Genomic DNA, 390,513 nt, shown 5'->3' with positions numbered 1-390,513 from the left:
CGGCTGACCGCATGGGGCAAGGCTATCTACCGCCGCCGCAAGGAGACCGTCGAGCGCTCCTTCGCCGACGCCAAGCAACTGCATGGTCACCGCTATGCGCGGTTCCGAAGTCTCACCAAGGTCGCCTGCCAGTGCCTGCTCGCCGCCGCCGCACAAAACATCAAGAAGATCGCCCTTTGCCTGTGCCCGAAGCCCAAGTCGGCCCGCACATGAGGCCCAACGCCTCCTGTCAAAATCCCCTGACACAAACAGTCCAAGACACTTCAATCACATAACAAAAAAACCCCGCCGAAAATCGACGGGGTTTGTCAGCAGTCTGAGGCCGCCCGGAGGCGGCCTTTCGACAATGCAGTTGCGTAACGCTTAGCGCTTCGAGAACTGGAAGCTACGACGGGCTTTCGCCTTGCCGTACTTCTTGCGCTCGACGACGCGGCTGTCGCGGGTCAGGAAGCCGCCCTTCTTGAGCACGGCGCGCAGCGTCGGCTCGTAGTAGGTCAGCGCCTTGGAGATGCCGTGACGCACGGCGCCCGCCTGGCCGGAGAGACCGCCGCCGACAACGGTCGCGACGATGTCGTACTGGCCGGCGCGGTTGGAGGCGATGATCGGCTGGTTGAGGATCATCTGCAGGACCGGACGCGCGAAATAGGTCGCGAATTCCTTGTCGTTGACGATGATCTTGCCGGAACCCGGCTTCACCCAGACGCGCGCAATGGCGTTCTTGCGCTTGCCGGTGGCATAGGCGCGGCCCGACTTGTCGAGCTTCTGGACGTGGACGGGGGCTGCCGGCTGGGTATTGGTGTTGCCGGTGGCGGCGCCCAGTTCTGCGAGCGAGGAAAGCTCAGCCATCTTATGCGACCTTCTTGTTCTTGGCGTTCAGCTTGGCCACGTCGAGCACGACGGGCTGCTGGGCGACATGCGGATGCTCGGCGCCTGCATAGACGCGCAGGTTCTTCATCTGGCGACGGCCGAGCGGGCCACGCGGGACCATGCGCTCAACGGCCTTCTCGACGACACGCTCGGGGAAACGACCCTCGAGCAGCTGGCGCGCGGTGCGCTCCTTGATGCCGCCGGGGTGGCCGGTGTGCCAGTAATAGACCTTGTCGGTGAACTTCTTGCCGGTGAACACCACCTTGTCGGCATTGATGACGATGACGTTGTCGCCGTCGTCGACATGCGGGGTGAAGGTCGGCTTGTGCTTGCCGCGGAGATGATTGGCGATGACAGTGGCCAGGCGACCGACGACGAGACCTTCGGCGTCGATCAGGATCCACTTCTTCACCACATCCGCAGGCTTCTGCGAAAAGGTTGTCATGTTTTCTGCTTTCGGTTCGGACCTTCACGAGGGAAGGCGTTTCTTGTTGCTTGGATTGGCGAAAAGCGCTTGCCCGCCGCCAATAACAAAACGGCGGCCTTTGCGGGCCGCTGCTTCGTGAGGGGTTTATAAGCGAGGGTGAGGGCGCGCGTCAAGGCTGAAATTGCCGGAGTATTCCTAAAAGGCTATGCAAAAACAATGGGATACCGGTGCGGTATTATAATACCTCGAGAAAAGAACGTTCCGGAGCATGGCCGGAACGTTCTTTGACCGGTCCAGTCTTCAGTTGGCTCTTTCGAGCGAGCGGCGGATCTCCGGCGCAATTTGGTCCATCGCCGCGGCAAGCCAGCCGCAGAGTTCGTCCGGTGAGGTGTCATGAATCCACACCAACCGGCTGCGTCCATTGTTCTCTGCAAAGACCTGCATGGAGGTGTTGTCGTGCGATACCTCTTCTCCTTCCCACGCCCAGACGATGCGGCGTGCCTGTTCGTCGCGGGCTATAAGCCTCTCCCGCACGACGTTGCCGTCGGCGAAGGTCATTTGCCGCAAGTCGGGCTCGATCAACCGGCAATCCACGAAAATATCTGGCGTTGTCAGTCGCGGCCCTTCGGCGAAGTTGCCGACGGTCTGCCAGACCTTCTCAGGCGATGCGTCGACTATCATTTCCCTGATAACTGATCCCACTTTGGCACCTCTCGTTTAAGAGCAGACAGGTTTGTCTACTAGACAAGTCTGTCTGTATGGCGGAAGAGGGTCGACGTCAAAGGGTATTCGATATGGTGGACCACGCTACTGACATCGGCCGGGCGAGTGCTGCGCGCAGCCGCATACTTGATACAGCCACGAACCTGTTCTACGCCGAGGGCGTGCACGCGGTCGGCATCGACCGGATCATCGCCGAGGCAGGCGTGGCCAAGGCCACTTTCTACAAGTACTTTCCAGCCAAGGACGAACTCGTCCGCGCGTACATTCAGAACCAAAGCCGGCAAGGGAGGGCCATGATCGACAAGATCAGCGCGCGATCGGCGCGGGATTCGATCCTGGCTATCTTTGATCTTGTTGCGGACGCCGCCGCCCAGCCTGGCTACCGCGGCTGCCCGTTTCTGAACGCTGCCGCCGAATATCCCGATCAGAGCCATCCGGTACGGCAGGCGATCGATGAGCATAGGCAATGGAAGCGTGACCTGCTGCGCGGCCTGCTTGTGGCCGACGGCAGTTCGGATTCCGAAACCACCGCCGATATCCTCACCGTTGCCAGCGATGGGCTGCTCATCGCCAGTCACCTCGATAGGCCTGCCAACTTGCGGCGCCTCATTCTTGAGACGGTTCTGCAAATCTTGGGACCGCTGGCGGACAAATAGTTGGCGGTAGGAATTCGGCTAACGGCTTCGGCGGGATCGAATAGGTGCCGGTGGCGTGCGCCACCGTGCGCCCGTCTGGGCCGGCGACGATGTCGATGTCGAACACCATCAGGCTCTTTCCGAGCTTCAGGATGCGGCAATGGCCATCGATCGGCCCAGCCTCGGCCTTGCGGACGAAGTTGATGTCGAGGTTGACGGTAACAGAAAGCGCATCCGGCCCGGCATGGCTGAGCACGCAGACATAACCACCGATGTCGGCCAGCGTGAACAGCGACGGGCCGGATACGGTGCCGCCGGGACGCAGGTGCCGCTCGCCGGCATTGAGCCGCACAATACAGCCGCCCGGGAAAACGTCGATCGCCTCGTAATATTTGAACTGCTCATTGAGTTGCGGATAGACGGTGTCCATCAGCGCGTTGACTTGTTGCGCGGTCAGCACCGGCTTCAAATTGGTCTGTGCGGGCATGTCGGGTTCTCGTTCTTGTGTGTACCTGTATGAGCGCAGCGCGGCATTTCTGGCAACCTTCGTGCCCTGGCGCAAGCGATGGGTGTTGGACGAAATCCGATCCGGTATTAGATACTCTGACAGCCTCGAGCGGAATCGCGGAGACCTGATCCATGGCCGAAATCCTTGCCATCAAGCCTGCCGCCGTTGAAGGTCCGGTTGTTGCACAACTGGACAAGGGCGTGCTGCGCCTAACGCTTGCCAATCCGCCCGCCAACGCGCTGTCGCTGGCGGTGATGGCGGCGCTGACGGCCGAACTCGAGCGCGCCAAGGCCGACAAGGCCGTTCGCGTCATCGTCTTGTCGGCGGCCGGCAAGGTGTTCTGCGCCGGCCACGATCTCAAGGAAATGACGGCGCGCCGCACTGATGCCGATCATGGCAAGGCCTTCTTTGCGGAGACGTTTGCCGCTTGTGCGACGCTGATGCAGGCCATCGTGCGGCATCCCTTGCCTGTCATCGCCGAGGTTGACGGCCTGGCCACCGCCGCCGGGCTGCAGCTGGTCGCCAGTTGCGACCTGGCGATCGCCTCACATGAGGCGACCTTCTGCACGCCGGGCGTCAACATCGGTCTGTTCTGCGCGACGCCCATGGTGGCGCTGTCGCGCAACGTCTCGCGCAAGCATGCCATGGAGATGCTGCTGACCGGAGAGACGATCGATGCGGCGACCGCCAAGGAGTTCGGCCTGGTCAACCGCGTCGTGCCGCGCGAATACCTGAATCAGATCGTCACCAAATACGCGCAAACCATTGCTTCCAAATCATCTCTGGTGGTCAAGACCGGCAAGGAGGCGTTTTACGCCCAAGCTGAAATGGGCCTGGCGGACGCCTATGCCTATACCGGCCGCATCATGGTCGAGAACATGTTGGCGCGCGACGCGGAGGAAGGCATCGGCGCCTTCATCGGCAAGCNCAAGCCGGAATGGAAGGACGAGTAAGGAGAACGTCATGGAACCGCGCATCTCCATCATCACCATCGCCACCGACGATCTCGACCGCGCCGTGCGCTTCTACGAGGCGATGGGCTTGAAGCGGCATGCCGGCATCACCGACGGGGTCGCCTTCTTCCAGATGGGCGGCGTCATCCTCGGCCTGTTCCCGCGCGCCAGCGCAGAAGAGGATTCCGGCATCGCCTTCGCCGCGGCGCCATCGGCGGTCTACCTCGCCTACAACACCCGTTCCGACGCCGAAGTCGACGACGTGCTCGCCAGGGTGGAAAAAGCCGGCGGCCGCATCGTCAAGCCGGCCGGCCGCGCCTTCTGGGGCGGCTGGTACGGCTATTTCGCCGACGCCGACGGGCATATCTGGGAAGTGGCGCATAATCCGGCCTTTCCGATCGCGGAAGACGGCACGATTTCGCTGCCTGGCTGATGGCCCATCGCAAGCAGCTGACGCGGCTCAAGGCTCCCTATCTGAAGCGCATTCTGCTCGATGCCGTGCGGGTCGAGGATTGGGAAAAATATCCATGGAACCTGCCGCTGTTTCGCGGCCATGAGTTCGAACTCGAATTCACCACGCCGATCACCATCATCGTCGGCGAGAACGGCACCGGCAAATCGACGCTGCTCGAGGCGATCGGCGCGCTGGCCGGCTACGATGAAGCCGGCGGCGGCAAGGGCTACCGGCCGGTCGACCATTCCAGCGCCATCGACAAGAGCGGTGCCGCGCTGGCCAACGCATTTCGCGGCCATTGGCTGCCGAAAGTCACCGCCGGCTGGTTCTTCCGAGCCGAATCCTTCTATTCCGTGGCGCGCTATCTCGATCAGGCGGCGCTGGAAGATCCGTTCAGACCACCGCCGCCGGACTTCCTGTCCTGGTCGCATGGCGAGGGTTTTATCCGCTTTTTCGAGGAGCGCTGCCGCAGGCAAGGCATCTATATCCTCGACGAGCCCGAAAGCGCGCTGTCGCCGACACGTCAGATCGAATTGCTCAAGATGCTGCGGCGCATGGACCAGTCGGGCACCGCGCAAGTGATCATGGCGACGCATTCGCCGCTGCTGATGGCTTGCCCCGGCGCGCGGCTGTTCCGCATCAGCCGGTTCGGGCTGGAACCCGCCGACTTTCGTGATACGGACCACTTCCGCATGCTGCGCGATTTCAGCAATGACCCGGATGGTTTTCTCGACGAGGCGTTGTATGAGGACGAGGCATGAACCACGATAGCTACGACAACGCCTACATCGCGGGCATCCTCAATTCGGCGAAGACCATCGCCATGGTCGGCGCATCCGCCAACGATGTGCGGCCAAGCTATTTCGTGCTGAAATATCTGCTAGCCAAGGGATTTTCGGTGTTTCCGATCAATCCTGGCCAGGCCGGCAAGGAGATCCTCGGCCGGATGACCTATGCGAGGCTCGCCGATATTCCCGAGCCAATCGACATGGTCGACATTTTTCGTGCGCCGGCGGCGGTGCTTGGCATCGTCGATGAGGCGTTGCGGCTCGATCCCTTGCCGAAAGTCATCTGGATGCAGCTTGGCGTGCGCCATGACGAGGCAGCCGCCCGCGCCGAAGCCGCCGGCATCAAGGTGGTTATGAACCGCTGCCCCAAGATCGAATATGGCAAGCTGTCCGGCGAGATCGGCTGGACTGGCGTCAATTCCGGCGTGCTGTCGTCGAAGAAGCCGGTGATGCGCTCTGGCTTCCAGAGTTTTGGCGTGCGCCAGAAGTAGGGCACGTCGCTCAAAAGTGCGCGGCGGTTTTGGGATAACGACGTGCACCAAAAGCAAGGCCTGATGCGCAATGCGCCTTGGGCGCAAAATTATTCCTTAGACCGGTGCATTTTCTCGGGCCTCGGCCGCAGATCGTTCGCCGAAGGGCATTTTCTTCTTTGCATTCGCGCCCGGGCTTCGCCAAGAATGCCCGGCGATTTCAAGAGTTTCAAAAGGGAGGTTTTCAGTGACCCGCACGCCAGGTTTCAACACGCTCGCCGTCCACGCCGGTGCCAAGCCCGATCCGGCGACCGGCGCGCGCGCCACGCCGATCTACCAGACGACCTCCTTCGTCTTCGACGATGCCGATCATGCCGCCTCGCTGTTCGGGCTGAAGGCCTTCGGCAACATCTACACCCGCATCATGAATCCGACCCAGGCGGTGCTGGAAGAGCGCATGGCCGCCCTCGAAGGTGGCACGGCGGCACTCGCGGTCGCCTCTGGTCACGCCGCGCAGGTGATCGTGTTCCACAATCTGATGCAGCCGGGCGACAATTTCGTCGCCGCCAACAAGCTCTACGGCGGTTCGATCAACCAGTTCGGCCATGCCTTCAAGAATTATGGCTGGGAGGTGCGCTGGGCCGACACCAACGACATCTCGACCTTCGAAAGCCAGATCGACGACAGGACCAAGGCGATCTTCATCGAGAGCCTCGCCAATCCGGCCGGCACTTTCGTCGACATCGAGAAGATCGGCGACATCGCCCGCAGGCACGGTCTGCCGCTGATCGTCGACAACACGCTGGCCTCACCCTACCTCATCCGGCCGATCGAGCACGGCGCCGACATCGTCGTCCATTCGCTGACCAAATTCATCGGCGGCCATGGCAATTCGATCGGCGGCGCCATCGTCGATGGCGGTACCTTCGACTGGTCGAAGTCGGGCAAATATCCGATGCTGTCGGAACCGCGCCCCGAATATGGCGGCCTCGTCCTGCACGAAACCTTCGGCAATTTCGCCTTCGCCATTGCCGCGCGCGTGCTCGGCCTGCGCGATCTCGGCCCGGCGATCTCGCCCTTCAACGCCTTCCTCATCTTGACCGGCCTGGAGACCTTGCCGCTTCGCATGCAGCGCCACTGCGACAACGCCGTGACGGTCGCCGCCTGGCTGTCCAACCACCCCAAGGTTGCCTCGGTGAACTATCCTGGCCTGCCCAGCGACAAGAACAACGCACTGCAGAAGAAGTACTCACCGCTTGGCGCCGGCGCCGTGTTTACCTTCGCTCTCAAGAGCGGCTATGACGCCGGCGTGAAATTCGTCGAGGCGCTCGAACTGTTCTCGCACCTAGCCAATGTCGGCGACACCAAGTCGCTGGTCATCCACCCGGCTTCGACCACGCATCGCCAGCTTTCCGACGAGCAGAAGGTCAAGGCCGGCGCAGGACCGGACACGGTGCGGCTGTCGATCGGCATCGAGGACGTCAACGACATCGTCGCCGACCTCGAACAGGCGCTCGCCAAGGTCTGATCCTTTTTACCCTCCCCCTTGTGGGGAGGGTCGGCGCACAGCGCCGGGGTGGGGGTGAGCCGGCTCAACGCCGGCTCTTTTCATGGAGGCAAGTCTTGTCCACGCATTACCTGACAATAGAGACTGCCAGTGTCGAGCCTGAATCTGGCACGCCGGCGCCGGATCGGCTGATCTCGGGCGATCCCAAATTCCGCACCTGGAATGTCGAGGAGCGGGACGGCGGCCTCTACGCCGGTATTTGGGAATCGACCCCCGGTAAATGGCGCATCGTCTATGACGAGTGGGAGTTCTGCCACATCCTGTCCGGCGTTTCGGTGGTGACGGAGGACGGTGGGCAGGCGCGCACCGTCAAGACCGGCGACAGCTTCGTGCTCAGGCCCGGCTTCAAGGGCAGCTGGGAAGTGCTTGAAACGACCCGCAAGGAATACGTGATCAAGCTCTGATCTCGCATCGCCACGCTTCTCGCGATCGGAAGGGACAAGCCGCTGTCCTGCAGAGCTATTTGAGCGGCAGAAAGAGTTCAAGCACCACTTCATAGACCGACCTTTCCGGGAAGAAGGACAGCCGTCGTTGGCAATAGATCGGAAAGTCGCGTGCTTCCTCGCCGCTGGCCGGAAGCCATTCACGATAAAGGTAAAGTGCTGCGGGTTCGAGATTGTTGGTATTGCCGGGATAGCGCAGCACCGCGCAGCGTCCGCCGGGAATCACGCCAGCCTTCATCTGCGCGTCATTCGCCTCGATCGGCCGGTCGGTCCCGGCACAAATGTCCATGCTGTAGTCAGCCGGGACCGCGGGCTCCCTTTCGGAACGGAAGATGTTGAAGGTCGGGCTTGTCTCGGGCGACAAGCCCGCGGCCTTACGCCAGGCGATGAACCGCTGGATGGTGTCCTGGAGCGTCGCCCGGTCTCCGCGGTGCTCCATGATCGCCACCGGCGTCGGGGGCACATCGCGGATCGTCACGTCGTCGTGTTCAAAGATTATCTGCATGAGCGTGTTCCTTGCTTTTTCGAGGGGCCCGAAGGCCATGAGCCACGACCCCCAGTCGGGAGATTTCCGGAACGACGAGGGCGATTGCCCGAACCGTTGCCGAAAGGCGCGGGCGAAGGCATCCGGCGCGTCGTAACCGGCATCCATGGCTATGTCGGTGACGCTTTGGGCGTCACTTTCGGCAAGTCTGTACGAAGCACGCTTCATGCGGGCGAGCTGGACATAGCGATGCACGGACACCCCGAAGGTGGACGTGAACTGCCGGTGGAAATGGTATTTCGAGAACGCCGCGACACCGCTCAACGCCTCCAGCCCCAGATCGTCATCCAGATGCTGGTCTATATGGTCCAGCACCCGCTGCATTCGAGCCTGGTAGTTTTCAAGTGCGGCCTTCAACGTCTCTTTCTCCGTGACGACACCAGTTAGGCCTTTCCGGATATGTCGCGCTCGACCGATCTTGCGATTTGGCATGGATCAACAGGGGCTGCCAGCAACGGCCTTCAGGCTCTCCCCCAAGCTTGTGCTGCCTGCTATGACTATTTCGCTGGAACTGGCTGAGATAGCTTCCGGTGCCTTGTCGTGGAAGGGCATGTCGTAGGCGGTCCGGTGAGCAGACCTTGTGGTTGCGGCTGGCGCCATGGTGAAACAGGCCGGCGGCCCAGCGGTACTCAAAAGCCGACGGCGAGCGTTTCCAGCCCATGGAAATGGTAAGTGTCCCGAAAGCGCGCCTCTTCGGCAAGATGCAGCTTCGGGTGCCGTTCGAACAGGGTTTTCAGCGACACCTGCAATTCGAGCCGGGCGAGCGGCGCGCCGATGCAGAAATGGATGCCGGCGCCGAAGGAAACGTTCTTCTGGTCCGAACGGCCCGGCTGGAAGGCGAGGGGATCGGCGAAGGCGCGTGGGTCATGATTGGCCATGCCCAGCAGCAGCCCGATCGTCTGGCCCGGCTGCACGACGATACCGGGCGCGACCTCGATCTCCTGATAGGCATAGCGCGCGAACATGTGCAGCGGCGCGTCGAAGCGCAGGCATTCCTCGACCGTTGCCGCGGTCGCTTCGGGCGAACCGAAGAAGCGGCTGACATCGCCGCCTTGCAAAAGGATCGAGCGGACGGCATTGCCGGTCTGGTGCACGGTCGCTTCATGGCCGGCATTGAGCAGCAAGATCGCCGAGGACACCATCTCGTCCTCCGACAGCCTCTCACCGTCCTCCTGCGCCGAGATCAGCAGCGACAACAGGTCGTCGCCGGGGTTCTTGCGCCGCTCGGTGACGTAGCCTCGCAGGAAATCGGCAAATTCGCCGGCCGCACGGTTGGCCGTCTCCTCGGTTTCGCGCGTACGGCCATGGATATACATGGCAACCATCTGGTGCGACCAGTCGAGCAGTTGGGGCCCCATTTCGACCGGCACGCCGAGCATTTCGGCAATGATGGTGATCGGCAAGGGCGCCGCGAAAGCAGGCAACAGGTCGACCGTCTTGCCTGGTTCGAAACGGTCGATCAGCTCGTTGGCCAAAGCCTCGACACGCGGCCGCAGCCGTTCGACCTGGCGCGAGACGAAGGCGCGGTTGACCAGTGTTCTCAGCCGCGTGTGCACCGGCGGCTCCAGTTCCAGCATCGAATTGGCTTCGATGCCGTCGAAGGCCCTGAGATGGCTGCGGTCCTGTCCAATGCCGCGGCTGTCTGGAATGCCGGCCGGGTTCTGCCGGCCGAAGCGGCGATCGCGCAGCAGCCGGTTGACGTCGTCGAAACCGCCAAAGCACCAGAAGCCGAATTCTTCCCAGAAGAATGCACTCGATACGCCATGCAGGAAGGCATAGGCATCATAGGGGTTCTGAAAAAAAGCCGGGTCATGCGGGTCCAGCCGCAGCCGACGGGTGGCTGGATCAAATGCCAGGGTGGGCGGCGTCAATTTGCTCATGCTGGACCAATAGCGCGGCTTGCCAGCTTGGTTCCAGACCGTATGTTGGCGCCCGCAACCCAATGCGTTGAGCCAGCCAACCGGCTGCGGAAAGTCTGATTTGATGAATGTGATCGTTGTCGGGGCGGGTATCGCCGGCCTCTCCACCGCGTGGTCGCTGGTCAAGGCGGGTCACAGCGTTTCGATCGTCGAGCAAGGGCCGATCCCAAACCCGCTGGCCGCGTCGGGCGACCACCACCGCATCATCCGCCGCGCCTACCGCGCGGGGACCGGCTACGGCCGGCTGATCACCGAGGCCTACCAGGCCTGGGACGAGATGTGGGCCGATCTCGGCGAAAACCATCTCGATCCCAGGGGATTTGTCTGCATTTCGCGCGAGCCGGGCGACGAGGCCGAGGAATATCGGGAGGGCCTCGAACAAGGCAATTTTCCGTTCGAATTGCTGGAGCCGGATGCAGCCGTGAAACGCTGGCCGTTCCTCGAGCCCGGCTCGTTTCGCTACGCCTATTTCTCGACCGAAGGCGGCGCCCTGCATTGCCGCAAGATCGCCTCCGGCCTGGCAAAGTGGCTGCGCGCCAATGGCGCCAATGTCTACGAAAATAGCAAGGTCGTCGAAGTCGACGCCGAAGCCGGCCACATCGTGCTCGAAAGCGGTGAGACCATGCAGGCCGACCGTATCGTTGTCGCCGCCGGCGCTTGGGTGCTGAAACTGTTTCCGGAGTTGGACGGCGAACTGAAGACGTATCGAACCGCGCTTGCCTATGTCGAACCGCCCGCCGACCTCAAGGCGGCCTGGCGGGCGGCGCCGGTCATCCTCGATGTCGGCGGCGCGATCGACGGCTATGTGATCCCGCCCTCGGGCGGCGCCGGCATGAAATTCGGGTCCGGGCTGCACAGGGTGCCGACCAGCGACGCCGACTGGAACCGGCAGCCGGTGGCGGGCGAGGGCGAGGCGATCCGCAACCTGTTTTCGCCGCCGATCGCCCGCATCGCGGACTATCGGGTGACCGAGGTCGTCACCTGCGCCTACACTTTCACATCAGATGAAAAATTCATGGCGCATGAAAAGGGCAAATGCCTTGTTGTCTCGGCATGCTCCGGCCACGGCTACAAGTTCGGCGCGGCGGTCGGCAGGCGCGTTGCCGCTGCTGTCGGCGACGGGGATGTCGCCGGTCTGAAGGCATGGCTGCGGGCGGAGGTTGTCGCCTGACCGCTTCCCAGCCTAATCCTGGCAGTGCCTGGGAATATGCACGCGCCGCCAGCTGGAAGACCCTTCGCGAACCAGCACACGACGCGCGACGGTCTGGTAGGAGGCGGGGACATCGATGACGCGCCTTTGTTCCGGCCGCACCAGCACCTCCTGGGCGATCCTATCGTATTGCGCCGGGATGACGACGCGCCGCGTGCGTTCGGGCTGGATCACCACGGTTTTGGCAACACGTTCGTAGCGCGCCTTGTGCCAGACCTTGCACAGCACTTTGCGGCCATGGATGACGCGCCATTCCCAGGAATAGCCGCCGCCATCGACCCGGACCGTGCGGTAGACGGTGCGGGTGACGGCCGGTACGATCTGGTAGGTCACTTGCGCCGGAACGGTCATCACGACTCGCTCGCGCGTGCCATAGATAGGGGCGATATAGTCGACCTGCTGACCGGGCGGACTGATCATCACGTCTTCATAGACCGTGTCGTAGACGGCCGGACTGCGGACCGGCTCAAAACATTCCACGGCGCGGCCGCCAGCCGTCGTCTGCGAAATCGTGCCGAGCACGGTCAGCGCGGCAATGGTGAAGCATGCGGTTTTCCCGGGCATGACACTCCCCTGTTGAACTCTACGCATAAGCTCAACGTTGAATTGTAGAGGAAGCCGTTTCCGAGAAAAGCGATTTCGGCGCATTTCGTTAAGTGACGCGGTTAAGAAACTGCTACCTTGCGGGGCCGGCCATGCGGCTCCGGACCCGCGGAGGCATCCGCCGCCCGCGAATCCTCGGTCAGAAAGCTTGATTCGACTTACCCAGATGGCTAGGAGGGGTCGGCCTTGCACAAGGATGAGCCGGCATCCTATTTACGGAATAACGATCCAGAACCGATTCTGCCCGATCTGCCGGCATTGCCGGCGCCGGAATCCCACCGCGAGATAAGAGATATCTGATGAAGAACCCCGTCGAAACCTACATGAACCTCGTTCCGATGGTGGTCGAACAGACCAATCGCGGCGAGCGAGCCTACGACATTTTCTCGCGCCTCCTCAAGGAGCGCATCATTTTCATCACCGGTCCGGTCGAGGACGGCATGGCGACGCTGGTCTGCGCGCAGCTTTTGTTCCTCGAAGCCGAGAATCCGAAGAAGGAAATCAACCTCTACATCAATTCGCCGGGCGGCGTCGTCACTTCGGGCATGGCGATCTACGACACCATGCAGTTCATCAAGCCGGCCGTGTCGACGCTCTGCATCGGCCAGGCGGCTTCGATGGGCTCGCTGCTCCTGACCGCCGGTCACAAGGACATGCGCTTTGCCACGCCGAACGCCCGCATCATGGTTCACCAGCCTTCCGGCGGCTTCCAGGGTCAGGCATCCGACATCGAGCGCCATGCCATGGATATCGTCAAGCTGAAGCGTCGCCTCAACGAGGTCTACGTCAAGCATACCGGCAAGAGCTACGAAGAGATCGAGAAGACGCTCGACCGCGACCATTTCATGACCGCCGACGAAGCCAGGGATTTCGGCCTCATCGACAAGGTCATTTCGTCGCGCGAGCCGCCTGAAGGCGTCGTGGCATAAGGGCTTATTGGCAGTTGGATGGCGGCATCACGCGCTTTTGGTGTGTCTTGCGGCATTTCGGCCACAATTGGCTGTTCCCTCGGGGGACAGGATTGCCTACGTTAAGGCTATGTTGAGTTTCGGCGGCTTAGCTTTATGCGGGGTTGTCGCGAATCATTGCCACGTTTTCTGATTTGTGTTTCGTACGGAATGCGTTGCGGGAGCCGGGACACACTGGCGGCGGCGGATTCCCGCGATAGATAGAGTATGCGCCCTTTCAGCCAGACCATCGGCGGGCGGCCATGAAAGGACATGAAAATGAGCAAGGTCGGCAACAACAGCGGCGATTCCAAGAACACGCTTTACTGCTCGTTTTGCGGCAAAAGCCAGCACGAAGTGCGCAAGCTGATCGCCGGTCCGACGGTCTTCATCTGCGACGAGTGCGTCGAACTCTGCATGGATATCATCCGTGAGGAGAACAAGACCTCGATGGTGAAGTCGCGCGAAGGCGTGCCGACACCGCAGGAGATCCTCAAGGTTCTCGACGACTATGTCATCGGCCAGCCCTACGCCAAGCGCGTGCTGTCGGTGGCTGTCCACAACCACTACAAGCGCCTCGCGCATGCCGGCAAGAACAACGATGTCGAACTGGCGAAGTCCAATATCCTGCTGATCGGCCCGACCGGTTGCGGCAAGACGCTGCTCGCGCAGACGCTGGCCCGCATCATCGACGTGCCGTTCACCATGGCTGACGCAACGACGCTGACCGAAGCCGGTTACGTCGGCGAGGACGTCGAGAACATCATCCTGAAGCTGCTGCAGTCGGCCGACTACAATGTCGAGCGCGCCCAGCGCGGCATCGTCTACATCGACGAAATCGACAAGATTTCGCGCAAGTCGGACAATCCCTCGATCACCCGCGACGTGTCGGGCGAGGGGGTGCAGCAGGCGCTCCTGAAGATCATGGAAGGCACCGTCGCCTCCGTGCCGCCGCAGGGTGGCAGGAAGCATCCGCAGCAGGAGTTCCTGCAGGTCGATACAGCCAACATCCTGTTCATCTGCGGCGGCGCCTTCGCCGGGCTGGACAAGATCATCTCGGATCGCGGCCGCAAGACGTCGATCGGCTTCGGCGCCATCGTCGCTTCGCCCGAGGATCGCCGCACCGGCGATGTTTTCCGTCTGGTCGAGCCCGAGGATCTGTTGAAGTTCGGTCTTATCCCCGAATTTGTCGGCCGTCTGCCGGTCCTGGCGACGTTGGAAGACCTTGACGAACCGGCGCTGATCCAGATCCTGACCGAGCCGAAGAACGCGCTGGTCAAGCAGTATCAGCGGCTGTTCGAGATGGAGAATGTCGACCTGACTTTCCACGAGAACGCTCTTTCGGCCATCGCCAAGCGCGCCATCGAGCGCAAGACCGGCGCGCGCGGCCTGCGTTCGATCATGGAAGCGATCCTGCTCGACACGATGTTCGAGCTTCCCGCACTCGAAGGCGTGCGCGAAGTGGTGATTTCGGAGGAGGTAGTCACCGGCAGTGCCCGGCCGCTCTACATCTACTCCGAGCAGAAGGAAAAGAAGGGCAATGTCAGCGCCTGACATGAGCCCGCAGCGAAGTTCTGAAACGGCGCCGCAAGGCGCCGTTTTGCTGTCGCACCGGGGTTTTGCGCGGCATACGGGCTGGGCGTCGCAAATGTGCCACTCGTGGACGGGTTGGAAGTGCGGATTTGGACACGCCCCTTGATCTTTGGGGGTCGTGCATCCAACTAACTGGAGAAGGCCGAGGTGCCCGATTTGTGTGCTGTAAAACTCCCGTCACAAACGGTGGTAGGCGGAACGATCCCCGGTCGTTAATATAAGATTCGCGGTTGGCTCAATTAGCGGCCGCGACATGAAAGGTTGGACAATGGCCAAAGTATCCAAGGCACCCAGCGACGGCGTCTTCGCAGTTCTCCCACTGCGCGACATCGTGGTGTTTCCGCACATGATCGTTCCGCTCTTCGTCGGGCGTGAGAAGTCGATCAAGGCGCTGGAAGAGGTGATGGGTCAGGAAAAGCAGATCCTGCTTGCCACCCAGATGAATGCCGCCGACGACGATCCCGAGCCCGATGCCATCTTCGACATCGGCACGCTCGCCAATGTGCTGCAATTGCTCAAGCTGCCCGACGGCACCGTCAAGGTTCTGGTCGAAGGCGCTTCGCGTGCGAAGATCGTCTCGTTCACCGACCGTCCCGACTTCCACGAGGCCCGCGCCGCGGCGCTGGTCGAGCCGGAAGAGGAAGAGGTCGAGGTTGAGGCGCTGGCGCGTTCGGTCGTCACCGACTTCGAGAACTACGTCAAGCTGAACAAGAAGATTTCGCCGGAAGTGGTGGGCGCTGCCAGCCAGATCGACGACTATTCCAAGCTCGCCGACACGGTTGCCTCGCATCTCGCCATCAAGATCCCTGAGAAGCAGGAAATGCTGGCCACGCTCTCGATCAAGGAGCGGCTGGAAAAGGCCATGGGCTTCATGGAAGCCGAAATCTCCGTCCTGCAGGTGGAGAAGCGCATCCGCTCGCGCGTCAAGCGCCAGATGGAGAAGACGCAGCGCGAATACTACCTCAACGAGCAGATGAAGGCGATCCAGAAGGAGCTCGGCGAAGGCGAGGACGGCCGCGACGAGGCCGCCGAGATCGAGGCGCGCATCAAGAAGACCAAGCTCTCCAAGGAGGCCCGCGAAAAGGCGGAAGCCGAGTTGAAGAAGCTCCGGACGATGTCGCCGATGTCGGCTGAATCGACCGTCGTGCGCAACTATCTCGACTGGATCCTGTCGATCCCGTGGGGCAAGAACTCCAAGGTCAAGCAGGACCTGGCTTTCGCGCAGAACGTGCTCGACACCGATCATTTCGGCCTCGACAAGGTCAAGGAGCGCATCGTCGAGTATCTCGCCGTGCAAAGCCGCCAGAAGAAGCTGAAGGGGCCGATCCTGTGCCTCGTCGGCCCTCCCGGCGTCGGCAAGACCTCGCTCGGCAAGTCGATCGCCAAGGCTACCGGCCGCGAATTCATCCGCATGGCGCTTGGCGGCGTGCGTGACGAGGCCGAGATCCGTGGCCACCGGCGCACCTATATCGGCTCGATGCCCGGCAAGGTCATCCAGTCGATGAAGAAGGCCAAGAAGTCCAACCCGCTCTTCCTGCTCGACGAGATCGACAAGATGGGCCAGGATTTCCGTGGCGATCCGTCATCGGCGTTGCTCGAGGTCCTCGATCCGGAACAGAACTCGACGTTCATGGACCATTACCTCGAGGTCGAATACGACCTGTCGAGCGTGATGTTCGTGACGACGGCGAACACGCTGAACATCCCGGCGCCCTTGATGGACCGCATGGAGATCATCCGTATCGCCGGCTACACCGAGGACGAGAAGATCGAGATCGCCAAGCGGCACCTGATGCCGAAGGTGATCCGCGATCACGCGCTGCAGCCGAAGGAGTTTTCCGTCGGTGAGGACGCGATCCGCGCCATCGTCCAGACCTATACCCGTGAAGCGGGCGTCAGGAGCCTGGAGCGCGAGCTGATGAAGCTCGGGCGCAAGGCGGTGACCGAGATCCTGAAGACGAAGAAGAAGACGGTGAACATCACGGCGGCGAACCTCGCCGATTACCTGGGTGTTGAGCGCTACCGCTTTGGCCAGGTCGAGGCTGACGATCAGGTCGGTGTCGTCACAGGTCTTGCCTGGACGGAAGTCGGCGGCGAACTGCTGACGGTCGAAGGCGTCATGATGCCCGGCAAGGGCCGCATGACGGTGACCGGCAATCTGCGCGACGTGATGAAGGAATCGATTTCGGCGGCGGCCTCCTATGTCCGCTCGCGCGCCGTCGATTTCGGCATCGAGCCGCCGCTGTTCGACAAGCGCGACATCCACGTGCACTTGCCGGAAGGCGCCACGCCGAAGGACGGCCCGTCCGCGGGTGCTGCCATGGCGACAGCCATTGTGTCGGTACTGACGGGTATTCCGGTCCGGGCGGATGTGGCGATGACCGGCGAGATAACGCTTCGCGGCCGCATCTTGCCGATCGGCGGGCTCAAGGAGAAGCTGCTCGCCGCACTGCGCGGCGGCATCAAGAAGGTGCTGATCCCGGAAGACAATGCCAAGGACCTGGCGGAGATTCCGGACAATGTGAAGAACGGTATGGAGATCATTCCGGTCTCACGTGTCGGCGAGGTGTTGCGCCACGCGCTGGTGCGTATGCCGGAGCCGATCGAATGGGTCGAACCGGTCAATCCGCCGGCCGCGACAGACAGTGCCGACGACGCTGGAAAGTCCCTGGCGCATTAGAGCGCCGTGCGTCCATCTGGACGCACAAGGACGCTCTAACGCTCAGACTTGCGTATGGCCCCTTTCGGAAAACCGGCTACGGTTTTCGGGGCTGTGCGACGGTTTTCGCCAAGGTTGCAGTGCACAAACAGAGAGCCGGGCCTAGCGCCCGGCTTTTTCATGTGAAAAACCCAGCATTTCCGGGCTTTTTCCGCTTTTTTCCTGCCTTTTCGACTTGGTTGCGGCAACGCTTCTTTCTAAAGTCCGTTTCCTGCCGGATGAGTCGTTAGTTCCGGTGTTCTCATGGAAGGGAATTTTTATGAACAAGAACGAACTGGTGTCCGCTGTCGCCGACGCCGCGAGCATTTCGAAGGGTGACGCGCAGTCGGCGGTCGATGCGGTATTTTCCGTGATCACCGGCGAACTGAAGAAGGGCGGCGATGTCCGGCTTGTCGGCTTTGGCAATTTCACCGTGTCAAAGCGTGCGGCGTCGACCGGCCGCAATCCTCAGACCGGCGCCGAAGTGAAGATCCCGGCGCGTACCGTGCCGAAGTTCTCGGCCGGCAAAGGCCTCAAGGACGCAGTCAACTAAGCGTTTTTTCTTTTCAGAGACCTCAGAAAAGCCGGGCTTGCCCGGCTTTTCATTGTGGCGCCCTACGCGGGTACATGCGACCAGAAAAGCCGGGCTTGCCCGGCTTTTCATTTTCGTGACCTACGCACGTACACGCGACCAGAAAAGCCGGGCTTGCCCGGCTTTTCATTGTCCCGACGCTGACGCGATGGCGGCGATGCTATGCGGTCGGCGCCTCGGCGCGCATCAGGCCTTCCTGCTTGAGATCGGCCCAAAGCGCTGCCGGCAGTTTCGCATCGAGCAGCGAGCGATTGCTCTCGACTTCGCTCGGCCGCTGGCCACCGGGGATCACCGAAACGACCGAGGGATGCAGCAACGGGAATTTCAGGGCGGCCTCGATCAGCCTGACACCATGACGCTTGCAGACGCTTTCGATGCCGGCGACCCGCTCGAGAATGTCCTTCGGCGCTTCGGAGTAATTGTAGTAGGCGCCGGGCTTCGGTCCGGTTGCCAGGATGCCGGAATTATAGGGCCCGCCGAGAACGATGCCGATGCCGCGTGCCTGGCAGAGCGGCAGGAAGGATGTCAGCGCCTCCTGTTCCAAGAGCGTATAGCGCCCGGCCAGCAGGAACAGGTCGAAGTCGCCGCGCTCAGCCAGCGTCTGCGCGACCTGCCACTCATTGATGCCGCCACCGAACGCCTTGATCACGCCCTGGTCGCGCAGCGACAGCAGGCCGTAATAGCCCGAGCGCATAAACTCCTCGATGCGCCGGTCGGAGGCCTCCTTGCTGCCGTGCGTGAAGATGTCGACATCGTGCACGAAGAGGATGTCGATCCGGTCGACGCCGAGGCGCTCAAGCGAGGCTTCGAATGAGCGCATGACACCGTCATAGCTGTAGTCGTACACCTCGCGGCGTGATGGCGTGTCGAAGAACTTGCCGATGCCGGTGCGCTCTTCGGGCGGGCAGGCGCGCATGATGCGGCCGACCTTGCTCGACAGCACATAGTCGTCGCGCTTCTTGCCGCGCAGGAACGGGTTGAGCCGCGTTTCCGACAGGCCGAGCCCATAGAGCGGCGCGGTGTCGTAGTAGCGGCAGCCGGTCGCCCAGGCGGCCTCCAGCGTGGCGTTGGCGTCCTCGTCGGAGACGGCACGGTAGAGGTTGCCGAGCGGCGCCGTGCCGAAGCCGAGCTCGGTGAAACTGATGCCGCCATTGCCGATGCGGTCGAAATGCCGTGTCTTCATATGCTGCCGTTTGCCTCGCTTGATTTGTCTGACATGACACTATCATGCCTGTGATCAGGCAAAAGCATCGCTGCGCGTTGGACACGCATTTTCGCGGTTGCTAGCATGAACGAAATCAAGCTGTTCGTGGCAGCAAGGGCGCAAATCCCAGGGGTGATTTTGATGGCAGGATCGCGGTGAGCGACAAGAGCAAATTCGAGGCCGCGCTTGACGAACTGGGTGGCGTGCTGGCGCGCATCGACGAAAGCCGGATCGACGCCGCCTGCAAAATGCTGACCGGCGCGCGACAGATCGTCGTCTATGGCTGCGGCCGCGAGGCCTTGCAGGTCAAGGGCTTTGCCATGCGGCTCTACCATTTGGGCCTGCCGGTTTCCGTGGTTGGCGACATGAACACGCCGCCGTTGGGGCAGGGCGATGTCTTCCTGGTCAGTTCCGGGCCGGGAGAGACCTCGACCGTGCTGACCCTGATGCAGGTCGCGCGCCAAGCAGGTGCAACCAATCTCCTGCTGACCGCCCAGGCCGAAGGCAGCGCGGCGAAGCGCGCCGATTTCACCCTGCTCATTCCCGCGCAGACCATGGCCAACGATCAGGGGGCGCAAAAAACATCGGTCCTGCCGATGGGCTCGGTGTTCGAAGGCGCGCTGTTCCTGCTGTTTGAAGTGATGGTGCTGAAGCTCAGGGAATTGACTGGCGCGTCGCCCGAAGCGATGCGCGCCCGCCACACCAACATGGAATAGATCATGCGCTACGAACTGATGCTGCCACACCAGATCCGCAGGGCGATCGCTGAGAATTGGCCGGTCGCTCTGCCGCTCGGCGTGCTCGAATACCATGGCGAGCACATGGCAGTCGGCATGGACACGCTGGCCGTCGTCAAGACGTTGGAGCTGTTCGAAAAGGAAAAGGACATCGTCATCCTGCCACCTTTCTACTACGGTGCTGCGAGCTATGCGGTGGCACCGCCGGAAGGCAGCGGCTCGGTGCAGGTCGGCGGCAATGCGCTGGCGCCGTTCGGCGAAGAACTGTTCTACAGCCTGCTGCGCATCGGCTTTCGCAACATCCACGCCATCATCCACCACCAGACCGAGAACTTTGCCGCCGGCATGCCGACCGATCTGGCGTTCAAGACCGCCGGCCGCCAGGCGATCTTCCGTTTCCTCGAAAAGGAACGCGGCGAGGGCTGGTGGGGTGCGCAGGCGATGGCCGACTACTATTCCGGGCACGCCGCGGGTGAAAATTTCTTCAACTGGGTGCAGGTGCATCCGCTGATGTCGGCTGACATGAACGGCAAGTACCCGTTCGATCATGCCGGCATCGGTGAGACCTCGCTGATGCTGGCGCTATGCCCGGAGGCTGTCGATGCCGCGCACTTCGCAGATAACAAGAGCTGGTATACGGCGAGCGCCAAGGATGCTTCGGCCGAGCTTGGGCAGAAGGGTGTGGCGATGATCCTGGATCATCTGCGGGAGATATTGAGCGGCTAGCGCGGTTCTTCCTTCTCCCCCTGTGGGAGAAGGTGTCGCCGAAGGCGACGGATGAGGGGTGTTCCAGGGAACGCAAACGTCTCACTTCGCTGGAACACCCCTCATCCGTCTCGGCGCTGCGCGCCGATCCACCTTCTCCCACAGGGGGAGAAGGCAAGAAGGGGCCCTGCTACTTCACCGCTCCGGCGGTCATGCCCATGATCAGATAGCGCTCAAGCGCGATGCCGATGACCGCCAGCGGCGCGATGGCCGCTGTCGCAAGTGCCGCCATCGACCACCAGTTGATGCCTTGCGAGCCGGTCTGGCTCGCCACCATGACGGGAATCGTCTTGGCGTCGGTCGAGGTCAAAAGCGCGGCGAAGAAATACTCGTTCCAGCACAGCACCATCGCCAGGATGAAGGCGGCGACCATGCCCGGCAGCGCGATCGGCATGACGATGCGGAAGAACGCGCCCCAGATCGACAGCCCGTCGACCAGGGCTGCTTCCTCAAGTTCGACGGGAATCGAATTGAACTGGTCGCGCGTGATCCAGATGACGATCGGCAGCACCATCAGCGTGTAGAGCAGGATCAGCCCGATGCGCGTGTCGAGCAGGCCGACTTCCCGGTAGAGCACCAGGAAGGGCAGCGCCAGCACCACCGGCGGCAGGATCAGCTGCGACAGGAAGAAAAACGAGATGTCTTCGTTCTTGAACCAGGCGAAATGGTAGCGATAGCGGGTGAGCCCGTAGGCGGCGAGGCTGCCGATGACGATGGCAAGGCTCGACGCGCCGACCGAGGTGATCACCGAATTCATGAAGCGCTTGAGGAACTCCTCGCGCACCGTCGAGGTCTGGAAGATCGAGTCCGGCGACAGGCCCAGCGAACGCCAGCCTTTCCAGTCCGGCTGGAAGTCGACGAAGGGGATGAGATGGCCCTGCGTGACGTCGACCGCAGTCTTGAACGAGGTTGTCACCGTCCAATAGATCGGGAACAGGCAGATGAACGCCCAGAAGGCCAGCGCCCCATAGATGAAAACGCGGCTGGCGAGGAAGCTCGCCGGCGAGCGGATTTCCGAGGCGACATATTCGGTGGTCTGAACGCTCATCGGGCTCAATTCACCCCCATCTTGCTTTAGTTGACATTGCGGACAAAACGGTTGGCGAATTTCAACAGCCACGTGACGAACACGACGATGATCACCAGATAGGCCATCGCCAGCATGGTTCCGTAGCCGACATTCGAGCGGTCGCGATATTCGCGGTAGATGAAGCTCGACACGGAATCGGTGGCGCCGCCCGGGCCGCCCGACGTCACCGTGATGATGATGTCGGCAAGCTTCAGCTTGAAGATGATGCGCAGGATCACCGCCGTCACCGACACCGGCAGCATCAGCGGGAAGGTGACCTGCCAGAAGGTCTGCCACGCATTGGCGCCGTCGACGCGTGCGGCCTCGAGCACTTCGCGCGACATCGCCTGCAGCCCGGCCAGCAGCATGATCATCATGAATGGAATGAAGGTCCAGGCATCCAGTATCATGATCGATATGCGCGCGATGATCGGATCGGAGAAGAAGGCCGGATTTTCCCAGCCGAGATGGCGCGCCAGCGTTGCGGCCGGTCCGAACCTGTATTCCATCAGCGATTTGCCGATCATCCACGACACCGCGACCGGCGACAGCATCAACGGCATCAGGAAGACGACGCGGAAGAATTTTCGCGCCCGGATCTGGGCGTTGAGGAGCAGCGCCAGGCCAAAGGCAATGACATATTCGACCGCCACCGCCAGCACATAGAGCACCATGTTGAACAGCGCATTGCGGTAGTAGGGATCGGCCAGCATCTGCCAGAAATTGTCGAGCCCGTTGAACTTGCGGCCACTGAAGGAACTGAGGTTCCAGTCGGTGAGCGCGATGTAGAAACCGAACAGCGTCGGGAAGATCACCATGGCGATGGTGAACAACAGCGCCGGCAGCAGGAACAGGGCACGCTGGCCGTCTTCGCCGCGCGTCAGCACCTGGCCGATGCCGATCGCCACGCCCCACAGAACATAGGCATAGACGACGGGGCGCCAGGTCTCGAAGCCGATCGCATCGGCGCTGCCCTTGTAGAGGATCTCCAGCACGATCGTCGCCAGCAGGCCAAGCGTCGCAACGGCCATCAGCGCCCGGCCAAGGCGTTTGCGGCCTGGAGAGATCAGATCGGAAGGGCCGGCATCTGCCGGCCACGGGTTCGCGGTCGAAGTCTGGTCAGCCACAAATCTCGCCCGTTTGAAGGCTCTCGAGGAGCCGGAGCCGGTCTAAAGTGGTCCGGCGTTGCCGCCGGACCACGGTTCATAGGCCAGCCTACATGCCGAGCGAAGCTTTGTAGAGCTTGATCTGGTTGTCGCGGCCGATCTGGTCGGTCAGTTTCTCCCAGGCCGCCGCGATGGCGTCGGCGCCTTCCTGCGCCTTCATCTTGCCGGCGAAGGTGTTGGCCAAAATATCCTCGGCGGCGCTGTAGTACTGGAAGATGCCGGGGATGCGTGGCTCGATTGCCGCGTTCGGATGGTTGTAGCTGTCGGATTCCGACTTGAGGTAGGAGGTGATGAAGGCCTCGTCGTAGCCGGCCGCCACCCATTCGGGAATGTCGAAATGCGAGTTGCGGTAAGGCTGGAAGCCCGACGGATACATCGCCGTCCAGATCGACAGGTCCTTGCCGCCGAGATGCGCGGCGGCGGACCATGCCGCCTTCTTCTTCTTCTCGTCGGCATCGACGCGGGCCATGACATAGACACCCCAGCCGAGATAGGCGCAGTTGGGCGCATAGTTCGGGCCGCTGGCGAGCTTGTCCCAGGCGCCGGTCTTCGCATTATAGACATCGTCGGAGCCCGGCAGGATCGAGAAGCCGGTGACGTCGCCGACGACGGAAGAGTCGTTGGTCTTGACGTTGGAGCCGACGTCGCCCCACCAGGTGACCATCGAGCCGGTGCCGGCCAGGAACTGCTGGAAGGCGGTCGTGTTCGGATCGGCGTTGATCTGGTCCGCGGGTTCGGAGGGCAGCGCGTCGATGACGTCCTGGATGGCGCGCACCCAGGCCGGATTGTTGACGCGCGGCTTCATCGTGTCGGCGTCGAACAGCCAGGCCTTGTCGTCGGGGTGCTTGGCATAGGCGGTGGCGCGGCTGCCAAGGAAATAGAAGCCGAAGCCGCCCCAGGGCTTTGGCGCGTCGAGATAGCCATAGACGTCCTGGTCCTTGAGCTTCTTGCCCTTGAGGAACTTGGTCACCGCCTGAACCTGCTGCCAGGTCTTCGGCACGCCCCATTCACCTTCGCCGCCGCCGTCCTTCCAGGCCTTGGCGAGGTCGGCATCGGCGAACACGTCGGTGCGGTAGTTGAAGTTGTGCGCGTCGCCGTCGACGGTCACGCGGTATTGCTTGCCGTCCCAGGTGCCGACCGGCGGCTTCAGATAGCTGACCAGATCGTCGAAATCGATCTGGGTCTTGACCCAGTCGGGCATTTCCGACGTCAGGCCCTTGCCGCAGACATCGCCTTCGAACGGGGCGCCCATTTCGATGATGTCGAAGTCGACGGTGCCGGTGGCGATCGACTGCTGCAGGCGGGCGTTGTAATCGGCCTGCGCCAGGTCGATCCAGTTGATCTTGGCGCCGGTGTAGGTCTCCCATGGCTTCAGGAAGCCGCGGAACAGCACATTGTGCAGGTTCTGGTTGTTGAGACCCATGAAGGTCAGTTCGACGCCGGCGAATTCGCCTTCCTTGACATTGGCCTTGGTGGCTTCGATGCAGAGTTCACCGACTTTCTGGAAGTCGGCGTCCGTCGGCTGGCCTTTGCCGACGCCGGGGATCTGCAGGATTTTTGTGCGCAATTCGCTCGCCGCGGAGGCCGGGCGCGTCAAGGCGCCAAGTCCGGCGCCGGATGCGGCTGCGATCGCGGCCATGCTGGCCGCGCCCTTCAATATGTCACGCCTTGTGGCGCCGGCTCGAACCAGTTTGTCGTAAAGACCCGTTCTCATCGCCTATTCCTCCCAGAACATCAGTGTGAATAAATCGGCCAACTGTCGGACGCCGGAGCGCCAACGATGCTCCCGTTTCGGAAACGAATTAGGCAGGACCCCACCCTGCGTCGATTGAGGTTCCGATTGCGGATCGGGTGCCGACATTTTGACCAGCGCCTGCCACTATTCTCACAACCCGACGCCGTGTCAACGAGAGCGGGTTTTTATCTATAAGGGACCGACTTGCCCTGGCAGGTCGCGTTGGTTAGCTTCTGCGCCTACGGCTAATGGAGCCGATGGGGGAGACATGGCGCAAGTCGCGATCAGCAAGGTGGCCAAGGCCTTTGGAACGGTCAAGGTTCTGCACGAAGTCAGCGTCGATATCGCAGACGGACAGTTCGTGGTGCTGGTTGGCCCTTCGGGTTGCGGCAAGTCCACGCTGCTCAGGATGGTGGCCGGGCTGGAGACCGTCTCCGCCGGCACGATTGCCATCGGCGACCGCGTCGTCAATCATCTGCCGCCAGCCAAGCGCGACATCGCCATGGTGTTCCAGAACTATGCGCTCTATCCGCACAAGACGGTCGAGCAGAACATGGCCTTTGCGCTTAAGCTGCGGAAAACCGATCCGGCCGTGGTCGCAGAGCGGGTCAAGCGCGCCGCCGATATCCTCGACCTCAATCCCTATCTGAAGCGCTATCCCCGCCAGCTTTCCGGCGGCCAGCGACAGCGCGTGGCCATGGGCCGCGCCATTGTGCGCAATCCGCAGGTCTTCCTGTTCGACGAGCCGCTGTCCAATCTCGACGCCAAGCTGCGCGTGCAGATGCGCACCGAGATCAAGGAACTGCACCAGCGGCTGAAGACCACCACCATCTACGTCACCCACGACCAGATCGAGGCCATGACCATGGCCGACAAGATCGTCGTCATGCGCGACGGCCGCATCGAGCAGGTCGGCGCGCCGCTGGAACTGTTCGACCGCCCGGCCAACCTGTTTGTCGCCGGCTTCATCGGCTCGCCGTCGATGAACCTGCTCAAGGGCGTCATGCGCAAGGGCGACAAGCCCGCTGTCGACATCGCGGGCACGCTGTTCCCGATCGCATCGGGCAATGCCGCACAGGACGGTCAGGCGGTCGTCTATGGCGTGCGACCGGAGCACCTCGAGATCCATCCCGACGGCGTGCCGGCGAAGATTTCGGTGGTCGAGCCGACCGGCTCGGAAACGCTGGTGTTCCTGCGCTTCGGCGAAGGCGAGATGGTGGCGCTGTTTCGCGAGCGTCACGACTTCAAGCCGGGCGATACGCTGAAGCTGAAGCCAAGGCTCGACCAGATCCATCTTTTCGACGCCGAGACCGGCAAGCGTCTCTGATCCCAACTCACGAGGAATACCATGCTCAAAGGCATCAACCCGCTGCTCAATGCCGACGTGCTGCAGGCATTGCGGGCAATGGGGCATGGCGATGATCTGATCATCGCCGACACCAATTTTCCGTCCGATTCGGTGGCGCGCCAGACCGCGCTCGGCCGCGTGCTGCGCATCGATGCCTCGGCGGCGCAAGTGGTCAAGGCGGTGCTGTCGCTCTACCCGCTCGATACATTCGTCGACGATTCGGCCGCGCGCATGGAAATCGTCGGCAAGCCCGACGAGGTTCCGCCCGTGCAAAGCGAAGTGCAGAAGGAGGTCGACAACGCCGAGGGCAAGTCGTGGCCGATGATCGCGGTCGAGCGCTATGCGTTCTACGAACGCGCCAAACAGGCCTATTGTGTCATCCAGACAGGTGAGCGCCGCTTCTATGGCTGCTTCGCCTTCCGCAAGGGCGTCGTGCCGCCGGATGCGGAGTAGCGGCATGGCTTCGGGCAAGCCGGTCGTCATGAAGCCTGTCGTCATATTGGGTGTGTTCGTCGCCGACACCGCCTACAGGGCGCAGCGGCAGCCGCGCATGGGCGAAACCATTCTCGGCACATCCTTCACGCTGGGGCCGGGCGGCAAGGGTTCCAACCAGGCGGTTGCCGCCGGCAAGCTCGGCGCCGACGTCACCTTCCTCACCCGCCTCGGCGTCGATCCCTTCGCCGACATGGCCAGGCAGACCTGGGCGCAGGCGGGCGTCAAAAATGCCGTCATCGACACGCCGGAAAGCTACACCGGCGCGGCCTACATCTTCGTCGAGGAGACGACCGGCAACAACGCCATCATCGTCAGCCCCGGTGCTGCCATGCTGATCTCTCCAGCCGATATCGAAGCCAATGCCGGGCTGATCAGCGGTGCCGGCGTCTTCGTCACCCAGCTCGAACAGCCGATCGATGCAGCCATGCGGGCGCTTGAGATCGCGCGCGGGGCAGGGGTGACGACGATCCTCAATCCGGCCCCCGCGGCAAAGCTTCCCGACCGCATCTACACGCTGTGCGACTACCTCACGCCCAACGAGACCGAGACGGAGGAACTGACCGGGATTAAGGTGTCCTCGGTCGACGACGCGCGTGCCGCTGCCGACAAGCTGCTCGAAAAGGGGGTCGGCACGGTCATCGTCACGCTCGGCGACAAGGGCGCGCTCTTGCACTCGAAGGAGCGCTCCGACCATGTTCCTGCCGTCAGCGCCGGCCCGGTGGTCGAAACCACGGGGGCGGGCGATGCCTTCAATGGCGGGCTTGCCGCAGCACTTTCCAGGGGTGTGGAGCCGCTGCAAGCGGTGCGCTTCGCTTGCGCCGTCGCTGGCATTTCGGTGACCCGACCGGGGACCGCGCCGTCGATGCCGACGCTTCGGGAGGTCGAGGCGCTGCTGGCGAGGGAATGATCTTGCGTGGCAAGACGTCGGATGGGCCGAACGGACCTGAGTGACCGCAGGTCTCCTGGACCTCAGGTCTCTTGCAAGACAATATTTTTGACAATCATGTCGACATTTCTCCGAAGCCAAGGGCTTGATACCCTTGAGAGAAATGGCGCGAGTGACGGGGCTCGAACCCGCGACCTCCGGCGTGACAGGCCGGCACTCTAACCAACTGAGCTACACCCGCGCATGGCGAACACGTGTCAGCCGTGTTCGTCGTTGGGGCGCTGGATAAGGGGTTCGCCACCGGGTGTCAAGCGTGACAGGACAGCATAACAGCAAACAGGAGAAGGTTTTTTGACAGCCGGCGTTTTGTTGGCAAAACCGGCATCCGACCAGGGCGTCCTGCGCTCATTTGGCCTTGCGAAGCGGACCCTGACCGCTTAAAGGTCCGGCCCGGAGCGGGCGATTAGCTCAGTTGGTAGAGCGCTTCGTTTACACCGAAGATGTCGGCGGTTCGAGCCCGTCATCGCCCACCATTCACACGATCTGCGGTGCGGTTGTCAGCCGTTTGGCGACATAGATGCTGTGGTCCGGCAATCCCGGCTCCTGCAACACCGCGAACCCGATGGCCCTGTAGAAGCGCAGCGCATTGTGATTGTCCGGCATCACTTCGAGGCAAAGCCCGCGTGAACCGAGCGCGGCGAGCCTTTGCTCGAGAAAAGCCATCGCCCGCCGGCCGATGCCTCTTCCACGCGCCTGCGGCAACAGGTCGATATGACCGTGCGAAGGGTAGGCAGCCAGGGCCGGCGGAATGGTGAAGTCGCGATGATGGATCTGGTGGCGAGCCCAGTCGCTGCCGCTCCAGAGTGTGCGGTCGGGTCCGGGATCGGTCACCTGCGCCTGAAGGCGCGGATACCACTTTGCGGCCAGGCCGGCATTGAAAGCCTTTGTGTCTTTTGCACCCAGCAGATAGCCCGCGGCGCCCGTTGGCCCATCGACGATGAAAGCGAGGTCGGGTTCCAGCACCTGGTAGGGGATGGTGTAGATCTGGCCCAGCAGTTCCGGTGCATCCTCGCGCGCGGTGGCGTCCTTGCCCGAATCGCCGGTCTTGAGACAGATCATTGCAAGTGCGGGATGATCGGCCTCGGTCGCCTGGCGCAGGACAAAACCGTGGCCGAAGTCGAGGATCACGGCGGTACGAGCCGGAAATTGCTACCTTCGGGCAGCAGTTGGCCGCCATCGACAATGATGGTCGTGCCGGTGATGTAGCTGGCATCTTCGGAGGCGAGAAACAGGAAGGCATTGGCGACGTCGCGCGGGCTGCCGAGCCGGCCGAGCGGGATGGCGTCCTCCATGTTCTTGATGAAGGCCGGGCCACGATGCAGCTCGATGGCTTCGGTCAGGATGTTGCCGGGTTCGACACCGTTGACGGTGATGCCATAGCCGGAGAATTCGAGCGCCGCGGAGCGGATGAAGCCGTTGATGCCGGCCTTGCTGGCCGAATAGTGGCCGTGGCCCGGGCTGGTGACGTGTGGGCCGGTGATGGAGGAGGTGAACAGCATACGGCCAAAGCGCTGCGCCTTCATCGGCACCAGTGCCGCGCGAGCTGCATTGAAGGTGCCGCGCAGATTGACCGCCATGACACGGTCCCAGTCGTCGGCGCTGGTGTTCTCGATCAATTGCCAGGGATAGATGCCGGCATTCTGCACGATGATGTCGAGGCGGCCATGCTGCTTCAGCGCCAGCGCCACGGCGGCCTCGGCGTCGCTCATTTGCGAGATGTCGGTGCGGATGAAGGGGACGCCCAACTCGTCAGCGGTCGCTTGCCCGGCCTCGACCTCGGTGTCGGCCAGCACCAGCCGCGCACCCTCTTCGGCAAAGCGGAGCGCGATGCCCTTGCCGATGCCGCGGGCGGCGCCGACGATGAGCGCCACCTTGTCCTTTAGCCGTCCTATCATGCGAGCCGTCCTGTCATGCGAGTCTTTGGCGAATGGTTTGCTTGAAGGCGTCGAGCAGCACCGCGGCCAGCACCAGCAGGCCATGGATAACCTGGGTGAAATTGGCCGGCAGGCCCATCAAATTGATCGCCGTGTTGATGGCCGAGAGCAAAAGCACGCCGGCATAGACGCCAGGCAGGGTGCCGACGCCGCCTTTCAGGCTGACGCCGCCGATGACGACGGCAGCGAAGGCGTTGAACAAAAGGCCGACGCCGAGATTGGCGGTGGCGCCCGAGGTGCGGATGGCCAGCAGCCAGCCGGCGAGGCCGGCAATGGCGCCGGCTAGCACGAAGGCGATGATGAGATTGCGGTTCACCCGGATGCCGGCGCGAAAAGTTGCCGTCTCGTTGCCACCGATCATGACGAGATGCCGGCCGAACGGCGTCTTGGCCATAATCAGAGAAAAGACGACGAAGCAAGAGACCGCGATCCAGGCGGTGAGCGGCAAGCCGACAAGGCGCTGGATGCCGAACCAACGGATGGCCGGCGCCAGGTCCTGCGCCGAGCGGCCGCCCGAAATCACCAACACCAGGCCACGCACCCAGATGTAGGACGCCAGCGTGATGATGAAGGCGCTCATCTTGACCTTGACCACCAGATAGCCGTTGAAGGCACCGATAAGGCCGCCGACGGCCAGCGCAACGAGCAGCGAAACCGGAACCATCAGCCACTCCGGATGCAGCTGCACGCCCATTCCGATGCCCGACGAGCAAAACAGGATGCCGACCGCCATGGCGCTGAGTGCTGCCACGGACTCGACCGACAGATCCATGTGGCCGGCGATGATCACCAGCGCCAGGCCGATCGACATGACGCCGAGCACGCTCGACGCCTCGATGATGTTGGCGAAGATGCCGAGCTGGAAATAGTTCGGGACGAAGATGGAGAAGACCACCAGCACGAACAGCAGCATGAACCAGACGAGGTTGTCGAGTACGAACTCCAGGGCTTTGCGTGTGCGCGGGTCCATGGGCTGATCCGGTTGGCGCCCCCGCGAAATCAACTCGATTTCGTCGGGCTCAGGCGCGGATTCAAATTCGCCACGGCATCCTTTCGGACGCGGCGTTGTGAAAGGGCAGGCTCCGGGCCGCTATGGCCCGGAGCGCTTTCAAGGACTATTCGACCGACTTGACGGTGTCCGTCGGCGGCTTCTGGTTGCCCCAGAAGGCCGGATTGTCGACGTTTTCCTTGGTGATGGCGGCGCCGGGGATCTTGATGTTCGGGCCCCAGGCTTCCTTGGTCACGGTCGATTTCAGGCCGAGCACGTCGTATTCGCCGGGCTTGATCTCTTCCTTCTTGACGATCTTGTCCATGAACATGGCGACAGCCGCGGCCTGCGCGTAGAGCGGTTGCTCGATTTCGGCGTTGAGCCAACCCTTGCGGATCAGGTCGAGGCCGACCGGAGCGCCGTTCGAGCTCATCAGCATGACGTCGCCCGGCTTTTTGCCGGCGGCCTCGAGCGAGGCGACGGCGGCGACCGAAAGGTGCGCGGCATGGCTGAAGATCAGGTCGATGTCCGGGTTCGCCAGCATCTGGTCGGCAACGATTGTGCCGGCATTGCTGGCTTCCCATTGCATGGCCGGAAGCGAGATGATCTTGACGTCCGGAAACGCCTTCATCTTCTCTTCAAAGCCCTTCTGGATGTCGAGCGTGTAGGGATCGCCGGGATCTCCGAGCACCTGCAGAACCTTGCCTTTCACCGAGCCGTTCTTGGCTTTCAGCAGCTTCTCGGCCTGGTCGGCGGCGACGTAGCCGATCTCGACCGTTCCGGCGACCGAGGTGAAGTCGGATGGCGTCGAGGTGATCTGGCGGTCGAACTCGACCACCGGGATGCCGGCGGCGCGGGCTGCCTCGATCGACGGTTTCAGGGCATTGAAGTCGACCGCCGCCAGGATGATGGCCGCCGGCTTCAGCGCGATGACATCGTTCATCTGCGATTGCTGGGCGTCGGTCTTGTTGTCGGCGTTCAGCGTCTTCATCTCGTAGCCGGTCTGCTTCAGGAACAGTTCCAGCGCGCTCACCGAGCCGGTCTGGAACTCATCCAGCAGGGTCGGCACCATATAGTAGACGATACCCTTGGACTGGGCGAATGCCGGCGTGAGCGTGGCAAAGGCCAATGCAAGGATACCGAAGACAGCAAGAAGTATTCGCTTCATGTCGTTCGCTCCTCTTTTACGCCGGACCCCTCTTTTGTCCCTCAGCCTGTCGGTCCGGCACCGGCAAGCGTTTCACCGGTGATCATGTTGATCACCGCATCGGGACTTGTTTTATTGCGCGCGACATCGCCGGCCACGACGCCCTGGCGGATCACCACGATCCGGTCGGCGACCTGAAAGGCCTGCTGCATGATATGGGTGATGATGACGACGCCGATGCCCTGGTTCGCCACCTGGCGGATCATGTCGAGACCGCGCCGCGTCTGTTCGACACCGAGGGCGGCGAACGGTTCGTCGAGCAGCACCAGCTTGCCGCCCCAGTGCACGAAGCGGTTGAGCTCGATGGCTTGCCGCTGGCCGCCCGAGAGATGCTCGACATTGGCCCGCAGCGAGGGAATGCGGGTGCCGGCATTGGCCAGCGCATTTCCGACGACGGCTTCCATGGCGCGCTCGTCGAGCACGGGAATGCCGAGAAACTTGCGTGTGATCTCACGGCCCATGAAGAAATTGGCGACCACGTCGACATTGGTGCACAGCGAGAGATCCTGGTAGACGGTCTCGATGCCGGCCGCCTTGGCCTCGGCCGGTGATTTGGCAAGGAATTCCTTGCCCTCGAACAGCATGCGGCCCGATGTCGGCTCCAGTCCGCCCGATATGATCTTCACCAGTGTCGATTTGCCGGCGCCGTTGTCGCCCAGCAGCGCCACGACCTCGCCCTTGCCGATCGAGAAGCTGATCCCCTTGAGCGCTTCGATCGCGCCATAGTTCTTGGTGACGTTGTCGAGCACCAGCAGGGGTTCGTTCATGCCGCAATCTCCCTGGCCTTGAGAAGGTCGCGCTCGCGTTCGCGTTCGGCCGCGAACATCTGCCCGAAGCGAGGTGACAGAACCCCGGAAACCGCAAGGGCGGCGGCGCCGCGCAGCACGGAATGCTGTCCGCCGCGCGCAACCACAACCCTGGGCGTCGTGCGGTCCTTTCGTGCCGAAACGGAGTTGTGCAGGCCTCCGGCCGAACCAGCCAGCCGTTCGAGCAGATCGGTGGAGGCCAGCCCGCCGAGGATGACCGTCTCGGGGTCGAACAGGTTCTCGATGATGGCGACGGCATTGTGGAAGATCGGGCCGACTTCAGCCACCCAGTCGGCCTCGCTGCCGTTCCAGCGCCGGAGCGCCTCGAGCGAGAGGTATCTTTCGAGACAGCCGCTGTTGCCGCACGGGCAAGCCTCGCCGCCGGGAACGACGGGAATGTGTCCGATCTCGCCGGCATTTCCCCAGGCGCCGCGCAAGGCGCTGCCGTCATGAACCATGACGCCGCCAAGGCCGACGCCGAAATAGAGATAGTAATATTCGGAAAACTGGGCGCCGAGGCCGTAGAGGCGCTCGCCCATGGCGGCCGCAGCCATATCGGTTTCAAAGAAGGCCGGCAATCCGGTGGAGGCCGCCAGCCGTTCGCGCAGCGTCACATCCTTCCAGCCGGTCATGGTGGTTGGCCCCACGAAACTCATGGACTCCACGTCGAATGGGCCGGGCAGGGCCATGCCGACGCCCAGCACCCGTCCGCCAGCCCGCAGCCTGGTCAATTCCACCACCATCGCCCCGATCAGCTCGAAGGCGTGGTCCGGCGCCGCGTTCGGCGCCTCGCGGTAGGTGCTCTCGATCACGTCGCCGCTCAGATTGATCAGGGCGGCGCTGATACCAAGCGGAGTGATGTGGATGCCGACGGCATAGCCGCCCTCGGGGTTGATCCGCAACGTCGCCGGCGGCAGGCCGCGTCCCTTCGGCTCTTCGCGCAGCGACAGGATATAGTCCTGATCTTCCAGTTCGCGAACGATGGTCGATACGGTCTGGACGGTGAGGCCGACGCGCCGGGCGATCTCGCCGCGCGCAATCGGGCCGTGAAGGCGGATGGACTCAAGCACGATGCGCCGGTTGTACGGCCGCCCGAATTCCTGATTGGTCCCCCGCAGTGCCATGCCTTGCGCCCCTTAGGAGAGAGCAGCTTCGCATTGCTTATTTATTCAGTCAAATGGAATTCAAAAATAAATTCGCGGCGAGGCTCTTCCGCGGGGAAGGCCCGGGAGGGCGTATTCGGTTCAGGACCTGCCCACGCGTCGTCCTGGCCGATTGCCGCCATGGTGAAACGTCTTCAATGGTGAACGAAACCCGCGACCGTTGATCTGACAAAGCATGGAGCAAAGATGATCGAATTGCCGTTTGCCCGCGACGAGTACCAACAGCGGCTTCGCAAGATCCGCACCGAGATGGCCAAGCGCGGTCTTGAGCTCCTTGTCGTCAACGACGTTGCCAACCAGCATTACATCACCGGCTATGACGGCTGGTCGTTCTACACGCCGCAGGTGGTGCTGGTTCCAATCGAGGAGGTCGAGCCGGTCTGGATCGGGCGCGCCATGGATGCGGCCGGCGGTCTTCTGACCGCCTGGATGAAACCGGAAAACGTGGTCGGCTTTCCGGAAGACCATGTCCAGCGCGTCGATCGTCATCCCATGGACTGGATCGCGAGCTGGATCGTTGCCAGGGGCTGGGGGAGCCGCCGTATCGGCATCGAACTCGAAGCCTATTATTTTTCCCCCAAGGCGCACGCCCGGCTTGTCGCCGGACTTCCCAATGCAAAATGGCACGATGCCGACCTGCTGGTGAACTGGATCCGCGCGGTCAAATCGCCGCCCGAGATCGCCTATTTGCGCAAGGCATCGACGCTCGCCGAGGCGGCCGTCGCGCGGGCCTTCGAGGTGATCGCACCGGGTGTTCGCGAATGCGACGCCATCGCCGCCATCCAGGCGGCGCAGATCGCGGGCAGTCCGGATTTTGCCGGCGACATCACCGCGCTTCCGCCGACGATCCTCGGTGGCGAGAATGCCTCGGCGCCGCACATCATGTGGAGCGACAGGCGGTTCGGAGACAACGAGACGATTGCGCTGGAACTTGCCGGGGTCTGCCGCCGCTATGCCGCAGGCCTCGCCAGGACCATGCAGCTTGGCAAGACGCCGACAAATGTTTCCGACACGGCAAAAGCGGTGATCGAGGGCATGGACGCGGTGCTCGACGCGGTCAGGCCGGGAACGACTGCCGAAGCGGTCGAAGCCGCCTGGCGCAAGGTCATCCAGCGCTACGGACTGAAGAAGGAATCGCGCATCGGCTACTCCATCGGCGTCGCCTATCCGCCGGATTGGGGCGAACACACGATCAGCCTCAGGCCGGGCGACAAGACAGTGCTTGAACCGGGCAACGTCGTGCATTCCATCCTCGGCATGTGGATGGATGGCTGGGGCATCGAGATCAGCGAGACCATCCTGGTGACCGAAACCGGCAATGAGACCCTGACGAAGTTCCCGCGAGAGATCCATGTCAAATCCTGAGGGCTCTGCCACGGCGGATGGTGTTGCGAAAACCGTGACGACCGATATCGCCGCCGGAATTCTCGACCGGATGATCGAGGTCCGCCGCCATCTGCACCGCAATCCCGAGATCTCGAACCAGGAGGCCGGCACGCAGCGTTACCTCAGGCAGATGCTGGCGGATCAGGGAATTGCCGACATTCGCGACGTCGCCGGCTTTGGCCTTGCCGTCGATATTGTCGGCACCGGCAAGCCGTCAAATCGAAAGATCGCCATTCGCGCCGACATCGATGCCTTGCCGATCGAGGAGGAGTCCGGCGTCGATTATACATCGACGAATCCAGGCGTGATGCATGCCTGCGGTCACGATGCCCATGCGTCGATGGCTTTCGCGGTGGCCGCGCATCTTCACCAGTCGCGGGACAGTTTTGGCGGCACCGTCCGCCTGATCTTCCAGCCGGCGGAGGAGGACGAACCGTCGGGCGGCAAGCAGGTGGTGGAAGAGGGGCTTCTCGACGATATCGACGCCGCCATCTGCGTCCACGTCGATCCCTACACGCAGTCCGGCAAGATCGCCGTCGGCTCCGGTCCCTACACTCTGGCCTGCGACACGTTCGATGTGGCCGTCATCGGCTCGGCCGCGCACGCGGCAAAACCGCATGAAGGTGTCGATGCGTTGGCCGTGGCCTGCTCCCTGGTGAGCGAATTGCAGAAGATCGTGTCGCGCGAGATCGACCCATACGATCCGCTGGTGATTTCCGTAACGGCCATCAATGGTGGCAACGCCTACAATGTCACCGCCGGGAAGGTCATGTTGAAAGGCACCATCCGCAGCGGCAGCGATGCAACCCGCGAGCGGGCCTGGCACCGCGTTCGTGCGATAGCCGAGGGTATGGCGACGAGCCACGGCGCGCGTGTCGAGGTCGACATCCGCAAGGGCGAACCGGGTGTCGTCAACGATGTCGAGATGACTGAGCTGATTGCCGCCAGCGCCAAGTCCTGCATCGGTGCCGACAATGTTCTCAACACGCCCGGATGGACGATCGCGGACGACTTTGGCTACTACAGCGAGAAACGTCCTTCGGTCTATTTTCGGCTTGGAATCCGCAACGAGGAGATCGGATCGGTCTTTCCGCTCCATCACGCCCGGTTTCGTGTCGACGAGGCCGCGTTGAAGGTCGGCGCTGCCACCCTGGTTGCGGCAGCGACGGCGTTTCTGTCGATGGAAGCGCCTTAGTCAGCCATCATGATGGTCATCGGCGCATGGGGCAGGAGCCCAGGATCGCTTACAGATACTGGGCGACCTTCTTGCCGACCGTGAGGAAGCGCAAGGGATCGATCGCTTCGCCATTGTGGCGGACTTCGTAGTGCAGATGCGGGCCCGTCGAGCGGCCGCTGCTGCCGGTCTTGCCGATGACGGCGCCGGCGTCCAGTTTCTCACCGACGGTCACGTCGATCTCGCTGAGATGCCCGTAACGTGTCGCAAAACCATTGCCGTGGTCGACTTCCACCATGCGGCCATAGCCGCCGTTCCAGCCGGCCTTGGTGACGGTGCCGGGCGCGGTGACCTTGGCGGCCATGCCGATCGGCGCCCTGAAATCCATGCCGGAATGCAGTGCCGCGGTGCCGAGGATGGGGTCGGTGCGCACGCCGAACGGGCTGGTGACGGAGCGGCCCGGTGCGGGGTTGGTCAGCGGCAGCTGGCGCGCTTCCTTCTTGAGATGGTCGAGGGCATCAAGCGCTTCGTCCAACTCCTTGACCTTGCTGTCGAACATCATCGAACTGTCGACCGGGATCAGCGGTCCGCCGACATCGCTGTCGCCCTTGCCGAAGTCGCTGTCGACGGGCAGTCCGGCCGCCTCGAGCGCCTGGGTAATGGCATCGGCGCTCTTGTAGGCATTGTCGGCAAGCGTGCTGATGCGGGTCAGTTGATCGCTCTCGATGGATCTCAGCGATTGGTTGATCGAGACGAAGAGCTTGTCGGCACGATCGGCGGCTGAATCGTTGGGCAGCGGATCGGAGCGGGTCGACCACAGCGAGAACGGCCTTGTGTCGCCGGCGCCGAGATCGGCGCTCAGGCTGGCGACCGCATAATTCCGCGCAGGCTCCTGGATGCTGCCGGTCACTTCGGCGCGTTTGTCCGGCTTCGTAACCGCTGCCGGATCTTCGGCCGGCGCTGCGCCGACTTCGCTCTCGGCGCGTTCGAGCAGCGGGCCAAGGCGGCCGTGACGCTGGCTCAGCTGGCTCTGGCGTTCAAGCAGTTCGCTGACCTTGGTTTCCATCAGCTGCTGGTCGAGCAACTGCCGGCTGGTGATGCGGTCGACCTGGGCGCGAAGCGCCGAAATGCGATCTTCATAGGCTTGCTGCATGCGCGCCTGACGCGCCGTGGTGGCGCCGATCAAATCGTCGCGCAGCACGAGATAGGAGGTGGCCATGAGGTAGCCGATGGCAATGGCGGCCAGCGCCGAGCCGATAAAGGCTGCCAGCCACGGTCGGATCGTAAAATGCCTGATCTCGTTGCCCCGGGCGATGATGACCGTATGGGGCTCCTTACGCCTGCCGAATACTGCGGACTGACCGGTTGCGTTCACGGGACCAAGCTTTCGTTTACGACACCACGACAGCTTGACTACACATTATTAAGGTTAACAAAGGCTTGCAGCGATAGCTTGCCCGCAGCGATTGCCCGCCAGGCGTGCGCAGGGTTGTAAGGGAAGCCGGGCCGGCCTCCGCCGGCACCTCAAAGCGCTCGAACGGCCTCGAGCACCTCTTCCGCATGGCCCTTGACGCGGACCTTGCGCCAAATCCTGGCGATCCGCCCGTCGCGGCCGATCAGGAATGTCGCGCGCTCGACGCCCATGTATTTGCGGCCATACATCGATTTCTCGACCCACAGATGGTAGGCCTCGATCACCTTGCGCTCCTCGTCGGAGGCGAGGTCGATGGTGAGATTGTATTTCGACTTGAACTTGTCGTGCTTCTTGACGGGGTCGGGCGACAGGCCGATCACCACGGCGCCGGCCCTCTCGAAGTCCGGCTTCAGCTGCGAGAAGCTGATCGCCTCCTGCGTGCAGCTTGTTGTGTCGTCCTGCGGATAGAAATAGAGCACGATGGGCTTGCCCAGCGATGCGGCAAGGCTGACCGATCCGCCGCCGTCTCGCGGCAGGTCGAATTGCGGCGCGAGATCGCCTACGTCGAGGTCAGCCATACCGATGCCCTTGTTTGAGGTTACGCGCGAAGCCACACCGATATAGTGTCGGACGGGGATTCGTCCACGATCGAGTTCGTACAACGGAAAATTGCGTGGATCAGGAGCGACCGCAGCACGAGAAGATCCGGTTCAGGCGTGATGAGATCACCGACCTGGGGACCTTTCCGTCCGCCTGCCGTGTGCCGCCGCTTGGTCAGGCGTCGATCGGACGCGGTTTTCGTATCCTGTCGCGGCTGTTCGCCGGTCTGGTCGCTTTCGTGCTGCTGGCCGCCGTGCTCGTTTACCTCGTTGGCGCCTCCGGCATCGGAGCCGACCGGCTTCGCACCGAGGCGGAAACGGCGCTTGAGAAACTGGCGGGCGTCGATGTCGATGTCGCGGTCGGGCCTGCCCGCATCACGCTCGACGGTTCGAGTTTCATCGCGCTTCAGGTCAGCGACGTCAGCTTGAAGACATCGGACGGCAAGCCGATGGCCGATGCCGGCCGCGTGCGCTTCGGCGTGCGTCTGTTCCCGCTGCTGTGGGGAGATGTGCGGCTGACCAGCGCCAGGATCTCGGATGCCCGCATCGTCGTCGCGGCGATGCCGTCAGGCGGCGACTGGACCGCCGGCCTGCGCAATGCGGACGGCCTCATCGATCCGGAGAAGCTGTCGGCCGCGGTGTTCGGAAACATCAACCACGCACTCGATGCCGTGCGGGAGGATTCGCTGCGCCGGATCGATCTTCGCAATGTCGAATTCGTGCTGCCCGAAACCGGAGCGGTCAAGCTCGTCAAGATCACCGACGCCACCGTCGTGCAGTCGGGCCCGGGCGGCATGCAGTTTTCCTCGAAGGCTGACATCGACGGCAGGACGCTTACCGTTGCCGCGACCGCCACCCGCGATATCGCGGCGCACCGGGTCACGGCGCTGGATGCGAGCATCGATCTGGCCGACACCGGCGACGCGGCGGCCGCTGCCGGCAAGTTGGGAACAGTCGCGCTGAAGCTGACGGGATCGGAAGGGTTCGGCGTGAACGCATCGCGGCTGACGGCCGCTTTGTCATCGACGGGTTCTGTCCTCGATCTCGGCACACGAGGACTGCTGCCGGCGGACGTCGATATCAATGCGACGCTGGTTGCGGGCAGCAACAAGGTCCAAGTCGACAGATTGCTGCTGAAGACCGGCCGCTCGACATTCGATTTCGCCGGTTCGATCGGGCCGAAGCCGGCAAGCGGAGCGGTGGGTGAAGAACCCTCCTATCGCTACGACCTGACCAGCGACGGATCGTCGCTTGCGCCTTCGGAGTCGCCCGAGCCGGCGCTCACCTTCCTCGCCCGGATTGCCGGTGTCTACAATACGGTGAGCCACAAACTGGTCGCCGAGCAGATCGCGCTTCGGTCCGCCGGCTCCGGCGAGATGCTTGGCACCGCCGCCGTGGCGTTTGTCGACGGCAAGGTGCCGGGGATCAATCTGGCGTTCAACATCCACGACATGCAGGTCTCTCACGTCAAGCAGCTATGGCCGTGGTTTTCGGCGCGCAATGCCCGGCTGTGGGTGCTGGCCAATCTGTTCGGCGGCCGTGTCGTCGACGCCAACCTTCAGTTCCAGGTGGTGCCGGGCCGCCTCGGCAACGGCGTGCCGCTTTCGGCCGATGAGGTGTTCGGCCGCTTCCAGATCGAGGGATCGCGATTCGACACCGCCGGCCGCATCCCGCCGATACGCGACGCGGTCGGCGTCGTCGGTTTCCACGGCAACGATGTCGATATCTCCCTGTCCTCGGGCACCGTCTACATGCCCAGCGGGCGTACCGTGGCGGCTAGCAACGGCACGCTGACGGTCCAGGCGGCCAACCGCCCGCCGGTCGTCGGCGCGCTCGACATCGATGTCGACGGCGACGCATCCGCCGTTGCCGAACTCGCATCCTACGAGCCGATCAACGCCATGCGCCATGTCGGCATTCTGCCGGAGGACCTGTCGGGCAGCGTCACCGGCCACGTCAAGGCGGATATTCCGCTGCAGTCCGGCGTCGACTCCTCGAAGCTCGATTGGCTGGTGTCGCTCGACTACAGCGGCATGTCCTTGGCCAAGCCCTTCGAGGGCCAGACCGTGACGGATGCCGACGGTTCGATCACGGTCGATCCCGAGAAGGCGGTGATCTCCGCCAAGGCGTTGCTGAACGGCATTCCGGCCGAACTCGATCTGATAGAGCCGCTCAGGGATGACGGGCCGGCGCGCAGCCGCAAGGTGGCCTTGGTGCTCGACGACAAGATCCGCGCCGCCGCCATGCCCGGCCTGAAGCCGCTGCTTGCCGGAACGGTGAAGGTGGCGATCGACAAGAACGGCAGCGGCGACCAGAACGTCTCGGCCGATCTGACCAACGCCAGGCTGGACATTCCCTGGGCAGGCTGGAGCAAGGGGGCAGGGGTCCCCGCCAATGTCACCTTCGTCATGACCAGGTCCGGCGACACCATGACGCTGTCTGATTTCGACCTCGACGGAAAGACGTTCTCGGTCGACGGCAGCATCGTGCTGGTCAATGGCGCCTTGTCGTCGGCGCGGTTCAGCAAGGTCACCTTGAACAGGGGCGACGACGTTGCCGTGTCGGTGAAGCGATCCGGCAAGGGCTATGCGGTCGACATATCGGGCAACGCGCTCGATGCCCGCTCGCTCATCAAGCAGTTCACCTCCGACGTCGACACGGCTACCAAGACCACCGGTTCCGACGCCATTTCCGTCAGCGCCGATGTCGACCGGCTGACCGGTTTCCACGACGAGCAACTGTCCAATCTGAAGCTCGACTACAGCGCGGCCGGCTCACGGGTGAACGGGCTGAAGGTCAGCGCCACGGCCAGTTCAGGCGCGGCCATATCGATCAGCAACACCACCGGCGCCGGCCGGCGCACGCTCAACATGCAGTCCGCGGACGCCGGCGCCATCCTGAGATTCCTCAACATCTACGAGCATATGGAAGGAGGCGCGATCACGCTCGCACTGGCCGGGCCGAGCGACGGATCGCTCAAGGGCAAGGTCGACACCAGCAACTTTTTCGTCGTCAACGAACCGAAACTCGCCTCCATCGTCTCGACCACGCCAGCCGGCGACAACCGCAGCCTCAATCAGGCGGTCAAGGGCAAGCTGGATACGTCGCGGGTGAAGTTCGAACGCGGTTACGCCGAGATCGACAAGGGCAGCGGCTATCTGAAACTGGCCAATGGCGTGCTGCGCGGCCCGCGCATCGGCACGACGTTCCAGGGCACGCTCTACGATCAGGACAACAACATGGACATGACCGGCACGTTCATGCCGGTCTATGGCCTCAATCGCATCTTCGGCGAATTGCCCATCGTCGGCGCGCTGCTCGGCAATGGCCGCGACCGTGGCCTGATCGGGGTCACCTACCGGCTCAAGGGCAATGCCAACAAGCCGCTGCTGGACATCAATCCGCTGTCGGTGATAGCGCCCGGAATATTCAGGTCGATTTTTGAGTATCGGTGATCGAGTTCAGATCGGCCGTACCAGAATGTGTTTTTTCTTTCCCAGAGAAAGCTTTACGACGTTTTCCGGACTCAAATCCGGAAGAGTCACCAGCCGGCGCTCGTCGCTCACCGGCTCGTCGTTCAGGCGCACGGCGCCGCCCTGCACATGCCGCCGTGCTTCGCCGTTCGATGCCGCCAGTCCGGCGGTGACCAGCAGCGACAGGATACCGACGCCGGTTTCAAGCGCTGTCTTGTCGACCTCGACAGTCGGCAGCGACTCCGCGAGCGCGCCTTCCTCGAACGTCTTGCGCGCCGTATCGCTGGCTTGCTCGGCGGCCGCGCGGCCGTGCAGCAGGGCGGTTATCTCCGTGGCGAGGATCTTCTTGGCCTCATTGATCTCGGATCCGCCGAGTTGCCCGAGCCGTGCGACCTCGTTCAGCGGCAGCGTCGTGTAGAGTTTCAGGAAGCGGGCAACGTCGGCATCCTCGGTGTTGCGCCAGTACTGCCAGAATTCGTAGGGGCTCAGCATATCCGCGTCGAGCCAGACCGCGCCCGACGCCGATTTGCCCATCTTGGCGCCCGACGAGGTGGTGAGCAGCGGCGTGGTCAGCGCATAAAGCTGTGCGTCCTCCATGCGGCGACCCAGATCGATGCCGTTGATGATGTTGCCCCATTGATCGGAGCCGCCCATCTGCAGGCGGCAGCCGAGACGCTTGTAGAGCTCGACGAAATCATAGGCCTGCAGGATCATGTAGTTGAATTCGAGGAACGATAGCGACTGCTCGCGATCGAGCCGCAGCTTGACGGAATCGAACGCCAGCATGCGGTTGACGGAAAAGTGACGGCCGACATCGCGCAGGAAATTGACGTAGTTGATCTCCATCAGCCAATCGGCGTTGTTGACCATGATGGCGTCGTTGGGACCGCTGCCGAATTTGAGGTAGGGCATGAAGTTGCGGCGGATGCCGGCCAGATTGTCCTCGATGTCCTGCGGGGTCAGCAGCTTGCGCGCCTCGTCCTTGAAGGACGGGTCGCCGATCATCGAGGTGCCGCCGCCCATCAGCGCGATCGGCCGGTGACCCGTCTGCTGCAGCCAGTGCAGCATCATGATCTGGATCAGCGAACCGGCGTGCAGGCTCTTGGCGGTGGCGTCGAAGCCGATATAGGCGGTCACCGTCTCCTTGGCGAAGAGATTGTCGAGGCCGGCATCATCCGAAGTCTGGTGGATGAAACCGCGCTCGCTCATCGTGCGCAGGAAATCAGATTTGAAGGCGGACATTGTTTCTTTCCCGAAAGCGCCCGGCCAGCGTGGCTCGGACGTATATGAACGCGGGCGTTTAGCATCCAAGCGCGATCAGCAAAAGTGGTTTCCGGTTTTGCGTCTGATCGCGCGCCAGACAAAGGTCCAGCGAATGGCAAAGTGGAATCCTGTTTTGCAGCCCGCGCGGATAGCGTTTGCGAATCCTTGCTTCGTCGTTTGGGCTGGCGTATTGAGGCGCCGCGCAGGGGCAGGGCCTGAGGCGCCGCGACGGGGCCATCCCGCAGATCAGATCCGGAAAGCTCCGCGATGAACAGGAACTATCTTTTTCTCTTTCTGTTCAGCGTGCTGATGACGTTCAGCGGACTGGCGAGCCTTCCACCCGTCGACCGCGACGAATCCCGTTTTGTCCAAGCCACCAAGCAGATGGTCGAAACCTCCGACTATGTCGACATCCGTTTTCAGGATGCCTCGCGCTACAAGAAGCCGATCGGCATCTACTGGCTGCAATCGGCGGCCGTGGCGCTGAGCGGCGAGGGGGCGGCGGCGCCGATCTGGGTCTACCGCCTCGTCTCCATGCTTGGCATTGCCTTGGCCGTCGTCGGCATTGCCTGGACAGGCACCAAGCTGTTCGGGGCCAATGCCGGTCTCGCCGCCGGCCTGATGATGGCGGCCATCTTCGCCACCGCCTTCGAGGGTCGTGACGCCAAGACCGACGCCATGCTGCTGGCCTGCTGCGTGGCGGCTCAAGGCGCGCTCGCCCAGATCTATCTGGCATCGCGCCGCAACGAACCGGTAGCCGCCCATCTGCCGTGGATATTCTGGGCCGCTCAAGGCCTTGGAATCCTTATCAAGGGGCCGGTGGCTCCGCTCCTGTCGGTGCTGACGGTCGCCGCCCTGTTTGCCTTCGAGCGCGACTGGCGCTGGCTCCTGAAGCTGAAGCTCGTGCGCGGTGTCGCCCTGGTGCTGTTCATCGTGCTGCCCTGGGTCGCCCTCATCACCTGGAAGAGCGGCGGCGCCTTCCTCAGTGATGCCGTCGGCAAGGACATGATGGCCAAGGTCGCCTCGGGCGAGGAATCGCACGGCCTGCCGCCGGGCTTCTACATGCTGACCTATTCCTTGTTCATGTGGCCGTTCGGTCTGATCGCGGTTGGCGCCGGGCTGCAGGCCCTCAACCGGTTGCGCGACGATCCGCGGCTGCGTTTCTGCCTCGCCTGGTACATTCCGTTCTGGCTGGTGTTCGAACTGATCCCGACCAAGCTGCCGCACTATGTCCTGCCGGCCTATCCCGGCATGGCGCTGCTGATCGGTTGGCTGTTGACCTTGCCGCCCCAGGAGGCGAATGCGCCGCTCAGGCGCTGGCAGGACTGGTTGTGGTGGTCGACCGCATTCGGTCTTGCCGTGGTCAGCCTTGGCCTGGCGGTGGTCTGCGTCGGAGCGCCGATCTATCTCACCGGCGCCTTCTCCTGGTGGAGCATCCCGGCCGCCGCGGCGGCGCTGGCGGCGGGATATTTTGCTTTTTCCCGACAACTGCAAGTGCCGCTCTCCCGCATCGGCGCCATCGCGGTCTGCGCCGGCATCACCTATGGACTGTTGTTCGGCGTCATCGCGCCTTCGCTGAAACCGATCTGGCTGAGCCCGGCGATCGAGGCGGCAGTCCAGGCCAACAGGCCTTGCGACACCACGGTGCTCGCTTCGGCGGAATATCACGAGCCGAGCCTGGTGTTCCTGGTCGGCACCAAGACCGTCCTGACCGATGTCGATGGCGTCGCCAAGCATCTGCTCGGCGATCCTGCCTGCGCCCTGGCGCTGGCGCAGGTCGGCGACGAGCAGAAACTGAATGGGTTGCTGGCGGCGCAAGGCAAGTCGGCGAACCGCGTTGCCGAGGTCGACGGCCTCAACTATTCATCGGGAGACAAGCTGTCGCTCGGCCTCTATCGTGTAACCCAGTGACGGCTCGCCGATGCCCATGACGGCAACAATGGGGTCGAATTTCCTATGCTAGTGAAATCACGCCCGCCCGTTTCGAGCCTGCTCCTTGGGGTAGGGCGCCGGTCGCTCGACAATTTTCGCGATACGATGCAGATCGCCAAAAGCCGCCTTGCCACCCGTCCGGCCAGATACCCGAACGTTTTGTGGTCGGTCTGGGTGCTGGTCTGGATTTTGCTGACGGCGGTTGCGTTTGTTCGTCTCGACACCCCGGCCGGAATGCTTCACGGCAAGTGGTCGGCGGGATTTGCCCGGACTGCCGACTTTTTCACCCAGTTCGGCCTGGGTGGCTGGTATCTCATTCCCTCAGTGCTTCTGCTTGTCGCCGCGAACCTGACGGATTGGCGAAGCCTCTCCCGGCGCTCGCTGATGCTGCTCTACAACTGGACCTGCCTGGCTTTTCTGGTGCTGTGCGCCACCGGCCTGTCGGGGATCGCCGTCAATGTGCTGAAATATGCCATTGGCCGGGCTCGCCCGCTCTATTACGAGGACTTTGGCGTGCTGACCCTGCACCCCTTCGCGTTCGATGCGCGCTTCGCCGGCTTTCCATCCGGCCATGGTACGACAATGGGCGCGGTGTTCGGGGTCGCTTTGCTGTTGTTTCCGCGGCGCTGGTACATCGCCCTGGCGATCACCGCCTGCATCGCCTCGACACGGATTTTCGTCGGCGCGCACTATCCCAGCGACACCGTCGCCGGCTTCGGCCTTGGCTGCGGTTTCGCGCTTGCCTGCGGGCTGGTCTTTGCCCGGCTCGGCTTCATCTTCCGGCCGATGCCGTCGGGACTGCCGGTCCGCAAGAAGACGTTTCGGCTGATTGGGCGGAGAAGGAAGGCTGGCTGAGCATTCGAAGTTCAGTTGCCGTCCAGTCCGCCATAGGATCTGACCAGGCCGGCCATGCCGGGCGACTGGTGGTCTTCGCTTTCCAGCCCCTGTGCAACGCCGACGCGATCGGCGACCGGCCGGTTCTGGCTGACCTTCCACTTGCCGTGGATTTCGCTGATCTCGATTTCCAGCCCGATAATGCCCTTGATCTGCGACTGGATGAAGGGCTCCGGCGCATCGGTCACCGCCCAGGGCGCGGCGCGGGCGCCTTCCTGGGAGACAGTCAGATCGGCGATCTGCTGCGCCAGCCAGTCCTGGTCATCCATCACCTTGACGGTGCCGCGGACCTGCACGATGGCATAATTCCAGGTCGGCACCACCTTGCCGGTCTCGCGCTTGGTCTCGTACCAGGACGGCGTCACATAGGCATCGCTGCCCTGGAAGACGATCAGCACGGGTGATGCGGGATTGTCGGCCAACAGGCGCCATTGCGGGTTGGCCCGCGCCAGATGGGCGCGCAGCCTGCCGTTCGGCCCGATTTCCGCGTCGAGCAGGAACGGGATGGCGTTGGCGACCGGCCCCTCGGGCCCGTTGGAAACCAACAGGCCCAGCGGATGCGTCCGGATCAGCCCGTGCAGGATTTCCGGCCGCGTTTCCCTGAAATGAGGAGGCTCGTACATCGCCGTCCGTTCTTTCCTTGTCTATCTCAGCCGCTTCGGGCGCGGATCCGACAATTCGCCGGCCAGCCGGCGGTCGAGATAGTCGGCGCATTCCTCGAGCAGCAGGTCGGCATCGTTGGCGAAGAAATGGTTGGCGCCGGGCAACGTCTTTTGCGTGATGGTGATGCCCTTCTGCGTGTGCAGCTTGTCGACAAGGCCCTGCACATCCTTCGGCGGCGCCACCTTGTCGGCATCGCCATGGATGATCAGGCCAGATGACGGGCAGGGCGCCAGGAACGAGAAATCATAGGTGTTGGGCTGCGGCGCGATCGAGATGAAGCCTTCGATCTCCGGCCGGCGCATCAGAAGCTGCATGCCGATCCAGGAGCCGAAGGAATAGCCGGCGACCCAGCAGCTCTTGGAATCGGGATGCAGCGACTGCACCCAATCCAGCGCCGCGGCGGCATCCGACAACTCGCCGGTGCCGTGATCGAATTCGCCCTGACTGCGGCCGATGCCGCGGAAATTGAAGCGCAGCGTAGTGAAATCCCGCTTCTGGAACATGTAGAAGAGGTCGTAGACGATCTTGTTGTTCATCGTGCCGCCGAATTGCGGGTGCGGGTGCAGGACGATGGCAATCGGCGCGCTCTTTTCCTTGGAAGGCTGATAGCGACCCTCCAGGCGGCCGGCAGGACCGGTGAAAATGACCTCAGGCATAAAATACTCCACTGGGTAATACGAATGCGCGGTGCCTGGAACGTTTCCTCTGGCCTTGACGCAGGGCGAGCGTCTTCTTAGAAGCTAGTTTAGAATTGTTCAAAACTGGGTGGCAAGACATCGAGCCCGGCCACCCGCGCCGCAAGCCGCGTAAATAGGACGGCTCGCCTTGGAATTTCAAGGAAATAACGCCATACGACAGCGGAATGGCTTCTGACGGGACTTGACGGACGAAAATGGCCGCAAAACGCGCCTATCTCGATTATAATGCCAGTGCGCCGCTGCTTGCCGCGGCCCGCGAAGCTATGGTCGCGGCTCTTGACGTCGCCGCCAATCCGTCATCGGTTCACGCCGAAGGGCGCGCCGCCCGCCGTCTGATCGAAACCGCCAGGCGTGACGTGGCGGCGCTCGTCAACGCCAAGCCCGAGCATGTCGTGTTCACCTCCGGCGCCACGGAAGCAGCCTCGACGCTGCTGTCACCCGACTGGCGGATGGGGCGCGGCACGGTGCGTATGAGCCGGCTTTACGTGTCGGAGGCCGATCATCCCTGCCTGTTGAACGGCGGACACTTCCCGGCAGCGCAGGTTACCCGGATCGGTGTCGACGCCAACGGCATCGCCGATCTCGGCGCCTTGGCGTCGGCGCTCGGCGGTCACGACAAGAGCGAGGGCCTGCCGCTGGTCGCCATCCACGCCGCCAACAACGAGACCGGGGTCATCCAGCCGATCGATCGCATCGCCGCGATCGTCAAGGCGGCGGGCGGCATCCTCATTGTCGACGCCGTGCAGGCCGTAGGGCGTGTTTCGACCGATCTATCAGCGGGTTACGCCGATTATCTGATTCTGTCCTCGCACAAGATCGGTGGCCCCAAGGGCGTCGGCGCCATCGTCGCGGCTTCCGATTTGATGATGCCGAAGCCGTTGATCAATGGCGGCGGCCAGGAAAAGGGCCATCGCGGCGGCACTGAAAACCTGGCTGCCATTGCCGGTTTTGGCGCGGCCGCCCGCGAGGCCCTGGCCGGATTGCCGGCCATGGATGCGGTGCGCCGGCGCCGCGACGAGATCGAAGCCATCGTGAAAACGCTCGTGCCGGACGCGGAAATCTTTGGAACCGGTGCGCCAAGGCTTGCCAACACGGCATTCTTCGCTATTGCGGGCGTCAAAGCCGAAACCGCGCAGATCGCCTTCGATCTGGCCGGTGTAGCGCTGTCGGCCGGCTCCGCCTGTTCGTCGGGCAAGGTCGGACCGAGCCATGTGCTGAAAGCAATGGGCTGCGGTGACAGTCTCGGCGCCTTGCGGGTGTCGATCGGACCGGCGACCGGCGCGGAAGACGTTGAGCTTTTCCGCACCGCGCTTGCGGCTATTGCCGCACGTAGGGCGGATAGAGAACGGGCCGCGTAGCGGTTGGACGAATTTGGGCCTTTCGGCCTGGTAGAGCCGTGCGTTTCATACTGGCCGGGTGAATTTCCGGTCGAAGCGCACTATATGAAACTTACGCTGCCGCGAGCGCCTTTTTGGGGTTCGTTTTTGGCGGTGCCATAGTTTGAAAACTGTCGGGCCTTGACCCCGGCGTGGATGGAGAACGCATATGCCTGCTGTGCAGGACACGATCGATCGGGTCCGAAAGATCGACGTCGACCAATACAAATACGGATTCCAGACCGAAATCGCTGTCGATAAGGCCCCCAAGGGCCTCAGCGAAGATATCATCCGTTTCATTTCGGCCAAGAAGGACGAACCGTCCTGGATGCTGGAATGGCGTCTGGAAGCGTATCGCCGCTGGCTGACGCTTGACGAGCCGACCTGGGCGCGCGTCCACTATCCCAAGATCGATTTCCAGGACATCTACTTCTACGCGGCGCCCAAGAGCACGCCCGGCCCGACTTCGCTGAGCGATGTCGATCCCGAACTCTTGAAGGTCTACGAGAAGCTCGGCATTCCGCTGCGCGAGCAGGAAATCCTTGCCGGCGTGCAGAAGACCGACGCCTCGGAACTCGAGGAAGTCAGCGACAATGTCTACAAATCGGGCCGCGTCGCCGTCGATGCCGTGTTCGATTCCGTCTCCGTCGTCACCACCTTCAAGAAGGAGCTGGCGCAGGCCGGCGTCATCTTCTGCTCGATCTCGGAAGCTATCCGCGAGCATCCGGAGCTGGTGAAGAAATATCTCGGCTCGGTCGTGCCGACCTCCGACAATTACTACGCCACGCTGAATTCCGCTGTCTTCACCGACGGCTCGTTCGTCTTCGTGCCCAAGGGCGTGCGCTGCCCGATGGAGCTGTCGACCTATTTCCGCATGAACGAGAAGAACACCGGCCAGTTCGAGCGCACGCTGATCATCGCCGAGGAGGGGGCTTACGTCTCCTATCTCGAAGGCTGCACGGCGCCGCAACGCGACGAGAACCAGTTGCATGCCGCCGTCGTCGAACTGGTGGCGCTCGACGATGCCGAGATCAAATACTCGACGGTGCAGAACTGGTACCCCGGCGACGCCGAGGGCAAGGGGGGCATCTACAATTTCGTCACCAAGCGCGGCGACTGCCGTGGCGACCGCTCCAAGATCTCGTGGACGCAGGTCGAGACAGGTTCGGCGATCACCTGGAAATATCCGAGCTGCATCCTGCGCGGTGACGATTCCCAAGGTGAGTTCTATTCGATTGCGGTATCGAACGGCTATCAGCAGGTCGACAGCGGCACCAAGATGATCCACCTCGGCAAGAACACGTCGAGCCGCATCATCTCCAAGGGCATCGCCGCCGGCTTCTCGCAGAACACCTATCGCGGCCAGGTCTCGGCGCACCGCAAGGCGACCAACGCCCGCAACTTCACCAACTGCGACTCGCTGCTGATCGGCGACCAGTGCGGCGCGCACACCGTGCCATACATGGAAGCCAAGAACTCGACGGCGCAGTTCGAGCACGAAGCGACGACCTCGAAGATTTCCGAGGACCAGAAATTCTACGTCATGCAGCGCGGCATCCCCGAAGAGGAAGCAATTGCGCTGATCGTCAATGGTTTCGTCAAGGACGTCATCCAGCAGCTGCCGATGGAATTCGCTGTCGAAGCGCAGAAGCTGATTGGTATCTCGCTTGAGGGCTCGGTCGGCTGACCGGATACATATTCAGGAAACAAAAGAATGCTTGAGATCAAGAATCTGCACGCCCGCATCGTCGATGACGGCACCGAAATCATCCGCGGCTTGAACCTGACGGTGAAGGCCGGTGAGGTCGCCGCGATCATGGGGCCGAACGGCTCGGGCAAGTCGACGCTGTCCTACATCCTCGCCGGCCGCGAGGACTATGAGGTCACCGAAGGCGACATCCTCTACAACGGCCAGTCGATCCTCGAAATGGATCCGGCCGAGCGCGCCACGTCAGGCATCTTCCTCGCTTTCCAGTATCCGATGGAGATACCGGGCGTTGCCACCATGGAATTCCTGAAAGTGGCGATGAACGAGCAGCGCAAGGCACGTGGCGAGGAACCGCTGAAGATCCCGGAATTCCTGAAGCGCGTGAAGGAAGCCGCCGCCTCGCTCAGCATGGACATGGCGATGCTCAAGCGGCCGCTCAATGTAGGCTTCTCCGGCGGCGAGAAGAAGCGCGCCGAGATCCTGCAGATGAAGCTGCTGGAGCCGAAATTGTGCGTGCTCGACGAGACCGATTCTGGCCTCGACATCGATGCGCTGAAGATCGTGTCCGACGGCGTCAACGCGCTGCGCGCGCCGGACCGGGCGTTCCTGGTGATCACCCACTACCAGCGCCTGCTTGAGCACATCGTGCCCGACACCGTGCACGTGCTCTACAAGGGCCAGGTCATCAAGTCAGGCGACAAGTCGCTGGCGCTCGACCTGGAAGCCAATGGCTATGCCGGCGTGATCGGCGAAGCCGCGTGAGATGCCAGAGGTAATACCGATGAACATGCACACACAACCGCAGCGGACACCGGCCGAGACGGCGTTGATCGACGCGTTCGGCGACCGGCTGTCGCTGCTGCCGGGTGACGGCGCGGTGATGCTGAAGCGCGACGACGCCATCGAGACGATCAAGCACGGCCTGCCGACGCGGCGTGTCGAATCCTGGCATTACACCGACCTGCGCCGGCTGCTGAATACCGTGCCGGACTTCGACCCGGCCGCCATGGCCAAAGCCATTGCACCGATCGTCGACGGTTCCACTGTGGCATCGATCCTGAACGGCAAGTCCGACGCCAAAGTGCCGGCTCCTGAAGGCGTCTCTTTCCAGCGCCTGTCGGAAAAGCTGATCGACGGCAGCGCAGCAGCTGGGCTCGATCCCTATGGCAGCGACGACGCCATCGGCGCGCTGAACACGGCTTTCGTCGCCGACGGGTATTTTGTCGACATCGCCGATGGTGTGGAACTTGAAAAGCCGGTCGAGCTGCAGAACCTGCAGGCCGGCGGACAGACCCATGTGCGCCTGGCCGTTCGTGTCGGCGCCGGCGCCAAGGCCGTCATCGTCGAACGTCAGACGGGTGACGGCGCTGCCTTGGGCAGCTCGGTCAGCCAGCTGGTGCTCGGCGAGGGCGCCGAGGTGACGTGGCTGATCGTCCAGGAGCAGCCGGAAACGGCGACGCATCTGGCGCAGTTCAAGGCCCATATCGGCAAGAATGCGAAACTGACGTTGTTTGTCATGAACGCCGGCGGCAGACTGGTGCGCCAGGAGATCATGGTCAGGACGACTGGCGAAGGCGCCGATTTCAAACTGCGCGGCATCAACCTTTTGGCCGGTGACACCCATACCGACGTGACCATGGTGCTCGACCATGCCGTGCCGCACACGACCTCGACGGAAGTTATCCGCAACGTGGTGACGGGCAAGGCGCGCGGCGTCTTCCAGGGTCGCATCAACGTCCATCAATATGCGCAGAAGACCAACGCCAAGATGGCCTGCAACACGCTGCTGCTGTCGGATGACGGCGAATTCTCGACCAAGCCGGAGCTTGAAATCTTCGCCGACGACGTGATTTGCGGCCATGGCGCGACGGTCACCGAAATCGACCACAACCATCTGTTCTACCTGATGGCGCGTGGCGTCGACGAGAAAAGCGCGCGGGGCTTGCTCGTGAAGGCGTTCGTCGCCGAGGTGATCGAGGAACTGGACGATGAAGCGATCGTCGAGGCGCTGGAGGCGCGGCTCGACGACTGGTTCGCGGCGCACGGGTGATTTGATGAACGCACCGGGCAAGATCGGAGATTTCTACGACGTCGAAGCGATCCGCCGCGATTTCCCGATCCTGTCGCGGGAAGTCTATGGCAAGAAGCTGGTCTATCTCGACAATGGCGCCTCGGCACAAAAGCCGCAGGCGGTGCTCGACGCCATCCAGCACGCCTATAGCCAAGAATACGCCAACGTCCATCGCGGCCTGCATTTCCTGTCCAACGCCGCGACCGATGCCTACGAAAAGGCGCGAGAGACGGTGCGCCGCTTCCTCAATGCGCCGAGCACCGACAACATCATCTTCACGTCGAACACAACCTCGGCCATCAACACGGTCGCCTATGGCTATGGCATGCCCAACATCGGCGAGGGCGACGAGATCGTGCTGTCGATCATGGAGCACCACTCCAACATCGTGCCGTGGCATTTCATCCGCGAGCGGCAGGGCGCCAAGCTGGTCTGGGTGCCGGTCGACGATCTCGGCGTCTTCCACATCGAGGAATTCGAGAAGCGGCTGACCGACCGCACCAAGCTGGTCGCCATCACACAGATGTCGAATGCGCTGGGCACGGTGACGCCGATCAAGGAGATCGTGCGGATCGCGCATGCGCGTGGCATTCCGGTGCTGGTCGACGGCAGCCAGAGCGCCGTGCATATGCCGATCGATGTGCAGGATCTCGACTGCGACTTCTTCGTCTTCACCGGGCACAAGGTTTATGGCCCGTCGGGCATCGGCGTGCTCTACGGCAAGAAGGACATTCTGTCCGGCATGCGGCCCTTCATGGGCGGCGGCGAGATGATCGAGGAGGTGACGGAAGACATCGTCACCTACAACGAGCCACCGCACCGCTTCGAGGCCGGCACGCCGCCGATAGTCCAGGCGATCGGGCTCGGTGCCGCGCTCGATTATATGGAAACGATCGGCCGCGAGCGCATCGCCGCACACGAGGAAGACCTCAAGAACTACGCGCATGAGCGGCTGCGCGCCATCAACTCGCTGCGCATCTTCGGCGATGCGCCCGGCAAGGGCGCCATCATCTCGTTCGAGCTGCAAGGCATTCATGCGCACGACGTGTCGATGGTGATAGACAGGCAAGGCGTTGCAGTCCGCGCCGGCACGCATTGCGCCCAGCCGCTGTTGAAACGGTTTGGTGTAACCTCCACATGCAGGGCATCGTTCGGCATGTATAATACCAGGGCCGAAGTCGACGCTTTGGCCGAGGCGCTTGAAAAAGCGCGCAAATTCTTCGGATGACGAGTTTTTTGGGTGACGACCATGGATGATGCAAGCATCGCTGCCGAGACCACTCCGGAAACCGCGCCCAATGCGCTGGTTTCGGGATCGGCCATTCCAGCCGACGAGCTGGCGCGGCTGACCGACGACATCGTCTCGGCGCTGAAGACGGTCTACGATCCGGAAATCCCGGCCGATATCTACGAGCTCGGCCTGATCTACAAGATCGACATCGAGGACAACCGCTCGGTCAAGATCGACATGACGCTGACCGCTCCGGGCTGCCCTGTCGCCGGCGAAATGCCCGGCTGGGTGGAGAATGCCGTCGGCGCCGTCGAAGGCGTGTCCGGCGTCGAGGTCAACATGACTTTCGACCCGCCATGGTCGGCCGACCGCATGTCGGAAGAGGCGCAGGTGGCGGTGGGTTGGTACTAGCCCGACAGAGGCTGGCACACTTGCACCAAGGATAAAACTTCACCATTTTAGGTGAGGAATCATTCGGCAGGCCTTGAACCTGCATGGAATGGAGAAGGAAAAACATGGGACGCTTCGCCGTCATCACGATGACCGAAAAGGCCGCCGACCGGGTGCGGGAGATCGTTGCCACCCGCGACAGCGCGCACGGCATCCGCCTAGGCATCAAGAAGGGCGGCTGCGCCGGCATGGAATATACGGTCGATCTGGTGACCGAGCCCAATACCAAGGACGACCATATCGAGCGCGACGGCGCGCATGTCTATGTGGCGCCCGAGGCAGCGCTATTCCTGTTCGGCACCGAGATGGATTTCGAGCAGACGACGCTGCGCACCGGCTTCACCTTCCACAATCCGAACCAGAGTTCGGCCTGCGGCTGCGGCGAATCCGTCGAACTGAAGCCGGCCGACCTGAAGGCGCTGGCAGAGGCACGCGCCTCCGCCTGACCCTCCTTCGCCCGTTTACGGGGCTAATCCACCCACATGCCCGTCCGCTTGTGCCAGTCGGCGATCGATTCCTCGGGATAGACGTCGAAGACCTTGTCGTGCTTGCCAACCACCGGCTCAACCCAGTTCGCCTTGTATTTCAGCATCAGGTGCACCCGGCTCGGCGGTATGGGCAGGTCGTTGTCGATCGCCGAAGCGAAGGGATGCACCAGCTCCGGCCATGTCGGGTCGTAGAGCCAAAGGGCTGATCCACATTTCTTGCAGAAATTGCGCTCGCCGGTCGAGATTTCGCAATGCGGATGCTCGTCGTCCTCGATCTCCGCCCGAAAGACGCCGAGGCTGCGCTTGCCCCTGATGTTCAGTGTCTCGTTGTCGGCACCGAGATTGATGGCAAACCCGCCGCCGCCCTGCTGCTTGCGGCAGATCGAGCAGTAGCACAGCATGAACGGCGCCGGCGTGTGGCTCTCCACCTCGAAACGGACGGCATTGCAGCGGCAGGAGCCTTTGAGCAGGACGGGCATGGCGGGAAACTCCGATCGACCTCACACAACCTGTCAGCATGATTTTGGTTGCGGCGATGACAAGGCCAAATGCCGGTGACATGATCGCGGCATGGACAATGAGCGCATCGCCGAACTGTTCGAGGGCCTCGGCCCTGTCAGCATCCGAAAACTGTTCGGCGGCAAGGGCATCTATTTCGACGGCGTCATCGTCGCCATCGTGCTGCGCGGAGAATTGCTGCTGAAGGCCGACGAACAAAGCGCCCCCGAGTTCGAGGCCGCCGGATGCACGCAATGGACCTATACCGGCTCGCGCCACGGCAAGCTGGTCGCCATGCCCTACTGGAGCGTTCCCGACAGCGCGCTCGATGATCCCGACGAGATGACGGTGTGGGCACGCCGGGCTTGTGAGGCGGGGCGGCGGGCGGGGAAGTGATGCCAGCCTTGGGACGCTGGCCTACAGCGCCTTCGCAATCCTCGCCGCCAGCCTGGCATTGTTTTCCACCAGCGCGATGTTGGTCTTCAGGCTCCTGCCGCCGGTCAGTTCGAGGATCTTTCCCAGCAGGAACGGCGTCACCGCCTTGCCGGTGACATGTTGTGCCTCGGCGGCCTTCTGCGCGGCGTCGATATAGCCCGCCATCTCCTCAGCCGGGATTTCATGGTTTTCCGGCACCGGATTGGCGATCAGCATGCCGCCGGCGAGCCCCAGCGCTGCCCTCGTCTGGTAGAAATGCGCGATCTCTTCCGGCTCGTGCAAGGTCAGCGGTGCGCGGAACGGCGAATGCCGCGACCAGAAGGCCGGCATCGTCTCGCAGCCATGGCCGATCACCGGCACGCCGCGCGTTTCCAGCACTTCCAGCGTCTTTTCGATGTCGAGGATCGCCTTGGCGCCGGCAGAGACGACAATGACCGGGGTGCGCGCCAACTCGTCGAGATCGGCGGAAATGTCAAAACTCTTTTCGGCGCCTTTGTGCACGCCGCCGATGCCGCCGGTGGCGAACACTTTTATGCCGACCATATGCGCCGCGATCATCGTGGCGGCGACCGTGGTGCCACCGGTGCGCCCTTGCGCCACGGCAAAACCGAGATCGGCGCGCGACAGTTTCATCGCGTCGCCCGTCATCGCCAGCGATTCGCGCTCGCCGTCCGAAAGCCCGATCTTGATGCGGCCGCCAACCACGGCGATCGTCGCCGGCACGGCGCCGCCGTCGGTGATGATCTTTTCGACATCGGCCGCCATGGCGCCATTGTCGGGGTAGGGCATGCCATGGGTGATGATGGTGCTTTCCAGCGCCACCACCGGCCGGCCGGCAGCCAGGGCCTGCGCCACCGGCGCGTGGATGTCGATGAAGGGGCGGGCGGTCTCAGGGGTCATTTTTATCTCCAATCCGGAGTGAAGCGCATCCACTTGGGCGCGAAAAACTCCGGCACTATGAATTTGCCGGTCTCATGCCACTTCCCTGGCATCCGGCACAAGAGCCAACGCTTCCGCGAAGCTCGCCGCGGTGAACTCCGGAACGGCGTTGGCGCTTTCGATGGCAAGTGTCGCCCCGGCAATGCCTTCGCGCAGAGCTGCCCGCAGCGGCAGCCCCCGCAGCAAGGCGGCGACCGTTGCGCCCGCCAGCGCATCCCCGGCGCCGGTGACGTCGGCGACCTTTCTTGGCGGCGGCGGCAGGATCGAGAAGGCGCCGGCGTCATCGAAGCCCAGCATGGGCCCGCCGCCCGCCGTCACCACGCCGCTGACGAGGCCGCTGCATCGCAACCCGTCCACGACTTCGCGCTCCGTGGCATTCGCGGCGACGCCGGCCAGCACCATGGCTTCGCGCCGGTTCATGAAGACCAGCGAGAGCTCCTTCAGCACCGGTATCAACCGCACCACTTTGGCCGGCGAGATGGCAATGGCGAAAACCGGCTTGCCCGCGGCGAGCGCGACCAGCCGTTCCAGAGCCGAAGAGGGCAGGTTGGCGTCGCACAGGATCGCATCGGCGGCAGCGATTTCCTCTCGCACCCTGGAGCGCCTGATCTGCTTGGGAAACGCCAAATCATAGAGCGCCATGTCGGCAAAGCCGACGATGAGCTCGCCCTCGCTGTCGATCAGCGCCGTGTAGCTCGGCGTCGTGCGGTCGAGGAAGACCGCCGACAGGTCGGCAATGCCTGCCTCGGCGATGGCCCGTGACACCGTGTCGGCGGCAGCATCGCCGCCGCGAACCGACATCAGCGACGCGGAGACGCCGCGCCGCACGGCACTGCGCAAGGCGTTGAAGACGCCGCCACCGACATCCTCGCGCATCGTGCCGGGATTGGAGGCGGCGGGCACGTAAGCCCCGGACACCTGGCCGCGCCGGTCGATATGGGCGCCGCCTATGGCCAGTATTTTCGCGGATTTCAGCATGCCGGCGATATGACCTTTGTTGTTCCAGCCGCGCAAGCGCTACGCTGTGCGACGGAGCTTCGCATGCAAGGCGGCGATTCGGCAGATCGAAACAACCGAGCCGTCTGGCCCAACGTGTGCATCCCTGATCGAATCCCTTGGACAAAAAAAGAACAAATCCGGATATTGTTTGTTATTCAGATACTTGATCCCTCTTGTCAAATGAGAACAAAAAAGGTACAAATAGGCAGGGATTACGGATTGTCCGGCCTTCATTGACGACCAAGGGGTGATGTATCATGGCTCAGAATTCTTTGCGGCTGGTAGAGGACAAGGCAGTGGACAAATCAAAGGCTCTGGATGCGGCGCTGTCGCAGATCGAGCGGGCTTTCGGCAAGGGCTCGATCATGCGGCTCGGCGCCAACGATCAGGTCGTCGAGATCGAAACGGTGCCGACCGGCTCGCTTGGCCTCGACATCGCGCTTGGCGTCGGTGGCCTGCCGCGCGGCCGCATCATCGAGATCTACGGGCCGGAAAGCTCGGGCAAGACGACGTTGGCGCTGCACACCGTGGCCGAAGCCCAGAAGAAGGGCGGCATCTGCGCCTTCGTCGATGCCGAGCACGCGCTTGACCCGGTCTATGCCCGCAAGCTCGGCGTCGATCTCGAAAACCTGCTGATCTCGCAGCCCGACACCGGGGAGCAGGCGCTGGAAATCTGCGACACGCTGGTGCGCTCCGGCGCCATCGACGTGCTGGTGGTCGATTCGGTCGCGGCGCTGACGCCACGCGCCGAAATCGAAGGTGAGATGGGCGATTCGCTGCCCGGCCTGCAGGCCCGCCTTATGAGCCAGGCGCTGCGCAAGCTGACCGCCTCGATCTCGCGCTCCAACACCATGGTCATCTTCATCAACCAGATCCGCATGAAGATCGGCGTCATGTTCGGCTCGCCTGAAACCACCACCGGCGGCAATGCGCTGAAATTCTACGCTTCGGTGCGCCTCGACATCCGCCGCATCGGCTCGATCAAGGACCGCGACGAGGTCGTCGGCAACCAGACCCGCGTCAAGGTGGTCAAGAACAAGCTGGCGCCGCCCTTCAAGGTGGTCGAATTCGACATCATGTTTGGTGAGGGCGTCTCCAAAACCGGCGAACTGGTCGATCTCGGCGTCAAGGCTGGTATTGTCGAGAAGTCTGGCGCCTGGTTTTCCTATAACTCGCAGCGTCTCGGCCAGGGCCGCGAAAATGCCAAGCTGTTCCTGCGTGACAATCCCGACACGGCACGCGAGATCGAGTTGTCGATCAGGCAGAATGCTGGGCTGATCGCCGAGAAATTCCTCGAGAATGGCGGCCCTGAGCGCGGCGATGATGACGGTTTCGAGGAAGAGTCCGGCGCGATGTAACAGCTTCGCACGCCAGGCCGGCCGGAGTTCGGCCATAATCGCGTTCTATTATCTCAGGCTTATGTAATCGAGTTCCGTGTTATTGCGTTTCGAAACCGCCGGCCCAGTGCCGGCGGTTTTGCGTTTTTGGCGGCGAAATAGGGCCGGTTCGAATGACGGAAAAAGGCCGTGGATTGGACCAATTCCGTGTTTCTGGACAGGGTGAAGCGCGGCGGCTAAAAGGCCAAGTCCTAATCTTCTAAAACGCAGAGCCCATTTCCGCCGGTTTGCCGGCGGCTCTTCCGAAAAGGCAGCATTCATGAGTGGCGTGAACGAAATCCGGTCGACATTTCTCGACTACTTCCGCAAGGAGGGTCACGAGATCGTCGCGTCGAGCCCGCTGGTGCCGCGCAACGACCCGACGCTGATGTTCACCAACGCCGGCATGGTGCAGTTCAAGAACGTCTTCACCGGTTTGGAGAAGCGGCCCTATTCGCGCGCTTCGACCGCCCAGAAGAGCGTGCGCGCCGGCGGCAAGCACAACGATCTCGATAATGTCGGCTACACCGCGCGCCATCTGACCTTCTTCGAGATGCTCGGCAATTTCTCCTTCGGCGACTATTTCAAGGAGCGCGCCATCGAGCTTGCCTGGAACCTGATCACCAGGGAATTCGGGCTGAACAAGGACAAGCTGCTGGTCACCGTCTATCACACGGATGACGAGGCGGCCGGCTTCTGGAAGAAGATCGCCGGGTTTTCCGACGACCGCATCATTCGCATCGCGACCTCGGACAATTTCTGGGCGATGGGCGATACCGGCCCGTGCGGGCCGTGCTCGGAAATCTTCATCGACCGCGGCGAGCACATCTGGGGCGGCCCTCCCGGCAGTCCGGAGGAGGATGGCGACCGTTTCCTCGAATTCTGGAACTTGGTGTTCATGCAGTATGAACAGGTGACGAAGGAGGAGCGCATCGACCTGCCGCGCCCCTCGATCGACACCGGCATGGGCCTGGAGCGCATGGCGTCCATCCTGCAGGGGGTGGAAAGCGTCTTCGAGACTGATCTGTTCCGTCACCTGATCGACGCGGCCTCGTCCGCGATCGGGCATGGCCCCGACAAGGAGACGGTCGCGTCCTACCGCGTCATTGCCGATCATCTGCGCTCGTCTTCCTTCCTGGTCGCTGATGGCGTGCTGCCCTCGAACGAAGGCCGGGGCTATGTCCTGCGCCGCATCATGCGCCGCGCCATGCGCCATGCGCAGTTGCTCGGCGCCAACGAACCGCTGATGTGGAAGCTGGTACCGGCGCTGGTGCGCGAAATGGGCCAGGCCTATCCGGAGCTGCTGCGCGGCGAACAGTTGATCACCGAGACGCTGAAGCTCGAGGAGACCAGGTTCCGCAAGACGCTGGTGCGCGGCCTCGGCCTGCTTTCGGAGGCGACGGAAACGCTGCATGCCGGCGACATGCTGGATGGCGAGACGGCCTTCAAGCTCTACGATACCTATGGCTTCCCGCTCGACCTGACGCAGGACGCACTGCGCCAGCGCAGCATTTCGGTCGATCTCGCCGGCTTCACCAACGCCATGGAGCAGCAGAAGGCCGAGGCGCGCAAGCACTGGGCCGGCTCCGGCGACGCGGCCACCGAGACCATCTGGTTCTCGGTGCGCGAGAAGGCGGGTGCCACCGAGTTCCTCGGCTATGAGACTGAAGCTGCCGAAGGCATCATCCAGGCGCTTGTCAAGGATGGCAAGACCATCGACAGCGCCGGCAAGGGCGACGCGGTGGCGATCGTCGTCAGCCAGACGCCGTTCTATGCCGAGTCCGGCGGCCAGATGGGCGACACCGGTGTCATCTCCGGCGAAGGGTTTTCGATCGAGGTTTCGGATACGCAGAAAAAGGCCGACGGGCTGTTCGTGCATATCGGCAAGGTGGCCAGCGGCACGGTCAAGACCGGTGCCGCCGTCGAGCTGAAGGTCGACCACGCCAGACGCTCGAGGCTGCGCGCCAACCATTCCGCGACGCATCTTATCCATGAGGCGCTGCGCGAGGTGCTGGGCAGCCATGTCGCGCAGAAGGGCTCGCTGGTCGCGCCCGAGCGCCTGCGCTTCGACATCTCGCACAACAAGCCCATTTCGTCAGAGGATATCGAAGAGGTCGAGCGCATGGCCAACGAGATCGTCGTCCAGAATAGCCCGGTGTCCACGCGGCTGATGTCGGTCGACGATGCCATTGCCGAAGGCGCCATGGCCCTGTTCGGCGAGAAATATGGCGACGAGGTGCGCGTCGTGTCGATGGGCACCGGCGTGCATGGCGCCAAGGCCAACCGGCCCTATTCGGTCGAGCTTTGCGGTGGCACGCATGTCCGGGCGACCGGCGACATCGGCCTGGTGCGTGTCGTATCGGACAGCGCGGTCGCCGCCGGCGTGCGCCGCATCGAGGCGCTGACCGGCGAGGCCGCGCGAAAATATCTCGACGAGCAGGATAGGCGTCTGAAGGCGACGGCAGCCGTGTTGAAGATTTCGCCGGCCGATGTGCCGGCGCGCGTCGAGACGCTGCTCGAAGAGCGCAAGAAGCTCGAGAAGGAACTGACCGAAGCGCGCAAGAAGCTGGCGCTGGGCGGGGGATCGTCAGCCGATGCTCCAGCCGCCAATGAGACGGTCGCCGGTATCGGCTTCCTCGGCAAGACGGTCTCCGGTGTCTCGCCGAAGGATTTGAAGCCGCTGGCCGATGCCGGCAAGAGCTCGCTCGGCTCCGGCGTCGTCGTCTTCGTCGGCGCCGGCGAAGACAACAAGGCAAGCGTCGTGGTGGCCGTCACCGACGACCTCATCGGCCGCTTCAGCGCCGTCGACCTTGTCCGTGTGGCCTCCGCCGCATTGGGCGGGCAGGGCGGCGGCGGGCGGCCCGACATGGCCCAGGCCGGCGGCCCCGACGCATCCAAGGCCGATGATGCGATTGCGGCGGTGAGGGCGGCACTCGAAGCGGCGTAGGCTATTGGGCTGAATTTATAGCAACGGTTGGAGGGACAGCGCCCCCCTCTGTCCTGCCGGACATCTCCCCCACGAGTGGGGAGATCGGACGTCGCGTCGGCTTTTGCCAATCTCCCACGTCGAAATAAAACCGCGCCGGAACAGGCGCCTCAGCGGACGCTGCCAATCTCCCCACTCGTGGGGGAGATGTCCGGCAGGACAGAGGGGGCGCTGTCCCGCGGACGTCTCTTGTCAGCCGACTTTTTCAGTCCGCACGAAGCCCGGCCGAGCCGCAATGCGCGCATACCAATCCCGGATATCAGGGAACTCGGCCAGCACCTTTTGCCCCTCGCTGACCTTGACGAAATAGGCGATGATCGGCGCGGCGTGCAGGTCGGCCAGTGTCAGTTGCTCGCCGAGCAACCATGGTCCCTCTGCCTTCAGTGAGGTCAGCATTTTCAGCACCGTCTCAGCCTGAGCAAGGCCGCCGGCGATCAATTCCTCATCCGGCTCAGCCTTTTCCAGCCGCTCCACCGCGACATCCCAGACCATCGCGCGGTAGCCATAGGCGTCGAGCATGCCGATGATCTGGTTCATGGTTGCGCGGGCGCGCGGATCCGACGGCTGTAGGGCAGGGCCGTCAAAGCCCTCATCGACATAGCGCGCAATCGCGCTCGTCTCGAAGAGGCGAAACCCGTCATAACAGAAGGCCGGGATGCGGCCGAACGGATGATGCTCGAAATACCAGGCGGGAACGCCCTCGGCGGCAAAGACATCGACCGGCACAAGCTCGTAGTCGATGCCTTTTTCCGCGAGTACGAGGCGGACGATGCGTACATAGACGCTGTAGTCCGCCCCGTAGACGACCGGCTTGGCCATGGGCTTCCGGCTTACGCCATCGCCTTCTGCAGGTTCTCGTCGATCTTGTCGAGGAAACCGGTGGTCGACAGCCAGGGCTGGTCGGGGCCGATCAAGAGCGACAGGTCCTTGGTCATGAAGCCGGACTCGACCGTCTGGATGCAGACTTTTTCCAGCGTCTCGGCAAAGCGCTTCAGCTCGGCATTGTCGTCGAGCTTGGCGCGATGGGTGAGGCCACGCGTCCAGGCGAAGATCGAGGCGATCGAATTGGTCGAGGTTTCCTCGCCCTTCTGATGCTGGCGGTAGTGGCGGGTGACGGTCCCGTGCGCGGCTTCCGCTTCCACGGTCTTGCCGTCCGGCGTCATCAGCACCGAGGTCATCAGGCCGAGTGAGCCGAAACCTTGCGCGACCGTGTCGGACTGCACGTCACCATCATAGTTCTTGCAGGCCCAGACATAGCCGCCCGACCATTTCAGGGCGGAGGCCACCATGTCGTCGATCAGGCGGTGCTCGTACCACAGCTTCTTCGACTTGAACTCGGCCTCGAATTCAGCCTCGTAGACCTCCTGGAAGATGTCCTTGAAGCGGCCGTCATAGGCCTTGAGGATCGTGTTCTTGGTCGACAGATAGACCGGGTAGTTGCGCAGCAAGCCGTAGTTCAGCGAGGCGCGGGCGAACTCGCGGATCGACTCGTCGAGATTGTACATGGCCATGGCGACACCGGCGCCGGGCGCGTCGTATACATCGTGCTCGATCACCTGGCCGTCCTCGCCGACGAACTTGATGGTCAGCTTGCCCTTGCCGGGGAAGCGGAAATCGGTGGCGCGGTACTGGTCGCCGAAAGCATGGCGGCCGACGATGATCGGCTTGGTCCAGCCGGGCACCAGGCGCGGCACGTTCTTCATGATGATCGGCTCGCGGAAGATGGTGCCGCCGAGGATGTTGCGGATGGTGCCGTTCGGCGACTTCCACATCTTCTTCAGCTTGAACTCCTCGACGCGCTGTTCGTCGGGGGTGATCGTCGCGCATTTCACGCCAACGCCGTGTTTCTTGATGGCGTTGGCCGAATCGATGGTCACCTGGTCGTTGGTGGCGTCGCGATGCTCGATGCCGAGGTCGTAATATTCAAGCTTGAGGTCGAGATAAGGATGGATCAGCTTGTCCTTGATGAACTGCCAGATGATGCGGGTCATCTCGTCGCCGTCGAGTTCGACGACCGGGTTCGCCACCTTGATCTTCGCCATGGAAAGAATGCCTCGTTGCTGGGATATGGGACGGCCTTGCCCGCGTGGCGTTGGGCCGGGAGATGTCGCCCGTATATCAAAGCGCTTTTGGCCACGCAAACGGCGATCGGTCACGAATTGGAGGCCAGAGCCGTCGTCATTTGCGAATGCTTCATTTTCCCGGCCGAATATGGCAGGGACGCTGAAATGCCGCAAACAGCAGTTCATTGACAATCATGCCCGTCATCAAAGATCCCGATAGCATTGCAGTCGCCGGCCCGGCGATCATCCTCGTCGAGCCTCAGCTTGGCGAGAACATCGGCATGGTCGCGCGCGCCATGGCCAATTTCGGTCTGTCGGAGCTGCGCCTGGTCAACCCGCGTGATGGTTGGCCGAGCGAGAAGGCACGCGCGGCGGCCAGCCGCGCCGATCATGTCATCGACGCTGTCACCGTCTTCGACGATCTGGCCTCGGCGCTCGCCGACCTGAACTTCGTCTTCGCCACCACGGCCAGGCAGCGCGACGGCTTCAAATCCGTGCGCGGGCCGGTGGAGGCGGGCAGGCTGCTGCGGGCGCGCCACGTGATGGGCCAGCGCACCGGCATCCTGTTCGGACGCGAACGCTTCGGCCTCTACAATGACGAGGTCGGCCTTGCCGACGAGATCGTCACTTTCCCGGTTGATCCCGATTTCTCCTCGCTCAACATTGCCCAGGCAGCGCTGCTGATGTCCTACGAATGGATGAAGTCCGGCCTGGAAGACGAGACCAAGACCAATTTTTCCGGCCCGGACATGAAACCGGCAAGCAAGGAAGAATTGCACGGCCTGTTCGCCTATCTGGAAGGCGCACTGGAAGCGCGCGGCTATTTCCGGCCTGCACCGAAGAAGCCGAAAATGATCGACAATCTGCGTGCGGTACTGACGCGCGCCGGTTTTGCCGAACCGGAGCTGAAGGTGCTGCGCGGCATCATCTCGTCGCTCGACAGGTTTTCGCCGGCGATGCCGCGCGGCGACGGGTCCCCTGGCGACGACCCACGGCGCTTGCCCGCGGCCGCCGCGCGTGCCCGCAAGGCGGAAGCGGCGCGCCTTGCCGACACCGGCAAGGACGATGACATACCGCCGTTGGGCGGCAAGGGCACCGACAATGACTGAGCGGCCGATCCTGATGTTCGATTCGGGTATCGGCGGGCTTACCGTGCTGCGCGAGGCGCGCGTGCTGATGCCCGACCGCCGCTTTGTCTATGTCGCCGACGATGCCGCTTTCCCCTATGGCGCCTGGGAGGAGCCGGCCCTTAACGCCCATATCCTTGGCCTGTTCGGCATGCTGCTGGAGAAGTTCCGGCCCGAGATTTCGGTCATTCCCTGCAACACGGCGTCGACGCTGGTGATTGACGCGCTGCGCCAGAAATTCCCCGGTCATCCCTTTGTCGGCACGGTGCCGGCGATCAAGCCGGCGGCGGAACGCACCCGCTCCGGGCTCGTCTCGGTGCTGGCAACGCCCGGCACGGTCAAGCGTCAATACACGCGCGACCTGATCAGCAAATGGGCGCAGAAATGCCACGTGCGGCTGGTCGGCTCGGACAGGCTGGCGCCGCTGGCCGAGATCTACATGCGCCAGGGGTTCGTTGACGAGGAGATCGTGCGCGAGGAGATCGCGCCATGCTTTGTCGAGAAAGACGGCGCCCGCACCGACATCGTGGTGCTCGGCTGCACCCATTATCCGTTCCTGGCCAATCGCATGCGCAAGACCGCGCCCTGGCCAGTCGACTGGATCGACCCGGCCGAAGCGATCGCCCGTCGCGCCATGTCGCTGCTGGCGCCGGTCGATGGACCACTGCCGATGGGCGAGCCAGACATCGCCGTCTTCACCTCCGGCAAGGTGGACTTCGCTACCAGCCGGCTGATGCAAGGCTTTGGACTGGTCGTGCGCTAGGCCGTGACCGGAACGTCTGCCGTTCAGGCAGGTTCGAATACGATGCTGCGTTGATCCGGATCGGCCGAGACCAACCTTAGCGTCAGGCCATCACCCTGTTCGAGCCCGTCGGCCTTCAAATTGGCCACGACAGGCATATCGGCAAGCTGGACGCGCACGCCATGGTTGACGTCGGTCACGACGGCCTTGAACGTCTCTCCCTCGCGTCCCCTGAGCATGACCGCCTCGGCAAGGTCGATGGCCGCATGGTTGATCTGCGACGCGCGGCTATCTGCACGTCCCATCACCTTCGGCAATCCAGTGAATGCATCGGTGACGGCCTGCGGCACGGGCTGGCCGTTGGCGATAGCCAGCGCGCAGCGCACGACGTAGCGATCGGCCAGTCGCCTGAGCGGCGCGGTTGCATGAGCATAGGTCGCAGCCATCGCCTCATGCCAGGGGACAACCCCTTCTTTGTAGGGTTGGTAAGATGCGCCAGGGCTTGCATGGCGGATTTCCAGCATCAGCGCCGCCTGTTGCGGATCGGCCGGGTCAAGGGTCCGCTGATAGTCGCGCAAGCTGGTGGAGGTCGGCCAAGACAGTCGCAGAGCCTGTGCCGCGTTGCGCAGTCTTTGCACCTTGAACGCATCTGGCTCCGACATCACACGGAACAACCCGGTATGATGCGCAAGCATGGCGTCGGCAATCGCCATGTTGGCAGCCAGCGAAAGCGCGGCGTTGTCTTGCTCGGATTGCAGCAGCGGTCTGAACGAAAGCCGGAATGTGCCATCGGCCAGCCTTTCCACCTCCTGCTCGGGCGGGTCGACGCGGGACGCGCCACGACCCTTTTCGTTCATAGCCATGCGCCGCGCCATTTCGGCGAAGTCGGCCGGGACATCGGAGGCCCGCACGCTGTCGTAGGCAAGCTTCGCGCGGCTTTGAATGATTGCCCGCTCCGCGCCGTCCAATTTCACCAGACCGTCCCCGGCGACCCGAACGGTGAAGATGACCGCTGGACGCGGTCCATCCGGCAACAGGCTCGCCGCACCTTCGGCAAGTGCCGGCGGGTAGAGACCGGCCTTGCCGTCCGGCAAGTAAAGCGTCTCGCCCCGCGTCCAGGCCTCGAGATCGATCGCGTCGCCGTCCTCGACGAACCAGGCTACGTCGGCAATGGCATAATGCAGCAGAAGATCGCTGCCGCTCGCTTCGATTGAAAACGCCTGATCAAGATCGGTGGAAGCAGCCGGATCGAGCGTGACGAAGGGCATCGCCGTTCGATCGGCATGCTGGCTGGGCACACGTTTGGCCGCCGCCTCCGCGGCCGCCATTACGGCTGCCGGAAATCCATCCGGCACGCGGAATTCGGTTCGGATTTTAGCCAGGCCGGTGGAGAGCGCTTGGGAGGGATCGGTCAGTGATTTCATGCCGCCGTCCTATACTGGCGCCCCGGACACGGGAAGGTCGCCAACGAAAATCGCCAAAACCGATCGCCTGATGGTTAGCACCAAGCTGAGCCGCCGGCCACGGAACTACCGTGGAAGCGCGGCGTTTCTCGTGACAGCAAAGGAGAAGCACGATGCCAGCCACCTCGAAAGCCCAGCAGAAAGCCGCCGGCGCGGCTCTGTCGGCCAAGCGCGGCGAGACCAAGAAGAGCGAACTCCAGGGCGCTTCCAAGGGAATGTACGAATCGATGAGCGAAAAGCAGCTCGAGGAATTCGCCGAGACGAAGCGCAAGGGCCTGCCGGAGAAGAAGTCGAAAGACTGAGGGTTAAGCATCCGGAATCAAAGAGCCCGCGGCCAAAACCGCGGGCTTTGAAATGATGTCGGCCGCCTGAGACCGGTAGGAGCCTACCAGCGCCCTCTGCACTGCTTGATCTTGTAGCGTATGACCTTCTTGTGGCCGTGCCGCCAGATAACCTTCTTCTTGACCACGATGCGACAAGCCTGGTGATGTCGGTGTCCGTGCCAATGCCTGGCCTCCGCCGGCTGCGGTGTCAGGACCGCCATGGATCCCGCCAACACAGCGGCTCCTGTCAGGGTAAGGAAGAATTTCTTCATGCGAATGTAGCTCCTCTGCTCCGGTCCCTTCCTGATGCCGCTGGCGCAACCTCCCGCCACATCCGGCACTGTACTCAACCCAGAGACGCTATATCGTCGCCACGGCCTACGCCAGCCGCAAGCTTGACACCGGTTAAATCTCCGTTTAATCAGCGCGCCAACACCGGGCCGCAATGCCCGGTGGTTTTCTTTATGTGCGCAAGATGCGTGGAATTCCAATTCTACTATCTTGTTTGAACTGACGTGTCCCGTGGGTTTTCCGCCGCGTTGCGTGGGAAAACCCTGTCAGGTCTCGAAAACGGAGGCCAGAGGAGGGCGCGTTTCCTTCACCCGGACCATGAGGTTCCGGGTGTATTGTTTTGAAAAGGGAATGCGATGAGCAAGCGCGAATCCGCGAAGTACAAGATCGACCGCCGTCTCGGCGAAAACATCTGGGGCCGCCCGAAGTCCCCGGTCAACAAGCGTGAATACGGTCCCGGCCAGCATGGCCAGCGCCGCAAGGGCAAGCTTTCCGATTTCGGCCTGCAGCTGCGCGCCAAGCAGAAGCTGAAGGGTCACTATGGCGACGTTTCGGAAAAGCAGTTCCGCAAGGTTTATGAAGAGGCTGACCGCCGCAAGGGCGACACCTCGGAGAACCTGATCGGCCTGCTCGAATCGCGTCTCGACGCGGTCGTCTACCGCGCCAAATTCGTGCCGACCATTTTCGCCGCCCGTCAGTTCGTCAACCACGGCCACGTCAACGTCAACGGCAAGCGTGTCAATATCGGCTCGTATCGCTGCAAGCCGGGCGATGTCGTCGAAGTGCGCGAAAAGTCGAAGCAACTGGTCATCGTTCTGGAAGCGGTCGGTCTCGCCGAGCGCGACGTGCCGGACTACATTGAAGCCGATCACAACAAGATGGTCGCGACCTTCTCGCGCATCCCCGGCCTGGCGGACGTTCCGTTCGCCGTCCAGATGGAACCGAACCTGGTCGTCGAATTCTATTCGCGCTAAACGAGCGCATTCTGAGACATCCTGCGAAGGCCGCCCGTCGAGGCGGCCTTTTCTTTGTCGGTCATGTCCGCTAATCCGGCGCTCTGGGCCACTGAAAGCGACATGCCATGAACATGCTTCCAGACATTGAAACGCTCGAACCGATCGCCGACAGCGAAGGCGGCTTCCACCCGCTGTTCGCCGACGTGCCGTCCTCGGTCGAGTTCAACAAATTGCGCAAGCGGCTGCTGCGGCTGACCCGACAGGCGATCGAGGATTTCTCGATGGTCAAGCCCGGCCAGCGCTGGCTCGTAGCGCTCTCGGGCGGCAAGGATTCCTACGGCCTGCTCGCGGTGCTGCTCGACCTCAAATGGCGCGGGCTCTTGCCGGTCGACCTGCTGGCCTGCAATCTCGACCAGGGCCAGCCGAATTTCCCCAAACATATCCTGCCGGACTATCTCGACAGATACGCCATCCCGCATCGCATCGAGTATCAGGACACCTATTCCGTCGTCACCGACAAGCTGCCTGCGGGCAGCACCTACTGCTCGCTCTGCTCGCGCCTCAGGCGGGGCCATCTCTACCGCATTGCACGCGAGGAGGGGTGCTCGGCGCTGGTGCTCGGCCACCATCGTGAGGACATTCTCGAAACCTTCTTCATGAACCTCTTCCATGGCGGCCGTCTCGCCGCCATGCCGCCAAAACTGCTCAACGACGAAGGCGACGTCATGGTGCTGCGGCCATTGAGCTACTGCGCCGAGGCCGATCTGGAAAGATTCGCCGCCGCCATGCAATTCCCGATCATTCCCTGCGATCTCTGCGGCAGCCAGGAAGGTCTTCAGCGCAACGCCATGAAGGCGATGCTCGAGGACCTGGAAAAGCGTATGCCGGGCCGCAAGGATACGATGCTGCGCGCGCTGTCGAACAGCAGGCCATCGCATCTGCTCGACCGAAAGCTGTTCGATTTCGCCGCCCTCAATGAAACCCTCACAGCCATGCAAGACGTTCCCGATGACATTTGACGACACTGCGATCGACTGGCTCGCTGGCCTTCTGTCCGACGCCGCAAAAGCCGAGATCATGCCGCGCTTTCGCCGGCTGGGCGACGGCGACATCAGGCAGAAGACCTCGGCCGCCGACCTGGTGACCGAGGCCGACGTCAATGCCGAGCGGCTCATCACCGCGCGGCTGCGCGAGCGTTACCCCTCAGCGATGGTCGTCGGCGAGGAGGCCTGTTCCGACAATCCAGCGCTGCTCGATGGCTTGGGCGACGCGGATCTGGCCTTCGTCATCGATCCGGTCGACGGCACTTTCAACTTCGCCTCCGGCGTGCCGCTGTTCGGCGTCATGCTGGCGGTCGTGGTCAAGGGCGAGACGGTTGCCGGCATCATCCACGATCCCGTCGGCAAGGACTGGCTGATCGGCGCCAGGGGCGCCGGCAGCCATATCCGGCATGCGCATGGCAGCCTGGAGAAGGTGCATGTCGCGGCATCCGCGCCGATCTCGAAAATGACCGGCTCCGTCTCCTGGCAATATATGGCCGAGCCGGAGCGGTCGCGGCTGGCGCGCAACCAGACCAAGATCCTGTCGCAATTCGCCTATCGCTGCGCCGCGCACGAATACCGCCTGCTGGCGAGCGGCCATGCCCACTTCGTCGTCTACAACAAGCTGATGCCGTGGGACCATCTGGCCGGCGTGCTGATCCATGCCGAGGCCGGCGGCTACGCGGCGCGCTTCGACGGTAGCACCTATCTGCCCTCGCATCTCGGCGGCGGCCTGCTTGTCGCGCCAGACCAGGAAAGCTGGCACGAATTGCGCCGCGAGCTCTGGGCGGCACAGGATTAATTGCTGCGTTAGCCGAAGGAGCGGTTCACGCAAATCCGGAGGCTCTCGAATGAAACCTCGGTTCGCATTTGTCGCCGCGGCTCTTGCCGCCGCTCTGTCTACCAGTTCCCAGGAAGCAAGATCGCAAGAGCGCAGTTGTCGCAGTTCCGATCGCGTCGATACGATAGAGGAGATGTCGGACGCTATCTATGCCTGCTGGAAGCCGCCACCCGGAACCGCGGGCATGTCCCTGACACTGCGGTTCTCGCTTCGCCGCAACGGCACACTGATCGGCAAGCCTCGCGCCACATATGCCGATCTGGGAACCGATGCCCAGCGCAGCCGGGCCTTCGTGGCCTCAATCCTCAAGGCACTCGATGAAGCTCTGCCATTGCCCTTTTCGGACAGCATGGGTGGAGCAATCGCGGGGCGCATGCTTGCCCCTCGATTCACGGCAACTGTTGAAGGTGCGTCCTAATGCAAGTCGGTGATATGCCCTGAAACGGGTGGGTTCTGCGGCTGGAACATCTTGCCGCGCTCGGCGATGAAGATCATCAGCAGCGCCGCGATCGACACGCTGCAGAAGCCGGCGGCCAGCGGCGTCACCGTGCCATTGAAGGCCTGGCCAATCAGCGTGCCGAGAATGCCGCCGAGAAACGTCTGCATGAAACCGAGGATCGACGACGCCGTGCCGGCCAGTTGCCCGAGCGGCTCCATGGCCAGCGCGTTGAAGTTCGCGCCCAGCGCACCGAACGGAAGCATGGCGCAGGCAAAGAAGGTGATGAACAGCCAGAGCGGCATCTTCATTTCCAGCGAAACGACCAGCCAGGCAAGGCTGATGACCAGGAACAGCAGCAGCGCGCTCTGCGACAAGCGGCGCATGCCGATGCGGCCGACAAGACGCGAGTTCAGAAAATTGGAGAAGGCGAGCACGCCCGCGACGCCTGCGAAGATGACCGGGAACATCTCGCCGACATGGAAGATGTCGACATAGATCTGCTGCGCCGAGGCGATGAAGCCGAACATGGCGCCGAAAATGAAGGTGCTGGCGAAGGCATAGCAGATCGCAATGCGGTTGGTGAGAACGATGCGAAAACCGCCGACAATGGAGTTGAGCGTCAGCGGCCGGCGATGTTCGGGATGCAGCGTTTCAGGAAGGCGCAGCAGCGACCAGGCCGAGACGAAGAGCGCACCGACGGCCATGGTGACGAAGATCCAATGCCAGGTCGCAAACAGCATGATGAACTGGCCGATGCCGGGAGCAATGACCGGTATCGCCATAAACACCATGAAGATCAGCGACATCACCTCGGCCATGCGCCGGCCGTCGAACGTATCGCGCACGATCGAGACGGCGATGACGCGGGTGGCGGCCGCACCGATACCTTGCACGGCCCGGCACAGCAGAAGTGTTTCAAAGCTTGGTGCAATAGCGGCCGCCGCGGCCGCGGCGACGTAGATCACCAGCCCGGCCACCAGCGGTGCACGACGCCCGAAGCGATCCGAGATCGGCCCGAAGAACAGCTGTCCGCCGCCGAAGCCCAGAATGTAGGCGGTTATGACGTACTGCCTGTGGTTTTCATTTTCGACGCCGAGCGAGGCGCCGATCTGCTGCAGCGCCGGCAGCATGATATCGATGGCCAGCGAGTTCAGCGCCATCAGCGCCGCGCAAAGAGCGATGAACTCCCAGCGCGGAATGGGCAGTTTGCTTGCCGATTGCGGCGCTGGTTTTGGCTGGTCCACGGCAAGTCCGATCTTTCAAACGAAAATGCGCCGGCGGGCCGGCGCATTGGCTCGTCTTGGTCCTGGATTCAGGACATGAAAATTGCCGAGGTGCCCCCGACGCCTTGGTGCATGACCCCGAAAATCAAAAATCAACCTTCGGATAGCAGCATGCACAAAACAGAAATCAGGCTGCGCCTTTGACGCTGACGCCCTTCTCGACGAGGAATGTCTGCAACTCACCAGCCTGGAACATCTCGCGGATGATATCGCAGCCGCCGACGAATTCGCCCTTGACGTAGAGCTGAGGGATCGTCGGCCAGTTGGAGTATTCCTTGATGCCCTGGCGCAGTTCGGCTGAGTCCAGAACGTTCACGCCTTTGTAGTCGGCGCCGATATAGTCGAGGATCTGGACAACCTGGCCGGAAAATCCGCATTGGGGGAAACCGGGCGTGCCCTTCATGAAAAGGACGACGTCGTTGCCCTTCACTTCATTGTCGATGTAGTCGTTGATGCCGCTCATGGAATATCCTTTCCCGCCTGTGGGAGTCAGGCTCGAAACATACCCTTCAAATAAACCCAACGATTGCTCGAAACAAGACGTTAGCCGCGCCGCGGCTGAAATGGCGCAAAGGATGGGCCGTGTTGGGCCAAGCGCTAAGGGTCAGTCCGGAACGCTCGTCTGCAAGGCGAGTGCGTGCAGCACGCCGCCCATATTTCCTTTCAGCGCGTCATAGACCATCTGGTGCTGCTGCACGCGGCTTTTCCCCCGAAAGCTCTCGGCCACCACCTCGGCCGCATAGTGGTCGCCGTCGCCGGCGAGATCGCGGATCGTCACCTTGGCGTCCGGGATGCCGTCCTTGATCAGTTTTTCGATGTCGTGGGCATCCATTGCCATGGCAAAATCCTGTTTCGAGCGGCCGGTGTCAGGCCATAAGATGAGAGTCGGGCGAGCCTAAAGCCTTTCCGGTCCGGATTGAAGCCGTTCTGTCCCGCCAAGGACAAGACGGCTTCAGAGAAAGACTAGGCCGGGGGGCTTGCTTCATCCTCGGCAACGTCGTCACGTGTTGAGAAAGCACGGCCAAGGCTGAAGGCCAGTACATAGAGCGGCACGTTGAGCACGAGGCTGACAATGGGAAGATAGCTCGTCATTTGCCAAGCTGGCGAGAAGAACCCCTGGCCATAGCCGTCGCAGATGAGCGACGAGCCGTACTCCCATAACGCGCCGACGATCACCGTGCTGGCAAAAAGCTTGATGCAGGTGACGATATGCCTTGCCCGTGCCGGATCCGGCGCAAGGCGGCCCCAAAGCACCAGACAGATGATCGGAATTGCATAGAGGAGGTTCTGCAGCGCCAGCATCGGGATGGCGCCGTTGGCCGCGGCAAGAAACCCCGCACGCGTTTCCAGCCGCATGCACACCTCGCTTGAGGTTGTCGACAGCAGGAAAAAGACGAACGGTCCCAGGAACCAGAAGAAGAACAGTGACGGCCAGAAGACGACTGCAAGCAGCGCCCGGGCAGCCAGTTTCCTGTGATTGATCATGAGTTTCCCGAAAAACCGTTCCCACTTTTCGGGATCATGCTCTCGTCAACTGGCCTGGTCCATAAAGCGCGGGAACCAGCCTTCGTGGGCTCCGCTCAATTCGCTGACCGGGATTGCCCTGGCGTCACCAAGCTTCAGCCCGCTGCCACCTGTGGAGCCGATCCACGGCGCGAAGATGCCAAGCTCGCCCTGCTGCTTGCGAATGGCGTCCCATTCGTCACCATGCGGATCGATCGACAACGTCAGGAGATAACGGCCCTGGTCCTCGCCGAACCAGACCGGGATCGGGTCGGTGCCGACAAGCCCGGGAACGGTGGCGCCGATGCCGGACGCCATCGCCATTTCGGCAAGCGCAACGGCGACGCCGCCATCGGAAACGTCATGCGCCGCCGTGACGACACCGGATGCGATGAGCGCGCGCACATGGTCGCCGACGCGCTTTTCGTGATCGAGGTCTACCGGCGGCGGCGGGCCGTCCGTGCGGCCGTGGATGTCCCTGAAATAGACCGATTGGCCAAGATGCGTTCCCCAGGACGCCGGCGCGCCGACCAGCAGGATCATCTGGCCCTCGGCCGCAAAGCCGATCCGCACCATCTTCGACCAATCGGCGATCAGCCCGACGCCGCCGATGGTCGGGGTTGGCAGGATGCCCTGGCCGTTGGTCTCGTTGTAGAGCGAGACATTGCCGGAGACGATCGGGAATCCGAGCGCACGGCAGGCGTCGCCTATGCCTTTCACCGCGCCGACCAGCTGGCCCATGATCTCGGGCCGTTCCGGGTTGCCGAAATTGAGGTTGTCGGTGGCGGCCAGCGGCAGCGCGCCGGTGGCGGTGAGATTGCGCCAGCATTCGGCCACCGCCTGCTTGCCGCCCTCATAGGGGTCAGCCTCGCAATAGCGCGGCGTTACGTCGGAGGAGAAGGCGAGCGCCTTGGTGGCATGGCCTTCCACCCGCACCACACCGGCATCGCCGCCGGGAAGCTGCAGCGAATTGCCCTGGATCAACGTGTCATACTGTTCCCACACCCAGCGGCGCGAAGACAGGTCGGGCCCGCCGAGCAGCTTCAGCAGCGCATCGGCAACGTCGGCTTGCGGAATGTCATCGGCGGCCAGCGGCGCCGGCTTCTTCTGTTCGGTCCACGGCCGATCATATTCCGGAGCCTTGTCGCCAAGATCCTTGATCGGCAGATTGGCGACCTCGTCGCCCTGGTGCAGCACGCGGAAGCGCAGATCGTCGGTGGTCTTGCCGACGATGGCGAAGTCGAGCCCCCATTTGTGGAAGATCGCCTCGGCTTCCTTTTCCTTTTCCGGGCGCAGCACCATCAGCATGCGCTCCTGGCTTTCCGACAGCATCATCTCGTAGGCGCTCATGCGCTCTTCGCGCACCGGCACCTTGTCGAGATAGAGCTCGATGCCGAGGTCGCCCTTGGCGCCCATTTCGACCGCCGAGCAGGTGAGGCCGGCCGCACCCATGTCCTGGATGGCGATGACGGCGCCCGAGGCCATCAGTTCGAGGCTGGCTTCCAGCAGGCACTTTTCGGTGAAGGGATCGCCGACCTGCACCGTCGGGCGCTTCTCATCGATCTTGTCGTCGAATTCGGCCGAAGCCATGGTGGCGCCGCCGACGCCGTCGCGGCCGGTCTTGGCGCCGAGATAGACGACCGGCAGGCCGACGCCCTTGGCTTCGGACAGGAAGATCGCATCGGTCTTGGCAAGGCCGGCCGCAAAGGCGTTGACCAGGATGTTGCCATTGTAGCGGGCGTCGAAATTGACCTCGCCGCCGACTGTCGGCACGCCGAAGGCGTTGCCATAGCCGCCGACGCCGGAAACCACGCCTGAAACGAGATGCCGGGTCTTGGGATGGTCAGGCGAGCCGAAGCGCAGCGCATTCATCGCCGCGATCGGCCGCGCGCCCATGGTGAAGACGTCGCGCAATATGCCGCCGACACCGGTCGCCGCACCCTGGTAGGGCTCGATGTAGGACGGGTGGTTGTGGCTCTCCATCTTGAAGACGACGCAGTCGCCATCGCCGATGTCGACCACGCCGGCATTCTCGCCCGGCCCCTGGATGACTTGCGGTCCGGTGGTCGGCAGCGTGCGCAGCCACTTCTTCGAGGATTTGTAGGAGCAGTGCTCATTCCACATCGCCGAGAAAATGCCGAGTTCGGTGAAGCTCGGCTCGCGCCCGACAAGATCGAGGATGCGCTGATACTCGTCGGGCTTGAGCCCGTGTGAGGCAATGAGCTCGGGGGTGATCGGCACGGAATTGGAAATGGTCATGGGCGGCGATTTTTATCCGGGACGTTGGGATTTTGAGTCCCGTCTTATCGCAAGCCTTGCGGCCGATACACCCATGGATTGACGAAAAACGACGGAAAACCGGACAAAGCCACGCAGTGTCAGGAGAAGCTGTCGTAGCCGGCGCGGCCTTCATCGAGAAGTCGCCGGATCACCGCAACGCCTTCAGCGATATCCCCGCGCTGCCTCGGCTGCGAAACGCCAAAGCGGACGCCATGGAAAACCTGCTCGGAACGGCCGGCCTTGAATTCGTCCTCGTCGTCGATCAGCACGCCGTGCTCAAGGCAGGCGTTCTTGAAGGTGCCGGAAAGCCAGGGGTCGGGGAGGGTTAGCCAGACAAAGGGCACCCCGTCATGCGACTTGAACGCGAAGCCGGCCAAAGTCTCGCGCACGATGGCGATGCGGGCGCCGATTTCGGCGATGCTACGCTTGCGTATCTCATCCGCCTGGCCGGACAGCACCAGCCTTGTATTCACCTCCGCCAGCAGGAAGGGCATGCCGCCCGTTATCATCTTGTGGGCGACACGGATGCGGTGGCGGTAGGCGGGCGGGCAGGAAAGCCAGCCGCCGCGCACGCCGGCTGCGACCGACTTCGACAGGCCGCCGGCGACAATGGTGCGTTCAGGCGCATATTCGGCCAGTAAGGGCGTCGGATCATCGGTCAGATTGCCATAGAGATCATCCTCGATGAGGACGACGTTGTATTCGCGTGCGACATGGGCGATCGCCTCGCGGCGTGCCGCCGACAAGGTGGCCAGCGTCGGATTCTGCGCCGTCGGCATCAGGAAGATCATCTTGGGATGCTTTTGCGCGCAGACGCGCTCGAAATCCTGCGGATCGATGCCTTCATCGTCCGATGCCACCAACGCGGTGCGCCTGCCGATCAAGCCGGCGCTGCGGGAAACCTGTGAGTAGGTGAGGTGCTCGAAGGCAACATAGTCGCCAGGCATGGTGAGCGCCGCGATCGCCGCCATCACCGCGGCATGGGTGCCGAGCGTGGGGACAATGGTGTCGGCATCCGGGCGAAAGGAATTGCGCGACAGCCAGCGGGCGCCGGCTTCGTACCATCGTTCGGGGAAATCCCTGGTGTAGCTCGAGATCTCATGCGGATGGTCCTGCGCCGTGCGCGACAGGACACCGGCGACAATGTCGCCTTGGCCGATATCAGGTGCTGCGGTGCTGTCGAAACGCAGCTTGCCCTTAGGCGCATCGATATAGCGCGTGCCTTCGCCGCCGACGTCCGGAGCCGGAAAATCCGGCTTCGCGCGCTGGCCGAGCACATAGGTTCCACGCCCGACTTCGCCGCTCACCAGCCCACGCTCGCGCAGCAATTGATAGGCCCGGCCGACCGTGCCGACGGTGGTGCCGATGTCGTAGGCGAGGTCGCGCTGCGGCGGCAGCTTTGCGCCGGCATCGATCACCCCCCGATCGATGTCCGTCTCGATGGAATCCGCCAGCCGCTGATACAGCGGGCCGGAGCCGGCAGTGAGATCGGGGAGCCAATTTGTCATGGTGACAAGTTTCTATATTGCACCTACACATGAGTCAATCCATATCGATTGCGTGCCAAAAAGGGTACAATTTGGAATTCTGGTAGAACGATAATGGATACAATCGCTACAATCCGTCACTCGAGAGCCGGTTTATCTGGCCAATCGACACGTCCATCAGACCGGAGCGGCTTTGTCAGCCGTCTGGTGCGTCTGGTCAGATCGCTGGCGAGATGGATCGACCATCTGTTGGAGCGCCGCCGCAGCCGGCTGGCGCTGCTGGAAATGACCGATGATCAGCTCAAGGATATCGGCGTCACACGCTGCGATGCTCACCGCGAGGGCATCAGGCCGTTCTGGGACTGAAAGCTAACCGAGTTTTGATGCCCTGGTGCGTGCAACGGCATGGTCCGCAAGGACGGCGACCACGCACAGCACGAGGAAAAGTCCGGTGATGGCTGCGGCTGAGATGACGACGCTGGTCGCGCCGTTCTTGGCGATGTCCAGGAAAGGGTAGGGCACCTCGCCGGCAAACGGCGCCCGCACCAGCGCATAGACCAGATAAGCGATGGGATAGATCACCCACCAGGAAATGTCGCTCCAGCGCGTCCTGCCGTCAGCGCCTGCGATCAGCCACCACAGCACGAACAGCACCGGCGTCACATAATGCAGCAGGACGTCGCAGAGCAGGAACAGGCCCTGCGGCTGCCAGAGCCGTGCCAGAACCGTGGCATAGACGATGAACACCAGCGCGATCGAAACCGCCACGCCCGCGCGCATTCGCGGCCCGGCGAAGGCGGGCAACCACGCATAGCCGGAGGGAGACAGCAGCGAGGTATGAACCAGCACCGCGCCGATGTTGGTCAGGATGGTGAAGAAGCTGAAGACGAAAATGATGGAGCCGAGCAGGCTGCGGCCGGCTTCCATCGACGCCGGAATGCTGATGCAGAACTGCAGGATGAGCCCGGCGAGACCGACGACCAGTCCCACAATCTGCAGGAACCGGCCCATGGGCTAGGCCGTCGCGGCGCAGGCCCGATTGCCGGCCTGCCAGCGGGTGATGTCGGAACTGATGCGGGCGCCGAGCGGATCGTTCATCAGCGGTCCGAACACGTCGACGCGGCTCGAATTGCCTTGCGCCTGCACGACCAGCAGCGGTTTGCCGCCATAGTGCTTGGCCGGCACCAGCAGGAAACGCGGCGTGCCGCTGAACGAGTTCAGTTCATTGGCCATCTGATACGGTTTGAAGGCCGGGTCCTTGCTGGCAATCCAGCATTTATGGGCAGCGATCGCCACTTGTTCCATGGCCAGCAGCGAGGCACTTTTGCCCGAAGGGACAGGCGTGCTCTTTGGCGTCGACTGGCAGGATGCCAGCACAAAGCCCGCCGCGGCGACCAGCGCGATCGTCTTGCGTCTGATCAAGCGGCACCCATCTCGAGTTCGGACAGAAAAATCTTCAAACCATCGGTCATCTCGCCCCACACACGCGACAATGCCGGATGTTGCGAGGCGATCTGCTGGTAGGCGTCGAATTTGGGATAGGCGTCGAGCAGGTCGTGGCGTCCCGTCATGGCGCGGAAATTGTTGAAGATGAACCGTGTCGGCGTCAGCCAGGCATCGGCGAAGCTGATGTCGTCGCCGAGTGCGAAGGGCCCTTGCGCCATGCGCGCCTCGATCGCCGCCAGTCCATGATGCAGGCGGGCAAATTGGGCGTCGATCTCGACATTGTTGCGCTTCGGCACGAAATGAAGCTCGAAAAGCTTCATCATCGGGGTCAGCACATCGAGATCGGTGATGCGGGCGAACATACGCACCAGCGCGCGATCCTTGGAATCGGGCGGCAGCAGCGCCGGTTCCGGAAACCGTTCCTCGAGATATTCGGCGATGACCACCGATTCGACGATCGTCTCGCCCGAGCCGGTGATCAGCACCGGAATCCGGTTCATCGGTGAGATGGCGCGAAACTCTTCCGGGATGGGAAAACCGGGCGGCGGCGCGATGATCTTGAGTGGTACGTCCTTGATGTAGGCCAATGCCCGCACGATCGACGAGTAGGGCGACAACGGCCGCGAATAGAGTTTCATGACCGTCTCTCTCCCCAATGAACCAGACTTGCTCCAAAGAGACAGGAATGTCCGGCTGTTTTCAAGCTGTTCGCTTCGATATCGTCAGGCAGCGATGCCGAGGGCGCTCTCGAACAGTCCGCGGCCGTCGGTACCGCCATGGGCTGCTTCGATCAGGTTTTCCGGATGCGGCATCAGCCCGAGCACATTGCCTTGGCTGTTGACGATGCCGGCAATGTCGTTGATCGAGCCGTTAGGGTTGGTGCCCTCGGCATAGCGGAACACCACCTGGCCTTCGCCTTCGATTCGGGCAAGCGTGTCGGCGTCGGCGAAATAATTGCCGTCATGATGCGCGACCGGCGAGCGAATGATCTGGCCCGGCTGATAGCGGCGGGTGAACATGGTGTTGGCATTGGTGATCTCGAGCTTCACCTGCCGGCAGACGAATTTCAGCGAGGTGTTGCGCATCAAGGCGCCCGGCAACAGGCCGGCCTCGACCAGGATCTGGAAACCGTTGCAGACGCCGATGACCGTAACGCCGGCGGCCGCTTTTTCGGCCACCGCCCGCATGACCGGCATGCGCGCCGCGATCGCGCCGCAGCGCAGATAGTCGCCGAAGGAAAAGCCGCCCGGAATGGCGATCAGGTCGACATCGGGGATTTCGGTGTCGGTTTGCCAGACGGTGACCGGCGGCGTTCCCGAAATCTTGGTCAGCGCCGCGATCATGTCGCGGTCGCGGTTGAGGCCGGGCAGGAGGACAACGGCTGATTTCATGGCAATTCCCGTTCGAGCATCTGAACCAGATACCGGGGTGAAACGTGGTTGGTCAACCAGACACCGTTGTCGAGAGAAAGAATAATGCCCCGTTCTTGGTCATCGCTGCCGAGTCGACGCTCAGGATAGCACTTTCCTGCGTGAGATTGCGTTTGGAAAGCTTCACGCTCGTTCAAATCATACGTCACGCCGCTTTTCCGGTGAACGCGCGGAAGTCGCTGGAACAATGTCAGCGGTCAAGATCTGTAGCTGCGGAAAGCCCAACGATGGACCAGGGTTCTCACTATTGATCAAGTCTCGGCTCGTCTTTGAAGCGTCCGAGACGCTCTCTAAAGATTTTTATACAGTATGAATCCGGGATATTAACGTCTGCAGCAGCATAAGGACGATGGCTGCAAACGACTTGAGACTCCGGTGGACAACGGCAAGATCAAAGAACGCGAGGACATTCGGCGCGCCATGTGGGTATCGGCGACGATAGTGGCGTCGCTCGGCGCGTTCGCATTCATGCTGATGTGGGACGCCCGCCCTTCCACGGGGGAGCTTTTTTCAAAGTGGCTTTCCCTCGATACGAGCCTCGGCGCCTGTGCCGTCTCGTTCACGCGCCTGTTTCTCGTGACCACGATTATTTCAGTCAGCCTCGGCGTCATTTCCGCAGGGATGATCATATCGGATGCGATTGATGTCTTTACCTACAAGAGACGCTTTCGCGCTTACCGCGCACTTTTTCTGACTGGAGCGGGCCTTACGGCATTCTTGTTGGTGCCGCTTGTTTCGGGGGACGGCGTCTGGAACGCGGGTGGTCGTCACGGCTTATCTCGGATTGATTTCGCAAACGCCTGCATTGCTAGCCATCACACCACCTTTCATCGGTTGCATTGGCACCTTCTGATGGTCACTCTTGTAGGGTGGTTCAACATGATGGTGTTGGTGGGTCTGCGGCGCGCAATTGGCGACGGGCGCGATCCGAGCCAGCTCTCCGACGATCCTCGGGTAAGAGCCGTCCAACTGGCGGCAATGGCGCGAACGAAACGGAGCCTGGCATTCGGTCGTTTCGTGTTAAAGCTCCTACTGACGGGGATGGCAGCAGCGCTTTTCTTTTTGGGCGCATCGTCAATGAAGCCGGCCGTCGTCCGCTTCATTCACACGTTCACCTGGGAACGGCAAAAAGCGGACGTGGTTGAGACCGGAATGCAGTGTGTACTGGAAGTGAAGGTCAGGCGCGACTGGGTAGAGCGGTCGCGCGCCAATTGCTCTTCTGGTGCCGCGACGGCTCCTTTGACCCCGGCGCCGGGAGAGGGCGCCTGGCGCATCACGAAAATCCCAACCGCAAAGCTCGCCTATCGCGCTCCGGGTGGTGGCGAGTATTCGTTTGACGTGGCCGGAGATTTTTTTATGAAGATGCCCACGTCGATCGGCACTGAGATCGAGCTGTTGCGAAACCCGGCCAGTCCCGAAGGGATCGACAAGGTTTTCGACTTTGGTGATGTCAAACGAATGTTCTACAAACTGCTCGTGATCATCGCTGGCGCAATCGCGATCTACTACCTGTGGGTTCGCAGGCCGCGCAGTCCACGCCCGATCTAGACCGGATCAGCGCCCGCCAACTGGCGGGCGCTATCGGCGTTACCCCAGCGTCACACTATAATTCTCAATCACCGTATTCGCCAGCAGCTTGTCGCACATGGCCTTGAGGTCGGCTTCGGCCTTGGCCTTGTCGCTTTCCGCCAGCTCGACGTCGAACACCTTGCCCTGCCGCACCGTGCCGACACCGCCGAACCCCAGGCCGGACAATGCGTGTTCGATCGCCTTGCCCTGCGGGTCGAGCACGCCGTTCTTGAGGGTGACGGTAATGCGGGCCTTGATCACGCTGGACATGCTCCTGTTCTAAAGTTCGGGTCGCAAGCCGCGATCAGTGCGGCTTGCCTTTGAGGCCGTCGGTCGAGGCGACAAGCACCGGGCCGGTCGGGCGCGGCGGCTCGTTCTCGTTCATGATGCCGAGGCGGCGGGCAACTTCCTGGTAGGCCTCGACGAGGCCGCCCATGTCGCGGCGGAAACGATCCTTGTCGAGCTTGTCCTGCGTCGCCACGTCCCACAGGCGGCAGGAGTCCGGCGAGATCTCGTCGGCGACGACGATGCGCATCATGTCGCCCTCGAACAGGCGGCCGCACTCGATCTTGAAGTCGACAAGCTGGATGCCAACGCCCATGAACAGGCCGGAGAGGAAGTCGTTGACGCGGATGGCCAGCGCCATGACGTCGTCGATCTCCTGCGGGCTCGCCCAGCCGAACGCGGTGATGTGCTCTTCCGACACCATCGGATCGTCGAGCGCGTCGGCCTTGTAATAGAATTCGATGATCGAGCGCGGCAAAACGGTGCCTTCCTCGATGCCGAGCCGCTTAGACAGCGAACCGGCGGCGACATTGCGCACCACTACTTCGAGCGGAATAATCTCGACTTCCTTGATCAGCTGCTCGCGCATGTTGAGCCGGCGGATGAAATGGGTCGGAATGCCCATGCGGTTCAAATGGTTGAAAATATACTCGGAAATGCGGTTGTTGAGGACGCCCTTGCCGTCGATGACCTCGTGCTTCTTCTTGTTGAACGCGGTTGCATCATCCTTGAAGAACTGGATAAGCGTGCCCGGTTCGGGTCCCTCATAGAGTATCTTGGCCTTGCCTTCATAAATGCGGCGGCGATTTTTCATCTGGATTTTTCTCTGGGGTTCCGGACAGGGCGGTATCAGACCATTTCCTGTCCGTCTGCCTGAAATAGTGCGGCTACGGTAGGGTTCAATGCCGGGTCTATCCCAATCACATCGTTTGCTCAATCGGCAAATCCTTCCAATCAACCGCTTTCGGGACTGAAATGCCGCAGCGCAGCATGCGATGAAGCGTATTGACCGGCCCGCGACCTTTTGGTTTGTGCTTTGGCAACGCACATATTCACTGCCAACGAATCGAATTTGACCCGGAGGGACGCCATGAGCAGCATGAAAGACCGCGAAGAGGGCTTTGAGCGTAAATTCGCATTCGACGAGGAGCTTCGGTTCAAGGCCTCGGCGCGCCGCAACAAGGCGCTCGGCCTGTGGGCCGCCGAAAAGCTCGGAAAGTCCGGCGCTGATGCCGACGCCTATGCCAAGGAAGTGGTTATCTCCGACATTGAGGAAGCCGGCGACCACGACGTGTTCCGCAAGATCCGTGGGGATTTCGACGCGGCCGGCGTCGAGCAGTCGGACCACCAGATCCGCCGCACCATGGACGAATTGATGGCGCAGGCGATCGAGCAGATCAAGAACACCTGATCCGGGCCATGCGCTGATCCCGGCATACGCTGGACCAATCGACCGCCCGGCCTATCCGGGCGGTTTTTCTTTGCCTTTGTCGCGATTTCCGGCTGAAACTGCCGGAATTAACAAGGAAAGTATCCATGTCCCTGAAGTCCCGCCTCGCGGCCGACGAAACGCTGTTCACCGCATGGTCCGGCGTGCCGGATGCCTTGACCGTCGAGATCGTCGCCAAACAGGGCTTCGATGCCGTCACGCTCGACATGCAGCATGGCGGCCATCACGAAGACAGCGTGCTGCGTGGCCTGGTGCCGGTGCTCGCTACCGGCAAGCCGGCGCTGGTGCGCATTCCCGTTGGCCGTTTCGACATGGCAAGCCGCGCGCTCGATTTCGGCGCCGAGGCGGTCATCGCGCCGATGGTGAACTCGGTTGCCGACGCAAAACTGTTCGCCGCCGCCATGAAATACCCGCCGCTCGGCGAGCGCTCATGGGGTCCGACTTATGCTTTTCCGCGCCACGGCCAAGGCGACCAGGCCGACTGGCTGCGCGACACCAACCAGCGCACCATGGCCTTCGCCATGGTCGAGACGCGTGCGGCCCTCGATGCGCTCGACGGCATCCTCGACACGCCCGGCATCGACGGCATCTTCCTCGGCCCATCGGATTTCTCGATCGCCTGGAGCAATGGCGCAACGGTCAATTCGACGCTGGAAAGCATGATGGAGACTGTGGCATCGGTGGCCGAGCGCACCCGCAAGGCCGGCAAACATGCGGCGATCTACGTTGTCGAGCCGGCAATTGCCGGCCGTGTCGTGTCGATGGGCTATCGCCTGCTGGCCATGGGCTCCGAGCATTCGCTGATCGGGCTTGGGGCAAAAACGCTGATCAAGAGCGTCCGCGATTCGATCGGGTCCTGAAGACGCTCAGGGTTTCAAATCCGTCAGGAATTTGGCGAAGGTCATTGAACCTTCGGGCCACGGCCCGAAGCCTGAATCCGCGTTCAGATGACCGGTCTCACCGGCATCGATGAACAGCGAACCCCAGGCGCCGGCGATATCCTCCGCGACTTCGAAAGCGCAGAACGGATCGTTGCGGCTGGCGATCACGATCGATGGAAAGGGCAGCGGCTCGCGCGGGTAGGGGCCGAAGGTCATCAGGTGCCTGGGCCTGATCTCGGGATTGGCGACATCGGGTGGTGCCACGAAGAAGGCCCCGGCAACCGGCTTGCGGAATTGCGGAATGGCTTGCACCGCCGCGGCGACGCCGAGCGAGTGCGCCACCAGGACGACCGGCCGCTCGGCCTCGTTGACCGCTCTGGCGACGCTCGCCGTCCAGTCCTCGCGCACCGGCTTCGACCACTCCGCCTGTTCGACGCGGCGCGCCGTCGACAGCTTGGACTGCCAGCGGCTCTGCCAATGGTCGGGGCCGGAATTGGTGTAGCCCGGCACGATAAGGATATCTGCGTCTCTGACCTTCATGGCGCTGAGATAGCGAGCGGCATCGCTTCGTGCAACCAGCAGGAACGCCACTTTTGATCACAATAGTGAACACCATGTTCGCTTCTTCGCGTCTTGTGTGAACGATGCCGATGGACGATCTGTGGTCAGGAAAAGAAACAGCCGTGCGCGGGAATCCTGACCTTGGAACTGACACGACGTACAATGATCGGCGGAGTGGGGCTTCTCGCTTTGGGAGCTTCATCGCAAGCCGGTCGAACGGAGCATTTGATGAGCGAGTTGCCTTTTGCCGCCACCACCCCGGTCAGCGTTGCCCGCGTCGGGCTGAAGGCGCGCGACGCGGAAAGCCTTGCCGCATATTATCGCAGCGTCGTCGGTCTGCAGGAGTTGAGCCGTGCCGATGGCGCGATCACCCTGGGCGCCGCCAACCGTCCGCTACTGGTCATCGAGGCCGATCCTTCGGCCAAGCCGGATGATCCGCGCAGCGCCGGCCTGTTCCACACAGCCTTCCTGCTGCCCAGCCGTGCCGACCTCGGCCGCTGGATCAACCACGCAATATCAAACAAGATCGCCATCGATGGCGCTTCCGACCATCTGGTCAGCGAAGCGCTGTACCTGACCGATCCCGAAGGCAATGGCATCGAGATCTATGCCGACCGCCGTGCGCAGGACTGGAAGTGGAATGGCGACAAGATTGCCATGGCGACAGAACGGCTGAACATTCCGTCCGTTGTTGCCGAAGTGCCGGCGGGTGATGCCGGCTGGCAGGGTACGCCGGAAAACAGCATCGTCGGCCACGTCCACCTGCGTGTCGGCAGGCCGGAAGAAGCCGAAGCCTGGTGGAACCAGGAATTCGGCTTCGACACGGTGGCCAAATATGGCGGCCAGGCGGTGTTCCTATCGTCGGGCGGCTATCACCACCACATCGGCGCCAACGCCTGGCAGAGTTCGGGCGCCGGCCGCCGCGATTCCACCCGGTCTGGTCTGGCCTGGGTCGAAATGCGTTCGGACAATGTGACCAGCGATACGACCCGCGAAGATCCGTGGGGCACGGTGATCAGGACTGTTCCCGGCAAGGCCTGACCGGCCTCAGGAGCATCAAACAAAAAAGGTCCGCTCGGCCATGGCCGAGCGGACCTCTTTCTATTCCGGTCCTCAGGCTTTGCCGAACACCCGCTTGAAGATCGTGTCGACATGCTTGGTGTGATAGCCTAGGTCGAATTTCTCGCGGATCTCGGCTTCCGGCAGCGCTGCGGTCACTTCCTTGTCGGCCAAAAGTTCCTCAAGGAAATCAGCGCCTTGCTCCCACACCCTCATGGCGTTGCGCTGCACCAGGCGGTAGGAGTCTTCGCGCGACAGGCCCGCCTGCGTCAGCGCCAGCATGACGCGCTGCGAATGTACTAGGCCGCGGAACTTGTTCATGTTCTTCAGCATGTTGTCGGGATAGACGAGCAGCTTGTCGATGACGCCGGTCAGCCGCGACAGCGCGAAATCGAGTGTCACCGTGGCGTCGGGTCCGATCATGCGCTCGACCGAGGAGTGCGAGATGTCGCGCTCGTGCCAGAGCGCCACATTCTCCATTGCCGGCAGCGCCATGGAACGGACCATGCGGGCAAGGCCGGTGAGGTTTTCGGTCAGCACCGGGTTGCGCTTGTGCGGCATGGCCGACGAGCCCTTCTGGCCCGGCGAAAAATACTCTTCCGCCTCCAGCACTTCGGTGCGTTGCAAATGCCTTATCTCGATCGACAGCCGCTCGACCGACGACGCGATGACGCCGAGCGTGGCAAAGAACATGGCGTGGCGGTCGCGCGGGATCACTTGCGTCGACACCGGCTCGGGTTTCAGGCCGAGCTTTGCCGCCACATGCTCCTCGACATAGGGGTCGATGTTGGCGAAGGTGCCGACCGCGCCCGAAATCGCGCAGGTGGCGATGTCTTCCCGCGCGTGCACCAGCCGCTCGCGGCAGCGCGAGAACTCGGCATAGGCCTGCGCCAGCTTGACGCCGAAGGTTGTCGGCTCGGCATGGATGCCATGGCTGCGGCCGATGGTGACGGTGTCCTTGTGCTCGAAGGCACGGCGCTTGAGGGCGGCAAGCAGGCCATCGATGTCGGCGAGCAGGATGTCGCTGGCCCGGGTAAGCTGTACGGCAAAACAGGTGTCGAGAACGTCGGACGAAGTCATCCCCTGGTGGATGAAGCGGGCGTCTGGTCCGACGAATTCGGCGAGATGGGTAAGGAAGGCGATGACGTCATGCTTGGTGACGCGCTCGATCTCGTCGATCGCCTCGACATCGAATTTTGCCGCGCCGCCCTTTTCCCAGATGGCTTTTGCCGCTTCCCTGGGGATGACGCCGAGTTCGGCCAACGCGTCGCAGGCATAGGCTTCGATCTCGAACCAGATGCGGAACCGGGTTTCTGGCGACCAGATGGCGACCATTTCCGGCCGGGAATAGCGAGGGATCATCGGTCAGTCCTGACATATCGAGAAGTTTGCCCGCGTCCTAACAGAGGCGAGCAAAATGCTCAACGCTGCTGGCGCGCAAACCAGACGCCCGCGGCAAACAGAGCTATGAAACCAACTGGAAAATAGAGCCTGATGCCCAGCACCACGAACTGGTAGAGCGCAATCAACGTCGTGAAGACGAACTGGAGGACCCAGGTGCGGGTGAAAGCAGGGGCGTGCCATTCGGCGTAGTAGGAGCGGTACTGCAGGGCAAACAGCCCGGCGGTCAGGCCGATCGTCGCCGCGGCTAGGCACACGAAGGCCGCGGCGAAGGCGACTTCCCAGCGCCTTCCCTGTGAAACCAGCCGCGCCGCGAACAGGCCGATCGGGAAGGCCAGCGCAGCTCCCACCGCAAACAGCGCGGTGACAATGCGGATTTTCGCCGGCGTCTCCCAGTCGCCCAAAAACAATGTGACGAGCGCGCTGGCGCCCATCGTCACGGCCCACAACACGGCGCCGAAAAGCGCAGTGCGCGGCGTCGGTATCGCGCGGCGAAGGCGGATCAGCGCACGATCGCGCGCGGCGGGTTGAGCACGGGATGTCACAGCCGGCCGGTCACCGCGATCCAGCGAAAGTCCGGGCCTTCAAAGCCGTATTGGCGCACCGCGATCAGCACGGCATAGGCGCTGAGACTGTCAATCGAAAAGGTCTGCACGGCGCCGATGCGGTAGCCGTTCGGGCAACCCCGGCTTTTCGGTATCGCCTTGTCCTCGTGCAGCAACTTGGTGGTGCCGCCATCCTGCGCCTCGATACGCAGCAGCCGGAAGCCGTTGATCTCGCCCTGGCTCTCGCAGCCCTCGGTGTTGTTCATGCCGAGCTCGTCCAGCCGGAACTCGAGCGGTGGGTCGACCGGAGAGAAGATCGGGCGTGGGTTGACTGCCATCCGGTGCGGATCGGCCGAAAGCTCGGTCACCGGGTTGAAACCCGCGGTTATGCCGCGGTTGGCGTCGAGCTCGGCCTGACTGACAATGGCTTCGCCTTTTTGCCGGGCCTGAAGGCGCGCCGCGTCCAGTTTGGCATTCTCGTCCTCAAGCCGGACCCGGATCGGCGTGCCCTTCAGAAAGCTGTCGGTGCTGGTGTCGATGTAATAGCGGTTGGTATAGGGAAAGCCCGATCCATCCTGCACGCCATATTCCTCGAAAGCAAAGACGCTGCCGTCCTTGGTGAAGCCGAGGATTTCAAGTTCGGCGACATCGCCGGCATGAGCCGCGATCGAGGTCGCAAACTGTGCAAGCAGGCCAACGGCAAACAGAAAGAGCATTCGCATCGGTCTTCACCCCCGTGATCGTCTCAATCCCCTAGCACGACGAAATCAAAACGTCCTGCGGTGCGAAAGCCGATGCATCCAATCGGCCCGTCATTTGTTATGGTCGGCAGTCCCAATGGAGAACCACCATGACCGACACCAGCAAAATTCGTGAGCATATGGAAGTCGTCGGCGCCGATGGCGTGCATGTCGGCACCGTCGACAAGGTCGATGGCCAGCGCATCAAGCTGACCAGGGCCGATAGCGGCGAGGGCGCTCACAAGGGCCATCATCACTACATTCCCCTGAGCCTGATTGCCGAGGTCGATGGCAAGAAGGTCTGGCTGTCCGCGAATTCCGATGTCGCGGTGACCTTCGAGGAAGAAAAGTCCGATCCGGTCTGATCAACCCCTTCGCTTCACCCCAAGCGCGACGACCAGACCGGAAACAGATCGTTTTCGGCAGGCGTTGCCGCATAGACGCCCCGGCTGATGGCCCGCGCCATCGTGGCGCCGGCAGCAGCATAGAGATCGATTGCGGCATCGGCGGAGAGTTCGATGCCGCTTGTGCCCGTCGCCAGCGCGAAGACAAGGTCGCCGTCGGCCGGCGTGTGCGTCGGCCAGATGGCGCGTACGAACCCGTCATGCGCCGATATCGCCAGGCGCTTGGCGGCAGCCTTTGTGAGCACTGCATCGGTGGCAATGACGGCGATAGTTGTGTTGCCGCCGGTCTCCGTCTGCTGGCCAAAATGCTTGTCGCGGTATTTCAAAAGGATCTGCTTCGCCTCGTCCGGCATCGGCGAGGGATAGCCAAGCCCACCGAATTCGTCGCCGATTTCGAACGGTGCCGCCCAGAAATGGCGGGTTCGGCCTGTTGTTACCGATCCGGTCGGGTTGATGGCGGCCAGCGCGCCGACGGTGACGCCATTGTCGAGCAGCGTCGAGGCGGAGCCGAGGCCGCCTTTCAGCCCCGAAGTGAGCGCGCCGGTGCCGGCCCCAATCGTGCCAAGCTGGAAATCGGCGGTGGCGGTTTGCGCGGCTTCATAGCCAAGCTCGCGGTAGGGCGGATAACGGCCCCAATCCTTGTCGCCGCCATTGCGCAGGTCGAACAGGATCGCCGACGGCACGATCGGCACGCGAAAACCACCGACCTCCAGGCCGATGCCGCGTTCACGCAGCGCCGCCTGCACGCCGGATGCCGCGTCGAGGCCGAAAGCCGAACCGCCAGAAAGCACCACGGCGTGCACCACATCGACGGAATTGTGCGGTTCGAGCAGGTCGGTCTCGCGGGTGCCCGGCGCGCCGCCCAGGATCTGAACGCCGGCCACTGTCGTCGCATCGCAAAGCACGGTCGTGACGCCGGACTTCAGCCTGGCGTCGGACGCATTGCCGACGCGCAGGCCGGCAACGTCGGTGATCAGGTTGCGTGGGCCGGTGCGAAACATCAGTTGCTTTCCAAGGGCGCAAAGCGCGTGCCATCGAAGCGGAAGACGCGATAGGGGCTCTGGCTGAGATCGCCTTTTGTATCAAAGCGGATCGGCCCGATCGCAGTGGTGAAATCATGTCCGGTCAGGGCTTCAGTCAGCGGCTTACCAGAGCTTCCGGACAAGCCTGACGCCGCTTTGGCGATTTCGACCGCCGCAAAGGCCGGCAGCGTATAGCCGTCGGGCACGATCTTCTGCGCGGCAAAGGCCGCCAGCACTTTTGGGTCGGCGACATCGGCCCATTCCGGCGGTGCGATCATCAGTGTGCCCAAGGCATAGGGCACGTCGCCTGGCGGTGTGCGCAGATTTTCGCCGCCGGCAAAGACGATGCCCGCCTGAAGCTGTGCGGCATCGCGGCCCATGATGGCGATGTCGTCGCCGTCGCCACCGGCAAAGACATGCGTGGCGCCGGCCTTCTTCAGCCGACCGATCATGCCGATCTGATTGTCGAGCTGTGGCCGGAACGTGTCGACGAATACAGGTTTCAGCGCTGCCTGTTCGGCCGCTGCCCGCAACGTCTCGGCGATCTCACGTCCGTAGATGGTGCCGTCGTCGATAATGGCAAACAGCTCGTTCTGCCACAGACGAATGAGGGCAGACGCGATGGCGTTGCGCTCATCGTCGCCGCGTGGCCCCAGGCGATAGACCGGCCAGCCGGTCTTGGCGCGGCGGTCGGTCAGGCTTTCGGTTCGCACGCCAACGGTGATGACCGGAATGTTGGCGTCCTTCAGGATCGGCATCGCCGCCTCGATCGCCTCGGTGCAGAGGAAGCCGACCACGATATTGACCTTGGCGGCGGCGAATTCCCTGGCAGCAGTAGCGCCGCCGTCTGCGGTGCACGCGTCATCCACGGTCTTGAGTTCGATGCCGTTCGCTTCGGCCGCCAGACCGGTGCCGGCCTCGATCTGCTTGCCGAGAATGGCCGATGGTCCAGACAGGGGCGCTGAGACCCCGACCAGCAGCGTCTGGGCATCCGCGGCACTGGCCAGAAACAGCCAGAACAGCGCCGCTATTGTTCTTGTCCTGGGTCGCATTCGAGCGATGGGTCCCTCCGTGCCGGCTCTATGCTCCCGGCACTATTGCTGCCAAGACCTAAAGGCTGCACGGCCTTGGTGCAACACGCGAATTTCGGGATATGGCTCAGGCACTTCGCTTGTGGCGGGCTATGTCTGGCCATATATGTCGGTAGGATCCTGACCATGGAAAAATTCCGGTGCTGAAGAAGAACGACATTGGGCCGCAGGCCTATCGCGACGCGATGAGCCACTTTGCCGGCCACGTCCATGTGGTCACCACCGACGGGCCGGCCGGCAAGCGCGGCACGACGGTGATCGCCGCCTGTTCGGTGTCGGACACGCCGCCGACCATCCTGGTCTGTCTCAACCGCGAAAATGCCAAGAATGAGCTGTTCGTGAAAAACGGCAGGTTTGCCCTGAACACGCTGGCCTCGCACCAGGAGCCGCTGTCGGTCGGCTTTTCCGGCATCACCGGCCTGCCGGTCGAGGAACGTTTCGCGCTTGGCGAATGGGATGTGATCTCTACCGGCGCGCCGACGCTGAAAGGCGCGCTCGCCGTGTTCGACTGCGAATTGATCGACACCAAGGATCTGGCCACCCATCGTGTGCTTTTTGGCAAGGTGACAGGTCTGCGTATGGGCGATAATTTGCGGCCGCTGATCTACCACGCCCGCGGCTACCACGTACTGGAAAGCGGAGCGGCGGCGTTCACGGAGAAAGAATGACCGAGCTGAAACCGCGCGCCGCGCCACGGACGATCGACGAGACGCTCGATCTCCTGACCGGTGCGGACTATGTGGCGGACCGGTCGCTGGCGACCGTGCTGTTCCTGTCGTTGCGTATGAAGCGGCCGCTTTTCCTCGAGGGCGAGGCCGGCGTCGGCAAGACCGAGATTGCCAAGGTGTTGGCGCAGGCGCTTGGCCGCCGGCTGATCCGCCTGCAGTGCTATGAAGGCCTCGACGTCTCGTCCGCCGTCTATGAGTGGAACTACGCCGCGCAGATGATCGAAATCCGCATGGAGGAGGCGGCCGGCAAGGTCGAGCGCTCCGCCATGGAGCGCAACGTCTTTTCCGAAAAATACCTGATCCGCCGCCCGGTGCTCGATGCGCTGACCGGAAAGACGGGAGCTGCCCCGGTTTTCCTGATCGATGAGCTCGACCGCACCGACGAGGCGTTCGAGGCCTTCCTGCTCGAAATCCTGTCCGACTTCCAGGTGACGGTGCCCGAGCTCGGCACCATCAAGGCGGAAGAGCCGCCGATCGTCATCATCACCACCAACCGCACCCGTGAAATCCACGACGCGCTGAAGCGGCGCTGCCTCTATCACTGGGTCGACTATCCCAATGCCGAGCGCGAGTTGGAGATCGTGCGCCGCAAGGTGCCGCAGGCCAACCAGCGGCTTTCGGCAGAAGTGGTTTCCTTCATCCAGAAGCTGCGCCAGATCGAATTGTTCAAGGTGCCTGGCGTCGCCGAAACCATCGACTGGGCCGGCGCGCTGACCGAGCTCGACAAGGTGGCGCTCGATCCGGAAACCGTCTCCGACACGATCGGCGTGCTGTTGAAATACCAGGACGACATTGCCCGCATCGAACAGGGCGAAGGCCGGCGCATCCTCAACGAGGTGAAGGCCGAGCTTTCGGCGGCGGAGTAGGCGATGCCGCGCCCCGAGCCAAAAGAGGCCATGCCGCACGGGCGGATCGCCGACAACATCGTCTATTTCGCCCGCACCTTGCGCAAGGCAGGCATGCGTGTCGGGCCGGCCTCGGTCAAGGATGCCATCGAGGCGGTGCTGGTCGCCGGCATCGGTTCGCGCGACGATTTCTACTGGACGCTGCACGCCGTGCTGGTGTCGAGGCATGAGGATCACGCCATTTTCGATGAAGCCTTCCGGCTGTTCTGGAAATCGCGCGAGCTGATCGAAAAGATGCTGGCGATGTTTTCGCCGGTCGCACCGGACAACAGGGAAAAGCAGAAGCCCCGTGCTGCCGAGAACCGCGTCAGCCAGGCCATGTTCGAAGGCCACCAGAAGAACCAGCCTCGCCAAGAAATCCCCGAGATCGAAGTCGACGCCCGCTTCACCTTTTCCGGCAACGAGGTGCTGCGGGCCAAGGATTTTGCCCAGATGAACGCGGCCGAAATGGCCGACGCCAAGAAGGCGATCGCGCAGTTGCGGTTGCCTTTCGACATGGTGCGCACTCGGCGCTTCAAGGCCGATGCGCATGGCCGCCGCATCGATCCGCGCGCCATGATGCGTTCGGCCGCGCGCACCGGCGGCGAACTGATCCTGCCGAAGTTCCGTTCGCCGCGCGAGGTTCACCCGCCGCTGGTGGTGCTGGCCGACATTTCCGGCTCGATGAGCCAGTACACGCGCATCTTCCTGCATTTCCTGCATGCACTGACGGAAAAAAGGCGTCGCGTGCATACCTTCGTCTTCGGTACCCGGTTGACCAATCTGACCCGGCAGATGCGCCATCGCGACCCGGATGCAGCCCTTGCCGACTGTTCGGCGGCGGTCAGGGACTGGTCGGGCGGCACGCGCATCGGCGACACGCTGGCCGAGTTCAACCTGATATGGTCGCGCCGCGTGCTGGGGCAGGGCGCGGTCGTGCTTCTGATCACCGATGGGCTGGAGCGCGACGATGTCGCCGGCCTGTCGGAGGAGATGGAGCGCCTGCACAAATCCTGCCGGCGTCTGATCTGGCTGAACCCATTGCTGCGCTTCGACGGCTTCCAGGCGCGCGCCCGTGGCGTCAAGGCGATGCTGCCGCATGTCGACGAGTTCCGCTCGGTGCACAATCTCGACGCGCTCGCCGATCTCTGCGCGTCATTGGACAAGAAGTCGGCACAATCCGTCGATCCGCGCCGATGGCTGGAAGCTGGCGCAAGGCACGCCGCATAACCATATCTTTCCCATCCGGAAAACAGATCCCGAGAAAAACAGACTTCTGGAGAAACGGTCATGGAAAACAGCATTTATCTGGATGAGGCCCGCGACCCGCTGATCATCGCGGAGGGCTGGATGAAGGACGGCAAGGACGTGGCCATCGCGACAGTGGTAGAGACCTGGGGATCGGCGCCCCGACCTGTAGGCAGCCACCTGGTCATCGACGCCGACGGCAATTTCCACGGCTCCGTCTCGGGTGGCTGCGTCGAAGGCGCTGTGGTCAGCGAGGCCATCGACGTCATCGACGGCGGCAAGGCCAGGATGCTGGAGTTCGGTGTTGCCGATGAAACCGCATGGCAGGTCGGCTTGTCCTGTGGCGGTCGCATCAAGGTGTATGTGGAAAGACTGGGCTGATCTCGAATGGATCCCTATGCACTGAAAACACTGAACGCAGAACGACGCGCTCGCCGCGCGGCGATCCTGGTCACTGATCTCGGTGATGGCCGCGACCGGATCGTGCGCGAGGGCGATCAGGTCGCCGGCGATCTCGGCGCCGCGATCGCCAGGGCGTTCCGCACAGGCAACTCCGGTTCGGTCGAAGCAGAGGGGCGAACCTTCTTTCTCAACGCGCACCTGCCGCAGCCGCGTCTGGTCGTGATTGGCGCTGTCCATATCAGCCAGGCGCTGGCGCCGATGGCGAAGATCGCCGGCTATCCCGTGGAGATCATCGACCCCCGCACCGCCTTCGCCACGCCGGACCGCTTTCCCGATGTGGCGCTTCACGCCGAATGGCCGGAGGATGTGCTGAAGCGTCAGCCGCTGGACAGCTACACCGCACTTGCCGCCGTCACCCATGATCCGAAGGTCGATGATTTCGCCCTGAAGGCAGCACTAGACGCCAACTGTTTCTATGTCGGAGCGCTCGGCAGCAGGAAGACGCATGCCAAGCGTGTCGAACGTTTGCTGGCGCTGGGCGCGAGCGCCGACCAGATCGCCCGTATCCATGCGCCGATCGGCCTCGATATTGGTGCTGCCAGCCCGGCCGAGATCGCCGTTGCCGTTCTCGCACAGGCCATCAACGCCTTCCGCTCGCGCGGTCTCGATGCCTCCGCATCGGCTCCAAAATCGAAATCGATTTCGGAAAAGCACGATGCGTAGATTCAAAATAGCAGAGCGTCCGTTGCGCGTCCAAAAGGACGCGCGGCGCTCTGCGGGCGCGGCGGCGTGAAATTCGGCCCGATCCCGATTGAGACGGCGGAAGGCGCGGTGCTGGCGCACTCCACCACCGCCGGTGAACGCCGCTTCCGCAAGGCGCACAGGCTCAGCGCCGAAGATGTGGCGCTGCTGCGGGCTGCCGGTGTTTCCGAGGTCGTTGCGGCTGTGCTGGCTGAGGACGACCTCGGCGAGGATGCGGCCGCGCAAACGATTGCCGAGAGCATGGCCTTTCGCGGCATCGAGGCCAGGCCGGCCGCGACCGGGCGGGTCAACCTCCACGCCAAGGCGCCGGGCATCTTCACGGTCGATGCCGCTGTCATCGATGCCATCAATGCCATCGATCCCGCCATCACCATCGCCACGCTGGCGCAGCATGCGCCGGTGGAGAAAGGCCAGATGGTCGCGACCGTGAAGATCATCCCCTTCGCGGTCAGTGCAGCGCTGGTCGGCGCCGCGACAGAAATCTGCGCCGCAGGCGAGATCATTGCCGTCAATGCCTACCGGCCCGTGCGTGTCGGCGTCATCCAGACGGTTCTACCCGGCATCAAGCCTTCCGTGCTCGACAAGACGCTGCGCGTCACCGAAGCGCGGCTGGCGCGTACGGGCGGCAGATTGACGGCCGAGCGCCGCACGCCGCATGAGATCGCTCCGGTGGCGGAGGCCACGGCTTCGCTGGCACGCGACAATGACATGGTGGTGATCTTCGGCGCCTCGGCGATGAGCGATTTCGCCGATGTCATTCCCGCGGCGATCGAGAGGGCGGGCGGTACCGTAGTCCGCGCGGGCATGCCGGTCGATCCCGGCAATCTGCTGGTGCTGGGCACGCTCGGCGGCAAGCACGTCATCGGCGCGCCCGGCTGCGCCCGCAGCCCCAAGGAGAATGGTTTCGACTGGGTGCTGGACCGGTTGATCGCCGGTATCGACGTGACCGCCAGGGATATTGCCGGCATGGGGGTCGGCGGGCTGTTGATGGAAATCCCGACACGGCCGCAGCCGCGCGAACCGCTGCCGGCCAAATCTCAGCTCAAGGTCGGCATCGTGCTGCTGGCGGCCGGCCGGTCGAGCCGCATGGGCGGGCCGAACAAGCTGCTGGCACTGTTCGACGGCAAGCCGCTGGTGCGCCGCACCGCTGAGCGGGCGCTTGGCTCGAAGGCGTCCAGCACTGTCGTCGTCACCGGCCACCAGCGCGAGCGGGTGCGCGCGGCACTGGCGGGCCTCGACGTGACCTTCGCCGACAATCCCGATTTTGCCGAGGGCCTGTCCACCTCGCTGAAAGCCGGCATCGCCTATCTGCCGGAAGATTCCGCCGGCGTGATGATCGTTCTCGGTGACATGCCTGATATCACGTCCGACGACCTCGACAGATTGATCGATGCTTTCCGCAAGGCCGGCGGCAATGCGGTGGTCCGCGCCTCGCATGACGGCAAGCGCGGCAATCCGGTGCTGTTGCCGCGTTCGCTGTTTCCCGCGATCGCCCATCTCGAAGGCGACACCGGCGCACGCCATCTGGTCGAGACCGAAGGGCTCGATGTCATCGATGTCGAGATCGGCGCGGCGGCATCTGTCGATGTCGACACGCGCGAGGCGCTGGAAGGCGCCGGCGGCGTGCTGCAGGATTGACAAACCCAAGCCGAATTACGCATGCCTTGGATATGTCTATTCGTTTCCTTCCCTCTGCGTTTGCGCCTTTACCCCCCTCTGGCCTGCCGGCCATCTCCCCCTCAAGGGGGGAGATTGGCAGCTTCGATGGCGGCGTCCATCCTGCGGCCTTGGAGATTGGCGAAAACCGAAGGTGCATCCAATCTCCCCCCTTGAGGGGGAGATGGCCGGCAGGCCAGAGGGGGGTGGTCACGCTCCATGCCCTTCTAATTTCGATACTTTTCCTGTTTCATGCCGCCCACGCTGCCGCTCTCGAACTAAAACCCTTCAAGGACGATCTCTTCGCCTATCCGGCCACTTTGTCGTCCGACAGCAATGGCGCCTACACGGTCATCGATTACCGCGAGATGCGCGACATCAACCAGCGTGACCAGGTGCCGGAGCGGCGGGTGAACGCCCAATATACCGACGCCAGCGTGCGCAAGGTGCAGCAGGATCTGTTGCTGAAGACCGATGCCGGCGATGTCAGGCATGTCGCCGTCGGCAAGACCGAGGGCGCCGGCATCATCGTGCTTTACCTGCACGGGCAGGGCGGCAGCCGCAAGCAGGGTGTCGACGACTTCACTTTCGGCGGCAATTTCAACCGGCTCAAGAACCTGATGGCCGGCAATGGCGGCCTCTATCTCAGTCCTGATTTCCCCGATTTCGGCGACAAGGGAGCGGCGCAGGTGGCGGCGCTGATCGGTCATTATGCCGAACAGTCGCCAGGCGCGAAGATCTTCGTCGCCTGCGGCTCGATGGGCGGCGCGCTGTGCTGGAAGCTGGCCGCGCGCAAGGACACGGGCGGACGCATCAATGGTCTGCTGCTGCTCGGTTCGCTGTGGGATGAGAGCTTTTTCACCAGCCCGGCCTTCAAGCGCCGCGTGCCGGTCTTCTTCGGCCAAGGCAGCCACGACGTGGTCTACCCCGTGGCAAAGCAGGAGGCGTTCTTTCGCTCGATCGTGACCAAATCGAAGACCTATCCGACCCGCTTCGTGCGCTTCGAGACCGGCACCCATGGCACGCCGATCCGCATGACCGACTGGCGCGGCACACTCAACTGGATGCTGTCGAAGGCGCCCTGATCGATGCAGCCTGCAAGCTCGTGTGATGCTCAGGGCGCGGTGTTGTAGTCGACGACAGTCTCGGGATTTTGCTCGCCGTCATAGGACGCATCGACGTCATACTGGACCAGCGAGAAATTGCCGTTGCGGAACAGATACGTCCCTGCGTCGGACGCATCGCCGACCCCGCGCCACTTGTTGAACGTTGTGATCGTGTGGGAAGCCTCGTCATAGTCGGAATTGACCGCCCAGCCGGACGACTGGAAACCGACGATACTCATGCCCAGCAATTTGCCGTTGCTGTCATTGTTCTCGTAGCGGATATCCATTTTGGGTTCGGCGAACTGCAATTGCTGCACGCCCGATGTCTCGTCGGTCATGTAGTAGACCGAGCTTTCATTGTAGGCGGCGGCCGAGCAGGAAAAATGGAACAGTCGCGTTTCCTTGTCGGGATCGCCGGGCTGCGCATCCTTGTCCTTGTATTTTATCGAAAAAACGGTCGGCTCATTGGCGAGGAACTGCTTGTCGCATTGGTCGCCATAGGTCGCCAGAAAGGCTTTCTTGGCCTGCTCCAGCGCGGTGTCTTTCTTCGGCGGTGGCGGACCATCGCCGCAGCTTGGCGGCAGCGCCTCCTCGAAATCGGCAGTGGAGGGCTTCAGCGCGCCTTTTTCGATATGGATCGGATCGAAGGGTGGCTCCGCCTGGATCTGGGCATTCACCTGGCGCAGCGTGTAGCAACCGGCAAAGACCTTTTTGCCGCCGCTCTTGTCGGTGGCGCGGACGGCGACGGGGACGTTGTAGAAAATGCTGCCGGCCGCACCTTCGTCGGAAACAGCTCCGGTCTCGACCTCGACCTTGTCGGTCCCATCAAAACCCTTGACGAAACTGTCGAAATCCTTTGCCGGTTTTGTATCGCCGAAATACCCCCAGGCGCGGGCGAATTCGTGCCGGCTGATGGCGCTGTAGAGCGAACGCACAACCGCATCGGCGCTCGACCGATCGTCGACATAGGGCGTTTCGGGGGCATCTTCGGCTGCCAATAGCGTCTGGCCGATCGGGGCAAGGGAGAGAAAGGCAGTCGCTGCGAAAAGGGCGCGTCTCATCGGGAACCTCCGCTCGATGGGGAGATTCTACTCTGGCGATTGCGGCAACGTGGTGACGCAGGCTCGGCGGTCTTGAAGAATCGCGCGCGAAGGCGCTACGTCGCGTCCGCCGGCGTTCGGCCGGGCAGGAGATTTGACGTGGCGATATCGATGTATGAGGCATCCGTGCCTGTGTTTTCGGCCAGGCTGAAAGCGCTTTCCAATATGCTTGCGACCGCCGAGCAGAATGCGCTTGACCGCAAGATAGACCCGCAAGTTTTTCTGACGGCGCGGCTGGCGCCAGACATGTTTGCCTTGACCAGGCAGGTGCAGATCGCCACCGATCATGCCAAGGGCGCGCCGTCACGGCTCGCCGGCCGCGAAGTGCCGAAATACGAGGACAATGAGGCGAGTTTTGCCGATATCCAGGCTCGCATCACGAAGACGCTCGACCTTCTCGCGACATTTTCGGCTGCCGAATTCGACGGCTCCGACGACAAGATCATCGAGCTGAAGCTTGGCGGACGGGAAAGTTCGATGCCCGGCCTGCAGTATCTGTTGCATGTGGCCATGCCCAACTTCTATTTCCATCTCACCACGGCTTACGACATCCTTCGCCACAACGGTGTGCCGTTGGGCAAGGCGACGTTTCTGGGGTCGCGCTAAGGAGTTGAGTTTTTGGAGGTGTCCCGGAGCGATCCGGGACATCCTGAACACCGGATACAGCTAGCGAACGGACATTTCGCGGGCGATGCGGGGGAAGTCGGCCGGCTTGATCCCGATGTCGGCGCGGTCGGCATTGCTCATCGAATGAAGCAGCGCGAGCGCCGAGCGGTATCTCAGATGTTCCTGCGGCCGAGGCCGGGCGAACATTTCAGTGAAGAAACCCATGATTCAAGCCCCAAATTGGTCCTCCACGCCAGCCAATATAGGTGAATCGTGACAATTGTGCAGTGCAGCATTTGCATACCTGCCATGTCTTGGCGAATTTTTGTCTTGGCGAATCTTTCGCCGTTTCTGCAACCGGATGAAACTTTTGGCCGACGCGCACCGTAGCCTCGAGTGCTGGCTACATGGCCGGTTTTTCCTCGCCACTCCTGGCGAATTCCGGACTGCGTGAAAATGCAGTCCGGCTTTTGTTTTTGGGATTGCGGTGGGTCAAGCGGTAGACGAGGCGAAGGCTAAATTCGTTAAGATCGGTGCCATGCATTTTTAACGAGCCGGTTCTATGCTTCGATACCCGAATGGTCGGGCGAGGGGGAGGCTGACATCGCTACTGGCGCCAAGCGGGATTTCGCTTCGTTGCTCGACGACCTCTTCATCGCCCCCGACAAGAATGGCGAGGGCGAAGAGGCCGGCGCTCGTCCATCCATCCCGTTCGACTATCTTTCGGTGGCCGATGAACTCCATTCTGGCCGCATCAAGGTTTCCGCTGCCGAATATCGCGAGGCGGGCGCGGATCTGGCGACGGAATTCGCCGCCTTGCTCGATCATGCCAAGCTGGCTCTCGCCGGCGAAGAGCCAAAGCCCGAGGAAAAGCTGCCGCCGATCGATCCCGAAGCCATCGCCGTCGAACTTGGCCTCGATCAGCCCAAGCAAATCGCCGACTTCAGCCGCATGCGTCGCAGCTTTGCCTTTGCAAACCATCCGGACCGCGTCGCCCCGCATTTGCGCCAACGCGCCATGATCCGCATGCAAGTGGCCAACATGCTGATCGACGAGGCCAAGCGCCGTGCACTTGCCGGTGCTCGCCGCTAACCCGGCTGGTTCACGCAAAAGTCGGTCTGGCGAGGCTTGGAGAGCGGCTCTGCTTTGCCTATAGATGCGGCTTCCTCCGCGCAGTCGCGCCAGCCTTCCTCCGGAGCCGAATTTCATGCACAAACGCCGTCTCGGTCGGACCGATCTTCTTGTTACCCAGATCTGCCTGGGCTCCATGACCTGGGGCCAGCAGAACACCGAGGCGGAAGGCCACGCCCAGATGGACCTGGCCTTTTCCCGCGGCGTCAATTTCATCGACACCGCCGAGCTCTACCCGATCCCGCCCAAGGCGGAGACGCAAGGGCGAACCGAAAAGATCATCGGCAGCTGGATAAAGGCCAACCGCAACCGCGACAAGGTGATCCTGGCCTCGAAGGTCGTCGGCCGCACGGCCAACAGCTGGTTTCGCGGCGACAGACCGTCGCAACTGGTGCGCGCCGATATTTTTGACGCTGTCGACAAGTCGCTGGCCAAGCTCGGCACCGACTATATCGACCTCTACCAGATCCACTGGCCGGAACGCGACATTCCCTGGGGCGCCAACCCGACGCGCGTCGGCGCCGTATCGCCGCGCGCCGATTCTGTCGGCGCACCGGCCGACGAGACACCGATCGCCGAGACGCTTGCCGTGTTCGACGAACTGGTGAAGGCAGGAAAGATCCGCCATTTAGGGCTGTCGAACGAGAGTTCCTGGGGCGTGATGCGGTTTCTTGCCGAAGCCGACAAGGGCATCGGCCCGCGCGTCGCGTCGATCCAGAACGCTTACAATCTCGTCAACCGCACCTTCGAGGTGAACCTCGCCGAGGTCTGCGAGCGCGAGCAAGTGTCGCTGCTGCCCTATTCGCCGCTGGCACAGGGCTATCTCACCGGCAAGTACGACCACGGCGCGCGGCCTCAGGGCTCGCGCACGCAGCTGTTCAACCGCGGTCAGCGCTACGAAACGCCAGGTGCTGCCGAGGCACAGTTCGAGTACAACGAACTGGCGCGCTCCTTTGGCCTGGAGCCGGCGCTGTTTGCCAATGCCTACGTCTCGAGCCGGCCGTTCGTAACCTCCAACATCGTCGGCGCAACGACGCTTTCGCAGCTCGACATGGCGCTGTCTTCTGTCGACGTCACCTGGACCGAAGAAATGCAGAAGGCAGTGGATGCGATCCACCAGCGGGTCGGCACTCCCTGTCCCTGAACGGGTCGTCAGTCTGTGAATACTGAATGAGTACAATGGGAGCGGGCAGCAATGAATTTTCCAGTCGAGGCAGTGCGTGAGAAATTTCCGGCTCTCTTCCTGACCGACAAGGGCCGGCGCCGCATCTATCTCGACAATCCGGCTGGCACGCAGGTGCCGCAAGCCGTCGCGGACGCCGTGTCGCGCTGCCTTTTGACCACCAATGCCAACCTTGGCGGCTATTTCGAAACGACGATTGCCGCACAGCAGGTCGTTGATGAAGCTCACCAGGCCATGGCCGATTTCCTTGGCGCCGCGAGCCCCGAGGAAATCATCATCGGCGCCAATATGACGACGCTGACCTATCACATGTCGCGCACGCTCGGCCGCACGATGCAGCCCGGCGACGAGATCATCCTCACCCGCATGGACCATGAGGGCAACGTATCGCCCTGGCTGCAGCTGGCCGAGGATCTCGGCCTCGTCGTGCGCTGGCTGCCGTTCGATGAAAAGAGCTGGCAGGTCGAGGAGGCAACGCTGGCTGGTCTGCTTACAGAGAAGACACGGCTGGTCGCGTTGAACTACGCCAGCAACCTGACCGGCTCGATCAACCGGGTGAAGGCGCTGACCGCGATAGCCAGCAATGCCGGCGCGCTGGTCTATGTCGACGCCGTGCAGTTCGCGCCGCATGGCCTGATCGACGTGCAGGAGCTCGGCTGCGATTTCCTGATCTGCTCGGCCTACAAATTCTTCGGCCCGCATATGGGTATTTTGTGGGGCCGGCGCGATGTCATCGATGGTCTGACACCCTACAAATGCCGCTGCTCATCGAATGGCCTGCCGGAGCGGTTCGAACTGGGCACGCCGCAGATCGAGCTGATGGCCGGTCTCACCGCCGCGGTCGACTACTTTGCCGACCTTGGCGCGGCGGCGGGCGAGGGCGGTTCAAGAAGGCAGAAGATTGCCAAGGCGTTTGCGGTTTCGATCGCCTATGAAAACCCGCTGGCGCAACGGCTGATCGACGGCCTGTCTGATATCGAGGGCTTGACCATCCATGGCATCACCGATCCGAAGCGGCTTGGTGATCGCGTGCCGACTGTGTCCTTCACCGTCGACGGCATCGTGCCCGAGACGATCGTGCGACAGATGAACGCCGAAAACATCTTCCTGTGGTCCGGCCACAACTATGCCTGGGAGATCGTCCACCAACTCGGCATTCCGGCCGAGCAAGGCGTCGTGCGCATCGGCATCGCCCACTACAACACCACAGCCGAAATCGACGAGACGCTGGAGAGCGCTCATCGGGTCATCGCCATGCTCAGACAGCAGCGGTCCTGACACTCCGTCAGAACGACATCACCGCGTCTTGCCGCCGAAGCCGGTGAGGAACGCAGTGAGATTGTCGCCGAGTTCGTCGCAGAGGTAGCCGCCCTCCTGGACGATGACCGTCGGCAGGCCGAGCTTGGCGATGGCCTCGCCGACGCGCGAGAAGCCCTGCGTCGTCACCGAAAGTCCGCCGAACGGATCGCCCTCGAACGCGTCGAGGCCGAGCGCCACGACCAGCGTGTCCGGCGAAAAGGCACGGATGCGCTGGAACGCCGCCTCGAGCGCCTCGAGAAACGCCGCGTCGGCGGATTTGCGCGGTAAGGGCAGGTTGAAATTGTAGCCGAGGCCGGGCCCTTCGCCGCGCTCGTCGGCATGGCCCCAGAAGAACGGATAGAAGCGCACCGGATCGGCATGCAGCGAGACGGTCAGCACATCCGGCCGTGCATAGAAGATGCCTTGCGTGCCGTTGCCGTGATGCAGGTCGACATCGAGGATCGCCACCCGTGCGGCCTGTTTGAGCAAGACCTGCGCGGCGACGGCCGAGTTGTTGATGAAGCAGAAGCCGCCGGCGACATCGGCAAAGGCATGGTGGCCGGGCGGGCGGCACAGCGCATAGGCGGCCGGCGCGCCTGACATAATCGCCTCGGCCGCATCGACCGCGCTCCAGGCGCTCCATAGCGCGCTCTGCCATGTCTCGCCCGAAATCGGGCAGGCAGTATCGGCCATGTGGTAGCCGGCCTGGCCTACTGCCGAGGCCGGGTAGGAGCCGTTGCGCGCGATCGGATGGATGTTGGGGATCACTTCGGCCGACGCGCCGTCGATGCGCTGCCAGCGCGTGTAGATATGCTCGAGGAAATCCAGATATTCGGGGGTGTGCACCGCCGCGACCGGACCGAGCCCATGATTGCGAGGCCGCTCGATCATGCAACCCGCAGATAATGCGCCGGCTAACAATCTCTCGACGCGTTCCGGCTTTTCCGGATTGGGCTGTGCCGCACCGCTCGAAAGAAAGGCCTTGGGGTCGTGACGCTTTTGTTCCTCGGCATAGAAGGCTTTCATTTGTGATCCCCGTTTTCCGGCGCGTCGGCGAAGGCAAAGAAGGCCTCGCCGATGATTTTTTGGGTCTGCTCATAGCTCGACCAGGCGATGCCCAGCCTTTCGTAGAAGGCCTTGGCACCTTCATTGTCGGTGTCGACGGATAGCCGGAGATACACGCCGCCTTCTTTCCGGCACTGCGCCGCAACATGCCGCAACAAGCGCTCGCCGATTTTGCGGCCGCGAAACCGATCCTCGACATAGAGGTCCTGCACATAGACTCCAGGCCGCCCCATCCAGGTTGAAAAGATCGGAAAATGCAGGCAAAGCCCGGCAAATTCGCCGCCGACCTCGGCGATCAGGGTCGAAAAGGCGGGTTTTTCGCCAAAGCCGTACGTTCTGAGATCGTCGGGTGTGGAGTTGATTTCCTCCGGCGCACCGATATGCGTGCCGAGCTTCAGGATCGCCGCGTGGATGGTTTCGACGTCTTCGATCCGGCCGGGGCGAAGAAGGATTTGCGACGAGGGGACAATCATTGGAGGCTTGGCGCCAAGGCACCCCCCTCTGTCCTGCCGGACATCTCCCCCTCAAGGGGGGAGATCGGACGTCGCCATTGGTTTCGCCAATCGCCGAAGTTGGAAGATGGGCTGCAAGATCGAAACTGCCAATCTCCCCCCTTGAGGGGGAGATGTCCGGCAGGACAGAGGTGGGCGGAACTGGACGCAATCATCTCAGTGATTCTCAAAACGCCACCCGGTCCCCGCCCTTGAGCGCCAGCATGTCGCGTGCTTCGGTTGGCGTTGCAACCTCCAGCGACAGCCCGTCGAGAATGCCACGGATGCGGCGCACCTGATCGGCATTGGATTTCGCCAGCTGGCGGCCGTCATAGAGACTGTCTTCCAGCCCGACACGGACATTGCCGCCCATTGCCGCCGCGATCGAGATCAGCGGCATCTGCTGACGGCCGGCGGCCAGCACCGAGAACTGATAGCTGTCGCCGAACAATTTGTCGGCGATCCGCTTCATGTGGACGAGATTGTCCGGGTCGGCGCCGATGCCGCCCAGAATGCCCAGCACGAACTGGATGAACAGCGGCCCCGACACCAGCCCGCGGTCGCGGAAATGCGCCAGCGAATAGAGATGGCCGACATCGTAGCATTCGAATTCGAAGCGCGTGCCGCAGCCCTTGCCCAGCCTCTCCAGCACCCCTTCCATATCGGCAAAGGTGTTCTTGAAGATGGTGTCGCGGGTGGCTTCGAGCAGTTTGGGTTCCCACTCATGCTGCCACTCCCTCGGCTTGTCGAGCATCGGAAACAGCGCGAAATTCATCGAACCCATGTTGAGCGAGCACATTTCGGGCTCGGCCCGCAAAGGGGCTGCCAGCCGCTGATCGAGCGTCATCAGCGACGAGCCGCCTGTGGTGATGTTGATCACCGCATCGGTCGCCTGCTTGATGCGCGGCAGGAACTGCATGTAGACGTCCGGATCGGCGGTCGGGCGGCCATCCCTCGGGTCGCGGGCGTGCAGATGCAGGATCGAGGCGCCGGCTTCCGCAGCGGCGATCGCCTCAGTGGCAATCTGGTCCGGCGTCACCGGCAGATAGGGCGACATTGACGGCGTGTGCACCGAGCCGGTGACGGCGCAGGTGATGATGACTTTTCTAGGCGCCATCTTTGTCGCCTCAGCCTTCGACCGGCAGGTCGAGTTCGGCAGCCAGCAACTCCAGCGAGTCGCCGATGATGGAAACGATCTCGCCGACCTGTTCGCTGGTGACGATCATCGGCGGCGCGACCATGAAATTGTCGCCGTCGACGCCGCCCTTGACCCTGCGGCCATAGATGATCAGCCCGCGCTCATAGGCGAGGTCGAGCAGCCGCTGCGTGGCTTTCTTGGTCTGGTCGATCGGCCTCAGCGTCTCTGGATCGGCAACCATCTGGGCGCCGGTGAGCAGGCCCTTGCCACGCACGTCGGCGATGAACGGAAACCGCTTCGCCAGCCCCTTCAGCCCGTCCATCAGCACATCACCCATGGCAGCCGCATTGGCGATCAGGTCGAGCCGGTCCATTTCACCGAGCACAGCAAGTCCGGCGGCGCAGGCCAGCGGATTGCCGGCATAGGTGTGGCCGTGCTGGAAGCCGCCGGAGTCAAGCAGCGGCTGCACCAGCCGCATCGGGGCGGCGAGCGCGCCAAGCGGCGCATAGCCCGAACCCAGCCCCTTCGACAGCGCGACGATGTCGGGCTTGCAGTTCCAATGGTCGCCGCCGAGGAATTTGCCGCTGCGGCCGGCCCCGCTCATCACTTCGTCATGGATGAGCAGGATGCCGTAGCGGTCGCAGATCTCGCGGATGCGTGGGTAATAGCTGTCCGGTGCCACCAGCGCCGCGGTCGCCGCACCGCCGATAGGCTCCATGATGAAGGCAACCACGCTGTCTGGACCTTCCGCGAGAATCTTCTCCTCCAGCATGTCGGCATAGCGGATGCCGCGCTGTTCCATCGAAAGGTTGTCGCGGTCGCGCCAGGCATTCGGCGCCGGCACGGTCGGCATCACCCGCATCATCGGCTCGAACGTTTCGGCCAGCGCATCGTCGCCGGTGATCGAGAGCGAACCCAGCGTACCGCCATGATAGGAAGGGAAGCGCGTGATAACCTTCCAGCGGCTGCCCTGTCCGGTGGCGACGGCCCATTGCCGCGCCAGCTTGATACAGGATTCCGTCGCTTCCGAGCCGCCCGAGACGAAGAAGATGCGATCCATGCCTTCCGGCAGCTTGCCGGCGAGCTCCCGCGCAAGCTCCTCCGCCGGCTCGTTCTCGAAATGCAGCCGATAGGCGAAGGTGGCGCGGTCCATCTGCCGCTTCATGGCATCGAGCACGTTGCGGTTGGAATGGCCGATATTGGCAACCATCGGGCCGCTCGAGCCGTCGATGAAGCGGCGGCCGTCCTGCGTCCACATATAGATGCCTTCGGCACGGTCGATCAGCGGCCGGCGCAGGCTGGACAGATAGAACAGATGCGACTCTCGCCGGGCATCGGTGTCTTGCGTGGCGGTCTGGACTTTCGACATGTCAGGGCTTTCCGAGGTAACGATCGAGGACATTGCAGGTAACGCGTTCGACCATCGGGTCTTGTCTTAGCAGGCCGGCGACCCATTCGCAGCTTCCGGCATGGAACACCTCGCCCTTGCCGCGCGGGAAATTGACGATCATGCCGTTGCCGCGTTTGACCTTTTCCAGATTGGCGTCGCTCGCCTCGCCGAACAGTGTTTCGGCGGTGAAGCGGCCATCCTCGTCGGTGAGGAACTGGTCCTCGATCGGGATATCGGCGCTTTCCTCGACCTGAGATGCCATGCCGACGGCGAGAACCTGCAGCCCGTCTGGTGCCCCGCTTGTGGCGGTCGGGTAGGGCAGGCCGCCGCGTATTTCGAACTCGAGCCCGTCGACCTCATAGCCATAGACATGGCTGTCGGCGCCCAGCAGGTCGCCATAGTAGATGCCGGTGCCGGCAAAGGCCCAATGCTCGGGCCGGTAGACCGGGAAACCACGCACGCCGCGCGGCGCGCAGCCGCCCCAACCGGTATAGACACCGCGCGTCGCATTGAGCCCGAAGGTCGCCGAACCCGGCCGGCCGATTTCCGGCGCCTCCCAGGAATTGGTGGCGCGGGTGACGTCGCCGCCTGGGAGATAGGCCGGGTCTTCGGCACGCGAGCGATATTTGTAGCAGACCTGCCGGCGGCCCTCGTCTTCCAGCCGCGTCTGCCACATGAAATTGCCGGCAAAGCGTGCCGCATGACCACCGCGCTCGACATAGGCGTCGACCGCATCGCGCATTTCCCAGGTCCAGTATTCGTCATGGCCGACGAAGACGGCGCAGTCGTAGCCGTCGAGAATTTCGGGCGAAAAATGCAGATCATTCTGGCTGATGAGATCGACGCCATAGCCGGCCTGTTCGGCGAAGCGGAAGAAATGGCTGTCATAGCTGGCCCAGCCCGACGAGGCGTATTTCTTCGAATGGCCTGACGCGAGCGCCCATTCCATATGCGGATAACGCGGCACCGTCTTCGGCGGCACGGCGACTTCCAGCGGCACGCGCGGCGCATCTTTCGGCAGCACGACGAAGCCGCGACACCAGGGGCGCTGCGTCGAGACGATGGGCGAATATTGGTTGCGGTCCGGCCCGGTAATGCCCTGGTAGTGGTTGGAACCGCCCCAGGTGTTGTAGGCGAGCCAAGTGCCCGTCGCCGCCACCTGCAGCAAGCGGCCGGGCTTTTTGCCTGGCTGCGGGCTGACGATGAAAATATGGTGGCATTGGATCGGCTTGCCGTCACGGCCGTCGGCGGTCAGCGTGACACGATAGGCGCCGGACGGCCAGTCGTTCTCGACACGGAATTCGAGCGAAGCGTCCCAGCCGCAGCCTTCAGCCGAACATTGGTCCGGACTTTCCTGCCAGCGCGCCGCTATGCCCGATGTCTCGAATACTTTGGTTTCACTGCCGCCATCCCGGGTGATTGTCATGCCGAACGTCGGAGCTGTCGAACTGACATGCAACGCGACCGTCTCGCCGGCGCGATAGGAAAACCGGTCGCTGTAGCACCAGATCTCGCCGCGCTCGCCGTCCATCCCAGGCCATTCGTGATAGTGGCCACGCACCGCGTGCCGGCGCTGCTCCGGCGTCAGTCCGAAATCGGGGAATTCGGTCGGCAGATGGGTCATGAACACCTGAAAGGTCGAAGGCCGCCATTTCGGCGATCTGCCGTCGCTGCGTCAAATGGAAACGATCGGACCAGCATTCGTTAGCCGCGCCCTTGGCCGCCTCCATCAAACGGCCTATCTCAGGGGAGGCGGCGTTTCCGCCATGGGGGTCGGCATGCTCAGAGTGCAAAAGGTCAAGGTCGACGAGATCTACGTGCCGACGGCGCGCAAAAAGACGCTGCATCCCGAGACCGTCCGCCATCTGGCCGAGGACATTCTGGAAAACGGCATGAAGACGCCGATCCAGGTTCGCCATGACGGCAAGCGCCACATCCTCGTCGAAGGTTTGCATCGGCTCGAGGCGGCAAAATGGCTCGGCGAGACCGAGATCGAGGCCTATCTGGTGCAAGCCAAGCGCCACTAAAACGTCCTCGTTCCCCGCGGACCGACGCGGAGCAGGGACTCATCGCAAAATTTTCGCGGGCGATGTCGGTTTGCGGTTCATCGGCTCGTCCTTGGGACGGAAGCCAGATCAAACGCAGGACGCCATCATGACCATCAAGCTCGACATCGCCCCCACCAACGACCGTGAACTGGTTCTCGCCCGCATCATCGATGCGCCGCGCGAAAACGTCTATCGCTGCTGGACCGACCCGAACCTGGTGACGCAGTGGTTCGCGCCAAAGCCATGGACGACGCCGCGCGCCGAGATGGATGTGCGCGCCGGCGGCTCGAGCCTTGTCGTCATGGCGGGGCCCGATGGCAACGAATTCCCCAACCCGGGTGTCTTCCTCGAAGTCGTCCCCGGCAGGAAGATCGTCTTCACCGACGCCTACACCCAGGCTTGGCAGCCTTCGGAAAAGCCGTTCATGACCGTCGCGCTGACCTTCGAGGACGAGGGCAACGGCAAGACCCGCTACATCGCTCGGGTCAGGCACTGGAGCGTCGCCGACCGCGAACAGCATGAGAAGATGGGTTTCCACGAGGGTTGGGGACAGTGCGCCGACCAGCTCGAAGAACTCGCCAAAACGCTTTGATCCGCATGACGCTCTGATACCGGCATGACGAGAGGAGATCGATATGTCCAAAACCCTGTTTTTCGCCATTCTTGCTTCGGTTGTAGCGCTCGTTGGCTGCTCAGGCACCACCAATGCGGAGGAGACAAAACCCGCCATGACGACTGAGGCGAACGCACTGCCGAAGCCGGAAAAGTCCGGCCTGCTGCCGATCGACGGCCTGGATTATTATTATGCCATCTATGGCAAGGGCGAGCCGCTGCTTCTGCTGCATGGCGGTCTCGGCACCACGGATATGTTCGCGCCGATCCTGCCGAAACTTGCCGAAAACCGCACCGTCATCGGCGTCGACCTGCAGGGTCACGGCCGCACCGCGCTGGGCGACCGCCCATTCACCGTGGAGGCGATGGGCGACGACATGGCCGCCATCGTCAAGGCGCTCGGCTACGGCCAGGTCGATGTCATGGGCTATTCTCTGGGCGGCGGCGTCGCCTTCCGCATGGCCGTCCAGCATCCCGAAGCGGTGCGCCGCCTCGTCCTGGTATCGACCGGCTACGCCACGGACGGCTTCTATGACGAGATGCGTCCGCAGCAGGCACAGGTGAGCGCGGCCGCGGCTGAGTTCATGAAGGACACGCCGATGTACAAAACCTACGTCGCCGTGGCGCCGCATCCTGAGGAGTTCCCGAAGCTCCTCGATGCGCTCGGCGGCTTCATGCGTCAGAACCGCGACTACTCGGCTGACGTCGCCAAGCTGAAGATGCCTGTCATGCTGGTCTATGGCGACAGCGATATGTACAAGCCCGAACACGAGATCAAGTTCTATCAGATGCTGGGCGGCGGGCTGAAGGACGCCGGCTGGATGCGCGAGAACCTGTCGCAGAACCGCCTGGCGATCCTGCCCAACCGCACCCACTACGATACCTTCTTCGCGCCGGAGCTGACGGCCGCAGCGCTGCCGTTCCTCAACGGCCAGACCAAGGTCAAAACCTGGGACGAGGTCGTCGGCGAAACGGAGTGAACGCCAAAGCCGCCGGCTGTTGGCGGGCAGCCGGCATTCCATGGCAGCCATGACGGCTTTCGGCGTCATGGCTTCACCGCCGGTTCGCTCGACGATCCAACGGTTTTCAAGCCGCAAATGCATATTTTCACGGCCTCGAAGCAGCCGTGGCTGGTGCTTGATGACAGCCTGCCGAAATACGAAGGCGCCCCTCCGCCAGGCTGATTTTTCCCTTCGCCCCTTATTGTGGAAGAAGGTGGATCGACGCACTGCGCCAGGGAGAGAAGGAAGAGCGCAAGCATGGCCAAAATTTAATCCAAATCGACACGAGATAGCCGGCAAAGCGTCATTGGCGAGCCATCTTTGTCGTCCTATTTAAGGGTCGCGGGTACGGCATTCGAGGAGACGACGGATGAACGACAGCATCAGCACCCTGGACGAGCTTTTGAGCGATCCGATGGTCCTGCTTGTGATGGAGCGCGATCGTGTGCGCCCAGAACAGGTGCGCATGCTGCTCGAACGGGCTCGCCGGCCTTCGACCGATGAGCCCGAAGTGCCGCCGGCGCATGTGATCGCCAGGACATGCCAGAAACTCTGGCTCTGCCCGTAGTCGCTTGGCGATTTCACTGTGTACCTCAAGCCGGCCCAAGGTGGGCCGGTTTTCGAAAGGCGTGCACCTCGACGTGCCAGCTTACAAATCCGTAAATTGATTATCCGGCCCATGACGATAAGGCTTGCCCGGGATTGACCGATGGTCGGTCCACGCAACTCCGATCTCTCATGCACGGAATTCGATTTTGGCCGATATCTGCACACAAGGCCTGGACACGGGCTTCGTCGGCCTGGGATTCGCCAAGGTGGCGTTCCTCGGCGTGGTGCAAGGCATCACCGAACTGTTGCCGATTTCCTCGACCGCCCATATGCGCATCGTGCCGGCCGTTCTCGGCTGGCAGGATCCCGGCTCCGCCTTCTCCGCCGCCATGCAGCTTGCTGCCCTTGCCGCGGTGGTCAGCTATTTCTGGAGCGACGTCAGGGATATCCTGTTTGGGTCGCTCGACGCTGTGGCGCGACGCGATTTCGCCGACCGTCATTTCAAGCTGGCGCTCTGGATCGTGCTGGCGACGATCCCCATCGTCATCGCCGGCGTTGCGTTATCGGGCGTGCTCAACGCCTGCAATTCGCCGCTGCGCAGCCTGACGGTGATCGGCTGGGCCTGCATCGCCATGGCGATCCTGCTGGCGCTGGCCGAGATCTTTGCCAGTCATCGGCGCAGCATGGGCGGTGCGTCGCTGACCGATGCGCTGCTCGTCGGCGTCGCCCAGATCGGTGCGCTTGTCCCCGGCGTGTCGCGCTCGGGCTCGACCCTGACGGCGGCCCTGGGGCTCGGCTTCAAGCGGGCCGAGGCGGCGCGCTTTTCGTTCCTGCTCGGTTTGCCGGCGATCGCACTCGCCGGCCTCAAGGAACTCTGGGAACTGCACAAGGTCCATCTCGACGCCCATGGCTGGTCGGTCCTTGCCGTCGGGCTGGTCGTCGCCTCGATTTCCGCCTTCTTCGCCATATGGGGGCTGATGCACGTGCTGGAGCGTTTCTCGGCCTGGCCGTTCGTCATCTATCGGGGCCTGCTCGGTGTCGTCCTGCTGCTGGGCGTGGCGATGGGATGGCTCGTCTAAGGCAGTTCCACAGTATCGCTTGAAACAGGTTATATCCGTACCGGACCTCGAACTTCGATTCCGGTAAGCGCATGGATTTCCTGACCCTCCTACAATCATTGCCGTTCCTGCTGGCATTGGCCAAGGGCGCACTGCCGTCGGTGGCGGCATTTGGCATGGGATTTGGCCAGTGGACCGCTTCACTGCCGCCATGCCGGGACTTCACCTTCGAGGCGACCAGCTATCTCGTTTGCGAGGTCGATCCAAAACGATATCAGCTCGAGCTGTTCTGGAAGGATGCGGCGGGCAAGCCGTTTCAGTCGCTGCACAATCTGCATGCCACGCAACAGGCGGCAGGGCGCACCATGCTGTTCGGCATCAATGCCGGCATGTATCACCCGAACCTCGCGCCGGTCGGCCTCTATGTCGAGCGTGGCCAAGAGATGGCCTCGGTGAAAACGGGATCTGGAAGCGGCAATTTTTCCCTGCAGCCGAACGGCATTTTCTACATGCGCGACGGCAAGGCCGCGGTCCGTGCCACTCGGGATTTCGTGAAGAGGCGCCCGACCGTCGACTATGCGACGCAATCGGGGCCGATGCTGGTGATCGAGGGCAAGCTGCATCCGAAATTCCAGGCCGACGGCACCTCGCGAAAGACCCGCGACGGTGTCGGGGTGCGAAAGGATGGCGTCGCGGTCTTTGCGATTTCGAATGGCACGGTGACCTTCCATGCCTTCGCGCGGCTTTTCCGCGACGCGCTCGGCTGCGACAACGCGCTCTTCCTCGACGGCACGATATCAAGCCTGTTTGCGCCTGCCATCGGCCGCAAAGACGACTACTGGAACCTCGGGCCGATGATCGGCGTGTTCAGAAAATCCTAGCCGGTTTCCATCGCGCTTACCCGCACGCGGTATGGCGAAAAAAACTTGATTCAAACTTTATTGGTAATTTCTCATTCATAACTGATCCGGTTTGTCCGTCGGCTGTCGTTTTGCCCTCGGTCTGTTGTGTTTTGAGTACAGGTCCAGATGCGGATTCCGGGCGTCGTCAGTTTTTTGATCGTGTCGCTATGCCTTGCCGGCTGCTCGTCGACATCAGGCGTCGATGCGCTGGATTTGCAGAAACCGTCCAACGAGACCACCAGTTCCGTGATCCGGCCGCCGGCACCGATCGCCGCTGCTCCGGCGGCAAGGGGCAACAGGGCGGCAAGGGCCGGATTGGCTCCCATGTCTGACAACGGTCCGGGGGAAAAAACGCGCCCGTTTGGTTTGGCGGAGGAGGAAGAGACGGGGGTGTTTGCCGCACCTGATGTGCCTGATCCCCAAGTGCCTGATGTCGGCGGGCTGCCGGTCGAGCCGGCAGCCTTGGTGTCGCCGCCCAAGCTGTTGACCCGCGCGGCACCGGCCATGCTTGCCGGGCCGCTCACCCGTTACGGTTTTCGTGATGCCAAGCCGATCAATTTCGGCAAGGCTTCGCCTCGACGCCTTGCCGTGCACGGCGTCGACGTCTCGCGTTGGCAAGGCAACGTGAACTGGGACAAATTGCGCGCCCAGGGCGCCAACTTCGCCTACATCAAGGCGACCGACGGTGGCGACCACCTCGATCCGATGTTCATGAAAAACTGGCGCAACGCCGACGCCGCCGGTTTGAAGCGTGGCGCCTACCATTTCTTCTACTGGTGCCGCACGGCGGGCGAGCAGGCGGACTGGTTCATCCGCAACGTGCCCAGGGTCGAAGGCGCGCTGCCGCCGGTGATCGACGTTGAGTGGAACGGCGAGTCCAGCTGCAAGCGGCGGCCGTCGCGCGAAAAGGTGCTGGAGAAGATGCAGGTGTTCATGGACAAGCTGGAGCGCCATTACGGCCAGCGGCCCATCATCTACACCGCGCCCGATTTCTACCGCGACAATCTCAGGGGCGAATTCCTCGACTATCCGTTCTGGCTGCGTGCCGTGGCCCAGCATCCGTCAAAGGTCTATCCCGGCCGCAAATGGCTGTTCTGGCAGTATTCCGGCTCCGGCCTGTCGCACGGCGTCACCGGCCGTATAGACCTCAATGTCTTCCATGGCGACGAACGGCAATGGCGCGCCTGGGCCGGCGGCCGGCAGACGGTAGCCGACGCCAACTGAGACAGTCGTCAGTCCCGGCGCGCTCCGCTCTGCCTGATGCCCGCGGTCTGGCTCGATGGACACGCTTCCGCCGGCAGCATTGGCTGAGGAAAGTGTCCGGCTCTTTGACCGACATGGACGCATGGGAGGAAAGATGGGTGTGTCATCGGAGGCTCTGGCGCAGAGCCGTCAAACGATCAGCGCTTACGAGGATTATGCGGAACAATATGATGCCATCGTGCGCCATGTTCCCAATGAGCGAGAGCAGGCATCGCTGAAGCGCCTGGTGGCAATCGCCGGTGCAGGCGGCCGGATTTTGGAAGTCGGATCCGGAGCTGGCTACGACGCGGATTTTCTGGAGACTTTGGGCGTCACGGTGCGGCGCACCGACGCGACCAAACGGTTTCTGGAACTGCAGGCCGCGCGTGGCAAGCATGGCGAGTTGCTCGATCTCATCACCGATGATCTCGGCGGCCCCTACGACGCGGTCCTGGCCCTATGCGTCCTCATCCATGTGCCTCGCGACGAGACCGACCAGGTGCTTGCCAAGATAGCCGGGTCGCTGCGCCCGGGCGGCGCCTTCCTCGTCTCGATGCGCAATGGCGACGGCGAGACATCAGGCGAATATCACATGGTCTACTGGCGCAGGGACGACTTCGCGGCCCGTCTCGAAGGCGCCGGGCTGGTCCTCATCAGGGACGATTTCAACGTCGGCCGCAATAGCGAAGAATGGAACACGTTCCTGGCCGTGAAGCCTGCATGACGCGGCGTGGGCTGTTGCCGTTTGCGCTGCTCAGCCTTTTCAGATTTCGCGAATAAGCAAGACATTGCCGCCGCCATGCTGTCTATGTGCGGGTTCCTGCACTCCTGGGGGGAGACGAGTTGGAACTCAAGATCATGCTTGTCGGCTTTGCCTGCGTGGTCGCGGGCGCGCTGTCGTTCATCACCTTCATGAAATGGCGAGAGGTGAAAGCGCTCAGCCGCTGGCTGCCGACGCCGGGAAAGATCATTTCCTCGCGCGTCGAAGCACGTGAAGTGAGAAACTCGGGCGTTGGTTCGGACAGCACCGATACGACCGAAATGCGCAATTTTCCGGCGATCATCTTCGAATACAAGGTGGGCAACAAGAAATTTCAAAGCTCGCGCTACAGCGTGAAGGAGAATTTGGGAAATTTCGAAGTCACTGAGACCCTTGCCCAGTTTCCCCGTGGCGGGGAGGTGACTGTCTTCTACAATCCGGCCGATCCGAGCAAAGCGGTGATCGAGCGCACCCTGCCGGACGGCGCCTTCAGGTTCATGGTCCAACTCTCGGCAGGATTGGTGATCGGCGCGGTTGTGCTGGTGTTTTCCGTCGGCGGTGTTCTGGAGGCAATCGGGCCGCATTTGCCCAAACCGCAGAATCTCGGTGCCGCGGCGTTGCTGCTTTTTATGGGCTTGTTCATCCTGAGCATCGGCCTCGCCCAGAAAGCGTTGGCGGAGCAGGCGGCAAAATGGCCGATTGTGGTTGGCCGCATCGACACTTCAGGTCTGCAGGCGCTCCGAAACCATTCAGGCTATGGCCGCTGGCGCACCGTCTTCAAATCCCGCATCGTCTACTCCTATGACGTAGCCGGCCAGCGCTACAGCGCCGATCGTATGACCTTCGGCGGAACCGTAACGGCTTCGTTGCCCGGCCTCGTCGGCGGCCAGGCACGGCAGTATGTCGAAGGCAGCGAAGTCGACGTGCACTATGACCCCGCCAACCCCGGCTCGGCGGTGCTCGAATGCCGGGTACGAGGGCTCTGGCTGCTGTGGATCTGCTCGGCAGGCTTTCTCGGCGGCGCGGCCTTTCTGCTCGGACTGGTTTGAGCGTGCCAGCCGACTTCGCCAATGCCAATCCAGACGGCTCCGGATGGGATGCCTTTACCTTGACAGGATGCAGCGATGAATAGCGTGCGATCGATCATTGGGGCCAGCGCCCTGCTTGCGTCCGGGACGATATGCGCCGTGGCGGACGAACCGGCGCCGTCGCGCCCGCCGATCGACAAATGCGTCTGGGAAAGGTTGTCTGACAAAAATATCGGGCTGGCCGCCTGGGTGCAGCGCTGCGACTTCGGCTTTCGCCAGATCCATTTCGAATTCACCGGCAACGCTCTTGCCGTCAAATACAGCGATGGCGGCGCGGCCGATCCTCTCGTTGAACTGTTCGACATCATATCAGGTGAAACCGCCGAGGCTGCCTTGCAGCGCCTGTTCCTGGAAAAGACCGACAAAGCGGTCAGTGCCCGCTGCGTGTTGACGCCTTACACGCAGGGCACGGAGCCTGCCGGCGTCAAACGCTACTCATTCAGCCCCGACGCCGCCTATGCGAAAGAGCTGAAAGCACTTGCCGATCCCAACGAGATTCCGGAGCCGCCCTGCGGCGTCTGGGGCGAAATGCCTGACGGCATCCAGTATTTCGAGGTGCCGGCGGGTGAGGGGCACAGGCTGCTGTTTGTGCGCATCGGCCAGGACGAGCCATTGTTTGACGAGCAGACGCTACGCGTCTTGCCGAGGGGGTGAGAAGCGCTTTCTTACCGAGTCAGGCGGATTCGGTCACGGCGCCGATCCGCCGGTAGACGAATGCTTCTTCTCTGGAAGGAGCTGTGGCAATGCGCTTGGCTTCGTCGATCAGCATCGCCATGCGAGCATGGATCGGCGATTTCGCGCAAGCCGGGTCCGTTGCAGCGGCATCGCCGGCGATCGCCATCGCCTGACAGCGGCAACCGCCCCAGTCGATCTCGCGCCGGTCACAACTGCGGCACGGCTCCTGCATCCAGTCCGTGCCGCGAAAGGCATTGAACGCCGGCGAATCGGCCCAGATCGAGGACAGCCTGCGTGGTTCGAAACGCTCGAAGCTGAGCGACGGTATCGTCTGTGCGGCATGGCAGGGCAGTACGGTGCCGTCAGGCGTCACCATGAAGGCGTCACGCGCCCAGCCGCCCATGCACGGTTTGGGATAGATCGCGAAATAGTCCGGCGTCACAAAATCGATGTTGATGATGCCGGCCAACCGCTCCTGTGCCTCCGCGACGATCTCCGCCTGCCGGTCGACCGCTTCACGCTCGGGCATCAGTTGATCGCGATTGGTCAACGCCCAGCCGGCATACTGCACATTGGCGATCTCGAGCCTCTCCGCGCCCAGCGCAAGGGCGAGATCGATGAATTCCGGCACTTCCTCGATGTTATGGCGATGGATCGGCGCGTTGATGGTAAGAGGCAAGCCGGCTGCGCGTGCGCGGCGTGCCGTCTCCAGCTTTTTTTCGTGGGCGCCCTTGTGGTTGCCGATGCGATCGGTGGTTGCCGGCCGCGCGCCCTGAAAGCTCAGTTGCAGATGGTCGAGACCGGCTTCTGCAAATGCCTCGATACGGCCCTCGACGATGCCGACGCCCGCGGTAATCAGATTGGTGTAGACGCCGCGCCCCGCAAGCCCGGCGATCAATTGCTCGAGGTCGCGGCGCAGTGTCGGCTCGCCACCGGACAGATGCACCTGCAGCACTCCGAGATCGGCGGCCTCCGAGAACAGGGCGAGCCAGGTCTCTGTGTCGAGTTCGCGATTGGCCTTCAGCAGTTCCAGCGGATTGGAGCAATAAGGACATTGCAGCGGGCAGCGATGCGTCAGTTCCGCCAGCATGCCGATTGGAGGGAGGAGGGGCGTGCTCATAGCCTCACCAGCAGCTTGTCCGACCATTCCTGCAGGAATGCGATGACGTCGGTCGCCACGGCCTCCTGTTCGGCCTCATAATCTGCGGCAAGGCCGGCAATGATGTCGCCGGCCGTGGACCGTCCATCGCAGCGGCGCAATATGTCGAGACTGATATCGTTCGGCCAGAATATCTTTTCCGGCGAAAGCACGGCGAATGCCTGCCGCACGGGATCGTACTGTATGCGCACGTGCTTCGGCAGCGAAGGGACCGATCGCAACGACACCACGGCTCTTTCGCGCAGCGCCATCATTGGGCTGCCTCGGGCTGGAAGGCGCCAGGCGGTATGTTGCCCTGCTCGCCATAAGCGTGTTGAAGCGCATCAAGCATGGCCCAGAGTATATCGCATTTGAACACCAGTGCATCGATTGCCTGCTGCTGGCGCTCCGCCGTATCGGCATGGCTGAGCACGTAGGCGAGGGCGAAGTCGGCGTCACGTGAGGCCTGTTCGGGCCGTTGCCTGAAATAGGACAGCGTATCCTCGGTGATGTAGTCGTATTTGGCCAGCATTGCCGGCACCCGCTCACCGATGATGAGTGGCGAGAACATCTCGGTCAGCGACGACGCGACCGCCTCGAACAGCGTCCGGTTTGTGCAAAAGGAAAGGTAAGCGCCCACCGCGAAGCGCGTCGCCGGCAGCGCCAGCCTTTCGCTCTTCACGGCCTCGGCGTCCAGGCCGAGCGAAGTTGCCAGATGCAGCCAGCGCGCGATGCCGCCGCTCCAGCCGTCCTCGCCGTCATGGTCTTCGATTCGTTTGCGCCAAGCGGCGCGAAACGCCGGATCCTCGGCATGCACGAGTATCATGGCATCCTTGCGCGGGATGACCGCCTGATAGCAATAGCGGTTCAGCGCCCAGGCCTTCATCTCGGCCTTCGACAATGCGCCGCTGGTCATCCTGTGGTGAAAGGGATGGCGATTGTGATAGCGCTCGGCGCCAACCTGCCTCAACACGGCTTCGAGAGCGCTCGTGGAGAGCCCGCCTTTGGCTGCATCGCGGAAGTCGCTCAAAATTCCATCTCCATACCGTCGCTTGCGATTTCCCAGCCTGCCGCCTTGACCGCCGCGTGCTCGGCGGAATTCTCGTCAAGGATGGGATTGGTGTTGTTTATGTGGACGAAGACGCGACGGCCGACCCTCACATCGGCCAAGCCTGCGATCGAACCCAGTTCTCCCGAGATCGCCAGATGCCCCATCCGCGCGCCGGTTTTCTGACCGACGCCGGCCACGATCATCTCGTCGTCGGTATAGACCGTGCCGTCGAACAAAAGACAGGCGGCATCGGTGAGACGCGCGCGTAAGCGCGCATCGATGCGCGCGCAGCCTGGGATATAGAAGACGGAGCCGCGGCTGCCGATACCGGCAATTCGGACTCCGATCGTGTCACCTGCGTCGGAGCTGAAATTGGCGTCCGGATGGTCTCTATCCTCCAGATAGAGTGCTATCTTCCCGGGTACTGGAAAGGGCTCGATCATCACGCCGGTCTCGCGGCCTTCTGCGTCGCAAATGGCCAATTCTTTCGCCGGCGGCAGGATGCGCCGCGGCACAAGCGCTGGATCGAGAACGTTGAAAATCGAATTCGCCTCCAGCGTCGCCAGAACCTGCGCCGTTGCATAGATGGCGAAAGGCTGCCGCTCGCGCAGGCTGAGCAGTCCGGCGATATGATCGACATCGGCATTGGTCAGCACCACCGCGCGAATAGGCGTCGAGCGCAGCGGCGCATCGCCCGCAGGCTGCAATTCAGGTGTTGCAGCGATTTGCTGGCGAATGTCGGGTGAGGCATTGAAAAGAACCCAACCCAGCCCATCCGCCGAGGCGGCGACACTTGACTGGGTTCGTGAATGCACGCTGGCCATGCCAGCGCGAACCGCACGACTCAGACGGTAGTTGCAGTTCCATTGCGGAAAGCCGCCGCCCGCCGCCGATCCGATGATCCTCAAATGCATGAAAATGCCCGCGCGCCGGCTTCTCTGACCTGCAGGCAATTTGCAGTCACAAAAAACGCCTCGCGCGCTTTGCGTGCGTCAAAATCTTTCACGAAAATCCCATGCGGCGAGGGGATGCGCGCCCCTGTCGCCAGGGACGCGCACCTCTGCGGCCTACTTCTTGGGAGTAATTTCAGCAGGCAGATACCGTGAAATTTCGAAGCCAGCGGCAACCTGACACATGGTCGGTTTTTTCCAGTTCTTCTTCATGACATTTCTCCTCTTATACCAGCCCGAAGGGACCGATCCTGTCGTTAGCCAACCATTGCAGGGCACCGACGCAATGGCTCGTCCATCAAGTCTCAAAATGGACAAATGAAACAATAGGTTCTGAAAAATTGAAAACAACTATCGAGAATAATTGCAGTCCTTACTTCAAATTGTTCATTGTGTAGGGTTTCTTCTCCTCCAGTGGAAGGTTTGCATCTTCCCACCCATCGGCGCCGAGCGGATACCAGATTACTGAACTGTAGCCCCACTCGACGGCCCGTTTCGCCGCATTCCACGACATCCAGCAATTCGTCATGCAGTAGAACAGAATCGCGCGCGACTTGTCCGTCCCGGCCTTGGCCGCGAGGCCTTGGCGAAAATAGCTGGCGGTCTCCTGCGAAATAGCGCCGTATCCCACATTGGCCAGCCATGTGCTGCCTGGAATGTCCTTTCTGACCTTGTCTCTCCATATCGTTCCTGCCGGCAAATTGGCCGGCTTGGGCGTGTCCGGCATCACGTCGAAGAAGATCGCCTTTTTCGCTCGCCACAGCACTTCCGCTTCCACCGTCGTCACCACCCTCGCGCCTTGCAGCGTCCGCGGCACAGGCGCCCGATAGTCGTCCATCCGGAAACCGCTGGGTTCGGCGACATCGCCAGCCCATGTCGGCACGGTCAGACCCAGAAGGCTCGCGGCGACCAGCAAGAAAATAATCTCCTTTCCATTCATTGGGTAATCAGGTTGTCGTGTTCGTCGATCAACGGCACGTTGTAGCTCAGCAGGATCCTGGTGATCTCCGCCTGGTTTTCCCTGATCACCCGGTTGAGCGTCCGCTTCCATTCCTGGTCGGACGGACGTACGCCCATGGTGATGCGGTAAGACATGCGCGAGCCGGTTTTTTCCTTCACCAGTGGAACGATCGTCACATCGGCTCCGAGTTCCTTGGCATAGTAACCTGCCATCGGTCCCCACAGCACCGCGGCATCGATGTTGTGTGCCAGCATGTCCTTGATCATGACCTCCCCCATGGATGGGGTGACGCGCGTATCCACCGCAAGCGGATAGATCTTGGCGGTCCGCAGAAGCTTGTTGGCGGCCATGTTGGCGGTTGGCGGCGTGCTTTCAACGACGCCGATCGTCTTGCCCGTGAGTCTGGGATCCTCGATCGTTTCCACGCCTTCCATATCTTTGCTTTTCGGATGCACCAGCACATAGGCGGAGCGATAGTAGGCGTTGGTGTTCTGCACCAGCTCATCGCCTTGGGCATAGCCCATGATGATGTCGCATCGGTTGGCCCCCAACGTATTGCGCACGAAGCCGGTGATCGTGGGAAACCAGGTGTAGGAGACGGACTTGCGCCCGGTTTTCGCGGCAACCAGCTCGGCCAGCTTGTTTTCGAAGCCTTCGCCGCTCTTGTCGGTGAAGGGCATATTCGAGGGATCGGCGCAGACGCGCAGAATGTCGGGGTCGACCAGTTCTCCCGCCGCGCCAAGGCCGGCGCTTTGCGCATGCGCATTCGACGGCAGCAAGGCGAGTGTGCCGAGGATCGGCAGAACGACGCGCAGCTTCAATGCATCGCGGCCAATCATGTCATCCACCCATGCAGGATGCTTCGGCATCCTTCGCCGCCTGGGCCTTGTCTTCGTGCTTGGGCGGCCGTCCGCGGGGCGCCGCGCCATCCGCGCGCGCGCGCAGATAGATGTAGAGGTCGTCCATGTAGCAATAGACATTCTTGTTGTCGCCAAAGGCAGGCATGACGTTTTCCTTGCCGCCGCCGACATTCTTGCGGCCTTCGGCGACGATCGAGAGGAACGTGCCGTAGTCCATATTTTTCAGGCTGTTGACCAAAGCCGGCGCATAGCTCGAACCTGTTGCGTCCTGTCCGTGGCAGACATGGCAATCGGAGTGATACCGGCGGTAGCCGCTGAACGTGTACCAATCGACGGTTCCGTTTTCGATCTTGTAGGTCGGATTTCCATCCGCATCCAAATACTTGCCGCCTTCTTCCTTTACCGCCTTGGCTTTTTCCATGCTGTCGTCGGCCCGGGCGACGCCTGAGCTTGCCAGAGGCAGCAAAGCCAGGACCAAAGCCGAAATTACAATGCGAACGGACATTCAAACGCTTCCTTCATTTGCCAATGGACACGGTTTTGCTGTCGCTACCGGCATTGATCGGTGTTTTTGGGTCGTAACCGAATCGAGAGCCCGGCCATGGCTTCCGGATGATCCGGGCTCTCGTTCTTCAAGCCTTTGGTCTCACAAGACCTGAGGCGTGCTCAAGGTTCCCAGCGCTTCAATCCGGGAGACCGAAGACGGTGAGCTGACCGCCCAGCGTCGTGTAGTCGGCAAGTGCCGCGTAGCCGCCGACGGCACCAAGACCAGCGGTGCCAACGACCGCGGCCTCGTCGCCTTGGGCACGGCCCTGATCGACGGCGCCATGCCACGCAGCGGCGTTGTCAGGCGAAAGCAGGCCGCCTGCCAGGCCGATACCTGCCCAGCCACCGACGCCGGACAGAACGGCGATGTACTGCTTGCCGCCCTGCTCGTAGGTCGTGATGTTGCCGATGATGCCGGACGGGGTCTTGAACTTGTAGAGTTCCTTGCCGTCCTTATCGACCGCCTTGATGTAGCCTTCGAGTGTACCGTAGAAGACGACGTCGCCATCTGTTGCCAGAGCGCCCGACCACACCGAGAACTGCTCGGGCTTCGACCAGACGATCTCGCCCTTGGCCGCATCCCAGGCAATGAAGTTGCCCATGTTGCCGTCGCCGCCAGGTGCGGGATACATCGACACGGTGGCGCCGACATAAGGCTGACCGGCGGTGTAGCTCACCTTGTAAGGCTCATAGTCCATGCAGACATGGTTGGTCGGGACATAGAACAGCCCGGTCTTCGGCGAATAGGCCGCCGGCTGCTGGTCCTTCGTTCCAAGTGCCGCCGGGCAGATGCCCGTCGAGTTGGTGTCTTCGCCGTTCTGCTGGGTCGAATATTTCGCCACGACCTGCGGGCGACCATATTGTTCGCTCTTGGGGTCCATGACGACTTCCGTCGCCCAGTTCACGGCCGGATCATATTTCTTGGCGACGAGAAGGTCGCCGGTGGCGCGATCCATGGTGTAGGCAAAACCATTGCGATCGAAATGCACCAGCACGTCGTGCTTGGCGCCGTTGACCTCCATGCCATCGACAAGGATCATCTCGTTGATGCCGTCATAGTCCCATTCGTCATGCGGGGTCATCTGGTAGAGCCATTTGGCAACACCCGTATCCGCATCGCGGGCCATGATCGTCATCGACCAGCGATTGTCGCCGGGGCGTTGGACCGGGTTCCACGTCGAGGGATTGCCGGTGCCATAGTAGACCAGGTTCAGCTTGGGATCATAGGAATACCATCCCCATGTCGTGCCGCCGCCGGTCTTCCACTGCTCGCCTTCCCAGGTGTTCGTGCCGGAGTCCTTGCCCACCGGCTTGCCGAGATGCGTGGTCTTTTCGGGATCGATCAGGGTGTCTGCGTCCGGACCTTCCGAATAGGCTTTCCAGGCGAGTTTGCCATCTTTCAGATTGTAGGCGGCCAGCCAGCCGCGAACGCCGAATTCGGCGCCGGATACGCCGATGAGCACCTTGTCTTTGACGACGACGGGGGCAGCCGTACCGGATTCGCCTTTGCCGCCATCGGTCTGGTCGCCGTTCTTGACCGACCAGACGACCTTGCCGGTCTTCGCATCGAGGGCGACGACCGTGGTGTCTGCCTGATTGAGAATGATCTTGCCGTCACCATAGGCAACGCCACGATTGACCGTATCGCAACACATGATCGGAATGACGTTGGGATCCTGCTTGGGTTCGTATTTCCAGAGAATCTTCCCGTCATTCTTGAGATCGAGCGCAAAGACATTGTTCGGGAAAGGCGTGTGGACATACATCACATCGCCGATGATAAGCGGTCCACCCTCGTGGCCTCGTAGCACGCCGGTGGAAAAGGTCCACTTGACCTGCAGGTTCTTCACATTGTCCGCAGTGATCTGGTTGAGTTTGGAATAGCGGGTGTTGGCGTAGTCACCCGTCTGCATTGCCCAGTTCTTCGAATCCGAAGCCAGCTTTGCAAGGTCCTCGTTAGCCGACGCCGTAAAGGCCGCGCCGAGCGACAGAAACGCCGCAGTGGTTAGAATATAGGTAGCTTTCGTAAGTACACGCATCCGAATTCCTCCCGAGGTTCATAGTGATGAATCATTTGCTGAGCCCACAAGGGCTTGCCCAAGCGATTCACGGGGGGGGAAATATTTCCGGCAGCGTGTCACGACCTAAGCCAGATGTGCAGAGGGCACCGTTACTGCCCACCTCACCTTGGCCTACGAAAGACTGTCGCCGCTCCCTAATGACGGTGACGCCCTTGAAGCCGGAAACAGGGTGAGGCTATGTCATCGCAAAACGCTAGGCAAGCAAAAAAGCCGGGATGTTTTATTGCACCGCAATATCGTAAATGATGCGGTGCAATACAAGGAGATAAGCAGGACAGTATTTGTTAGCTGAAGTATTCCTGATCGCGAAATAACGATGGCCCGCATAAAGTTTGATTATTTTTTGAGTTTTGCATTTCACCTAAGTATGGTTTTTATTTGGAGGTATTCACTTCGATGTCTCGGCCTGGCCATGTACGCGCCTCATTGGGAATCGATAGTGAGCCAAGCATGAGATGATCGTTGGAGTTGGGGCGTGGAGCGGGCCATGGGGCCGCCATGCGGAACCACCGTCGATCAGCACCGCATTCCTCCTTTGGTCGTATACGGAAGCCATGGGCGCTTGACTGACTCTGCGGCACGTTGCCAACTGCCACGGTGATCCCGATTGGGCGCATCGCGCCCAGGCTAACCGGAGGTTTTCCCGTGATCAGATATGTTGGATTTTCGACTTTGCCGCTGCTCCTTGCCGCGCCGCTGGCCTTCGCAAACCCGGCGGGCGCCGCGGGAGATTACCCGACAGCAACGATTGCCGATTACGTGCTTGGCTGCATGCAGACGAACGGCCAGACCCGTCAGGCGCTGGAAAGCTGTTCCTGCTCGATCGACGTCATCGCCTCGATCCTTCCCTACGACCACTATGAGAGGGCCGAGACTTTCAAGAGCATGTCTTTGACCACAGGGGAAAACGCGGGGCTGTTTCGCGAAAGCGCACCGGCGAAGGCAGCCCGTACCGAATTGAAGCGCGCGCAGTCGGAAGCCGACGTGCGCTGCTTTTAGTGCATGTCGCCCAAAAGTGACCTCGGTTTTGGGAGAACGACATGCATAAAAACAAAGACCTAAAGCGGGTCGTCTGAATCCGTTCAGGCGCGACACGCTTTAGAGCCTGCTCAATCCGCAAGCCGGATGGAGTTCCATCCTTTGTCTGGTCAGTATCTTCCCGAAACAGGCTCCATTTTCGGGATCGAGCTGGCAAGCGCCCGGCAGTCCGGCGCAAGATATCGAGACTTCAGAGTCCCGCTGTCTCCAGCGGCCACTGATTGCGAAATGTTTTGCCATCCGTATCGATCGCTTCAACCTGGATTTCGCCGTTGCCGTGCACGGTGAAATCGAATCGGAAATTGGGGTCTTCCGAAATCGATATTCCACCTTCCATGGAGAGGATCGGCTGGCCGGCTTGGGAGATCGACAGTTTCTGGACAAAATGCGCCGGTATGAAATACTGGGTCAGCGGATCCCGCTGCAGCCCCGAATTGTTAGGGTGCCGGATCATCAACTGCAGTTCCTCGGTCTTGGTCATCGTCTCTTTGGGCGGGAACTGGCGCAGCTTCATCTGACCCATCGTCGCGTTGGCCTCGTCCTGGTTCTTGACCGCAGGGGCGGAGCATCCGCCTGACGCCTTGACGAAGGTCTGCGCCATATGGAGTTGGCCGCCCTGCGTCTCAGCGATCGCACGCAGATAGGAATAGTCGTTGACGCGCACGCGCGTCGACAGATGCGTCACGCCGGCATCCTTGCCGAGCTGGAACGTTGCCGCCACCGGTGCAGGGTTGGCGTCGATGATCAGGGTAACGGATTTGATGCCGTCCGGCGCCTTGGCTGGATCGAGATAGATGTCGACGGGCACGATGGCGGCATCCTGCGCCCGCTTCGGCGCTTCGATCCTGACGACGCCGGTATCGACCAGAATTGCCCGATCGCCGAACACGTCGCCCTTCAAGTCATGCCAGATCCTGTCCGAGGACGCGGTTGTTTGCTGTGCGTTGGCGGCTCCCGAGGAGCCGAGCAACGTGCCGATGGTCAAGATGATCGCGGCGAAAACGGATGCGAGCGGCAAGGCGAGCTGCCGGCTCGAGTAAGCATGATTTTGCATTTCGATGCCTCCACCAATGCAAGAGAGGTGGTGCCCAGGCTGGCGTTGAGGATAAGCCTTTGGCGACGCTTTGGCAAATCGCCGTCCCTTACAGCTGCCTGGCGCATGTCGGTGTCGTCTATTCCCATTCGAGTTCGGCAAATGCGGCCGTTGCGTTGCGCTCGTTGTAATCGTCGAACAGGTGCCACTTATCCCGTTCGCTTTCGCCTGCGGTTTTTACTGCTTCGCGCAGCGGCGTTCCGTCGGCGATCGCCTTGCGGATGTCGCGCGCCAGAATCTCGAAATAGCGTCGTTCCCCCGCCAGCGCCTGTGGCCAGTCGGCCGTTACAGGACCGTGACCTGGAACGACGCGCGCGGCGTCGATCACGGCGAGCGCATCCATCTGGCGGAGCCATCCAAGCAGTGATCCGTCAAGCGTCGGCAAGGAGCCCATGAACACGAGATCGCCGGCAAAGAGCGTTCCGGTCGCGGTATCGAATACGGTCAGGTCGTTGTCGGTGTGCGCCGCCTTCCATGCCCGCAGTTCGATCATGCGCCCGCCGAGGTCGAGTTGTAGGTGATCGTCGACCAGCATGGTCGGCGACACGATCTCGACCCCCTCCATAAGCGCCTCGCCAAGCTGTTCGCGATAGTTGTGCAGATAGAACGCGCCACGCGCGTCGAGGGCGCGCGGCAGATTGCGATGACCGACGATCGTCGCGCCGATCTCCCGGAATGCCGCATTGCCGAAGATGTGGTCGGGGTGCATGTGGGTGTTGATCAGGAAGCGAACCGGCTTTGCTGTTACCTTTCCGATCGCGGCGAGAAAGGCGTGCGCCTCGATCAGGCTGCCACCGCTGTCGATGACGGCAACCGCGTCGGTGCCGACGACGGCGCCCAGATTGCAGATCGCACCGTCATTGGCGGCGGTCATCAATTCATCCGCCCCCTGGAAGGCGAAGACGCCGTCGGCGATTTGCCTGACCGAGAACCGAGAACTGCCGCCTGCGGCCAGAACGGCTCGTCCGAGGCAGCATGGCAGCAAGGCGGCGCTGGCGGCGGTACAGGCGAAGCCATTCACAAGCCTGCGTCTTAGCCGATCGATCGACATGAAGGTCTCCGATATGCATCTCGCCTGCAGGCGATCAGGTGACGTCCGGAAATCTATGATGGAACGACCGCAGAAGATCGCTCATCACCTGCGAATTGCGATGTTGCCGTGGCAACCGTACGTCGAACACGCCGAGCACATGGGTTGGCCGCGGCGCGAGCACGATGATGCGGTCCGACAGCATTAGTGCCTCGCGTAGATTGTGCGTCACCATCAAGGCGGTCGTTGGCCGTGCCGACCACACGGTCAAAAGCAGATGCCGAAGCCGCTCGGCGGTCTGTTCGTCGAGCGAGACAAAGGGTTCGTCCAGGAAAAGCACCGCCGGCTCGGTGGCGAAAGCCCTGGCAAGTGCTGCCCTGCGCGCAAGGCCGAGCGACAGTTCGGCAGGATAGAGCGAGCGCATGCCGGCGAGGCCGAGCGTGTCGAACAGCCCGTCGAGATTTTTCGCTCTCAAGCTTTTCGGCAACGCCAGCCTGACATTCTGCTCCACCGTTCGCCACGGCAGCAGGGTCGGTTCCTGGAAAACGGCGGCGATGCGGTTCGAACCTCCTTGCGGCAACTGGAAGGAGCCGGAAAAGTCTTTGTCCAAGCCAAGCAGGATACGCAGCGTCGTGGTTTTGCCGCAGCCCGACGGTCCCAGCAAGCAGGCGAATTCGCCTTGCCGGACCTCGAAGGAAAGGTCCTGAAGCGCCGTGATCGAGACGCCTCGCGCGGACCTGAAGGTCTTTTCGGCAATGTCGACCTTAAGCGGGACGACGGCGCCAACGGGTTGCATGTCGTTCAACGGGCTGCACCAGGAGAAGTTCAATGAAAAGCATCACCGCCACGAAAGCCAGCGTGTAGGCAAGAATGGCGGCGACGTCGAAGAGCTGGAAATAGAGATGGATCTGGAAGCCGACACCGTTCGAGCGGCCGAGCAGTTCGACGACCAGGACGATCTTCCAGATAAGGGAGATGCCGGATCGCGACGCGGCGGCAAGATAGGGCTGCAATTGCGGCAGCAGGATATGGCGGATTCGATCAAGGCGGCCGAAGCGATAGACGGTGGCCATTTCGGCGTAACTTGGATCAAGCGTCCTGGCGCCTTCACGCATCGTCACCACGACATTCGGGATCTTGTTCACCGCCACCGCGCCGATCGCCGCCGCCTCGTTGAGGCCGAACCAGATGTAGCCGAGGACGATGACCACCAGCGCCGGAATGTTGAGGAACAGGATCACCCACGGGTTGAAAAAACGGTCGACGCGACGATAGCTGCCGAGCAAAACGCCGATGACGGATCCGATGATCATTGCGACGATATATGCCGCGGCGACCCGGCCGAGGGTCACGCCGAGATGGTAAAAGAGGTCGCCGTTCGCAGCCTCCCTGAGAAGCACCTGCCAGACCTGCGCAGGTCCTGGAAAGGCACGGCTTGGCCAGACGCTTGCCGCAAGGTTCCACAGCAGACAAAGCGCGAGCAGGGAAACCGCTACGGTCAGCGCGGGCACCAGTGCCGTCGCCAGGCTGCGTCGGCCGGACATGCTCGGCGGGGCGTCACGCGTGCCGTCGGTTCCCAATGCGGTCATTTCCGGGGTTCCTGCCAGAACGTGCCGGGCGCCATTTTCGGCGCGCTGCCGACAAGCTTCGCGCCGCCGACCGACGCAAGCACATGGTATAGCCTGCCGGCGTCGGCCGCTTCCTCGGCGACCGACCGTCTGGGAATGCCCTGGCGGTAGCGATCGCGCAGTTTTTCCAGTTCCTTGCCTTGCGCGCGAATGATCGGCGCCAGGCGCAGCCATTCGTCATCGGATCTGGCCAGCAAGTCCTTGGCTTGCGCGGACGCCCTCACGAAACCCCTGACGGCATCGGGGTTCTCGCTCGCCCATTGGTCATGGAAGACGTAACCGAGCGCCGACACGGGTCCCAGAGCCCCAAGCGCTTTTGCCGCGTCATTCACGCCGATCAATCGACGGAAGCCATTGGCCTCGAGACGGGCGCAAAAATGCCAGAAATTCAGCACCGCATCGAGTTCGCCCTGTATCGCCTTTTCCGAAATCAGCGGCGGCGCGCCAAAGACGATGTCGCTGGTTGCCGACAGGTCGACGCCGAGATCGCGCCTGCTCAGCGCTTGTATAAGCAGCCAACTCTTGTCGAGCGGGCCGCCGGCGACGCCGATCTTCTTGTCCTTGAGATCGGCGACCGTCCGGATCGGCGAACCTTCCTTCACCATGATCGCCCCCACGGCGGTCGAATAGGGGGTCAATGTGAGGTCGCCGCCTTCGGAGCGCTGGCGCGAGACCCACAGCCAGTCGGAGACGATCATGTCGATCGCGCCAGCCAGCATCGCGACGTTGGTTGCATCCTCGCCGGCGAAGTCGATGATCTCCAGATCGATCCCGTTGGCGGCATCGAATTTGTGCTGCCGTAGCGTATCGAGTTCCCAACTCACGGTTCCAAACTTCAGCACACCAAGGCGAATCCTGGCTGCCGCAACGGCCGGCCTGGTAGCAAGAACAGCGGCTGTCCCGAGAACCGCCAGACGCAGCGTCATGCGCCGTGAAACCATCATGACACCTCCTCCCCAGGGTTCCGCGCTGCCAAATCAGATGGCTCGTTCCTTGCTCGGAAATGCGCATTTCCAGCGCATGACCTTGAGGGTCGGGTGTTCTTGAGACCATTTCGCGATTTCGCTGGGGGCAAGGATCATGCACTGGAACAGAGTGCCGCGGCTCTCGAAATAGAGATGTTCGTCTCGGCAATTGCTCGGATTGGCGCTGAGGCAAACCGTCAATATGAGATCGACCATGTCCATTCAGCACCTCTTGCGCGTTCCCAGACGCCCATCTCGGCGAGTCCAGCCCAACCAGGAGCCAGGACAAACCGCCACTTGCCGGATTTCTCAAGGTGCCAATGGAGAAACCGGAATGAGGTCAAGCTACGCGCTCGCCCGATAGCCGTCAACAAAGACGAATGGACAGGTCTCTTGAGCTCGCAGGCCCCTAAACCTTTGTACGATTGACTTTCACAACATGCCAATTAGCTTCCGAGTCACGCGGCGCGGCTCCACGGGAGAAGCGGAATTTCCACTCCACCGCGTAAGGCGCATACCGACGGATCAAAGGATCGGCATGCGCAAATCGTCCAGGGCACCCAGACGATCAATGAGGAAATACCATGCGCGCAATCGCATTTTTCGCAGTCATGTCCGTTGTGCCCTTCATCGCGAGCCAATCCCAGGCACAGGATGCGGCGGCTGGTGAGAAGGTCTTCGCCAAATGCAAGGTCTGCCATACCGCCGACCAGGACAAGAACAAGGTCGGCCCGTCGTTGAACGGCGTCATAGGCCGAACGGCTGGGACACACCCGGGGTTCAGCTATTCTCAGGCGATGGTCGCGGCTGGCAAATCCGGCGTCAAATGGGATGAGCCCTCGCTGAAGACCTATCTTCACGATCCCAAGGCCATGGTCAAAGGAACGAAGATGGCGTTTGTCGGCCTCAAGCAGGACGAAGACATCGCCAATGTCATTGCCTATCTGAAGCAATTCTCGAAATAGAGCGCAGCCGGCCGTTCGAATTTGCGTTCGGCCGGCGGACGCCTTGATCACGCATCGGCTTGCAGCTTCTGCATGGCCGAAGGCAGATCGAAAAGGCTGTCGCAAACAAGGTCGGCGCCAAGCTCTTCCACCGGAATGTGGCTGTAGCCGCCGCGCAACAGAATGACGGGCATGCCGGCGGCGCGTGCGGCACCCAGGTCAGCACCGCTGTCTCCGACCAGCAGCGCGTCACCGGGGCCGACCCCAAGCTGTGCCAGCGCCAGCAGCAGGGCATCGGGCGCCGGTTTCAGGTATGTCACCGCGTCTCCGCCAACGATCGCACCGAAATATTCCGTCAATCCGAAATGAAGCAGGATTTCGCGGGTCGCCAACTGCGGTTTGTTGGTTGCCACCCCCATGCTTACTCCGCCCAAATGAAAGTGGGTGAGAGCCTCCCTGACTCCAGGCATCAGCCTTGTCAGGCCGGTCAGATGCCGGCGGTAGATAGGCGCCATGACGCGGTTTGCCTCATCGAGAGCGTTGCCGAGCAGTGGCGCTCCCGACGCCGCGAAGGCTCGCTCGATCAATTTCCTGACGCCGCCGCCGATCATGGCCGTGACCTGATCCAGGCGCAGCGGCGGCAGACCGCGACTGGCCAGCAGTTCGTTGACGGCGGCCGCTATGTCCGGTGCCGAGTCGACCAACGTGCCGTCGAGATCGAACAGGATCGCCTTCGGCGATCGAAGCGGCCTACCTGCACCGACGTTCATGCGGCATCCTTCCACTTGATCGAGCAGCCGATCGAGGCGATTTGGTCCAGCGGCCCGTCGCCGGTTCGGGCAACCTGCTTCATCGCCTCGAACAGATCGCGTCTCAGCCCGGGCGCTCCGGCTTCTCGTCGCGAGGCGTCCAGCCGACCGCGATATTGCAGTCCCAACTCGCTGTTGAACCCGAAGAAATCGGGAGTGCACACGGCTGCGTAATCGCGCGCCACAGTTTGGCGGTGGTCGTGCAGGTAAGGGAAGCTGAAGCCGTTCGTCGTGGCGAAGAGATTCATTTGGTCGAAGGAATCCTCCGGGTAGGTGTCGGCATCGTTTGAGTTGATCGCGACAAAGCCGATACCTTCGGCCTTGAGGTCGTTGGCATCGCGCACGATACGTGAAATCACCGCCTTCACATAAGGGCAGTGATTGCAGATGAAGGCCACGACCAGGCCGTTCGGGCCGGCCTGGCTGAAGATCGATTGCGACCTGCCGTCGACGCCAGACAAAACGGCATCGATGGCGCGCCAGCCGAAATCGCAGACAGGGGGGACGGCCGCCATGCTTGCCTCCGATGGAATGGTTTACGCGGCTTTCCGGATCGCACCGTCGGCCGTCTGTCGGATGGCTCCAATGTTGGCGCGATAGGCCGCCTCGGTGCCGCCCTTGAACACGGCCGACCCGGCGACCAGCACATTGGCGCCGGCCGCGGCGACCAGCGGGGCGGTTTCGGCCGTGACGCCGCCATCGATTTCGATGTCAATCGGGCGGTGGCCAACCAGTGCCTTGATTCGCCTGATCTTCTCGATGACCGCGGAAATGAAGGCCTGGCCGCCAAAGCCTGGATTGACCGTCATCAGAAGCACCAGATCGAGCCTGTCGAGCACATACTCTATGACGCTCTCCGGCGTCGAAGGATTCAGCGATACGCCGGCCTTCTTGCCGAGATTTTTGATCGCCTGCAGGGAACGATCGAGATGCGGCCCGGCCTCTGCATGCACCGTGATGATGTCGCAGCCGGCGTCGGCGAAGGCAGCCAGATAGGCGTCGGCCGGCGCGATCATCAGATGGCAGTCGAAGATTTTGTCCGTTCGGTCGCGGATCGCCTTGATCACCGGCGGACCGAAGGTGATGTTGGGCACGAAGTGGCCGTCCATCACGTCGAGATGGATCCAGTCGGCACCAGCCCGCACGACAGCTTCGACCTCGTCGCCGAGCCGCGAGAAATCCGCGGAAAGCACGGAGGGTGCGATGATTGTCCTGGTGACCATGGTCGTCGTCTCCAATCCTGTCTGCGGTGTTGGTCTCTGCGCCAGCCGGTTTCATCCCGTCAGCGCATCTTCGTCTCCGGTTCGCCTTCGAGTTTCCCTTCGGCGAACACGCGGCTGCCGCGAATGTCGGATTCCTCGATGGTGATAAGATCGGCCTTGGTCAACACCCGGCTGCGCGATGCGAAAAGCCGGTTGGCCTGCCGCAGCCGCGCCCGGTCGAGCCCATTGCGGACCGAACGCGCGTTGGAGAAATGCGGCAGCCTCATGCGGATCGGAAGATACTCTTCGAGCGCCTGGGATGCCGCCTCGCTGAGGCGATAATTCTGCTCCGCGAGCATGATCTCGGCGATCGATTTCAGTTCGCTGACGCCATAGTCGGGAAAATCGAGGTGGTGGGCGATGCGCGAACGCATGCCGGGATTGCTGTCGAAGAAGCGGTCCATCTTGTTTTTGTAGCCGGCAAGGATCACAACCAGATCGTCACGGTTGTTCTCCATGCACTGCAGCAGGATTTCGATCGATTCCTGGCCGTAGTCGCGTTCGTTCTCGGGCTTGTAGAGATAGTAGGCCTCGTCGATGAAAAGCACGCCGCCCATGGCACGCTTGATCACCTCGCGGGTCTTGGGCGCGGTGTGGCCCACATACTGGCCGACGAGATCGTCGCGCGTCACGGCGACCATGTGGCCTTCGCGGACATAGCCGAGACGATGCAGGATTTCGGCCATCCTCAGCGCCACGGTGGTCTTTCCGGTGCCGGGATTTCCCGTAAAGTTCATGTGCAGCGTCGGGGCGCCCGAGGTCAGTCCGAACTTGCGGCGAAGCCGGTCGACCAGGAGGAGAGCGGCGATCTCGCGGATGCGGGTCTTGACCGGCTTCAGGCCGACGAGCTCACGGTCGAGCTTGTCCATCACCTCATCGATGTTGGACGCCTCGAACTCGGCCTGCAGATCAACCGTCGCGTCCTGTGCGGCAGCGTCCCTGGTCATCGCGTTCAGCATGGTTCAGCTAGCTCCGCTCGCCCTCGGGCCTGTCGGTCGCATAAGGCACGATCGAATAACCCTGGCTGCGGCCGTCGCGCTCCTGGCGCAGCAGCCGGAACCCGGGTTCGCTGGGCGGCCGGTTGACAATGAACGACATGCGCGGCGCTTCCCAGCCCTTGGTCGAATCGAAAGCGGTTACCCGCACATACATGTTCGGACAGGCTTTCCGGCAAGCGTTGACCTCGAGCAGTATGCCCGCCGGATCTTTCAAGTCGAACATCGGGTTGCCGTACATTTCCCAATAGGTGTTTCGCGGATGCGGATCGTCCGTGTACTCGACGCTGACCGCCCAATGGTTCTTCAGCGCGTATTTGATCTGCGCCGAAATCTGTTCGTCGGTCAGGTCGGGCAGGAACGAGAACTGTCCCTGCGTGACCTTGTTTCCCGGATTGGTCATCATGACGATGGTTCCTTTCGTCTAGAAGCTGGGCGTTGCGGTTGGCACGAAGTCGGCCGTGTCGGTCGATTCGTAGTTGAAGGTGACGTCCTTCCAGGTCTCCAGGGCAGCCTTCAGCGGCGTGCACCATCTGGCCGCCTGTTCGAGGATCTTGGTCCCTTCGCGCAAATAGTCGCGCCCCTCGTTGCGGGCCAGGATCATCGCTTCCAAGGCGACGCGATTGGCCGTCGCGCCTGCCTGGATGCCGTCCGGATGGCCGATTGTGCCGCCGCCGAACTGCAGGATGACGTCCTCGCCGAGATAGTGGATCAACTGGTGCATCTGGCCAGCATGGATGCCGCCCGAGGCGACGGGCATCACCTTGTTGAGCGAGGCCCATTCCTGATCGAAGAACAGCCCGGTTTCGAGGTTCTGCGGCGTGCGCTCCTCGCGCAGCGTGTCATAAAATCCCTTGATCATGAGCGGGTCGCCTTCCAGCTTGCCGACCACCGTGCCGGCATGGATGTGGTCGACGCCGGCCATGCGCATCCATTTGCAGATGACGCGGAAATTCATGCCGTGGTTCTTCTGGCGCGAATAGGTCGAGTTGCCGGCACGGTGCAGGTGCAGGATCATGTCGTTGCGGCGTGCCCACTTGGCCATCGACTGGATCGCCGTGTAGCCGATGACGAGGTCGATCATGACGATGCAGGAACCAAGCTGCTTGGCGAATTCGGCCCGCTCGTACATCTCCTCCATCGTGCCGGCGGTGACGTTGAGATAATGGCCCTTGACCTCGCCGGTGGCGGCCGACGCCTTGTTCACGGCCTCCATGCAGTAGAGGAAGCGGTCGCGCCAATGCATGAAGGGCTGCGAGTTGATATTCTCGTCGTCCTTGACGAAGTCGAGACCGCCCTTCAGCGCTTCATAAACGACGCGGCCGTAATTGCGTCCCGATAGGCCGAGCTTCGGCTTCGTCGTCGCGCCGAGCAGCGGCCGGCCGAACTTGTCGAGCCGCTCACGCTCCACCACGATACCGGTCGCCGGCCCCTGGAAGGTTTTGAGGTACGCCACCGGGATACGCATGTCTTCCAGCCGCAGCGCCTTGACTGCCTTGAAGCCGAACACATTGCCGATGATCGATGCGGTCAAATTGGCGATCGAGCCCGGCTCGAACAGGTCGAGGTCGTAGGCGATGTAGGCGAAGTACTGTTGCTCGGTCTTGGTTCCGGGACCGGTGTTCGGCACCGGCTCGGATCTGAACGCCTTGGCGCGATAGAGCTCGCAAGCCGTCAGCCGGTCGGTCCACACCACGGTCCACGTCGCGGTGGAGGATTCGCCGGCGATGGCGGCCGCCGCCTCCTCGTGGTCGACACCGGGTTGCGGCGTGATCCGGAACATGGCGATCAGATCGGTTTCCTTGGGCCTGTAGTCAGGTTCCCAGTAGCCCATCTTCTTGTAGGGGATGACCCCTGACTTGTAGCGTTCCTTGCCTTCTTTGAGCGTCCCCGCTGGCAGTATGTCGATCTTGTTCATGACAGGTCTCCTGTTTGTTGCTCAGGCGGCTTTCGCGGTTGCGATATGGGGATCGAGTTTTCCCGCGGCGTAACGTTTCGCCATCTCGTCCATGGCGATGACCTTGATCTTCGAGGCGTTGGACGCCGTCCCGAAACGCTCGAAGCGGTCCCGGCAAAGGTCACGCAAGGCATCCATGGCGGGTTTCAGGAATTTGCGGGGATCGAACTCGCGCGGGTCTTCCGTCGCGATGCGGCGAAACTGCCCGGCCATGGCCATGCGGCAATCGGTGTCGATGTTGACCTTGCGCACGCCGTAGCGGATCCCCCGCTCGATCTCCTCGACCGGAACGCCAAAAGTCTGGGGCATCTCGCCGCCGTATCTGTTGATGATATCCTGCAGCTCCTGCGGCACCGAGGACGAGCCGTGCATGACCAGATGCGTGTTGGGTAGCTTCTCGTGGATCGCCTCGATCACCTGCATGGCCAGGATGTCGCCGTCCGGCTTGCGGGTGAATTTGTAGGCGCCGTGCGAGGTGCCGCAGGCGATCGCCAGCGCGTCGACCTGGGTTGCGGTCACAAAGTCGACCGCCTGATCGGGATCGGTCAAAAGTTGGTCGTGGGAGAGCGCGCCCTCGGCGCCGTGGCCATCCTCTGCCTCGCTTTGGCCGGTTTCCAGCGAGCCGAGCACACCCAGTTCGCCTTCGACGGAAGCGCCGACCCAATGCGCCATGCGTGCGACGCGTTCGGTTATGGCGACGTTGTAGTCGTAGCTGGCCGGCGTCTTGGCGTCCGCCATCAAGGATCCGTCCATCATCACTGAGGTGAAGCCGTGGCGGATCGCGGAAAGGCAGGTGGCCTCGCTGTTGCCGTGGTCCTGATGGATGCATAGCGGGATGGCCGGGTGGATTTCGGTCAGCGCCTCCATCATCTTGGCCAGCATGATGTCGTTGGCATAGGATCGGGCGCCGCGTGAAGCCTGGATGATGACAGGCGCGTCGCAGGCCTTGGCCGCTTCCATGATGGCGAGGCCCTGTTCCATGTTGTTGATGTTGAATGCCGGTACGCCGTAGCCGTGCTCGGCGGCATGGTCGAGAAGCTGGCGAAGGGTGATGCGAGCCATTGTGAATCCTCCTAGATGATGAGCTTCAGCGCCGCTGCTGCAACCGCTTCGGACGTTATGTTGAAATGCCGGTAGAGGTCGGGGGCAGGGGCGCTGGCGCCGAAGCCGGTCATGCCGACGAAAGCGCCGGTCTCGCCGATCCAGCGGTCCCAGCCCAGCCGGGCCGCCGCTTCGACCGCGACGCGCGGCGCCGAGCCGAGGACGGCCTTGCGGGTGGCGCTTTCCTGCTCCTCGAAAAGCTCCCAGCACGGCATCGACACGACGGCGGCGGCGACGCCATGCTCGGTCTCCAGCCTTTCGGCGGCAGCAACCGCGGTCTCGACCTCCGAGCCGGTGGCGATCAGGGTGACGGCGCGGTGCTTTGCTGGCTCGCGCAGGATGTAAGCGCCCTGGCAGGAGCGGTTCTCGTCGCTGTGCGACCGACGCAGCATCGGCAGGTTCTGGCGCGACAGCACCAGGACGCTCGGCCGATCCTTGCTCTTCAGCGCGAGTTCCCAGCACTCCGCCGTTTCGATGACATCCGCCGGGCGGAAGACGTTGAGATTAGGCGTGGCACGCAGCATCGCAAGGTGCTCGACCGGCTGGTGCGTCGGGCCGTCCTCGCCGAGGCCGATGGAATCGTGTGTCATCACATAGATGACGCGCTGGCCCATGAGCGCCGAGAGCCGCATCGCGCCGCGCGCATAATCGGCGAAGCACAGGAACGTGCCGCCATAGGGCACGAACCCTCCATGCAGCGCGATACCGTTCATGGCGGCCGCCATGCCGTGCTCGCGAATGCCGTAGTGAATGTAGCGGCCGGCATAGTCACCCGGCGCAATGCGGTTCATGCCCTTGGTGATCGTCAGATTCGAATGCGTCAGATCGGCCGAGCCGCCGACGGTCAACTCCGTTGCGCCGTTGATGGCCTCCAGCGCCATTTCGGAGGCTTTTCGCGTCGCCGCCTTGGTCGCCTTCTCGACATGTTCGCGACGAAAGGCTTCGAGCGCTTCGAAGACCGTGTCGGGCAGTTCGGCGGCGACGGCGTTTTCAAAAGCCTCGCGCCGCGGCGAGGCGGCAAGCCGCTGCTCCCAGGCGCGCCGCATCGCTTCGCCGCGACCCGCAATCTCGCGCCAAGCGAAAAGGATATCATCCGGCACATCGAACGGCGCGTGGACCCAGCCGATGTTTTCGCGTGTCGCGGCGATCTCTGCTTCACCCAGCGGTGCGCCGTGCGTCTTCTCCGAACCGCCGAGATTGGGGGCACCCATGCCGATCACTGTGCGGCAGGCAATCAGCGATGGCCGATCCGACCGCCGCGCCGCCTCGATTGCCGCGGAGACTGCTTCCATGTCGTGCCCGGCGACACTTTGGACATCCCAGCCGGCGGCCTTGAAGCGCGCCGGCTGGTCCATCGACGTGGAGAGGGAGGTCGGCCCGTCAATGGAAATCGCATTGTCGTCCCAGAAGACGATCAGGCGGGAAAGCTTCAGGTGACCAGCGAGGTCTATCGCCTCGTGACTGATTCCCTCCTGAAGGCAGCCGTCGCCCGCAATCACATAGGTATGATGATCGACCAGATCGGCACCGTAGCGGGCGGCAAGCATGCGTTCCGCCAGCGCCATGCCGACCGCCGTGGAAATGCCCTGTCCGAGCGGTCCGGTGGTGGTCTCCACGCCAAGCGCATGGCCGTATTCCGGATGTCCGGCGGTGCGGCTGCCCAACTGCCGAAATCGCTGCAATTCCTCGATCCGCATGTCTTCATAGCCGAGCAGATGATGCAGCGCGTATTGCAGCATCGAGCCGTGGCCGGCCGAAAGCACGAAACGGTCACGGTCGGGCCAGTCCGGCCTCGACGGATCGATATTGATGAAGCGGTTGAACAGCACCGTTGCGACATCGGCCATGCCCATCGGCATGCCAGGGTGACCCGAATTCGCCTTCTGGACGCTGTCCATCGCCAGCGCTCGAATGGCGTTCGCCATGTCGCGCTCCGAGACGGGAGCGGCTGTGGTGACGGGCTTCAGTGCTGTTTGGCTGGTCATTGCATCCTCCTCACGACACACGGCTCTTGCGTTCAATCAATTGCAGGATGAGCGGCGTCAGGATCAGCTGCATGGCAAGATCGAGCTTGTTGCCTGGCACCACGATGGAATTTGGCCGCGACATGAACGAGTCGTGGATCATCGACAGCAGATACGGAAAATCGATGCCGCGCGGATTGGCGAAGCGGATAACCAGCATCGATTCGTCGGGCGTCGGAATCCAGCGCGCGATGAACGGGTTGGACGTGTCGACGATCGGCACGCGCTGGAAGTTGATGGCGGTCTGCGAGAATTGCGGGACGATGTAGCGGACATAGTCGGGCATCCGGCGCAGGATCACGTCCATCACCGCCTCGGTGGAATAGCCGCGGGTCGAACGGTCGCGATGGATCTTCTGGATCCATTCGAGATTGATGACCGGCACGACGCCGATCTTGAGATCCGCATGCTTGGCCAGATTGATCGTGTCGGTGACGACACAGCCGTGCAGCCCCTCGTAGAAGAGCAGGTCGCTGGGAGCGAATTCGCGCCATTCGGTAAAGGTTCCCGGTGGCGTGCCGTGCTGCTTTTCCTCTTCCTCATCATGAATGTAGGTGCGGGTCTTGCCGGTTCCGCGGCGGCCATATTCCGCGAACACCTCTTCGAGAATTCCGAGTTCGTTGGCCGCTGCATTGAAATGGGTGAAGTTCGGGTTTCCGGCCTTTTCCTCCTCGGCCACCTTTGCCTTCATCGCTGCGCGGTCGTAGCGGTGGAAGGCGTCGCCTTCGATGAAAGCGGCCTCGATGTTCTCGCGCCGGAAAATCAGATCGAAGATGCGCTTGACCGAGGTCGTGCCGGCGCCCGACGACCCGGTGATGGTGATGATGGGGTGCTTGGCTGACATGGTGCTGCTCAGGCTCTGAACAGGCCGCGGCGGCTGAACAGCGGCGCACGCTCACCGATGTTGCTCGGCTCTGTGTGGTAGCGGGTGATGCGCGCGACTTCCCGCGCCGACCCGAAGATCATCGGCACGCGCTGATGCAGGCTCTCGGGTTCGATTTCCAGGATGCGGTTGATCGCATCGGTGGCGGCACCGCCAGCCTGTTCTATGAGATAGGCGATCGGGTTGGCCTCGTAGACGAGGCGCAGCCGTCCCTGACCATAGCCCTTGCGTCGATCGCCGGGGTAGAGAAAAACGCCGCCGCGCATCAATATGCGGTAACAGTCGGCGACCAGAGAGGCGATCCAGCGCATGTTGAAATCCTTCTCGCGCGGTCCTTCGGTTCCCTCCAGGCAGTCGTCGACATAGAGCCGCACAGCCTCGTCCCAGTGCCGGTAGTTGGCGGCGTTGATGGCGAACTCCTGAGTGCGTTGCGGAATGATCCGGCTTTCATAGGCCTGGACGAAGGTGCCGAGCCTTGTCGAGAAGACGAAGACATGCGTGCCGCTGCCGAGCGACAGGACAAGTGCCAGCTGCGGCCCATATATGAAGAAACCGGCGCCTAGCTGGTTCACGCCCGCCTGCAAGAAAGAGGCGGCCGGATCAGCGTCCGGCGCGCCAGTTGCGGTCAGAAGCGAGAAGATCGTTCCGATCGATACGTTGGTGTCGATGTTGGAAGAGCCATCGAGCGGGTCGATCGCGATGGCGAGTGGCCCTTGCCTGTCGAGCAAGACTGGCTGCTCCAGTTCCTCGGAGGCGTAAAGCGCGACCGGCGCACGGCGCATGGCGTCGAGGAAGATGTCGTCGGAGAAGACGTCGAGATCCTTCTGAACGTCGCCATCGGCATTGGCGCCACGGGTTTCGGCAAAGGCGGCGCCGAGCACCCCTTGGTTGATGGTGTTGCGGACCTTGATGGCGGCCTGTGTCAACTGACGGACGGTCGTCACAACTGCCGAGCGGAATTCGTCAGGCTGGCCGAGATAGGAGTTCAGAAAAGCGTCGAGCGTTGCCGCTGGCATCGTAACCTCCCGGTCCGGCCGCATCTCCTCGGAGCGGCTGGACTGGAGGAATGGAAACAAACGTCGCGAGATAAGTAAAATTCAATAACTTTACCTATCCAGTAAAAATAATTTAGTATGCCGCATGAGGAACCTTACGCTCAAGCATTTCAAGACCGTCCAAGCAATCATCAAGTGCGGCAAAATTGTCAGCGCGGCCAAGGTGTTAGGTCTGTCTCCTCCAGCTCTGACAATCCAGCTGCGGCAAGTGGAGGAAGAATTCCAGCTGGCTCTGTTCGACCGAACATCGGACGGTATGCGTCCCACTGCCGCAGGTCTGGCTTTCGTCGAGACAGCGCAGGTTATCGAGGAGCATCTCGGTTTGCTCGAAGACAAGATGGATGCCATCAAGGGCGTACGCACCGGCAGCTTGAGGCTCGGTGTCGTTTCCACCGCCAAATATTTCGCGCCGCGGCTGATGGCTGCGTTCATGAAGGACCATCCCGACATCGACATGCGGCTTGCCATCGGCAATCGTGCCCAGACGATCGACAACCTCAGGAACCACGACATCGATATCGCGCTGATGGGGCGTCCGGCGAAAGAGGTTCCGGTGCGTGCTTCGGTCTTCGGCGATCACCCGCTGGTCATCATCGCGCCGCCCGACCATCCGTTGGTGGCGGCGCGCGATATCTCCAAGGAGCGGATCGCGGAGGAGCATTTCCTTATTCGCGAGCCCGGCTCCGGAACCCGCATCTCGTTGGAAATATTCCTGAGCGACGTGCCTGGGCGCATCGACGACCTCGGTGTCGAGATGGCCTCGAACGAAACGATCAAACAGGCGGTGATGGCTGGTCTGGGCATCGCCTTCATCTCTGCCCACACCATCGCTGCGGAAACCGAAGCAGGCCGGCTTGTCATCCTCGACGTTGTCGGAATGCCGATCCGCCGACAATGGTTCTCGGTGATGCGAACCGATCACGCGATCTCGCCGGCGATGGCCACGTTCAACGATTTCCTGATGCGCAAGGGCGCGATGTACCTGCCCCTTTTCGGAAAGCTGTATCCAGACAAGGCGGGATGACATCGCACGAACGCAACGGATGAAAGTCCGGTGGAGAACGCCCGCGATCGTTGGTGTTATATAAGCGATATGTTATGTTGCAGTGCGAAAGAGCGGGGGACCACGTCCTTTCACACCCGTAGGCGATCTGTATGTGCACCCCTGCGGATTGTTCGGAAACCTCCCGGGTAGGGTTCGGGAATTCGATGGGGAAAAAGGGGTAATGCTTTACACACTCGTTATGATGGTCTGCCTGACGGATGTACCGCGGACCTGCGAACAACGCGAAGAAATGGTGGACGGTCTGGCGATGAATCCCGGGACTGCCTTCATGCAGGCGCAGCCGCTGGTGGCGAGGTGGATCGAGACGCATCCCGGTTATTTCGTGCAGCGCTGGCGTGTGCTGCCTGGCAGGGAGTCATGAGACAGGCGGCCAAGGTCTATTTCTTCACGACGAGCGTTTCCGAGACAGTCTTCGACAACTGGTAAAGCCGCTGCTCGATTATCGTTGGCACATCGCAGACATAAGTCAGCGACTGGACGCGTTCGTGGAAAATTCGCGTCGCGAAATTCAGCTGGTCGGTTCGCCGTTCGACATCGTCCGGATCTGCATCGGCCTTGGCGCGCAGCGCGTCGACTTCGGATGCTTCCTTGCGCAACTGTGCCGCCATTTCCAGCTGTTTGTGGGCATAGCGCGAGATGCCGGAGATCACGTGCGAGCGCTCGGTGTCCATGTGATCAAACATTCCCTGCACCAGCATCGTCATTTTTGGTGCGACCTGCTCGCGCGGCAGGGAAGTCGCGAAATCCTTGATCTCCTTCTGGGCTTGCGCAATCGGCATCCGCCGGGCCGCCACCGCATCGACAAGCGCCGACACGCCAGCATCCTTCGCCCAATCTTTTGCGGTCGCAGGAAGCTCCGGCCCATTCCAGATCTGGCCAAGCGAGAGTTGTGGCACCTTACGCTGTATGCAGGGCCAGTCGGGATCGGTGTTTGCCGCGCCGGCGCCCCCCATCGAGGCAAGTGTGGCGACCAGAACCAGAGTGTGAGCAAGCCTCATTCTCGCCATCAGGCGTTTCCTCCCATGTCCTGTTTGCGGATCACCAAACCGCGCGAAGGGTCGTATGCGATGATGGCGCCGCCCAGAAACAGTAGCGTGCAGCCGGCCACGACGCCCAGCGACAGCCACTCGATCTGCCCGTAGAAGGCAAAGCGGATCAGCTCGACGGCATAGGTGAACGGGTTGCAGAGGCAGATCTTGTAGAGCAGGGGGCTCGCCTCCTGGATGCGCCACAAGGGATACAGCGCCGGAGACGCGAAATAGCCGGGAAAGATGACGAAGTTCATGATGCCGGCGAAGTTTTCGAGCTGCTTGATCAGCGAAGACAAGAGCATGCCGAGCGCGCAAAGCATCATGCCCGACAGGAACAGTGCCGGCAGCACGTAGAGATAGCCGAGCGGCGGCGCCTTGACGCCCCACAACCAGGCAACGATCAGGAACGCGTAGACCTGCACGATCGATACGGCCACACCGGCCAGCATCTTCGACACCAGCAGGAACCAGCGCGGAAACGGGCTGACCAGCAGGATGCGCATGTTGCCCATCTCGCGGTCGTAGACCATCGACAGCGAAGACTGCATGCCGGAAAACAGCAGGATCATGCCGCAAAGGCCCGGTGTGATATAGACCTCGTAGAGCACATAGGTCTTGTAGGGCGGGATGATCGACACGCCGAGCACCTGGCGAAAGCCGGCGGCAAAGATGAACAGCCAGACGAGCGGCCGGACCAGCGAGGAAATGAAGCGTTCGCGCTGATGCAGGAAGCGCAGGCACTCGCGCAGGACGACGCCTTTCAGGCAAATGAGATAGTGGCGCAGGCCGAATGGCTCAGACCGCACCGGCATGATGCCGGCGACCTTTCCGGGCACCGCAGGAGCGCTCATGGCGACGTCTCCGCCATGCCCGCCGTATCGACGCGGCTGAGCTTCGAAAAGGTTTCGCGAATCGAATTTCCGCCGTTCGCACGGATCACATCCGACACCTTGCCGCTCGCGACCAGGTCACCCCGCCGCAGTATGACGACATGGTCGGCGTCTTCGACTTCATCGATCAGATGCGTGGCCCAGAGCACGCCGATGCCCTCTGCCTGGACGAGCTTGCGGATGGTGGCGAGGATGCCCGCGCGAGACTCGATGTCGAGGCCGACGGTCGCCTCGTCAAGCAGGAGCAGGGAAGGCCGGTGAAGCAGCGCCCTGGCGATTTCAATGCGCCGCATCTGACCGCCGGAGAGGCTGCGTGCCTTGTCATGCTGGCGGCCCTGCATGTCGACCGTTTCAAGCAGCGCGGCAATGCGCTGGCGAGCTTCGTGTCCGCCAATGCCATGCAGTGAGGCGTGGTAGGAGAGATTCTGGTAGACGCTAAGGTCGAGGTCGAGCGTGCGTGCCTGGAACACGATGCCGACCCGTCTGAGTGCTTCGCCGGACGCGCGGCGAATGTCATGGCCGAAGATGCGGATCGATCCGTGACGCGTGTCGTAGAGGTGGCTTATCAGTGAGAACAGCGTTGTCTTGCCGGCCCCGTTGAGGCCGAGCAGAACGGTGAAAGTCGCCGGCGCGATCGAGAAGGAGACGTCGTTGAGCGCCCGCTTCTGGCCATAGGAATGGCTGACGGCACCGACATCGAGCGCCGCCACCCCGTCTCCCGGTCCGCTTGTCCTCATATGCTGCATGCCGGGTCGCTCCTTCAGGACGTGTTGGCTATCTGGCGCCCTGATCGCCTTTGGTTCACTTGATCGTAATCTTGCCCTTCAGTCCCTTGTCGGCGAGGTCGGGAACCGACCAGGTGTATTCGCCCGGGCGAACGGTATGGAACTGCACCTGGATCGTTCCCGCATCGTCGAATTCCAGCCAGGCCGGTCCGCCGTCCATATGCACTTCCAAATCGTTGATGACGATCTGGTCCATCCAGACATTGCGGAAGAGGTCGGTCACGAACTTGTATTCGAAACCGCCTTTGGAGGTGATCTTCCAGCGATAGCCCTGGCCGGCGATCAGCTCGAAGTCCTTCTGATTGACGGCATAGGTGGAATCGGCCGAACCGATAATCAATTCCGGCAGGTTCTTGCTGGCACGCGACGGTTTTGGCGTTGCATCGTCGGCGCTTGCTCCGATCGGAGCAAGGACAAATCCGGCGAGTGCGGCGAAGAAAAACCTGCGGCAAAGTTTCATGTCTCGAGCCTCCCGATGATCAATGTCTGCTATTTGGGCGAAATGACCACACCCCAGGGCTGCTGGCCCACGGTGAGCGATTGGACCGGCTCGTCGGTGGCCGTGTCGATGAAGGTGATATCGTTGGAATTGCCATTCGTGGTGATCAGCGTTTTCTGGTCGGGCGTGAAGGCCAGATGCCAGACGCGCTGGCCGACGAGGATGTATTTCTCCACCTCGTAGGTGTCGGTATTGATCACCGCGACATGGTTCGCCGGGCCGAGCGCGACATAGGCTTTCTTGCCATCGGCGCTGATGGCGATGCCTACCGGCTGGATGGTTTCGGCCCGCAGTCCCTGAATCGCGAACTGGATCTTCTTCACCACTTCGCGTTTGGCGTTGTCGATGACGCTGACGGTGCCGCCGACCTCGGCGCTGACCCAGACCTGCGAGCCGTCGGGCTTGAAGTCGGCGAAGCGCGGGCGCGTGTCGACCAGCACATTGTCGGTCACCTCATGCGTGCCGGTGTCGATGAAATGCGCCATGCTGGTGGTTTCCGAGGTATTGACCATGGTCTTGCCATCGGGGCTGACACCCATGCCTTCCGGTTCCACGCCGACCGGAATCTCGGCCAGGACCTGCTTGCTTTCGACGTCGATGGCGGTGACGAGATTATCGTCCTCATTGGCGACATAAAGCGTCTTGCCGTCCGGCGAGAGCACGAACAATTCGGGATCGGGGCCGGATGGCAGCGTACCGACGATTTCAAGCGTCGCGGTATCGATGATCTGGACCGTATCGTCATCGCTGGCGCATAGATAGACGAATTTGCCGTCATGCGAGATGGTGATGCCGCGTGGCCTCTGGCCGACTTCGACGGTCTTCACCACCTGCATCGTCGCCGTGTCGACGACGGTCATCGTGTTGTCCTTCTCGTTGGAAACGTAGGCCGTATAAGCCGATGCCGGACCGGCTGTCAGGGCGGCCGCAAGAATGGCGAATGCGCAAGCTCTTTTCTGCACGCAAATTCCTCCCGATTGACTCTACTTGAGAGCGCATTTCGTTTCCGGCTGATCGACACCGAGCGTGTCGAGTTCGGAGACCTGGTGAAGATAGCCCTCTTGCGGCGATGTCGAGACGACCGACTTGGTGTCGCCAAGCAAGATCGGCTGGCGAAGCTGGAGGTTCCATTTGCGGAAGGTCAGCTTCTGCCCCTTGAAAGCAGCAACCGAAAAATCGTCGGAACGCATGTAGTCGCTGATCTTCTTCGCATCGTCGCCCTTGGTGCGCGTGGTGGCCTCGCCGACGGCACGCACCGCCGTCCAGGCCGACATGTCCTTGGAGAGCATCCGCCGGCTCGTCGTCTTCAGGAAGCGGCTCTGCATCTGGATGCCGCCCCATTGTTCGCTGGCGGGATGCCACGACGATGCAACCAGACCGGCCGTGCCGGCGACCAGCCGCGGCGTCCAGGTGCGGTAGGGCACGTAGGTGCCGAAAACCTCGCTTTCGTCGGCGACAAGCACCACGTCATGCTCCGGCAAGTCTTGCGTGAACACGGAAATCTGCTGCTGTATCTGCGTGGCGCCGGTGTCGGTGCGCCTGGCTGTGCCGGTATCCTTGAATTCCTTCTCGGCGACGATCTGGCCGCCGAAGCGGGTTGCCGCGCGGCGCAACGCATCGGCGTAGAGATGATCCTGCTCATGCGATCCATAGAGCAGCACCCAATTCGGCCACTTCTTCACCATGAGATACTGCGCCAGCGCATCGGCCAGCATGCTGCGGGTCGGCGCGATATGGAAAACGTTGACGCGGCAGTCCTCCTCGCGAAGGCTGTCATCGGTGGCGCCGACATTGAAGATCAGCACGCCTTTGTCGCGGGCGATGTCGGCGATCGACAGCAATTGTTTGGCTGAAAGATCGGCGACCACATAGCGGTCGCCCTTGGCGATCATGCCTTCGAATGCCTGAACCGCGTCGCCGTCGGGTTTGATCTCGGTCACGTCGAGGGTGAATTTCTGGTTGGTGAACTTTCCGGTCGTATTGTTGTCGCCGATCGCCACCTCGGCGCCGGCGACACCTTCGTCACGTGGCGGCAGGTCGAGCATGGAAAGCGTCAATTGCGGTGCGTAGGCCCGCAAATAGCCTATCTTGATTTCAGTTGTCTTTTTTTCCGGCTTCGCCGCCGTTTCCTGGCCTGTCGCGTCGGAAACGTTGACGGTCAGGGAAAAAAAGCACAAAAAGGCAGCGAGAGTGCCTGGCACCGCGCTCGTCATCGATAGTAATTACCCATTCTTGCGCAAAGGTTCGACGGTTGCCGGACCCGCGCCAAGTCAAGGTGCCCATGATCAGCTTAGCCGACCCGCAAAATTTATCAAACCCTATCGGGGGACTTTTCGCGACTGCCAGAACGGTGCGGAAGGTCGCCAGCGTCGATTTGCATGGCAACACCGGCGAGACGTGGCGCAGGGGGATCGACTGCCTCTATAAAAACGTCTTGTCCTCCAAACTGGAGAAACTGTTCAGATGACCAGAATGCTGGCCAGCGTCACCGGTATCGAAGAGGCGGAGATCGCTCTTTCTGGAGGTGTCGACATCGTCGACCTGAAGGATCCGAAGGCGGGAGCCCTGGGCGCGGTTTCCACGGAAACCATGCGCCGAACGATTTCGTTCATCGCTGGTCGGGCTCCGGTCAGCGCGGTCTGCGGCGACCTGCCGATGGAACCCGAAACGATCCGCGTCAAGGCCGACGAGATCGCGGCGACCGGCGTCGACTATGTAAAGATCGGATTTTTTCCTTCGGCAAATATCTCTGCCTGCGCACAGGCGCTCGAACCGCTCGCCGCACGAACGAAGCTGATTGCCGTGCTGTTTGCCGATCTGGCGCCGGACTTCGAGCTTCTGCCGATGTTCGCCAGGCATCGCTTCCATGGCGTGATGGTCGATACCGCGCAAAAGGGGAAGGGCCGGCTGCTCGATCATCTGCCGCCGGAGCGTATTCCGGGATTCGTCGATCGAGCGAAATCGCTCGGTCTGATGGTCGGCCTGAGTGGATCGCTGGAAGCTCCGGATATTCCGCGCCTCTTGCCTTTCGCTCCCGATTTTCTCGGCTTTCGGGGGGCGCTGTGTGGCCATTCCGGTCGCACGAGTTCGATCAGCGCCGAGGCGGTCTCGCAGATTCGCGAGTTGATCCCGGCGCAATCCGGGACCGGCGGTCAATCGAGTATCGACTATCGCCTGTTGGCGGCGAGAGGCTATTCGCCCGACACCGATCCGGCACTGGGCACGGACAGGATTTTTGTGCGGGATTTTGTTCTGCCGGTCCAGATCGGTGCCTACAGCTTCGAGCATGGCCATACTCAAAAAGTGCGCTTTGATGTGGCCGCCGACGTGCTGCAAATCACCGAGCATCCCGAGGACATGCGCCATGTGTTCTCCTATGACATCATCATGGACGGCATTCGCACCATCGTCGCACGGGGCCATATCCAGCTCAGCGAGGCTTTGGCCGAGCAGGTGGCAGCGCACGTCCTGGAGAACCAGCGTGTCGTGCGCGTCACGGTAAGGGTGGAAAAGCTCGAGCTCGGCCCTGGCGGCGTCGGCGTCGAGATCGAACGCAAGCGCCAATCGGCGGGACGCGGTGCTGCCTCCGGCACTGCTGGCCGAAAAGACCGAAGCGTTGTTTTCCGGCCGCGCCAGGAACGCCCCGAAATGCTTCGACGGGCCATCGTCAAGCTTGGCGGCAGCACGGCCCATGCGGCGGAGATGAAGAGTTGGATCGCAGCGCTGGCGGGTTCCAGGCTGCCGATCGTCATCGTGCCCGGCGGCGGCCTCTTTGCCGATCATGTGCGCGAGACGCAGACCCGCATGGATTTTTCCGACACCGCCGCTCATGCCATGGCGATGCTGGCCATGGAGCAGTTCGGCCATGTCATCCTCGACCGGGACGAAAGGCTGACGCCGGCACGGTCGCTGGACGAGATCGGGCGAGCGTTGGAGGCGGGGAAGGTTCCGGTGTGGCTGCCGTCGTCACTGGCACTGCCGGCGCTGGATGTTCCGGCCTCCTGGGACATTACCTCCGATTCTCTGGCCGCCTGGCTTGCCGGCAAGCTTGGCGCAAACGCGCTGTTGCTTATCAAGCAGACCGGTGCGTTCTTCGACAGCGATACCGCTGACAGCCTGAGGGCCCGAGGCATTGTCGACCCAGGCTTTGCCGCCATGCTGCCCGACGGCGTCGATTTCCATCTCGCCGGTCCGAAGGATGCCGCCGAGGCCGGCGCAATGCTCGCGTTGGGCAAGCTGCCCGGCATCAGGATCGTGGCTTCAACAGGGTCATCGGCAAAGAAGGCGGGCTAGCCGATGGTGAAGCTGCATGTGCCGCGCTGGGCGTGGGTTTTGACGGGTTCCGGGCATTTTTTTACGGAGAGCTTCGCACTTGTTCGCCAACTCGAACATTGCGATGTCTTCGTGTCGAAGGCCGCCAACGAAGTGCTGCGCATGTACAAGCTTAAACTTGATTTCCCGGAGACCACGCGCGTGCTGCACGACAAGACCGCGAGCGCGATCCCGGTCGGCGAATTCTACCACGGTGTCTATCACACCGTCGTGGTGGCGCCGGCCACGTCCAACACGGTCGCCAAATGCGTGCATGGCATTTCCGACACGCTCGCCACCAATGTCTTTGCCCAAGCGGGAAAGTGCCGTGTGCCAGCCATCGTCTTTGCTTGCGACACCGCGCCGGAACTCGAAACTCAGGCACCGCACGGGCTGGTCAAGGTCTATCCGCGCAGGATCGACCTGGAAAATACCAAACAGTTGAAGAGTTTCGAGCGGACCCTGGTGGTCGAGTCGCTCGCTGATCTCGAAGCCTCGCTCACACGGCGCCAGGCCGAACTCGCAAGCGATGGCTGAGCGGCTGGTTTTTCTTACCGGCCATCTGGCCAAGGCGCGGCTGGAACGGCTGCTGGCCGGGCTGGGCAGAACCGAATTCGCGTGGGAAATCGTCGACGTCGGCGTCAAGGTCGCCGCGTTGATGAGCGAGGACATTGTGAAGCGTCGGCTCACTCTGACAGGAGACGTCGGCCGCGTCATCCTGCCCGGACGCTATCGGGGAAACATCGAGCACCTGTCGGAGCATTTCGGCGTGCCCTTTGTGCGCGGCCCCGACGAGATCGCTGACCTTCCACCCTTCCTTGGCCGGGCTGGCAAACCGCCGGATCTCACGCGTCACGATATGCGCATCTTCGCCGAGATCGTCGATGCGCCGATGCTGTCGGTCGAGGCACTGATGGCGAGGGCTTCGATGCTGGCTGCGGCCGGCGCCGATGTCATCGATCTGGGCTGCCTGCCGGAGACGCCGTTTCCGTTGCTGGCGGAGGCTGTGCGAGCGCTCAAGGCACGGGGATTCATGGTCAGCGTCGATTCGGCCAGCGTGGACGAACTGACGATCGGGGCACGCGCCGGCGCGGACTATCTTCTCAGCCTCGATGAGAACACGCTGCCGTTGATCTTGGATCATAGGGCTACGGCGGTGTTGATACCGTCCATCCCCGGCGATCTGGATTCGCTCGGCCGGGCCATCAAAGCCGCGCAAAAGGCCGGCGTCGCCTTCATCGCCGATCCCGTGCTCGACCCGATCCATTTCGGCTTCGCCGTTTCACTCGGGCGCTTCATCGAGGCGCGGCGCCGCTGGCCGGACGTCGAATTGCTGATGGGCACCGGCAATCTCACCGAATTGACCGACGCGGACAGTTCCGGCGTTACGGCCGTTCTAGCGGGACTCTGCTCGGAACTCCGGATCCGAAACGTGCTGGCGGTGCATGTCAGCCCACACACGGTGCGGACGATCGAGGAGCACGATATCGCCCGCCGCGTCATGTTGGCTGCTTGCACGGACGGCGCGTTGCCGCGCGGCTATCACCCAGGCCTGCTGCAGGTCCATGATCGCAAGCCTTTCACAGCCTCAACCGACGATATCGAGGCATTGGCGGCCCATGTGCGCGACGCCAACTTCCGGATCGCGGTAGCGGAGGACGGCATCCATGTTTTCAATAGCAAAGGGCATGCGGTTGCCACGGATGCGTTCGAACTTTTTGCCGGGCTGGACGTCGACGCCGATGGCGCACACGCTTTTTACCTCGGCGCGGAACTGATGAAGGCGGAGATCGCGTGGCGCCTCGGCAAGCGTTATGTGCAGGACGAGCCGCTCGCATGGGGCGTTGCCGCGCCGGCTCCCGAAACCGACCGTACCCGTCTTGCCGAGCCGGGCAAGACGCTCCGCGCAAGGAAAGAGCGCTAGGACCATGCCCTACATTCGCGAATCGATCATCACGACTGTCAACAAGGCAGGCAACGTCCACATCGCGCCGATCGGCATTATCGCCGAGAATGACGGCTGGGTGATTGCGCCCTTCCGGCCGTCGGTCACGCTCGACAATCTCGCCGAAGTGCCGTTCGCCATCGCCAATTATACCGACGACGTGCGTGTCTTTGCCGGCTGCCTGACAGGCCGCAAGCATTGGTCAACCGTTCCGGTTGAAGGGTTTCCGGTGCCGAGGCTCGAGGCGGCACTGGCGTATTCGGGCTTCGAAGTCCAGGCGGTCGATGACAATGGCGTGCGCCCCCGCCATTTCTGCCGCGTGGTGCGGGAGGAAACGCTCGCGCCTTTCACCGGCCTCAATCGAGCCAAGGCGGCGGTGCTTGAGCTGGCCATCCTGGTCAGCCGGCTCGGCATGCTGCCGCGCGACAAGATCGAGGCGGAAGTCGCCTACCTTTCGATTGCCATCGAAAAGACCGCAGGCGAGGGCGAAAAGGAAGCCTGGGGCTGGCTGATGCAGCGTGTCAGCGATCACTTGACCGCCAAAGATTCCCGGAGCGAGGACGCGCGGGCATAGGCGCGAGCGCCGCAACATGCTTAGGAAGGATATCCCGCCAAAAGCGCGACCGCGGACGCGGGTGCCGCGCTGCTCGCTTGCCCGCGAACGGTGTCATCGGCGGGGATGATGTCGGCGAAATCGACGTAACTGCGTTCCATGCGTTCGGCCAGTCGCCTGATCTGCCAGCGACCGCTTCCGGCGCCGACGATCGGGACATGCCGAGGCAGGGTTCCGGCAACCAGCGACGCTGCATCGTGCACTTTGCGCAGTTGCTGCTCGCTGAACCAGCGCGCGACTTCACCCCATTCCGGCGGCGTCAGGTCGGTGGCGTCGCGCCCGACCATGCGCGCCAGCCGCGCGATCGAGCCGTCCACGGTCTTTTCCTTGCCGTCGGCGGGAGGGTGCCTGTCGTCGTCCTCGTCGAGCACGCCCAGGATGCGGTGAGCGTCGGCGATCGAGGCGAAATACTCGTTCATCAGCGGCGTTAGCCTGCCATGGACGGGAGCCGACGAGGCTACGCCGAACAGGAATGTCCTGGTAAAGCCGGTATAGACCAATTCGCCGGTTAGAAGCCGTCCGGCATCGGTGTAGCCGTCATTGGCCACGGCGCCGTTCTTGATGGCGATAATATCGGTGGTGGTGGAGCCCATGTCGACGAACAAGGCATCGCCGGCGAGTTTTGCCACCAACAAGGCTGTCGCGTGCCAATTGGCGGAAGCCACATCGGCGGCCAGCTGCGCTGCCCGCTCGACTCCGACGAAACCGGATGGTCCGGCATAGACCAGCTTTTTGTCTGTGGGGAAATGGTTGGAAATCTGACCCAGAAGAGCCGTTACGCCGGCATCGCGGGACGGAAAGATGTCCGACAATTCGCCTGTCATGGTGAATGCGTTGAGATCCGCACCCGCGTAGATCGGAGCCGTTTCGTCGAGGGCTGAAGCCAGTTTGTGCAGCCCTTGCCAGAGCGGCGTTGCGATCGTCACCGCCTCGACGATGCGACCGTCTTGTGCGCGGGTCACCTTCAGATGCGCGCCGCCAATGTCGAAACCGGCAATGATGCCCTTTCTTTTTTCCACGCTTCAAGCTTTCATGACGGGAGCAATTGGTCGGTGAAAAAAGCGTTGCGTATCATTCCGGTTCTCGACCTGAAAGACGGCGTGGTGGTTCGCGCCCAGCAGGGAAAACGCGATCGCTACAGGCCGATCGTTACGCCTCTCAGCCGAAGCCCTGATGTCGTCGCGGTCGCTGAAGGACTGCGTGGGCTTTATCCTTTTTCGACCTTCTACGTCGCAGATCTGGACGCTATCGAAGGCGGAGCGCCAAACAGCGACGCACTCGCCCGGCTGAGGACGATGGCGGAGCCGCCGGAACTTTGGGTCGATGCCGGCGTGGCCGACGAGAAGACACTTTTGGCGGCGCTTGCCGAACGCTCGCTGTCTCCTGTTCTGGGTACCGAATCGCAGCGGGACGACATGTTGCTGCGGCGTTTTCGCGATCATCCCGATCTCATCCTGTCCCTTGATTTCGTCGGCGATAGTTTTTGCGGACCGCGTTCTCTTCTCGATGAGCCCGAGCTTTGGCCGCAAAAGGTTATTGTCATGACGCTGGCCAAGGTCGGGGCGGCCGCCGGTCCCGACTTCGGGCGGTTGCAGGAGGTCAAGGCCAAGGCCGGAAATCGCGCCGTCATCGCGGCCGGCGGCGTCCGAGATGAGAACGACATCAGGGCCTTGTCCGCCATGGACGTCGCCGCGGCGCTGGTCGCAACCTCATTGCACAACGCTACGCTTACACCCGGCCGCCTCGCATCACTCGGCGCCTGATCATCGTTGCTCGTCGACTCCCGAAGGACGTGCGCCCTTCGGGAGGTGACGTTTCAAAAGCCCAGAACTTTTTTCAGCCGGCGCAACAGACCATCCGTCTCAGAAGAGGGTTTTTCCTGTGCGGGGCTGTCTCTTGTCTAGGCTGCGAACGGATGCTTGACCTTGTCGCGCTGGGCCGTTGCTTCGGCGGCGGTCGGGGTTCCTGCAACGGCGCGCTGGATAGCTTCCTTTGTCGCCTCGTAATTGTATTTCTGGATCTTGGCGTCGTCCGCCGCGTCCCAATGGATGAACACCCCGACGCAGATGAACACGTCGTCTGCTTCGTTGGCCGGAATGGTCCCGTCCGCAACGCTGTCCTGCACGGCCTTTGCCACGGCGTGCTGTGCCGGGCCGAACATCTGGACCGCCTGTTTGGCGCCCTTGATCGTGACCTTGTTGAACATCACGGTGTTGGGTTTGCATTGAAGATTGGGCGCGATCACCGCCAAAAGCGAAGTAAAGCCGTCCTTGTTGTTGGTAAGCGCGTTGCAAAATGCCGTTTCGACCGCGCTCCCCCGCGGGCCGATGAGCAGGTCGACATGCGCGACTTCGTTGCCGTCTCCCACCAGCGATTCACCGACCATAACCTTTGAGATTTTTGCCATGCCAATTTCCTCCAAGACACAATTATGATGTCCACGGACGCTGCAACCGAGCAGGCGCTCGATGGACAGCTATCCTTGTTGGCAGCGTCCGGATTTGCCCGGACCGGTTGGCTAGATAGCCGCGGAAGCACAGCTTCCGCTTTTGGAAGTCAAGCACCAACGCCGCGATTATGCAAGGTGAGGGCGAGGGTGTGGACTAAAAGAGTAGCCACGGTGAGGTCGGCCGAGGTGCCGGGGTTGATGTTGTCGGCCTTCAGCCGGCGGTCGAACTCCATGAGCAGACGAATGCGCGATGGCTCGTCGCTCTCGGCATGGAGCGCCGCCTGAACGGCAACGGCTTCCTGCCGCGCCTGATTTGCGACGTCAACGCCGTGCTTGCGCATCACATGGCTGTCGGGGAAGCCGGCGAGAAACGCCATGTAGGCGAATACCGTCGGCCACATGCCGGTTTCTTCGCGTGCCAACGCTCCATCCAGCGCGGCGAGCCCGACCCCGAACACGTCGCCGAAACAGTTGCCGTACTGGCGGGCGATCGTGTCGCGGTCGGCGGCCTCCCGCATCGCGTCCAGCAAATGAACCTTCGGCTCCTGCCGCACATCGTTGGCGGCTTCTCCGAGGCCGCCTGGCGCGGCCGTGACGATCGCCTCGAATACCGCCTTGGTATCCTGCACGCTCAAAGCCCGAAGCAGCGAGTCGAGATTGTCTTGCAGTCTGTCACCACCCATTTCGGCGGCGCATATCAGAGGTCCTGTGAGAAGGATGATTCCGAGATTGGTATTGGTTGCGACCGCCAGTCGTGTCGCTTGCACCGCCTCCAGCATGCGCTGTCCGACCGGCAGACGAGGATCGGTCAGCGGCCCGGAAGAAACCTCCGCACTTGTCATGAACTGGGCGGCGGACATGCCGTGTCCGTCGGCGAACAGATGGACGTTGCCCGGTTTGAGGGCTTCGATCTCCATCCTGCAGGCATCCTTGTAGCTGGCCCGGAGGTATTCACGCGAAAGCGCCACCCCAGCGGCCCTCACGAATTCGCAGGCGCGGCAAAACGGTAGGGCCGCGGCGCGGCGGCCGCTTCGGCGCGGTCGGTCAGGAGTTTCAGCAAGGCATCGGCGATTGCCTCGGCGATGTTCACGGCGACCACCGATTGCAATCCCGACCAGGCGGGCATGCTGTTCACTTCGAGTATGAACAGATTGCCGTCTTCAGCCCGCACGATGTCCACGCCGGCAAAATCCGCGCCGACCGCGGCTGACGCAGCGACAGCCAGCGATGCCAGTTCCGCCTTGCCATGTTCGGAAACCTGTTCCGGCACGCCACCCCGGTTGACGTTCGTGATCCAGTCGTCGCTGATGCGGCTCATCATCGCCACGGTCTCGCCGGCGCAGACAAAGACGCGGAAATCCCGGAAGGGCGGACCGGCACGCGACACATATTGCTGAAGGTAGTAGACGCTGTTCACCTCTTCTGCGGCCGGCAGGTCCGAGAGCGTGCGGATCAGCTTTATCCCGCGGCCTTGCGCCCCAAACAATGGTTTCAGCACCAGCGGTCCCCGCGGAAGCTCTTGCGCCGCGACCTCCTCGGCGACGGCAAGTCCTTCTACAGCAAAGGTGCGTGGCGTAGGCAGGTCGGCATTTTTCAAGAGGAATGTCGTCATCGACTTGTCGACGCAGCGCTCGATCGCCTGCGCGGAATTCCACACGGGAACCGACAGTCTGCTTAACGCGTGCAGCACGCCGAGGCGCCGGGTAACCGCTTCGAACGATCCGGCGGCAATCGAACGAACGAGCACGGCGTCGGGCAACGTGCCGCCGAAGCCGGGGATCGAAAGTCCGCTCGGGCTGCTTGTGTCGAATGCGATCGCCGCCAACGGCACGGCTGCAACGGCCGCGCCCCGCCGACCAAGCGCTGCCGACAGGCCGTTCGAGCCAGTGTCCACTTTGTCGCTGACGATCAGGATGCGAGGGATCATGTGGCGCCTCGGGTACGGGAACCTCGGAGGCGCGAGCGATTCCGCGCCCCAATGGCCGCGTCCGCGACCGGGCTGCACGAAATGCAGTCGTCGGGCAGGCGAATGACGGACGAATCCCTTGGCACCGCCATCCTCTTAGCCGAGACTCCGTTCGAGCATCTTCAGATCACGCCGACCGGCGCGAAACGTATCGCCGGTTTCGATCGCTGTCACGATCACTTCGGCCGGGCTGAACAGCAGCGGGTCGATGGCATAGAAATCGCCCTTGAACCGCGTGAAGATCTCGGCGAAGGGTTGGCCGTAGTCCCGTGAGGCGCTGCTGGGAAGTTTTTCCGCGAGTTTGCCAGCCTCTTTCGCCGATCCTTTCACGAAGAGCTGGACGCTGCCGCCATAGATGATGGCATCGTTGGTTCGGCCCATGGCGGTCAGGAAGTCCGGATGGGGGGCGGGGATCGGCGCCGTTCCGATGCCGTCGACAACGTTCTCCAGCGGGAATTTGAGATCGTTGATCTTGTGCAGGGCAACCTCGAGCGCGCGCGCAACGATCTGCACGCCGCCGGCAAGACTTTGTGTCGGCGCATAGAGGAAGGTGAGCTTCTCCGTCGCCAGTCCAGTTGCCTTGCCGACTTTCTCAACGATCGCGCGGGGAGGCGGTTCGGCCGTCTCCAGGATAAGCACCGCGGACGATGCGATGTCGCGATAGGAAAGTGTCTCGAACAGCGGTTCGACACGGGCGAGGGCCCGCGCCGGTCCAGATCCCATGGCGAAATAGTCCTGGCCAGACAGGTTCCAGCCCGCATATTGGCTGCCCAGGCAGGCTAGCACCGGCTGCGACGATCGCGCTTCGACGGTGAACGGCCATTGCTGTGACGCGCGATCCATGAACACCGAAACGCTGCCGAGACCGCCCATCGCAGCCTCAGCCATGCGCAGCCCGGCTTCGACGCTGCCGACGGTCTTGGCGCCGGCATCGATCAGGCGTTCGCCCAATGGCCCCCTGGAAACGACGATACGCAGGCGTTCGGCGTCGCCGATCATGCCGTCAACGATGCGCTGTGCATTGTCGTTCAGGAATGCCGAACCGTCTTTCATGTCCGGTCTCCTTCCCATTGGAGTTGCAATTGGCTGGCTTGTCCCTTGATGAGCCGCTTGGTCGATTGGACGCTCGGCCCGCGCGCGAAGACCGTGCAGACAGGGTCGCCGGCAATCAGACGGGTGCCGGCCGACTGTTGGTCCGCGGTCCATTCAGGCCAGGCAATCGACGGAAAGTGAGTGATTGGCGTCGCGGCGTAGGTCACCATCGACGCCATCGAATCGAGGAAGCGCGGCAAGCGGAAGACGTGACCCGTCGCGGCGCGCAGATGCGCTTCGATCAGTGGCGCGTCGACATCGTCGAAAATGTCGAGGGTGGCGCCCGGCCTCGGATTGATCTCGATGAACGTGTAGCCATCCGGCCCGCGGATGAGATCGGCGCTGCACAATCCGACCAGGCCGGCGCGTCGCGTCAGACTTGAGAGCCAACCGCCGATAACCGCCGCCTGTCTGCGATCGAAGCGTCTCAACCGCACGGCGCCGCCGTAGCGATAGGGCGCTGCCGGGGAGGGGGATGTCCATTGTTGGCTGAAGCCCGCGACGTGCGCGGTTTGGCCATTGCCGACGAACAGGGCCGAGATGCTGCGTCCGGCAACGAAACGCTGGAAGTAGCGGCCGGTGGTCGGGCTTTCGCCGGCAGCCCGTCTGACGTGCCCACCGCCGGCGCCGCCCGCGGTCTTGACCACCCAGTTCTCCGGATCAGGCGGCTGGTCCCATCGCAATTGCGGATGCGGGATACCGAGTTCGGTGCAGTCATCGGCCAGCAACTGCGGATCCTTGATCCTGCGGATCGCGGCGCCGCCATTGCCTGCGAGCGGAAAGTGTCGTGCGATCTCGTCCACGGTCTCAGGCATCCGCTCAAACCCAGAGCCCAGGATAATGGCGACCGGCAGGTCGTCTCCAGCCAATCGCCGAAGCGTGTCGACGATGCGCTCGCCATCGATGCCTCCCTGCAGGTCGCCCGGCAACATCGTCGCGCGTTCTGCGAGCGCTACGGTGTCCGTATCGCAAAAGAAATCGGCAACTAGCGGACGATAGCCGGCGCGGCGCGCGGCGGCGGCCAGCGCCCGGCCTGAAATTGCCGCGATCAAGAGAGATCCGGCGTTACTTGGCAATCTCGCGTGCAAGGGAAAAGGCTTCCTGAAAACCGAGCGTGATCGTCTTTTCGGATTCGATCATTCTTTTGAAGAGACCGAATTCGACCTTATATTTGACATTGCCAATGGCAAGCGGACCAATGCCGACAGCTTTTGCCGCTTCGAGTGGATCACCATTGGCATTGACGGCCAATCCTTCGATACCGGCCGGGGGAACGGCATTGACGTCGGCCGCAATAAGCAGGTCATTGCCTTTCAACTGGGCTTTGGAGACCACCTGGACGCCAGCTTTGGCGCAAGCCAGGATAATTTCGTTTGCCTCGACCAGCTTTGTCTTGCGTGCGTCGCTCGATCCGTCAGCGGCATCGACGATGATGTTGAATCTGCTTTCGATCTCGGCAGCGATCTGCTTGACCCTCTCGATGCCGTCATGGCCGACAAGTGTGACCCGGGCACCTTCCCCTGCCGCGATGACGGCGGTGCAGAAGCCGACGACGCCGGTGGCACCGAAAACAGCCACCCTCGTATCCCTGAGCGCACGCTGGAATTTCTTCTCCAGCGCCTTTTCGACCTTGGCCACCATCGCCGCGGCCGTGGTGAACGAGCCGGCCGGATCGGCAAACACCGAAACCTGGAAAGGCGGCACCATCGCCTTCTTCGCGGCGTCGAACATGTCGAGCGCCAACGAGGCGTCCTTCCCGGCGATGAAGATGCCGGTGTCGACACCCGCATCCGGCGGGCGCGAAAAGATCGCGTCCTGGACCAGGCCTGTCACTTCGGCGAGGCTTACATCGACATAGGGGACGACCGCGTCGAAACCTGCGTCGAGCGCCATGTTCACGTCGAAGGGGCTCATCTGCTTCAACGGTGTCAGCATGTGCAGGATGTGTTTGCGGGCCATTTCTTGCCTTTCTGCCTGAAACGGGAGCGTCAGCTGCCGACGAGATTCAGCCTGGTTGAGCTGATCTTCGCGCCGGAGTTCCTGCCCTTGACGATCTTGATCTCAAGGCCGTCCTCAGTTGCTGTCCTCCGAACCGCGTCGACAAACTTGAGTGCGGAATCATGCGATGGCGCGAAGGCAAAGCCTGTCGGCCCCCAGGAACTCTGGCCGATGCCGACGGCGCCTGCTTCATTGAGACGGTGGGCCGCCGTCTCGACCCGCTTCGAGGTGAACACGCCGCCCTGCGCCGGGGCGAAATGGCTGCCGATCAGCATCTGTATCGCGGTGACGGCGGCGCCGAATGCCGGAAGGTCCCGCTCGACCAAAGCCGGCATAATGCCCATCAGCACCCTCCGGCAGATCTCCCCACTGCCTGCCGTTGGGAATGGCGGCAGCGAACGAAACGCCGCGACCTCGGCAGCGCCATGCAGTCCATGCCCGGAATGGTCGAGGATAAGGATGACGCGCCACTCTTCCGGAAACGGCAGCCGCGCGACGACCGGAGGCGTTCCGCCGCGGTCGTTCTTGCCGGCGTCGACTATGACGCCGCCGTCTTCGAAACTTGCGATGCCGATGCCGGATCGGCCGCCCCGCTCGAGCAGGCTCGCATCGCCGGCGATGTCCAGAGGCAAATTGTGGAGAGTGCGCAACGCCGAGGCGACGGCAAGGGCGATCTGCGTGCCGGACCCCAGACCCGCATGACTGGGGATCGACTGCTCGACCACCAGATGGTGCTGGCCGCGAATGCCGAGATGCTTGCAGAGCGTCGACAGATGCTCGCTGGCGCGGGTGCTCTCGGAGCCTTCGACGATGGTTTCGCCGGACCGCGACAGGGTGACGACGGTTTCGGGTTCGCTCAATGGAAGCCCGACGCTGCCGAACCGCCGTCCGGCATCGCCATTGAGATCAAGGAAGCCAAGGTGCAGGCGAGCGGGCACTCGTATGGTAACAGAATTCGACATCTGCCCCCCGATGGGTGCATCATGGATGCATCATGGAAGTTTAGGTGCCCGGTACCATGATAACTGTTTTCGTCGATGGGGCAAGCCAAAGAGAATGCATCCAGGTGTTTGCTGGCTCCGGCGTGTAGACAGACCGAGCAATTCGCGGAGGTCGAGATGAACGAGACAGTCAAGGAAAAGGTCTATTCGGAAGCCGAGATCGCCGAGCGGCTTGAGAAGGAGCTGCCAAAATGGCGCTACGAAAACGGCTGGATCCGGCGCAAATACAAGACCCACAGCTGGAAATCGACGCTGATGGTCATCAACACGGTTGGCCATCTCGCCGAGGCGGCGTGGCACCATCCCGATATCACCGCCTCCTATGCCTGGGTCGAGGTGCGCCTGATGAACCACGCGGCGAAAGGCATTACCGACAAGGATTTCGAGTTGGCGAAAAAGATCGAGGATGTTGTCCAGTGGCAGCCGGCCAAGGAAGGCGGGGCACTGGAGGGCACTCCGCTGACCGATCAACGCTTCGCTTATGTCAAATATGACTAGGCAGGGTCGGAATTTGTTGACGCGTATGAAAACATTCGCTGATCCGCTGCGAGGTGGGGTTCACGGCCAATCCAGTTTCGTCTAGGATCGGGCCGGCACCAGAAAGTAGTTTAGCGAATGGCGGTTGCTTGGATCGGCAACCGGGAAGCGCTGATTGAGCGCGCGGCTGCGCATGCCGCGTCGCTACTGTCGTCAAGTCGGTGCCCGGTTTTCAGCTTTGATACGGATATAGACGGCACGAGGGCGGCGATCGCGCTGGCTGAGAGGGCTGGCGCGGCATACGACCATGCCGATGGCGCGGCACTTGCCCGGGAGACTGCGCTTTTTACGGACAAGGGGGCAATGACCGTCGCCCCCGGAGAGACGCGCCGGCGTGCCGATGTCGTGGTGATCGTGGGCGAGCTCCCGCGGATCCATCATGGTCTTGTTGGCGAACTCGCCGGGACGGTTCCCGACCTCTCGACCGTGAACCAGCGCGCGTTCTTCGTGGTAGGCCCGAACGGGATGTCTGTGCCGCCGCTGAACGGCGGGCGCGAGGCAACGCGACTTTCCTGTGGCCAAGCTAGCCTCGCCGCCACGCTGGCGGCACTGAGAGCACAGTACAAAGGGCGGCGTACATCGCAACCGGTGTCGAATTTCAATGATTTCGCCAAAGCTCTGGCGGCCGCGCGTTTTCCCGTGTTCCTGTTTTCAGGCCACGCCGCCGAAGGCCTGGCATTGGAGATGCTGCAAGGACTGATCGCCGATCTCAATCGCAACTCGCGCGCATCCGGCCTTCATCTGCCGGCGAACGAAAACGGCTGGGGTAGCACGCTCGCCTCGGCCTGGATGACAGGTTTTCCGCTGCGCACCGGCTTTGCGCGCGGCTTCCCGGAATTCGATCCCTGGCGCTGCGATGTGGCGCGCATGATCGCTGCCGGCGAAGCCGACCTGCACCTGCGGATCTCCGCCGCAACGGCCCAACCGAAGGAAAAAAAGCGCCGCATGGCACTGATTGCGTTGACGAAAACGCAAGAGCCGGTTGCCGGTGCCGCAGTCACCATCGCCATCGGCGAGGCTGGGCTTGATCACGATGCGGTTGTCTATTCCAGCCGCACGGGCTCGCTCAGGTCGACCGAGGCGCAAGCGGCCTCGCAATTGCCCTCCGCCGCGACGATCATCCGCCTGATCGCTACCCACGCTTTCGCCGAGCCACTGCCATGCTGACGAAAATCGCCGGCGGCGACATCATCGATCCCGTCAACGGCCGTCTCGGCAAAGGCGACCTCTGGATCAAGGACGACAAGATCGTCCCGGCGCCGGCGGGAGGGGCGGCCGACCGGACCATAGAAGCCAGCGGCTGCATCGTGATGGCTGGCGCCATCGACATCCACTCCCACATTGGCGGCGGCAATGTGAACACCGCGCGGCTGCTCTTGCCCGAACAGCATGCCGCCCATCAGCTGCGGCCAGCAATGACGCCGCTCTCCAATGCCGGCTGGTCGACGTTCCAGACGGGCTGCCTCTACGCAAAGATGGGCTTTACGACGGTGGTCGAGCCGGCGATGTCGCCGGGAGCGGCGCTTCACACGCATCTCGAACTGGCTGACATCCCGATCATCGACAAGGCAACCCTCGCCATTCTCGGCAATGACGATTTCCTGTTGTCGATGATCCGCGACGACGCCCCCTCGACGATGATCGAGGACTATGTCGCCTGGACGGTCGCTTCGACGCGAGCGCTTGGGGTCAAGGTGATCAACGCCGGTGCGGCGGCCGCCTTCAAGGAGAACGTCCGCACCTTCTCGCTGGACGATGTCGTGCCTTCCTATGGCGTCAGTTCGCGCAAGATCGTCAAGACGCTGCAGGCCGCCGTCGACAGTCTTGGCCTGCCGCATCCCCTGCATGTCCATTGCAACAATCTGGGCAGCCCCGGATCGGCGGATACGGCGGCTGCGACGATCGCAGCGGCGGATGGGCTGCCGCTGCATCTCGCCCACCTCCAGTTCTATGGCTATGGCACCGAAGGAAAACGCGGGTTTTCCTCTGCCGCCGCACGGCTTGCCGAACTGGTCAACGCGACGCCGGAAGTCACTATCGATATCGGCCAGGTCATGTTCGGCCAGACGGTCACGGTCTCCTCCGACGTCATGCGGCAGTTTTCGGCGCGTGGCAGCGCGCACCCGAAAAAGACCGTCATTCATGATGGTGACGGCAATGGCGGGGGCATCGTGCCCTACAGCTATGGCAAAGACTTCTACGGCACGATGCAGTGGGCGATCGGGCTCGAGCTTTTTCTCCTGATCGACGATCCCTGGCGTGTGTTCTTCACCACCGATCATCCCAACGGTGCACCTTTTACGGCTTATCCGGCGCTGTTCGAACTGCTGATGAGCCGGGAAGCGCGCGCCGAAATGACCGCTGGACTTTCACGATCCGCCCTGGCGCTCTCTACCCTGGCCGCAATCGACCGCGAATACACGTTCGAGGAAATCGCCATCATGACGCGCGCGGCGCCGGCCAAGCTGCTCGGCTTGACGGATCGAGGCCATCTCGGCGCCGGCGCAACAGCAGACATCGCTGTCTATCGCAGGGACCGCAGTATCGCGAAAATGCTCGGACGGGCGGCGTATGTTTTCAAGGATGGCGATCTCGTCGTGCAAGACGGGGAAATCATCCATTACCGCTGGGGCAAGGCATTGAGGCTCAAGCCGCCTGTCGACAAGGCAATGGTGCGACGGCTCGAGGACTATCACCAGCAGCGCTACGGCCTGTCGCTGGACTGGTTCAATTTTCCGGATTCCGCGATTGCGCGCGAACAGCCATTCGGCGAGGTGCCATGCCGAACATGAGCGTCAATGGGATGACGATCGACGATACCTTCGCGGAAGCCTTCGGCATGCGCGCAACCGCCATCGTCATCACCGCGCCGAGCCGGAAATGGGCTCGCCAGGCGGCGATCACGATGTCCGGCTTCGCCACCTCGGTGATCGGTTGCGGCTGCGAAGCGGCAATCGATCTCGACCTGCCGCCCTCGGCCACACCGGATGGCCGGCCGGGCTGCCGCGTCATGATCTTCGCGATGGGAACGGACGAATTGCAGAAGCAACTGCTCAATCGTGTCGGCCAGTGCGTTTTGACCTCGCCGGGTTCCGCCTGCTTTGCCGGGCTGCAAGGCAGCGCCGAGCTCAAGCTCGGTTCGGCGCTGCGTTATTTCGGCGACGGCTGGCAAATCTCCAAGAAGATCGGCGACAGGCATTTCTGGCGTATTCCCGTCATGGATGGCGAGTTCCTGTGCGAAGCAACGACCGGACTGACGAAGGAAGCTGTCGGTGGCGGCAATTTCTTTGTCATGGCGCAAAACAGCGCCAATGCTTTGGCCGCCGCCGAGGCCGCGGTCGCTGCGATCGGCATGGTGCCTGGCGCCATCGTGCCGTTTCCGGGCGGCATTGCCCGTTCGGGTTCCAAGATAGGTGGCAAATACAAAGGCATGATCGCTTCGGCCAACGAAGCCTACGCGCCAACGCTGCGCGGCGTCGTCGCGAGTGAGCTCGGTCCCGACATCAACGCCGTCCTGGAAATCGTCATCGATGGTGAAACCAATGATGCAGTTGCCGCCGCGATGAAGGCAGGCATCAAGGCTGTCATAGAGCTCGGCCCGAAAAGAGGCGCGGTTCGGATCAGCGCCGGCAATTACGGCGGCAAGCTCGGGAAATTCATCTACTCGCTGAAGGATATGCTGCCATGAAGGCGCTGACCTTCACCCTGGTTGCCGAGCCGCCGGAGCGCCTTGACCTGTCGCCGCTGACGCCGGAGCGGCTGGCCGGGATCGAAAGGCGCGACGTCGAAAGAATCCAGATCGGCATGTCGAAGCACGGATCGAAGGTGGGCGACATTTTTCGCGTCGCCGGCAGCGATCCGACAAGCATCGTGTTCGAAGGCGGAAGCACGCGCCTTGACCTTGTGGCGCAAGGCATGCGGGGCGGGTCGGTCCGCCTCGATGGCAATGCCGGCGCCCAGGCCGGGCGCGCCATGCGCGGTGGCAAGCTCATGATCGAAGGCAATGCGGGTCCATACGCCGGCTCCGGCATGCGTGGCGGCAGGCTTGAGATAACAGGCAATGCCGGCGACCACCTCGGTGCGCCGCTCGTCGGGGAACTGGCCGGCATGAACGGCGGTGTGTTGATCGTCAGGGGCAAGGCGGGCGCCTTCGCTGCGGACCGCATGCGGCGCGGCCTGATCGCGGTGCTGAAAGGCTCCGGCGACCACGCCGGCAGCCGCATGATCGCCGGCACCTTGGTGGTGGCCGGTGGCACCGGCGAGATGCCCGGCTATCTGATGCGTCGCGGTTCGATCCTTCTCGATCGCACGCCGGCACGCATGTCGCCGAGCTTCGTCGAATGTGGCGCACCCGAGAGCGTTTTCGCCGCCATCATCGATCGTCATCTGATCGCCGAGGGCATTTTGAAACGGCCGCTTCTGGGGAGCGCACCGCGCAAATATGGCGGGGATAACGCAGTGCTCGGAATGGGCGAGGTTCTTTTTCCGCGCTGAGATCCGTCGACACAAGAACCATAGGATGGCAGGACGCAAGTGCTGCCGCTGGGTGGCAGTAGGGGGCGACCGTCATCCGACCCGCAACGTGGAGAACACATGAAAATCATCTCTCAAACGAAAGCCCATGGCGGCGTGCAGGGCGTCTATTCCCATTTGTCGACGAGTTGCCGTTGCGACATGACTTTTGCCGTTTTCATACCTCCGCAGGCGCGGGAAACGCCTTGTCCCGTTGTGTGGTATCTCTCAGGCCTGACGTGCACCCACGCCAATGTAATGGACAAGGGCGAGTACAGGCGCATGGCCGCCGATCTCGGCCTGATCGTCGTCTGTCCCGACACCAGCCCGCGCGGGGGCGACATTCCGGATGAAAAAGACAACTGGCAGTTCGGCTCCGGCGCCGGCTTCTATCTCGATGCGACGCAAGAGCCTTATGCGAAGAACTATCGCATGTATTCCTATGTCACCGAGGAGTTGCCGGCCCTCATCGCGGCTGAATTTCCAGCCGATATGACGCGCCAGGCTATCTCCGGCCATTCGATGGGCGGGCATGGCGCGCTGACGATTGCCTTGAAGAATCCGCAGCGTTTCAAGAGCTGCTCGGCGTTCGCCCCGATCGCCCAGCCAAGCACCGCCGGCTGGTCGAGACCGGCCTTTGAGAAGTATCTGGGCAAGGATGAGGCCTCGTGGCGAACCTGCGACGCGACGTCGCTCATCGACGACGGATATCGTTTCCCTGAATTTTTGGTGGATCAGGGAACGTCGGACGGATTTCTTGACGACGGGCTGAGGCCCTGGCTGCTTGAAGCGGCCTGCACCAAAGCAGGTATTCCGCTGAAGCTGCGGATGCAGGATGGATACGATCACTCGTATCTTTTCATCTCCAGCTTCATGGACGACCATCTGAGATGGCATGCTGAGAGGCTTTGAACCGGGCAAGCCGAAGGCATGGCCAGATGCAAACAAGTTATTGAATCCGACGCCTTACGCCGGGGGCGCCGCGCCTGCCGCCGTCAAACGCTAAGCGTTCAGCTCCAACGCGGCCTATGCGAAAGAGCTGAAAGCGGTAGCAAGCCTCGATGAAATCCCGGAGCAACCGTGCGGCGACTGGGGCGAAATGCCTGACGGGATCCAGTATTTCGAGGTGCCGGCGGGTGAGGGGCGCAAGCTGCTATTCGTGGGGCAGGACGAGCCGTTGACGAGCAGACGCTGCGGGTGTGCCGGCGGGGTAGATGCCGAGAATCCTGATTGCAGGAATTTTATGCCTCTATGTATTCCGCGAGGCTGACACCCTTGGGCACATCCAGCCCATCGGCTCGCAAACCTTCGATGTGAAAGCGTATTGCGTCGCGAATCTCGGTTTCCACTTCAGGCACAGTGGCACCTGTCGCGATGCAGCCGGGTAGGTCCGGCACATAGGCAGAGAAATTACTTCCTGCTTTTTCAATCACCACCGCGTAACGCATGTCATCACTCCTTCAAACCTGACTGCTTGAGGATGCTGTTCAGTGTTCCTGGCGCAACCTCTTCAGATGGCTTGCCAGCCACGGTGACGCGGCCGGCTTTGACTTCATGCTTATATTGGCGATGGCTGCCCTTGGTTGCAACCAGATACCAGCCGTCGGCCTCCAGCAGGCGAATGATCTCGCGAACTGTAAGCCGAGGTGGCACTAGACCTCAGCTACACCCGCTCGTCGAGCCGCACGTATCGCACTTCTCGCAGGTCCCGTTCCGCACCATGGTGAAGTTCTGGCACTCGGAGCAGGAATTGCCGGTGTATCCCTGAAGCAGGGACCTTGCACGGCGGTCGTTGGCGAGTTTCTTGGCTTCGGCCGCCTCGACGGCCGCGGCGTCGGTGAACAAGCCTGCCGTCGCGTCGGAAGCAGCACCCACCGCCTCCTCGAAGGCGATGTCTTCGGCCAGTTCCTTTGCCCGCTCCTCATAGTCGCGTTTGTAGGCGACCGCTTCGTCGCTGGCCGGTTTCAGCGCCAGCACGTTGGAGCCGGAGAAGGCGGTCGGTGCCGAGCGGGCAGGGGCGCCCGAGGGGGCCGCAAAGCCTTTCGGATCGTTGCCGCTGACGCGCGACACCAGCTTCACCGGCGAGGCGCCACGGGTCAGGCCCTTGGAGACCGCGTCGGTCTTGCCTTCGCTGATGCCACGGCCAAGTGCGGTGTTGGAAAAGTCCGACTGGTCGACATGGGCGAGGTCGTTGCGGCCGAGATAGGAAATCGCCAGCTCGCGGAACACGTAGTCGAGGATCGACGTCGCGCTCTTGATGGCGTCATTGCCCTGCACCATGCCGGCCGGCTCGAACTTGGTGAAGGTGAAGGCGTGCACATATTCGTCGAGCGGCACGCCATATTGCAGGCCCAGCGAAATGGCGATGGCGAAGTTGTTGAGAAGGCCACGCAAGGTCGCGCCTTCCTTGTTCATGTCGATGAAGATCTCGCCGAGACGGCCATCGTCATATTCGCCGGTGCGCAGGAAGATGGTGTTGCCACCGATCTTGGCCTTCTGCGTGTAACCTTTGCGGCGGCCGGGCAGCTTTTCCTGCTCGCGCGACACGCGCTCGATGATGCGCTCGACGATCCGCTCGGTGATCTGTGCGGCACGCGCTGCCGCAGGTGCGGCGAGCAACTGCTCGACGGCTTCATCCTCGTCGTCCTCGCCATCGGCGAGCAGCGAGGAGTTGAGCGGCTGCGACAGCTTCGAGCCGTCGCGGTAGAGCGCGTTGGCCTTCAGCGCCAGCTTCCACGACAGCATGTAGGCGCCCTTGGCGTCTTCCACCGTCGCATCGTTGGGCATGTTGATGGTCTTCGAGATGGCGCCGGAAATGAAGGGCTGTGCAGCCGCCATCATCTGGATGTGGCTGTTGATCGAAAGCGAGCGCTTGCCGATCTTGCCGCACGGGCTGGCGCAGTCGAACACGGCCAGGTGTTCGGCCTTGAGGAACGGCGCGCCTTCCAGCGTCATCGCACCGCAGACATGGATGTTGGCGGCCTCGATGTCCTTCCGGGAGAAGCCGAGCGCCGGCAGGATCTCGAACGAGAAGTCGTTGAGCTGCTCGTCGGTGAAGCCGAACGTCTCCTTCACCCAGTCGGCGCCGAGCGTCCACTGGTTGAAGACGAACTTGATGTCGAAGGCCGACTTTAGCGCCGCATTGAGCGCGGCGATCTTGTCGTCGGTGAAGCCCTTGGCCTTGAGCGCGCCGGGGTTGATGGCCGGCGCCTGGTTGAGGTTGCCGTGGCCGACCGCATAGGCCTCCATCTCGGCGATCTGGGCTTCGGAGTAGCCAAGCGTGCGCAGCGCTTCCGGCACGGCGCGGTTGATGATCTTGAAATAGCCGCCGCCGGCCAGCTTCTTGAACTTCACCAGCGCGAAGTCGGGCTCGATGCCGGTGGTGTCGCAATCCATGACCAGGCCGATCGTGCCGGTCGGCGCAATCACGGTCGCCTGCGCATTGCGGTAGCCATGCTCTTCGCCGAGCTCGATGGCGCGGTCCCAGGCGGCCTTGGCGTGGGTGGCAAGGTCCTGCTGCTTCAGGTCGGAAGCGACCAGCGGCACCGGGTTGACGGCGAGCTTCTCGTAGCCCTGCTTCTCGCCATAGGCGGCACGGCGATGGTTGCGCATGACGCGCAGCATGTTCTGCGCATTGCGGTCGTAGTCGGCGAAGGCGCCGAGTTCGCCGGCCATCTCGGCCGAGGTGGCATAGGCCATGCCGGTCATGATTGCGGTGAGTGCGGCGCAGATCGCGCGGCCTTCATCGGAGTCGTAGGGAATGCCCGATGTCATCAGCAGGCCGCCGATATTGGCATAGCCGAGGCCGAGCGTGCGGTATTCGTAGGACTGTTTGGCGATCTCCTTCGACGGGAACTGCGCCATCATGACCGAGATTTCGAGCACGATGGTCCACAGCCGCACCGTGTGCTCGTAGGCTGCGATGTCGATCGTGCCGTCGGCGTTGCGGTAGGGCAGCAGATTGATCGAGGCGAGATTGCAGGCCGTGTCGTCGAGGAACATGTATTCCGAGCACGGGTTGGACGCCCGGATCGCACCGGCGGAAGCGCAGGTGTGCCAGTCGTTCATCGTCGTGTTGAAATGCAGGCCCGGATCGGCGGACGCCCAGGCGGCGTAACCGATCTTTTCCCAGAGGTCGCGAGCCTTCAGCGTCTTCAGCACCTTGCCGTCCTTGCGGGCGGTCAGGTGCCAGTCGGCATCGTCCTCGACGGCGCGCAGGAAATTGTCCTTCAGCGACACCGAATTGTTGGAGTTCTGGCCCGAAACCGTGAGGTAGGCATCCGAATCCCAGTCGGTGTCGTAGGTCTTGAACGACATCGACGAATAGCCTTGCTTGGCGAACTGGATGACGCGGTAGATGTAGTTCTCCGGCACGGCGGACTTCTTGGCCGCCTTGATCTCGCGCTTCAGCGCGGTGTTGATGGCCGGGTCGAAGCAGTCGTCGCCATTGCCTTCGCAGTTGACGCAGGCCTTCATGATCGCTTCGAGATGCTTCTTGACGATCTTCGAGCCGGTCACCAGCGAGGCGACCTTCTGCTCTTCATTGACCTTCCAGTCGATGAATTCCTCGATATCGGGGTGGTCGGCGTCGACAATGACCATTTTGGCGGCGCGGCGCGTGGTGCCGCCCGACTTGATGGCGCCCGCTGCGCGGTCGCCGATCTTGAGGAAGCTCATCAGGCCCGACGAGCGGCCGCCGCCCGACAGCTTTTCGCCTTCACCGCGCAGCAGCGAGAAGTTGGAGCCGGTGCCGGAGCCGTATTTGAACAGGCGCGCTTCACGCACCCACAGATCCATGATGCCGCCCTCGTTGACGAGGTCGTCCTGCACGCCCTGGATGAAGCAGGCATGCGGCTGCGGATGCTCGTAGGAGGATTTCGACTTGGTCAGCTTGCCGGTGAACGGGTCGACATAGAAGTGGCCCTGGCTCGGGCCGTCGATGCCATAGGCCCAGTGCAGGCCGGTGTTGAACCATTGCGGCGAGTTCGGCGCGACGCGCTGGGTGGCCAGCATGTAGGCAAGCTCGTCGCGGAAGGCGCGCGCGTCTTCCTCCGACCCCTTGAAGTAGCCGCCCTTCCAGCCCCAGTAAGTCCAGGTGCCGGCGAGCCGGTCGAAGACCTGGCGCGCATCGATCTCGGAACCGTAGCGCTCGGCTTCCGGCAATTTCGCCAGTTCCGCCTCATCGGCTACGGAGCGCCACAGAAAGGAGGGGACGTCGTTCTCTTCGATCTTCTTCAGGCGCGCCGGCACACCGGCCTTGCGGAAATATTTCTGCGCCAGGATATCGGCTGCGACCTGGGAGAACTGCGCCGGCACGTCGATATTGTCCAAGCGGAACACCACCGAGCCATCCGGATTCTTGATCTCCGAAAGCGCCTTGCGGAATTCGATCTCCGCATAGGCAGACTGTCCTGGCTTGGTGAAACGACGCTCGATGCGCATTGGTCCGGTCCCTTTTGTCTATATATAGCGCTTTTCCCCAGGGATTTCTGCCCCCGATGCGAAACGCGCATGTCCGCCGTCTGCCGGCGTTCGAAAACGGCCGGCTCTCCATTTCGCAGCCTCCGCCGGCCCTGCTGGTCAAACTCCTTGCGAAGTGCCTGTCCAACACGCCGACGAACCCACGGGTCCCTCAAAACTGATTTTTTCCGATTCCCTCGGTCGAGGGAAATTCACACTATCTAGCGTCGAACCTACCTGCAAACACTAAATATAGTATTAACAGACAATTTATTCAAGCCCGACAATTGTCCCTATCGACCCCAACCGCCCTACAATTCCAACGCTTCCGCCGGCCTCGTAAACAGGCGGAAATGCGAGCAAAACGCACATAATCCGGGAAAAAGACCGGGCTCAGAACTTTCCGGTCGCACTCTCAACAGGAGCGCATGGCCTATAAAAGGCGACTCGTTTTGCGCCGTCAAGGATTCGTTTGCGTAGCTTTTGTGACCCCAACATCTTGTGTGTCACATATGTGGATAACGGGGATAGAATGCGGTGCGGCGATCGCAATTTTGGTCGCCACCAGGCAATCCAGACGCGGCAACGATCCAACGTGTCGTGAAGGCGGGTCCCGGCGCGAGCTTGCCAACCGTCCCCGCAAGATCAGCCGTAATGCAGCCGGGGTTTTGGCTCGGTGCCGGTGAACTGCACCCCGATACGGTCGTTGCGTCGCCAGCGGACCTCGCAACGATAGGCAATGCCGTCGAGCGGCACATAGAGAAGGAAGCGATCGGGGACCCGGGCTTCCAGCGGTACCTTCAGTTCGGCGCCGCCTTCGTGCTGGTTGCGCAGCGTGCAACCGACTTCCGAATTCGAAATTCCGGTGATGATCGACCCGCCCTTGAGCACGCGCGGACGATGCTCGCGCTGGGACTCGTCGGACTCGTTTGGAATTGGATTTGCGGGGTTCGCCATCGATCAAAAATACCAGAGCTGCCGAATCCTACCCTTGATTCCTTAGCAAAGCATTCATGTCGATGCGCGGCAACGCGTGTCCAGCCGTTGCAAGCCAGTCCCGTTTTGCAAAGAGTGCGGTGTGGCCGCCCGTCAGGAGAAGCTGTGCGGGTCGGCGCAGAAATAGGCGATGATCTGGCAAAGGTCGGGTTCGTTGACCATGCGCACCGCTTCGCTTGCGCGGACCCATTTGCGGGTGCGCGAGTGTTTTTCCTTCCAGCGATCCGCGACTTTGTCGACATGCAGCGGAAACACCAGGACCTCGCACGGCACTTCTTCGCCGGAAGCCAGTACCTTGGCGTAAAAGTAACGGCCGGCTTCAAGATGAGAGACACGGCCGCGCAGCCCGGCCTCCTCGCCGGCTTCGCGCGCCGCGGCCTCGCAAAGCGGCTCCCTGGCCTCTGGCCAGCCCTTGGGCAAAACCCAGCGGCCGGTATCGCGGCTGGTGATCAGCATGATTTCGACGCCGTCTCCCGTGTCGCGCCACGGCAGGGCGGCAACCTGCAGGCGGCACGGCGCAGTGCCGAAGAGCCGTCGGACCCTTTCGGCCAGATGATTGTGTGTCGTTGGCCTCGTCAACATCGAAGAAGCTAGCCCCAGCCTCCGGAATCGTTTGCCGTCTCACGAATCTTACGGCTAATTGTCGGCAATAAAAGTAAAAAATTTCATTCGCCTGGCCGATTTCCGCCAATAGACGTCGATTTCGCAAAATATCCGGCTCTGCCGGACCTGTTTGCGAAAGCAAATCATGCCCGGTGCAAGCTGCTGGTCTGTAACCGGCAGGTAGTTGCGAATCAGCCGGCGTGGTCGTCGGCGATCGGCTTCTGGTAGGTGAAGCCCATGTCCCACGGGAAATAGATCCAGGTGTCCTGGCTGACTTCGGTGACGAAAGTATCGACCAGCGGCCTGCCTTTCGGCTTGGCATAGACGGTGGCGAAATGCGCCTTGGGCATCATCGCGCGCACGATGCCCGCCGTCTTGCCGGTGTCGGTCAGGTCGTCGATGATCAGTACGCCGGCGCCGTCGTCGTCGAGCAGGGCAGGGGTGATCTCCTTGAGGACCTGCAGCTGCCCCTGGCTGGTATAGTCGTGATAGGAGGCGACGCAGACCGTCTCGATGACGCGGATGCCGAGTTCACGCGAGATGATCGCCGCGGGCACCAGCCCGCCTCGCGTGATGCAGACGATCGCTTTCCATTGCCCCTTGTTGGCGCCGGCAAGCCGCCAGGCGAGCGCCCGGGCGTCGCGATGGAATTGGTCCCAGGAGACCGGAAAGGCTTTTTCGGGAAGGGACATGTCGCGCACTCCACAGCACGCGGGTATCGCGCGCAGGAAAACAGGGGAATGCGCGCGGAATTAGCTGGAAAGCCCCTATCTTGGCAAGAGCAAGGGCCTTGGCAAAGGCAAGGGCTAGCGATCGCTGTGGACCTACCGTGACAGGAAGGCTGCCACCGGCGCGGTGCGCAGCACGCTGCGCGTCACGCCGCCGAACAGAAGCTGACGCAGCCATGAGTGGCTGTAGGCGCCGAGTACCAGCAGATCGGCGCCGGTTTCCGCGATCCTGGTCTGGATGATGTCATCGACCGAACTGCCGCCCGACTGCTGCACCGAGACGCTGACGGTGGCGCCGTGGCGCGATAGCGCCGACGCGATTTCCGCGCCGGCGGCCTCCGGGCTGTCGTCGAGCGTTTCAGGAGGGTCGATAACCAATATGTCGGTCTTCTCGGCTTCGATGATGAAGGGCAGCGCGTCGAAGGCGGCGCGCGCCGCTTCCTTGCTGCCGTTCCAGGCGAGCAAGACGCGTTTGAAGGTGGTGATCAGCGGACCCTCGTGCGGCACCACCAGCACCGGCCGGCCGGCATCGTAGACCAGCGTGTCTACGTCCGCACTGGAATCGCCGCCCGTTTCGCGCTGCGCCGCTATGATCAGGTCGGCGGCCCGCACGCTCGAAATCCCGGTCAGCGCGCTGTCACCCGAAAAGCTCTCCAGGCTTCGCCACTCGAAGGAAAGACCGGAATCCTCGATATGCCTGAGAAACAGCGTCCTCAGTTTCTCGGCCCGTTCCCGGTTCATATCTGCCGAAACCTGCAGGAATTCGGTGTCGGGAAAGCCTGTGGCAGAGGTGTAGGGCACGGGAAGCGTTTCCGCGTGGATGCCGACCAGATGGCTCTGGAACCGGGTGGCGAGCGGAATGGCGCAGTCGAGCACACGCTCGGCGTCCTGCTCGTTCTGCAGAATGGCGACGATGGTTTTGAATCGCATGACAATCCCTCAGTTTACGAGCTGGCGAACTCGTGCCGGGGAAACGTTGCAGCGTCGTGCTTTGTTCCGGTCTGGACCAGATCAGCCGGGATTGCTGGCGAAGCCGGCTACCATCGCCTCGACATCGGCGCGGGCGGCGTCCAGCGCCTCCTGGCTGCGGGCGCGCACGACCAGTTCGGTCCAGAACTTGCCATCGCCATATTTCGGGTAGGAGCCGATGATCGTATCGGGATGCGCTTTCTGTATATCGCCTAGCGGCCCGCCGATGAGGCCTTCGCCGAACGGGCAGGGCACGGTCGCCGAAAGCATCTTCGTGCCAGCCTTCAGCGTCGGCACGACATTGTCGAGCATGGCCTGGAAAATTGACGGCACACCGGCCATGACGTGAACGTTGCCGATGCGGAAGCCAGGCGCGACCGACACCGGATTGTCGATGAGATCGGCGCCGCGCGGCATCCGTGCCATGCGCTTGCGGGCCTGCGTGTATTCGATGCCGCGCGCGGCATAGCTCGCCTCCAGCATCGCATAGGCCCGGGCATCGTATTCGCAAGGCACGCCAAAAGCCTTGGAGATGGAATCGGCCGTGATGTCGTCATGCGTCGGACCGATGCCGCCCGTGGTGAACACATAAGTGTAGCGCGCGCGCACGGCATTCACCGCCGCGATGATCTCGTCTTCCTCGTCAGGGACGATGCGCACTTCCTTGAGGTCGATGCCGATCGCCGTCATGATGTCGGCGAGATGGCCGATGTTCTTGTCCTTGGTGCGGCCGGACAGAATCTCATCGCCGATGACGAGCATGGCGGCGGTCACGATTTCAGGCATGGAAGGCTCCGGCATGACGGGTCGCCTGAGATAGCGCGGCGCGGCAGCGGCCGCAATGCCGCCCGAGCGGCGAACAAGCTGCACTTATATGGATCGACAGGCTTGATTTCGAATCCGTCGAAGGCCTCGGCCACATGCCGCAATTCAGCGAGCCTGAACGGGTCGTTGCCTTCATCAAACGCCTTGCGATCCGTGCATTCTCCGATCCGACATCCAGGCAGCTTCACGACAATTTCAAGGAACCATCGGTTGATTGACGGGTTTCACCTGTGTCGCTCCCAAGACGACAAAGACGATGAGATATGGAGTAATCCAAAATGTACACCAAACTTCTAGCAGCATCCGTCCTGACGATTGGTCTCGCCACATCGGCGATGGCACAGTCGTCGGACAGCACCTATTCAAACCACAGCTGGTGGCTGTTCGGCAATGAAGACCAAACGACTGTCGATCCCAGCACCACCGGCAGCATCAATGCAGATGGCTCCGGGTTGAACACCTTGGGCAACACCGGCCCGATTGGCCCATGTGCCGATCACACGCCCGGCCCTGACGCGAATGCCCAGGGGAACGTCAACGATCAGTATTGCGGCAAATGATGCCACTGGCAGCTGCGGGCCGCGGACTTTCTCGATGTCCGCGGCCGGCTCCTTGCCTGCCCGATAACGATTGCCGGAATTAATCTGACACTTCTGTCTGCGGCCGGTCGCGGCCGTCGGCCAGTTCCTCGTGCCATTTGCCTTCGGCGTCCTCATACTGGATGCCGTCGGTCGCTCCGGCGACCTGCTGCTCGGCCGAGGCGATTTCGGCCGCGCGCATTGCGTCCTGATGCGTGGGGAACGTCTCGGAAAAGGTCGCTCCGACCTTGTAGGCCCAGCCGCCGTCATGCTCGACGATCTTGTAAGTCAGCTTCGCCATGAAAAACCTCCGGTTGAAAGGTCCGTCTGCTCAATGCAGCCGGTCGTCGGGCAGTCTGTCGTCGGGCACCAGCACTTCCGATTCCTTGGCCGCTTCAATCAGCGCCCGGCGCGCATCTGCTGTCGAACGATAACCTTCCAGCACTTTGAGGCAAGTGTCGAGGGCATCACGATGGCGCGGGCCGCGATTGAGCGGCCACACCGTCATCAGGCACTCCGCAGCCTCCTGGGCGCTGCGGATGTGGCGATATTTGCCGACGTGGCCAAGTTCGACGACGACCGGCACTTCAAAAGGTTTGTTGTCCATCATGGCCGCAACGCAAAGCAGCCAATTTGGTTGCAACCATGGCCGTCAGCCTGCGCCCAAACGTCTCAGAGGCTGTTTGGAAAACCCTACTCCGGCAACCAGCACCGCAACCGGGAGGAATGCCCCGGCCGACAGATTTCCTCCCAAGCCTGGCCGCGCCCGCCACAGCCTCGCCATCGTAACAGCTCGCGGACGGAATTGCAGCGAAGCACCGTCAAGCTGTCTGGAGCCAAGGTGGCCGTGGTCGGGAGCGCGGACCGTTCAGCCCGTCGCCTTCATCCAATGCTGCATCGTGGTCACCGAACGGGCAAGCTGCGGTGCCGGGTGGATCGTTTCGCTGAATGTCGCCGCCGCACGCCATCCCCAGCGCGGATCGGCCAGGAAGGCCCGCGCCAGCGCCACCATGTCGGCGCGGCCCTCGGCGAGGATCGCTTCGGCCTGCTTCGGGTCGTCGATCAGGCCGACCGCACGGGTCGGAATATCGGCGCCCTTGCGCACCGCCTCCGCCAGATGCACCTGATAGCCGGGGCCGGTGGGCAATTTCTGCAACGGCGAATTGCCGCCGCTCGAGCAGCAGAGATAGGCAACGCCCTCGTCCTTGAGCGCCTTGGCCACTTCGATCGCGTCCGCTACGTCGAAGCCGCCATCGACCCAATCCATCACCGACAGCCGCGCGCCGAGCATCAGCTTTGGCGTAGCCTTGCGCACCGCCTTGGCGATCTCGACGACAAGACGCATGCGGTTTTCCAGCGAGCCGCCCCAGCGGTCCGTGCGCTGGTTGGACAAGGGCGACAGGAACTGGAAGATCAGGTAGCCATGCGCGGCGTGCAGTTCGATGAAATCGAAGCCGGCGCGTTCGGCCCGCCTTGCGGCTTCGGCGAAGCGCTCGATCAGTTGCAGGATCTCCTCGTCCTCCAGTGCGTGCGGCACGTTCCAACCGGTGTCGTAGGGGATGGCCGAGGCGGAGACGGTCTGCCAGGGATCCTCATTTGGCTGCAGTGGCCCGCCGCCTTCCCACGGCTTGCGGTTCGAAGCCTTGCGGCCGGCATGGGCGAGTTGGGAGCCGAATTTCGTGCCGGGTGCGGCGACGCGTCGTGCGGCGTCCAGTGCGCGGCGGGCGGCCGCTTCATTGTCTTCGGAATAGAGGCCGAGGCAGCCATGGGTGATACGCCCGCGCCGCTCGACATCGGTCATCTCGACCGTGACCATGCTGGCGCCGGACATTGCGAGGTTCATCCAGTGATGGAGATGCCAGTCACTGGCCGAGCCGTCGTCGGCGGAATACTGGCACATCGGCGCGACGGCGATGCGGTTGGGGAAGGTGAGGCCGTCGAGGGTGATCGGCTGGAAAAGCGACGCTGTCATGAGAAACTCCGGGAGGGTTCGCAGCTATTTAGGCGACCGATGGCGCCTGCGCCAGACACGAGGCGGTGAAAGGGGTTCTGGACCAATCACTGACGGGATTGCCGAAATGCCGGTTCGCGGCTACGCCTCGGCAATGCATGTCGCCCAAAAGTGGCCCCGGTTTGGGAGAGCGACATGCATAAAACAGGAGCATAAAGCGCGACGCGCTTTTGCATGGAGACCATGATGGAAGATCGTATTCGCGTCCGTTCGGAGGAAATCCTCTCCGACGACTGGGCCGTCTTGAAGAAGACCGTCCTCGACTATCGCCGGCGCGACGGTCAGTGGGAGACGCAAATCCGCCAGACCTATGATCGCGGCGACGGCGCGGTGATCCTGCCTTACGACCCCTTGCGTTCGACCGTGCTTCTGGTGCGCCAGTTCCGCTATCCCGCCTATGTCACCGGTCATCGCGAACCGTTGATCGAGGCCTGTGCCGGCCTGTTGGACGAAAACGATCCAGAGACCGCCATCCGCAAGGAAGCCGAGGAAGAGCTTGGTTACCGCTTGAAGGATATTGAGCGGCTGTTTTCGCCCTATATGAGCCCCGGCAGCGTCACCGAACGGCTCTGGTTTTTCATTGCCCGCTATTCGCCCGCCGATCGCATCTCGGCCGGCGGCGGCGCCCAAGAAGAGGGCGAGGATATCGAGGTTCTGGAAATGCCGCTCGACGAGGCGCTGGCGGGCATCGCCGATGGCCGCATCATCGACGCCAAGACCATTATCCTGATCCAGCATCTGAAGCTCAATCCGATGGCTGCCTGAACGGCGCCGGTCCTCCTTCGCCAAGGCTTCGGGGGACACTCCGTCATCTATTCGGGTGGCCCGCCACCCGAAGCTCGAAGAGCGAAGGGTGGTGCGGATGAAGGGACTCGAACCCCCACGCCTTTCGGCACTGGAACCTAAATCCAGGGCGTCTACCAGTTCCGCCACATCCGCATGGACCGGCAATCCCATGTGGCCATCATTCTGTCAATGTCGGAGACAAGATGTGGGTCAGCGACAAGATGTGGGTCAGGCCCGAATGCTGGTTATTCGCCGGAACGCGAAGACTGTTGAAAATTGGCCTCGCCTGTGACAAAAGGCGTGTCAAATGTGACGGGACGCGACGATCCGCTTCTGCAGAATGTGATAAGAAGTAGGAAAAACAAGAACTTATTCACATTTTGGAACGCAGTTTGGGAGAGTTTGAGCCGGGTTTTCGGTCAAATCGCCAGGTTCCGTACCAAAAGCCATTCCCGGCAAGAATATACCGGCAGGCTGTGAACGGCAGAGGCCGTGGCAGTCTCATTGGTGAAAACAAAGGTTTTACGATGCAGGTCACCGAAACGCTCAACTCCGGTCTCAAGCGAGAGATCAAGATCACCGTGCCGGCCGGTGACATGGAAGCCAAGCTGATGGCGCGGCTTTCGGATGCCCGCAACAAGGTCCGCATCAACGGCTTCCGTCCAGGCAAGGTGCCGGTGCAGCACCTGCGCAAGGTCTACGGCAAGTCGTTCATGGCCGAAGTGGTCAACGAAATCCTCAACGATTCGACCCGTTCGATCATTACCGGGCGTGGTGAAAAGGCTGCCATGCAGCCAGAAGTCATCATGACCGAGGACGAGAAGGAAGCCGAGAAGATCCTGGCCGGCGGTGCCGACTTCGAATTCCGCCTCAACTACGAGATCATCCCGGCGATCGAGATCAAGGACTTTTCCGACATCAAGGTGACACGCCAGGTGTTCGACGTTCCGGATACCGAGATCGACGAGCAGGTCCAGCGCGTTGCCGAATCGGCGCGCAGCTACGAGCCGAAGGCCGGCAAGGCCGCCAATGGCGACCGCGTCACCATCGACTATGTCGGCAAGATCGACGGCGAGGCCTTCAATGGCGGCGCCGGCACCGATCAGCCGCTGGTTCTGGGCTCGAAGGAGTTCATCCCCGGCTTCGAGGATCAGCTTGTCGGCGCCAAGGCCGGTGACGAAAAGCAGGTCACCGTGACTTTCCCGGAAAACTACCAGGCCGCGCATCTGGCCGGCAAGGAAGCGACCTTCGACGTCACCGTCAAGGAAGTGTCCCAGCCCGGCGCGCTGGAAATCAACGACGAGACCGCCAAGAACCTCGGCCTGGAGTCGCTGGAGCGCCTGCGCGACGTCGTGCGCGGCCAGATCGAGAACCAGTTCGGCGCCATGACGCGCCAGAAGGTCAAGCGCCAGCTGCTCGACCAGCTCGACGCGGCTTATTCGTTCGAGGCGCCGTCGAAACTCGTCGACGCCGAGTTCAACAACATCTGGGCGCAGGTCAATCGTGACCTGGAAGCAGCCGGACGCACCTTCGCCGACGAAGAGACGACGGAAGAAGAGGCGCGCACCGAGTATCTGCGGCTTGCCGAGCGCCGTGTGCGCCTCGGCCTGGTGCTGGCTGAAATCGGCGAGAAGGCCGGCGTGACCGTATCGGACGAAGAGCTGCAGCGCGGCCTGTTCGAGCAGGTGCGTCGCTATCCCGGCAATCAGCAGCAGGAAGTCTTCGAGTTCTACCGCAACAACCCGGAAGCGTTGAACACGCTGCGGGCGCCGATGTTCGAGGAAAAGGTGGTGGACCATCTGCTCGGTCAGATTTCGGTCACCGACGTCAAGGTCAGCAAGGAAGAGCTGATGGCCGACGACGAAGAGGACGAGACCGCCGTCAAGGCGAAGCCGGCGAAGAAAGTCGCCGCCAAGAAGGCCGACGCCAAGACGGCCGACGACGCGGAAGAGCCCAAGAAGAAGGCCGCGCCGAAGAAGAAGGCCTCCGAATAACACCAGCGCTCCGCTGAAACAGGAAGGCCGCCCTCGAGGCGGCCTTTTTCGTTGCCAAACTGCAACAGCCGCCATGCTTCGCGAGCGACGGCCTGTGGCGACCAAGCTTTGATCATTATCTGCGCCTCTATTGCAAGCCGCTTGGTTTTTGGAGGGCGTGTTGAGACTGTTCGTCGAATTGGGACACGCTTCGGCAATCGCGCTGATCCTTGTCTCGGTCTGCGGCATTGCCCAGGCCGGCACGGTGCCTGATAACTGGCGCTTCGGCACGAGCGAAGACGGCCTCGTCACGGCCTCGCTCTACGCCACCAACAAGCTGATCACCGGCGGCGGTGCCTTGAGCTACAGCCCGATCCTGACGATTGCCTGCCGGGCAAACGGCGAGCCGCACTGGACTGAATGGCTGCAACTGAACGACGCTGTTTCGGCCAGCCGCAAGATCACCATGTCGATCACGGTCGATCAGGAGAGCAAGTTCGATGAAAGCTGGGCGGTCGGACCGCGCGGCCGGATGCTGGTGCGCGATGGCGCCGATGGCATCAGGCGCCTTGTTGCCGCGAACCGGCTTCAGCTTTCCTGGCGGTTCGGGCTGCTGGCGGGGCGGGGTGAGGCTGATTTCGACCTCGCCGGGTTTGGCGAAGCGGTCAACCAGGTAGCCGGCAGCTGCAACGCCGATCCGCCGTGAACGGATCGTGAGCCAGGACCTCCAAATTTCTTGCGCAAGCTCGCCGGCTGTCAGAATGCGACGAGGTCACCAGACAGTAGCGCAAGTTCGGCCACGATGCCGCCGGCTGTCGTGGCATTGCTAACCGATCCATTCATGTTGGCGCTGCCGGCTAGCGGCACCATTTTTCGACGGCAATTGCAATTGCCTTGGTGCAATCGACGAGATCGCGCACCGAAACGCGTTCGTTCGGCTGATGCGCCTGCGCGGGGTCGCCGGGACCGAAATTGACGGTCGGCGTGTTGCCGAGGCCGGTCGGCAGGCCGATGTCGCTGTGCGCGCCAAAGCCACTCAGGACCGGCGAGAGATTGGCTTGCCTGACGGCCTCCTGGAAGACGCCGACAAAGGGATTGTCCGCTGGGATCTCGGCGCAGTCGGCGTCGAGGATCCACTCGACGCGGGCGGGGTGCTTTCGCAGGTATGGGTCTGCCTGGCAGACATTGGCTATGTGCTCTTCGATTTCGCGTTTGACGTTGCCGCCTAGTTTGAACTCGTCATGCTCGCTCGGCAGATACTGGGCGTCGATGATGATCTCGCCGCGCCCTGCCATGGAGGACGGATGTTCGCCGGCGCTCATCTGGGTGACGATGATCTGGTTGGGCAGGTCCATCAACGGATGGTTCTTTCTGGGATCGAACATCCAGCGCCGGTTGAGGATGTCGATGCCGTCGAGGATTTGCCGGCAAAGCTGGACGGCATCGACCGGGCCGCTCGAATACCAGGCATTGGGCGTCAGCTCCGCATGCCCGCCTATGCCGTCAATGATGATCTTCCCCCACAGAATGCCGTGACAGAGCGGTGCGATCCTGTTCGCCGTCGGTTCGGTCATGATGCCGGCGTCGGCGTGAAAGCCGCGATCGACCATGGCCAGCGACCCCATGCCGCCGATCTCCTCGTCGACGACGGTGGTGAAGACGACGTCTCCGGACAGGGGAATGTCCAACCCCCTTAGAATCTCGACGGCCATCAGCATGCAGGCGACGCCGCCTTTCATATCGACCGTACCACGGCCGTGTAGAAATCCATTCTTGAGGACGGGCTGGAACGGGTCGGTTGTCCAATGCCCGGCGGCGCCCGGCGGTACGACATCGATATGGCCGGTCAGCATGATGGAGCGACCGCCGCCGGTGCCCTTCAGGACGCCGCCGAGATTTGGCCTGCCCTCGAACGTCCTGCCCTTGTTGGCGCCGGCGCGTCCCTTGTATTTCTCGTAGAGCGCCGGGCCGTCCGGGTCCCACAGATCGGTCGAGAAGCCGAGCGCCTCGATGCGCTTTTGCAGATAGAGTTGGCAATCGCGCTCGCCGGGTCCGGCCTCTTTTGGGTTGGATTTCACGATCGAGGGGAAGGCGACGAGATCGCTCAGCGTTTCGACAATACGGTCGGCGCTTGCCTCGACGCGCGCGGCAATGATCTCTTCCATGGACGGCATCATGATCTCCAACGTTGGGAAAGTCGGTCGGCGAGAAGGACGAAAACCAGAAGGGCGCCGACAATCCCCACCTGCCAAACCGTGTTGATGTTCAATTGCAGAAGGCCGGTCTTCAGCGTGACCAGCAGCAGGACGGCCGCGAACACGCCACCAACGCCGCCACGCCCGCCGGTGATGGCAATGCCTCCAAGCATGGCGGCAGTCAGCGATTCGAGTTCGAGGTTCTGGCCGATATTGGGCCTGCCGCTGCCGAGCCAGGCGATCGAGACAAGACCGGCGGCGCCGGCGAGCGCACCACTCAGGGCGTAGAGGATGAAGCGAACGCGATCGACCGGAATGCCGACCAGTCTGGCCGAGCGTTCGTTGAAGCCCATGGCGTAGATCCAGCGCCCCCAGGCCGTTGACATGAGCACTAGGCCGGCAAGCGCAAAGCATGGGATGGCAAGCGTGAGAAAGGGCAGGGGAATGCCCATGACGACGCCGCGCCCCCACAGGAGCAGCCATGGAGGCACGCCCGCCTGGGCGGCACCGCCGGTGACGGCAAGTGCCGCGCCGGAATAGACGAAGAAGGTGCCGAGCGTTGCGATGAAGGGGAGAAGGGCGAGCCCGTTCACCAGCCATCCGTTCAAGGCACCGAGCATCGCGCCGGCCAGGATGCAGACGGCGGGCAGCAGCACCGGCGGCAATCCCAGCTTGAGGCAAAGCATCGCGACGATGGCGGACAGCGAGACAGCACCGCCGACCGAGAGGTCGATACCGGCGCCGCCGGCCACGATGACCAACCCTTGTCCAAGGCCGACCAGGGCCAGGATCGTCGAGAACTGAAGGATGGTGGTGACGGTGCCGAGATTGAAGACAGAAGGCTTGAGCGCCAGCAGGCCGACAATCACGATCAGCCAAAGCGCGCAGAGCAAAGCCAGGGTAAGGGCAGGGCCCTGCAGGTTGCGGAGCGTTTTCATGCGCGGGCTCGTTGAAATCTGCCGAGCGGCAATCGGTTGCAAACAGCTTCGAAGCCAAGCACGCCGATGATGAGAACCCCGGTAACGACAGGCTGCCAAAGGGAAGGGACACCGATCAGCAGTAGACCGTTCTGCAGGATTCTCAGAAGCAGCACGCCGAGCACGGTGCCGATAAGGCTGCATCTGCCGCCCAATATGCTGGTGCCGCCAAGAATGACTGCGGCAATGGCGTCGAGCGCCAGCGTGCTGCCGATCGTCATTTCCACGTTGCGGTAGGTGGCGACGTAGAACATGGCGGCAATGCCGGTCAGCACGCCGCTGACGACGAAGGTCATGAAGCGGATCTTGATCACTGGGATGCCCGAAAGCCGCGCTTTTTCCTCCGAATTGCCGATCGCCAGCAGATGCAGCCCATAAGGAGTTCGCCGCAGCGCCAGCCAGACGGCCAGATAGGCAATGGTGATCGCCAGGGCAGGGACGGGGACGCCGAGCACGCTGGTTGCAAGAACTTCTGTAAGGCTCGAGGGCAGGCCGGAAAGCCATTGCCCTCCGAGAAGTACGAAGACGGCGGTGCGGTAGACACCGAGCAAGCCGAGCGTACCGACGATTGCCGGAACGCGGCCGATGACAACGACGGTGGCGGTCACACATCCCAGCAGCGCACCGACCAAAGGGCCTGCAATGAGCGCCAGCAGCGGATTGCCGCCGGCGCCGAGCACACGCCCGATGGCGATGGCCGCCAGACCCATGACGATGCCGATCGATACATCGATGCCGCCCATGGCGAGCAGCAGGGTCATGCCAAGGCCGATCAGCAGCAGTTCGACACTGTTGCGCAGGACCGTGGCTGCATTGCCTGATGTCGCGTAGTGCGGCGATGCGACAGAAAAGATGACGATCGCCACCAAACAGGCGACAAGCAGAGACCACTCCCGCCCGTTCATGGAGAAGACACCGTTTCCCAACTGCCGCACCACGTTCATGTCGGGCTCAGAAGTTGAACTTGTCGACATTGTCCTTGGTGAAGACAGCCGGCGGCCCGAGCAGCAAAATGCCCTTGGCGGCATCATAGGTGACGGGCTTTTCCAGGCCGGCGACCTTGTTTTCCGCTTCGAAGCTCTTGCCGTCGATCAGCTGTTTGCCGGCCCAGACCGTGAGATAGCCGAGTTGCTCGGGATCCCAGAGAACGGTGAAGCCGAAGGCGCCGCTCTTCAGGTAGGACCGTGCCGTGTTCGGGCTGCAATAGCCGGCACCGATGACCGAGCCGATCTTGCCGGCGGTTTCGATGGCCTGGGCTACGCCCGGGCATGTCGAGGAGGCGACGGCGATGATGGCCTTGATGTCCGGGTTGGCCGCCATCAGATCGCCTGATATTTGCGCGGCGCGTTCGGCGGTGCCGCCGGCGAATTGCGGCGCGAGCAACTTCAGCTTCGGATATTTGGCGGTGGCTTGCTTCTGCATGAAGCCGATCCAGGCGTTGAGATTGGACGCCGTTGCCTCGCCGGAGACGATGCCGATGGTTGCGTCCTCGCCGACGCGCTTGACGAGTTCGTCGACAATGGTTGTGCCGAGGCCTTCGTCGGTCGCCTGCGCCACATAGACAGCGCGGCCGCTGTCGGGCGCGTCGCTGTCACTGGTGAACAGCTTGATGCCTTTCGCCTTGGCGCTCTCGACCACGGGTGCGATGCTGGAGGCATCGAGGACGCTGACCGAGATCGCCTCGACGCCCTGATCGATCAGGTTCTGGACGATCTGCAACTGGTCGACCGGATTGGTGTCGACGGGGCCGGAGTAGATGAAATCGACGCCGAGATCCTTGGCGGCGCGATTGCCGCCGGCTTCCATGGCGTTGAAGTAAGGGATGCCGATCAATTGCGGGACGAAGGCGACCTTGTGTTTGTCCGCGGCATGCGCCGCGGTTGCAATGGCGAGTGACAGTGCGGAAGCGGCGAGCACTTTCTTGAACTGTGAAAGCATTGTGTTTGAACCTCTCTGGAAATGACGTGCGTTTCAGTTTGTTTTTTCAAGCGCCCGCACGTCGGGATGAGCGCCTGTTATCAGCGAAACGACTTCCTCGTGATGGGTCTCGGCCGCCAGCCGTTCGGCGACCTTGCGGCCGCGTCGGAACACCACGATGCGGTCGGCAACCTCGAAGACTTCGGAAATGTTGTGGCTGATGAGCACAACGGCACAGCCGCGCGCGGCAAGTCGCCGTGTCAGCGCCAGGACCTTGCGCGTTTCGGCAACGGCAAGGGCCGCGGTCGGCTCATCCATGATGACCAGCCTGGCATTCAGATTAAGCGCCCGGCAGATTGCGACGGCCTGGCGTTGGCCGCCCGACAGGCTGCCTACAGGCGCTTCTGGATCGGAAATATGAGCATCGAGCTCCTTCAGCAGGCCGTCGACGCGCTGGCGCATTTCTTTGCGCTTCAGGAACGGAATGCCCAAAATGGAGCGTTTCAATTCGCGGCCGAGAAAGACGTTTTCGGCGATCGACAGGTTCTCCGAAAGCGCCAGTTCCTGAAAGATCGTCGCGATCCCCGATGCCGCGGCATCCTTGGGCGAGTGAAAGGCGACCGGATTGCCCTCGATGACAAGCTCCCCATCACTGGGCGGATGAGCACCTGCCAGGATCTTGATGAAGGTCGATTTGCCGGCGCCATTGTCGCCGAGAAGCGCCAGCACCTCGCCGGAGCGGATCTCCAGATCGACATTTGCCAGCGCGGTCAGCGCGCCGAAGCGCTTGGCGATGTTTCTGGCGACAAGAAAGGGCTCTGTCATGACGGGTTCCCCGACGAGTGCGGATCGGCTAGGCGGCGTTGCTGACCCAGCGCAGCACGTTGGTCCAAAGCCGCGCGTAGCCAGGCCATTCGACAAAACTGTTCGGCAGCCAGTGAGGGCCGATGTCCGACGTCCAGACCAGCGTACGCCCTTCGCCATGGCGCCCGGTGACCAGCAGGGGATGACCGCCCTGGTCCTGCGGCAGCCGCGCCAGGACCTCGACATCGTCGCGATCACGGGCGATGACCTCGTTGGCACCGAGCAGCAGCGGCCATTCGCCCTCGATGCCGGCAAAAATCGGATGATCCCTGGAACCAGTGATCTCAGGACGAAAGCCTTCCGGAATTTCGAGCCGGTCATCATTGGGAAGGCAGGTCACCGGCAGCGCCTCCTCGACCGCCGTGCGATGCCAGCGCGCCTTGCCGTCAATGCCCTGGAAGCTGAAATAGCCGCCGATCATGATCAGGCCGCCGCCGGCCAGCGTCCAGTCGCGCAAGAGCTTGAGCCGGTTGGGAACCGTTTTGCCGTGCAGCCAGACATCGGGGTGGAGCAGGAGCGAATTCGCGCCAATGTCGGACAGGATGATCGTCCTGTATTGCGACAGCCCTTCCATGGTGAAAGGCAGCTTCTCGACAGCCTCGTGAGCGGGCATGTAGTCAAGATCGAATTCGCTGTCCTTCAAGGCGTCCACCAGGGGTGTTGCGCCCAGGTGAAAGGTGACGCTGCCGAACTGGTCGAACCCCTTGTAGTGGGTGGCCGAACTCACCCAGCTTTCGCCGACAAGAAGGACTTTTGTTTTCGCCATGGTCATACTCTCCTGATTTCGTCGGTTGATGCGGTGTTCCGCGCCAGGTCGAAACGTCGATAAGCCATTGTTTAACTGGCCATCACGGCGTTGTTCGCCAGGGCCGCAGCCTGCAGCGTGGCAAAGTCCGCGATGTAACCCTGCGCGCCTTCGACCGTTGTCGTCAGGCTCGCCCCGATCGCCGCATAGCGCGCGGCGTCGTCAAGCGACGCGCCATGCAGCCAAAGGGCAAGGAAGATGCCGGCAAAGCTGTCGCCGGCGCCCGTCGCGTCGACGCGATTGACCGGCAGTGCCGGCACCTCGATCTGCGGGCCGCCATTCGCCGGAAAAACGACGGCGCCGAACTCGCCGAGGGTGAGCACGACCGTTCCCCGTTGTTTGATGCGTGACAGCATCAGCCGCACCTCTTCGATCGTCGTCGCCATGCGGCTGCGAAAGTCGAAGATCTCCCGTATCATCACATCGTTGATGAAGGTCAGATCGATCTGTTTGACCATCTGCGTGAAGGTTTCCGGCGTGCGTGCGCTTTTGGGAAGACCGGCCGAATGCAGGCTCACCTTCCAGCCCGCCTGATGAAAGCGCGCAATGGAGGCCGTCATCGTCTCGTAGTGAAAGCCTTCGATATGAAGGCAGGCCGGACGTCGCTCGGGCTGGATATCCAGATTGGCTGTCAGGTCGACTTCGCCAAGCTCGAACGGTTCGCTGATGATCGTCCGGCTGCCATTGCGCTCGATGATCACGATCGCCTGGGAGAGGCGGTTGTTGGGCGTGTTGCGGATCGGCAAGGCGTGGACACCCAGTTTCGAAAGCGCGCCGAGCGCCCAATCGCTCTCTGGATCCTCGCCAACCGCTGTCGCCAGCTCAACGTCCAGCGCGTAGGGAGCTCCGATGCCGGCGGCGGCAACCGCGAGATTGGCCGCGGGGCCACCCAGCGCCTTGTCGATGTGGCTGGCGGTGATCCGGTCGTCGCGATGCGGCAGCACGTCGACGCGGCACAGGAAGTCGACACTCACCCTACCGGCGACCAGAAGTCTTGGCAGATGCTCGAGATTCTTTGGCCTGCGTGGCGCGCGGCCCGGCAGTGAGCGCGCAAAGGAGCTCGGCCGGTACATCAGCGCGGCAACCGCCTTCTCGATGCGGTCGCGCGTGCCTTCCTTCAGGCTTGCCGTTCCATTGATGAAGTTCGACACCGTGCCGATGGAAACACCGGCGGTTCGTGCGACATCCGCTATGGTCGGGCGCTTGCGTTGCAATGGCGGAGTTCCAATTGAAGCGTTTCAAAACGGTAGCAGCGAAAATGCGATGCCTCAACGGAATTGTCTTCTAAAAATCAAGAGAGCATTCTTCTCGATTGGAAGTTTAATCCAGAGATAGAGCGGACCTTGGGCCCTCTTTCCAACATTGAACAATTTTCAAATTTTTTGGTAAAAGATTGTGCAAGCGAATTTCCTGCACCTCATTCGATCGCCTAGGCTTGATCGGACGGTGGTGGCATGCCCCCGGCCCGTCAGATCAGCAACAGGCCCTTCATGCTGGCGTATCCCTTGCGCCCGATGATGATATGGTCGTGCACCGCGATGCCCAGCCGCTTGCCCGCCTCGATGATCTCCTTTGTCATTTCGATATCGGCTCGTGAGGGTGTGGGGTCGCCTGACGGGTGATTGTGGACCAGGATGATGGCGGTGGCCGAGAGTTCGAGGGCGCGCCTGACCACCTCGCGCGGGTAGACGGGCGTATGGTCGACGGTGCCTGTCTGCTGAACCTCGTCGGCGATCAGCGCGTTCTTCTTGTCGAGGAACAGGATGCGGAACTGCTCGCGCGCCTCGAAGGCCATGACCGACCGGCAATAGGCAAGAAGCTGTGTCCAGGACGAGAGGACTTCGCGACCCTGCACCTCTCCGCGCGCCATGCGCTGCGCGGTTGCCGCGACGATCTTGAGGTCGAGTGCCACCGCAGGGCCAACGCCCTTGACCTCCTGCAGCAGGCCCACCGGGGCGCCAAGCACTTCGGCCAGTGTGCCGAAGCGTGCCAGCAGCGCCTTGGCCGCCGGTTTGGTGTCGGCACGAGGGATCAGGCGAAAGAGCAGAAGTTCCAGAAGCTCATAATCGGGCAGGGCGTCCGGACCCGCCAGGGCAAAACGCTCGCGCAGTCGGTCGCGGTGTCCGAGGTAATGCGGCTTTTCGTCGAGCGTCGCCTTGGCTTTCGCCGCAGGCCGCATCGGCGCTTCGGAGAAGAAACTCCGCTCGTCGTCGTCGTTTGTGTTTCCCATACACCGCCCACATTGCTCCAGCGCAGACATTAGAACTGTTCTGGCCGAGATTGAAACAGTTCTGTTCCCCGATCGCGAGACGCCCCACGGCAGATCGTGGCTATGGCTTTCTCATACGGCAAGATGAAACCACGATTGCGCAACAAAACTTAACATCACTTAACGCATGCGGCCATTTTCACCTGACATGTTGGCACCATCGGAGGCTCGTTGCCTCGCTATACTGGAGCGCGCATGTTCGCTAAAATTGACTCTGGACTATTTGCCGGCCGGGCATCTCTCGCGGCCATGGCAATCCTGCTTTCGACGCATTCGGAGGGCGCGCTGGCGGCAGACGCCATAGCGGTGAATTCCGATGATTTTACCCTGCCGCCCGAGCCTTCCCGTTTCGGGCGTTTCGAACAGAAGCTGGCCGACTGGCATGTCGTGCTCGGCGGCGGCGCCATCATCGTCCCCAAATACGAAGGCAGCAATGAGTTCAAGATCATGCCGGTGCCTTTCGTCACGGCGACCTTCCTCGACACGGTGACGATCGACCCGACAGGTGCCGACATCGCCGTCTATGAACAAGGACCGTTCGCGTTCAGCGCTCGGCTTGGCTATGAGATGGGCCGCAAGGAAGACGACTCCGACCATCTGCGCGGCTTGGGGGACGTTGACATGGGCGCGACGGTCGGTGTGAAGGCAGCGGCGAAGTTCGGTCCGGCCGAAATATTCGCGCAACTGGACAAGACCGTCGGCGGCAGCGATGGCCTGGAGGGCAGGGTGGGGATCGAGGTGACCCGGCCTCTGTCTCAATCGTTGATGATCGGCGCCAGCGCGTCCGCCGTCTTCGCCGACGAAAAATACATGCAGGCCTATTTTGGTGTCACGCCCGAGCAATCGGCTCGCTCGGGGCTGGCGCGCTATGATGCAGGCGCCGGTTTGAAGCGCGCCGATTTTTCGATTTCCGCCACATATATGCTCGACGAGAGCTGGATGGTGCGCGGCGAAGCGGGGGTCGGTGTTCTCTTGGGTGACGCTGCCGACAGCCCTGTTGTCCTCGAAAAGATCCAGCCTTCAGGGATGCTTCTCGTCGGATATCGGTTCTGACGCCTACCCAGCCACCAAATGCAGGCTAGACAAACTCCGGAATGGCACAGCAACGGCACCAAAGCGATTTGAGCGCCGAATCCAGGTCGGCCAGGCAAGGTTCGCGCATCCTCATTGTCGAAGACGATCTTGAGATCGCGCGCATGCTGGGCGAGACGCTCACCGACAACGGCATGATCGTGGAAATTGCCGAGAGCGGCGTCCAGATGAACGCCGCCCTTCGCAACCAGAAATTCGATCTCATCGTGCTCGATGTCATGCTGCCGGGCGAAAACGGTCTCAACATCTGCCGCCGTCTTCGTGCTGGAACCAACATTCCGATCCTGATGCTGACCGCGCTCGGCGAGGAAATCGACCGCATCTTCGGTCTGGAAATCGGCGCCGACGATTATGTGACGAAACCGTTCAGCGCGCGCGAACTGACGGCCAGGATACGGGCGCTGCTGCGCCGTACAGCCTATGCTCCAGACGAGCGGGACTGGTCGAAGGTGCTCCGTTTCAACGGCTGGCGCCTCGATCCAATACGCCGGCAATTGCATGACCCCAACAATGCGCGGGTTACGACCACGACGCATGAATTCGACCTGTTGCTTGCCTTTTGTCGCAATGCAGGCCGGGTTCTCTCGCGCGAGGAACTTCTGGGCGTAACCCATGCCGGGCTCGCGGGGCCGATCGAGCGTAGCGTCGATGTCCATATCAGTCGGATCCGCAGGAAGATCGAAAAGGATGCGCGCGATCCGGTGCTTTTGAGGACCGTTCGGTTGGGTGGCTATATCTTCACCGCGACGGTGGAGGAAGCATGAGGGGTTTCATCCGCCGTTTCTTGCCACAGTCCGTGCGTGGGCAGTTTGTGGCGATCATTTTCGTCGCGGTGATCGTGATCATGTTCGTCGGTTCGGTCGTCGAGATTTTCATAGAGAACGTCGACCTTCCCGCCGCGGAAGACAACGCAAGGCGTGCGGCCGTTGTTGTTGCCTTGTTGCAAAAAACGCCGGCGGAGGCGCGTGGCGCAATTCTGGCGACAGCAAAGCGGGCCGGCTTTGATTTCGAGATATTGCCCAAGGACCAGATACGCGGCATTCCCCAGTCCTATCTGCAATGGCGAAGTGTCGAATGGCTTTTGCGTATCGACAGGGGGACGGTTGATGGACGCTGGATAAGGATCGGCGGCCGATACGCGTTTGTCATCGACCTCGACCAGCAGGACGTCCTGGCCCATTTCGGCATGCCCGATTCCTGGCTGACATCGGGCCTCGTCCGTGCCTCGTTCTACAGGTTCATGGCTTTCGTCGCCTTGCCCGTGCTGATCTGGTTGTTTGCGGTTTGGGCCGTGACGGATCCGTTGAAGCGCATCTCGGTGGCAGTCGGTTCGGCCGAGATCGAGAATGGCGAACAGCTCTTCGTCGAACACGGCTCCATTGAAATGGTGGGGTTGGCGCGCGCCCTGAACAGGATGAGGACGCGCATCCGCACGATGATCGAAAACCGCACGCGCATGTTGCGCAGCGTCAGTCATGATCTGCGCACGCCCTTGACGCGGCTGCGGCTTCGCGCCGAGCGCATGGATGATGGCCCCATCCGAACCGCGATCCTGTCCGATGTCCAGCACATCGAAATCTTGATCGACGAGACCCTGACCTATCTGCGCAACGATGTTTCGACGGAGAAGCTGCAGCGCGCCGACATTGCCAGCGTTCTGCAAACCGTCTGCGCCGAGTTCTCCGATGTCGGATTTCCTGTCTCATATTCCGGGCCGGACCGGCTCCTGGGCTGGTGCAAGCCCAATGCATTGGCGCGTGCGATCGCCAATCTTTGCGACAACGGGGTCAAATTCGCTGGCAATGTCACGGTCGCCTTGACAGCGACCGGCACGGCGGCGCGCATCACGGTAGGGGACGACGGGCCGGGCATTCCGATGACTGCACGTGCTCGTGTTTTCGAACCATTCTTCAAGGAAGATGCGTCGCGCGGCATTGCGTCGAAGCATGGCTTCGGTCTGGGCCTGTCGATCGTTGCCGACATCGTCCAGGGGCACGGCGGCAGGATCGAATTGGAGGACAACCAGCCCAGCGGACTGGTCGTTACCATCGACCTGCCGAATGCCGCGGATGTGCAGTCGGCGTAGACGGCCTCCTACCGGGCACTCTAAGCCGGCAGGCCGGGGCGATCGAGCTTTTTGGGCGACAGCGTGAAAATCTCGCACCCTGTGTCGGTCACGCCGATCGTGTGCTCGTACTGCGCTGACAGCGAGCGGTCGCGCGTCACCGCGGTCCAGCCGTCCGACAGAACCTTCACATGCGGCCTGCCCAGATTGATCATCGGCTCGATGGTGAAGATCATGCCTGGCCGCATCTCGACGCCTTCATTGGCGCTGCCGTAGTGCAGGATGTTCGGCGCGTCATGGAACAACTGACCGACGCCGTGGCCGCAGAAGTCGCGCACCACCGAGCAGCGTTCGCCTTCGGCAAAGGTCTGGATGGCGGCGCCGATGGCGCCGGTGCGGGCGCCCGGCCTGACCGCCGCAATGCCGCGCATCAGGCATTCATGCGTGACTTCAAGCAGCCGCTCGGCGGCACGCTTGATCGTGCCGACCGGATACATGCGCGAAGAATCGCCGTGCCAGCCGTCGAGGATGTAGGTGACGTCGATGTTGACGATGTCGCCATCCTTGAGCGGCTTGTTGTCGGGAATGCCATGGCAGACGACATGGTTGATCGAGGTGCAGGACGATTTCGTGTAGCCGCGATAGTTGAGCGTCGCCGGCAGCGCGCCCTGGTCCATGCCGAATTCGAAGACGAAGCGGTCTATTGCTTCGGTGGTGACGCCGGGCTGGACCATCGGCACCAGCTCGTCGAGGCAGCGCGCGGTGAGATCGCATGCCTTACGCATGCCGGCAAAGCCGTCCTCGCCATAGAGGCGGATCTGGCCGGTGTTTCTGAGCGGTGCCGTGGCGGCGTCGAGATAGGTGACCATTTTGTCCGTGTAGCCGGTAGGGCTCTGCAGGAGAGCCAGCGTGAAAATTTCCCCAGATTTGGCACTTGAGGGCAAAAGGTTCAAGGAAGAACTGTCTGATGCGGCCGTGCATTTCGGGATATTCGCCTTGTATGGGGTAATGCCTTGCCGGGTTTTGCCCGGTTTGCTTTCCTTTCTGCCCATCGTGCGGTAGGGCGGGTGATGTTTTCGAGATCGCGTCCCTTCGCGGCGGCCAGGCAAACCGGATGGCCTGAAGCGCCCCTGACGGCAGCGTGCTCATGCCTGATGGGCATGGTGCTGCTGGCGATGCTGTGCTTCGGTCTGCCGGCGGCGCCGGGCTTTGCTGGGTCTGCGCCGAGTGGCGCCAGCGTCGGTGTCGAGCGGTCGGGCGAAGTGGCGGCGCTGCTGCGTGTCACCGGCAAGGCGCAAGCGCTGGAAGTTCGTGCCGGCCGTCCGCTCCTGGTCAAGTTCGCCGGCGGCCATCCCGCGCTTGCCGTCCCCGATGCTGTTTTTCTTTGGGCCGAACGGATATCGCAAAGAGCGATGGTTTCGGGATATGGGCCCGCCTCGGTTCCCGGGGCTAGCACCAACCAGCCGCGCGCACCGCCGACCATCACGGCCTGAGCGGTCCAGAACCGTACCCTTCACCTCATCGTTATTCCTGTTTGCGTCGTGATCGTGCGGCGGCTGTCGGCCGCGCAGCGGTCGCGCGGCGCGTCATTTCCGGATCATTTCAATGCAACAACGCATCAAGACTTTGAAAACCCTGTCGCGTGCGGCTTCGGCTGCCGCGTTCCTCTGCGTCCAGGCGCTCATCTGCATCGGAACCGTCTATTGGGCGGTTGCCGAGACGCTCGGCCTGTCGGCGATGGCGGCCCTTGTTCTCGGCGGCATCTTCGCCGCGCCGACGGCATTTGTGCTGATCACCGCCATTCGCATGGCCTTCGATGCGGAGACGGATCCAGCGAACCAGTGAGCGTATGTCGCCCAAGACATATCTCGGGAACGATCTGTTTTGGGCGACGTGGCGGTTCAGCGACCCAAGTGACGACACATTTCTGGGCCAAAAGCCGGTCAAAGCAACTTTTGACGACGAACGGCGTTGCTGCGGTGACGCCAGTTCGGGAGACAGGAAATGGACAGACTGCAATTCGAGGTGCCGGTGCGCATAGCGCCCGCGCCCGGCCTGCCGGTCGAGGAGATTTACGGCGTCGAACAGGCGCTTGATTTTCTCCAGGACTGGCCTGCGCGCCGTCAGGGCCCGATCTATCAGAAAGCCTTCAACGCCTGTTTTGGCGCCACGGTGGACGTGGTCAAGACCGAGGATGCCTGCCGGGCGTTCATGGCGTTTTGCCGGGCGAGCGGACTGATGGCCAGGGACATGATGACGCCGCGCAAGCGTGGCGGTGAGGCGAGGGCGCTCCAGGCCTGAGGGCCGTCGCCCGTTTCGCCTGTCCCGATTCCTACGTCAACGATCGCGTTTGAGCGCACATGGCGATGTCGTGAGCGTAGGGCTGCGCCCTTTTCGTCCCGACGACCGCTCCACGCTGCACTCACGTCAGCGCCGTTAAGCTTCCGTTTCCACCTTCCCGGCTACGCCATTGCTTGTTGGCAATGGTTGATTCGTTGCGTCAGTCTCATGGTTTGGAAGATGTCCCCAGAAAAAGTCCGTGCATTCCCGATCGACCGTCAGGTATTCTTGGTTAGAGAGGTTGCAGCCAAGCTCGGCAACCTGCATGGCGAGACCGCCACCTCGTTCTGGAGAGCCAAGGCGTCGGAGTTGCTCGATCTTGTGGTCGGATCCGGCAGGGACAGAACAGCAGCCAGCGATGAAGTGCGCAGGTTTTTCCTGGCCGTGCAGCGAGAGATGTTGGCTGATACGGTTGCAGAGTCGATGCCAATTCTTTCCGCTTGAAGCAAATATTCGCGCATCCGGCCTCGAATATTTTTTCCGTAGTGCGTAAATACCGGCCGTTTCTGTGATTTCTGTGCCAAAGCGGCAACAGTGCGCCTAAATTACATTGCCTCAATTCTTTGGGAGCCCCCGTTTCTGCTGCAATCTGATAGGTTGCATTAGCAAGGGGTGATTCGTGCCGATGCGGCGCGGGTCTGGGGGGGGTGATGATGACTCGTGTTCGATCGAGAGCAGTCGAGTCTTGCGTTGTTTCAGGGTGGTTGAGACAGAGATTTTTCGGCATTTCAGGTTTGGCGACACTGGCGGCCGTGGCGTTGCTTATGGCGTTTGTATTGCTTGTGAGCTCGACCGACCCCGCCAGGGCGGCTTGCGTCGCTGCCGGTGGAAATGTCGAAAATTGCACCGATGCAATACCGTCTCCCGCCGACCTTAGTTTCACGGCACCCGGCACCACGACGCTCAACGTCAACACGCTGACGGTCGACCCCAGCCGCATATCTTTGACCGGTACGGGGTCGAGCCCGGCGCCGGCGACGGAGGTCCAGCACTACACCTGCAGCACCGGCAACGCGGCCGACTGCACAATCACGCCGGGGACACCGGCCTCAGGGAACAATCCGGCGACAGCCGAGAGTTGTGCGGTCAAAAGCGGCGCGCCGTCGGGCACAACCTGCATCGCGCCACCCGCTACCGCTGCGGGCGGGCCATCCGGCAATTCCGGTCCGACACTCACGGTCACCTATAGCCAGCCGGGAGCCAACGCCAATGTGTCCGGCAGCGGTGCGGTGATCGCAACAGGTACCATCGGTGTGCTCGGTGCCTCGAATGGCAGCCGCGGCGGCAATGGCAGCAATGGCTATGTCTTTTCCAATGGTGGCGATGGCGGCAACGGCGCCGATGGCGGCACCGTCACCGTCAATGTCACAGGGGCCGTCAGGACGAGCAACAATTGCGTGCTGCCCACGGGTTGCCCGAACGCTGGCATTGTTGCGAGCAGCGTCGGCGGTGACGGCGGCGACGGCGGCGATGCCAAGGGCATTTCGGGGAATGCTGGCGATGGCGGCCTGGGCGGTGTCGGCGGCAACGCCACCGTCAATTTCAATGGCGGCAGCGTCGAAACATCAGGTAATTACTCCGCAGGCATCGTCGCCATCAGCCAGGGCGGCCATGGCGGCAATGGCGGCGGCGGCGGCGGCCTGGTCTTCAATCCGGGCGGCGGCAGCCCGGCCGGCAGCGGCGGCAACGCCAATGTCTTCACCGGCGCAGGTACCACAATCACCACGTATGGCATCTATTCGCATGGCATCGCCGCCCAGTCGATCGGCGGCGGCGGCGGCGGCAGCGCCGGTGGTTTCGGCCTCTTTTCCTCCTCCGGCGGCGGTGGCGGCAATGGCGGCAATGGCGGCATCGTCCAGGTCACCAACAATGCCGCGATCAGCACCTGGGGCAACAATTCGCAAGGCATCCTGGCGCAGACCATCGGCGGCGGCGGTGGTGACGGCGGTTCGAACTTCGGCCTGTTCGCCTCGGGCGGCAGCGGTAGTCTCGGCGGCAATGGCGGTCCCGCCAATGTCGTGACCGTCGGCGTCACCAATTCGGGCGCGATCATCACGCATGGTCAGGAATCGAACGGCATCCTGGCGCAGTCGATCGGCGGCGGCGGCGGCAATGGCGGCAATTCGGGGGGCCTCGTCTCGCTCGGCGGCAATGGCGCCTCGACCACCAATGGCGGTATCGTCGAGGTAACGAACACCGCAGCCGGCTCGATCGACACCGACGGCAAGCAATCGGCCGGCATCTTCGCGCAGTCGGTCGGCGGTGGCGGCGGCAATGGCGGCACTTCCGGCGGCCTGTTCTCGGCCGGTGGTTCCGGCGGTGCCGGCGGCAACGGCGCGCGGGTGACGGTGACCAATGCCGGCGACATCGAGACCGGCAAAAATGGTGCCGGTTCGGTCAACTCGGCCGGCATCTTCGCGCAATCGGTGGGCGGCGGCGGCGGTAATGGCGGCGGCGCCTTCTCCGGCGGCATCGGCTTCAGCGTGGCGCTTGGGGGCTCGGGCGGCAGTGGTGGTACGTCCGGCGCCGTGGAAGTGCTGCGCGACGCCAACGATACCGCTTATTCGATCATCACCCATGGCGACATGTCGGACGCCGTTTTCGCGCAGTCGATTGGCGGCGGCGGCGGCAATGGCGGGTTCTCGGTCTCGGGTGCGGTGGGAGCGCTTGCGCTCGCCATGGGCGGGGCCGCGGGCAACGCCAGCGACGGCAACACCGTGACGGTGGAGACCGCCGGGTCGCTGACCACCTATGGAAACGGCTCTCGGGGCATCTTCGCACAATCGATCGGCGGCACGGGCGGCAATGGCGGCGCGGCAATCGCGGTTGCGATCAACGCCACCGGCACGTTCGCGGCGGCGATAGGCATCGGCGGCAATGGCGGCAAGGGCGGTGTATCGAAACTCGTCACCGTCTCGAGCCTCAGCGACATTTCGACGGCCGGCGACAATGCCGGCGGCATCGTCGCGCAATCGGTCGGCGGCGGCGGCGGCAATGGCGGCTATTCGATCGGTGGTGCCATCGGCGGCGCGGTCGGTATTGCCGTCAACATTGGCGGCAAGGGCGCCGGCGGCGGCGCCGGTGCCGATGTCACCGTCGGCAGCTCCGGTTCGATCCACACGAAGGGCGACAATTCGGTAGGCATCCTGGCGCAGTCGATTGGTGGTGGCGGCGGCAATGGCGGCTTCACTGTTTCGGCGGCCCTTGGCGGCGGCGCGGCGAGCGTCGGCCTTGGCGGCTCGGGCGCCGACGGCAGTTCGGCTGGAAACGTCGTCATCAATGCCGACGGCGCCAATCACGTGGTTACCACCGGCTATGCCGGCACCTGGAATCTCGTCACGGAAGGCAAGAATGCTGTCGGTGTCCAGGCTGAAAGCATTGGCGGCGGTGGTGGCAATGGCGGCTTCTCCGGCGGCATCGCGGCCGGCGGCCTGGTCGGTGTCGGCGTCAATCTCGGTGGCTCGGGTGGTGGTGGCGGCGATGCCGGCACGGCAACCGTGAACAACGGCAAGAAAGTCGGCAGCATCGTCACCCAAAACAGCATCCTGACGATCGATGACGGCTCGATCGGCATCCTGGCGCAATCGATCGGCGGCGGCGGCGGCAATGGCGGCTTCGCCGTGACGCTGAGCGGCTCCGGTTCCTTCGAGGGCGCTGGCGGCTCCGCCTCGGTCGCCATCGGTGGCAGCGGCGCGACGGGTGGTATCGGCAAACATGCCGAGGTCAACAATTACGGCAACATCACCACCTACGGCAAACAGGCCGCTGGCATCCTGGCGCAGTCGATCGGCGGCGGCGGCGGCAATGGCGGCTTCAGCGTCGCCGGCACGTTCACCACCGGTGCGTTGGGCGCCTCGGTCGCGGTTGGCGGCAGTGGCGGCACCGGCCAGACGGCCGGCTCGGTCACCGTCACCTCGACAGGCAACATCGAAACGCATGGCGACCAGTCGGTCGGCATCCTGGCGCAGTCGGTCGGCGGCGGCGGCGGCAATGGCGGCTTCGCCGGTGCCGGCGCGATCACGCTGCAAGGCGCCAGCGCCGCCGTCGGTCTCGGCGGCAAGGGTGCCGGCGGTGGCAACGCCGATATCGTCCGTGTCACATCGGCCGGCAACATCACCACCTCCGGCGACCAGGCGATCGGCATCCTGGCGCAGTCGGTCGGCGGCGGTGGCGGCAATGGCGGCTCGACCGTCTCGCTGGCGCTCGGAATGGACGCCGGCATCGGCGTCGCGCTTGGCGGCAGCGGCGGCGCGGCCGGCAATGGGCTCGGCGTCACCGTCATTTCGACAGGCAACATTTCGACCGGCGCCGATTTCTCGTCCGGTGACGTGCGCGGCACCGGTGCTGCGGGCATCCTGGCGCAATCGGTCGGCGGCGGCGGCGGCAATGGCGGCTTTGCCGGCACATTCGGCGGCGGCAAGTCGATTGCGGTCGGCGTGGCGCTTGGCGGCAAGGGCGCCGGCGGCGGCAGCGCCGACATCGTCACGGTCACCTCGACCGGCAACATCTCGACCAATTTCGACAATTCGTCCGGCATCATCGCGCAGTCGATTGGCGGCGGCGGCGGCAATGGTGGTTTCAGTGTGGCCGTCACCGGCGCGCTCGGCGATCCGGACGCAGCGACTGCGTCGGTGGCGATCGGCGGCAAGGGCGGCATTGGCGGCGTCGGCAAGGACGTGACGGTGACCAGTACCGGCACCATCGCCACGACGGGCAAATTCTCCAACGGCATCCTGGCACAGTCGATCGGTGGCGGCGGCGGCAATGGCGGTTTCGCCGTCGCCGGTTCGGCCACGACCGGCAATGCCGGCATCGGCGTCGGTATTGGCGGCGCGGGTGCGACCGGCTCGATCGCCGGCAATGTGATCGTCAACAGCTATAGCGTTGCCTTGAACGGCCAGCCGGTGTTGCAGGCGCCTGCCGGCACCGCCGCGACGATCTGGACCCAGGGCGACAACTCGTCCGGCATCTTCGCGCAATCGGTCGGCGGCGGCGGCGGCTCCGGCGGCTTCGCCGGCAGCCTCGGAATCGGGCTGGGCGGCGGCGGATTGGGCGTCAGCGTCGGCGGCAGCGGCGGAGCAGCGTCGAACGCCGGCACGGTCGGTGTCACCAGCTACAACAACATCCTGACCAGCGGAAAAGACTCCTTTGGCATCCTGGCGCAATCGGTCGGCGGCGGCGGCGGTAATGGCGGCTTCGCCATCGCGCTCTCGGGCAGCAAGGACCTTGCCGGCAGCGTCGGTGTCGGTGGTTCGGGGACCAGCGGCGGCGACGCCAACATCGTCACCGTCGACAGCCACGGCAATATCGAGACCGAGGGCGATGGTTCGCATGCCATCTTCGCGCAATCGGTCGGCGGTGGCGGCGGCAATGGCGGCTTCGCGGTTTCCGGCAGCCTGGGCGGCACGGGCAGCCTGTCGGTCGCTCTCGGCGGCGGTGGCGGCGCCGGCGGCGATGCGAAATCGGTTACCGTCACCAGCACTGGCAATCTGCGCACCGAAGGCGGCAAGGCCGACGGCATCCTGGCGCAGTCGGTGGGCGGCGGCGGCGGCAATGGCGGCTTCACGGGCGCTCTCGCCATCGTTGGCGATGGCGGCGCGATCGGCGTCGGTGTCGGTGGTACGGGCGGTGGTGGCGGCGATGGCGATGTCGTCACGGCCACATCGATCGGCAACATCGTCACCATCAAAGCCAATTCGAACGGCATCCTGGCGCAGTCTGTCGGCGGCGGCGGCGGCAATGGCGGCGCGGTCGTGACGCTGTCTGGCGCCGGCAAGCAGGGCAGCGCTTCGGTGTCGGTTGGCGGCAAGGGCGGCAGTGGCGGCGTCTCCAGGCTGGTCACCGTCAACAACACCGGCACGATCGACACCACGGGCGATCTTTCGAACGGCATCCTGGCGCAGTCGATCGGTGGCGGCGGTGGCAATGGCGGCTTCTCCATCGCCGGCAACATGACGGTCGACGGCGCCGGCGGCGCCAGCGTCAGCATTGGCGGCTTTGGCGGTCTCGGCAAGGATGCCGGCGCGGTCATCGTCAACAGCAATGTCGGTACCACGCTCGCCAACAACAATGCGACCATCCATACCAGGGGCGGCGATGCCAACGGCATCTTCGCGCAATCGGTTGGCGGCGGCGGTGGCAATGGCGGTTTCTCCGGCGCGTTCTCGGTCACCGGTCCGAACGCCAAGGCTGCGATCGGCATTTCCATCGGCGGCTTCGGCGCCGGCGCCGGCAACGGCGAGGCCGTCACCGTCACCTCGGTCGACAACATCCTGACCGAAGGCGATGGCGCCAACGGCATCTTCGCGCAATCGGTCGGCGGCGGCGGCGGCAGCGGCGGGTTTTCGTTCGCGGCGGCCGTCAACGGCACGCTCGGCAAGGGGCAAGGCACCAAGGCGGCGATTTCGGCTTCGCTGGGCGGCCTCGGCGGCTCGGCCGGCGACGGTAGAAACGTCACGGTCGACTCGACCGGCATCATCCAGACCACCGGCATCAAGGCCTTCGGCGTGCTGGCGCAGTCTGTCGGCGGCGGCGGCGGCAATGGCGGCCTCAGCGTCACCACCAGCCTCAGCCTTGGTGAGAACGGCAACCAGATCAGCGCCTCCGTAGGTGGCGTGGGTGGCGGAGGCGGCGCCGGCGGCGACGTGCTGGTGACGCGCCATGGCGCGACCATCACCGGAGGCGACCAGGCGGTCGGTCTTTTCGCGCAGTCGATCGGCGGCAGCGGCGGCAATGGCGGCATGTCGATTTCGGGCGTCATCGCCGGGACCGATGCCAAGACCTTGTCGGCGAGCGTCGGCGGCTTTGGCGGCGTCGGCAGCAATGCCGGCAAGGCGACGATCGACAACACCGGCGCTGTCTCGACCTATGGTCTCGAAGCACATGCCATCCAGGCGCAATCGGTCGGCGGCGGTGGCGGCAATGGCGGCATGGCCGTCTCGGCGGCCATCGGTTCGCTCGGCACGGGGACCAATCTCAATGTCGGCGTCAGCGTCGGTGGCTTTGGCGGCGACAGCGGCTATGGCGGTGACGTCGTCGTGACCAACCACGGCCTGCTGCAGACCGGTCTGCTGGCGGCCGGACAGACGGTTACCAATGGCGACGGCGCCTACGGCATCTTCGCGCAGTCGATCGGTGGCGGCGGCGGCTCCGGCGGCAACGCGATCACCGGCGTGCTCGGCCTCTCCGGCAACAATCCGGGGACGCAGGCCAATGTCAGCGTCGCGGTCGGCGGCTCTGGTGGCAACGGCAACAAGGGCGGCACGGTCACGATCGAGCAGCATGGCGGCATCGAGACCTCTGGCATGGGTGCATTCGGCATCCTGGCGCAGTCGATTGGTGGCGGCGGCGGCACCGGTGGTCGTTCGAACTCGATCTCGCTGCAGCTCGGCGCGAAATGCACGCTGGCCAAGGTCTGCGAACCGGCCGGCGGCAAGCCGAACTGGAACCTGCAGGCGACGGTCGGCGGGGCAGGTGGCACAGCCAATGACGGCAACACCGTCAACGTCTCCAACTACGATTTCATCACCACCCATGGCGACAAGTCGTCGGGCATCGTCGCCCAGTCGATCGGCGGCGGCGGCGGCATGGGCGGCGACGCCTATATCGGCACCACCGGCCTTGTCGCCATACCCTATGTGCCGCTTGATCCGACGATTCTTTTGGCCCCGCTCGGCACATCAAGTCTCAAGCGTTCCGGCTCGGTCGCCATCGGCGGTTCGGGAACGGGCGGTGGATCCGGCGGCACCGTCATCGTCAGCAATGAGGGCATCATCACCACACATGGTCAGAAGTCGGATGGCATCCACGCGCAGTCGATCGGCGGCGGCGGCGGCGACGGCGGCGACGGCATGGCCGGCGCGGTCGGCACCGTTGGACTTGGCGGCAGCGCTGGCGCGAGCGGCAATGGCGGCTCCGTAACCGTCACCAACGGCAAGCTCGACCTGTCCCAGGTGACAATGGCCACGATCGAGACCTTCGGCACCACGCCGACGGCGCCGGGCGCCGACGGTCCAACCGTCGATCCTCAACTGGGGCATTCGGCCGGCATCTTCGCCCAGTCGGTCGGCGGCGGCGGCGGTTCGGGCGGTGGCGCCGGCGCGCTGCTGGCGATCGGCGGCGGCGGTGGCGCCTCAGGCGCCGGTGGCCATGTCATCGTCAACAATTACGGTGGCATCCTGACCCATGCCGATGATTCCGTCGGCATCTTCGCTCAGTCGGTCGGTGGCGGTGGTGGCGCAGGCGGCTCGCTCGGCATCACCGCGCTCGGTGTCGGTGGCAGTGGCGGTTCCAGCGGTGGCGGCGGCGCGGTCGATGTCGCCAATGTCGCGATGATCGAGACGCATGGCACCGATTCCTACGCGATCCAGGCCCAGTCGGTCGGCGGCGGCGGCGGCTCCGGCGGCGGCAAGAATGGCGGCGTCACCGGCTCGATCCCGGCGCTGATCGCCATCGGCGGTTCAGGTGGTTCGAGCGGCGCCGGCGGCGTCGTCACGGTCACCAACTCCAACATCCTGCACACCTACGGCGCTGGCGCCGATGCCATCAACGCCCAGTCGGTCGGCGGCGGCGGCGGCTCGGGCGGACGGGCAATCGGCTTCATCGCGGTCGGCGGCAAGGGCGGCAGCTCCGGCAAGGGCGGCGACGTCACCGTGACCAACAATGCCGCCGGTGCGATCACCGTCGAGGGCTTTGGCGCGCACGGCATCTTCGCGCAGTCGATCGGTGGCGGCGGCGGCAATGGCGGCGGCGCGTTCGCCGCCAGCATCGTGCCGGTTGCGATCGGCGTTGGCGGCGATGGCGGCAGTTCGGGCGATGGCGGCGTCGTCACCGTCAACAACCATGGCCGCATCACGACGATAGAAGATGCGTCGGTGGCGATCTTTGCAGAATCGATCGGCGGCGGTGGTGGCAATGGCGCCATGAGCGTTGCCGCGGCTCTCAGCCCTGGCGCCTTCACTTTCGGCATCGGTGGCGCCGGCGGCTCCAATGGCAAGGGCGGCGACGTCAACGTCACCAATTTCAGCGACGGTGTGATCCACACAAAGGGCTTCGGCTCGACCGGCATCATGGCGCAGTCGGTCGGCGGCGGCGGCGGCAATGGCGGCGCGGCCTATTCGGTAGCCGGCGGTGCGGCCGGCCTTTCCATCGCGCTCGGCGGCAAGGGTGCGGCCGGTGGCGATGGCGGCATTGTCACCGTCATCAACAATGGCGGCATGCAGCTCGACGGCGACAATTCGGTGGCGATCTTCGCGCAGTCGGTCGGCGGCGGCGGCGGCACGGGCGGAACGGCGATCGCAGCGACGATCGGCCCGCCGGTGTTCATCGGCGGCGACACGGGTGCGACCGGCAAGGGCGGTGACGTCACCGTCACCAACACCGGCCAGATCACTTTGACCGGCGACGGCTCGGTCGGCATCTTCGCGCAGTCTGTCGGCGGCGGCGGCGGCGTGGTGACGGCGGGCACCGACGGTATCATCGAAGCCGTCAATGGCGGCAGCGGCAACGGCGGCAAGGTCACCATCAACAGCAATGTCGCCATGGTGATCACCGGCGACAATTCAGTCGGTGTGTTCGGCCAGAGCATCGGCGGTGGCGGCGGCGTTGGCGGCCATGTCGGCAATTTTCTCGGCCTCGAACAGGCGAGCGTGATGCCGACCCCGCAGGGCTTCTCGGGCTCTGCCGGGGGCAGTGGCACCGGCGGCGGCATCGAGTTCACGCAAACGGCCGACCTTGACGTGACCGGCAAGAATTCCTTCGCGCTGATGGAACAGAGCGCCGGCGGCACCAGCAATGGCGACATCAAGGTCACGATCGCCACCGGCGTGAAGATCACCGGTGGCTCCGGTGCGGGTGCCGGCGTCAACTTCAAGGACGGCAACAACAATCTGCTGACCAATAACGGTCTCGTCCGCTCGGTGCTGCTGATCGACGGCTACGCCATGCGCGGCGGCGACGGCAACGACACTTTCGACAATTACTTCGCTACGGTCGGATCGGTCGGCCTCGGGGGCGGTCTCAACACTTTCAACAACAAGGCCACGGCCCTTTACCTGATGGGCGACACGGTCGATCTCGGCCTGACCGGCCAGCTCAACAATGACGGCCTGGCGGCACCCGGCGGGCTCGACCGCGTGATGACCACCGAGGTCAATGGCAGCTGGTCGCAAGCGGCCACCGGCGTCTATCTGCTCGACCTCGATCTCGACCCCGAGGCCGATCGCATCGATGTGACGGGGACGGCTGACGTCAACGGCTTCGTCAACATCAACATCATGGAGCCGGGTGCGGCCTCGCCGGGCAACGAGGACTACATCATCCTGCATGCGCTTGGCGGCGTGACCGACAAGGGTTTGAAGCTGAACTCCATACCGAGCGCGGTGGCGCAGTATTCGCTGAAATATCCCAATCCCGAGGATGTCGTCCTCAATGTCGACATCAATTTCGCCCGCGCCGGCCTGACCGAGAACCAGACGGCGGTGGGTTCGGCGATCAACGCGATCCAGACCGATCTGACGTCGCCGAACTTCACCAAGATTGCCAGTGCGATCTTCTACATTCCGACGCTCGACCAACTGGGTGCTGTCTACGACACCATCTCGGGCGAGGGCGTCAGCGGCTTCCAGCAGCCGGAATTTGACGCCAACAGCACCTTCCAGGCGGCCATGAACCGACAGTCGGACGCCTGGCGTATGGGTATGGCCACGGATCCGATGAGCCAGTCCGTCGCGGTGCCGGAGACGGCCTACGCGGAACCGCCGGGCAAAGCCAATCCATTCGACGACATGGTGAAGGCTCCCGATGAGCGGCGCTGGAATTACTGGGCCACGGCCGGTGGCAATTCGGGTGTGGTTTCCGGCGACCCGGTCGTCGGCAGCGCTGGTCTTGGCTACAAATCCGGCAATTTTGCCGCCGGCCTCGACTCGCAGGGCGATCCCGACATCCTGATGGGCTTCGCGCTCGGTGGCGTGGCGTCTTCGTTTGCCGTGCCGGATCGCGAAACCTCCGGCAACATCGTCGGCGGCCATGCCGGCGCCTATGGCGCGCGCAAATGGGGTCAGTTCTACATCAACGGCTCGCTGGCGATGGACCTCTACTCCAACACGACCGACCGCTTCAGTTCGGTTCCGGGTGCGCCCGATCCGCTCAATCCTGTGCCGGCCATATCAAGAGAGCACTGGACCGGCGATTTCATGAGCGCCGGCTTCGGCACCACGCTTGAGGCCGGCTGGCGGCAGCCGGTGGGCTCAGGCGCCATCACACCCTTTGCCGGGCTGCAATTCTCTGCGTTGTCGATGCAGGGTTTCTCGGAAGAATCGCCGAGCGACGGTGCGCTGGGGCTGGACTTCGAGCATCGTACGATCATCTCGCTGCCGGTCTCGCTCGGTCTGCAACTCGACACCTCGGTCGCTGTCGGCGAGACCGCGACGCTGCAGGCCTGGGGCCGCGCGGCCTGGCTGCACGAGTTCAGACCGGACCGCTCTGTCGAACCAACCTTCCAGGCAGCGCCGGGCTATGCCTTCGTGGTGCAGGGTGCGGGAGCGGCGCAGGATGCCGTCGCCGTCAACGCGGGTGTCAAGCTGAACTGGAGCAGCACCACATCGGTGTTCGCCACCTTCGACGGCAAGTTCGCCGACCGGGTACAGACCTATGGCGGCAATGTCGGGTTCAGGGTGAACTGGTAGGGAAGGAGCGCTCACCGGCACCGTGCCGGGGGCCTGTCGCAAGCGGACGCGCCCGCTCTCGCGGGCCCTCCAGCCAGTGCTGGCCTCGCGCATTTGCCAAGATGCGCGCTTGGGAGTTGGTCAGCCAGCGAAACATTTCTTTTTGAAGCCAATGGACCACTGCTCAAAAATGCAACGAACTTTTTAGCCATTCGTTCATTTATGCGTGCTTTCTAATTTAAGCCATGGCCTTGAGTAGCTTCACCCGTCTTCGGCTTGTAATGGACGCCATGCGCCGGAGCACGGTCGCAAATGTCGCCACCATTTTTGCCCTCACCTTGCCGGTCGTTGTCGGCGCTGCGGGCTTCGGCGTCGAGACCTCCTATTGGTACTACAACAGCCTGAGATTGCAGGCGACGGCCGATGCAGCCGCCTATGCCGGAGCGCTCGAACAGATTTCGGGTTCCGACAAGCCGACGATCGTCGCGGCCGCGACCCAGTCCGCGGCGTCGAACGGGCTCGGCTCGGGCACGATCGTCGTCAATACGCCGCCGGCGTCCGGACCGAATACGGCGAAAAAAGCGGTCGAGGTGATCGTCGGCCAGAAACTCGACCGGATGTTCACCCTGATCTTCACTCAGGAAAAAGTTCCCGAACAGGCGAGGGCGGTGGCCGTCATTACCGATGCCTCGAGTGCTTGCATGCTCGCGCTCGATCCGTCCGCGTCGCAGGCGGTGCTGTTCTCCGGCAGCACCAGCGTCAAGCTCACCGGCTGCTCGGTCATGTCCAATTCGATCGCCTCGGACGCCATCAAGGTTCAGGGCGCGGCCGGCCTGCAGGCCGATTGCCTGATATCGGCGGGCGGTGTCTCTCTCAGCAATCCCGTCACCACCGTCTGCGCGGCCCCGATCACCCAGGCGCTGCCTGCCGGCGATCCCTTTGTCGACCTGCCGGCCCCGGTGGCCGCAACCCCCTGCCAGAACGACAACAAGGCGACGCTCGGTCCAGGCACCTATTGCAGCGGCATGAACCTGAAGGGCAATGTCACGCTTTCGCCCGGCGTCTATGTCGTCCAGGGCAGTTTCAAGATAAACGCCAACGCAGCCATCACCGGCAGCGGGGTGACCATCTTCATGTCGGGCAGTTCGACGGTCAGCATGAATGGCAATGCGTCCGTGAAGCTCAGCGCGGCCACTTCGGGCACCTACTCAGGCATTCTGTTCTATGGCGACAGGACCGGCATGAGCGCATCCAGCACATTCAACGGCACAGCGGACTCGCTTTTGACCGGGGCCATCTATTTCCCCAAGCAGCAAGTGAACTATCTTGGCAATTTCTCGGGCAATGGCGGCTGCACCAGGGTCGTCGCCAACACGATTCAATGGTCCGGTAACTCAACCATCAATCAGGATTGCTCGAGCCTCGGAGTGCCCAACATTCCAGCCGCGCGGTCCGTGGCACTGTCCGAGTAGCTCCGTGGCGCGCCGATCGATGCCGATACTTGGCGATGATTCGGGCGTTGCGGCGGTCGAGTTCGCGATGGTGCTGCCCATTCTGTGCCTGGTGCTGCTTGGTATTCTGGACGGCTGGTCCTACGTGACAAGTTCACTATCGATGCGCGCCGGTGTGAAGACCGCCGCGAATCTGGTCATGAGCGGATCGACCGATGATGCGGCGACCCAGGCCCTTGCCATTGCGAGTTGGGAAAATCGGCCGGAAGACGGCCAGGTCACGCTAAGCCGCATCCGTATGTGCGGGACGACCGTGGTCGACGCTTCCACCATGTGCAGTGGGCCGAAGGTGCCCTCTATTTATGTCCAGATACAGGCATCGGGCACCTGGGTGCCGCCAGTTGCCTTCGGCGCCTTTGCCGCTCCCACCGTCATCAGTCACCAGGAGATGATCCGTGTACGCTAGGGCAAGCGCGTTGCGGCGGGATCGATCGGGCGGAGCCGGGCTGGAGTTCGCGCTGATCGCGCCCTTCCTTGTCATGCTGCTGTTCGGAATATTCGCCTTTGGCTGGTCGATGCACTCGGTCTCCAGTGTTCGCTATACGCTGGAGACGTCAGCGCGCTCGCTGCAGCTTAAGAACACGCTGACCCAGGCCGACATTCAATCGATCGCCACGCAGAAATTGCAGGCCTTGGGGTTCAAGGACGTGAACGTCACCATCGCCATCGACCCGGTGAGCGGCGGCTTCCGCATGGCGCATCTGACCGCCGCCTATGCCTTCGTCATCGACTTTCCCTACTTCAGTTCCTTCCCGATCAACTACGCGACAACCGTTACCGTGCCGCTGCTTGGCAACGGCTAGGCTGTGGCCGACAACCGTAGGCGAGCATGCGCGCTAGGGCTCTGCTCATTTGTACGCTTTGAACGCGATCAGGCCACCGAAAATGGTTATCGCCGTCAGGATCAGCGCCCACGACATGACGTTGTGTGACAGACGCCTCCGGCGACCGCGCAGGGCCCGGTCCCGCCAGCGTTTAGCCTGATCAGCCCCTGTATTTGGCTTATCCACACCCTTCTCCAACGAGCAGAATGCGACTCATGCCGGCCGGTGTCCAGATGGCACCGGTTTTGGCGGCCACGACACAAGCTTGGCACTCCGGCCACCTTTTGATGGCACAGGGCTAGCTAATATATTCGTTAGTGCTAATGTTAAGATGACGTTACGTCATGTCCGACCATCCGTCGGGTGCAATGTGGGGGTTCCAATGAGAGTGGCTGTATTTTGCGCGGCTGTCGTTTTCGCTGCGACTGGTGTCGCTGTTGCCAAGGAAAAGAAGGCGGCGGTCAGTGACGCCGCCGCCTTGTGTTCCACCAACCCGTCAGCCAAGAAGCCCGTTCCAAATCTGGACTGCGATTTCACCGGAACCGCCAAATCGGAAGATAGCGGCGCAAAGGCGGAGCCGCGTCTCGGATACGACTCCAATCCGTGGATTATAACAGGCTTTTGACTTCGCATTGGCGTATGCCGGTTGAAGCGCTGAAGAGAGTCGCCTTGAGCGGCGGGCAACCCGTTCTCAGGTAGGCTCCGCACACAAACCAGGCAAATACGGAGACTTACCACTGCTGGTCTTCTCCCGTTGTCGGAATGCCGTGAAAGCCTAACTCGACCGTGCAATGAAAAGCCCGCCACGGGGGCGACCTGCGGCGGGCTCTTGGAGCGGCTACATCCCTGAGGAATCGACCACTTTGTAGCAGGATTATGAGCCGTGTGACCGCGTGAGCCTATGGTGTGATCGCGGAAGACTGCGCGTCAGTTGTGCAGCAGAGCCAAGGGAAATTGGCCAACATTGGGAGGGAGGTTTGCGCCAAACGCAAATTTTTCTGGTACGCCCAAGGGGAATCGAACCCCTGTTACCGCCGTGAAAGGGCGGTGTCCTAACCGCTAGACGATGGGCGCGCTCAGACGAAGCGGCTTATACTGGCGTTGTGCGCAACCGGCAACCCGTCAGGTGCCACCTTGGACAACTTTTTTCCGGGCCTGCCAAATCAACGATTTCCCGAGGGTTGACGAGCCTGACGATTAGCGGGGACACCCATCGTTTCGTCATCCACGGGCGGAGCAAGGAGCGCAGCGACGCAGCGCAGACCCCTGGAGCTGCTCCGCAGCCCAAGGGATCCATGCCGCGACTCAAGACGCGGTCACTACGGTGCAGAATTCTGCTCCGCTGCACTCCTCAGTTGACTCCCGGCATGGATCCTCGGGTCTTCGCAACGGAGCTGCGCTCCTGCTCCGCCCGTGGATGACGAAGTTGGGGACGCTTCGGCCTATCTCGAATGTTCGGGAGGCTGGAACGATATTGCCGGAACGGCCTTGGCGGCTGATAGGCGTAGGCCGTCAAACAGTGCCGCTAGCCGTCACCGCCGCTGCGCCGGCGGCAGCGCCAGTTCCAGTCGCGCTCGGGACCGACGTCGACGTGAACCGATTCTGTGTGGCAGTATGTGCCGACGCCGCCGCGGCCGGGCATGGTCCTGATGTAGCTCGCCAGCTCCCATTTCGAAACGCCGGGAACCTGGATGTCGGCGGCGGCGCAATACATGTGCAGCGAATTCTTAGCGCCGTTGGCGCGCCGGTTGCGGGCCGGGTCGCGATAGCCGGACGTTACCGTCATCTTGCGGCCGTAGTGGCCTTCGATCGTCTTCAGCACGCGCACCAGCGACGGCTTCAGGCAGGCCACATCGACGCTTTCGTTCTGCTTGAGCAGCCCGTTGGGTGCCAACCGGGCCATGCCGGCGGCGGACGCAACCTGATAGGAGCCGCCGATTGGCCCCTCATCCTCGTTGAGGTCGACGTCGCTTTCGTCATCGAGGCCGGACTTGCGCTTGATCTCGAACAGGGCCGTCTGGCGCACGCCGGGCAGGGCGTCGCTGCCAGTGACGTGGCCGGTATCGCCGCCGATCGAAGCCAACTGCACCGGCTTGGCCGTGGAATTGGCCGAGGCAAGCGTGATGATCGGCTTTGCCGCTGCTGGCGCCGCTTTTGCCTGCGCCGGAGGCTGCTCGCCCGTCCGGGCGTTGCTGATGAGGGGGGCTGGTGTCGCCGAGGCTGGCGTTGCGCCAAACATCGAGGCCAGGAAGCCTTTCTTCTTTGGTGCTTCGGCCTGCGGCATCTCGCCAGCCGTCACATAGACCGGGTTGTTCATGGCCGGAGCGGCGGCGGGCTTCGGCGCCGCCACGTCGCCGTCGGCCGTGGCAATCTGCTGGGCGACCGCGTCGGTCTGCTGCGCGGTCTGTGCCTGCTGCGTCAGCGACTGCGGCGTATTTCCAGCGATGATTTCCGCGCCCGCCGGCGTGGTGAGCGGAAAGGCAGCTCCCGGTTTGGACACAGGCACATAGGCGACCTTTTCAGGCAGCGCCGTATCGCTCGCCGTCATCACGGTCGTCTGCTCGGTCGAATCGGAAGTGACGGTCGCCTTGCCGCCGGAGGCAGCGCTTATGTCGGATGCGGTGGCATTGTAACCGGGCATTCCGACCGACATTGTCGGGTCGCCGGACGAGGTGCAGGAGGCCAGAAGCAAGGAGCAGAGCGCTGCCACAATGGCGCGGCGTTCTCCCTTTGCGAGGCTCCATCCTGCTGATTTCAAAGTCAAATTCCCCCTCGATGTCCGGTCGGTATATCCTTGGTGCCGCACGCATGCATCGGTGCCAAGGTGACCTTTGTCTCCGATCCGGAAACGAGACCTGTGTCAAATCCGCAAGCCTGGAAGTATTTTTGCGGTGATTGCCGAATTACGGCCGCTTGATGGTTGACGACACCATTTCGCCCGCTTTTGGCGGCCCGTCAACTCACCACACATTACAGTCCGTTACACACGGACCTTCACATAGGTGCCGGGAGCATCACCCAAGGTTTTCATATGCTTGCCCGGTTTGCGGGCAGGCACGCGGGTGTTGTCCTTGGCCTCTATCCAGTCTTGCCAGTGCGGCCACCAGGATCCTGGATGGTCGGTGGCATTGGCTATCCACTGGCTGAAGTCGCCCGTCGGCCTACCCCCGGTCCAATACTGGTATTTGTTGGATGCCGGCGGATTGACGACCCCTGCGATATGACCCGACCCGGCCATCACATACTCGACCGCGCCGCCGAAATATTTCGAGCCGAGGAACACCGAAAGCGCCGGCGCGATGTGATCTTCCTTGGAGGCGAGGTTGTAGACCGGGATGGTGATGTCGCCGAGCGAGACCGTGTGGCCCGCCAGTTCCATCGTGCCTTGCGAGAGGTTGTTCTCGAGATAGCAGTTTCGCAGGTAAAAAGAGTGGTTGGCCGCGGCCATGCGGGTGGAATCGGCATTCCAGTAGAGCAGGTCGAAGGGCAGGGGATCCTTGCCGCGCATGTAGTTGTTGACGACATAGGGCCAGATCAGGTCGCCTGAGCGCAGCATGTTGAAGGCGGTCGCCATCTTGGTGCCGTCGAGATAGCCCTTTTCGCTCATCGACTTTTCCACTGCCGCGACCTGTTCTTCGTCGACGAACACCTTCAGGTCGCCGGCATGGGTGAAGTCGACCTGCGTGGTGAAGAAGGTCGCCGACTTGATGCGGTCGTCGCCCTCTTGCGCCATCAGCGCCAGTGCCGCCGCCAAAAGCGTGCCGCCGACGCAATAGCCGATCGCGTTGACGTCGCGTTCGCCGGTGGCCTTCTCGACCGTGTCGAGGCCGTATTGCAGACCCTCGCGGATATAGGCTTCCCAGCTCTTGGTGCCGTGGCGCTCGTCGGGATTGATCCAGGAGATGACGAACACGGTGTGGCCCTGTTCAACCGCCCAGCGAATAAAGGACTTCTGCGGGTTCAGATCGAGGATGTAGAATTTGTTGATCCATGGCGGGCAGATCAGCAGGGGCCGCTTGAGCACCGTCTCGGTCGCCGGGTCGTACTGGATGATTTCGGCGACGTCGCTGCGGCCGACCACCTTGCCGGGGGTGGTGGCGATGTTCCTGCCGATCTCGAAGGGGGAGTAGTCGGCCTGCCGCAGCTTCAGGTCGCCCTTGCCGGCGGCGATGTCCTCGGCCAGCATCTTCATGCCGCGCACCAGGTTTTCGCCGTTCGAGGCGACGGTTTCACGGAACAGTTCCGGATTGGTCAGGATGAAATTCGACGGCGAGATGGCGTTGGACACCTGCTTGACGTAAAAGCCGGCCTTGTGGCGGGTGTGCTCGTCAAGACCTTCGGCGTGCTCGACCAGGTCGGCCGCCCAGCGCGAGGTGACGAGATAGGCCTGCTTGAGGAAATCGAAGAAGGCGTTGCGGCCCCATTCCGGGTCGAGGAAGCGCTTGTCGCCGCGCTCCGGCTTGACCGCGTCTTCGGTGTCTTGCGCGGCATTGCTGGTGCGCTGAATGGCGTTGGCCCAGACCGTCATATAGCCGGAGAACAGCCGCGTCTGCGCTTCCAGCGCGCGCTGCGGATCGGCAAGCCAGTATTCGCTGAGCTTGGAAAAGGTCTTCACCATATCGACGACGGGCTCGGCGACATGGTCGCGCACCTCACCTTTTTCGCGCGGCTCGGCCCAGGCGGAAGCGGCCTTGCCGGCCTGCTCGATCATGCGCGCCATGTTCAGGGCGAAGCGTTCCGGGTCCTTCACCAGATATTGCTCGACGGTCGAAGGCTCGTCATCTTCCGCTTTGCCCGAATCGGGTGTTTTGGACATGGTTGGCGGGGTTCCTCCCGAGGCCTTTTCTTGACATATTAACATGGGACATCCGACCGGGCCAATCTCGCTCTACCTCGGCTGCCAGGGAAACAATATGACGATTAATATTGGCGAGACTGTTTTTTTCGGTGTCGGACGTTTTTGCCGCATCGGCGCGGCGATCGTCCTCATCGGGATTGCCGGGTGCTCGAGCACCAACACGAATAGCCCGACACCTGTCGCTGCGGGTACGGGGCCGAAGGATACCGGCACCTTTCCGAACCTGAACATCAAGCCGCAAGTGGCGGCGCCTCAGTTCACCGAAGCCGAGAAGAACGCCAAGCTCGCGCAATTGAAGGCGGATGAGAATGCGCAGGCGGCAAAGGGCGGCGGCCCCAAGGTCGCCAACCAGGCGGCGCTGACGGATCTGGCCAAGAAGCATGGCGACGAAACGCTGAAGCAGATCGAAGCCAAATGCGACCCCGCCCTCGACCCTACCTGCAAATAAGTATATAGCGCGCGCCCAACACCCCCTTCGCTGTCTGGAACTGCCATGGAAGAATTTCACAAGGTTCGCCGGCTTCCGCCTTACGTGTTCGAGCAGGTCAACCGGCTCAAGGCCAGCGCCCGATCGCGTGGCGCCGACATCATCGACCTCGGCATGGGCAATCCGGACCTGCCGACGCCCAAGGCTATCGTCGACAAATTGTGCGAGGTCGTGCGCGACCCGCGCACGCATCGCTATTCCTCGTCGCGCGGCATTCCGGGCCTGCGTCGCGCCCAAGCCGCCTACTATGGCAGGCGCTTCGGCGTGAAGCTCAATCCCGACACGCAAGTGGTGGCCACGCTTGGCTCGAAGGAAGGCTTCGCCAATATGGCGCAGGCGATCACGGCGCCTGGCGACGTGATCCTGTGCCCGAACCCGACCTATCCGATCCATGCCTTCGGCTTCATCATGTCGGGCGGCGTCATCCGCTCGCTGCAGGTGGAGCCGGACGACGGCTTCATCCCGGCGCTCGAGCGCGGAGTCAAACATTCGATCCCGAAGCCGCTGGCGCTGATCCTCAACTATCCGTCGAACCCGACGGCGCTGGTCGCCTCGCTCGATTTCTACAAGGATGTGGTCGCCTTCGCCAAGAAGAACGACATCATCATCCTGTCCGACCTTGCCTATTCGGAGATTTATTTCGACGGCAATCCGCCGCCTTCGGTGCTGCAGGTGCCTGGCGCGATCGACGTTTGCGTCGAATTCACCTCCATGTCGAAGACATTCTCCATGCCCGGTTGGCGCATGGGCTTTGCCGTCGGCAATGAGCGGCTGATCTCGGCGCTGACGCGGGTGAAGTCCTACCTCGATTACGGGGCCTTCACGCCGATCCAGGTGGCGGCGGCACACGCGCTCAACGGCGACGGCGCCGACATCGCCGAGGTGCGCGACATCTACCATAAGCGCCGCGACGTGATGGTCGACGCCTTCGGCCGCGCCGGCTGGACCATTCCGGCACCAGCGGCCTCGATGTTCGCCTGGGCGCCGATCCCGGAGCCGTTCAAGCATCTCGGCTCGCTCGAATTCTCCAAGCTGCTCATCGAGCATGCCGACGTGGCCGTGGCGCCCGGTGTCGGCTTCGGCGAGCATGGCGACGAATTCGTGCGCGTTGCTCTGGTCGAGAACGAGCACAGGATCCGGCAGGCGGCGCGCAACATCAAGCGCTTCTTGTCGACCAGCGCCAAGCAGCCCAACAATGTCGTGCCGCTCTCCGCTCACCGGTAAGCTTGCCGCACGCAAATTCGATCTGACTTTGAGGGACGTCGCCGGACATGGCTGAAGCATTGCGTGTTGGAATTGCCGGCCTCGGCACCGTTGGCGCGTCGGTGGCGCGCGTGCTGCGCGACAAGGCGGTGGAACTGACCCGCCAGTGCGGCCGCGACGTGATCGTCACCGCCGTCTCGGCGCGCGACCCGAAGCGTGATCGCGGCGTCGATCTCAGCACGGCCAAGTGGTTCGACGATCCGGTGAAGATGGCGCAGACCGCCGATATCGATGTCTTCGTCGAACTGATCGGCGGCGACGAGGGTCCGGCGCGCGCGTCGGTGAAGGCGGCACTCGAAGCCAGCCGCCATGTCGTCACCGCCAACAAGGCGCTGCTGGCCAAGCATGGCGTGGCGCTGGCCGAGATCGCCGAGAAGAAGGGCGTGCTGCTCAACTACGAGGCGGCGGTGGCCGGCGGCATCCCGGTCATCAAGACGATGCGCGAGGCGATGGCGGGCAATTCGGTGACCCGCGTGTTCGGCATTCTCAACGGCACCTGCAACTACATCCTGACCCGCATGGAGGCCGAGGGCATCTCGTTCGACGAGTGCCTGAAGGACGCGCAGCGGCTGGGCTATGCCGAGGCCGATCCGACCTTCGACATCGAGGGTCACGACACCGCGCACAAGCTGTCGATCCTGACCAGCCTTGCCTTCGGCACCAGGATCGCCGCCAACGACATCTACATGGAGGGCATTTCCAACATCACCCAGGCCGACATCCGCGCCGCCGCCGATCTCGGCTACCGGATCAAGTTGCTGGGTGTCGCCCAGCGCACCGAGAGCGGCATCGAGCAGCGCGTGCATCCGACCATGGTGCCGACCGCATCGGTCATCGCGCAGGTGCATGGCGTCACCAATGCGGTGGCGATCGAAACCGACATTCTGGGCGAGCTGCTGCTGTCCGGCCCGGGTGCTGGCGGCAACGCCACCGCATCGGCCGTCATCGGCGACATCGCCGACATCGCCAAGAGCCGGCCAGGCTTCCAGCATGGCCCGGTCTTCGGACGGCCGGCGAAGGAACTGAAACCCTACAAGAAGGCGCAGATGCGCAGCCATGCCGGCGGCTACTTCATCCGGCTGACCGTGCATGACCGCATCGGGGTGTTCGCGGCAATCGCCAAGCGCATGGCCGACAACGACATCTCGCTGGAATCGATCGTCCAGCACGCAGTCAACGGCGAGGCGGCGGCACAGAAGACGGTGATCCTCGTCACCCACGAGACGACGGAGGCCGCCGTGCGAAAGGCCGTCGACGGCATCACCAAGGACGGACATCTGACCGACAAGCCGCAGGTCATTCGCATCGAGCGGGCAGGGTAGCTTTGTCCGACAGTCGCGCGGGACCAGAATTCCGCATGCATTGAGCTCCGGTCTGGAGGCAGGCAGCAGCCACAGACCGGAACGAATTCGCGTCGACGCCGTTCTCTTGGTCAGCAACCAGAGGAACCGCTTCATGGCCGATACCAACAAGTCCGACACCCCTGCTATCGACGACATCCAGAAGACGCTGGAAAAGCAGATTGCCGAACTGCGCAGGGAGATCACCAAGATCAACAAGAGCATTTCGGCGCGGGGCGCGGAGATGCTCGATGACGCCAGCGAACAGGCGTCCGAGTTGTACGACACCGCGGCGAACCGCGCTTCGCGTACGGCGCAACAGCTGCGCAGCCAAGCCCAGGCTGTTTCGGAAGTCGCACGCGAAAACCCCGGTACGACGACAGCTTTGGTCGGGGTGATCGGCCTGCTCGGCTTTCTGGCCGGCTTCGCCATTGGCCAGTCTAACAACGATACGTCCCGCCGCTGGTATTGACTGCGGTTCGACAGGGTCGGGCTTCCGGCCCATTCTATTGTTTTCAGCACATCATTTTAAGGAGGGCACCATGGCTTCATCCGCGTTGATCAGCATCCTGATCACATTCCTCGTCATCATCCTCGTTCTCTATCTGGTGCAGCGCCTGCCTCTCGACGGCCGGATGAGACAAATAGTTCAGGTCATCGTCATCATCATCGGCATCATTTCGCTGCTCAAATACCTCGCGGTTTTCTAGGCCGCGAAGGGCGGCGACGTTCAATTTCCCATGCCGGCCCGGTTCTTTCGACCGGGCCGGCATTGTTTCAAAATGCGGTCTAATCGATTGATATTGCTGAGTATTCGATAAAATTATCAGTGGGTCTTGCCGTTGTCATCCTCGTTTGACAAAACAGGCCCGCCTCCGGCGGGAGGCCGCATTGCCAATGAGGAAATCACCAGATGAATGTGGCCCAGAACATCGTCGCCGGCCTTGACCGGATACTCACCATGGAACTGGTGCGCGTCACCGAACGGGCCGCCGTCGCGGCCGCCAGGCTGCGCGGGCGCGGCGACGAAAAGGCGGCCGACCAGGTCGCCGTGGATGCCATGCGCCAGGAGCTCAACCGGCTTGCCATCAAGGGCACGGTGGTGATCGGCGAAGGCGAGCGCGACGAGGCGCCGATGCTCTACATCGGCGAGGAAGTCGGCACTGGCAAAGGTCCGGCCGTCGATATCGCGCTCGATCCGCTCGAAGGCACGACCATTTGCGCCAAGAACCTGCCCAATGCGCTCGCCGTCATCGCGATCGCCGAAAAGGGCAGCCTGCTGTTCGCGCCCGACGTCTACATGGACAAGATCGCCATCGGTCCGGGCTATGCGGACGGCGTCATCGACATCGACGCCTCGGCGGCTGAGAACATCGCCAGCCTCGCCAGGGCGAAGGGCGTGGCCATATCGGACATCACCACCTGCATTCTCGACCGGCCACGTCATGCCAAGCTGATCGATGCCGTGCGCGCCACGGGGGCCGCGATCCGGCTGATCGGCGACGGCGATGTCGCCGGCGTCATTCACACCACGGACCCGGAAGAAACCGGCATCGACATCTATCTCGGCACTGGCGGCGCACTCGAGGGCGTGCTGGCCGCTGCCGCGCTGCGCTGCACCGGCGGCCAGATGCAAGGCAGGCTGATCCTCGACACGCCGGAAAAGGTCGCACGTGCTGCAAAGATGGGTATTTCCAATCCAAAACGGGTCTATCGGACGGAGGACATGGCGCGCGGCGATGTGCTGTTTGCGGCCACCGGTGTCACCGACGGCAACATGCTGGCTGGCGTCAAGTTCGGCCACAACTACATCACCACCCACACGATCGTGCTGCGCTCGTCCTCGCGGACAGTGCGCGAGATCAAGGCCCGCCATCAGGATCTGGATAAGTTCTGACGCTCGCTTGCGAAGCCACCTTGCAATTGCTAGCCATTCGGGCGCATCCGATGCTGGCTGCAAGGATTTGACGATGAAACCGTTCGATTGGCATGCGGATCCGATTTCGCGTGCCACCGCCATCACAAAGTCCTATCGCAACACCCAGAATGTGCGTCGCTTTCTCATCCGGGAATGCGGCGATGCATTCAAGTTCGACCGGCCTTTCATGGCCTGGCTCAAGGACGGTGTGGAAAAGACGATGGGCGATGCGGCCGACGAATGGCTTCGGCGCCAGGCTGAAAAGCGGAAAGCGCAGTTTTCTTGACCTATTCCGGGACGGCGCACACCCGTGAATCGCTTGGCTTTGCCTGCCTTTGGCCTATAGAGCGTCGCGTGAACGTGACGCGCTTTAAATTGTTGCTAATGCAGGTCGTCGTCCCAAAACCGCTGCGCCCTTTTGGGCGACATGCACTATCCTGCCGCCAACGATGAGTTGGCAAAGCGTATGACCGGCGAAAAGCGCCTCTTCCTCGATGTCAGGCAGTCAGTATCAGGGGTTTCCTGGGAGCACCGGCTGACCGAGCGGCAGGACATGATCGCACTCGCCATCGCGCAAGGCCATGGCGTGCCCGACATCGTCGCGCGGGTGCTTGCCGGCCGTGGTGTCACCGCCGAACAGACCGAGCGGTTTCTCGACCCGACGATCCGCGATCTTCTGCCGGATCCGGCATCGCTGACCGACATGGACAGGGCGGCGGCCCGCATCGCCGCCGCGGTGATGGCCAGGGAAAAGGTGGCGATCTTCGGCGACTACGATGTCGACGGCGCCGCCTCGTCGGCCTTGCTGAAGCGGTTCCTCACGCATTTCTCGGTGCCGTCGGAAATCTACATCCCGGATCGTATTTTCGAGGGCTATGGCCCCAACCCCGACGCCATGCGCGAACTTGTTTCGCGTGGCGCGACACTGATCGTCACTGTCGATTGCGGCACCAACAGCGCCGTTTCCATCGATGCCGCCAACGAGGCCGGGGCCGATGTCGTGGTGCTCGACCACCACCAGGTCGGCGGTGCCTTGCCGGCGGCAATCGCCGTCGTCAATCCCAATCGCGACGACGACCTTTCCGGGCAGGGCCATCTCTGTGCCGCCGGCGTGGTCTTCCTCGCCCTTGTGCAGACGGCCAGGATCCTGCGTAGCCGCATGGCCGATGCCACGCCGCCGGACCTGCTTTCGCTGCTTGATATCGTGGCATTGGCCACCGTCTGTGACGTGGTGCCGCTGACCGGCGTCAACCGTGCCTTCGTGGTCAAGGGGCTGCAAATGGCGCGCCAGCAGAAGAATGAAGGGCTGGCGGCACTGGCACGGGTGTCGCGCATCGGCGAGCCGATCAGCACTTTCCATCTGGCCTATCTGATCGGCCCGCGCATCAATGCCGGCGGACGCATCGGCGATGCCGCGCTTGGCAGCCGGCTGCTTGCGACCGACGACCCGGTCGAGGCGCGCACCATTGCCGAGACGCTCGACCGGCTCAACCAGGAACGGCAGTTGATGGAGCAGGAGATGCTCGCGGCAGCGCGCGCCGAGGCCGATGCAGAGCTTGCCGGCGGCAATGGCCCGGCTATCGTCGTCACCGCCTCCAACAGCTGGCATCCGGGTATTGTCGGCCTGCTCGCTTCGCGATTGAAGGATCACGCCCGGCGGCCCGCCTTCGCCATCGCCTTCAATGCTGTGGGCATCGGCACCGGCTCGGGCCGCTCGGTCTCGGGGTTCGACCTCGGCCGGCTGGTGCGCGAGGCGGCCATTGCCGGTCTGATCGTCAAGGGTGGCGGCCATGGCATGGCGGCAGGCATTACCGTGGAGCGGGCGAAGCTTGGTGAGCTCAGGGCGTTTTTCGAAGAGCGGGCCGCGGCCGATGTGTTCCGGTTGCAAGGCGAGGAAAGCCTGGCGATCGATGGCGCGCTTGCCGCTGAAGGCGCGACGCTCAGCCTGCTCGACGCGCTGGAAAAGGCAGGACCCTTCGGTGCCGGGCACGCAGCCCCCGTTTTCGCGTTGCCGCGCCACCGATTGGCCGATGCGCGGCCGGTCGGCACCAACCACATCCGCGTCGAGCTGCAATCTGAAAGCGGCGGCCGCATCCAGGCGATCGCCTTTCGCGCCGTCGATACCGCGCTTGGCGAATTCCTGTTCAAGAACCGGGGCAAGACGATCCACGTCGCCGGTTCGCTGTCAGGCAATTACTGGAATGGCAACCGCACCGTGCAGTTTCGCATCACCGATGCGGCTCGTGCGTAGGCTTTGATCAGGCGAGAACGGTCTGCAGCCGGGTCAGTTCGCCGATCTGCGCCATTGTCGCCTGATAGCCGAGGTTGATCGCTTCGTCGGCGCGGTGGAATTCGGTCAGGCCGATATGGCTGAGCTTCGGCTGCAGCGACATATCGGGCGGGTCGCCGGCAAGCCTGGCGCGCGAAATGCGGTCCTGAATGATGTTGAAGGCCTCGACCATGACGCCGGTGATGCCGAGCCGGGTCTGGTGCGACTGGTGTTCGGCGTCGACCTTGCCGGGCCTTGGTGCGTCCTTTTCGATGACCAGTTCGCCGGCGCTGTGCTTGATGACGGCGGCACGGCCGAACAGATCATAGTGAAGGTTGACCGCCACGACGAGCGGTTGCTCGTAGGCCCGGCAGACCGAAACCGGCACCGGGTTGACCAGTGCGCCGTCGACCAGCACGCGACCATTGCAATTCACCGGCTCGAACACGCCGGGAAGCGCATAGGAGGCGCGCATGGCGGTGATCAATGAACCGCTCGACAGCCAGATTTCGTGGCCGGTGCGGATTTCGGAGGTGACCGCGACGAACGGCTTGGCTAGGTCCTCGAAACGAATGCCGGCCATGTGCTCGCGCAGCCTTGCATCGAGCTTCATGCCGCCGAACAGGCCGCTGCCGCGCAAATTGAGATCGAGCAGGCCGAAAATGCGGCGCTTGGTCAGGCTGCGGGCGAATTCTTCGAGTTCGTCCAGTTTGCCGGCGAGATAGCAGCCGCCGACCAACGCGCCGATCGAGGTGCCGGCGATCATCGACACTTCGATGCCGGCTTCGTCGAGCGCGCGCAGCACGCCGATATGCGCCCAGCCGCGGGCGCAACCGCCACCCAAGGCGAGTGAAATGCCTGTTTTCTTCTGGGAGTTCGTTTCGGACGCGCCGCCTGACGAGGACAGGCCGTTGGCCTCCCTGACATCTGGTCTGTTACGCAATGACGCCCACTCGAGCATCATGATCTCCCTTGTCCCACGGCCACTATACGAGCGGGCCGTATCGAAATGATGAATCTATGTGGTTGGTGTCAGGCAGAAGGTTCAAGCTGGTGGTTTCCGATACGTGTTTTCCGCATCGAACAGCGGTTTGCTGCCGTCGTCGGCAAGCGTCCCCTTGCCATCAACCAGCCCCACCGTCCGATAAAAACATGAACGCCGGCCAGTGTGACAGGTTGCGTCGTGGCCCAACACTTTGACGCGCAACCATATGGCATCCTGGTCACAATCCGTGAGCATCTCGACGACATGCTGAAAATTGCCTGATGTTTCGCCCTTTTTCCAAAGCACGTTGCGCGAGCGCGACCAGTAGTGGGCGATGCCGGTCTCCAGTGTGAGTGCCAGTGCTTGCGCATTCATATGCGCAACCATCAACAGCATGCCGTCCGCGGCGTCTGTCACGACGACCGTGACCAGCCCGGCTGCATCGAAGCGTGGTGAAAACACCGCGCCTTCCTCCAGGGCCTTCTTGTCTGACGAAGCTTTCGGGAATTCCAGTGCCGACATCGCCGGTCCTTATCTAGCGAAGTCGCAGGGCCATTCAGATCCCGCCGCCACGCACCATGGTCACGAAACGAACCTGCTCTTCGGGCGTATCCTTGAAGACGCCGGTGAAGGTCGAGGTCAGCGTGGTTGAACCCTGCTTGCGGATGCCGCGCATGGCCATGCACATGTGCTCGGCCTCGATCATGACGGCGACGCCGCGCGGATTGAGCACGTCCTGGATGACGCCGGCGATCTGCGCCGTCAGCGCCTCCTGGGTCTGCAGGCGGTGGGCGAAGATATCGACCACGCGGGCGATCTTGGACAGGCCGACAACCTTGCCATCCGGCAGATAGCCGACATGCGCCTTGCCGATGATCGGCACCATGTGGTGCTCGCAATGCGAATGGAATGTTATGTCCTTGACGATGACCAGGTCGTCGTAGCCGGCGACCTCCTCGAAGGTGCGGCCGAGCTCGTCCGCCGGGCACATGTCGTAGCCGCCGAACATTTCGCGATAGGCCTTGGCCACCCGCTTCGGCGTGTCGACCAGCCCTTCGCGGTCCGGATTGTCACCGGTCCAGCGCAATAGAGTGCGCACGGCGGCTTCGACTTCGGCTTCGCTTGGCCGGTCGGTGACCGGCTTTTCCATATAGGCTGACTGTGGCATGAGCTTCTTGATGACGGCATCCATAAAGGCGTCTCCCGTAGTCCCTCTCGGCGGAGGAACGAGTTGAACGGACCACGACCTTTCGGTGTCGGAAACTCGCCCCGTTTCCAGCCCCGTAAGCGGCGTGAACTTCCCGGCAAGGACACTGGCTTTCGTTGTCTTGTCGATACCGGACTGCCAGCATTATATAAGATCGTGACGAGCGAAAGGAAGACACGACAGCGGCAATCGCTGTTCGCTTGACGGCGACGGATTGGAAAATAATGATAAACGACGTCTACAATGCGAAAATTCTCGGCTTCGCCGGAAATATCGCCCGCATCGGCCGCCTCGATCATCCCGACGCGACCGCCAAGGCGCATTCCAAGCTGTGCGGCTCGACCGTCACCGTCGACCTCAAGATGCAGGACGGCGTGGTCACGGACTTTGCCCATGACGTGAAGGCCTGCGCGCTCGGCCAGGCGTCGTCATCGATCATGGCGCAGCATGTCGTCGGCGCGAGTGCCGAGGAATTGCGCGCGGTGCGCGACACCATGCTGAAGATGCTCAAGGAAAATGGCGCCCCGCCGGACGGCCGCTTTGCGGATCTCAGATATTTGGAGCCGGTGCGCGACTACAAGGCGCGTCACGCTTCGACCATGCTGACTTTCGATGCCGTGGTCGACGCGATCGGCCAGATCGAGAAGAAGCGCGCCGAAGAAGCGGCCTGACCTTGGGATTTGGCCATCAAAGCCTGGTGTTTGCCGGGAGCCTTGCTGGCTCACTTGCGTTGAGCGGGACCCCGAGCCGGGCAGAGGTAACGGCCGAGCGTGATATCGGCGAATATCTCATGAAGGCAATCCAGCACTGTTGGAACATGCCTGCAAACACCCGCAGCATCGCACGCGTTCAGATCAGCCTGAACAAGGACGGGTCACTCGCAGGCCCGCCAAAAATCCTCGGTCCTGCGACGCCGCCGCCTGACAAGGTTGCCGAGTCCGCCGTTCGGGCAATCATGCGCTGCACGCCATTTCCCGGGCTGACATCATATGCTGCCCACTACAATATGTGGCGCGAGATCATTCTCACGTTCAATCCGGGAGAAGACACCTCGGGCGAGCTTCCGGCGGCGGACGTGCTCGACAAACTCTTCGAAAAATACAGCAGGAAGACAAAGTAGCGGGAGCTCGACCGGGTTCAAACCCGCGCTTCCAGCACCCGCCTGCTTTCGGCAAATTCGCTTCTGAGCCAGTCGGCGAACGCGGCGGCCGGTTCCGAGAGGTCGCGCAAGTTTCTGGCCACCAGCCAATAGGCGCCGGATGCGAGGTCGATGTCGAACGGCTTGACCAGCGCGCCGGATGCGATTTCCTCGCCGATCTGCAAGAGATCGCCCAATGCCACGCCATGTCCGAGCAAGGCGGCCTGCTTTGAAAGCGACGCATCCGCCAGCATCGGACCGCGCGCGGGTATGGCGTCGGCGGGCACGCCGGCCGCTTCGAACCAGCGCGCCCAGCCTTGACGGTTCTCCTCGTGCAGAAGCGTGTAGCGGCCAAGATCGATCGGCTTCCTGAGGGCGGGGCCAGAAGCAAGCAGCGCCGGCGACAGGACCGGCGAATCGACCGTCGAGGCAAGCCGCTCAGCCTGGCTGCGCGGCCACGCGGTGACATGTGTGCTGAAGCGCAAGGCAAGCTCCGGCTGATCGCTGCGGAACTCGATCAGCCTTGGATCGACCTCGAGCGAGACGTCGATATCGGGCCGCAATTGGCGAAACCGGTTGAGCCGGGGAACCAGCCACACGGATGCAAGCGACGGCTCGACACTGACGCGCACCACGGACTGCGCCGGTGTCGCCACCAGATCCCCAAGCAAGGTGTCGATGGCGTCGAAACTTCTGACAAGCTGATCCAGCAGGCGCCGGCCCGCATCCGTCAGCTCGACCCGGCGATGGTGACGTTCGAACAAGGGTTGGCGCAGGAAGGTTTCGAGCTCCCGGATCTGCCGGCTGATCGCCGCCTGTGAGACGAAAAGCTCCTCGGCGGCCCGGCTGAAGCTCAGATGCCGGCCCGCCGCCTCGAAGCTCCTCAATGCCGTCAGCGGCAGGCGCCCACGCTTCATTTCGCATAACCCAGGATTATCCGAAGTGGAAATTATACTCGTTTGAAGGCGAAGGCCAGCGGCCGTCTAATCGCTCCAAAGGAGACCGATCATGATCCAGTTGCTGAGCATCTTTGGCGATGTCATGCGGATCGCAACGTTTCAATGGCGTGACAGAAGACAGCATGAAAAGTGTTACGAAGAGCCGACCAGTCGTGGCCGGTGGCTGGCTTCGGCTGGCTGGCAGCCGTTTCGCCGTTCCCGTCCGTGACGGTGGGGCCGTGCAAGGAGCGGGATTGCGTTCTCCAGCAGAAGTCCACATCTATCGCGTGGGAAACGCGATACGGAGACTGCGGTGCGCGACCAGCATCGGCATGCGCATATCGTCGGGTCGCAAAAACGCGGCCGCAACTGGCCCGGTCCATGGCGCAAGACGCCAGGCCGTCTTCTCGGCACGTCGCTCGTGCGCCTCTACCAGCTGACTCTGTCGGGCTTTGTCGGCAACTCCTGCCGGCATCTGCCGACCTGTTCGGAATATGCGCATGAGGCGATCGCCCGCCATGGCCTGTGGGCCGGCGGCTGGATGGGATTCTTCCGCGTGCTGCGCTGCGGGCCATTCGGCACGCATGGCATAGACCTCGTGCCGGAGGTGCTGGCGGATCGTTATGTCTGGTTTACGCCGTGGCGGTACTGGCGGATTGGCAGCAAGCGCTTCGAAGCACAGGAATGATGGCCCCGGGAGAATAGGAGGTTTACGATTCGGTAGGGTTAACAACAGCCTGCACAAAGACTGCGCATTTGAGACAAAATCGAGACAAGAGACCCCGCTAAGCCGCTCGCGAACCCCGTTCTGGAGCGAGCAGAAAATGCGCAATTTCGACCGTCTTCCCTTCATCTTTGCCGGGATACTGTTCCTGCTCGCTTGGCTGCTGGGATTTCCGCTGCGCGCGCAATCGGCGCCGCTTGGGGACGTGCAGTGCACGCTGATCGCCGATGCGGCGACAGGCAAGACGCTTTACCAGGACGGAGTGTGCGACCAGCGGTTCAGCCCGGCATCGACGTTCAAGGTGCCGCTGTCGCTGATCGGCTATGACAGCGGGATCCTGAGCGACGAGCACACGCCAAGCTGGGATTACAAGCCTGAATTCAACGCGGTGAAGCGGGATCAGAAGACCGTCGATCCGATGGTCTGGGAGCGGGATTCGATCCTGTGGTTTTCCCGGGAAATCACCCGCCGGCTTGGGTCTGAAAGTTTTGCCGGTTATGTCTCGAAATTCGACTACGGCAACGCCGATGTTTCCGGCAATCCCGGCAAGAATGATGGTTTGACCAAGTCCTGGGTGAATTCCTCGCTCAAGATCACGCCGATCGAGCAGGTCGAATTCCTGCGCAAGCTGCTGGCCCGCAAGCTGCCTGTCTCGGCCAGGGCCTACGACATGACATCAGCCATCATCCCGACCTTCCAGGCCGGAGGTTGGACGGTGCAAGGCAAGACCGGAAGCACCAGGCTGCGCAACGACGCTGACAAGGTTCAGGACAAGCGCTCGCTTGGCTGGTTCGTCGGCTGGGCGCAAAAGGATGGCCGCCAGATCGTCTTTGCGCGGCTTGTCGTCGACACCAACCGCACCGACATGCCAAAGGGCCTCAAGACCCGGGCTGCGTTCCTGAAGGATCTGCCGCTCCTCATCAAATGAACGCTGACATTTGAGCCGGGCTTTACGGCGGCGGAATCTGTCCATAAAAGACAGCCGCTGCCGGACGCATCCGGCTTTTCCCTATGCATGCCGTAACCCCAAAACCGCCATACACTTTTGGGCGACATGCATTTCAACCACCCGCGCTCGTTTGCGGGACTGGATAGGAGATATACATGCTGAATTCCGTTTCCCTGACATTTCCCGATGGCTCCGTCCGCGAATACGACGCGGCGATGACCGGTGCTGGCCTCGCCGAATCGATCTCGAAATCGCTGGCCAAGAAGGCGGTCGCATATGCGATCGACGGCACCGTTCGCGATCTCAGCGATCCGCTCGGCAAGTCCGGCAAGGTCGAGATCGTCACCCGCGACGACCCGCGCGCGCTGGAGCTGATCCGCCACGACGCGGCCCATGTGCTGGCGGAAGCCGTGCAGGAATTGTGGCCGGGAACGCAGGTGACCATCGGGCCGGTGATCGAGAACGGCTTCTACTACGATTTCGCCCGCAACGAGCCGTTTACGCCCGACGATTTTCCGGTGATCGAGAAGAAGATGCGCGAAATCATCGCGCGCAACAAGCCGTTCACCAAGCAAGTCTGGTCGCGCGACAAGGCGAAAAAAGTGTTTGCCGACAAGGGCGAGCGCTACAAGCTGGAGCTGATCGACGCCATTCCCGAGGATCAGGATCTCAAGATCTATGCGCAGGGCGACTGGTTCGACCTCTGCCGTGGCCCGCACATGGCCTCGACCGGGCAGATCGGCAATGCCTTCAAACTGATGAAGGTGGCCGGCGCCTATTGGCGCGGCGATTCGAACAACCCGATGCTGACCCGCATCTACGGTACGGCCTGGGCTGATCAGGCGCAGCTCGAAGCCTACCAGATGATGCTCGAGGAGGCCGAGAAGCGCGACCACAGGAAGATCGGCCGCGAGATGGACCTGTTCCATTTCCAGGAAGAGGGACCGGGCGTCGTCTTCTGGCACGCCAAGGGCTGGAAGATATTCCAGAACCTGGTCAACTACATGCGCCGCCGCCTCGACGAGCAGGGCTATCAGGAGGTCAACGCGCCGCAGGTGCTCGACAAGAGCCTGTGGGAGACGTCAGGCCATTGGGGTTGGTATCGCGACGCCATGTTCAAGGTGACGGTAGCCGGCGACGATACCGATGACGATCGGGTCTTCGCGCTGAAGCCGATGAACTGTCCGGGCCATGTGCAGATTTTCAAGCATGGGTTGAAGTCATATCGCGATCTGCCTGTCAAACTTGCGGAATTCGGCAATGTGCATCGCTACGAGCCGTCGGGCGCGCTGCACGGGCTCATGCGCGTTCGCGGCTTCACGCAGGACGATGCGCACATCTTCTGCACCGAGGAGCAGCTGGCCGCGGAGTGCCTGCGCATCAACGACTTGATCCTCTCGACCTATGCTGATTTCGGTTTTGACGAAATCAGCGTCAAGCTTTCGACGCGGCCCGACAAACGCGTCGGCACCGACGAAGCCTGGGATCATGCCGAGGCGATCATGGGGAGCGTGCTGGAGACGATCAGGACACGGTCCGGCAATCGCATCAAGACCTCGATCAATCCGGGCGAGGGCGCCTTCTACGGACCGAAATTCGAATATGTGCTCAAGGATGCCATCGGCCGCGAATGGCAGTGCGGCACGACGCAGGTCGACTTCAACCTGCCGGAACGGTTTGGCGCCTTCTATATCGGCTCCGATTCCGAGAAGAAGCAGCCAGTGATGGTGCACCGCGCCATCTGCGGCTCGATGGAGCGCTTCCTCGGCATCCTGATCGAGAACTATTCCGGCCATTTCCCGCTGTGGTTCGCGCCGCTGCAGGTGGTGGTGGCGACGATCACGTCGGATGCCGACGGCTATGCGACCGAGGTGGTGGCAAAGCTGAAGGCCGCAGGGCTGTTGGCGGAAGCGGATCTGCGCAACGAGAAGATCAACTACAAGGTCCGCGAGCACAGCCTAGCCAAGGTTCCGGTCATCCTCGTCTGCGGCAAGCGCGAGGCGGAAGAGCAGACCGTCAACATGCGCCGGCTGGGCTCGCGCGACCAGGAATCGCTTGGCCTCGACCAGGCGATCGCGCAATTGGCCGAGGAAGCTGTTACACCCGACCGCCGGCGCAAACGCGCGGCCTGATTGGCATAGTTTCGACCGAATGGCGGTGGAGCGATCCACCGCCATTTTCATATCCCTGTCACGCCGACCTTGTAGCGAGCCCCTATGCTCAAGCTGAAATCGCGCGAACGACCCTTTCCCGAGCTTTCCTATGCCAATCCGCGCCAGCCGGCGCTGGCGCGCTGGTTCATTCATTCGGTCGAAGGCCTGTCGGGCCGCGACCGCTACACAGCACTTTATGATTTCTGGCGCCGCCAGGTCGTGCCGACAGGCGAACGCGTGTTTAGCCGTATGCTCGATCTGATCGATGTCCGCGTGCGGACATCGGATCAATGGCCGCCCGCGCAATTGCCTGACGCGCCGCTGGTGATCGTCGCCAATCATCCGTTCGGCATCGGCGACGGCATCGCCGTGCTGTCGCTGGCCGAGCAGCTCGGACGACCGTTCCGGGTGATGATCCACAAGGATCTGCTCAAAATCCGCGAGATGGAGCCCTATTCGCTGCCGATCGACTTTTCCGAGACCAAGGACGCGCTGAAGAACAACATGGCCGTGCGCCATGAGGCGGTGCGGCTGTTGAAGGAGGGCGTCACCATCGTGGTGTTTCCGGCCGGCGGTGTAGCCACCGCGCCAAAAGGTTTTGGCCGGGCGCGCGATCTGCCTTGGAAGATGTTTCCGGCCCGTCTCGTCCAGGACGCCAGGGCGTCGGTCATTCCGATGCATTTTTCCGGGCAGAACGGCAGGCTGTTCCATCTGGTCAGCGGGCCGATGAACATGGCCGAGCGCGACGGCCGGGTGGCGAAATTCGTCGGCAAGGCCTCGCTGACGCTGCGTACGTCGCTGCTCATCCATGAATTCGCGCGGCTGTCCGGCAAGGCGATCGACGTCCGCGTCGGCGATGTGCTGAGCTGGAATGAGCTGGAGCCATTGCGCGACCGCAAGGCCTTGCTCGACCGCCTCTATCGCGGCGTGTTCGACCTGGCGCCAGCTTTGCCACGCCGCCGAATCCCGTTCTTGCCGGCGCGGACCAAACTGGCGGCTTGAGGCAGCCAAACGTCCGGCCCACAAGGGGCGGCCTCGGCCGTCATTGGAATAGTATGACACTGTAACGTCTCGTGCTATAAAGAGGCAAGAAAGGACTTGCCATGAGAACCAGCAAACCGATCACCGTGACCCTTGGCCGCCAGCAGGCCAGCGTCGACGCACGCCTGGCGTCGGGCGCCTACGACTCCGCCAGCGAGGTCATGCGCGCTGCGCTGCGCGCCCTCGACCGGGAGGAGCAGACCATCAGCGCGATCATGCGCGCCAAGGTCCAGGAAGCTCTTGACGACCCGCGTCCGGACATCCCGGCAGAAGACGTCTTCAAAGCGCTGCGAGCCCATCATGCGGACCGCATGAAGGCCTCCAAGCGTGACACATAAGATCGTCTTCAGGCCGGCGGCTCAAGCCGACCTCTTCGCCATCTACGACTACATCGAAAACGACAGCGGGAGTCGGCGTGCCGGCGACTATGTCGACCGCATAGAGGCCGCGTGCATGGCGCTGTCCCCTTTCCCGGAGCGCGGGACTGTGCGCGACACCGTTGGCCCTGGCGTCCGCATTGTCGGTTTTGAACGCCGCGTGTCGATCGTTTTCCGGGTCGACGGTGACACTGTGGTCATCCTGCGTGTGCTCTACGGCGGACGGGATTATCCGGCCGGTTCAGAGGGTGACGCAGACACCTGATTCTTCTGGTGGAATTGCGAACTAATCCGCGCCTTCTTCAGGATCCATCGCCGCGGCCTCGGTGGCCAGAACCTCGATTTCCTGGTTCTGTCCGGCCACGACCGTAAAATCCTTCTGATAGATGCGGTCGCGGTTCTTGGCGATGATGGTGTAGTCGCCCTCGGCCAGCACCATCGAGGCGAAGGCGCCGACGGTTTCCTTGATCGGATCGCCGGATTCATTGAGCAGCGACCAGGACGTATCGGCGATTGCCTCGCCACCGGTCTCACGCACCAGCTTCATCGTGATCTCGGCGGCGTGGTGCTCGACGGTCGCTTCGGTCAGCTTGCCGGCCTCGACGCGGATGTCGGAGCGGATGACCGCATTGACCGCGCCATAGGTCGAGACGACGTGGTAGATGCCGGCGTTGAGCCGCACGACGCTGTTGGGCTCGACATCGGGAATGATCAGCGCGCGGTCGCCATTGGCCTCGGCGGTGCCCTCGTAGATCGAAAAGCGCAGCTTCTTCGGCGGAATGCGCACGCCGCCGGAGAGCACGGCGTCGAGCTTGAGGCCGCCGGCGTCGAGCACGAGACTTTCGCGCTTGGCGTCCTTGCCGACAGTGATGCGCTTGGTGGCTCCAGCCCGGCCGTAGGAGGCGTGAACCAGATAGCTGCCGGGTTCGAGCTGGAAGACGGCGGTGCCGCCATGAGAGGAGGCGACCATCGGCAATTTGCCGTTGACGGCTTCGGGCTTGAAAACCCGCCAGACGATGCCGCGCGTGATGTCGGAACCCTTGTCGGTCAACTGGGCCGAGAGTGTGATGGCGCCGCCGCCGCTCAGCGCCAGCGATGTCTCGCCTTTCGGCGTCGCGTAGCTCGAAATTCCCGGAAGCTTCAGGTCGCTGACACCGTCGACGTTCTGTGCCATGGCGAACGAAACCGGCGCCATCAACAGCAGGGCGCCGAGCCAGATCAGGAAAAGACGGACAGTCCCCTCAAACATGCCTTGCGTTGAAGCCCATGGCGGTGGCAATTTCAAGGCTTAAGAGTCCGACCGATACGACTCTTCCGTCCGGCGTATCCCGCGCCAATGCCCGAGCCGCCCGAATTCCCGATGGTGCGCTTCAGCTCAAAACAGACCGTTTAGGAGACTTGCGCCCATGGCGTCGCCAATCATCGATTTCCTGCTGGCCCGAAACTCCGCACCGATTCCCGATCTGAAGGAGCCGGCGCCGAGCGATGCGGAGATCGCGACGATGATCACTGCTGCCTCGCGGGTGCCCGACCATGGCCGCCTGGAGCCCTGGCGCTTCATCCTCTACCGTGGCGAAGCCCGCGTCGAGATCGGCAGGCAACTGGCAGCGCTTGCCGAGCAGCGGGAAGGTCCCTTGCCGGAAGGCCGCCGCAACCAGGAACTGGCGCGGTTCTCGCGCGCCCCGCTGGTGATCGGCGTCGTGTCCATCCCCAGGGAGAACCCAAAGATCCCGCAATGGGAAATGTTCCTGTCGGGCGGCATGGCGGCGATGAACCTGATGATATCAGCCAACGCGCTGGGTTATGGTACCAACATGATCAGCAACTGGTATTCGGATGTGCCGGAGGGCAGGGCGCTGCTGGGGCTGGCGCCGCAGGAGCGGGTCATCGGCTTCATCCATATCGGCTCCTATGCCGGCCCGGCGCCGGAGCGGCCCCGGCCCGATCCGGCAAAGCTTTACGGCGACTATTCGGGGCCGTGGGTCGGCTGAATGTTCTACGAGCCTTCAAAGGGCCACGGCCTGCCGCACGACCCTTCGAAGGCGATCGTGGCGCCGCGTCCGATCGGCTGGATTTCGACACTGAACGGGGCTGGTGAGATCAACCTCGCGCCATACTCCTTCTTCAATGCCGTTTCGACGCGGCCTTTCATCGTCTGGTTCTCCTCCGAAGGCGAGAAGGACAGCGCCTCCTTCGCCCAGGAAACCGGCGAGTTCGTCGCCAATCTCGTCAGCCGCGATCTCGCGGAAAAGATGAACCGCACATCGGTCAACGCACCGCGCGGCGTCAATGAGTTCGTCTATGCCGATCTTGCCATGGCGCCGTCGCGTCTGGTGGCGCCACCGCGCGTGGCGGCAGCGCCGGCCGCGCTCGAATGCCGGGTGACGGAGGTCTTTCGGCCAAAGGCGCTGGACGGATCGCCGACAAGTGCCGTCGTCGTCGCCGGTGAAGTGGTCGGCGTGCATATCGACGACGCCTTCCTGACGGACGGCCTGTTCGACATCATCAAGGCCGGCAATGTCGCCCGTCTCGGCTATATGGATTATGCCAGCGTCGACGAGGTGTTTTCGATGCGCCGGCCGCGCTGGGACAAGGACTAACCCAAAACTCCCGCCGCCTTTGCCCGCGCCAGAAGCCGATCGGCCAGCCGCAGATGCGGTCGGTCGAACATCTTGCCGTCGATGCCGACGACGCCGGGATTTCCCGCTGCCGCGAACGCGGCAACGATTGCCGCCGATTGTCTCACGGCGTCGACCGACGGCGTGAAGGCGGCGTTGATGACCGGCACCTGATCGGGGTGGATCGCCATCTTGCCGGTGAAGCCGTCGCGCTCGGCCTCGGTGCATTCCGCTTCGAAGGCCGCCATGTCGCGAAAATTCGGGAAGACGGTGTCGATCGCCTCGACCTCCGCCGCACCGGCGGCAAGTATGGTCATGGTGCGAGCGTGACGGAACACGTCCGTGTAACGGCCGCGATCGTCGCGCGCCGTGCGCGCGCCGATCACCGCCGACAGGTCTTCAGCGCCCCAGGTGAGGCCGGCAAGCCGCGCGCTTGTCCCGGCATAGGTCGCCGCTGCCAGCACGCCTGCCGGCGTTTCGGTGATGATCGGCAGGATCTTGATCGCGCCGTCGGCCAGATCATTTTCGGCCTCGCGCACCCTGAGCTTTGCCGACAGATGCTGTACATCCTGGCCGCTGTTCGCTTTGGGCAGCATGATGCCGTCGGGTCGTGCCGGCACCAACGCCGCCAGATCGTCATCCGTCAGCCCGGTCGTGAGGTCATTGACCCTGACATAGATGGCTGAACTGGTTTGCGCCCTGCGTTCCAGGATGAAGCGCGCCGCCACCTCGCGCGCCAGCGCCTTGTTGTGCGGCGCCACGGAATCTTCGAGGTCGACGATGACCACGTCGGCGCCGGCACCAAAACCCTTTTCCAGCTTCCTCTCGGAGTCACCCGGGACGAACAGCAGCGAACGCATGCGTCAGATCGCCTTCTTCAGCATCATCGCTTGCCTGGTGCATTTGGCGACGAGATCGCCATGCTGGTTGTAGGCGCGATGCTCGAATTCGACGATGCCGCGATCGGGTTTCGACCTGGACTCGCGCACCGAGATAACCGTGGTCTCGACCCGGATTGTGTCGCCATGGAAGACCGGATGCGGAAACACGGTCTCCTTCATGCCGAGATTGGCCACCGTGGTGCCGACTGTGATGTCATTGACCGAAATGCCGATCATCAGGCCGAGCGTGAACAGCGAGTTGACCAACGGCTTGCCCCATTCGCTCTTGGCGGCGAAATCGAAGTCGATGTGCAGCGGCTGCGGGTTCAGCGTCATCACCGAAAACAGCATGTTGTCGCTTTCGGTAACGGTCTTGCGCAGCGTGTGCTGGAAGACATGGCCGACAACGAACTCTTCGAGATAAAGCCCGGCCATTTCTTTCTCCTCAGGTGCTTGACGGTTGATAGGCGCTGCAAATCAGCCTCGCAAGCCAGTTAATGAACATGGTGAACGGTTCGTAAACCAATTCTGCCTACGGTCGTCAGTGGGGCCGGAAGCTTCTGGCAAGGGGCGTAAGCAGGCGGGCATGGTTGTTGTTTCGCATTTCCTGAAATGGATCTACACGGCCAAGGTGTCGGAGCGTGCGGCGGCGGCGAGCGCTCTGGCCCGGGCCTACATCAATTCCGAATTGCCTTTCGAGGATCGCTGCGCCGCCGAGGCGGCGCTGACGCTGTTGCTCGACGATGCCTCATCGAAGGTGCGGCTGGCGATGGCCGAGGCGCTGTCCATGAGCCACCACGCGCCAATGCAGATCATCAGCGTGCTGGCCTCCGATCAGCCGGAAGTCGCCGGCGTGGTGCTGGCGCGCTCGCCGCTGCTCACCGACGCCGACCTGATCAACCGCGTGGCCTCAAGTCCGAAGGCGACACAGAAATTGATCGCCGACCGGCCACTCGTCTCGATGGCGCTGTCGGCGGCCATCGCCGAGATCGGCGAGGCGGACGCCTGCGCCGTGCTGCTCGCCAACCGCGGCGCCGACATCGCCTCGCTCAGCTTCCGCCGCATGGCCGAACGGCACGGGCACCTGCCGCTGGTGCGCGAGGCGCTGATATCGGATATCAGGCTGCCGGCCGACTGTCGGCATATGCTGCTCGTCAAGCTTGGCGAAATGTTGAAAACGTCGCCACTGGTGATGGCGATGATGGGCGCGGCGCGAGCCGATCGCGTCATGCGCGACGCCTGCGTCAAGGCTTCGGTGACGCTGATCGAAGGCACGCGCCAGGAAGAACATGCGGCCCTGATCGAGCATCTCAGGCTGCGTGGCGACCTCACCGCGAGCTTCCTCATCCGCACGATCGCGCATGGCAAGGTCGATTTCTTCGGCTCGGCGCTGGTCGCGCTCAGCCAGCAGTCCGAACAACGGGTAAGGGCGCTGCTGGCCGGCGGGCACGACGTTGCCTTGCAGGCGCTGTTCCGCAGCGCCGGGCTCGCCGGCGCCACGCACGCCATCATCCTGCGTGCGCTGAAGATCTGGCGCGAGGTCGCCAACGGCAAGCGCGTCGCCGGTGTGCAAGAGGTCAGCTGGCTGATGCTCAAGGAAGTGGGCGGTCAATCCGCTGAGGGCGATCTCGCCGCCTTGGTCAAGTCGATCCATCTCGACGCGCTGCGCGAAAACGCGCGCGGCCACGCGCTGGCGATAGCGGCGGCCTAGTTGGTCTCCTTTGAAGGGCTGGATGGACCCAAAGCCATTGCGTTGTCGACGCCAAGAATCGGTATTATGTTCCAAGCATGCGCGATCCATCCTCAAAGCGTCTCACCGTGCCGGCCGAGATCAGGCCGCTGATCGATGAAATCAGGATTCGCCTGAACCCCGATTCCATATGGCTATTCGGTAGCCGAGCCAGGGGCGACAATCGGCCTGACAGTGACTGGGATATTCTCGTTGCCTTGCCGGATAGTGCTGGGCCGGAACTGCTGGATCCGCTCATCGGTTGGGAGATTCAGCACGAAATCGGAATCCCCGCGACAATCCTGTCCACCACATCGAGTGCTTTGGCTGCAAGTTGGGATGCGCGAAATACGATCGCTTATGACGTCGCTCGCAACGGGCGTCGATTGGATGTCTGATCAGTGGACCATCGCCAGTGCGCTTCGGTTGGCGAACGGGTGCATCAGGGACGCACATGTTCTGGCTGCATCAGGGTCCCGCAATTCCGCCTATCTCAGCCAGCAGGCGATTGAGCAGATCATCCGGGCGCTTGCGACCTCGGAGGCTATTCACATCGAACGTCACGATGCGCACCAGCTCGACAAGATTGTAAGGCGATTCCCGGACAATCACGCTGAGAAAGCGGCGTTGAAGTCGCTCGTTTGGTTGGAGGCGTATGCAACTACCTTCAGGTATACGTTGCCTTCTGGCCAGATACCTCGCGCACCTGAAAAGGCAAAGCTTCAGAAAGCCATAGACGACATCTCGGACCTTATCTTGCGGGCTGCGGGGCACTTCAAGGTCGATCTTGGCGATGAATCAAAGCCAGCTCAGGTAGTGACTCCTATGCGCGGGTACAGTCAGCAATAATATTTGCCTAAGGCCTGTTGTCGGCGAAAAAATCCGGAAAGTCCTCCATCGCGGCGGCGATGATGCGCAACGATGCCGCGATCTGCAGCAATTCGCCGGTACCGTTTCGTTGGGCAATGCTCGCCGCATATTGCCGGGCGACGGTGACGGTCGATGTCTGCGGATCGCCGGGGGCGCGGAAGAGCAGTTCGCGCGCCAGCCCCCTCAGGAAATTGGCGATCGAAAGCGCGGTCTCGGATGGGATGGCATGGCTTTGGCTCGCATCGCGCAGCCGAAGGACCTCCAGGCCGACGGTAACGGCGGCGACGCCGCCGCCCAGAACCGCATCGCCTTTCTGACCGGCATTCTGCACCAGCGGCATCAACTGGTTGATGCGGTCGTAGGCGAGGCTCTCGAAGGCCGACCGCCTCGGCACCCGCTCATGCAGGCAAAGCCGCGCCAGATCCTCGCGCATGGCGCGCACGATGCGGTTGGCCGCGAGCCATGGATCGGCTGGCAGCACGACGATGAAGACACCGATCGCCAGCAGGATGCCGACCAGGATCGACGCCGAACCGGCGAAGAAGGGCCCGGGATCGTAGGTCATCGCCTGGTGCGGGCTCAGGAAGGCGAGGAAGTTGATGGCGAAGGCCGTCGCCACGCCGACATAGCGTGGATTGGCCATGGCCAGCGCCGTCGGTACAAGGATGGGCACGACAAACAGCATGAACCAGCCGAAACCGGGCAGCGCAGGCAATGCGATCTGGCCGACGAGAAAGGCAAACGGCAGCGCCAGAAGCGTTCCCTTGAAGAAACCCCAGGCGACCTGCACAGGGTCGGGGCGAGCAGCAAACAGGCTCGATACGACAGCAACGAGAATGACCGTGCCGGCCGCTTCCGACCATTTCGTTGTCAACCAGAAGGCCGCGACCAGCAGCGTGGCAAGGGCAGCGCGAACGGCGTTGCGCGATGCGCCGGCGTAATCGCGATGCACCACCAGCGCAGGCTGCCTGCTGCCCCTGGCCGGGCGCGTGGCAGGCGCGCGCAGGGCGTCGAGGCCGCGCAGCACCTGCTTGAGCGCATCGGCGAAATCGGCGGCAATGGTCAGGCGGGTGATGGTGCCGACCCTGTCGTCGCCCTGGTCGGTCGAGGCATCGGGCATTTGCCGGGCCTTGGCCGAGATGGCGTCGAGCCGCGCCACCCAAGGCGCGGTGTCATCCAGCGCACCGGGCTTCGCGGCCAGTTCACCGACAAGGGCCTGCAACTCCGAACGCACCGGAATGAGTGCGGCGTTCTTCGGAGCGGCATGCGAATGCAGCGCGCGTGCCGCAGAGAGCGCGGAGAGCAGTTGTCCGATGGTGCGCCGGACCGGATGGGCGCGCGGCGCGAAACTCGGCGCCTCGAGCCTGGCATAGGCGCGCATTTCGCCAAGCGTCTGGGTATCGGTGACCAGCTTTCGGTGCAGCGCGGACAGCGTTGCGGGGTCGCCGCCGGAGAACGCACCGCCGGCATAGGTGGCAAGATCGAGGATGCAGCGTTTCAGGCGCGAGATGATGGCGTCGCTGGCCAGTTTCGGCAGGATCAGCCGGCTGGTCAGGCCGGCGCAGACAATACCGAGCACGATCTCGGCGCAGCGCGCGACCGCGAGGTCGACGACGAGGTGTGGCTGTCCGAAGGCAGGCAGGCCGATGATCATTGCGGTGTAGCCGGCAAGCGCGGCGCCATAGGCTTCCGGATTGCGCAGCAGCGACGAGACGAAGGTGCAGATGCCGATCCAGACAGCAAGCACAGTCACCAGCACCCAGGGGCCGGTGCCGAATGTGGTGGTGATGCCGATCGCGGCGATACCGCCGACCAGCGTGCCGAGCAACCGGTAGAAGCCCTTCGCCAGCACCATGCCGGCAACCGGCTGGGCGACGATGAACACCGTCATCATGGCCCATTGCGGATGGTCGAGCTTCAGCGCATAGGCGGCCAGCAACGCGATCAGGCCGGCTGAAACGGTGCGCAAGGCAAAGATCCAGTCGGAGCGCGTCGGTTGCGTCAATCCGGCTAAACTCGTCTCGAAGTAACCTTTCAGCCGCGCCCAGGTCACATGCTCGTCTCCGCAACTGGAGCCTTGTTATGGACCGGCTGGCGGCTAGATATCCAGCACTTCCGCCGCGGCGAATTCGGCGCGTTCCTGGATGAAGCGGAAACGGGCTTCCGGCTTGGTGCCCATCAGTTCATCGACCCTGTCCTTGGTGGCTGAATCGATTTCGTTCACATCGACCCTGAGCAGCGTGCGCTTCCTCGGGTCCATGGTGGTTTCCTTGAGCTGGGCGGCCATCATCTCGCCCAGGCCCTTGAAGCGGCCCAGTTCCACCTTGCCGCGCCCGGTGAATTCGGTGCGCAGGAGCTCATCCTTGTGCGCGTCGTCGCGGGCATAGGCGACCTTGCCGCCTTGCCTGATCGAGTAAAGCGGCGGCACGGCGAGGTAAAGGTGGCCGCCGCGCACCAGCGCCGGCATCTCCTGGTAGAAGAAGGTGATCAGCAGCGAGGCGATGTGGGCGCCGTCGACGTCTGCGTCGGTCATGATGATCACGCGGTCGTAGCGCAGATCTTCATCGCGGTACTTCGAACGCGTACCGCAGCCGAGCGCCTGGATCAGGTCCGAAATCTGTTGGTTGGCCGCCAGCTTGTCGTTGCCGGCGCTGGCGACGTTGAGGATCTTGCCGCGCAATGGCAGCACCGCCTGGCTGGCGCGGTCGCGCGCCTGCTTGGCAGAGCCGCCGGCCGAGTCACCTTCGACGATGAAGAGTTCGGCACCGGCCGCGGCATTCTGTGTGCAGTCGGCAAGCTTGCCCGGCAGCCGCAATTTGCGCACCGCGCTCTTGCGCGACACTTCCTTTTCCTGGCGCCGGCGCACCCGCTCGTCGGCGCGCGCGATCACCCATTCGAGCAGCTTCGACGCTTCCTGCGGATTGTCGGCCAGCCAATGGTCGAACGGATCGCGGATCGCGGTCTCGACAATTCGAATTGCCTCGATCGTCGCCAGCCTGTCCTTGGTCTGGCCGACGAATTCCGGCTCGCGGATGAACACCGACAGCATGCCCGCCGCCGAGATCATCACGTCTTCGGAGGTGACGATCGAGGCGCGCTTGTTGCCGACGAGATCGGCATAGGCGCGCAGGCCCCGCGTCAGCACGTTGCGGAAGCCGGCCTCGTGGGTGCCGCCTTCGCCGGTCGGGATGGTGTTGCAGTAGGAATTGATGAAGCCGTCGCCGCCGAACCAGGTCACCGCCCATTCGAGCGAGCCATGGCCGCCTTGTTTCTCGCTCTTGCCGGCGAAAATCTCGCGAGTCACCTGGAAGTCGTCGCCGAGCGATGCCTTGAGATAATCCTTCAGGCCCCCGGGAAAATGGAATTCAGCCTTGGCCGGTGTCTGGTCTTTTTCCTTGATCAGCGACGGATCGCAGGTCCAGCGGATCTCGACGCCGCCGAACAGATAGGCTTTCGAGCGCGTCATGCGGTAGAGCCGCGCCGGTTCGAACGCCGCGCCCTTGCCGAAAATCTGCTCGTCGGGGTGGAAGCGGATCTTTGTGCCGCGCCGGTTGTGGACCTCGCCCAACTGTTCCAGGCCGGTCACGGGAACGCCGCGCGAGAATTTTTGCCGATAGAGTTGCCGTCCCCGCGCGACCTCAACCTCGAGATGGTCCGACAGCGCGTTGACCACGGACACACCGACGCCATGCAGGCCGCCTGATGTCTCATAAACCTTGGAGTCGAACTTGCCGCCCGAATGCAGCGTCGTCATGATCACTTCAAGCGCCGGCTTCTTGAACTTCGGGTGCGGATCGATCGGGATGCCGCGGCCATTGTCGGTCACGGCGAGATAGCCGTCGGCCGAGAGCTCGACATCGATGAAGGTGGCATGGCCGGCCACCGCTTCGTCCATCGAATTGTCGATGACCTCGGCGAACAGATGGTGCATCGCCTTGTCGTCGGTGCCGCCGATATACATGCCTGGCCGGCGGCGCACCGGCTCCAGCCCTTCCAGCACCTCGATGTCGGCGGCGCTATAGCCCTCGCTGCCGTCCTTGGTCGAGGCAGGACGCTTGGTGGCTTGCACCACCAGTGGATCGGCCGGGCGCGCAGGGGTACGCACCGGCTGCGGCTGCTTGTCCATATTGCCGAAGAGATCGTTGTTGTCGTCCATGCCTGCCATAGGTTCCGGTGCTGCGAATCACCTCACGATACTGCCACGCTTTTCAGCGCCAAGCGACCGAGGTTCCTGTTCCGTTCGGGGATCTGGCCCCTCTTACCCCAAAACCATTCGATAACCAAGCCGGCGGAAATAGATCCGATACCAACGCCCGGGATTCCTGATTCTTTAACAATGCCGCCTAGCGTGAACCCAACAAAACAAGAAACTGCTGGCATCAGGGGTTTACGGCGTGAGGGGCAAGGCCATATCGATGATCGGCATCGCCGCCGTTTTCGGGGCGATCTCGATCTTTGCCGCGGATTTCTGGGTCAAAAGCCAGGCCAAGGCCGATTCCGAAGAGAAGACGTCGTCGATCCCGGCACCTGTTGTGCCGAAGGTCGAGTTCAAGACCATCGTGGTGGCGAATGCCCCATTGCGCTACGGCATGGAGCTCGACCGCGCGCAGCTCAGCGAAATCCCGTGGTCGCAAGAGTCCGTGCCGCAGGGCGCCTTCACCACCATCAATGCGTTGCTCGCCGACGGCACTCGCGTGGTGCTGTCGCCGATGGAGGTCAACGAACCGGTGCTGCTGACCAAGCTGTCCGGCCCGAACGGCCGCGCGACACTCTCCAACATGATGACGCCCGGAATGCGGGCGGTCACCATCCGAACCGACGAGATCGCCGGTGTCGGCGGCTTCGTCACGCCCGGTGACCGCGTCGACGTGGTGCTGACGCGCGATGCCGGCGAAATTCAGGAAGTGGCCAAGAATGCGCAAGGGGCCGCCGGTTCGACCATCACCTCCGAGATCGTCGTCGCCGATGCCAAGGTGCTGAGCGTCGGGCAGGGCGCCGACGAGCGCCAGACGACGCCGCAGATTTCCAATTCGGTGACCATCGAGGTGACGACAGACGGCGCGCAGAAAGTGGCGCTGGCCCGCACCGTCGGCACCTTGTCCCTGTCGCTTCGGTCCGCCAGCGAAGGCGGTGACGGCAAGAACGGCGTCACCACCATCTCCTCCTTCGGCGGATCGGTCGCCTCCGATGTGCAGGCCGCGGCCGGCTCGGTGTTCGACGCCGTCACCAAGGAGCCGGAGAAACCGAAGTTCAAGACGGTCATCGTAACGCGCGGCACAACGGCCGAGGAATACCAGGTTCCTTCGCGGGACCAGAAATAAGCCAGTGGGGACTGGGTGAGGGACGGGACAATGTTCGGGCTGTTCACATATCGGATCATGACGCGGTTGCGCGTTTTGCGTGCCGTGGCTGTCGCGTCTTCGCTGGCTGCTGCGGCGATGCTGGCCTTCGGCGCCTCGGCGGCGAGAGCCGACAACGACATCGTCTATGTGTCGTCAACCAAGAATGCGTCGATCAAGGTTGCCAAGGGCAAGCCGAAGACGATCATCACCAGTGCCGCCTTCTACCAGATCGTCATCGGCGATCCGGAGATCGCCAACGTCAATCCGCTGACCGACAAATCCTTCTATGTGCTCGGCAACAATCTCGGCACCACCGGCATTGCGCTGTTCGATGAGAAAAAGCAGCTCGTCGGCACCGTCGACATCGAGGTGACGCTCGACACAGACCAACTGGCCAGCACCATTCGCGCCAGCGTGCCAGATGCCAGGATCAAGGTCGGATCGGCCAATGGCCGGGTCGTGCTGTCGGGCGAGGCGGATGACGCGGTCGCCGCCGAAAAGGCAAACAAGATCGCAACGCGCTTTTCCGGTGCCGAGGAGGTCATCAACTCGGTCAACATCTCATCGTCGCAGCAGGTCCAGCTCAATGTCCGCTTTGTCGAGATCAACCGCCAGGCGGGTCAGGATCTGGGCGCCAAATACGCCGCCAATTTCGCCTATGGCCTTGGCGGCCGCGACGTCTCGCTTGATCCGGGTACAGTGCCGACGGCCGGCACGGGCGAGATCATCGGTCGGCTCCTGTCGAACGGCGTATCCATCGATATCGCCATCAAGGCGTTGGAAGAGCGCGGCTTGGCGCGGCGACTGGCCGAGCCGAACCTGATCGCCCGGTCCGGCCAGACGGCGAGCTTCCTCGCCGGCGGCGAGTTCCCGATCCCGGTCTCCGAGGACAACGGCAAGATCTCTGTCAGCTACAAGAAATACGGCGTCAGCCTGGATTTCACGCCGACGGTTCTGAAAGACGGGCTGGTCAGCCTTGATATCGCGCCGGAAGTCTCCTCGATCGACGCTTCGGCCTCCTACAATATCGGCTCCATCTCGGTTCCCGGCTTCATCGTGCGCCGTGCGAGGACGTCGGTCGACCTGAAGAACGGCCAGAGCTTCATGATCGCTGGACTGCTGCAGTCGCAAAACGACATCACCACGTCGCGCATTCCGGGCCTCGGCAAGATGCCGGTGCTTGGGGCGCTGTTCTCGTCGAAATCCTATCAGCGGCGCGAGACCGACCTCGTCATCATCGTAACGCCCTATCTGGTCAAGCCGGTCGATCCGTCGAAGAAGCTCGTCGAGCCAACCGATGGCACGCAGCCGGCCAGCAACGCCGACTATTTTCTCAACAACACCGAGGAAGTGAAGGATTCCGATGCCGGTCGCACCTTGGCGCTGGCAGACGGCCGCGTCACTCAACCTGCAGCGGCCGCTTCGGCTGGGCATTTCCTCGACCTGCCGAAGGATTGAAACCATGCGTCTGGTCTTTGGATCGAGCGTCGCCTTGCTGCTGGCCGGCTTTGCCGCCGGCTGCACCAGCGACGACTATGTGCGCAGCGAAGGGCCGACGGCCGGTGCCGGAAATGCGCAGGCCGCCAACACCGTCATGCAGATGGTCGATCCCTGGAAATACGGGGTCCAGAACACCAGGCTCCTCGTGCCGGCCCAACGAGGCAGTGCCGCGGCCGTCACACCCGATCAGGCGGCCGGTGCCAAGTCGTCGCAGTCCAGCACGACCAATTGATCCCACGGGCAACTGATCCAACGGTCGATCGACCTGACAGGCTGACAGAATGGCAAACGGCATCAAGACCAGGAAGATCCTGCTCGTATCGACCGACAGGACGTTTGCGCAGGACACGCGCACCGCGTTTTCCGCCTCCGAGATCATACAGCTCTCGACAGTGGAGAAGAACGTTACCGAGTTGCGCGGCGAGATCCAGGAAGCCGACTTCGGCGCCATCATCGTCGACATGGATGCGGCAAGGCTGGAGGAGGTCGAGTCGCTGCAGCGCATCATGCGCCGGCTGGAGGACAAGGTTCCTGTCGTCGTCGTCACCCAGGAGTTCAACGCGGCCGCGGTGCGTATTCTCGTGCAGCTCAAGGTCGCGGATTTCCTGGTCAAGCCGATCACCACCGCCGATCTGGTGCGCTCCGTTGTGCGGGCACTGCAAGGACCCGGGCGCGAGGAAAACACCGAGTCGCAGATCTACACCTTCATGCCTGCGGCGGGCGGCGTCGGCACCACGACGCTGGCGCTGCAGACCGCTTTCCAGCTGCATCACTCGGTGACGCGCGGCGCCTCGACCTGCGTCGTCGATCTCAACTTCCAGCAGGGCGCCTGTGCCGAATATCTCGACCTCGAACCGCGTTTCGACATTACCGAGATCGAGAACCAGCCCGAGCGTCTCGACCGCCAACTGCTCGACGTGATGCTGTCCAAGCATGCCAGCGGACTGTGCGTGCTGGCGGCACCGGCGCATCCAGCAGAGATGCGCTCGTTCAAGACCGATGTCGTCGTGCGTATGCTGGACCTCGTTTCGGCCTATTTCGACAATGTCGTCATCGACATGCCACGCACCTGGTTCCCATGGACGGAAACCGTGCTGCTCGGTTCCAACAAGCTCTACATCGTCGCGGAAATGACGGTCCCGTGCCTGCGCCACACGCAGCGGCTGATCCAGGCGGTCTACGAGACCGCCGGCAAGGAAGTGAAGCCCAACGTCATCGTCAACCGTTTCGAACAAAAGATGTTCGATAACGGCATCAAGCAGGCGGACGTCCAGGAAATTCTCGGCGAGCATTTCGTCGGCGGCATCGCCAACAACTACCGGCTGGTGCGCGAGGCGGTCGATCGCGGCGTGCCGCTGCACGAGATCGATCCCAATGCCAATGTCATCAACGATCTGAAGAAGATCATCCTGCCGGAGGAGGCGGCCCCAACACGGGCGAAATCGCGCTCGCTGTTTGGCATGGGCCGTGGATTGCTGAAGAGGAAAGCCGGATGACCAGCCGCTTCTCCACCCTGCAGAACCGCGACGCGCGTCCGCAGCGCGCGCCTGAGACGACGCCGGTCGCCCATCATGCCGTCGTCATTCCGACCAGCCGAAAGGCTTTGCCGGCAAAGCCGGACACAGCGCCGGCAAAAAATGCCAACAAGGTGCTCGATGCGCGCGTGCGTATCCACCGGCTGCTGCTCGAAGAGATCAATCTCGTCGCGCTGGAGCGTTTGCCAAAGGACGAGATGCGCCGGCAAGTGCATGATTTCGTGTCGGAAAAGACCAAGCAGGAGCGGATGGCGATCAACACCGTCGAGCTTGACGCGCTGGTCGACGACATCGTCGACGAGATGGTCGGTCTCGGTCCGCTCGAGCCGCTGCTCAAGGACCCCGACATCAACGACATACTGATCAACGGCCACATGAACTGCTTTGTCGAAAAGAAGGGCAAGCTGCAGCCGGTCCACATTCCGTTCAAGGACGAGGCGCATCTCCTGCGCATCGTCAACAAGATCGTCGCCGCGGTCGGTCGCCGCGTAGACGAATCCCAGCCGATGGTCGATGCCCGCATGCTGGACGGCTCGCGCTTCAACGCGGCCATCCGCCCGGTTGCGGTCGATGGGCCGCTGGTGTCGATCCGCAAGTTCTCCAAGAACAAGCTCGGCCTGCACAAACTGGTCGAATTCGGCGCCATCACCCAGAACATGGCCGAAGTGCTGGCGGCGGCCGTGCATGCCCGCAAGACGACGATCATTTCGGGCGGTACCGGCACCGGCAAGACGACCATGCTCAATGCGCTGTCGGCTTTCATTCCGGAAGACGAGCGGCTGATCACCATCGAGGACGCGGCCGAGCTCCAGCTGCAGCAGCCGCATGTCGCACGCATGGAAACGCGGCCGGCCAACATCGAAGGCCATGGCGAGCTGAAGCAGCGCGACCTGGTCAAGAACGCACTGCGCATGCGCCCCGACCGCGTCATCCTCGGCGAGTGCCGCGGCGAGGAGGCCTTCGACATGCTGCAGGCAATGAACACCGGCCACGAAGGGTCGATGGCGACCATCCATGCCAACACGCCTCGCGACGCCATTTCGCGGCTCGAGCAGATGCTTGGCATGACCGGCATGCCGATGACGGTGCAGTCGATCCGCAGCCAGATCGCCAGCGCGCTCGACCTGATCGTCCAGCTGACGCGCCTGTCCGACGGCAAGCGCAAGGTGACCAGTGTCGCCGAGGTGACCGGCATGGAAGGCGATGTCATCCAGATGCAGGAGATATTCCGCTTCGTGCGTACCGGCATGGAGGCCGACGGCAAGATTCTCGGCCACTACGAGGCGACCGGCATCCGGCCGCGCTTCCTTGAGGATCTGCGCGCCATGGGCATCGAGTTTCCCGGACGATATTTCGAACCCGGTCGGCCGCAGGAGTAGCCAGGTGTTCGATGGAATGAGCGCGATCTATGTCGTCTATGCCGCGGCCGCGCTGACCGGCATTCTGATCGCCGAGGCCTGCTATCTGCTTTATGCCGGCCGCAGCGACAAGCGCACCGCCATCAATCGGCGCATGAAGCTGCAGGAAAACAAGATCAGCCAGGAGCAGGTGCTCGTCCAACTGCGCAAGGAGCGCGGACTTGACGCGGGCACGCCGCTGTTTTCGGCGGACCGGTTTCGGGCTCTGCGAACCCAGTCGGGTATGATCATGCCGCTGTCGAAATTCCTGACGATCACCTGCGGCGTGGCGATGGCGATGGCCTTGGTCGCCATCTGGTACGGCTTTCCGCTGCTGATGGGGTTCGTCCTGTTTGTGGTGCTCATGCCGCTATTGCCGGTGCTGACTTTGCGTTTCAAGCGCAAGCGCCGGCTGAAGCGGTTCGGCATGCAATTGCCGGAGGCGCTTGAACTGATCACGCGTGGCCTGAAGGCCGGCCACCCTGTGCCGGTGGCGATCGCCATGGTGGCGCGCGAGATGCCCGACCCGATCGGCAGCGAGTTCGGCGTCATCGCCGACGAAGTGACCTATGGCTCCGATCTGGTTTCGGCGTTGAACTCGCTGTTCGACCGGGTCGGCCAGGAAGACCTGCCGCTGTTCGTCACCGCCGTCTCGATCCAGACCAGTTCGGGCGGCAATCTGCGCGAGATACTCGATGGCTTGGCGACGACGATCCGCGAGCGCGGCAAGCTGCGCCGCAAGGTGCGCGCCATTGCGACAGAAGGCCGGATGTCGGCCTACATACTGACGGCGGTGCCGGCGTTGCTGTTTGCCGCCATCATGGCACTGATGCCGGGGTTCTACAGCGACGTCTGGGGCGAGCCAAAGACCTGGTATCTGCTTGGCGGGTCGATCACTTGGCTGATGCTGGGCAACCTGATGATGTTCAAGATGTCGAATTTCAAGTTCTGACATGCAGGACTTCATCGAATTCCTCGCCTCGCTTGCGCCGACCTCATTGATGCCGGTGGCCATCCTGCTGCTGGCGGTGGGTGCTGCCGCTGTTGCCTGGCCTGTTGTCACGGCGAAGGGCGATCGCAACGAGGTCATGCGCCGGCTCAGGGTCGACAACGGTCCCGTGGCCGCCAAACCGGAGCTGGTGCAAAAGAAGAATACCGGCGTCGTGCGCGAGAAGGCGGTGAAGCGGGCGCAGGAATTCTACGCCAGGAGCGATCCGGAAAATGTCGCCCGGCTGCGCATGAAGCTTATCCAGGCGGGCTACATGGAGCCGCGCGCTGTCGGCACGTTTTTCCTGATCCGGTTCACCGCGATGATCGGCACGGCAATCGGTGTGTTTGTGCTCAACCGCTGGATGGCCAGCCCGGACGCGACGATGGCCAGCCGCTGGACCTTCGTCATCCTGTCGGGAGCGGCCGGCTATTTCCTGCCCGGCCTGGTGCTGAGCCAGAAAGTGCGGGAACGCAGGCGTGAGTACCGCAACGGCTTTCCCGATTTCATGGACCTGATGATTGTCTGCTCGGATGCCGGCATGAGCATGGAGGCGGGCATAGAGCGCGTCTCCAAAGAACTCGCCAAGACCTATCCCGCGCTCAGCCAGAACCTGCAGCTGGTGTCGCTGGAGCTGAGGGCCGGGCGCAGCCTTGACGATGCGCTGAAGGCGCTCGCCGACCGCCTCAGCCTGGACGAGGTGCGTTCCTTCGCCACATTGCTGCAGCAGTCCAAGGAACTCGGCACCAGCCTGTCGGGGGCGCTGCGTGTCTTTTCCGACGACATGCGCCATAAGCGTATGTCGTTGGCCGAGGAAAAGGCGCACGCTTTGCCGGCCAAGATGTCGGTGCCGGTTGTTGTGTGCATCCTGCCGGTGGTGCTGATGATCGCGGCCATTCCAGTCATCGTCAAAATGACGGCGCACTAGCGAGCGCTTCACAAAAGCCCTAGCAAGGGGCTGACAACCATTGTTCTGACCGAACCCGGCTTTGCAGGTGAGAAGTCCATGCTGCTGCGCACTCTCTTGCTCGGCCTTGCCGCGGCCAGCCTGTCGCCCGCCTGGGCCGTGGCCGACGATTGCGGCGATGCCGCCGCCTTGGTGCAGCAGGCCTATCCCAAAGCTCGAAAGAGCGCCGACGGCACCTCGTTCACGCTCGAACCCCACACCAGCATCGCGCTGACATTCGCGTATGGCGATCCGCCGGGGCTGGTTTGCAAGATCTGGCCCGCCCATGACGACCTGCTGTTGGTCGCAGTGCCGCTGATGGACGGGTCCCAACCCAGCGACTACGCGCATGCCGGCGATATCGAGCTTTTGATTGTCGACAGGAAGAGCCGGCAGGTTCGCCAGCGTTTGCTCCAGCCCGGGCTGATGAATGATGATGCCATCGCCATCCGCAAGGTCGAACTTGATACAGGCCGCTATGCGCTGGCGCCCGATGTTACTGCCTTTGGCCTGCGCATCGAAATGGCGAACAATTCGCTGCCTAATCCCTTCAGTGAAACCGACCTGCGGCTCTATGCCGTCGATGGCGATTCCCTGAGGATGGTGCTCGATGGCCTGGTCGTGGCCGGCAATGGCGGCGAGGGCGATACCAATTGCGCCGGATCCTTCCATACCAGTCGGGTTAGCCTGGCGATGAGCCCGGCCAAACATCATGGCTACCACGACATAACGGCGGTCGAGCGAATGGATACCGACAATCCGTTGCCCGACGAGGATGGCGAGTGCCAGTCCCATCCCGGCAAGTCCGTGAGCCAAACCTACCGGCTGCGCTATGATGGCAGCCGGTATACGGCTCCTGCGGGGCTCAAAGCCCTGGAGCCGTGAGGACGCCGCTGGCTGCGGCTGAAGCAGCGTGGCCTGGTGGTTAATGGCTGGTGTGCCCGAAGCCGAATTTTGGCGGCGTTTCGGCACCGAAGTTTAATCGCCGCTGATATAGTGTGTTTCCTGAAGAACGACCCGGCAAATCGGGCGATGAGGCAGGGGCATGCGTCACAGTAATTTCACGGCAATGGCCGCGATGGCGGCCGTCTTGATGATGTCTGGCTGTACGACGGGTGGCGTCGACACGACCAAGACCACCGCCATCCAACCGGCGGCAAAAGACATCGAAACTTCCGATCTGGCGCAAGGCAAGGCGCAGTTTCGCGACGCCAATTACGGCCTCGCCGAAAAGCACTTCCGCAAGGCCGTCGAGTTGAAGGCCGACAACGCCGAAGCCTGGATGGGGCTCGCCGCTTCCTATGATGAACTCGGCCGCTTCGACTTCGCCGACCGTGCCTACGGCCAGCTTTTGAAAGTCGCCGGCCGCAAGCCGCAGATCGTCAACAATATGGGTTATTCGCAACTGCTGCGCGGCAATCGCAAGAAGGCCAAGGCGCTGCTGCTCGAAGCGAAGGCCGGCATGGCCGATCCCACCGTGGTCGACGCAAACCTTGCTCTCTTGAACAAGGGTTGATCTCGCGTCCATGGGTCCGGTTTCGGGACACGTGCCATCGACGTTTTGTAAACCTTATCCGCAGGTTGCATCGATGGATCGGCTGAAAACCCGTATCTGAGGGCTGCCGCTGACCTAGAATGCAGCGCAACTGCCGACGCTCGAGAGGCCCTTGCCCGATATGCTGGACTTCAGTTCGCTCCTGCTCGCAGCCGCGCTGTCGGGCATCTGCCTCAGCGTCACCATGTTTGCGATCTGGTTCACTGCGCCCAAGGCAGGTTTCGTGCTGACGGTGGCGTGCGGAATTCTGGTGCTCGTCGCGCATGTGATCCTGTTCTGGCGGTACACCAAGGATCCCGATCCACTGCTTTGTCAGATCGTGCTGGCGCTGCTCACTCTGGGGTTCCTGATCCTCTGCGTGTCGGCCATGCAATTTTTGGGGGTGCCCAGCTACAGGCGTGCCATTGCGCCTGTGCTTGCCGCCATGGCCATTTGTGCCGTCGTGACCTTTATGGGTTTTGACGGCGTCGGTTTTATCGTCACCTACACCACGGTGACCGCGCTGCTGTCGGCGATAGGCGCCATGTTCTGGATCAACGGCAGTCAGGATCGCCGCATCCTTCTGGTGGTTTCGTTTCTGAGCGGCACCTGCGCGATGTCGTTTGCGCTTTGCGGCGTGGTTCTGCTGACCAAGGGGCAATGGACGCTTGCGGTTGCGCCCGACAATTGGGCTGAACGATTGAATTCCGTCGTGGCGGTGGCCTGCATGACCGGGCTCGGAGCATTGACGCTCTCCCTCCATCATCTGCAGGCGCAGATCGAGCTCAAGGCCGAGACCATGACCGACCCGCTGACAGGGTTGCTGAACCGCCGGGCATTGACGTCGCTCTACGGCGAACGGAGTTTCGGTCCGTTCATGTCCATCGTCATGTTCGACCTCGACCACTTCAAGCGGACGAACGATGTCTATGGTCACCCGGTAGGGGATCAGGTTCTGTGCCGCTTTGCCGCCGTCATCAAGCGATATGCCAGGACCGGCGTCGACGCCTTTCGCCTGGGCGGCGAGGAGTTCGCAATCGTCATGTCGCGGATGACGGATGAAAAGGCCTACGATCTCGCCAGTAAGATCGGCGTGGCGTTCGGCACCGAAATCGTCCCCACCCAGCTCGGCAAATTGCGCAGCACGGTCAGCGGCGGCATCGGCTTTGGCGAGGCAAGCGGCAGCAGCCTCGACAACGTGCTGGCCGAGGCAGACGCGGCGCTCTATGCCGCCAAACGCGCCGGCCGAAATTGCGTCATCAGCCGCAAGAGGATGGGCAAGGCCGAGCCGATCAAGCCGGCCTTGCGCTCAGCGTAATTACTCCGCGGCCCCCAGATAATCCGACAGCGGCGGGCACGAGCAGACCAGGTTGCGGTCGCCGGCGACATTGTCGATGCGCGACACCGGCGGCCAGTACTTGGCTGCCGTGTCGGCGTCGCCGGCCGGATAGGCCGCTTCCAGGCGCGAGTAGGGATGGTTCCATTGGCCGGCTAGTGCCTCGGCGGCGGTGTGCGGCGCGTTGACCAGCGGATTGTCGGCCAAAGGCCATTCGCCCCTGGCGACTTTTGCTGCCTCTGCCGATATGGCGATCATTGCCTCGCAGAAGCGGTCGAGTTCCCGTTTGGGCTCGGACTCGGTCGGCTCCACCATCAGCGTGCCGGCGACCGGGAAGGACATGGTCGGCGCGTGAAAACCATAATCGATCAAGCGCTTGGCGACATCGTCGACACTGATGCCTGCACTCTCCTTGAGCACGCGGGTGTCGAGGATGCATTCATGCGCGACGCGTCCCTGCCTGCCCTTGTAGAGCACCGGGAAATGCGCACCGAGCCGCGTCGCGATGTAGTTGGCGGACAGGATCGCCGTTTCGGTCGCCTGCTTGAGGCCCGAGGCGCCCATCATGCGGATATACATCCAGGTGATCGGCAGGATCGAGGCGCTGCCGAAGGGGGCGGCGGAGACAGCGTGCGCCGAGCCTTCGGTGACATGGCCGGGCAAATACGGCTTCAAATGCGCCTTGACGCCGATCGGCCCGATGCCGGGCCCGCCGCCGCCATGCGGTATGCAGAAGGTCTTGTGCAGGTTCATGTGGCAGACATCGGCGCCAATGTCGCCGGGACGGGCAAGCCCGACCAGCGCGTTGAGGTTGGCGCCATCGAAATAGACCTGGCCGCCATGCTCATGGACCAGTGCGCAGAGATCGCGTGCGCCTTCCTCGAACACGCCATGCGTCGAGGGATAGGTGAACATCAGCGCCGCGAGATCTTGCGCATGCTCAGTCGCCTTGGCCTTCATGTCGTCCATGTCGATGTTGCCGTCTTCGGTGCAGCGCACGACGACGACGTTCATGCCGGCCATCGCCGCGCTCGCGGGATTAGTGCCATGTGCCGAGGAGGGGATCAGGCAGACGGTGCGGTGGTTGTCGCCGCGTGAGCGGTGATAGCCGCGGATGGCGAGCAGTCCGGCATATTCGCCCTGGCTGCCGGCATTGGGCTGCAAGGTGACGGCGTCGAATCCGGTGATCTCCGATAGCCAGCCCTCCAGGTCGCCGATCATGGCACGGTAGCCTGTCGAGTGCGCGGCCGGGGCAAAAGGGTGCAGATTGGCAATGCTCGGCCAGCTCACCGGCATCATCTCGGCGGCGGCGTTGAGCTTCATGGTGCAGGATCCCAGCGGGATCATGGCGCGGTCGAGCGCCAGGTCCTTGTCGGCCAGCCGGCGCAGGAAGCGCATCATCTCGGTTTCCGACTTGTTTTCGTGGAAAACAGGCTGGGTCAGGAACTCCTTGCCGCGCGGCTTGCCGGGCACAGTGCTGTCGGCGGAGGCACCCGTCTTGGCGCCGAACAGGGCCGCGATTGCGTCGAGATCGGCCTCGGTCGAGGTTTCGTCGAAGGCAATGCCGATGTGGTCGGCATCGACGGCACGCAGCAATCTGCCGCCCTTTTCAGCCGCAGTGGCGATCGAAGCTGCCTTGCCCTTCACCTCGGCCGTCACCGTGTCGAAGCGGCTTGAACCGAGCACGGAGATACCTGCTGCTTTGAGCCCGGAGGCAAGACGATTGGCCAGCGTGTGGATGCGCCCGGCAATCGCCTGCAGCCCGGCGGGGCCGTGCCAGATGGCATAGGCAGTCGCCATGTTGGCAAGCAACGCCTGCGCGGTGCAGATGTTAGAGGTCGCCTTGTCGCGGCGGATATGCTGTTCACGCGTCTGCAAGGCAAGCCGGTATCCGGGCCGGCCCTTGCTGTCGGTGGACTGGCCGACCAGGCGGCCAGGCATCAGCCGCGTCAGCCTGTCGGAGACGGCGCAATAGGCCGCGTGCGGACCGCCAAAGCCCATCGGCACGCCAAAGCGCTGCATCGGGCCGACGGCAATGTCGGCGCCAAGCTTGGCCGGCGCGTCGGTCAGCGTCAGGCCGAGCGGGTCGGCGATGAAGACGACGATAGCCCCGGTCGCGCGCGCCTTGTCGATCGCCGCCTTGTGGTCGCCATAGACACCAAACGTATCCGGCCAGGAGACGAGCAGGGCGGCGGTGTTGTCGTCGATCGTCTCGCCATCGATCTCGATGCCGAGCGGCTCGGCGCGGGTGCGCACCACGTCCAGCGTCTGCGGATGCGGCGTGCCGGCGAGTGCTACCTTGGTGCGCTTGTCGCGGTGATGGCGCAGCGCAATGCCGACCGCCTCGGCCACGGCTGTTGCCTCATCCAGCAGCGAGGCCGAGGCCACCGGCAGGCCGGTCAATTCGGTGACCAGCGTCTGGAAATTGAACAGCATTTCGAGGCGGCCCTGGCTGATCTCGGCCTGATAGGGGGTATAGGCCGTGTACCAGGCAGGATTCTCGAACAGATTTCGCTGGATAACCGGCGGCACATGGACACCGTGATAACCGGCGCCGATGAAGCTCTTCAACACCGTATTTCCGGACATGACAGCCGAGAGTTCGGCCAGCGCTTCCGCCTCGCTCGCCGGTGCCGGCAAGGCAAGCGGCCGATCAAGCCGGATCGACTTCGGTACGGACTGGCTGATCAGCGTCTCGATCGAGGGCACACCGATGGCGGCCAGCATCGCTCTGGTGTCGTTGAGGCCGGGACCGATATGGCGGGCCGAGAAGGGGTAGGGTGCTGCGGTCATGTTAATAAGTCCTGATATCAACCGATATGGGCTTTGTAGGCGGCCTCATCCATGAGACCGGCGAGCTGGCTTTCGTCGGCGAGCCTCATCTTCCACAGCCAGCCGGCCCCTGTTGCGGCCGAGTTGACCAGTGACGGATCCGACGACAGCGTGCCGTTGGCCTCGGTGATCTCGCCATCGACTGGCGCATAGACATCCGATGCCGCCTTGACGGATTCGACCACGACGGCGGTGTCGCCCTTGGTCAATTTTTTTCCGGTCTCCGGCAGTTCGACGAAGACGAGGTCGCCGAGCTGCTCCTGCGCGTAATCAGTGATGCCGACGGTGGCGATGCCGCCCTCGACGCGGAGCCACTCGTGATCCGATGTGAAATAGGTCGTTGCCATTGAGATCATCCTTTGCGGTAGCGATGGGGTGTGAAGGGCAGGGAACTGATATCGACCGGGATTTTCGTCCCGCGCACATCGGCGAAGACCCGCATTCCGGGCTTTGCCAGAGGTGTCGAGACATAGCCCATGGCGACCGGATGGCCGGCCGAGGGGCCGAAGCCGCCCGATGTGACCTGGCCGGCCGGATTGCCGTCGGCGTCAAAAAGCGCGGCACCGCCACGCACCGGCTGGCGACCTTCCGGCTTAAGCCCGACCCGCTTTTGCGCGGGTCCTCGTTCCACGGCGGCGCGCAGCGCGTCGGCGCCGATGAAAGCGCCGGAAGCGCGGATGTCCTTTGGAATTGCCCACATCAAGGCGGCGCTGGCCGGATCGGTCTCCGGCGTGATGTCCTGGCCATGCAGGCACAGTCCTGCCTCCAGCCGCAGGCTGTCGCGCGCGGCCAGGCCGATCCACAGCACGCGTTCGTCGCCGAGCAGCTTGGCGACGAGGTCGCGTGCATCGGCTTCCGGCAGGCCGATCTCGAAACCGTCCTCGCCCGTATAGCCCGACCGGCTCATGAACCAGTTCTTGCGCGGTTCGACCCCATGCATGAACAGCAGCGAGCCGGTCTCGATGCCGGCGCGGGAAAGAGCAGCCCAAGCTTCAGGACCTTGGATGGCCAGGAAGACGCGGTCGAGCGGCTCGACCTTCGCCTCGAAATCCGTGGCAAGTGCACGCAAATGCTTTTCGTCGGCCACGGCGTTGCCGGCATTGGCGACCACCATGAACCTGGCATCGCCAAGTCTGGTGACGATCAGGTCGTCCAGGATGCCGCCTGCTTCATTGAGGAAGAAGGACAGTTTGGATTGCGAGATTTCGAGCGCGCCGGCATCCAGTGGACAGGCGCGGTTGAGCAATGGAACTGCTTCCGGTCCGCTCACCTCGAACAGCTTCATATGCGAGATGTCGAACAGGCCGGCCTGTTCGCGGGTGTGAAGATGTTCCTTCATGACGCCCGCCGGATAGGTCAGCGGCATCGACCAGCCGGCAAAAGCGCCGAAGCGCGCACCGGCGGCCACATGGATGTCTTCGAGGGGGAGGTGTCTTGTGTCGTCGCCCGTCATGTCGTCTCCAGAGTCGCACGCAATCGGTCGCGAATGGCGACCAGTCCGTGCCCCTCTGTCTGAAGCCTGAGAGACTCGCGCAGCCGGAACTCTGTCAGCGGCGCTTACACCTTCGGCGCGGGGGCAAGCCCCGACTTTCCAGAGTGTCTTTCCCGTCTACGGTTCTTTTGCCTGAGAGATTTCGGGCGATTTCCCCTTCGGCGACAGCTCTCGCTGTTCTCTCCCGCAAACAGGTAGGACTCAAGACCCTGAGTCCTCGACGCGCCATCCATAGCTTGCGCGCGACGGCTTGTCACCTGTCCGCGACATCTAAAGCGCGTGCATGCCGTTCTTCAAAACCGCGGCACGTTTTTGGGCGACATGCGTTGGCCGACAAGTCTTCGCTAACCACGCCGTTTGCCGGTTTTTCAAGACACTGCTGATATGTTGGCTTGTATGACGCTATGAGGCCGGCGCTTGGCGACGGCGGACGGGGACGACAAATGGGCGAATTGATCATGAGCGCGCCGGTGGCCGGGCTGACCTCGAAAAGCCGCATCGCCGCGGAGGACGTGGCGATGTTGCGCCATGAAGTGTTCGGCGACGGAGTCGTGACGCGCGGCGAGGCCGAGGCGCTGTTCGCGCTCGATGCAACGGCGAAGGACAAATGCCAGGAATGGCCGCCTTTCTTCGTCGAGGCGGTCACCGACTATATCGTCCACCAGGAAAAGCCATCGGGCTATATCTCGCAGGACAATGCCGACTGGCTGATCCGCACGATCTCGCGCGATGGCATGGTTGACAGCCGGACCGAGCTCGAATTGCTGGTGCATGTGCTGGAACAGGCGAAATCGTCGCCGAGCCAGCTTTGTGTGTATGCGCTGGAGCAGGTGGCGCATGCCGTCATTGACGGCAAGGGGCCGCTGATGCTCGGCGGCACGCTGGTTCCCGGGCTCATCGCACGGGCGGAGGTCGAGCTGCTGCGCCGGATCCTCCATGCCCATGGCGGCGACGGCAACATCGCCATCACGCGCGCCGAGGCCGAGGTGCTGTTCAAGATCAACGAGTGCACTGCTCAAGGGCACAACGATCCGTCCTGGAACGAGCTGTTCGTCAAGGCGATCGCCAATTTCGTTATGTGGTCGGCCGGCTACGAAGCACCGACGCGCGATGTGGCGCTGCGCCGTGATGCATTCCTCGAACATGCAGATCCGGAAATCGGCGGCTTCTTCAACCGCATGATCTCCGGCGGCCTTGCCGGCATCATGGAAGCCTATCGGTCTCCAGGCGACGTCGAGGCCGAGTGGGAAGCCAAGAACAGGGCGGCCGAGGCTCTGGCCCGCCGCGCCGAGACGATCGATGCCGGCGAAGCCGGCTGGCTGATCGAACATATCGGCGTCGACAGGCCTCTTTACGAGAACGAACGCGCGCTGCTGACCCTGATCAAGCACGCCTCGCCGGAAATTCACCCGGCGCTGCGGCCGCTGCTCGACAAGGTTGCCTGACCGACCAGGGATTCCCTAATCAGATCCGGGTTGCTGGTCAGATCTGGTCGACGTCGACATCGACGTATATCCGTGCCAGCCCTTCCCGAACGGTCGACATGGCATCGGCGACACTGATGGCGATGTGGTCATGCATGAGCCTGGCGGCGCCGTCGGCATCGCGGGCTACCATGGCGCGGGCGATTTCGCTGTGTTCGGTGTAGGTCGTCGACAGCCGCCGGTGCTTCTCCACTTCGATTTTGCGAACGAAATGGATGCGCGTGTTGATGCCTTCGAGCATGCGCGCCAGTTCGGGATTGCCTGACAGCCTGGCGATGCGGATGTGAAACTCCTCGTCCCTGGCGGTCAGCTCAGTGCTGGAAAACGAGTCGGCGCGCGCCATGGTGAGCGTCCACCAGTCGACGAGCGCGGCAAGCTCTTCATCGGACGCACGCTGGATCGCCAGCCTGACGGAGCGCTCCTCGAGCACTGCCCGCACGTCGGAAAGATTGACGATCTCGTCGACATCGAAGCCCCGGCAAAAGAAGCCGCGGTTGGTCTGGAAAGTGATGAGTTCCTCCGTAACCAGCCGCTGGAGGGCCTCCCGGATCGGGCTGCGGCTGACGTTCAGCCTGGCGGCAAGCGCCACTTCGTTGATGCGTTCATTCGGCTTGAAGCGATAGTCCATCGCCATGCGGCGGATCTCTTCATAGACACGCGGGCCGGTCTTGATCGGCTTGGATGACAGGGCCGCGCTGTTGCCCTGGTTGGTTTGCCTGGTGGGTCGGAGCATGGCGTCGGTCAAGCCTCTGCGGCGCTTGGTTCGGCGAACCGCGCCTGTGTGGGAAGGATGCCGTCGAGGGCGATTGGTGCAGCCCGGCCGGCGATCAGATCGGCGACGATACGGGCCGATCCATGTGCCATGGTCCAGCCGATATGGCCGTGGCCGGTGTTCAGCCAGAGGTTTTTTAAGTTGCGCAGGCCGAGGATCGGCAGATTGTCGGGCGTCATTGGTCTCAGACAGGCCCGCATCTCGGCGCGATCATAGGCGATACCGCGCGGAAACAGCTCCTGCGTGACGCGCTTCATGAAGGCAAAATCCGAAGGCTTGTGGCTGCGATCATAGCCGGCGAATTCCGCTGTGGCGGTGACGCGGATGCGATCGCCCATCGGCGTGATGGCAACGAGATTGTGCTCATCGATCATGGGAAGCTTTGGAGCCAGGGTCTGGTCCACGATGGGAATGGTCAGGGAATATCCCTTGATCGGGTAGATCGGTAGGCCAAGGCCGATCTTGCGGGCGAGGATCGGGCTCTCGGCGCCGAGACACAGAACGTAGGTGTCGGCCCGAAACTCGCCCTTGTCGGTGACGACCCGCGTGATCGCGTCGTTCCTGCGTTCGATCCCGACGATCCTGGTGCCAGTCAGAATCTTGCCGCCCCTGGTTTCGACGATGGCCGCCAGCGCGCGCGTGAACTTGGCGGCATCGCCGGTTTCGTCGGTCGGACACACTATGCCGCCGGCGATGCCGCCGCGCGACGGAGCCAGCGCCGGCTCGCGGTCAACGATTTCCTGCGCGTCGACTATGCGGATCTCCTGGCCATCGGCCTCCAGCAGGCGCATGTTGGCGACGCCCTTGTCGAGCGCCTGACGGCTGCGGTGGAAGTAAAGAATGCCGGCCGATGTCCTGTCGTACTGGATCGCTTCGTCCCTGACGACCGCCCGTAGGACCGATTGGGAATGGACCGCAAGCCGATGTTTGAGCAGCGTGTTGCGGCGCGCCTTGGCGGCCGTGCATTGCATGAGGAAACGCAGCGACCAGCTGTAGAGATGCGGGTCGGCGGAAAGTTTGAATCGAAGCGCCTGGTCTTTCTGGAACAGCGACTTCAGCAGGATTTTTGGCGCGGCCGGCGATGACCAGACGAAGGAATGGCCGGGCGCGATCATACCGGCATTTGCCCAGCTCGCGCCCTCGGCCACCTGAGGTGCCTGCTCGAGAACGGTGACCGCGTGACCGTCCTTTTGCAACTGATAGGCCGTGGTGATTCCGACAACGCCACCGCCCAAGATCAATATGCGCATCGTTGCCCCGAATGGCTGTCGTTCTATTGTCGACAATTCAATAGGAAGACGCCGATCCTTGTCAACGGCGAATGGGTCGGCGACGGATGAGTGATCCACGCAAGCCCAAATTCGAGCGTTTACTGGCTCCCAAGATCTGCACGGAGCCCTTGACAGTTTCGGCAATATCGCCGTTTCTATTGTCGACAATTCTGATTGGCATCAGGAAGGGGACTGCACCATGGACGCCCCGGTTACGCGCGCCGACGACACACTTGTCCTCGACAAGGAACACATTCCCTTCAAGACCGATGACGGTATCGGCACGCGCGCCAATCTCGGCCTGCTCGTGCTGCGGACCGACCAGACCATCGAGGATGAATTTCGCTATGCGCTGCCCGCGCGCGACATCGCGCTGTACGAGGCGCGGCTCTACAGCGATGTCGAGATCACGCCGGAAAACCTGATGAAGATGTCGGCCGTCATCCCGGGAACTGTCGGGCTCTTGCCGGACGTCAAGTTCGATGTGATCGGCTTTGCCTGCACCTCGGGAGCGCTGGTTATCGGCGAGGACAAGGTCGCCGAACGCGTTCACGAGGTGCTGCCGGGCGTGCAAGTGACCAACCCGGTGACGGCGGCGCGGGCGGCGCTGAAGGCCCTGGGCGTCCCGCGGATCGCGCTGCTCACCCCTTATCTCGCGAAAATCAATCATTCCTTGCGGGCATCGCTGATGGCGCGGGGGATGGATATTCCCGTCATGGGCTCCTTCAACGAGGCGGACGACAATGTCGTTGCACGCATCACGCCGGCATCGGTCAAGCAGGCCATCTTGGAAATCGGTGCGTCGAGCGACTGTGAGGCGGTGTTCGTTTCCTGCACCAGCATGCGCGTTGCCCGCATCATCGAGGAGGTCGAGAAGGAACTGGGGAAACCGGTAACCTCGAGCAATCACGCCCTTGCCTGGCACATGCTGCGGCTCGGCGGCATTGGCGAGCAGATCGCCGGAAAGGGCGAACTGTTTCGCCGCTCGCTATAGGTTGGCCATCTTTGGGCCAGCAGCGTTTGCGGTGTGCGATTCAGATTCCGCCGTACCAGTCATAACCATTGTCTTCCCAATAGCCGCCGCGACCGCCGCCGACAGTGGCGAAGCCGTCGACCAGCTCGATCTTGTAGAGATATTTCGGCATCTTGTAGCCGAGTTGGCGCTCGACGCGAACCCGCAGCGGAGCGCCGTTCTCGACCGGCAGCGGCTTGCCGTTCAGGCCATAGGCGAGGATCGTCTGCGGGTGACGGGCATCGATCAGGTCGATGCTGCCGTAATATTTGATGTCGCCCGACAGGCTGCGGTCGATCGTGTCGAGGCAATGGAACATGACGTAGCGCGCCTGCGGTTTGACCACCGCCTGGTCCAGCACCAGCGACAGCGGCGTGCCAGTCCATTTGGCGATGCAGCTCCAGCCTTCGACGCAGTCATGGCGGGTGATCTGGGTGCGGCTGGGCATGTTCTGAAGCTGCTCGCGGCTGAGCGACAGCGGCTTTTCGACGAGACCCGTCACTTCCAGACGCCAGTCGGCGAAATTGTTGGCGAGCAGGCCCTTGTAGGTGTCGTCGTCCGGCGCCGTCACACCGTTCGGCCGTTGCGGCTGGCGGATGTCGGCCTCGGTAAATTCCGGCGCCAGCGCATCGCGTCCAGCGAGCAGGCGCTGCGCCCGGTATGTCAGGCCATTGGCGTTTTCGAGGAAGCTGCGCAGGCCGCTGCCAACGCTTAGCTGGCTGTCGAAGGCGTCGCAGCCCGACAGCATGATGCCGGAGGCGCCAAGGCTGGCACCGGTCAGGAATTTGCGGCGGCTGATCTCAAACTTCGCCATGTCAGGCACTCCTCTCGGCTGTATTGTCGTCCTGTGCGGGAGGATCGGTGCGATACCAGCCGGTGATGATCGAGCGCAGTTCGTTGATCGGGCCGGCGGCCAGGATCATCAGAATATGGACGACGAAGAAGGCGACCAGCAGCACCATGACGGTAAAATGGATGGTGCGTGCCGTCTGCCGGCCACCGAGCAGATCGTTGAGGAAAGGCAGCACCGAATTCATGCTCGGCGACATCGCCAGGCCGGTGATGATCATCAGCGGCAACAGCACGAACAGCACGCCGCCATAGGCCATCTTCTGCAGCGTGTTGTATTCGCGCGTGTGGTGGAATTTGAGCTTGGCGTGGTCGACGATGTCTTGCGGCAATCGCTTCAAATCGTCGAGGCGTGGCGCGAGATCGCGCCGCAGATGGCCGTTCACGGTGCTGGCGACAAACCAGACGATCAACGTCGTGGTCAGTATCCAGGCAAAGAAGAAATGGATGACGCGCGCGGTGCCGAGATCATAGTAGGATGGGATGGTCGCCCAGGACGGGAAGGCGCGGGACGTCTCCTGGCCGGCCGGACCCGACCAGCCGAGCACGCCAGTGGTGTCGAAGCGATGCCCGAAGATTTCCGTGTAGCCGCGCGGACCCGCATCGGAATTCTCGGCGCCGATGGCGAAGATGGTGTTGCTGTAGTCGAAGCCCGATTCTTTGCCGATATAGAGCTGCGGACGGGCATTGAAAATCTGCAGGCCTGACAGCAGCATGAAGAACAAGGAGATGGCCCAGAGCCAATGCGTCAGCCGCGTCCAGCGCGACTGCCGGTAAATCAGCGTTTTGTCGTTCGACGCCGAAGCGCCTGGATCGGCGGCGGATTGGCTTCTGGCAACGGATTCCATGATGTTTCGTCTCCCGGCCTCGCGGCATGGCCTGCGCGTTCATTGTCCTCCTGATACGTCGCGATCCAAACCGATGTTTCATCCGATCACGGATTTATTACGGACCGCCCAGGCTGACGGCGAGATTGACGGCGGCGGCGACGATGACCGTGTTGAAGAAAAACGACAGGATGGAATGGACAAGCACGACACGACGCATATGCGTTGTCGAGATGTTGGTATCGGCAGTCTGTGCGGTCATGCCGATCACCGTCGAGAAGTACAGGAAATCCCAGCCCTCCGGCCGTTTGTCACCCGGGAACAGCAGTCCGCCGACCGGGATTTTCTTCCTGGTCTCGGCATCCACCGCATCGCCGTCCATCCAGTAGACATGGGCATAATGGAGCGCTGCCATGGCATGAATGGTGAACCAGCCGAGCGGGATCGACAGCAGCGCGAAGGTGAGCTCGACGGGATGGCTTCTGTCCTTCTGATTGATCAGCAGGAACAATGAGATAACGGCAACGCCAACGACGACAAGCGTCACGGCGAAGATGACCAGCACCGGCTGGTCCGCGGCACGCGCATTCCTACTCAGATACCTGCCGGTGAACTTCGGCATCTGGGCGACGACGAGAATGACATAGGCGGCAAAGAATGCGTTGGCGCCGATCGAATAGGCGAGCGGGGCGTGCAGCAGCAACGCCACAAGAAGCGCAAAGACGCCGAAGCAGGCAGACACAGCGAACAGCATGTGGCGCTGCATGGGTTTGTCTATCGGAGCTTCGGCGGCCATGGTGGTTCCAGCCCTGGATAGCACTAATCCGGTGTGGCCGATTTCACGGCCCGCCGCAAGATGCGGTCGAGTTCGCCGAGAAACCGCGACCGGTCCTGCGGCGCAAAGCTGGCATTGTAGCCCTTGCTTTCGCCGGTCTCGCGCAGATGCTGCTTCAGGTCACGCATCGCCACCGCCATGCCGATCGTTTCCGGCGTGAAGGGGCGCCCCGTGGGTCCAAGCACATGCGCGCCAAGTGCCACCGCGCGGGCGGCCAGCGGAATGTCGGCGGTGATCACAATGTCGTTGGTGCGTGCATTGTCGACGATCCAGTCGTCGGCGGCATCAGCGCCCTTGGAGACCACCACATTGCGCACCATCGGATCGCGCGATGGGCGCAGGCCGCCATTGGAGACGTAGGTGACGACGACGCCATGCCGGTCGGCCACTTTTTCGACCTCGGCCTTGACCGGGCAGGCGTCTGCATCGACGAGAATGGCGGGGAGTTCGCTCATGTTTCTTTTCTCCTCCCGTTGTGAACCACAGAGGCGCAGGCCGGTTGGGCGGCGGCCTGTGATCTTCCTCAGTAAACCACGACGCTCCGGATAGACTTGCCCTCATGCATGAGATCGAAACCCTTGTTGATGTCCTCGAGCTTGAGCGTATGGGTGATCATCGGATCGATCTGGATCTTGCCGTCCATGTACCAGTCGACGATCTTCGGCACGTCGGTGCGGCCGCGTGCGCCGCCGAAGGCGGTGCCCATCCAGGTGCGTCCGGTGACCAGCTGGAACGGCCGCGTCGAGATCTCCTGGCCAGCACCCGCAACGCCGATGACCACCGACTTGCCCCAGCCGCGATGCGAGGCTTCGAGCGCCTGACGCATCACCTTGGTGCTGCCGGTGCAGTCGAATGTGTAGTCGGCGCCGCCGATCTGGTCGGCGCCACGCTTCGTCATGTTGACGAGGTAGGGCACGACATCGCCGTCGATCTCCTTTGGATTGACGAAATGCGTCATGCCGAACCGCTCGCCCCACTCCTTCTTGTCGTTGTTCAAATCGACGCCGATGATCATGTCGGCGCCTGCAAGCTTCAGGCCCTGGATGACGTTGAGGCCGATGCCGCCGAGACCGAAGACCACCGCGGTGGCGCCGATCTCGACCTTGGCGGTGTTGATCACAGCACCGATGCCGGTGGTGACGCCACAGCCGATATAGCAGATCTTGTCGAAGGGCGCGTCGGGATTGACCTTGGCCAGCGCGATCTCGGGCAGCACGGTGAAGTTGGAGAAAGTCGAGCAGCCCATATAGTGAAAGATCTTGTCCTTGCCGATCGAGAAGCGCGATGAACCATCTGGCATCAGGCCCTGGCCCTGGGTGGCGCGGATGGCCGTGCATAGATTGGTTTTTCGCGACAGGCAGGAATGGCACTGGCGGCATTCGGGCGTGTAGAGCGGGATGACATGGTCGCCCTTCTTGAGCGAGGTGACGCCCTTGCCGATATCGACGACGACGCCGGCGCCCTCATGGCCGAGGATGGCTGGAAACAGGCCTTCGGGATCGGCGCCCGACAGCGTGAATTCGTCGGTGTGGCAGATGCCTGTCGCCTTGATCTCGACCAGCACCTCGCCCTCACGCGGCCCGTCGAGGTCGACCTCCATGATCTCCAGCGGCTTTCCGGCGGCGACAGCGACAGCGGCGCGGGTTTTCATCAGGCGTCCTCCAATGCGGATTTTTTTCCAAGGTTTCAGGTTTTGCCGACACGATCAACTGGCAGCTGGCTCCCCGACTGGGCCACAGCGATGAATTGGAATCGCAAGTCGATTGAAAGGCAGTGAATTGCATGGTCGGCTTGACCCTGCAAGCACAGGCCATAAAAGGAACGGCCGACCCGAGGGATGACATTTCGCATGTTCACCAAGATCCTGATCGCCAATCGCGGCGAAATTGCCTGCCGCGTAATCAAGACGGCGCGCAAGATGGGCATTGCCACGGTTGCCGTCTATTCCGATGCCGATCGCGATGCCGTGCATGTCGAGATGGCCGACGAGGCGGTGCATATCGGGCCTTCGCCAGCCGCGCTGAGCTATCTCGTCCCGGAAAAGATCATCGCCGCCTGCAAGGAAACGGGAGCCCAGGCCGTGCATCCCGGCTACGGATTCCTGTCCGAGCGGGCGGCTTTCTGCGAAGCGCTGGAAGCGGAAGGCATCATTTTCATCGGCCCGAAGCCCAAGGCGATCAAGGCGATGGGCGACAAGATCGAATCGAAGAAGTTCGCCAACGCCGCCAAGGTTTCCACCGTGCCCGGCTGGCTCGGCGTCATCGAGAATGCCGACCATGCCGAAAAGATCGCTGGCGAGATCGGCTATCCCGTGATGATCAAGGCTTCGGCCGGCGGCGGCGGCAAGGGCATGCGCATCGCCTGGAGCGAGGCCGAAGTGCGCGACGGCTTCGACCGCGCGCGCTCGGAAGCCAAGAGTTCGTTTGGCGACGATCGTCTCTTCATCGAGAAATTCGTCGTCGATCCGCGCCACATCGAAATCCAGGTGCTGGCCGACGCGCATGGCAACGCGCTCTATCTCGGCGAGCGCGAATGCTCTATCCAGCGACGCAACCAGAAGGTCGCCGAAGAGGCGCCATCGCCATTCCTGGACGCCGCGACACGCAAGGCCATGGGCGAGCAGTCGGTGGCGCTGGCCAGGGCCGTCGATTATCAAAGCGCCGGCACCGTGGAATTCATCGTCGACAGCGAGAAAAACTTCTATTTCCTTGAAATGAATACGCGATTGCAGGTCGAGCACCCGGTGACGGAGCTCATCACCGGCATCGATCTGGTCGAGCAGATGATCCGCGTCGCCGCCGGCGAAAAGCTTGGCCTGAAGCAAAGCGACGTCATACTGAACGGCTGGGCGGTAGAAAGCCGGCTCTACGCCGAAGACCCTTACCGCAATTTCCTGCCTTCGATCGGCCGGCTGACGCGCTACCGGCCGCCTGAGGAAGGACAATTCGGCGATGTCGTCATCCGCAACGACACCGGCGTCACCGAAGGCTCCGAAATCTCGATGTTCTACGATCCGATGCTCGCCAAGCTGTGCACCTGGGCGCCGACGCGTCTGGAGGCCATCGATGCCATGTCGGAAGCGCTCGACAGCTTCGTCGTCGACGGTATCGAGCACAACATTCCGTTCCTGGCTGCCTTGATGCAGCATCCGCGTTGGCGGGAAGGGCGGATATCGACCGCTTTCATATCCGAGGAATATCCCGACGGCTTCACGCCGGTCGTGCCGAACGATGACGAGAAGGCCGTGCTGGCCTCGATCGCGACCGCGGTGGAACTGCTGCGGCGTGATCGGCTTGACCGGCTGGGCGGGCGCCTGGCGCCGCATTCGGGAGCGCTGAAGCGCGACTGGGTCGTGAAGATCGATGATGACTATCTGTCGGCGTCGATCATCGAGGGCATGATTTCCATTCCGATGGAAATCGATCTGTCGATCGAGGCCGGCAGGGCGTTGACCGTTTCGTCCGACTGGCGGCCGGGCGATCTGATCTGGCGCGGCACGGTCGGCGCGCGCAAGGTCGCTGCTCAGGTCAGGCCGGTTGCCAATGGCTTTCGCATTGCCTGGAAGGGCATGTCGGTGACCGCGCGCGCCATGCTGCCGCGCACCGCCGAGTTGGAAAGGCTGATGCCCGAAAAGGTTGCGCCGGACACGTCGAACCTGCTGCTTTGCCCGATGCCTGGCCTTGTCGTGTCGATTGCCGTTGCCGAAGGCCAGGAGGTCAAGGCCGGCGAGACCTTGGCGGTGGTCGAAGCGATGAAGATGGAAAACGTGCTGCGTGCTGAACGCGACCTTGTCGTCTCCAAACTCAACGCCAAACCGGGCGACAGCCTGGCTGTCGACGCTGTGATCATGGAGTTTGCTTAGGGCTAGCCGGGCAGGCAGCCTGTGATCAGCAGTGGTTTGTGCTGGACTGGCATCGCGCGGTCCCGGACAATACATCTCCATCGACTCAAGGACCTTCACGCAGCACCATGGCCGACGAAAAACTTCCCCGCGATCCCCTGAAGCGCGAAGCAGCGATTGCTGCGGCGCGGCCGGAGGCCCCGGCGCGGCCCTTCGTCCATTTGCGCGTGCATTCGGCCTATTCGCTGCTGGAAGGCGCCTTGCAGATCGGCAAGGTGGTCGCTCACGCGGTCAAGGACGAAGCCCCGGCCATTGCCGTCACCGACACCAACAATCTGTTCGGCGCCCTGGAATTCGCGCAGAAGGCGGTGAAGGACGGCATCCAACCGATCATCGGCTGTCAGACCGCGCTCGCCTTTTCCGGCGAAAACAGCGACGGCCAGCGCGACCGCAGGCGGCAGGGCCCGGATATGCGGCCGGTCGTCCTGCTTGCCGCGACCGAAGCCGGCTATTCCAACCTGGTCAGGCTGGTCAGCCGCGTCTACCTCGAAACGCCGCCGGGCGAAGCCGTGCACCTGACCACGGAAATGATGGAAGGCTTTTGTGACGGGTTGATCTGCCTCAGCGGTGGGCCGCGCGGACCGATCGGCACCGCGCTCAAGGAAGATCGCCGCGATCTGGCCGAGGCACGGCTTTTGACCCTCAAGGCAATGTTCGGCGATCGCCTCTATGTCGAACTGGACCGGGTTTCCGGTTATGATCGCGTGATCGAGAAATCCTCGATCGATCTGGCTTATGCCCATGAACTGCCGCTGGTCGCTACCAACGAGGCGTTCTTCTCGGCTCGCGACGATTATGACGCGCATGACGCGCTGATCGCCATTGCCGAGGGATCGGTTGTTGCCGCCGACAATCGTCGCCGGCTGTCGCCGGACAATTTCCTGCGCAGCCAGGCCGATATGGCCAGGCTGTTCGCCGACCTGCCGGAGGCGATCGACAACACCGTCGAGATCGCGCTGCGCTGCTCCTACTACCCGAAGAACCGCAACCCGATCCTGCCGCGCTTCACCGGGGGCGATGTCGCCGACAATGACGCGGCCGTGCAGGCGGAAGCCGACGAACTGGCCCGCCAGGCGCATGAGGGGCTCGACGCGCGGCTGGCCATGCATGGCCCGACATCAGGCTATACGGTCGAGCAATACCGCGAGCGGTTGAATTTCGAGCTTGGCATCATCACCAAGATGAAGTTTCCCGGCTACTTCCTGATCGTTGCCGACTTCATCAAATGGGCGAAGGCTCAGGGCATTCCGGTCGGGCCGGGTCGCGGTTCGGGCGCAGGCTCGCTGGTCGCCTATTCGACGACCATCACCGACATCGATCCGCTGCGCTTCTCGCTCCTGTTCGAGCGCTTCCTCAATCCCGACCGCGTGTCGATGCCCGACTTCGACATCGACTTCTGCCAGGATCGGCGCGAGGAGGTCATCCGCTACGTCCAGCAGAAATACGGCCGCGACCAGGTCGGCCAGATCATCACCTTCGGCACGCTGCAGGCGCGCGCCGTGCTGCGCGACGTCGGTCGCGTCCTGCAAATGCCCTATGGCCAGGTCGACAAGCTCTCCAAGATGGTGCCGCAGAACCCGGCCAATCCGGTCAAGCTCGCCGACGCCATCGCCAACGAGCCGCGTTTTGCCGAAGAGGCCGAGAGGGAGCCGATCGTCCAGACGCTGCTCGACATGGCTCAGAAGCTGGAAGGCCTTTACCGCCATGCCTCGACGCACGCCGCCGGCATCGTCATCGGCGACCGGCCGCTGTCGGAACTGGTGCCGATGTACCGCGATCCGCGCTCGGACATGCCCGTCACCCAGTTCAACATGAAATATGTCGAGCAGGCCGGTCTGGTGAAGTTCGACTTCCTCGGCCTGAAGACGCTGACCGTGCTGGAGACGGCGGTGAAGCTGATCCGCCGGCGCGGGATCGAGATCGACCTGGCGACGATCCCGCTCGACGATCCCGAGACCTACGCCATGCTGTCGCGCGGTGAAGTGGTCGGCGTGTTCCAGGTGGAAAGCGCCGGCATGCGCAAGGCGCTGATCGGCATGCGGCCCGACTGCATCGAGGACATCATCGCCCTGGTCGCGCTCTACCGCCCCGGCCCGATGGAAAACATTCCGACCTACAACGCCAGAAAGCATGGCGAGGAGGAGATGGCGTCGATCCATCCCAAGATCGACCATCTGGTGAAGGAGACGCAAGGCGTCATCGTCTACCAGGAACAGGTGATGCAGATCGCGCAGGAGCTGTCCGGCTACTCGCTCGGCGAAGCCGATCTGCTGCGCCGCGCCATGGGCAAGAAGATCCGCGCCGAGATGGACAAGCAGCGCGAGCGCTTCGTCTCCGGCGCGGTCGAGCGTGGTGTCGGCAAGCCGCAAGCCGATTTCATTTTCGACCTGCTGGCCAAGTTCGCCGACTATGGTTTCAACAAATCGCACGCCGCCGCCTATGCGGTGGTTTCATACCAGACCGCCTATCTCAAGGCGCATTATCCGGTCGAGTTCCTGGCGGCGTCGATGACGCTCGACATGGGCAACACCGACAAGCTGGCCGATTTCCGCCAGGATGCGCTGCGCCTCGGCATAGAGGTTCTGGCGCCCTCGGTGATATCGAGCTTTCGCGCCTTCGAAGTCGGCGAGAACCGCATCTATTATTCGCTGGCGGCGCTCAAGGGCGTCGGCGACGCGGCGGTCGAGCACATCGTTGCCCAGCGTGGTGAAAAGCCGTTCAAGAACCTCGCCGATTTCTGCGAGCGGGTCGATCCCAAGATCGTCGGCAAGCGCGTCTTCGAAAGCCTGATCATGGCCGGCGCGCTCGACTGCTTCGGCCACGACCGCGCATCGATGATGGCAGGCGTCGAGCGCATGATGGGGCTGGCGTCGCTGGCGCAGCAGAATGCGGTTTCCGGACAGCACGACATCTTCGGCGCCTCGCTCGGCGCTCAGTCGCAGGCGCTCAATCTGCCGGCGACGGAGCCGTGGCTCGCCGCCGACCGGCTGCACCGTGAATTCCAGGTGGTCGGCTTCTATCTCTCGGCGCACCCGCTCGACGAGTATAAGGCAGCCCTGCAGAAGATGCGGGTTCAAACGTGGGCCGAGTTTTCGGCGGCCGTCAAACGCGGTGCCGCCGCCGGTCGTTTGGCCGGCACCGTAACATCCAAGCAGGAACGCAAGACGCGCACCGGCAACAAGATGGGCGTTATCGCCTTCTCTGATACGTCAGGTCAGTACGAAGCCGTGCTGTTTTCCGAAGGACTGGCGCAATATCGCGATCTGCTCGAGGCCGGCCGCTCCGTGGTCATCACCGTTGCGGCCGAGGACAGGCCGGAAGGCGTCAATCTGCGCATCAACTCGGTGCAGTCGTTGGAGGACGAGGCAAGCCGCATCCAGAAGGCGCTGCGTATCTTCGTGCGCAACGCCTCGCCGATCAACACGCTGGCCGGCCAATTGGCCGTCAGGGGCGAGGGGCAGGTCAGTTTCGTGCTGATCAAGGAAGAAGGCGAGGGCGAAATCGAGATCGAGTTGCCGAACCGCTACCGGATTTCGCCGCAGATCGCTTCGGCGATGCGCGCGGTGCCGGGCGTGGTCGAAGTGGAGTTGGTGTGACCCCGGCTCTTTCTCGCCCGCGACAATCAGCCGGGCGGTCGCTACCGCGAACGCCAGCGCAGTCAGCATGAAGCCGGCGCAGAGGAACGGGTCGCAAGCGGTTTCAGCCTTGGCGCGGCTGCGTGACAGGCTGCGCAGGCTGTATCATGGGCGCACGCCGGCCGCTTTCCGGTTCCAACTGGTGGCCGTCGTCATCGACCTCGCCATCATCGCCTTCTTCATCGCGACGCCGGTTCTTCAGGACAAGCCATCCTTCCTATGGCTCGACTATTCGGCGGCCGCGCTAGTCGCCGCGGATCTGGTCGCCCGGCTGCTTGCCTCCAAAAACATGCTGCGACTGATGAAGCAGCCGACGTCATGGGTCGATGTCTTCATCCTTTTGACGCTGCTGATGCCGACGGCGTTTGCCAATCTCGCCTTCCTGCGCATTCTGCGGCTGTGGTCGCTGTCGCGCAGCGGTTCGCTCTGGCGCCATTTCGAGATGCGCGGCCTGCGGCCGTGGCGAGAGGCCAGCCACGCGGTCATCAACCTTTTGACCTTCCTGTTCGTCATCACAGGCTTCGTCTACACGTTCTTCTTCCGCACTGGCGCCGGTCTGGAAAACTATATCGACGCGCTTTATTTCACCGTCGCCACGGTGACGACGACCGGCTTCGGCGACATCGTGCTGCCGGGCATGGCCGGCAAGCTGACGGCAATCGTCACCATGATCATCGGCATATCGCTGTTTGTCAGACTGGCTCAGGCGATCTTCCGGCCAGCCAAGGTGTTGTTTCCCTGTCCGCAGTGCGGCTTGCGGCGGCACGAGCCGGACGCCGTGCATTGCAAGGCCTGCGGCCATCTTCTCAACATACCCGACGAAGGGAACTGACGGCCGGCGTACTACGACGCCGCCACTTCGGCCGGCTTTATAGCCCTGCGCTGAAGATTGAGCAGATTGCCCATCAGGATCAGCAGCGCGCCGCCGGCGGTGAAGGCGTCGATCTGCTCGCTATAGAGCAGCCAGCCAATCAGTGCCGATAGCGGCACGCGCAGAAAATCCATCGGCGAGACGATGGTCGCGTCGGCATAGCCAAGCGCGCGGGCCATACAGAAATGCGACGACATGCCGGTGAAGGCGATCAGCACGATCCATGGCCATAGCTCCAGTGGCGGGTTGCGCCACGTATAGAGCGCCGGGATGAGACCGACCACCGACTGGATAATCAGCATCCAGAAGATAATGCGAACGACGCTGTCCGTCCGGGTGAGCGATTTGATCGTGACCACCGAAATGCCGAAGCAGGCCGCGGCACCCAGCACGACGAGCTGTCCAGGATCGACCGAGCCGACACCGGGGCGCACGATGATCACCACGCCGATCAGCCCGAGCACGATCGCTGCCAGCTTGGACCGGTTCAGCCTTTCGCCGAGAAAAATCACCGCCAGGATAGCCGTCCAGATCGGCGTGGTGAATTCGATCGAGATCAGCACGGCCAGCGGGATCAAAGTGAGGGCGTAGAGCCAGGCCGCCTGGCCCGTGTAATGGATGACGTTGCGGGCGATATGGGCAATGGGGCGCTGGGTGCGCATGGCTTGAAAGCCGCCGCTCATCATCACCAGCGGCAGAAGGATGAAGAAGCCGATCACAGAGCGCAACTCCAGCACCTGGAAAATGTTGAGCTCCGCTGTCGTGGCCCGGCCGGCGACCGTCATGCCAAGAAACGAGGCGATAGACAGCGCCATCCAGAACGCAGCCCTTGGAATCGAGGGGGTAGGTGCCATTCGCGCTATGTCGCAGGCCAGAGTCTCTGCCGCAATCGCTAGCTACTGCATTCTTCTGGGCCAGCCGCGACTGTCTGGATGTTGCAAGACAGTCATGTAGTGAGCGGAACCTGATCCGGTAAATGGCGTTGAGTCCCGATGGTCAGCCGTGCTCGCGGACCGTTCCGCCTTTTTCAAAACGACAAGGAGAGCTTCGATGATATCCTTTGCGCAATTCGCGCTTACCGGCGGCTTATTGGTTGCGGCAGGCGCGGCACATGCCGACGAGACCCAATTTCTCCAGTCGTTCAAGGGCAATTTCGCCGGCAGGGGCACTGTCCAGGTCACCACGGATGCTCCGAACGTCAGCGTATCGTGCAGCTTCAAGTCGAATGCGACCTCAACCTCGCTATCGCTGGATGGAAATTGCCGCGGTCTCGTTGTGGTGTCGCGGGCCATCAGCGCCAATCTGAAAGTCACAGGTGCGAAATACAGCGGCACCTATGTCGGGTCCCGTACCGGGCCGGCACAGCTGAACGGCAGCCGTTCGGGCAACGCGATCAATCTTGGCATCCGCTGGGCCAAGGAGGTCAATGGCGACCGAAGGGCGCAGATGAAGGTTGAGAAACGCGGCAAGAACGGCATGCGGCTGACCGTCATCGACACCGACCCGAAAACCGGCAAGAGCGTGGTGACGAGCAGGATTGATCTGCAGCGCACCTAATCCTCGAGCGGCTCCGGCGGATGGGTGTCGCGGCCCTTGCCGAATGTGTAGCCGGTTTCCACCGCCTTGCGGCCGAACTTGTCGCGCAGGGCGTCGATGGCGCCTTCGGCCATGGCGCGCTTGCGCGATTGGATGTCGACCAGATCGGGCGGGTCGGCCTTGTCGTCGTCCGAGAGATCGCTGACGCCGATGCCAAGCAGCCGATACTTCGTGCCGTCTGTTTCCTTGCGCAGAAGCTCCACCCCGGTCTGAAAGATGCGGTCGGCGAGCCGGGTCGGGTCGCCGAGCTGGCGATTGCGCGTGCGCAGTTTGAAATCCTGGGTCTTTAGCTTCAGCACCACGGTGCGCCCGGCAATGCCTGACTTTTTCAGCCGTGCCGAGACCTTTTCCGAAAGACCCCTGAGAACCGCGACCAGTTCCTCCAGCGACGCGATGTCGGTGTCGAAGGTGGTTTCGGCCGATACGCTCTTGGCATCCTGGTCGGGATCGACGCGGCGGACGTCCTCGCCGCGCGAAAGGTGGTAGAGCCGGTCGCCCATCGTGCCGTAGCGGCGCATCAGGTCGCCGCGATCCATCTGCTGCAACTGGCCGATGGTGCGGATGCCGTCACGCTCCAGCGTGGCGTTGAACGCCTTTCCGACACCCCAGATCATGGTCACCGGCTGCGCCGAGAGGAAGCCGACCGCCTCGGCTTCGCCGATGACCGAGAAGCCGCGCGGCTTGCGGAAGTCAGACGCTATCTTGGCGAGGAACTTGCAGTAGGACAGGCCGGCCGAAACGGTGATGCCGATCTCCTTCTCGACGGCCTGCGCGAAGCGCGCCAGCACCACAGCGGGCGGCAGGCCGTGCAGCCGTTCGGTGCCGGCAAGGTCGAGAAACGCCTCGTCGATCGACAGCGGCTCGACCAGCGGTGTCAGCGCTTGCATCATGGCGCGCACTTCGCGGCCGACGCGCACGTATTTTTCCATGTTGGGGCTGATGACCACCGCCTCCGGGCAGGCTTCGAGCGCCTTGAACATCGGCATGGCCGAGCGGACGCCCTGGATGCGGGCGATATAGCATGCGGTGGAGACGACGCCGCGCTTGCCGCCGCCGATGATCAGCGGCTTGTCCTTGAGCGCCGGATTGTCCCGCTTTTCGATCGCCGCATAGAAGGCGTCGCAATCGATATGGGCCAGATGCAGCCGGTAAAGCTCGGGATGACGCGCAAGCCGGGGGCTGCCGCAGCGCTCGCAGCGGCGCGTCTGGCTGCGCTGAAACGTCAGGCAGTCGCGGCAAAAACCGTGATCGGGATTGTTGACAGGGGCCGCCATCGCTGCGAACATAAAGAGAACAGAGGCAATGGTACGACAGTGCAAGGCCAGCGACAAGGCTGGCCTGGGGAGAACGCATGAGCACGACCATAGCGCCGCTTGCGCCTGAGCTTTGGGCTGAATTCGAGGATCTCTTCGGCAAGCAAGGCGCCTGCTACGGCTGCTGGTGCACGCATTTCCGGCTGGCGCCGGCGATGCGCCGCGAGAGCAGCCGGGAACGCAACAAGGACCACATCAAGGCGCGTATCGAAGCAGGCCCGCCGCCGGGCCTGCTGGCATTCGAGGACGGTCAGGCGGTCGGCTGGATGCAGATCGGACCGCGCGCCGACGTGCCCGAATGGAACAATCAGGGCAGGGGGTCGGCACCGGTCGATCCTGCCGACGCCGCGGATCCGGCCGTCTGGGCCATCTCCTGCTTCTTTATCCGCGGCAAGGCGCGCGGCAGGGGCATCACGCATCGCCTCGTCGAAGGCGGGATCGATTTCGCCCGCCAGAATGGAGCCCGGCTGCTCGAGGCGTGCCCGATGGATCTGTCTCGCGATTCGCGCTCGATCGGCCTGTTCGTCGGTTCGTCACGGGTCTTCGAGAAGGCGGGTTTCGAGCGGCTGGTGGAACGCAAGGCCGGTCGCCCGCTGATGCGGCTGGTGCTTTGATGAGGTCCGCTCGTGGCTTGGTGATCTCACCTTGCGGTTGCAGCAGTAATTTCATACCAGACGGACGTCCCTTCTAAAGCGCATGCGCTTTGGGGTTTTGTTTATGCATGTCGTTCTCCCAAACGGGGACCACTTTTGGGCGACATGCATTAGGTCAAACGGAGAATTCGCGTGAACCGTGCCCTGCCATTCGTGTTCCTTCTTGCATTGAGTGCTCCTGCTCTCAGTCAGACCGTCGACAATCAGGGTGCGAAGCAATTGTCCGACGATTTGTCACGCTATGTCGGCAAGCAGGCGATCGACAAAGGCATTTTGAAGGTTTCGCTCGAAGGTGGCGCCTACAAGATCCTGTTCGATTTCAAGGCACTTGCCGCATCGTTTCCGGACCAGAAACTGCTGAAGTTCGACTTCGCGCCCTATGCCCTGATGGTCAAGCCGCGCAGCGACGGGTCCTGGGATGTCTCGATGGATTTCTCCCAAACCGCCTCCTTCGAGTTTAACGGACCCGAAGGGCTGCAAAGCACTCAGTTTTCGATCAAGGACGGCAAGGGTTCGGGCGTCTACGATCCAAATCTGGCGGCCTTCACCAGCGGCACCAGCTCGATGGCCGGCATGACGATGGCATCGAAGGATGCCAAGCAGCATATGGAAGCCAGCGCTGGCGCTGGCATCGCCACCGTTGCCGCGACCAAGTCGGCGACCGGGGGCGTCGATTTCACAACCTCGCAGAAGGTGTCGAGTTTTGTCGAAGCGATCAATTTCGACGACCCCGAGAGCGGGCTGAAATTCCCGGTCACCGTCAGGTCGCCGGAATTGTCGGTCGAAGCCAGCGGCAAAGGCGTGCGGACCAAGCCATTGCTCGATCTCCTGGCATTTGCGGTGGCCAACGAGGACGAGGCGACGCTGAAGGCCAACCAGGCGCAGCTCAAATCGCTTCTGCTCGCCGCCTTGCCGCTTTGGCAGCGTATCGACGGGACCTACGGTTTCAAGGATTTCGCGGTGGAAAGCCCGGTCGGCAATTTCGGCGCCACCCAGCTCAGCACCGTGTTCGGCACCGATGGCGTGGCCCAGAACGGCACGATCACGTACGGCATCAAGGCATCGGGGCTGACCGTGCCGACCCAGCTTCTGCCGAGCTGGAGCGTGGGGTTGTTGCCCACCGATGTCGATTTGAACTTTGGCGGCGCCAATATCGATCTCGACAGCATGGCGAAAAAGGCAATCGAAGCCTTTGATCTCAATAAGAATCCACCGCTGTCGGCCGAATTCGGCGAGCAGCTTAAAGTCGACTTCATGGCCAAGATGCCGAAGGTCGTGCTTGGCCACAGCACCGTGAAGAACAAGGACACGGAGATCGCGCTGGAAGGCGAGATGACATTCCCAGGCGAAAAGCCCGAAGGTAGCGTGACCGTCGATGTCGCTGGCTTCGACAAGCTTGTCGAAGGCCTGCAGGAGGCGGCAAAGTCGGAACCGGAGGTTGGCCAATACGTGCCAGTCGCTCTCATGGCGAAGGGCTTTGGCAAGACGCTGCCCGATGGCCGGTTGGAATGGATCGTCAACGCCAAGGCCGACGGTTCGGTCACCGTCAATGGCGTCATGCTGAAGCCTGCCGATCCGGCCGTGGACGACAGCGTGGATGATGGCGACGGCGCCGATGACAGCGGAGACGACAGCGGCGGCGCAGGTGCGAACTGAACCCTGAAGCTGGAGTTCAGAGGCCTAGCGCGCTTGCGATCTTGGGCGCTGCCTCGTGCCAGTCCTGGACGACGACCACATCGTCCGTCACCGGCGGCAGGAATGCGCGCAGCGAATTGTCGGCCATCAGGTGGAACAGTTCGGCGTCGGCGACCGATTCCCGTACCGACGCCAGATTGTGCGGCTGATCGTCGACGAAAACCACCGGTCGGCCGGCCCTGCCGCGAAGCTTGGCCACTGCCGGTCCTTTGGCCATTTCAGTGGTCAGAAGCGGGTAGCTCAGCCCAAGCGCGTCGAGATGGACGCGACGCACGGCGCGGTGTTTGTGCGGCATGGCTGTCAGCAAAACGATTTCCGCGCGATCGCCAAACCCTGCCAGGGCTTCTGCCGCGCCGTCCGTAATGTTTTGCCAATCGGCTTGCGCGTCAAAGAAATCGGCCAGCAGTGCCGTGACTTCGGGCTGTTCGATCAGGCGGCCGCTGGCGGTCTCTGCGATGTTGCCGGTCAGCCGAAACGAGGCCAGCGTCAGGCCATAGCCGCGCGCCTTGAGGAAATTCGGAAACGGTCGGATGAATTCGAGCACGACATCGTCGACATCGAGCACAAGCAAGGGTCGGTCGTCGGCTGCCAGTTCTTCAATCTGGCGCGCGGTTTCCGGATCATCGCTCATATGGAATGCTCGTGGTTGTCGTCGCCCAGCGGCAGCGACCGCAAGGCCTTGCCGACAGAAGCCGGCGGGGTGCCGGTTTCCTCGGCAAAGCGCATCAAAGTCGGCTCGTGGGCGAGGATGAATTGCAGGACACCGGCCAGAAAACCCGGCTCGCTGGCGGCTTTGCGGATCGAATGGACCTCTATGCCGGTGATTGCCAGAAAGCGCGGCAGAAGCTCCGGATCGGAGGCGACGAAGCCCAAGGCCTTCACGGCAATCGATTCCGCTTCTTCGCGCATTGACGCTGCGTTTGCCATCACTACCTTCGGTGTGTGGAATGAGTCTCTCCCGCAGTAATGGCAAGAGTTGCTTGCGGCAAGCCATTAGAGCGTGGCGCGCCCTTTGGACGCGCAGGCGACGAGGTGGAATTCGCGCTGTTTTCCAGCCGGGGATTTCCGTTTCGTCAATCATATTGCCGTAAAGTGAAGCAGGGTTGGTGCGTTCAGACTTGGGCGCATGACGGTCGCCTTCGAAGCGGAAGGACGGCCGGGACGGGATATCGATGCCGAAGAAGGTTATGATCGTCGAGGACAATGAGCTCAATATGAAGCTCTTTCGGGACCTCATCGAGGCAAGCGGTTACGAGACCGTGCGCACCCGCAACGGTCTGGAAGCGCTCGATCTGGCGCGCCTGCACAAGCCGGATCTCATCCTGATGGATATCCAGTTGCCTGAAGTGTCGGGGCTTGAAGTGACCAAATGGCTGAAGGAGGACGACGAACTGCACGTCATCCCGGTCATTGCGGTGACCGCCTTCGCCATGAAGGGCGACGAGGAACGCATCCGCCAGGGCGGCTGCGAGGCTTATATTTCGAAGCCGATCTCGGTGCCGCGTTTCATCGAAACCATCAAATCCTATCTGGGCGATGCGTGATGTGCCCCTTCAGCCGAGCCGGAGCGTTGTGAAATGACTGCGCGGATCCTCGTCGTCGACGATATCCCTGCCAATGTGCGGCTGCTGGAAGTGCGGCTGCTGGCCGAATATTTCGAAGTGCTGACCGCCACCAATGGGCCGGATGCGATCGAGACCTGCGAGAACGGCAAGGTCGATGTCGTGCTGCTCGACGTGATGATGCCTGATATGGACGGCTTCGAGGTCTGCCGGCGGCTGAAGAGCGATCCGGCGACATCGCACATTCCGGTGGTGATGATCACCGCGCTCGACCAGGTTTCCGACCGCGTCCGGGGGCTCGAGGCCGGCGCCGACGACTTCCTGACCAAGCCGGTCAACGATCTGCAGCTGATGACGCGCGTCAAGAGCCTGGTTCGCCTGAAGTCGCTGACCGACGAGTTGCGGCTGCGCGCCTCGACGACGCGCAACATCGGCATCGAGGAGTTGCTCAGCCGCAATTTCGCATCCGAGGACACGACGCCCAAAGTGCTTTTGATCGACGAGCGCAAATCATCCGTCGAGCGCATCCAGAAGATGCTGCGCGACCGGGCCGACCTCGACGTCACACATGATCCGCATGCCGGTTTCTTCCAGGCCGCCGAGACATCCTATGAATGCGTGATGATCTCGACCGCGTTCGCCGATTTCGATCCGCTGAGGCTCTGTTCGCAGTTGCGCTCGCTCGATCGCACCCGCTTCGTGCCGATCATTCTGTTGGCGGAGGAGGGCGAGGAGGAACGCATCATCCGCGGCCTCGAACTCGGCATCAATGATTATCTGATGCGGCCGATCGACCAGCAGGAGTTGACGGCGCGGCTGCGCACCCAGGTGCGCCGCAAGCGTTACAACGACCAGCTGCGCGCCAGCGTCACCCAGACCATCGAAATGGCGGTGACCGATGGCCTGACCGGGCTGCACAACCGCCGCTATCTAGACAGCCACCTGCAGACGCTGTTCGATCGCGCCGTGGCGCGGCGCCGGCCGCTGTCGGTGATGATCACCGACCTCGACCGCTTCAAGGCGATCAACGACGCGCACGGTCATGACGGCGGCGACGAGGTCCTGCGGGAATTCGCACGACGGCTGCGCAAGAATGTCAGGGGTATCGACCTTGCCTGCCGCTTTGGCGGGGAGGAGTTCGTCGTGGTGATGCCGGACACCGAGGGCGCGGTGGCCGAGAAGGTAGCCGAGCGCATTCGCGCCGAAATCGCCCAGGCGGCTTTCGCCATCGGGCAGGACGGCAAGGCGATCGAAGTCACGGTCAGCGTCGGCGTGTCGTCGGTGCTGAAGGGCGTGGACACGGTGGCGGCGCTGATGAAGCGTGCCGATCTCGCGCTCTACGAAGCCAAGAGCGGCGGCCGCAACCGGGTTGTTGCCAAAGCCGCATAACCGGCCAAGGCTCCGAATATCCAGTCAACCCGACAGGGTTACCCGTTTACCTTAATCCAAGCGATTCGCGAGCCTTGGTTAAGAAACTGTTGATTTTCATAAGCTCTTGCGCAACTGTGCAGGCCAAGACGAAGCCGGCACGAGGATAGAAAGCCGGCTCCGATCCCTGGGAATACCCCATGATGCTCAGGTCCGCCGCATCTCCTGGGTCCGTGGGGTCGGCCGGCCGGCGCTGGCACATAGTGGCCTCCTCGTACCGCTGCCAAACGCCGACCGGCCCCCTTCTCTGCAAAAGAACATCAGAACTCCGTGCCAAAGCACGGAGGAATCTGCGTTTTTGCATGTGAAATCGGAACACCCGTTCTAGCCGTTCCAACACAGTTTCGCTGTGAGAGCAGCCAACGATGAGGGGAAGAGCACCCCTTCCATTTCACAGATATGGCGCACAAGGGGCTTGCGGCAAGACCCGGCTCCTCCCGTAAAACCGCGACCCAAGCCAGGGTGCGGAAAACGGGAGTTATGATAATGATTTCAGATCATGCGGTTGTGATCGCCGGGGGTGGTCCGACGGGATTGATGCTGGCAGGCGAACTGGCGCTGGCAGGCGTGGACGTTGCCATTGTCGAAAGGCGACCGGATCAGAAACTGGCAGGATTGCGCGCAGGCGGCCTGCATGCGCGCACTCTTGAGGTGCTCGACCAGCGCGGAATTGCGGATCGGTTCCTTTCACAGGGACAGACATCGCCGTCCGTGGGCTTGCACATGATCCGGTTAGACATCAGCGATTTTCCCACGCGCCACAATTATCTGCTGGCACTGCGGCAAAACCACATCGAGCGCATCCTGGCCGACTGGGTCGGCGAGTTGAAGGTGCCGATCTATCGCGGACACGAGGTTGCGGGGTTTATCCAGGACGACAGCGGCGTCGATGTCGAACTGTCCACCGGTCACCGCCTGAGGGCCGCATATCTGGTCGGCTGCGACGGAGGTCGCAGCACCATTCGCAAGGCAGCCGGTATCGAGTTCGCCGGATGGGATCCGACGATGAGCTGGATGATTGCCGAGGTCGAAATGTCGGAAGAACCGGCATGGGGCTTCCGCAGCAACGCCTCCGGAATTCATGCCCTGGGTAAGATCGAGGACGGCAAGAAGGTTGGCGTCGTGCTGACGGAGCCCCGCCTTGAAGCCCGCGGCGAACCGACCCTGCGCGAGCTCAGCGAGGCGCTGACTGCCATCTACGGCACCGACTTCGGGGTCCACAGCCCGACCTGGCTCTCCCGCTTCACCGACATGACGCGTCAGGCTGCCGCATATCGCGACAGGCGCGTGCTGCTGGCGGGTGATGCCGCGCACATCCATCCTCCGATGGGCGGACAGGGCCTCAACATCGGCGTGCAGGATGCGGTGAACCTCGGATGGAAGCTGGCCCAAATCATCAAGGGGACATCGCCGCAAAGCCTGCTCGACAGCTATCACGTCGAGCGTCATCCGGTCGCCGCCCGCGTGTTGCGCAACACGATGGCGCAGGTCGCGCTTCGCCGCACGGATGACCGCAGCAAGGCCTTGGCCGACACCGTTGCCGAGTTGCTCGGCATGGATGAAGCCCGCAAGAAAATCGCCGCGGAGATGTCTGGTTTGGGTGTCCACTACGACCTTGGTGAGGGGCATCCACTGCTTGGGCGGCGAATGCCCGATCTCGATCTGACCACCGCCGGCGCGCCGTTGCGGGTCTTCACCTTGCTGCACGATGCGCGGCCCGTACTGCTCAACCTCGGTGAGCCCGGCAGACTGGACATCGCTCCCTGGGCTGATCGGGTCCCGCAGATCGATGCCGGCTATGCCGGTGCCTGGGACCTCCCGGCTCTCGGGAGGGTCGCCGCGCCCGGCGCCGTCTTGATCCGGCCCGATGGTTATGTGGCTTGGGCCGGGGCGGGAACCCAACAGGGGCTGGTGGACGCGCTGACCACCTGGTTCGGGCCGCCTGCCGCCTCAAATTAGCAGACACGGTCGAAGCGCGATCGCGCGACCGCCTTGAAAGTATTGCGTCGCTCCCTGCGACAGGGCTCCTGACAGTTGGTTGACAGGAGTTTCCTTCTGTGCAGAAATTGGTTGGACCATTGGACCACTTGGAGGAAATGTGGACCAGAACAGCCTGCCACCCATTCAGACCACGGCGCGCGACGACGCCGTGTTGAAGGCGTTGGTGGGATTTGTTCGCGCCGAAGCCTTGCAGCCGGGCGAGCGGCTTCCAACCGAGCGCATTCTGGCCGAGCGGCTGAAGGTCAGCCGCAACACCGTGCGCGAGGCGCTGACACGCTGGGAAGGGCTCGGCCTCGTCGAGCGCCGGCAGGGCAGCGGCACCTATCTCAAGGCGGCTGTCTCACACGATATGCTGCACATGCCGCTGACGCTGGCCGGCGGCAATGATTTCACCAGCCTGATGCAGACGATGGAGATCCGCCGCGCGCTGGAGGCGGAGGCCGCAGCTCTTTGCGCCGAACGCGCCAGCCAGGCAGATATCGCCGAAATCGCGCGCAAGCTCGACATCATGGAGCAGGCGTTCCGCACGCGCGACGGCATGTCCTCGGAAGAGGATTGGGAGTTCCACCAGGCGATCTACCGGGCCTCGGGTAATCCGCTGTTCGAGCAGATCATCGCCGCCATGTACGAATTGTTCCACCGCTTCTGGGAGCATCCGCTCGGCGTGCGCGATTTCGGCCACGCCAGCTTTCCTTACCATCGCACCATCTACGAATGCATTGCCGCGCGCGACCCGCAGGGCGCTCGCGCCGAGGCGCTCAAGCTGATCGCCACCGTCGAGGACGATCTCAAGCGCGGTGCCGCCAAACTCAAACTTTCGAGCCAGACATGAACGAGCATCCATCCGGTTTCGATCACGACTATCTCGCCGAGGCGGCGACACTCTTGGCGCATGACGAACCGTTCCCCGGCGGTGCGGTGGTGCCGCCGATCTACCAGACCTCGCTGTTCACCTTCGCCAGCTATGCCGAGATGGCCGATACCTTTGCCGGCAAACGGAAGCAGCCGATCTATTCGCGTGGCGACAATCCCACGGTGATGGAGTTCGAGGCGCGCGTGGCAGCGCTTGAGGGCGCAGAAGCCGCGCGCGGCTTTTCCAGCGGCATGGCGGCGATCAGCGCCACGGTGCTTGCGTTCGTTGGGGCAGGCGAGCGCATCGTGGCGGTGCGCAATTGCTATGGCGATGCCTACCGTTTGTTCGAGCGGCTGTTGCCGCGGCTCAACATCAAGGTCGACTATGTCGACGGCTCCGACCCGGATGCGGTGGCAGCGGCACTTCCCGGCGCCAAGCTGCTGTATCTGGAAAGCCCGACCTCGATGATGTTCGAGCTGCAGGACATCGTGCATCTGACACGGCTGGCCAAGGAGCAGGGCATCGTCACCACCATCGACAATTCCTGGGCGACGCCGGTCTTCCAGAAGCCGATCATGCATGGCGTCGATCTGGTGCTGCATTCGGCCTCGAAATACCTTGGCGGCCACAGCGACACCGTCGCTGGCGTCGTCGCAGGTTCGGCCGCTCATATCAGGCACATCAACGAGCAGACCTATTCCTATCTCGGCGGCAAGTTGTCGCCATTCGAGGCCTGGCTGTTGCTGCGCGGCCTGCGCACGCTGCCGCTGCGCCTGCCGCACCACATGAAGAGCGGCCTCACCATCGCCGAACGGCTGAAGGCGCATGCCGATGTCGAGCGGGTCAACCACCCCGTCTATTCGAACCATCCGGGCAAGGCGACGCTGGCCGGCTATGCCGGTCTATTCTCCTTCGAGGTGACGGACGAGATCGACATCCCCGTCTTCGTCGACGCGCTGAAATATTTCCGCATCGGCGTCAGCTGGGGCGGGCATGAAAGCCTGGTCGTACCGGCCAAGGCGTCGCTGGAGCAGACGCCGGGCCTGAATTCGATGGCGCGCTTCGGCGTCAGCCCCCGAACCATCCGCTTCAATGTCGGATTGGAGAGTGTCGAAGACCTGTGGGCCGACGTGGCCCAGGCCTTCGAAAAAGCCAGAAAATAACAAGCGGGTTCAAAATGGGAGTCTTGAACATGAAAAAACTGACCGTCATGCTGGCCACCGTTGCGGGGCTGGCGATTTCAGCCGGAAATGCCGTGGCCGACTCGACCCTGAAAATGGTCGAAGTCATCACCAGCCCGCCGCGCACCGAATTCCTGAAGAAGCAGATCGCCGAATTCGAAACCGCCAATCCGGGCATCAAGGTCGAGCTTATCTCGCTGCCCTGGGGCCAGGCGTTCGAGAAATTCCTGACCATGGTGCAGGCCGGCGATACGCCCGACATCGTCGAAATGCCGGAACGCTGGATGGGCCTCTATGCCAACAATGCCCAGCTCGAGGATCTCGGCCCCTATATGGCCAAATGGGATGACGCCAAGACGCTGGGCGACCGCGCCAAGCAGTTCGGCTCGACCGTCAACAACACCCAGTTCATGATCCCTTACGGCTACTATGTGAACGCGCTGTTCTGGAACAAGAAACTGTTCAAGGAGGCCGGCCTCGACGGCCCGCCGGCGACGCTCGACGATTTCATCGCCGATTCCAAGAAGATTTCCGCGCTCCCGGGGAAGTACGGCTACTGCCTGCGCGGCGGGCCGGGCGCCTTCAACGGCATGCACATGTTCATGAACATCGCCGCCGGCAAGGGCGGCTACTTCAACGAGGACGGCACTTCGACGATCAACGAAGAAGGCTCGGTCAAGGGCCTGCAGATGCTGGCCGACATGTACAAGGACGGACTGGCGCCGAAGGATGCGGTGAGCTGGGGTTTCAACGAAACGGTCACCGGCTTCTATTCCGGCACCTGTGCCATGCTCAACCAGGATCCGGACGCGCTGCTCGGCATCGCCGACAAGATGAGCGCCGACGATTTCGCCGTGGCGCCTTTGCCGGTCGGGCCGAGCGGCAAATCCTATCCGACGCTGGGCTATGCCGGCTGGGCGATGTTTGCCAACTCGCAGCACAAGGACGACGCCTGGAAGCTGATGGCGACGCTTCTGTCGCCGAAGGACAATCTGGAATGGGCCAAGGAAGTCGGCGTCGTCCCGATCCACAACGGCGCCGACCAGGATCCCCATTTCAAGACGGAGCAGTTCAAGGGCTGGTTCACGGAGCTCAGCGACAGCTCCAAATATGAAATGGTCACCCCGCCGACGCATCTGGAGAACCTCGGCAATTTCGTCGACCAGGTGGCGATCAAGAATTTTCAGGAAGTGCTGCTTGGCCAGAAGACGGCCAAGGACGTCGCCGACCAATGGGCTGCCTTCCTGACCAAGGAACAGCAGGATTGGATGGCGAAAAACAAGAAGTAAGCGCCTCTTTTTTCCTTCTCCCCGTTCTACGGGGAGAAGGTGGCCCGATAGGGTCGGATGAGGGGCGGCGCTATGCCTCGATTGGTTCGCGCTGTCCTTCATCTGCCTGCCCGTCCTCCGCAGCAGCTGCGGAGGGTGGACCGGCATCTTCTCCCCGTGAACGGGGAGAAGGACGCTGTTCCAGACGCCGCTCCAGGGAGCCGATCCTCAGCCTATGACCTACGCCGTGTCCGAAATACGATCCGCCGGCAAGCCGCGTCGCAAGCGGCTATCCCACGCCGCCATCGAGCCATGGCTCTATCTCAGTCCGGCGATCATCCTGCTGGTCGTGGTGCTGCTGGTGCCGCTGGTCATCGGCATCAGCTACTCCTTCCGCAAGTTCTCGGCGTTCAAGTCCGAATATGTCGGGCTCGGGCAGTATCAGGCGATGCTGTCGGATCAGGTGCTGGGGCAGGCGCTGGTCAACACGTTGTGGTGGACGGTCGCCAGCCTTTTCTTCCAGTTTTTCCTCGGCCTTGGCCTGGCGCTGTTGCTCGACAAGCCGTTTCGCGGCCGCAAGGCTGTACAAGCCCTGGTCTTCCTGCCCTGGGCGGTGCCGTCCTTCCTGTCAGGCCTGACCTGGGCCTGGCTGTTCAATCCGATCATCGGGCCGTTGCCGCACTGGCTGTTTGCATTGGGGCTAAAGGCCGAGCCGACCAATGTGCTGTCCGATCCCGCTACCGCCATGTGGGGGCCGATCATCGCCAATATCTGGTTCGGCATTCCGTTCTTCGCCATCACGCTTTTGGCGGCGCTGAAATCCATTCCATCGGAACTGCATGAGGCGGCCGCCATCGACGGCGCTTCGCCCTGGCAGCGCTTCACCAAGGTGACGTTGCCGTTCCTGGCGCCGACCATCGCCATCACCGTCATGTTGCGCACCATCTGGATCGCCACCTTCGCCGACCTGATCTTCGTCATGACCGAGGGCGGACCAGCCGGTTCGACCAACACGGTGCCTGTCTACATCTATGTCAGCGCCTTCAAGTCGCTGGACAAGGGCTATGCCTCGGCGGTGGCCGTGCTGCTGCTCGTCCTGCTCATCGCCTATGCGATCGCGCTGATCGGCATCCGCCGCACGCTGGTGAGGCACGTCTGATGATCGCAGGACGTTCAACCTCGCAGCGCTTCTTCGGCGGCATCGGTCTCTACGCGGCAATCGCGGCTTACGTGCTGTTTGCCCTGTTCCCGATCTATTGGACGCTAAAGATCTCGGTTACGCCGGAGCGGCTTCTCTATTCCGAAGGCATCACCTTCTGGCCGTCGCATATGACGCTGCAGAACTTCGTCACCGTGCTCGAGGCCACCGATTTCCCGCGCTATTTCCTCAACAGCGTCATCGTCTCGGTCTCGACGGCGGCACTGGTGACGATCATCGCCACGCTCGCCGGTTATGCCATGTCGCGCTTCACCTTTCGCGGCAAGGCAGCCCTGGCGCTGATGCTGCTTTTGACCCAGACCTTTCCGCTGGTGATGGTCATTCCGCCGATCTACCGCGTGATGGGTCAGATCGGCCTGATCAACAGCCTGACCGGGCTGATCATCATCTACACCGCCTTCAACACGGCCTTTGCCACCTTCCTGATGCAGTCCTTCTTCGACGGCATTCCGAAGGATCTGGAGGAGGCGGCGATGATTGACGGCTGCACCCGCGCGCAGGCCATGCGCAAGGTCATCGTGCCGCTGACGCTGCCGGGCATGGGCGCAACCCTCGGCTTTGTCTTCACCGCCGCCTGGAGCGAGCTTCTGTTCGCGCTGATGCTGATTTCCAGCGACGACCAAAAGACCTTTGCCGTCGGCTTGCTCACCTTCATCGGCAAGTTCGCCGTCGACTGGGGACAGATGATGGCGGCGTCCATCCTGGCGCTGATCCCGGTCTGTATCTTCTTCGCCTTCCTGCAACGCTATCTCGTCACCGGCCTGACCGCCGGCGCCGTCAAAGGATAGATCGATGGCCTCTGTTACGCTCGAAAAGGTCCGCAAGGACTATGGCGCCGTCCGCGTCCTGCACGCGGTCGACCTTGAAATCGCCGATGGCGAGTTCGTCGTCCTGGTTGGGCCGTCAGGCTGCGGCAAGTCCACGCTCTTGCGCATGATCGCCGGGCTGGAGGAGGCTTCCGGCGGTGAGATCCGCATCGGCGAGCGGCTGGTCAACGACGTAGCACCCAAGGACCGCGACATCGCCATGGTGTTCCAGTCCTACGCTCTCTATCCGCATATGGACGTGTCGAAGAACATGGGGTTCAGCCTGCTCCTGAAGAAGGCGCAGAAGGCGACGATCGATGCCAGGGTGGACGGCGCCGCCAAGCGGCTCGGGCTCGACACCTTCCTGCAGCGCCTGCCGCGACAATTGTCCGGCGGCCAGCGCCAGCGCGTCGCCATGGGCCGTGCCATCGTGCGGGATCCCAAGGTCTTCCTGTTCGACGAACCGCTGTCGAACCTCGACGCCAAGCTGCGCGTCCATATGCGCGCCGAGATCAAGGCGCTGCACCAGCAGCTGAAGACGACATCGGTTTATGTCACCCACGATCAGATCGAGGCGATGACCATGGCCGACCGGATCGTCGTCATGCATGACGGGTTGATCCAGCAGGTCGGCGCACCGCTCGATCTCTATGATCGGCCGGCCAACATGTTCGTCGCCGGTTTCATCGGTTCCCCTGGCATGAATTTCCTGCCGGCGATGGTTCGCAAGGGTGGTGAGGCCGTACTGGCCGATGGCCAGGTGCTGCGCCTGCCGGAAGGCCTGCCGCTGACGGACGGTGACGCCATCACCGTCGGTCTGCGGCCCGAGCATATCAAGTTGGCGGATGACGGCGCGTTGAAGGGCGAGGTGGGGGTGGTCGAGCCGCTCGGGCTTTCGACGCAGTTCTACGTCAAGCTGGCCAGCCAGCAGCTTTGCGTCTTTGCCATGGGCCGTGCCGGCGTGAAGCCCGGCGATGTGGTACGGTTGGTGGCCGAACCAGACCAACTGCATCTGTTCGATCCGAAGAGCGGTGAGCGCATCGGCTGAGGGGACTCAGCCGGGGCGGACGCGGGTAGCCGGATCAGGCGCCGCTATCGGGCGGGACATACGCGGTAACGCTACATTTCAATTGGATAAAATAGCGGAACGTCCAAGAGACATTTCCGGAACCTAACAGGATCACTGGGACCTTTGGATGCAAAGCGCAAGACTTTAGTCCCGCCGTCTTCGCAAAAGGACGGAGGTCATTTCGCCACGAACTAGGCCGCCATCGGAGCTAGTCAACACCGACGGCGGCACTTGCAATATGGGTAAGTGGGTTGTGTGCGGATATGGTGTGATCGCGGAAGGCGATTGTAGACCGCTAACCGCGAGAGCTTCTTTTAGACAGCGGCGAACTGTCCAACGGGTTTTCGGCCGACTTGGCCGATCGCCGCTCCTTCAGCCACAGGGACTTCTTTCTTCTTGCCAGGTTTTCGTCCCGGACGCTGTCTTCGGCGGTCACTCCGCCATGCATCGCGGCAATCACGTAGTCGGCTCTGTTGGTTCGAAAGTCGCCTTTTTGTATGGACATCGTTTTCTCCCAGTGCGAGGCATTTCCCCCCTTTTTGCCTGACGCTGAAACTAACTGCCTATCCGTAGTGCAAGTCTACCAATCGGCGATTGTATTAAAACGATACACTCAAGCTGGCGCGACCGCACGAGAGGAGCCCATCTTGGCGAGGCTTCTTCATTGACCCTGTTGGGATCCTTGCGGGGGTGCCGCGGCGGGAGGGGTCGGAGCCTGCGGTGCGGGTTCCGCGGAAGGCGGGGCGGGGCTGTCAGGCTGAGGTGCAGGCTGTGCGGCCTCTTCCTCAGTCAGAACCTGGTCAGTCCTGGCCTTGATCTCATCGGCCGTCTGCTGGCTTATCAGCCCGTTGCTGACGGCGAAGCCAGCAGCCAGAGCGACAAGGGCTGCAATCATTGCAGCTTTCACCTTCTTCGACATCCATAGGCGCCTTGTTCATGACACCCAACCCACGGCCAAGGGTGCCGCAACCATGGCGAAGGGTCAATCCTTTTGGCTGGAGTCTCTGCTCAGGTGCAACGAAATCAACTGGTTACAAACGAAAACGCCGCCCCTTGGGCGGCGTTTCGGCATTACAGCGGGAAACCAGATTACTTGATCTTGGTTTCCTTGAATTCGACGTGCTTCTTGGCGACCGGGTCGTACTTGCGGAACGACAGCTTGTCGGTCTTGGTACGGCTGTTCTTGCTGGTCACGTAGAAGAAACCGGTGTCGGCGGTCGACAGAAGCTTGATCTTGATGTTTGCGGCTTTGGCCATGATATCAGTCCGTTTGTTCGTGGGGTTTTGGCCGCTGGAGCACGGGGAAACACCCGGACGCGGGAAACTTGGCGCGACACATAAAGAACGCGCCCGGAAAGTCAAGCCCGGCAAGCCTGGTGCGATCCGCCGGAGGCTGCTGGTGAGCGGAAATCATGCGGTTTCTGTCACTGACACCGCAACCTTCTTCCAGTCTCCGGTCGTGTTCCACCAGCGATTCGGATTGGCGCGGTCGTCCAGTCCCTTGGAACGGCTGGCGAGAATCGGCTGAATGCGGATCACCGGTTCCTGGTAGGAATGTGCCTGGAAAATCGCCTCGACGACACGGGCGGCCAGCGCCTGATCGTCCGGCAGTTCGAAGGAAACCTCGACCGTGCCGGGCCGCCGCCTCAATTCGGTTTCGGCGCCGGCGGCCGCACCCTCAAGCGGCCTGTAGCGTTCGATGCCGTGCGCCGACTGATAGGCATTGCGGTCATATTTGCCCATGGCCAGCGGCGCAATCGCCACCACGGCATCCATGATGCGGTCGACGTCGGCGGCCGGAGCCTGGAAGGTCACGAGCAGAAGCAGTGTCATGCGTAGCGATGTGGTTTCAAAGCCGCTGTCGATCATGGAAGTGTCCTCAAGTGTTTTGGGACACCCTTTTAGCCCTGTGCTCCTGACACGGTTCTGTCAGCAGCCTGTCACCGTGCCGTGCCAAATGCATGGCAGGCCGCGGTCGCGCTACAGCAGGATCTTGCGAACCAACCTGACGGCGACCAAAGCGATATAGGCGGCGAAGAACAGGCCGAGCGACCAGCCGAAGCCGGACGGGCCGAACGCATCCATGCCGATGCCGATCGCCTGCGGGCCGAGCACCATGCCGACGCCGTAGCACAGCACGAAGGCGGCGTTGGCCGACGCCAGTTCATGGCCGGAAAGCTGCGATCCGAGATGGGCGAGGCCGATCGTGTACATGGCAGCGACGACGCCGCCCCAGACGAACAGAAGCGCGGCCATCAAATGCCAATTCTGGGCGAAGAAGGGCATGAAGACGGTGCCGATAAGACCGACCGTGGCGCAGGCAATCAGCAGGTAGCGGCGATCGCTGACGCGGTCGCTGATCATGCCGATCGGGATCTGCAACAACACATTGCCGAGGCCGATCATGGTCAGCAGAAGGGCTGCATCGGCTTCGGAGTAGCCGATTCGGCTGCCGTAGATCGGGAACAGCGCAAAGCCGCCGGTTTCCACCGCGCCGAACACCAGCACGGCAGCGGTCGCCGACGGCACCAGCCAGATGTAGCGTAGGAAATTGCTGGTTTCGCCATCCGAGGCGATCGAAGGGCTCTCGTTGCGTGCTGCCAGCACGGGTATGGCCGCCAGCGTCACCAACGCAATGATGACGCCGAACGGCCTGAAGCCGGAACTGCCGAGATGGGCGAACAGCCACGGTCCCGCGGCAAAGCCGAGCGACAGGACAGTGGCGTAGATGCCGAGGACAAGGCCGCGCCGGTGCGGCGGCGCCGAGGTGCTGATCCAGAATTCGGACAGGATGAACAGCACCGTCAGCGCAATGTGCAGCACGATGCGCAGTGGAAACCACATCCAGAAATCGGGTGCGAAATGGAAGCCGACAAAGGCCAGAGCGCCGGCGGCGATCATGGCGATCATGGTCCAGGCAACGCCGAAGCGCATGGCGAGCGGGGTCGCCAGAGGCGCACCGGCGATCGAGGCGAGGCCGGCAACGGCGGTGTTGAGGCCGATCATCGAAGCCGAATGGCCGCGCGTTTCGAGGATGACGCTGAGCAGCGGCATGCCGAGGCCGATGGCGATGCCGACGACGCTGATCGACGAGATCGCCGCCACCATCGGCAGCCAGTGTACGCGTTCGTCGCCCTGTGGTTGGGTATCGACCGTCATGGGATGCTGATACTCTGCCTGTTTGATCTTACGCAATTCCCTAGGGAAAGTGCTCTAGAGAAGTTCGCGGATGAAGCGGCTGCGGACAAGCCGGTAGAAGGGCACGGGGCCGCCTGGACGCAACAATGGATCATGGGCGAGGCGCTTTTCCAGCTCGTCCAGGATCATTCGGGTGATGTCGGGTATGTCGGCTTCCCTGGCCTTGGCAAGCGGCAGCCAGACCAGTTCTTCCAGTTCGTTGGTGGGACCGCCACCGGGCAGTTCGACGGCGACGTCGTCACGCCAGGCGCTGAAAAAACGGGTGTCGAAGCGGCGCACCCGGTTGGGCGGCGTGATGGCGCGCGCGACGAAGCGCAGCATGTCCAGCGAGGGTTGCACGCCGTGTTCGGCAAAGCCCTGCCAGTCGGACCTGGGGGTTGCGAAAGCACCCTTGCGGCCGATCAGCAGCCCGGCTTCCTCATAGGTTTCGCGGATGGCCGACAGGGCGATGGCGCGGGCTCGTGCGGCGCTTGTGCGTCCCGGCCCGGCGATCAGCCTGGCTTCCTGCTCCGGGTGCAGGGGGGCGACGACCGGTATGCGGCTGTCGGCCGGATCGGTGCGGCCGCCGGGAAAAACAAACTTCCCCGGCATGAAGGCGTGGCCGGCATGGCGGCGACCCATCAGAACCAGCACCTTATCGTCCTTGCGGTCGAGTAGGATGAGGGTTGCCGCGTCGCGCGGGCGGATTGGCCGGTCGCTATGAGCGATCATGCTCCGCTCGATCCTGTCGACTTCCGCCTTGGTCATACCGTCCATGCGCAGGACCTAGCGGAAACTTCTGGCAAGCGAAAGTGGCCTTTCACGGTCGGTATGTTGCGCCAGGCAGCATTCTTGGCCGCGGCCTAGGCTCCGGGATGCGGCTCGATCACGTCGTGCTCGCCGCCGAAGCCGTGCATATAGAAGGCCCATTGCAGTCCGATGACGGCACCCTTGACCGGCTGCAGCAACGCAACCGACAAAAGGATGGTCAGCGGCACCCAGATGGCGATGTGCTGCCATGTGGACAAAGTCGACGTCGCCTCGACGCCCATGAAGGCGCCCAGCACGATGTGGCCGACGATGACGATGACGAGATAGGCGGGCAGGTCGTCGGCCCGGTGATGATGTAGTTCCTCACCGCAGACGCTGCATGTGTCGACGGTCTTGGTGAAAGCGCGAAACAGCTTGCCTTCGCCGCAATGCGGGCAGCGGCCGAGCAGGCCGCGCTTCATCGCCGTCCACAGCGGACGCGCGGCCCGGCCCGAGTGATGTTCTCCGCCGAAAACCTGTTCTTCCATGGCTGTTGTCATCATCGTCTCCTGCCGCGCGAACCCGGTCGCGATTGCGACGCGCGGGCGCGGCCCTTGGCCTTGTGAAACGACCGCTTGGAGCCCGGCAAAGGCTTCGGGTCGGTCAACATCTCGAAGCGCATCGCACCGGCCATCGGCGCCACCTCGATGAGCCGGACCTCGACACGGTCCGCGAGCTGATAACCTTTGCCCGAACGTTCTCCGAACAGGGAGCGGGCCGTTTCGTCGTATATATAGTAATCGCCGCCCAGAGTTGACACCGGGATGAAACCATCCGCGCCGTACTGCGGCAATTGGACAAATAGTCCTGACTTGGTGACGCCGGAGATGCGGGCGTCGAACCGGTCGTCGACGCGTTCGGCAAGGTAGGCGGCGATCAGACGGTCGACCGTGTCCCGCTCGGCCGCCATTGCGCGGCGCTCCGTGCCGGAGATCAGCACGGCGACATCTTCGAGCCGTGCCGCTTCGTCCTGCGTCAGCCCGCCCGGACCCAGGCCCAGTGCGGCAATAAGTCCGCGATGCACGATCAAATCGGCATAGCGGCGGATCGGCGAGGTGAAATGGGCGTAGCGGCGGAGGTTGAGACCGAAATGGCCGATGTTCTTTGGCGAATATTCGGCCTGGCTCTGCGAGCGCAGAACCACTTCGTTGACCAGGCCTTCATTGTCGGCGCCGCGCACGCGCTCCAAAATGCCGTTGAACTGGCTTGGCTGCATCTGCGCGCCGCGCGCAAGTGACAGGCCCAATGTCTGCAGGAACTCGCGCAGCGATTCCTGCTTGGCCAGCGATGGCGCGTCATGGACGCGGTAGACCAGTTCCTGCTTCTTCGCCTCGAGCGTTTCGGCCGCGGCGACATTGGCCTGGATCATGAATTCTTCGATGAGCTTGTGGGCATCGAGCCGCTCCGGCACGATGACGCGATCGACGGTGCCGTCCGGCTTGAGCACGATCTTGCGCTCCGGCAGATCGAGTTCGAGCGGCTGACGGCCATCGCGGCCGCGCTTCAGGATCGCATAGGCGTCCCACAGTGGCTTCAGCACCGTTTCGAGGATTGGGCCTGTCTTGTCGTCCGGCGCGCCGTCGATCGCCGCCTGAGCCTGTTGGTAGGCGAGCTTTGCCGCCGACTTCATCATGACGCGATGGAAGGAGTGCCTGAGCTTGCGGCCCTCGGCCGAAAAGATCATGCGCACTGCCAATGCCGGACGGTCCTGACCCTCGCGCAGCGAGCAGAGATCGTTGGAGATGCGCTCGGGCAGCATCGGCACGACACGATCCGGGAAATAGACCGAATTGCCGCGCTTCAGCGCTTCGCGGTCGAGCGCCGTGCCGTAGCGCACATAGGCGGCGACGTCGGCGATGGCGACGGTGGCAACCACGCCGCCGGGGTTCTTCTCGTCGAGATCCGGCGTGGCGAAGACGGCGTCGTCATGATCCTTGGCGTCGGCCGGATCGATGGTGATCAACGGCAGGTCGCGCCAATCCTCGCGGTGGTCCAGCGTCGCCGGTTTGACCGCTTCGGATTCTGCGATGACGTCGGCTGGAAAGATGTGCGGAATGTCGTGTGCGTGGATGGCGATCATCGAGACCGCCTTTTCGCTGGTCAGAGAGCCCAGCACGTTGAGCACCTTGGCCCTCGGCAGCCCATAGCGGGAAGCCCGCGCCGGCTCGACCTCCACCAGGTCACCGTTCTTGGCGCCGTTCTGGAATTCCTTGTCGACGATCAGTTCGGGCTGGCGCCGTTCCACCGGCTCGATGCGGAAGGTGCCGTCCTGCAAGATGCGAAAGACGCCGAGCACGGCATCGGTGCGCTTCTCGAAAATCTTCATCACCCGCCCGGTGTAGGCGGGGCCGGTCGCCTCGTTGGTCGGAAAGGTCTTGGCCAGCACGCGGTCGCCGATGCCCGGCGCCGGGCCGTTGCCGCCACGCGACACGCGGATCGAGACGACGGGCGGTTCGCCCGTTCCCACGGCCTCGGCCGGGTGCGCCAGCAAAATGCCATCGCCGTCGCGGCCAAAAATGTCGAGCACGGCGACATGGGGCAGGGCGCCGACGCGGGCCAGTTGCTTGCGCTCCTTGGTCAGGACGCCTTCGTCCTGCAGGTCGCGCAAAATGTCCTTCAGCCAGATGCGGTCGTCGCCGCGCAGCGCGAACGCCTTGGCGATGTCGCGTTTGCCGGCGCGATCGGGATTTTCGGCGATGTAGCGCAGGATTTCGTCACGCGACGGCCGATAGTCGTCATTGACCTTGGCCCTGGTGTCGGCGTTGCGCGGATCGCCGTGGGTTCTGCCGGTGATCTTGCGCGCCACGCTGTCCTATCCTTTTTTCTTCGCGGCCGGCTTCTTCGCAGCCGGCTTCTTGGCTGCCGCTTTCTTGGTCGCAGGGGTCTTGGCCGCGGCTGCCTTTCGGAACGGCTTCTTGCCGCCGCCGCCCTTGGCTTCCTTCTCGGCAATCAACGCCAGCGCATCCTCGATCGTCACCGACTGCGGATCCCTGCCCTTGGGCAGAGTGGCGTTGACCTTGCCGAAATTCACGTATGGCCCGTATTTGCCGTCGCGCACGACGATCTTGCCGCCGCCATCGGGATGGTCGCCAAGCTCCTTCAGCGCTGCGGCCGTGCCGCCATTGCGGCCGCCCTTGCCCTTCAGCTGCTTCTCGGCGATCACCGACACGGCGCGGTTGAGGCCGATCGAGAACACGTCCTCGATGCTTTCGAGATTGGCATAGGTGCCGTCATGCAGCACGAACGGGCCGTAGCGGCCGAGCCCGGCTGAGATCATCTTGGCGGTTTCCGGATGCTGGCCGACATCGCGCGGCAATGACAGCAGCGCCAGCGCCTTCTCATGGTCGATCGACTCTGCCGTCCAGCCCTTGGGCAGGCTGGAGCGCTTGGCTTCCTTGCCGTCGCCACGCTGCAGATAGGGGCCGAAGCGGCCGCTGCGCAGCGTGATTTCCTCTGACGTGTAAGGATCCTTGCCGATGACCTTGGTGCCGTCCTCGCCGCCGCCATTCTCGCCATTCGGGTTGGCGGCGTCGCCGAGCTGGCGGGTGAAGGAGCATTCGGGATAGTTCGAGCAGCCGACAAAGGCGCCGAACTTGCCGAGCTTCAGCGACAGATTGCCGGTGCCGCATTTCGGGCAGATGCGAGGATTGGAGCCGTCCTCTCGCGTCGGGAACACCAGCGGCGCCAGCTCTTCATTCAGCGCGTCGAGCACATCGGTGACGCGCAGTTCCTTGATATCGGCGACGGCGCCGGAAAAATCCTTCCAGAAATCGCGCAGCACGTCCTTCCAGGCGAGCTTGCCGTCCGAGATCTCGTCGAGCTTCTCTTCCAGAGATGCTGTGAAGTCGTATTCGACATAGCGTTTGAAGAAGCTTTCGAGGAAGGCGGACAGCAGCCGGCCCTTGGCCTGCGGCACCAGCCGGCGCTTGTCGATGGTGACATAGTCGCGGTCTTCGAGCGTCTTCAGGATCGCCGTGTAGGTGGAAGGCCGGCCGATGCCGAGCTCTTCCAGCTTCTTGATCAGCGACGCTTCGGAATAGCGCGGCGGCGGCTCGGTGGTGTGCTGGGTGGCGTTGATCGCCTGGCGCGCTAGCTGCTCGCCGGCGCGGATTTCGGGCAGGCGACGATTTTCCTCGTCTTCCGCATCGTCGTCCTTCTGGTCGGTGTAGGCGGCGATGAAACCGTCGAAGCGAACGACCGAACCGATGGCACGCAGCTCCGCGGTGCGCGATCCGTTGACTGCCTCGATCTCGGCGGTGGTGCGTTCGATCTCGGCCGACTGCATCTGGCTGGCGATGGCGCGCTTCCAGATCAGCTCATAAAGCCGCATCTGGTCGGAATCGAGATATTGCCTGACCGATGCCGGGGTGCGCATGAAATCCGTCGGGCGGATCGCTTCGTGCGCTTCCTGGGCGTTCTTGGCCTTGGCTGTATATTGGCGCGGCTTTTCCGGCAGGTATTTCGGACCGAATTCCTTGGCAATGGCATCGCGTGCGGCGTCGATCGCCTCGGGTGCCATCTGCACGCCGTCGGTTCGCATATAGGTGATCAGACCGGTGGTCTCGCCGCCGATCTCCATGCCTTCATAGAGCCGTTGCGCCACCTGCATGGTGCGGCTGGCCGAGAAGCCGAGGCCCGACGAGGCGGCCTGCTGCAGCGTCGAAGTGGTGAAGGGCGGGCCGGGATTGCGCTTGGTCGGCTTGGCTTCCACCGACACCGCCTTGAAGGTCGCGCCTTCGAGCATCGACTTGATGTCGTCGGCCTGCGCCTTGTTGGAAATGTCTAGCTTTTGCAGCTTCTTGCGATCGAAGGCGGTCAGCCGCGCTTCGAAATTGTCATTGCGCGGCGTGCCCAGCAGAGCGGCGATCTGCCAGTATTCCTCACGGATGAAGCGCTCGATCTCGGATTCGCGGTCGCAGACCAGGCGCAGCGCAACCGACTGGACGCGGCCGGCCGAGCGGGCGCCCGGCAGCTTGCGCCACAGCACCGGCGACAACGTGAAGCCGACGAGATAATCCAGCGCCCGGCGGGCGAGATAGGCATCGACCAGCGGCGCATCGATCTGGCGCGGATTGGCCATCGCCTCCAGCACCGACGATTTGGTGATGGCGTTGAAGACGACGCGGCTGACCGGCTTGTCCTTCAGCGCGCGCTTCTGCTTCAGCACTTCCAGCACATGCCAGGAAATGGCTTCGCCTTCGCGATCCGGATCGGTGGCGAGGATCAGGCCGTCGGCGTCCTTGACCGCCTTGGCGATGTCGGCGAGGCGCTTGCCAGAGGCGGTGTCGACCGCCCAGGACATGGCGAAATCCTCATCCGGACGCACCGAGCCATCCTTGGCCGGCAAATCCCTGATATGGCCGAACGAGGCCAGAACCTTGTAGTTCTTGCCGAGGTATTTGTTGATTGTCTTCGCCTTGGCCGGCGATTCGACGACGACGACGTCCATGAGGTCTCATATCAGCTGTGGTGCGGCAGAAGAATTCCGCTGCGCGCGACGAAATCTCGTTCTATTTGTCGCTCACATGGCCGCGCTTTTGCATCCGGTCAAGGGGAAGCGCCCAAATTGCGGGGCTGTCCGCAGCAATACACTCTTAGAGTGTATGGAGAAAATCACAGAATTTCGGGAAAGGGAGATGGTGGTCCTGAGTCAGCGGAAACAACCCGATTCATTTTTCCGCCGAGTCGCTGAAATGCTGCCCGAACAGGAACGGGCGACATTAAAACAGGCTGGTCGATGCTGGCCGCCGGCTGCATGGAGATGCCCGGCGACCAACCCTTGTCCCGCCAGCAGCGGGATTGGCGTGCTTAGTCGGCCTTGACGATGTGCCAGACCTCGCCGACGCCGTCGCCGGTCACATCGCCGGGCTTCTTGTCCTTGATGAAGGTGTAGACCGGCTTGCCGTCATAGGCCCACATCTTGGTGCCGTCGGTGCGGTCGACGACGGTCCATTCGTTGTCCGCCTTGGCGCCGGCTTCGGCCTTCAGCGGCGGCCAGTTGGTGGCGCATTTGTCGTAGCAATTGGTCTTGCCCTTCTCGTCCTTGTCATAGGTATAAAGCGTCATGCCGTTGGCATCGGTGTAGATCTTGGTGCCATTGACCTCGGCTTCCTTCCACGCGTCGGCGGCGAAGGATGCGGCGGTGCTGAGCAGAAGCGCTGCCAGTCCTGCGGTTATGGTTTTCATGGAAATCTCCCTGACTGGTATCTGGAGACGCGCGGGAAATCGCGGCCTCCCTGTGTCAACGCACAGGGGCTGCCGTTTCTTCCCTCTCAGTTCTTCCGGGCAAGCATGATCTTGCCAACACAATGGTGATTGGTGGACAAGGCTGCGCGTCGCTATATGGGCGGCACGGCATTGGAGTTCCTGGAAATGGCATTGGACATCGGCTATGTCAGCGCGGTCGGGGCGGGAGCGATCTCGTTCCTGTCGCCTTGCGTGCTGCCGCTGGTGCCGCCCTATCTCTGCTATATGGCCGGCGTCTCGGTCGACGATTTCCGTGGCAATGCGGGTGCGACAGCGCGTGAAGGCGCACGCGGCGCGCTGCTTTATTCCTCGATTGCCTTCGTGCTCGGCTTCTCGACCGTCTTTGTCGCGCTTGGCGCCGGCGCTTCGACCATCGGCCGGATGCTGCGTATCTGGCAGGAGCCGCTGGCGATGGGCGCCGGCGTGCTGATCATCCTCATGGGCCTGAATTTCCTCGGCATCCTGCGCATTCCGCTTTTGTCGCGCGAGGCGCGGTTCCAGTCGCAGGGCAAGCCGGCAAGCGCGGTCGCGGCCTATGTCATGGGGCTGGCCTTCGCTTTCGGCTGGACGCCCTGTATCGGCCCGGTGCTGGGACCGATCCTGACGCTGGCGGGCGGCCGCGAAACGGTGGGCGAGGGCGCGCTGCTGCTCGCCGCCTATTCGCTCGGGCTGGGTATCCCGTTCCTGATCGCAGCGCTGTTTTCCGGCGCCTTCATGCGCTTCCTCGGCAAATTCCGCGTTCATCTCGGCCGGGTCGAAAAAGCAATAGGCGCGCTGCTGGTGGTCGCCGGCGTGTTTTTCCTCACCGGTGGCGTGCAGACCGTGTCTTATTGGCTGCTGGAGAATTTCCCGGTTCTGGGGCGCTTGGGGTAGGTCGCCTCGGCGGAACGATGCATGGGAGCCCGCGTTGCAGCGTCAGACCATCAACTGACGCTTTTTCGAGCCGGGAGGCGAGAATGGTAGCCAAGGCAGACGTGCAAAAGTTCTTCAAGACCTACGAGAAGATCTACAACGATGCGATCGCCGGAAACGCTGATCTGGACGACGTTGGCGACATGTATTCAACCGGCTTTGTCTCCGTGACGCCGGCAGCGGTCATGGTTGGCGAGAATGGCCAGCAGTTGAAGGACATCATGAAAAAGGGTTTTGAGGCCTATCGTGCCATCGGCACCAGGAGGATGACCTTTGTCGATGTCTCGGTGATGCCAATCAATCAGGACCATTGCGTGGCTGAGGTGAACTGGTCCGGTGACTATGAGCGGAAGGACGGGAGTCCTGTGACCATCGATTTCGCGATCAACTATCTGGTCGAACAACGCGATGGCGATCTGAAGGTGTTTGGCTGGATCGCTGGCGACGAACAGGCTGAATTCAGGAAACACGGCCTGATGTGAGAGCCGCCGATTTCCTGAGATCGGAAGTCTTCAGCCCGTCGCCTCACCGGAATTTAACCGCATTGGTGCAGCATGGCGCCAGATGCTACCTATCTTCGATTCCTGATCCCTTTTCATATGGTTGTCCCTTCCATGAGCCAGAGATCCTGCCTGTCCGTCATCCTCGCCGCCGGCGAAGGCACACGCATGAAGAGTGCGCTGCCGAAGGTGTTGCACCAGATTGCCGGGCTGCCGATGGTGGCCCATGTGGTGAAGGCGGCCGAAGCCGCGGGCGCCGGCAGTCAGGCGCTGGTGATTGGCCATGGCGCGGAAGAGATGCGCAAGGCCGCGGCGAAATTCGCTCCGAAGGCCGAGACCTTCGTGCAGGACAAGCGCCTCGGCACCGCGCATGCCGTGCTGGCCGCGCGCGAAGCGATATCAAAGGGTTATGACGATATTCTCGTGATGTTTGGCGACACGCCGCTGATCGACGCCGATGCGCTGACAGTAGCGCGGCTGAAACTGGCTGAAGGTGCTGCCGTCGTGGTCATCGGCTTCCGTCCTCCCAGTCCCGCCGGTTATGGCCGGTTGATCGAAAAGGACGGCAAGCTGATCGCCATCCGCGAGGAGAAGGACTGCTCCGAGGAGGAGAGGAAGATCGGCTTCTGCAATGCCGGCATGATGGCGGTGGCCGGCGCCCACGCTCTGACGCTGCTCGATCAGGTCGGCAACAAGAACGCCAAGGGCGAGTATTATCTCACCGACATTGTCGAGATCGCCAGTGGGCAGGGCCTCGATGTCGTCGCCACCGAAGCCAGCTTCGAAAGCGCGCTCGGCATCAACAACCGCGCCGAACTGGCGCAGGCCGAGGGCATCTGGCAGGCGCGCCGGCGGCACGAAGCGATGCTGTCGGGCGTGACGCTGATCGCGCCGGAGACGGTGTATTTCTCGCACGACACCGAAATTGGCACTGATACGATCGTCGAGCCCAATGTCTGGTTCGGTCCGGGCGTGAAGATCGCCACGGGCGCCAAGATCCATGCCTTCAGCCATATCGAAGGCGCCACCATCGCGTCGAATTGCGATGTCGGGCCCTACGCGCGGCTGCGGCCGGGTGCGGATCTCCGGAACAAGGCAAAGGTCGGCAATTTCTGCGAGGTCAAGCAAGCTGTTATCGAAGAGGGCGCGAAGGTCAACCATTTGACCTATATCGGCGATGCCCGCGTCGGCGCAGGCGCCAATATCGGCGCCGGCACCATCACCTGCAATTATGACGGCTATTCGAAATTCTTCACCGATATCGGCGAGGGCGCCTTTGTCGGTTCGAATTCGTCGCTGGTGGCGCCTGTCACCATCGGCAAGGGCGGCTACATCGCCTCGGGCAGCGTGATCACCGAAAGCGTGCCCGACGACGCGCTGGCCTTCGGCCGCGCCCGCCAGAAGACGATTCCAGGCAAGGGCAAGGAGTTGCGCGAGCGCTTTGCTTCGGCGGCGGCGGCGAAGAAAAAGTAAGACCGGCCCGCACAAAACCGAACGATTGCAGTAACCGGATGGCAAGAGCGGTCTGTCATGGTGCATGCGAGCAAGAAGCGTTCCATTACACGGGACGAAATGCAATGTGACTTTCGCGGCGGGCCGGCCATCCCTAAATAGCGCTGGTTTTCCATGGGGAATCGGGGGCTTTCTGTATGTGCGGTATCGTTGGAATCGTCGGCCACTCGCAGGTTGCGCCGCTTATCGTCGATGCGTTGAAGCGGTTGGAGTACCGTGGCTATGACTCGGCCGGCGTCGCCACCATCGAGCGTGGCGAACTCGCTCGCCGCCGCGCCGAAGGCAAGCTGGTCAACCTCGAACGCTTGCTGAAAAACGAGCCGCTCGACGGCACGATCGGCATCGGCCACACACGCTGGGCGACGCATGGCGTGCCCAACGAGACCAATGCGCATCCGCATTTTTCCGATGGCGTCGCCATCGTCCACAACGGCATCATCGAGAATTTCGCCGAACTGCGCGACGAGCTGGTCCGCGACGGCTATTCGTTCTCGTCGCAGACCGACACCGAGGTCGTCGCGCATCTGGTGGCGCGCGAACTCGCCAGGGGGCTGAAGCCGGTCGAAGCCGCGCACCAGGCGCTGAAGCGGCTGGAAGGCGCCTTTGCGCTGGCCATCATGTTCAAGGGCGACGAGGACCTGATCGTCGGTGCCCGCAACGGTCCGCCTTTGGCCGTCGGCCATGGCGATGGCGAGATGTTCCTGGGCTCCGACGCCATCGCGCTCGCCCCGTTCACCAATTCGATCACTTATCTGGAAGATGGCGACTGGGCGGTGGTGCGCCGCGACGGCGTCACCATCTTCGATATCGACGGCAAAAAGGTCGATCGCAAGCGTCAGCAGTCGCTCTCGACCAGCTTCATGGTCGACAAGGGCAACCGGCGCCATTTCATGGAGAAGGAGATCCATGAGCAGCCCGAGGTGATCTCGCATACGCTGGCGAATTATCTCGATTTTGTCGGCGGTGTCTCCAAGCCGCTGGATCTGCCGTTCAATTTCGCAGAGATCAACCGGCTGGCGATTTCGGCTTGCGGTACCGCCTATCTTGCCGGCCTGATCGGCAAATACTGGTTCGAGCGTTATGCGCGGCTGCCGGTAGACATCGATGTCGCCTCCGAATTCCGCTACCGCGAAATGCCGCTGTCGAAGAACGACGCGGCATTTTTCATCTCGCAATCGGGCGAGACCGCCGACACGCTGGCCTCGCTGCGCTACTGCCGCAAGGCCGGCATGAAGATCGGCGCCGTCGTCAATGTGCGCGAATCGACGATGGCGCGCGAATCCGACGTCGTGCTGCCGACGCTAGCCGGACCGGAGATCGGCGTCGCTTCGACCAAGGCGTTCACCTGCCAGCTGTCCGTGCTGGCCTCGCTCGCCGTGCGCGCCGGCGTGGCGCGCGGGACAATCTCGAAGGAGCAGGAAAAGACCTTTGTGCGCGAACTGTCGGAAGCGCCCCGCTTTGCCAACCAGGTGCTCAAGCTCGACCATCAGATCGAAAAGATCGCGCGCGACCTCGCGCACTACAAGAACGTGCTCTATCTCGGCCGCGACACCAACTTCCCGCTGGCCATGGAAGGCGCGCTGAAACTCAAGGAAATCTCCTACATCCATGCCGAGGGCTATGCCGCGGGCGAGTTGAAGCACGGGCCGATCGCGCTGATCGACGAGAACATGCCGGTCATCGTCATTGCGCCGCACGACCGCATTTTCGAAAAAACCGTGTCGAACATGCAGGAAGTGGCGGCGCGCGGCGGCAAGATCATCCTGATCACGGACAGCAAGGGTGCTGCACAGGTAAGCGTGAAGACGATGGAGACGATTATCCTACCCGATGTGCCGGAAATCATCTCGCCGATCATCTACGCGCTGCCGATCCAGATGCTGGCCTATTTCACCGCCGTGTTCATGGGCACCGACGTCGACCAGCCGCGCAATCTGGCGAAATCGGTGACGGTGGAGTAGGCCTCATCCTTTCGTCATCCACGGGCGGAGCGGGAGCGAAGCTCCTGCGCAGACCCGAGGATCCATTCCGTGACGGTATGGCGGATCAAAACGGTGCAGAACTTAGCGCTATCACCAGTCCCGCAGGAAGCTTGAACCACTCCGGATTGGTCTTTTCGACCGGTTCGGCCGACGTCACGGAATGGATCCTCTGGTCTGCGCCGCGTCGCTTCGCTCCTTGCTCCGCCCGTGGATGACGAAGGGAAGGATGTTTCGGCTAATCACGAACGTAGGCTGCTTCCGTTGGATTGCTTCGCTGGAAGCGGCGGCATAATCGGCTCTTTAAAAACTTCGCAGTTCCAAACTGGACGGGGGTTCACTAATGTTGCGTCGCAATAGCGGCCCCCGGTGAACCATGTCCGACGCTCCCAAGACTTCCGGCGTGACCCGGCTGAGGAACTATTTCCTCACGGGCTTCATCGTCTGCGCGCCGCTGGCGATCACCGCCTACATCGCCTGGTCGTTCATCGGCTGGGTCGATTCCTGGGTGAAACCCTATATTCCGGCCCGCTACAGCCCTGACACCTACCTGTCGTTTCCGGTGCCGGGGTTCGGGCTGATCGTGGCGCTGATCCTGATCACGCTGATCGGCTTCCTGACGGCCAACATCGTCGGCCGCGCCATCGTCAATTTCGGCGAGCGTCTGCTTGGCCGCATGCCGCTGGTGCGCGGCATCTATGGCTCGCTGAAACAGATTTTCGAGACCGTGCTGTCCAACAAGGGTGACATGTTCCGCCAGGTCGGGCTGGTCGAATATCCGCGCAAGGGCGTGTGGTCGCTGGTGTTCGTCGCCAGCGAAAAGGAAACCGAGATCAACCAGAAGCTCGACCAGGAAGGCGATCCGCTGATCGCCGTATTCATGCCGTGCACGCCAAACCCGACCACCGGATTCCTGATGTATGTGCCGAAGTCGGACATCGTGCTGCTCGACATGACGATTGAGGACGGCGCCAAGCTGATCGTTTCTGCCGGGCTGGTGGCGCCCGAGGTCAAGCAGATGGTTGTCGTGAATGGCGAGCCGATCGAAGGGATGCTCGCCAACCCGTCGGTTGCCGCCCTGGCTCAGCCGGCGCGCAGGAGCCGCACGGCTTCGTCGCGACCGAACAAGTAAAGCAGCAGGCGCAACGCCTCGCCGCGCTGCGATTGCAGCTCCGGGTCGCGCGACAGGATCAGCCTGGCATCGTCGCGGGCGGCCTCCAGAAGGTCGGCATGCGCCTCGATGCGCGCAACCTGGAAGCCCGGCGTGCCGGACTGGCGGGTGCCCAGCAATTCGCCTTCGCCGCGCAGCTTCAGATCCTCTTCGGCGATCAGGAACCCATCCTCGGTCTCGCGCATCACCGACAGCCGGCGTTTCGCGGTCTCGCCGAGCGGGTCCTTATATAGCAGCACGCAGGAGGAGGGCTTGTCGCCACGCCCGACCCGGCCGCGCAGCTGGTGCAACTGGGCCAAGCCAAAGCGCTCTGCATGCTCGATGACCATGACGGTGGCGTCCGGCACGTCGACGCCGACCTCGATGACGGTGGTGGCGATCAGGATGCGTGTCTCGCCCTGCTTGAAGGCGCGCATCGCCTCGTCCTTCTCGGCACCCTTCATGCGGCCGTGAACGAGACCGATGCGATCACCGAATAGCGGCTTCAGCGACGCAAAACGGTCCTCGGCCGACATCAGCTTGATTTCTTCCGATTCCTCGACCAGCGGACAGATCCAGTAGATTTTCTGGCCGCCGGCGACGGCGTCCACCATGCGGGCGACCAGTTCGTCGAGCCGCTCGAGCGGCAGTGTAACGGTACGGATCGGCTGGCGGCCGGCCGGTTTTTCCGTCAGTTTCGACACGTCCATGTCGCCGAAAGCGGTCAGCACCAGCGTGCGCGGGATGGGAGTGGCCGTCATCACCAGCATGTCTGGTGCATCGCCCTTGGCAGTGATGGCAAGCCGCTGGTGGACGCCGAAGCGGTGCTGCTCGTCGATGACGGCGAACACCAGGTCGTGGAAGGTGACGGTCTCCTGGAACAGCGCATGGGTGCCGACGACGATGTCGATCTCGCCGCTTGCCAAGCCGGCCAGCGTATCAGCGCGTTCACGGCCCTTCTCGCGGCCGGTGAGGATGGCGACGCGCAGCCCAACCTTGGCGGCAAGCGGCGTGATGGTCGCCAGATGCTGGCGCGCCAGGATTTCGGTCGGTGCCATCAACGCGGCCTGGCCGCCGGCCTCGACGGCGCGTGCCATGGCCAGCAGCGCGACGACCGTCTTGCCGGAGCCGACATCGCCCTGCAGAAGCCGCAGCATGCGCTCGGGATCGGCGAGGTCGGCATTGATTTCGGCCAACGCGAATTCTTGGGAAGCCGTAAGCGAATAGGGCAGTGCGGCCCGCAGTTTTTCGACGATGCGGCCGTCGCCGACCAAGGGACGCCCGGACAGCCTGCGGACTTTTGCCCGCACCAGCGCCAGCGAGACCTGGCCCGCCAGCAACTCGTCATAGGCGAGCCGCCGCCACGCGGCGCCGTCGATGGAGACGTCAATCGGGTCGGCCGGATTGTGGATGCGGGCGAGCGCGTCGGCAAAGGCCGCAAAGGTGTGCCGGCGCATGAAGGCGCCGTCCTGCCATTCGGGAAATTCAGGCACGCGCGCCAGCGCCTGGCCGATCGCCCGGCGCAGCACCTTGCCCGAGAGCCCGGCTGTCAGGGGATAGACCGGTTCGACCAGCGGCAGGTTTTCCGCTTCGCTGGCCAGCGCAATATGGTCGGGGTGGACCATGCTCGGGCGGCCATTGAACCATTCCATGCGGCCCGAGACCACGACATGTTCGCCCTCGGGCATCGCCTTTTCGAGATAGGAGGCGTGAGCATGGAAGAAGGTCAGCGCGATCTCGCCGGTGTCGTCATGGGCGAAGACCCGGTAGGGCACCGACCTGTTGCCGCGCGGCGGCGGCTGGTGGCGGTCGATGCGCACCTCCAGCGTCACGATCTGGCCTTCCGCGGATCCTGCGATACCCGGGCGGCTGCGCCGGTCGATGACGGTGTGCGGCAGTACGAACAGAAGATCGCCGGCACGCGCCGCGCGATCGCCGAGATCGGCCGGGACAACCTTCTCGATCAGCGCGCCGACTTTCGGTCCGACGCCTGCAAGCGACGTGATCGGGACAAACAGGGGATCGAGGATGGTCGGGCGCATGATGTCAGCTTATGTTGCGACGGCGGCAGCGCAAGGCTGACAGCCCCTTCTATCCACGCTATATGCGCCGCAGCAAGCAAGGATGCGGCACGATGACGGGAACGACGAGATCAAGCGAGGGGCTGGACGTGCGCCGCCGCAAGCTTCTGTTTCGCTCCTGGCATCGCGGCATGCGCGAGATGGACCTGATCCTCGGCACTTTCGCCGACGCTGAGATCGGCGCCTTGACGGCTGAGGAAATCGACCAATATGAGAGGCTCCTCGACATTCCCGATACCGAATTCCTGCCCATGGTCACCGGCGAACGCCCGGTGCCGGCCGATATCGATTGTGCCGTCCTGCAAAAGATCCTGGCTTTCCGCCATTCTCTGACATTCTGAACACAAGCAATTCCAGGAAAAGTACGAAGCGTTTTCCGTTCGGAATTGCGATAGAACAAGACCGTGATTTCATGAGCCTCATTCCCACCATCGGTTTGCCGAAAGGTCGCGCCGGCCAGTTCATCGTCGACGGCGTCGCCGACGGCTACGAAGCCTTTGCGCTGGTGCAGGCGGCACTCGAGATCGCGCCCGACAAGCCGGTTCTGTTCGTCGCGCGCGACGGTCAGCGCCTGCCGGCGATCATCGAGGCATTGTCCTTCGCGGCCCCCGGCCTGCCGGTGCTGGAACTGCCGGCCTGGGATTGCCTGCCCTACGACCGCGTCTCGCCCGGCTCCGATGCGGCCGCCAAGCGCCTCGATGCGCTGACGGCCATGATCGCGCTGGCGAAGAAGCCGCACCGCGCCGTCATCCTCACCACCGCCAATGCGCTGCTGCAGCGCATTCCGCCGGCGGATCTCGTTGAGGCACAGACGTTCCACGCCAGGCCCGGCAACCAGATCGACATGAACGTCCTGGTCTCGCGGCTGGAAACGTCCGGTTTCGAGCGCGTGCCGACCGTGCGTGGCATCGGCGAGTTCGCGGTGCGCGGCGGCATTCTCGACCTGTTCGCGCCTGGCTGGACCGAAGCGCTCAGGCTCGACTTCTTCGGCGACACGCTGGAATCGATACGTGTGTTCGACGCCGCCACGCAGCGCACCACCGGCCAGCGCAAGTCGATGGCGCTGCAGGCGATGAGCGAAGTGGCGCTGACGCCCGAAACCATCAGCCGTTTCCGCCGCTCCTATATCGAAGCTTTTGGCGCGCCGCAGCGCGATGACGGGCTCTATGCGGCGGTCAGCGAAGGGCGTCGCTTCGCCGGCATGGAGCACTGGCTGCCGTTCTTCTACGAGCGGCTGGAGACCGTGTTCGACTATCTGCCTGATACGCCTGTCATCTTCGACCATCTGGCGCATGAGGCGCTGGCCGAGCGCCACACGCTGATCCTCGATCACTACGAGGCGCGCAGGAAGCAGGCCGATGGCGCCTTGAAGGACGCGGTGCCTTACAAGCCGGTGCCGCCGGACCTGCTCTATCTCTCGCCGGACAACCTGATTGCCTCGCTCGGGCCGCGCGAAGCGATCGATTTCACGCCGTTCGACGCGCCCGACGTTGGCACCAAGAAGGTCTATCATGCCGGCTCGCGCCACGGCCGCAGCTTCGTCGAGGAGCGCGCCGATCCGAACGCCAACGTGTTCGATGTCGTCGTCAAACACATCGCCGACGAGCGCGCCGCGCGCCGCCGCATTGTCATTGCCGGCTGGACCGAAGGCTCGCTCGACCGGCTTGGCCAGATCCTTGCCGAACACCATCTCGGCAACCTCAAGCAGGTCGCGACGCTGGCGGAAGCTGAAAAGCTCGAGCCGGGGCAGGCGGCCCTGGCCGTGCTGCCGCTCGAATCCGGCTTCGAGACCGAAAAACTGGTCGTCGTCGCCGAACAGGACATTTTGGGCGACCGGCTGATCCGGCGCTCGAAACGCAAGAAGCGTCCCTCGGATTTCATTGCCGAGGCCTCGGCGCTGTCGGCCGGCGACATTGTTGTCCATGCCGACCACGGCATTGGCCGTTTCATTGGCCTGCGCACCATCGAAGCGGTCGGCGCACCGCATGACTGCCTGGAAATCCACTATGCCGGTGACGACCGGCTGTTCCTGCCGGTGGAAAACATCGAACTCCTGTCGCGCTACGGTTCCGACACGGCCGAGGCGACGCTGGACAAGCTTGGCGGCGGCGCCTGGCAGTCGCGCAAGGCGCGGCTGAAGAAACGCCTGCTCGACATGGCCGGTCAATTGATCCGCATCGCCGCCGAGCGGCAGATGCGCTCCGCGCCGCCACTGGTGCCGGCCGAGGGCCTCTATGGCGAGTTCGCGGCCCGCTTCCCCTATGAAGAGACCGACGACCAGCAGACAGCGATCGACTCGGTGCGCGACGATCTGGCCGCCGGCAAGCCGATGGACCGGCTGATTTGCGGCGATGTCGGCTTCGGCAAGACCGAAGTGGCGCTGCGCGCTGCCTTCATCGCGGCGATGGAAGGCTTTCAGGTGGCGGTTGTGGTGCCGACGACATTGTTGTCGCGCCAGCATTTCAAGACGTTTTCGCAACGGTTTTCCGGCCTGCCGATCCGCGTCGGCCAGGCCTCGCGGCTGGTCGGCGCCAAGGAACTGGCCGAGACCAAGAAAGGTATCGCCGAAGGGCAGGTCGACATCGTCATCGGTACGCACGCGCTGCTTGGTTCCGCGATCTCGTTCAAGAACCTTGGCCTGCTGATCATCGACGAGGAGCAGCACTTTGGCGTCAAGCACAAGGAGCGGCTGAAGGATTTGAAAACCGACGTGCACGTGCTGACGCTGTCGGCGACACCGATCCCGCGCACGCTGCAACTGGCGTTGACCGGGGTGCGCGAGCTGTCGCTGATCGCCACGCCGCCGGTCGACCGCATGGCCGTGCGCACCTTCATCTCGCCGTTCGATCCCCTGGTCATCCGCGAGACGTTGCTGCGCGAGCGCTATCGCGGCGGCCATTCCTTCTATGTGGTGCCGCGAATCAGCGATCTGGCGGAAATACATGATTTTCTGAAGGAATCCGTGCCGGAGTTGAAGGTGGCGGTGGCACATGGCCAGATGCCGCCGGGCGAACTCGACGACATCATGAATGCCTTCTACGACGGCCAGTACGATGTGCTGTTGTCGACCACCATTGTCGAATCCGGGCTCGATATTCCCACCGCCAACACGCTGATCATCCACCGCGCCGACATGTTCGGCCTGTCGCAGCTCTACCAGCTGCGCGGCCGCGTCGGCCGCTCGAAGGTACGCGCCTATGCGCTGTTCACGCTGCCGGCCAACCGCAAGCTGACGGACACCGCCGAGCGGAGGCTGAAGGTGCTGCAATCGCTGGACACGCTCGGCGCCGGATTCCAGCTGGCCAGCCACGATCTCGATATCCGTGGCGCCGGCAATCTTCTCGGCGAGGAGCAGTCCGGCCACATCAAGGAGGTCGGCTTCGAACTCTACCAGCAGATGCTGGAAGAGGCCGTCGCCGAGGTGAAGGATTCCGGCGAAGTGCAGGATGGCGGCTGGTCGCCGCAGATTGCCGTCGGCACGGCGGTGATGATCCCGGAGAGCTATGTGCCTGACCTGCAGCTCCGGCTGGCGCTCTACCGCAGGCTTGGCGATCTCGAAAACACCGAGGAAATCGATGCTTTCGGCGCCGAACTGATCGACCGCTTCGGCCCTCTGCCGGAGGAGGTCAAGCATCTGTTGAAGATCGTCTTCATCAAGGCGCTCTGCCGCAAGGCCAATGTCGAGAAGCTCGATGCCGGGCCGAAGGGCGTCGTCATCCATTTCCGCAAGCGCGAATTCTCCAACCCGGTCGGGCTGGTTCGGTTCATTGGCGAGCAGGGCTCGCTCGCCAAGATCCGGCCGGACCACAGTGTCGTCTTCGTGCGTGACTGGCCGACCGCAGAGAAGCGGCTGGCGGGCTCCGCGGTTGTCATGACGCAGCTGGCACGGCTGGTGGAGAAGGCGGCGTAGCCGGCCTCAGACATTCGCCAGCGCTTGAATTCCGGTCTAGAATAGGAAATCGGCTTCGTGTATGGAGCCGCGATCCCCAAATGGGGGCGGGAATGGCGGAGTATAGGCCGCTGGAAAGAGCGTTGGGTGCAGCGATGACGAAATGGTCGCCGAATTCGTGGAGAGCAAAGCCGATCAAGCAGGTTCCTGCTTATCCGGACCTTGCCGCGCTGAAGAACACGGAAGCCCAGCTCGCAACCTTTCCGCCGCTGGTTTTTGCCGGTGAGGCGCGCAAGCTCAAGAAGCAGCTCGCGGCCGTCGCTGCCGGTGACGCATTCCTGCTCCAAGGGGGCGATTGCGCCGAGAGCTTTGCCGAGCACGGCGCGGACAACATCCGCGACTTCTTCCGCGTCTTTCTGCAGATGTCCGTGGTGCTCACCTTCGCCGGCGCGCAGCCGGTGGTGAAGGTCGGCCGCGTTGCCGGCCAGTTCGCCAAGCCGCGTTCGTCCGATAACGAGACCAAAGGCGAGGTGACGCTGCCCAGCTATCGCGGCGACATCATCAACGGTATCGAATTCGACCCGAAGTCGCGCATTCCGGATCCCGCCCGCCAGGAGATGGCGTACCGCCAGTCGGCGGCGACGCTCAACCTTCTGCGCGCCTTCGCGCAAGGCGGCTATGCCAGCCTGGAGAATGTGCACCGCTGGATGCTCGGCTTCGTCTCCGACAGTCCGCAGGGCGAGAAATATGAGTCTCTTGCCAACCGTATCACCGAGACGATGGACTTCATGAAGGCCGTCGGCATCACTTCGGAAACCAACTACGCGCTGCGCGAGACCGATTTCTACACCAGCCACGAGGCGCTGCTGCTCGGCTACGAGGAGGCGCTGACGCGCGTCGATTCGACCTCCGGCGACTGGTACGCCACCTCGGGCCACATGATCTGGATCGGCGATCGCACCCGCCAGCCCGATCATGCCCATGTCGAATATTGCCGTGGCATCAAGAACCCGCTCGGCCTGAAATGCGGTCCGTCGCTGACGCCGGACGGCTTGCTGGAGCTGATCGACCTGCTCAATCCCGAGAACGAGCCCGGCCGGCTGACGCTGATCGCCCGCTTCGGTTCCGACAAGGTCGCCGACCATCTGCCGAAGCTGGTGCGCGCGGTGCAGAAGGAAGGCCGCTCCGTGGTGTGGTCGTCGGACCCGATGCACGGCAACACGATCGAGGCCGCCGGCTACAAGACGCGGCCGTTCGACCGCATCCTGAAGGAGGTGCAGACCTTCTTCGAGGTGCACCGCGCCGAAGGCACGCATCCGGGCGGCATCCATGTCGAGATGACCGGCAAGAACGTCACCGAATGCACCGGTGGCGCGCGCGCCATCACCGCCGAGGAATTGCAGGACCGCTACCACACCCATTGCGATCCGCGCCTTAACGCCGACCAGGCGATCGAACTGGCCTTCCTGGTCTCTGATCTGTTGAAGAAAAGCCACCCGGTGCAGCACAAGCAGGCCGTAAACGGCTGATTTTCGCGCAGTCCGAATAAGATCCACGAAAGGGGCGTCCGAGAAATCGGGCGCCTTTTATGTCTGCGCTAGTCCAGTGTTCCCTGCACCAGCCGGCAGGGACTGTCAGTCCTTCTTGTAGAGCAGCCAGCTCTTGCCGGCCCGGCCTGCCATCGTCGAGTGCTTGGTGACCCGGTTGCGGCCGCTGACCTTGGAGCGATAGAGCGCCCGGTCGGCCTTGGTGTAGAGATCTTCGGGTCCTTCGGCTTCGGACGCCATGCAGATACCCATCGAGACGGTGACGGTGCCGTAATTCGTGCCGGTCTGGCTGCTGGTGAACGGCGTCTGCTCGATCAGGGCGCGAATGCGCTCTGCAACGTCATAGGTGGCGTCCTCGCTGGCGCCCTCGATGATCAGCGCGAACTCCTCGCCGCCGGTGCGGGCGACGAACATGTCGCCGCGAATGCTGGTCTGGAAGATGTCGGCGATGCTCTGGATGATCTTGTCGCCGACCGGGTGGCCGTAGCGGTCGTTGATATCCTTGAAGCGGTCGATGTCGGCAAGGACCAGGGCGTTGAACAGGATACCCCTGTTGCTGTTGTAGATCCTGGTGATTTCCTTGTCGAAGGCGCGGCGATTCCAGATATGCGTCAAGGGATCGGTGTCGGCCAGCCGCTTGTACTCCTCGAGCTTCGATTTGACGCTCTCGAGTTCGGCCGTCTTGTCGCTGAGCGTCGAGGCCACCTGCCGGCCGTGATCGATCGTCGAATTGGTGGCAGCCGCCATGGCATTGGCGATCTTGTGCAAAAGATCCTGAGAGAGAAGGCTGCGGCCGCTGAGACCGCTCGATGTCTCATCGAGGATCCTGCCGTATTTCTCGATATGACTGCGCTCGCTCCTCAACAGCGAAGCAACCTCCTCGAGCTCCCTGGCAATGACGTCGCGGGCATGCTCGACGATGCCAGGACCATGGTTGTGGGCAAAGAAAGTGCGCCCGATCTGATCCAGTTCATCCTGTGTCGGCCGGCTGCTCAGCGAAACGACGGCCAGGCTGAGTTCGTGATTGGTGCCGCTCAGGGCCTCATAGAAGATTTCGTAATTGCGCGGCAGGCCGAGCACGCCCAATTGGCGCATTGTCGCGACAACAGTGGCTGCGATGTCGGTGCTTCGTTCGGTCGGGACAGCTGCCGGCTGCATTGGTTCTTCCCCTCGGATGTTCCGCGGAATTCGCGGATTCCCTTTGTCGCCGAGCCTGGGGAATGCGACCGACGCTTCGGAACAACTTGCGAAAGGATGCGTCCCCACCCACGGCCTTCGCTTGCAGGTGACCATAAATGCGCTGTCGCTAAAGTTTCCTTAACTGACAGAGGTTCAGCGGGTTTTCTCTGTCTGCGGGCTGCAAATGCTCTAATCCGCGCTTCCAACAGTTGGAAAACAACGCCGGTGCGGCGGCTTGAATTCGCGATTCGCGCATCGCACTCTTGAAAATGAAACCGAATTTCGGATTCTCCACGCCAGTCCATGTCGCATTTGCTTGCGCGCGTAGGCCGCAAAGCTGGAATCCTGGAGGCGATACCAGGCACTTTTCTTCAAGGAGGATCGACGTGAGTGATGGTCACCAAGGATCGTGTCTGTGCGGAGCGGTCCGCTTCAGAACTAACGGAGCGCTGCGTGGCGTCGTCTATTGTCATTGCTCGCAATGCCGCAAGCAGAGCGGACATTTCTATGCCGCGACCAATGTCGCCAACGCCGACATTGTGATCGAGGGCACGGAAAGTATCACCTGGTACGAAGCCTCCACCTTCGCCAGGCGTGGGTTTTGCAAGGCATGCGGGTCGGTGCTGTTCTGGAAGCCGCGAGACCAGGACTACGTTTCGGTCATGGCGGGATCGTTCGACAAGCCGACAGGTCTTGAGGGGGAATGCCATATCTTCGTCGGTGACAAGGGCGACTATTATTCGATCGACGACGGGCTGCCGCAGTTTGAAAAGTCGACACCGTCCATCCCGGTTGCTGAATGAATCTTGGACAAGTCACCTTATTCCATTGATCTGGCCAGCCATTGCATTATCCCGTGCCGGTGATTCGCAAAGGGGTTTTGGCATGCAGCGGCTGATCGACGCTTATTTCAATTCGGTGCGGGCGTTTCGCAAGCTGGCCGCCAGCGAGAAGGCTTTCCAGCAGGAACTGATGCTGCTGGCGCTTGCCTTGCCGCTCGGCTGGTTCGTTTCGATCTCGTGGCGTGGTTATGCTTTGCTGATCGGCGCGGTGCTGCTCTTGATCATGGTCGAAGTGCTGAACACCGGCATCGAGGCGGCATGCGACGCTTTCAGCCGCGAGTTCAATGTCGATATCCAGCTGGCCAAGGATTGCGGTTCGCTGGCGGTGCTGATTTCGGTGCTCATCGTCGCCGGCGTCTGGGGCATCGCCATTATCGAGCGGATTACGGGACTACCGATCTAGCCTTTCGATGCCTACATGCCAGTCACCAAAGGAGACTGTCATGGCCGAGGCCGCCAATTTTCTGCTTCTTGAGCGCAAGGGCCTGCCGGACGATCTGCGCTGGCTCGCCGAAAAATACCCGCGTGAAAACTGGCAGGACCATGCCAACATCCACGGCATCGCCAATATGTGGCTGCAGCGGCACGACATGTTTCGCGAACTTGGCGGCATGCTGGCCAACGGCATTGACGACTACCGTGAGGGACGGCTGACGGCGCCTGATTTCGCGCGCTGGTTCGCGCCTCGCCTCAATCATTTCTTGGGCAACCTCGACGGTCACCACAATGTCGAGGATTATCAATATTTTCCGGTCTTCGCCAAGGCCGAGCCCCGTTTGAAGCGCGGCTTCGAGATTCTCGATGCCGACCACCACACCATCCATGAAGGGCTGGAGCGTAATGCCGAGGCGGCCAATGCGTTCATCAAGACGCTTCAGGAGAGCGAAGACAGACAGCGCTTTGCCGCCGACGCCTATGCCGACGAAAACAGCCGGCTGATAGCCATGCTGACAAGGCATCTTGCCGACGAGGAAGACCTGATCATCCCGCTGATCCTCGATCGGGGTGATCAGGCGCTCGGCGTGGATTGACCGTCAGCTTTCCCTGGCGCGTTCCTTTCTGGCGATGTGACGGGCGACGAGCCATGCCAGAACGGCCACGGTCAGGCCGATGCCGAGCCCGATCAGCAACCGTTCGTGATGCATCAACGCCTGGCCGATGACGTGCTCGGCTCCCAGTCCAAAGACATAACCGATCGTGCCGAACAGTACCGCCCAGACCGCCGATGAGATGGCGTTGAGGATGACGAAGCGCGGCGCGGCGATGTTGGAAAGCCCGGCTGCAATGCCGCCGACGAGACGCATGCCGTAGATATAGCGGTTGGACAGCACGAAAATGTCGGGATGGGTGTTGAGCAGGCGAAAGGCGCGGCGAAAGCCGGGCCGTTTGCGCAATCTGACGACATAGGGATGGTCGGCGAAGCTTCGTCCGAGGATGAAGAAGAAAGTATCGCCGACGAAGGCGCCGAGCGCGGCCGCAACAACCGCGTGCCACAGGACGAAGACTCGCTGGTGGGCAAAGAAGCCGCCAAGAATGGCAGCGCTTTCGCCCTCCGCGATGCAACCGACAAAGACGGCAAGCAGTCCATACTGTTCGATGAAATGATGGATGGCCTGCGTCATGAGGGTTGGGTCTGGGGGTTGAGCCGTTCGTCAATTCGCTTCAGCTGTTCGGCTATCTGCGCGATCTCGTCGCGCATGCCGATGATCTGGCTATGGCGCAGCTCGTCCAGCTTTTCGTGCAGTGCCATGATCTCGATCTCGGCCTTGAGGTTGACCTCGTAGTCGTGAGCGGCGTCGATGCGGTCGCGCGCCGCCTGGCGGTTCTGCGACATCATGATCACCGGCGCCTGCAAGGCGGCGATCATCGAGAGAACGAGGTTGAGGAAGATGAAAGGGTAGGGGTCGAACGAATCTCGCCCCAGCAGCCACCAATTGGCGCCGATCCAGAGGATCAGGAAGGCGATGAAGGACAGGATGAACGTCCACGAACCGCCGACCCGCGCAATGGCATCGGCGATACGGTCGCCCGCGCCCTGAAGGCCGGCAAGACTGTCGTTGATGTCCTGCGATATGGGCTTGCGGTCGACGGTACTCTGCAGCACCCGCCTCTCAAGCTCGCTCAAATTCTCCGGGTTTCGCCTCAACCAACGATTAGCCAGTTCGGGCACGGTCTTGTTCATGGATGTCTCCATACAAAGCATCGGCTTGGCAGCCTGGTTTCCATATAGGAAGATGCCGCTTCGTCAAAAGCACGACGTGGGGATGCAAGCAGAATGCCCGATTTCGCAAAAATTCGCGCACGCGCCGCAAAACGCAAGGGCGGCGAGGAGGAACTGACGTCGCTGCTGGGTCCGGCGCCTGACAATGCCGCAGTGGCTGACATCGCCGATGACCGCATTCTCTCTGTCATGGCCGAGCGTGTCTTCGCCGCCGGCTTTGTCTGGCGCGTCATCGAGCAGAAATGGCCGGGCTTCGAGGAGGCGTTCCTGCGCTTCGAGCCGAAACGGCTGTTGTTCCAGCCCGATGATTTCTGGCACGATCTGACGGCCGACCAGCGCATCGTGCGCAACCCGCAGAAGATCAGATCCGTGCGCGACAACGCCGCCTTCGTCGAGCGCGTGTCGAAGGAATATGGCGGCTTCGGCCAATTCCTCGCCAATTGGCCTGCTCACGACCAGGTCGGGCTGATGGCCTGGCTCGGCAAGCATGGCAGCCGGCTGGGCGGCAATACGGGCCAGTATTTCCTGCGCTGGTTGGGTTGGGATGCGTTCGTCATCTCCGGCGATATGGCCGCGGCGTTGCGGGACGCGGATCTCGACATCGCCGAAAGCCCGACTTCGAAGAAGGACCTGGACAAGATCCAGAGACAAATCAATCAATGGGCAGCGGAGACGCATCTGCCGCGCCGGCATATTTCACGCATCCTGGCGATGTCGATCGGCGAGAACCATTCGCCGCAAGCGCTGCGCGAATATATGGGCGACGATTGATACCTGGTCGCTCGCCACCATCGGCATTCGTCGATCGGTCCGGACGCGAATGACATTCGTCATTCGCTCCGAATTGGTCCAAACGAACGCCATTGCCCGGGCAATTTTGCCGCGCTAAGTCAGCAGGCATGACCAAGAAGCTCGACATCCTGCGCATCGCCGTCGCCCAGCTCAATCCGACTGTCGGCGACATATCAGGCAATCTCGCCAAGGCCCGCGAGGCGAGGGCGGATGCCGCACGCCAGGGCGCCGATCTCGTGCTCTATACCGAGCTTTTCCTCGCCGGCTACCCGCCGGAGGATCTGGTGCTGAAGCCGGCCTTTTTGAAAGCCTGCGAAAAGGCGGCACAGGACTTTGCCGCCGACACCGCGGATGGCGGTCCCGGCGTCATCATCGGCACGCCGTTGAAGCGCAAGAGTGGCACGCACAATTCGATCATCTTCGCCGACGGCGGCAAGATCATCGCCGAACGCTACAAGCTCGATCTGCCGAACTACGGCGAGTTCGACGAGAAGCGCGTCTTCCAGGCCGGCCCCGAGATCCAGGGACCGGTCAACTTCCGCGGCGTCCGCATCGGAATTCCGATCTGCGAGGACATCTGGGGCGATGTCGACATCTGCGAATCGCTGGCCGAAAGCGGGGCGGAAATCCTGCTGGTGCCGAACGGCTCGCCCTACTACCGCGCCAAGATCGATGTCCGCCACCAGGTCGTCATCCGCCAGGTCATCGAATGCGGGCTGCCGATGATCTATGCCAACCAGCTTGGCGGCCAGGACGAGCTGATCTTCGACGGCGCCTCGTTTGCCATCGGCGCCGACAAGACGCTTGCCTTCCAGATGAGCCAGTTCGAGGAAGCGGTCGACGTCACCACCTGGAAGAGACAAGGCGATCACTGGGTCTGCTCGGAAGGGCCGATGTCGAAAATCCCGGACCGGGAGGAGGCTGACTATCGCGCCTGCATGTTGGGCCTGCGCGACTACGTCAACAAGAACGGTTTCAAGAATGTGGTGCTTGGTCTGTCCGGCGGTATCGATTCGGCGATCTGCGCGGCGCTGGCCGTCGATGCGCTCGGCGAGGAACGCCTGCGCGCCGTCATGATGCCCTATCGCTATACCTCGAAGGACTCGCTGAAGGATGCCGAGGATTGCGCCCGGGCGCTCGGCTGCCGCTACGACATCGTGCCGATCTTCGAGCCGGTCGAAGGGTTCCTGCACGCGCTGACGCAGATGTTCGAAGGTACCAAGGAAGGCATCACCGAGGAGAATTTGCAGAGCCGTGCGCGCGGCACCATCCTGATGGCGATCTCCAACAAGTTCGGCTCGATGGTCGTCACCACCGGCAACAAGAGCGAGATGTCGGTCGGCTACGCCACGCTCTATGGCGACATGAATGGCGGCTTCAATCCGATCAAGGACCTCTACAAGATGCAGGTCTACGCGCTGTCGCGCTGGCGCAACAGCCACGTGCCGCCGGGCGCGCTTGGCCCCTCGGGCGAGGTGATCCCGAAAAACATCATCGACAAGGCGCCCTCGGCGGAATTGCGCGAGAACCAGACCGACCAGGATTCGCTGCCGCCCTATCCGGTGCTGGACGATATCCTCGAATGCCTGGTCGAGAATGAGATGGGTGTCGACGACATCGTCGCGCGCGGCCATGACCGGGCGACGGTGACGCGCATCGAGCATCTGCTCTACATCGCCGAATACAAGCGCCGGCAGGCAGCACCCGGTGTAAAAATCACCAAAAAGAATTTTGGGCGCGACCGCCGCTATCCCATCACCAACCGGTTCAGGGATCGGCTAGACACTGTTCCCTGACCGAGAGTTCGCGCCATGCCACAGGCGAGGGTAGCCATGCCCGATTGTGAAATCAGCTTCGACATGTCACGGATCGATTTCCGTGCGACATCGGACCTGTTGATGGCAAGCTATTGGGGCGCCGGACGCACTGACGAAGTCCATCGCCGCGCCTTTGCCAATTCGCTTTGCGTCGGCGCCTATGTCGACGGCAAGCAAGTCGGCTTCGGCCGCGCGATCACCGACCGTACGGTGTTCGCCTATCTCGCCGATATCATCATCTGGCCGGAGAACCGCGGGCAGGGCATAGGCAGCCGGCTCGTCCAGGCCCTGATCGACCATCCGGAGGTCAGGACCGTTTTCCATTGGAGCCTGTCGACCAGCGATGCCCATGGCATGTATGAAAAACTCGGGTTCAAGCCATCAATCGATGGCCGCTACATGCGCTTGGATCGCATTCCTGAATGAGGCGCGGCTTGCCCGCCATTGTTGCAAAATAATCGCAGTGGTTGGACCAGATACACTTTTGGCGTGAACTCGTCTTGGCGACGCATCGGAGCGTCTCTATAAGGACCGCTCCGCAATTGTCTTGCGGGAGGTCCGAATGGCAGTATTTCACATGGTAATGCGAGGCCGCGAAGCCTAGGTCTCATCCGGCGCTCCGCGAAGGTTTTCCCTTCGTGCCGATGCCGGATCGAGCACAGGCTTATGCCGATGCCGATCGCCGCCCGGTTATGGGCGATACGCCAAATATGCCACTCCGCTTCCGGGCAATCATTGACCCCTTGCGCGGCTTCTTCAATTTTCGACCTACTGGGATCGGGCTCGTTTGTGCCCGAATGACATCATGGCTCGTTTTAAAATCGATTTGCGCGCGAGCGCCTTTCGCAGCGTTCTTGGCTTCACGCATACCCATTGGCGGCGCCAGCCGTGGCGGCTTTCGCTCATCATGGGCAGCTTCCTGCTGTCGACGTTGGCCGATGTGCTGACGCCGCTCTATTCCGGCCGGCTGGTCGACGCCGTCGCCAGCAGCGCCGGCGCCGACGCGATTGCCTGGAATGCCGCGCTGATGGCGTTCTCGATGCTGATGGCGCTGGCGCTGGCCGGCGTTGTGTTGCGCAACCTGGCGTTCATGGGGATCGTCGAACTGACGTTGAAGATGATGGCCGACATCGCCGCCGATGCCTTCCATCGCGTCCAGCGCTTTTCCACCGACTGGCATGCCAACAGCTTTGCCGGCTCGACCGTCCGCAAGGTGACGCGCGGCATGTGGGCGCTCGACCTGCTCAACGACACCATCCTCATCGCGCTGCTGCCGTCGATCGTCATGCTGGTCGGCTCGACATTGCTGCTCGGCTGGTTCTGGCCTTTGATGGGGGCGGTCGTTGCTGCCGGTTCGGTGCTGTTCATCACGGTGACGGCACTGCTGTCACTTGGCTATGTCGCGCCGGCGGCAAGGCTCGCCAACACCTGGGATACCCGCCTCGGCGGCTCGCTTGCCGACGCGGTCAGCTGCAACGCCGTCGTCAAGGGCTTTGGCGCCGAGGAGCGCGAAGAACGCCGACTGGCCAAGGTCGTGGCCAAATGGCGTGCGCGTACACGGCGTACCTGGGTGCGCGGCACCATCAACGGCACCACGCAAGGGGTGCTGCTGCTGGTTATGCGCGCCGCGGTGATCGGCCTGGCGCTGATGCTGTGGTCGTGGGGGCAGGCGAGCGCCGGCGACGTTGCCTTCGTGCTGACCTCGCTCTTCGTGCTGCAGGGCTATCTCAGGGATATCGGCACACATATCCGCAATCTGCAGCGCTCCATCAACGATATGGAAGAGCTGGTCGATTTCCAGTCCGAACCGCTCGGCATCGAGGACCGGCCAGGTGCCAAGCCGATCCGGATCACCGAAGGACGGATCAGCTTTGACAACGTCACCTTTCACTATGGCCATCACCGATCGGCGCTTTACCGAGACTTTTCGGTCGATATCGCGCCGGGTGAGCGCGTCGGGCTGGTCGGCCATTCGGGGTCGGGCAAGACCACCTTCGTCAAGCTTATCCAGCGGCTCTATGACGTGAATGCGGGGCAAATCCTGGTCGATGGCCAGGACATCTCGCAGGTGGCGCAAGCCTCGTTGCGCGGGCAGATCGCCATCGTTCAGCAGGAGCCGATCCTGTTCCACCGGTCGCTGGCCGAAAACATCGCCTATGCCAGGCTGAGTGCGACGCAGGAGGAGATCGAGCATGCCGCGAAGCTGGCGAGTGCGCACGATTTCATCACCAACCTGCCGAAGGGCTACGGTACGCTGGTCGGCGAACGCGGCGTGAAACTGTCGGGCGGCGAGCGGCAGCGCGTGGCGATCGCGCGCGCTTTCCTTGCCGATGCGCGCATTCTGATCCTCGACGAGGCGACATCGAGCCTCGATTCGGAATCGGAGGTGCTGATCCAGCAGGCGATGGAGCGGCTGATGGTCGGCCGCACGACGCTGGTCATCGCGCACCGGCTTTCGACGGTGAGGGCGCTGGACCGCCTGCTGGTCTTCGATCGCGGCAACATCGTCGAGGAAGGCTCGCATGACGAATTGATCCGGTTGAAAGGCGGCATCTACCGCCGCCTGTTCGAGCGCCAGGCGTTGGAACTGACCAAGGGACTTGTGAGCTGAATTGAGGCGGCCTCCCGCTTCGGCCGGAGGCCGCCTCTGTCCGGCACGGTCAGCCCGGCGGGCTGGAGCAGGGCATGCCATCGCAGGGAGGCAGTCAACCCGCCGATCAGCGCCGTGATGCTGGCCGACTTGATTTGCCTGTGAAGTCCTGTCCGGATAGTAAGTCTTGAGACCTCTGTTCATCATACCGACCGAGATACGTTGTTTCTACCATTGGTTGATATATATCCGATGGAGAGCAACCTACGGACGTTCTTCACGATGCATCTTTCTGCGAATGCCGAGGAAAAGCTGGCTGCGCCGTCAGTGCTGGAATCTCAGCATGGCTCGGTTCGTCCGCTCGCTGCCGAAGATCTCGAGCGCGTCGCCGCACTCTTCCTGACGAAGTTTCGCCGGCGGCGCCGTCACCTCCTCGATCGCGCGATCGCCGAGACGGCCGCGTATATGAGAGAGATTTATCTCGCCCCTGCCGGCCACTCCGGTGAAAGCAACGCTCTTGTCCAGATTAACCGGCAGGGTCGTCTGGGTGGATTCCTCGGCGTTCTGAAAGCCCGCTACGAGCTCAATGGAGCGCCATTGAATGCGGCGATCATCGGGCCGCTCATGGCCGACCCCGGCACCGATGACGGCTCGGCCGGACCCCAATTGCTGCGTGCCTTGCATCAAGGCGAATTCGATCTGCAACTGACCGATTCGGCCAACCGGACATCCTTGGCCTTCGCGCGCCCGATGAAGTATCAACTCCTGCCGATGCATTGTCTGGGATGGACATATGTTTTCCGGCCGGCGGCGATGGCCGCCTCCGCACTGCACCGTAAATGGCCTGGCCTGCCTCGCCTTGTACTCGATCCATGCGCGAGAGCATTCGATGCTCTCGCAAAGAAAAGGTTCGAGCCCCCCGTCCTCCATTCATCGTCGCATCGCACCCATCGTGAGCCGATCGATGCCGTGCAATTTGCCGAGAAGCTGCCGACTCTCCTGTCTGGCTACGCTCTTCGGCCGAGTTGGAAGGATGGGGAATTGCCACGGCTGCTTGCGCTGGCGGCCGAGAAGCGGGCCGACGGCCCCCTTCATTTCGGTGGGACCTACGACGAAACGGGCAAAATGCTCGGTTGTTATGCCTTCTACGGTCAAGCCGGCGACATGGCGAACCTGTTGCAGATCCAGGCATTCGGATCGCACTGGGGCGCGACGCTGGATGCGCTTGTCGCCGCCGCATGGGAGATGGGCTGCGTCGGCATCACCGGACAGACGCAGACCAAATTCATCCCCCAACTCTTTGGCTACAAGAATGTCTTCTTCCGCTATGCCGGGGGAACGATGGTCCGCTCGCGGATCGCCGAGGTCACGGAAGCGGTCCGCTCCGGCGACATCTTTATCGGTGGATTGGTGGGCGACCGTTGGACCCGCCTCAGTTCCGATGATTTCGGCCGCTGATCGCCTTCAACCGGTCGCCGGCCCCAGCGGCTGGCAGCGCTCGGTTACAAAGGCCTCCGGACTGGGCGCCTCCTGAGGCGTCCACCGCCCGGCCTTTTCATTCCAGCCGCCATGTTCTATGTCTGCCGGCCAGCGCGGGGGCGCGTCTTGTCAACCACAAAAGCATCCGGTACGCCCCGCTCATGACAGTTACCGTTCGTTTCGCCCCTTCGCCGACCGGCCGCATCCATATCGGCAATGCGCGCACGGCTCTGTTCAACTGGCTGTTCGCCATGAACAACAAGGGCCGCTTCATCCAGCGCTTCGACGACACCGACGTTGCGCGCTCGAAGCAAGAGTTTTCCGACGCTATCCTCTACGACCTGCATTGGTTGGGCATTTTTCCCGACGCCACCGAGTACCAGTCGCGGCGCTTCGAGATCTATGACGCGGCAGTCGAGAGGCTGAAGACGGCAGGCGTTCTCTATGCCTGCTACGAAACGCCGGAGGAACTCGACCTCAGGCGCAAGGTGCGCCGCACGCGCGGCCTGCCGCCGGTCTATGGCCGCGAGGCGCTGACACTGACGCAAGAGCAGATCGACGAGTACCAGGCCGATGGCCGCCGGCCGCACTGGCGGTTTCTCCTCCCCAATTTCTCAGGCGATCCCCAACAGCCCGAACGCACCGAAATCCACTGGAACGACTTGGTGCGCGGTGAGGAAACCGTCGATCTGGCCTCGCTTTCCGACCCGGTCCTGGTGCGCGAGGACGGCACCTATCTCTATACGCTGCCTTCCGTGGTCGACGACATTGAGATGGGCGTCAGCCATGTCATCCGCGGCGACGACCATGTCACCAACACCGGCGTGCAGATCGCCCTGTTCCAGGCGCTGGCTGCCGAGCCGCCAGTGTTCGGCCACCACAATCTCCTGACCACCGCATCGGGCGAGGGCTTGTCGAAGCGCACGGGCGCACTCTCCATCGAAAGCCTGCGCGAGGACGGCATCGAGCCGATGGCCGTCGCATCATTGGCCGTCCTGGTAGGCACGTCGGAGAATGTCGCGGCGGTGCCGACGATGGGCGAACTCGCCGAACGCTTCGATCCGGCGGCGACATCGAAATCCGCCGCCAAGTTCGATCCCGACGAGCTGTTCGTGCTCAACCGGTCGTTGCTGCACCACATGCCGTTCACCGAGGCACAAGATCGTCTGATCGTGCTCGGCGTCTCCGGCGAGCAGGCCGAACCGTTCTGGATGGCGGTGCGCGGCAATCTCGACAGGCTGGCCGATGCGGTCAACTGGTGGCGCATCCTGCGCGAGGGACCGCAAGAGAAGCCGGAATTTTCCGATGAGGACCGCGACTTTCTTCGACAGGCGTTCGATCTGTTGCCGGAGGAACCCTGGACCGCCACGATCTGGAAGGACTGGACGGGCAAGATCAGGGAAGCGACCGGTCGCAAGGGCAAGGCGTTGTTCATGCCGCTCAGGACAGCCCTTACCGGACTGCCTTCGGGGCCGGAGCTTGCAGATCTATTGCCGCTGATGGGTCGGGAAGGAACGTTGGCCCGACGACCCTGACCTTGCGCTGTTCCGGCGGCAGCGCGGATATGGGCGACGTCACCGGCTTGGCGGAAAGCCGCTTGATCGCCTCGCGGTCGAGCCCGCCTTCCTGATTGGCCAGCGTTTCGGGATCGGCACCTGGATCCGGTTTGGAGATCGGCACCGGAATGAACGGTGCGGAGTCCGTCTCGGGTTGCAACTGTTCCGGATTTGGCGGGTTGCCGGCGATGATCTGAAAACCCTGCGCGGCGGCGTTGCAGCCGCAAGCCGGCGGCCGCGACATATCGGGCTGCTTGTAGAGATAGGCGGTCGGCAATTCGCTGTAAGGCCGGCCGGTGACAGATGACGTCATCGACGCCGAATCGTCGCCCATGCCGCGCGAATAGAAAACCTGCATCTCGGTGCCGGGGCAGCTCGATTCGCAATTCTTCTGGTCGCGTTCGAAATCGCCTGCCGAGGCCGAGTTCGACATAGGGAAAAAGTAGCCGTCGCAGGTGCGCACACAGGACGTGTGGAATTCGCCGCCGACGCTCGGAAAATCCGGTACGCCGGGCTGGTTGAGTACACGGCGGACATTGCGCTCCTCGCCGGAATCGTCGGGCGGGCTAGGCTCGTCAGGCATATCGAGTCGCTGGCCGTTGCCGCCAAAAAGCTGATCGAACAGGTTTGCGCCGCCGTCGCGGTTCGCCTCCTGCAAAGGCGCACGCCGAGGCGCAACGTTGTCGTCGCGGCAGCCATTGGCGTCGAGCGCCGCCAGGATGCGTCCGCGGTCACGGCGCGAGCCGCCGCCGGCCAGCCGCTCGCGCTTGTTTTGCAAGGCATCGAGATTGGCATTCATGCGATCGATCGTGGCGTTGAGCCCGGCGCATTGATTGAGGTTGCGACCAAACAGCGAAAAACCGCATCCGGCCCGGCTCGCCTGGCCGCGAGCCTTCGAAATCTGCTCATGTTGCCGGGCAATTGCGGAATCGTATTTCCGGACTAGCGCCGGACCGCCACCGCCGCCGCGCGAGGACGCGGCAAGATCGGCTTCCAGCTGGCGGCAGACCCGCGAAGCAGCCTGCGGCTCGGCTATCCCCCAGGTTGCGGACAACAGCAGGCCAAGCAGCACGGCAGCATGCGCCTGCTTCCACCCTCCGCTTGCCATCCGCCCAAACTCCGCCTTCCAAATCCGACTGTTAGCCCCGCATAGGCTACCGTGTTCGCGGTTAACTGCAGTTTACCGCGAAATCCGTGTTCAGCCCAGATTGACGACCGCTTGTGCCTTGTGGGCGGCTTCGACCACGGCAAGCGCCGTCATGTTGACGACGCCGCGCGAGGTGACAGACGGCGTCAAGATATGCGCCGGCATGTCGGTGCCGAGCAGGATCGGCCCGACATGCAGCGCATCCGTCATGGTTCTGAGCGCCGTCAGCGTGATGTTGGCCGAATCGAGGTTGGGGAACACCAGCAAATTGGCTTCGCCCTTCAGTCTCGAATGGGGATAGACGCGCTGGCGCAGGTGCTCCGACAGAGCAGTGTCCGCATGCATCTCGCCATCGCATTCAAGCTCAGGCGCGATGCGCGCCAGGATCGCCGCTGCTTGCCGCATCTTCAGGGCGCTGGGCGAATCGCGCGAGCCGAAATCGGAATGCGACAAGAGTGCTGCCTTCGGCTCGATGCCGAAGCGCTGGATTTCTTCCGCCGCCAGCACCGTCATCTCGGCGATTTCTTCCGCCGTCGGGTCGACGGAGACGTGGGTGTCGGTCAGGAAGATGATGCCGCGCTGCGAGATCAGCATGGAAAGCGTCGACAGGTCGTGATCCTTGATGCCGGCGCGGGGGCCGATGATCAAGGTGACGTTGCGCAGATGCCGCTCGAAGCGGCCTTCGAGGCCGCAGACCATGGCGTCGGCATCGCCGCGTTTCAGCGCAAGTGCTGCGATCACCGTGTTGTCGGTGCGCACCATGGTGCGCGCTGCTTCCGTCGTGACGCCACGCCGGCCGGCGAGTTCGATCAAAAGGTCGACATAGTGGCGGTAGCGCGGATCGTCTTCCGGGTTGATCAGGCCGAAATCGACCCCGGGCTTGATGCGCAAGCCGTAGCGCTTCAGGCGCACTTCGATGACGTGCGGGCGGCCGATCAGGATCGGCTCGGCGATGCCTTCCTCGAGCACCACCTGGGCGGCGCGCAGCACGCGCTCATCCTCGCCGTCGGCATAGATGACGCGCTTGGCGCTCGATGCCTTGGCGGACGAGAACACCGGCTTCATCACCAGGCCGGAGCGGAAGACGAAGCGGTTCAGCTTGTCGATGTAGGCGGCGAAGTCGGTGATCGGCCGCGTCGCGACACCGGTGTCGCAGGCTGCCTTGGCGACCGCGGGCGCTATGCGCAGGATCAGCCGCGGATCGAAGGGCGAAGGGATCAGGAATTCAGGGCCGAAGATCGGCGTCTCGCCGGAATAGGCGCGGGCAGCGACGTCCGAAGGCTCCTCGCGTGCGAGCGCTGCGATTGCCCGCACCGCCGCCATCTTCATCTCCTCGTTGATGGCGCTGGCGCCGCAGTCGAGCGCACCACGAAAGATGTAAGGAAAACACAGTACGTTGTTGACCTGATTGGGAAAATCGGAACGGCCGGTGCAGATCATCGCATCCGGACGAGCTGCACGCGCTATTTCCGGCATGATCTCCGGATTGGGGTTGGCCAGCGCCAGGATCAGCGGCTTCGGCGCCATGTGCTGGAGCAGTTCCGGCTTCAGTACGCCTGCCGCCGACAGGCCGAGGAAGACGTCGGCGCCCGATATGACATCGGCCAGCGTGCGCGCCTCGGTGTCCTTTACATAGGGGTCTTTCCAGCGATCCATCTCATCGGTGCGGCCCTTGTAGGCAACGCCGAAACGGTCGGTGACCCAGATGTTTTCGACCTTGGCGCCGAGCGAGACCAGCAGGTTGAGACAGGCAAGGGCGGCAGCCCCGGCGCCGGAGGTGACGATCTTGATGTCCGATATTGTCTTGCCGGCGAATTCCAATCCGTTGAGCACGGCGGCGGCGACGATGATGGCGGTGCCATGCTGGTCGTCGTGGAACACCGGTATGCCCATGCGAGCCTTCAGCTGTTCCTCGACCTCGAAGCACTCCGGCGCCTTGATGTCCTCGAGGTTGATGCCGCCGAAGGTCGGCTCGAGCGCCGAGATCGTCTCGACCATGCGCTCGATACCGGGCGCGTCGATCTCTATGTCGAAGACATCGATGCCGGCGAACTTCTTGAACAGGACGGCCTTGCCTTCCATGACCGGTTTGGAGGCCAGCGGGCCGATATTGCCGAGGCCGAGAACGGCCGATCCGTTGGTGACGACACCGACCAGATTGGCGCGTGCGGTGTAGTCGGCGGCGGTCGCCGGATCATCGCGGATTTCCAGGCAAGGGGCGGCGACACCAGGCGAATAGGCGAGCGCGAGGTCGCGCTGATTGCCGAGCGGCTTGGTCGCCTGTATCTCGAGCTTTCCCGGCCTTGGGTGCTTGTGGAAGTAGAGGGCGGCTTCGTCGAGGTCCGAACGTGCCGTCTTTTTGCTCTCGCCTTCCATGCGGCCGCTCCCTCGAAATCTGGCTGGAGATTCCCTTTTAGCATGCAGCCGTGGTTTTTCGCGACGCTAATTGACGCGCTGGCAGCTTTGCCGGCCAGCGCGTAGAAAGTCATGAACGATCAAACGCTTATGCCGATTTTCTGATGGATGGTTCCCGCAGTTTCACGGACAAGTTGATCAAAAGGCGCTGACGTAGAGACCACCATCGACCGGTATGTTCTGCCCGGTCAGATAGCCGGCATGGACCGAGCACAGGAAGGCGCAGATCTGGCCGAATTCCTCCGGCGTGCCGAGCCGCTTGGCCGGAACGTCGGCGCTGATGCGGGTCTTGCGCGCGGCTGCGGCCTCAGGGCTTTCGATGGTGCCGGCCTCATGCGGGCCGCGCAGCCGGTCGGTGTCGAGTTTGCCCGGCAAAAGACTGTTGATGGTGACGTTGCGGTCGATCACCGTGCGCGCCACGCCGGCAAGGAACGAGGTCAGGCCGGCGCGCGCGCCGGACGACAGGTCGAGGCCGGGAATGGGCACATAGACCGACAGCGAGGTGATGTTGACGATGCGGCCGAAGCCGCGCGCCGCCATGCCGTCGAGGACGGCCTGGACCAGCTCGATCGGCGTTACCATGTTCTGGGTAACCCCTTCGAGGATCTTTTCGCGATCAAGCGTGCGGAAATCGCGAAGCGGCGGCCCGCCATTGTTGTTGACCAGGATGTCCGGCTCGGGGCAAGCCGCGAGCAGCGCTTTCTGCACCTCCGGCTTCGAGACGTCGCCGACGACTTCCGTTACCGTGACGCCATAGCGCTCGCGTAACTCAGCGGCGGTTTTCGCCACCAGCTCGGCATTGCGTCCGTTGACGACGATGTCGCAGCCGGCTTCCGCCAGCGCCATGGCGCAACCGCGCCCAAGTCCCTTGCTCGAAGCGCAGACGATGGCCTTCTTTCCGCGGATACCGAGATCCATGACGATTTCTCCTGTGATTTGGCCGCAAGCTAGTCCTTCGGCTGGACCAATCGCAACCGTCATACGGTTGTTGCATGAATCGGGGCATAGCCTGCGCGAAAGCAAGGGTGAAATCGCGATGTCCGGCCAAGAGCCCCGCACTTTCCGCAGCATGTTCATCTCCGACGTCCATCTGGGCTCGAAGGCGGCCAAGGCCGAATTCCTGATCGATTTCCTTCGATATCACGATGCCGATATCATCTATCTGGTGGGTGACATCGTCGATGGTTGGCGGCTGCGGCGGAGCTGGCATTGGCCGCAAAGCCACAATGACGTCGTGCAGAAACTGCTGCGCAAGGCGCGCAAGGGCGCCAACATCACCTACATCGCCGGCAACCATGATGAATTCGCCCGCCAGTTCCAGGGCGTGCATTTCGGCGGCATCGTCGTTGCCGACCGCGCCATCCACGAGACTGCCGACGGCAAGCGGCTGCTCGTCATCCATGGCGACCAGTTCGATACCGTGGTCCACAATGCGCGCTGGCTCGCCTATCTCGGTGACCACGCCTATGACGCGGCCATGCTCATCAACCGCGTGGTGACGCGGCTGCGGCAGTTGCTCGGCCTGCCGTATTGGTCGTTTTCGTCCTGGGCCAAGCACAACGTCAAGAAGGCGGTGAACTTCATCGGCTCGTTCCAGACCATGCTTGCGGACGAGGCGCGCCGCTCGCATGTCGATGGCGTCATCTGCGGCCACATCCATCATGCCGTCATCGAGAATTTCGGCGATGTCCAGTACATCAACACCGGCGACTGGGTGGAAAGCTGCACGGCTGTGGTCGAGCACTTTGACGGCCGGATGGAAATCCTGACCTGGGCGCAGGTGCTGCCCGAGGCGCCGGACGAGCTCTTTATCCCGCTGCTCATCGAGGACCGGGTAGGGCAGGCGGCATAGTCCGAAGTCTTTTCGGGCTTCGGAATCAATCGATTAGTCCAGCCGGTTTCGTCCGGTTTTCGTCCATGTTAAGGGATCGACACGCGTTGCCGTCCGGTCGAATACAGCGCGATTGGATCGATTCATGTCCCTGCCGCAGCTCTCGCCCGAACAACTCGTCAAGCCGCGCCATTTCGAACTGCGCATGAGCCTGATCTTCGCGACCCTGTTCGTGTCGCAAGGCACGCATCTGCCCTATTTTCCGCTCTGGCTGCAGGCGAAGGGCTTCGGCGCCGAACAGATCGCCGTGATCCTTGCCGCACCGATGTTCCTGCGCGTCGTGACGACGCCTATGCTGACGGCATATGCGGACCGGGCGAAGGACCGCGCCAACGTCTATATCGCGCTGGTCGCGGCAACGATGGCCATTTCGGCTGGCTATTTCCTGCCAGCGACTTACGCGATCGTGCTGGCCGTGTCTCTGCTTTTGACGATCGTCTGGACACCGCATTCGCCAATGGCCGATTCGCTGGCGTTGTCGGGGGTGCGCCGCTTCGGCTCGAATTACACCGCTATGCGCAAATGGGGCTCGATCTCTTATTTCTGCGCCAATGTTGTGGGCGGCTTCATCCTGGCGGCGGCTGGAGCCGAAGCTGTGCCGATAATCATATTCGTGGCGCTTGCCGCAGCGCTTGTCGCAGCCCTGTTTGCGCCGCGAATGGGGCGGCCGCGCAAGGCCTCGCCGCTGTCGGCCGCAGAAATCCAGCACGCGGCGCCTAGCCTGTTCAATGCCTATTTCCTCTACTTCACCTTTGGCGTCGGCATCATTACCGCCAGCCACGCCTTCCTCTATGGCTTCGTCTCCATCTACTGGAAATCGATTGGCATCAGCGATTCCGTCGTCGGTCTGCTGTGGGCCTGGGGCGTGGTGTGCGAAGTCTGCATGTTTTTGTTTTTCAATCGCATCTTCGCCTCCGTGTCCGTCGTCAAAGTGATGGTGATCGCTGGCATCGGTTCGATAGTTCGCTGGATCATCTTTCCACTGGTATGGCCGCTCGGTCTTGGCATTCCCGGCTTCTTCGCCGTGCAGTCGCTGCATTCGGTGTCTGTCGCAATGGTGCTGATCGGCCTGCAGAAAATGATCGCCGAGACCGTCTCCGAAGAGCGCACCGGTGCTGCGCAAGGCATCGCCTATTTCTTCAACGGCTTCTTCATGGCCGCCGTTACGCTTGCTTCCGGCCCGCTCTACGACCGTCTCGGCGTCGATGGGTTTCTTGTGATGATTCCGATCGCTATCGTCGGCCTCGTGCTGATCGGCCTTGCGGCGCGCTCAGCCCCAGAGCGCGGTATCGGGCGGTGACACCAGCGATCCCTGGTAGACAAGGCCCGGTACCCGGTCGCGGGCAAGCAGCAGCGGACCGTCGAGGTCGACGAAATCGGCATCCTGGGCAAGCAGCACCGCCGGCGCCATCGCCAATGACGTGCCGACCATGCAGCCGACCATCACGCCGAAACCGAGTTCGCGGGCGCGATCGCGCAGCACCAGTGCCGCTGTCAGGCCCCCCGACTTGTCGAGCTTGATGTTGACGGCATCGTAAAGACCGACAAGCGCTTCGAGATTCTCAGCCTCGTGCACGCTTTCATCGGCACAGATCGGCACGAGATGGGCGATATGGCGCAGGATCTCGTCATGACCGGCCGGCAGCGGCTGTTCGATTAGCGCGATGCCTTGTTCGGCGGCAAAGGCGAGGTTCGCAACGATGTTGTCGTCGCTCCAGCCCTCATTGGCGTCGAGGATGATGCGGCTGTCTGGCGCTGCCTGCCTGACCGCGCGGATGCGGGCAATGTCGTTGTCGCCGCCGATCTTGACCTTGAGCAGCGGCCGCGCGGCATTGGCGCGAGCCTGCGCCGCCATCGCCTCCGGCTCGCCCAGCGACAGCGTGTAGGCGGTTTCGAGCGCCTGCAAGGGAACAGCATTTATCGCGATCGCCACCGATGTTCCGCTGAGCTTTGCCTCCAGATCCCACAGGGCGCAGTCTATGGCGTTGCGGGCGGCTCCGGCCGGCATGGCATCGAGCAAGGCTGTCCGGCTGACGCCACCGGCGATCCGGCCGCGCATGGCTTCGATCGCCTCGCGCACGCCGTCAATGGTCTCGCCATAGCGCTTGTAGGGGACGCATTCGCCGCGGCCGAAGTGGCCGCCGTCGCTGATCGTGCAGGAGATCACTTCGGCTTCGGTCTTGGAACCGCGCGAAATGGTGAAGGTTCCGGCGATGGGAAAACGCTCGGCCTCGACCGAAATGACACGCGCCATATTTTTCTGCTCCTGCTGTGCGACAAGCGTTGTCGACAAATCGACAGGTCAGACCCGTCAGGCTAAACAGGACGCCATGTTGACCATCGGCAAGCGCGACGCAAGCGGCACGACCGCAGGGGAGGCTGACCACGAACCGCGCGTGGCGTTCGGCGAGGAGGACGGCGTTCTTGGCTGCGCTTTCTCCGGAGTCTGGACGACACGGACCGTCGCACTCATCGACGCCGACATGCGCAAGATCGAAAAGCGAAGCGGCTTCAAAACTTTGGCGCTCGATGTTTCCAAGATCGAGAAGATGGACACCGCCGGCGCCTGGCTGATCGACCGGCTGGTCAGCGCCTTCGAGAAGAAGGGCGTCGAGATCCAGATGCAAGGCCAGAGCGAGATCGCTTCGATCCTGCTCGAAGCTGTCGGCGAGGCCGTGCGGCGCGAACCCGAATCCGGCCCGGCGCTACCGCCCAACATCGTCATTCGCGCGCTGGAGGCGGTTGGCCGCCGGGTCTACGAGATGCGCGATGATTTTCTCGCCTCGATGAACATCCTCGGCGCCACCATCCGTGGCGCGCAGATGAAGCTCGGCCGTGGCCATGCCGTCAATCCGGCGGCGATTTTCAACCAGATCGACCGCATGGGCGTCGGCGCCATTCCGGTGGTGGTGCTGATGTCGGCGATCGTCGGCGCCATCGTTGCCCAGCAAGGCGCCTATCAGCTCAGCTATTTCGGCGCCGATATCTTCGTCGTCGATCTGGTCGGCGTGCTGATCCTGCGCGAACTCGGCGTGCTGATGACGGCAATCATGATCGCCGGCCGCTCCGGCAGCGCGATCACCGCAGAGATCGGTTCGATGAAGATGCGCGAGGAGGTCGACGCGCTGAAGGTCATCGGGCTCAACCCGATCGGCGTCCTGGTCTTTCCGCGCCTCGTGGCGCTGGTCATCGCCTTGCCGTGCCTGACCATCATCGCCAATTTCGCCGCACTCGGCGGTGGCATCCTGGCTGCGTGGCTCTATTCCGACATTCCACCCGCCGCCTTCATCGACCGGCTGCGCGTCGCCATCGATCTCAGCACCATCTTTGCCGGCCTGATCAAGGCGCCGTTCATGGCCATGATCATCGGCACGATTGCCTCGGTCGAAGGCATGAAGGTCGGTGGCAGCGCCGAATCACTCGGCCAGCATGTCACCGCTTCGGTTGTGAAGTCGATCTTCGTCGTCATCATCCTCGACGGACTTTTCGCCATGTTCTACGCAGCGATCGAGTTCTGATATGAATCTGCGAAACAGGACAAGGGCAGGTGCATTGGCTGATGACGCGGGCGAGGGCGACATCGTGCTTTCCGCGCACGACATCAGCGTTTCCTTTGCTGACAAGCTCATCCTCGACGGACTGTCGCTCGACATAAGGCGCGGCGAAATCCTTGGATTTGTCGGCGCCTCGGGTGCTGGCAAATCCGTTCTGCTGCGCACCATTCTCGGCCTGACGCGCAAGCAGTCGGGCACGATCAAGCTGTTCGGCGTCGATATCGAGAAAGCTGATGATGCCGAGCGTCTGCGCATCGACATGCGGCTTGGCGTGCTGTTTCAGCACGGCGCGCTGTTCTCGGCGCTGACGGTGCTGGAAAACGTCCAGGTGCCGATGCGCGAATATCTCGACCTGCCGAGAAAGCTGATGGACGAACTGGCGATGCTCAAGATCGAGCTGGTCGGGCTGCCGCCCGATGCGGCGCAGAAATTCCCGTCCGAGCTGTCCGGCGGCATGATCAAGCGCGCCGCGCTGGCCCGCGCGCTGGCGCTTGATCCCGACATCGTCTTCCTCGACGAGCCGACATCGGGCCTCGATCCGATCAGCGCGGCGGAGTTCGACGAGCTGGTGGTCAAGCTGCGCGACACGATGGACCTGACCGTCTACATGGTGACGCATGATCTCGACACGCTGTTCACCGCTTGCGACCGGGTGGCCGTGCTCGGTAAGAAGAAAGTGCTGGTCGAAGGCACCATCGACGACATGCTGAAGAGCGAGGAACCGTGGGTAAAGTCCTATTTCCGCGGAAAACGCGCCCGGCAACTTGATCTTGCGGCGCGCGCATAGCCATAAGTGGGACAATGGAAACCAGAGCCAACTACGTCATTGTCGGCATCTTTACGCTGGCCGCGATCCTGGCGGCGTTTGCCTTCGTCTACTGGACGGCGGCGATCGGCGACAAGGGCGAGACGACGTTGCTGCGCGTGCGCATTCCGGGCTCGGCGTCCGGGCTTGGCCGCGGCAGTTTCGTGCTGTTCAACGGCGTCAAGGTCGGCGACGTCAAGCGCGTCTATATCGATGTCGACAATCCGACGGTTGCCATCGCCGATACCGAGATCGACCGCATGACGCCGATCACCAAATCGACGCAAGCCGATATCGGGCTTGCCGGCCTGACCGGGCAGGCCAACATCGAGCTCAAGGGCGCCGACCCCAAGGAAGTAAAACTCCTCGACCAGGCGGAAAAGGAAGGCAAGGTCGCCGAGATCGTCGCCAACCCGTCGGCGGTGACCAACCTCTTGCAGACGGCGCAGAATATCTTCACTCGCGCCGACAAGGTGCTGACGGAGCTCGAAGGCTTCACCAAGGACGTTCGCGGGCCGCTGACGCAGACCGTGCAGAATGTCCAGACCTTCTCGGATGCGCTGGCCAAGAATTCGGACGGCATCGACAAGTTCCTATCCGCCGCCAGCACGCTGGCCGATGAGCTGAAAGGCGTTTCCGGCAAACTCGATGGCACGCTGAAGGCGGCCGAAGGCCTTCTCAACGCCGTCGACAAGGACAAGATCAAGAGCATCGTCGCCAATGTCGACGCGGTTACCGGTAACCTCAAGGAGACGTCGAAGCAACTCGACGGCGTGATCAAGAACGTCGATACAGCCGTTGGGTCGGTCAACGATTTCACCAAACGGACGCAAGGCACGCTGGCCAAGGTCGACAACGTGCTCGACGGTATCGATCCCGCACAAGTGCGCTCGGCGCTCGCCAACATCCAAAAGGCCAGCGAGAGCGCCGACAAGGCCGCCGCCGACATCGCGGAGGTGACCCACAAGTTCGCCAACCGGGCCGACGACATCGACCAGACGATCAAGGACGCAAAGCAGCTCGCGCAACGGCTCAACGATGCCTCGGTGCGGGTCGATGGCATTCTTGCCAAGGTCGATACCTTGCTCGGGTCGGGGCAGGCCGACGGCTTGATGGCCGATGCCAGGAACACGCTGAAGTCGTTCAAGCAGGTGGCCGACACTCTGAATTCGCGCCTTGGCGTCATCACCGACAATCTGGCGCGATTCTCGGGCCAGGGGCTTTCGAATGTCGAAGCGCTGGTGCAGGACAGCCGTCGTTCGATCAGCCGCATCGAGGAGGCGGTGACCGATCTCAGCCGCAATCCGCAGCGCATCCTTTCGGGTGGCGACGGCGAGGTTCGGCAGTTCGATGGTAGGGCGCGGCGTTGACTTCGGCGTCGGCGCGCCCCAGAAACATGAACCGCGAAAGCGGGTCGATCTTACGATCCGGGGACAACGGGGATCGCGCGTGAAGTCTGTGTGGGTGAAAACGGGCGGGTTGACATCGGCTGCGGCACTGCTTGCCTTGACGCTGGCCGGCTGCGCGGTGTTGGGTGGCAAGCCCGCGCCGCTCGATACGTTCGAGCTGTCGGCGCCTTCGGTCGACGCGCATGGCCACAGCCGCAAGCAGATCCTGATCGCGCAGCCGTCGGCGCTCAAGGCGCTGGACAGCCAGAACATCGTCATCAAGCCGTCGGATCGCTCGATCCAGTATCTCAAGGGCGCGCAATGGGCCGACCGGCTGCCGCTGATCGTGCAGGCGCGGCTGGCCGAGACCTTCCAGCGTTCAGGCAGCTTCGCCGGCGTCGGCAAGCCGGGCGAGGGTCTGGCGATCGATTACCAGGTGATCGTCGAGATCCGCTCGTTCGAGGTGCGCGTCGACGGCGGCGAACATGCCGAGGTCGACCTGTTCGTGCGGATCCTGAACGATCGCAACGGCGAGGTCCGTGCTTCCAAGAGCTTCACCGCAGCCGCACCCGTCTCGGGCAGCGGCAACCCTGCCTATGTCAGCGCGCTCGACAAGGCGTTCGGCGACGCCGCCGGGCAGATCGTGCGCTGGACGGATTCGGTGATCTGAGCGCGGGGCGCACCGGAATCCCACAAAGCTTCATCCCTCCAGGCTTCTCTACCTACAAGCGGTCGAAGATTTCCGGGCGGAGCTTTCCGGTCTTCATCAGGTGCTGCAGGGTATAGGTCACGGACAGCGCGTCATCGAGCGCGTCGTGCCCCTGCAATGGCGGGTGCTCGACGCCGTAGTAGTCCGCAAGCTTGTTGCTCGGCGTTCTCGCCAGATCCTCGATCGGCATTCCGGCCGCGATCAGCAGCTTGACGGCGTTGTCAAACCGGGTGGCCGGTATCGGAGGCTGAATGCCCGCGACATAGCAGCTGATGGCGATCATGTTCAATTCGTCCTTGCCCCAGGACCAGAATCGCGACCCTCCGGAAAAACGATCGACGTCGGCGAGCGCATTCTCTAGCGCCACCCCTTCGGTCTCCAGATCTTCCTCTGAAATGCCGGTCAGTTTGGTGAAGAACGGGTCGAGGGTGTATCTATGACCAAACCGGTCGACCGGTCTGATATAAGCCTTGTGTGTGCCGAGCAGAGGGAAGTCGCCTTCAAGTCCAAGCCTGACCGCGCCGATCTGTGCGATCACCGGGTCGGGATCGTGGGCCGCGCACCAGAATCGCCGTTGCGAGCCCTCAAGGCAAAGAAACTCGCAGTCGAATATGATTGCCGTCTTCACGATCACACCCTTCGAGCGTCAGGGCAGCGGTGCTGTCGGTGGATTTTAGGGATCGACTTAGGGCGGATTCCGAAGGCATCGATAGTCTCGCAAGACCTGTTGCGGGCAGGTTCAGCGCGTGCCGGAGGTTAGAGCAGGCACAGGCGGGACCATGGCCCCGCCTGTTCAATTCCTGTTTTAGTGCAGGCGGCCGCTGGCGTGGGCCAGCATGGTGTAGACCTTGCCGGTGTCCGAGGTCAGGTAGGTCTGCGCCATGATGTTGTCGCGGTCGTTTCGCGAGACATCCTTGAGCAGCTTCTCGAAATCGTCGCAGTAGCGGTCGACAGCGGCGCGGAACTCGGCCTCGGCCTGATACTTGCGACGGATCTCGTCGAACGTCTGCTGTCCTTTAAGCGTGTAGAGCCGCCTTGTGAACACGTCACGCTCGCCACGCCGGTAGCGGTTCCACAGCTCGATCGAAGCATCGTGGTCGATGGCCCGCGCGATGTCGACGGAGAGCGAGTTCAGCGATTCCACGACATGCAAAGGCGAGCGCTGGGCAGGGGTAGCGCGCTGCGCTTCCGCGGGGGCCGTGGGAGCTGCCGACCTGAGGTCCTCATCGTTGGATGCCGCGGTCAGCAGATCGCGCACCCATCCGCCCTGAGGCGTGCGAGCGCTGGCATCGCCGCGCGGACGCGGTGCCGCCTCGGCAGGACGCTCAAGGTCGAGCGTGCCGCGCAATGCAGGGCCGCCCAAGGGCGCCTGAGGCGTGCGCAGCTCCGGCTGCGGAGCCGGTGCGCGACGCGGCGGCTCGGCAGCGCGTGCGGCCGGCGCTTGCGGCGCTGGCCGCAGATTGCGTGGCTCTGACCCATCGCCGCCGCCGCGGCCGGACTTGGCCACGATGTCCGAAAGCTCCTTGAGGGCGTTGATCTGCTCGGAAACGGCGCGGCGGATGGCCGAGGTCGATTCCTTTGCCTCTTCCGGCATCTCGATGACGCCCTTCTTGAGCTCGGCGCGGGTCAGGTCGAGTTCGCTCTTGATCGAGCCCGCGGTGCGCCGCATCTCCTCGGTCGCATCGGCGAAGCGCTTGGTCGCCGAGTCGACGACGTCGGTGATGGCGTTGCGGATCTTGTCGGCCGACTCCATCGTCTTGCCCTCGGCGTTCTGCAGCGTCTGGCCGACGAGATTTTCGAACGAGCGCATGACCCTTTCGAGATCTTCCGACTTCTTGACCAGGCCGACGGCGAGATCCTCGAGCGACGACTGCCGTTCGAGCGTGTGCTCAAGGTTGCTCTGGGCCGAGCTCAACAGGTCCGAAGCACTGGAGAGCAGGCGGCTGTGCTCGTCGAACTTGGTGGCGATCGACGCCACCTCGCGCAAGGTGGACGACGACAGTTCCGTCAGCCTTGTCGTGTTCGAATCGACCAGGCGTGCCGAGCTGGCAAAGGTCTGCGCGGCCTTCTCGGTGGTGGCGGCGAAGCTTTGCGTGCTGCCGCTCAGGCGTTCATCGACCTGGCCAAGATTGACCGCGGCCTGGTCGATCAACTGACCGAGCTGCGAGCTGGACTTGGTCATGCGGCCGATGAGATCAGCGACGCTGTCGGACAGCGACGAGCGGGCGCCTTCGACCGCCGACAAGGTTTCGGCGGTGCGGCTGGCGAGCGCGTCGACAAGCGCGGCATTCTCGCTGCGCAGCTTCTCGGTGGCGCGTTCGGTGACCTCTTCCATGCTCTTTTGCAGTTCCGAGCCGCCCTGGGCGAAACGCTCGACCAAGGGCCGTGCGGTTTCATCGAGGATCTTCGACATTTCGGCCGAACGTGCGGCAAGCATGGTGTTGAGTTCGCGGGTGTTGGCGCCGATCGTCTTGGCGGCATCGTTGGTGCTCTGGCCGATATGCTGGCCAACCGCGGTGAAGGTCTCGGCGATCACATTGGCGCGCGAGACGAGTTGCGCCTCGGCATTCGACACCTGCTCGTTGAGCTTCTGGCCCATCGTCTCGGCTGTGAAGGCGAGGCGGTTCTCGACGCCTGAGACCTGCTCTTCGACACGGGCTGCCGCGGCCGCGGCGCTCGACGCGAAACGCTCGTCCGCACCGGCAAGCGCTTGCTCGATTTCGCGGGCATGCACGGCCATTTCCTGGCCGGTCCGCCTTGCGCGTTCGGCAACCCGTTGCTCGGTATCGGCAAAGGCACCGACGATTGTCTCGGCATGCTCGCCGATCGTGGTGGTGCTGTTGGCGATGCGTGACACCAGACGCTGATCCGCATCATCGAAGATGCGGCCGATTTCCGAGGCACGGCTGGACAGCGCTTCCGAACCTTCGGCGATGCGCGAGACGAGCTGCTGGTCGGCGGCATCGAAGATGCGGCCAAGGTCCGATGCGCGTGCGGCAAGCGCTTCGGCCGATTCGCCGATGCGCATGCCGAGCCGCTGGTCGGCGCCTTCGAAGTTGCGCAGGATGTCGCCGGCGCGCGCGGCCAGCGACTGGGCCGTTTCGATGGCGCGGGCGACCAGCTTTTGGTCGGCGGCATCGAACGTGCCTGCGATCTCGCTTGCACGAGCTGCCAGATGGTCGGCGGTGTCCTGAACCCGCGCGGTCAGCTGATCGGCGGTTTCCTGGGCGCGGGCGGCGAGCTTCTGGTCTGCCGCTTCGAAGGTACCGGCGATCTGATTTGCGCGAGCTGCGAGCTGATCGGCGGTTTCATGGACGCGGGCCAGCAGCGAGCTGGACGTGTCGTCCGCACGGGCAAGCAAGGCGTTCGACGTATCTTCCGCACGGGCGTGCAGGCGACGGTCGGCCTCCTCGAAGGTGCGGGCGATGTCTTCGGCTCGCGTCAGCAGGGCGGCGGACGTCTGCTCGGCGCGCTCGGCGATCTTGCGGTCGGCGTCGCTGAAAGCGGCACCGGCCTGCTCGTGCAGGGTGCTGGTGACTTCCAGCACCTTTTCGCGCAGGGCGCCGGCGACAAACACGGCGCTCTTCTCGAGCACGGCGCGGACGTTGTCGACGCCTGTCGAGAGCGCGCGCTCCATGGTGCCGGCGCGCTCCTCGATGATGCCCGTCTGGCGGCTGAACGCCTGCTCGATTTTTTCGACATCTCCTGCAATCGCGGCAGAGATGTCCGAGCTTCTGGCGGCGATCTGGTCGATATGGCCCGACAACGAGCGGTCGACGTCCTTGCGGGTCTCGGCGAGCTTGCCGAGATCGTCTTCCAGCGCGCGGGTGAGCATATTGCGGCCTTCGGACAGCTTGCCGACATGTCCGGCGATGACGTCGTCGATACCGCTGCGGCTTTCGGTCAGCTTCTGCAGGTCCGCTTCGAGGGCGCGTTTGAGAATGTCGCGGCCCTCGGCCAGTTTCTCGACCTGGCCGGCGACCAGACCGTCGATGCTGGAGCGGCTTTCGGCCAGCTTGGCAAGGTCGGCTTCCAGCGCGCGCTTGAGAACATCGCGGCCTTCGGCGAGCTTCTCGACCTGGCCGGCGACCAGGCCATCGATGCTGGAGCGGCTCTCGGCCAGCTTGGCGAGATCGTCCTCGAGCGCCTTCGACAGGGTCGAGCGCTCCTGGACAAGCCTTTCCGCGTGGCTGCTGACGAGGCCGCCGACATTTTCGAGGTCGGCTTCAAGTGACCGCGACAGGGTCGAACGATCCTGGGCGAGCCGTTCGGAATGGCTGTTAATCAGACCGCTGACGTTTTCGAGGTCGGCCTCAAGCGCTTTCGACAGCGTTGAACGATCCTGGACAAGCCTTTCGGAATGGCTGTTGACCAGGCCGTTGACGCTTTCGAGATCGGCCTCGAGCGCCCGGGCGAACTGTGCCCGGTCATCGACCAGTTTCTGCGACTGGTCGGCAATGGTCCCCTTGATTGCATTAAGGTCGGATTCCAGAGCGCGCCGCAGGATATCTCGGCCCTCGGACAACTTCTCGACCTGACCGGCAACCAGCCCGTCGATGCTGGAGCGGCTGTCGGCCAGCTTGGCGAGGTCGTCCTCAAGGGCCTTCGACAGAGCGGAGCGGTCTTGGACAAGCTTGTTCATGTGATCGGCGATGACGCTGTTCACATTGTGCAGGTCGGTTTCCAGGACCCGCGAAAGCTGCCCGCGATCCTCGGCCAGCTTTTCCGACTGGCTTGAGATAACGCCCTTGATCGTGTTCAGGTCGGATTCCAGCGCGCGCTTGAGAATGTCGCGGCCTTCCGCCAGCTTCTCGACCTGACCGGCGACCAGACCGTCGATGCTCGAGCGGCTCTCGGCCAGCTTGGCAAGGTCGGCTTCGAGCGTCTGCGACAGCAGGCTGCGGTCCTCGGCCAACCGTCCCGAATGGCTTTCGATCAGGCCGCGTATGCCGGACAGATCGCTGTCGAGCGAATGGGAAAGCTGCGTGCGGTCTTCCGCCAGTTTGGCGGAATGGGTTTCGATGAGGCTCTTGATGCCGACGATGTCGTTTTCCAACGCCTTGGCGAGCACGGCGCGGCCTTCGGCGATCTTTTCCACCTGACCGGCGACCAGACCGTCAATGTCGGCGCGGCTGTCGGACAGTTTGCCGAGATCGGCTTCCAAGGCGCGCGACAGAATGTTGCGGCCCTCGGCGAGTTTACCGACATGACCAGCGACCATTTCATCAATGATCGTACGAGCTTGCACTAGTTTCCCAGAGTCTTCGTTCAGGGCAGTGGAGAGCCTGTTGCGGCCTTCTTCCAGCCTTTCGAGATGGCTGCCGAGCGACGCATCGATGGCCGCTCGCGATTCATTGACCTTGCGCAGATCCTCTTCGAGAGCGCGCGAGATCAGGCTGCGGCCTTCGGCCAGCTTCTGCACCTGGTTGGTCACCGCCGCATCGATGCCGGCGCGGCCCTCGGCGAACTTCGCCAGGTCGGCCTCCATGGCCGCGGCCATGCGCTCGCGGCTTTCGGACAATTTCCTGCTGTGGTTCTCGACAGCTTCCTCGATGCCGACGCGGGCGTCGGCGAGCCGCTGGATGTCACTGTCGAACGAGCGCGACACGACGTGACGGGCGGCTTCCATGCGTCCGGCGAAGTCGCTGGCGCGGGCTTCGAGCATGGAGGAGGTCGAGGTGACGATATCGGCCATGTCGGCGCCGATCTGGGTCTTGCCCTGATCGATCATCGCCGATAGCGTGTCCTTGCTCTCGGCGAAGGTGTGCGCGATTTCACGGGCGCGCTCGACCAGCGTTTCGTTGATCTGGCGGGCGCGGGCCTCGAGTGCCGCATTGAGCTTCTGCGTTCCGGTGTCGAGCGCCTCGGCGCGGGTCTGGAACTCGCTGATCAGTGCCTGGCCGCGTTCGGCGAGCGTGCGCTCGATGCCGTTGAGGCTGGCCTCGAATTCGGAATTGAGGGTGCGTGCGGCGCCGCCAAGCAGCGACACCATACCGGTGGTGCGATCGTCGAGCAGATCGGTCAACGACCGCGTCAGGCCGTCCGTGGTGTCCGTCAGCTTGGCAATGCGGGTGTCGAGCAGGCTGGCGAAGGCCTCGCCCGAGGTCGACAGCCGGTCGGTGATCGAATCGAGCCGGCCTTCCACCGAATCGAAGATCGACATCGAGCTTTCGTTGATGCGGTCGATGAGCGTGTCGCCGGAATTGGTGATCGTCATCGACAATTTGGTCGATGCATTCAGGATCGAGTCGCGGATGATGTCGGAGGCGGCGCCGATCTCGTCCTTCAGCGTCTCATGCGCGCCGGTGATCGAGGCGCGAACGCGCTCGGCATGGGTGACGACGGCTTCGCGCTCGCTGCCGAGCCCGTCGACCAGCGAACGGATGCGGGATTCATTCTCGGAATAGGAGCGTTCGATCTGGTTGACTTCGCTGTGGACCAGCGTTTCCAGTTCGACGGCGCGGGCAAGCGTGCGTTCGATGCCTTCGCCCATGGCCGCGACCTCGCGACGAACGGCCTGGCCGATCATCATGACGCGATCCTGGGCTAGGTTTTCCGGTTCGGTCAGGCGGAAGGCCACTTCAGTCATCGACTGTGCGGCGATGCGCATTTCCTGGGCGCGGCGAATCATGGCGGCGAAGGCCCAGAACAGGATGACGGGCACGATGGCCGCGACCGCAAGGCCGATCAGTTCCGGACGGGCAAGGAACTGGTCGAGCGTACGGATTCTCCAGATGCTCGGTCCGAAAAGCAGATTTGCCAAACCACCGGCGCCGGCGAACCAGGCGAGTGAAACGAAGGCGACGACCCAGTAAATGGTGTTCGAGGCACGCCTGTTGAGGCTGTGCAGGAGCGTCTTGTAGTCCTTTTGGCGATCGTCATTGGCCGGCGCGAAACCTGCGGGCTGGGCGCCATTGCGCGGTTCCACGGGGCGCAATTCGGCAGGCTTGGCCTTGGGCGCGGGTTTCGCGGCGTGGTTCTGATTGACCACGGGCTCCGGGTTCTGTTCCGGTCTATGATCGCGTCCCTCGCGCGCCAACTCGTCAGCCGCCTGGGATATCTGCGCTTCCAGATCCTCCATCGAAGCCGCGATGTCGAGGTCACCGCTGCCGATCTCATTGCTGAGGTCGAGATCGAGCGCCTTTTCCAGTTCCCTGGCCACTTCGCTGTCGAGAGTTCTCGTCGTCGTTGGTTTCTTTGCCATGCCTTCGCTACCCTGTACTAGCTGCCGCGGGGCTTATATTTCTGTTTGTCGTACCACGCGCAGGAGGCTGAAAATGGACCCCTCGTATCGTAATGACACAGGGGGGTAAAGAAAACATGCATTCCGCGGGATACGTAAAACTTTAAATATAAGGTTAACGGAACTGTGATTTGGGCGCCGCTTTGGCAACATTTTTTCCGGCCATTCATTAACCCGTTGTCCATTGGATTCGCCTAGGTTTTTGGGCGAATCGAAGAAACGGAGTTCGAGTTCATGCGTGGCGAAAGCGGCATTGCCTTCTCAATGCCCGGGGGCGACGTATCCGGACCAAGACGGTCACGCCCGGTCGATTTGGCACACCTTGCCCGCCAGACGATGGGTGACCGCGGCCTCGAGCAGGAGGTGCTGGCGCTGTTTGTACAGCAGGCGCTGTCCGTGCGCGACAGAATAGTCGACGCCGACATCAAGGACCGGCTTCTGCTCGCCCATGGATTGAAGGGTTCGGCACGGGGCGTCGGCGCCTTTGCCATCGCCGACTGCGCCACCGAGATCGAGCACCGGCCGGAAGACGGCCAGACGCTCAAGCGGCTTGGCACGCTGATCGACGAAGTGCGCGATTTCATCGCCGCCATCAACCGCTGAATCCGCGCCGAACCCGATTTGCGGAAAAACGTCATCGGGCGGCGCTTTCATGCGGCAGTTGACTTGTCAGCCGGAGTGATTATCTCGGCTGGAACTCCCTTCAGGTGACAAATGACCAAGCTGACTTTCATTGCCCATGACGGCACGCATTTCGACATGGACGCCGAGAACGGCTCTACGGTCATGGAGAACGCGATCCGCAACGCCGTGCCAGGGATCGAGGCCGAATGCGGCGGTGCCTGCGCCTGTGCCACCTGTCACGTCTATGTCGACGAAGCCTGGACGGCTGAAGTCGGCGAGCCGGAAGCGATGGAAGAGGACATGCTGGACTTCGCCTACGACGTCCAGCCCAACTCGCGCCTGTCATGCCAGATCAAGGTCCGCGATGCGCTTGACGGCCTGGTCGTGCGGGTGCCTGCCCGCCAGGGATAGACGCGGTATCTTTGCCAACTGATTTTTCCCGCTGTGGCTTGGCAGCGGAGCGATGGTCATGCAGTGTCCAGCTGTTTCACTACAGCGCCGCGCGTCCTCTGGGACGCGCAAAGGACGCTGTAGCACTTTTATTTGCGCATGATCCTTTCCGAAAATCGATCCGATTTTCGGGGTCATGCGCAGCGAGGCACAGGCATGACAGACATCACCAGGACAGACGTGCTTATTGTCGGGGCAGGGCCGGTCGGCCTGTTTGCCGTGTTCGAGCTCGGCCTGTTCGACATGAAGTGCCACCTGATCGACATTCTCGATCGGCCGGGCGGCCAATGCGCGGAACTCTATCCGGAAAAGCCGATCTACGACATTCCAGGCTGGCCTTCGATCTCGGCGCAGGGGCTGGTCGACAAATTGCTCGAGCAGATCGCGCCGTTCAAGCCTGATTTCAGCTACAACCGAATGGTCTCCAGCCTGGAAAAACTGGAGGACGGCAGTTTTCGCGTCACCACCGACGAAAACGAGGTGTTCGAGGCCAAGGTGGTGGTGATCGCCGCCGGCGGCGGCTCTTTCCAGCCCAAGCGTCCGCCGATCCCCGGCATAGAGCCCTATGAAGGCAAGAGTGTCTTCTATTCGGTGCGCCGGATGGAGGATTTTCGCGGCCACGACCTCGTCATTGTCGGCGGCGGCGACTCGGCACTCGACTGGACGCTGAACCTGCAGCCGGTGGCAAAGAGCGTGACGCTGGTGCACCGGCGGCCCGAGTTCCGTGCCGCTCCCGACAGCGTCAACAAGATGTATGCCATGCAGGAGATGAAGCAACTGGAGTTCCAGGTCGGGCAGGTGACCGGATTGACCGGTGCCGACGGCCGACTGTCATCGGCCACCATCAAGGGACCGGACGGCGATGTCGAGGTGCCTTGCACGCGCATGCTGCCGTTCTTCGGCCTGACCATGAAGCTCGGACCGATCGCGGAGTGGGGTCTCAACCTTCAAGAGAACCTTATTCCGGTCGATACCGAGAAGTTCCAGACATCGGTGCCCGGCATCTTCGCGGTCGGCGACATCAACTGGTATCCGGGCAAGCTGAAGCTGATCCTGTCGGGTTTCCACGAAGTGGCGCTGATGGCGCAGGCAGCCAAGCGCATCATCAGCCCCGGCGAGCGCATCGTTTTCCAGTACACGACCTCATCGACCAGCCTGCAGAAGAAGCTTGGCGTCTCCGGCTGAACTTTACTCGGCGAGTATCGGCGCCGCATTGTCGGCGTAACCGCGAAGCTCCTTCTCGGGCATCAGCGTCAGCGTGATCAGCCCCAGCAGCAGTGTAGCGGCGGCGACGGCAAAGATCATCACGAACGGCTCGACCGTCGCGCTATGGCCAGCGATCCGCACGCCTTCACCGGCAAGCGGCAAGCCGTAGCCCAGAGCGACCGCGCCGAGTATCGCGACCCCGAGCGCACTGCCAAGCGAACGCAGGAATGTCAGCACGCCCGTCGCGACGCCCAGATGCATGCGATCGACGGCGTTCTGGACCGACACGGTGGTGACCGGAAACGTCGTTCCGGTTCCAAACCCGATGCAAATCGTCAAGACCTCTACCTCCAGGAGCGTTGCATATCCTGCGACGACGGCCAGCACGCAGAGGCACAGCATACTGAAGACGACGCCCACCATTGCAATGCGCTTGTAGTGGGTGAAATGCGGTATCATGCGCCCGCTGAATGCCGCGCCGCCGACGGTCCCCAGCAGAAGCCCAAGCATCGCGATGCCCGACTCTGCTGCCGACAGGCCGAGCACCGCCTGAAGATAGACGGGCAGGTACACAGCCATACCGACGCTTGCTGCCTGAAGCAGGAACATCGAAAGCGTACCCGCCAGAACGATTGGATTGCCAAGCACTTCGAGTGAGATGAGCGGCTCGGCGGCTCGCATAAGCCGCAAGGCAAAAGCGCCCCAGAAAATCGCCGAACCGCAGAGAACGCCGATGACTTCAAGCGAAATCCAGGGATAGGCGCTGCCGCCCCAATTCAATGCGAGCAGCAGCAGCGCCGTGGCAACGATCAGAAGCAACGCGCCCAGGACGTCGATGCGATGGCGCTTTGCGGCAACGGGCAGTTTCTTGAGCGGCTTGTTGATGATCGCCATCGCAAGAAGACCAAGCGGAATATTGATCCAGAAGATCAGCGACCAATGCAGGTGCTCTGCGAAAGTGCCGCCGAGCAACGGACCGGCGATGCTGGCGACCGCCCATGTGCCGGAGAACCAGGCGGCATAGCGTGCCCGCTCGCGCGGCGGCACGAGATCGCCGACGACGGTCTGCGTCAAAGCGAACAGTCCGCCGCCACCGGCGCCCTGGATCGCCCGCCCGACAACCAGCACAAACATGTTGGGAGCCATCGCACTGACCAGCGATCCCGCCAAAAAGATCAGGATCGCGGCATAGACGGTCGGCCGGCGGCCGTAGACGTCGGAAATCTTGCCGTAGAGCGGGGCCACGGCGGTAGCGGTCAAGAGATAACCGGTGACGATCCATGGCAGATAGTGTGCGTTTCCGAGCGCATGCCCGATGGTCGGCATGGCTGGCGCGACAATGGTCTGGTCGAGTGCCGCCAACAGCATCGACAACAGCACGCCGCCGATGATGGCGTTCTTTTCGCTCTCTGTTATCGGCGTGCCGGTTTCCGCCATCGTTTTGTTATCGACAGCCTGGTCCATGATCGTTCATCCATAAGCTTGCGATTTGACCGGCGCTGTTCAGCCGTTCCGGTTTCTTGACCGTTTGGATCGCATTGGTGTTTTAAGCTCGCGTCTGGCGAGCCCGATATATGTCGTCCCATATAGGCCGGTTTCGACAGGGGCTCGAAAGTTTTTCGAATCTGGCACTACGCTTCGGCGAATTTGGCTTTCAGTTCGGGTGCGTTCAGGCCGGCGGCAGTCGGCCGTTGCCGATGCGCTCCATGCGGTAGCGCAGCAGCCGCAGGATGCGGCTTTCGAAATTGACGCTTTCGACGCGGTCGAACTGAAGCTGGGCGCGGTCGTGCCTGGCCAGAACAGCCGCGGTGATCGCGGCCGCCTTGGCCTTGGCGGCGTCGCAGTTCTTTTGCGGGTAGGTGGCCTTCAAGGCCTCTTCGAGTTCGCTGCCATGGTTCTTGGCGATTTCGACATGGCGCTCCTCGTGGCGCTTGATGTCGGCGGACAGCGTATCCCAGAACAGCCTGACATCGGCATCGGCCTTGCGCGGGCGGCGCCACTCGGGAAGGATCACCTTCACCTTGACGGTCACCACCGCGTCGGCGATCCGGCAGGAACTCGGTGTCTGCGCATAGCTGATGCGGGTGGTGAAGGCCATTTGCGTGGCGCCCGGGTGCCGCGTGCCGGTGCTTTTCACCTCCGGCCCACGTTTGGAGAGTTGTGCCTCGATGTCGTCGAGCGTGCTGCCGCCAATGGCGAAATAGCTGTACGTCTTGACGAGATTGGCCGCCGTCGCCGGGTGCGGGGTCATGGCGAGCAGCAGCGCGCAAGCCAGGGATTGTTTCATGCCAGGCATGGATCGTTTCATCATGTTGCCTCTTCGACCACCTTGCTTTACGGCCGTTGCCGGCGCAATGAAATTGATCCGCCAGGGATCACACATGATTGATGAACTCCATGGTCGATGAGCAATGACGGCCAGGCGATGGCACTTGGCGCATGGACGCCATCTCGACCTTGGCGGCAAGGCCGTGGTCGTCGGCATCCTCAATGTCACGCCGGATAGCTTTTCCGACGGCGGCCAGTTCGACGCCCCTGAAAAGGCGCTGGCGCAGGCGCGCCGCATGATCGGGGAAGGGGCACTGGTTGTCGATGTCGGCGGAGAATCGACGCGCCCAGGCGCTGCCGCGGTATCGGCCAGCCAGGAACAGGCCCGCATCCTGCCGGTGATCGAAGCGCTGGCGGGCGTGAGCGAAGTGCTGATTTCGGTCGACACCTATCGCGCCGACACGGCGCGGCTGGCGGTTGCCGCCGGCGCGCATATCGTCAACGATGTCTGGGGTTTGCAGCGTGAGCCTGATATTGCGCGCGTCGCCGCCGACACCGGCGCCGGGCTTGTCATCATGCATACGGGGCGGGATCGCCAGAAGCTGCCGGATGTGATTGCCGATCAATTGACATTCCTGCGAAGGTCGCTGGAAATCGCCCGCCAGAACGGCATCGCCGACGATCATATCGTGCTCGATCCCGGTTTCGGATTCGCCAAGGAGACGGCGGAGGAAAATCTCGACCTGATGGCACGCTTTTCGGAATTGCATGCACTCGGCTTGCCGCTGATGGCCGGTACGTCGCGAAAACGCTTCATCGGCACGGTCACCGGCCGTGATACCGCCGACAGAGGGGTGGGAACAGCGGCGACCAGCGTCATCTTGAGGCTCCAGGGCGCCGATCTGTTTCGCGTCCACGATGTCGCATTCAACGTGGACGCTTTGGCGCTCGCGGATGCTATGCTGGCGCGTCAGACGGACCGGGCGAGAAACTGAGCGATGTATGTCATCCGCATGAAGAACTGCGCTTTCTTTGCCCGGCACGGCGTGCTGGACGAGGAGGAAAGGCTCGGCCAGCGCTTCTATGTCGATGCCGTCCTCACCGTCGATCCAGGCCGCGCACTGGCCGAGGATTCGATCGAGGATACAGTCCACTACGGCATTGCATTCACAGTCATTGAAAAGATCATCACCGGGCAGCGCCGTTTTCTGATCGAGTCGCTGGCGCTCGAAGTGGCCCGTGCGCTGACAGCGCGTTTTCCGCAGATAAAGAAAGCCGAGATCACGGTGCGCAAGCCGAACGCACCGGTGCCCGGCGTGCTCGATTATGTCGAGGTGACCGTTGTCTGGCCCGAATAGTACCGTTTATCTCAGCCTTGGCGGCAATCTTGGAGATCCGGCGAAATCCATGGGCGCGGCGCTGCGCATCCTGGATGCCGACGCGGATACGCGCGTCACTGGCGTCTCCTCGCTTTATCGCACGCCGCCCTGGGGCAAGCTCGATCAGCCGGATTTTCTCAATGCGGCCGCCGAAATTTCCACCGTGCTTGCACCGCGCGCCTTGCTCGACCTCTGCCTCGATGCAGAGCGCAAGCTGAAGCGGGTGCGCGAGGAGCGCTGGGGGCCGCGGCTGATCGACATCGACATTCTGGTGTTCGGCGACCGCGTCATCCACGAGACCGGGCTGGAGGTGCCGCATCCGCGCATGCTGGAGCGCGCCTTCGTGCTGGCGCCGCTGGCCGAGATCGCGCCCAGCCTGGTTGTCAGCGGTCGCAGCATCACCGACCGTCTGGTCGCCGTCGATACCTCAGGCATCGAGCGATTGTCGTCCGGCCGGGATTGGTGGCTGGCCTAGGTGCGTTGATATTCAGGTGATGCCGGCCTGCAAACGGCGAGTTCCTGCGCTTCCGGTGCTCACGTACCCAAATGTACGCTCCGCTCCGGTTCTCGGAACCCACCGTTTTCGACTCGGCCTGACCTGAATCTCAACACACCTTGGAGCGGGGTCTTTAACCGGAGAAACCGCCGCCATCCAGGAACGTCTGCTCCTGCGGGGTGGTTTCGCGGCCAAGCATCCTGTTTCGGTGCGGAAAACGGCCGAAATTCTGAATGATATCGCGGTGTTCGACAGCATACTTCAGGTAGGGCTCTGCCCTGGCCTGCGTCAGCTCGACCGAAATGTCCTGGTCGGCCAGCAGTTCCGAATGCTCGTAAGGCAGGTAGAGGAAAACGCGGAGTTCTTCCTCGAGTGCCAGGTCATGACCAGCCGCGATCGCCCTCTCCGCGAAATATCTGGCGAGCGGATCGGTCGCGTACATATGGCCGGTGCCGCGAAAACAGTTCCGCGGAAACTGGTCGAGCAGGATCATCAGCGCCAGCGCGCCTTCGGCATGCTCCAGCCAATCGTCGCATTCACGCCGCGCGGCGGCGTAGTGCAGACCGAGAAAGCGGTCGCGGAACTCGGCATCGAATGCTTCGTTCTTCTCGAACCAGGCATCCTCGCCGGCATCCCGCCAGAATTTGGTGACCGACAGGGCCCTGCTGTCCAATTCCATGCATAATTCCTTGCTCAATCGGCGGGTTCGGACTTGTGCAGCACACCCGCGGTTTCTTCATTGAGTGCCTGACCAGGCCGGCGCGGCGTGGAGAGCGGTGTCGGAATCGGCGTGCCGATATTGCCTCTCAGGAAGCGCTGTCCGGCGCGAATGCCTTCGGCAAGCTGGGTTTCGAAGCGATCGGTGTCGCGGCGCCTGACGTCTTCGATCGTTTCAGCCACGTCTTCGGGATCGACGCCCAGCGATTCCAGGGCCGAGCCGCCGAAAACAAGTGCGGATTCGAAGGTTTCACGCAGTTGGTAATCAACGCCGGCGCGAATGAGCTGCAGCGCGGTACCACGATCGAAAGCGCGGGCCAGCACGGTGAGCAAAGGAAACTCAGCCTTGATGAGCTCCGCGATGCGGACGGCGGCATCGGCCTTGTCGACGCAGATCAGCACGGCGCGCGCCCGGCCGGCGCCTGCCGCATGCAGGATGTCCAGTCGCGTGCCGTCGCCATAGTAGACCTTGAAGCCGAAATCGGCCGCCGCCTGGATCATTTCGACGTCGTTGTCGATGATTGAGACGTCGATGCCGCGCAGCAGCAGCGGCTGGCTGGCGATCTGGCCGAAGCGACCGAAGCCGATGACCAGCACGCTGCCGGTCAGGCCATCGGCGACATCGACGCCGTCGAGCGACTGCTCGTCGCGCGGCGTCAGATAGCGCAAGGCGATGATGGCCAGCGGCGTCAGCACCATGGAGATGATGACGATCGCAGTCAGCGTCGCGTTGGCCTGGCTGTCGATGATGCCGACCGCCGCGGCCGCCGAGTAAAGGACAAAGGCGAATTCGCCGCCTTGTGCCATGAAGACCGCGCGCTCAAGCGCTTCGCGGTGGCCTGATTTCAGGATGCGGGCGACGATGTAGATGCCGAACGCCTTCATCACCATGTAGGCGACGACATAGACGGCGATCAGCCGCCAGTTCGCCGCGACCACATGCAGGTCGAGCGACATGCCCACCGCGAGGAAGAACAGACCGAGCAGGATGCCGCGAAAGGGTTCGACGTCGGCCTCGAGCTGATGGCGGAAGGTCGATTCGGACAAAAGCACGCCGGCCAGGAAGGCACCCATCGCCATCGACAGGCCGCTGAGCTGCATGGCGAGGGCGGATCCGAGAACGACCAGGAGCGCTGCGGCCGTCATCACCTCGCGGGCACGGGCATCCGCCAGGATGCGGAAGAACGGGTTGAGCAGATAGCGGCCGGCCACCACCAGGCCGACGATAGCGGCGAGGCCGATGCCGACCTCGGTCAGCCGCTCCGACAGGCTGGTGTCGGCTCCACCGGGTGCCAGGAACGCGATCAGGGCCAGCAGCGGCACGATGGCAAGATCCTCGAGCAGCAGCACCGATACGATGCGCTGGCCTTTCGGTGCGGCGATTTCACCGCGTTCCTCCAGGAGTTGCATGACGATCGCCGTCGAGGTCAGCACGAAGCCGGCGCCGGCGACGAAGGATTGCGCGATCGGAAACCCTCCCGCCATGCCGACACCGGTCAGCAGGAGCGCGCAGACGCCGACCTGCAGCGCACCGAGGCCGAAGATCTCACGGCGCAGGCCCCACAGCCGCGATGGCTGCATTTCCAACCCGATGATGAACAGGAACATCACCACGCCGAGTTCGGCGACATGAAGAATGGCTTCCGATTCGGAAAAGACGCCGAGGCCGAACGGGCCGATCACCACGCCGGCGGCCAGATAGCCGAGGATCGAGCCGAGGCCCATGCGCTTGAAGATCGGAACGGCAACGACGCCGGCAGCAAGCAGTGCCACCACCTGAATCAGATCGCTGCCCGATGCTTCCGCCGCCATGCCTCTTGTCCCTGTGTGTAGCAGAACTCCTTGCATGCAGTTGGAGTGGGAGGCAAGGCGAGAAATCTGCTGGGAAGGGTGGGGTGCCGCTGCAACGATTCACCTGGTGGAACAACGGTCCCCGCTTGCCAGCCGGACGTTCGGCATCTATATCAGGTATATGCCTGACTATTCGTCCCGCCCGTCTTCGACGCCACATATCCCGATGGATGCGCTCAGCGAAGTTCTGCAAGACTTTCGCTTGAGTGGTGTCAACTATGGCCGCTGCGAGCTCCGGCACCCATGGAGCATAGACTTTCCGCAACAACAGCTGCTTCGGTTTCACTTTGTCGGCCAGGGCCCGTGCTGGATTCATACTGAATCGCAAGGCTGGCAGGAGTTGCGCGATGGCGATCTGGTGCTGCTGCCGCAAGGCATCGCCCATCGGCTGGCGAGCGCGCCGGACGTTGCAGGGGACTCGCTCGAAGGTTGCCAGGTGATCAAGTTGGGGGGCAACGTCTGCGAAGTGGTACGGCAAGGAACGGGCGCGACGAGCACCCTTTTCTGCGGCTCCATGGCCTTGGACTCCTATGCGCTCAACCCATTGATCACCTTGATGCCGCCTCTCATCAAGGGTTGCGACGTGGCCGGCAATGACCCGGTCGTCGGTCCTTTGCTGGCGGCCATGACGGTGGAGGCCTCGCAACCGCAGATGGGCAGCGCCACGATTCTGTCGCGTATGGCCGACTTGCTGACGGCACGGCTCATACGCTGCTGGGTCAATTGCAACGGAGCCTCGACCACCGGTTGGCTCGCAGCCATCCGCGACCCCCATATAGGCCGCGCTTTGGCGGCCATGCACCGCGACCCCGGCCACAACTGGACGCTGGGAAGCCTGGCCGGCGTGGCAGGCCAATCGCGTTCGATTTTCGCCGAGCGTTTCAGTGCGGTATTGGGAGAGGGCGCCGCACACTATCTCGCCCGCCTGCGTATGCAGCTTGCCCGCGAATTGCTGGGCCAAAACGGCTTGTCGGTTGCCGAAGTCGCTACCCGTTTGGGCTATGATTCCGAGGCATCCTTCGCGCGCGCGTTCAAGCGCATCACCAATGTCTCGCCGGGCGTTGTGCGTCGCACAATTCCCGGACGAATGGATATGAATTTCGGATTCTAAGATACATATCATCCGGGCGGACTCGCCTATTTAAGACCTCCAAACTTTGGAGATCTTTCCGTGACTGACACAACATTACAGATTGAAGACGCCGCGATTGGCCTTGATGCCGATGCACCAGCCGCGTGGAGTTCAGCCACCTGGTTCGCGGTCATTTCATTGGCGGCCACCAGCTTTGCCCTGGTGTCGGCCGAATTCCTGCCCGCAGGTCTGCTGACGCCAATGGCACGCGATCTCGGCATCAGCGAGGGGACGGCCGGCCAGGTCGTCACCGCCACCGCTTCCGTCGGCGCCGTGACGGCCATGTTGAGCAATGTTCTCATCGGCCGCTTGAACCGCAAGGCGGTGCTGGTTGGTCTCAGCGCCCTTGCGGTCGGTTCCAATATCCTGGCGGCGCTGGCGACCGATTTCTGGCTGTTGCTGTTGGGCCGGGCCGGGCTGGGCATCGCTCTCAGCGCTTTCTGGGCACTTTCGGTCGCCGTCGTGGCGAGGCTGGTTGGCGCCAATGCGACAGGTCGGGGCATGGCGATCGTCACCCTCGGCGTCTCGCTTGCCACCATTGCCGCACCGTCGATGGGCGCGCTGATCAGTGACTGGATAGGGTGGCGCAGTGCCATGGCCATGACGGCGGGGCTGGCCGCGCTTGCCATGCTGCTGCAGTTTCTCAGCCTGCCGACCTTGCCTGCAACGGCAAGCAACAGCCTTGCAGATGTATTTCGGCTGACCCGGCGGCGCGGCATCCAACTCGGCATGCTGGCCATTGTTTTGCTGATGACGGGGCATTTTGCCGGCTCGGTCTATGTGCGTCCCTTCCTCGAACAGGTGACACTCCTTACAACCGGACCGATTGCCTTGGCTCTGCTCGGGTTTGGCATCGCCGCCGTGATCGGTAATGTTGCCGGCGGCCGCATGGCCGACACCAACATCCACATGGCCCTCGCAGTCACCGCGGCGTTGATGGCGGTTGCGGCACTTACTTTGGTGCTTTGGGGCTCGCATATCGGCGTTGCCTTCGGCTTCGTTACGCTGTGGGGTCTCGCCTTTGGCATGGCGCCGGTGGTGCTGCCGACCAATATGTCGCGCGCAGCGCCTGATGCGCTGGAGGCAGCGGGCAGCCTGATGGTCACCTCTTTCCAAATTGCCATCACCATCGGCGCGGTTGTCGGCGGCTATGTCGTGGACACCTATGGCGCGACTGGGCCTTTGACTCTGACTGCTATTCTTGCCGCATCGACCGCCGTCTTGGCGCTGCTGCAGCCTCGCAGCTGAACTTCGCAGCCTCCGACACAATAGCCTCGAATCCTGCCGCCGGCGATGTTGCAGGCGCGATACACAAGTTGAGGCCGGGAACACGTTGCATCTTGCCGCAATCGAAGGCTAAGGACGCTCGGCTTCGGCCATTGGAGGGTGATCGACGATCAAGTCGCGCCCTTTTTGAGGAGATGACTGACATGAAGAAGTTTTTGTTTGTTGCCGTCGGCCTGGCGGTGCTCGCCGGTTCGGCTTGCTCGAAGGCCCCCGAGTGCACGGCGGAGATCGCGACCAAAAAGGCGCAGGACATGGCTGCAGCACTTCAGGAAGCGATTACCAAGGACCCGTCCAAGGCGGCTGATCTGACCGCCAAGGTCCAGGCGGTGACAACCAAGTATCAAGGCGCCACGACATTGGCCGACGCCTGCAAGGCCTATGACGAACTGACGGCCACGATCAAAGGCTAACGCCCTGATTCGATGGGGTTGAGTGAGAGGGCGGTGACCGTTGGGTCACCGCCTTTTTCTTTGGATTTTTTCAGTTCGGCGCGATGGAGCCGACTTCGACCGCGTCGACCCGCTTCAGGCTCATGCCGATCACCGGGACCAGCTGGTCGTCGACGCGCACCGCAATGGTCACCGTCATCGAATTGTCGTCGGGAATGCGGGCCTGCATGACGCCGCGCAGCTGGTTGCGGTTGATTGTGAAGACCACTTTGCGGGCATCGACGACGTTGCCGCCGATGATGTCGAGACCGGAGCCGGTCGCGCCGCCCATGAAGCTGCCCTTGTAGCCCTCGCGGCCCTTGCGCTCGATCTTGGCCGACATCGGCTGGGTGAACATGCCGACCCGGCAGCCGCCGTCGAGCGACATGCCGACCTTGCCGTCGGGCGTCGAGCCGGTGAAGCTGCAGTTGAACTTGGTGCCTTTGTACTTGCCGGCGACGATTTCGCCGGGACCGATCCATTTGCCTTCGGCGGACTGGAAGAACTGCTTGTCCGGCTCCGCCGCAGAGGCCGCTCCTGCAATGCCGACGACTGCCGTGATCACCGCTGCCAGGGGCAGGACGCTGGATAGTATTACGCTTTTCATCGACGACACCCGGCAACAAAGAGGCTGTTTGGAACCCGTCTGACCATGAACAAGATTGGTTAATGCTTCGTCACCGCAGGGCCGCCGCTGAGCAGTCCGGTAACGATTCCGAATGCCGGACACTCCAGCCCGGCTCACTTGCCGGAGGGGGTCGTTTCACCGTCTTTCCTGGTTGCGAACGATGTCAGCGCCGAGAGGAAATCGCCCAATCCGGGACGCTTCGCGGCGCTGAAGGGCAGGGGGCGCGCCGTCTCCATCGCGGCGATGCCGATGCGCGCCGTCATCATGCCGTTGACGACGCCCTCGCCAAGCTTGGCCGAAAGGCGCGCGGCCAGGCCGTGGCCGACGATCTGCTGGACGAAACTGTCGCCGATCGCGATCGAGCCAGTAACCGCCAGATGCGCCAGCACGCTGCGCGCCAGGCGGAAGAAACCCAGCGTTCCTGGCCGGCCGCCATAGAGTTCCGACAGGCGGCGAATAAGCCGCCCGGCCTCGAATACGACATAGGCAACATCGACCAGTGCGCGTGGACTGACCGCCGTCACCAGCGAGACGCGTTTGGCGGCTTCGAGAATCATCACCTTTGCCCTGGCATCGAGAGGGCCGAGAATTTCAGCCTCGGCCAGGCGCACGAGATTGCCGCCGTCGATGATCTCGCCGCGCAGTTCGGCCAACGCGCGCCGGCCGGCCGCGGTCTCGGGTTTGGCCGCGACAAAGGCCGACAATTCGTCGACGACCGATCGTGCAGCCTTGGGATCGTCGCGGGCGATCGCATCGAGCGCCCGCTTCTGCAGCTTTTCGACCTCGGCCAGGCGGGCGATCGCCAGGAATTCGCGAATCAGGATCACCACAAGCGCCAGCACGGCAACGGCGGCCATGGCCGCCGCCAGCCAGCCCAGCCATTCGGCGCGCGCGAAGAGGTCGCGTATGAGCTGATCCGTCCACAGGCCGACAGCCAGCGAAACCAGCACGCCGAAGGCGCCGAAGAAGATGCTGCCGAGCAGCGAGCGTTTCCTGGGGGCGATCGCCGGCGGCGGTTCAGCGGCAATGATGTCGGGTTCGTCAAAGACGTCGACCTCCGCCGGAATGACCAGCGCGACATCGGCCTTCATCGGCCGGGGCTTGCGCTGGGTTTCGGCTTGGGCATGGGTACCGGGCTGGGCGCGGCGCGTCTCCGGCGCTTCCTGTCTCGATGTGGCTTCCGGCTCGATGCGGAATGCCGCCGGCTTGCGGGGCGCGGTCATGCCAGATGATCTCCGATCAGGAACTGCAAGGCACGGTCGAGCCTGATATGCGGCAGCGACAGCGTGACGCCTTCGGCCGTGCGTTCAAGCTTTGGCGGACGGAAACGGACGAAGCGGATTGCCGGGTCCGCGGAGTCCTGCCTGTGATCGGCTCCCGAAACATCGAACACAGCGTCAATATTCTCGGGCAAGTCACCGGGAAATATGGCTGTTTCCGTCTTTCCATCAAAGGTTTCGCTATTGATCTTCTCACCGGCGATCGGCGTGCCGATGATGACGGGAAGCGTCTCCCGGCCTTGCTTGACGGTGCCTTCGCGCGTCGCGCGCACCGCCGCCATGGCGACCACTTCGACATCGGCGCCGGTGAAATTCGCCCGTGCCACGGCGCGGTCGGCAAGCCGCCGCACGATCGCCTGCAGCCGGTCATGGCTTTCGTGGTGCAGATGGTCGGCCTTGGTCGCGGCAACCAGGATGCGGTCGATGCGCCGCGAAAACAGGTCGGTGAGGAAGCTGCCCCGGCCGGGACGGAAACAGCTGAGGATCTCGGTTACCGCGCGCTCCAGGTCGGCCATGGCGCCGGGGCCGGCGTTCAGCGCCTGCATGGCGTCGATCAGCACGATCTGGCGATCGAGGCGGGTGATGTGTTCGCGGAAGAAGGGTTTGACGACATGCGTCTTGTAGGCCTCATAGCGCCTGTCCATCATGGCGTGCAGCGATCCCGGGCGCGGACGCTTGTCGCCGATCCCGGCCAGGGGCGCGAAGGTCAGGGCCGGCGAGCCTTCGAGATCGCCCGGCATCAGGAAGCGGCCGGGCGGCAAGGTCGAAAGCGCCCGCTCGTCGAGCTTGCAGGCCTTCAGATAGGTGGCGAAGCTTTCGGCCAGCCGGCGCGCCGTCATCTCGTCGGCATCGGCGTTCGGATCGATCCCGGCCGACAACGCCCGCCAGCTCTGCGAAAGGTCCTCGCGCACCGGCAGAACGGCCATTTCAAAGGCTTCGTGCGAGAAGTCGGCGAAGGATTTACCGAGCAGCGGCAGATCGAGCAGCCATTCGCCGGGATAGTCGACGATATCGACCGACAGTCTGCCCGAGGAAAACATACGGCTCCAGCCGGAAGCCGATTCATATTCGATGGTCAGCCGCAGTTCCGAAATGGCGCGCGTCGAATCGGGCCAGGCGCGGTCGTTGACCAGGGCGGCAATGTGGTCCTCATACTGGAAACGCGGCACCGCGTCGTCGGGCTGCTGCTCGAGGAAGGCGCGGGCGATGCGCCCCGATTTCTGCGCTTCGAACAGCGGCAGGCGCCCGCCATGGATCAAATTGTGGACAAGGGCCGATATGAACACCGTTTTGCCGGCCCGGGACAAACCGGTCACGCCGAGGCGCAGCGATGGGGAAAAAAGCCCGGTGGCCCGGCCCGATAGCGTGTCGAGGGCAATCCTCGCCTCGTCGGTGAAGGTGGTCAGCGATGATGCCAAAATATGCTCTCTCGAACTTCGGTCCGTCCGATATAGGCGCTGTATCAGGGCTTTGAAATGGCTTCAGAGATCGGCCGGCGTCAGGAACGCTTCGAGATAACCGGTGCCCTGGGCGGCGCTGGCAAGATCGCCGTCGAAGCGGACGACTGCCAGGCCCGCGGTCGGGAACCCATGGTTCAGCGTGGCCCGCGCAGTTTCGTCGCCGTCGCCCGAAACTGCCATGGTGAGGTCTTCCATCATCGGATTGTGGCCAATGACCAGCAATGAGCCCGATCCGCCATTGTCTCTGATAAGGTGGAGGTAACCGGCCGCGTCGGCGCTGTAGAGCGCGTCGAAGAACAGGACCCGGCCGGTGTCCGTCTGGCCGGCCAGGCCTTCCAGCGTCTCCTTGGCGCGTTTGGCATTGGAGCACAGCGTCCGCTCCGGAACGTAGAGGCGGGAACGCATGGCGGCGCCCATCACTTCGGCATCGGTGCGGCCGGACGCATCGAGCGGACGGTCGAAATCGCGCATGCCGGGCAGTGCCCAGCCAGCCTTGGCATGACGCAATAGATAAAGCCTGCTCACCCAACCTCCGAATGCCGAAGCCTTCCGGGATTAGCCACGAGAACGGCGTTGCGCACAATGGCCCGTGCTCTTCAAACACGGCGAATCACCCAATGCTGCTTGCTGCAAAAGGCTCTTGCGTATCGGCCCCGGGGTCACGGCGATCAGGGAAAGCATGTGCCGCCGGATCCAAAGTGTCTCGGCGGAGTTTGTACCAAAGCGACCGTACGCGGCTGCAAAGACGCGTGACCGGGTACTTTAACAATTGCGTGAAACAGCGGCCGATTGCGCTTGTGCAGGCGTCGGACGACGAATATATAGGCGCCAAAATTGGGGCAGTTTGGGTGAGTCGAATGAACGACATCGTTACCGCCGATTACGTACCCTCCGAAGACGAGCCGTTCATGAACGAGCGGCAGAAATCCTACTTCCGCTCAAAGCTCGTCACCTGGAAGAATGACATATTGCGCGAAGCGCGCGAAACACTGGAAATCCTGCAGCAAGAGAACGCCAACCACCCCGATCTGGCCGATCGCGCCTCTTCGGAAACCGACCGCGCCATCGAACTCAGGGCCCGCGACCGTCAGCGCAAGCTCATTGCAAAGATCGATTCCGCCCTGCAGCGCATCGACGAAGGCACTTACGGCTATTGCGAAGAGACGGGCGAGCCGATCGCGCTGAAGCGGCTCGATGCACGTCCGATCGCGACATTGTCGATCGAAGCGCAGGAGCGGCATGAGCGCCGCGAAAAAGTCTATCGCGACGACTGAAGGTCAAGGCCGGCGGCTCACGGCCGGCTGTCTCGAACGACCTCGATTCTGAAAATGGCCGGTTTCCCGGCCGTTTTTATTGGTGCGGCATCCACCGCTCAGGGCGGGCGAAGGCAGCAAACCCTTGATATCTGGCGCTTCGGACGAGGTGGTTCGGCAGTGGACCAGTTGACCGGCGACGATGTTTCGCGGGGATAGCGACCCGGCGGTCGCTCATTTCTTCTGACTGGAGAGTTCGCCGAGAAGCTTGGTCATCTCGTCATCGAGAGACTGCGGCGCCGCCGGCTTGCCCACCGGGCCGCCCGAACGGGGCTGGTCCAGCGACACTTCGAGTTCTCTCATCAGCGTGTCGTCGATGCTGTCCTGCACCGGCTGCGGTGGTGGCGGCGCGTGCCGGACGGTGTTGGCATTGGCGGAGCCGTAGGCGGGCAACGGCGTGACATTGGTCGGCTGGTAGCTTTGCGTTGCCGGCTTCGATGCAGGTGCCGGCGGCGCTGTTGGGCGCGGGCGGGCGGGCGGCGTCGTGTTCACCGGCTGTGGAGCGGGTGCCTGTCTTGGCGGGGGTGGAGCGGGTTGCGGCGGACGCGGCCTTGCTGCTGCCGGGGCCGCGGTGGCCGGGACCGGCTGCAAGCCACCGTCTCCAGTCAACGCGGGACGACGCGGCGCTGAAAGCCGGATATCGCGCTCGACGACGACGTCGGTCGGGCCACCGATCAGAAGCAGATGTTCGATGTCGTCGCGGCGTATCAGCACCAGCCGGCGATGGCTGTCGACGGCGGTGGCATCCATGACGGCCAGTCGCGTCTTGCGGTTCCGGCCGCCAGCGACGAAGGTTCCGAATGTCAGGTTGCGCACCAGCTTGATGATGACGAGAACGATGACCAGCAGGACAAGCGCTGCAAACGTCCACAACAATGCTGCGGCATAACCGGGACCTGCCACGCTATCGAGCCATTGCATTGGTTTCCCCTGATCGCCCTTGGAAGTGACGAGACACTAGACCGTTGCAGCGGGCCACCGCAAGTTGCGTTTCACGCCGGTGAACAGCTTGAAAAACCCAGAAGGCCGAAAGACATCATTTTTATCCGACATTTGCCGCCCAGGCCTTTTCCGGACTAGGAGAATGTGATTCAACCCGGTACGGGGCGGGTGTCGGAACACCGGAATTCACGAGCAGGGGGCACATGGCCAAGGAAGCGCGCGGCGATTTCTATCCGGTACCGATCGTCGACCAGAATACGCGACCGGGCGCGGTCACCCGGCTTATCATTTTCATCGTCGTTCTGACGGGGGCGGCGATCGTCTTCGGGCTTTTCCGCGAGCGCCTCGGCGATCCTTTCCTGCTCGGCATGCTCGGCGTGCTGGCGATGATCGGCGTCGGCTTCCTGTTTGCCACAGCGATCGGCTTCGTGCAGGTCACGCCACGCTCGACCGGCGACGAACTGTCGAAATCCTTCGTCGATTCGATGTCGCAGGGGCTTCTCGTCACCGACACCAAAGGCCGCGTCGTCTACGCCAACCGCGCCTATGCGGATATGACCGGAGCATCGTCCGCTGCCGACCTGAAGACCGTCGAGGGATTGCTCTCGGATGTCCCCGAAGCCTCGGTGACGATCTATCGCCTGGCGTCCGGCCTGCGCGACGGCCAGCCGGGCGACGGCGAGTTCAGGCTCGCGCAGTCCATCCGGCCCGGTGCCGAGCCGGGCGCCCGCTGGTACCGCGCCCGCGCCCGCGCCTTCAGCGTTCCGGGCCAGCGGCTGCCGATGCTGGCCTGGCAGCTTGCCGACATCTCGCAGGAGCGGGCCGAGCAGGAGCGCTTCTTCCTCGATCTGCAGAAGGCGATCGATCACCTCGACCACGCGCCGGCCGGCTTCTTTTCGGCCGACCAGGAGGGCCGCGTCACCTACATCAACGCCACGCTCGCCGAATGGCTGGGCATCGACCTCACCAGTTTCACGCCCGGTGCCGTGTCTCTCTCGGAGATCGTGGCCGGCGACGGCATGGCGCTGGTCCGCTCGGTCAAGGCCGACCCCGGCACCACACGCAACGCGGTGATCGATCTCGACCTGACGACCATGACGGGCGAAGCGCTGCCGGTGCGCTTCATGCACCGCGTTTCGGCCAGCCGCGAAGGATTGAACGGGCCGACACGCACGATCGTGCTCAACCGCACGCAAGGCGAGGATGCCTCTGCCGATTTGCGGGCTTCGGAAGTGCGCTTCACCCGCTTCTTCAACTCGACACCGATGGCAATCGCCGGCGTCGACCACAATGGGCGCATCCTGCGCACCAATGCGCCGTTCCTGTCGCTGTTCTCGTCTGTCGTCGATCGCGACGCCGTCGACCGTCGCGTGCGGCTCGACACGGTGATCCACGAACGCGACCGGCCGGCCTTCGCGGCTGCCTTCGAGAAAGCGCAGCAGCGGCAGGCCGACATCGAGCCGATCGACACGCTTTTGCCCGGCAACGACGACCGGCACATCCGCTTCTACGTCAACGCCGTCGCCGACGGCACCGGCGGCGAGGGCGCCGAGGAGTCGGCCATCGTCTACGCCGTCGAGACAACGGAGCAGAAAGCGCTCGAAGGGCAGATGGCGCAAAGCCAGAAGATGCAGGCGGTCGGCCAGCTTGCCGGCGGCATCGCGCATGATTTCAACAATGTGCTGACCGCCATCATCATGGCGTCCGACCTTTTGTTGACCAATCACCGTCCGTCGGACCCCTCCTTCCCCGACATCATGAACATCAAGCAGAACGCCAACCGGGCGGCTTCGCTGGTGCGGCAGCTTCTGGCCTTCTCGCGCAAGCAGACATTGCGGCCGGAAGTGCTCAACCTGACCGACGTGCTCGCCGATCTCAGGATGCTGCTGGCCCGTCTGGTCGGCAACGACATCAAGCTGAAGGTCGACCATGGCCGTGACCTGTGGCCGGTCAAGGTCGATATCGGGCAGTTCGAACAGGTGGTGGTCAACCTTGCGGTCAACGCGCGCGACGCAATGCCGGCGGGCGGCGATCTGACCGTGCGCACCCGCAATGTCACCGCCGAGGAGTGCAAGGCCTTTTCCTACCGCGAACTAGCCCCGGCCGACTATGTCGTGGTCGAAGTCGAGGACACCGGCAGCGGTATCGCGCCCGACGTGCTGAAGAAGATCTTCGAGCCCTTCTTCACCACCAAGGAAGTCGGCAAGGGCACCGGCCTTGGCCTGTCGATGGTCTACGGCATCATCAAGCAGACCGGCGGCTTCATCTTCTGCGATTCGGAAGTCGGCAAAGGCTCGACCTTCCGCATTTTCCTGCCGCGTCATATTGCGGAAGCGAAAAAAGCAGGCGAGCCCGGCGATGCGCCGGCGGCGCCGGCAAAGGTCGCCGATCCGGCCAAGGATCTGTCGGGCTCGGCCACGGTGCTGCTCGTCGAGGACGAGGATGCCGTGCGCATGGGCGGCATGCGGGCGCTGACCTCGCGTGGCTACACCGTGCACGAGGCATCGTCGGGCGTCGAGGCGCTGGAGGTGTTCGAGGCGCTGGGCGGCAAGGTCGATATCGTCGTTTCCGACGTGGTGATGCCGGAAATGGACGGACCGACACTGCTTGGTGAATTGCGCAAGCGCCAGCCGGACATCAAGTTCGTCTTCGTGTCCGGATATGCCGAAGACGCATTCGCCAGAAACCTGCCGGCAGATGCGCATTTCGGCTTTCTGCCCAAGCCGTTTTCGCTCAAGCAACTGGCGACGATCGTCAAGGATGTGCTGGAGTCTTAGAGCTTTTCCCATGTTCCTCCTTGCACAACGCCGTGACAACGCCATGATTGCGGGTGAAACGGCAGGAAGGCTTAGGGGAGCAACTGGTGACGCCGCACAACGAAGCGGACAAGGAAGATTACGCCGACACGGTGTTGTTGCCGGGTGACCCGCAGCGTGCCGAGTGGATGGCGCAAACTTTCCTGGAAGCGCCGCGCTGTATCAATCGCCGCCGCGGCACGCTTGGCTTCACCGGGCTGTTTCGTGGCAAGTCTATCAGCATTCAGGCGACGGGCATCGGCGTTTCGTCGTTTCTGATCTATGCGCATGAACTGCTGGACCATTATGGCGCCCGGACGTTGATCCGCACCGGCACCTGCGGCAGCCTGACCGCAAAGGCAAAACTGCGCAGCCTTGTCATCTCGCAATCGGCACAGGCGGAAAGCGCCCAGAGCGGCCAGGTTTTCGGCCTTTATGGACCCGCTGGCCCCGACCCGGCGCTCCTCGCATCGTCACTGGCCAAGGCGGTGGAATTCGGCATCGACCATCATGCCGGCCTGACGGTGTGCAGCGACATCTTCTATCACCCGGATGGGCGCGCCCGTTTTGCCGATGCGCAGGCCCAAGGAGCCTTGGCTGTGGACATGGAAACCAGCGCGCTCTATCGCATATCACAGCATTTCGGGGCTCGTGCGCTGTCGATGTGTGTCGTGGTCGACAACATCGAGACCGGCGAACAGACCGACTATTCCGAGCGCCAGGAGTTGTTCGCAGACATGAGCCGGCTGGCGCTCGCTGTCGCAGCAGAGAACTAGAGTACGGGTCTAACGGGTCAGTCCCTTGCGTACGGCAGCGACATCGTCGGAGGAGACCGCCGGGGCGGCGTTGCCCCAACTGGCGCGCACATAGGTCAGGACGTCGGCGACCTCCTGGTCTTTCAGGCTCCAGGCCAGGGAGGCATGGCGGGCGTCGTCGGTAAGCGCACAGCAGCACCAGATCGGCCGGCTGGAACTATTCCTCAGCTGGCAAGCAGCCTAAGGAGTTTACGGCTGGGACGACGCCTTGTAGACTGGACACATGGCGCTCAAACGGATGGACAACATAGGAATCGTCGTCGATGACCTCGAAGAGACGATTGGTTTCTTTGGCGAGCTCGGCCTTGAGCTCGAAGGGCGGGCCACGATCGAAGGAGAATGGGCCGGACGTGTCACTGGACTGGGCGATCAGCGCGTCGAGATTGCCATGATGCGGACGCCGGACGGCCACAGCCGGCTCGAATTGTCCCGTTTCCTCACGCCGCCTGTCGTCGCCGATCACCGCAACGCCCCGGTTAACGCCCTGGGCTACCTCCGCGTCATGTTCACCGTGGACGACATTGACGGAACGCTCGAAAGGCTCCGCAATCGCGGTGCGCAGCTCGAAGGCGAAGTCGTCCAGTATAAAGACGTGTATCGGCTCTGCTACATTCGAGGGCCTGGGGGGCTTCTCATCGGGCTCGCCCAAGAACTCAGCTGAGCGCAATAAGCTAAGCAGCCTCCCGCTTCGGCACCATCTGCTCATCCATTCCCGGCCGATGGCCGCGCAGATAGAGCGCGCAGGTGGTGCGCAGCATCGACGCAAAGTTCGGGATGGCGCCGTTGATCTCTATGGCTTCGTCATAGAGCTTGGAGATGAATTTCGGCGTCGTCAGATTCTGGTTTTCAGCGATCTCGTCGAGCAACGCCCAGAACGTCGCTTCGAGCTGGATGCTGGTCGAGTGACCGTCGATGCGAATCGAGCGGTTGATCTGGCGATAGCCTTCGGGGTCCTGGCCCGCAAACACCCTGCACATCCGACAAACCTCCCATGATTGTTGGTCTTGGGTGGACGGGCGTGCAGCTTGATACTGCTTGACCTGTCCCCACATGCATTCTCGGGCAAAATTGCCGGTCCGGCAATCGGACTTTCGTCCCGTTCGCGGCTGCGGGCGTGGTAACCGGCTGCCACCACCTTTTGTCCGTGCCGCGCATAATCGCCTCCACACCAGCGCGGAGACTGATTTGGCCAAGGCGATACACAGCATGATCCGGGTCCTCGACGAAGCCCGATCGGTCGATTTCTACAGAAACGCCTTCGGGCTCGATGTCGCCGACAGGCTGGATTTCGAGACATTCACCCTCCTTTACCTCAGCAATGCCGAGGCAGGGTTCGAGCTCGAACTGACCGTGAACAAGGATCGGCAGGAGCCTTACGGGCTCGGCGACGGCTACGGCCACCTTGCGGTCTCGGTCGCCGATCTCGACAGCGAACATGACCGTCTCGGTGCGCTCGGCCTCAATCCGAAGAAGATCGTCGAGTTCAATCGCGACGGGTCGCTGATCGCCCGCTTTTTCTTCATCGAGGATCCGGACGGCTACAAGATCGAGGTTCTGCAACGCGCAGGTCGCTTCCAATAGGAGACATAGCAGCCGCGCCGGCAGGTGCGGCGCCAGCAAACGCACTCTCAACAGTGCACATAGCAAGCAGGGAGGAATAAAATGGTCACGATCTATGACGCGAAGCCCGGGCTTTCACGTCGTGAGCTTCTCAAACGCGGCGGCATCGGCGCGCTGCTCGTCATCTCCGGCAGCGCCGTCATCAGCCCTGAACATGCCTGGGGGCTCGAGACATCGGCACTCAAGCCCGAAACCATGGCGACGCTGATCCAGATGGCGCGCGACATCTATCCGCACGATCAGGTTCCCGACAAATATTACGCCATTGCCGTGAAGGGCCATGACGAGCAGGCCGGCAAGGACGCCGCCTACAAGACAATGATCGAAGACGGCATCGCCGACCTCGATAAGAAGTCCGGTGACGGCGGCTACCGCGGCCTCGGCTGGGAGGACCAGCGCGTCGGCGTACTGAAGCAGGTCGAGACGACGCCGTTCTTCCAGGCCATCAGAGGCGGCCTCGTGGTCGGCCTCTACAACCAGAAAGAGGTGTGGCCGATCTTCGGTTACGAGGGCGAGTCCTATTCCAAGGGCGGCTACATCGCGCGCGGTTTCGACGACATCGAGTGGCTCTGAGCCCCGTCGTTCCTGAACCCGCAAACAGAAATCATGGGAGGAAACCATGGCAGCTTCATTTGATCTGAACAACGACGGCGTCGTCGTCATCATCGGCTCGGGCGCCGGCGGCGGCACGCTCGGCAACGAACTCGCCCAGAAGGGTGTCGACGTCGTCATCCTGGAAGCTGGCGCGCGCCACGAATACGAAGACTTCATCAATGACGAGTGGGGTTCGTTCAGCCAACTCGCCTGGACCGACAAGCGCACCACGTCGGGTGACTGGCGTGTGGCCAAGGATTTTCCCAACCTGCCGGCCTGGATCGTCAAGTCGGTCGGCGGTTCGACCACGCACTGGGCCGGAGCCTCGCTGCGCATCCAGGAGCATGAGTTCAAGACGCTGTCGACCTACGGCAAACTGGAAGGCGCCAACCTGCTCGACTGGCCGATCACGCTGGCCGAGATGGAGCCCTACTATGCCAAGGCTGAGGCCAAGATGGGCGTCACCGGCACCAATGACTGGCCGCGACTGCCGGGCAACAACAATTTCAAGGTGCTGAAGGCCGGTGCCGACAAGCTCGGCTACAAGGAATGCCACACCGGCAACATGGCGATCAACTCGGTCGATCGCGACGACCGCATGTCCTGCCAGCAGACCGGCTTCTGCTTCCAGGGCTGCAAATGGGGCGCCAAATGGTCGACGCTCTACACCGAGATACCCAAAGGCGAGGCGACAGGCCATCTCGAAGTCAGGCCGAACGCCATGGCGATCAAGATCAACCATGACGCCAGCGGAAAGGTGACCGGCGTTGTCTATGCCGACAAGGACGGCAAGCTGCAGGAGCAGAAGGCGCGCATTGTCGCGGTTGCCGGCAATTCGATCGAGAGCCCAAGGCTGCTGCTCAATTCGGCATCGGGAAAATTCCCCGATGGGCTTGCCAACTCATCGGGGCAGGTGGGCAAGAACTACATGCGCCACACCACCGGCTCGGTCTATGCCATCTTCGACAAACCGGTGCACATGTATCGCGGCACCACCATGGCCGGTATCATCCGCGACGAGGCGCGGCATGATCCGTCTCGTGGGTTCGTGGGTGGTTACGAATTCGAGACACTGTCGCTCGGCCTGCCGTTCATGGCAGCCTTCCTCGATCCGGGCGCCTGGGGCCGCTCGTTCACCACCGCACTCGATCACTACGACCACATGGCCGGCCTGTGGATCGTCGGCGAGGACATGCCACGGGCGGAGAACCGCATCACGCTGCATGCCGACGAGAAGGACGCGCACGGCATGCCGATCGCCGACGTGCATTTCGACGACCATCCCAACGACACGGCGATGCGCAACCACGCCTACAAGCAGGCTACGGCACTTTACGATGCGGTCGGCGCCACCCGCACCTTCCCGACGCCACCCTATCCGTCGACCCACAATCTCGGCACCAACCGGATGAGCGAGAAAGCGGAAGACGGCGTCGTCAACAAGCACGGCCAGGCGCACGACATCAAGAACCTGTTCGTGTCGGATGGCAGCCAGTTCACCACCGGGGCAGCCGAAAACCCGACCCTGACGATCGTGTCGCTGGCGATACGCCAGGCCGACTACATCGCCGCGCAGATGTCAGCCAAGACGATCTAGTCGCATCCTCCCGACTGACTGCTGGCGCGGAACCCGCAAGGTTCCGCGCCTTTTTCTTTCCGCCTTATTGCTTGGTGCAGGTCGAGGCGGTGAAGGCGCCGTCGGGTTGCTTCATGATGATGTCGAACGAGGGCACGGTTTCGCCGTCCAGCGTTGCCTGGGTCAGCGACAGCGAGTTGCCGCCGGCGGTATAGCCGCCCAACGGTCCCAGCCAGGAGATCACGCCGTTTGCATCCATTTGGTAGTTGTACCCCTGCTGCGCGGTGCCGAAGGTGCCGAGGCCGGTGTAGACCGGGCCGCTATAGAGGTTCCCCTTGATGGTGATGTCGCCGAGGCTGAGGAACATGCCGAGCAGGTACACCTCGCAGTGATAGGTGCCATCAGGCATCTTGCCGTCGCTGAAGTCGGCTCGCGCGGCCCCGGTTGCTGTCGCCAGAAGCAGTATGCCGATGAAAATGCGTGAAATACCTGAAACCATGACGTCGCTCGCTTGAAGAGCGAGCTTGCCCTATTTTTGCACCGCCCCGCAACATCGGTCGCCTGAGGCACGGCCGTTGAGATCAAAACCTAGGCAGTCGGAAGGAATGAGTGAAAATTAGGCAGTGGCTGCGTAAGCTGCGCAAATTTCCCTCAATCGATTTCTGGCCGCCTCACTTTGTTTTGGAAGCCCTATATTCCAAGGCGCTGATATCTCTGAGCTATTTGTATCCTTTCGGGATCGCCAGAGCGGTTGGCATGGGGGTTGCATTGTAGTGTTGCGGTGCAATCAAACAGCTTGGGAGTCCGTAATATGAGGGGTAATTTCTCGACAATAACAAAAATGTTTTCGGCTGGTGTGGTCGCCGCCGGCCTGTTGACGTCCGCTCCTGTCAAGGCCGCCGACGATACGATCAAGGTCGGCATTCTCCATTCGCTGTCGGGGACCATGGCGATTTCGGAGACGACGCTGAAGGACGCCATGCTGATGCTCATCGACGAGCAGAACGCCAAGGGCGGCCTGCTCGGCAAGAAGCTCGAGGCGGTGGTTGTCGATCCGGCTTCCAACTGGCCGCTGTTTGCCGAAAAGGCGCGCGAACTGATTTCCAAGGACAAGGTCGCGGCGGTGTTCGGTTGCTGGACCTCGGTGTCGCGCAAATCGGTGCTGCCGGTGTTCTCCGAACTCGACAATATCCTGTTCTACCCGGTCCAGTATGAGGGCGAGGAAAGCGAACGCAACGTGTTCTACACGGGTGCTGCGCCGAACCAGCAGGCCATCCCGGCCGTCGACTATCTGATGAGCGAGGATGGCGGTTCGGTGAAGCGCTGGGTGCTGGAAGGCACCGACTACGTCTATCCGCGCACCACCAACAAGATCCTCGAAGCCTATCTGAAGGCCAAGGGTGTGGCGGCGGAAGACATCATGGTCAATTACACGCCGTTCGGCTTCTCCGACTGGCAGACCGAGGTTTCAGCGATCAAGAAGTTCGGTTCGGCCGGCAAGAAGACCGCCGTCGTCTCGACCGTCAACGGCGATGCCAACGTGCCGTTCTACAAGGAACTCGGCAACCAGGGCATCAAGGCCGAGGACATCCCGGTCATGGCCTTCTCGGTCGGCGAGGAAGAGCTTGCCGGTCTCGACACCGCGCCGCTGGTCGGCCATCTCGCCGCCTGGAACTATTTCGAGAGCGTCGACACGCCCGAGAACAAGAAGTTCATCGCCGACTGGCACAAGTTCATCAAGAACGACAAGCGCACCACCAACGACCCGATGGAGGCCCATTATATCGGCTTCAACATGTGGGTGAAGGCGGTCGAGAAGGCCGGCACCACCGATCCGGACAAGGTCATCGACGCCATGATCGGCGTGTCGGTGCCGAACCTGACTGGCGGCTATTCGACGATGATGCCGAACCACCACATCACCAAGCCGGTGCTGATCGGTGAAATCCAGGCGGACGGCCAGTTCGAGACGGTTTCTCGCACGCCGGGCCTGGTGATGGGCGACGAATGGTCCGATTATCTGCCGGATTCCAAGGATCTGATCTCCGATTGGCGCGCGCCTCTGTCATGCGGCAACTTCAACGTTGCCACCGGCAAGTGCGGCGGCAAGGGAACGAACTGATACTCCCAGGGCTGACTTAGTCAGACCGCGCGTCCGGACGGCTTCCTCCGTCGTCCGGACGTCCATTTAAAATCTTCGAAAAGGGTAACGGAAGCCGATGACCTTTATCCGCGCAGGCTTGACGCTGCTGTTCCTGCTGGCGACGCTGTCGTCATCGGGCGCTGCCGAAGCCGATCTGCGCGGCATCATCGCCAAATTCGCCGCGGCCAAGGGCTTTTCCGAGATCGGAGCCGTCGTCCACGAACTGGCTGCTGCCGGCGATCCGGCGGTGGAGCGGCCGCTTGCGGCACTGGCCGACGGCAACCTCTATGTCCGCAAGGCCGATTCCCTGGTGTTCGTCGGCAAGGAAGCGGGCGAAAGCGTCCAGCTTTCCGACCCGTTGAGCGGCGAGGCATTGGGCGAGGCGGCCAAGGACGACATCACCAAGATCAAGGTCAACAACACGCTGCGTCGCGTCATCCGCGATGCGTTGGGCACGCTGACGCTCGGCGCCAAGGATCCGGCCGTGCGCATTGCCGCCGCCGACACCATGTTCAAGACGCCCGACGCCGCAAACATCGGACCGCTCGATGCGGCAATCGCCAGCGAGACCGTGGCCAGCGTCAAGGCTCTGCTCGAACAGGCCCGTGCGGCCTCCGTTCTGGTCTCTGACCGGCCGGATGGCGAGAAGCTCACTGCCATCGCGCTGATCGGCGCGCGTGGCGACCGCGATGCGGTTTCCCTGCTCACCTCGGTCGAGGCGAATTCCACCGACGCGGTCAGGCAAGCGGCGACAGCCGCGATCGCCAACATCAATTCGACGCTGGCCTTCTGGGATGCCGGGCAGAACATCTGGTACGGCATCTCGCTGGGCTCGGTGCTGCTGCTGGCGGCAATCGGCCTTGCCATCACCTTCGGCGTCATGGGCGTCATCAACATGGCGCATGGCGAGATGGTCATGTTAGGCGCCTACACGACCTTCGTCGTCCAGCAGGTGATCCGTACATCCTTCCCGGACCTGTTCGACTGGTCGCTGGTCATCGCACTGCCGCTCGCTTTTCTCGTCGCGGCCCTGGTTGGGCTGGTCATCGAGCGCGGCGTCATACGTTTCCTCTATGGCCGGCCGCTTGAAACGCTGCTGGCGACATGGGGCGTCTCGCTGATCCTGCAACAGGCCGTGCGCTCGATCTTCGGGCCGACCAACCAGGAGGTCGGCAACCCCTCGTGGATGTCGGGCTCGTTCAATGTCGGACAGTTGGCGATCACCTGGAACCGCCTGTGGATCCTGGTTTTCGCGCTCGCTGTCTTCGGCATCCTGCTCTACGTGATGAAGCGCACGCCCTGGGGCCTGCAGATGCGCGCCGTCACCGCCAACCGGCGCATGGCCGCCTCGATGGGCATCAGGACGCCATGGGTAGACGCGCTGACTTTCGCGCTCGGCTCCGGCATTGCAGGCATTGCCGGTGTCGCGCTCAGCCAGATCGACAACGTCTCGCCCAATCTCGGTCGCGGCTACATCATCGACAGTTTCATGGTCGTTGTCTTCGGCGGCGTCGGCAATCTGTGGGGCACGCTGGTCGGCGCCTTCTCGCTCGGCATCGTCAACAAGTTCCTCGAGCCCTATGCGGGCGCGGTGCTCGGCAAGATCGTCGTGCTGGTGCTGATCATCCTGTTCATCCAGAAGCGCCCGCGCGGCCTGTTCGCGCTCAAGGGCAGGGCGGTGGAAGCATGATCACGGGACGCTTCTTTGCCGCCGGCGCGGACCGCCGCATCGCCATCACGATCTTCATCCTGCTGGCGGTGGCCGTCATCGTGCCGCTGCTCAACCTTGCGGTGTCTCCTACCAGCGCCTTCTACATCCCATCCTACATTGTCGCGCTGACCGGCAAATATCTCTGCTATGCGCTGCTCGCCTTGGCGCTCGATCTTGTCTGGGGCTATTGCGGCATCCTTTCGCTCGGCCACGGCGCCTTCTTCGCGCTCGGCGGCTATGCGATGGGCATGTATCTGATGCGTCAGATCGGCTCGCGCGGCGTCTACGGCAACCCCATCTTGCCCGACTTCATGGTGTTCCTGAACTACAAGGAATTGCCGTGGTTCTGGTATGGTTTCGACCATTTCTGGTTCGCCGGCCTCATGGTGCTCGCGGTGCCCGGTCTGCTCGCTTTCGTCTTCGGTTGGTTCGCCTTCCGCAGCCGCGTCACCGGCGTTTATCTCTCGATCATCACCCAGGCGATGACATACGCGCTGCTGCTTGCCTTTTTCCGCAACGATATGGGGTTCGGCGGCAACAACGGCCTGACCGATTTCAAGGATATTCTGGGCTTCAACGTGCAGGCCGACGCGACGCGTTCGGCGCTGTTCGCGGCCAGCGCCGTGATGCTGGCACTTGCCGTGTTCGTCACCTGGGCGATCGTCGGCTCCAAATACGGCAAGCTCCTGATGGCGGTACGCGATGCCGAGAGCCGCACGCGCTTCCTCGGCTGGCGGGCCGAGAATGTAAAACTGTTCACCTTCACCGTCTCGGCTGTCATGGCCGGCATTGCCGGCGCGCTCTACGTGCCGCAGGTCGGCATCATCAATCCGGGCGAGTTCGAGCCGGCCAATTCGATTGAAGTCGTCGTCTGGGCGGCTGTCGGCGGACGCGGCACCATTGTCGGGCCGATCATCGGTGCGTTGCTGGTCAATGCCGGCAAGTCCTGGTTCACCGGCGTGCTGCCGGAATTCTGGCTGTTTGCATTGGGCGGGCTGTTCGTCGCCGTCACGCTTCTGCTGCCCAAAGGCATTATCGGCATGTGGGACAGTTGGCGCGGCAACGCCAAGGCGTTGCGGGCAGCTTCGATCGCCGAGGAAGCCGGCACCGATGCCGACGTGCCGCCGCCGGCGAAAATCGTTCGCAGCGAGGCGAGAAAGCCCGGCGACTGGTCCGCCAGCAACCCCGAACCGCAGCCGGCGGAGTGAGCGATCATGTCGAAGTCGAACACGATCCTTTATCTCGACGGCGTCTCGGTCTCCTTCGACGGCTTTCGCGCCATCAACAATCTGTCGCTGGTGCTCGACAAGGGCGAGATGCGCGCCATCATCGGCCCCAACGGCGCCGGCAAGACGACGATGATGGACATCGTCACCGGCAAGACGCGGCCCGACGAAGGCGAAGTGTTCTTCGATGGCCAGGTCGATCTGACCAAGCATGACGAGGCCGAGATCGCCATGATGGGCATCGGCCGCAAGTTTCAGAAGCCGACCGTCTTCGAAAGCCACACGATCGAGGAAAACCTGATGCTGGCGCTGAAGGGACCGCGCTCGATCTTCCCGGCGCTGTTCCATCGCCGCTCGGCCGCCGAGACGCGGCAGATCGACGACATCCTTGGCATCATCCGGCTTGGCGACAAGCGTGACGAACTGGCGGCCAATCTCAGCCACGGGCAAAAGCAGTGGCTGGAGATCGGCATGCTCCTGGCGCAGGATCCGAAACTGCTGCTGGTCGACGAGCCGGTCGCCGGCATGACCGATGCCGAGACCGAGGAAACCGCGCGGCTGCTCAAGGATATTGCCCGCGACCATTCGGTCATCGTCGTCGAGCATGACATGCATTTCGTGCGCGAGCTCGGCGTCAAGGTCACCTGCCTGCATGAGGGCTCGGTGCTGAGCGAAGGCACACTTGATTTCGTGTCGGCCGACGAGCGTGTCGTCGAAGTCTATCTGGGGAGATGAGCATGGTCTGGCGGGTGCAATTCCATCACTTCGATCTGTCGTTCCTGCGGTTCTGGAAAAGGCGCTGACATGCTCGAAGTTTCCAATGCCACGCTGCACTACGGCGCCGCCCAGGCGCTGCGCGGCGTGTCGCTGAAGGCGGGCGCCGGCAAGATCACCTGCGTGCTCGGCCGCAACGGCGTAGGCAAGACCAGTTTGATGAGATCGATCGTCGGCCACCACCGGCTGACGAGCGGAAGCGTTGCCTTCGAGGGGAAGGCGCTCGACCGGAGCGCGGCGTATGACCGCGCCCGGTCGGGCATCGCATTCGTGCCGCAGGGCAGGGAGGTCTTTCCGCTGCTCACCGTGCGGGAGAACCTAGAATCAGGGTTCGCGCCGCTGAAACGGGCCGACCGCAACATTCCTGCGCATGTTTTCGAATTGTTCCCGGTGCTGAAGCAGATGCTCGGCCGTCGCGGCGGCGATCTTTCCGGCGGCCAGCAGCAGCAGCTCGCTATCGGCAGGGCGCTGGTGATGCGGCCGAAACTGCTGGTGCTCGACGAGCCGACCGAGGGCATACAGCCTTCGATCATCAAGGACATCGGCCGCGCCATCCGCTACCTGCGTGACCAGGCCGGCATCGCCGTGCTTCTGGTCGAACAATATCTCGATTTCTGCCGCGAGTTGGCCGACGAGGTCAACATCATGGACCGTGGCGTGATCGTCCATACCGGCCCGGCGGAAGATCTGGACCGTGCTGATGTCAGGAAGTTCCTGACCGTCTAGAATCGGCGGTGAACTTCAGTTGGCGATCCTAAGTTCTTGGCAAGTCCAATATTTCTCCTTCCGATCACCTGCGTCTCTGGCACGCCGAGCATCGCGTGCTAGTCTTTTCCTTGGCTTTGTGAGTCGGCCGCTTCCGTATCAGTCTGGTTATCGCAGATCGAGGAGCACGGCCAATGCCGGGCAAGTTTCACGCAAGCAAGGCTGCCTAGCTTCCCTCCTGCGATCTCTGTCGTTCAAACGCGTTTGGGCACACAGGCTAAGGGACAGCCATGGAACGTTACGTCGAGGATTACCAGAAGCGGCGGCTTATCGAACGTGTCGATATCATCGCTGCCATCAACATCTTGAGATCACAGGGCTGCGATTACGACGATCTGATCGAGGAGATCACCAAGGTCTTCTATGTCGATCTCGATACCTTCAATGAGATCGTCATGGCGGCCTAGGAGCCGCATTCGTCTCTCCCCGATCAGAGGCCGGTGTTGATACGCGCGATCAGCCTGCGCGCCTGAACGCAGAGGCGGTGACGCGGTTGCGGCCTCCGCGTTTGGCGTCGTAGAGCGCCTTGTCGGCGGCGTTGAGCACCTTGTCGAAACCGAGGCCTTCCTTGGTGCCGAATGCAAATCCGGCACTAACCGTGCATATCAGCGAACCCGTCTCGGTTTCGATGCAGTGCGCGGCGAAAGCTCCCCGTATGGCCTCGGCGGTGGCCTCCACCGTTTCGGGCAAGGTCCGCTTGAGCACCAGCGCGAATTCCTCGCCGCCCATGCGCGCGGCGACGTCGGCCGGGCGGAGATTGCCGGCGAGTTCCCGTGCGAACACCTTCAGCACCTCATCGCCGGCGGCGTGGCCGAATTCGTCGTTGATGGCCTTGAAGTTGTCGAGATCGAAGACGACCACCGCCGTGAAGGCGCCGACCGGCGCATCGCCGTGCAGGTCGAACAGGGCGCGGCGGTTGAGCAGGCCGGTCAGCGGGTCGGTCAGGGCATTGTGGCGGTGATGCCGGGCAAGGCGTCCTTGGTTCAGGGCCAGGGAAAGCGCCCCGATGCCGGTCATGCTGGCGATGACGATGATGAGGCTCAGTTCCTCGGCCCAGTTGCTTGGCGCATGTCCAAGGACCAGCTTCCCCTCCGAGGCTAGAACCATGGCGCAGAGAGCGAACGATGCGGCCGTGGCCGAATAGAGCGCGGTGATACCGATCGTCAGGGCAGGGGCTTCGTCGCGGCCTTTCCAGTATTCGACCGCCGTTGCGAATAGAAGCAAGGCGGCGAAGGCATTTTCGAACATGAAGCCCAGCCCGTCATAGCCTAGAGCCATCGGAGGCAACGTCACGGCCAGCGAAATGGCGCTGCCAAACGCCGTTCGCGGCACTGGCGAGCCGCCGGTTCTGAACTGATAGGCCGCGCCCAGCATTGTCGAGAAACCGAGCAGGAGGAAAGCCAGCGTGGCGATGCCCAGCAGGCGCCCGGGCATTTCGATATAGGCGTCATAGACGAAAATATCGCCGACCACGAACACCAGGCTGGTCGCCCATGTCAGCAGGAATCTCTCCGAGCGAGCGGTCAGCCACATGCCAAACAATGTCAGGCTCAGGCAGGCAGCGGAAAAACCGACAGCCAACAGAAGTGAAGTGTAGTCGAGCGACATGCCCCTCGTCCTTGCCCGCGGCGGCCCAAATCTGTGACTGGTTCAGCTGGATTCATGCAGCAAGGAGGTATCGATAAGGTTACGACGATGGCGAAGATGCCATGATTCCGCTGCGTCAGGGCACCGGCTGACCCTGGTCCACCCGCTTCATCAGTGCCATGGCGCCGAACGGCGCGCGCACCTTGCCCTCGGTGATGAAGTAGACGAACACGTCGCGCGGCTTGACCGGCGCATCGATCGAAGGATCAGCACGTCGGAGATCGCTGGGCACCTTGCCTTCCGCCCAGACCTTTGCCCGCGCGGCCCATTCATCGAGGCCCTTCGGCGTGTAACAGTCGGGATTGTCGTCACTGCCGGTCTGCAGCCGCGCATAGACGAAATCGGCGGTGACGTCGGCGATATCGGGATATTTGGCATGGTCGGCGTAGACGATCGCGGCCTTGTATTTTCGGGCAAGTGCTGCGAATTCCGGCACGACAAAACTGTCGTTGCGGACTTCGAGCGCATGGCGCAGCGCAACGCCGTCCTGCTTTTCCGGCAGCAGTTTCAAAAAGGCTTCGAAATCGTCCGGATCGAATTTCTTGGTCGGCGCGAACTGCCACAGGATTGGCCCGAGCTTTTCGCCGAGTGCGGCAACGCCCGAGCCGAGGAAGCGCATCATCGATTCGCCGGCCTCGCCCAGCACGCGCCGGTTGGTGACGAAGCGGTTGCCCTTCAGCGAGTAGACAAAGCCGTCCGGCGCCTCGTTGGCCCATTTGACGAAGGTCGGCTCCTTGAAGCTGGAATAGTAAGTGCCGTTGACCTCGATGCTCGGCACCTGGCGAGTGGCGTAGTTCAGCTGCTTGGCCTTGGAAAGCTTGTCGGGATAGAAGGACGTATCCCAGGGCTCGAAGGTCCAGCCGCCCATGCCGGCGCGGATTGTTCCCGATGTGCTCATTGTCATCCTCCCAAATGCCGAAAAAGATCAGGCCGCGGTGGTCTTATCGACGGTTTTGGCCATGTCGACGAGCACCCATCCAGGCCGATAGGGATTGGGCCGGCGACCCGTTTCGTGGAAACCATAGGCCAGATAGAGTGCGATGTTCCGCTCCATCCTGGCGTTGGTGTAGAGTCGGACCTCGGGCAGGCCCCACAGGCGTGTCTGTTCATCCGCGTGTTTGAGCAACGCAATGCCGAAGCCTTTGCCCTGGAAGGCGGGCGACACCGCGACGGAGAAAATCATCGCGTGATCGTCGTGCCGTTCCAGTGTGAGCACTCCGGCAATTTCGCTGCCGCTCTCCAACACCCACACCTCGCCGCCCTCAATGCGCGGCGCATAGTCCTCGGTGACCGGGATCGGCGGTGCGCCTAACAGTGCGGTGTAAGGCGCATAGGCGGCTTCGGTCAGCGAGATGACGGTTTGGAGATCATCGGCAAGCGCTCTTCTGATTGTCATTCAAAAGCTCTCCAAGCGCCAACCGGTCCGATCACTCCGCCGCTTCGCGCTTGCCTCCGGGGCGCCGCTCCAGAAGCTCCTTGAGGAACTGGCCGGTGTAGCTGCGCTTTTCGCGCACGATCGCTTCCGGTGTGCCCTGTGCGACCAGTTCGCCGCCGCCGTCGCCGCCTTCGGGACCGAGGTCGAGCACCCAGTCGGCGGTCTTGATCACTTCGAGATTGTGCTCGATGACCACCACCGTGTTGCCCTGGTCGACCAGTTCGTGCAGCACTTCCAACAGCTTGGCAACGTCGTGGAAATGCAGGCCGGTGGTCGGCTCGTCGAGGATGTAGAGCGTCTTGCCTGTCGCCTTTCGCGACAGTTCCTTGGCGAGCTTGATTCGCTGCGCCTCGCCGCCGGACAGCGTCGTCGCCTGCTGGCCGATGTGGATGTAGCCGAGGCCGACCTGCTTCAGCGTGTCGAGCTTGTCGCGCACGCCGGGCACGGCGGCGAAGAAGTCAACGCCTTCCTCGACCGTCATGTCGAGCACGTCGGCGATCGACTTGCCCTTGAACACGACATCGAGCGTCTCTCTGTTGTAGCGCTTGCCATGGCAGACGTCGCAGGTGACGTAGACGTCGGGCAGGAAGTGCATCTCGATCTTGATGACGCCGTCACCCTGGCAGGCCTCGCAGCGGCCGCCCTTGACGTTGAAGGAGAAGCGTCCTGGCTGGTAGCCGCGCGCCTTGGCTTCCGGCAGGCCGGCGAACCAGTCGCGGATCGGCGTGAAGGCGCCGGTATAGGTGGCGGGATTCGAACGCGGCGTGCGACCGATCGGCGACTGGTCGATGTCGATGACCTTGTCGAGGAATTCGAGGCCCTCGATGCGGTCGTGGTCGGCCGGGTGTTCGCGCGAGCCCATGATGCGGCGCGAAGCAGCCTTGAACAGGGTTTCGATCAGGAAGGTCGACTTGCCGCCGCCCGACACGCCGGTGACGGCGGTGAAGGTGCCGAGCGGGATTTCGGCGGTGACGTTCTTCAGATTGTTGCCGCGCGCGCCGACGATCCTCAGGCGGCGGTTCTTCTTCGCTTCGCGCCGCACGCCGGGCGTCGCCACCTCGAGCGCGCCCGACAGATATTTGCCGGTGATCGAATTGGGATTGGCCATGACCTGCTGCGGCGTGCCCTGGGCGATGATCTCGCCGCCATGGATGCCGGCGGCCGGGCCCATGTCGACGACATAGTCGGCATGCAGGATGGCGTCCTCGTCATGCTCGACGACGATCACCGTGTTGCCGATATCGCGCAGGTGCTTCAGCGTATCGAGCAGACGGGCATTGTCGCGCTGATGCAGGCCGATCGACGGTTCGTCCAGCACATAGAGCACGCCGGTGAGACCGGAGCCGATCTGCGACGCCAGCCGGATGCGCTGGCTCTCGCCGCCCGACAGCGTGCCGGAATTGCGCGACAGCGTCAGGTAGTCGAGCCCGACATCGTTGAGGAAGCGCAGCCGCTCGCGGATCTCCTTGAGCACGCGCACCGCGATCTCGTTCTGCTTGTCGTTGAGCGACGCGGGCAGGTCGGTGAACCACTGGTCGGCCTTGCGGATGGAAAGCTCGGTGACTTCGCCAATGTGCCTGCCGGCGATCTTCACCGCCAGCGACTCGGGCTTCAGCCGATAGCCCTTGCAGACCGGGCAGGGCGTGGCCGACATGAAGCGCTCGATCTCCTCGCGCATCCAGGCGGATTCGGTCTCTTTCCAGCGCCGCTCCAGATTGGGAATGACGCCTTCAAAGGTCTTGGTGGTCTTGTAGGAGCGCAGGCCGTCATCATACTGGAAGGTGATTTCGCGCTCGCCCGTGCCGTGCAGGATAGCTTCCTGGGCCTCTTCGGACAAATCCTTGAACTTGTCGCCAAGCTTGAAGCCATAGGCCTTGCCCAGCGCTTCCAGCGTCTGCGCGTAATAGGGGGAGGTCGATTTCGCCCACGGGCTGACGGCGCCGTCGCGCAGCGAGATGTTCTCGTCCGGCACGATCAGATTGCCATCGATGGCGCGCTGGCTGCCGAGACCGTCGCAGGTCGGGCAGGCGCCGAACGGGTTGTTGAACGAGAACAGCCGCGGTTCGATTTCCGGAATGGTGAAGCCGGAGACCGGGCAAGCGAACTTTTCCGAGAACAGGATGCGCTCGTGCGTCTCGTTCTTCGACTTGTTGACCGAATCCTCGCCGGTCTGGCTGGAATCGAGCGGCTTGTCGGCGAATTCGGCCACGGCAAGCCCGTCGGCCAGCTTCAGCGCCGTCTCGATGGAATCGGCAAGCCGCGTTGCGAGATCGCCGCGCACGACGATGCGGTCGACAACGACGTCGAGGTCATGCTTGTACTTCTTGTCCAGCGCCGGCACGTCGGCGATTTCGTAGAAGACGCCATCGACCTTGACGCGCTGAAAGCCCTTCTTCTGCAGTTCCAGCAATTCCTTGCGGTACTCGCCTTTGCGGCCGCGCACCATCGGCGCCAGGATGAACAGGCGCGTGCCTTCCTCGATCGCCAGCACGCGGTCGACCATCTGCGAAACCGTCTGGCTCTCGATCGGCAGGCCGGTGGCCGGCGAATAGGGGATGCCGACGCGGGCGAACAGCAGCCGCATATAGTCGTAGATCTCGGTGACGGTGCCGACCGTCGAACGCGGGTTCTTCGAGGTGGTCTTCTGCTCGATGGAAATGGCGGGCGACAGGCCGTCGATCTGGTCGACGTCGGGTTTCTGCATCATTTCGAGGAATTGCCGCGCGTAGGCCGACAGGCTTTCGACATAGCGGCGCTGGCCCTCGGCATAGATCGTGTCGAAGGCAAGCGATGACTTGCCGGACCCCGAGAGGCCGGTCATGACAATCAGGCTGTCACGCGGCAGGTCGAGATCGACATTCTTCAGATTGTGTTCGCGCGCCCCGCGAATGGAAAGATATTTATGGTCGGCCATAGCCGGTCGCCGCCTCAGAATCTGGAATTTCCTGGAATGGCGGGTTTTCCCGGCCATCCCCTATGTAGGTAGTTTTGCCGCCACGTCGAGAGACGCCACAATTCCCGACAAAAGCGTTTAAGCGTCTTTCGCGCGAACGGGCAAGCGGAAAGAACAAAGGCCGAACACGCTCCTGACAAAGCTGTGCAAAAGCTGACTTGCACGTAACCTCCCGGCGATCACGTTTTTCGGTAACCGGCTATTGATGGTTGACGCGACGGACTCAGGGGCGCAGTCTCCAGCAGTCAACGAAGCCGGCCGTCTTTCGATGGCCTCGCCGCCCAGAGGCGGCCTGCGAGACGCCGCAGGCATTGCGATTTGTGCTTCGGATTGACAAACAGTCGCAACGGACAGAGGAGCGGAGCTATGACGCCACCGGATCGTCCCCTGGGGTTCCAGTTGTCACTGGAGCCGCGGCAGGCATAAGTGCCAGGGTTTAGCGTCTGCGCCACCCGGCAAACCGTGACCTGCCATAGCCACTAAAAATCAGAAACTGCTAGTCGGATCGTCGGCTGAATGCCGCGTTGCATCCGAAATCAAACGCCGGCAGTACACTCCCGGCAAAATTGGATTTGAGATCCAAAAAGGCCCCGTCCGTTTGCGCAAAGCACGGCGGGGCCGTTTTCATGTGCGGATTGTCTTGTGGGTGACAGCCGCAGCGCGACACGCGCTGTCAGTGGCGCGGCGGCCCGATCGAACCGGCGCCGACATCGACGGTGATGCTGCCGGAAATCCTGACATCCGTATCGCCGATCTTGAACTGACCGTTGCCGTTGCTGGGAAACGCGTCATCGGGTTCGGGCTTGGGAGCCGGCGTGGCGATGCGGTAGCCACCGGTCACGCCGGGCAGGGCGCCTTTTTGCGTCGACGGCGAACTGTCCTCGGCAAAAGCCGCGCCGCTGATGAAGACCGCAATGGCGAGGGCAGCAACGGCGATGACGCGGTGCAATGATCTGGACTGATGAGTGTCGGTCATCCCAAGACTATAGTGGCGCGCCGCCGATGGAACCAGACCGGCATCGTCAAATCTTCGACAGCCGGACGGACTCCGATCCGGCCCTGGCTTACGCCGCCTTTTTTCGCGTGTCGAAAACATGGTCGACGATGCCCCATGCCTGGGCCTCGCGGGCGGTCATGAAATGGTCGCGGTCCAGCGTGCGTTCCACCTCTTCATAGCTGCGGCCGCAATGCTGCGCGTAAAGTTCGGCCATGTGCCGTTTCGTCCGGCCGATGCGCTCGGCATGGCGCTGGATGTCGGAGGCCTGGCCCTGGAACCCACCCAGCGGCTGATGCAGCAGGATGGTGGCGTTCGGCAGGGAAATCCGGCGCCCCGGTGTGCCTGCCATCAGCAGGAACGAGCCCATCGATGCGGCAAAGCCCATGCATACGGTCGACACCGGGCAGCTGATATATTGCATCGTGTCGTAGATGGCGAAGCCGCTGGTCACCACGCCGCCCGGCGAGTTGATGTAGAGCGAGATCTCCTTGTCGGGATTGTCCGATTCCAGCGACAAAAGCTGCGCGCAGACCAGTGCCGAGATGTCGTCGTTGATCTCGCCGTTGATGAAGACGATACGCTCGCGCAGCAGCCGCGAAAAGATGTCGAAGGCGCGTTCGCCGCGGCTCGATTGCTCGATGACCATCGGCACCAGACTGGCAACACCGCTCATTGTCTCTCTCCGTCCGTTTTGTTTTCAGGCCGCGCGAAGCAGGAGGCGAGGCATGTTTGCGGCGATTGGCTTAGATGACCTGTTCGCATCGAGCGAAACCCGGCAGCCGGCGCCTGCCATGGCGACGGCAGGCATGGCCTTGCGGCCAAAGCCGTCATGGACGACACGCAGATGCGTACCGCCGGAAACGGTTCGGGCAAGTGTGAAGGTGACGGTACTGTCGAGCGGATCCTGCCTAGCTGCGTCGCCCGGCTGCTCCCGCCAGGAATAGCGCAACAGCCGTTCGGGCTCGGCGTCGAGGATTTCGCATTCGATCGGCGTGTCCGGCCCGGCGAAGGCAAAACGGTTGCCGATCTCGGGGGTGATGTCGTTCGGCATCATCCAGGCGGCGAGCAGCTCCGGTACGGTCAGGGCCCGCCACACCTTTTCCGGCGGCTCGGCAAGGTCGTACTCGAACTCGAGCGCATCCGCGGCGTCGCTTCGGCCCTCGTTGGTCGTTGATCCCGCCTTCTTCATTGATCCATGTCCTTCAAAACCGCCTTCAGCCTTTCGATGCGTTCCGGCCAGAAGGTCCGGTAGCGCTCGATCCAGGAGAGCAGGGGGACAAGCCCCTGCGGATCGGCGCGGTAATAGGCGTTGCGGCCGGCTCGCCGCTCGACCACCAGGCCTGCGCCACGCAGCACCGCCAGATGCTGCGACACCGCGGGCTGCGACACCGTCATACCGGTGCGCAATTCCGACACGCTCATCTCGCCGGCGGCCAGCCGCTCAAAGACGGCGCGGCGCGTCGGGTCGGCCAGTGCGCGAAAAATCTCTGCTTCGATCATGCCAAAAGCATAAGTGCATACTTATTGGTTTGGCAAGCGGTCTTTTCAAACCCATATGATCGGCTTCGGCATTGCTGCCATTCCTTGACAATAAGCAGCGATGCGGATAAGAACGAAAAGGGAACAAAAACCTTGTGGGTAAAGGCAGCCATGGCAAGCGGCGATCGCCTGCAGCCTGTAAGGTGCTGCGACAAAAATTTGTTTCGGATGAGCGCGGAGAAATATCATGGCGGGTAGCGTCAACAAGGTCATTCTGGTCGGCAATCTCGGCGCGGATCCCGAAATCCGTCGCCTGAATTCGGGCGAGCCGGTCGTCAACATCCGCATCGCCACATCGGAAAGCTGGCGCGACAAGAATTCCGGCGAACGCAAGGAAAAAACCGAGTGGCACAACGTCGTCATCTTCAATGAGGGCATCGCCAAGGTGGCGGAGCAGTATCTGAAGAAGGGCATGAAGGTCTATGTCGAGGGCCAGTTGCAGACACGCAAATGGCAGGACCAGACCGGCGCCGACAAGTACACGACGGAAGTCGTGCTGCAGAAATTCCGTGGCGAGCTGCAGATGCTCGACGCGCGTGGACAGGGCGAAGGCGGTCAGGTCGGCGGCTATACCGGTGGCGGCAGCAGCCGTGGTTCCGATTTCGGCCAGTCCAGCCCGAGCGAAGGCTTTAATCGCGGTGGTGGCGCTCCCAAGGGCGGTGGCGGTGGCGGTTCGTCGCGCGAACTGGACGACGAGATTCCCTTCTGATCGCAACAGCAGATGTTATTTTTGGCTTAAGTCAAACATTGCGCCCCGAGAGTCCCTCATGGACTTTCGGGGTTTTGCATTGTCGAATTGAACGCTGACTTGGCGGTCAACGAAATACGGCGAAGGACGAGTTCGATGAAAGCACGCGTAAAATGGGTCGAGGAGCGGACCTTCGTCGGTGAATCCGGCAGCGGTCACAAGGTCGTGCTCGGAACCGCATTCGGACCGGAAGGCAGGACGCCGGGTCCAAGCCCGATGGAGCTGGTGCTGATCGGCACCGGCGGCTGTTCGGCCTATGATGTCGTGCATATCCTCGAAAAAGGGCGTGAGGCGGTCGAGGACTGCGTGGTCGAGCTTGATGCCGACCGGGCGGAAACCGAGCCAAGAGTATTCACCCGCATCCATATGCATTTCGTCGTCAAGGGCAGGGCACTCTCCAGCGACAAGGTGAAACGGGCAATCGACCTTTCGATCGAAAAATATTGCTCGGCCTCAGCGATGCTTGCCAAGACCGCCACGCTTACCCACGATTTCGAGGTCATCGATACGACGGCGAAATAGGACCGCCTTCGGGATTCTCGTCGCGTCGGCCTGTCAGCCGGCCATCAGCGCCTTGATGCCGTCGGCGACGAACTGCACGGCCAGTGCCGCCAGGATGACGCCAAGCAGACGGGTCAGGATCGAGCGGCCGGTCTGGCCGAGGATGCGATCTATGCGTTCCGACAGCACGAACACCAGATAGGTGATGGCGAGGCAGACGAAGATGATGCCGACCAGCGCCGCCTGCGCGGCAAAGCCTTGAAACGAGCCGGAAAGCAGCACCGTCGCCGAAATGGCGCCTGGGCCGGCGATCAGCGGGATCGCCAGCGGGAAGGCGGCGATGTTGTGGATCATGTCCTTGGTGATGGCGACGTCGCCGATCTTTTCCTTGCGGTCCTGCCGGCGCTCGAACACCATCTCGAAGGCGATGAAGAACAACAGGAAACCACCTGCGACGCGGAAAGCCGGCAGCGTGATGCCGAACACCGACAGGATCGAGGCGCCGGCAACCGCAAACAACGCCATCACCAGGAAACCAATGATCGAGGCACGGACCGAGACCTGCTGGCGCTCCTCGCGGTTCATGCCGCGCGTCACGGCGAGGAACAGCGGCGCCAGCCCGGGCGGGTCGATGGTCACGAGAATGGTGACGAAAGCATTGAACAGGCTGTCGAAACTCGGCATCTCTGACCCTCCCGCCGGGCCGTGCCCGGACAGAATATGTAGAGCAAAGCTCGTTCGGTGGGAACCGTTCGTGAGAAAGTGGTTGATGCGGGACAGAGGGCAGCGCGAAGGATCGCGACGCTTTTATTCTGGGCTGCTGCAATCCTCGGAGATCAAACCGCTCGCCGCGCCAGGAACTCGACTTCCAGCCGCCATGTCGCGCCATTGTCTAGCGAGCGTTCGCCCAGCCAGCGGAAGCTGTTTTCGGTGATGCGTGAAAAGCTCCAGCGTACCGAGCTGCCGGTGCCGTCGGCGCCCACTTGCACGATCGTGTCACCCTCGGCGCGGCCGAGCTGGCGGCTGAAATACTGGTTGCGCGGGTCGCTCCAGAAGATGTGCCAGGCATCCGCGCCGGGATCATAGACACGTAGCGTCGTGCCGTAAAAAGTCCATGTGCCCAAGGATGGCGATGGACCGGCGCCCCGCGCGGGCAGGATCCAGACGTCCTGGATCGCCCGGCCTTCCAGCACCCAGCCGAAATGCACCTCGCCATGCCCTGTCAGTACCGTACCGTCCTCAAGGTGGCGCGAGGCGTCGAAAGTCCAGGAGCCGACGAAGCGGCCGTAAAGGCTCAGTTTTTCGGCAAGCTTTTCGATCGGTCCGGGGCTATGCAGGGCATTGGCAAAGGGGGATTGATCGAACATGGTTGTGGCCTCTTCTTGTCAGGAGACTGGGAGGGAGTAGGCGGTGATGGGATTCTGGGCTTGGGAAAAATTGCTATATTCCGGTCATGACAGCGATCACGCATACGCTCGCATCCGGACCCGGCTGGCATGTAACGGATGTGATCTGCACGGCTAGCTCCGGCGACCGGCCGTTCGAGGAAGCGCATCAGGATTTCTGCGTCGCTGCGGTCACCAGCGGCACGTTCCGCTACCGCGCCCAACAAGGCACGGCGATGCTGGCGCCCGGCGCGCTCCTGCTCGGCAATCCCGGCACATGTTACGAATGCGGGCACGAGCATGGCAGCGGCGACCGTTGCCTCTCGTTCCATTTCAGGCCGTCCTACATGGAACGGATCGCGGCTGGCGTGCCGGGCGCCAGGAAACTGGCCTTCGAGACGGCGCGCCTGCCGCCTTTGCCGGTCCTGGCGCCACTCCTGGCCGAGGCGGAAACCGCGCGCGAGATGGCCGACATCGACGCCTTCGAGGAACTTTCCCTGCGCTTGGCCGGTGCTGCCGTGGCTACAGCCTCTGGCGCTACGCATGTCGGGCGCGCGCCGAGCCGCCGCGATCAGAAACGGGTAGCCGAGGCGGTGCGGCGGATCGAACTGGACGCCGACGGATCGGTCTCGCTTTCAGCGCTTGCCGATGAAACTGCGACCAGTCCGTATCATTTCCTGCGCATCTTCCGGCAGGTGGCGGGCATGACGCCCTATCAGTTCTTGCTCAAAACACGGCTGCACAGGGCGGCGGTGCGGTTGCGCATGTCGGACGATGCGGTCTCGGCGATCGCCTTCGAGGCCGGTTTCAACGATCTGTCGACCTTCAATCGTCGGTTTCGGCGGATCATGGGGGAGACGCCGCGCAACTATCGCACCCACCGTGGCGCATAGGCCGTTTCTGCTTCGTCAATCGGCCCCGTGCCCGCAAAGGCAGACACGCAGGCTTTTGCGTCAGGGCGGCGAAAACTGCCTTGGCCATATCGTCGCAATCAGCGGTATCCATTTGAAATTACCACCGAAAATGACACTGGAAAAGTGCCGTGAAGGTTGGAGTTTCGGGCTTGCTTCCTATATAAGCACCAAGTGATTCCTGATTAGATTGTGATCCGATTTGACCGACCAGAAGACACCGCGCGGCGCCGACGGCGGCCCCACCGGCATCGAGCCGATATCCATCGTCGAGGAGATGCAGCGCTCCTATCTCGATTACGCCATGAGCGTGATCGTCAGCCGTGCGCTGCCGGACGTGCGCGACGGCCTGAAGCCGGTGCATCGCCGCATTCTCTTCGCCGCCCATGAGAGCGGCTACCACTGGAACCGCAAATATGTGAAGTCGGCGCGTCCTGTCGCCGACGTGATGGGTAAATACCATCCGCATGGCGACGCCTCCATCTATGACGCCTTGGTGCGCATGGCACAGGACTGGTCGCTGCGCGTTCCGTTGATCGACGGGCAGGGCAATTTCGGCTCCATCGACGGCGATCCGCCTGCGGCGATGCGCTACACGGAAGCACGGCTGACCAAGGTCGCGCACGAGCTTTTGGAAGACATCGACAAGGACACCGTCGATTTCCAGGACACGTACGATGCGTCGGGCAGCGAACCGAAGGTTCTGCCGGCCCGGTTTCCCAACCTTCTGGTCAACGGCTCGGGCGGCATCGCCGTCGGCATGGCGACCAACATCCCGCCGCACAATCTCAGCGAAATCTGCAACGGCGCCATCGCCCTCATCGACAATCCGGCGATCGACCTGCCGGCGCTGATGGAGATCATTCCGGGACCGGATTTCCCCACCGGCGGCATCGTGCTTGGCCGTTCGGGCATCTACAACGCCTATTCGACCGGTCGTGGCTCCATCGTCATGCGCGGCAAGGTCAACATCGAACAGCGCGGCAACGACCGCGAGTCGATCATCATCACCGAGGTTCCCTACCAGGTGAACAAGTCGTCGATGATCGAGAAGATGGCTGAACTGGTGCGCGACAAGCGCATCGAGGGCATTTCCGATATTCGCGACGAGAGCGACCGCCAGGGCTACCGCGTCGTCATCGAGTTGAAGCGCGACGCCGTTGCCGACGTCATCCTCAACCAGCTCTACCGCTTCACGCCGCTGCAGACCTCCTTCGGCGCCAATATGGTGGCACTGAATGGCGGCAAGCCGGAAGTGATGAACCTGACCGATATGCTGAAGGCGTTCGTCGCCTTCCGTGAGGAGGTGATCACAAGGCGGACGAAATTCCTGCTGCGCAAGGCGCGCGACCGCGCCCATGTGCTGGTCGGTCTCGCCATCGCCGTCGCCAACATCGACGAGATCATCAAGCTGATCCGCACCGCGCCGGATCCGCAGACGGCGCGTGAGCAGTTGATGGAGCGGCGCTGGCCCTCTGGCGACGTCGAATCGCTGATCCTTCTGATCGACGATCCGCGCCATCGCATCAACGAGGACGGCACCTACAATCTGTCCGAGGAACAGGCGCGCGCCATCCTCGAACTGCGCCTGCAGCGCCTGACCGCGCTCGGCCGCGATGAGATCGCCGACGAGTTGAACACGATCGGCGCCGAAATCATCGATTACCTGGACATTTTGTCGTCCCGCGCGCGCGTCCAGCAGATCGTCAAGGACGAGCTTGCCGCCGTGCGCGACGAGTTCGGCACGCCGCGCCGCACCGAGCTTACCGACGGTGGCTCGGACATGGAAGACGAGGATCTGATCCAGCGCGAAGACATGGTCGTGACGGTGAGCCATTCCGGCTACATCAAGCGCGTGCCGCTGTCGCTCTACCGGGCGCAGCGTCGCGGCGGCAAGGGCCGCTCCGGCATGTCGACCAAGGAAGAGGATTTCGTCACCCGGCTGTTCGTGGCCAACACCCATACGCCGGTGCTGTTCTTCTCCTCGCGCGGCATCGTCTACAAGGAAAAGGTCTGGCGGCTGCCGATCGGCAATCCGCAGTCACGCGGCAAGGCGCTGATCAACATGCTGCCGCTGGAGCAGGGCGAGCGCATCACCACCATCATGCCGCTGCCCGAGGACGAGGCCAGCTGGGGCGAACTCTACGTGATGTTCGCCACCACGCGCGGCACCGTGCGCCGCAACGATCTATCCGACTTCGTCCAGGTCAACCGCAACGGCAAGATCGCCATGAAGCTGGAGGAAGAAGGCGACGAGATCCTCGGCGTGGAGACCTGCACCGACAAGGACGACGTGCTGCTGACCGCCAGTTCCGGCCAGTGCATACGCTTCTCCGTCGGCGACGTGCGCGTCTTCCAGAGCCGCAATTCGGTCGGTGTGCGCGGCATAACCATGGCCGAGACCGATCGCATCATCTCGATGTCGGTGATCGAGCATGTCGATGCTTCGCCGGCGGAACGCGCCGCTTACCTGAAGCGCGCGGCGGCAGAGCGGCGTCTTGCCACGGAAACGGCCGGCGAAGAGGAAGAGATCGCGCTGACCAATGAGGAGATCGGCGAGGAGACGGAGCTTTCCGACAGCCGATACGAAGAGCTCAAGGCGCACGAACAGTACGTGCTGACGGTGACCGAATTCGGCTACGGCAAGCGTTCGTCGTCCTACGATTTCCGCCTGACTGGACGCGGCGGCAAGGGCATCCGCGCCACCGACGTGTCGAAGGCGGCCGAGATTGGCAGGCTGGTGGCGACGTTCCCGGTCGGCAATGACGACCAGATCATGCTGGTGTCGGACGGCGGCACCGTCATCCGGGTGCCGGTC

Annotated in this window: 374 protein-coding genes, 4 tRNA genes, 1 pseudogene and 1 riboswitch (1 of these 380 cut by a window edge); of the genes and pseudogenes, 198 read left to right on the top strand and 181 right to left on the bottom strand. The window is 62.6% G+C overall.

Annotated features, from left to right (window positions below; genetic code table 11):
* Nucleotides 1–213: transposase (locus tag MESCI2_RS0113365; protein WP_024505362.1), on the top strand; the 213-nt coding region annotated here is incomplete at its 5' end.
* Nucleotides 214–363: 150 nt separating this feature from the next.
* Here MESCI2_RS0113365 and rpsI read toward each other — a convergent pair.
* From rpsI to MESCI2_RS0113350, 3 genes are all read right to left on the bottom strand, one after another.
* Complete coding sequence (gene rpsI, locus MESCI2_RS0113360) at nucleotides 364–846, bottom strand: 30S ribosomal protein S9 (protein WP_023810272.1); 483 nt, start codon at nucleotides 844–846, stop codon at nucleotides 364–366.
* Nucleotide 847: 1 nt separating this feature from the next.
* Nucleotides 848–1,312, bottom strand: a complete 465-nt coding sequence (rplM, locus tag MESCI2_RS0113355) for a 50S ribosomal protein L13 (protein WP_013532205.1) — start codon at nucleotides 1,310–1,312, stop codon at nucleotides 848–850.
* Between the two features lie 282 nt (nucleotides 1,313–1,594).
* On the bottom strand, nucleotides 1,595–1,975 hold the full coding sequence (locus MESCI2_RS0113350) for an SRPBCC family protein (protein ID WP_050596550.1): 381 nt from the start codon (nucleotides 1,973–1,975) through the stop codon (nucleotides 1,595–1,597).
* Between the two features lie 113 nt (nucleotides 1,976–2,088).
* On the opposite strand from MESCI2_RS0113350, the gene MESCI2_RS0113345 reads away from it, so the two are divergent.
* On the top strand, nucleotides 2,089–2,673 hold the full coding sequence (locus MESCI2_RS0113345; protein WP_032900703.1) for a TetR/AcrR family transcriptional regulator: 585 nt from the start codon (nucleotides 2,089–2,091) through the stop codon (nucleotides 2,671–2,673).
* Here the strand turns inward: MESCI2_RS0113345 and MESCI2_RS01000000134640 are convergent.
* The gene (locus tag MESCI2_RS01000000134640; RefSeq protein WP_197031541.1) at nucleotides 2,624–3,139 is read right to left on the bottom strand and encodes a PaaI family thioesterase; all 516 of its coding nucleotides are present in this window, start codon (nucleotides 3,137–3,139) and stop codon (nucleotides 2,624–2,626) included. The two genes, MESCI2_RS0113345 and MESCI2_RS01000000134640, sit on opposite strands and share 50 nt — an antisense overlap.
* Before the next feature lie 152 nt (nucleotides 3,140–3,291).
* Between MESCI2_RS01000000134640 and MESCI2_RS0113335 the strand changes: the two genes are divergently transcribed.
* From MESCI2_RS0113335 to MESCI2_RS0113310, 6 genes are all read left to right on the top strand, one after another.
* On the top strand, nucleotides 3,292–4,113 hold the full coding sequence (locus tag MESCI2_RS0113335) for an enoyl-CoA hydratase (RefSeq protein WP_027037039.1): 822 nt from the start codon (nucleotides 3,292–3,294) through the stop codon (nucleotides 4,111–4,113).
* A gap of 10 nt (nucleotides 4,114–4,123) precedes the next feature.
* Nucleotides 4,124–4,546: a VOC family protein gene (locus MESCI2_RS0113330; RefSeq protein ID WP_027037038.1), complete on the top strand. Its 423-nt coding sequence runs from the start codon at nucleotides 4,124–4,126 to the stop codon at nucleotides 4,544–4,546.
* On the top strand, nucleotides 4,546–5,328 hold the full coding sequence (locus tag MESCI2_RS0113325; protein WP_027037037.1) for an AAA family ATPase: 783 nt from the start codon (nucleotides 4,546–4,548) through the stop codon (nucleotides 5,326–5,328). The genes MESCI2_RS0113330 and MESCI2_RS0113325 overlap by 1 nt, the downstream gene beginning before the upstream one ends.
* Nucleotides 5,325–5,846, top strand: coding sequence for a CoA-binding protein (locus tag MESCI2_RS0113320; RefSeq protein WP_027037036.1), 522 nt, complete (start codon nucleotides 5,325–5,327; stop codon nucleotides 5,844–5,846). Before MESCI2_RS0113325 ends, MESCI2_RS0113320 begins: the two co-directional genes overlap by 4 nt.
* A 226-nt stretch (nucleotides 5,847–6,072) precedes the next feature.
* Entirely contained in the window at nucleotides 6,073–7,353 is a 1,281-nt protein-coding gene (locus MESCI2_RS0113315; protein ID WP_027037035.1) for an O-acetylhomoserine aminocarboxypropyltransferase, read from the top strand.
* Between the two features lie 95 nt (nucleotides 7,354–7,448).
* On the top strand, nucleotides 7,449–7,796 hold the full coding sequence (locus tag MESCI2_RS0113310) for a cupin domain-containing protein (protein WP_027037034.1): 348 nt from the start codon (nucleotides 7,449–7,451) through the stop codon (nucleotides 7,794–7,796).
* Nucleotides 7,797–7,851: 55 nt separating this feature from the next.
* Here the strand turns inward: MESCI2_RS0113310 and MESCI2_RS0113305 are convergent, their stop codons facing one another.
* A complete protein-coding gene (locus MESCI2_RS0113305) occupies nucleotides 7,852–8,736 on the bottom strand; it encodes an AraC family transcriptional regulator (protein ID WP_027037033.1) in 885 nt (294 codons plus the stop codon).
* A 272-nt stretch (nucleotides 8,737–9,008) separates the two neighbouring features.
* Nucleotides 9,009–10,259: a cytochrome P450 gene (locus MESCI2_RS0113295; protein WP_027037032.1), complete on the bottom strand. Its 1,251-nt coding sequence runs from the start codon at nucleotides 10,257–10,259 to the stop codon at nucleotides 9,009–9,011.
* Nucleotides 10,260–10,362: 103 nt separating this feature from the next.
* Between MESCI2_RS0113295 and MESCI2_RS0113290 the strand changes: the two genes are divergently transcribed.
* Nucleotides 10,363–11,469, top strand: coding sequence for an NAD(P)/FAD-dependent oxidoreductase (locus MESCI2_RS0113290; protein WP_027037031.1), 1,107 nt, complete (start codon nucleotides 10,363–10,365; stop codon nucleotides 11,467–11,469).
* A gap of 12 nt (nucleotides 11,470–11,481) precedes the next feature.
* Here MESCI2_RS0113290 and MESCI2_RS0113285 read toward each other — a convergent pair whose 3' ends face one another.
* Nucleotides 11,482–12,072: a hypothetical protein gene (locus MESCI2_RS0113285; RefSeq protein WP_027037030.1), complete on the bottom strand. Its 591-nt coding sequence runs from the start codon at nucleotides 12,070–12,072 to the stop codon at nucleotides 11,482–11,484.
* Nucleotides 12,073–12,410: 338 nt separating this feature from the next.
* Here MESCI2_RS0113285 and MESCI2_RS0113280 point away from each other — a divergent pair, with 338 nt between their 5' ends.
* The 4 genes from MESCI2_RS0113280 to MESCI2_RS0113265 all read left to right on the top strand — a co-directional run bounded on the left by MESCI2_RS0113280 (nucleotide 12,411) and on the right by MESCI2_RS0113265 (nucleotide 17,902).
* Nucleotides 12,411–13,040 carry an ATP-dependent Clp protease proteolytic subunit gene (locus tag MESCI2_RS0113280; protein ID WP_027037029.1) on the top strand — a complete coding sequence of 210 codons (630 nt, stop codon included), beginning with the start codon at nucleotides 12,411–12,413 and terminating at the stop codon, nucleotides 13,038–13,040.
* Between the two features lie 297 nt (nucleotides 13,041–13,337).
* Nucleotides 13,338–14,612: an ATP-dependent Clp protease ATP-binding subunit ClpX gene (clpX, locus tag MESCI2_RS0113275; RefSeq protein ID WP_023759839.1), complete on the top strand. Its 1,275-nt coding sequence runs from the start codon at nucleotides 13,338–13,340 to the stop codon at nucleotides 14,610–14,612.
* 307 nt (nucleotides 14,613–14,919) lie between these two features.
* The gene (lon, locus tag MESCI2_RS0113270; protein ID WP_027037028.1) at nucleotides 14,920–17,331 is read left to right on the top strand and encodes an endopeptidase La; all 2,412 of its coding nucleotides are present in this window, start codon (nucleotides 14,920–14,922) and stop codon (nucleotides 17,329–17,331) included.
* Between the two features lie 298 nt (nucleotides 17,332–17,629).
* Entirely contained in the window at nucleotides 17,630–17,902 is a 273-nt protein-coding gene (locus MESCI2_RS0113265; RefSeq protein WP_006201846.1) for an HU family DNA-binding protein, read from the top strand.
* A 199-nt stretch (nucleotides 17,903–18,101) separates the two neighbouring features.
* Here MESCI2_RS0113265 and MESCI2_RS0113260 read toward each other — a convergent pair whose 3' ends face one another.
* On the bottom strand, nucleotides 18,102–19,124 hold the full coding sequence (locus MESCI2_RS0113260) for an aldo/keto reductase (protein WP_027037027.1): 1,023 nt from the start codon (nucleotides 19,122–19,124) through the stop codon (nucleotides 18,102–18,104).
* 176 nt (nucleotides 19,125–19,300) lie between these two features.
* On the opposite strand from MESCI2_RS0113260, the gene MESCI2_RS0113255 reads away from it, so the two are divergent.
* Entirely contained in the window at nucleotides 19,301–19,861 is a 561-nt protein-coding gene (locus MESCI2_RS0113255) for an SIS domain-containing protein (protein ID WP_081738711.1), read from the top strand.
* Nucleotides 19,862–19,864: 3 nt separating this feature from the next.
* Nucleotides 19,865–20,608 (top strand): creatininase family protein, encoded by a 744-nt coding sequence (locus tag MESCI2_RS0113250; RefSeq protein WP_027037025.1) that lies wholly within the window; start codon nucleotides 19,865–19,867, stop codon nucleotides 20,606–20,608.
* A 169-nt stretch (nucleotides 20,609–20,777) separates the two neighbouring features.
* Here the strand turns inward: MESCI2_RS0113250 and MESCI2_RS0113245 are convergent, their stop codons facing one another.
* The 3 genes from MESCI2_RS0113245 to MESCI2_RS0113235 all read right to left on the bottom strand — a co-directional run bounded on the left by MESCI2_RS0113245 (nucleotide 20,778) and on the right by MESCI2_RS0113235 (nucleotide 24,596).
* Nucleotides 20,778–21,695, bottom strand: a complete 918-nt coding sequence (locus tag MESCI2_RS0113245) for a carbohydrate ABC transporter permease (protein WP_027037024.1) — start codon at nucleotides 21,693–21,695, stop codon at nucleotides 20,778–20,780.
* A gap of 26 nt (nucleotides 21,696–21,721) precedes the next feature.
* A complete protein-coding gene (locus MESCI2_RS0113240) occupies nucleotides 21,722–22,843 on the bottom strand; it encodes a carbohydrate ABC transporter permease (RefSeq protein ID WP_027037023.1) in 1,122 nt (373 codons plus the stop codon).
* Between the two features lie 88 nt (nucleotides 22,844–22,931).
* On the bottom strand, nucleotides 22,932–24,596 hold the full coding sequence (locus MESCI2_RS0113235) for an ABC transporter substrate-binding protein (RefSeq protein WP_027037022.1): 1,665 nt from the start codon (nucleotides 24,594–24,596) through the stop codon (nucleotides 22,932–22,934).
* Nucleotides 24,597–24,885: 289 nt separating this feature from the next.
* On the opposite strand from MESCI2_RS0113235, the gene MESCI2_RS0113230 reads away from it, so the two are divergent.
* Genes MESCI2_RS0113230 through rbsK form a run of 3 tightly spaced genes read left to right on the top strand, consistent with a single transcriptional unit; the run spans nucleotide 24,886 to nucleotide 27,367 of the window.
* Nucleotides 24,886–25,944: an ABC transporter ATP-binding protein gene (locus MESCI2_RS0113230; RefSeq protein WP_027037021.1), complete on the top strand. Its 1,059-nt coding sequence runs from the start codon at nucleotides 24,886–24,888 to the stop codon at nucleotides 25,942–25,944.
* A gap of 21 nt (nucleotides 25,945–25,965) precedes the next feature.
* On the top strand, nucleotides 25,966–26,418 hold the full coding sequence (locus MESCI2_RS0113225) for an RbsD/FucU family protein (protein ID WP_027037020.1): 453 nt from the start codon (nucleotides 25,966–25,968) through the stop codon (nucleotides 26,416–26,418).
* A gap of 4 nt (nucleotides 26,419–26,422) precedes the next feature.
* Nucleotides 26,423–27,367, top strand: a complete 945-nt coding sequence (gene rbsK / locus MESCI2_RS0113220; protein ID WP_027037019.1) for a ribokinase — start codon at nucleotides 26,423–26,425, stop codon at nucleotides 27,365–27,367.
* Between the two features lie 143 nt (nucleotides 27,368–27,510).
* Here the strand turns inward: rbsK and MESCI2_RS0113215 are convergent.
* Nucleotides 27,511–27,587, bottom strand: a tRNA-Asp gene (locus tag MESCI2_RS0113215).
* 216 nt (nucleotides 27,588–27,803) lie between these two features.
* Here MESCI2_RS0113215 and MESCI2_RS0113210 point away from each other — a divergent pair.
* Nucleotides 27,804–27,879 (top strand) — tRNA-Val (locus MESCI2_RS0113210).
* 1 nt (nucleotide 27,880) lies between these two features.
* Here MESCI2_RS0113210 and MESCI2_RS0113205 read toward each other — a convergent pair.
* From MESCI2_RS0113205 to MESCI2_RS0113180, 6 genes are all read right to left on the bottom strand, one after another.
* Nucleotides 27,881–28,534: a GNAT family N-acetyltransferase gene (locus MESCI2_RS0113205; protein WP_027037018.1), complete on the bottom strand. Its 654-nt coding sequence runs from the start codon at nucleotides 28,532–28,534 to the stop codon at nucleotides 27,881–27,883.
* Nucleotides 28,531–29,301, bottom strand: a complete 771-nt coding sequence (locus MESCI2_RS0113200; protein WP_027037017.1) for an SDR family NAD(P)-dependent oxidoreductase — start codon at nucleotides 29,299–29,301, stop codon at nucleotides 28,531–28,533. The genes MESCI2_RS0113205 and MESCI2_RS0113200 overlap by 4 nt, the downstream gene beginning before the upstream one ends.
* 13 nt (nucleotides 29,302–29,314) lie before the next feature.
* Nucleotides 29,315–30,310 (bottom strand): ABC transporter permease, encoded by a 996-nt coding sequence (locus MESCI2_RS0113195; protein ID WP_027037016.1) that lies wholly within the window; start codon nucleotides 30,308–30,310, stop codon nucleotides 29,315–29,317.
* 145 nt (nucleotides 30,311–30,455) lie between these two features.
* On the bottom strand, nucleotides 30,456–31,496 hold the full coding sequence (locus MESCI2_RS0113190; RefSeq protein WP_027037015.1) for a sugar ABC transporter substrate-binding protein: 1,041 nt from the start codon (nucleotides 31,494–31,496) through the stop codon (nucleotides 30,456–30,458).
* A 41-nt stretch (nucleotides 31,497–31,537) separates the two neighbouring features.
* On the bottom strand, nucleotides 31,538–32,302 hold the full coding sequence (locus tag MESCI2_RS0113185; RefSeq protein ID WP_027037014.1) for an ATP-binding cassette domain-containing protein: 765 nt from the start codon (nucleotides 32,300–32,302) through the stop codon (nucleotides 31,538–31,540).
* Nucleotides 32,299–33,465 carry an ROK family transcriptional regulator gene (locus tag MESCI2_RS0113180; RefSeq protein ID WP_027037013.1) on the bottom strand — a complete coding sequence of 389 codons (1,167 nt, stop codon included), beginning with the start codon at nucleotides 33,463–33,465 and terminating at the stop codon, nucleotides 32,299–32,301. Before MESCI2_RS0113180 ends, MESCI2_RS0113185 begins: the two co-directional genes overlap by 4 nt.
* A gap of 225 nt (nucleotides 33,466–33,690) precedes the next feature.
* On the opposite strand from MESCI2_RS0113180, the gene MESCI2_RS0113175 reads away from it, so the two are divergent.
* Together MESCI2_RS0113175 and MESCI2_RS0113170 are read left to right on the top strand one after the other, a co-directional pair.
* Nucleotides 33,691–34,869 (top strand): M24 family metallopeptidase, encoded by a 1,179-nt coding sequence (locus MESCI2_RS0113175; RefSeq protein WP_027037012.1) that lies wholly within the window; start codon nucleotides 33,691–33,693, stop codon nucleotides 34,867–34,869.
* Nucleotides 34,856–36,085, top strand: coding sequence for a M20 metallopeptidase family protein (locus MESCI2_RS0113170; RefSeq protein ID WP_027037011.1), 1,230 nt, complete (start codon nucleotides 34,856–34,858; stop codon nucleotides 36,083–36,085). Before MESCI2_RS0113175 ends, MESCI2_RS0113170 begins: the two co-directional genes overlap by 14 nt.
* A gap of 49 nt (nucleotides 36,086–36,134) precedes the next feature.
* On the opposite strand, the gene MESCI2_RS0113165 is transcribed toward MESCI2_RS0113170, so the two are convergent.
* Nucleotides 36,135–37,439, bottom strand: a complete 1,305-nt coding sequence (locus MESCI2_RS0113165) for a M23 family metallopeptidase (protein WP_027037010.1) — start codon at nucleotides 37,437–37,439, stop codon at nucleotides 36,135–36,137.
* Nucleotides 37,440–37,588: 149 nt separating this feature from the next.
* Nucleotides 37,589–38,056 (bottom strand): peroxiredoxin, encoded by a 468-nt coding sequence (locus MESCI2_RS0113160; protein WP_027037009.1) that lies wholly within the window; start codon nucleotides 38,054–38,056, stop codon nucleotides 37,589–37,591.
* A gap of 95 nt (nucleotides 38,057–38,151) precedes the next feature.
* Here MESCI2_RS0113160 and MESCI2_RS0113155 point away from each other — a divergent pair, with 95 nt between their 5' ends.
* Nucleotides 38,152–41,532, top strand: a complete 3,381-nt coding sequence (locus MESCI2_RS0113155) for a DUF3971 domain-containing protein (protein WP_027037008.1) — start codon at nucleotides 38,152–38,154, stop codon at nucleotides 41,530–41,532.
* Nucleotides 41,533–41,538: 6 nt separating this feature from the next.
* Here the strand turns inward: MESCI2_RS0113155 and tyrS are convergent, their stop codons facing one another.
* Nucleotides 41,539–42,792 (bottom strand): tyrosine--tRNA ligase, encoded by a 1,254-nt coding sequence (gene tyrS, locus MESCI2_RS0113150; RefSeq protein ID WP_027037007.1) that lies wholly within the window; start codon nucleotides 42,790–42,792, stop codon nucleotides 41,539–41,541.
* Nucleotides 42,793–43,080: 288 nt separating this feature from the next.
* On the opposite strand from tyrS, the gene MESCI2_RS0113145 reads away from it, so the two are divergent.
* Together MESCI2_RS0113145 and MESCI2_RS0113140 are read left to right on the top strand one after the other, a co-directional pair.
* Nucleotides 43,081–44,724: an ArnT family glycosyltransferase gene (locus MESCI2_RS0113145; RefSeq protein WP_027037006.1), complete on the top strand. Its 1,644-nt coding sequence runs from the start codon at nucleotides 43,081–43,083 to the stop codon at nucleotides 44,722–44,724.
* 126 nt (nucleotides 44,725–44,850) lie between these two features.
* Nucleotides 44,851–45,600, top strand: coding sequence for a phosphatase PAP2 family protein (locus tag MESCI2_RS0113140; RefSeq protein WP_245270324.1), 750 nt, complete (start codon nucleotides 44,851–44,853; stop codon nucleotides 45,598–45,600).
* Nucleotides 45,601–45,611: 11 nt separating this feature from the next.
* Here MESCI2_RS0113140 and MESCI2_RS0113135 read toward each other — a convergent pair whose 3' ends face one another.
* Together MESCI2_RS0113135 and MESCI2_RS0113130 are read right to left on the bottom strand one after the other, a co-directional pair.
* Complete coding sequence (locus MESCI2_RS0113135; protein ID WP_027037004.1) at nucleotides 45,612–46,262, bottom strand: FMN-binding negative transcriptional regulator; 651 nt, start codon at nucleotides 46,260–46,262, stop codon at nucleotides 45,612–45,614.
* 21 nt (nucleotides 46,263–46,283) lie between these two features.
* The gene (locus tag MESCI2_RS0113130; protein ID WP_023669128.1) at nucleotides 46,284–46,958 is read right to left on the bottom strand and encodes an alpha/beta hydrolase; all 675 of its coding nucleotides are present in this window, start codon (nucleotides 46,956–46,958) and stop codon (nucleotides 46,284–46,286) included.
* Between the two features lie 236 nt (nucleotides 46,959–47,194).
* On the opposite strand from MESCI2_RS0113130, the gene MESCI2_RS0113125 reads away from it, so the two are divergent.
* The 7 genes from MESCI2_RS0113125 (at nucleotide 47,195) to sufA (ending at nucleotide 54,282) form a co-directional block, all read left to right on the top strand.
* Nucleotides 47,195–48,358: a cysteine desulfurase family protein gene (locus MESCI2_RS0113125; RefSeq protein WP_027037003.1), complete on the top strand. Its 1,164-nt coding sequence runs from the start codon at nucleotides 47,195–47,197 to the stop codon at nucleotides 48,356–48,358.
* Between the two features lie 187 nt (nucleotides 48,359–48,545).
* Nucleotides 48,546–50,063 (top strand): Fe-S cluster assembly protein SufB, encoded by a 1,518-nt coding sequence (sufB, locus tag MESCI2_RS0113120; protein WP_027037002.1) that lies wholly within the window; start codon nucleotides 48,546–48,548, stop codon nucleotides 50,061–50,063.
* A gap of 27 nt (nucleotides 50,064–50,090) precedes the next feature.
* On the top strand, nucleotides 50,091–50,846 hold the full coding sequence (sufC, locus tag MESCI2_RS0113115; RefSeq protein WP_027037001.1) for a Fe-S cluster assembly ATPase SufC: 756 nt from the start codon (nucleotides 50,091–50,093) through the stop codon (nucleotides 50,844–50,846).
* A gap of 19 nt (nucleotides 50,847–50,865) precedes the next feature.
* Nucleotides 50,866–52,134, top strand: a complete 1,269-nt coding sequence (gene sufD, locus MESCI2_RS0113110; RefSeq protein ID WP_050596549.1) for a Fe-S cluster assembly protein SufD — start codon at nucleotides 50,866–50,868, stop codon at nucleotides 52,132–52,134.
* A gap of 4 nt (nucleotides 52,135–52,138) precedes the next feature.
* Nucleotides 52,139–53,383, top strand: coding sequence for a cysteine desulfurase (locus MESCI2_RS0113105; RefSeq protein WP_027036999.1), 1,245 nt, complete (start codon nucleotides 52,139–52,141; stop codon nucleotides 53,381–53,383).
* A 21-nt stretch (nucleotides 53,384–53,404) separates the two neighbouring features.
* Nucleotides 53,405–53,797, top strand: a complete 393-nt coding sequence (locus MESCI2_RS0113100) for an SUF system Fe-S cluster assembly protein (RefSeq protein WP_013532157.1) — start codon at nucleotides 53,405–53,407, stop codon at nucleotides 53,795–53,797.
* Between the two features lie 104 nt (nucleotides 53,798–53,901).
* Nucleotides 53,902–54,282 carry a Fe-S cluster assembly scaffold SufA gene (gene sufA / locus MESCI2_RS0113095; protein ID WP_027036998.1) on the top strand — a complete coding sequence of 127 codons (381 nt, stop codon included), beginning with the start codon at nucleotides 53,902–53,904 and terminating at the stop codon, nucleotides 54,280–54,282.
* 23 nt (nucleotides 54,283–54,305) lie between these two features.
* Here sufA and MESCI2_RS0113090 read toward each other — a convergent pair whose 3' ends face one another.
* The gene (locus tag MESCI2_RS0113090; RefSeq protein ID WP_027036997.1) at nucleotides 54,306–54,803 is read right to left on the bottom strand and encodes a GFA family protein; all 498 of its coding nucleotides are present in this window, start codon (nucleotides 54,801–54,803) and stop codon (nucleotides 54,306–54,308) included.
* Nucleotides 54,804–54,894: 91 nt separating this feature from the next.
* Here MESCI2_RS0113090 and MESCI2_RS0113085 point away from each other — a divergent pair, with 91 nt between their 5' ends.
* Entirely contained in the window at nucleotides 54,895–55,218 is a 324-nt protein-coding gene (locus MESCI2_RS0113085; protein ID WP_027036996.1) for a TfoX/Sxy family protein, read from the top strand.
* A 21-nt stretch (nucleotides 55,219–55,239) separates the two neighbouring features.
* Here MESCI2_RS0113085 and MESCI2_RS0113080 read toward each other — a convergent pair whose 3' ends face one another.
* Nucleotides 55,240–56,157, bottom strand: coding sequence for a pseudouridine-5'-phosphate glycosidase (locus MESCI2_RS0113080; RefSeq protein ID WP_027036995.1), 918 nt, complete (start codon nucleotides 56,155–56,157; stop codon nucleotides 55,240–55,242).
* A gap of 72 nt (nucleotides 56,158–56,229) precedes the next feature.
* Nucleotides 56,230–57,174, bottom strand: a complete 945-nt coding sequence (locus MESCI2_RS0113075) for a carbohydrate kinase family protein (RefSeq protein ID WP_027036994.1) — start codon at nucleotides 57,172–57,174, stop codon at nucleotides 56,230–56,232.
* 278 nt (nucleotides 57,175–57,452) lie between these two features.
* Between MESCI2_RS0113075 and recA the strand changes: the two genes are divergently transcribed.
* Entirely contained in the window at nucleotides 57,453–58,553 is a 1,101-nt protein-coding gene (gene recA / locus MESCI2_RS0113070; RefSeq protein ID WP_027036993.1) for a recombinase RecA, read from the top strand.
* A gap of 298 nt (nucleotides 58,554–58,851) precedes the next feature.
* Nucleotides 58,852–61,518 (top strand): alanine--tRNA ligase, encoded by a 2,667-nt coding sequence (alaS, locus tag MESCI2_RS0113065; protein ID WP_027036992.1) that lies wholly within the window; start codon nucleotides 58,852–58,854, stop codon nucleotides 61,516–61,518.
* A 231-nt stretch (nucleotides 61,519–61,749) separates the two neighbouring features.
* On the opposite strand, the gene MESCI2_RS0113060 is transcribed toward alaS, so the two are convergent.
* A complete protein-coding gene (locus MESCI2_RS0113060) occupies nucleotides 61,750–62,376 on the bottom strand; it encodes a glutathione S-transferase family protein (protein WP_027036991.1) in 627 nt (208 codons plus the stop codon).
* A gap of 11 nt (nucleotides 62,377–62,387) precedes the next feature.
* Nucleotides 62,388–63,599: an NADP-dependent isocitrate dehydrogenase gene (locus MESCI2_RS0113055; protein ID WP_027036990.1), complete on the bottom strand. Its 1,212-nt coding sequence runs from the start codon at nucleotides 63,597–63,599 to the stop codon at nucleotides 62,388–62,390.
* Nucleotides 63,600–63,814: 215 nt separating this feature from the next.
* On the opposite strand from MESCI2_RS0113055, the gene MESCI2_RS0113050 reads away from it, so the two are divergent.
* Both MESCI2_RS0113050 and murI read left to right on the top strand, forming a co-directional pair.
* On the top strand, nucleotides 63,815–64,729 hold the full coding sequence (locus MESCI2_RS0113050; protein WP_027036989.1) for an RNA methyltransferase: 915 nt from the start codon (nucleotides 63,815–63,817) through the stop codon (nucleotides 64,727–64,729).
* Entirely contained in the window at nucleotides 64,722–65,510 is a 789-nt protein-coding gene (murI, locus tag MESCI2_RS0113045) for a glutamate racemase (RefSeq protein WP_027036988.1), read from the top strand. The genes MESCI2_RS0113050 and murI overlap by 8 nt, the downstream gene beginning before the upstream one ends.
* A 23-nt stretch (nucleotides 65,511–65,533) precedes the next feature.
* Here murI and MESCI2_RS0113040 read toward each other — a convergent pair whose 3' ends face one another.
* On the bottom strand, nucleotides 65,534–66,913 hold the full coding sequence (locus MESCI2_RS0113040; protein WP_027036987.1) for an RNB domain-containing ribonuclease: 1,380 nt from the start codon (nucleotides 66,911–66,913) through the stop codon (nucleotides 65,534–65,536).
* Nucleotides 66,914–67,065: 152 nt separating this feature from the next.
* Between MESCI2_RS0113040 and MESCI2_RS0113035 the strand changes: the two genes are divergently transcribed.
* Complete coding sequence (locus MESCI2_RS0113035; RefSeq protein WP_023810328.1) at nucleotides 67,066–67,254, top strand: DUF3008 family protein; 189 nt, start codon at nucleotides 67,066–67,068, stop codon at nucleotides 67,252–67,254.
* A gap of 83 nt (nucleotides 67,255–67,337) precedes the next feature.
* On the opposite strand, the gene MESCI2_RS0113030 is transcribed toward MESCI2_RS0113035, so the two are convergent.
* The gene (locus MESCI2_RS0113030; protein WP_027036986.1) at nucleotides 67,338–67,547 is read right to left on the bottom strand and encodes a hypothetical protein; all 210 of its coding nucleotides are present in this window, start codon (nucleotides 67,545–67,547) and stop codon (nucleotides 67,338–67,340) included.
* 375 nt (nucleotides 67,548–67,922) lie between these two features.
* Here MESCI2_RS0113030 and rpsD point away from each other — a divergent pair, with 375 nt between their 5' ends.
* The 4 genes from rpsD to MESCI2_RS1000000138830 all read left to right on the top strand — a co-directional run bounded on the left by rpsD (nucleotide 67,923) and on the right by MESCI2_RS1000000138830 (nucleotide 70,821).
* The gene (gene rpsD, locus MESCI2_RS0113025) at nucleotides 67,923–68,540 is read left to right on the top strand and encodes a 30S ribosomal protein S4 (RefSeq protein ID WP_023759539.1); all 618 of its coding nucleotides are present in this window, start codon (nucleotides 67,923–67,925) and stop codon (nucleotides 68,538–68,540) included.
* A 107-nt stretch (nucleotides 68,541–68,647) separates the two neighbouring features.
* The gene (gene ttcA / locus MESCI2_RS0113015; protein WP_027036985.1) at nucleotides 68,648–69,541 is read left to right on the top strand and encodes a tRNA 2-thiocytidine(32) synthetase TtcA; all 894 of its coding nucleotides are present in this window, start codon (nucleotides 68,648–68,650) and stop codon (nucleotides 69,539–69,541) included.
* A complete protein-coding gene (locus MESCI2_RS0113010) occupies nucleotides 69,531–70,364 on the top strand; it encodes an inositol monophosphatase family protein (protein WP_027036984.1) in 834 nt (277 codons plus the stop codon). Before ttcA ends, MESCI2_RS0113010 begins: the two co-directional genes overlap by 11 nt.
* 223 nt (nucleotides 70,365–70,587) lie before the next feature.
* Complete coding sequence (locus tag MESCI2_RS1000000138830; RefSeq protein WP_245270322.1) at nucleotides 70,588–70,821, top strand: hypothetical protein; 234 nt, start codon at nucleotides 70,588–70,590, stop codon at nucleotides 70,819–70,821.
* Here the strand turns inward: MESCI2_RS1000000138830 and MESCI2_RS0113000 are convergent.
* From MESCI2_RS0113000 to MESCI2_RS0112975, 6 genes are all read right to left on the bottom strand, one after another.
* Nucleotides 70,818–72,086: a multidrug effflux MFS transporter gene (locus MESCI2_RS0113000; RefSeq protein ID WP_081738709.1), complete on the bottom strand. Its 1,269-nt coding sequence runs from the start codon at nucleotides 72,084–72,086 to the stop codon at nucleotides 70,818–70,820. The two genes, MESCI2_RS1000000138830 and MESCI2_RS0113000, sit on opposite strands and share 4 nt — an antisense overlap.
* 166 nt (nucleotides 72,087–72,252) lie before the next feature.
* Nucleotides 72,253–72,588, bottom strand: coding sequence for a Grx4 family monothiol glutaredoxin (gene grxD, locus MESCI2_RS0112995; RefSeq protein WP_006332883.1), 336 nt, complete (start codon nucleotides 72,586–72,588; stop codon nucleotides 72,253–72,255).
* Nucleotides 72,589–72,729: 141 nt separating this feature from the next.
* Nucleotides 72,730–72,963 carry a BolA/IbaG family iron-sulfur metabolism protein gene (locus tag MESCI2_RS0112990; protein WP_010909092.1) on the bottom strand — a complete coding sequence of 78 codons (234 nt, stop codon included), beginning with the start codon at nucleotides 72,961–72,963 and terminating at the stop codon, nucleotides 72,730–72,732.
* Nucleotides 72,964–73,088: 125 nt separating this feature from the next.
* The gene (locus tag MESCI2_RS0112985; protein WP_027036981.1) at nucleotides 73,089–73,610 is read right to left on the bottom strand and encodes a hypothetical protein; all 522 of its coding nucleotides are present in this window, start codon (nucleotides 73,608–73,610) and stop codon (nucleotides 73,089–73,091) included.
* A gap of 45 nt (nucleotides 73,611–73,655) precedes the next feature.
* Nucleotides 73,656–75,887: a phosphoribosylformylglycinamidine synthase subunit PurL gene (gene purL / locus MESCI2_RS0112980; protein WP_027036980.1), complete on the bottom strand. Its 2,232-nt coding sequence runs from the start codon at nucleotides 75,885–75,887 to the stop codon at nucleotides 73,656–73,658.
* A gap of 119 nt (nucleotides 75,888–76,006) precedes the next feature.
* On the bottom strand, nucleotides 76,007–77,416 hold the full coding sequence (locus tag MESCI2_RS0112975; RefSeq protein WP_027036979.1) for a PLP-dependent aminotransferase family protein: 1,410 nt from the start codon (nucleotides 77,414–77,416) through the stop codon (nucleotides 76,007–76,009).
* 93 nt (nucleotides 77,417–77,509) lie between these two features.
* Here MESCI2_RS0112975 and MESCI2_RS0112970 point away from each other — a divergent pair, with 93 nt between their 5' ends.
* Entirely contained in the window at nucleotides 77,510–77,761 is a 252-nt protein-coding gene (locus MESCI2_RS0112970; RefSeq protein WP_027036978.1) for a DUF1127 domain-containing protein, read from the top strand.
* A gap of 3 nt (nucleotides 77,762–77,764) precedes the next feature.
* Here MESCI2_RS0112970 and MESCI2_RS0112965 read toward each other — a convergent pair whose 3' ends face one another.
* The 4 genes from MESCI2_RS0112965 to purQ all read right to left on the bottom strand — a co-directional run bounded on the left by MESCI2_RS0112965 (nucleotide 77,765) and on the right by purQ (nucleotide 80,232).
* Nucleotides 77,765–78,406 (bottom strand): Pr6Pr family membrane protein, encoded by a 642-nt coding sequence (locus MESCI2_RS0112965; protein ID WP_027036977.1) that lies wholly within the window; start codon nucleotides 78,404–78,406, stop codon nucleotides 77,765–77,767.
* A gap of 3 nt (nucleotides 78,407–78,409) precedes the next feature.
* A complete protein-coding gene (locus MESCI2_RS0112960; RefSeq protein ID WP_027036976.1) occupies nucleotides 78,410–78,817 on the bottom strand; it encodes a hypothetical protein in 408 nt (135 codons plus the stop codon).
* The gene (locus MESCI2_RS0112955; RefSeq protein WP_027036975.1) at nucleotides 78,814–79,479 is read right to left on the bottom strand and encodes a glutathione S-transferase family protein; all 666 of its coding nucleotides are present in this window, start codon (nucleotides 79,477–79,479) and stop codon (nucleotides 78,814–78,816) included. Before MESCI2_RS0112955 ends, MESCI2_RS0112960 begins: the two co-directional genes overlap by 4 nt.
* Nucleotides 79,480–79,563: 84 nt before the next feature.
* Nucleotides 79,564–80,232: a phosphoribosylformylglycinamidine synthase subunit PurQ gene (gene purQ / locus MESCI2_RS0112950; protein ID WP_027036974.1), complete on the bottom strand. Its 669-nt coding sequence runs from the start codon at nucleotides 80,230–80,232 to the stop codon at nucleotides 79,564–79,566.
* A 414-nt stretch (nucleotides 80,233–80,646) separates the two neighbouring features.
* Here purQ and MESCI2_RS0112945 point away from each other — a divergent pair, with 414 nt between their 5' ends.
* The gene (locus tag MESCI2_RS0112945) at nucleotides 80,647–81,819 is read left to right on the top strand and encodes a hypothetical protein (RefSeq protein ID WP_027036973.1); all 1,173 of its coding nucleotides are present in this window, start codon (nucleotides 80,647–80,649) and stop codon (nucleotides 81,817–81,819) included.
* Nucleotides 81,820–81,858: 39 nt separating this feature from the next.
* Here the strand turns inward: MESCI2_RS0112945 and purS are convergent, their stop codons facing one another.
* Both purS and purC read right to left on the bottom strand, forming a co-directional pair.
* Complete coding sequence (purS, locus tag MESCI2_RS0112940) at nucleotides 81,859–82,101, bottom strand: phosphoribosylformylglycinamidine synthase subunit PurS (protein ID WP_027036972.1); 243 nt, start codon at nucleotides 82,099–82,101, stop codon at nucleotides 81,859–81,861.
* A gap of 43 nt (nucleotides 82,102–82,144) precedes the next feature.
* Nucleotides 82,145–82,939: a phosphoribosylaminoimidazolesuccinocarboxamide synthase gene (purC, locus tag MESCI2_RS0112935; protein ID WP_013532127.1), complete on the bottom strand. Its 795-nt coding sequence runs from the start codon at nucleotides 82,937–82,939 to the stop codon at nucleotides 82,145–82,147.
* A gap of 276 nt (nucleotides 82,940–83,215) precedes the next feature.
* Here purC and MESCI2_RS0112930 point away from each other — a divergent pair, with 276 nt between their 5' ends.
* Nucleotides 83,216–83,536: a DUF1476 domain-containing protein gene (locus MESCI2_RS0112930; RefSeq protein WP_013532126.1), complete on the top strand. Its 321-nt coding sequence runs from the start codon at nucleotides 83,216–83,218 to the stop codon at nucleotides 83,534–83,536.
* 125 nt (nucleotides 83,537–83,661) lie between these two features.
* The gene (locus MESCI2_RS0112925; protein ID WP_027036971.1) at nucleotides 83,662–84,435 is read left to right on the top strand and encodes an HpcH/HpaI aldolase family protein; all 774 of its coding nucleotides are present in this window, start codon (nucleotides 83,662–83,664) and stop codon (nucleotides 84,433–84,435) included.
* A 6-nt stretch (nucleotides 84,436–84,441) separates the two neighbouring features.
* On the opposite strand, the gene MESCI2_RS0112920 is transcribed toward MESCI2_RS0112925, so the two are convergent.
* Nucleotides 84,442–84,996, bottom strand: coding sequence for an RBBP9/YdeN family alpha/beta hydrolase (locus tag MESCI2_RS0112920; RefSeq protein WP_027036970.1), 555 nt, complete (start codon nucleotides 84,994–84,996; stop codon nucleotides 84,442–84,444).
* A gap of 249 nt (nucleotides 84,997–85,245) precedes the next feature.
* Here MESCI2_RS0112920 and MESCI2_RS0112915 point away from each other — a divergent pair, with 249 nt between their 5' ends.
* Nucleotides 85,246–86,058 (top strand): VOC family protein, encoded by an 813-nt coding sequence (locus MESCI2_RS0112915; protein WP_027036969.1) that lies wholly within the window; start codon nucleotides 85,246–85,248, stop codon nucleotides 86,056–86,058.
* A 72-nt stretch (nucleotides 86,059–86,130) separates the two neighbouring features.
* On the opposite strand, the gene purB is transcribed toward MESCI2_RS0112915, so the two are convergent.
* The 3 genes from purB to MESCI2_RS0112900 are packed head-to-tail and all read right to left on the bottom strand — an operon-like array spanning nucleotide 86,131 to nucleotide 88,744.
* Nucleotides 86,131–87,438: an adenylosuccinate lyase gene (gene purB, locus MESCI2_RS0112910; protein ID WP_027036968.1), complete on the bottom strand. Its 1,308-nt coding sequence runs from the start codon at nucleotides 87,436–87,438 to the stop codon at nucleotides 86,131–86,133.
* Nucleotides 87,439–87,497: 59 nt separating this feature from the next.
* Nucleotides 87,498–87,962: a hypothetical protein gene (locus MESCI2_RS0112905; protein WP_050596557.1), complete on the bottom strand. Its 465-nt coding sequence runs from the start codon at nucleotides 87,960–87,962 to the stop codon at nucleotides 87,498–87,500.
* A 56-nt stretch (nucleotides 87,963–88,018) separates the two neighbouring features.
* The gene (locus MESCI2_RS0112900) at nucleotides 88,019–88,744 is read right to left on the bottom strand and encodes a DUF2259 domain-containing protein (RefSeq protein ID WP_027036966.1); all 726 of its coding nucleotides are present in this window, start codon (nucleotides 88,742–88,744) and stop codon (nucleotides 88,019–88,021) included.
* 128 nt (nucleotides 88,745–88,872) lie between these two features.
* On the opposite strand from MESCI2_RS0112900, the gene MESCI2_RS0112895 reads away from it, so the two are divergent.
* Nucleotides 88,873–89,127 (top strand): DUF2171 domain-containing protein, encoded by a 255-nt coding sequence (locus MESCI2_RS0112895; protein ID WP_027036965.1) that lies wholly within the window; start codon nucleotides 88,873–88,875, stop codon nucleotides 89,125–89,127.
* A gap of 14 nt (nucleotides 89,128–89,141) precedes the next feature.
* Here the strand turns inward: MESCI2_RS0112895 and MESCI2_RS0112890 are convergent, their stop codons facing one another.
* Entirely contained in the window at nucleotides 89,142–90,167 is a 1,026-nt protein-coding gene (locus tag MESCI2_RS0112890) for a P1 family peptidase (RefSeq protein WP_027036964.1), read from the bottom strand.
* Nucleotides 90,167–91,240, bottom strand: a complete 1,074-nt coding sequence (locus tag MESCI2_RS0112885; protein ID WP_027036963.1) for a branched-chain amino acid ABC transporter substrate-binding protein — start codon at nucleotides 91,238–91,240, stop codon at nucleotides 90,167–90,169. Before MESCI2_RS0112885 ends, MESCI2_RS0112890 begins: the two co-directional genes overlap by 1 nt.
* A 179-nt stretch (nucleotides 91,241–91,419) precedes the next feature.
* On the opposite strand from MESCI2_RS0112885, the gene MESCI2_RS0112880 reads away from it, so the two are divergent.
* The 7 genes from MESCI2_RS0112880 (at nucleotide 91,420) to MESCI2_RS0112850 (ending at nucleotide 98,044) form a co-directional block, all read left to right on the top strand.
* The gene (locus MESCI2_RS0112880; protein WP_027036962.1) at nucleotides 91,420–91,947 is read left to right on the top strand and encodes a flavin reductase; all 528 of its coding nucleotides are present in this window, start codon (nucleotides 91,420–91,422) and stop codon (nucleotides 91,945–91,947) included.
* A complete protein-coding gene (locus MESCI2_RS0112875) occupies nucleotides 91,944–92,873 on the top strand; it encodes an AAA family ATPase (protein WP_023810354.1) in 930 nt (309 codons plus the stop codon). Before MESCI2_RS0112880 ends, MESCI2_RS0112875 begins: the two co-directional genes overlap by 4 nt.
* Before the next feature lie 3 nt (nucleotides 92,874–92,876).
* Nucleotides 92,877–94,121 carry a vWA domain-containing protein gene (locus MESCI2_RS0112870; protein ID WP_027036961.1) on the top strand — a complete coding sequence of 415 codons (1,245 nt, stop codon included), beginning with the start codon at nucleotides 92,877–92,879 and terminating at the stop codon, nucleotides 94,119–94,121.
* Between the two features lie 60 nt (nucleotides 94,122–94,181).
* Nucleotides 94,182–94,520 carry an XdhC family protein gene (locus MESCI2_RS0112865; RefSeq protein WP_027036960.1) on the top strand — a complete coding sequence of 113 codons (339 nt, stop codon included), beginning with the start codon at nucleotides 94,182–94,184 and terminating at the stop codon, nucleotides 94,518–94,520.
* A gap of 6 nt (nucleotides 94,521–94,526) precedes the next feature.
* Entirely contained in the window at nucleotides 94,527–95,264 is a 738-nt protein-coding gene (locus tag MESCI2_RS0112860) for an XdhC family protein (RefSeq protein WP_027036959.1), read from the top strand.
* Nucleotides 95,265–95,330: 66 nt separating this feature from the next.
* Complete coding sequence (locus MESCI2_RS0112855) at nucleotides 95,331–96,941, top strand: NTP transferase domain-containing protein (RefSeq protein ID WP_027036958.1); 1,611 nt, start codon at nucleotides 95,331–95,333, stop codon at nucleotides 96,939–96,941.
* 254 nt (nucleotides 96,942–97,195) lie between these two features.
* Nucleotides 97,196–98,044 (top strand): phospholipase, encoded by an 849-nt coding sequence (locus tag MESCI2_RS0112850; protein WP_032900753.1) that lies wholly within the window; start codon nucleotides 97,196–97,198, stop codon nucleotides 98,042–98,044.
* A 29-nt stretch (nucleotides 98,045–98,073) separates the two neighbouring features.
* Here MESCI2_RS0112850 and MESCI2_RS0112845 read toward each other — a convergent pair whose 3' ends face one another.
* Nucleotides 98,074–99,126 (bottom strand): DUF1176 domain-containing protein, encoded by a 1,053-nt coding sequence (locus tag MESCI2_RS0112845; protein ID WP_027036956.1) that lies wholly within the window; start codon nucleotides 99,124–99,126, stop codon nucleotides 98,074–98,076.
* 138 nt (nucleotides 99,127–99,264) lie between these two features.
* Here MESCI2_RS0112845 and MESCI2_RS0112840 point away from each other — a divergent pair, with 138 nt between their 5' ends.
* Entirely contained in the window at nucleotides 99,265–99,771 is a 507-nt protein-coding gene (locus MESCI2_RS0112840; protein ID WP_027036955.1) for a DUF1993 domain-containing protein, read from the top strand.
* A gap of 60 nt (nucleotides 99,772–99,831) precedes the next feature.
* Here MESCI2_RS0112840 and MESCI2_RS1000000136780 read toward each other — a convergent pair whose 3' ends face one another.
* The gene (locus MESCI2_RS1000000136780) at nucleotides 99,832–99,996 is read right to left on the bottom strand and encodes a hypothetical protein (RefSeq protein WP_023706483.1); all 165 of its coding nucleotides are present in this window, start codon (nucleotides 99,994–99,996) and stop codon (nucleotides 99,832–99,834) included.
* Between the two features lie 411 nt (nucleotides 99,997–100,407).
* On the opposite strand from MESCI2_RS1000000136780, the gene MESCI2_RS0112830 reads away from it, so the two are divergent.
* From MESCI2_RS0112830 to MESCI2_RS0112820, 3 genes are all read left to right on the top strand, one after another.
* Nucleotides 100,408–100,863 (top strand): hypothetical protein, encoded by a 456-nt coding sequence (locus tag MESCI2_RS0112830; RefSeq protein ID WP_081738708.1) that lies wholly within the window; start codon nucleotides 100,408–100,410, stop codon nucleotides 100,861–100,863.
* Between the two features lie 115 nt (nucleotides 100,864–100,978).
* Nucleotides 100,979–102,046, top strand: coding sequence for an aldo/keto reductase (locus MESCI2_RS0112825; RefSeq protein WP_027036953.1), 1,068 nt, complete (start codon nucleotides 100,979–100,981; stop codon nucleotides 102,044–102,046).
* A 51-nt stretch (nucleotides 102,047–102,097) separates the two neighbouring features.
* Nucleotides 102,098–103,363: a cysteine desulfurase-like protein gene (locus MESCI2_RS0112820; protein WP_027036952.1), complete on the top strand. Its 1,266-nt coding sequence runs from the start codon at nucleotides 102,098–102,100 to the stop codon at nucleotides 103,361–103,363.
* A gap of 18 nt (nucleotides 103,364–103,381) precedes the next feature.
* Here the strand turns inward: MESCI2_RS0112820 and MESCI2_RS0112815 are convergent, their stop codons facing one another.
* The 5 genes from MESCI2_RS0112815 to MESCI2_RS0112795 all read right to left on the bottom strand — a co-directional run bounded on the left by MESCI2_RS0112815 (nucleotide 103,382) and on the right by MESCI2_RS0112795 (nucleotide 109,092).
* Nucleotides 103,382–104,410, bottom strand: a complete 1,029-nt coding sequence (locus MESCI2_RS0112815) for a histone deacetylase family protein (protein WP_027036951.1) — start codon at nucleotides 104,408–104,410, stop codon at nucleotides 103,382–103,384.
* Nucleotides 104,407–104,922: a GNAT family N-acetyltransferase gene (locus MESCI2_RS0112810; RefSeq protein ID WP_027036950.1), complete on the bottom strand. Its 516-nt coding sequence runs from the start codon at nucleotides 104,920–104,922 to the stop codon at nucleotides 104,407–104,409. Before MESCI2_RS0112810 ends, MESCI2_RS0112815 begins: the two co-directional genes overlap by 4 nt.
* 205 nt (nucleotides 104,923–105,127) lie before the next feature.
* Nucleotides 105,128–106,057: a 3-keto-5-aminohexanoate cleavage protein gene (locus MESCI2_RS0112805; RefSeq protein WP_027036949.1), complete on the bottom strand. Its 930-nt coding sequence runs from the start codon at nucleotides 106,055–106,057 to the stop codon at nucleotides 105,128–105,130.
* A gap of 10 nt (nucleotides 106,058–106,067) precedes the next feature.
* Entirely contained in the window at nucleotides 106,068–107,447 is a 1,380-nt protein-coding gene (locus tag MESCI2_RS0112800; RefSeq protein WP_027036948.1) for an aspartate aminotransferase family protein, read from the bottom strand.
* A gap of 1 nt (nucleotide 107,448) precedes the next feature.
* Complete coding sequence (locus tag MESCI2_RS0112795) at nucleotides 107,449–109,092, bottom strand: N,N-dimethylformamidase beta subunit family domain-containing protein (RefSeq protein WP_027036947.1); 1,644 nt, start codon at nucleotides 109,090–109,092, stop codon at nucleotides 107,449–107,451.
* A 154-nt stretch (nucleotides 109,093–109,246) separates the two neighbouring features.
* Between MESCI2_RS0112795 and MESCI2_RS0112790 the strand changes: the two genes are divergently transcribed.
* From MESCI2_RS0112790 to MESCI2_RS0112760, 7 genes and pseudogenes are all read left to right on the top strand, one after another.
* On the top strand, nucleotides 109,247–109,495 hold the full coding sequence (locus tag MESCI2_RS0112790) for a ParB N-terminal domain-containing protein (protein ID WP_013532091.1): 249 nt from the start codon (nucleotides 109,247–109,249) through the stop codon (nucleotides 109,493–109,495).
* 127 nt (nucleotides 109,496–109,622) lie between these two features.
* Nucleotides 109,623–110,108, top strand: a complete 486-nt coding sequence (locus tag MESCI2_RS0112785) for an SRPBCC family protein (protein WP_027036946.1) — start codon at nucleotides 109,623–109,625, stop codon at nucleotides 110,106–110,108.
* A gap of 43 nt (nucleotides 110,109–110,151) precedes the next feature.
* Complete coding sequence (locus MESCI2_RS0112780) at nucleotides 110,152–111,108, top strand: alpha/beta fold hydrolase (RefSeq protein ID WP_027036945.1); 957 nt, start codon at nucleotides 110,152–110,154, stop codon at nucleotides 111,106–111,108.
* A 69-nt stretch (nucleotides 111,109–111,177) separates the two neighbouring features.
* Nucleotides 111,178–111,312: pseudogene (locus MESCI2_RS1000000139275) on the top strand (GFA family protein); the annotation flags it as partial.
* 187 nt (nucleotides 111,313–111,499) lie between these two features.
* Nucleotides 111,500–111,697, top strand: a complete 198-nt coding sequence (locus tag MESCI2_RS0112770) for a hypothetical protein (RefSeq protein WP_013532087.1) — start codon at nucleotides 111,500–111,502, stop codon at nucleotides 111,695–111,697.
* Between the two features lie 187 nt (nucleotides 111,698–111,884).
* The gene (locus MESCI2_RS0112765; protein WP_027036944.1) at nucleotides 111,885–112,757 is read left to right on the top strand and encodes an undecaprenyl-diphosphate phosphatase; all 873 of its coding nucleotides are present in this window, start codon (nucleotides 111,885–111,887) and stop codon (nucleotides 112,755–112,757) included.
* Between the two features lie 71 nt (nucleotides 112,758–112,828).
* On the top strand, nucleotides 112,829–113,617 hold the full coding sequence (locus MESCI2_RS0112760; RefSeq protein ID WP_027036943.1) for a phosphodiester glycosidase family protein: 789 nt from the start codon (nucleotides 112,829–112,831) through the stop codon (nucleotides 113,615–113,617).
* Between the two features lie 71 nt (nucleotides 113,618–113,688).
* Here the strand turns inward: MESCI2_RS0112760 and MESCI2_RS1000000138825 are convergent, their stop codons facing one another.
* On the bottom strand, nucleotides 113,689–113,964 hold the full coding sequence (locus tag MESCI2_RS1000000138825; RefSeq protein WP_245270319.1) for a hypothetical protein: 276 nt from the start codon (nucleotides 113,962–113,964) through the stop codon (nucleotides 113,689–113,691).
* Between MESCI2_RS1000000138825 and MESCI2_RS0112755 the strand changes: the two genes are divergently transcribed.
* The 4 genes from MESCI2_RS0112755 (at nucleotide 113,852) to MESCI2_RS0112740 (ending at nucleotide 117,382) form a co-directional block, all read left to right on the top strand.
* The gene (locus MESCI2_RS0112755; RefSeq protein WP_430981664.1) at nucleotides 113,852–114,862 is read left to right on the top strand and encodes a glycoside hydrolase family 25 protein; all 1,011 of its coding nucleotides are present in this window, start codon (nucleotides 113,852–113,854) and stop codon (nucleotides 114,860–114,862) included. The two genes, MESCI2_RS1000000138825 and MESCI2_RS0112755, sit on opposite strands and share 113 nt — an antisense overlap.
* A gap of 133 nt (nucleotides 114,863–114,995) precedes the next feature.
* Nucleotides 114,996–115,604, top strand: coding sequence for a class I SAM-dependent DNA methyltransferase (locus tag MESCI2_RS0112750; RefSeq protein WP_027036941.1), 609 nt, complete (start codon nucleotides 114,996–114,998; stop codon nucleotides 115,602–115,604).
* Between the two features lie 119 nt (nucleotides 115,605–115,723).
* Nucleotides 115,724–116,689 (top strand): DUF3592 domain-containing protein, encoded by a 966-nt coding sequence (locus tag MESCI2_RS0112745; protein WP_245270316.1) that lies wholly within the window; start codon nucleotides 115,724–115,726, stop codon nucleotides 116,687–116,689.
* A gap of 195 nt (nucleotides 116,690–116,884) precedes the next feature.
* On the top strand, nucleotides 116,885–117,382 hold the full coding sequence (locus MESCI2_RS0112740; RefSeq protein WP_245270315.1) for a hypothetical protein: 498 nt from the start codon (nucleotides 116,885–116,887) through the stop codon (nucleotides 117,380–117,382).
* Nucleotides 117,383–117,401: 19 nt separating this feature from the next.
* On the opposite strand, the gene pqqE is transcribed toward MESCI2_RS0112740, so the two are convergent.
* The 8 genes from pqqE to MESCI2_RS0112695 form a co-directional block, all read right to left on the bottom strand.
* Nucleotides 117,402–118,523, bottom strand: a complete 1,122-nt coding sequence (pqqE, locus tag MESCI2_RS0112735) for a pyrroloquinoline quinone biosynthesis protein PqqE (RefSeq protein ID WP_027036938.1) — start codon at nucleotides 118,521–118,523, stop codon at nucleotides 117,402–117,404.
* Nucleotides 118,520–118,816 carry a pyrroloquinoline quinone biosynthesis peptide chaperone PqqD gene (pqqD, locus tag MESCI2_RS0112730; protein WP_027036937.1) on the bottom strand — a complete coding sequence of 99 codons (297 nt, stop codon included), beginning with the start codon at nucleotides 118,814–118,816 and terminating at the stop codon, nucleotides 118,520–118,522. Before pqqD ends, pqqE begins: the two co-directional genes overlap by 4 nt.
* Nucleotides 118,813–119,571 carry a pyrroloquinoline-quinone synthase PqqC gene (gene pqqC / locus MESCI2_RS0112725; protein ID WP_027036936.1) on the bottom strand — a complete coding sequence of 253 codons (759 nt, stop codon included), beginning with the start codon at nucleotides 119,569–119,571 and terminating at the stop codon, nucleotides 118,813–118,815. The genes pqqD and pqqC overlap by 4 nt, the downstream gene beginning before the upstream one ends.
* Nucleotides 119,568–120,506, bottom strand: coding sequence for a pyrroloquinoline quinone biosynthesis protein PqqB (gene pqqB / locus MESCI2_RS0112720; RefSeq protein ID WP_027036935.1), 939 nt, complete (start codon nucleotides 120,504–120,506; stop codon nucleotides 119,568–119,570). The genes pqqC and pqqB overlap by 4 nt, the downstream gene beginning before the upstream one ends.
* 409 nt (nucleotides 120,507–120,915) lie before the next feature.
* A complete protein-coding gene (locus MESCI2_RS0112710) occupies nucleotides 120,916–121,482 on the bottom strand; it encodes a PQQ-dependent catabolism-associated CXXCW motif protein (protein WP_027036934.1) in 567 nt (188 codons plus the stop codon).
* Nucleotides 121,479–122,372 (bottom strand): quinoprotein dehydrogenase-associated putative ABC transporter substrate-binding protein, encoded by an 894-nt coding sequence (locus MESCI2_RS0112705; protein ID WP_027036933.1) that lies wholly within the window; start codon nucleotides 122,370–122,372, stop codon nucleotides 121,479–121,481. The genes MESCI2_RS0112710 and MESCI2_RS0112705 overlap by 4 nt, the downstream gene beginning before the upstream one ends.
* A complete protein-coding gene (locus tag MESCI2_RS0112700; RefSeq protein ID WP_050596548.1) occupies nucleotides 122,344–122,868 on the bottom strand; it encodes a c-type cytochrome, methanol metabolism-related in 525 nt (174 codons plus the stop codon). Before MESCI2_RS0112700 ends, MESCI2_RS0112705 begins: the two co-directional genes overlap by 29 nt.
* Before the next feature lie 178 nt (nucleotides 122,869–123,046).
* Nucleotides 123,047–124,948, bottom strand: coding sequence for a methanol/ethanol family PQQ-dependent dehydrogenase (locus MESCI2_RS0112695; protein ID WP_027036931.1), 1,902 nt, complete (start codon nucleotides 124,946–124,948; stop codon nucleotides 123,047–123,049).
* Between the two features lie 687 nt (nucleotides 124,949–125,635).
* Between MESCI2_RS0112695 and MESCI2_RS0112690 the strand changes: the two genes are divergently transcribed.
* Nucleotides 125,636–125,989, top strand: coding sequence for a hypothetical protein (locus MESCI2_RS0112690; protein ID WP_023810388.1), 354 nt, complete (start codon nucleotides 125,636–125,638; stop codon nucleotides 125,987–125,989).
* Nucleotides 125,990–126,218: 229 nt separating this feature from the next.
* Here MESCI2_RS0112690 and MESCI2_RS0112685 read toward each other — a convergent pair whose 3' ends face one another.
* From MESCI2_RS0112685 to MESCI2_RS0112660, 6 genes are all read right to left on the bottom strand, one after another.
* Nucleotides 126,219–127,082, bottom strand: a complete 864-nt coding sequence (locus MESCI2_RS0112685) for a quinoprotein dehydrogenase-associated SoxYZ-like carrier (protein WP_032900693.1) — start codon at nucleotides 127,080–127,082, stop codon at nucleotides 126,219–126,221.
* Nucleotides 127,083–127,200: 118 nt separating this feature from the next.
* Nucleotides 127,201–128,172, bottom strand: coding sequence for a quinoprotein relay system zinc metallohydrolase 2 (locus MESCI2_RS0112680; protein ID WP_027036929.1), 972 nt, complete (start codon nucleotides 128,170–128,172; stop codon nucleotides 127,201–127,203).
* 34 nt (nucleotides 128,173–128,206) lie between these two features.
* On the bottom strand, nucleotides 128,207–128,947 hold the full coding sequence (locus tag MESCI2_RS0112675; RefSeq protein ID WP_032900692.1) for an ABC transporter ATP-binding protein: 741 nt from the start codon (nucleotides 128,945–128,947) through the stop codon (nucleotides 128,207–128,209).
* Nucleotides 128,916–129,740: an ABC transporter permease gene (locus MESCI2_RS0112670; RefSeq protein WP_027036927.1), complete on the bottom strand. Its 825-nt coding sequence runs from the start codon at nucleotides 129,738–129,740 to the stop codon at nucleotides 128,916–128,918. The genes MESCI2_RS0112675 and MESCI2_RS0112670 overlap by 32 nt, the downstream gene beginning before the upstream one ends.
* Nucleotides 129,737–130,723: an ABC transporter substrate-binding protein gene (locus MESCI2_RS0112665; protein WP_027036926.1), complete on the bottom strand. Its 987-nt coding sequence runs from the start codon at nucleotides 130,721–130,723 to the stop codon at nucleotides 129,737–129,739. Before MESCI2_RS0112665 ends, MESCI2_RS0112670 begins: the two co-directional genes overlap by 4 nt.
* Before the next feature lie 33 nt (nucleotides 130,724–130,756).
* A complete protein-coding gene (locus tag MESCI2_RS0112660; RefSeq protein ID WP_027036925.1) occupies nucleotides 130,757–130,966 on the bottom strand; it encodes a hypothetical protein in 210 nt (69 codons plus the stop codon).
* Between the two features lie 362 nt (nucleotides 130,967–131,328).
* On the opposite strand from MESCI2_RS0112660, the gene MESCI2_RS0112655 reads away from it, so the two are divergent.
* Nucleotides 131,329–131,709 carry a c-type cytochrome gene (locus tag MESCI2_RS0112655; protein ID WP_027036924.1) on the top strand — a complete coding sequence of 127 codons (381 nt, stop codon included), beginning with the start codon at nucleotides 131,329–131,331 and terminating at the stop codon, nucleotides 131,707–131,709.
* 47 nt (nucleotides 131,710–131,756) lie between these two features.
* Here MESCI2_RS0112655 and gph read toward each other — a convergent pair whose 3' ends face one another.
* Genes gph through MESCI2_RS0112605 form a run of 10 tightly spaced genes read right to left on the bottom strand, consistent with a single transcriptional unit; the run spans nucleotide 131,757 to nucleotide 141,735 of the window.
* Nucleotides 131,757–132,458, bottom strand: a complete 702-nt coding sequence (gph, locus tag MESCI2_RS0112650; protein ID WP_027036923.1) for a phosphoglycolate phosphatase — start codon at nucleotides 132,456–132,458, stop codon at nucleotides 131,757–131,759.
* On the bottom strand, nucleotides 132,455–133,012 hold the full coding sequence (locus tag MESCI2_RS0112645) for a thioredoxin family protein (protein WP_027036922.1): 558 nt from the start codon (nucleotides 133,010–133,012) through the stop codon (nucleotides 132,455–132,457). The genes gph and MESCI2_RS0112645 overlap by 4 nt, the downstream gene beginning before the upstream one ends.
* Before the next feature lie 21 nt (nucleotides 133,013–133,033).
* Complete coding sequence (gene rpe / locus MESCI2_RS0112640; protein WP_027036921.1) at nucleotides 133,034–133,720, bottom strand: ribulose-phosphate 3-epimerase; 687 nt, start codon at nucleotides 133,718–133,720, stop codon at nucleotides 133,034–133,036.
* Between the two features lie 59 nt (nucleotides 133,721–133,779).
* The gene (cbbX, locus tag MESCI2_RS0112635; protein WP_027036920.1) at nucleotides 133,780–134,718 is read right to left on the bottom strand and encodes a CbbX protein; all 939 of its coding nucleotides are present in this window, start codon (nucleotides 134,716–134,718) and stop codon (nucleotides 133,780–133,782) included.
* A gap of 7 nt (nucleotides 134,719–134,725) precedes the next feature.
* Nucleotides 134,726–135,160 (bottom strand): ribulose bisphosphate carboxylase small subunit, encoded by a 435-nt coding sequence (locus MESCI2_RS0112630; RefSeq protein ID WP_013532057.1) that lies wholly within the window; start codon nucleotides 135,158–135,160, stop codon nucleotides 134,726–134,728.
* A gap of 18 nt (nucleotides 135,161–135,178) precedes the next feature.
* Nucleotides 135,179–136,672: a ribulose-bisphosphate carboxylase large subunit gene (locus MESCI2_RS0112625; protein WP_013532056.1), complete on the bottom strand. Its 1,494-nt coding sequence runs from the start codon at nucleotides 136,670–136,672 to the stop codon at nucleotides 135,179–135,181.
* 21 nt (nucleotides 136,673–136,693) lie between these two features.
* Nucleotides 136,694–137,773: a class II fructose-bisphosphate aldolase gene (fba, locus tag MESCI2_RS0112620; RefSeq protein WP_027036919.1), complete on the bottom strand. Its 1,080-nt coding sequence runs from the start codon at nucleotides 137,771–137,773 to the stop codon at nucleotides 136,694–136,696.
* An 11-nt stretch (nucleotides 137,774–137,784) separates the two neighbouring features.
* Entirely contained in the window at nucleotides 137,785–139,797 is a 2,013-nt protein-coding gene (gene tkt, locus MESCI2_RS0112615) for a transketolase (protein WP_032900688.1), read from the bottom strand.
* 10 nt (nucleotides 139,798–139,807) lie between these two features.
* The gene (locus tag MESCI2_RS0112610; protein WP_027036917.1) at nucleotides 139,808–140,680 is read right to left on the bottom strand and encodes a phosphoribulokinase; all 873 of its coding nucleotides are present in this window, start codon (nucleotides 140,678–140,680) and stop codon (nucleotides 139,808–139,810) included.
* A gap of 8 nt (nucleotides 140,681–140,688) precedes the next feature.
* Nucleotides 140,689–141,735 carry a class 1 fructose-bisphosphatase gene (locus tag MESCI2_RS0112605; protein WP_027036916.1) on the bottom strand — a complete coding sequence of 349 codons (1,047 nt, stop codon included), beginning with the start codon at nucleotides 141,733–141,735 and terminating at the stop codon, nucleotides 140,689–140,691.
* A gap of 124 nt (nucleotides 141,736–141,859) precedes the next feature.
* On the opposite strand from MESCI2_RS0112605, the gene MESCI2_RS0112600 reads away from it, so the two are divergent.
* Nucleotides 141,860–142,798: a LysR family transcriptional regulator gene (locus tag MESCI2_RS0112600; RefSeq protein WP_027036915.1), complete on the top strand. Its 939-nt coding sequence runs from the start codon at nucleotides 141,860–141,862 to the stop codon at nucleotides 142,796–142,798.
* A gap of 202 nt (nucleotides 142,799–143,000) precedes the next feature.
* Nucleotides 143,001–143,201, top strand: coding sequence for a hypothetical protein (locus MESCI2_RS01000000134635; RefSeq protein WP_032900686.1), 201 nt, complete (start codon nucleotides 143,001–143,003; stop codon nucleotides 143,199–143,201).
* A 16-nt stretch (nucleotides 143,202–143,217) separates the two neighbouring features.
* Here the strand turns inward: MESCI2_RS01000000134635 and MESCI2_RS0112590 are convergent, their stop codons facing one another.
* The 6 genes from MESCI2_RS0112590 to MESCI2_RS0112565 are packed head-to-tail and all read right to left on the bottom strand — an operon-like array spanning nucleotide 143,218 to nucleotide 148,258.
* On the bottom strand, nucleotides 143,218–143,793 hold the full coding sequence (locus MESCI2_RS0112590; protein ID WP_245270314.1) for a hypothetical protein: 576 nt from the start codon (nucleotides 143,791–143,793) through the stop codon (nucleotides 143,218–143,220).
* Nucleotides 143,794–143,846: 53 nt separating this feature from the next.
* Nucleotides 143,847–144,683 (bottom strand): ABC transporter permease, encoded by an 837-nt coding sequence (locus MESCI2_RS0112585; protein ID WP_050580490.1) that lies wholly within the window; start codon nucleotides 144,681–144,683, stop codon nucleotides 143,847–143,849.
* A gap of 35 nt (nucleotides 144,684–144,718) precedes the next feature.
* Nucleotides 144,719–145,507 carry an ATP-binding cassette domain-containing protein gene (locus MESCI2_RS0112580; RefSeq protein WP_027036912.1) on the bottom strand — a complete coding sequence of 263 codons (789 nt, stop codon included), beginning with the start codon at nucleotides 145,505–145,507 and terminating at the stop codon, nucleotides 144,719–144,721.
* A gap of 55 nt (nucleotides 145,508–145,562) precedes the next feature.
* The gene (locus MESCI2_RS0112575) at nucleotides 145,563–146,006 is read right to left on the bottom strand and encodes a hypothetical protein (RefSeq protein ID WP_023810411.1); all 444 of its coding nucleotides are present in this window, start codon (nucleotides 146,004–146,006) and stop codon (nucleotides 145,563–145,565) included.
* Nucleotides 146,007–146,035: 29 nt separating this feature from the next.
* Nucleotides 146,036–147,007 (bottom strand): YVTN family beta-propeller repeat protein, encoded by a 972-nt coding sequence (locus tag MESCI2_RS0112570; RefSeq protein ID WP_027036911.1) that lies wholly within the window; start codon nucleotides 147,005–147,007, stop codon nucleotides 146,036–146,038.
* 21 nt (nucleotides 147,008–147,028) lie between these two features.
* Nucleotides 147,029–148,258 (bottom strand): ABC transporter substrate-binding protein, encoded by a 1,230-nt coding sequence (locus MESCI2_RS0112565; protein ID WP_027036910.1) that lies wholly within the window; start codon nucleotides 148,256–148,258, stop codon nucleotides 147,029–147,031.
* 250 nt (nucleotides 148,259–148,508) lie between these two features.
* Here MESCI2_RS0112565 and MESCI2_RS1000000138820 point away from each other — a divergent pair, with 250 nt between their 5' ends.
* From MESCI2_RS1000000138820 to MESCI2_RS0112540, 4 genes are read left to right on the top strand one after another with little or no spacing between them, the layout of a single operon-like run.
* Nucleotides 148,509–150,338: a (5-formylfuran-3-yl)methyl phosphate synthase gene (locus tag MESCI2_RS1000000138820; RefSeq protein WP_081738706.1), complete on the top strand. Its 1,830-nt coding sequence runs from the start codon at nucleotides 148,509–148,511 to the stop codon at nucleotides 150,336–150,338.
* A gap of 3 nt (nucleotides 150,339–150,341) precedes the next feature.
* Nucleotides 150,342–150,893, top strand: coding sequence for a flavoprotein (locus tag MESCI2_RS0112550; RefSeq protein WP_013532041.1), 552 nt, complete (start codon nucleotides 150,342–150,344; stop codon nucleotides 150,891–150,893).
* Complete coding sequence (locus tag MESCI2_RS0112545) at nucleotides 150,886–152,280, top strand: DUF6513 domain-containing protein (protein WP_027036908.1); 1,395 nt, start codon at nucleotides 150,886–150,888, stop codon at nucleotides 152,278–152,280. The genes MESCI2_RS0112550 and MESCI2_RS0112545 overlap by 8 nt, the downstream gene beginning before the upstream one ends.
* A 4-nt stretch (nucleotides 152,281–152,284) precedes the next feature.
* Complete coding sequence (locus MESCI2_RS0112540; protein ID WP_027036907.1) at nucleotides 152,285–152,875, top strand: DUF447 domain-containing protein; 591 nt, start codon at nucleotides 152,285–152,287, stop codon at nucleotides 152,873–152,875.
* A gap of 20 nt (nucleotides 152,876–152,895) precedes the next feature.
* Here MESCI2_RS0112540 and MESCI2_RS0112535 read toward each other — a convergent pair whose 3' ends face one another.
* The gene (locus MESCI2_RS0112535; protein ID WP_027036906.1) at nucleotides 152,896–153,933 is read right to left on the bottom strand and encodes a hydantoinase/oxoprolinase family protein; all 1,038 of its coding nucleotides are present in this window, start codon (nucleotides 153,931–153,933) and stop codon (nucleotides 152,896–152,898) included.
* On the opposite strand from MESCI2_RS0112535, the gene MESCI2_RS0112530 reads away from it, so the two are divergent.
* Complete coding sequence (locus tag MESCI2_RS0112530) at nucleotides 153,883–154,677, top strand: HisA/HisF-related TIM barrel protein (RefSeq protein WP_245270312.1); 795 nt, start codon at nucleotides 153,883–153,885, stop codon at nucleotides 154,675–154,677. The genes MESCI2_RS0112535 and MESCI2_RS0112530 overlap by 51 nt on opposite strands.
* A 137-nt stretch (nucleotides 154,678–154,814) precedes the next feature.
* Here the strand turns inward: MESCI2_RS0112530 and fae are convergent, their stop codons facing one another.
* The 7 genes from fae to MESCI2_RS0112495 all read right to left on the bottom strand — a co-directional run bounded on the left by fae (nucleotide 154,815) and on the right by MESCI2_RS0112495 (nucleotide 161,381).
* A complete protein-coding gene (gene fae, locus MESCI2_RS0112525) occupies nucleotides 154,815–155,321 on the bottom strand; it encodes a formaldehyde-activating enzyme (protein ID WP_013532036.1) in 507 nt (168 codons plus the stop codon).
* 149 nt (nucleotides 155,322–155,470) lie between these two features.
* The gene (locus MESCI2_RS0112520) at nucleotides 155,471–156,331 is read right to left on the bottom strand and encodes a triphosphoribosyl-dephospho-CoA synthase (RefSeq protein ID WP_027036904.1); all 861 of its coding nucleotides are present in this window, start codon (nucleotides 156,329–156,331) and stop codon (nucleotides 155,471–155,473) included.
* An 11-nt stretch (nucleotides 156,332–156,342) separates the two neighbouring features.
* A complete protein-coding gene (locus MESCI2_RS0112515) occupies nucleotides 156,343–157,290 on the bottom strand; it encodes an ATP-grasp domain-containing protein (RefSeq protein ID WP_027036903.1) in 948 nt (315 codons plus the stop codon).
* 135 nt (nucleotides 157,291–157,425) lie between these two features.
* Nucleotides 157,426–158,382 carry a methenyltetrahydromethanopterin cyclohydrolase gene (mch, locus tag MESCI2_RS0112510; RefSeq protein WP_027036902.1) on the bottom strand — a complete coding sequence of 319 codons (957 nt, stop codon included), beginning with the start codon at nucleotides 158,380–158,382 and terminating at the stop codon, nucleotides 157,426–157,428.
* Entirely contained in the window at nucleotides 158,379–159,473 is a 1,095-nt protein-coding gene (locus MESCI2_RS0112505; protein ID WP_050596546.1) for an ATP-grasp domain-containing protein, read from the bottom strand. The genes mch and MESCI2_RS0112505 overlap by 4 nt, the downstream gene beginning before the upstream one ends.
* A 13-nt stretch (nucleotides 159,474–159,486) precedes the next feature.
* Nucleotides 159,487–160,380: an NAD(P)-dependent methylenetetrahydromethanopterin dehydrogenase gene (locus tag MESCI2_RS0112500; RefSeq protein WP_027036900.1), complete on the bottom strand. Its 894-nt coding sequence runs from the start codon at nucleotides 160,378–160,380 to the stop codon at nucleotides 159,487–159,489.
* A 29-nt stretch (nucleotides 160,381–160,409) separates the two neighbouring features.
* Nucleotides 160,410–161,381 carry a beta-ribofuranosylaminobenzene 5'-phosphate synthase family protein gene (locus tag MESCI2_RS0112495; protein ID WP_027036899.1) on the bottom strand — a complete coding sequence of 324 codons (972 nt, stop codon included), beginning with the start codon at nucleotides 161,379–161,381 and terminating at the stop codon, nucleotides 160,410–160,412.
* A gap of 156 nt (nucleotides 161,382–161,537) precedes the next feature.
* Between MESCI2_RS0112495 and MESCI2_RS0112490 the strand changes: the two genes are divergently transcribed.
* The 6 genes from MESCI2_RS0112490 (at nucleotide 161,538) to fghA (ending at nucleotide 167,381) form a co-directional block, all read left to right on the top strand.
* Nucleotides 161,538–161,918, top strand: coding sequence for a 4a-hydroxytetrahydrobiopterin dehydratase (locus MESCI2_RS0112490; protein WP_027036898.1), 381 nt, complete (start codon nucleotides 161,538–161,540; stop codon nucleotides 161,916–161,918).
* Between the two features lie 342 nt (nucleotides 161,919–162,260).
* Nucleotides 162,261–163,124, top strand: a complete 864-nt coding sequence (locus MESCI2_RS0112485; protein ID WP_245270310.1) for a tungsten formylmethanofuran dehydrogenase — start codon at nucleotides 162,261–162,263, stop codon at nucleotides 163,122–163,124.
* Nucleotides 163,118–164,749 carry a formylmethanofuran dehydrogenase subunit A gene (locus MESCI2_RS0112480; RefSeq protein WP_027036896.1) on the top strand — a complete coding sequence of 544 codons (1,632 nt, stop codon included), beginning with the start codon at nucleotides 163,118–163,120 and terminating at the stop codon, nucleotides 164,747–164,749. Before MESCI2_RS0112485 ends, MESCI2_RS0112480 begins: the two co-directional genes overlap by 7 nt.
* The gene (gene fhcD / locus MESCI2_RS0112475) at nucleotides 164,737–165,645 is read left to right on the top strand and encodes a formylmethanofuran--tetrahydromethanopterin N-formyltransferase (RefSeq protein ID WP_027036895.1); all 909 of its coding nucleotides are present in this window, start codon (nucleotides 164,737–164,739) and stop codon (nucleotides 165,643–165,645) included. The genes MESCI2_RS0112480 and fhcD overlap by 13 nt, the downstream gene beginning before the upstream one ends.
* Nucleotides 165,642–166,451, top strand: a complete 810-nt coding sequence (locus MESCI2_RS0112470) for a formylmethanofuran dehydrogenase subunit C (RefSeq protein WP_027036894.1) — start codon at nucleotides 165,642–165,644, stop codon at nucleotides 166,449–166,451. Before fhcD ends, MESCI2_RS0112470 begins: the two co-directional genes overlap by 4 nt.
* Nucleotides 166,452–166,550: 99 nt before the next feature.
* Nucleotides 166,551–167,381 carry an S-formylglutathione hydrolase gene (gene fghA / locus MESCI2_RS0112465; protein ID WP_027036893.1) on the top strand — a complete coding sequence of 277 codons (831 nt, stop codon included), beginning with the start codon at nucleotides 166,551–166,553 and terminating at the stop codon, nucleotides 167,379–167,381.
* A gap of 329 nt (nucleotides 167,382–167,710) precedes the next feature.
* On the opposite strand, the gene MESCI2_RS0112460 is transcribed toward fghA, so the two are convergent.
* The 8 genes from MESCI2_RS0112460 to MESCI2_RS0112425 form a co-directional block, all read right to left on the bottom strand.
* The gene (locus tag MESCI2_RS0112460; protein WP_027036892.1) at nucleotides 167,711–167,917 is read right to left on the bottom strand and encodes a type II toxin-antitoxin system HicB family antitoxin; all 207 of its coding nucleotides are present in this window, start codon (nucleotides 167,915–167,917) and stop codon (nucleotides 167,711–167,713) included.
* A gap of 4 nt (nucleotides 167,918–167,921) precedes the next feature.
* Nucleotides 167,922–168,122 (bottom strand): type II toxin-antitoxin system HicA family toxin, encoded by a 201-nt coding sequence (locus MESCI2_RS1000000136755; protein ID WP_013532021.1) that lies wholly within the window; start codon nucleotides 168,120–168,122, stop codon nucleotides 167,922–167,924.
* Nucleotides 168,123–168,128: 6 nt separating this feature from the next.
* Nucleotides 168,129–171,911, bottom strand: a complete 3,783-nt coding sequence (locus MESCI2_RS0112455) for a vitamin B12-dependent ribonucleotide reductase (protein WP_027036891.1) — start codon at nucleotides 171,909–171,911, stop codon at nucleotides 168,129–168,131.
* Nucleotides 171,912–172,574: 663 nt separating this feature from the next.
* On the bottom strand, nucleotides 172,575–172,886 hold the full coding sequence (locus tag MESCI2_RS0112445) for a PilZ domain-containing protein (protein WP_027036890.1): 312 nt from the start codon (nucleotides 172,884–172,886) through the stop codon (nucleotides 172,575–172,577).
* A gap of 132 nt (nucleotides 172,887–173,018) precedes the next feature.
* Nucleotides 173,019–173,507, bottom strand: coding sequence for an NUDIX hydrolase (locus tag MESCI2_RS0112440; RefSeq protein ID WP_023810435.1), 489 nt, complete (start codon nucleotides 173,505–173,507; stop codon nucleotides 173,019–173,021).
* Nucleotides 173,508–173,719: 212 nt separating this feature from the next.
* Nucleotides 173,720–174,220 (bottom strand): xanthine phosphoribosyltransferase, encoded by a 501-nt coding sequence (gene gpt, locus MESCI2_RS0112435; protein WP_027036889.1) that lies wholly within the window; start codon nucleotides 174,218–174,220, stop codon nucleotides 173,720–173,722.
* Nucleotides 174,221–174,352: 132 nt separating this feature from the next.
* A complete protein-coding gene (locus MESCI2_RS0112430; protein ID WP_023810436.1) occupies nucleotides 174,353–175,186 on the bottom strand; it encodes a universal stress protein in 834 nt (277 codons plus the stop codon).
* Between the two features lie 81 nt (nucleotides 175,187–175,267).
* The gene (locus MESCI2_RS0112425; protein WP_027036888.1) at nucleotides 175,268–176,011 is read right to left on the bottom strand and encodes a competence/damage-inducible protein A; all 744 of its coding nucleotides are present in this window, start codon (nucleotides 176,009–176,011) and stop codon (nucleotides 175,268–175,270) included.
* 317 nt (nucleotides 176,012–176,328) lie between these two features.
* Between MESCI2_RS0112425 and MESCI2_RS0112415 the strand changes: the two genes are divergently transcribed.
* A complete protein-coding gene (locus tag MESCI2_RS0112415; RefSeq protein ID WP_027036887.1) occupies nucleotides 176,329–176,610 on the top strand; it encodes a hypothetical protein in 282 nt (93 codons plus the stop codon).
* Between the two features lie 79 nt (nucleotides 176,611–176,689).
* On the opposite strand, the gene MESCI2_RS0112410 is transcribed toward MESCI2_RS0112415, so the two are convergent.
* From MESCI2_RS0112410 to MESCI2_RS0112400, 3 genes are all read right to left on the bottom strand, one after another.
* A complete protein-coding gene (locus MESCI2_RS0112410) occupies nucleotides 176,690–176,929 on the bottom strand; it encodes a DUF2188 domain-containing protein (RefSeq protein WP_027036886.1) in 240 nt (79 codons plus the stop codon).
* A gap of 30 nt (nucleotides 176,930–176,959) precedes the next feature.
* On the bottom strand, nucleotides 176,960–177,238 hold the full coding sequence (locus MESCI2_RS0112405; protein ID WP_013532012.1) for a DUF982 domain-containing protein: 279 nt from the start codon (nucleotides 177,236–177,238) through the stop codon (nucleotides 176,960–176,962).
* 258 nt (nucleotides 177,239–177,496) lie between these two features.
* The gene (locus MESCI2_RS0112400; RefSeq protein WP_027036885.1) at nucleotides 177,497–178,600 is read right to left on the bottom strand and encodes an NADH:flavin oxidoreductase/NADH oxidase; all 1,104 of its coding nucleotides are present in this window, start codon (nucleotides 178,598–178,600) and stop codon (nucleotides 177,497–177,499) included.
* 225 nt (nucleotides 178,601–178,825) lie between these two features.
* Between MESCI2_RS0112400 and MESCI2_RS0112395 the strand changes: the two genes are divergently transcribed.
* Complete coding sequence (locus MESCI2_RS0112395; protein ID WP_027036884.1) at nucleotides 178,826–179,404, top strand: NUDIX domain-containing protein; 579 nt, start codon at nucleotides 178,826–178,828, stop codon at nucleotides 179,402–179,404.
* Nucleotides 179,405–179,493: 89 nt separating this feature from the next.
* On the opposite strand, the gene MESCI2_RS0112390 is transcribed toward MESCI2_RS0112395, so the two are convergent.
* A tRNA-Leu gene (locus tag MESCI2_RS0112390) sits at nucleotides 179,494–179,578 on the bottom strand.
* 374 nt (nucleotides 179,579–179,952) lie between these two features.
* Here MESCI2_RS0112390 and tig point away from each other — a divergent pair.
* Nucleotides 179,953–181,419 (top strand): trigger factor, encoded by a 1,467-nt coding sequence (gene tig, locus MESCI2_RS0112385; protein WP_027036883.1) that lies wholly within the window; start codon nucleotides 179,953–179,955, stop codon nucleotides 181,417–181,419.
* A gap of 160 nt (nucleotides 181,420–181,579) precedes the next feature.
* Nucleotides 181,580–182,104: a hypothetical protein gene (locus tag MESCI2_RS0112380; RefSeq protein WP_027036882.1), complete on the top strand. Its 525-nt coding sequence runs from the start codon at nucleotides 181,580–181,582 to the stop codon at nucleotides 182,102–182,104.
* Nucleotides 182,105–182,255: 151 nt separating this feature from the next.
* On the opposite strand, the gene MESCI2_RS0112370 is transcribed toward MESCI2_RS0112380, so the two are convergent.
* The 8 genes from MESCI2_RS0112370 to radC all read right to left on the bottom strand — a co-directional run bounded on the left by MESCI2_RS0112370 (nucleotide 182,256) and on the right by radC (nucleotide 190,386).
* Nucleotides 182,256–183,575: a M20 family metallopeptidase gene (locus tag MESCI2_RS0112370; RefSeq protein ID WP_245270309.1), complete on the bottom strand. Its 1,320-nt coding sequence runs from the start codon at nucleotides 183,573–183,575 to the stop codon at nucleotides 182,256–182,258.
* The gene (locus tag MESCI2_RS0112365) at nucleotides 183,572–184,531 is read right to left on the bottom strand and encodes an ABC transporter permease (protein ID WP_027036880.1); all 960 of its coding nucleotides are present in this window, start codon (nucleotides 184,529–184,531) and stop codon (nucleotides 183,572–183,574) included. Before MESCI2_RS0112365 ends, MESCI2_RS0112370 begins: the two co-directional genes overlap by 4 nt.
* Nucleotides 184,528–185,514, bottom strand: coding sequence for an ABC transporter permease (locus MESCI2_RS0112360; protein ID WP_081738705.1), 987 nt, complete (start codon nucleotides 185,512–185,514; stop codon nucleotides 184,528–184,530). The genes MESCI2_RS0112365 and MESCI2_RS0112360 overlap by 4 nt, the downstream gene beginning before the upstream one ends.
* Nucleotides 185,515–185,521: 7 nt before the next feature.
* Nucleotides 185,522–186,508 carry an autoinducer 2 ABC transporter substrate-binding protein gene (locus MESCI2_RS0112355; protein ID WP_027036878.1) on the bottom strand — a complete coding sequence of 329 codons (987 nt, stop codon included), beginning with the start codon at nucleotides 186,506–186,508 and terminating at the stop codon, nucleotides 185,522–185,524.
* A 33-nt stretch (nucleotides 186,509–186,541) separates the two neighbouring features.
* Nucleotides 186,542–187,312, bottom strand: a complete 771-nt coding sequence (locus MESCI2_RS0112350; protein WP_027036877.1) for an ATP-binding cassette domain-containing protein — start codon at nucleotides 187,310–187,312, stop codon at nucleotides 186,542–186,544.
* 28 nt (nucleotides 187,313–187,340) lie between these two features.
* Nucleotides 187,341–188,117 (bottom strand): glutamine amidotransferase, encoded by a 777-nt coding sequence (locus MESCI2_RS0112345; RefSeq protein ID WP_027036876.1) that lies wholly within the window; start codon nucleotides 188,115–188,117, stop codon nucleotides 187,341–187,343.
* 71 nt (nucleotides 188,118–188,188) lie between these two features.
* Nucleotides 188,189–189,370, bottom strand: coding sequence for a carbohydrate kinase family protein (locus tag MESCI2_RS0112340; protein WP_027036875.1), 1,182 nt, complete (start codon nucleotides 189,368–189,370; stop codon nucleotides 188,189–188,191).
* A gap of 254 nt (nucleotides 189,371–189,624) precedes the next feature.
* On the bottom strand, nucleotides 189,625–190,386 hold the full coding sequence (gene radC / locus MESCI2_RS0112335) for a RadC family protein (RefSeq protein WP_027036874.1): 762 nt from the start codon (nucleotides 190,384–190,386) through the stop codon (nucleotides 189,625–189,627).
* Nucleotides 190,387–190,620: 234 nt separating this feature from the next.
* Here radC and MESCI2_RS0112330 point away from each other — a divergent pair, with 234 nt between their 5' ends.
* The 3 genes from MESCI2_RS0112330 to MESCI2_RS0112320 are packed head-to-tail and all read left to right on the top strand — an operon-like array spanning nucleotide 190,621 to nucleotide 193,603.
* The gene (locus MESCI2_RS0112330) at nucleotides 190,621–191,478 is read left to right on the top strand and encodes a MipA/OmpV family protein (protein WP_027036873.1); all 858 of its coding nucleotides are present in this window, start codon (nucleotides 190,621–190,623) and stop codon (nucleotides 191,476–191,478) included.
* Nucleotides 191,479–191,519: 41 nt separating this feature from the next.
* Nucleotides 191,520–192,281 carry a response regulator gene (locus MESCI2_RS0112325; RefSeq protein ID WP_032900681.1) on the top strand — a complete coding sequence of 254 codons (762 nt, stop codon included), beginning with the start codon at nucleotides 191,520–191,522 and terminating at the stop codon, nucleotides 192,279–192,281.
* Nucleotides 192,278–193,603, top strand: a complete 1,326-nt coding sequence (locus MESCI2_RS0112320) for a sensor histidine kinase (protein ID WP_027036871.1) — start codon at nucleotides 192,278–192,280, stop codon at nucleotides 193,601–193,603. Before MESCI2_RS0112325 ends, MESCI2_RS0112320 begins: the two co-directional genes overlap by 4 nt.
* Before the next feature lie 20 nt (nucleotides 193,604–193,623).
* On the opposite strand, the gene map is transcribed toward MESCI2_RS0112320, so the two are convergent.
* Nucleotides 193,624–194,451 carry a type I methionyl aminopeptidase gene (map, locus tag MESCI2_RS0112315; RefSeq protein ID WP_027036870.1) on the bottom strand — a complete coding sequence of 276 codons (828 nt, stop codon included), beginning with the start codon at nucleotides 194,449–194,451 and terminating at the stop codon, nucleotides 193,624–193,626.
* 40 nt (nucleotides 194,452–194,491) lie between these two features.
* On the opposite strand from map, the gene MESCI2_RS1000000137920 reads away from it, so the two are divergent.
* The 9 genes from MESCI2_RS1000000137920 to MESCI2_RS0112275 all read left to right on the top strand — a co-directional run bounded on the left by MESCI2_RS1000000137920 (nucleotide 194,492) and on the right by MESCI2_RS0112275 (nucleotide 209,899).
* Complete coding sequence (locus MESCI2_RS1000000137920) at nucleotides 194,492–194,644, top strand: hypothetical protein (RefSeq protein ID WP_155936608.1); 153 nt, start codon at nucleotides 194,492–194,494, stop codon at nucleotides 194,642–194,644.
* An 8-nt stretch (nucleotides 194,645–194,652) separates the two neighbouring features.
* Nucleotides 194,653–195,075, top strand: coding sequence for a hypothetical protein (locus tag MESCI2_RS0112310; protein ID WP_155936607.1), 423 nt, complete (start codon nucleotides 194,653–194,655; stop codon nucleotides 195,073–195,075).
* A gap of 112 nt (nucleotides 195,076–195,187) precedes the next feature.
* Nucleotides 195,188–195,427 (top strand): hypothetical protein, encoded by a 240-nt coding sequence (locus MESCI2_RS0112305; RefSeq protein ID WP_032900679.1) that lies wholly within the window; start codon nucleotides 195,188–195,190, stop codon nucleotides 195,425–195,427.
* 159 nt (nucleotides 195,428–195,586) lie between these two features.
* Nucleotides 195,587–195,883, top strand: coding sequence for a DUF982 domain-containing protein (locus MESCI2_RS0112300; protein WP_013532001.1), 297 nt, complete (start codon nucleotides 195,587–195,589; stop codon nucleotides 195,881–195,883).
* Between the two features lie 219 nt (nucleotides 195,884–196,102).
* The gene (locus tag MESCI2_RS0112295) at nucleotides 196,103–196,366 is read left to right on the top strand and encodes a DUF6074 family protein (protein WP_023810460.1); all 264 of its coding nucleotides are present in this window, start codon (nucleotides 196,103–196,105) and stop codon (nucleotides 196,364–196,366) included.
* A gap of 320 nt (nucleotides 196,367–196,686) precedes the next feature.
* On the top strand, nucleotides 196,687–207,606 hold the full coding sequence (locus MESCI2_RS0112290) for an autotransporter outer membrane beta-barrel domain-containing protein (RefSeq protein ID WP_027036867.1): 10,920 nt from the start codon (nucleotides 196,687–196,689) through the stop codon (nucleotides 207,604–207,606).
* Nucleotides 207,607–207,875: 269 nt separating this feature from the next.
* Nucleotides 207,876–209,057, top strand: coding sequence for a pilus assembly protein TadG-related protein (locus MESCI2_RS0112285; protein WP_081738720.1), 1,182 nt, complete (start codon nucleotides 207,876–207,878; stop codon nucleotides 209,055–209,057).
* A gap of 19 nt (nucleotides 209,058–209,076) precedes the next feature.
* Nucleotides 209,077–209,502: a TadE/TadG family type IV pilus assembly protein gene (locus tag MESCI2_RS0112280; protein ID WP_032900678.1), complete on the top strand. Its 426-nt coding sequence runs from the start codon at nucleotides 209,077–209,079 to the stop codon at nucleotides 209,500–209,502.
* Nucleotides 209,492–209,899 carry a TadE/TadG family type IV pilus assembly protein gene (locus tag MESCI2_RS0112275; RefSeq protein ID WP_027036864.1) on the top strand — a complete coding sequence of 136 codons (408 nt, stop codon included), beginning with the start codon at nucleotides 209,492–209,494 and terminating at the stop codon, nucleotides 209,897–209,899. Before MESCI2_RS0112280 ends, MESCI2_RS0112275 begins: the two co-directional genes overlap by 11 nt.
* 1,020 nt (nucleotides 209,900–210,919) lie before the next feature.
* Here the strand turns inward: MESCI2_RS0112275 and MESCI2_RS0112270 are convergent.
* The 3 genes from MESCI2_RS0112270 to phaC form a co-directional block, all read right to left on the bottom strand.
* A tRNA-Glu gene (locus tag MESCI2_RS0112270) sits at nucleotides 210,920–210,994 on the bottom strand.
* Between the two features lie 451 nt (nucleotides 210,995–211,445).
* Complete coding sequence (locus MESCI2_RS0112265; protein WP_027036863.1) at nucleotides 211,446–212,684, bottom strand: YcbK family protein; 1,239 nt, start codon at nucleotides 212,682–212,684, stop codon at nucleotides 211,446–211,448.
* 216 nt (nucleotides 212,685–212,900) lie between these two features.
* On the bottom strand, nucleotides 212,901–214,736 hold the full coding sequence (phaC, locus tag MESCI2_RS0112260; RefSeq protein ID WP_027036862.1) for a class I poly(R)-hydroxyalkanoic acid synthase: 1,836 nt from the start codon (nucleotides 214,734–214,736) through the stop codon (nucleotides 212,901–212,903).
* A 97-nt stretch (nucleotides 214,737–214,833) separates the two neighbouring features.
* Here phaC and MESCI2_RS0112255 point away from each other — a divergent pair, with 97 nt between their 5' ends.
* The 8 genes from MESCI2_RS0112255 (at nucleotide 214,834) to recJ (ending at nucleotide 222,037) form a co-directional block, all read left to right on the top strand.
* Nucleotides 214,834–215,226 (top strand): hypothetical protein, encoded by a 393-nt coding sequence (locus MESCI2_RS0112255; RefSeq protein ID WP_027036861.1) that lies wholly within the window; start codon nucleotides 214,834–214,836, stop codon nucleotides 215,224–215,226.
* Between the two features lie 45 nt (nucleotides 215,227–215,271).
* Nucleotides 215,272–216,489: an LL-diaminopimelate aminotransferase gene (locus MESCI2_RS0112250; RefSeq protein WP_013531991.1), complete on the top strand. Its 1,218-nt coding sequence runs from the start codon at nucleotides 215,272–215,274 to the stop codon at nucleotides 216,487–216,489.
* Between the two features lie 47 nt (nucleotides 216,490–216,536).
* A complete protein-coding gene (locus MESCI2_RS0112245; RefSeq protein ID WP_027036860.1) occupies nucleotides 216,537–217,850 on the top strand; it encodes a homoserine dehydrogenase in 1,314 nt (437 codons plus the stop codon).
* Nucleotides 217,851–217,983: 133 nt separating this feature from the next.
* Complete coding sequence (locus MESCI2_RS0112240; protein WP_027036859.1) at nucleotides 217,984–218,340, top strand: hypothetical protein; 357 nt, start codon at nucleotides 217,984–217,986, stop codon at nucleotides 218,338–218,340.
* Between the two features lie 70 nt (nucleotides 218,341–218,410).
* A complete protein-coding gene (locus MESCI2_RS1000000136745; protein WP_081738703.1) occupies nucleotides 218,411–218,578 on the top strand; it encodes a Thivi_2564 family membrane protein in 168 nt (55 codons plus the stop codon).
* A 203-nt stretch (nucleotides 218,579–218,781) separates the two neighbouring features.
* Nucleotides 218,782–219,765 carry a class II fructose-bisphosphatase gene (glpX, locus tag MESCI2_RS0112230; RefSeq protein WP_027036858.1) on the top strand — a complete coding sequence of 328 codons (984 nt, stop codon included), beginning with the start codon at nucleotides 218,782–218,784 and terminating at the stop codon, nucleotides 219,763–219,765.
* A 73-nt stretch (nucleotides 219,766–219,838) separates the two neighbouring features.
* Nucleotides 219,839–220,072 (top strand): DUF6434 domain-containing protein, encoded by a 234-nt coding sequence (locus MESCI2_RS0112225; protein WP_027036857.1) that lies wholly within the window; start codon nucleotides 219,839–219,841, stop codon nucleotides 220,070–220,072.
* 180 nt (nucleotides 220,073–220,252) lie between these two features.
* Nucleotides 220,253–222,037 carry a single-stranded-DNA-specific exonuclease RecJ gene (gene recJ, locus MESCI2_RS0112220; protein ID WP_027036856.1) on the top strand — a complete coding sequence of 595 codons (1,785 nt, stop codon included), beginning with the start codon at nucleotides 220,253–220,255 and terminating at the stop codon, nucleotides 222,035–222,037.
* A 7-nt stretch (nucleotides 222,038–222,044) separates the two neighbouring features.
* On the opposite strand, the gene MESCI2_RS0112215 is transcribed toward recJ, so the two are convergent.
* The 3 genes from MESCI2_RS0112215 to folE form a co-directional block, all read right to left on the bottom strand.
* Entirely contained in the window at nucleotides 222,045–223,019 is a 975-nt protein-coding gene (locus MESCI2_RS0112215) for a patatin family protein (RefSeq protein WP_197031540.1), read from the bottom strand.
* 81 nt (nucleotides 223,020–223,100) lie between these two features.
* A complete protein-coding gene (gene hisI, locus MESCI2_RS0112210) occupies nucleotides 223,101–223,562 on the bottom strand; it encodes a phosphoribosyl-AMP cyclohydrolase (protein WP_027036854.1) in 462 nt (153 codons plus the stop codon).
* Nucleotides 223,563–223,596: 34 nt separating this feature from the next.
* Nucleotides 223,597–224,232, bottom strand: coding sequence for a GTP cyclohydrolase I FolE (gene folE, locus MESCI2_RS0112205; protein ID WP_027036853.1), 636 nt, complete (start codon nucleotides 224,230–224,232; stop codon nucleotides 223,597–223,599).
* Nucleotides 224,233–224,471: 239 nt separating this feature from the next.
* On the opposite strand from folE, the gene MESCI2_RS0112200 reads away from it, so the two are divergent.
* On the top strand, nucleotides 224,472–224,918 hold the full coding sequence (locus MESCI2_RS0112200) for an iron-sulfur cluster assembly scaffold protein (RefSeq protein ID WP_013531981.1): 447 nt from the start codon (nucleotides 224,472–224,474) through the stop codon (nucleotides 224,916–224,918).
* A gap of 119 nt (nucleotides 224,919–225,037) precedes the next feature.
* Nucleotides 225,038–225,367 (top strand): cell envelope integrity protein TolA, encoded by a 330-nt coding sequence (locus MESCI2_RS0112195; protein WP_155936605.1) that lies wholly within the window; start codon nucleotides 225,038–225,040, stop codon nucleotides 225,365–225,367.
* A gap of 17 nt (nucleotides 225,368–225,384) precedes the next feature.
* Here MESCI2_RS0112195 and MESCI2_RS0112190 read toward each other — a convergent pair whose 3' ends face one another.
* The gene (locus tag MESCI2_RS0112190) at nucleotides 225,385–226,302 is read right to left on the bottom strand and encodes a LysR substrate-binding domain-containing protein (protein ID WP_027036851.1); all 918 of its coding nucleotides are present in this window, start codon (nucleotides 226,300–226,302) and stop codon (nucleotides 225,385–225,387) included.
* 91 nt (nucleotides 226,303–226,393) lie between these two features.
* Between MESCI2_RS0112190 and MESCI2_RS1000000136740 the strand changes: the two genes are divergently transcribed.
* From MESCI2_RS1000000136740 to MESCI2_RS0112160, 7 genes are all read left to right on the top strand, one after another.
* The gene (locus MESCI2_RS1000000136740) at nucleotides 226,394–226,552 is read left to right on the top strand and encodes a hypothetical protein (RefSeq protein ID WP_081738702.1); all 159 of its coding nucleotides are present in this window, start codon (nucleotides 226,394–226,396) and stop codon (nucleotides 226,550–226,552) included.
* A gap of 84 nt (nucleotides 226,553–226,636) precedes the next feature.
* On the top strand, nucleotides 226,637–227,011 hold the full coding sequence (gene yidD, locus MESCI2_RS0112185) for a membrane protein insertion efficiency factor YidD (RefSeq protein ID WP_027036850.1): 375 nt from the start codon (nucleotides 226,637–226,639) through the stop codon (nucleotides 227,009–227,011).
* Between the two features lie 136 nt (nucleotides 227,012–227,147).
* A complete protein-coding gene (blaOXA, locus tag MESCI2_RS0112180; protein ID WP_027036849.1) occupies nucleotides 227,148–227,975 on the top strand; it encodes a class D beta-lactamase in 828 nt (275 codons plus the stop codon).
* A gap of 176 nt (nucleotides 227,976–228,151) precedes the next feature.
* Nucleotides 228,152–230,128, top strand: a complete 1,977-nt coding sequence (gene thrS / locus MESCI2_RS0112175; RefSeq protein ID WP_027036848.1) for a threonine--tRNA ligase — start codon at nucleotides 228,152–228,154, stop codon at nucleotides 230,126–230,128.
* An 84-nt stretch (nucleotides 230,129–230,212) separates the two neighbouring features.
* Nucleotides 230,213–231,151 carry a lysophospholipid acyltransferase family protein gene (locus MESCI2_RS0112170; protein WP_027036847.1) on the top strand — a complete coding sequence of 313 codons (939 nt, stop codon included), beginning with the start codon at nucleotides 230,213–230,215 and terminating at the stop codon, nucleotides 231,149–231,151.
* A gap of 101 nt (nucleotides 231,152–231,252) precedes the next feature.
* Nucleotides 231,253–231,528 (top strand): type II toxin-antitoxin system ParD family antitoxin, encoded by a 276-nt coding sequence (locus MESCI2_RS0112165; protein ID WP_027036846.1) that lies wholly within the window; start codon nucleotides 231,253–231,255, stop codon nucleotides 231,526–231,528.
* On the top strand, nucleotides 231,518–231,832 hold the full coding sequence (locus MESCI2_RS0112160) for a type II toxin-antitoxin system RelE/ParE family toxin (RefSeq protein ID WP_027036845.1): 315 nt from the start codon (nucleotides 231,518–231,520) through the stop codon (nucleotides 231,830–231,832). The genes MESCI2_RS0112165 and MESCI2_RS0112160 overlap by 11 nt, the downstream gene beginning before the upstream one ends.
* Nucleotides 231,833–231,853: 21 nt before the next feature.
* On the opposite strand, the gene MESCI2_RS0112155 is transcribed toward MESCI2_RS0112160, so the two are convergent.
* A complete protein-coding gene (locus MESCI2_RS0112155) occupies nucleotides 231,854–232,816 on the bottom strand; it encodes a hypothetical protein (RefSeq protein ID WP_027036844.1) in 963 nt (320 codons plus the stop codon).
* A gap of 157 nt (nucleotides 232,817–232,973) precedes the next feature.
* Here MESCI2_RS0112155 and MESCI2_RS0112150 point away from each other — a divergent pair, with 157 nt between their 5' ends.
* Together MESCI2_RS0112150 and MESCI2_RS0112145 are read left to right on the top strand one after the other, a co-directional pair.
* A complete protein-coding gene (locus MESCI2_RS0112150) occupies nucleotides 232,974–233,558 on the top strand; it encodes a nitroreductase family protein (protein WP_027036843.1) in 585 nt (194 codons plus the stop codon).
* Entirely contained in the window at nucleotides 233,559–234,167 is a 609-nt protein-coding gene (locus MESCI2_RS0112145; protein WP_027036842.1) for a flavin reductase family protein, read from the top strand.
* Here the strand turns inward: MESCI2_RS0112145 and MESCI2_RS0112140 are convergent.
* Together MESCI2_RS0112140 and MESCI2_RS0112135 are read right to left on the bottom strand one after the other, a co-directional pair.
* Nucleotides 234,164–235,045, bottom strand: coding sequence for an HpcH/HpaI aldolase/citrate lyase family protein (locus MESCI2_RS0112140; protein ID WP_027036841.1), 882 nt, complete (start codon nucleotides 235,043–235,045; stop codon nucleotides 234,164–234,166). The genes MESCI2_RS0112145 and MESCI2_RS0112140 overlap by 4 nt on opposite strands.
* Nucleotides 235,046–235,048: 3 nt before the next feature.
* A complete protein-coding gene (locus tag MESCI2_RS0112135; protein ID WP_023810497.1) occupies nucleotides 235,049–235,501 on the bottom strand; it encodes a MaoC family dehydratase in 453 nt (150 codons plus the stop codon).
* A gap of 151 nt (nucleotides 235,502–235,652) precedes the next feature.
* On the opposite strand from MESCI2_RS0112135, the gene MESCI2_RS0112130 reads away from it, so the two are divergent.
* The 3 genes from MESCI2_RS0112130 (at nucleotide 235,653) to MESCI2_RS0112120 (ending at nucleotide 237,644) form a co-directional block, all read left to right on the top strand.
* Nucleotides 235,653–236,777: a DUF2336 domain-containing protein gene (locus tag MESCI2_RS0112130; protein ID WP_027036840.1), complete on the top strand. Its 1,125-nt coding sequence runs from the start codon at nucleotides 235,653–235,655 to the stop codon at nucleotides 236,775–236,777.
* A gap of 77 nt (nucleotides 236,778–236,854) precedes the next feature.
* Complete coding sequence (locus tag MESCI2_RS01000000134625) at nucleotides 236,855–237,193, top strand: nucleotidyltransferase family protein (RefSeq protein ID WP_050596545.1); 339 nt, start codon at nucleotides 236,855–236,857, stop codon at nucleotides 237,191–237,193.
* Nucleotides 237,156–237,644: a HEPN domain-containing protein gene (locus MESCI2_RS0112120; protein WP_027036839.1), complete on the top strand. Its 489-nt coding sequence runs from the start codon at nucleotides 237,156–237,158 to the stop codon at nucleotides 237,642–237,644. Before MESCI2_RS01000000134625 ends, MESCI2_RS0112120 begins: the two co-directional genes overlap by 38 nt.
* Before the next feature lie 7 nt (nucleotides 237,645–237,651).
* On the opposite strand, the gene MESCI2_RS0112115 is transcribed toward MESCI2_RS0112120, so the two are convergent.
* A complete protein-coding gene (locus tag MESCI2_RS0112115) occupies nucleotides 237,652–239,718 on the bottom strand; it encodes an FUSC family protein (RefSeq protein WP_027036838.1) in 2,067 nt (688 codons plus the stop codon).
* 45 nt (nucleotides 239,719–239,763) lie between these two features.
* On the bottom strand, nucleotides 239,764–241,821 hold the full coding sequence (parE, locus tag MESCI2_RS0112110) for a DNA topoisomerase IV subunit B (protein ID WP_027036837.1): 2,058 nt from the start codon (nucleotides 241,819–241,821) through the stop codon (nucleotides 239,764–239,766).
* A 238-nt stretch (nucleotides 241,822–242,059) separates the two neighbouring features.
* On the opposite strand from parE, the gene cpaB reads away from it, so the two are divergent.
* From cpaB to MESCI2_RS0112060, 10 genes are all read left to right on the top strand, one after another.
* On the top strand, nucleotides 242,060–242,986 hold the full coding sequence (gene cpaB, locus MESCI2_RS0112105; RefSeq protein ID WP_245270307.1) for a Flp pilus assembly protein CpaB: 927 nt from the start codon (nucleotides 242,060–242,062) through the stop codon (nucleotides 242,984–242,986).
* A 30-nt stretch (nucleotides 242,987–243,016) separates the two neighbouring features.
* Nucleotides 243,017–244,465, top strand: coding sequence for a type II and III secretion system protein family protein (locus MESCI2_RS0112100; protein ID WP_081738700.1), 1,449 nt, complete (start codon nucleotides 243,017–243,019; stop codon nucleotides 244,463–244,465).
* Nucleotides 244,466–244,469: 4 nt separating this feature from the next.
* Nucleotides 244,470–244,739 (top strand): hypothetical protein, encoded by a 270-nt coding sequence (locus MESCI2_RS0112095; RefSeq protein WP_027036834.1) that lies wholly within the window; start codon nucleotides 244,470–244,472, stop codon nucleotides 244,737–244,739.
* A gap of 49 nt (nucleotides 244,740–244,788) precedes the next feature.
* A complete protein-coding gene (locus MESCI2_RS0112090) occupies nucleotides 244,789–246,003 on the top strand; it encodes an AAA family ATPase (protein ID WP_027036833.1) in 1,215 nt (404 codons plus the stop codon).
* A complete protein-coding gene (locus MESCI2_RS0112085) occupies nucleotides 246,000–247,421 on the top strand; it encodes a CpaF family protein (protein ID WP_027036832.1) in 1,422 nt (473 codons plus the stop codon). The genes MESCI2_RS0112090 and MESCI2_RS0112085 overlap by 4 nt, the downstream gene beginning before the upstream one ends.
* A 4-nt stretch (nucleotides 247,422–247,425) precedes the next feature.
* Nucleotides 247,426–248,391 carry a type II secretion system F family protein gene (locus tag MESCI2_RS0112080; protein ID WP_027036831.1) on the top strand — a complete coding sequence of 322 codons (966 nt, stop codon included), beginning with the start codon at nucleotides 247,426–247,428 and terminating at the stop codon, nucleotides 248,389–248,391.
* A 1-nt stretch (nucleotide 248,392) separates the two neighbouring features.
* Nucleotides 248,393–249,355 carry a type II secretion system F family protein gene (locus tag MESCI2_RS0112075; RefSeq protein WP_027036830.1) on the top strand — a complete coding sequence of 321 codons (963 nt, stop codon included), beginning with the start codon at nucleotides 248,393–248,395 and terminating at the stop codon, nucleotides 249,353–249,355.
* Nucleotides 249,356–249,433: 78 nt separating this feature from the next.
* A complete protein-coding gene (locus MESCI2_RS0112070; RefSeq protein WP_081738699.1) occupies nucleotides 249,434–250,258 on the top strand; it encodes a hypothetical protein in 825 nt (274 codons plus the stop codon).
* A gap of 160 nt (nucleotides 250,259–250,418) precedes the next feature.
* Entirely contained in the window at nucleotides 250,419–250,889 is a 471-nt protein-coding gene (locus MESCI2_RS0112065) for a hypothetical protein (RefSeq protein ID WP_027036828.1), read from the top strand.
* Nucleotides 250,890–251,049: 160 nt separating this feature from the next.
* The gene (locus MESCI2_RS0112060; RefSeq protein WP_027036827.1) at nucleotides 251,050–252,225 is read left to right on the top strand and encodes a GGDEF domain-containing protein; all 1,176 of its coding nucleotides are present in this window, start codon (nucleotides 251,050–251,052) and stop codon (nucleotides 252,223–252,225) included.
* On the opposite strand, the gene gcvP is transcribed toward MESCI2_RS0112060, so the two are convergent.
* From gcvP to gcvT, 3 genes are read right to left on the bottom strand one after another with little or no spacing between them, the layout of a single operon-like run.
* Nucleotides 252,226–255,036, bottom strand: coding sequence for an aminomethyl-transferring glycine dehydrogenase (gene gcvP / locus MESCI2_RS0112055; protein ID WP_027036826.1), 2,811 nt, complete (start codon nucleotides 255,034–255,036; stop codon nucleotides 252,226–252,228).
* 17 nt (nucleotides 255,037–255,053) lie between these two features.
* The gene (gcvH, locus tag MESCI2_RS0112050) at nucleotides 255,054–255,422 is read right to left on the bottom strand and encodes a glycine cleavage system protein GcvH (RefSeq protein WP_027036825.1); all 369 of its coding nucleotides are present in this window, start codon (nucleotides 255,420–255,422) and stop codon (nucleotides 255,054–255,056) included.
* 5 nt (nucleotides 255,423–255,427) lie between these two features.
* Nucleotides 255,428–256,528, bottom strand: a complete 1,101-nt coding sequence (gene gcvT / locus MESCI2_RS0112045; RefSeq protein WP_027036824.1) for a glycine cleavage system aminomethyltransferase GcvT — start codon at nucleotides 256,526–256,528, stop codon at nucleotides 255,428–255,430.
* 149 nt (nucleotides 256,529–256,677) lie between these two features.
* Nucleotides 256,678–256,764: riboswitch (glycine riboswitch) on the bottom strand.
* Nucleotides 256,765–257,010: 246 nt separating this feature from the next.
* Between gcvT and MESCI2_RS0112040 the strand changes: the two genes are divergently transcribed.
* Nucleotides 257,011–258,012: a hypothetical protein gene (locus MESCI2_RS0112040; protein ID WP_027036823.1), complete on the top strand. Its 1,002-nt coding sequence runs from the start codon at nucleotides 257,011–257,013 to the stop codon at nucleotides 258,010–258,012.
* A gap of 37 nt (nucleotides 258,013–258,049) precedes the next feature.
* Here the strand turns inward: MESCI2_RS0112040 and MESCI2_RS0112035 are convergent, their stop codons facing one another.
* Both MESCI2_RS0112035 and MESCI2_RS0112030 read right to left on the bottom strand, forming a co-directional pair.
* On the bottom strand, nucleotides 258,050–258,784 hold the full coding sequence (locus tag MESCI2_RS0112035; protein WP_027036822.1) for a GntR family transcriptional regulator: 735 nt from the start codon (nucleotides 258,782–258,784) through the stop codon (nucleotides 258,050–258,052).
* Between the two features lie 8 nt (nucleotides 258,785–258,792).
* Nucleotides 258,793–260,073, bottom strand: a complete 1,281-nt coding sequence (locus MESCI2_RS0112030; protein ID WP_027036821.1) for a D-amino acid dehydrogenase — start codon at nucleotides 260,071–260,073, stop codon at nucleotides 258,793–258,795.
* Between the two features lie 220 nt (nucleotides 260,074–260,293).
* Between MESCI2_RS0112030 and MESCI2_RS0112025 the strand changes: the two genes are divergently transcribed.
* Nucleotides 260,294–261,088 carry a maleate cis-trans isomerase family protein gene (locus tag MESCI2_RS0112025; protein WP_027036820.1) on the top strand — a complete coding sequence of 265 codons (795 nt, stop codon included), beginning with the start codon at nucleotides 260,294–260,296 and terminating at the stop codon, nucleotides 261,086–261,088.
* 40 nt (nucleotides 261,089–261,128) lie between these two features.
* Here the strand turns inward: MESCI2_RS0112025 and MESCI2_RS0112020 are convergent, their stop codons facing one another.
* The 5 genes from MESCI2_RS0112020 to MESCI2_RS0112000 all read right to left on the bottom strand — a co-directional run bounded on the left by MESCI2_RS0112020 (nucleotide 261,129) and on the right by MESCI2_RS0112000 (nucleotide 265,268).
* Entirely contained in the window at nucleotides 261,129–261,920 is a 792-nt protein-coding gene (locus MESCI2_RS0112020) for a molybdopterin-binding protein (RefSeq protein WP_027036819.1), read from the bottom strand.
* A gap of 1 nt (nucleotide 261,921) precedes the next feature.
* On the bottom strand, nucleotides 261,922–262,803 hold the full coding sequence (locus MESCI2_RS0112015) for a cytochrome b/b6 domain-containing protein (protein WP_032900672.1): 882 nt from the start codon (nucleotides 262,801–262,803) through the stop codon (nucleotides 261,922–261,924).
* Nucleotides 262,804–262,900: 97 nt separating this feature from the next.
* The gene (locus MESCI2_RS0112010; RefSeq protein WP_027036817.1) at nucleotides 262,901–263,578 is read right to left on the bottom strand and encodes a DUF1345 domain-containing protein; all 678 of its coding nucleotides are present in this window, start codon (nucleotides 263,576–263,578) and stop codon (nucleotides 262,901–262,903) included.
* A 23-nt stretch (nucleotides 263,579–263,601) separates the two neighbouring features.
* Nucleotides 263,602–264,072 carry a YaiI/YqxD family protein gene (locus tag MESCI2_RS0112005; RefSeq protein WP_027036816.1) on the bottom strand — a complete coding sequence of 157 codons (471 nt, stop codon included), beginning with the start codon at nucleotides 264,070–264,072 and terminating at the stop codon, nucleotides 263,602–263,604.
* A 68-nt stretch (nucleotides 264,073–264,140) separates the two neighbouring features.
* Entirely contained in the window at nucleotides 264,141–265,268 is a 1,128-nt protein-coding gene (locus tag MESCI2_RS0112000) for an S-(hydroxymethyl)glutathione dehydrogenase/class III alcohol dehydrogenase (RefSeq protein ID WP_027036815.1), read from the bottom strand.
* A 198-nt stretch (nucleotides 265,269–265,466) separates the two neighbouring features.
* On the opposite strand from MESCI2_RS0112000, the gene MESCI2_RS0111995 reads away from it, so the two are divergent.
* The 3 genes from MESCI2_RS0111995 to MESCI2_RS0111985 all read left to right on the top strand — a co-directional run bounded on the left by MESCI2_RS0111995 (nucleotide 265,467) and on the right by MESCI2_RS0111985 (nucleotide 271,985).
* Complete coding sequence (locus MESCI2_RS0111995) at nucleotides 265,467–267,479, top strand: acetyl-CoA carboxylase biotin carboxylase subunit (protein WP_027036814.1); 2,013 nt, start codon at nucleotides 265,467–265,469, stop codon at nucleotides 267,477–267,479.
* 107 nt (nucleotides 267,480–267,586) lie between these two features.
* Complete coding sequence (gene dnaE / locus MESCI2_RS0111990; RefSeq protein WP_027036813.1) at nucleotides 267,587–271,114, top strand: DNA polymerase III subunit alpha; 3,528 nt, start codon at nucleotides 267,587–267,589, stop codon at nucleotides 271,112–271,114.
* Between the two features lie 67 nt (nucleotides 271,115–271,181).
* Nucleotides 271,182–271,985 (top strand): potassium channel family protein, encoded by an 804-nt coding sequence (locus MESCI2_RS0111985; RefSeq protein ID WP_027036812.1) that lies wholly within the window; start codon nucleotides 271,182–271,184, stop codon nucleotides 271,983–271,985.
* Nucleotides 271,986–271,996: 11 nt separating this feature from the next.
* Here the strand turns inward: MESCI2_RS0111985 and MESCI2_RS0111980 are convergent, their stop codons facing one another.
* Nucleotides 271,997–272,878, bottom strand: a complete 882-nt coding sequence (locus tag MESCI2_RS0111980; protein ID WP_027036811.1) for a DMT family transporter — start codon at nucleotides 272,876–272,878, stop codon at nucleotides 271,997–271,999.
* Between the two features lie 196 nt (nucleotides 272,879–273,074).
* On the opposite strand from MESCI2_RS0111980, the gene MESCI2_RS0111975 reads away from it, so the two are divergent.
* Nucleotides 273,075–273,581, top strand: coding sequence for a hypothetical protein (locus MESCI2_RS0111975; RefSeq protein WP_027036810.1), 507 nt, complete (start codon nucleotides 273,075–273,077; stop codon nucleotides 273,579–273,581).
* Here MESCI2_RS0111975 and MESCI2_RS0111970 read toward each other — a convergent pair.
* On the bottom strand, nucleotides 273,578–274,906 hold the full coding sequence (locus MESCI2_RS0111970) for a DNA polymerase IV (protein ID WP_027036809.1): 1,329 nt from the start codon (nucleotides 274,904–274,906) through the stop codon (nucleotides 273,578–273,580). The two genes, MESCI2_RS0111975 and MESCI2_RS0111970, sit on opposite strands and share 4 nt — an antisense overlap.
* 65 nt (nucleotides 274,907–274,971) lie before the next feature.
* Between MESCI2_RS0111970 and MESCI2_RS0111965 the strand changes: the two genes are divergently transcribed.
* Both MESCI2_RS0111965 and MESCI2_RS0111960 read left to right on the top strand, forming a co-directional pair.
* Nucleotides 274,972–275,547, top strand: coding sequence for a GNAT family N-acetyltransferase (locus MESCI2_RS0111965; protein WP_027036808.1), 576 nt, complete (start codon nucleotides 274,972–274,974; stop codon nucleotides 275,545–275,547).
* A gap of 171 nt (nucleotides 275,548–275,718) precedes the next feature.
* Nucleotides 275,719–277,242: a hypothetical protein gene (locus MESCI2_RS0111960; protein ID WP_027036807.1), complete on the top strand. Its 1,524-nt coding sequence runs from the start codon at nucleotides 275,719–275,721 to the stop codon at nucleotides 277,240–277,242.
* A 16-nt stretch (nucleotides 277,243–277,258) separates the two neighbouring features.
* Here the strand turns inward: MESCI2_RS0111960 and MESCI2_RS0111955 are convergent, their stop codons facing one another.
* Both MESCI2_RS0111955 and MESCI2_RS0111950 read right to left on the bottom strand, forming a co-directional pair.
* Nucleotides 277,259–277,912: a hypothetical protein gene (locus MESCI2_RS0111955; protein ID WP_027036806.1), complete on the bottom strand. Its 654-nt coding sequence runs from the start codon at nucleotides 277,910–277,912 to the stop codon at nucleotides 277,259–277,261.
* Entirely contained in the window at nucleotides 277,909–278,208 is a 300-nt protein-coding gene (locus MESCI2_RS0111950) for a DUF3572 domain-containing protein (RefSeq protein ID WP_027036805.1), read from the bottom strand. Before MESCI2_RS0111950 ends, MESCI2_RS0111955 begins: the two co-directional genes overlap by 4 nt.
* A gap of 260 nt (nucleotides 278,209–278,468) precedes the next feature.
* Here MESCI2_RS0111950 and MESCI2_RS0111945 point away from each other — a divergent pair, with 260 nt between their 5' ends.
* From MESCI2_RS0111945 to MESCI2_RS0111900, 9 genes are all read left to right on the top strand, one after another.
* Nucleotides 278,469–278,825, top strand: coding sequence for a response regulator (locus MESCI2_RS0111945; protein ID WP_276325614.1), 357 nt, complete (start codon nucleotides 278,469–278,471; stop codon nucleotides 278,823–278,825).
* Between the two features lie 33 nt (nucleotides 278,826–278,858).
* Nucleotides 278,859–280,232, top strand: a complete 1,374-nt coding sequence (locus MESCI2_RS0111940; protein ID WP_023810534.1) for a PleD family two-component system response regulator — start codon at nucleotides 278,859–278,861, stop codon at nucleotides 280,230–280,232.
* Nucleotides 280,233–280,757: 525 nt separating this feature from the next.
* Nucleotides 280,758–282,230, top strand: coding sequence for an FAD-dependent monooxygenase (locus MESCI2_RS0111930; RefSeq protein ID WP_027036802.1), 1,473 nt, complete (start codon nucleotides 280,758–280,760; stop codon nucleotides 282,228–282,230).
* 139 nt (nucleotides 282,231–282,369) lie between these two features.
* Nucleotides 282,370–283,104, top strand: a complete 735-nt coding sequence (locus tag MESCI2_RS0111925) for a FadR/GntR family transcriptional regulator (RefSeq protein WP_027036801.1) — start codon at nucleotides 282,370–282,372, stop codon at nucleotides 283,102–283,104.
* Nucleotides 283,101–284,288: a PLP-dependent transferase gene (locus tag MESCI2_RS0111920; protein ID WP_027036800.1), complete on the top strand. Its 1,188-nt coding sequence runs from the start codon at nucleotides 283,101–283,103 to the stop codon at nucleotides 284,286–284,288. The genes MESCI2_RS0111925 and MESCI2_RS0111920 overlap by 4 nt, the downstream gene beginning before the upstream one ends.
* A 29-nt stretch (nucleotides 284,289–284,317) precedes the next feature.
* Nucleotides 284,318–285,595 carry an ABC transporter substrate-binding protein gene (locus tag MESCI2_RS0111915; RefSeq protein ID WP_027036799.1) on the top strand — a complete coding sequence of 426 codons (1,278 nt, stop codon included), beginning with the start codon at nucleotides 284,318–284,320 and terminating at the stop codon, nucleotides 285,593–285,595.
* Between the two features lie 214 nt (nucleotides 285,596–285,809).
* Nucleotides 285,810–286,733 carry a carbohydrate ABC transporter permease gene (locus MESCI2_RS0111910; protein ID WP_027036798.1) on the top strand — a complete coding sequence of 308 codons (924 nt, stop codon included), beginning with the start codon at nucleotides 285,810–285,812 and terminating at the stop codon, nucleotides 286,731–286,733.
* Complete coding sequence (locus MESCI2_RS0111905) at nucleotides 286,733–287,581, top strand: carbohydrate ABC transporter permease (RefSeq protein WP_027036797.1); 849 nt, start codon at nucleotides 286,733–286,735, stop codon at nucleotides 287,579–287,581. The genes MESCI2_RS0111910 and MESCI2_RS0111905 overlap by 1 nt, the downstream gene beginning before the upstream one ends.
* A gap of 4 nt (nucleotides 287,582–287,585) precedes the next feature.
* Nucleotides 287,586–288,647, top strand: a complete 1,062-nt coding sequence (locus tag MESCI2_RS0111900) for an ABC transporter ATP-binding protein (protein ID WP_027036796.1) — start codon at nucleotides 287,586–287,588, stop codon at nucleotides 288,645–288,647.
* Nucleotides 288,648–288,963: 316 nt separating this feature from the next.
* Here MESCI2_RS0111900 and MESCI2_RS1000000136735 read toward each other — a convergent pair whose 3' ends face one another.
* From MESCI2_RS1000000136735 to MESCI2_RS0111855, 9 genes are all read right to left on the bottom strand, one after another.
* On the bottom strand, nucleotides 288,964–289,173 hold the full coding sequence (locus MESCI2_RS1000000136735) for a hypothetical protein (protein ID WP_081738698.1): 210 nt from the start codon (nucleotides 289,171–289,173) through the stop codon (nucleotides 288,964–288,966).
* A gap of 584 nt (nucleotides 289,174–289,757) precedes the next feature.
* Entirely contained in the window at nucleotides 289,758–289,925 is a 168-nt protein-coding gene (rpmG, locus tag MESCI2_RS0111890; RefSeq protein ID WP_006201775.1) for a 50S ribosomal protein L33, read from the bottom strand.
* 153 nt (nucleotides 289,926–290,078) lie between these two features.
* Nucleotides 290,079–290,537, bottom strand: a complete 459-nt coding sequence (locus MESCI2_RS0111885; RefSeq protein WP_027036794.1) for a hypothetical protein — start codon at nucleotides 290,535–290,537, stop codon at nucleotides 290,079–290,081.
* Between the two features lie 111 nt (nucleotides 290,538–290,648).
* Nucleotides 290,649–291,827 carry an MFS transporter gene (locus tag MESCI2_RS0111880; protein ID WP_023810543.1) on the bottom strand — a complete coding sequence of 393 codons (1,179 nt, stop codon included), beginning with the start codon at nucleotides 291,825–291,827 and terminating at the stop codon, nucleotides 290,649–290,651.
* A 54-nt stretch (nucleotides 291,828–291,881) separates the two neighbouring features.
* Nucleotides 291,882–292,622: an NUDIX hydrolase gene (locus tag MESCI2_RS0111875; protein ID WP_027036793.1), complete on the bottom strand. Its 741-nt coding sequence runs from the start codon at nucleotides 292,620–292,622 to the stop codon at nucleotides 291,882–291,884.
* A gap of 86 nt (nucleotides 292,623–292,708) precedes the next feature.
* Complete coding sequence (locus MESCI2_RS0111870; RefSeq protein WP_027036792.1) at nucleotides 292,709–293,143, bottom strand: DUF983 domain-containing protein; 435 nt, start codon at nucleotides 293,141–293,143, stop codon at nucleotides 292,709–292,711.
* A gap of 11 nt (nucleotides 293,144–293,154) precedes the next feature.
* Nucleotides 293,155–295,461 (bottom strand): ribonuclease R, encoded by a 2,307-nt coding sequence (gene rnr, locus MESCI2_RS0111865; protein ID WP_027036791.1) that lies wholly within the window; start codon nucleotides 295,459–295,461, stop codon nucleotides 293,155–293,157.
* A 6-nt stretch (nucleotides 295,462–295,467) separates the two neighbouring features.
* The gene (topA, locus tag MESCI2_RS0111860; RefSeq protein WP_027036790.1) at nucleotides 295,468–298,104 is read right to left on the bottom strand and encodes a type I DNA topoisomerase; all 2,637 of its coding nucleotides are present in this window, start codon (nucleotides 298,102–298,104) and stop codon (nucleotides 295,468–295,470) included.
* A 359-nt stretch (nucleotides 298,105–298,463) separates the two neighbouring features.
* A complete protein-coding gene (locus MESCI2_RS0111855; protein WP_027036789.1) occupies nucleotides 298,464–298,841 on the bottom strand; it encodes a COG4315 family predicted lipoprotein in 378 nt (125 codons plus the stop codon).
* 186 nt (nucleotides 298,842–299,027) lie between these two features.
* Between MESCI2_RS0111855 and MESCI2_RS0111850 the strand changes: the two genes are divergently transcribed.
* The 5 genes from MESCI2_RS0111850 to MESCI2_RS0111830 all read left to right on the top strand — a co-directional run bounded on the left by MESCI2_RS0111850 (nucleotide 299,028) and on the right by MESCI2_RS0111830 (nucleotide 304,936).
* Nucleotides 299,028–299,774, top strand: a complete 747-nt coding sequence (locus MESCI2_RS0111850) for a cytochrome c biogenesis CcdA family protein (protein ID WP_027036788.1) — start codon at nucleotides 299,028–299,030, stop codon at nucleotides 299,772–299,774.
* Between the two features lie 83 nt (nucleotides 299,775–299,857).
* Entirely contained in the window at nucleotides 299,858–300,295 is a 438-nt protein-coding gene (locus tag MESCI2_RS0111845; RefSeq protein WP_027036787.1) for a hypothetical protein, read from the top strand.
* 132 nt (nucleotides 300,296–300,427) lie between these two features.
* Nucleotides 300,428–301,786 carry a bifunctional UDP-N-acetylglucosamine diphosphorylase/glucosamine-1-phosphate N-acetyltransferase GlmU gene (glmU, locus tag MESCI2_RS0111840; protein ID WP_027036786.1) on the top strand — a complete coding sequence of 453 codons (1,359 nt, stop codon included), beginning with the start codon at nucleotides 300,428–300,430 and terminating at the stop codon, nucleotides 301,784–301,786.
* 176 nt (nucleotides 301,787–301,962) lie between these two features.
* Nucleotides 301,963–303,786 carry a glutamine--fructose-6-phosphate transaminase (isomerizing) gene (gene glmS, locus MESCI2_RS0111835; protein WP_027036785.1) on the top strand — a complete coding sequence of 608 codons (1,824 nt, stop codon included), beginning with the start codon at nucleotides 301,963–301,965 and terminating at the stop codon, nucleotides 303,784–303,786.
* Nucleotides 303,787–304,180: 394 nt separating this feature from the next.
* Entirely contained in the window at nucleotides 304,181–304,936 is a 756-nt protein-coding gene (locus MESCI2_RS0111830; protein ID WP_027036784.1) for a DUF502 domain-containing protein, read from the top strand.
* Here the strand turns inward: MESCI2_RS0111830 and recG are convergent.
* Nucleotides 304,888–306,996 carry an ATP-dependent DNA helicase RecG gene (recG, locus tag MESCI2_RS0111825; RefSeq protein WP_027036783.1) on the bottom strand — a complete coding sequence of 703 codons (2,109 nt, stop codon included), beginning with the start codon at nucleotides 306,994–306,996 and terminating at the stop codon, nucleotides 304,888–304,890. The two genes, MESCI2_RS0111830 and recG, sit on opposite strands and share 49 nt — an antisense overlap.
* 92 nt (nucleotides 306,997–307,088) lie before the next feature.
* Between recG and MESCI2_RS0111820 the strand changes: the two genes are divergently transcribed.
* From MESCI2_RS0111820 to MESCI2_RS0111810, 3 genes are all read left to right on the top strand, one after another.
* Nucleotides 307,089–307,376, top strand: coding sequence for a succinate dehydrogenase assembly factor 2 (locus tag MESCI2_RS0111820; RefSeq protein WP_027036782.1), 288 nt, complete (start codon nucleotides 307,089–307,091; stop codon nucleotides 307,374–307,376).
* Between the two features lie 71 nt (nucleotides 307,377–307,447).
* Nucleotides 307,448–310,945, top strand: coding sequence for a transcription-repair coupling factor (mfd, locus tag MESCI2_RS0111815; RefSeq protein WP_027036781.1), 3,498 nt, complete (start codon nucleotides 307,448–307,450; stop codon nucleotides 310,943–310,945).
* Nucleotides 310,946–311,079: 134 nt separating this feature from the next.
* A complete protein-coding gene (locus tag MESCI2_RS0111810) occupies nucleotides 311,080–312,453 on the top strand; it encodes a class II 3-deoxy-7-phosphoheptulonate synthase (RefSeq protein WP_027036780.1) in 1,374 nt (457 codons plus the stop codon).
* A 105-nt stretch (nucleotides 312,454–312,558) separates the two neighbouring features.
* On the opposite strand, the gene MESCI2_RS0111805 is transcribed toward MESCI2_RS0111810, so the two are convergent.
* Nucleotides 312,559–313,629 carry a GGDEF domain-containing protein gene (locus tag MESCI2_RS0111805; RefSeq protein WP_027036779.1) on the bottom strand — a complete coding sequence of 357 codons (1,071 nt, stop codon included), beginning with the start codon at nucleotides 313,627–313,629 and terminating at the stop codon, nucleotides 312,559–312,561.
* A gap of 407 nt (nucleotides 313,630–314,036) precedes the next feature.
* Here MESCI2_RS0111805 and MESCI2_RS0111800 point away from each other — a divergent pair, with 407 nt between their 5' ends.
* The 3 genes from MESCI2_RS0111800 to MESCI2_RS0111790 all read left to right on the top strand — a co-directional run bounded on the left by MESCI2_RS0111800 (nucleotide 314,037) and on the right by MESCI2_RS0111790 (nucleotide 315,523).
* Nucleotides 314,037–314,453 carry a GFA family protein gene (locus MESCI2_RS0111800; protein WP_027036778.1) on the top strand — a complete coding sequence of 139 codons (417 nt, stop codon included), beginning with the start codon at nucleotides 314,037–314,039 and terminating at the stop codon, nucleotides 314,451–314,453.
* Between the two features lie 82 nt (nucleotides 314,454–314,535).
* Nucleotides 314,536–314,895 (top strand): diacylglycerol kinase, encoded by a 360-nt coding sequence (locus MESCI2_RS0111795; protein WP_024503562.1) that lies wholly within the window; start codon nucleotides 314,536–314,538, stop codon nucleotides 314,893–314,895.
* Between the two features lie 40 nt (nucleotides 314,896–314,935).
* Nucleotides 314,936–315,523: a hemerythrin domain-containing protein gene (locus tag MESCI2_RS0111790; protein WP_027036777.1), complete on the top strand. Its 588-nt coding sequence runs from the start codon at nucleotides 314,936–314,938 to the stop codon at nucleotides 315,521–315,523.
* A 3-nt stretch (nucleotides 315,524–315,526) separates the two neighbouring features.
* Here the strand turns inward: MESCI2_RS0111790 and MESCI2_RS0111785 are convergent, their stop codons facing one another.
* On the bottom strand, nucleotides 315,527–316,114 hold the full coding sequence (locus MESCI2_RS0111785) for a DedA family protein (RefSeq protein ID WP_027036776.1): 588 nt from the start codon (nucleotides 316,112–316,114) through the stop codon (nucleotides 315,527–315,529).
* On the bottom strand, nucleotides 316,111–316,674 hold the full coding sequence (locus MESCI2_RS0111780; protein ID WP_027036775.1) for a DUF1003 domain-containing protein: 564 nt from the start codon (nucleotides 316,672–316,674) through the stop codon (nucleotides 316,111–316,113). The genes MESCI2_RS0111785 and MESCI2_RS0111780 overlap by 4 nt, the downstream gene beginning before the upstream one ends.
* A 93-nt stretch (nucleotides 316,675–316,767) precedes the next feature.
* Between MESCI2_RS0111780 and MESCI2_RS0111775 the strand changes: the two genes are divergently transcribed.
* The 6 genes from MESCI2_RS0111775 (at nucleotide 316,768) to gltX (ending at nucleotide 324,926) form a co-directional block, all read left to right on the top strand.
* Nucleotides 316,768–317,484 carry a DNA-3-methyladenine glycosylase I gene (locus tag MESCI2_RS0111775; RefSeq protein ID WP_027036774.1) on the top strand — a complete coding sequence of 239 codons (717 nt, stop codon included), beginning with the start codon at nucleotides 316,768–316,770 and terminating at the stop codon, nucleotides 317,482–317,484.
* Nucleotides 317,485–317,612: 128 nt separating this feature from the next.
* A complete protein-coding gene (locus tag MESCI2_RS0111770) occupies nucleotides 317,613–319,301 on the top strand; it encodes an NAD+ synthase (protein ID WP_027036773.1) in 1,689 nt (562 codons plus the stop codon).
* A 36-nt stretch (nucleotides 319,302–319,337) separates the two neighbouring features.
* Nucleotides 319,338–319,748: a GNAT family N-acetyltransferase gene (locus tag MESCI2_RS0111765; RefSeq protein WP_027036772.1), complete on the top strand. Its 411-nt coding sequence runs from the start codon at nucleotides 319,338–319,340 to the stop codon at nucleotides 319,746–319,748.
* A 379-nt stretch (nucleotides 319,749–320,127) separates the two neighbouring features.
* Nucleotides 320,128–321,933: an ABC transporter ATP-binding protein gene (locus MESCI2_RS0111760; protein ID WP_027036771.1), complete on the top strand. Its 1,806-nt coding sequence runs from the start codon at nucleotides 320,128–320,130 to the stop codon at nucleotides 321,931–321,933.
* Nucleotides 321,934–322,164: 231 nt separating this feature from the next.
* The gene (locus tag MESCI2_RS0111755) at nucleotides 322,165–323,370 is read left to right on the top strand and encodes a hypothetical protein (protein ID WP_245270303.1); all 1,206 of its coding nucleotides are present in this window, start codon (nucleotides 322,165–322,167) and stop codon (nucleotides 323,368–323,370) included.
* A gap of 182 nt (nucleotides 323,371–323,552) precedes the next feature.
* Nucleotides 323,553–324,926, top strand: coding sequence for a glutamate--tRNA ligase (gene gltX / locus MESCI2_RS0111750; protein ID WP_027036769.1), 1,374 nt, complete (start codon nucleotides 323,553–323,555; stop codon nucleotides 324,924–324,926).
* On the opposite strand, the gene MESCI2_RS0111745 is transcribed toward gltX, so the two are convergent.
* From MESCI2_RS0111745 to MESCI2_RS0111735, 3 genes are all read right to left on the bottom strand, one after another.
* Nucleotides 324,844–326,055 (bottom strand): DUF2865 domain-containing protein, encoded by a 1,212-nt coding sequence (locus MESCI2_RS0111745; RefSeq protein ID WP_027036768.1) that lies wholly within the window; start codon nucleotides 326,053–326,055, stop codon nucleotides 324,844–324,846. The genes gltX and MESCI2_RS0111745 overlap by 83 nt on opposite strands.
* Nucleotides 326,056–326,145: 90 nt before the next feature.
* Complete coding sequence (locus tag MESCI2_RS0111740) at nucleotides 326,146–328,470, bottom strand: NADP-dependent malic enzyme (RefSeq protein WP_027036767.1); 2,325 nt, start codon at nucleotides 328,468–328,470, stop codon at nucleotides 326,146–326,148.
* 177 nt (nucleotides 328,471–328,647) lie between these two features.
* Complete coding sequence (locus MESCI2_RS0111735) at nucleotides 328,648–329,427, bottom strand: SDR family oxidoreductase (RefSeq protein WP_027036766.1); 780 nt, start codon at nucleotides 329,425–329,427, stop codon at nucleotides 328,648–328,650.
* 118 nt (nucleotides 329,428–329,545) lie between these two features.
* On the opposite strand from MESCI2_RS0111735, the gene MESCI2_RS0111730 reads away from it, so the two are divergent.
* Complete coding sequence (locus MESCI2_RS0111730; RefSeq protein WP_027036765.1) at nucleotides 329,546–330,361, top strand: UDP-2,3-diacylglucosamine diphosphatase; 816 nt, start codon at nucleotides 329,546–329,548, stop codon at nucleotides 330,359–330,361.
* A gap of 124 nt (nucleotides 330,362–330,485) precedes the next feature.
* Nucleotides 330,486–331,700 (top strand): MFS transporter, encoded by a 1,215-nt coding sequence (locus MESCI2_RS0111725; RefSeq protein WP_027036764.1) that lies wholly within the window; start codon nucleotides 330,486–330,488, stop codon nucleotides 331,698–331,700.
* Here the strand turns inward: MESCI2_RS0111725 and dgcA are convergent.
* Nucleotides 331,671–332,654, bottom strand: a complete 984-nt coding sequence (gene dgcA, locus MESCI2_RS0111720) for an N-acetyl-D-Glu racemase DgcA (RefSeq protein ID WP_027036763.1) — start codon at nucleotides 332,652–332,654, stop codon at nucleotides 331,671–331,673. The two genes, MESCI2_RS0111725 and dgcA, sit on opposite strands and share 30 nt — an antisense overlap.
* 76 nt (nucleotides 332,655–332,730) lie before the next feature.
* Here dgcA and MESCI2_RS0111715 point away from each other — a divergent pair, with 76 nt between their 5' ends.
* From MESCI2_RS0111715 to MESCI2_RS0111700, 4 genes are all read left to right on the top strand, one after another.
* A complete protein-coding gene (locus MESCI2_RS0111715) occupies nucleotides 332,731–333,918 on the top strand; it encodes an MlaE family ABC transporter permease (RefSeq protein ID WP_027036762.1) in 1,188 nt (395 codons plus the stop codon).
* 1 nt (nucleotide 333,919) lies between these two features.
* Nucleotides 333,920–334,741: an ABC transporter ATP-binding protein gene (locus tag MESCI2_RS0111710; protein ID WP_027036761.1), complete on the top strand. Its 822-nt coding sequence runs from the start codon at nucleotides 333,920–333,922 to the stop codon at nucleotides 334,739–334,741.
* 14 nt (nucleotides 334,742–334,755) lie between these two features.
* The gene (locus MESCI2_RS0111705) at nucleotides 334,756–336,129 is read left to right on the top strand and encodes an MCE family protein (RefSeq protein ID WP_027036760.1); all 1,374 of its coding nucleotides are present in this window, start codon (nucleotides 334,756–334,758) and stop codon (nucleotides 336,127–336,129) included.
* A gap of 79 nt (nucleotides 336,130–336,208) precedes the next feature.
* The gene (locus tag MESCI2_RS0111700; protein WP_430981662.1) at nucleotides 336,209–336,817 is read left to right on the top strand and encodes an ABC-type transport auxiliary lipoprotein family protein; all 609 of its coding nucleotides are present in this window, start codon (nucleotides 336,209–336,211) and stop codon (nucleotides 336,815–336,817) included.
* A 52-nt stretch (nucleotides 336,818–336,869) separates the two neighbouring features.
* On the opposite strand, the gene MESCI2_RS0111695 is transcribed toward MESCI2_RS0111700, so the two are convergent.
* Together MESCI2_RS0111695 and MESCI2_RS0111690 are read right to left on the bottom strand one after the other, a co-directional pair.
* Nucleotides 336,870–337,484, bottom strand: a complete 615-nt coding sequence (locus tag MESCI2_RS0111695; protein ID WP_027036758.1) for a 3'-5' exonuclease — start codon at nucleotides 337,482–337,484, stop codon at nucleotides 336,870–336,872.
* A 177-nt stretch (nucleotides 337,485–337,661) separates the two neighbouring features.
* Nucleotides 337,662–344,060, bottom strand: coding sequence for a kinesin (locus MESCI2_RS0111690; protein ID WP_027036757.1), 6,399 nt, complete (start codon nucleotides 344,058–344,060; stop codon nucleotides 337,662–337,664).
* A 273-nt stretch (nucleotides 344,061–344,333) separates the two neighbouring features.
* On the opposite strand from MESCI2_RS0111690, the gene MESCI2_RS0111685 reads away from it, so the two are divergent.
* From MESCI2_RS0111685 to MESCI2_RS0111675, 3 genes are all read left to right on the top strand, one after another.
* A complete protein-coding gene (locus MESCI2_RS0111685) occupies nucleotides 344,334–344,702 on the top strand; it encodes an Hpt domain-containing protein (protein ID WP_027036756.1) in 369 nt (122 codons plus the stop codon).
* Between the two features lie 111 nt (nucleotides 344,703–344,813).
* On the top strand, nucleotides 344,814–345,134 hold the full coding sequence (locus MESCI2_RS0111680) for a 2Fe-2S iron-sulfur cluster-binding protein (RefSeq protein WP_013531878.1): 321 nt from the start codon (nucleotides 344,814–344,816) through the stop codon (nucleotides 345,132–345,134).
* Between the two features lie 195 nt (nucleotides 345,135–345,329).
* Nucleotides 345,330–346,358, top strand: coding sequence for an NAD(P)/FAD-dependent oxidoreductase (locus tag MESCI2_RS0111675; RefSeq protein WP_027036755.1), 1,029 nt, complete (start codon nucleotides 345,330–345,332; stop codon nucleotides 346,356–346,358).
* Nucleotides 346,359–346,361: 3 nt separating this feature from the next.
* Here MESCI2_RS0111675 and MESCI2_RS0111670 read toward each other — a convergent pair whose 3' ends face one another.
* Nucleotides 346,362–347,843, bottom strand: coding sequence for an MDR family MFS transporter (locus MESCI2_RS0111670; RefSeq protein ID WP_027036754.1), 1,482 nt, complete (start codon nucleotides 347,841–347,843; stop codon nucleotides 346,362–346,364).
* Nucleotides 347,844–348,048: 205 nt separating this feature from the next.
* Complete coding sequence (locus tag MESCI2_RS0111665) at nucleotides 348,049–348,666, bottom strand: DUF922 domain-containing Zn-dependent protease (protein WP_027036753.1); 618 nt, start codon at nucleotides 348,664–348,666, stop codon at nucleotides 348,049–348,051.
* Between the two features lie 124 nt (nucleotides 348,667–348,790).
* On the opposite strand from MESCI2_RS0111665, the gene folP reads away from it, so the two are divergent.
* Genes folP through folK form a run of 3 tightly spaced genes read left to right on the top strand, consistent with a single transcriptional unit; the run spans nucleotide 348,791 to nucleotide 350,501 of the window.
* A complete protein-coding gene (gene folP, locus MESCI2_RS0111660) occupies nucleotides 348,791–349,642 on the top strand; it encodes a dihydropteroate synthase (protein ID WP_027036752.1) in 852 nt (283 codons plus the stop codon).
* A 3-nt stretch (nucleotides 349,643–349,645) separates the two neighbouring features.
* Entirely contained in the window at nucleotides 349,646–350,005 is a 360-nt protein-coding gene (gene folB / locus MESCI2_RS0111655; protein ID WP_023813034.1) for a dihydroneopterin aldolase, read from the top strand.
* Entirely contained in the window at nucleotides 349,989–350,501 is a 513-nt protein-coding gene (gene folK, locus MESCI2_RS0111650; RefSeq protein ID WP_027036751.1) for a 2-amino-4-hydroxy-6-hydroxymethyldihydropteridine diphosphokinase, read from the top strand. Before folB ends, folK begins: the two co-directional genes overlap by 17 nt.
* A gap of 154 nt (nucleotides 350,502–350,655) precedes the next feature.
* Here the strand turns inward: folK and MESCI2_RS0111645 are convergent, their stop codons facing one another.
* Both MESCI2_RS0111645 and MESCI2_RS0111640 read right to left on the bottom strand, forming a co-directional pair.
* Complete coding sequence (locus MESCI2_RS0111645; RefSeq protein WP_027036750.1) at nucleotides 350,656–351,201, bottom strand: DUF924 family protein; 546 nt, start codon at nucleotides 351,199–351,201, stop codon at nucleotides 350,656–350,658.
* 14 nt (nucleotides 351,202–351,215) lie between these two features.
* On the bottom strand, nucleotides 351,216–353,051 hold the full coding sequence (locus MESCI2_RS0111640) for a monovalent cation:proton antiporter-2 (CPA2) family protein (RefSeq protein ID WP_027036749.1): 1,836 nt from the start codon (nucleotides 353,049–353,051) through the stop codon (nucleotides 351,216–351,218).
* Between the two features lie 160 nt (nucleotides 353,052–353,211).
* On the opposite strand from MESCI2_RS0111640, the gene MESCI2_RS0111635 reads away from it, so the two are divergent.
* From MESCI2_RS0111635 to MESCI2_RS0111625, 3 genes are all read left to right on the top strand, one after another.
* On the top strand, nucleotides 353,212–354,201 hold the full coding sequence (locus MESCI2_RS0111635; RefSeq protein ID WP_027036748.1) for an AraC family transcriptional regulator: 990 nt from the start codon (nucleotides 353,212–353,214) through the stop codon (nucleotides 354,199–354,201).
* Between the two features lie 60 nt (nucleotides 354,202–354,261).
* A complete protein-coding gene (locus MESCI2_RS0111630) occupies nucleotides 354,262–355,470 on the top strand; it encodes an MFS transporter (RefSeq protein ID WP_027036747.1) in 1,209 nt (402 codons plus the stop codon).
* A 182-nt stretch (nucleotides 355,471–355,652) separates the two neighbouring features.
* Nucleotides 355,653–355,919: a hypothetical protein gene (locus MESCI2_RS0111625; protein WP_027036746.1), complete on the top strand. Its 267-nt coding sequence runs from the start codon at nucleotides 355,653–355,655 to the stop codon at nucleotides 355,917–355,919.
* Between the two features lie 70 nt (nucleotides 355,920–355,989).
* Here the strand turns inward: MESCI2_RS0111625 and MESCI2_RS0111620 are convergent, their stop codons facing one another.
* The 4 genes from MESCI2_RS0111620 to MESCI2_RS0111605 form a co-directional block, all read right to left on the bottom strand.
* Nucleotides 355,990–356,544: a hypothetical protein gene (locus tag MESCI2_RS0111620; protein WP_027036745.1), complete on the bottom strand. Its 555-nt coding sequence runs from the start codon at nucleotides 356,542–356,544 to the stop codon at nucleotides 355,990–355,992.
* 134 nt (nucleotides 356,545–356,678) lie between these two features.
* The gene (locus MESCI2_RS0111615; RefSeq protein ID WP_027036744.1) at nucleotides 356,679–357,788 is read right to left on the bottom strand and encodes a YcjF family protein; all 1,110 of its coding nucleotides are present in this window, start codon (nucleotides 357,786–357,788) and stop codon (nucleotides 356,679–356,681) included.
* A complete protein-coding gene (locus MESCI2_RS0111610) occupies nucleotides 357,785–359,263 on the bottom strand; it encodes a YcjX family protein (RefSeq protein ID WP_027036743.1) in 1,479 nt (492 codons plus the stop codon). The genes MESCI2_RS0111615 and MESCI2_RS0111610 overlap by 4 nt, the downstream gene beginning before the upstream one ends.
* Nucleotides 359,264–359,326: 63 nt before the next feature.
* Nucleotides 359,327–359,830 (bottom strand): SixA phosphatase family protein, encoded by a 504-nt coding sequence (locus MESCI2_RS0111605; RefSeq protein ID WP_027036742.1) that lies wholly within the window; start codon nucleotides 359,828–359,830, stop codon nucleotides 359,327–359,329.
* A 332-nt stretch (nucleotides 359,831–360,162) separates the two neighbouring features.
* Here MESCI2_RS0111605 and dksA point away from each other — a divergent pair, with 332 nt between their 5' ends.
* Nucleotides 360,163–360,579: an RNA polymerase-binding protein DksA gene (gene dksA, locus MESCI2_RS0111600; protein WP_013531862.1), complete on the top strand. Its 417-nt coding sequence runs from the start codon at nucleotides 360,163–360,165 to the stop codon at nucleotides 360,577–360,579.
* Between the two features lie 213 nt (nucleotides 360,580–360,792).
* On the opposite strand, the gene MESCI2_RS0111595 is transcribed toward dksA, so the two are convergent.
* On the bottom strand, nucleotides 360,793–361,539 hold the full coding sequence (locus MESCI2_RS0111595) for a flagellar biosynthetic protein FliO (RefSeq protein WP_027036741.1): 747 nt from the start codon (nucleotides 361,537–361,539) through the stop codon (nucleotides 360,793–360,795).
* A 224-nt stretch (nucleotides 361,540–361,763) separates the two neighbouring features.
* On the opposite strand from MESCI2_RS0111595, the gene cckA reads away from it, so the two are divergent.
* The 3 genes from cckA to MESCI2_RS0111580 all read left to right on the top strand — a co-directional run bounded on the left by cckA (nucleotide 361,764) and on the right by MESCI2_RS0111580 (nucleotide 365,831).
* Nucleotides 361,764–364,337: a cell cycle histidine kinase CckA gene (cckA, locus tag MESCI2_RS0111590; RefSeq protein WP_027036740.1), complete on the top strand. Its 2,574-nt coding sequence runs from the start codon at nucleotides 361,764–361,766 to the stop codon at nucleotides 364,335–364,337.
* A gap of 86 nt (nucleotides 364,338–364,423) precedes the next feature.
* Nucleotides 364,424–365,131 (top strand): purine-nucleoside phosphorylase, encoded by a 708-nt coding sequence (locus MESCI2_RS0111585; protein WP_027036739.1) that lies wholly within the window; start codon nucleotides 364,424–364,426, stop codon nucleotides 365,129–365,131.
* 262 nt (nucleotides 365,132–365,393) lie between these two features.
* Nucleotides 365,394–365,831 carry a VOC family protein gene (locus MESCI2_RS0111580; protein WP_027036738.1) on the top strand — a complete coding sequence of 146 codons (438 nt, stop codon included), beginning with the start codon at nucleotides 365,394–365,396 and terminating at the stop codon, nucleotides 365,829–365,831.
* Between the two features lie 10 nt (nucleotides 365,832–365,841).
* Here MESCI2_RS0111580 and MESCI2_RS0111575 read toward each other — a convergent pair whose 3' ends face one another.
* The gene (locus MESCI2_RS0111575) at nucleotides 365,842–366,147 is read right to left on the bottom strand and encodes a ribbon-helix-helix domain-containing protein (RefSeq protein ID WP_013531854.1); all 306 of its coding nucleotides are present in this window, start codon (nucleotides 366,145–366,147) and stop codon (nucleotides 365,842–365,844) included.
* Between the two features lie 208 nt (nucleotides 366,148–366,355).
* On the opposite strand from MESCI2_RS0111575, the gene MESCI2_RS0111570 reads away from it, so the two are divergent.
* From MESCI2_RS0111570 to MESCI2_RS0111560, 3 genes are all read left to right on the top strand, one after another.
* Complete coding sequence (locus MESCI2_RS0111570; protein WP_027036737.1) at nucleotides 366,356–366,751, top strand: VOC family protein; 396 nt, start codon at nucleotides 366,356–366,358, stop codon at nucleotides 366,749–366,751.
* Nucleotides 366,752–366,832: 81 nt separating this feature from the next.
* Nucleotides 366,833–367,363 carry a hypothetical protein gene (locus MESCI2_RS0111565; RefSeq protein ID WP_027036736.1) on the top strand — a complete coding sequence of 177 codons (531 nt, stop codon included), beginning with the start codon at nucleotides 366,833–366,835 and terminating at the stop codon, nucleotides 367,361–367,363.
* Between the two features lie 46 nt (nucleotides 367,364–367,409).
* Entirely contained in the window at nucleotides 367,410–368,981 is a 1,572-nt protein-coding gene (locus tag MESCI2_RS0111560; protein WP_027036735.1) for a GMC family oxidoreductase, read from the top strand.
* A 64-nt stretch (nucleotides 368,982–369,045) separates the two neighbouring features.
* Here the strand turns inward: MESCI2_RS0111560 and MESCI2_RS0111555 are convergent, their stop codons facing one another.
* Nucleotides 369,046–369,459, bottom strand: coding sequence for a hypothetical protein (locus MESCI2_RS0111555; RefSeq protein ID WP_027036734.1), 414 nt, complete (start codon nucleotides 369,457–369,459; stop codon nucleotides 369,046–369,048).
* 312 nt (nucleotides 369,460–369,771) lie between these two features.
* On the opposite strand from MESCI2_RS0111555, the gene urtA reads away from it, so the two are divergent.
* The 6 genes from urtA to MESCI2_RS1000000136730 all read left to right on the top strand — a co-directional run bounded on the left by urtA (nucleotide 369,772) and on the right by MESCI2_RS1000000136730 (nucleotide 375,986).
* Nucleotides 369,772–371,082, top strand: coding sequence for an urea ABC transporter substrate-binding protein (gene urtA, locus MESCI2_RS0111550; protein WP_027036733.1), 1,311 nt, complete (start codon nucleotides 369,772–369,774; stop codon nucleotides 371,080–371,082).
* Nucleotides 371,083–371,179: 97 nt separating this feature from the next.
* The gene (gene urtB / locus MESCI2_RS0111545) at nucleotides 371,180–372,793 is read left to right on the top strand and encodes an urea ABC transporter permease subunit UrtB (protein WP_027036732.1); all 1,614 of its coding nucleotides are present in this window, start codon (nucleotides 371,180–371,182) and stop codon (nucleotides 372,791–372,793) included.
* On the top strand, nucleotides 372,790–374,022 hold the full coding sequence (gene urtC / locus MESCI2_RS0111540; RefSeq protein ID WP_027036731.1) for an urea ABC transporter permease subunit UrtC: 1,233 nt from the start codon (nucleotides 372,790–372,792) through the stop codon (nucleotides 374,020–374,022). The genes urtB and urtC overlap by 4 nt, the downstream gene beginning before the upstream one ends.
* 6 nt (nucleotides 374,023–374,028) lie before the next feature.
* Nucleotides 374,029–374,775 carry an urea ABC transporter ATP-binding protein UrtD gene (gene urtD / locus MESCI2_RS0111535; RefSeq protein WP_013531846.1) on the top strand — a complete coding sequence of 249 codons (747 nt, stop codon included), beginning with the start codon at nucleotides 374,029–374,031 and terminating at the stop codon, nucleotides 374,773–374,775.
* A 69-nt stretch (nucleotides 374,776–374,844) separates the two neighbouring features.
* Nucleotides 374,845–375,540, top strand: a complete 696-nt coding sequence (gene urtE, locus MESCI2_RS0111530; RefSeq protein WP_023813006.1) for an urea ABC transporter ATP-binding subunit UrtE — start codon at nucleotides 374,845–374,847, stop codon at nucleotides 375,538–375,540.
* A gap of 269 nt (nucleotides 375,541–375,809) precedes the next feature.
* Nucleotides 375,810–375,986, top strand: coding sequence for a hypothetical protein (locus tag MESCI2_RS1000000136730; protein WP_081738697.1), 177 nt, complete (start codon nucleotides 375,810–375,812; stop codon nucleotides 375,984–375,986).
* A 49-nt stretch (nucleotides 375,987–376,035) separates the two neighbouring features.
* On the opposite strand, the gene MESCI2_RS0111520 is transcribed toward MESCI2_RS1000000136730, so the two are convergent.
* The 8 genes from MESCI2_RS0111520 to MESCI2_RS0111485 form a co-directional block, all read right to left on the bottom strand.
* Nucleotides 376,036–377,187 (bottom strand): GGDEF domain-containing protein, encoded by a 1,152-nt coding sequence (locus MESCI2_RS0111520; protein ID WP_027036730.1) that lies wholly within the window; start codon nucleotides 377,185–377,187, stop codon nucleotides 376,036–376,038.
* 115 nt (nucleotides 377,188–377,302) lie between these two features.
* Nucleotides 377,303–378,124 carry a DUF72 domain-containing protein gene (locus tag MESCI2_RS0111515; RefSeq protein WP_027036729.1) on the bottom strand — a complete coding sequence of 274 codons (822 nt, stop codon included), beginning with the start codon at nucleotides 378,122–378,124 and terminating at the stop codon, nucleotides 377,303–377,305.
* A gap of 27 nt (nucleotides 378,125–378,151) precedes the next feature.
* On the bottom strand, nucleotides 378,152–378,622 hold the full coding sequence (locus tag MESCI2_RS0111510) for a GNAT family N-acetyltransferase (RefSeq protein ID WP_027036728.1): 471 nt from the start codon (nucleotides 378,620–378,622) through the stop codon (nucleotides 378,152–378,154).
* Nucleotides 378,623–378,653: 31 nt separating this feature from the next.
* The gene (gene uvrA / locus MESCI2_RS0111505) at nucleotides 378,654–381,575 is read right to left on the bottom strand and encodes an excinuclease ABC subunit UvrA (RefSeq protein ID WP_027036727.1); all 2,922 of its coding nucleotides are present in this window, start codon (nucleotides 381,573–381,575) and stop codon (nucleotides 378,654–378,656) included.
* Nucleotides 381,576–382,287: 712 nt separating this feature from the next.
* Entirely contained in the window at nucleotides 382,288–382,590 is a 303-nt protein-coding gene (locus MESCI2_RS0111500; RefSeq protein ID WP_027036726.1) for a hypothetical protein, read from the bottom strand.
* An 88-nt stretch (nucleotides 382,591–382,678) separates the two neighbouring features.
* Complete coding sequence (locus MESCI2_RS0111495) at nucleotides 382,679–383,284, bottom strand: ATP-dependent Clp protease proteolytic subunit (protein ID WP_027036725.1); 606 nt, start codon at nucleotides 383,282–383,284, stop codon at nucleotides 382,679–382,681.
* 24 nt (nucleotides 383,285–383,308) lie between these two features.
* Nucleotides 383,309–383,800: an SRPBCC family protein gene (locus MESCI2_RS0111490; protein WP_027036724.1), complete on the bottom strand. Its 492-nt coding sequence runs from the start codon at nucleotides 383,798–383,800 to the stop codon at nucleotides 383,309–383,311.
* A complete protein-coding gene (locus MESCI2_RS0111485) occupies nucleotides 383,797–384,111 on the bottom strand; it encodes an ArsR/SmtB family transcription factor (protein WP_027036723.1) in 315 nt (104 codons plus the stop codon). The genes MESCI2_RS0111490 and MESCI2_RS0111485 overlap by 4 nt, the downstream gene beginning before the upstream one ends.
* A gap of 226 nt (nucleotides 384,112–384,337) precedes the next feature.
* Here MESCI2_RS0111485 and MESCI2_RS0111480 point away from each other — a divergent pair, with 226 nt between their 5' ends.
* On the top strand, nucleotides 384,338–384,859 hold the full coding sequence (locus tag MESCI2_RS0111480; protein WP_027036722.1) for a single-stranded DNA-binding protein: 522 nt from the start codon (nucleotides 384,338–384,340) through the stop codon (nucleotides 384,857–384,859).
* Between the two features lie 135 nt (nucleotides 384,860–384,994).
* On the top strand, nucleotides 384,995–385,420 hold the full coding sequence (locus tag MESCI2_RS0111475; protein WP_027036721.1) for an OsmC family protein: 426 nt from the start codon (nucleotides 384,995–384,997) through the stop codon (nucleotides 385,418–385,420).
* A 33-nt stretch (nucleotides 385,421–385,453) separates the two neighbouring features.
* On the opposite strand, the gene MESCI2_RS0111470 is transcribed toward MESCI2_RS0111475, so the two are convergent.
* Both MESCI2_RS0111470 and MESCI2_RS0111465 read right to left on the bottom strand, forming a co-directional pair.
* Nucleotides 385,454–386,083, bottom strand: a complete 630-nt coding sequence (locus tag MESCI2_RS0111470; RefSeq protein ID WP_023670949.1) for a MarC family protein — start codon at nucleotides 386,081–386,083, stop codon at nucleotides 385,454–385,456.
* A 152-nt stretch (nucleotides 386,084–386,235) separates the two neighbouring features.
* A complete protein-coding gene (locus MESCI2_RS0111465) occupies nucleotides 386,236–386,766 on the bottom strand; it encodes a hypothetical protein (RefSeq protein ID WP_027036720.1) in 531 nt (176 codons plus the stop codon).
* 86 nt (nucleotides 386,767–386,852) lie between these two features.
* Between MESCI2_RS0111465 and MESCI2_RS0111460 the strand changes: the two genes are divergently transcribed.
* Entirely contained in the window at nucleotides 386,853–387,677 is an 825-nt protein-coding gene (locus tag MESCI2_RS0111460) for a helix-turn-helix transcriptional regulator (RefSeq protein WP_027036719.1), read from the top strand.
* A gap of 220 nt (nucleotides 387,678–387,897) precedes the next feature.
* Nucleotides 387,898–390,513: the 5' portion of a DNA gyrase subunit A gene (gyrA, locus tag MESCI2_RS0111455; RefSeq protein WP_027036718.1), read on the top strand. 186 nt of this gene lie beyond the right edge of the window; only the first 2,616 of its 2,802 coding nucleotides appear in the window; it begins with the start codon at nucleotides 387,898–387,900; the stop codon falls past the right edge of the window.

The organism is Mesorhizobium ciceri WSM4083 (genome assembly GCF_000519305.1).
GTDB classification, from domain to species: domain Bacteria; phylum Pseudomonadota; class Alphaproteobacteria; order Rhizobiales; family Rhizobiaceae; genus Mesorhizobium; species Mesorhizobium ciceri_B.
The sequence above is the reverse complement of the archived record's forward strand: the minus strand, read 5'-3'. Positions and strand labels throughout refer to the sequence as shown.

Excerpts from the sequence above, each read along its gene's own strand:
- rpsI (WP_023810272.1), bottom strand. The coding sequence starts at position 846 with ATGGCTGAGCTTTCCTCGCTCGCAGAACTGGGCGCCGCCACCGGCAAC.
- rplM (WP_013532205.1), bottom strand. The coding sequence starts at position 1,312 with ATGACAACCTTTTCGCAGAAGCCTGCGGATGTGGTGAAGAAGTGGATC.
- MESCI2_RS0113350 (WP_050596550.1), bottom strand. The coding sequence starts at position 1,975 with ATGATAGTCGACGCATCGCCTGAGAAGGTCTGGCAGACCGTCGGCAAC.
- MESCI2_RS0113345 (WP_032900703.1), top strand. The coding sequence starts at position 2,089 with ATGGTGGACCACGCTACTGACATCGGCCGGGCGAGTGCTGCGCGCAGC.
- MESCI2_RS01000000134640 (WP_197031541.1), bottom strand. The coding sequence starts at position 3,139 with ATGCCCGCACAGACCAATTTGAAGCCGGTGCTGACCGCGCAACAAGTC.
- MESCI2_RS0113330 (WP_027037038.1), top strand. The coding sequence starts at position 4,124 with ATGGAACCGCGCATCTCCATCATCACCATCGCCACCGACGATCTCGAC.
- MESCI2_RS0113325 (WP_027037037.1), top strand. The coding sequence starts at position 4,546 with ATGGCCCATCGCAAGCAGCTGACGCGGCTCAAGGCTCCCTATCTGAAG.
- MESCI2_RS0113320 (WP_027037036.1), top strand. The coding sequence starts at position 5,325 with ATGAACCACGATAGCTACGACAACGCCTACATCGCGGGCATCCTCAAT.
- MESCI2_RS0113295 (WP_027037032.1), bottom strand. The coding sequence starts at position 10,259 with ATGAGCAAATTGACGCCGCCCACCCTGGCATTTGATCCAGCCACCCGT.
- MESCI2_RS0113290 (WP_027037031.1), top strand. The coding sequence starts at position 10,363 with ATGAATGTGATCGTTGTCGGGGCGGGTATCGCCGGCCTCTCCACCGCG.
- MESCI2_RS0113285 (WP_027037030.1), bottom strand. The coding sequence starts at position 12,072 with ATGCCCGGGAAAACCGCATGCTTCACCATTGCCGCGCTGACCGTGCTC.
- MESCI2_RS0113280 (WP_027037029.1), top strand. The coding sequence starts at position 12,411 with ATGAAGAACCCCGTCGAAACCTACATGAACCTCGTTCCGATGGTGGTC.
- clpX (WP_023759839.1), top strand. The coding sequence starts at position 13,338 with ATGAGCAAGGTCGGCAACAACAGCGGCGATTCCAAGAACACGCTTTAC.
- lon (WP_027037028.1), top strand. The coding sequence starts at position 14,920 with ATGGCCAAAGTATCCAAGGCACCCAGCGACGGCGTCTTCGCAGTTCTC.
- MESCI2_RS0113265 (WP_006201846.1), top strand. The coding sequence starts at position 17,630 with ATGAACAAGAACGAACTGGTGTCCGCTGTCGCCGACGCCGCGAGCATT.
- MESCI2_RS0113260 (WP_027037027.1), bottom strand. The coding sequence starts at position 19,124 with ATGAAGACACGGCATTTCGACCGCATCGGCAATGGCGGCATCAGTTTC.
- MESCI2_RS0113250 (WP_027037025.1), top strand. The coding sequence starts at position 19,865 with ATGCGCTACGAACTGATGCTGCCACACCAGATCCGCAGGGCGATCGCT.
- MESCI2_RS0113245 (WP_027037024.1), bottom strand. The coding sequence starts at position 21,695 with ATGAGCGTTCAGACCACCGAATATGTCGCCTCGGAAATCCGCTCGCCG.
- MESCI2_RS0113235 (WP_027037022.1), bottom strand. The coding sequence starts at position 24,596 with ATGAGAACGGGTCTTTACGACAAACTGGTTCGAGCCGGCGCCACAAGG.
- MESCI2_RS0113230 (WP_027037021.1), top strand. The coding sequence starts at position 24,886 with ATGGCGCAAGTCGCGATCAGCAAGGTGGCCAAGGCCTTTGGAACGGTC.
- MESCI2_RS0113225 (WP_027037020.1), top strand. The coding sequence starts at position 25,966 with ATGCTCAAAGGCATCAACCCGCTGCTCAATGCCGACGTGCTGCAGGCA.
- rbsK (WP_027037019.1), top strand. The coding sequence starts at position 26,423 with ATGGCTTCGGGCAAGCCGGTCGTCATGAAGCCTGTCGTCATATTGGGT.
- MESCI2_RS0113200 (WP_027037017.1), bottom strand. The coding sequence starts at position 29,301 with ATGATAGGACGGCTAAAGGACAAGGTGGCGCTCATCGTCGGCGCCGCC.
- MESCI2_RS0113195 (WP_027037016.1), bottom strand. The coding sequence starts at position 30,310 with ATGGACCCGCGCACACGCAAAGCCCTGGAGTTCGTACTCGACAACCTC.
- MESCI2_RS0113190 (WP_027037015.1), bottom strand. The coding sequence starts at position 31,496 with ATGAAGCGAATACTTCTTGCTGTCTTCGGTATCCTTGCATTGGCCTTT.
- MESCI2_RS0113185 (WP_027037014.1), bottom strand. The coding sequence starts at position 32,302 with ATGAACGAACCCCTGCTGGTGCTCGACAACGTCACCAAGAACTATGGC.
- MESCI2_RS0113180 (WP_027037013.1), bottom strand. The coding sequence starts at position 33,465 with ATGGCACTGCGGGGGACCAATCAGGAATTCGGGCGGCCGTACAACCGG.
- MESCI2_RS0113175 (WP_027037012.1), top strand. The coding sequence starts at position 33,691 with ATGATCGAATTGCCGTTTGCCCGCGACGAGTACCAACAGCGGCTTCGC.
- MESCI2_RS0113170 (WP_027037011.1), top strand. The coding sequence starts at position 34,856 with ATGTCAAATCCTGAGGGCTCTGCCACGGCGGATGGTGTTGCGAAAACC.
- MESCI2_RS0113160 (WP_027037009.1), bottom strand. The coding sequence starts at position 38,056 with ATGGCTGACCTCGACGTAGGCGATCTCGCGCCGCAATTCGACCTGCCG.
- tyrS (WP_027037007.1), bottom strand. The coding sequence starts at position 42,792 with ATGTCCGCCTTCAAATCTGATTTCCTGCGCACGATGAGCGAGCGCGGT.
- MESCI2_RS0113145 (WP_027037006.1), top strand. The coding sequence starts at position 43,081 with ATGAACAGGAACTATCTTTTTCTCTTTCTGTTCAGCGTGCTGATGACG.
- MESCI2_RS0113140 (WP_245270324.1), top strand. The coding sequence starts at position 44,851 with ATGCAGATCGCCAAAAGCCGCCTTGCCACCCGTCCGGCCAGATACCCG.
- MESCI2_RS0113135 (WP_027037004.1), bottom strand. The coding sequence starts at position 46,262 with ATGTACGAGCCTCCTCATTTCAGGGAAACGCGGCCGGAAATCCTGCAC.
- MESCI2_RS0113130 (WP_023669128.1), bottom strand. The coding sequence starts at position 46,958 with ATGCCTGAGGTCATTTTCACCGGTCCTGCCGGCCGCCTGGAGGGTCGC.
- MESCI2_RS0113125 (WP_027037003.1), top strand. The coding sequence starts at position 47,195 with ATGGCCGCAAAACGCGCCTATCTCGATTATAATGCCAGTGCGCCGCTG.
- sufB (WP_027037002.1), top strand. The coding sequence starts at position 48,546 with ATGCCTGCTGTGCAGGACACGATCGATCGGGTCCGAAAGATCGACGTC.
- sufC (WP_027037001.1), top strand. The coding sequence starts at position 50,091 with ATGCTTGAGATCAAGAATCTGCACGCCCGCATCGTCGATGACGGCACC.
- sufD (WP_050596549.1), top strand. The coding sequence starts at position 50,866 with ATGAACATGCACACACAACCGCAGCGGACACCGGCCGAGACGGCGTTG.
- MESCI2_RS0113105 (WP_027036999.1), top strand. The coding sequence starts at position 52,139 with ATGAACGCACCGGGCAAGATCGGAGATTTCTACGACGTCGAAGCGATC.
- MESCI2_RS0113100 (WP_013532157.1), top strand. The coding sequence starts at position 53,405 with ATGGATGATGCAAGCATCGCTGCCGAGACCACTCCGGAAACCGCGCCC.
- sufA (WP_027036998.1), top strand. The coding sequence starts at position 53,902 with ATGGGACGCTTCGCCGTCATCACGATGACCGAAAAGGCCGCCGACCGG.
- MESCI2_RS0113090 (WP_027036997.1), bottom strand. The coding sequence starts at position 54,803 with ATGCCCGTCCTGCTCAAAGGCTCCTGCCGCTGCAATGCCGTCCGTTTC.
- MESCI2_RS0113085 (WP_027036996.1), top strand. The coding sequence starts at position 54,895 with ATGGACAATGAGCGCATCGCCGAACTGTTCGAGGGCCTCGGCCCTGTC.
- MESCI2_RS0113080 (WP_027036995.1), bottom strand. The coding sequence starts at position 56,157 with ATGACCCCTGAGACCGCCCGCCCCTTCATCGACATCCACGCGCCGGTG.
- MESCI2_RS0113075 (WP_027036994.1), bottom strand. The coding sequence starts at position 57,174 with ATGCTGAAATCCGCGAAAATACTGGCCATAGGCGGCGCCCATATCGAC.
- recA (WP_027036993.1), top strand. The coding sequence starts at position 57,453 with ATGGCTCAGAATTCTTTGCGGCTGGTAGAGGACAAGGCAGTGGACAAA.
- alaS (WP_027036992.1), top strand. The coding sequence starts at position 58,852 with ATGAGTGGCGTGAACGAAATCCGGTCGACATTTCTCGACTACTTCCGC.
- MESCI2_RS0113060 (WP_027036991.1), bottom strand. The coding sequence starts at position 62,376 with ATGGCCAAGCCGGTCGTCTACGGGGCGGACTACAGCGTCTATGTACGC.
- MESCI2_RS0113055 (WP_027036990.1), bottom strand. The coding sequence starts at position 63,599 with ATGGCGAAGATCAAGGTGGCGAACCCGGTCGTCGAACTCGACGGCGAC.
- MESCI2_RS0113050 (WP_027036989.1), top strand. The coding sequence starts at position 63,815 with ATGCCCGTCATCAAAGATCCCGATAGCATTGCAGTCGCCGGCCCGGCG.
- murI (WP_027036988.1), top strand. The coding sequence starts at position 64,722 with ATGACTGAGCGGCCGATCCTGATGTTCGATTCGGGTATCGGCGGGCTT.
- MESCI2_RS0113040 (WP_027036987.1), bottom strand. The coding sequence starts at position 66,913 with ATGAAATCACTGACCGATCCCTCCCAAGCGCTCTCCACCGGCCTGGCT.
- MESCI2_RS0113035 (WP_023810328.1), top strand. The coding sequence starts at position 67,066 with ATGCCAGCCACCTCGAAAGCCCAGCAGAAAGCCGCCGGCGCGGCTCTG.
- MESCI2_RS0113030 (WP_027036986.1), bottom strand. The coding sequence starts at position 67,547 with ATGAAGAAATTCTTCCTTACCCTGACAGGAGCCGCTGTGTTGGCGGGA.
- rpsD (WP_023759539.1), top strand. The coding sequence starts at position 67,923 with ATGAGCAAGCGCGAATCCGCGAAGTACAAGATCGACCGCCGTCTCGGC.
- ttcA (WP_027036985.1), top strand. The coding sequence starts at position 68,648 with ATGAACATGCTTCCAGACATTGAAACGCTCGAACCGATCGCCGACAGC.
- MESCI2_RS0113010 (WP_027036984.1), top strand. The coding sequence starts at position 69,531 with ATGACATTTGACGACACTGCGATCGACTGGCTCGCTGGCCTTCTGTCC.
- MESCI2_RS1000000138830 (WP_245270322.1), top strand. The coding sequence starts at position 70,588 with ATGTCCCTGACACTGCGGTTCTCGCTTCGCCGCAACGGCACACTGATC.
- grxD (WP_006332883.1), bottom strand. The coding sequence starts at position 72,588 with ATGAGCGGCATCAACGACTACATCGACAATGAAGTGAAGGGCAACGAC.
- MESCI2_RS0112990 (WP_010909092.1), bottom strand. The coding sequence starts at position 72,963 with ATGGCAATGGATGCCCACGACATCGAAAAACTGATCAAGGACGGCATC.
- MESCI2_RS0112985 (WP_027036981.1), bottom strand. The coding sequence starts at position 73,610 with ATGATCAATCACAGGAAACTGGCTGCCCGGGCGCTGCTTGCAGTCGTC.
- purL (WP_027036980.1), bottom strand. The coding sequence starts at position 75,887 with ATGACCATTTCCAATTCCGTGCCGATCACCCCCGAGCTCATTGCCTCA.
- MESCI2_RS0112975 (WP_027036979.1), bottom strand. The coding sequence starts at position 77,416 with ATGACAAATTGGCTCCCCGATCTCACTGCCGGCTCCGGCCCGCTGTAT.
- MESCI2_RS0112970 (WP_027036978.1), top strand. The coding sequence starts at position 77,510 with ATGGATACAATCGCTACAATCCGTCACTCGAGAGCCGGTTTATCTGGC.
- MESCI2_RS0112965 (WP_027036977.1), bottom strand. The coding sequence starts at position 78,406 with ATGGGCCGGTTCCTGCAGATTGTGGGACTGGTCGTCGGTCTCGCCGGG.
- MESCI2_RS0112955 (WP_027036975.1), bottom strand. The coding sequence starts at position 79,479 with ATGAAACTCTATTCGCGGCCGTTGTCGCCCTACTCGTCGATCGTGCGG.
- purQ (WP_027036974.1), bottom strand. The coding sequence starts at position 80,232 with ATGAAATCAGCCGTTGTCCTCCTGCCCGGCCTCAACCGCGACCGCGAC.
- purC (WP_013532127.1), bottom strand. The coding sequence starts at position 82,939 with ATGAAAAATCGCCGCCGCATTTATGAAGGCAAGGCCAAGATACTCTAT.
- MESCI2_RS0112930 (WP_013532126.1), top strand. The coding sequence starts at position 83,216 with ATGAGCAGCATGAAAGACCGCGAAGAGGGCTTTGAGCGTAAATTCGCA.
- MESCI2_RS0112925 (WP_027036971.1), top strand. The coding sequence starts at position 83,662 with ATGTCCCTGAAGTCCCGCCTCGCGGCCGACGAAACGCTGTTCACCGCA.
- MESCI2_RS0112920 (WP_027036970.1), bottom strand. The coding sequence starts at position 84,996 with ATGAAGGTCAGAGACGCAGATATCCTTATCGTGCCGGGCTACACCAAT.
- MESCI2_RS0112915 (WP_027036969.1), top strand. The coding sequence starts at position 85,246 with ATGAGCGAGTTGCCTTTTGCCGCCACCACCCCGGTCAGCGTTGCCCGC.
- purB (WP_027036968.1), bottom strand. The coding sequence starts at position 87,438 with ATGATCCCTCGCTATTCCCGGCCGGAAATGGTCGCCATCTGGTCGCCA.
- MESCI2_RS0112900 (WP_027036966.1), bottom strand. The coding sequence starts at position 88,744 with ATGCGAATGCTCTTTCTGTTTGCCGTTGGCCTGCTTGCACAGTTTGCG.
- MESCI2_RS0112895 (WP_027036965.1), top strand. The coding sequence starts at position 88,873 with ATGACCGACACCAGCAAAATTCGTGAGCATATGGAAGTCGTCGGCGCC.
- MESCI2_RS0112890 (WP_027036964.1), bottom strand. The coding sequence starts at position 90,167 with ATGTTTCGCACCGGCCCACGCAACCTGATCACCGACGTTGCCGGCCTG.
- MESCI2_RS0112885 (WP_027036963.1), bottom strand. The coding sequence starts at position 91,240 with ATGCGACCCAGGACAAGAACAATAGCGGCGCTGTTCTGGCTGTTTCTG.
- MESCI2_RS0112875 (WP_023810354.1), top strand. The coding sequence starts at position 91,944 with ATGACCGAGCTGAAACCGCGCGCCGCGCCACGGACGATCGACGAGACG.
- MESCI2_RS0112870 (WP_027036961.1), top strand. The coding sequence starts at position 92,877 with ATGCCGCGCCCCGAGCCAAAAGAGGCCATGCCGCACGGGCGGATCGCC.
- MESCI2_RS0112865 (WP_027036960.1), top strand. The coding sequence starts at position 94,182 with ATGGAAAACAGCATTTATCTGGATGAGGCCCGCGACCCGCTGATCATC.
- MESCI2_RS0112860 (WP_027036959.1), top strand. The coding sequence starts at position 94,527 with ATGGATCCCTATGCACTGAAAACACTGAACGCAGAACGACGCGCTCGC.
- MESCI2_RS0112845 (WP_027036956.1), bottom strand. The coding sequence starts at position 99,126 with ATGAGACGCGCCCTTTTCGCAGCGACTGCCTTTCTCTCCCTTGCCCCG.
- MESCI2_RS1000000136780 (WP_023706483.1), bottom strand. The coding sequence starts at position 99,996 with ATGGGTTTCTTCACTGAAATGTTCGCCCGGCCTCGGCCGCAGGAACAT.
- MESCI2_RS0112825 (WP_027036953.1), top strand. The coding sequence starts at position 100,979 with ATGCACAAACGCCGTCTCGGTCGGACCGATCTTCTTGTTACCCAGATC.
- MESCI2_RS0112820 (WP_027036952.1), top strand. The coding sequence starts at position 102,098 with ATGAATTTTCCAGTCGAGGCAGTGCGTGAGAAATTTCCGGCTCTCTTC.
- MESCI2_RS0112815 (WP_027036951.1), bottom strand. The coding sequence starts at position 104,410 with ATGAAAGCCTTCTATGCCGAGGAACAAAAGCGTCACGACCCCAAGGCC.
- MESCI2_RS0112810 (WP_027036950.1), bottom strand. The coding sequence starts at position 104,922 with ATGATTGTCCCCTCGTCGCAAATCCTTCTTCGCCCCGGCCGGATCGAA.
- MESCI2_RS0112805 (WP_027036949.1), bottom strand. The coding sequence starts at position 106,057 with ATGGCGCCTAGAAAAGTCATCATCACCTGCGCCGTCACCGGCTCGGTG.
- MESCI2_RS0112800 (WP_027036948.1), bottom strand. The coding sequence starts at position 107,447 with ATGTCGAAAGTCCAGACCGCCACGCAAGACACCGATGCCCGGCGAGAG.
- MESCI2_RS0112795 (WP_027036947.1), bottom strand. The coding sequence starts at position 109,092 with ATGACCCATCTGCCGACCGAATTCCCCGATTTCGGACTGACGCCGGAG.
- MESCI2_RS0112790 (WP_013532091.1), top strand. The coding sequence starts at position 109,247 with ATGCTCAGAGTGCAAAAGGTCAAGGTCGACGAGATCTACGTGCCGACG.
- MESCI2_RS0112785 (WP_027036946.1), top strand. The coding sequence starts at position 109,623 with ATGACCATCAAGCTCGACATCGCCCCCACCAACGACCGTGAACTGGTT.
- MESCI2_RS0112780 (WP_027036945.1), top strand. The coding sequence starts at position 110,152 with ATGTCCAAAACCCTGTTTTTCGCCATTCTTGCTTCGGTTGTAGCGCTC.
- MESCI2_RS0112770 (WP_013532087.1), top strand. The coding sequence starts at position 111,500 with ATGAACGACAGCATCAGCACCCTGGACGAGCTTTTGAGCGATCCGATG.
- MESCI2_RS0112760 (WP_027036943.1), top strand. The coding sequence starts at position 112,829 with ATGGATTTCCTGACCCTCCTACAATCATTGCCGTTCCTGCTGGCATTG.
- MESCI2_RS1000000138825 (WP_245270319.1), bottom strand. The coding sequence starts at position 113,964 with ATGGGAGCCAATCCGGCCCTTGCCGCCCTGTTGCCCCTTGCCGCCGGA.
- MESCI2_RS0112750 (WP_027036941.1), top strand. The coding sequence starts at position 114,996 with ATGGGTGTGTCATCGGAGGCTCTGGCGCAGAGCCGTCAAACGATCAGC.
- pqqE (WP_027036938.1), bottom strand. The coding sequence starts at position 118,523 with ATGAGCACGCCCCTCCTCCCTCCAATCGGCATGCTGGCGGAACTGACG.
- pqqD (WP_027036937.1), bottom strand. The coding sequence starts at position 118,816 with ATGATGGCGCTGCGCGAAAGAGCCGTGGTGTCGTTGCGATCGGTCCCT.
- pqqB (WP_027036935.1), bottom strand. The coding sequence starts at position 120,506 with ATGCATTTGAGGATCATCGGATCGGCGGCGGGCGGCGGCTTTCCGCAA.
- MESCI2_RS0112710 (WP_027036934.1), bottom strand. The coding sequence starts at position 121,482 with ATGAATGGAAAGGAGATTATTTTCTTGCTGGTCGCCGCGAGCCTTCTG.
- MESCI2_RS0112705 (WP_027036933.1), bottom strand. The coding sequence starts at position 122,372 with ATGCCGAAGCATCCTGCATGGGTGGATGACATGATTGGCCGCGATGCA.
- MESCI2_RS0112700 (WP_050596548.1), bottom strand. The coding sequence starts at position 122,868 with ATGTCCGTTCGCATTGTAATTTCGGCTTTGGTCCTGGCTTTGCTGCCT.
- MESCI2_RS0112695 (WP_027036931.1), bottom strand. The coding sequence starts at position 124,948 with ATGCGTGTACTTACGAAAGCTACCTATATTCTAACCACTGCGGCGTTT.
- MESCI2_RS0112685 (WP_032900693.1), bottom strand. The coding sequence starts at position 127,082 with ATGCAAAATCATGCTTACTCGAGCCGGCAGCTCGCCTTGCCGCTCGCA.
- MESCI2_RS0112680 (WP_027036929.1), bottom strand. The coding sequence starts at position 128,172 with ATGTCGATCGATCGGCTAAGACGCAGGCTTGTGAATGGCTTCGCCTGT.
- MESCI2_RS0112675 (WP_032900692.1), bottom strand. The coding sequence starts at position 128,947 with ATGCAACCCGTTGGCGCCGTCGTCCCGCTTAAGGTCGACATTGCCGAA.
- MESCI2_RS0112670 (WP_027036927.1), bottom strand. The coding sequence starts at position 129,740 with ATGACCGCATTGGGAACCGACGGCACGCGTGACGCCCCGCCGAGCATG.
- MESCI2_RS0112665 (WP_027036926.1), bottom strand. The coding sequence starts at position 130,723 with ATGATGGTTTCACGGCGCATGACGCTGCGTCTGGCGGTTCTCGGGACA.
- MESCI2_RS0112660 (WP_027036925.1), bottom strand. The coding sequence starts at position 130,966 with ATGGACATGGTCGATCTCATATTGACGGTTTGCCTCAGCGCCAATCCG.
- MESCI2_RS0112655 (WP_027036924.1), top strand. The coding sequence starts at position 131,329 with ATGCGCGCAATCGCATTTTTCGCAGTCATGTCCGTTGTGCCCTTCATC.
- gph (WP_027036923.1), bottom strand. The coding sequence starts at position 132,458 with ATGAACGTCGGTGCAGGTAGGCCGCTTCGATCGCCGAAGGCGATCCTG.
- MESCI2_RS0112645 (WP_027036922.1), bottom strand. The coding sequence starts at position 133,012 with ATGGCGGCCGTCCCCCCTGTCTGCGATTTCGGCTGGCGCGCCATCGAT.
- rpe (WP_027036921.1), bottom strand. The coding sequence starts at position 133,720 with ATGGTCACCAGGACAATCATCGCACCCTCCGTGCTTTCCGCGGATTTC.
- cbbX (WP_027036920.1), bottom strand. The coding sequence starts at position 134,718 with ATGCTGAACGCGATGACCAGGGACGCTGCCGCACAGGACGCGACGGTT.
- MESCI2_RS0112630 (WP_013532057.1), bottom strand. The coding sequence starts at position 135,160 with ATGATGACCAATCCGGGAAACAAGGTCACGCAGGGACAGTTCTCGTTC.
- MESCI2_RS0112625 (WP_013532056.1), bottom strand. The coding sequence starts at position 136,672 with ATGAACAAGATCGACATACTGCCAGCGGGGACGCTCAAAGAAGGCAAG.
- fba (WP_027036919.1), bottom strand. The coding sequence starts at position 137,773 with ATGGCTCGCATCACCCTTCGCCAGCTTCTCGACCATGCCGCCGAGCAC.
- tkt (WP_032900688.1), bottom strand. The coding sequence starts at position 139,797 with ATGACCAGCCAAACAGCACTGAAGCCCGTCACCACAGCCGCTCCCGTC.
- MESCI2_RS0112610 (WP_027036917.1), bottom strand. The coding sequence starts at position 140,680 with ATGTCAGCCAAGCACCCCATCATCACCATCACCGGGTCGTCGGGCGCC.
- MESCI2_RS0112605 (WP_027036916.1), bottom strand. The coding sequence starts at position 141,735 with ATGCCAGCGGCAACGCTCGACGCTTTTCTGAACTCCTATCTCGGCCAG.
- MESCI2_RS0112600 (WP_027036915.1), top strand. The coding sequence starts at position 141,860 with ATGAGGAACCTTACGCTCAAGCATTTCAAGACCGTCCAAGCAATCATC.
- MESCI2_RS01000000134635 (WP_032900686.1), top strand. The coding sequence starts at position 143,001 with ATGCTTTACACACTCGTTATGATGGTCTGCCTGACGGATGTACCGCGG.
- MESCI2_RS0112590 (WP_245270314.1), bottom strand. The coding sequence starts at position 143,793 with ATGGGGGGCGCCGGCGCGGCAAACACCGATCCCGACTGGCCCTGCATA.
- MESCI2_RS0112585 (WP_050580490.1), bottom strand. The coding sequence starts at position 144,683 with ATGCCGGTGCGGTCTGAGCCATTCGGCCTGCGCCACTATCTCATTTGC.
- MESCI2_RS0112580 (WP_027036912.1), bottom strand. The coding sequence starts at position 145,507 with ATGCAGCATATGAGGACAAGCGGACCGGGAGACGGGGTGGCGGCGCTC.
- MESCI2_RS0112575 (WP_023810411.1), bottom strand. The coding sequence starts at position 146,006 with ATGAAACTTTGCCGCAGGTTTTTCTTCGCCGCACTCGCCGGATTTGTC.
- MESCI2_RS0112565 (WP_027036910.1), bottom strand. The coding sequence starts at position 148,258 with ATGACGAGCGCGGTGCCAGGCACTCTCGCTGCCTTTTTGTGCTTTTTT.
- MESCI2_RS1000000138820 (WP_081738706.1), top strand. The coding sequence starts at position 148,509 with ATGACCAGAATGCTGGCCAGCGTCACCGGTATCGAAGAGGCGGAGATC.
- MESCI2_RS0112550 (WP_013532041.1), top strand. The coding sequence starts at position 150,342 with ATGGTGAAGCTGCATGTGCCGCGCTGGGCGTGGGTTTTGACGGGTTCC.
- MESCI2_RS0112545 (WP_027036908.1), top strand. The coding sequence starts at position 150,886 with ATGGCTGAGCGGCTGGTTTTTCTTACCGGCCATCTGGCCAAGGCGCGG.
- MESCI2_RS0112540 (WP_027036907.1), top strand. The coding sequence starts at position 152,285 with ATGCCCTACATTCGCGAATCGATCATCACGACTGTCAACAAGGCAGGC.
- MESCI2_RS0112530 (WP_245270312.1), top strand. The coding sequence starts at position 153,883 with ATGCGCGCCGCCAATGTCGAAACCGGCAATGATGCCCTTTCTTTTTTC.
- fae (WP_013532036.1), bottom strand. The coding sequence starts at position 155,321 with ATGGCAAAAATCTCAAAGGTTATGGTCGGTGAATCGCTGGTGGGAGAC.
- MESCI2_RS0112515 (WP_027036903.1), bottom strand. The coding sequence starts at position 157,290 with ATGATCCCTCGCATCCTGATCGTCAGCGACAAAGTGGACACTGGCTCG.
- mch (WP_027036902.1), bottom strand. The coding sequence starts at position 158,382 with ATGAAAGACGGTTCGGCATTCCTGAACGACAATGCACAGCGCATCGTT.
- MESCI2_RS0112500 (WP_027036900.1), bottom strand. The coding sequence starts at position 160,380 with ATGGCCCGCAAACACATCCTGCACATGCTGACACCGTTGAAGCAGATG.
- MESCI2_RS0112495 (WP_027036899.1), bottom strand. The coding sequence starts at position 161,381 with ATGTCGAATTCTGTTACCATACGAGTGCCCGCTCGCCTGCACCTTGGC.
- MESCI2_RS0112490 (WP_027036898.1), top strand. The coding sequence starts at position 161,538 with ATGAACGAGACAGTCAAGGAAAAGGTCTATTCGGAAGCCGAGATCGCC.
- MESCI2_RS0112485 (WP_245270310.1), top strand. The coding sequence starts at position 162,261 with ATGACCGTCGCCCCCGGAGAGACGCGCCGGCGTGCCGATGTCGTGGTG.
- MESCI2_RS0112480 (WP_027036896.1), top strand. The coding sequence starts at position 163,118 with ATGCTGACGAAAATCGCCGGCGGCGACATCATCGATCCCGTCAACGGC.
- fhcD (WP_027036895.1), top strand. The coding sequence starts at position 164,737 with ATGCCGAACATGAGCGTCAATGGGATGACGATCGACGATACCTTCGCG.
- MESCI2_RS0112470 (WP_027036894.1), top strand. The coding sequence starts at position 165,642 with ATGAAGGCGCTGACCTTCACCCTGGTTGCCGAGCCGCCGGAGCGCCTT.
- fghA (WP_027036893.1), top strand. The coding sequence starts at position 166,551 with ATGAAAATCATCTCTCAAACGAAAGCCCATGGCGGCGTGCAGGGCGTC.
- MESCI2_RS0112460 (WP_027036892.1), bottom strand. The coding sequence starts at position 167,917 with ATGCGTTACGCGGTGGTGATTGAAAAAGCAGGAAGTAATTTCTCTGCC.
- MESCI2_RS0112455 (WP_027036891.1), bottom strand. The coding sequence starts at position 171,911 with ATGCGCATCGAGCGTCGTTTCACCAAGCCAGGACAGTCTGCCTATGCG.
- MESCI2_RS0112445 (WP_027036890.1), bottom strand. The coding sequence starts at position 172,886 with ATGGCGAACCCCGCAAATCCAATTCCAAACGAGTCCGACGAGTCCCAG.
- MESCI2_RS0112440 (WP_023810435.1), bottom strand. The coding sequence starts at position 173,507 with ATGTTGACGAGGCCAACGACACACAATCATCTGGCCGAAAGGGTCCGA.
- gpt (WP_027036889.1), bottom strand. The coding sequence starts at position 174,220 with ATGTCCCTTCCCGAAAAAGCCTTTCCGGTCTCCTGGGACCAATTCCAT.
- MESCI2_RS0112430 (WP_023810436.1), bottom strand. The coding sequence starts at position 175,186 with ATGCGATTCAAAACCATCGTCGCCATTCTGCAGAACGAGCAGGACGCC.
- MESCI2_RS0112425 (WP_027036888.1), bottom strand. The coding sequence starts at position 176,011 with ATGCCTGAAATCGTGACCGCCGCCATGCTCGTCATCGGCGATGAGATT.
- MESCI2_RS0112415 (WP_027036887.1), top strand. The coding sequence starts at position 176,329 with ATGTACACCAAACTTCTAGCAGCATCCGTCCTGACGATTGGTCTCGCC.
- MESCI2_RS0112410 (WP_027036886.1), bottom strand. The coding sequence starts at position 176,929 with ATGGCGAAGCTGACTTACAAGATCGTCGAGCATGACGGCGGCTGGGCC.
- MESCI2_RS0112405 (WP_013532012.1), bottom strand. The coding sequence starts at position 177,238 with ATGATGGACAACAAACCTTTTGAAGTGCCGGTCGTCGTCGAACTTGGC.
- MESCI2_RS0112400 (WP_027036885.1), bottom strand. The coding sequence starts at position 178,600 with ATGACAGCGTCGCTTTTCCAGCCGATCACCCTCGACGGCCTCACCTTC.
- MESCI2_RS0112395 (WP_027036884.1), top strand. The coding sequence starts at position 178,826 with ATGGAAGATCGTATTCGCGTCCGTTCGGAGGAAATCCTCTCCGACGAC.
- tig (WP_027036883.1), top strand. The coding sequence starts at position 179,953 with ATGCAGGTCACCGAAACGCTCAACTCCGGTCTCAAGCGAGAGATCAAG.
- MESCI2_RS0112370 (WP_245270309.1), bottom strand. The coding sequence starts at position 183,575 with ATGATGCCGTCCATGGAAGAGATCATTGCCGCGCGCGTCGAGGCAAGC.
- MESCI2_RS0112365 (WP_027036880.1), bottom strand. The coding sequence starts at position 184,531 with ATGAAAACGCTCCGCAACCTGCAGGGCCCTGCCCTTACCCTGGCTTTG.
- MESCI2_RS0112360 (WP_081738705.1), bottom strand. The coding sequence starts at position 185,514 with ATGAACGTGGTGCGGCAGTTGGGAAACGGTGTCTTCTCCATGAACGGG.
- MESCI2_RS0112355 (WP_027036878.1), bottom strand. The coding sequence starts at position 186,508 with ATGCTTTCACAGTTCAAGAAAGTGCTCGCCGCTTCCGCACTGTCACTC.
- MESCI2_RS0112350 (WP_027036877.1), bottom strand. The coding sequence starts at position 187,312 with ATGACAGAGCCCTTTCTTGTCGCCAGAAACATCGCCAAGCGCTTCGGC.
- MESCI2_RS0112345 (WP_027036876.1), bottom strand. The coding sequence starts at position 188,117 with ATGGCGAAAACAAAAGTCCTTCTTGTCGGCGAAAGCTGGGTGAGTTCG.
- radC (WP_027036874.1), bottom strand. The coding sequence starts at position 190,386 with ATGGGAAACACAAACGACGACGACGAGCGGAGTTTCTTCTCCGAAGCG.
- MESCI2_RS0112330 (WP_027036873.1), top strand. The coding sequence starts at position 190,621 with ATGTTCGCTAAAATTGACTCTGGACTATTTGCCGGCCGGGCATCTCTC.
- MESCI2_RS0112325 (WP_032900681.1), top strand. The coding sequence starts at position 191,520 with ATGGCACAGCAACGGCACCAAAGCGATTTGAGCGCCGAATCCAGGTCG.
- MESCI2_RS0112320 (WP_027036871.1), top strand. The coding sequence starts at position 192,278 with ATGAGGGGTTTCATCCGCCGTTTCTTGCCACAGTCCGTGCGTGGGCAG.
- map (WP_027036870.1), bottom strand. The coding sequence starts at position 194,451 with ATGGTCACCTATCTCGACGCCGCCACGGCACCGCTCAGAAACACCGGC.
- MESCI2_RS0112310 (WP_155936607.1), top strand. The coding sequence starts at position 194,653 with ATGTTTTCGAGATCGCGTCCCTTCGCGGCGGCCAGGCAAACCGGATGG.
- MESCI2_RS0112305 (WP_032900679.1), top strand. The coding sequence starts at position 195,188 with ATGCAACAACGCATCAAGACTTTGAAAACCCTGTCGCGTGCGGCTTCG.
- MESCI2_RS0112300 (WP_013532001.1), top strand. The coding sequence starts at position 195,587 with ATGGACAGACTGCAATTCGAGGTGCCGGTGCGCATAGCGCCCGCGCCC.
- MESCI2_RS0112295 (WP_023810460.1), top strand. The coding sequence starts at position 196,103 with ATGTCCCCAGAAAAAGTCCGTGCATTCCCGATCGACCGTCAGGTATTC.
- MESCI2_RS0112290 (WP_027036867.1), top strand. The coding sequence starts at position 196,687 with ATGGCGTTTGTATTGCTTGTGAGCTCGACCGACCCCGCCAGGGCGGCT.
- MESCI2_RS0112285 (WP_081738720.1), top strand. The coding sequence starts at position 207,876 with ATGCGCCGGAGCACGGTCGCAAATGTCGCCACCATTTTTGCCCTCACC.
- MESCI2_RS0112280 (WP_032900678.1), top strand. The coding sequence starts at position 209,077 with ATGCCGATACTTGGCGATGATTCGGGCGTTGCGGCGGTCGAGTTCGCG.
- phaC (WP_027036862.1), bottom strand. The coding sequence starts at position 214,736 with ATGTCCAAAACACCCGATTCGGGCAAAGCGGAAGATGACGAGCCTTCG.
- MESCI2_RS0112255 (WP_027036861.1), top strand. The coding sequence starts at position 214,834 with ATGACGATTAATATTGGCGAGACTGTTTTTTTCGGTGTCGGACGTTTT.
- MESCI2_RS0112250 (WP_013531991.1), top strand. The coding sequence starts at position 215,272 with ATGGAAGAATTTCACAAGGTTCGCCGGCTTCCGCCTTACGTGTTCGAG.
- MESCI2_RS0112245 (WP_027036860.1), top strand. The coding sequence starts at position 216,537 with ATGGCTGAAGCATTGCGTGTTGGAATTGCCGGCCTCGGCACCGTTGGC.
- MESCI2_RS0112240 (WP_027036859.1), top strand. The coding sequence starts at position 217,984 with ATGGCCGATACCAACAAGTCCGACACCCCTGCTATCGACGACATCCAG.
- MESCI2_RS1000000136745 (WP_081738703.1), top strand. The coding sequence starts at position 218,411 with ATGGCTTCATCCGCGTTGATCAGCATCCTGATCACATTCCTCGTCATC.
- glpX (WP_027036858.1), top strand. The coding sequence starts at position 218,782 with ATGAATGTGGCCCAGAACATCGTCGCCGGCCTTGACCGGATACTCACC.
- MESCI2_RS0112225 (WP_027036857.1), top strand. The coding sequence starts at position 219,839 with ATGAAACCGTTCGATTGGCATGCGGATCCGATTTCGCGTGCCACCGCC.
- recJ (WP_027036856.1), top strand. The coding sequence starts at position 220,253 with ATGACCGGCGAAAAGCGCCTCTTCCTCGATGTCAGGCAGTCAGTATCA.
- MESCI2_RS0112215 (WP_197031540.1), bottom strand. The coding sequence starts at position 223,019 with ATGATGCTCGAGTGGGCGTCATTGCGTAACAGACCAGATGTCAGGGAG.
- hisI (WP_027036854.1), bottom strand. The coding sequence starts at position 223,562 with ATGTCGGCACTGGAATTCCCGAAAGCTTCGTCAGACAAGAAGGCCCTG.
- folE (WP_027036853.1), bottom strand. The coding sequence starts at position 224,232 with ATGGATGCCGTCATCAAGAAGCTCATGCCACAGTCAGCCTATATGGAA.
- MESCI2_RS0112200 (WP_013531981.1), top strand. The coding sequence starts at position 224,472 with ATGATAAACGACGTCTACAATGCGAAAATTCTCGGCTTCGCCGGAAAT.
- MESCI2_RS0112195 (WP_155936605.1), top strand. The coding sequence starts at position 225,038 with ATGAAGGCAATCCAGCACTGTTGGAACATGCCTGCAAACACCCGCAGC.
- MESCI2_RS0112190 (WP_027036851.1), bottom strand. The coding sequence starts at position 226,302 with ATGAAGCGTGGGCGCCTGCCGCTGACGGCATTGAGGAGCTTCGAGGCG.
- MESCI2_RS1000000136740 (WP_081738702.1), top strand. The coding sequence starts at position 226,394 with ATGATCCAGTTGCTGAGCATCTTTGGCGATGTCATGCGGATCGCAACG.
- blaOXA (WP_027036849.1), top strand. The coding sequence starts at position 227,148 with ATGCGCAATTTCGACCGTCTTCCCTTCATCTTTGCCGGGATACTGTTC.
- thrS (WP_027036848.1), top strand. The coding sequence starts at position 228,152 with ATGCTGAATTCCGTTTCCCTGACATTTCCCGATGGCTCCGTCCGCGAA.
- MESCI2_RS0112170 (WP_027036847.1), top strand. The coding sequence starts at position 230,213 with ATGCTCAAGCTGAAATCGCGCGAACGACCCTTTCCCGAGCTTTCCTAT.
- MESCI2_RS0112165 (WP_027036846.1), top strand. The coding sequence starts at position 231,253 with ATGAGAACCAGCAAACCGATCACCGTGACCCTTGGCCGCCAGCAGGCC.
- MESCI2_RS0112155 (WP_027036844.1), bottom strand. The coding sequence starts at position 232,816 with ATGTTTGAGGGGACTGTCCGTCTTTTCCTGATCTGGCTCGGCGCCCTG.
- MESCI2_RS0112150 (WP_027036843.1), top strand. The coding sequence starts at position 232,974 with ATGGCGTCGCCAATCATCGATTTCCTGCTGGCCCGAAACTCCGCACCG.
- MESCI2_RS0112145 (WP_027036842.1), top strand. The coding sequence starts at position 233,559 with ATGTTCTACGAGCCTTCAAAGGGCCACGGCCTGCCGCACGACCCTTCG.
- MESCI2_RS0112140 (WP_027036841.1), bottom strand. The coding sequence starts at position 235,045 with ATGCGTTCGCTGCTGTTCGTCCCGGGTGACTCCGAGAGGAAGCTGGAA.
- MESCI2_RS0112135 (WP_023810497.1), bottom strand. The coding sequence starts at position 235,501 with ATGGCCGGGCTTTATCTCGAAGAGTTCGTTGTCGGCCATGTCTTCCAG.
- MESCI2_RS0112130 (WP_027036840.1), top strand. The coding sequence starts at position 235,653 with ATGGTTGTTGTTTCGCATTTCCTGAAATGGATCTACACGGCCAAGGTG.
- MESCI2_RS01000000134625 (WP_050596545.1), top strand. The coding sequence starts at position 236,855 with ATGCGCGATCCATCCTCAAAGCGTCTCACCGTGCCGGCCGAGATCAGG.
- MESCI2_RS0112120 (WP_027036839.1), top strand. The coding sequence starts at position 237,156 with ATGACGTCGCTCGCAACGGGCGTCGATTGGATGTCTGATCAGTGGACC.
- parE (WP_027036837.1), bottom strand. The coding sequence starts at position 241,821 with ATGGACGACAACAACGATCTCTTCGGCAATATGGACAAGCAGCCGCAG.
- MESCI2_RS0112100 (WP_081738700.1), top strand. The coding sequence starts at position 243,017 with ATGTTCGGGCTGTTCACATATCGGATCATGACGCGGTTGCGCGTTTTG.
- MESCI2_RS0112095 (WP_027036834.1), top strand. The coding sequence starts at position 244,470 with ATGCGTCTGGTCTTTGGATCGAGCGTCGCCTTGCTGCTGGCCGGCTTT.
- MESCI2_RS0112090 (WP_027036833.1), top strand. The coding sequence starts at position 244,789 with ATGGCAAACGGCATCAAGACCAGGAAGATCCTGCTCGTATCGACCGAC.
- MESCI2_RS0112085 (WP_027036832.1), top strand. The coding sequence starts at position 246,000 with ATGACCAGCCGCTTCTCCACCCTGCAGAACCGCGACGCGCGTCCGCAG.
- MESCI2_RS0112075 (WP_027036830.1), top strand. The coding sequence starts at position 248,393 with ATGCAGGACTTCATCGAATTCCTCGCCTCGCTTGCGCCGACCTCATTG.
- MESCI2_RS0112070 (WP_081738699.1), top strand. The coding sequence starts at position 249,434 with ATGCTGCTGCGCACTCTCTTGCTCGGCCTTGCCGCGGCCAGCCTGTCG.
- MESCI2_RS0112065 (WP_027036828.1), top strand. The coding sequence starts at position 250,419 with ATGCGTCACAGTAATTTCACGGCAATGGCCGCGATGGCGGCCGTCTTG.
- MESCI2_RS0112060 (WP_027036827.1), top strand. The coding sequence starts at position 251,050 with ATGCTGGACTTCAGTTCGCTCCTGCTCGCAGCCGCGCTGTCGGGCATC.
- gcvP (WP_027036826.1), bottom strand. The coding sequence starts at position 255,036 with ATGACCGCAGCACCCTACCCCTTCTCGGCCCGCCATATCGGTCCCGGC.
- gcvH (WP_027036825.1), bottom strand. The coding sequence starts at position 255,422 with ATGGCAACGACCTATTTCACATCGGATCACGAGTGGCTCCGCGTCGAG.
- gcvT (WP_027036824.1), bottom strand. The coding sequence starts at position 256,528 with ATGACGGGCGACGACACAAGACACCTCCCCCTCGAAGACATCCATGTG.
- MESCI2_RS0112040 (WP_027036823.1), top strand. The coding sequence starts at position 257,011 with ATGGGCGAATTGATCATGAGCGCGCCGGTGGCCGGGCTGACCTCGAAA.
- MESCI2_RS0112035 (WP_027036822.1), bottom strand. The coding sequence starts at position 258,784 with ATGCTCCGACCCACCAGGCAAACCAACCAGGGCAACAGCGCGGCCCTG.
- MESCI2_RS0112030 (WP_027036821.1), bottom strand. The coding sequence starts at position 260,073 with ATGCGCATATTGATCTTGGGCGGTGGCGTTGTCGGAATCACCACGGCC.
- MESCI2_RS0112025 (WP_027036820.1), top strand. The coding sequence starts at position 260,294 with ATGGACGCCCCGGTTACGCGCGCCGACGACACACTTGTCCTCGACAAG.
- MESCI2_RS0112020 (WP_027036819.1), bottom strand. The coding sequence starts at position 261,920 with ATGGCGAAGTTTGAGATCAGCCGCCGCAAATTCCTGACCGGTGCCAGC.
- MESCI2_RS0112015 (WP_032900672.1), bottom strand. The coding sequence starts at position 262,803 with ATGGAATCCGTTGCCAGAAGCCAATCCGCCGCCGATCCAGGCGCTTCG.
- MESCI2_RS0112010 (WP_027036817.1), bottom strand. The coding sequence starts at position 263,578 with ATGGCCGCCGAAGCTCCGATAGACAAACCCATGCAGCGCCACATGCTG.
- MESCI2_RS0112005 (WP_027036816.1), bottom strand. The coding sequence starts at position 264,072 with ATGAGCGAACTCCCCGCCATTCTCGTCGATGCAGACGCCTGCCCGGTC.
- MESCI2_RS0112000 (WP_027036815.1), bottom strand. The coding sequence starts at position 265,268 with ATGAAAACCCGCGCCGCTGTCGCTGTCGCCGCCGGAAAGCCGCTGGAG.
- MESCI2_RS0111995 (WP_027036814.1), top strand. The coding sequence starts at position 265,467 with ATGTTCACCAAGATCCTGATCGCCAATCGCGGCGAAATTGCCTGCCGC.
- dnaE (WP_027036813.1), top strand. The coding sequence starts at position 267,587 with ATGGCCGACGAAAAACTTCCCCGCGATCCCCTGAAGCGCGAAGCAGCG.
- MESCI2_RS0111985 (WP_027036812.1), top strand. The coding sequence starts at position 271,182 with ATGAAGCCGGCGCAGAGGAACGGGTCGCAAGCGGTTTCAGCCTTGGCG.
- MESCI2_RS0111980 (WP_027036811.1), bottom strand. The coding sequence starts at position 272,878 with ATGGCACCTACCCCCTCGATTCCAAGGGCTGCGTTCTGGATGGCGCTG.
- MESCI2_RS0111975 (WP_027036810.1), top strand. The coding sequence starts at position 273,075 with ATGATATCCTTTGCGCAATTCGCGCTTACCGGCGGCTTATTGGTTGCG.
- MESCI2_RS0111970 (WP_027036809.1), bottom strand. The coding sequence starts at position 274,906 with ATGTTCGCAGCGATGGCGGCCCCTGTCAACAATCCCGATCACGGTTTT.
- MESCI2_RS0111965 (WP_027036808.1), top strand. The coding sequence starts at position 274,972 with ATGAGCACGACCATAGCGCCGCTTGCGCCTGAGCTTTGGGCTGAATTC.
- MESCI2_RS0111955 (WP_027036806.1), bottom strand. The coding sequence starts at position 277,912 with ATGAGCGATGATCCGGAAACCGCGCGCCAGATTGAAGAACTGGCAGCC.
- MESCI2_RS0111950 (WP_027036805.1), bottom strand. The coding sequence starts at position 278,208 with ATGGCAAACGCAGCGTCAATGCGCGAAGAAGCGGAATCGATTGCCGTG.
- MESCI2_RS0111945 (WP_276325614.1), top strand. The coding sequence starts at position 278,469 with ATGATCGTCGAGGACAATGAGCTCAATATGAAGCTCTTTCGGGACCTC.
- MESCI2_RS0111940 (WP_023810534.1), top strand. The coding sequence starts at position 278,859 with ATGACTGCGCGGATCCTCGTCGTCGACGATATCCCTGCCAATGTGCGG.
- MESCI2_RS0111930 (WP_027036802.1), top strand. The coding sequence starts at position 280,758 with ATGATTTCAGATCATGCGGTTGTGATCGCCGGGGGTGGTCCGACGGGA.
- MESCI2_RS0111920 (WP_027036800.1), top strand. The coding sequence starts at position 283,101 with ATGAACGAGCATCCATCCGGTTTCGATCACGACTATCTCGCCGAGGCG.
- MESCI2_RS0111915 (WP_027036799.1), top strand. The coding sequence starts at position 284,318 with ATGAAAAAACTGACCGTCATGCTGGCCACCGTTGCGGGGCTGGCGATT.
- MESCI2_RS0111910 (WP_027036798.1), top strand. The coding sequence starts at position 285,810 with ATGACCTACGCCGTGTCCGAAATACGATCCGCCGGCAAGCCGCGTCGC.
- MESCI2_RS0111905 (WP_027036797.1), top strand. The coding sequence starts at position 286,733 with ATGATCGCAGGACGTTCAACCTCGCAGCGCTTCTTCGGCGGCATCGGT.
- MESCI2_RS0111900 (WP_027036796.1), top strand. The coding sequence starts at position 287,586 with ATGGCCTCTGTTACGCTCGAAAAGGTCCGCAAGGACTATGGCGCCGTC.
- MESCI2_RS1000000136735 (WP_081738698.1), bottom strand. The coding sequence starts at position 289,173 with ATGTCCATACAAAAAGGCGACTTTCGAACCAACAGAGCCGACTACGTG.
- rpmG (WP_006201775.1), bottom strand. The coding sequence starts at position 289,925 with ATGGCCAAAGCCGCAAACATCAAGATCAAGCTTCTGTCGACCGCCGAC.
- MESCI2_RS0111885 (WP_027036794.1), bottom strand. The coding sequence starts at position 290,537 with ATGATCGACAGCGGCTTTGAAACCACATCGCTACGCATGACACTGCTT.
- MESCI2_RS0111880 (WP_023810543.1), bottom strand. The coding sequence starts at position 291,827 with ATGACGGTCGATACCCAACCACAGGGCGACGAACGCGTACACTGGCTG.
- MESCI2_RS0111875 (WP_027036793.1), bottom strand. The coding sequence starts at position 292,622 with ATGGACGGTATGACCAAGGCGGAAGTCGACAGGATCGAGCGGAGCATG.
- MESCI2_RS0111870 (WP_027036792.1), bottom strand. The coding sequence starts at position 293,143 with ATGGAAGAACAGGTTTTCGGCGGAGAACATCACTCGGGCCGGGCCGCG.
- topA (WP_027036790.1), bottom strand. The coding sequence starts at position 298,104 with ATGGACGTCGTCGTCGTCGAATCGCCGGCCAAGGCGAAGACAATCAAC.
- MESCI2_RS0111855 (WP_027036789.1), bottom strand. The coding sequence starts at position 298,841 with ATGAAAACCATAACCGCAGGACTGGCAGCGCTTCTGCTCAGCACCGCC.
- MESCI2_RS0111850 (WP_027036788.1), top strand. The coding sequence starts at position 299,028 with ATGGCATTGGACATCGGCTATGTCAGCGCGGTCGGGGCGGGAGCGATC.
- MESCI2_RS0111845 (WP_027036787.1), top strand. The coding sequence starts at position 299,858 with ATGGTAGCCAAGGCAGACGTGCAAAAGTTCTTCAAGACCTACGAGAAG.
- glmU (WP_027036786.1), top strand. The coding sequence starts at position 300,428 with ATGAGCCAGAGATCCTGCCTGTCCGTCATCCTCGCCGCCGGCGAAGGC.
- glmS (WP_027036785.1), top strand. The coding sequence starts at position 301,963 with ATGTGCGGTATCGTTGGAATCGTCGGCCACTCGCAGGTTGCGCCGCTT.
- MESCI2_RS0111830 (WP_027036784.1), top strand. The coding sequence starts at position 304,181 with ATGTCCGACGCTCCCAAGACTTCCGGCGTGACCCGGCTGAGGAACTAT.
- recG (WP_027036783.1), bottom strand. The coding sequence starts at position 306,996 with ATGCGCCCGACCATCCTCGATCCCCTGTTTGTCCCGATCACGTCGCTT.
- MESCI2_RS0111820 (WP_027036782.1), top strand. The coding sequence starts at position 307,089 with ATGACGGGAACGACGAGATCAAGCGAGGGGCTGGACGTGCGCCGCCGC.
- mfd (WP_027036781.1), top strand. The coding sequence starts at position 307,448 with ATGAGCCTCATTCCCACCATCGGTTTGCCGAAAGGTCGCGCCGGCCAG.
- MESCI2_RS0111810 (WP_027036780.1), top strand. The coding sequence starts at position 311,080 with ATGACGAAATGGTCGCCGAATTCGTGGAGAGCAAAGCCGATCAAGCAG.
- MESCI2_RS0111805 (WP_027036779.1), bottom strand. The coding sequence starts at position 313,629 with ATGCAGCCGGCAGCTGTCCCGACCGAACGAAGCACCGACATCGCAGCC.
- MESCI2_RS0111795 (WP_024503562.1), top strand. The coding sequence starts at position 314,536 with ATGCAGCGGCTGATCGACGCTTATTTCAATTCGGTGCGGGCGTTTCGC.
- MESCI2_RS0111790 (WP_027036777.1), top strand. The coding sequence starts at position 314,936 with ATGGCCGAGGCCGCCAATTTTCTGCTTCTTGAGCGCAAGGGCCTGCCG.
- MESCI2_RS0111785 (WP_027036776.1), bottom strand. The coding sequence starts at position 316,114 with ATGACGCAGGCCATCCATCATTTCATCGAACAGTATGGACTGCTTGCC.
- MESCI2_RS0111780 (WP_027036775.1), bottom strand. The coding sequence starts at position 316,674 with ATGAACAAGACCGTGCCCGAACTGGCTAATCGTTGGTTGAGGCGAAAC.
- MESCI2_RS0111775 (WP_027036774.1), top strand. The coding sequence starts at position 316,768 with ATGCCCGATTTCGCAAAAATTCGCGCACGCGCCGCAAAACGCAAGGGC.
- MESCI2_RS0111770 (WP_027036773.1), top strand. The coding sequence starts at position 317,613 with ATGACCAAGAAGCTCGACATCCTGCGCATCGCCGTCGCCCAGCTCAAT.
- MESCI2_RS0111765 (WP_027036772.1), top strand. The coding sequence starts at position 319,338 with ATGCCCGATTGTGAAATCAGCTTCGACATGTCACGGATCGATTTCCGT.
- MESCI2_RS0111760 (WP_027036771.1), top strand. The coding sequence starts at position 320,128 with ATGGCTCGTTTTAAAATCGATTTGCGCGCGAGCGCCTTTCGCAGCGTT.
- MESCI2_RS0111755 (WP_245270303.1), top strand. The coding sequence starts at position 322,165 with ATGGAGAGCAACCTACGGACGTTCTTCACGATGCATCTTTCTGCGAAT.
- gltX (WP_027036769.1), top strand. The coding sequence starts at position 323,553 with ATGACAGTTACCGTTCGTTTCGCCCCTTCGCCGACCGGCCGCATCCAT.
- MESCI2_RS0111745 (WP_027036768.1), bottom strand. The coding sequence starts at position 326,055 with ATGGCAAGCGGAGGGTGGAAGCAGGCGCATGCTGCCGTGCTGCTTGGC.
- MESCI2_RS0111740 (WP_027036767.1), bottom strand. The coding sequence starts at position 328,470 with ATGGAAGGCGAGAGCAAAAAGACGGCACGTTCGGACCTCGACGAAGCC.
- MESCI2_RS0111735 (WP_027036766.1), bottom strand. The coding sequence starts at position 329,427 with ATGGATCTCGGTATCCGCGGAAAGAAGGCCATCGTCTGCGCTTCGAGC.
- MESCI2_RS0111730 (WP_027036765.1), top strand. The coding sequence starts at position 329,546 with ATGTCCGGCCAAGAGCCCCGCACTTTCCGCAGCATGTTCATCTCCGAC.
- MESCI2_RS0111725 (WP_027036764.1), top strand. The coding sequence starts at position 330,486 with ATGTCCCTGCCGCAGCTCTCGCCCGAACAACTCGTCAAGCCGCGCCAT.
- dgcA (WP_027036763.1), bottom strand. The coding sequence starts at position 332,654 with ATGGCGCGTGTCATTTCGGTCGAGGCCGAGCGTTTTCCCATCGCCGGA.
- MESCI2_RS0111715 (WP_027036762.1), top strand. The coding sequence starts at position 332,731 with ATGTTGACCATCGGCAAGCGCGACGCAAGCGGCACGACCGCAGGGGAG.
- MESCI2_RS0111710 (WP_027036761.1), top strand. The coding sequence starts at position 333,920 with ATGAATCTGCGAAACAGGACAAGGGCAGGTGCATTGGCTGATGACGCG.
- MESCI2_RS0111705 (WP_027036760.1), top strand. The coding sequence starts at position 334,756 with ATGGAAACCAGAGCCAACTACGTCATTGTCGGCATCTTTACGCTGGCC.
- MESCI2_RS0111690 (WP_027036757.1), bottom strand. The coding sequence starts at position 344,060 with ATGGCAAAGAAACCAACGACGACGAGAACTCTCGACAGCGAAGTGGCC.
- MESCI2_RS0111685 (WP_027036756.1), top strand. The coding sequence starts at position 344,334 with ATGCGTGGCGAAAGCGGCATTGCCTTCTCAATGCCCGGGGGCGACGTA.
- MESCI2_RS0111680 (WP_013531878.1), top strand. The coding sequence starts at position 344,814 with ATGACCAAGCTGACTTTCATTGCCCATGACGGCACGCATTTCGACATG.
- MESCI2_RS0111675 (WP_027036755.1), top strand. The coding sequence starts at position 345,330 with ATGACAGACATCACCAGGACAGACGTGCTTATTGTCGGGGCAGGGCCG.
- MESCI2_RS0111670 (WP_027036754.1), bottom strand. The coding sequence starts at position 347,843 with ATGGACCAGGCTGTCGATAACAAAACGATGGCGGAAACCGGCACGCCG.
- MESCI2_RS0111665 (WP_027036753.1), bottom strand. The coding sequence starts at position 348,666 with ATGAAACAATCCCTGGCTTGCGCGCTGCTGCTCGCCATGACCCCGCAC.
- folP (WP_027036752.1), top strand. The coding sequence starts at position 348,791 with ATGACGGCCAGGCGATGGCACTTGGCGCATGGACGCCATCTCGACCTT.
- folB (WP_023813034.1), top strand. The coding sequence starts at position 349,646 with ATGTATGTCATCCGCATGAAGAACTGCGCTTTCTTTGCCCGGCACGGC.
- MESCI2_RS0111645 (WP_027036750.1), bottom strand. The coding sequence starts at position 351,201 with ATGGAATTGGACAGCAGGGCCCTGTCGGTCACCAAATTCTGGCGGGAT.
- MESCI2_RS0111640 (WP_027036749.1), bottom strand. The coding sequence starts at position 353,051 with ATGGCGGCGGAAGCATCGGGCAGCGATCTGATTCAGGTGGTGGCACTG.
- MESCI2_RS0111635 (WP_027036748.1), top strand. The coding sequence starts at position 353,212 with ATGCCTGACTATTCGTCCCGCCCGTCTTCGACGCCACATATCCCGATG.
- MESCI2_RS0111625 (WP_027036746.1), top strand. The coding sequence starts at position 355,653 with ATGAAGAAGTTTTTGTTTGTTGCCGTCGGCCTGGCGGTGCTCGCCGGT.
- MESCI2_RS0111620 (WP_027036745.1), bottom strand. The coding sequence starts at position 356,544 with ATGAAAAGCGTAATACTATCCAGCGTCCTGCCCCTGGCAGCGGTGATC.
- MESCI2_RS0111615 (WP_027036744.1), bottom strand. The coding sequence starts at position 357,788 with ATGACCGCGCCCCGCAAGCCGGCGGCATTCCGCATCGAGCCGGAAGCC.
- dksA (WP_013531862.1), top strand. The coding sequence starts at position 360,163 with ATGAACGACATCGTTACCGCCGATTACGTACCCTCCGAAGACGAGCCG.
- MESCI2_RS0111595 (WP_027036741.1), bottom strand. The coding sequence starts at position 361,539 with ATGCAATGGCTCGATAGCGTGGCAGGTCCCGGTTATGCCGCAGCATTG.
- cckA (WP_027036740.1), top strand. The coding sequence starts at position 361,764 with ATGGCCAAGGAAGCGCGCGGCGATTTCTATCCGGTACCGATCGTCGAC.
- MESCI2_RS0111580 (WP_027036738.1), top strand. The coding sequence starts at position 365,394 with ATGGCGCTCAAACGGATGGACAACATAGGAATCGTCGTCGATGACCTC.
- MESCI2_RS0111575 (WP_013531854.1), bottom strand. The coding sequence starts at position 366,147 with ATGTGCAGGGTGTTTGCGGGCCAGGACCCCGAAGGCTATCGCCAGATC.
- MESCI2_RS0111565 (WP_027036736.1), top strand. The coding sequence starts at position 366,833 with ATGGTCACGATCTATGACGCGAAGCCCGGGCTTTCACGTCGTGAGCTT.
- MESCI2_RS0111560 (WP_027036735.1), top strand. The coding sequence starts at position 367,410 with ATGGCAGCTTCATTTGATCTGAACAACGACGGCGTCGTCGTCATCATC.
- MESCI2_RS0111555 (WP_027036734.1), bottom strand. The coding sequence starts at position 369,459 with ATGGTTTCAGGTATTTCACGCATTTTCATCGGCATACTGCTTCTGGCG.
- urtA (WP_027036733.1), top strand. The coding sequence starts at position 369,772 with ATGAGGGGTAATTTCTCGACAATAACAAAAATGTTTTCGGCTGGTGTG.
- urtB (WP_027036732.1), top strand. The coding sequence starts at position 371,180 with ATGACCTTTATCCGCGCAGGCTTGACGCTGCTGTTCCTGCTGGCGACG.
- urtC (WP_027036731.1), top strand. The coding sequence starts at position 372,790 with ATGATCACGGGACGCTTCTTTGCCGCCGGCGCGGACCGCCGCATCGCC.
- urtD (WP_013531846.1), top strand. The coding sequence starts at position 374,029 with ATGTCGAAGTCGAACACGATCCTTTATCTCGACGGCGTCTCGGTCTCC.
- urtE (WP_023813006.1), top strand. The coding sequence starts at position 374,845 with ATGCTCGAAGTTTCCAATGCCACGCTGCACTACGGCGCCGCCCAGGCG.
- MESCI2_RS1000000136730 (WP_081738697.1), top strand. The coding sequence starts at position 375,810 with ATGGAACGTTACGTCGAGGATTACCAGAAGCGGCGGCTTATCGAACGT.
- MESCI2_RS0111520 (WP_027036730.1), bottom strand. The coding sequence starts at position 377,187 with ATGTCGCTCGACTACACTTCACTTCTGTTGGCTGTCGGTTTTTCCGCT.
- MESCI2_RS0111515 (WP_027036729.1), bottom strand. The coding sequence starts at position 378,124 with ATGAGCACATCGGGAACAATCCGCGCCGGCATGGGCGGCTGGACCTTC.
- MESCI2_RS0111510 (WP_027036728.1), bottom strand. The coding sequence starts at position 378,622 with ATGACAATCAGAAGAGCGCTTGCCGATGATCTCCAAACCGTCATCTCG.
- uvrA (WP_027036727.1), bottom strand. The coding sequence starts at position 381,575 with ATGGCCGACCATAAATATCTTTCCATTCGCGGGGCGCGCGAACACAAT.
- MESCI2_RS0111500 (WP_027036726.1), bottom strand. The coding sequence starts at position 382,590 with ATGACCGACACTCATCAGTCCAGATCATTGCACCGCGTCATCGCCGTT.
- MESCI2_RS0111495 (WP_027036725.1), bottom strand. The coding sequence starts at position 383,284 with ATGAGCGGTGTTGCCAGTCTGGTGCCGATGGTCATCGAGCAATCGAGC.
- MESCI2_RS0111490 (WP_027036724.1), bottom strand. The coding sequence starts at position 383,800 with ATGAAGAAGGCGGGATCAACGACCAACGAGGGCCGAAGCGACGCCGCG.
- MESCI2_RS0111485 (WP_027036723.1), bottom strand. The coding sequence starts at position 384,111 with ATGATCGAAGCAGAGATTTTTCGCGCACTGGCCGACCCGACGCGCCGC.
- MESCI2_RS0111480 (WP_027036722.1), top strand. The coding sequence starts at position 384,338 with ATGGCGGGTAGCGTCAACAAGGTCATTCTGGTCGGCAATCTCGGCGCG.
- MESCI2_RS0111475 (WP_027036721.1), top strand. The coding sequence starts at position 384,995 with ATGAAAGCACGCGTAAAATGGGTCGAGGAGCGGACCTTCGTCGGTGAA.
- MESCI2_RS0111470 (WP_023670949.1), bottom strand. The coding sequence starts at position 386,083 with ATGCCGAGTTTCGACAGCCTGTTCAATGCTTTCGTCACCATTCTCGTG.
- MESCI2_RS0111465 (WP_027036720.1), bottom strand. The coding sequence starts at position 386,766 with ATGTTCGATCAATCCCCCTTTGCCAATGCCCTGCATAGCCCCGGACCG.
- MESCI2_RS0111460 (WP_027036719.1), top strand. The coding sequence starts at position 386,853 with ATGACAGCGATCACGCATACGCTCGCATCCGGACCCGGCTGGCATGTA.